Raw genomic sequence first — 459,468 nt, forward strand, 5'->3', positions numbered from 1 at the left:
CTTCTTGGCGACCGGAGAGGTGAGCTGGGTACGGACCACCATGCCGTCGGCGACGGTCTGGGTGCAGGAGGCGACGGGTTTGCGCTGCCCCTCCACCTCCACCAGGCACTGCCGGCAGGCGCCGGCCGGGGCCAGCAGCGGGTGGTCGCAGAAGCGGGGGATCTCGGTGCCCATCTGCTCGGCGACCCGGATCAGCAGCGCCCCCTTGGGGGCGGTGACCTCGACGCCGTCGATGGTGAGGGTGACCGTCTCGGTCGGCTTGGCTACGTCCGTCATTAGTGGGCTCCCACCAACTGCTTGTCGGACAACTTCGGCGCGGTCCGTCCCTCGATGTAGTCGAGGTAGTCCTGCTTGAAGTACTTCAGCGACGAGGTCACCGGGCTGGTGGCGCCGTCACCCAGACCGCAGAACGAGCGGCCGAGGATGTTGTCGCAGGTGTCGAGCAGGGTGTCCAGGTCGTCCTGGGTGCCCTGGCCGGCCAGGATGCGCCGGTAGACCCGGACCATCCAGTAGTTGCCCTCCCGGCACGGGGTGCACTTGCCGCACGACTCGTGGTGGTAGAACTCCAGCCACCGGTAGGTCGCGTAGACCGGGCAGTCCTGGTCGGAGAAGATCTGCGTGGCCGTGGTGCCGAGGATCGAGCCGGCGGCGGCCACCCCCTCGAAGTCCAGCGGCACGTCCAGGTGCTCGGCGGTGAGCAGCGGGGTCGACGATCCGCCCGGGGTCCAGAACTTCAGGTTGTGACCCGGCTGCATCCCGCCAGCCAGCTCGATCAGCTCGCGCAGCGTGATGCCGAGGCCGCACTCGTACTGACCGGGGTTGGCGATCCGGCCGGAGAGCGAGTAGATCATCGGACCGGCGGACTTCTCCGTGCCCATCGACTTCCACCAGTCCGCGCCGCCCAGCACGATGTACGGCACGCTGGCGATGGTGCCGACGTTGTTGACCACGGTGGGGCTGGCGTACAGCCCGTGGGTCGCCGGAAACGGCGGGCGCAGCCGGGGCTGCCCCCGGAAGCCCTCCAGGGAGTCCAGCAGCGCCGTCTCCTCACCGCAGATGTACGCGCCGGCACCCGAATGGACCACCAGGTCCAGGTCGAAGCCCGAGCCGAGGATGTCCCGCCCCAGGTAACCCTTGGCGTACGCCTCGTTCACCGCGTTACGCAGCCGGCGGGCGGCGTGCACGGCCTCGCCCCGGATGTAGATGTAGGCCCGGTTGGCCCGGATCGCGTACGAGGCGATGATGACGCCCTCGACGAGCGAGTGCGGGTCGTGGGTCATCAGCGGCAGGTCCTTGCAGGTGCCGGGCTCACCCTCGTCGGCGTTGACCACGAGATAGTGCGGCTTGCCGTCGCCCTGCGGAATGAAGCCCCACTTGAGACCGGTGGGGAAGCCGGCGCCGCCGCGACCGCGCAGCCCGGAGTCCTTCACCAGCTGGATCAGGTCGTCCGGGTGCGCCTTGATCGCCTTGCGCAGCGCCGCGTAGCCGTCCAGCTTCTCGTAGGTGTCGATCCGCCAGGCGTCCGGAGACAGCCAGCGCTTGGTGAGCACGGGCGTCAACTTGGCCAGGGTCTGCGGCGCGGGCGTGGTCACTTCTGAGCCCCCTTGTCGTGCGCGGAATCCCGGCCACCGCCGTTGGATTCCGCTTCCCTGAGGTTGCGCTCCTGCGCCCCGGTGTCGTCACCGGCCGGCTTGCCGTCGCCCGCCGGCTTGTTGGCCGCCGCCCCCGCGGCCTCGGCGGCCCGGGCGTCGCCCGCCGCGGGCGGCTGCCCGTCGACGGGGGCCTTGGTGCCGGGCGCGTCCGGGACGGCGGTCTTCGCGTCCGGCTGCCGGGTCTCGGCGGTACGCACCTGCGGCGACTTGCGGTCCGGCGCCGGAACGTCGGGTGCGGTGCTGCCGGTCGGTGCGGCCTTCGCCGGGGTGGCCGGTGCCGGCTTGTCGCCCGCCTTGCCGCTGCGGATCGGGGTGTTCGGGTCGAAGCCCGGTGCCGAGATGCCGTGCTGCTGGGCCAGTCGCAGACCGCGCAGCGTCGGCTCGCCCGGCACCCCGTCGGCGACGGCGCCCTCCCGCTCGTCGGCGAAGCCGGCGAGCTGGACCGCCATCTCCTTCAGGGTGCAGAGGCGGGCACCACGGCTCGGCGTGGGCCGGCCACCGGCCCGCAGCTCGTCGACCACCCCGACCGCGGTCTGCGGGTCGACGCCGTCGAAGAAGTCGTAGTTGACGGTCATCACCGGGCCGTAGTCGCAGGCGGCCAGGCACTCGGCGTGTTCCAGGGTGATTGTGCCGTCGGCGGTGGTCTCGTCGTGTCCGACACCCAGGTGCTCGACCAGGGTGTCGTAGACCTCCTGGCCACCGAGCACGTTGCACATGGTGTTGGTGCAGACGCTGACCAGCCAGTCGCCGGTCGGCCGGCGCTTGTACATGGTGTAGAAGCTGGCCACCGCACCGACCTGGGCCTTGTTGAGGCCGAGCACCTCGGCGCAGAACGCCACGCCGGCCGGGGATACGTAGCCCTCCTCGGCCTGCACCAGGTGCAGCAGCGGCAGCAGGGCCGAGCGGGACCGGTCCGCCGGGTAGCGGGCGATGATCTCCCGTGCCCTGGTCCGCGTCTCGTCAGTGAAGACAGTCATCAGCGTCGCCTTCCGTTCCCGACTGCACCGGCGTCTGCCCGCGACTGCGGGGCTCGCTCCGCTCTCTCCTCGCGCGGGCGGATGGGGCTCGCAAGCTCACTCCTCGCGCTCACCGGTCACATCCGCCCATGACGGGGTCCAGCGAGGCGCCGCCGGCGATCACGTCGGCGATCAGGCCACCCTCGGCCATCGCCGGCAGGGCCTGGAGGTTGACGAAACTCGGCTCCCGGTAGTGCACCCGGTACGGCCGGGTCCCGCCGTCGGAGACCGCGTGCACGCCAAGCTCGCCGCGCGGCGACTCGACCGCGACGTACACCTGACCCGGCGGCACCCGGAAGCCCTCCGTCACCAGCTTGAAGTGGTGGATCAGGGACTCCATCGACTGGCCCATGATCTTCGCGACGTGCTCCAGCGAGTTGCCCATGCCGTCGACGCCGATGGCCAGCTGCGCCGGCCAGGCGATCTTCTTGTCGGCCACCATCACCGGCCCGGGCTTGAGCCGGTCCAGCGCCTGCTCGACAAGCTTCAACGACTCGCGGATCTCGGCCAGCCGGACCAGGTAGCGGCCCCAGACGTCGCCGTCGGGGTGGGTCGGCACGTCGAACTCGTACGTCTCGTAGCCGCAGTACGGCATGGTCTTGCGCAGGTCCCACGCCAGGCCGGCGGAACGGAGCACCGGGCCGGTGACGCCGAGCGCCAGGCAGCCGGTCACGTCGAGCACCGCCACGTTCTGCGTCCGCTCCAGCCAGATCGGCTGGCCGGAGAGCAGGTTCTCGTACTCCTTGAGACGCTTCGGCATGAGCGTGAGGAAGTCGCGGATCTTGACGATCGCCTCGTCCGGCACGTCCTGGGCGACGCCGCCCGGCCGGACGTACGCGTGGTTCATCCGCAGCCCGGTGATCAGCTCGAAGATCTCCAGGATGTACTCGCGCTCCCGGAAGCCGTAGAGCATCATGTTGATCGCGCCGAGCTCCATCGCCGTGGTGGCCACCCAGACCAGGTGCGAGGAGATCCGGTTCAGCTCCATCATGAGCACCCGGATGGTGGTGGCCCGCTCGGTGATCTGCTCCTCGATACCGAGCAGCTTCTCGACGGCCAGCGAGTACGCCGTCTCGTTGAAGATCGGCGAGAGGTAGTCCATCCGGGTCACGAAGGTCGAACCCTGGACCCAGTTGCGGTACTCCAGGTTCTTCTCGATGCCGGTGTGCAGGTAGCCGACGACCGAGCGGGCCTCCCGGACCGTCTCGCCCTCCAGCTCCAGGATCAGCCGGAGCACGCCGTGCGTGGACGGGTGCTGCGGGCCCATGTTGACGACGATGCGACCCTCGTTGATCGGGTCGACCCCCGACACCACGTCGTCCCAGTCCCCGCCGGTGACGTTGAAGACGCGGCCCTCAGTGGTCTCGCGTTCGGTGGCGTAGTTGGACGTCATTGGTAAGACCTCCGCTTGTCGGGCGGCGGGATCTCGGCGCCCTTGTACTCCACGGGCACACCGCCGAGGGGGTAGTCCTTGCGCTGCGGGTGACCCTCCCAGTCGTCCGGCATGAGGATCCGGGTCAGCGCCGGGTGGCCGTCGAAGATGACGCCGAACATGTCGTACGTCTCCCGCTCCTGCCAGTCGGCGGTCGGGTAGACCGCGGTGACGCTGGGCAGGTGCGGTTCCTCGGCGCTGACGGCGGCCTCCAGCCGGACCTGCCGCCGGTACGTCATCGAGGTGAGCTGGTAGACGACGTGCAGTCGGCGGTCGTCGGCACCCAGGTAGTCCACGCCGGACACCGACGAGCACAGCTCGAAGCGCAGCGCCGGATCGTCCCGCATCACCTGGCAGACCTCGGCGATCCGCTCGGGGCGGATGTGCAGGGTCAGCTCGCCCCGGTCGACCACCACCTTCTCGATCGCCTCGCCGAACGCCGGGTACGCCTCCTCCAGCGCGTCCCGGACCTCGTCGAAGTAGCCGCCGTACGGCCGCGGTGAATCCTCGACCGTGCGGTGCTGCCGGACCAGTCCGCCGAATCCGGAGACGTCGCCACTGCCCTGGTTGCCGAACATGCCCCGGCCGGCCGGCGCGGCCGGCGGGAACTCGGCCGGCGCGCCACTCGTCGCTCCGGCCGGTGTCACCGGGACCGGCACGCCGCCGGTGCTGGGCTTGTCGTCAGTCACTTGATCCCCCGGTACGGCTGGAGGTGGTTCTGGGCCTTCATCCAGTTCTCGATCCGCAGTTGCTCCTCGCGGCCCTCGCGGACGGCCTTCGTCCACTCCGCCCGCCGGGCCTTGTCGCTGCGGTACGACGACGGCATCGAGCCGTACGGCACCACCGGCACGTCACCGCGTGCCTCGCGGGCGGCGAGCATCTTGCGACCGTTCGGGCCGAGTGGCTCGTGGCCGATCTTCTCGCGCAGCTTGAGGATCGCGTCGATCAGCATCTCCGGCCGGGGCGGGCAGCCCGGGAGGTACATGTCGACCGGTACGACGTGGTCGACGCCCTGCACGATGGCGTAGTTGTTGAACATGCCGCCGCTGCTGGCGCAGACGCCCATGGAGAGCACCCAGCGAGGCTCGGCCATCTGGTCGTAGATCTGGCGCAGCACCGGGGCCATCTTCTGGCTCACCCGGCCGGCGACGATCATCAGGTCCGCCTGCCGGGGCGAGGCCCGGAAGACCTCCATGCCCCAGCGGCCCATGTCGTAGTGCGGACCACCGGCGGCCATCATCTCGATCGCGCAGCAGGCCAGGCCGAACGTGGCGCCCCAGACCGACGACTTGCGCGACCAGTTGACCAGCTTCTCCACCGAGGTGAGCAGGACGCCGGCGGGGAGTTTCTCCTCGATACCCATAGCGGTTCCTCCCTCAGTCCCAGTCCAGGCCGCCGCGTCGCCACTCGTAGGCGTACGCGACGAAGACGGCACCGATGAACACCAACATGGCGACGAACCCGAAGACCGGCAGGATGTCGAAGGAGACAGCCCACGGGTACAGGAAGATCATCTCCACGTCGAAGACGATGAAGAGCATCGCCGTCAGGTAGAACTTGACCGGAAACCGGCTACCGCCGATCGGCTGCGGGCTAGGCTCGATCCCACACTCGTAGGCTTCCAGCTTGGCCTTGTTGTAGCGGTGGGGGCCGGCGAACCGGGCGGCGGCTATCGAGAACAGCGCGAAACCCGCGGCGAGGGCGAACAGCCCGATGATGGGTACGTAAGGCGAGAGCGACATTTCTTCTCCTGCTCGTCCTTCCCTGCCCTCGGTGGTTGGCGAAATTCACACTATTCACATCCCACCCCGCGCCCTTCGGCGGGGGTGGACCTTGCCTGCTCCGCGCCCCTACACGGCGGGCGCGACCCGGGTCATCGCATTGATCACCCGGTCCATCGCGTCACCGCCACGCGGGTCGGTGAGGTTGGCCAGCAGCTTGAGCACGAAGCGCATCAGCGTGGGATGGGGCATGCCGTGCTTCGTCGCGACGCGCATGATCTCCGGCCGACCGATCAACTTCACGAAGATCCCGCCCAGCCGGTAGTAGCCGCCGAACCGGGTCTTCAACTCCTGCGGGTACGCCATCAGGGCCCGCTCCCGCTCCGCGCCGGCCGGCCGGGCGAGCGCCTGGACCGCGACCTCCGCGGCCAGCTCGCCGGACTCCATGGCGTACGCGATGCCCTCGCCGTTGAACGGGTTGACCATGCCGCCGGAGTCGCCGACGAGCATGACCCCCCGGGTGTAGTGCGGCACCCGGTTGAACCCCATCGGCAGGGCGGCACCGAGGATCGAGCCCTCGGCGTTGGTCTCGTCGGTCATCCCCCACTCCGGCGGCGTGTTGGCCAGCCAGTCGGTGAGCAGCCGCCGGTAGTTCGTCTTGCCGAAGGCCGAGGACGAATTGAGGATGCCGAGCCCCACGTTGACCCGGCCGTCACCGAGACCGAAGATCCAGCCGTACCCGGGCAGCAGTTCGTTCGTGCCCTTGGCCCGCAGTTCCAGCCAGGACTCCAGGTAGTCGTCGTCGTGACGAGCCTCGGAGCGGTAGTAGCGCCGGACGGCGACGCCGATCGGGCGGTCCTCCCGTTTGGCCAGCCCGAGGGCGAGCGGGAACCGCCCCGAGACGCCGTCCGCGGCCACCACCAGCGGGGCGTGGAAGGTGACGGGTGCCTTGTCCGGCCCGTCCTCGCCCTGCACCCCGATCACCCGGCCGTCGCCGTCGAGCACCGGGCCGATGACGTTCACGCTGGTCCGCAGCTTGGCTCCGGCCGACACCGCCCGCTGGGCGAGCAGGTCGTCGAAGTCGAGTCGGGTGCGCACCAGGCCGTAGTTCGGGAAGCTGGCCAGATCCGGCCAGTCCAGCTCCAGCCGGACACCGCCGCCGATCACCCGCAGGCCACGGTTGTGCAGCCAGCCGGCCTCCGGGGAGGTGTCCACCCCCATCCGGATCAACTGCCGTGTCGCGCGTGGGGTCAGCCCGTCGCCGCAGACCTTCTCCCGGGGGAACTCGGTCTTCTCCAGCAGCAGCACGCGTACGCCGTGCCGAGCCAGGTGGTACGCGGTCGCCGACCCACCGGGACCGGCGCCCACGACGATCACGTCGGCGTCGTTCTCCACCGCGGTCATTAGCGCCTCCTCCCCGCCCTGCTCGTGAAATGCTTCACAAGCCAGCGGGGTCGAGTCTATGACCGGCGCCGTACGCTCGCCTTGTTAGGTTGGCCTAACCTGCTGGAAACGATCTGGGGGCCGGCAACCCCTCAGGGCCGGGCCGGGCCGGCGCCGTCCAGGCCGGCCCGGATGGTCTCCGGCAACTGCTCGCGCAGGGTGCCACCGGCGGCCCGGTCCAGGGCCGCGAGCACCTCGGTCACCACCTGGCGGACGTCGGCGGGATCCGCTCCGGCCAGACCCCTGAGCTGTTCGACCAGCTCCGCGGCATCCCCGATGGCCACGTTCTTCGGATCCGTCATGCCGGCCAGCCTAAGCGGCAAAGCCGACATAATCGCCTTATTCCCCTAAATGACAGTGCTGCTGCCGCGTCGACCCGCGCTGGGGACCGGGCTCACGTCCACGAGAGCGACGCGGCGAGTGCCGGGCTCAGATGCGCACCGCGCGGTGCAGCGCCACCACGCCGCCGGTCAGGTTGCGCCACGCCACCCGACCCCAGCCCGCGGCGGCCACCCGCGCCGCCAGCGTCGGCTGGTCCGGCCAGGCCCGGATCGACTCGGCGAGATAGACGTACGCGTCGGGGTTGCTGGCGACCGTCCGGGCCACGGCCGGCAGCGAGCGCATCAGGTACGACAGGTAGATGGTGCGGAACGCGGGATTGACCGGGGTGCTGAACTCGCAGATCACCAGCCGGCCCCCCGGACGGGTCACCCGGGCCAGCTCGGCCAGGGCGGCGTCGGTGTCGTTGACGTTGCGCAACGCGAAGGAGATGGTCACCGCGTCGAAGCTGGCGTCGGCGAAGGGCAGCCGCAGGGCGTCCCCGGCCAGCAACGGCACCTGCGGACGGGTGCGCTTGCCGGCGTGCAGCATGCCGAGGGACAGGTCGGCACCGACCGCGTACGCCCCGGAGTGGGCGAGTTCCTCGGTGGAGACACCGGTGCCCGCGCCGACGTCCAGCACCCGGTCGCCCGGTCGCAGGTCGAGCGCCGCCCGGGTGGCCCGCCGCCAGAACCGGTCCTGGCCGAAGGAGAGGACGGTGTTGGTCAGGTCGTAACGGGCCGCGACACCGTCGAACATCGCGGCGACCTCGTGCGGCTGCTTGTCCAGGCTGGCGCGCTGGCCCTGCGGGGTACGGCTCACCCCTCCACTCTGCCAGCCCGGCGGGCGACGGCCCGGACAGGGTCGAGGCGACACAGTGAGGGCGGGATGGTCACCCATCCCGCCCTCACTGCCGTGCGTTATGTGAACGGCCCGCGCGGGCCGATAGAGGACGAACCTCAGGCGTTCGTCTTCTCGTCACCCGGGGTCACCAGGACCACCCGGCGACGGCGGGCAACCAGGAACATGGCCACACCGGCGGCCAGCACACCCGCGCCGACGCCACCGATCAGACCGACCTGCACACCGGTGACCGGCAGGCCGCCACCGTCACCGTTGTCGCCACCACCGGAGCCACCCTTGGCGGCCACGACCACCGCGAAGTCGTCGGTGTTGTCGCTCGGGTCGACGTCGTTGCCCGCGACGCCCGTGGCGTTCTCCGGCAGGGCCGAGGTGGGGGCGGACCGGAGGATGCTGGGGGACTCCTGCACCGACAGCGAGTCGATGGTGACCTTGCCACCGGTCAGGCTGCTCGGCTTCACACCGTCGGCGACCTTCACCAGGTTGTAGAAGCGGGCGCCGGAGTAGAGGTCGTCACCGTCGGTGTCCTGCGCGGCCGGAATGAGGACGGCCTTGTCGTACTCGCAGGTCAGCGAGGTCATCGCGGCGTTGTAGGTGCAGTCCGGCTCCTTCTCCGCGAAGGTCGCGCCCTTGGGCAGCTGCACCTCGATGCGCAGACCGCGGGCGGCCAGGTCACCCTGGTTGAAGGCGCCGTAGATGAGCTGGCCGGTGTTGCCCGCGTACAGGTCGCCGACCTCGGTGATCGTGCCACCCTCGACCTTGACGGCCTTGCGGACGTCGTCGGCGACGACGGTCAGGTCCGGCCCGGTGCCCTCGACCTTGACGTCCACGGTCACCACGTTGTCGGACTCGTCCGGGTCCTCGCCGCCGTGCAGGATCACGGCGGTGATGGAGCCGGCCGGACCGACCTCCTTGCCCTTGCGGGTCAACGGGAAGAACCAGTCGACGTCCTCGCCGGCACGGATGGTGTCACCCTCGATGCCACAGAGGATCCAGCCGTCCTCGCGCGGGTTGCAGCCGCTCTCGTCGATGTCGACGAGGTCGGTCTTCAGCTTGCTGATGTCGAGGGCGACGAGCACGTTCTTGGCGTCGACCTTGCTCTTGTTCAGCAGCGAGACGCTGGCGTCCTTGCCCGGCGCACCGACCGCGATCGTGGTGCCGGTCGCCTTGATGGCGAGGTCCGCGCTGTCGTCCGCCAGAGCCGGGGCGGCGAAGGCGCCGGCCGCGAGGACGCCGGCGGCACCGGCTCCCAGGTACGCGGCAGCCCGGTTACGGAAAATCATGAAGGTGTCTCCCCGTGGGGTGAAGGAAGCGTACGGGCGGGGACGTTAGCGGTCAGCGATCACCCGCGCCACCCTGGATCACACCCGTCACAAGCTGCTCAGCTAATGGCAACTTAAGGATTGTCCGGATTGATGGGTCTTGCTACCTGGTCGCGCCCCGGCACCTGGCCGTGACGGCCCGGCGCTTCGAACCGGACGGATGATCCACGCGAGCCGTTCGGCTGACAACCGATCGTGCCACCCCTGTCACCCAGCGCCCGAAACCCAGCGACACATAGTGATCTCTCGCCCCGCTGCCCCCACCGGATCGAGGGCCCGGGATGCCGCAACTCGCGCCCTCCCGCCGCCGCGAAGACCCGAGACACCGCAACTCGCGGTACGCCGCTGCACGGGGGCGAGCCGGGATGCCGCAACTCGGGTCTCACGGCAGCGGCGTGCGAGGTCCAGGTCGCCGACCGGCGTTCGATTCGTTGGTCGGTGTGGGGCGTCGGTCAGCGTGCGTCGACCAGGGGCAGCGAACGGCCGGCACCGCCGCCGGGCAGGGCGATCGACGAGAAGTGCGAGACCACCCGGTCGTCGCTCGGGTCGTCGTCGGGCGTGTGGTGCACGGCCAGTCTGTTGTAGAGCGTGTCGCGCTGGGCCGGGATCCGGTCGGCGGAACGGATCATCCCGATCAGCTCGTGCAGGTTGGACCGGTGCCGGGCACCCGCCGAGGAGATGACGTTCTCCTCCAACATGATCGACCCGAGGTCGTCGACCCCCATGTGCAGCGCCAGTTGGCCGACGTCCTTGCCGGTGGTCAACCAGGACGCCTGCAGGTGCGGCACGGTCTCGAAGAACAGCCGGGACACCGCCACCAGCCGCAGGTATTCCAGGGTCGTCGCCTGGGTGCGGCCCTTGAGGTGGTTGTTCTCCGGCTGGTACGTCCACGGGATGAAGGCTCGGAAGCCGCGCGTCCGGTCCTGCACGTCGCGGATCATCCGCAGGTGCTCGATCCGCTCGGCGGCCGTCTCGCCGGTACCCATCATCATCGTCGCGGTCGACTCGACGCCCTGCCGGTGCGCCAGCTCCATGACCTCCAGCCAGCGCTCGCCCGACTCCTTCAGCGGCGCGATCGCCGTGCGGGGACGTCGCGGCAGCATCTCGGCGCCGGCACCGGCGATCGAGTCGAGCCCCGCGGCCTTGATCCGGGCGATCGCCTCGTCCAGGCTCACCCCGGAGACCTTCGCCATGTGCAGGATCTCGCTCGGCCCGATCGAGTGGATCGCGAGCTGCGGGTACGCCTGCTTGACCGAGGAGAACAGTTCCTCGTAGTACTCCACGCCGTAGTCCGGGTGGTGCCCGCCCTGAAGCATGACCTGGGTGGCGCCCAGCTCGACCGCCTCGCCGCAGCGACGCAGGATCTCCTCGGTCGGGTGGGTCCACCCCTCCTTGTGCTTCGGCGCCCGATAGAAGGCACAGAACTTGCACGCCGTCACGCAGACGTTCGTGTAGTTGATGTTGCGGTCGATCAGGTACGTGACGATGTTGTCCGGGTACCGCCGCCGACGGACCGCGTCCGCCGCCTCGCCGAGGGCGTGGAAGGGGGCGTCGGTGTAGAGCAGCAGGGCCTCCTCGGGCGTGATCCGCCCGCCGTCGGCACCGCGCTGCAGGATGTCGTCGATCTCCCGGTTCACCGTCACGCCCCCGAGCGTACGCCGACCAGCCGGTCAGCTCTCAGCGGCGCACTTCACCTGTGATCCATCCCCTGTCCGGCATGCCGTCCTCGCGCACGGAGTGCGGTGCTCAGGCGGCCCCCGGGCTGGCCACCGGAAGCCCGATGCTCTTGGCCGCGTCCAGCAGTCGACGGTCGTACGTCACGAAGGCGGCGAAGTCGGCGCCCGCCTGCTGGGCCAGGATCTCCGCCGTGGCCAGGTGGATGGCATCGAGAGTGCGCAGCAGCGGCTCCTGGTAGGCGGCGGCAGTGGCCCGGACGGTGGCGTCGATCTCGACCCGGTAGAGCCGGGACAGCACGGTCGGTACCCCCACCAGCGCCTGCGGGGCGGCGCGGCGTAATGCCCGGGACACCTCCACCTCGGCCAGGACCGACGAGACGAGCGACGCCGAGCTGCGGTCGTTCAACCAGCTGACGAGTTCCTCGGTCCCTGGCTCCCGGCGGAGCAGCTTGATGACGGCTGCCGAGTCGAGGTAGATCACCAGCGTTCCTCGTCCCGCGAGGCGGCGAGGACCGCTGCCGCGTCCACCGTGGGATCACCGAGGACGGGGGGCAGGGGCAGAGGTCCGGTGGACGCCGGCGCGATAGCGCGCCCCTCTGCCACCAACCGGCCCAGCAGGGCGTCACCTGCCACCACGGGAACCAGCCGAGCGATCGGTTCGCCCCGGTCGGTCACCTCGACCGTCTCCCCGGCGCGCACCCGCGCCAGCACCTTGCTCGTGTGCTGGTTCAGCTCCCGCACTGCGATCTGCTCCACGGGAATGAGTGTAGAACGAAACGTTCTACACGTCACGCGTCGTAGTCGATGGTGAGGGTGTCGGTGAGCGGGCTGGACTGGCAGGTCAGTACGTAGCCGGCGGTCACCTCGTCGGGCTCCAGGGCGTAGTTGCGGGCCATCTCGACCTCGCCGGAGACGATCTTCGCCCGGCAGGTCGAGCAGACCCCGCCCTTGCAGGCGTACGGCAGCTCGTCGCGGACCTTCAGCGCCGCGTCCAGCACCCGTTCGTCGCGGCGCATGGTGAAGCTCGACGAACGTCCGTCGAGCGTGATCGTCACATCGGTGCCGCCGGACGCGTCGTCGCTGCGGCGCACCGGCTCGGGCGGCGCGTCGACGTGGAACAGCTCGGTGTGCACCGCCGACTCCGCGACACCCCGCTCGGTCAGCACCGCACGAGCATCGACCACCAGCCCGTACGGGCCGCAGAGGAACCACTCCTCGATCGCCTCACCGGGCACGATGGTCTCCAGCAGCCGGCCCAGCCGCTCCGCGTCGATCCGGCCCGACAGCAGCGGCGAGTCGCCCTGCTCGCGGGAGAGCACGTGCACCAGGTGCAGCCGGGTCGGGTAGCGGTCCTTCAGGTCGGCAAGCTCCTCGGCGAACATCACGCTGCCGGCGGTGCGGTTGCCGTACACCAGCGTGAAGGTGCTGGCCGGTTCGACGGCCAGGGCGGTGGCGACCAGCGACAGCACCGGGGTGATGCCCGAGCCGGCGACCACCGCGCCGTAGCGGCGGACCCGGTCCGGTGCGAAGGCCGTGGTGAAGTGCCCCAGCGGCGGCAACACCTCGATGCTGTCGCCGTGCCGCAGCGCCCCGCAGGCGTAGCCGGAGAAGGCCCCACCCGGGATCTCCCGCACGCCGATCCGCAACCGTCCGTGCCGGGCCAGCTCCGCCGGGGTGGAGCAGATCGAGTACGAACGGCGCACGTCGCCGCCGCCGTCACCGTCCGCGGCGACGGCCGGCAGGCGTACGGTCAGGTGCTGGCCGGCGCGGAACGCGAAGGTCTCGCGCAGTTCCGCCGGTACCGCGAAGGTGATCGCGACGGCATCGGCGGTGAGCCGGTCCACGGCGACGACGGGCAGCGGGTGGAACGCCGGTCGGCGACGGACCGGGCGCTTGATGGTGACAGTCACAGGGCCTTCACCTGGTCGAAGGGTTCGGAGCAGGAGCGGCAGCGCCACAGCGCCTTGCACGCGGTGGAGCCGAACCGGCTGAGCTGCTCGGTCTCCGGCGAGCCGCAGCGTGGGCAGCGCACCGTCAGGGTGAGCGGAACCACGCCGTCGCGCCGGACCGGAGCGGGCGGGGCGATGCCGGCGGCGGCCAGCTTGGCCCGCCCGGCGTCGCTGATCCAGTCGGTGCTCCAGGCCGGGCTGTGCACCGTACGCACCTCGGCGTCCGGATGACCGGCGGCGGCCAACGCACGTCGGATGTCGGCGCGGATGACGTCCATCGCGGGGCAGCCGGTGTAGGTGGGAGTGATCGTCACCACCACCCGACCGGTGGCCGGGTCCTCCAGCACCGACCGCAGGATGCCGAGATCGTCGATGGTGACCACCCGGATCTCCGGATCCACCACCGCCGCCACCGCCTCCCGTGCCCGGCTCATCGGCTCACCAGCGGGCCCCGGGATGGGCGCGGTGCAGCACCTGCATCTCCGCGAGCAGGTACGACAGGTGTTCGGTGTGCACGCCGTCGCGCCCGCCGGCCGGCGTCCAGGCGACCTCCGGGACGGTCAGGGTCGCCTCGGCGAGCACGGCGGTCACCGTGTCGTCGAACTCGGGCCGCAGGATCGCCGGGTCGACCGGCGCGTCCGGCCAGGGCCTGAACAGCTCGTCGGCGTACGGCCAGATCTCGTCGACGCCGGCCTGCATCCGCCGGTGTGACTCCTCGGTCCCGTCGCCGAGCCGCCGTACCCACAGCGCCGCGTGATCCAGGTGGTAGGCGGACTCCTTGCGGGCCTTGGCCCCGACGGCGGCCAGCCGCTCGTCCGGGCAGGCGGCCAGGGCGGTGTAGAGCGGCACCTGGTAGGCCGCCAGCACGAGCAGTTTCGCCATGGTCACCGCGAAGTCACCGTTGGGCAGCTCGACCAGCAGGCAGTTGCGGAACTCCCGGTCGTCGCGCAGGTACGCCAACGCGTCCTCGTCCCGGCCGGCACCCTCCAGCTCACCCGCGTACGACAGCAGGAGGCGGGCGGCACCGAGCTGGTCCAGGGCGATGTTGGCCAGCGCGATGTCCTCCTCCATCTCCGGTGCCCGGGTGGTCCACTCGGCCAACCGCTGCGCCGCGATCAGCGCGTCGTCGCCGAGGGCGAGGGTGAAGCCCACGCTCACAGGGCCTTCTCCGTTCGCGACTGCGGGGCTCGCAGACCCGGCTCACTCCTCGCGCTCACAGGTGCGCCACCCCGTCTGGGACCTCGTAGAAGGTGGGGTGGCGGTAGACCTTGTCGGCGGCCGGGTCGAAGAACGCGTCCTTCTCGTCGGGGCTGGACGCGGTGATGGCGCTCGCCGGCACCACCCAGATCGACACCCCCTCCTGACGTCGGGTGTAGAGGTCACGGGCGTTGCGCAGGGCCAGTTCCGCGTCGGGCGCGTGCAGGCTGCCGACGTGGGTGTGCGCCAGCCCGCGCCGGGCCCGGACGAAGACCTCCCAGAGTGGGGTGTGTTGCCGGCTCACGCTGCCACCTTCTCCTTCTCCGCACGCTTGGCGGCGTACGCCGTGGCCGCCTCACGCACCCAGGCACCCTCGCGGTGGGCGCGGCGCCGGTGCTCCATCCGCTGCCGGTTGCACGGCCCGTTGCCGTTGATCACCTGCATCAGCTCGTCGTAGTCCGGCTGGGTGAAGTCGTACGCCTGGCGCTCGTCGTTCCAGCGCAGCTCCGGGTCGGGAATGTGTAGCCCGAGCGCCTCGGCCTGACCGACGCACATGTCCACGAAGCGCTGGCGCAACTCGTCGTTGGAGAACCGCTTGATCTTCCAGGCCATCGACTGCGCGGAGTGGGTGGAGTCGCCGTCGGGCGGGCCGAACATCGCCAGCGACGGGTACCACCAGCGATCCACGGAGTCCTGGGCCATCGCCTTCTGCGCCGGGGTGCCGTGCGCCAGCGTGTGCAGGATCTCGTAACCCTGGCGCTGGTGGAAGGACTCCTCCTTGCAGACCCGGATCATGGCGCGGGCGTACGGGCCGTAGGAGCAGCGGCACAGCGGCACCTGGTTGACGATCGCGGCGCCGTCCACGAGCCAGCCGATCGCCCCGACGTCGGCCCAGCTCAGGGTGGGGTAGTTGAAGATCGAGCTGTACTTCTGCCGACCGCTGAGCAGCAGGTCGACCAGCTCGTCCCGGCTGACGCCGAGGGTCTCGGCGGCGGCGTAGAGGTAGAGGCCGTGACCGGCCTCGTCCTGCACCTTGGCCAGCAGGATCGCCTTGCGCTTCAGCGACGGTGCGCGGCTGATCCAGTTGCCCTCCGGCTGCATGCCGATGATCTCGGAGTGGGCGTGCTGCGCGATCTGCCGGATCAACGTGCGCCGGTACGCCTCCGGCATCCAGTCGCGGGGCTCGATCTTCTGGTCGGCGTCGACGACCTCGGCGAAGTAGGCGGCCAGGTCGCCACCCGGCTCGGCGGCGCCACGATCGCGTGCCGCGGCCGCGCGCAACGCCGCCTCCGCCGCCTCGACCTCGCCGAGCAGCCCGCCGGGCGGGTCCTCGCCCGGGAAGTCATTGCCATACATGCCCCCCAGTGTTACAGCTAGGGGTTGAATAAGCCAGGGGGTGTCATACAAATTCAGGACTGCCCACCGTTACCTCCCGGTCGCCATCGGTGGCGCGGGAAACTATGAGTTGGGTCACGAATCAGCGACAAATCCTCGCAACGACCGCATAGCGGTTCGTTATCCCGCCTTCACGGCGAGTCGCCAGGTGTCGAGTCCTGGCATAACGCCGATCCGCACGTAGACTTCCCCCGTCACACCGATCGGCTGACGACGATCGCCAGCTCAGGCCGCTTCCCCCGGCCCAGGTGATCCGCACCGGTCAGTCCTGGCAGCAAGCCGGTCCCCCCGGCCCTGACATCTGGAGCTCACCCGCTCATGCGACCTCGCGTGACCATGGTGTTCGCCGCGACGGCGGTACTGCTCGGCGGCGTCATGCTGGTGCCGGCCGCCTACGCCCGACTCTCGGCCGGCGAGGCGGAGGCCAGCCCGGAGAGCGTCGCCGCGCCCGCACCCGCGCCACCGCCGCCGCCGACCCTTGCCGCCGGCAAGGTCTCGGTGAACTTCAAGGGCGAGTTCTTCTCCTGGGCGCTGCTGGACCGGGAGACCGACCAGCTCGCCGGTTCGAAGAACATGGCCGCGACCAGCTCGACCGAGTCGATGCTCAAGGCCTGGATCGTCGCCGACTACCTGCGGCAACTCGGCGACAAGGAGCCGCCCGCGTCGATGAAGAAGGCGGCCAGCCAGGCCATCCGGGACAGCAACGACGACGCGGCCAACCGGATCTACTTCGCTGCGGGCGGCTCCTACCGCCTGCCGGCCAAGGGGCAGCCCGGCGCGGTGGTCAAGCGGGCGATCAAGCTGTGCGGCCTGACCGACACCAAGCCCGGCAAGGTCAAGGGCTACGAGGGCTGGTGGAGCTTCACCGAGATGTCCCCGCGCGACGCGGTACGGCTCGGCGACTGCATCGCCGACGGCACCGCCGCCGGACCCAAGTGGACGAAGTGGCTGCTCACCGAGATGAGCAAGGTTCGCGGCAGCACCGCCGCCAAGGACCAGAAGCCCCGGGAGGGCGGCGGCCGGTGGGGCATCGTCGACGGCCTGCCGGAGTCGATCGCCAGTCAGGGCCCGGTCAGCATCAAGAACGGCTGGACCATCCTCAACTACGACGGCAACTGGCACGTCAACTGCCTGGCCGTGACCGAGAAGTGGAGCCTCGCGGTGATGCTGCGCTACCCCCGGCAGAGCGGGCTCGACTACGGGGCGGACGTCTGTGCCAGCGTCGCGAGCCAGTTGGTGACGCCGCAGCCCGGCGGTGCCCTGAAGGTGCCGCAGCAGCCGATCGGGAAGCTCTGATGGCCGGCCGCAGCCGCGGCGAGACATCGCCGCTCCGGCTGATCGCGATCGCGGCAGTGCTGATCGGGCTGGTCCTGGTCTCGCTGCGCCTGCTACCCGGATCGCCCTTCGAGTCCACGGCCGCCGCTCAGTGGGGCCAGGGCGAGTCACCGGCGGCCCGGGACGGTGCCCTGACCGACCGCAGCGTACGACCGTCGCCGTCGCCAAGCCCTTCACCGGAGCCCGAGCCGCTGCCGTTCGAGGCCAAGGAGATCGACCTGGACATCGACGGCTGGTACGCGTGGAGCGTGCTGGACCGCCGGTCCGGCGAGATCATCGGCTCGGAGAACATGGCCGAGACCAGCACCACCGCCTCGCTGATCAAGGCCTGGATCGTCGCCGACTACCTGCGCCGTACCGCTGACGCCGGGCAGACCCCGAGCGACGGGAAGCTGGACGACCTGACCCGGATCATCCGGGACAGCGACAACACCCGCACCGAGCAGCTCTACACCCAGATCGGCAGGTCCGCCTCGATCAAGCGGCTGCTGTCCACCTGCGACCTGACCGACAGCAAGGTGTCCAGCGATCTCGGCTGGAGCCGTACCGAACTCTCCCCCCGGGACACCGCCCGCCTCGGCAACTGCATCGCCACCGGCACCGCCGCCGGCCCGAAGTGGACGAAGTGGCTGCTCGGCGAGATGCGCCAGGTACGCGGTGCCGGCGACTTCGGCATCCGCAAGGCGTTCCCGGCCGCCGAGGCGAAGAAGATCGCCATCAAGAACGGCTGGGTCGACCGCACCCGCGAGCAGGAGATCCACGTCAACTGCCTGGCGATCGGCGACACCTGGACCATGGGCGTGATGCTCCAGTACCCGATCAACAAGGGCTACGAGTACGGCATGAAGAACTGCGAGAAGATCACCGAAGCCCTCCTCACCACCAGCCCGTGAGCCCGTCGCACCCGCCGGTCAGCGGGTGAAGAAGGTGGGGCCGGTGGGGGGCAGGGGCGGGGTCTCGCCGTGGGCGGCGGTGAGGCGGGCGAACTCGCGGATGCCGGCGATCTGGCGCTCGCCGAGGGAGAAGTCCAGGGTACGGAAGTAGTCGGCGAGCGTGCTGGCGTCGAACGGCTCCCATCGGGCCGCCGACTCGGCAACCTGGTCCAACTCGGCCAGGCACAGGTCACGCGAGCGGAGGAACGCCTCGTGCACCTCCTTGACCAGGCCGGGATGGGCGGCGGCGAAGTCACGGCGGACCGCCCAGACGGCGAAGACCATCGGCAGTCCGGTCCACTCCCGCCACGCCTGGCCCAGGTCGGTCACGGTCAGCCCCTGTCGGGGTGCCTCGTACATCGCCCGCAGCGCCACGTCACCGATCAGCACCGCGGCGTCGGCCTCCAACAGCATCTGGGTCAGGTCCGGCGGGCACCGGAAGTACTCCGGACAAACCCCGTACCGCTCGCGCAGCAGCAACTGGGCGAGCAGCACGCCGGTCCGCGAGGTGGAGCCCAGCGCCACCCGGGCGCGGTCGAGGTCCGCCAGTGGCCGGGTGCTCACCAGGTTGACCGACAGCACCGGTCCGTCGCTGCCCACCGCCAGGTCGGGCAGGAGCAGCAGCTCGTCGGCGTGCCGCAGGTACTCGACCAAGGTGATCGGCCCGATGTCCAGGTCACCGGCGACGAGTTGGGCGCTGAGCCGGTCCGGCGAGTCCTTGCGCAGGTCGACGTCGAGCAGGGCGCCGGAGCGCATCAGCCCCCAGTAGATGGGCAGGCAGTTGAGGAACTGGATGTGCCCGACGCGGGGGCGGGCAAGGCGCTCGACCATGCCCCGACCGTATCCCCGCCGCCGGTGACCTGCTCAGGCGGACGTCACGGAAGTGGCCAACCCCGCATCCGCCGGTGTCGGGACCTGCCGGACGCGGTAGCGCTCAGCCCGGACCGCGCGGCGGACGGGCACCACGAAGCCGAGCAGCACCAGCAGTCCAGCCACCCCGCAGCCGACGATCAGCGGGCGCGGTTCGGTCAGCTCCAGCAGCAGGCCACCGAGCAGGTACCCGACCATCGCCGCGCCCTGCACCGAGGCACCCACGGCGGCGAAGGCCCGCCCGCGCGCCGCCTCGGGTACCCGCCGCGCCACCACCAGGTTGTGGAAGACGTTGTCGCCGCCGTTGCAGAGGCCGCCGAGCAGCCAGAGCGGCACCAGCAGCGCAGCGGTGGGGACCGCCACCGAGAGCAGCACCGCCAGGCAGCAGCCGCCGAGCAGCAACAGGCCGCCCTGGACCAGGGCGCCGTCGTCGGCGAGCCGGCCGGCAACCCGGGCGAAGATCCACGCACCGCAGAGCACCCCGAGCGTCCAGGCGCCCGTCACCAGCCCATAGGTGGAGGCCGAAGCCCAAGGGTCTCGCGTACGTAGAAGACCTCGATGACGTTTATCGCGCCGATGGCCGCTATGACGCCGGCCAGGGTGGCCACCATCGCCACCAGCAGCGGGTCCCGCCGCAGCCGCCAGCCACCGGCCAGCTCCGCGTCCGTGGCATCCACGCCCACCGAGGGGCCATCGCCGGTCGCTGTCACGCGCCGCGCGCCGCCTCTGCGGCTCCGGACGAGCAGGCCGGCGACGACGAGCGCCAGGTAGCCGACCGCGGCGATCAGCAGTGGTACCTGGGTGCCGAAACCGCCCACCAGGAACCCGGCCAGGGCCGGCCCGGTCAGGACGCCGAGCATGCCGGCGGTCTGGTTGAGGGCTGTCGCCCTGGGCAGGTCCGTGGCGCGCACCATCGCGGGCACCAGGGCGGCGAGCACCGGTTGGGCGACGGCGAGACCGCAGGCGAGCAGCGCGACCAGACCCACGACCAGCAACGGGTGCCCGGTGTACGCCAGCGCGAGGCAGATCGCCGACTGGGCCAGCCCGGCACCGACCAGCAGCGCCCGGCTGTCCACCCGATCGGCGAGCCGCCCGGTCAGCGGGGCGAGCGCCACGAGCGGCAGGGTCGCCGCCAACAGCATGCCGGCGACGGCACTGCCGCCCGCCCCGGAGGTCTGCAGGCTCAGCGTCAGGGTCGTGGCCGTGAGGAACTGCCCGCAGGTGGCGAAGCCACGGGCGGAGGTGGCCAGGGCGACGTCCGCCCACCGCGATTCGCCAGATATGAAGGACACGCTTCGAAAATAATGCTTCACATCTGGTGGGCGCAAGCGCGTTCAGGCCAGCGGCAGCGCCCGGTACTGGACAGCCACCCGACGCGCACCCGGCGGCGGATCGGTCCGGGTGCGTTTGCGGTACGGCTGGAGCAGGGCCGTCACGGCCTCGTTCAATTCCGCCAACTCCTCGGCGGTGAGCAGTAGCAACGACTCGCTGAGAATCGCGCTGCGATACCACTCCTCGGACTCGTCCCGAGCCCGGCGCAGCCAGTCCCGGCTGCGCTCCAGTTCCCGGGCCAGAAAGACCTCGACCAGGGTCTGCTCGGCGTCGCGTACCGAGGGGTCGGCGTCCCGGCCGGCGTCGATCGTCCACGACTGGATAGCGGCACGCCACAGCCGCTCCCGGGCATCCCCCCGGCTCGGTGCCTGCTCCACCAGGCCGAACTTGGCCAGTGCCCGCAGGTGGTAGCTGGTCGCGCTCGGCGACAGGCCCACCACGTCGGCGCACTCGGTGGCGGTCACCGCGCCCTCGGTCGTCGCCAGGTGTTCCATGATCGCAAGCCGGGCCGGGTGGGCGAGCGCCCGCAGCGTCTGCGGGTCGCTGATCGTCACCCGGGGCGGCTCGGAGTGCGCCTGCGTCATGTCCCCATGATCCCCGGTCGGAGGGAAAACCGGTTGTCCACGGCATTCCCGGGAGTAGGCTGTTCGTTCCGCCTGACGGCCGCGGTGAGTAGCACCGCAGCGGACGTCCCGCGCCGACCCACGAGTCGGAAACGCGAGCGGCAGCCTTCTTCCCGTGTCGAGGAGCCCGTGGATGAGCCTGCACGCCCAAGAAACGCCCCAACCGCCCGCGCTCGACGACGAACTGGCCGCCGAACGGGCGCATCTGACCCGCTCGCGGGCGGCGCTGCACCGGATGCGGGAACGCGCCGAGGCACTCTTCGCCACCGGCGACAAGGTGGCCGGAGACGCGTACACCGCCGAACAGCTCGGCCGGCACCTGGCCCGGCGGGTCGCCGAACTGGCCGACGACCCGCGCACCCCGCTCTTCTTCGGCCGACTCGACTTCGGCGACGCAAATGCCGAACACGCCGGCCGCCGCTACCACGTCGGCCGCCGGCACGTCACCGACGAGCAGGGTGAACCGCTGGTGCTGGACTGGCGGGCACCGATTTCCCGCACGTTCTACCGGGCCAGTGCCCGCGATCCGCAGGGCCTGGCGGTACGCCGCCGGTTCGGGTTCGGCGACGGGAAGCTGACCAGCTTCGAGGACGAGCACCTCGACCGGGGCGAGGAACTCGGCACGGCCAGCCGGATCCTCACCGCCGAGATCGAACGTCCCCGGGTCGGGCCGATGCGCGACATCGTCGCCACCATCCAACCCGAGCAGGACGAACTCGTCCGGGCCGACCTGGCCGACTCGATCTGCGTGCAGGGCGCCCCGGGCACCGGCAAGACCGCCGTCGGCCTGCACCGGGCGGCGTACCTGCTCTACCTGCACCGGGAGCGGCTGCGCCGGTCGAAGGTGCTGGTCGTGGGGCCGAACCGGGCCTTCCTCGGCTACATCGCGGCGGTACTGCCCGCGCTCGGTGAGGTCGAGGTGGAGCAGGCCACCGTGGAGGACCTGGTCACCCGGGTGCCGGTCCGCGCGGCGGACCCGCCGGTGGTGGCCACGCTCAAGCACGACGCCCGGATGGCCGAGGTGCTGCGCCGGGCCGTCGACGCGTACGTCGGCGAGCCGGCGGAGCCGGTGCTCGTCTCCGACGGCTCGTTCCGCTGGCGGATCGGGCTGGAGCCGCTGCACCGGCTGGTCCAGGACACCCGCGCGGAGCGACTGCCGTACGCCGTCGGGCGGGACCGGGTCCGGGCCCGGGTGGTCGGACTGCTGCAACGGCAGGCCGAGGCCCGGCGGGCGGAATCACCCGGCGACGCGTGGCTGCGCCGGATGAGCCGCTCGAAGCCGGTCACCGGATTCCTGGACGCCGTCTGGCCGGCGCTCACCCCGGACGGCCTGCTGCACGCGCTGTACACCGACCCGGACCGGCTCGCCCAGGCCGCTGACGGTCTGCTCACGCCAGACGAGCAACGCCTGCTCACCCACCCGGCACCCGGGACCGGGCGCGCCACCGGCACCGGGCGGGGACGGACGGCGAAGGCGACCCGCTGGACGGCCGCCGACGCGGTGCTGATCGACGAGGCGGCCGGACTGCTGGAACGGCCGGGCGGCTACGGCCATGTCGTGGTGGACGAGGCCCAGGACCTCTCCCCGATGCAGTGCCGGGTCATCGCCCGGCGCAGCGAGCACGGCTCGCTCACGCTCCTCGGCGATCTGGCGCAGGCGACCGCGCCGTGGGCGGCCAGCGACTGGCGGGAGAGCCTGCGCCACCTGGGTAAGCCGGACGCGACGGTGGTGCCGTTGACCATCGGGTTCCGGGTGCCCGCCGCCGTGCTCTCCTTCGCCAACCGGCTGCTACCGGCGCTGGCCGTCGACGTGCCGCCGGCCGAGTCGCTGCGCAACGACGGCGCGCTCGAGGTGCGTACCGTCAGCGATCTCGCGGCCGCGACGGTGGCCGAGGTGCGGGCGGCGCTCGCGTTCGAGGGGTCGATCGCGGTGATCGCCGCCGACGACGCCGTGGACGGGCTGCGGGCGGCGCTGGCCGAGGCGGGGGTGCAAATCGCGACCCCCGACGAACCGGCTACCGGCGCGCGCGTCACGGTGATGCCCGCCACCCTGGTCAAGGGCCTGGAGTACGACCACGTCATCGCGGTCGAACCGGCCGCCATCGCGACCGCCGAGCCACGCGGCCTGAACCGGCTGTACGTGGTGCTCACCCGGGCGGTGTCCCGGCTGTCCGTGCTGCACGCCGCGCCGCTACCCGCCCCGCTCGGCTGACTCCCGACCGGGCGGGACCGGGTCGCCGGTTCAGTTGACGTTCCCCCGGTTTCCACCCCGAACCGCGGCGCACCGGTGCCACCATGCCGAGAAGGGCGACCGGTCGGTGGTCGCCGCGGGCCGGAAGGGGTGGCCGTGGTCAGCGTCGCGCCGGGTACGCCCTGTTGGGCCGACCTGGCGACGCCGGGACTCGACGCGGCCCGGCGGTTCTACCCGGAACTGTTCGGCTGGACCGGCCGGGTCGACCCCGAGCCGGAGGCGGGCGGGTACACGGTCTTCCTGCTGGACGGGCGGGCGGTGGCCGGGGCGGGCCCACCGGCCGTACCGGACCAGGTGCCGATCTGGTCGACGTACGTGGCCACCGACGACGCGGATCTGGTCGCCGGCCGGGTGCAGCGGGCCGGTGGACAGGTGGTGGTGCCGCCGTTCGAGGTCTTCGACCGGGGTCGGATGGCGGTCTTCACCGATCCCACCGGGGCCGCGTTCAGTGTCTGGCAGCCGATGACCTTCGCCGGGGCCGAGGTGTTCGACGTGCCCGGCGCGATGAGCTGGACCGAACTGGTCACCCCCGATCCGGACGGGGCACGGATCTTCTACGAGTTGGTCTTCGGCTGGCAGCCGGAGGAGGAGCCGATGGGTCAGGTCGCCTACACCGGTTGGCGGCTCGGCGACCGCCTGGTGGCGGGGATGATGCCGCCGCTGGGCGACGAGTTCCCCGCGGACGGACCGGCGTACTGGTCGGTGTACTTCGCGGTGGCCGACGCGGACGCCAGCGCGGCGCGCGCCGCCGAACTCGGTGGCACGATCCTGGTGCCGCCCCGCGACATCCCGGCCGGCCGCTTCGCCGCGCTCCGCGACCCCCACGGTGCCCTGTTCCACGTCATCGCCCTCGCCGCAACCCGCTGAACCGCCAGCGGGGTGTCGGACCTGGATGCGACCCTCGGACCGCCCCCACATCGACGGAACCGGAGCGTACGCGCATGACCAGCATTCCACCGGGAAGGCCGGCCTGGGTCGACCTGTTCACCAGCGATCCCGCCGCGGCGGCCGGCTTCTACGCGCCGCTGTTCGGCTGGGCGGTCGCCGAGGCGACCGGCGAACCGCCGACCGGCCGTCTCGTCTTCCACCAGCAGGGCAGACCGGTGGCTGGCGCTGGCCCGACCGACGACGGGCAGCCGGCCTGGACGCCCTACCTGGCCACCGAGAATGTCGACACGGCCTGCGAACTCGCGACGGCCACCGGTGGGCGGCTCCGCTCGAGCCCCGTCGAGGTGTCCGGCTCCCGTCGCTCGGCGGTGCTCACCGATCCGGCCGGCGCGTCGTTCGGGGTGTGGCAGTCGCTGGGCCTTCCCGGCGCGGAGGTCTTCGACGTGCCGGGCGCGCTGACCTGGGCCGAGCTGACCACCCGGGAGCCCGACCGGGCCAAGGAGTTCTACGGTGCGGTCTTCGGCTGGACGGCCGACGACCAGCCGATGGATGCGATCACCTACACCACCTGGCAGCGCGACGGCCAGCAGGTGGCCGGGATGATGCCGATGGTCGGCGAGGAGTGGGGCGACCTGCCGTCACACTGGATGGTCTACTTCGCGGTGACCGACACCGACGCGGTGGCCGACGAGGCGCAGCGGCTCGGCGGCAGCGTGTCCGTCCCGCCGACCGATCTGCCCCGGGGCCGGTTCGCGGTGCTGACCGATCCGCAGGGGGCGTTCTTCTCCATCCTCGGCCCGGCGCCCGCCCCCGCCTGACCCGCCCGGCGGCCGGACTACTGTCGCCTGGGGCGTACCGGCACCACGAGCGGGCCGTGCTCACCGTCGACGACGCGGACGCTGGCCCGGTAGTGCTCGGCGAGCAACCGGTCGGTGAGCACCTCCCGGGGGGTGCCGACCGCGACCACCCGACCGGCGGCGAGCAGCACCATGCGGTCGGCGTACTCGCCGGCGATGGACAGGTCGTGCATGGTGGCCAGCACCGTCAGCCCGTGCGTACGACGGAGCTGGTCGACAAGTTCGAGCACCTCCTGCTGGTGGCCGATGTCGAGAGCGCTGGTGGGCTCGTCGAGCAGCAGCAGAGTGGCGCCCTGGGCCAGCGCCCGGGCCAGGAAGACCCGCTGCCGCTCGCCGCCGGAGAGGGTGGCCAGTTCCCGGGCGTGGAAGCCGGCGAGGTCCAGCCGGTCGAGCACCTCGTGCACCACGGCCAGGTCGGCGGCGGACTCCCGACCCAGCGGCGGGATGTACGGGGTACGGCCGAGCAGCACGTAGTCCAGCACCGCCATGCCGGGCGGTACGACCGGCGACTGGGCGACCGTGGCCACCACCCGGGCCCGGTCCCGGCGACGCAGCCCGCCGAGCGGCGTACCGAAGAGCCGGACGGCGTCCGGCGCGGGGAGCAGGCCGCCGACGGCACGCAGCAGTGTCGACTTGCCCGCGCCGTTGGGACCGATCACCGTGACCCACTCGCCGGCGGCGACGGTCAGGTCGACGCCCGCGAGGATCGCCGTGCCGTCCAGGCTGATCCGCAGGTCCCGCAGGTCGACGGCGGGCGCGGCCGACGAGCCGGTCATGTCAGCACCCGCCGCGCCGAGCGCAGCACCACCACGAAGAACGGGCCGCCCAGCAGCGCGGTGACCACCCCGATCGGGATCTCCTGCGGTGCGGCGGCGGTCCGTGCCACCACGTCGGTCAGCGCCAGGAAGGCACCACCGAACAGCAGCGACAGCGGCAGGATCACCCGGTAGCTCGCCCCGGCCAGCATCCGTACGGTGTGCGGCACGATGATGCCGACGAAGCCGATCAGGCCGGAGGCGGAGACGGCGGCGGCGGTGCCCAGCGAGGCGGCGGCGATCAGCAGGTACCGGGACCGCTGCGGGTGCAGGCCGAGGCTGGCCGCCTCGTCGTCGCCGACCGACAGCACGTCCAGCTCCCGCCGGTACAGCAGGATGACCAGGCTGGTCAGCAGGAAGTACGGCAGCACCAGCCGGACGTCCTGCCAGCCGGCGGTGGCCAGCCGGCCGAGCAGCCAGGAATACACCTGCTGGATGCTCTCCGCGTGTCGTTGCAGCAGGTACGTCTGACCGGCGCTGAGGAACGCGGAGACGGCCACCCCGGCCAGGATCAGGGTCGCCGGGGAGCGGCTGCGCCCACCGGCGGAGCCGAGCAGGTAGGTCATCGCCACCGCGCCGAGGGAGCCGACGAAGGCGGCCAGCGGGATGGTGGCCGGCAGGCCGCTCAGCGCTCCGCCCGCGCCCACCCCCAGGGTCAGCACCACGGTGACCGCGAGCCCGGCCCCGGCCGCGACACCGAGCAGGTACGGGTCGGCCAGCGGGTTGCGGAACACCCCCTGGTAGGCACCGCCGGCCAGGGCGAGCAACCCACCGACCAGCAGACCCAGCACCGCCCGGGGCAGCCGCAGCTCGGTGACGATGGCGATCTCCCGCTCGGTCAGCCCGCTGTCCAGGCGGACCCAGGGCAGCAGGTTGAGCAGTTCGATCGCGACGCTGCCGGGTGGCAGGCTGACCGGGCCGAGCGAGACCCCGGCCACCAGCGCGACGAGTACCGCGAGCACCCCGGCCGCGAGCCAACGCTTCCGCAGGCCCGCCGGCCGGGGCTGGGTGACCGCCCCGACCGGCGCGCCGAGTCGGCCACGCTTCAGCACGTCGTGCACGATCCGTTCAGCGCTCGACGGCCAGCGTCACTCGGCGGCCTTTGCGGTGGCGTCCACGATGGTCCGCAGCAGGTCCACCACGCGCGGCCCCCAGCGGGAGGCGACGTCGTCGTCGAGTTCCACGACCTGGTCCTGCCGCACGGCGGTGAGTGAACCCCAGCCGCTGCGCGCCTTGACCGTCGCGGCGCTCTGCTGGCAGCACTTCACGTCGGAGAGGAAGATGAAGTCCGGGTCGGCGTCGACGATCACTTCCTGGGACAGCTGCGGGTAGCCACCGTTCTTGCCGTCGGCGTCGGCGGCGTCGGCGATGTTCTCCAGCCCGGCCAGACGGTAGATCGAACCGATGAAGGTCTTGCTGGTGGCGGTGTACAGCTCCGGACCCAGCTCATGGAAGTAGGTGGGCGCCTGCGCCCGCTGTGGCACCTCGGCCACGATCTTGGTGATGTCGTCCTTCATCCGCTGGACCACGTCGGCCGCCGCGTCGCCGTTGCCGGTGAGCGTGCCCAACTCGGTGAGCTGCCGGTACGAGTCGTCGAGGGTCTGCGCGGCGGGAGTCTGGTAGACCGGGATCTTGAGCGTGGTGAGCTGCTCGACGATCTTGTTGCGGTCGTCGCTGAGCACCACCAGGTCCGGGTCCTTGGCGGCGACCGCCTCGGCGTTCGGCTGGTAGCCGGAGAGGTCCGTCTTCGGCGCGTCGGCCGGGAAGTTGGACTGGTCGTCGACCGCGGTGACCTGCGGACCGGCGCCGATCGCGAAGAGCATCTCGGTGGCGGTCGCCGACAGCGAGACGATCTTTTCAGGGCGCTGTTCCAGCGTCAGCGTCCCGACGGTGACGGGGAAGGCGGCGGCGCTGGGGCTGCCGCTGACGGCGGGGGTGTCGGTGGTCTTCTCGGCGCAGGCGCCGAGCGCGAGCGCGGCCACCGCCAGGCTGGCGGCGAAGACCCTGGGCGTACGTCTGAACATCGGTCCTCCTGTCGGTCGAGGAGTGTGCTGCTTCGCCGACAGGGAGCCAGGGGCGCCCGTCCGCGAGGCGCCCTTCCTCGAGAGCGCGGATCGCGACCGCGCCCCAGGCGACCTGGCTCGTCCCCGGTAACGGGGCATCACAGTTGCGGGACAGCGCCGGTGTCTCACCGGCTTCGCTGGAACGGGTCGGTAAGACCGTAGCGCACGTCGCGTCGGCACCCCGCCGGGCAGGCCGTCGCGCTGCCGCAGACCCGGCCGCGAGCCGTCGGGAGAACGGCGGTCTGCCCGTTTGCTCCCTGGAACGGGGCCCCGCGCGAGGGGGGGTGGCGGGGCCCCGTCCGCTCTCAGGAGGCGGTGATGGTGACGTTGTCCACAGCCGCCTCGACGAGGCTGGCGGTCGAGGTGTCCGCGGCCTCGACCAGGATCCGCACGGACTGGCCGGCGTACGGGGTGAGGTTGAGGTTCGACACCGTCCAGGCACCGTTGCGGTTGCTGGCCGCACCGGCCTGGGTGAGCAGCGCCGTGGTGCCGCCGTTGTGCACCACGCTGACCCGGAAGTAGTCCGCCGACGACGAGTTCGAACCGTGTGCCAGGTACCAGGCCAGCGACAGGGTCAACGTGCCGCTGGACGGCAGTGCGACCGCCGGCGAGCGGGCGCTCGTCACCCCGCCGTCGATGTCGTAGTCACCCGCACCGCTGCCGGCGAGCCGGCCGGTGACCAGGTCGTTGCTGCCCGCGTACGGGGTGAGCTGCTTGGCTCCGCTGGAGGTGGTGGCCTGCGCGGCACCGCGCTCCCACTGCCCGGTGGTCGCGCTGTCGGTGCCGTTGGGGTTGATCGTCCAGCCGGTCGCGGTCTCGAAGGTGTCCGACCAGACCGTGGTCCCCCCGCCGCCGCTGCCGCAGTACTGCGCCTGCTTGCCGATCGCCCGGTACGGGCAGTCGGCGTACTCGGAGAGGATCAGCACCGCCTCGCGGTTGCGCGAGGTCTGTTGCGGGATGACCTCGTCGGGCGGGTAGAAGCCGCCGCCGGAGGCCCCGCCCGGATACAGCTCGAAGGTGTACGCCCAGATGCCGTGCTCCGCCCACATCCAGTCGATGCTGCTGCCGTCGGTGATGTACAGGTCGCTGGACTGCTGCGGGGTGAAGCCGTTGGTCGCCGCCATCTGCTGGCCGATGGTGGCGAAGGTGTTGTACTGGTCGGCGCTCATCCCCGGCGCGGTGTTGTTGTACGTGTAGCCGTACGGCCAGAGCACCAGCTCGGAGTAGGTGTGGAAGTCGATGTTGGCCTTGATCTGCTGCGTCCCGCCGACGACCCGGCTGTTGACGAAGTTGCGCAGCGCCTGCGTCTCGGGCGCGGAGAACGCCGACGGACCCCGGTAGGTGTCCGAAGAGGTGGAGCCGGACGAGCCGCCGCAGCAGCCCCAGTTGTAGCTCCAGTTCCGGTTCAGGTCGGTGCCCACGTACGACGATCCGCTGTTGGGTTGGCGGTTCTTGCGCCACGACCGGTAGGAGCCGGTGGCGATGTCGTACTCGCTGCCGTCCGGGTTGACCGACGGCACGACCCAGATCTCCCGGTTGTTCACCAGGCTGGTGATCCGGGAGTCGGAGCCGTAGTTGTCGGTGAAGAGGTTCAACAGGTAGAGCGCCATCTCGACGGTCAGGTGCTCGCGGGCGTGCTGCTGGGCGTTGAACAGGATCTCCGGCTCGTTCTCGTCGCTGGCGACGTTGTCGGAGATCTTCACCGCGACCAGGTCACGGCCCTCGTACGAGCTGCCGATGCTGATCTTGCGCGCGATCGTGGGGTGGTCGGCCACCACCTTGTTGACCGCCGCGATCATCTCCGGATAGTCGTGGTAGTTGGAGTCGGCCGACGGGAAGCCGAGGATCCCGACGTCGCCGTCGGCCTGCCCCCGGTCGGTGGGCAGCGCGGCGATCGCCTCCAGCCGGAACCCGAGCCGGGTGATGGCGGCGGCCTCGGCCCGGGTGGCCGAGACGTGCAGCACCCCGTGCTCGGAGTAGTCGATGGCGGCGCCGGTACGGGCGACCGCGTTGCGATCGGCGAGGGTCTTCGGGCCGAGCACCCGGTAGGGCACGGCGGCCGGTTGTTCGTCCCGGTTGGGCGCCGGCTCGGCGGAGACCGGTGGCGCGGCGATGGTGAGCAGGCCGAGCCCGGCGGCGACGATGAGCGCCAGGGCACGGCGGACGGGGATGGAACGGAAGGCCATGGACAACCTCCTGGAGGCGCGGGGATCCCCCGCTCGGTAGCGGACAGCCCACCACCGGTCACATGGTCATATCAACATTGATCGCTGTTTGGTCCATCCCAGCCTGATCCTCATGCCGGCGACATGGTTCCGCCGACCGGTGCGCGGAGCCGACTGTCAGGGCGCTCAGCCCTTCTCGTCGGCGGCCCGATCACCCGTCGTGCCGTCGGCCTGGTCGTCGCCGGCCAGCGCGGACCGCAGCCGCTCCTTCTCCACGCGGCGACGCTCGGCGGCGGCGGCCATCTCCTCGGCCATCTCGTCACGCCAGCCCTTCAACAGGAAGAACGAGAGGGCGGCGGAGAACAGCAGCGCCAGGATCAACTTGAGGAAGATGTCCATGTCGACCGGCCAGAGGGCCGCCACCACGACCACGAACAGACCGATCCGGCCCAGCGTGTACTTGACCGCCGCACTCACGTTCGTTCGCTCCGCTCGCTCATCACTTCGTCTCAGCCGGTCCGGTTGGCCAGCCAGCGCACGCCGGGAAACCAGATCGTCGCGTAGACCACGGTGAACGTGGTCGCCGCGAGCACGCCGGACAGCAGCGCCGGCAGCGTCGTCGCCAGGCCGGCCACCAGCAGCCCGGACACCACCGCTGTCGCCACGGCCACCAGCGCGGCCACCACCCGGGGGGCACCGAAACCCCAGGCCCGGAAGTCCTCCCAGAACAGCCAGGCGGGCAGGATCACGGCGAGCCAGCCGTTGGCCTGGCCGAACTCACCGGCACCGAACCAGGCGAAGGCCACGTCGAAGAGCACCAGCACCAGTAGCCCGATGACCACCCCGGCAAGCCCCACCCCCACCAGGTCGCCCAGGGTCCGGATCCGCCCCTCGGCATCCCGGCGGGGGAACGCGCTCTGCTGCTCGGTCATCGTCGTGCCAGGGTACGCGTCGGATCAGGCCCAGACCTGCTGCGGCTCGGCCCGGCGCTCGGCCAGCGTGGGGGCGGCATCGTACTCACGGACCACCTCGTAGCGGGTGTTGCGCTCGACCGGCCGGAACCCGGCGTCCCAGATGAGGTGCAGCAGGTCGTCGCGGTGCATGGTGTTCGGCGTCCCGTACGAGTCGGCGTCGTGCGTGATCTTGTATTCCACGACCGAGCCGTCCAGGTCGTCGACACCGAAGTTGAGCGAGAGCTGGGCCACCGACAGGCCGTGCATCACCCAGAAGCACTTGACGTGCGGGACGTTGTCGAACAGCAGCCGGGAGACCGCGAAGGTCTTCAGCGACTCGGCCGGTGAGGCCATCGTGGTGCGGGCCTGGATCCGGTTACGGATCTTGCCGTCCGCCGAGTCGACGAAGTCGTGCTGGTAGCGCAGCGGGATGAAGACCAGGAAGCCACCGGTCTCGTCCTGCAACTCGCGCAGCCGCAGTACGTGGTCGACCCGGTGCCGGGGCTCCTCGATGTGGCCGTAGAGCATCGTCGACGGCGTCTTCATGCCCTTGCTGTGCGCCAGCCGGTGGATCCGCGACCAGTCCTCCCAGTGACAGGCGTGGTCGACGATGTGCTGGCGGACCTCCCAGTCGAAGATCTCCGCCCCGCCGCCGGTCAGCGACTCCAGGCCGGCGTCCATCAGCTCGTCGAGGATCTCGTCCGCGCTGAGCCCACTGATCTTCTCGAACCACTGCACCTCGGTCGCGGTGAACGCCTTGAGCTTGATGTTCGGCAGCGCGGCCTTCAGCTCGCGCAGCACCTTCGGGTAGTAGCGCCAGGGCAGCGTCGGGTGCAGGCCGTTGACGATGTGCAGCTCGGTGAGCTGCTCGTCCTCCATCTCCTTGGCCTTGCGGACCGCCTCGTCGATGCGCATCGTGTACGCGTCCTTCTCACCCGGCTTGCGCTGGAAGGAGCAGTACGCGCAGCTCGCGCTGCACACGTTCGTGAGGTTCAGGTGCCGGTTGACGTTGAACATCACCCGGTCGCCGTTCATCTCGGTGCGCCTGTGGTGGGCCAGCCGCCCCAACCAGGTCAGGTCGTCGCTGGCGTAGAGGGCGATCCCGTCCTCACGGGTCAGCCGCTCCCCCGCGTACACCTTCGCTTCGAGCTCGCGCTTGAGTCCGGCGTCCATCGAAAGCCCCGTCCCCTTCCACCTGCGGTCGCGACCCGAGCGCGGTCGCCACCCGAGCCTACGTCGGCCGCGCTGACAACTCACACCGTGGTCGTTGACAGCAGACTCTCAGCCTCCCGATATCCGGCCAGACATCGACATCAGTGCACCGGGTGAGGTAAGACAGGGTAGGGCACGACACACACTGGTAGCGTCCCGAACCGCCGCGCCGACCGAGCGTGGCACAGCTGCGCCGGACGGGGAGCGGAATGATCGACAGCAGGGACGGACGGCAGCGGCGACGGGGTCCGGTGGTCTCGCCGGTGCTACGTCCGGCCCTCTGGTCCGCCCTGCTCGCCGCGGTCGCCAGCACGGTCCTCGCCGCACCGGCGTACGCCGAGCCCGGCATACCCGTCACGGTGCCCGACACGGGTTCCCGGCCCTCGGTGACCGGTCCCCTCCAGCTGCCCGGCATGCCCGCCGGTACCACCCCGGGCCTGACGCCACCGACGCTCGGCGCTCCCGGTGCCAGCGCGCTGGAAACCCGGATCACGGCCGCCGAGGCACGGGTCGCCGAGTTGGGCACCCGACTCCTCGAACTGGAACAGCAGCGCAACGAGGTGCAGGTCCAGTTCCGCACCGCCGAGCGTGATCTGGAGTTCGCCCGCGGGGCGGTCCAGCAGGCTCAGCAGGGTGCCGACCAGGCCGCCGCCGAGGCAATGAAGGCGGCGGCCGCGCTGCCCTCCGGCGGCTTCGCCACCGACCTGCGTGACCTGGATCTGCTCAGTCGGGCCAACCGGGGGGAGAAGGTCGGGCACGACACCGGCCCGGCCGCCGGCAGGATGGCGCGCGCCCGGGCCGACGAGCAGGTGGCGACCCAGGCGTACACCGCCGCTCAGTCGCGGCTTCAGGGGGTCCAGCAGCAGTACACCGCCACCCAGCAGGCCCTGCGCGACGCCGAGGCAGAGCTGATCAAACTGCGCGACGAGAACTCCGCGCAGCTGGTCGAGCTGGCTCGCCAGCAGGAGGCCGCCGAGCAGCAGATCGGTGCCGACTACGTCGACCAGTCCGCCGGCGGCCTGGCCGCCCACCCCACGGCGAAGGCCGCCGTCGCGTACGCCCGCAAGCAGCTCGGTGACCCGTACGTCTGGGCCGCCGAGGGGCCGAACTCGTTCGACTGCTCGGGCCTGATGTGGGCGGCGTACCGGTCGGCGGGCTACCGCCAACTGCCCCGGGTTTCCCGGGACCAGTACCGCGCCACCAGCTCGCGGACCGTGCCCCGCACCGCCCTGCTCCCGGGCGACCTGCTCTTCTTCGCCTCGGGCAGTAGCTGGCGCAGCATCCACCACGTCGGCATGTACATCGGCGGCGGCAAGATGATCCACGCGCCGACCACCGGTGACGTGGTGAAGATCTCCACGGTCCGGTGGTCCCGGCTCTACGCCGCGACCCGGGTGGTGGGCGCGGTGCCGGCACCGACGACCACGCCGCCCCCGTCGCAACCGCCGACCCCCAAGCCCAAGCCGACACCGAAGCCCACGCCCAAGCCCACCAAGACGCCGAAGCCGACCAAGACGCCGACTCCCTCGCCCACTCCGTCGGGCAGCACGTCGCCGTCGCCGACCCCGACGGGTTCGACCACACCGTCGGCAACCCCGTCGGCGACCACCACGCCGTCGGCGACCCGGTCGGCGACCACCACCCCGTCGGCGACGACCTCCGCGTCCGAGACCACCACACCGACCCTGGAAGCCAGCAGCGTCGCGCCGACCACGGCTGCCGCCAAGGCCGACCCGACCACGACTGCCGGCAAGGCCGACCCGACCACCGCGGCGAGCAGCGCGGCACCGGAAGACAGCGCGTCGGCCAGCCCGTCCGCGGTCGGCGGACGGTGACCTGACCCGACATCCAGGCTGCCGGGCGGCCGATGACACCGCGACGCGGTACCCACTCCGGGTGTGCCGCACGGGCGGAATGTGGCACGGTGTCACTCAGGCACTTCCGGTCCGGCGGTACGGGTCGGTGGCGAGCGTGGCGCGGAGGCGACGATGACGGAGCAAGAGGTTCCGGCGGGGCCGGCCACCGGCAGCGCCCCGGACCCGGCGGCCGATGAGCCGGCCCAACCCCCGGTCGCCCAACCACCCACCTCGCGTGCGGCCCCGGACGTCGTCGGCCAGTCGGCGGTTCCGGCCCGGGGCCGGGCGGGCGTCGCCAGGGTGACGGCAGCCGGCGATGTGACCCATGGGCAGCCGCCGGACGGCCCCGGACCGACCGTGTCCGGCGGGGGCACCACGTACCGGGCTGCCGCCGGACCGGTGGGCACGAGCGAGCCGCGCCAGCAACCGGCCGCACCGAAAGCGGCACGGGCCAGCGTTCGGGTGCCCAACCTCAGCCCGGTGAGCGTGGACGAGGCGCAGTTCGCCGGAGGCGGCGGCAAGGCACCAGGTGTCTATCGCTCCGCTCCGGCCCAGGTGGCCACTCCGGCTCAGGTGGTGACTCCTGCCCAGGTGGCCAGACCGGGTCAGGTGGCCACTCCGGCCGGACCGGAGCCGGTCGAGCCACCGGAGCCCGCCCGGCCGCCCAAGCCGGCCGAGCCGCCCACGCCACCGGCGCCCGAGCCGGAACCGGCACCCCATCCCCCGGTGCCCGGCCCGATGCCACCTGGACCGACTCCACCGTCGCCGGCACCGCCCTCGCCGGCACCGGCGCCGCCGACGCCCGGTCCGTACCCGCCGGGACCGGCCCCGGTTCCGCCGCCCACCCCCCGTCCCGCACCACCGGTGCCGGGCCCGCCGACACCGCCGCCCGGTCCGCCCGTGCCGGCGCCACCGCCGCCACCGGGTCCGCTGCCGGCACCGCCGTTCCCACCCCCACCGGCCACCGCCGACGTCGTCGGGGTCGCACCAACGACCGCCGACACCACCCGCGCGACGCCGTCCGCCGACACCACCCGACCCGCGCCGTCCGTCGCCGGTTCCCGAGGTGTTCCGCCCGCCGGACCTCGCGAGGCCGACGCGGCTCCGGTCGTGCCGGCGCCGGCGCTGCCCGTCTGGCCGCCGCCGACGAATCCCGCCGGCCGCCGTGACGAGCCCGCGCCGAGTTCACCCGGGGCCGTGCCCCGGCCTTCGTCCCGTCCAGGACTGCGCCCGGGCTCCGCCGGGTCGCCCGCGGCGGCGGGCTCGTCGGGCGCTGATCCGGGTGCGACGCGAACCCCGAGCATGTCCGAAACCCCCGCGTGGGTCGGGACGCGCGCGACCGGTTCGCCGCCAGACGGCCGGTCGGGCAGCGGGACCGAGCGCACCCACCGGCCGGCCGAAGCGGAGCAGGCGTACCGCCCGGCCGAGGCGGAAGGCGCGCAGCTGCCGGCCGGGCCAGTGCCCGCACAGCGGCCCGGCGGCTCCGACCTGAGCGCGTACTACGCCGGACTCGAGAGTTCGGCGACGGTGGCGTTCCCGGCCGGTGACCAGGAGACCTCCGGCTCGTTGACCGGGCACATCCTGGCCCAGGGTTGGGCGGACACAGCGGCCGAGCGGTCCCGCGGCACCCTCCGGGTGGTGATCCTGATGGCGGTCGCGCTGGGGGTGCTGGTGGCGATCAGCGTCCTCGTGGTGCTGTTCGCGAACGACGCGCTGCCCAGCGCGAGCGGTGGCCTGGCGGATGACCGACGGCTCGTGGATCGTTGGTGAGTCCGCCCACTACCCGGCTCCGGTCGCGGGCAGGCAGGCGCCGGCCGCCGTACACTTGTCGCTGATCATTGACCTGGCGCGTGACCACGCGCCCATGGGCGATCTTGCGGAAGATCCGGCGGCCACGGCCGCAGCGGGACATCGCGAAGATGCGCCCCGCTCGAAAGGCATTTCTTGACCACCTCCGCTGAACTCGGCATGCCCCCGATCTCCGCCGACCTCCCCGCCGCGCCGCAACCGGCCGGCTCGACCGCCCCGGTCACCTTCGACTCGCTCGGCCTTCCCCGGCAGTTGGTCCGGGCCCTGGACCGGCAGGGCATCACCACTCCGTTCGAGATCCAACAGGCCACCGTGCCGGACGCGCTCGCCGGACGCGACGTGCTGGGCCGGGGGCAGACCGGCTCCGGCAAGACCCTCGCCTTCGGGCTGCCGTTGCTGGCCCGGATCGCCGCCGGTGAGCGGGCCCGCCCCCGGCATCCCCGGGCGCTCGTGCTGGTGCCCACCCGGGAACTGGCCATGCAGGTCAACGACGCGCTGCTGCCGCTGGGCAAGGCCGTCGGCGTGTTCCTCAAGACCGCCGTCGGCGGGGTGCCGTACGACCGGCAGATCGATGCCCTGCGGCGCGGCGTCGAGGTGGTGGTGGCCACCCCGGGTCGGCTCGCCGACCTGATCGACCGGGGTGTCTGCCAGCTCGACGACGTCGAGATCACCGTGCTCGACGAGGCCGACCAGATGGCCGACATGGGTTTCCTGCCCGAGGTCACCGAGTTGTTGGCGAAGACGCCGGCGGACGCGCAGCGACTGCTCTTCTCGGCCACTCTCGACGGTGACGTCGACGCGCTGGTGCGGCGGTTCATGACCGACCCGGTCACCCACTCGACCGCACCGCCGACCGCGGCTGTGTCCACGATGGACCATCACCTGCTGCTCATTCCGCCGCAGGAGAAGTTCCCGGTCACCGCGTCGATCGCCGCGCGGGCGGGCCGCACCATCGTGTTCGCCCGTACCCAGTTGGGCGTGGACCGGCTGGTCACCCAGCTCGCCGCGGTGGGCGTCCGGGCCGGTGGGCTGCACGGGGGCAAGACCCAGCGGATGCGTACCCGCACCCTGGCGGAGTTCCGCGAGGGACGCACCAACGTCCTGGTCGCCACCGACGTCGCGGCGCGGGGCATCCACGTCGACGGGGTCTCCCTGGTGCTGCACGTCGACCCGCCCAAGGACCCGAAGGACTACCTGCACCGCGCGGGGCGTACCGCCCGGGCCGGTGAGACCGGCGCGGTGGCCACCCTGGTGCTGCCGAAGCAGCGCCGCACCACCCTGGCGATGCTGGAGAAGGCCGGTGTGGAGCCGGCCCAGTCCCGGGTCCGCGTCGGCGACGCGGTGCTGGCCGAGCTGACCGGGGCACGGGAGCCGAGCGGCGTGCCGGTGCGCGACGAGCCGGAGCCGCAGCCCCGGCGGGGCAGCCGGCCGGGCAGCCCCCGTCGCTTCGGCGACCGGCCTGGCGGCGAGCGCCGGTACGCCGACCACGGTCACCGGGGCGAACGCCGCTTCGCCGAGCAGGCACCGGGCGAGCGCCGTTACCACGACCACCCGCGCGGCGAGCGCCGCTTCGGCGGTGATCGCAGCGGTTGGTCGGAGGGCCGGAACACGCACGACCGGCCCCGCGAGGACCGGCGCGGTACGGGCGGCCGACCACGGGTTCGCAGCTACTGACCAACCGCGTTCCGCGCGCGGTGCTGATCTTCGGCGCATACGCTGCCCGGCTCCGCCGGGTGGCGTAACGTCCGGCTCATGCCGACCACGCCGAAGTCACTGCTGTGGACCCGTACGGACACCGCCGGTGCCGAGCACGCCCTGGTCGACGACGGCCACGGCCTGACGGCGCAGGGCACCCAGTTGGCCGTCGACCCGGTGCCCTACACGTGCCGCTACCAGGTGGCCACCGATACCGACTGGGCCAGTGTCCGGCTCGAGGTCGAGGTCGAGGGAGCCGGGTGGCGGCGCAGCGTACGGCTGGAACGGGCGACCCAACGCTGGCGGGTGACCGCCGCCGAGCAGGGCGATCTCGACGCGGTCCTGACCGCCGCCGGGCACGCCCCGGCCGGGCTGCCCGGCGTGGAGGACCAGGATCGGCTGGCCGACGCCCTCGACGTGGATCTGGGTGGCTCACCGCTGTTCAACACCCTGCCGCTGCGCCGGCTCGGCCTGACCACCGCGCCCCCCGACACCGCCCACTCGATAAGCGTGGCCTGGGTGCTGCTGCCCAGCCTCACCGTGCTGCCCGCCGAGCAGCTCTACACCGGGCTGGGCCCGAACCGCTTCCGGTACGCCAGCGGCGGCTTCAGCGCCGAGGTCGAGGTGGACGCCGACGGCTACGTGCTGCGCTATCCCGGTCTGGCCGAACGCGCCGCCACCCGCTGACGGTGCGGGCCGGCCCTCAGGTCGGCCAGGAGCCGTCGGTCAGGAAGCGGTCGACGGTGGCCAGGTGCGGGGTCAGGTCGAGGCCCTGCCGAGCCACCCACTCGTCGGCGTAGTAGGTGTCGGCGTACCGGTCGCCCGCGTCGCAGATCAGGGTGACCACCGAGCCCGTACGGCCGGCGGCCAGCAGTTCGGCGATCAGGCCGAAGGCACCCCACAGGTTGGTGCCGGTCGAGCCGCCCACCCGCCGGCCCAGCACCGCCGAGGCGGCTCTCATGGCCGCCAGCGAGGCCGCGTCGGGTACCTGCATCATCCGGTCCACCACCGAGGGCAGGAACGACGCCTCGACGGTCGGCCGGCCGATGCCCTCGATCCGCGAGCCCCGGCCGGTACGCACCGACCAGTCGGCCGCCTGCCAGGCGGGGTAGAACGCGGAGTTCTCCGGGTCGACCACGCAGAGCTTGGTGGGCAGCCGCCGGTAGCGGGCGTACCGGCCGATGGTGGCGCTGGTGCCACCGGTGCCCGCGCCGACCACGATCCAGGCCGGTATCGGATGCCGTTCCAGGGCGAGCTGCGCGTAGATCGACTCGGCGATGTTGTTGTTGCCCCGCCAGTCGGTGGCCCGCTCCGCGTAGGTGAACTGGTCCATGTAGTGCCCGCCGGAGTCCTCGGCGAGCCAGCGTGCCTCGATGACCACCTTGGCCGGGTCCTGGACCAGATGGCACCGGCCGCCCTGGAACTCGATCTGGGCGATCTTCTCGGGCGAGGTGGAGGCGGGCATCACCGCGATGAAGGGCAGTCCCAGCATCCGGGCGAAGTACGCCTCGGAGACCGCCGTGGAGCCGGACGACGCCTCGATGATCGTGGTACCCGGCCCGATCCAGCCGTTGCAGAGCCCGTACAGGAACAACGAGCGGGCCAGTCGGTGCTTCAGCGACCCGGTCGGATGCACCGACTCGTCCTTGAGGTAGAGGTCGATCCCCCAGTGCCGGGGCAGCGGGAACGGCAGCAGGTGGGTGTCGGCGGACCGGTTCGCGTCCGCCTCCACGGCCGCGATCGCCTCGGTCACCCACCGCCGGCTGACCTCGTCGCACCGGTCGAGATGAGTCACGCCGGGAAACCTAGCAAGCCGAACCGTGGTGCCGGGCCTCAGGCCGTCGGCGGAGCGACCGGCTGCGGCCGGTTCTCCCACTTGGTTGACAACGCGATGCCGGTACGGGTGGAGGCGACCCCCGGTGTCCGGTTCAGCCGTACGATCAGCTGCTCCAGCTCGGCGATGGTGCCCACTCGGGCCTTGAGCAGGAAGGACTCGACGCCGGCCATGAAGTAGCAGGACTCGATCTCGGGCATGGCCCGGAACGCCTCCAGCACGTCGTCGGTGTCCGCCCCGGAGTCCTCCACGATGCCGATCAGCGCGGTCACGCCCAACCCGATGGTCTCCGGCTCGACCTCGGCGCGGTACGCCCGGATGACGCCCCCGGACTCCAGCTTCCCGACTCTTTCGTGCACCGCTGGAGCGGAAAGACCGACCTGACGGGCCAGTTCGGCGTACGACAGGCGGGCGTTGCCACGGAGCAGGTCCACGAGGTTGAGGTCGATGGCGTCCACGGACTGTGACCCTAGTCGGCGGGGCGGGACAGCCGGACTCCGGTATCTGTTTGGCCTGGCAGCGGGTGACAGTTCGCATACCCGGGGTTCGGAGGGCGCGACGCCGGTACCATTTACTAACTTCCCACTCAGTGCGTTTTTCGCGTTTGGCGGACACGCCAGGTCGCTGGTGCTGTAATTGCCATACGTCCCTCATGACGGCTCTGGGCTCGCACCGGCCGGGGGCAGTGTGTTCAGCCGGGGGCTTCGTCGATGCGAGGAGGGGGCTGTGGACACTGGAGATCGCCTGCTGACACCGGGTGAAGTCGCCGCACTGTTTCGGGTGGACCCGAAAACCGTGACGCGATGGGCGGCGGCGGGCCGGATCGGGAGCATCCGGACTCCAGGAGGGCATCGCCGGTTTCGGGAATCCGAGGTGCGGGCCCTGCTTGAAGGGGAGGGCATGCTGGACGAGGCGGACGAGATGGGTAGACCGCGTAATGCGGGCCCGACCGCTTCGACCGGCCCTGCCGGCCCGGCAAACGCCGGCATGTACTGAATTGCGGGTCGGGGCGCGGACCGGCCGTCAGGTCCGGTCCGCGTTCAATTTTCCGGCCCACCGCTTGAACAGGGTGTGCGGCACGTCGAGGGCGTCGAGCACCTTGCCCGCCACGAAATCCACCAGCTGGGCCGCGGAGGCGGCGGCACCCGCACCGTAGAAGCCGGGGCTGGCCGGCAGCACCACCGCACCGGCGTCATGCAGCGCGATCAGGTGTTCCAGGTGGCTGCGGGTCACCGGCGTCTCCCGGGGCACCACGACCACCCGCCGACGTTCCTTGAGGTTCACCTCGGCGGCCCGCTGCAACAGGTCCTTGGACAGGCCGATCGCGATGCCGGCGCAGGCCGCGGTGCTGGCCGGCACCACCACCATCCCGCGTACCGGGTAGGAGCCGCTGCTCGGGCCGGCGGCGAGGTCACCGGCGGGCCAGTGACGCAGGTCCGCTGCGGCGACGTCCCGGCCCAGCCAGGCGGCCAGGTCCTCGGCCCAGTGCGCGTCCCGGAACGGCCGTCCGGTCTCGTCCAGCACGGTCAGCCGGGCGGCCCGGGAGACGATCAGGTCCACCGGCTCCCCGGCGTCGAGCAACCCGCGGACGACTGCGGCCGCGTACGGCGTGCCGGACGCCCCGGACACCCCGACCACCCATGGTTCGCGCATGCCCTCAGCCTGCCTGGTCACCGTGGGCGCCGGTCGGGCACCCCGGGGAAGCGTGTCCGAGGTGCCCATGATCGTCGCGGCTGCGCCGTTACGCCACTGATGCCCGGCCGGTCTGCGGGGCTTATCGGGAGCTGGCATGCTGCCGGGGACGGAAGCACCGTGGGGGCCGACCGGAAGGATGTGGAGATCATCTCGTCGTCGGCCGGCTCCACCCGCCACATCCTGCCGTCGCTGCGTGCCGCCTGCCCGATCGCGCCGCAGCTCTCCCCGTACGCCGACGACGTGCAGGAGTGGCTGGTGTCCGAGCTGCCGCTGGACGCGCCGACGCGGGAGCGGCTGGGTCGGGCCGGTTTCGCCCGCTACGCGGGACGGCTCTATCCCGATGCCACCGAGGCCGACCTGCGCACCCTGACCGCGCTGTTCACCTGGTTCTTCCTGGTCGACGACGCCTGCGACGGCCCCGAGCGGATCGGCCAGGACCAGATCCGGGCCCTGCGCGACGGCGCGGTCGCGCTGCTGCGCGGCGGCCCCCGGCTGCGGCACCCCGGTCTGGCCGGTCCGCTGCGCCGGCTGCTGGTCGGTGCCTGGCGGGAGCCGCACCGCCGGATGCCGGCCCGCTGGCGGCTGCGCTTCGCCGACGCGGTCGCCCATCACCTCGACGGCACGTGGCAGGAGGCGGTCAACAAGGCGACCGGGCATGCGCCCGCCGTCGAGGAGTACGTCGAGCTGCGCCGGGCGACCTCGGCGGCGTACGTGTCGTACCCGCTGGTGGAGTTCGTCACCGGCCGGCCGCTGCCCGAGCCGGTCTACCACCATCCACGGCTGAGTCAGCTCCGCGACGTCGGTAACGACCTGCTCTCCTGGTACAACGACATCGCGTCGCTGGACCGGGACGCGGCCACCTCCGGCGGGCACAACCTGGTGCTGGCGCTGGCCGCGGCGCATCGCGTGCCGGTGCCCGCCGCCGTCGAGCTGGCGGCGCGGCGCTGGCACGCCTCGATGCGCCGGTTCGTCAGCCTGCGCGCCGCGCTGCCCTCGTTCGGTCCGGTGCTGGACCCGGCCGTCACCGACCACCTCGACGGGGTGGCCCGGGCCGTCCGCGGCACCATCGACTGGACCATGGAGAGCGCCCGCTACGCCGCGCCGGGCAGCAGGTCGTCGGGCGCGCACGCCGAGCCGGTCGGCCGGTCCGGCGCGTAAGCCGAGCCGATCGGTCAGGCCCGCAGGCCGAGCCGGATGACCAGGTCGAGCAGGGCGAAGGCGAACAGCGCGAGGCCGACGAAGCCGTTCGCGGTGAAGAACGCCCGGTTGACCCGGCTCAGGTCGGTCGGCGTGACCACCAGGTGCTGGTAGCCGAAGGCGACGGCGGTGAGGGCCAGCCCGATCCACCAGAGCCAGCCGAAGCCGATCAGCACGCCGAACCAGCCGAACAGCGCGAAGGTGACCACGTGCGCGACGGTGGAGGCGTGCAGGGCGAAGCGCAGGCCGTAGCGGGCCGGCACGCTGTGCACGCCGATCTCCCGGTCGACCTCGGCGTCCTGGCAGGCGTAGATCAGATCGAACCCACCGATCCACAGGCCGACGGCGGCACCGAGCAGCCAGGCCGGTCCCGAGCCGGCGAAGGTGCCGGTCACCGCGAGCCAGGCGCCGACCGGGCCGACCATCTGCGCGACGGCCAGGATGGCGTGCGGCCAGTTGGTGAACCGCTTGCCGTACGGGTAGACCACCAGCGGCACCACGGCCAGCGGCGCGAGCGCCAGAACGAGCGGGTTGAGCAGGGCGGCGGCGACCAGGAAGACCACCAGCGCCACGCCCGCGCCGGTCCAGGCCGTCCGCAGGCTCACCGCCCCGGTCACCAGCTCCCGGTTCGCGGTACGCGGATTACGCGCGTCGATCCGCCGATCCAGGATCCGGTTCGCCGCCATCGCGAACGTCCGCGCCCCCACCATCGCCACGGTGATCAGCAGCAGATCCACCCACCGAACCCGCCCCCCATTCACCTGCATCGCGGCCAGCGCCGCCAGATACGCGAACGGCAACGCGAACACCGAGTGCTCGATCGCCACGAGCTTGAGGAAGGACTTCACGCGCCCGGGACGCTCGGTCGGCTGCGCAACGGCGTCGGTCGCCATCAGATGCCGTACTCCTTCCAGCGCTTGTCGACCAGCGAGACGACCTCGGGGGCCATGGTCATTTCCTCGGGCCAGCCTCGGTGGTAGCCCTCCTCCGGGAGCTTGCGGGTGGCGTCGATGCCGGCCTTGCCACCCCAGAACTGCTGGTACGACGAATGATCCAGGTGGTCCACCGGGCCCTCGGTGAGCAGCAGGTCCCGGGCGTAGTCGACGTTGCCGAACGCGCGGAAGGCGACCTCGCGGTAGTCGTGCACGTCGCAGTCCTCGTCGACGATCACGATCAGCTTGGTCAGCGACATCATGTGCGCGCCCCAGATCGCGTTCATCACCTTCTGGGCGTGCTTGGGGTAGCGCTTGCGGATCGACACGATCGCGCAGTTGTGGAAGACACCGGCGGCCGGCAGGTCGTAGTCGACGATGTCCGGGATCAGGAAACGCAGCAGCGGCGCGAAGATCCGCTCGGTGGCCTTGCCGAGGCCGTGATCCTCCTGCGGCGGCTTCGAGGTGACGATCGAGTGGTAGACCGGGTCGCGCTGCATGGTCATCGCCTCGACGTGCAGCACCGGGAAGGGCTCGACCGGGGTGTAGAAGCCGGTGTGGTCGCCGAACGGGCCCTCCGGCAGCCGCTCACCCGGCTCCAGGTAGCCCTCCAGCACCACCTGAGCGTGCGCCGGCACCTGCAACGGGACGGTCAGGCAGTCGACCATCTCCACCCGTTCGCCGCGCAGGAAGCCGGCGAACAGGTACTCGTCGATGTCGGCCGGCAGCGGCGCGCTGGAGGCGTAGCTGACCACCGGGTCGCAGCCGATGGCGATGGCGACCGGCAGCCGCTGGCCGAGCCGTTCGGCGACGGCGTGGTGCGCGGTGGAGTTCTTGTGGATCTGCCAGTGCATGCCGAGCGTGTTGTGGCTGTGCTGCTGAAGCCGGTAGAGGCCGAGGTTCCGTTTGCCGGTCTCCGGGTGCTTGGTGTGGGTCAGCCCGAAGTTGTGGAAGATCCCACCGTCGCCCGGCCACACCTGGAGCCCGGGCAGCCGGTTCAGGTCGACGTCGTCACCCCGGTAGACCACCTGCTGGCAGGGGGCGGTCCGGACCTTCTTCGGCGGCATCGAGGTGAGCTGCATGACCTTGCCCAGGCCGCCCATCATGCCGGAGAAGCCCACCGGCAGCTCCGGCTTGAGCATCTCGCCGATCCGGTTGCCGATCTCGTCCAGCGACTCGACGCCGAGCGCCATCGCGGTGCGCTTCTCGGTGCCGAACAGGTTGATCGCCACCGGCATCTCACCCCGGGTGGGCTGCTCGAACAGCAGTGCCGGCCCGTCGGCCCGCACCGTCCGGGTGACGATCTCGCTGATCTCCAGCGTCGGGTCGACCGGGACGCCGACGCGCCGCAGTTCACCCGCGCGCTCCAGCGCCGCGAGGAAGTCCTTCAGATCGGTGTACGGGAAGCCACGAGCCGCCATGCCCGCAAGTCTCCCGCACCGCCCGACCGGCCCGCCAAGCGCGGGCGGACTTTCGGTCGGGGATCACCTCGCACGGGGCATCGGGTGTCGCACTCCACATCTAGGCTCATGACTCCCGACCCAGCCGGCGCACCGGTGCCGCTGTGCCGTCGCGGGTCCCTCGGTTGAAGGAGTCAGATGCGATCTGTGCGTAGTCCGGGCGTCCGCGTGGGGCGTTCCGCCATGGCGCTGGCGGTCGCCGCCTCGGCCGTGGCGTTCGGGGCTCCGGCCCACGCCGAGAGCGGGTCCGGTTGGTTCCAGGCCCAGCTGGACGACGTGGTGATCGGGGCGTCCGGGGCTCCGGGCAAGGTCAAACCCCTCTACGTGTACGCGCAGGACACGGTCAACCCCCGGGTCGTGGTCGACCTGGGCGACCTGGCCGGCGTCGCCACCGCAGAGTTCCCCGCCTGGTGCGCCGCCGCCGGCACCCAGGTCACCTGCCCGCTCCCGCCGGATGTCGACCCGACCGCCAGCCTTCAGGCCGGCAGCATCCCGGTGCTGTTCCGGCCGGCGGACGGCGCCACCCGGGGCGACAGCGCCAGCGTCGTCTACCAGGCGTTGGCCGACAACGCCGAGCCCTGGGTGGCGACGGCGACGGTCTCCGTCAGCGACGGAGCGGATCTGGTCAACCTGGGCGACGGCCGGGTGGACAGCGCTGCTGTCGGCGACCGGTTGGCCGCACCGGTCCGGCTCACCAACCTCGGCAACCGGACCAGCCGGGGAGTCCGGGTCACCTTCACCCTCTCCTCCGGGCTGACCCCGTCCACCTGGTCCAACTGCTGGTACGCGCCGCTCGCCGGGCACCGCACCTCGGTCGTCTGCGACCTCACCGGGCGGGTCCGGCCGGGGACGACGATGGAGGTTCCGGGCGGCTTCGGCTTCGAGATCGGCAGCTCGGCGTACGCCGGGGAGAGCCTCGACCAGTTCGTCGAGCCGCTGGCCGGTGCCGCGCCGCTGCCGGCGGAGCTCGGCTACCAGCGTCCGGAGGGCGGCACCGAGCTGAAGCTGCGGACCAGCCGGACCACGTCCCCGGCGGCCCGCACGCTGACCAGGGAGATCGATCCGAGCGACAACTGGGCGTCCTTCTACGTCGACGACGTGCCGAACAGCCTGGACCTGGCCGCTCTGGCGGAGCCGGTCGTCGGCCCGGTCGGCGGTTCGGCGGTCCTGCGGGCCGGGGTTGGCAACAACGGCGCGGGCAGCCTCGACGACTTCCGCAGCGGCGCGGGCGAGGTGGCGCCGTTCTACCTGAGGGTGCCGGCCGGGGTGACCGTGGAGTCGGTGCCCGCGTCCTGCTTCGCCCTGTACGAGTCGGAGGACGGTTGGTACGGCGGTGAGCCGCTGCTCGGTGCCACCCGGTACCGCTGCGCGGTGCCCAGCTCGGTATTCGCCGCCGGCGAGACCTACCAGGTGGACTTCGGTGTCCGGATCACCGCCGCGGGCGGCGAGGCCGGCGCGGTGAGCCTTAACGCCCCCGGCCCGTACCGGTCCTGGTGGGATGACGACGCCGACAACGACGAGGTGCCGGTCGTCGTGTACGCCCAGTCCTGAGCGTGCTCATCCGCGCGCCGCGCCGTTCCTGCCCGAGCAGGACGCCGACTTCGAGGAGTGACACGTGGACCCAGACCGGACGAACCTCTCCCGGTACGCCCGACCGGGCCGGCTGACCACCGCCGGGCCGTTCGCCCCGCTGCTCGAAGCGGTGCCGGCCGAGCCGGCCGAGATCGCCCGGACGATCCAGGGGCTGCTGATCCACGAGCACATCGCCGACGCGTACGGGGTCGCCCTGACCGACGCCGATCGGCAGACCGTGCACCTGCGGCCGGCCGACGACTTGCTCGCCCGCATCGCGGGTGGGCCGGATGCCCAGCCGCTGACCATCGCCCGTCCTCCTGAGCAGCGGGTGGCCGGCAACTGTCGGCACTACTCGCTGCTGCTGGTCACGGCGCTGCGGGCCCGGGGCGTGCCGGCCCGGGCCCGCTGTGGGTTCGGTGACTACTTTGTCGACGGCCGGTACGAGGACCACTGGGTCGCGGAGTACTGGAGCCCCGAGCAACTGCGCTGGATCATGGTCGACGCCCAGCTCGACGAGCGCCAGCGGGAGTTGTTCGGCATCGACTTCGACACCACAGACGTGCCCCGGGACCGGTTCCTGGTCGCCGGCGAGGCGTGGGCCCGCTGCCGGGCCGGTCACGCGGACCCGGACGTCTTTGGACTCAGCTTGACCGACGAGGGCGGCTGGTGGTGGATCGCCGGCAACATGATGCGCGACGCTGCCGCGCTGCACGGGGTGGAGCTGCTGCCGTGGGACTCCTGGGGCGCGATGCCCGCCCCGGAGGAGAAGCTCGACGATCAGCGGATGGCGCTCTTCGACGAGCTGGCCCGACTCACCCGCGAGCCCGACAGGCACGCGGATGAGCTGCGGCGGCTCTGCGCGGACGAACGGCTACGCGTCCCCGCCACCGTCCGCAACGACGTGCGTGGTTGCGACGAACCGGTGTGACGACCCGTCCCACCCCGGTCAGGCAGCCGGCTGCCAGTCGTACGCGGCCAGGGGCGGGTCGATCGGTGCCCGGGTGAGCCGGTTGGCGAAGGTGGAGATGGTGTACGTGCCGACGCCGAGCACCACGTCCAGGGCGTGCCGGGGCTGGTAGCCGGCGGCCAGGAACGCGGACAGTTCCGCGTCGGGCACCGCGCCCCGGTTGTCGAGCACGGCCAGGGTGAAGCACCGCAACGCCTCCAGCCGCTCGTCGGGCAGCGTCGCGCCCACGCGCAGCGCGTCGATCAGCTCCGGGGCGGCGCCGCGCCGGACGAGGGTGGCGGTGTGCATGGCCACGCAGAGGTGGCACTCGTTGCGGCCGGCGACCGTGAGCACCACGACCTCCCGCTGGATCGGGTCCAGCCCGCACCTGTCGAAGCTGGCGTTCGCGGTCAGGAAGCCGGTGAGCAGTTCGGGGGACTCGGCCATCAGACCGACCGCGCCAGGCAGGTAACCGATCCGGCGGTGCACCCCGTCCATGGTCGCCCCGGGCGGCCTCCGGTGCGGAGTCGATGGTGTGGGTGGTGAAGACGTGCGTGGACATGGCGGCACCCCTTGCCGTAAGTTAGTCAACGTGGTTGACCAAACCGTAAACCAGGTTGTCGAAATTGCCAACACCTGAACCGCAGCGACCCGGCTTCGTGCTGCCGCTGCTGCTCCTCGCCGGTTTCCGGGCGCTCATCGACGACCTGCACGCCGAGCTGGCCCGGCAGGGCCATCCGGAGTTGCGGCCATTGCACGGCTTCGTGCTCCAGGCCGTCGGCACCGCCGGCACCACCGCCTCCGAGCTGGGCAACCGGCTGGGCGTCTCCAAGCAGGCCGCCGGCAAGACCGTGGACCGCCTGGTCGCCCTCGGCTACCTGGAACGCGCCGACGACCCCCGCGACGCCCGGCGCAAGCTGGTCCGGCTGACCCCGTACGGGCTCGACGGGCTGCACCGGTCGACGGTCGTCTTCGACGAGCTGCGGCAGCGCTGGACGGAGACGCTCGGCGCGGATCGGGTCGCCGCCATCGAGGACGACCTGCGCAGCGTCACCCCCGCCAACTGGTTCCGGCTCGACATCCCGGGGTGGTTCACCGGCTGACCGGGAGCACCTCCAGGAACGCCCGCCAGGCCACCGGGCCGAAGGTCAGCACCGCGCCGTCGCGGTCCTTGCTGTCCCGGACCGCGACCAGGCCGGGCAGGTTGTCGGCCACCTCGACGCAGTTGCCGCCGTTGGTGCTGCTCCGGGTGCTGGTGCGCCACCGGGCGTCGGTCAGCTCCGCCATGACTCCGCCACCTCCGTCAACAACTCGATCGACTGCCGGGGCGGCAACGCCTCGCCCTGGATCGCCTCCCAGGAGGCCCGGATCGCCAGCACGTCCTCGGTGTGGTCGATCACCTGCCCCTTGAGCTGATCGTCCAGATAGGCCACATCCTCCCCACCCGGAAGGGTAGCCAGCACGAAGGCCCCGGCGACACCCGGATACGCGCCGACCGAGGCGGGCACCACGTGCAGCCGTACCCGGGCGTGCTCGGTGGCCAGCTTGACCAGCCGCCACAGTTGCTCGCGCATCACCACCGGCCCACCGACCGGGCGGCGCAGCACGTGTTCGTCGAGCACGGTGACCAGTTGCGGCGGTCGCTCGCCGGCGAGCACCGCCTGCCGGGCCAGTCGCGCCTCCACTCGCCGCTCCACCTCCGCGTCGTCGTAGAGGCCGACGCTGCGGAACAGCGCGCGGGCGTACGCCGAGGTTTGCAGCAGCCCCGGCACCACCGTGTGCTCGAACGACCGCAGCACGGTGGCCTGCCGCTCGTTGGCCTCCCACTCCCGCATCCACTGCGGCGAGCCGAGCCGGGCCAGCATCCGGACGAACGCGCCGCCGGTGTCGAGCGCGTCGTCCGCCCGCTGCCAGAAGTCGGGCGGCGGCTTGCGCGCCTCGGTCTCCACCATGGCCACCGTGGACGGCGAATAGTTGATCGCCCGAGCCAGGTCCTCCTGCGTCACCCTGCGCGCCGCCCGCATGTGCCGCAGCTCCTCGATCAGTACCCGCGACCGCTCGTCCACCCGCACCACTCCTCACCAGGACGCCCGCGTTCTCACCGCCCTCACCAGCGGCCACGTCAGGCACACAGGGCGATCGATTGCCTTCCGAGCGTAGTCGGCGTTTGCCCAGACTGTCCCCATCGGAACCGCCCGGATCCGACCCGAAAGGACGGGCGCAACCGAAGCGGGGCCGTCCGGCACGTCGGCGACGGACGGCCCCGCCTCCAGAGGGGTGGGCAGATGACCGCGCGGTTCCACGTACCGCTCCGGCCGCTCTGGCTGTGTCGGGTCTGCGCCGCACCGTGGCCCTGCGCCACCGCCCGGCTCGCTCTTCTCGCCGAGTACCGGGACAGCCACGTGGCCCTGTCGATCTACCTGGCCGGGATGCTGTACGACGCCGTCGACGACCTGTACCGCCTCAATCCGCACGACGCACCGAAGCCGGCCGCGCTGCACGACCGCTTCCTCGGCTGGGCCGCGCCTCGCGCACCCCGCCCGCAACCCACCGACTGACCGCCCGGCCACCCGGTCCGCCCGGCCACCCGGTCCGTCGGGCCGCCCGGCCGTCGGGCCGCCCGGCCATCGGCGACGACCTGTCAGGTCCCGATTGGTCGTACGCTCGCACCTCATGACGATCGTCCCCGCCGACCGGCCTTGCTCCGACGACGAGCCCGCGGTGGTCGAGGAACTGGGCGCGGCGGTCACCGCCGAAGAACTGGGCGCGGCGGTCACCTCCCCGGAGTCAGTGGCGGAGGCGGAGCGAATCCAGCAGGAGTTGCGGCAGCGCCTCGACCTGGATGACTGCCTGGACGTCGCGCCGAGGCTGGTCGCCGGCGTGGACGTGTCGTACCACAAGGACTCGTCGCGAATCGTCGCCGCCGCCGTGGTCATCGACCTGGCCACCGGTGCCGAGGTGGAGTCGGCCGTGGTACCCGGTCAGGTGAGCTTCCCGTACGTGCCGGGGCTGCTGGCCTTCCGGGAGGTGCCGATCCTGTTGACCGCGCTGGGCCGGCTCGACCATCAGCCCGACGTGGTGGTCTGCGACGGGTACGGCGTCGCCCATCCCCGGCGGTTCGGGCTCGCCTGCCACCTGGGCGTGCTGACCGGGCTGCCCACCTTCGGGGTGGCGAAGACGCCCTTCGTCGGTGCGTACGACGAGCCGGGCACCCGGCGGGGCGACTGGTCGCCGCTGCGCGAGGGCGACGAGGTGCTGGGTCGGGTGCTGCGTACCCAGACCGACGTCAAGCCGGTGTTCGTCTCCGTCGGCCACCGCACCAGCCTCGACCTAGCAACCAGGATCACGCTCGACCTCAGCCGCCACTACCGCCTGCCCGAGGTGATCCGCCGAGCCGACTTCCTCTCCCGCGAAGCCCTCCGCTGACCGCGGCATTCCTATGTCGAGTAATTCTTGGACACTTTCCGTTAGCGAATAACAGGAAATGTCCAAGATCTCGACGCACCTGGGGGAAATCTCACCAGTGGTGGACCGGGACGGCGGGGGACGACAGCATTGCGGCATGTCGGATGCGTACGTCGTGGGCCAGCCGGACGGGCTGTCGCCGCTACAGGTCGAGTTGCGCGACGCCATCGCCCGTGAGTTGCACGCACAGCTCGCACTGCGGTCCGAGCGCATCGAGCTGTCCGACGTACCGGAGGTCGCCTACCAGGTCACCCTGCGAGTGAACGAAACGCTGCGGCGGCACCGGCCGGTGTAGGCGTCTTGCGGGTCAGAGGCCGCCGTAGGAGTGCAGGCCCTCGAAGAAGATGTTCACGCCGAAGAGGTTCATCAGCACGGTCAGGAAGCCGAGGATGGCCAGCCAGGTGGCGGTGCTCCGGCGCACGCTCGGCGTGGCGCGGGCGTGCAGGTAGCCGGCGTACACCACCCAGGAGATGAACGCCCAGGTCTCCTTCGGGTCCCAGCCCCACGGGCGGCCCCAGGCCGCCTCGGCCCAGATCGCCCCGGCGATCACCGCGAAGGTGAAGATCGGGAACGAGAAGGCGTGCAGCACGAAGGTGAGCCGCTCCAGCCCGGCCGCCGCCGGCAGCCGCTTCGCCAGGGTGTACGGGAAGCTGCGCCGGCCGTCCTCGTAGCCGGCCCGCATCAGGTACGCCGCCGCCGGCACCACGCCCAGCAGGAACAGCCCCGACGCGAAGACGATCGTCGACACGTGCACGATGAACCAGTACGAGTTGAGCGCCGGCACCAGCGGCACGATCGGCGTGTAGAGCACCAGTTCGGCGGTGGCCACCAGCAGCACCATCACCAGCGTCAGGAACAGCCCGAGGCGGCGCAGGAACGGCCACTTCACCAGCACGGTCAGCCAGGCGGCGACCCCGATGAACGAGACCGTGAGCACGAACTCGTACATGTTGCCCCACGGCATCCGGTCGGCCGCGAGGCCGCGGGTGACCAGGGCCGCCAGGTGCAGCGCGGCGGCCACGGCGGTCAGCCCGACCGCGATCCGGCCGCCCAGCTCCGCCCGCCGCGCGGTGCGCTCGGCCCGACTCGGCGCCGCCGGACTCACCACAGCAGCACCGACCGACGGCGACCCGTCGGCGAGATCATCGGCGCTCCGGCCGTCCGCAGCGACGCCGTCCTCACCCGGGCCGACCACGGCCGGGCCGTCCGCGACGGTCGGGCCCGCGCCCACCCCCGCGCCGACCAGCTCGCGGGCCGGTGCCGCGACCGCCCTGGCGCGCGAGTTGCCCAGGGCGTACTCGACGGCATGACTGATCATCGCCAGCAGGTAAACCAGCGTGGCGATCGACACCAACTGATCGGAGAGTGCGGACATCACTCGGCTCCTTCCCGCGCCCGGGCCGGCGCGCCCGGGTCGGTGCCGGCGTCACCGGATCGTCCACCGATCGCGGTGACCAGTTGGGCGAACTCGGCGGCGAACCCGGGATGCTCGGTACGCGGCAGACCAGCCACCTCGACCAAACTACTACCGCCCGTCGGAGATCCACCGTCGGGGTCACCCGGAGCGGCCGGCAGCAGCCGGACGAACACCCGCCGACGCCTGACGAACAGCGAACCCATCAGCCCCAGCACCAGCCCGATCGAGCTGACCAGCAGCAGTGTCATGCCCGGGTCGTGGCGTACGGAAAGCGTGATGAACGGGCGGGTACCCAGGAACTCGACAGTCGTGCCGTCGTCCAGCGTCCAACTCTCACCAATCCGCAGCTCCCTGGCTCCGATCTCGGTGAGCCGACCGTTGCGCACCTGCCGCTGGTCGAGCTGGTAGACCGAACCGGGGATGCCGCCGTCCAGCCCCAGGTTGCCCCGGTAGGCGATCAGACCGAGCAACGGGTTCCGCTCGGTCGGATACTCGGAGCGGTCACCCGGAGGATCCTGCGGGGCGGTCGGCAGGTACAGGCCGTCGAAGGCCATCTGAAGGTCTGGATTCCGCTCGCCGGTCTCCGGATCGACGTTGGCGTCTGGGAAAGCGGCCAACCCTTCGCTGGTCAGCCCGATGTCACCGGTGCTGAGGAACGGCACGGCACTGGTCTGGCTCCGGCCGAACCGGTCGGTGTAGCGGATCACCGGGGCGTACCCGTGCCCGAGCAGGTAGACGTTCGCGCCGTCGAGACGCAGCGGCGAGTTGACCGAGAACTCCTCCGCGCGTGGCGCACCCCCGTCCTCGTCGACGGTCACCTTCGCGTTGTAGAACGCGGGCTGACCGGTTTCCAGGAAGCGGGCGTCGAACTCGTCGAGCTGCATGCAGAACCGGGGCAGGTTGTCACCGACGCGCGGGCCGAGCTTCGCTTCGGCGTACTGCTGGCGGGTGTTGCAGAAGACCTGGTCCGCTCCGGCGACCAGCAGCCGGTTGCCGTGCCAGCCGTACCAGGAACCGAGCGCCACACCGACCAGCACCAGCACCATCGAGCTGTGGAAGATCAGGTTGCCGGTCTCCTTGAGGTAGCCCTTTTCGGCGGAGACCTCGTCGCCGCGTACCGTCACCCGCCACCGCCGTCGCCGCAGCGTCTCCGCGACCGCCGCCGCGCCGCCCTCGGGCGCGGGCACCACCGCGTGCTGCGGCAGCCGCTCCAAGCGTTTCGGTACGGCCGGCGGACGGGCCCGCAGCGCCCGGACATGGTCCCGCAGCCGGGGCGTGATGCACCCGATCAGCGAGGTGAACAGCAGCAGGTAGATCGCGGAGAACCAGACCGAGCTGAACGCCTCGAACGCGCCCACCCGGTCGAGCAGCGGGGCCAGGTCGGGGTTGGCGGTGTAGAAGTCGCGTACGTCCTCCGGGTTGACCCCACGCTGCGGCAGCACCGAGCCGGGGATCGCCGCGATGGCGAGCAGGAAGAGCAGCACCAGCGCGGTACGCATGCTGGTCAGCTGCCGCCACGAGTTGCGCAGCAGGGCGAGCAGCGGGTTGGGGCGGCGCCGGGGCGCCTCGGCCGGGGTGGCGGGCCGGTCGTCCACGGCGGTCATCAGATGCCCACCTCGAAGTTGCCCACCCCGACGGTGGTCTGCAACCAGATCACCACGTTGGTCCAGCCGCCGGTGACCAGCGCCAGCCCGATCAGGATCAGCAGCGCCCCGCCGATCCGGGTGACCCAGCGGCTGTGCCGGCGTACCGTCCGGAAGACCCCCAGCAGGCGGTTGAAGCCCAGCCCGAAGACGACGAACGGCAGGCCCAGCCCGAGGCAGTACGCCACGGCCAGCACCACCGCCCGGTCCGTCTGCCCGCTGGTGGTGGCCATGCCGAGCACCGCGGCCAGCGTGGGCCCGGTGCACGGCACCCAGCTCAGCGCGAACACCGCACCGAGCACCGGCGCGCCGAGCAGCCCGGCGGCGGGTAGCCGGTTGATCCGGAACTCCCGCTGGAACCCGGGCAGCGCACCGAGGTAGCCCAGACCGAGCACGACGATGAGCCCACCGACGATGATCTCCAGTGTCCGCTCGTGGTCGAAGAAGACCCGGCCGACCCCGCTGAACAGGACCGCGGTGGCGGTGAACACGACGGTGAAGCCGGCGATGAACAGCAGCGTCCCGGCCAGCACCCGACCCTTCACCGCCGGGACGACCCGGCTGCGCTCCCGTACGGCCGTGCCGACGCCACCGCCACCGCCACCTGGTGACTCTGCGGGCGTCGGCTCCTGCCGGCCTTCGAGGTCCGCGCCGGCCAGGCCGGTGACGTACGAGAGGTAGCCGGGCATCAGCGGCAGCACGCACGGCGACAGGAAGCTGACCAGACCGGCCAGCGCCGCCGCGCCCAACGCCAGCAGCAACGGGCCGGACTCGGCGAGCTGACCGAACGTCCCGCCCATCAGCGCTGACCGGCCGGCGCGGGTGTCTCGGCGGCGATCCGCTCGACGATGGGTTGCAGCCCGTCCTGTCGGACCGCCGCCCGGATCACCGTGGCGATGCGGCCCTCCCGGTCCAGCACGACGGTGGCCGGGATGGTGTTCGGCGGGATGTCCATGTCGAGGGCGAGCCGGCTGCCCGGGTCGAAGATGCTCGGGTAGCTGACCCGGCCCTCCTCGAAGGCGATGGCCTTGTCCCGGCTGTCCTGCACGTTGATGCCGAGGAAGGTCACCCCGGAGTCCTTCGTCGCCTGGTAGGTGTTCTCCAGGTCGTCGGCCTCGGCCCGGCACGGCGCGCACCAGGAGCCCCAGAAGTTGACCACGACGACATTGCCCCGCTGGTCGGCCACGTCGTAGGAACCGCCGGCCAGCAGCTCACCGGCGATCTGCGGGGCGGCGGAACGCTGCTCGGGGGCGCACTCGACGATGCCGCCGGCGCTGTCGCAGGCGGACTCCCTACCGTCGGCCGTGCAGCCGGTCAGGACCACCGCGGCGGTCGCGGTGGCGAGCAGGCCAGCGGCCAGCCTCCCGGCACCCATCTCAAGCCCCCTTGGCCGTCCGCGCGGTCGGCGACATCGCCACCAGGTGCGCGGCCGGCTCGGAGTAGCCGATTCCGACGATCTTGGCGCCGTCGAAGTGGAAGGTGGTGAGCGAGGCCAGTCCACACTGCCGGCGACGTGGGTCGTGCCACAGCCGCTTGCGTTCCACGTAGCGGCGCAGCGTCCAGATCGGCAGCTGGTGGGAGACCAGGACGGCCTCCCGGCCCTCGGCGGCGATCCGGGCGGCGTGCAGCGCGGCGAACATCCGCTCGGCGATCGCCCGGTACGCCTCGCCCCAGGACGGGGTGACCGGGTCACGCAGCACCCACCAGTTGCGCGGGTCGCGGAACGAGCCGTCGCCCGGAGAGACCTTCTTGCCCTCGAACCAGTTGGCGCTCTCGATCAGCCGCTCGTCCACCCCGACCGGCAGCCGGAACTGGGCGGCGATCGGCTCGGCGGTCTGTTGGGCGCGTTCCAGCGGGCTGGCCGCCACGTGCACGACCTCGCGTTCGGCGAGCCCCTGCGCGGCGGCCTTGGCCATCTGGACGCCCAGTTCGCTGAGGCGGAAACCGGGCAGGCGGCCGTAGAGGATGCCGTCCGGGTTGTACACCTCGCCGTGCCGGAGCACGTGGACCACCGTCTTGCCCATTACTACCCCCCGTGACCTGCCGCCGCCGCCGCGTTGGCCGCCGTCGGCAGCGCGGCGGCGATCTGTTCCAGGGCGGCATCGTCGATCGCCGCCGAGACGAACCAGGACTCGAACGCGCTCGGCGGCAGGTAGACGCCGGCGGCGAGCATCGCGTGGAAGAACGCCTTGAACGCCGGCACCTGCTGGGTACGGGCGCTGTCGTAGTCGACCACGTCGGCGTCGGTGAAGAAGATCGAGAACATGTTGCCGGCGTACGACAGACGGTGTGGAACCCCGGCGGCGGTCAACGCGTCGGTGGCGAGGCGGCCCACCGTGGCGGCCGTGTCGTCCAGCCGGCGGTAGAGCGCGTCGTCGGCGAGCCGCAGCGTGGTCAGCCCGGCCGCGCAGGCGAGCGGGTTCCCGGAGAGGGTGCCGGCCTGGTAGACGGGACCGGCCGGCGCCAGTCGCGACATGATCTCCGCGCGCCCGCCGAACGCCGCGGCGGGCAGCCCACCGCCCATGACCTTGCCGTACGTCCACAGGTCCGCCTCGACCGGGTCGAGTCCGTGCCAGCCGGCACGGGAGACCCGGAACCCGGTCATCACCTCGTCGACGATCAGCAGGGCACCGTGCGCGTGCGCGATCCGGGCCAGCTGTGCGTTGAACCCGTCGCGGGGCGCGACCACACCCATGTTGCCCGGTGCGGCCTCGGTGATCACCGCGGCGATGTGCTGACCCTCGGCGGCGAAGGCCGCCTCGACGGCGGTCACGTCGTTGTAGGGCAACACGATCGTCTCGCTGGCCGCCGCGCCGGTGACCCCCGGCGAATCGGGCAGGCCCAGGGTGGCCACGCCGGAGCCGGCGGCGGCCAGCAGCGCGTCGACGTGCCCGTGGTAGCAGCCGGCGAACTTGATGATCTTCGAGCGGCCGGTGTGACCCCGGGCCAGGCGGATCGCCGACATGGTCGCCTCGGTACCCGAGTTGACCAGCCGGACCTGCTCGACCGGGGTACGCGCGACGATCTCGTCGGCCAGCTCGACCTCGCCGGGGGTGGGCGTACCGAAACTGGTGCCGTTGGCGGCGGCGGCCTGCACGGCAGCGACCACCTCGGGGTGGGCGTGGCCCAGGATCAGCGGACCCCAGGAGCAGACCAGGTCGACGTAGCGGCGACCGTCCGCGTCATGGAGCCACGGGCCCTCACCTCGGACCATGAAGCGTGGGGTGCCGCCGACCGCCCGGAAGGCGCGCACAGGGGAGTTCACCCCGCCCGGCACGATGGCGCAGGCGCGGTCGAACAGGGCCGCTGAGGCCGGCGCGTCGACCGGGTAGCGGTCGGAGCCGGCGGTAAACACCTCGGTCACGATGCCGCCATTGTGTCAGCGCCCGGCTGCGGATCGGCAGCCACCCCGGCTTGGGGTTACCGGGCTCACCCCCGGCACGCTGCGCCGGGACGGCACGCCTCGACAGGCCGGGCGACGGAGATCGCGATAGGCTGACCCGGTGGATCGTGCCGAACTGTCCATCACCGTACACCGAACGGGCGACGAAGCCGTGCTCCGCCTTGCCGGTGAGATCGACATGCAAACGGCCGCCCAGCTGTCGACCGTCGTCAACGAGGTTCTCACCGAGCCCCCGCCCCGGATCGTCCTGGATCTCGGGGGCGTGACGTTCTGCGATTCGCAGGGTCTGGGCACCCTGGTCGTCCTCAGCCGCAAGGCCAGCCACGCCCAAGCCCTGCTCGTGCTGACGAACGTCGGCGAGTTCCTGCTCCGCGTCCTGGACATCACCGGCCTACGCAGCGCCCTGATGATCCGCAACGACACCCCCACCCCCTGATCCACCCCCTCACCCCCACTGACGCGCGTTGATCACGAGGTTAGCAGCGATTTCGATCTTCAAATCGCCGCTAACCTCATGATCAACGGGGAGGGCTCGGGGGTGGGCGGGTTAGTCGGGGGTGGTGCCCCAGCGGGCTTGTTCCAGGAGGGTTACGGCGCGGGAGCGGGACTCCGGGGCATCGGTGTCGCGGAGCAGGGTGGTGGCCTCGTCGACGGCGTTGGTGAGCAACCGCCACTGGGCGTCGCGCTCGCGGACCATCTCGGACTGCGCGGCCAGTTGGCGGGTCTTGGTCCACAGCTCGACGAAGACGGAGACCTTGGCCCGCAGCACCCACGGGTCGAACGGCTTGGTGAGGTAGTCCACCGCACCGGCCGCGTAGCCGCGCAGGGCCAGTTGGGCGTCCCGGTCGGCAGCGGTCAGGAAGATGATCGGGACGTGCCGGGTACGCTCCCGCCGCTTGATGTGGCTGGCCGTCTCGAACCCGTCCATGTCCGGCATCTGGGCGTCCAGCAGGATCACCGCGAAGTCGTCCACGAGCAACTGCTTCAGCGCCGCCTCACCGCTCTCCACGGCGACCGACTGCACCGGCAGCCCCTGGAGGATCGCCTCCAGGGCCATCAGGTTCTCCCGGCGATCATCGACCAGCAGCGCCTTCGCCACCTGAGTCACGAACCCTCCTCGGTACGGCTGCCACTGATCCAGGTGCCCATCAGCTCGATCAGCTGGTCCAGGTCGACCGGCTTGGTGATGTAGTCGCTGGCCCCGGCCGCGATCGCCGACTCCCGGTCGCCCGGCATGGCCTTCGCGGTCAGGAACACGATCGGCAGGTCCGCGAACCGATGGTTACGCCTGATCTGCCGGGTTGTCTCGTATCCGTCCTGATCGGGCATCATCGCATCCATCAGGACGATATCGACCTCCGGGTGTTCGGCCAACAGGCGAACCCCGTCGGCGCCGTTGTCGGCGTACAGCACGGTCATGCCGTGCAGTTCGAGCGCGCTGGTCAACGCGAAGACGTTACGCACGTCGTCGTCGACGATCAGCACGGTCGCACCGTCCAGCTGACGGGTCTTCGGTGCCTCGGGTGCCTCCGACAGCAGCTCCATCGGCGGCATCAGCAGCGAGGACGGCAGCCCCGCCCGCTGCGGTGACGGTGGGGCGGGTGCCACCACCGCGTCCGGCGCCAGTACGTCGGGCAGGTAGAGCGTGAACGTCGATCCCTGACCGGGTGCCGAGGCGACCGTGATGGTGCCACCGATCAACCGGGCCAGATCGCGGCTGATCGACAGGCCCAGCCCGGTACCGCCGTACCGGCGACTGGTGGTGCCGTCCGCCTGCTGGAACGCCTCGAAGATCAGCGACAACTTGTCGTCGGAGATCCCGATCCCGGTGTCGATCACCGTGAAGGCGATCACCTGCCGGGCGTTCGTCAGCGCCGGCACGTCGAACACCGCGTGCTCCGGCGCCCGGGAGATACGCAGGGTCACCGCACCGTTGTCGGTGAACTTCACCGCGTTCGACAGCAGGTTACGCAGCACCTGCTGGAGCCGCTGCGCGTCGGTCACCACGGCCGGCGGCAGGTCCTTGCCGATGCGTACCTGGAAGTCCAGGCCCTTCTCCTCGGCCTGCGGGGCGAACGCCTGCTCCACGTAGGTGCAGATCTCGGTGAACCGGACCTCGGTCGGCTCGACGTCCATCCGCCCGGCCTCGATCTTGGAAAGGTCCAGGATGTCGTCGATCAGGCGGAGCAGGTCCGACCCGGAGCCGTGGATCGTGCGGGCGAACTCGATCTGCTTCGGCGTGAGGTTCCGCTCCGAGTTCTCCATGAGCAGCCGGGCCAGCAGCAGCAGCGAGTTCAACGGCGTACGCAGCTCGTGGCTCATGTTCGCCAGGAACTCCGACTTGTACGCCGAGGCCCGGGTGAGCTGCTGCGCCTTGTCCTCCAGGCCCAGCCGGGCCAGTTCGATCTCCCGGTTCTGGGTCTCGATGTTCGCCTTCTGCTCCGACAGCAGCTTGGCCTTGTCCTCCAGCTCGGCGTTGGTCCGCTGCAACTCCGCCGACTGCTCCTGCAACTCGTGTGCCAGCCGCTGCGACTGGGCGAGCAACTCCTCCGTACGCCGGTTCGCCTGGATGGTGTTGACCGCGATGCCGATGGTGGAGACCAGCCGCTCCAGGAACGACAGGTGCAGCTCGGAGAAGGGCGTGACGGTGGCGAACTCGATCACGCCGAGCAGCTCGCCCTCGAACAGGACCGGCAGGATGACCAGGTCCGCCGGTGGGGTGTCCGCCAGCCCGGACCGCAGCGTGATCCGACCGTCCGGTACGGCGCCGACCCGGATGGTGCGCCGGGACAGCGCGGCCTGGCCGACCAGCCCCTCGCCCGGTCCGAAGGTCACGTCGTGCCCCCGGGACACATAGCCGTACGAGGCGGTCAACCGCAGCCGCATCACGCCCTCGGAGTTGTCCACCAGGAAGAACGCGCCAAGCTGCGCGTCGACGAGCGGTGTGACCTCCTGCATGATCATTCGGCAGACCTCGCCGAGATCCCGCTGCCCCTGGAGCAGCCCGCCGATGCGGGCCAGGTTGGAGTCGAGCCACCCCTGCTCGGCGTTCTTGTGGGTCGTCTCCCGCAGGGTGACGATCATCTGGTTGATGTTGTCCTTCAGCTCGGCGACCTCACCCTGGGCCTTCACCGCGATCCGTTGGGTGAGGTCACCCCGGGTCACCGAGGTCGAGACCCGGGCGATCGCCCGCAGCTGGGTGGTGAGCGTCGAGGCGAGCTGGTTGACGTTCTCGGTGAGGTCACGCCAGGTGCCGGAGACCCCCTTGACCTGCGCCTGACCGCCGAGCTTGCCCTCGGTACCCACCTCGCGGGCCACCCGGGTCACCTCGTCGGCGAACGACGACAACTGGTCCACCATCGTGTTGACGGTGTTCTTCAGCTCCAGGATCTCGCCCTGCGCGTCGACCGTGATCTTCTGCGACAGGTCACCGTTGGCCACCGCGGTGGTGACCGAGGCGATGTTCCGCACCTGGCTGGTCAGGTTCGACGCCATCGAGTTCACGTTGTCGGTCAGATCGCGCCAGGTGCCGGCGACGCCGCGTACCTGGGCCTGACCGCCCAGCTTGCCCTCGGTGCCCACCTCCCGGGCCACCCGGGTCACCTCGTCGGCGAACGACGACAGCTGATCCACCATCGTGTTCACCGTCGACTTCAACTCCAGGATCTCGCCCCGGGCATCCACCGTGATCTTCTGGCTCAGGTCGCCCTTGGCCACCGCCGTGGAGACCTGGGCGATGTTGCGCACCTGGGCGGTCAGGTTCGACGCCATCGAGTTGACGTTGTCGGTCAGATCCCGCCACGTACCGCTGACGCCCTTGACCTGCGCCTGACCGCCGAGATTGCCCTCGGTGCCCACCTCCCGGGCCACCCGGGTCACCTCGTCGGCGAACGACGACAGCTGATCCACCATCGTGTTCACCGTCGACTTCAACTCCAGGATCTCGCCCCGGGCATCCACCGTGATCTTCTGCGACAGGTCACCGCGCGCCACCGCCGTGGTCACCGAGGCGATGTTGCGCACCTGGCTGGTCAGGTTCGACGCCATCGAGTTCACGTTGTCGGTCAGATCCCGCCACGTACCGCTGACGCCCTTGACCTGCGCCTGACCGCCCAGCTTGCCCTCGGTGCCCACCTCCCGGGCCACCCGGGTCACCTCGTCGGCGAACGACGACAACTGGTCCACCATCGTGTTGACGGTGTTCTTCAGCTCCAGGATCTCGCCCCGGGCGTCGACAGTGATCTTCTGGCTCAGGTCACCCTTGGCGACGGCGGTGGAGACCTGGGAGATGTTGCGGACCTGGCTGGTCAGGTTGCCGGCGAGCTGGTTGACGTTCTCGGTGAGGTCACGCCAGGTGCCGGAGACGCCGCGTACCTGCGCCTGACCGCCGAGCTTGCCCTCGGTGCCCACCTCCCGGGCCACCCGGGTCACCTCGTCGGCGAACGACGACAACTGGTCCACCATCGTGTTGACCGTGTCCTTGAGTTCCAGGATCTCGCCCTGCGCGGCCACGGTGATCTTCTGCGACAGGTCACCCCGGGCGACCGCCGTGGAGACCTGGGCGATGTTGCGCACCTGGGCGGTCAGGTTCGACGCCATCGAGTTGACGCTGTCGGTCAGGTCCTTCCAGGTGCCCGCGACGCCCGGCACCTCCGCCTGACCGCCGAGCTTGCCCTCGGTGCCCACCTCCCGGGCCACCCGCGTCACCTGCTCGGCGAAGAGGCGCAGCGTGTCGGTCAGCGAGTTCATCGTGTCGGCCAGCTCGGCGACCTCGCCGCGAGCACTGACGGTGATCTTCTGGGAGAGGTCACCCTTGGCCACCGCGGTCGCCACCTGGGAGATCGACCGCACCTGGCCGGTCAGGTTCGACGCCATGGTGTTCACCGAGTCGGTGAGGTCCTTCCAGGTGCCGGCGACGCCACGGACGTCGGCCTGGCCGCCCAGCTTGCCCTCGGTACCCACCTCCCGGGCCACCCGGGTCACCTCGTTGGAGAACGACGAGAGCTGGTCGACCATGGTGTTGACCGTGCGGCCGATGCGCAGGTACTCACCACGCAGCGGGCGACCGTCGATCTCCAGCGCCATGTGCTGGGTGAGGTCACCGTCGGCGACCGCCACGATGACCCGGGCGATCTCGGTGGTGGGCCGGCCCAGGTCGTCGATCAGCGAGTTGACCGCCCGCTGCCCCTCCGCCCAGGAGCCGTCCAGCCCCTCCTCGTCCAGGCGCTCGGTCAGCCGGCCGTCGCGGCCCACGACCCGACTGATCCGGCGCAGGTCCAGGTGCTGCCGCTCCTGGAGCGACACCACGTCGTTGAAGGCGTCCGCCACCTCACCGGCCGCGCCCGAGCGCCGGGGCAACCGCACCTTGAGGTCACCGCCCCGGACCCGCCGTAGCGCCTCCGCCAGCTCGGTGAGGACCGCCTCGTGGTCGGCGGCGGAGATCTCCGCGGTCACCGACTGTTTAGCCGTGGTCATCATTCCTCGCTCACCTCGGGGTCCACCGGCTCCCACCGGCCACCCCATCATTGTCCCCGTGACCTCGAAAACGCCACGGCACGGCGCCGTCCGGCGGCAAAGAGCCGGTGGTGATCAGCTTGGCAGCGGCGGAGTGTCGGTGGAGGATACGAGGGTGTCAGCGGAGGCGGGGCCCGCGACGAGGACGGGCCCAGACGAGCACGTGCGGCGCGTCCGGCTTCCCGCCGACCGCCGTACCCCGGCCGCCGCCCGCGCGGTCGTCCGGTCCGTGCTCGCGGAGGCGGACCTGGACGAACTGCTCAACGAGGCACTTCTGTTGACCACGGAGCTGTCCACGAACGCGGTCGAGCACGCCCGCACGGAACTGGACATCGAGGTCACCGCCGACCAGGCGGGGCTGACCGTGACGGTCTCCGACTTCGCCGCCGGCCCGGTCGACGAGCTGACCGTCGGGGTACGCAACCTGGCCACCGACATCGCCGAGGTCGCCGAGCGGGGGCGCGGACTGCTGCTGGTCGACCACTTCGCCAGCCGCTGGGGCACCACCTATCTGCGCACCGGCAAGGGTGTGTGGTTCCGGCTGGACCGAGCCGATCGCAAGGGGAAGGGGCCGACCACCCCCGCACCACCGGCGAGCGCCACCCAACCGGACGGCACCGGACAGACCGCCGTACCCAGCGCCGGCGCGATGAACGCGCTGATGCAGACCACCCCCGACCCGTACGCCGAGGATCCGCTGCCGGACTTCGCCGCCGGCCTGCTGACCCGGGTGGCGGAGATGGTCGGCGCCGCCGGTGGAGTGGTGCGGCTGGACCGCGGCGACGGCCAGGGTGCTCAGGTCCTCGCCCGCTACGGCCGTCAGCCCCGGGCCGGCAACGACCTGCTCCGGGTGCCGTTGGCCGTGCACCGCCCGTACGCCGGTGAGCTGGAACTGGACGCCGCGCCCACCGCGTACGCCCAGCCGCTGGCGGTGCTGACCGCCGAGCGGCTCTCGCTGCACCTGGAGAACGACCGGCTGCGCCGGGCGGACGTACGCCGGCAGGCCTGGCTGACCTTCCTCGCCGAGGCCAGCGAGCTGCTCGCCCAGTCGCTGGACGTGGAACTGACCATGGCGCTCATCCCGCAGCTGGTGGTGCCCCGGCTCGGCCAGTGGTGCGCGGTGCACACCACCGACGAGTGGGGCCGGCTCCGGCTCGCGGCGGCCAGCCACGCCGACGAGTCGATGCTGCCGCAGTTGCACGCCATGCTCCGCGAGGCCGGCCCGGATTCCGTCCTGGCCCGGCTGCGTGAGGCCAGCCGCAACGGCACCCGCACCCCGCTCGGCGCGCCGATGGAGGGCTTCGCCGTACCGTTGATCGCCCGTGGGCAGCGCCTCGGCACGCTGGCGGTCGGACGCCACCAGCGGCACCGGCAGGACCCGGACGAGATCGCCGTGCTGGAGGACGTGGCCCGGCGGGCCGCGCTCGCCATCGAGAACGCCCGTATCCACGCCGAGCGCCGCCGGGTCGCCCAGACCCTGCAACAGTCGTTGCTGCCGCCGGTCCTGCCGGTGGTCGAGGGCATCGGCTTCGCCGCCGAGTACGTGCCGACCGGCGGGGACGTCGACGTCGGTGGCGACTTCTACGACGTGGTGCCGCTGCCGGACGGGCGCTGGCTGGTGGTGATCGGCGATGTCTCCGGCAAGGGCGTGCAGGCGGCGGCGGTCACCGGGCTGGTACGGGACGTGATCCGGGTGCTGGCCGGCGACGGCAAGCCGCTGCCCGAGGTGCTGGCCCGGCTCAACGAGACGCTCGTCGAGCGGGGTGCCGGCCGCTACTGCACGCTGGCGTTGGCGGCGGTCGGGCCGGGCGAGGGCGACCGGCTCGACGTCGGGCTGCACCTCGCCGGCCACGACCGGCCGGTGCTGCTGCGGTCCAGCGGCGGTCCGGCCGCCTTCGTCGGCACCGGTGGCACCGCCCTCGGGCTGCTCGACGCGATCGCCTCGCCCACCGCGCAGCTCAGTCTCGAGCCGGGCGACTGCCTGGTCTTCTACACCGACGGAGTGACCGAGCGTCGCCGGGGCCGGGAACTGTTCGGCACCGGGCGGCTGCGCGACGCCGCCGCGCCGCTGGCCGGCTACTCGGCGGACGTGGTGGCGGCCCGGCTGCGCGCCACCGCGATCAACTTCTCCGTCGAGGAACCCCGCGACGACATCGCCATCCTCGTCCTGCGCAACGACGCGCTGCCCGACCGGTGAATCGGCCTAGAGGCCGCCAGGGAGGCGGCCGGGGGCGAGGCGGTGGGTGGGGTCGAGGTGCTGCTTGACGGCGCGCAGCTGGGCCAGGTCGGCGCGCTCGCCCCACAGGTCGACGGTGCGGCGGACGGCCGGCGGGGCGGCGAGCACCACGCACCGGCCCTGCCGGGCGAGCAGCACGCCACGCACCGCGGCCAGGATCGACGCGACCCGGCTCGGTGCCATCGCCCCGGGCAGGGCGGCGTGCACCACGCCGAGCCCGGCCGAGCCGCGTACCGGCACCGGGCCGCCGGCGGCGTCACGCAGGGCGTAGACGGCGGCGTGCAGGTCGGTCATCGGCACCTCCAGTCGCAGTGCCGTGTCGCCGGGGGCGAAGGGATAGCTGCGCCACCACCGGGGTGCCGTGCGGGCGACCGTCGCGCGGGCGCCGAGGAGACCGACCAGCCGGTCGGTCCGCTCCGCCACCTCGGCGGGGCCGCCCTCGAGCAGCACCACGAGCGAACCGGTGCCCGCCGGGCCGGTCGGCACGCGCCCGGTCATCGACGGGTGCAGCGCCATCGACTCGGCGCGGCGGTCCCGCCGGGGCCGGCAGCCGGTGCCGACCGGCAGGTCCAGCTCGATCGCGGCCGGGTCGAGCCGGGCGGCGAGCACCGCCTGGATCAGATCGTGCACCTCCAGTGGGGTCCACACCGGTCGGGTCACCCACACCCGTGCGGCCGGCACCGCCTGCACCCGCAGCGTCGCGCCGACCAGCACGCCGAGCGCGCCCTCCGAGCCGCACAGCAGCCGCGCCTCGGCCAGCCCGGCCGCTCCACCACCCGCCTCGGCCAGCTCACCGTCGGCGGCCAGGTAGCGCAGGCCGACGAGCTGGTCGCAGGCGGTGCCGTGCCGGTGCCGCAGCGGGCCGGCCTCGTCCGCCGCCAGCACCCCGCCGAGGGTGGCGCCCGGTGAGGGCGCGTCCAACGCCAGCCGCCGGCCGGTGCGCTCCAGGATGGCCTGTATCGCGCGCAGCGGCGTACCGGCGCCGATCTCGGCCGTGCCGCGATCCGGGGCCTGGTGGCCGATGCCGGCCAGTCTCCCGGTGTCGAGCATGATGTCGACCCGCTCAGGCGGCGCACCCCAGTCGATCTTGGTGCCGGCCCCTCGGGGCACCACGCTCAGGTCGTGCCGGGCGGCCAGCCGGAGCACCTGCGCGGCGGCGTGCGGGCCGCCGGGCACCGCCACCCAGCGGGCGGTGCTGCCGGCCACCTCGTCGGCGGGGCCGGCGAGGCGGGCGAAGCGCGGACCGCAGATCTCGGCCAGTCGGCGGGTGATGTCGCGGACACCGGACGCACCGGCGGGAGGGGGTGGCACCATGCCGGCGATCGTACATGTGTTCGAACGATCGGAGGTGGAATTGCGCCGCGCCACATGTCGCTACGGCCGGTAACGTGACGCCGTGACCACCGAGACCCCCGTTCCCGCGGCCAGGCGGGTGCCGACCGAACGTGTCCACCACGGCGACACCGTCGTCGACGAGTACGCCTGGCTCGCCACCAAGGACGATCCAGAGACGATCAAGTATCTGAACGCCGAGAACGCCTGGACCGAGGCCCGGACGGCACACCTGTCCGGACTGCGTACGGAGTTGTTCGAGGAGATCCGGCGACGGACCCAGGAGACCGACCTGTCCGTGCCGACCCGCAAGGGCCAGCACTGGTACTACACCCGCACGGTGCAGGGCCAGCAGTACGGTGTGCACTGCCGCCGGGCGGTCCACCCCGACGAGACCACCCCGCCGATCAGCGCCGACGGTGCTCCGCTGGACGGCGAGCAGGTGCTGCTGGACGGCAACCAACTGGCCGAGGGACGCGACTTCTTCTCGCTCGGCGCCTTCGACGTCAGCCCCGACGGGCGCTACCTGGCCTACTCCACCGACTTTTCCGGCGACGAACGGTTCACCCTGCGGGTCAAGGACCTGAGCACCGGTGAGCTGCTGCCCGACGAGATCCCCGGCACCTTCTACGGCACCGCGTGGTCCGCCGACGCCTCGGTGCTGTTCTACGTCACGGTGGACGAGGCGTGGCGACCCAACCGGGTCTGGCGACACGTGATCGGCACCGCCGCCGCCGACGACGTGGTGGTGCACGCCGAGGACGACGAGCGGTTCTGGGTGGGGGTCGAGCTGACCCGCTCGGAACGGTTCGTGCTCATCGACATCGCCAGCAAGCTCACCAGCGAGGTACGGGTGATCCCGGCCGGCAACCCGACGGGCGAGCCCGCGGTGATCGCGCCCCGCCGGCAGGGTGTCGAGTACTCGGTGGAGCACCACGGTCACCGGTTCCTCATCCTGCACAACGACGACGCCGAGGACTTCGCCCTCGCGTACACCTCGGCCGACGCCCCGGGCGACTGGGTGCCGCTGATCGAGCACTCCCCGGGGACCCGACTGGAGTCGGTCGACGCCTTCGCCGACCACCTGGTCGTCTCGGTACGCAGCAACGGACTGACCGGGCTGCGGGTGCTGCCCGTCGGCGGCGGCGACGCCCACGACATCGAGTTCCCGGAGCCGCTGCACACGGTCGGCCTGGACGCCAACCCCGAGTACCGCACCGGGCGGCTGCGCCTGCGCTACACCTCGCTGGTCACGCCCGACTCGGTGTACGACTACGACCTGGTCACCCGCGAGATGACGCTGCTGCGCCAGCGACCGGTGCTGCCCGGGCCGGACGGTCAGGTGTACCGCTCGGAGGACTACGAGCAGCAGCGCGACTGGGCGCTCGCCGACGACGGCACCAAGGTGCCGATCTCCCTGGTCTACCGGCGCGGCACCCCCCGGGACGGTTCGGCGCCCTGCGTCATCTACGGCTACGGCTCGTACGAGGCGAGCATGGACCCGTGGTTCTCGGTCGGCCGGCTGTCCCTGCTGGACCGTGGGGTGATCTTCGCGGTGGCACATATCCGGGGCGGTGGCGAGCTGGGTCGCCGGTGGTACGACCACGGCAAGATGCTCGCCAAGAAGAACACCTTCACCGACTTCGTGGCCTGTGCCCGGCACCTGGCCAAGGCCGGCTGGACGGCGCCGGACCGGCTGGTCGCCCGGGGCGGCTCGGCGGGCGGGCTGCTGATGGGCGCGGTGGCGAACCTGGCACCGGACGCCTTCGCCGGCATCGTCGCGCAGGTGCCGTTCGTGGACGCGCTCAACACGATCCTGGACCCGTCGCTGCCGCTGACCGTCACCGAGTGGGAGGAGTGGGGCAACCCGCTGGCCGACCCGGAGGTGTACGCGTACATGAAGTCGTACACGCCGTACGAGAACGTCGCCGCCCTCGACTACCCGGCGATCCTCGCGATGACCAGCCTCAACGACACCCGGGTGCTCTACCACGAGCCGGCGAAGTGGATCGCGCGACTGCGGGCGGTCGCGCCGCAGGGTGACTACCTGCTCAAGACCGAGATGGAGGCGGGTCACGGCGGGCCGAGCGGGCGCTACGACGCCTGGCGGGAGGAGGCGTTCATCAACGCCTGGACCCTGGACCGCCTCGGCCGCGCCTGAGGCGTCGACCGGCCTGGTGTCTCAGTGACGCGACCGTGTCGCCGGGGCATCAGGCCGGGCCGTCTGCTCCGCCTCGGGACGGGGACCGAGTCCGCTGCCGATCACCACCGTCCAGAGCAGGAACGGGAGCACGGCCACCCGTTCCATCCCGCCGACACCGAAGCCGAGATCAACCTGCCCGAGAAAGAGCAGGGTTCCGGCGACCCCGGTCACGCCGAGCAGGACATTGACCCGACGGGCCGGACCGAGCACCGCTGACCGCTGGGGCAGCGCCGCGAGCAGCAGCGCGCCGTTGCCCGCACCGAACACCAGCAACGCGGCCAGGAAGTGCAGGTTCTCGTCGACGTCCGCCGGGTGGACGCCGGCCAGCACGTACCCGCCGGCAGCGGTCAGCGCCGCGAGCTGCACGGCCCGTACGGCCGCACCACGGCCGAGCATCGACCAACTGAGCAGCAGGCCGGCGATGATGAGCAGCCCGGTGGCGATCATCGTGCCGTTCATCAGCGGGTGCCACGGCGAGCAGACCGGACGCGGCCGGCTGGTGTCCCAGACGCCGCAGGCGACGTTCCCGAGGTCACTGATGTTGTGGGTACGCCAGTCGTACGGCGGCTGCCGCCACCCCCGCGCGGTCACCGCGATCCCGGCGGCGAAGAGCGGCGCGGCGAGCAGCAGGGCGTAGGAACCCAGACGGTGCGCAGGCATGCGTCCACTTCAGTCGATGCGGTGGCGCGGGCGCACTACCGCTGTGCCGAGGACCGGGGTAGTGCTGGCCATACCCGGGACACGGGGTCCAGCGGGCTGGGGCCGTCCGGGTCGGATCACTAACGTCGGCGGCATGACCCCAGCCGCGCCGATCCATCTCGCCCAGGCCCTGCGGCGGCCCCGCTACTCGCTCACCGGCTGGCCGTGGCGCGCCCTGGCGTACCTGTTGACCAGCGTGCCGTTGGCCGGTGTGCTCTCCCTCGGGCTGCTCGTCCTGCTGGCACCACTTGTCGCCGCCACGAACGGGGCACGGCAGGGCCGGCCGATGCCGCTGGCGCTCACCGTCTTCCTGACCGGCGGCGCACTGCTCATCGTGGCGCTGGCACCGCTGCTCAGCGTGCCGGTGGCGGCGTTCGAACGGCACCGGCTCGGCCTGGTCGACAACCGGCCGATACCCGCGGTGCCGTGGCGTGGTCTCGCCGCCCGCTACACCACCGGCACCGCCTGGCGGGAGGCCGCCTACCTGTTCGTCCTCGGCGGCCTGGTCCCGGCCGGGTACTGGCTGTTCACCATCGTGGTGCTGTTGGACGCCGTGCTGATCGTCAGCCCCTTCCTGGTCGCCAACGGCGACGAGGTGGCGCTGCTCTGGGCCACTCCGGACACGGCGGCCGAGGCGGTCCCGCACGCGATCGTCGGGGTGCTGCTCGTGCCGGTCCTCTGGTACGCGGTCGGGGCGCTCGCCATGGCGCAGGGCACCGTCGCGCGATGGCTGCTGCGAGGCGCTCCGGACGGCCTCGCGCTGCGCGAGGTGACCCGGTCGCGCGCCCGGTTGGTCGACGCGTACGAGGCGGAGCGCCGGCGCATCGAACGTGACCTGCACGACGGCGCGCACCCCCGGCTGACCAGCCTCAGCCTGCAGATCGGTCTGGCCCGGCTGGACGTACCGGAGGACTCGCCGGCCGCCCGGCCGCTCGCCGTGGCGCACGAGCAGGCGAAGGGACTGATGGTGCTGCTCCGGCAGATCGTCCAGGGCATCCGTCCGCAGAGCCTCACCGACCTGGGGTTGGCCGGTGCGGTCCGGGAACTCGCCGACGAGGCCACCATCCCCGTCGAGGTGCACGCCGACCTGCGCCGCGCGGTGCCGGAGACGGTCGAGGCCACCGCCTACTTCGTGGTGTCGGAGGCCCTCGGCAACGTCGCCCGGCACGCCGGGGCGACCCGCGCCGAGGTCCGGCTCACCGACACCGGCACCAAACTGGTCGTCGAGATCAGCGACGACGGCCGGGGCGGCGCGGACCCGGCGCGGGGCACCGGGTTGACCGGGCTTGCCGACCGGGTGGCCGCCGCCGCGGGCCGGCTGCTGCTGGCCAGCCCGGCGGGCGGTCCCACGGTCGTCCGGGTGGAGCTACCGTGCGAGGCGTGACCCGGGTCGTGCTCGCCGAGGACGAGGTGCTGCTGCGGAGGGACTGGTGGCCCTGCTCGCCCGCTTCGGCTTCGACGTGCTCGACGCCGTCGGTACCGCTGCCGCGCTGGTGGACGCCGTCCGGACGCACCGGCCGGACCTGGTGGTGACCGACATCCGGATGCCGCCCCGGCACCGCGACGACGGGCTACGGGCGGCGGTGGAGCTGCGCGCCGAGCAACCCGGTCTGGCCGTGGTGGTGCTCAGCCAGCACGTGCAGCCCGAGTACGCCTCCGCGCTGCTCGACAGCGCCGACGGTCGGCGGGTCGGCTATCTGCTCAAGGACCGGGTCGCCGAGGTCACCGAGTTCGTCGAGAACCTGCGTACCGTCGTCGGCGGCGGCACGGTGGTCGATCCGGACGTGGTCCGCCGGTTGCTGCACCGCCCCCGCGATCCGCTCGCCAACCTCTCCGCCCGCGAGCGGGAGGTGCTGGTGCTGGTCGCCGAGGGGCGGTCCAACGCGGCGATCGCCGGCCGCCTGCACGTCACCGAGGCGGCGGTCGGCAAGCACATCGGCAACATCCTGGCCAAGCTGGGCCTGCCGCCGGACGACGACTCCAACCGCCGGGTGTTGGCGACGCTGACCTACCTGCGGGCCGCTCCCACCTGACCGCCAGCGCGGTGCCCCAGGAACGTCGGTGCTGCCCCGGCCGGCGCTACAGCTAGCCGGCCCGCAGTTCCGTCACCTCGGTGGCGGACCGCAGGAACAGCAGTCCAAGCCCGATCACCACCAGCACCGCGACGATCGCGCCAGCACCCTGCACCGCCAACTGCTGCAGCGGTAGGTCGGGCGTCCGACCGCCCCGGCTGAGGTCGCCGGTGAGCAGCCGACCGATGGCGTACCCGGCGCCGAGCGCGATGAGCACGGCCGGCACCACGGGGGCCAGGATCTGCCAGGCGATCGAGGTGCCGATGGTGGCCCGGGGCACGCCGGTCGCCACCAGGGCGGCGTAGGTCCGGCGGCGGGAGACGATCCCCTCCACCAGCGTGACGAGCAGGCCGGTAGCGGCGATGGCGACCGCCACGGCCACGGCGAGGTCGACCAGATCCATGGTGTTCAGATAGAAGGAGTCGGGCGAGCCGTCGCCACCGAAGCCGGCCAACCGGTTCTGCTCCTCTTCCAGTTCGGCCCGGAGCTGGAACGAGGCCCGAAAGGCCGCCGCGCCGCCCGCGATGATCAGAGCAGCCAGCAGGGCGGCGAAGGTGCGGCTGCTGGCCCACGGGTCGTCGGTCAGCCGGCGGGCCGCCAGCAGGGCGGCCGGACGCCGGGCGTAGCGGTGCAGCGTCCGCCCGGCCAGGTGTGAGATCCAAGCAGCCCCGAAGATCACCCCCATCACCGCACCGAAGATGCCGAGCATGACGACCAGGAGCAGCCACTCGACGGCGGCGCCCCGCAACGCCCACTGGATCGGTTCGACCATCGCCGCCGCCAGCACGCCGAGCCCGATCAGCAGCGCCGGCCACGGCCGGGGCGACCCGGTGCGACCGGCCCGGCGGATCACGCCGAGCGGCGTGGTGGCGACCCGTCGCAGCAGGACGGCGGTGGCCGCCGCGGCGAGCACCGGCAGGCCGAGCACCACGATCGCCATCGCCGGCACCGGCGGCAGGACGTCGGTGGGCAGGGCCAACTGGCCGTTGGCGTCGGGACGGTGCAGCACCGACCGCCCGACGAGGTAGCCGGTCAGTCCGACCAGGGTGCCGAGCAGGCCGGCGAGCCCGGTCTCCAGCATCGCGACCCGGGTCACCTGGCCGGGGGTCGCACCGGCGAGCCGGAGCGCGGCGAGCCGACGGTCCCGTGCCGGCGCACCCAGCCGGGCGCTCTGCCCGGCCAGGGCGAGTACCGGGATGGTCAGCAGCACCAGCGCGAACGCCGTCCCACCGCGCAGCCCCGGCTCGCGCAGCAGCGCGCTGACGTACTGCTCGGACTGCTGCCACGGGTCACCCGGTGGTCCGGGGATGGCCAGCACCGTCAGGGCGGCCAGCCCGGCGAGGCTGGCCAGCAGGGCGCTCAGCGCGGTCAACGCCACCCGGGCGGCGTCGGTGCGGTTGCCGGCCAGCGCCAGCCTGGTCAGGGTCGCGAGGCTCACCGGGAGCCGCCGGCGAGCGGCGCGTCGAGGCCCAGGCCGGTGTGGTCGATCACGCCGTCGCGCAGGACCACCTCACGATCGGAGTACGCGGCGATCCGTGGCTCGTGGGTGACCAGGACGACGCTGGTGTGCTGTTCCCGGGCCAGCCGGACCAGTTGGGTGAGCACCTGCTCCCCGGCGAGAGTGTCCAACGCGCCGGTCGGCTCGTCGGCGAAGAGCACCCGTGGTTCGGTGACCAGTGCCCGGGCGGTGGCGCAGCGCTGCTGCTGACCGCCGGACATCTCGCCCGGACGCACGTCGGCGCACTCCGCCACACCCAGCCGCGTCAACCAGGTGAGCGCCGCCGTCCGTGCCGCTCGCCGCCCCGTGCCGGCGAGCAACAACGGAAGGGCGACGTTCTCCGCCGCGGTCAGCTCGGGGACGAGCTGCCCGAACTGGAACAGCACCCCGAACTCGGTACGTCGCAGCCGGGACCGGGCTGCCTCGGACCAGGTGTCCAGCCGGTGCCCCCGCCAGTTCACCTCACCGGCGTCCGGCCGCAGGATGCCGGCGAGGCAGTGCAGCAGGGTGGACTTGCCGCAGCCGCTCGGCCCGGTCACCGCGACGATCTCCCCCTCGTCGATGTCGAGGGTGATGCCCCGCAGTGCGGGTGTGGGTCCGTACGACTTCACCAGACCGCGAGCCTGAAGTAGCGTCACGAGTGCACCTCCCGGTGCCAGTCGGCGACCCGGTCCAGGGTGGTGTGCAACCACCGCAGGTCGGCGTCGAGATGGGCGATGGCGAAGTCGGCCGCCACGACGTCGTCGACGCTGGCCGACCGGGCCGTCTTCAGTGCGGTCAGCTCACGCAGCCGCTCGGTGTGCGCACGCCGCTGCGCGACGAGGTACGCCCGCGCCCGGTCCACGTCGGCCACCAGCAGCGCCACCACGACCTTCGCGAACAGCGGACTGTTCACGTACGGCATCGGCGGCTCGACGCTGCTGAGCCACCGGTCCAGCGTGGCCCGCCCCTGCTCGGTGAGCGTGTACGCCGTCCGGTCCGGGCCGGCGAGGCGCTCCGGGCCGGTGGACGCCACCAATCCGTCCCGCAGCAGCCGACCCAGCGTGGCGTAGACCTGCCCGAACGCCAACGGGCGGGCCTGCGGCAGCCGCGTGTCGTGGGCCCGCTTCAACTCGTAACCGTGCATGGTGCCGGTGGCGAGCAGACCCAACAGCAGGTGCGGTGTGGACACCACGCCACTATTCACTGAGTGAATAGCGGCGTCAAGGTGGCTACCGGCGGGTCGCCGGTCAGCCGACCGGGGACCAGGCCGGATCGCGGCCGGTCATGCCGAGCAGCCGGGGCAGGTCCGGCGGGCCAGCCTCGACCGGCACCGCCTCGGCGAACACGCCCATCTGCCGCGCCGTCGGACCGAGCTGGCCGGCCAACTCGTGCAGCGCGGGCAGCACCTCGGCCGCCGCACCGTACGGCTGACCTGTGGCGACCGCGAGGTCCCAGCCGTGCACGGTCAGGTCGAGCAGCGCCATCGCACCCACCACCTGCTGCGGCATCCCCATCCCCGGCGAGACGCCCTGCTCGCTGGCCGGCTCCGACCACGCCTCGACCAGTCGGCGGGTCTCGGCCGCGAACCGGTCGCGCCAGCCCTCGGTGAGGTAATCGGGCTTGTCGGCCCAGGTCACCGGCGAGCGACGGGCGAGGGTCTGGAAGTTGACCACCACCTCGTACAGGTGGTTGATCAGGTCGCGGACGCGATAGTCCCGACAGGGAGTCGGCAGGTCGAGCTGGTCATCGGTGATCTGCCGAAGCACCGCCACGGTTCCCGGCGCCGCGGCCGCCAGCAGGTCGCTAGTGTGAGTGGCCATAGGGCCAGCGTATGAGGGTGGTCTTGAACAAATGCGACAGCCGCGCGCAGATCACCGGGGCATCCTCGACCCGGCCCGGTTGAAGCGGCGGGTGCGGTTCCGACGGCACCTGCCCGCGGTTCCGTTACGCCATTGGGTGGAGCACTACTGGCTGGTCGACTGGGACCTCACCGAACCGTTCGAGCAGCGGATCGTCCCGCATCCGGCGGTCAACGTGGTGTTCCAGCGCGACGGTGACGGCCCGGAGCGCGCGGAGGTGGCCGGCGTCGGCACCGAACTCTTCTCGATCACCCTGACCGGCTCCGGGCGGGTCAGCGGGGTGCAGTTCCGGCCCGGCGGGTTCCATCCGTTCTGGCGGCGGCCGGTCGCCGAGCTGACCGGCCGGCGACGTCCACTCGTCGACCGGGCAGACCTCGGCGTGACCCCGGTCTGCGCCGGTACGGACGCCGAACGCGGCCAGGCGTTGGACAGCCTGCTGACCGGCTGGGCACCCCGACCGGATCCGGTGAACGACGAGGTGATGCGCCTGGTCGAGACGATCCGGACCGACCGGAACGTACGCCGGGTCGACGAGTTCGCCCGCGAGCACGCGGTGTCCGTCCGCCGGTTGCAGCGACTCTTCCTCACCCACGTCGGAGTCGGTCCCAAGTGGGTGATCCGCCGCTACCGGCTGCACGAGGCGATCGAACGGGCGGCGGACGGGCTCGACTGGGCCGGGCTCGCCGTCGAACTCGGCTACAGCGATCAGGCCCACCTGGTACGCGACTTCACCGCGACGACCGGCGTCTCCCCGGCCGCGTACGCCCAGCGCCGACGGTAGGTCGGTTGCTGGCGTCGAGGGGGGTCGCCCAGCACCTCAGCGGCGGCGGAGAGCGACCACGGCCACGTCGTCCTGGATCTCGTCCGGGGCCAGCTCGACGAGCAGCCGCTCGCAGAACCGGTCGAGGTCGTCGTCGACCTCGCTGGCGCACGCCGATAGGGCGGTCAGGCCCTCGTCGATGGTGGCGTCCCGTCGTTCGATCAGACCGTCGGTGTAGAAGACCATCGTCGCACCGGCCGGCAGCACGAACTCCAGGTCGGCGGGGCGGGGCGCGCGCACCCCGAGCAGCGGCGCGGCGTGCTGCAGGTACTCGGCCTTGCCGTCCTGCACGATCAACGGCGGCAGGTGACCGGCGCTGGCCAGCCGGACGTGACCGGTCGTCGGCTCCAGCAGCAGCACGCAGATCGTCGCCAGCTCGTCGGGCAGCAGCGTACGCATCAGCTCGTTGACCCGGTGCAGGATCTCGCCCGGCTGGTGCCCCTCCACCGCGTACGCCCGCAGCGCGTGCCGCAGCTCGGCCATGATGGTGGCGGCGTGCAGGGAGTGGCCGGCCACGTCCCCGATGGCCAGCAGCAGGTGACCGTCGAGCATCACCAGCTCGTAGAAGTCGCCGCCCACCTCGGTCCGGGCGCTGGCCGGCTCGTAGCGCACGGCCAGGTCGAGGCCGGTGATCCGCGGGATCTGCCGGGGCAGCAGGCTGCGTTGCAACGTCACCGCGATCCGGTGTTCCTCGTCGAAGGAGCGTTGCGCCTCCACGGCGGAGGCCACCGCCTGGGCGAGCTGGACCAACACCGGGGTACGGGCGGTCTGCGTCGCGGTGGGTACCACGACGTAGAGCGGCGCGCGGTCCTCGCGCAGCCGGGCGGCGGCGACGGTGACGGTGTCGCCGGCCGGCCAGTCGACAAGCGACCAACCGTCCGGCTCCTGCACCACGACGGTGGCGCCGGTGGGCACCCCGGTGTCGTCGACGATCCAGGTCACCACGCGGGGCTCGGCACCGGGCCCGGCGCAGACCCCGGCCAGACAGTCGCCGTCGAAGGTCTCGGCGACCACCGCGGCGGGGCTCTTGAAGATCTTCGCGGCGCCGGCCGCGGCCGCCTGCAGCAGCCTGGTGAAGCTCGGCGCGGCGTGCACCGCGACGGTCGTGTCCGCCAGCCCGGTGAGCCGCTCGGCGAGCAGCTCGGCCCGCTGCCGGGCCTGGTAGTACCGCAACACCGACTGGGCGGTGGCAACCAGTTCCTCCGGCTCGATCGGCTCGGCCAGGTAGGCGTCCGCCCCCCGGTTCAGGCCCTGGGTCCGGTCGTTCGTGTCGACCGCGTGCGCGGACACGTGGATCACCGGCAGCGCCGGGTGCGCCGACTTGATCCGCTCGCACACCTCGAAGCCGCTGAGGTCCGGCAGCCGGACGTCGAGCACGACCAGGTCGATCGGGTCCACCCCGACCCGGCTGAGCGCCTCGCCACCCGTCTCCGCCTCCAACACGGTGAAGCCGGCCCGGGTCAGCCAGCTCACCAGGAGGTAGCGCTTGGTCCGACTGTCGTCGACCACCAGCACTGTCGCCGCGCCGTCCACGTCACGTCCCGTCCGTGGGCAGCCACACCGTGAAGGTGCTGCCGCGACCCGGCTCGCTGGCCAGGTCGAGAGTGCCGCCGAGCAGGTTCACCAGCCGCCGGGCGTACGGCAGGCCGAGGCCGGTGCCGCCGACCCGGGTCGGGCCGGGCGCCTGGTAGAACTCCTCGAACACCCGGTCGTGCAGCTCCGGCGGGATGCCCGGTCCGGTGTCGGAGACGGTCAGCCGCCAACCGTCACCGTGCCGCTCCGCACGCAGCCGGACCTCGCCCGCGGTGGTGAACTTCAGGCCGTTGTGCAGCAGGTTGCGCAGCACCTGGGCGAGCAGTACCTCGTCGGTACGCACCGTGGCCGGCGTGGCCGGCTCCTCCACCACCAGGTCTACGCCGTCGGCGGCCGGCAACGCCCGTAGCGTGCCGCGCAACTGGCCGAAGACGGCCCGCAGGTCCACCTCGGACCACTCCGGCTCGATCCGCCCCGACTCCGCCTTGGCCAGGTCGAGCAGCTCGTTGACCAGCGTGAGCAGGTCCGACGCCGAGGCACGGATGAGGCCGACCTGGCGTTCCTGCTCGGTGGTCAGCGGGTCGGACGCGGAGTCGCCGAGCAGGCGGGCCAGCCCGATGATCGCGGTCACCGGTGCCCGCAGCTCGTGGCTGACGTTGGCCAGGAACCGGCTCTTGGACTCGCTGGCCGCGCGCAACTGCGCCGACTTCTCGTCCAGCTCCGCGTAGAGCGCCACCACGCCCTGGTTGGTCGCCTCCAACTCGTCGGTGAGCTGTTGGTAGAGCGCCATCACGCCCCGGTTGGTCTGCTCCAGTTCCTCGTTGAGCCGGGCCAGCTCGTCGCGCTGGTTGCGCACCTCGTCGAGGGCGTTGATCAGTTGAAGGTTCTGGGTGGCGAGTTCCTCCTCGGCGGTGCCCGGGGCGCTCTCGCCGAGTTGGGCACGCAGCTCCGCCAGGCGCTCGGCGGTGAGCGCCTGGGCGGTGGCGGGAACCCGTCGTGACATCCTGACGACCGTAACCCCCTGAACCGTCAGCACGCTCAATGTGTCCACCAGGCGTGCCACCGCGCCCGACTCCGGCTCGTACCGCCCGCTCGGCAGGGATGCCACCGGAGTGAGGTCGACGTGCAGGTGGCAACGGCCGTCCGGCGACTCGGCGACGGCGAAGACCACGTCGGCACCGCCGACCGCCCGCAGCAGGTCCCGGGCGACCTCGCTCAACGCGGTGGCGATCCGGACCTGGTCCTGATGTTCCAGTCCGACCGCCGCGGCGACCTCCCGGCCACGCTGGCGGACCACGAAGATGTCCTGCTCCACCCGTAGCGCCATCCTCAGCACCGGCGTCGTGGTCATGACCAGGACCTCGCCACCAGCACCCCGGCGTCGTCGCGCCGGATGCCGGCGTCGCGTAGCAGGGTGGCGGCCACCACCAGGGGCGCCCGCCCGGCCAGGCCCGGGTAGTCGGCCAGGCGCCACCTGTCGACCACGCCGTCGGTGTGCATGACCAGCAGGCTGCCCGCCTCGAAGGGATAGTCGTACTGGCGGATCACCGGTCGTTGGTGCCCGGCGATGCCGGGCAGCGAGACCAGGCCGCGACGCCGACCGTCGCCGGTGGCCACGACGCCGGTGATGTTGCCCAGCCCGGCGTAGCGCAGCATGCCGGCCGCCGGATCCGGTTCGGCCACGGCGAGGGCCGCACCACGGGTGTGCGACATCGACCGGTGCAGGTGACCGACCACCTCCGCCGGTGAGCCCGCCGGGGCGTCCCGGAAGGCGGCGAGCGCCGCGTCGGTGGCCGCGGCGGCCAGCGGCCCGTGCCCCAGACCGTCGGTGACCAGCACCTGACGGCGGTCGCCCACGATCCGGACCGCGTAACCGTCCCCACTGACCGTCTCGCCGGTCAACGGCCGGGTCAGTCCGCCGACCCAGGACGCCGCCGGGTCCGGGGCGGCGAACACCCGCACGGCGATGACCGTCCCCCGGCCCGGCCGCGAGTACGCGTCGAACCAGCTCGCCTGCCGGACGATCGCGCCCAGACCGATGCCCAGGGTGCCGGCGGTGGAGTGCCCGTCGCGGGCGGAGTCGGCGAGGTCGACCATGCCCGGACCGGTGTCGACGGCGATCATCTCCACGCCGGCGTCCAGCTCGCGGCGCACCGGTCGGAGCAGCAGCAGCCCGTCGTCGGCGTGCTTGATGAGGTTGCTGGTCAGCTCGGCGGCCACGATGGCCAGGTCGGCGATCCGCCCGGCGGGCAGACCCAGCTGGCCGCCCAGCCGCTCGGCGGCCCGCCGCACGGCGCTGCCGGCGCTGCCGTTCTCCACCCGGAACCAGGTGCCCCGGTCGGCGACCGGCTCGACGGTCACCGGGACCACTTGGTGATCGTGATCCGGGTGCCCTGGCCGGGCGCGGTCTGGATGTCGAACTCGTCGACGAGTCGTCGGGCGCCGCTGAGGCCGAGGCCGAGGCCACCACCGGTGGTGTAGCCGTCGGTCAGCGCGAGATCCAGGTCGGCGATGCCGGGACCCGAGTCGGCGAAGACGATCCTGATGCCGGCTCGCCGGCCGTTGTCGATGGCGGTCACCTCGACCGTCCCGCCGCCACCGTAGACGAGCGTGTTGCGGGCGAGTTCGCTGGCGGCGGTGACCACCTTGGTCTGGTCGACCAGGGAGAGCCGGACCGCCACGGCGACGGTACGCACCAGCTGACGGACGCGTACGACATCCTCGTCGCTGCCGACCGACTGCGCCTGGGGGCGGCCCAGGTCGACCCCGCTCGTCATGGTGACGCCGTCGGCTCTGGGACCGGATCGTCGTCCGGCTCGTCGTGGTCGTCGGCCCGGTCGATCGCGATGAGTTCCATCCCCCGCTCGACGTTGAGTGCGGTACGGATGCCGTTGAGCGACAGCCCCAGCTCGACCAGGGTGATGGCGACGGCGGGGCGCATCCCCACGACCACGGTCTCCGCGTCCAGCACGCGGGAGATCGAGGCGATGGTGGAGAGCATCCGACCCACGAAGGAGTCGACGATGTCCAGGGCGGTGATGTCGATGATCACGCCGTGGCAACCGGTCGCCACGATCCGCTCGGCCAGGTCCTCCTGAAGGGCGACCGCCGTCTGGTCGGACATGTCGACCTGGATGGAAACCAGCAGGATGTCGCCGATCTTGAGGATCGGCACCCGCTCCATCACGCCTCCCGACGCGACTGGCGGCGGGACGTCTCCACCCCGGTGAGCCGCAGCACGTGCCGCAGCGCGTCGGCGAGACTCGCCTTGGTGGCGATGTCACCGAACTCGATGCCGAGCGCCACGATGGTCTGCGCGATCTGCGGCCGGATGCCGGAGATGATGCAGTCGGCGCCCATCAGCCGGGCGGCCACCACGGTCTTCAGGATGTGCTGGGCCACCTGGGTGTCCACCGCCGGCACGCCGGTGATGTCGATGATCGCGTACGGCGAGCCGGTGTCGACCAGGGTCTGCAGCAGTCGTTCCATCACCACCTGGGCGCGGGCCGAGTCGAGCGTGCCGACCAGCGGCACGGCCACCACACCCTCCCAGAGCTTGACCACCGGAGTGGAGAGCTCCAGCAGTTGCTCGGCCTGATCGGCGATCAGGCTCTCCCGGGTGCGGACGAAGGTCTCGAAGGTGAACAGGCCCATCTGGTCGATGAGCGCGGAGAAGGCGACGTAGTCGCGCAGCGTCTCGACGCTCTGGTCCGCCTTCAGCGCCGTGAGCAGCGCCTCCTTGAGGGCGAACACGCCGGTGGCGGTCTCGGTGGCGGAGAAGCCCTGCCGGGCCTGGCCGCGGGAGAACTCGGCGAGCACGGCCCGCAGCTCGGTGGCCTCTTCTGCGTTCAGGTCCACCGCGCCCTTGCCGAGGGCGTCGACCAGGGCACGGTGCAGCTCCTGCACCTGCCGGACCAGCTCGGCCTGGCTGAGCCGACCCCGCAACTGCCCGGCGATGATCTCCGTCCACCGCTGGGTGACCTGCTCGGCCCGGCCGGTCAGCAGCTCACCCAACCGGCCGCTCTCGTCAGCGCTGAGCGCCATGGCAATACCCCCTAGACCTGGACCGGCCGGACTCTATCACCGGGGCCCGACGAACTACTTGTCGCAGAGCAACGGAATGACGGTGACCACCTGATACTGCTCCCGTTCTGCGTACCACCGTCCCGGTGGGATACCGTTCCACCGATAAACAGGAGGTCTGACGAATGTCCTTGACGGTGCACACGGAACAGCGCGGTGACGTGGTCGTCGTGTCGGTCGCGGGCGAGTTGGACATGGCCACCGCACCGCAGTTGCAGGACCAGATCACCGACCTGCTCGACAAGGGGCGCAGTCGCCTCGTGTTCGACCTGTCGGACGTCTCGTTCTGCGACTCTACCGGTCTGTCGGTCTTCGTCCGCGCGAAGAACAGCTGCGACGAGGCCGGCGGAGTGGTCCGGCTCGCCGCCCCCCAGCGCGGCGTGCTGCGGATCCTGGAGGTGAGTGGCCTGGTCGAGGTGCTGCACACGTATCCCACCGTCGAGCAGGCGGTCGCCGGCGATCCGACGCCGGCCTCCTCCTGACCGTGACGACTCAACGCTCGTCCTCGATGTAACGGGGGCGAGCGATCAGCACGCCCGCGCAGGTCTGCACGGCCAGGGCGACCAGCAGGAAGCCGATCGGCGCCAGCCATCCCCCGGTCGCGTCGTGCAGGATCCCGACCAGCAGCGGCCCCAGCGCCGCGATGACGTAACCCGTGCTCTGCGCGAAGGCCGACAGCGCCACCGTGCCGTCGGCGGTGCGGGCCCGCAGCCCGATGGTGGCCAGGATGAGCGGGAAGGCACCCTGCCCGAACGCCAACAGCACCACCCACACCAGCGCCCCGCCGCGCGGCGCGAACGCCAGACCCAGGTACGCCAGGCTGGAGGCGGCGGTCAGTGCGAAGACCAGCGGCCGCAGGCTGCCCAGTCGGCCGGCGAGCGTCGGCATCAGCAGCGCGATCGGCACCCCGAGCGCGGTCACTCCGGCGAGCAGCAGCCCGGCGTCCTGCGGGCGGAAACCCGCGTCCCGGAACATCTGGGCCAACCAGCCCATGATCGCGTAACCGCTCAGCGACTGCGCCCCGAAATAGACCGCCATCGCCCAGCCGAGCCGGGTGCGTCCCGGCCGGACACCCGACCGGGCGGCGATGCCACCGCGCCGTGCGGCGGCGCCGCCGCGCAGCGCCGCCGGCAGCCACGGCAGTACGGCCACCGCCGCCAGCCCGGCCCAGACACCCAGCCCGGCCCGCCAACTGCCGAAGGCGTGCGCCACCGGCACCGCGGACGCGGCGGCCACCGTCGTGCCCACCGTCAACGCCATCGTGTACGCCCCGGTGACCAGCCCGGTGCGATGCGGGAAGTGCTGCTTGACGAGCATCGGCAGCAGGATGTTCGCCACCGCGATGCCGGCCAGCGCGAGCGCGCTGGTGACCAGGAACACCACGGCGGAGCCGGCGACCGCCCGCAACACCTGCCCGACGGTGAGGGCCAGCATCGCCAGCACCAGCAGCCGGGCCGGGGAGAACCGGCGGACCAGCCACGGGGTGGCCGCGCCGAGCCCGGCGAACGCGATGGTGGGCAGGGTGGTGACGAGTCCGGCCATCGTCCCGGAGAGGGCCAGCCCGAGGCGTACCTCGTCGAGCAGCGCGCCGAGGCTGGTGACGGCGGCCCGCAGGTTGAGCGCCACCAGCAGCATCCCGGCCAGCACCAGCCATGTCGGGTTGACCCGGGATGTGGTCGTAGCCGCGCCGCCGGCCGGGCCGACCGCGCCCGGGAACCCCGCAGCCGTGACAACTTCGCCGCTCGGGACGCCCCGACCGGCGACCGCATGCGTCGGGGCGGCCTGGCGGTTGACCGGGTTCCTTGGGACGGCGGGGACGGCAGGGGGTGACGGGGGCATGACCTCGAACCTACAATCATGGGATGAATTTCGGCGAGAGGTTGTAACCAGTGCCACCGGCAGTCGATCCCACCCCGGTGCCGCCGCGCGGCCGGCGGGTCCGGGAGACGATCGCCCAGCTCCGGCAGTGGATCATGGACGGCGAGTGGCCGGTGGGCGGGCGGATCCCCACCGAACCGCGACTGGTCGAGATCCTCGGCGTGGGGCGCAACACGGTGCGTGAGGCGGTCCGCGCGCTGGCCCACGCCGGGGTGCTGGAGTGCCGCCAGGGCTCCGGCACCTACGTCCTCTCCACCGACGAACTAGCTCCGGTGGTGGCCCGCCGGCTCACCGACGACCGGATGACCGAGGTGATCGAGGTACGCCGTGCCTTCGAGGTGGAGGCCGCCCGGCTCGCCGCTCGGCGGCGTACCCCCGAGGACCTGGCCGCCCTCGACGACGCGCTCGCCGCCCGCGAGGCGGCCTGGCGCGGCGGCCGGGTCGCCGAGTTCGTGGCGGCCGACGCCGCGCTGCACACCGCGGTGGTCGCGGCGGCGCACAACGCCATGCTCGCCGAGTTGTACGCCTCGGTCGGCACCGCGATGCGCAGCACGCTCACCCAGGCCATGGGCGACGCGCTGACGCCGGACCGGCACGTCGACCACGCCCGGCTGGTGGCCGCCATCCGGGCCGGCGATCCGGAGCTGGCCGCCCGGGAGGCCGGCACTTTTCTGGAGCCCCCGCCCGGGGCATAGGTTGTCCCCGACATAGACGGGACACCTCGGGAGTACGGATGCTCAAGGGCTTCAAAGACTTCATCATGCGCGGCAACGTCATCGACCTCGCGGTGGGCGTCGTCATCGGTGCCGCCTTCACCGGCGTGGTCACCCAGCTCACCAAGTCCTTCCTGGAACCACTGATCCGGGTCTTCGTGCTGCTCATCACCGGCAGCGACAAGGGCATCGCCGGCACCGCGCCAGAAATCGAGGGCATTCCCTTCGACTGGATCGCCTTCGTCAACGCGACGATCACCTTCCTGCTCACCGCCGCCGCGCTGTACTTCCTGGTGGTGTTTCCGATGAACCGGCTGGCGGAGCGTCGCCAGCGGGGTGAGGAGCCGCCGCCGGCCGCGCCGAGCGAGGAGATCAAGTTGCTCACCGAGATCCGGGACGCCCTCGTCGCCGCCGGCCGGACCACCCCGGCGCAGCAGCGCGGCGCCCTGGACGACGTGCTCGGCCGGAGGGACGAACCGCCCGCCGCGCGCTGAATCCGGCAACCGCACATCGGCCCCTGCGGGATTCCCGCAGGGGCCGCCCTTGTCTCGAACAGATGTTCGATAGAGTCCGGGCCATGGAGCAGCGGAAACACCTGTGGAACGGGAAGTGGGGGCGGCTGGCCCGGCGGGACGTCTTCCTCCGGACGGATGCCGACCGATGGTTCGTCGAGCAACGCGCCGGCGGCGCCGAAGGCGTCTCCCGGTTCTACGAGTACGACACCGTCGACGAGGCCGAGGACACCATCCGCGCGCTGCTCCAAGGCACCGACACCTGGCGCGAACTGACCCCCCGCCCCCCAACCCCCTGACCCACCCACCCTCACCCTCACCCCCACCCCCACTCGCGTTGATCAAGAAGTTTTGGTCGGGATCCGCGCCGCTGCCGACCAAAACTTCTTGATCAACCGGGTGGGGTGCGGGGGCGGGTGGGGGTGGGTGGGTTTAGCGGGTGGGGAGGGTGGGAACCGCGCGGGGATGGAGCAGCAGGGCATCGATCAGCGGACAACCCTCTCGCGGGTCACCACCGGCATGCGGGTGGTCGACTCGGCCGGCGTCGACGTGGGCACCGTGGACCTCGTGCAGCGCGGCGACCCGAACGCGGTGACCGTGCAGGCACCGACCACCGACCCCGGGAGCAGCCTGGACGAACTGATCGAATCCGCGACCGTGGCGGAACCGGACGTGCCGGCGGACCTGGCCGCCCGACTGCTACGCACCGGCTACCTCAAGGTCTCCACCGAGCTGGTAACCACCGGCGCCGTCTACGTCCTCGCCGACCAGATCTCCACCGTCACCCCCACCGAGGTAACCCTAAACACCCCCGCCGCCACCCTCCCCCCAGAAGACTGACCCACCCCACCCCTTGGTCGATCATGAAGTTATTGCGGCGGGTAAGCGCTTGCCGGGGTAATAACTTCATGATCAGCGCGGTGGCGGGTGGGACGCTGCGGGGTCGGGTGTTGGCGGACCGCCCAGAGGGCCACCTCGGTGCGGGAGGCGGTGCCGGTCTTACGGAGCAGGTTGGAGACGTGCACGGTGACCGTGCGTACCGAGATGCCCAGGGCGCGGGCCACCTGTTTGTTGGACATCCCGGCGACCAGGCAGTCGAGCACCTCCGCCTCCCGGCCGGTCAGGCAGACCGGGAGCGTGGCCGCCGACCCATCGGTGGATCCGGGCTCCGGCACGGCACGGCGGCGCGTCGACCGGCCGGGAGTGGACTCCGGCACGGCAGCCCGGGAGGCGGGCACGGCCGGACGGGAGGGGGGCGGCGCGGACTCGGCCAGCACCGGCGAGCCGGCCGCAGCCAGCAGGGTGTCGGGATCCTGCCCGGCGTACGCGGCGAGCAGTTCGGTGAGCGCGTACGGGTTGCCGTCGGTGCGCCGCCAGACCTCGTGCACCAGTTCGGGGCGTGGGGCCGGGTACACCTGGGTCAGCACCTCGGCGACCTCGGCCGGGCGCAGCGGGCCGAGGTGCTGGCGCACGACGCCGCGTACCCCGCAGAGGCGGGCCAGGGTCCGGCCGGCGAGTTCCGGTGAGACCGCGCGCGCGGCGGGCCTGGTCGCCACCACCAGCAGGGCCGGCAGCCCGTCGGCGGTGGCAAGTTCGCCGACCAGGTTGAGGCTGGCCGGATCGAGGGCGTGCAGGTCCTCCACCACGAGCACCGCCGGACCGGCGCCGACCAGCACCCGGACGGTACGCACGGCCAGCCGGAGCAGGGTGCCCGGGGCGTAACGCTCGCGCGGCGCGGTGGGCTGCTGGGCCAGCCAGGCCAGCGCGTCGGCCGGCAGGTCGAGCCGGGCGGTGTCGCGCCCGCTCAACACCGCGGCCAACCAGTCGTACGGGGCGGGGCTGTGCACCCGGGCGGCGCCGTTGAGCACCACCGCCGGTCGCGGGGTGAAGGCGTCCAGCGCGGCGGCGACCAGCAGGCTCTTGCCCACCCCCGGCCCCCCGGTGACGACCGCGACGGCCGGGGAGCGGCGGCGGCCCAGGACCACGCCGGACCAGGCCCGGTCCAGCTCAGCCAGCTCACCGGCACGCCCGACCATGGACACCGGCAACATTCCTCAACCCTACGCAGTAGTGCGTAGAGACGCGGGAAGGGTCTTCTTGGCAAGCTTGTCCCATGACGCTGATCCTCCGCTCGGCCATCCTCAACGACATCGGTCTGGTCCGGACCAACAACGAGGACTCCGCCCTCGCCGGCGAGCGCCTGGTCGCGGTGGCCGACGGCATGGGTGGCCTGCCCGCCGGTGAGGTGGCCAGCGAGATCGTCATCCGGATCCTCGACGAGCTGGTTCCGCCGACCGCGCCGGACGCCGCCACCGAGGCGCTGCGTGCCGTGGTGAGCACCGCCAACCAGCGCATCCACGCCGCGATCACCGCCGACCCGGCCCGCGACGGCATGGGTACGACGCTGACCGCGGCCCTGCTGGCCGGGGAGACGCTGGTGCTGGCGCAGGTCGGCGACTCCCGCTGCTATCTGCTCCGCGACGGCCAACTACGCCAGCTGACCCGGGACGACACGTTCGTGCAGGCGCTCGTCGACCAGGGTGCCCTCTCTCCCGAGCAGGCCCGCCACCACCCGCAACGCTCGCTTGTCACCCGGGCGGTACAGGGTGCCGACGCGCCGCCGACGATGGGCGCGGTGACCGTCGCCGCCGGTGACCGGCTGCTGCTGTGCAGCGACGGGCTCTCGGACTATGTGGCGCACGACGCGATCGCCGCCACGCTGGGCATGCACGCCGACCGCCACCAGTGCGGCGAACAGTTGGTGAAGCTCGCCCACCAGGCCGGTGCGCCCGACAACGTCACCGTGGTGATCTCCGATGTGGTGACCGGCTGAGGTACGCCGGCACCGGTCCGTCGGTCGGCCGCACCACACTAGGTAGTTGTGCCATCTAGATAGCGGCACTAGGGTTCGGCGGGTGGATTCCGACCGTCGGGGGCAGTGGCTGCGCGGGGTGCTCGACCTCTGCGTACTCGCCCTGCTGCGCGACGGCGAGTCCTACGGCTACCAGCTCGCCCAGTCACTCGACGCCGCGGGCGTCGGTCCGATCCAGGGCGGCACGCTCTACCCGGTGCTGCTACGGCTGCAACGCACCGGTCTGGTCACCGCGCGGTGGCGGGAGGGCGACTCCGGTCCGGCCCGCAAGTACTACCAACTGACCGACGACGGGCGAGCGGCGCTGCGGCACGGCGGCAACGCCTGGTTGGCGTTCGTGGCCCCGGTGACCGGCATCGTCACGAAGGGGGTCGACGGGTGAACGCCGACGACTGGCTGCGCGCGTTCGCGGCCGAGCTGTACCAGCGCCGAGTGGACGGCGACACCGCCCGGCACGTGGTCGCCGAGGCGGCCACCCACCTGCGCGAGGGCGGCGGTGACCCGTGGCTGGTCTTCGGTCCGCCGCAGGCGTACGCCGCCGCCATCGTGGAGAGCATCGGCACCGCACCCGGCCCGCGCCCGGGCCCCGTCCGGCTGCACGCCCGGGGCCTCACCAAGCGGTACGGCCGACGCGTGGTGCTCCGCGACGCGTCCCTGACCGTACGGGCCGGACAGATCGCCGCCGTGGTCGGCGCGAACGGCTGCGGCAAGAGCACCTTCCTGCGGATCTGCGCCGGCCTGGTCTCGCCGGACGCCGGGGAGGTGACCGTCTCGGGCCGGTTGGGTTACTGCCCCCAACAGGGCGGCACCGCCGACTTCCTGCTGCCCGACGAGCATTTCGTACTGGTGGGCGCCGGTCAGGGCGTGGCGCGGGGGCCGGCCCGGCAGGCCGGCCGGGCGGCGGCCCGACAGCTCGGCTGGGACGCCGAGGACGCCGTGCTCGCCCGGCACCTCTCCGGCGGTACGCGGCAGAAACTGAACCTCACCGTGTCCACCCTGACGCAGCCGGACGTGCTGCTGCTCGACGAGCCGTACCAGGGCTTCGACCAGGGCAGCTACGTCAACCTCTGGGACCAGCTGACCCGGCTGCGCGACGAGGGACGGGCCATCGTCGTGGTGACCCACCTGCTCAATCAACTCGACCGGGTCGACCTGGTCCTCGACCTGACCCCCGCCCACCAGGGAGGCCGTTCGTGAACCGGCTGGTCACCGTGGCCGAGATGACGCTGCGGGAGCTGGCGCGCCGCCGGGGCGTACTCCTGCTCCTGCTGTTGATGCCGTTGACCTTCTGGCTGATCCGGCGGGACTCCTACGTCGGGCAGTCCGTACGCGCGCTGCTGCTCGGCATCAGCTGGGCGGTCAGCACGGCGGCGCTCTTCGCCACCAGCGCGGCCCGTGAACTGGAACCACGACTCCGGCTCGCCGGCTACCGGCCACACCACCTCTACCTCGGCCGGATGCTCGGCCTGTGGGCGCTCGGACTGGCGATCTCGGTGCCGTTCTTCCTGCTCACCGTCATCGACGCGAACAACCTGCGGTACGGCGGCATCGCCGTGGCGATGCTCTGCTGCGTGGCCGTGGCCGCACCGTTCGGCATGGTGATCGGTGCCCTGCTGCCCCGCGAACTCGAGGGCACGCTGCTGCTGCTCACCGTGGTGGCGATGCAGATGCTCCTCGACCCGGCCGCCGCAGGGGCGAAGCTGACGCCGTTCTGGTCCAGCCGGGAGATCGGCACCTGGGCGGTGGACCACACCGACGACGGCTACCTGACCCGGGGCGTCCTGCACGGGCTGGCGGTCACCGCGCTGCTGATCGTGACGGTGGCGGCCGTCTTCGCCGTCCGGCTGCGTCGACGGCGGCACCTGCACCACGTGCCGATCGCCTGATCCTCGCGCCCACGGCGGGCCCAGGTTCGTTGACACAGGCCCTAGCATCACGGGGTGCGCCTCAGACCCTCCATCGCCGCGGTCGCGTGCGGCGTCGCCATCGCCACCCTCGCCGCGTGCAGTCCGTCCGTGCCGAGCGCCGACCCGCGCGGCGCGCAGGCCCCGGCGAGCGACCCGTCCACGACGCCGAGCGCGGGGCAGGCGCCGGACGCGCAGGCCACTCCGGCGGCTCAGACCGGGCTGGGCAGCAGCCCGACTGCCAGTGCCAGCCCGACCCCGCCCCGCGCGTCCCGGGCTGCCCCCAACAGCGGCAACCCGAGCGGACGGGTGACCGTGCCGGCGGCCGGGCGGGCGGTCGACACGTCGAAGCCGACCCGCACCGTCGGCAACGGCACCGCCGACAGCTGCACCTCCGCCGCCGTCATCCGGGCGGTCGCGGCCGGCGGCATCATCACCTTCGACTGCGGTCCCGACCCGGTGACCATCCGGATGACCGCCACCGCCAAGGTACGCAACGCCAACGGCCCGCAGGTGGTCCTCGACGGTGGTGGCAAGGTCACGCTCAGCGGGCAGGGCAAGCGGCGCATCCTCTACATGAACACCTGCGACGCGTTGCAGGGCTGGACCACCTCGCACTGCAACGACCAGGATCACCCGCGCCTGACCGTGCAGAACCTCACCTTCGCCGACGGCGACGCCACCGGCCAGCGCACCGACGGTGGGGGCGGTGGGGCGATCTTCGTCCGGGGTGGCCGGTTCAAGGTGGTCAACTCACGCTTCGTCGACAACCGCTGCGACCGGACCGGCCCCGACCTGGGCGGCGCCGCGATCCGGGTGCTCGACCAGCACGACGACCAGCCGGTGTACGTGGTCAACAGCACCTTCACCGGTGGCTCCTGCGCCAACGGCGGCGCGTTGAGCAGCATCGGTGTCTCCTGGGTGGTGCTCAACAGCGTGCTGCGGGACAACGAGGCGGTCGGCGAGGGCGCCAACCCGGCCCGCTCCGGCACGCCTGGCGGCGGCAGCGGCGGGGCGATCTACTGCGACGGCAACACGTTCTCCCTACGCCTCGCCGGCACGGTCGTCGAGGACAACGACGCCCGGGAGGGCGGCGGGGCGATCTTCTTCGTCAGCAACGACCGCACCGGCACGCTGCGCGTCGAGAACTCGACCCTGCGCCGCAACCCCAGCCACGGCTTCGAAAACCACCCCGGCATCTTCTACCTGGGCTCCGGCAAGCCCACCTTCACCGCCTCCACCGTCCGCTGACCCGCCGACGGGTCAGTAGGGGTTGCCCTCGCCTGCCGGGAAGGTGGGTGAGATGGACATGGGTGGGCTGGCGGTACGGGATTGCGCGGCCAGGCCGGCGAAGAGTTCCCGCAGGGCGGTGACCGAGTCGACGCTCGGGCGCCAGCCGAGCTCGGTCTCGGCCCGCTCGCTGGACATCAGCGGCGCGTTGAGCGCCAGCTCGATCCAGCCGGCGTCGACCGGTTGCAGCCGGGCCCACCAGGTGAGCGTCGCGGCGGCCCGCAGCACCGGGGCGGCCACTGGCACCGTCCAGCCGTGGAAGTGCCGGGCCACCAGCTCGGGAGTCAGCACCGGGTCCGACGCGACGTTGAAGGCGCCGCGCGCGTCACCCATGATCGCCCGGGCGTACGCGTCCGCCACGTCGTCGGCGTGCACCACCTGCATCCGCAGCCGCCGGTTGGTCGGCACCAGCGGCAGTCGGCCGAACCGCAGCAGCCCGACCGGCACCAGCGGACCGAGAAAGTAGCGGCTGATCTCGGTGCCGGCCTCCCGCTGGAAGATCAACCCAGGACGCATCCGCACCAGGCGCAGCTCCGGATGGCTGCGCTCGATCCCGTCGAGCATCTCCTCCACCGCCGCCTTGTCCCGGCTGTACGACGACCCGGACACCCCGGTGGTCGGCCAGCGCTCGCTCACCGGCACGTCCTTGGGCCCGGGCGCGTAGGTGCCGACCGACGAGGCGTACACCAGCGCCGGCACCCGCGCACGCAGCACCGCGTCGACCACCGCCCGACTGCCACCAACATTTGTCCGGTGCAACACGTGCTGGTCGTGGCTGGGCTGGATCTGCCAGGCCAGGTGCACCACCACGTCGGCACCGGCGAAGACACCGGCCAACTTGTCCGCCGCGCCGGCCAGGCCGATGTCGCAGGAGTGCCACCGCACCCCGTCGTACGGCTCACCCGCACCCGGCTGCGGCAACCGCCGCGCCACTCCGACGATCTCCACCTCGGGCTCACGCCGTAACCGACGCAGCACCGCCGAGCCGACGTTCCCGCTCGCACCCACGACCACGATCCGCATGCCCGGTCCGTACCCGGTCAGCCGCTCTCCAAGCTTGCCGCTGCCGGCTCGGTGCCAGCCGCGCTCGGGGTGTCACCGGCACCGGCCGCTCAGCGGGCGAGCAGCGCGCCGATCAGGCAGGCGAAGGCGGCGACCGAGCTCACCGTCCGGACCAGGTTCCAGCGCACCCAGGGCGACTCGAACCACTGCCGCACCCCCGCCAGATCGCTGATCCCGTCGACCGGCCCGGCGGCTTCCAACCGGTTGTTCAGCGGCACGTTGCACCGGCCCGTGACGGCGAGCGTGACCAGATGACCGACCAGCGCGGCGACGAGCCAGCCGAGCACCGCACCGCCGGTGCCGAGATACCCGACGACGGCCACCGCCACGAGCAGCGGCCCACCGAGAAACGCCGACAGGAACCAGCCGTTGATGATCTTCCGATTGATCGACTGCATCGTGCCGACCAGGGTCCGACCGTCGGTCGCGGCCAGACCCGGCATCACCGAGCAGGCGTACGCGAAGAACAGCCCCGCCACCAGCCCGGTGGTGAGCGTGGCCCCGGCCAGGACGGCGAGGCGGATCGGCTCCGACATGGCGGCACCTCCAGGACGCGGACAGGCCGAACAACGACGAGGACACGTCGGCCCAGCCGATCCTGCCAGCCGATGTCCACCCCTACCTGACTGGAGCCGTCCCCACCCATCGACGGCGGGCGGGAAGCCGCGAGCCCGCTCCCACCGGTGTCCGGTAACCTGAGCGACGCGGGCCGCTAGCTCAATGGCAGAGCTGTGGACTTTTAATCCATAGGTTCAGGGTTCGAGTCCCTGGCGGCCCACCGATCGATGTTGTCCGGCGCTCGACCTGCGCTTCTCGGTTCGCATGCCGCCTCAAGGTATAGGCCGAGCTATAGTTGGCTCATGCCTCACGGCCCCGCCCGTCGCTGGGCGATCAGAACGACCAGCGATCCGCGACTGGTTGCGCTCGCTCCGCCAGACCGATCCGGCGACGTACCGGTAGGTAAACGTGGCGATCGACATGCTCGCGGAGACCGGTCCGGGCCTGGGACGTCCGTTGGTCGACACGCCCAGAGGGTCGAGCATCGGCAATCTCAAGGAGCTGCGACCGAGGTCTGGCCGGGACGTCGCGATCCGGGTTCTGTTCGTCCTTGATCCCTGGTCGCAGGCGGTGCTGTTGGTGGCCGGCAACAAGGCCGGAGACTGGTCTCGATGGTACGAGGAAAGCGATCCCGGTCGCCGAGGTCGCCTACGAAGGCTGGCTCGCCTTTGAGAGGAAGCGGAGGGAGGGCTGATGAGCGACTTCCATGACTGGGACGACATCCGTGCCGAGTTGCACGACGGGGACGACGACGCGCTCGAAGTGGAGCGCGCCCGCACCGAGGCATGGATCAGCGCGTTCCACCTGGCCGAGGAGCGTAAGCGTCTCGGGCTCACCCAGCGGCAGGTTGCCGAGCTGATGGGGGTCACCCCCGGCCGGGTCAGTCAAATCGAGAACGGCGATCTGGAGGCCAACGAGGTCGCGACTCTGAGTCGGTACGCGCGAGCACTGGGCGCCCGGATGCGGATCATCTTCGACTATGGCAGCGATCTCCGTCAGATCGCCTGATCCTGCGCCGGGCCTATGAACCACGCTCCTGACCTACGCACCCGAAGTGGGAACGGGTCACCGGCGATAGGCGCTCGTTGGTTCGCATGGTGGTGCGAGTTCTCGCCTACGCCGGGAGGAACCCGCCCGATCACACCTTGAGGACGTCCACGTCGTACAGCGCTATCGACGCGTCGCGGGAGGCGAGGGTCAGTCCTTCGGTGATCGCCTGTGCCACGAGCATGCGGTCGAAGGGATCGCGGTGGTGGGGTGGCAGGCGACCGGCGACGATGGCGTGGGTATGGGTCACCGGGAGTTCACGGAAGCCCATATCCCTTACCCGTTCGGCGAGGTCAGCGGGTCCTGCGAGCTTCCCCGCGCTCTGCTTGATGGTGATCTCCCACAGGGTGACCGGGGAGAGGAAGATGTCCGGCTCGTGGCGTAGTCGGTCGAGCAACTCGGGGCCGAGGGTCGGGTCGCCGGCGATGGCCCAGAGCGCGACGTGAGTGTCCAGGAGCAGGTTCATGCGCCGATGCCGAAGTCGTCGGCGATCTCGGCGTTGGTCTGTGGTGAGTCCCAGTCACCGGAGAGGTCAAGTTGGCCGGCGAGGGAGCCGACTGCGGTGCGGTTAGCCCGCCGGACCAGCGGTACGACCTTCGCCACCGGAGTGCCCGCCCGGTCGATGATGATCTCCTCGCCGCGTTCCACCCGTTCAATGATGCGCGACAGATGAGTCTTGGCATCATGCATGTTGTAGTGCACGGCCTCAGCCGACATGGCGCAACCTCCTCACTTAGCTAAGGGATTAGTCTAGCCTGCTTGGCCGCACGCGTCAGCCGCCTTGGCTGCTCACGGCCGGGGGTCGCCAGACGCTAATACTTAGCCGTTGCGCTAAGTAATGTGGCCAGGAATACTTAGCCATATGGCTCAGTATTCGGCGCAGCTCGACGGCGTGTTCGGCGCCCTCGCCGACCCGACAAGACGCGGGGTCCTTCGACGCCTCGGCCGCGGTCCGACGACCGTCGGTGAACTCGCCAGCGAGTTCCCGATGACCCTTCCCTCGTTCATGAAGCACGTCCGGGTCCTCGAGTCCAGCGGGCTGATTCAGACGGCCAAGGCCGGCCGGGTACGCACCTGTGTGCTCAACCGGGAGCGCCTCGCCGTCATCGACCACTGGCTCGCCGAGCAGCACCGGATCTGGGAAGAGCGCACCGACCGGCTCGAACTCTTCGTCACCGACCCTGAGGAGCAGCAACAGTGAAACCCGACCTGGACCTGATCGTGGAGCGGGTCATCCGCGCGCCCCGAGCCACGGTGTGGCGAGCGTGGACCGACCGATCCCGGCCCCGCGCCCGTGGCCGAGTACGACGGCGTCACGGCGTTCGTCTAGTGAGAAATCGCGGCCCTCAGCCGGGCCGCAGGAGCAGCAGGGCCACGGTGGCCAGGTAGATGAGCGGGATGGCGATTCCCTCGAAGCCGATGCCCCGGCGCTCCCTGATCAGCAGGCCGGCGGTCAGCGTGGCCGTCATCAGGGTGGTCATGCCGGTGAACAGCAGCCCCGACAGGTTCGCCTCGGAGTAGATCGACCCGGGCCGGTACGAGGCGTCGGCGAGAAAGATCATCAGAGAGTCGAACGCGTTGCCACCGAGGATGTTGCCGATGCCGAGGGTCAACGCGCCGATGCGGATCGCCGCGATGAGGGTGATCAGCTCCGGCAGCGAGGTGATCGCCGTGGTGATGGTGAAGCCCACGAAGCCGCTGGGCAGGCCGGACGCGGCGACCACGCCGAGCCCGCCCTGCCCGATCAGGTAGCCGGTGGCGGCCACCACGGCCGCCAGGGCGGCCAGCCGGAACCACAGCCGACGCAGGCTCAGCCCGGACGTCTCGGCAGCCGGCTCGTCCTGACGGGTCTCGGTGGTACGCCGGGCGAACCACATCGGTTCCCGGCGGAGCCGGCGTAGCAGCACCAGACCGTACAGGTAGATGACGGGGATCAGCAGGCTCGCCGGGTGCACCCAGAGCAGGGTGAGTTCAGGCGTGGCGTACGCCACCACGGGCAGGCAGAGCAGCGCCACCAGCACGACCGCCTGGAGGACGTTCTCCAGGGAGGCCGCCGCATGTTCGATGTTCGAGCGGCGGTAGAGCAGGTCGGCGATGGCCAGCCAGACCGTCTGCACCGCGATGCCACCGATCGGGTTGGCGAGGGCGAACTCGGCGTCCTGCCGGACCGACCCGATGACGGTGGTGGCGATGCCGGGCAGCGAGGTCACCGCGCCGAGCAGCAGGGCGCCGGCCACCGCCTCGCCCATCCCGGTCCGGTCCGCCAGCTCGTCGGCCGTCCGGACCAACGCCCGGCCGGCGGACAGGATCGCCGCCAGTGCGGCGACCAGCGCGAGCACGCTGGGCAGGAGCGGCCAGGTACCGGTGATCACGAGGGGTCGCCTGAGGTTAGTCCGTGAGCCATGCCTCCCCCGTACCCATCTGGCGGGATTTTTGCGCAGCAACGGGCTGGACGCCGGGGTGCGGAGGTCTGTCAGACTCGCTCGGCGTGAGGCATCAGCAGATTCTGGACAAGCTCGCCGCGCCGCTCCTCGTCCGCGCGCTGAACGAGGATCTGGCCCGGTGGGTGGGCTGGCAGCTGGTGGCGGTACCGGAGGATCACCGTGACCTTGGGCAGCGGGTGATCCCGCCGATCCTCACCCGCTGGCGGTGCCTACTCGACTCCGACGACACCGCAGCGGAGACCCGACACCGTGGCTGGGTGGCGATGGCCGTGCTGCTGCACCGGTACGGCCTCACCGACCAGGCCGTCACGGCCCACGCGTCGGCCGCCATCGACTCACTCAACCGTGATGTCGTGCTCTCCGACGCCTTCGCCCGACAGTCCCCGGCCATCAAGGACTTTCTGTCCGCGCCGCCGCCACCGCTGACCCGCCGGCCGCGCCGGCCCGGGACGCTGACGCTGCTGCGCCCCGGAGACGTGGTGTCCATCCAGGTGGAGGCGAGCTTCCACGCGGCGTTCGTACGCGAGGTCGCGGGAGGCAACGAGTACCCGGTCATCGAGTTCTACGCCGGCCGCTTCGGCCGGCCACCGACGTTTGGCGAGTTGTCCGGCCGGGCCGCCGGTGACCGGGGCGGGGCCCGGTTCGGGGTGGTCGGGCTCACCTACCTGCCCGACCCGGCCAACCAGGTTCGGGCCGTGGCCTCCGGGCATCGACAGCCACCGCTGGGCATCGATCCCGGGCCAGGCGAGGGCCGGTACACGATGACCGACATCATCCGGCTGCAACACGTCATCGAACGCCTGTTCCGCGAAGCGTGACCGCACGAAGGCGGATGGACGGACAGCAGGGTTCGCGCGGGGGCAATACCCGACGCGGTCCGGGTCCGGGTCCGGCCCGCGGTCCGAGCGTTCCGTAGGCCGGCCAGGGACTTCGCCATCGGGCCGAGCTAGGCCAGCTCGTTCATCGCGGGTAGGGGTTCCAACCAGGCCAGGTGGCCGTCGGCGACGGCGATGGTCCGGCTTCCCGTCGCGTCGGTGGCCCTGAGCCCGATGCCCGGCCGGCCCGACGGTGCGACGAGGTGGTCGTCCTCCAGGGCGAGGTGCAGCAGCGGTCCGTCCGTTCCGAAGGCCGCCACGGCGGCGTCGAACGCCGGACGATCCTCGGCGGGCACGTGGATCCGCGTCGCGGTGTGCACGACGAGTCGTGGCAGCCCCGGCGGAAGCGTCGCCGCGACCGTGGGACCGATCTCGGCGGCGTCGCCGGCCATCACGCGCGGCGGGTCGGCCGCCACCACCGCCATCGCCGCCTGCAACTGCGCCGCCTGGTGCGAGTTCTCCGGCCACACGAGTGCGCGCAGCCACGCCCGGTCGTCGGTGTCGGTGAGATCCGGCGGGGCCAGGTCGATACCGACCGCGTCGGCGATCTCCGGTAGCTGATCCAGGTCGGGCAGCGGGCCGACGGCTGGCACTTCCACTCCGATGTGGACCGGTGAGCTGTGGTCGCCGACCGGCGTGCCGCCCACGGTGTAGGCGTACCGGTCGGCGCGGAGGTTCAGCCCCGCACTACAACCCAGCTCCACCACGCACACGGGTGCGGCGGTGGCGCGGCGCAGCAGCGCCAGGCCCAGCCGTAGCACCAGCGCGCGCTGCACATGGTTGGTCTGCACCAGGCGCGTGTCGAGCAGTGACCCGATTCGGTCGGAGTGCGCCGCGCAGAAGCGCACGAAGGCCGGGCCGGCGCCCTCGTCGACCGGACGAGCGGCGGCACCGGCCACGGACGGGTAGTACTCGGCCAGCGGATCGGGCGTCCCGGCCAGCAGCAGGTGGTGGACCGCGCCGAAGAGCGCGAACGTGGGCTGCTGGCCTGGGCGGGTGCGGGCCGCCAGGTCGAGCAGGGACTCGTCGCCCGCGACGACCGCGAGCAGCCGGCTGTACAGCGGCGAGCTGCCGAAGCCACGGGCCGTGCGAAACGCCTCCGCGACGTGACCGATGTCCTGCATGCGGCGACGGTAGCGGTGACCGGCGCGGCGAGCGATGTCAGCGGTCACAGTGGCAGCGCGGGTGTCTCCCGGTGCGCGGGGCCGGCTGCATCGCGAGCCTGTTCCAGACCGTCGAAGAGCAGGTCGAGGGTGAACTCGAACTCGGTCTGGCTGTCGCACCAGCCGAGGGTGGGGTCGGTGGCGTCGTGCAGCTCGGCGGCCACCATCGCCGCCAGGTGGGGAAGCCGCGCGGACAGCTCGGCCAGTTCCGCTTCCGCCGCTTCGGCGTCGACCTCCTCGCCCGCGCCGGGCTGGAAGACCTCCTGGGCGAAGCCGAGGGCCAGGCTGCCGAACGCGTGCAGCGCCCGGTGGGCGATCCGGTACGAGAAGCCGCCGTCGATCAGGGTGGCGAGGATGCCCTCGTAGTAGCCGTACACCCCGGCGGGAATCGTCGAACGGGCAGTGAGCAGGGCCGGCGCCCACGGGTGCCGCAGCATGACCGTGCGGGCGGCGAGGAAACGCAGTCGTAGTCGGGTACGCCAGTCGCCGCCGGCCGCCGCCGTCTCGGCCTGCGTGGCGGCCGTGGTGATCTCGGCGACGACGGCGTCGACGAGGCCGTCGAGCAGCCCTTCCTTGCCGGGCAGGTGGTGGTAGAGCGACATCGCCTCGACGCCGAGGGCGGCGGCGAGCCGGCGCATCGTCAGGGCCGCCATCCCTTCCGCGTCCACCAAGGCGATGGCGGCGGCAAGCGCCCGGTCCCGGCTCAGCGGCTCGCGGCGTTTCCTCGCTCCCATGCGGCTCCCATCTTCCCTTGACCTTACAACGTATGGTTGCCTTACGACGTAAGGCTGGTCTCGCCACCGCCGCGCAATCGAAGGAGCGACAATGCATCCACTGATCCGCACCGCCCGGACGACCGGGCTTTTCTACCTCGGGCTCGGCATCGCCGGCGCACTGGGCTTCCTCACCATCCGACCCATGATCTTCGAGGTCGGCGACGCCGACGCGACCCTCGCGAACCTGGTCGCCAACGAGTCGTTGGCGCGCCTCGGAGTGGCGTTCGAACTGCTCGTCGTGCTCACCCAGACGCTCGCCGCCGTCTGGTTCTACCGGCTGTTCCGATCCGTCGACAGCACCGCCGCCGGCAGCATCGCCGCCTTCGGCATCGTCAACGCCGTCGCCATCCTCGGCAGCGCCGCGATGCTGGGGACCGCGCTCGGGGTGGCCACCGGCGAGGCCGGCGGCGCCGCCGACACCGTCCAGTTGCTGTACCTCGTCAGCGAGAACCTGTGGGCCGTGGGCGGGCTCTTCTTCGGCCTCTGGCTGATGCCGATGGGCTGGTGCGTGCTGCGTTCGGGTTGGCTGCCCCGGGCGCTCGGCTGGATCCTCGTGGCCGGTGGTGTGGGGTACGTGCTGATGACGTTCGTCGGGTACCTGGCCCCCGGCGCCGGGGTCGCCCGCGACCTGCTGGTGGTCCCCGCCACCGTGGGCGAGCTGTGGATTCTCGGCTACCTGGTCATCTTCGGCGTCCGGAAGCGGGCGCTCACCGAGGCACCGCGAGCGACGCCGACCGCGCCGCTCACCGCCGCGTCGACCGCCTGACCGTCCCGGGCGGCCCGGGTCCGGGTCGTGCCCGCATCCGGGTACGCCCGAACCGGGGCCGCTCGTCCCGCCGTGTCGTTGATCCGGTTGTGCCTGCCACCCGCCGGTGACCACCGTGGGGGCGCCGAGAAGTCCGGGAGGGACGCCGATGACCAGCGAACGCGAGACCGTCGAGGTCGACCCCGCCCTGTTCCAAGCCGTCTACGACTCGCCCGCCGCACTGCCCGGCCGGCACCGCTGGACCACCCCGGAGTCCGATGTACGGCGGATCGAGAAGCTGCTCAACATGCCGCCCCGGACCATCGGCGCACCGCTGTGGGTGAGTGGCGACCACCCGGACTGCCCGAAGTGCGGTCGCCGGATCACCTGGTACGACATCGTCGCCTCGGCGCTGAAGGGCGTGCACGACCCGATGATGATCGCCACGGTGATCCTCGGCGACCGCCGCTACGTGAACACCGGTCTGCCCGCCGCCATCCCCGGCGTACGCTGCGCCGACTGCCGGTCGCCCATCGAGGGGCTGCGCAGCTTCAAGTGCCACAACTGGGCGTACGCCTTTGAGGAGCTGGACGCCGTGCGGCAGCGGATGTCCGGCGGCCCGGTCCTCGGCGACCAGGGTGAGCCGGTCCACTGACACCACCGGATCAGCGGCGGGCGGGGCGGCGCCCGGGTGGCGAGGCCGGCTCGGGGCCGGAGTCGGGTAGCGGAGGCATGGGGCGGATGGTCGCCTCGCCGGCGGCCACCCGCAGGCGTTCACCGTGGTGCCACAGCTCGATCGCGACGTCGGCGTCGGCGTCCGGCAGTTCGTACCGGGCCTCGTCGGCGGTCAGCGTCACGTGTAGCCGGTGACCGCGCCAGAGCAGGCTGAACGCGAGGCGGTCGATCCGGTCGGGCAGCCGGGGGTCGAACGACAACAGCTCCCGGTCGTCGCGCAGGCCGCCGAAGCCCTGCACCAGTGCCAGCCAGGCCCCGCCCAGCGAGGCCAGGTGCAGCCCGTCGCCCGTCTTGTCGCCGAGATCCTCCAGGTCCTGGAGCACCGACTCGGCGAACAGGTCGTACGCCAGGTCGAGGTGGCCCAGCTCGGCGGCGAGCACGCCCTGCGGTGCGGCGGACAGCGACGAGTCCCGGACCGTGCGCGCCTCGTAGTAGGCGAAGTTGGCGGCCTTCTCCTCGGCGGTGAACTCGCCCGGGCAGCGCAGCATCGCCAGCACCAGGTCGGCCTGCTTGACCACCTGGTGCCGGTACAGCTCCAGGTAGGGAAAGTGCAGCAGCAGCGGATAGTCGTCGTCGCCGGTGTCGGCGAAGTTCCACTCCGGCCGGTCGGTGAACCCGCCGGACTGCTGGTGCACCCCCCGCTTCGGGTCGTACGGCATGGTCATCGCCTCGGCGGCGGCCCGCCAGCCGGCCACCTCGGCCGGGTCCACGCCCAGCCGGCCGGCCGCCTCCGGGTGCCGTTCGGCGGCATCGGCCGCGCCGCGCAGGTTCCGCCGCGCCATCAGGTTGGTGAACAGGTTGTCGTCGACGAGCGCGGCGTACTCGTCCGGGCCGGTGACACCGGCGATGTGGAAGCTGCCGTCGTCGGTGAAGTGCCCGAAGCCGTGCCACAGCCGGGCGGTGGCCACCAGCAGGTCCAGCCCGGGGCCGGTACGGAAGTCCTCGTCGTCGGTGGCACCGACGTAACGCAGGACCGCGTCGGCGATGTCGGCGTTGACGTGCAGCGCGGCGGTTCCGGCCGGCCAGTAGCCGGAGCACTCCTGACCGCTGATGGTCCGCCAGGGGAAGGTGGCGCCGGTGAGCCGCAACTCCGCCGCGCGGTCGTACGCCTGGGGCAGGTGGGCGTGTCGCCAGCGCAGTGCCGACCGGGCCACGTCGGGCGCGATGTAGGTCAGCACCGGCAGCACGTAGCCCTCGGTGTCCCAGAGCACGTGCCCGTCGTAGCCGTTGCCGGTCAGCCCCTTGGCGGGGATGGTCCGGTCGCCGTCCGAGCGCCCGGCCTGGATCAGGTGGAACATGGCGAACCGGATCGCCAGTTGCAGCTCCTCGTCGCCGTCGAGCAGCACGTCCGCGGTGCGCCAGGCCTGGTCGAGGGCGGCCCGCTGCTCGGTACGCAGCTCGCCGAAGCCGTCCGTACGCGCGGCGTCCGCCTCGGCGGTGACCTGGGCGGCCAGCTCCTCGACGGTGGAGTCGTCCACCGGTGCCCACTCGAACGCCGCGAACTTGGTCAGCCGCACCTGCTCCCCAGGACGCAGCGGACCGGTCAGGGTCAGCCGGATCCGGTCCGGGGTGGCGTCGGCGTCGGTGGTGAGCTGTGCCGGCGCCGCCGCCCGGTGGGCGACCGCGACGGCGACCCGCTGCCCGCTGCGCTCGGTCCGGTGCACCAGCAGAGCGTCGGCACCGTCGACCCGGTGCAGCTCGGCGGTCAGCGGATCCTGGATCAGCGAGGCGGCCCGGGGGTCGTCGGCCCGCTCGGGGACATGCTCGTTGGCCAGCAGGTCCGCGCAGATCCGCACGTCGACCGGCCCGTCCAGAGGTTCCACCGTCCAGTCGACGGCGGCGACCCGGCGGCGGGCCAGCGACACCAGCCGGGTGCTGCGTACCCGCACCCCGTCGCCGGCCGGCGAGACCCACTCGGTGAGCCGTTCGATCACCCCGGCCCGCAGGTCCAGCACCTGCTCGTGGGCGAGCACCGTGCCGGTGCGCAGGTCCAACGGCTGGTCACCGACCCAGAGGCGTACCAGGGTGGCGTTCGGTGGGCTGATCACGGTGTCACTGAGCTGCGGGAAGGCGTAGCCGCCCTCGGGGTAGGTCAGTTCCCGGCGTTCGTGCAACCCGTTGAGGTAACTGCCCGGCATGTCGACCGGTGCGCCCTCGTCGAGGGTGCCGCGCCAGCCCAGCCACCCGTTGCCCAACGCGAAGACCGACTCGGTCTCGCCGAGCCGGTCCAGGTCGTCCCGGGTCCGTCGGATCCGCCACCGCTCCTCGGGCTGCGGCTCGTCCGGCTGCTGGTCAGGGGTGGGATGCACAGTGCCTCCAGGACTCTCCGACGGTCCCTGCGGGCTGACAGTTCCCCGCCGGGCGGTTCACCACACCAGCAGCAGGGCGCCGACCGTGCCGAGCACCAGGTACGGCCCGAACGGCAGGTGACTCGACAGGCGGGCCCGGCGGCTGACCAGCAGGCCCAGGGCGACCAGCCCGGACAGGGTCAGGGCGAGCAGCAGGCCGAGCACCGGCACACTCCAGCCGTACCAGCCCAGCAGGGCGCCCGCGCTCAGCGCGAGCTTGGCGTCGCCGATGCCGAAGCCCCGCGTACCGAGCAACAGGGTGGTGGTGGCGAAGAAGAGCGCCAGCCCGAGCCCGGCGGCGACGGCGCGCAGCCACGGTGTCGCACCGGCCCCGGTCAGCGCGGCCAGCCCGAGCAGCAGCCAGGTGCCGGCGACGGCCGGCCAGGTCAGCCGGTCCGGCAGCCGGTGCACCGCGACGTCGATGAAGAGCAACGGCACCGCGCAGGCGAGCCACCACCCGGCGGCGACCATCTCGACGGCGGGTGGGCGGGTCAGCAGCAGCGCCGCCACGGCTGCCAGGGCGGCCAGTTCGACGGTGGCCGGCGGGGCACCGACCCGGGCGCCGCAGCCGCCGCAGCGGGCGGTCGGGCCGAGCGCCGGCCAGGGACGGTGCGGGCCGATCGGCGCGCCACAGGCGTCGCAGCCGGTCCGGCGGGCGGTGCCCGGGCGTACGGCGTGCCGGGCGACGGCGTACCGAAGCAGTGGGGTGATCGCCAGTAGCGCTGCGGCGGACCGTGACCGGGCGGTGCGCCCGGACGGCGGGTCGGTCGGCGTGGCCGCCCGGTGCGCCTCCGCCGGTGGAGCGGGTGGCCGGGTCACCTGGACCACCCCCTCACGTAGGGTAGTGTGTCCGGTCGGTTCCGGTGGCGGTCCGATCGTCGGGCACCGCCTGCCGTCGCGTCGTCCGATCGTCGGACCGAATGCCCGGAACGGGCAGATGCAAATCCCGCCGGTGACAATTCACCGCCCATTGGCACCATTTTTGCCGGGGACGGATCGGACCGATTGCCATTTCCCGCCGCATTGTGCCCGACCGACCGGGCACCCGCCCATCGGTGGGATCGCCCGCTCCGCGGCCGGCGGCCGCCCGCGTCGAACACCGGGCCGATCAACTTCGGCAACCTGTCGGTAACCATGCGACGCCACCACTCTCCATCACTCATCGTGTTCGAATGAATTGCCTCTGTTGCATCGGCCAGCGTCAGCCTATGCTCGCCCCTTGGATGTGACGCAACCCACGTCCACCACCGACGAGCAGCCTGGCGAGTGCATTGTTCAGAGATCCATAACAGTAAATGTGGCTGCGCACGGAACCGGACCGGGGAAGGTTCGCCGGTCGCGCCGCCGCACGCCCGGAGACGCTGGTGACGGCGTACGCCGGTCGGCACCGAGGAGGGCACGAGGTGCGAGCACGGCAGCTGAGCCGCTGGACGGCCGGCCTGGTCGCGGTGGCCACGGTCGGCACGAGCACCGCCTGTGGCGGCACCCAGGAGGCGGCCACCACCGCGACACCCGAACGGAACAGACCAGCCGGCGCCGAGCGGGCCGCCGAGGAGGCGGCTGCGGAGAAGGCGGCGCTGGCGGCCTACGCCGGCTACCTCGCGGCGTCCCGCACGGCCAGCCGGCGCAGCGATCCGCAGGAGCCGGCGCTGGCCCGGTTCCTCGCCGACCCACTGCTGACCAGGGTCCGGTTCAGCCTGCGGCAGGCCCGCCAGAACGGTGCGGTGAGTGCCGGCACACTTCGCTCCGAGGGGCCCACCGTCATCTCGACGGACCTGGACGCGACACCGCCCACGGTGGAGATCCAGGACTGCGTCGACGCCAGCAACTACCGGCTGGTCTACCTCGCCGACGACAAGGTCGTACCGGGCACCCGCGGCTCCCGCCACCTGGTCACCGCCACGGCGGCCCGCTATCCCGACGGTCGCTGGCGGATCAGCGCCGGCGCGGCCCACCAGGACCAGCCGTGCTGACCGGGCGAGCCGACGGCCGCCGACCGGCCGCCGCCCGTACCGCCGTCGTCCGACGGGCGCTGCTCGGCGGCGCGCTGGTGGCGCTACTGGCCAGCGGCGGTGCGGTTCCGGCGACCGCCGCCGATCCCGGTGCCAACTGCCCACCGGCCCAGCCGAACTGCAACGTGTGGGACGACGACCCGGGCACCCCCGGTGGCGGCGGCAACGGCGGGGACAACGGCAGCGGCGGCGACAACGGCGGCGGGGGCGGCGGCGTCTGCCAGTGGCAGGGCCGCACCGTTGCCTGCTACGACGACGTGCTCGGCTGGTTCAACAGTGGTGACGGCTGCTACTACAAGCTCGCCGAGTCGCCGCCCACCGAACCGCCCGCCGGCCAGCAGTACTACCTGCAGAGCTGCAACGCCGGTGCCTTCGGCCAGGGAGTACTCGTGCTGCTGGACGCGCCGCCGCCGGGCTTCGGCGCTCCGCCGGACCCGGAGGAGCTGGCCCGTCGGGCGTTCGCCTCGATCACCCTGCTCGCGCCCCGCGCGGCGGTCGCACCCCGCAAGTCCGTCGGCCCCGGTCTGGTGGGTCTGCCGGTCTGGATGTGGGCCGAACGGGGCGCCAACCAGTTCGGTCCGTTGCGCGCCTCCGCCTCGGATCGCGGGCTCACGGTGACCATCCGAGCCCGGGTCAACCGGGTCGTCTGGGACATGGGCAACGGCGACACGGTCACCTGCACCGGCCCCGGCACCCGGTACCGCCCGCGAGGCCAGCACGCCGGACAGCCCTCCCCCGACTGCGGCTACCACAGCGGCTACCCCGAGGCCGGGACGTACACGGTCCGGGCGACCACGCACTGGTCGGTGCGGTGGACCAGCAACGGTGGTGACAGCGGAAGCATCGGCGGCGTCACCCGCACCACGGGCCCGGTCGCCATCCAGATCAACGAGCTTCAGGTGGTGACCAGGTGAGTGAGCCGATCCTGCGAGCCCCGCAGTGGCGAACGAAAGGTGGAACCCGATGAGCGTGGCGACCCGGAACGGAACCTCGCCGGTGGACGCGCCGGTCGCCCCGCCCCGGGTGGTCCGCCAACGCCGGGTCCGGCCCGGCCTGCTCGGCCTCGCCGTCCTGCTGATCGCCCTCGGTGGGCTGGGCTCGGCGTTCGCGGTGACCTCGGTCCGGGCGACCGGCAGCTACCTGGCGGTGGCTCGGGCGGTCGAGGTGGGCGACGTGGTACGCGCCGACGACCTGGTGTCGGTGCAGGTGGCCGGCGGTCAGGGACTCGAACCGGTGCCCGCCGCCCGGCTCGCCGACGTGATCGGGATGCGCGCCGCGGTCTCGTTGGCCCCGGGCACCCTGCTGACGATGGCCCAGCTCACCGACGACCCGCTGCTCGGTCCCGGGCAGCAGCAGCTCGCGCTCGGGCTGCGCGCGGCCCAGGTGCCGGCGCCGAAGCTCCGCCCCGGTGACCAGGTGCTGCTGGTCAGCACGCCGAGCAGCGACAGCGGCGGGGGTTCGTCATCCGGTGGCACCCGGTTCACCGCGACCGTCACCGACGCCGTCTCCACTGACGGGCGGGACGAGGTCGTCGTCTACCTGGCGCTCGCGGTCCGGGACGTACCGGCCGTGGTGGCACTGGCCGCCGAGGATCGGATCGCGGTCGTCCTGACCAAGGCGGCCTGAGCATGGCGATCATCGCGCTGGTCTCGGCGAAGGGTTCGCCGGGGGTCACCACCACCGCGCTGGCCTGCGCGTTGAGCTGGCACCGGCGGCTGATCCTCGCCGAGTGCGACCCGGCCGGCGGCTCCGTCCTCGCCGGCTACCTCGGTGGCGCGCTCGACGGGCCACGCGGCATCGGCGAGCTGGCCGTCGGCGAGCTGCGGGACGGCAGCCTGGAGAGCTCGTTCTGGTCACAGCTGGTCGACCTGGACGCGCCGCGCCGGGAACGGCTCCTGCTGCCGGGAGTGATCGACCCGGCCCAGGCCGGCAGCGTCACCCCGCTCTGGCAGCGGTTCGCGGACTTCTTCACCGGCCTGGAGCGCGGCGACCCACCGTACGACGTGATCGTCGACTGTGGACGGTTGCACGTGCTCGGCCCACCGTGGCCGCTGCTGCGCGCCGCCTCGGTGGTGCTCGTGGTGTCCCGCGCGCAGCTGCCCGACCTGTCCGGTACCCGGGCCATGCTCCAGGCCATCGAGCGGGACTTCACCGAGCATCGGGTGCCCTCGGGCACCCTGCGCCTGCTGCTGGTCGGTGGCGGCCACGGTCGGAGCGAGGTCAGCAAGGCCCTTCAGCTGCCGGTGATCGCCCGGCTGCCGCACGACCCGCGTACCGCCGAGGTGTTGAGCCTGGGCGGGACCGTGCGGGCCAACCGGCCGCTGCTGCGGGCGGCCCGCGAGCTGGAGGTGCCGATCGGCGCGCTGCTGGAGCGGCGGAGGGCCCGGCTGGCGTGGCCCGTGTCCCAGGGGGTGCCGGATGCGATTTGAGCCGGTCTCGTCCGACCCGCGCCGGCAACCACCGGGCGCCACCTCCACCGCCCCGCCCCTGGCCCCGGTCAACGGTTGGCACCAGCCACCGAACGGGTCGGTGCCCGTCGCGGCACCGCCGGCCGCGCCACCCCGACCCAGGGTCGACTTTCAGGTGGTGCGTGAGCTGCGCCGGCAGCTCAGCGAGCGACTCACCCGGTGGCAGCGTGGCCGCGAGTTCAGCGTCGCCGAGGAGGACACCGAGCGCGCCCGGCTCGCAGTCGAGCTGGTCGCCGAGTACGCCGACGCGGTGCGCCGCGCCGGCACACCGATGGCGGCCGGCGAGGAACGGCTGCTGCTCGACCAGGTCACCGCCGAGCTGGCCGGCCTCGGTCGACTCCAGACCCTGCTCGTCGACGACACCATCGAGGAGGTGCACATCCTCGGCTGCGACCAGGTGCGCGTCACCCGGCACGGCGGTGGGGTCGACTGGGCCGACCCCATCGCCGACAGCGACGACGAGCTGGTGGAGATCCTCCAGGCGGCGGCCCGCCGGGCCGGCGCGACGGAACGGTCCCTGTCCACCTCGAAACCCACCCTGGACCTGCAACTGCCCGACGGCAGCCGACTGGCCGCGGTGTTCCTGGTCAGCCACCGCCCGTACGCGGTGATCCGCAAGCACAACACCCTCGACGTGACCCTCGACGACCTGGCCGGTGGCCGGGGTGACCTGGACGAGATGATCGACCCGCTGCTGCGCGACTTCCTCCGGGCGTCGATGCGGGCCGGGCTGAACATCATGGTCGCCGGGCTGGCCGGTGCCGGAAAGACCACCGTGATCCGGGCGATGATGAGCGAGATCCCGCCGGACGAGCCGTACGTGCTGCTGGAGGAGAGCCGGGAACTGCTGCCGGCCCGCCGCGGCGACCGGCACCGGGCGGTGATGAGCTTCGAGGCCCGCGAGGGGCACGGCGAACGCGGACCGGACGGTCGACCGGCCGGCGAGGTGAGCATCGCCGACCTGATCCCGGTCTCGCTGCGGATGGGCGTGTTGCGGATCATCGTCGGGGAGGTGCGGTCCCGGGAGATCGTGCCGATGCTCCAGGCGATGACCACCAGCCGGGGGTCGATGTGCACGATCCACGCGCGTACCCCGGCCGGGGTGAGCGAGCGGATCATCGAGTTGGCGCTCGCCCACGGCCGGGAGATGACCGTCGACCAGGCCCGCCGGATGGCCGGCAACGCGCTCGACCTGATCGTCTACGTCACCGTCGACGACGAGACCGGCATCGGCGGGCGCAAGCACCGCTTCGTCTCGCATGTCGAGGAGGTGTTGGGCGTCGGTGAGAGCAGCCGGATCACCACCACCCAGGTCTTCGGCCCCGGCCCGGACGGGCGGGCGGTCCCCCGGCACCTGCCGGAACGGGTCCGGGATCAGCTGCTGCGGGTGGGCTACGACGCCCGGTTGCTGAGCCGCTGGATCGAGGCCGGTCAGGGCGCCTGGCGCCGGCCCCGGCAGACCCGACTCGGGCGGCGGTGAGCCGGTGCGGACGAACATCGAGCTGATCGCCCTGGTCTCCGGCGCGGCCTGCGTGGCCGGCCTGGTGCTGGCGGTGGTGGCGCTCGTCGGCACCCGCCGGCCGCCCGGCCGGGCACCCGGCGCGGGGCCGGGGCTCGGGCGGCTGTGGCGCGGCTCCGGCAGCACCGCCCGCGAGCAGCGGGCGCACCAGTCCCTGCTGGTCGGCGCGGTGGTCGCCGGTGCGTTGGCCTTCCTGCTGACCGGCCTGCCCGTGGTGGGCCTGCTGGTCGCGGTGGCGGTGCCGGGCGCGCCGTGGCTGTTCTCGGTGGGGCGGGCCGAGCAGCGGGCCATCGCCCGCATCGAGGCGGTCGGCGAGTGGACCCGCCGGCTCAAGGACGTCTCCGCCACCGGGCAGGGGCTCCAGCAGGCGATCATCGGTACGGTCACCACCGCCCCGGAGGAGATCCAGGAGGAGGTACGCCTGCTCGCCGCCCGGCTCCAGGCCGGGTGGTTGGCCCGTTCCGCCCTGCTGGCCTTCGCCGACGAGATCGGCGACCCGGTCTGCGACCAGGTGGTCGCCGCGCTGATCCTGCACCTCACCGACCGGGGTGAGCGCCTCGGTGACGTGCTCGGTTCGATCGCCTCGGCCGCCGCGGCGGAGGTCGCGACCCGCCGGGAGATCGAGGCCAAGCGCACCCAGCCCCGGTTCGCGGTCCGCTTCCTCACCGGCATGACGCTGGCCACCATCGCGTACGGGCTGCTCAACCGCGAGTACGTCCAGCCGTACGACACCCCGTTCGGGCAGCTGGTGATGGCGGTGCTCGGTGCCGCCTTCGTGGCGCTGCTGGCCTGGGTGCGGTCGATGAGCCAGCCGCCCCGACCGGCCCGTTTCCTGCCGGCACCCGACCCGAACGAGGTGGTGGCGTGAACCTGCACCTCACCCTCGCGGTGGTGGCCGGCGCCACGTTCGGGTTGGGCGTGTTCCTGGTGGTCCGTGAGCTGGTCCCGGCGACTCCCGCGCTCGGCCCGGCACTGCGCCGGCTGCACCAACCGCCGGGAAGCGCCCGCACCGGGCCCGCCGACCGGCGGCTGGACTGGCTCACCGGGTTGTCCCGTTGGCTGCGACCCCCGCACCGGCAACTGGCGTTGCTCGACCGCACCCCCGAGCAGTACGCCCTCTCCCTGCTGTTGTCCGCCCTGATCGGACTCTCCGCTCCGGCGCTGCTCAGCGTCACGCTTTTCACCGTCGGCGTGTCGCTGCCGCTGGCCGTGCCGGTCCTGGGCAGCCTCGGCCTGGCGCTGCTCTGCGCACTTGTGGCGCACCGGTCGGTGCTGACCAAGGCGGACGCCGCGCGGGACGAGTTCCGTCAGGCGGTCTGCACCTACCTCGACCTGGTCGCGTTGCAGTTGTCCGCGGCGCACGGGCCGGTGCAGTCGCTGGAGCGAGCCGCCGCGATCTGCGAGGGCTGGGTCTTCGACCGGATCTCCGAGGCGCTGCGGATGGCCCAGATGCAGATGCACTCGCCCTGGGACGAGCTACGCGATCTCGCCGACCGGATCGGCATCCCGGAGCTGGGCGACGTCGGCGCGATCATGCGCTCCTCCGGCAGCGAGGGCGCGCAGGTACACGAGACCCTGCGCAGCCGGGCCGACTCGTTACGCGACCAGATCCGCACCGACAACCTGGCCCGGGCCGAGGGGGTGACCAGCCGGCTCGACATACCCGGCGCGCTGCTGGTCTTCGTCCTGCTCGGCTTCGCCATCTACCCGTTCCTGGCCCGTCTCTAGGCCCGACCCCCAGTGAAGGAGCCCCGATGTCCGTAATCACCTACCTGCACGTCGCGCTACGGGCGCGGCTGGCGGAACTGCGCGGCGACCGTGGCGACAGCCCGGTGCCGACCGCCGTCATCATCTTTGGCCTGGTGGCCGTGGCGATGGCGGTGACCGCCGCCGCCCTCGGCGCGGCCAACGACTGGATGGACAACATCCCGGCCCACCAGGATCCGACGGCCGACTGATCGATGTTCCGTCGCCTCTGTGCCGGCTGGTGCCGGGTGGTCGCCGCCACCCGGCACCGCCTGCTGCCCGGCGACGGTGAGCGGGGTGGCAATCCGGTCGAGTTGGCGGTGGCCCTGCCGGCGATCCTGGTGATGCTGTTCGCCTCGATCCAGGTGGCCGTCGTGTTCGTCGCCCGGTCGACCGCGCTCAACGCCGCGCAGAGCGGTGTCAACGCGCAACGGCTCTACGACGCCCCGGCCGGTGCCGGCGAGCAGCGCGCGGCCGAGTTCCTCCAGGTCGCCGGGGACTGGCTGGTCGACTGGGACGACCCGGGGCCGAGCTGCGCCGCCACCGACACCGACGTGACCTGCACGGTGAGCGGCAAGGCCCTGTCGGTGGTGCCGGGCGTCGACTTCGCCGTCGAGCAGACGGCGCACGGGACGGTGGAGCGATGGACCGAGCCATGAGCCGAGGTTCTGTCTCGATCGAGGTGGCGGTGCTGGCACCGGCCTTCGTGGCGATGATGGTGCTGGGCGGGGTCGCCGGGCGTACCGCGGTCGCCAGCGCGGCGCTGGAGGCCGCCGCGCACGACGCGGCCCGGGCCGCGTCGATCTCCCGGGACGCCGCCACCGCCCGGCGGGAGGCGCGCGAGGCCGCCCGCCGCCAGCTCGACTGGCGGGGCGTGTCCTGCTCCGGGGCCCCGCAGGTGACCCTCCGCGGCTCGGTCGACGGACAGTCCACCAGCTTCAACCGTGTCTTCACCAGTGAGGTCGGGCAGAACGCCACCGTCACCGTCGAGATCGCCTGCACCGTCTCCTACGCCGACATCAACCTGCCGGCGCTGTCGATGCCGGACGGGCAGCGGATCACCGCCTCGTTCACCTCGCCGCTGGACCGCTACCGGAGCCGGGGATGACCGCCGCGCGGGGCGACGCCGGTCGGGTGAGCATCTTCCTGGCCGTGGCCCTGATCGGGGTGCTGGCCATCATCGGCATGGCGTTCGACGGCGCCGGTCAGCTCCGCACGCTGCAACGCGCCGAGAACCTGGCCGCCGAGGCGGCCCGCGCCGGCGGTCAGGCCATCGACCGAGCCACCGCCATCGAGGGCGGACCCAAGCGGATCAACCGGCGCGAGGCCCGCAACGCCGTCCGGAACTACCTCACCACCGCCGGCGCCAGCCACCACACGGTGACCTTCCCGGTGGTCGACGGCGAAACCCTGATCCGGGTACGCGTCGAGGTCACCTACGACCGGGCGGCGCTCGGTTTGTTCGGCTTCTCCAACACCGTCACCGTTTCCGGTGAGGCGACCGCACGGGCGCTGACCGGGGCCTCCTAGGAAAGGGAAGGTAGCCATGGCCGCATCAGGTGGCACCGCCGTACGGCGGGCCGGTCGGGTGCTCACCGGCTTCGGTGCGCTTGTCGTGCTGATCGGTCTGCTGGTCGGCGGACCGATCGCGCTGCTGGCCTTCGCCGGCAACCCGCTCCCCGACCACGTACCCACCCTCGCGGAGATCGGCACCACGCTGACCAGCCGCGACGACGGGCAACTCTTCCTGCGGGCGCTGGCCATCGCCGGCTGGTTCGGCTGGGCAACCTTCGCCCTGTCGGTGCTCGTGGAGCTGGGCGCGCAGGCGCTGGACCGGCCCGCGCCCCGGCTGCCCGGCATGGGCCGGCAGCAGCGGGCCGCCGCCGCGCTCGTCGGTTCGGTCGCGCTGATCCTCGCCGCCAGCCCCGCCGCCACGGCCGCCACCACGGTCTACGGCACGACGGCGTACGGCGGTCCGGCCGCCGCCGTAGCATTCACGCCGGCTCCCGCGCTGGCGGCGACCGGGCCGGCGACGGCCACGACCTCGGCACCCGACACCTCGGCCCCGGCCTCCGTGTACCGGGTCGCCAAGGGTGACTACCTGGGCGGAGTCGCCGAACGGTACCTGGACGACTTCGACGACTACCACCGGCTGGCCGCGCTGAACAAGCTGCGGGACCCGGACCGCATCCGCCCCGGTCAGCTCATCAAGCTGCCCGAGGAGGCGCACGACCAGGGTTCCCGGCAACATGCCACCGGCCGGCTGGTCGCTCCGAAACCCCGGCCCGGTCCCGGGTCGGAACGGACCGAGCAGACCCGCCCGACGCCGGCCAACCCGGGCGACGCGGTGGAGCGGCCCGGCGAGGCGGTGGAGTCGCCCGGCGACCCGACCGAGCGACCGGGGTCGGCCAGTCCGGAGGGACGACAGCCGGAGCCGCCGCGGAGCGAGACGCCGGAGGGTCACTCGCCGGTGGTGACGGTGGGCGCGTCCCGGGCCGGCGAGCCCGACCGGGTGAACCGTCCACTCGCCGTCTCCGCCGTGCTGGCCGTGGCCAGCATCGTCGGGGCGCAGATCGGTGCGGTGCTGGGCCTGCGCCGTCGACCGGCCGTTTCCCGCACCGGCACCCGCCACCAACCGCCGGTCAGTACTCCCCGCGAGCTGCCCGTCGGCCGACACCGCAAGGACTGAGCGAAGCTGTCACCGCCGCCCGCCCCCTACGGACCTACCGGAACCTGCACGGCGCGCAGCCGAGACACGGTGTCCGGAAGGTTCAGCCGGATGTCGGGTCAGGGCAGCCGGGCCTCCAGGCGGCCGTCGACGATCCGGGTCGGCAGCACCTGCTGGTCGTTCGCGGAGGGGCCGTGCACCACCTCGCCGCCGTTGAGTCGGAAGGTGCTGCCGTGCCACGGGCACACCACGCAGGCGTGCCCGTCGACCTCGCGTACCTCGCCCTCGCCGAGCGGCCCGCTCTGGTGGGGGCAACGCTCCAGCATGACGGTCACGTCGTCGCCGTGGCGGTACAGAATCACCGACACATCGTCGATATTGCGGGTGACGAGTTCCCGCTGCGGCAGGCTGGTCATCTCCGCCACCGGGTGCCAGCCCTCGCTGATCAAATGCAGGTCGGAGACGCTCACGTTCACCTGGGCACCCTGCTTGTACGCCAGATGCCCGCCGAGGTACGCCCCGGCACCGGCGGCGCTGAGCCCGAGCCAGCCGAGGGTGCGCCCGAGGCCGTGCCGACCGGACAGGCGCGCGGCCAGCGAGGCACCGTACAGCGCCAGCCCGACGGAGTTCGACGCGGCGTGCACCAGGCCGACCCGACGCTGGTCACGGGAGAGCCCCGCCCAGTCGTTGAGCCCGGCCACCGCCGCCGGCAGGGCACCGATCGTGCCGACCGCGGTCATGGTGGTCGCCGCCCGCTGCTGGCCGGGCATCAGGTCCAGCACGGCCGCGCTGATCCACGCGCCGACCGGTAGCTGCACCATCGCCGGGTGCAGCGGGTGCCCCAGCCAGACCCCGTGCAACAGGTCGCGGACCCGCTGTGGGCGCAGCACGCCCTGCACCGTCTGCTGCAACCGGTCACCGAACCGGTCCAGGCCGGAGGCTTGCTCGATTTTCGTCAACAACGCTCGCACGAGTAACGACTTCCCGCCGTACGCCGCCGCAAACCGGTCGTCGGGGACGAATAGCCAGCCGGGCGACGCCGGGGCATGCTGACGGGATGACGGTACGGGTGGAACGGGACGGGCCGGTGACGACGGTGATCCTGGACCGGCCGGCGGCCCGCAACGCGGTCGACGGGCCGACCGCTCGGGCGCTCGCCGACGCGTTCCGGGCCTTCGACGCGGATCCGACGGCGACGGTGGCGGTGCTCTGGGGAGCCGGCGGGACGTTCTGCGCGGGGGCCGACCTGAAGGCGATCGGTACGCCGAGCGGCAACCGGGTCGAGCCGGACGGCGACGGCCCGATGGGTCCGACCCGGATGGTCCTCGGCAAGCCGGTGATCGCCGCGATCTCGGGGTACGCGGTGGCCGGTGGCCTGGAACTGGCGCTCTGGTGCGATCTGCGGATCGCCGAGTCGGACGCGGTGCTCGGGGTCTTCTGTCGGCGGTGGGGAGTGCCGCTGATCGACGGCGGCACGGTCCGGTTGCCCCGGCTGATCGGCGAGAGCCGAGCGATGGACCTGATCCTCACCGGGCGTGCGGTGCCGGCCGCGGAGGCGTACGCCATGGGGCTGGTCAACCGCCTGGTCGACCCGGGCGGGTCCCGGGCGGCGGCCGAGCAACTGGCCGCCGAGATCGCTCGCCACCCACAGACCTGCCTGCGCAACGACCGCGCCTCGGTGCTGGCCACCGCCGCGCAGCCGGAGCCGGACGCCCTGGCCACCGAGCTGGCGTACGGCCTGCACTCCCTGGCCACCGACGCGGCGGCCGGCGCCGCCCGCTTCACCGCCGGCGCCGGCCGCCACGGATCCCCCATCCCCTGACGACCCACCCCACTCGCATGGTGGGCGCGCCAGGGGGAGGGGTCGGGTCAGTTGCGGGTGATGGAGAAGGTGGAGGTGATGTTGCGGATGTCCTGGTGGTTGTTGGTCAGGCGGAGGTTGGTGAAGGTGACGGAGCCGACGGCGGGGCCTTGGCCTGGCTCGGGCATCTCGTTGGCCCAGATGGCGAAGCCGGACTTGGCGTCGAAGGCGTCGCCGCTGCGTTGTGCGCCGCTGATGGACACGTTCGTGAAGACCGTGTCGGTGATCGGGTTCTCCGGCTGGCCGCCGGTGTACTTGGTCTGGAACATGATGCCCGAGTACGTCGGGTCGACGATGTCCACGTCACTGACGCGGATGCCACGGAACTCCTTCGACGCGGAGAACACCCAGATCGCCGGGAAGGTCTGCGCGCCCCAGAAATGACCACCGGACCGGATCAGTGAGATGTTCTCGAAGCGGGTCGGCGGGCTCGCGCCGAATCCGATGAACGGGTAGCCGAAGTCCAACGAACTGATCGTGATGCCGGAGTACGTCAACTGATCGGCGATGTAGAGGTTGCGGAAGACGTTGTCGTAGCCGCCGTAGACCGCGATTCCGGCCGCCCGCCAGGTCAGCGTGGCGGTCAGGTTCTCGAACACGTTGCCGTGGTTGCCGGTGGACGCGCCCTGGTCGGTGGCGGAGAAGAGGGCGAACGCGTCGTCGCCGTTGGACCGGCCCTCCGAGTTGCTGACCAGGTTGTCGGTGCTGCCGTTGGTCAGGTTCACCGCGTCGGCGAAGGTGTTCCGGAACCGGCTGTTGGTGATCTTCAAGCCGCTGACGCTCACTCCCCAGTACGCACAGACGGTGTGCTCGACCCAGACGTTGTCCAGGGTCAGGTTGTCGACATCCTTCAGCTCACCCCAGACCTTGCCCGGCCCGTCCTGCCGGATCGTGTAGTTGCCGAAGAAGGCGAGGTGTTCGAAGGACGACCCGCTGGCACTGGGCTCGACCCGGAACCCGGCGTCGGTGTTCTGCTGCGACGGTGGCGTCTGGAAGCGGGTGAACCACATGCCCGCTCCGACCACCTTCACCGCCTTGCCGTACACCTGGAACTTCTGGGCCGTCTCGTAGCTGCCGGCTGGCAGGTAGACCCCGATCAGGTTGCCGGTGGCGTCCATCCGGACCGCGTCGAGCGCACTCTGCACGTCGGCATGACTGAATCCGTTCGGCACCCGGTACCGCGCCGGGTCCGGGTTCGCCCGGGGCGCGACCTGCTCCAGGTTCACGAAGTCGATGGCGTACGTGGTGGAGTTCGCCGGATCCTTCTGCAAGCGGATCCGGCTACCCGCCGGGATGGTCGAGTTGAGCAGCACGTTCGCCTCGTCGTAGAGGTGCCGGGGCGGCCCGGCGCTCGGCGAGTCGCTCGGGCTGGCCTCGGCGCCGTACAGCCAGATGTGCTTCGACGTCAGGCTGATCGGCTTGTGCAGCACGCCGTTGACGTAGATGTTCAACGTCGAGTTGATGCCGCCGCCGTTCGGGGCGTCGGGCATGGAGAAGCGGGTGACCAGGGCGTTGGCCGGCGCTCTGGTGGTCCACTCGACGTACGCGCCGGTGGTGTTCAGGGTGACCGCCCGCCGGCCGGACGCCTCACCGGCCAGGTCGCCGATGGTCCGGTTCGGTCCGACGACCTGCGCCCCGCCGCCGACTGAGCCCTCCTCGGCCTCGTACATGTCGTACGGCAGGTCGGCGCCGCGACCCACGAACAGGGCACGCTCGCTGGTGTTGTTGGCCCGCTTCACGGGCAACTCGTTGGCGTCGGCGGCGATGACGACCCGGACGGTGTACCGCCCGTTGGCCGCCGTCCAGGTGCCCAGGTTCACCGGGCCTGCCGTGGCACCCGCCCCGATGGTGCCGGTGTACGAGCCGGTGAGCGTACGCACGGTCGTGCCGGAGTCGTTGAGCACGGTCAGCGTGACGTTGTGCGCCCCGCCGGCCGAAGCGACGGTGCCCTGGTTGCCCAGGCTCACCGAGAAACCGACAGTGGCGCCCGCGCTCGGTGTGCCCGGTGACCAGGTGACCGACGAGGCGACCAGGTCGGCGCTGGCCACCGGACTGACCACCAGCGGGCCGGAACTGGTCCGGCTGTTGTTCGACTCATCCTGCTCGATGACCGTGTTCGCCGGGTCGACCGCGGCGCTGAGCTGGTAGCTGCCCGCGTTGCGGGCGGCGACGGTGGTCGACACGGTGGCCGAGGCGCCGGCCGCGAGGGCACCGACGTTCGCCTGGCCCACCTTCGTGCCGTCCAGCGCGAAGTCGACCGTCGTCGCCCCGGCACCCGACGTGCCGGCGTTGCGTACCGACGCGGTGAGCGTGAGCTGGTCGGTCTCCACCGGCGCGGTGGGGGCGAACGTCAGGTTGGTGACGGTGAGGTCTGGGTTCGGGGCGGGGGTTCCGATCACCTGGAACTCGGCGACCTGCCCGTTGGGCGATCCGGTGTTGGCGGTGAACTGGAGCCGGACGTCGGCTGCGGTAGCCGCGACTGGGATGGTCACCGTGTTGCTGCTCGACGGGCTGAACGAGTGGTTCGCCGAGCCGACCAGCGTACTGAATCCGGAGCCGGACTGAGTGCGCCCGAGGATCGAGAAGGTCTGGGTACGCGGCCCCCAGACCGGGTCCGGGTTCAGCTTGACCACGACGGCGCTGATGCTCGCGTTGGCGCCGAGCGCCACGGTCAGGGTGCTCGGGTACGCCCCGGGCGCTCCCTCCCAGTAGGTGGTGACGTCGTCGTCGACGGCGTTGGCGGCGGCGAAGACGTGCACCATCGAGGAGGCGGTGGCCGGCTTGCCGGCGGCCAGGTTGGTGCCACCCGGGGTGCTGCCCACCCGGGTCACCGTGTTGCTGTTGGCCGAGACGTTGCCGGCGGCGTCCCGGGCTCGTACGAGGTACGACACCGTCGCGCTTGCCGGCTGCGTGTCCGTGTACGTCAGGGTGGTGCCCGAGACGGTCGACCGCAACGACCCGTTGGCGTACACGTCGTAGCGGGTCACCCCGACGTTGTCGGTCGACGCCGACCAGGTCAACCGGACCTGCCCGCCGCCCGGCTCGGTGAACGCCAGGTTCGTCGGCGCCGACGGGGCCTGGGTGTCTCCGGTGGCCGGGCCGTACACCTCCAGTTCGGAAAGCTGCCCGGCGGGCCAGCCGGTGTTCGCGGTGATCAGCAGCCGGACGTGCCGGGTGCTGGCCGGGGCGACTGACACGGTGACCGTGTTGCCGGCCGCCGGGTTGAACGCGTACCCGGTGGAGCCGACCAGGGTGCTGAATGCCGACCCGTTGGTGCTGCCCTGCACGGTCAGGGTCTGGGTACGCGAACCCCAGCCGGTGGGCAGTTTGAGCACCAGCCGGTCGACCGTGACCGTGGCACCCAGATCGACCTGGATCCACTGCGGGAAGGCGTGGTTCGGGCTTTCCCAGTAGCTTCCCTGACTGCCGTCGTTGGCGTTGGCGGCGACGTAGACGTCGGTGTGGCCGCTGGCGGACATGCTCCGGCCGGCGGCCAGGTTGGGGCCGCTCGCCGCGACGGCGGGCGGTGCGGGGGCTACGGCGAGGGCGAGGCCGACCGCAACGAACACGGCGGTCAACCGGGTGCGGAATCTGGACATGGGGGATCGACACCTTCTTCCGGGATGTGGAGAGGCGTTGCGAGGTGGTGCTTCTGGTGCGGCGTCGCCGGGCCCCGCCGGAGCCGAGCCCGGCGACGGGTCAGGTGGAGTGGACCTCGAACTCGGCGACCTGGGCCGCCGGCCAGCCGGTGTTGGCGGTGACGTGCAGTCGGAGGAACCGACGCTCCCCGGCGGGCAGGTTGATCGACACGATGTTGCCGGTGGCCGGATCGAAGGTGCGGCCGGCCGTGCCGGCAAGGGTGGTCCAAAAGTTGCCGTCGGTGGAGCTGAGCACCGACAACGTCTGCGTACGGGTCTGCCAGGCCGGCGATGGTGGCAGCTTCAGCACCACCCGACCCACCTGCCGGACGCTGCCCAGGTCCAGGGTGAGGGTCTGCGGGAAGGCGTTGTTGGCGCTCTCCCAATAGGTGTTCGCGTTGCCGTCCACCGCATTGCCGGCCAGGTACCCGTCGGTGTGGCTGGAGGCGACCGCCGGCCGGCCGAGAGCGAGGTTTCCGGTTGGTGGCGGGGTTGTGGACGGTGGCGGGCTGCTGCCGCCGTACACCTCGATCTCGGCGATCTGGGCCGCCGGCCAGCCGGTGTTGCCGGTGATGCTCAGCCGGAGGAACCGACGCTCGCCGGCGGGCAGACCAATCGACACGACGTTGCCGGCGGCCGGATCGAAGGTGCGGCCGGCCGACCCGGCGAGCGTGGTCCAGGCGTTACCGTCGGTCGAGCCGAGCACCGACAACGTCTGCGTCCGCGTCTCCCAACCGGCCGGCAGCTTCAGCACCGCCCGATCGACGGAGCGGGCGCTGCCCAGGTCGACGGTGAGGGTCTGCGGAAAGGCGTTGTTGGCGCTCTCCCAGTACGTGTTCGCGTTGCCGTCGACTGCGTTGCCCGCCTGGTAGGTCTGGTTGTGGCTGGAGGCGAGGACCGGCCTGCCCTGCGCCGGGTTGCCCCCGGCCGGCGGCGGCGTGGTGGGTGGCGGAGTGGTGGGCGGTGGCGGAGTGGTGGGCGACGGTGGGCTGGTCGGGCCGCTGCCCCACTGCGGCTCCGGCCACGGCCCGCAGTACGGCGTCGAGGTGTACCAACCGGAGTTTCCGGCCCCCTGAGTGATCTGGAAGCCGCTGCCCACACAGTTGTGCATCGGGTTTGCCTGTGCGATGCCGGTGGCCCGGACATTCGTGAAGGAGACCTGACTCGGTGCCTGCACCTGGAGGGCGTACGTGCCGGCACCGTCGATGCGTACGTCGGTGAAGCTGATCCCGCTTGTCGCGCCCTCGATCCAGTGCAGCGCCGCGTAGGAGCTGTCCAGGATGTCGGTGTCGCTGACCACGATCGACGCGTTCTGGATCGGTTCGTTCAACGCGGAGAACCAGATCGCCCCGACACCGAACCGCCAGTTGTAGTCCGAGTTGCCGTTGCGGATCAGGGTGTTGCGGGCGACCGTGATGGTGCCGGCGACCGCCGTCGGGCCGTGCACGCCGGTGTAGCGGTTGGCCACGTGGATGCCGCCGCCGTTGGTGACCGAGTCGGCGGTCACGTTGTCCGTGATCCGGATGTCCCGCCCACCGTAGGTGACCAGGTGGTTGGCGAGGATCGTCACGCCGACGGTGTTACGGGTGAACGAGTTGCCCACGTTCGGCACGGTGTCCGCCCACATGGCGAGGGCGTCATCGCCGGTGTTGCGGACGAAGGTGTTCGTCACCGTGGAGTTGGTGACCCCCCAGTGGAAGTTCACCCCGTCGGCGGTCTGGTCGAGGATCCGGCTGTTACGGATGGTGAAGTTGTCCATCGGGCCGTCCATCCAGGCACCGACCTTGGTGTGCTGCATCCAGACGTTGTCCACCACGGAGTCGGACATCGCTCCGCCGATGGCGTTGACCTGATCGGAGTCGACCCGTTCCCGGATGTCGCCGATGATGGCGAAGTCCCGCAGCAGCACGTTGCGGCTGGGGCCGCCGGCCTCGTGCGGGCGGATCTCACCCCGGTAGCCGCCACCGTCGACGTACTTGCCGTAGATGCCGGCGGCCCGCTGGCGGTCGGTGGGGTGCCGGCCGCCGAGCACCGAGTACCAGGGGCCGGCCCCGCGCAGCGTCACCCCGTCGACGACCACATGGTCCCAGAGGGTGAAGCTGCCCGGCGGGATCCAGACCGTACGGCCCTGCGCCCGACCAGCGTCCACGGCGGCCTGGAAGCGGGCGGTGGAGTCGGTGGCACCGGTCGGATCGGCACCGAAATCGGTGACCACGTCGAGGACGTTGGCCGGCTTGGTGATCGGTGCGCCGACCAGCTCGAAGTCGGCCAGGTCGATGGTGAAGGTCGGCGACTGGGCGGTCGACGCCACCTGGAGCCGGATCTTCGTACCCGTCGGGTAGGTGGTGCCGAACAGGGCCCGGGCCTCGTCGTAGAAGTGGTGCGGGTTGATGTCGCCCGGGTTGTTGTTGAACGGGTAGCCGCCGTAGTACCAGCCGTACTTCGAGGTGACCGGCACCGCCTTGACCAGGGTGCCGTTCGCCCGTAGGTCGATGGTGGCGTCGCGGCCGGTGCCGGCGGCGTTGTCCGGGATGCTGTAGCGGAACGTGACCGCGTTCGCCGGGGCGGTGAGGGTGAATTCGACGTGCTCCCCGACCGCGTCGAGGGTGACCGCCGCACGGCCGCTCGCCTCGGACGGCAGTGTTCCGTAGCGCCGGTCCGGCCCGATCCTGGTGCCGCTGTACGCGGCGTTCTCCGCCTCGTGCTCGATGAACGGTACCGTCGCACCCCGGCCAGCGATGTCGAACGGGGAGAGCCCGGCGGCCCGGGCCGGGGTCGCGGTGGTGGTGAGTGTGATCACCGAGATCGAGGCGGCGGCCAGTGCGGTGCCGGTGAGCAGGGCAAGCGTCGCACTGCTCCGGTTTCTGGGCGGGTGCGGGTGGTGCGGGACGGTGTGGTCGGCCATGAGCAGCGCTCCCTTTCTCAGGTGGCCAGGTCCCCCGTGGTGGTGGCGGAACGGCGGTGCGGGTACCTCCTCGTCGGCGCGGGCTGGTGGTTCGGTCGGTGGTGTGCCGACCCGGCGGGAGTCACCCGGACCGGCCCGGGGTACGCAGCCAGACGGCGGTGTCCGGGGGTAGCCGGTCGTCGTCGAGCGGGCCGCTGGCCAGCAACTTGTGGGTGTGCGGTGGCAGTGGCACGGCACCGCCGGACAAATTCACCAGGCAGGTGAAGCCGGGTTCCCGACGGAACGCCAGCACGTCGTCGGGTGCCGGCAACCAGGTGAGCGTCCCGTCGCCGAGCGCCGCCTCGGTACGCCGCAGCGCGATCGCCCTCCGGTACAGCTCCAGCATCGAATGCGGGTCTCCGGCCTGCGTCCGGGCCGTGCGGTCCTTCCAGTCGGCGGGTTGCGGCAGCCACGGCACGTGGCTCGCGTCATCGGGGCTGAAGCCGTAGGGCGGCACGTCCCCCGACCAGGGCAGCGGAACCCGGCAGCCGTCGCGGCCCGGGTCGACCCCGCCGGAGCGGACGAACATCGGGTCCTGCCGGAGTGCGTACGGGATGTCCTCGACCTCCCACAGCCCCAGTTCCTCACCCTGGTAGACGTAGGCGGCGCCGGGCAGCGACAGCGACAGCAGCGCCGCGGCGCGGGCACGGCGGGTGCCCAGTTCCAGGTCGGTGGGGATGCCCTCGCGCTTGGCCGCGAAGCTGAACGTGGTGTCCGCCCGGCCGTAGCGGGTCACCTGCCGGGTGACGTCGTGGTTGGCGAGCACCCAGGTGGCGGGGGCACCGACCGGAGCGTGTGCGTGCAACGTGCCGTCGATGCTCTCCCGTAGTGCGGTGGCGTCCCAGGCGCAGCCGAGAAAATCGAAGTTGAACGCGGCATGCAGTTCGTCCGGGCGCAGGTAGCGGGCGAACCGCTGGCGGTCCGGCAGCCACACCTCACCGATCAGGGCCCGGTCCCCCGGATACGCGTCGGCGATCCGCCGCCAGTCCCGGTAGATCTCGTGCACCCCGTCGACGTCGTGGAAGGGGTGCGGCCGATCTGCCACGATCTCGGGCAGCGTCGAGTCCTTGACCAGCAGTCCGGCCGAGTCGATCCGGATACCGTCCACGCCCCGGTCGAACCAGAACCGCAGGATGTCCTCGAAATCGGCGCGCACCCGCGGATGGTCCCAGTTGAGGTCCGGCTGTTCGGGGGCGAAGAGGTGCAGGTACCAGTCACCGGGCGTGCCGTCCGGGTTGGTGGTCCGGGTCCAGGTCGGCCCGCCGAACTCGCCCACCCAGTCGGTCGGGCGTTGGTCGCCGTTCGGACCGCGCCCCGGCCGGAACCAGAACAGCTCCCGCTCCGGCGCCCCGGGGCCGCCGGCCAACGCCGCCTGAAACCAGGGGTGTGCGTCGGAGCAGTGGTTCGGCACCACGTCGACGATGGTCCGGATGCCGAGCGCGTGCGCCTCCGCGATCAGCGCCTCCGCCTCGGCCAAGCTGCCGAAGACGGGGTCGATGTCGCGATGGTCGGCGACGTCGTAGCCGGCGTCGGCCATCGGGGAGGGATACCAGGGGCTGAACCAGATGGCGTCGACGCCGAGCGTCGACAGGTAGTTCAGCCGTGATCGGATGCCGGCGATGTCGCCGATGCCGTCACCGTTTCCGTCGGCGAAGCTGCGCGGGTACACCTGGTAGATCACCGCTCCCCGCCACCACGGACCACTGGCTGCTGCGGACACGCGCACCTGCTTTCTGGGGTCGGCGGTCATCCCTTGAGACCGCCCGTGGTGAGGCCGGACATGATGTTTCGCTGAAACACCAGGAAGATGACGACGGTCGGTATCGCGGCGATCACCGACGCGGCGATCACCACGTTCATCGGCGTACCGCCGGCGAAGGCGTAGATCCCCACGCTTACCGTGCGGGTCTCGGGGGACGGCATGACCAGCTTCGGCCAGAGGAAGTCCTTCCAGACCGCGGTCACCGCGAAGATCGAGACAACGCCGAGGATGGGCCGCGACATTGGCAGCACGATCGACCAGAGCGTGCGCAGTGGGGTCGCCCCGTCCATCAGGGCGGCCGCCATCAGATCCTCTGGAATCGAGTCGAAGAACCGCTTCAGCAGGAAGATGTTGAACGCGTTGGCGACCAGGGGAAGCCAGATCGCGAACGGTGAGTCGAGCAGGTTGATGTGCAGGATCGGCAGGTCGATCACGGTCACGTACTGCGGGACGATGAGGACCATCGCCGGGATCATCAGGGTGGCCAGCATCATGCCGAGGATCACGTTGCCGAGGACCGGGCGGAGCTTCGACAGGGCGTACGCCGCGGCGGTGTCGAAGACCAGTTGGAACAGCACCGCGCCGGTCGCGTAGTAGAAGGTGTTGAACAGCAGCTTGGCCAGCGCCAGGTTGTGCCAGGCATCGGCGTAGTTCTGCCACTGTGGATCCTGCGGGAACAGCGACGGTGGGGTCTGCGCGATCTCCTGGCCGGATTTGAGGGCTCCGGTGACCATCCAGTAGAGCGGCCCGAGGAAGACGAGCGTGAACCCGACGACCACGACGGCGAGCAGCGTCCAGTAGGCGGCCCGTCCGCGACCACGCCGAAGCTGGGCCTGTGAGATGAGGGTCCGGGTCCCGGTGTCCGGTGCCATGGGTGGTCTCCTCCTAGTCCTGTCTCGCGGTGAGCCGCAGGTAGACGGCGGAGAACCCGGCCAGCACCACCAGCATGATCACTCCGAGTGCCGCCGCGCCGTTGAGATCGTTCTGGAAGAACCCGTGTTGGTAGATGAGGTATGCGACCGAGGTCGCCGAGTCCTCCGCGCCCGCACCGTTGGCGAGGATCAGCGGCTCGATGAAGAGCTGCATGGTGGCGACGATCTGGAGCATCGCCAGCAGCGCGAGAATCAGCCGGGTCTGCGGAATGGTGACGTGCATGATCCGCCGCCAGATCCCGGCCCCGTCCAGCTCGGCCGCCTCGTACAACTCGCCCGGGATGTTCTGCAACGCGGCCAGATAGATCAGCACGGCGCTGCCCATGTTCATCCAGGTCGACGCGATCACCATCGCCGGCATCGTCATCTGCGGCGACTGCATCCACTGCGACGTGGGCAGGCCGAAGGCGTCGAGGATCGCGTTGAACAGCCCCGCGTCGCTCGGATCGTACGCGTAGAACTTGAACAGGAACAGCGCCGAGGCGGGCGGCAGCATCACCGGCAGGTAGACCAGGATCCGGAGGTACCCACGGGCGTGGCGGAACTCGTTGAGCAGGATCGCCACGAAGAACGGCACCGCGTACCCGAGGACGAGCGCGAGGCCGGTGAAGTAGAAGGTGTTCTGCCAGGCGGTCCAGAAGCTGGGGTCGTCGAGGATCCGGAGGTAGTTGTCCCAGCCGACCCAGGTGGTCTCGCCGCGCCGGGTCCGCTGAAAGCTCATGACGACGCCGCGGACCATCGGATACCAGGAGAAGACCGCGAAGCAGAGCACGGCACCGAGCAGGAACGCGTGTCCGGTGAGATTGTCCCGTACCTTGCGGCCGAGGCTGGAACGCGGTGGCCCTGCCGGCGGCGACGGGGCGGGTCGACCCGGTGCGCGCACGGCACCCGGGACGGTGGTGATCGCCAAGGCAACTCCTGGTGGGCTGGTTGACCGGTCAGTGCTACGCCGCCCCCGGACGGTGGATCGGGGCGCTGCGGCCGGGGCGGGGGCCGGAGTGCAGGCCCCCGCCCCGCGCTCAGCTCGCGGTGGCGAGGAGCTTGTTGACCTTGTCCTCGGCGGTCTTGAGCAGCGCGTCGATGTTGGCGTTCGGGTTGGTCAGCACTCCCGACATCACCGCGTCCAGCACCGCGTAGATGGCCTGCGCATTGCGCGGCTCACCCTTGATCGGGACCGGATTCGCCTCGAAGTTCGCGAAGTTCGCGGTGTCCACATTCGCGTTGGCCTTGCGCAGCTCCAGCTCCTGCTGCTGGGCTTCGCTGCCGTTGGTGAACAGCAGCGGCTGCGGCAGACCGACCGGGTAGTTCTGTGGCTTGGCCCGGACGTAGTCGAGTTGGCCCTTGCCGGGCGTGAGCTTCTGGTACGCGATCCACTTGAGACCGGCGCGGACCTGCTCCGGAGTGAGGTCCTTCTTGAAGAAGTAGCCCTCGCCGCCACCGAGCGTGCTCTTGGCCGGGCCGTCCTGGCCGGGCAGCGGCCCCATCGCCCAGTCCTCGAACCTGCCCTGGAACTGGCTGACGATCGCCTGGGTGGCGTCCGGGGCGCCGATGAACATACCGACCTTGCCCGCACCCGCGTTGGTCAACAGGTCGCCCCACTGGAGCAGCTGACGGTCGCCCATGCTGTCGTCGCCGTAGCGCATGTCCTTGAGGTTCTGCAGGACCTGCCGACCCAGGGCGTTGTTGAAGTCGGCCTTGCCGCCGTCGGCGGTCAGCACCTGGCCGCCCTGCGAGTAGAGCAGAGCGGTGAAGTGCCAGCCGCCGGTGTTGCCGGCGCTGTACTCCGCGTAGCCGGCGATGCCGTCGCCGAGCGCGGAGATCTTCTTGGCGGCGTCCCGGACCTCGGCCCACGTCTTCGGCGGGTTGTTCACGTCGAGACCGGCCCGTTGGAACAGCACCTTGTTGTAGACCAGGCCCATGGAATAGTTCTTCACCGGCACGGCGTAGAGCTTCCCGTCGTCGGTGAAGACCTCCTTCAGGGCCGGGTCGACGCTGTCCCAGGTGGGGACGGTGTCCGTGGTGGCGTACTCGGTGATGTCCATCGCCTGGCCGGAGTCGAGCACCTGCTGCAGGTCGGTCATGTACCCGTAGAACACGTCCGTCACGGTGCCGCCGGCCAGTCGGGCGGTGAAGTCCGGCGGGTTGTTGCACTGCTCGCCGACGCTCACGCTCTTGACGACGATGTCGGGGTTCTGCCGCTGGAACTCGGCGACGTCGGCGTTCCAGTTCTGCAGCAGTTCTTTCTGGGCGCCGACCGGCTGGCAGTCGACGGTGATGGTGACCTTGCCGCTCGCGTCGCCGCTGGTGTCGCCGCTCTTGGTGGAGCAGGCCGCGAGGCCGAGCCCCAGACCGGCCACGAGCGTCAACGCGGCTGCCTTCCGGTACTGCGGTACGGACATCTGTCCATCCCTTCGGGAACGGGTGTCGAGGTGAAGTCGGTGATCGGCGGTTGGTGTGCCACGCCGCGAAACCTGCTGGTGATCGTGTCCGCGCTGCACCCCTGACCCTCCGTTACCTACCGGCGGCCAGGTGTGAGTGGAGTCACTGTAACGTCGGCGACTTGATTCAGCAAGGTTCGAATGTAGAAGTGAAAATATGCGACTTGCTTGCGGCAGATCGTGACTGCCCGGCGGTGGTGGCGATAGGAAGGCATGGGACCACTACCCGACGGCATGACGAAGCGGCCGCCGACCGCAGGCAGCGGACGGCGGCCGAGGATCTCGGGTTCAGCCGGAAGGGCGACGACCGGTCACGTCGATGGCCGTGCGACGGTGCCGCCGGCACGTCGGATCATCGCCGATAGCCGGTGGGGACAACGGTCAGGAACGGGGCGTGGGGGCGGTCGAGCCACGCACCACCAGTTCGGGCTCGAAGAGCAACTCGTCGGTGAGCACACCCCCGCCCTCGATCTGAGTGACCAGCAGGTCCACGGCCGCCTGCCCCATCGTCTCGATCGGCTGCCGGACGGTGGTCAGCGGCGGATCGGTGCAGGTCATGAACGCCGAGTCGTCGTAGCCGACCACCGACACGTCGTCGGGCACCGAGCGGCCGAGCCGGCGCACCGCGCGGATGGCGCCCAGAGCCAACACGTCGCTGGCGCAGATGATCCCGGTGACTCCCCGGTCGACCAGCTTGGTCGCCGCGACCCGGGCACCTTCCATCGAGAAGCTGGAGCGCTCGACCCACTCCGCCCCCTCGTCCCAGCCGATGACGCGGCGCATGGCGGTCAGTTTCCGCCGTGACGGCACGTGGTCCTCGGGCCCGAGCACCAGGCCGATCCGTTCGTGCCCCAACGAGCGCAGGTGGCCGTACGCCTGCTCGACCGCGACCGCGTCGTCCGTGGAGACCCGGGGGAAGCCGAGTTCGTCCACACCCGCGTTGACCAGCACCACCGGCAACCCCCGGTCGGTCAGCCGGCGGTAGTGCTCGTGCGACGCGTCAGCCAGCGCGTACGACCCACCAGCGAAGATCACGCCGGAGACCTGATGGTCCAGCAGCATCTCGACGTACGCGGACTCGGAGACGCCACCGATGGTGCGGGCGCACAGCGCCGGGGTGAAGCCGCGTTGGGCCAGCGAGCCGGTGACCACCTCGGCCAGCGCCGGGAAGATCGGATTCTGCAGCTCGGGCAGGACCAGCCCGACCAGTCGGGCCCGCTCACCGCGCAGCTTGCTCGGGCGTTCGTAACCGAGCACGTCCAGGGCGGTCAGCACCGCCGTCCGGGTCGCCTCGGCCACGCCATCGCGGCCGTTGAGCACCCGACTCACGGTGGCTTCGCTGACACCTGCCTTGCGGGCGACCTCGGTCAGTCTCTTCGTCACGGCCGCAATAGTACGCCGAGGTACTGCAAGAAAAGAACAGCCATCTGTCGGTGGATGACGGATGGTGTCCGGTCACTGTCCGAGATTGCGCAGCGCGTCGGAGATCGCGCGGTGGAAGGTCGGGTACGCGTAGATCATGTGCCGGAGCTGGCTCAGCGGTACGGCCGCGTGCACGGCCACGGCCAGGCCCGACAGCACCTCGCCGCCGGCCGGGCCGGCCGAGGTGGCCCCGATCAACACCCCCTGGTCGGCGTCCGCGACGAGCTTGATGAAGCCGTCGTCGTCGGTGCCGTGGATCCAGCCACGGGCGGACGACGCCAGCCGGGTGAAGCCGACCTGCACGTTGATGCCGCGGTCGCGGGCCTGCTGCTCGGTGAGACCGACCGCGCCGATCTCCGGATCGGTGAAGGTGACCCGGGGCAACGCCCGGTAGTCGGCGCGGGGCACCGAACCCGCCGAACCGCTCGATCCGGTGGCGGCCAGCGAACTGGCCACGCCGACCGCGCCGCCGACCACGCTGGCCGTACCGCTCGGATCCGCGCCGCCCCGCGCCCGTCGCGCGTGGTCGAGCACGTCGGCGACCACGATGGACGCCTGATACATCGCGACGTGGGTGAAGGCACCCTCGCCGGTGACGTCGCCGACCGCCCAGATTCCCTCGGTGACGTGCAGCCGGTCGTCCACCGGCAGGTACCGCCCGCCCGGGTCGACGCCCACCGAGTCCAGCCCCAACTCGTCCAGGTGGGCGCGGCGGCCGGTCACCACCAGCAGCCGCTCGGCGGTGAACTCCTCGCCCCCGGTACCGCGCAGGGTGAACCCACCGACGCCGTGCTCGACCCGGGCGGCCTTGACCCCGGTGTGGATCTCCACCCCGTCGGCCCGCAACGCGGCGGCCGCCGCCTCGGACGACTCCGGCTCCTCGACGGCCAGTACCCGGTCGAGCGCCTCGACCACGGTGACCCGTACGCCGAAGCGGGCGAAGACCTGCGCCAGTTCGAGCCCGATCGCGCCGCCGCCCAGCACCAGCAGCGAGCCGGGCAGTTCCTCGACCTCGATGGCCTCGCGGTTGGTCCAGTACGGGGTGTCCGCCAGCCCGTCCACCGGCGGCACCGACGGGCGGGTGCCGGTACCCAGCACGATGCCGTGGCGAGCCTGAAAGACCTGGTCACCGACCCGCACCCGACCCGGTCCGTCGAGTCGGCCGCTGCCGCGTACGAAGTGCCCGCCCTTGTCGGTGAACCGCTGCACCGCCACCCGGTCGTCCCAGTTGTCGGTGGCCTCCGCCCGGATCCGTTTCGCCACCGGCGCCCAGTCCGGGGTGACCTGTGCGGTGCCGCCGAGGCCGTCGACCCGGCGGGCCTCGGCGATCGCGTTCGCTGCCCGGATCATCATCTTGCTCGGCACGCACCCCCAGTAGGGACACTCCCCGCCGACCAGGTCGCGTTCCACGCCGACCACGGTGAGCCCGGCCTCCGCCAGCCGACCGGCGACCTCCTCCCCGCCGACTCCGAGTCCGAGCACCACCACGTCGACCAGTTCCGGCTCCGCCATGCCGCCAGCATCGCGCACCGGGCGGCCCTCGGCCACCCGGCCACGCCAATGTCGGCGGACAGGGAGCGGGACCGACTCGATCCGCGCCCGACCGGTACGACGCCGGGCCCCATGGGTAGGGCCAAGGACAGCAGAAACCGACGACGAAGGGTACGGGTGATGGAAGAGGCGCTGGTCAGCAGCCGCGAACGACGGGTGACGGTGCCGGAGCCGCCGACCGGCCGCGCCAAACTCGGCTACATCGGCCCCGGTGTGCTCTGGGCGCTGGCCGCCCTGGCCACCGGAGAACTGCTGTTCACGCCCCGGGTCGGCGCCCAGTACGGGTACGCCCTGCTGTGGGCGCTGGTCGCGGCCCTGCTGCTCAAGCTCTTCGTGACCCGGGAGATCGGGCGCTACAGCGTGGTGACCGGCCGACGGTTGCTCAGCGGGATGGCGGAGCTGCCCGGTCCCCGTGGCTGGGCGCTGTGGGTCATCCTGGTGCCGCAGCTGGTGGTGGGTGTCGCCGCCATCGCCGGCATCGCGAGCGCCGCTGGCAGCGCCTTCACCCTGGCCGTACCCGGTCCGATCCAACTCTGGACCGCGGTGGTCATCGCGGCGGCGGCTGGTCTGGTGCTGTTCGGCCACTACACCGGCGTGGAGTGGGTGTCCCGGGTCATCGGGCTGCTGCTGGCGGTCGGAGTGGTGCTGGCCGCCGTCCTCGTCGGCCCCGACCTCGGCGAGGCGGCATCGGGTGTGGTGCCCAACGTGCCCGAGGATCTTGTGGTCGCCGACATCCTGCCCTGGCTCGGATTCCTGTCGAACGGTGCCGCCGGGCTGATGTGGTACTCGTACTGGGTCGCGGCGAAGGGTGTGGGTGTCGGCGCGCTGGAGGAGCCGACCCGGCTCGACCCGCGCGGCCTGGACGACGGTCAGGTGGCCCGGGTACGTCAGTGGCTGCGGACCATGACGCTCGACTCGACGTTCGCCGTCGTGGGCGTCGGGATCATCACGGTGGCCTTCCTGGTGCTCGGTGCGGAACTGCTGCGTCCGGAGGGCATCGTGCCCGCCGAGTCCGACGTCGCCCGGGACCTGACCACGCTGTTCAGTGAGGTCTTCGGAAGTGTCGGGTTCTGGTTGATGGTGGTGGGCCTCATCTCGGCCTTCTGGACGGCCACGCTGACCAACATCGACGGCTGGAAGCGGCTGTACACCGACGGCATCCGCAAGGCCCTGCCGGACCACCTCACGCAGCGGCCGTGGGCCCGACCGCTGGTCATCGGCCGGGTCGCCGTCATCGGCTGGCTCGCGGTGCTGCCGTTCGCGGTGTTCGTGATCTTCGGCGATCCGGTGGCGCTGCTCACCGTGGCGGGGTCGATCGAGGCCCTGCACATTCCGCTGGTCGCGGCGCTCGTGCTCTGGCTCAACCGGCGTACGCTGCCGGCCGCGCTGCGCGCCGGTCGGGTAGCCACCGGGCTCGTGGTGATCGCGATCGTGTTCTTCGCCGGCTTCGCGCTGTACTACCTGTGGCAGCAGGTGCTCGGTTAACGCAGCCAGACCGGGGTTTCGCCGGGCGGCTCCAGCGGCGGCGGATAGACGAGCGTGCGGCGCACCGCTTCGGGTAGTCGCCACGGCTGGTGCACCGCCCCACCGGCCACCGAGGCCAACTCGGGCACCCACCGCCGCACGTACGCGCCGTCGGGGTCGTACCGCTCGGCCTGCCGGACCGGGTTGAATCCCCGGTACGGCCGGGTGTCGTTGCCGGTGCCGGCGACCCACTGCCAGTTGCCCGAATTGTCGGCGATGTCGCCGTCGAGCAGCCACCGGAAGTAGACCGCCTGCCCGTCCCGCCAGTCCAGCCCGAGCGTCTTGGTCAGGTAGCCGGCGGTGATGAGGCGGGCGCGGTTGTGCAGCCATCCCTGCGCCCGTAGCTGACGCATGCCGGCGTCCACGACCGGCAGCCCGGTGCGCCCCTGCGCCCAGGCGGTGAGGGCCTGCTCGTCGTAGCGCCATTGCTCGGTCGCCCGACGTCGGTACGCCTTGCGGGGCAGGTCGGGGAAGGCCGCGGTCACCTGGTGGTAGAAGTCCCGCCAGCAGAGTTGCCGGACGAACGGCGACTCCCGGTCGTCGATCGCGTTGGCCACGGTCAACGGTGACAGGCAGCCGAAGCGCAGGTACGGACTGAGCCGGGAGGTGGCGTCGCCGGCCATGTCGTCGTGGCGGTCGCCGTAGCGCGCGACGTCGGGCCGCCACCGCGCCAACCGACGTCGCGCCTCGTCCTCCCCGCCGGCGACCGCGTCCGGCGACTCTCCCGGCGGCAGCGCCGGCAGGCGCCCGACCGGCACGCCGGCCGGCAACGTCAGGGTGGTCGGCGCCGACAGTTCCGCCCGCCACTGCCGGGCACTCCACGCCCGGTGGTACGGACTGAACACCCGGTAGTGGTCACCGCCGGCCGGGGTCAGCTCTCCCGGCTCGACCACCGTCAGGCCGGGAAAGAACCTCAGACGCAGCCGGTGCCGGTCGCACTCGGCGCCCAGGCGTCGCGCCCGGCGGGCCGCGTACCGGGAGACGTCCGCGGAGAGCGCGACGCCCTCGGCACCCACCTCGCCGGCCAGCCGGATCGTCTCGGCCACCGGATCACCGTGTCGCAGCACCAGGTCACCGCCGAGCCCACGCAGCGCCTCGCGGAGCGCGGCGAGGCTCTGGTGCAGGAAGCGGGTGCGGTTCGGCGACAGTTCGGCGAGCGCGGGGTCCAGCACGTACAGCGGGACCACGCGGTCGAAGGCGGCGCAGCTGGTCGCCAGGGCCGGGTGGTCGTGCACCCGCAGGTCGCGGGTGAACAGCACGACGGCGGTACGGTCGCTCACCGCGGCGGCGGACCGGGCACGGCGACCGGGCTGCCGGCCGGTGACAGCAGGGCGCGGGTGGCCACGCCCAGCCGGCGCCGCTGCGGCACGGTGGCGCGGCGGGCGAAGACGTCGTAGTCCTGGCCGGCCACCTCGTCGAGGATGCCGCCGTACAGCAGGTAGGCGGTACGGATACAGGCCTGCGAGGCACCGTCGAGCAGGACCACGCCCGGCGCCGCGGCGAGGTAGTGCGCCTGGGCGCGGGTCACCTCGTACCGGATGAGTTCGCGGACCGGCTCGCTGGCCCGCCCGGCGGCGGCGCAGGCGGTAAGGTCGTCCCGCGTCACGCCGAAGGCGGCCAGATCCTCGTCGGGCAGGTAGGTCCGCCCCCGGGCCAGGTCCTCGCCGACGTCCCGGATGAAGTTGGTCAGCTGGAAGGCGAAGCCGAGCTGGCGGGCGGGCTCGCGGGCCGCGACCGGATCGGAGCTGCCCAGGATGGGCAGCATCATCGTGCCGATGACCGCGGCCGAACCCTCCATGTAGTCCAGCAGGTGCTCGTAGGTGCGGTACGAGGTGACGGTCAGGTCCATCGCCATGCTCTTGAGGAACGAGGCGAAGTCCTCCCGGTCGAGGTCGAACACGGCGATGGTGTGCAGTACCGCCGGCAGCAGCGGGTCGGTCACCGGCGCACCGTGCAGCCCGGCGACGAACCGTCCACCCCAGTCGTCCAGCCGGGCCGCACGCTCGGCCGGCGGCAGGGCGTCGGTCTGGTCGACGATCTCGTCGGCGTAGCGAGTGAACCCATATAAAGCGTGCACATGCCGCCGTTTCCATGCGGGCAGCAGCCGAGTGGCGAGATAGTAGGTGCGGCCGTGCCGTCTGTGCAGCTCACGGCATCTGTCGTAGGCAGCGGCGAGATCCAGGTCCACCGGGCCCTCCTCTGATTCGACGCACCAATCGACGCAACTTGAGACCCTAGGGTACGCTCAGCGGCATGGCCAGCGACGGACCAACCGGTAACCTCCTTCGCGTGGTCCCTGAGCAGCCGGTCGGTGGAGACGACCCGATCGCTGCGGTGCTGGCCGCCTACACGCGCGACATCGTCATCGCCGTCGACAACACGCTCGCCGAGTTCCTGACCGCCGAGGTCGACGCGCTCACCGCGATCGACCCGGCGATGGGCGGCTTCGCCGCCACCGCCCGCGACTGTGTCCTCTCCGGCGGCAAGCGGGTCCGGCCCACGTTCGCCTACTGGGGGTGGCGTGGCGCGGTCGGCGGCGACGTGCCGGTGACCCCGGTGCTGCCCGCACTGGCCACCTTGGAGTTGCTGCACACCTTCGCGCTGGTGCACGACGACGTGATGGATGCCTCCGCCACCCGACGCGGCCGACCCACCGCGCACGTGGCGGTGGCCGCCCAGCACGCCGCGGCCGGCCGCAACGGCGACTCCGGGCGCTTCGGCGAGGCGGTCGCCGTACTCATCGGTGACCTCTGCATGGTCTGGGCCGACCAGTTGCTGGCCCTGGCCGAGCTGCCCGCGGACCGGCTGCTTCAGGTACGACGCGGCTACGACCGGATGCGGGTGGAGACGGTCGCCGGGCAGTACCTCGACGTCCTCGGCGAGACCGACCCGCAGAGCTGGTCGGTGGACCGGGCGCTCCGGGTGGCCCGGTACAAGACCGCCAGCTACACCGTGCAGCGACCGCTGCTCTTCGGCGCCAGCCTGGCCGGCGTGGACGGAAACAGCGAGCTGGCCGGGGCGTACACCCGCTACGGCCTCGCCGTGGGCGAGGCCTTTCAGCTCTGCGACGACCTGCTCGGCGTCTTCGGTGACCCGACCACCACCGGCAAGCCGGCCGGCGACGACCTGCGTACCGGCAAACCGACGGCGCTGCTGGTCCTGGCCCGGGAACTGGCCACGCCGACACAGCTACGGGCACTGGACGGCGCCGGTCGACGCGCGGACGGGCCCGAGATCGCCCGGCTCGCCGAGGTCGTGGTCGACACCGGCGCCGTACGACGGATCGAGCGGATGATCGACGAGCGGGTCGAGGACGCGCTGGCCGCGCTCGACGCGGTCGCCGTCGACGAGACCGCCCGTACCGCACTTGTCGGCCTCGCGACCGCCGCCACCCATCGGCGGGCATGATGGGCTCCGTGCACAGAGAGGTGGTCGCCGGTGCGGACCGTTGACGGGCGTACTGATCGGGTGGTGGTTGTCGGGGCCGGGCTCGGCGGGCTGGCCTGCGCGCTGCACCTGGCCGGCAGCGGACGCCAGGTGACCGTGCTGGAGCGCGAGCCGGTGCCGGGGGGACGGGCCGGTCGGCTCAGCGTCGACGGCTACGAGTTCGACACCGGCCCCACGGTGCTCACCATGCCCGACCTCATCGCCGAGGCGCTGGCCGCGGTCGGTGAGGAGCTGACCGACTGGCTCGACCTGGTGCCGCTGGACCCGGCCTACCGTGCCTACTATCCGGACGGCTCCACGCTCGACGTGCTCACCGACACCACCGCGATGGCGGCGGAGATCTCCCGGGTCTGTGGGCCCCGGGAAGCCGACGGCTACCTGCGGTTCGTCGACTTCGCCCGGAACCTGTGGCGACTGGAACGGGCCGACTTCATCGAACGCAATCTCGACGCGCCGACCGACCTGCTCACCGGCAACCTGCTCAAGCTCGTCGCCACCGGCGCCTTCCGGCGACTGCAAACGAAGATCAACCAGTTCCTCCGGGATCCGCGTACCCGACGGATCTTCTCCTTCCAGGCGATGTACGCCGGCCTCGCTCCGCACGACGCACTCGCCATCTACGCGGTCATCGCGTACCTCGACTCGGTGGCCGGGGTCTTCTTCCCGCGCGGCGGCATCCACGCGGTCTCCCGGGGCCTGGCCGGCGCCGCCGAGAAGCACGGCGTGCGCATCCGGTACGGCACCACGGTGACCCGGGTGGAGACCGCGAACGGCCGGGCCACCGGGGTGGTGACCGCCGACGGGGAGTTCGTCCCCGCCGACGCCGTGGTGCTCAACCCCGACCTACCGGTGGCCTACCGCGACCTGCTGCCGCCGGCCCGGCAACGCCGGCTCACCTACTCGCCCTCGTGCGTCGTGCTGCACGTGGGTTCGACCCAGGGCTACCGGCGGATCGCCCACCACAACATCCACTTCGGGCGGGCCTGGCAGGGCACCTTCGACGAGGTCATCCGACGCGGACACCTGATGTCCGACCCGTCCCTGCTGGTCACCAACCCGAGCCGGACCGACCCGGCGGTGGCACCCGCCGGCCGGCACACCTACTACGTGCTGGCTCCGGTGCCGAACCTCGACCGGGCGCCCTTCGACTGGCGCGGCGACCTCACCGCCCGCTACACCGATCAGCTCATCGCCACCCTGGAGGAGCGCGGATACGTCGACTTCGGGGCGGGTGTCGAGGTGTTGCGGGCGATCACCCCGGCGGAGTGGGCCGAGCAGGGCATGGCCGCCGGTACGCCGTTCGCCTCCGCGCACACCCTGTTCCAGACCGGCCCGTTCCGACCCTCGAACCTGCACCGCTCGCTGTCCAACGTGGTCTTCGTCGGCTCGGGCACCCAGCCCGGTGTCGGCGTGCCGATGGTGCTGATCTCCGGCAAGCTCGCCGCCGCCCGGATCACCGGGGAGCCCCGGTGAGCATGCGGAGCGAGGCGGTGCCGAGCCCCGAGTCGACCAACGGAGGGTGGCGCTGATGCCGCAGTCCCGGGAGAGCCACCTCGTCGAACTGGTCGACGACACCGGTCAGCCCGTCGGGGAGGCCACGGTGGCCGCCGCCCACCAACCACCCGGTCAGCTGCATCGGGCGTTCTCCGTACTGCTCGTGGCGCCGGACGGCCGGCTGCTGCTCCAGCGGCGCGCGGCGACGAAGACCCGCTTCCCGTTGCGCTGGGCGAACTCCTGCTGCGGTCATCCGCGGCCGGGGGAGGCGCTGGCCGCGGCGGCCAACCGCAGGCTGTCGGAGGAACTGGGCGCCGGACCGGTGCCGCTGCGCGAGATCGGCGTCTACGCCTACCGGGCGGAGGATCCGGCCACCGGGCGGGTCGAGGTCGAGTACGACCATGTCCTGCGCGGCGAGTTCCACCCCGACGGGTCGTTACGCCCGGAGCCGACCGAGGTGGCGGAGCTGCGCTGGGTGGAGCCGGCCGAGCTCGCCGCCGCGCTGCACCGTGACCCCGACGCCTACGCGCCGTGGCTGGGTGGCGTACTGGACCGGCTGTGGCAGCCGGCACAACCGCCCGGGCAGCCGGCCGACGACGCGCCGGAGCGGCCAGGTGGCCGATGAGGCGCTGAGCGCGGGCGTGGTCGCCCAGCGCCTCGGGGTCGCGGTGACCACACTGCGTACCTGGCACCAGCGGTACGGCCTCGGGCCCAGCGAGCACATTCCCGGCCACCATCGGCGTTACACCCCGGCCGATCTGGCCCGCCTCGAGGTGATGCGGCGGCTCACCGCCGAGGGAGTCAGCCCCGCCGAGGCGGCCCGCTGGGCCCGTCAGGCGCCGGACACCCTCGCGGCTGTCGGTGCCTCCCGTGCCGTGCTCAGACGACGCGACGGCGGCGGTACGACCATCCCGGTCGGCCGGGCCGGGCCGGCGGTCCGGGGGTTGGCCCGCGCCGCGATGCGGCTGGACGCCGCGGCCATCGGTGAGACGATCTCCCGCGCCATCGCCGCCGACGGCGTGGTCACGACCTGGGACCGGCTGCTGCGTCCGCTGCTCGTCGGTCTCGGCGAGCGGCACGCCGCCACCGGCGACGTGATCGAGGTCGAGCACCTGGTGTCCCGCTGTGTCTCGGCTGCGTTGGGTGCGGTGGCGTCCGCCGGCCCCGCGTCCGGGCCACCGCGCGTCCTGCTCGCCTGCGCCGACGAGGAGCAGCACAGCCTGCCGCTGGAGGCGCTCGCCGCAGCGTTGGCCGAGGCCGGCGTCGGCTACCGGATGCTCGGTGCCCGGGTACCGGTGACCGCGCTGCTCGCCGCCGTCGGCCGGACCGGTCCGGCCGCCGTGGTGCTCTGGTCACAGACTCGGGCCACCGCCGACCCGGCCCAACTCACCGCCCTGCTCACCGTGCCGAACCGGCCGCTGCTGGTGCTCGCGGCCGGACCGGGCTGGCCGGCCCGGAGCCTGCCGGTCGGCGTGGTACGCCCGAGCGACCTGACCGAGGCGGTCGCCCTCACCGTCGCCGTGCACGACTCGATCGACCGTCCGGCCGCCTCCTGACCGCTCGGCCCGGCAGCCTTCGGCGGCTCGGCCCGCACCCCGGCCGTACGGAGGGCACCCGTGTCCTGACCCGGCGTCGGCCCACTCGAATCGGGTGAACTAGCGTCGGGGCGTCCGCGTACCCCGAACCCCTCTCGGGAGCGAACGATGCGTCACCGTGCCCTGCTGACCTGCCTCACCGGCCTGGTCGTCCTGCTCGTCGCCGGCTGCGGCGACGGTGGCGGCACGCCGGCGGCCACCGCCCCGTCCAGCCCGCCGCCCTCGGCCGCCCTGCCGCCGGAGCCCGCTCCGTCGCCGACCCGTGCCGTGCCACCCAAGCCGCGGCTACGGCCGCTGCCGGCGAAACTGCCCGCCGGCCTTGTCCGCACCACCGGCACCGCCAAGGTGGCCCTCACCTTCGACGACGGCCCGGATCCGGCCTGGACTCCGAAGGTGCTCGACCGCCTGAAGGCGGCCAAGGTGACCGCCACCTTCTGCGTGGTGGGTACCCAGGTCCGCAAGCATCCGGGCCTGCTGCGGCGGATCGTCCGGGAGGGGCATCAGCTCTGCAACCACAGCTGGAACCACGATCTCGACCTGGCCCGGCGACCGGTCGCCGAGATCCGCGCCGACCTGGTGCGCACCAACCGGGAGATCAGGCGGGCGGCGCCGAAGGCGAAGGTGCCGTTCTACCGTCAGCCCGGGGGCCGGTGGACCGCCGAGGTGGTGAAGGTCGCCAAGCAGCTCGACATGCGCTCGCTGCACTGGACCGTCGACCCACAGGACTGGGCCAAGCCGACGGCGGCCACCATCGAGAAGCGGGTGAAGCGCTCGGCCCGCCCCGGAGCCGTGGTCCTGCTGCACGACGGGGGCGGCAACCGGGCGGCCACCCTCGCGGCCTGCGCCAAGGTGATCGCCGGTCTGAAGCGTGAGCACGGCATCGCCAGGCTCACCTAGACCGACTCTGAGCTGGTGTTTTCCGTGCCGTTGTGGCTGCCGCCATACCGGTTTGGTCGACCGGTACGCCATCACGTATGCTTTCGAAGCCTCCGGCGGGGCCGGATGGGAGCAAGTCCGTTCAACGTTGCGAGTGTGCAATGATGGCGGGGCCGCCCTCATCGTCTAGCGGCCCAGGACGCCGCCCTTTCAAGGCGGTAGCACGGGTTCGAATCCCGTTGGGGGCACGGTTCGGCTCAGGCCGGAGGCAACACCAGCAAGGTCCTGTGGAGCAGTTGGAGTGCTCGCCGCCCTGTCAAGGCGGAGGTCGCGGGTTCAAGTCCCGTCAGGACCGCAGCGCTGACGCCGCGCAGCTAGCGCGGCGTTCTGCGTATCGGGGCATGTGACCCGTCCCAGCGGCGATCCCGCAGGTTGGGTAGCATGAGCCGAGCACCACGGCCAGGTAGCTCAGTTGGTACGAGCGTCCGACTGAAAATCGGAAGGTCGGCGGTTCGACCCCGCCCCTGGCCACATAGCCTTTCGCCGGGCTATTGCGACGCCGACCAGCGGAAACGCCGGTCGGCGTTCTGCTTTGCGCCCCAGAAGGCCGGCGGCCCGGTCTGGCTCTCGTTGCCCCCGGAATTCCCCAGTTGCGGCCTCCTATCGCACGTGGATCGCGCGGCCCGGTGCTGCGAGATCAGGCTGCCTTCCAGGAATCAACCGATGGTTCAATCGTCGCCGTGACGGAAGGATGGCCGATCCCGCTCCGCACCGCGCTCCGGCGCGGGCAGCAACTCGTCGCTGAGGTCCCCGCCTCCGCGCCCGGACAACGGGCCTGGGTCGCCATCCACCCGATCCGGCCCTCCGCCCCCGCCGGTGACAAGCAGGCCTTCAACCTGTTTCACCGCGAGTTCGACGCCAGCTACATCGACAACGACTGGTGCATCGGGCCGGGTGACGGCATGACCGACCTGCGGACCGCGCAGGCTCAGGACGAGAACGACCTGAAAGCGCTGCTCATCAGTTGGGGCGTCGAGCCGGGCCAGCTCACCTACGTCCATCGGACCGACTACCCCGTCTGACTCCGGTCGACAGCCACAAGGTCGACCATCTGCCCGGATCGCGTGGTCAGCGGGGGTTTGCCGGATTATGACCGCTGTTGACCGGCTGGGACCCGTTACCGGCACATGGCCAGCACGGCCGCGTGGTTGTCCGGCGGACGTGGCTTACCCCGGGCTTGCCGGGCCAGGACGGCTCGGCCGTGTCTCCGGCTCTCCGCGCGGCCGAGTGACGGTGGTGCCGGTGCTGACCGTGCGACAATGGGCAACGGTGTGTGTTGGAGGAGGTGGGTCGTGATGTCGAGCAACGCCGAGCGGATGTCCGAGTGGCCGACCGCTGAGCATGTGCCGGCGGAGGAGTTGGCCCGCCGTCAGGGCGTGCGGCCGGTCGCCTCCGTCGACGATCTGGCCCGCCCGGATCTGTTCGAGTCCGACGAAGAGTTGGATGACTTCCTCGCCGATCTGTACGCCTCTCGGCGGGCCAGTGCCGCGTGAGCCTGGTCGTCCTGGACACCGACGTCGCGTCGGCGATCCTGCGAGGCCGACTGCATGGCCGGCTTCGTGCCCGGCTGGCCGGTAAGACCCCGTGTATTACGTACGTCACGCTCGGAGAGTTGACCAAGTGGACCGTGCTGCGGAGCTGGGGGCCGCGCAAGCTCGCTGATCTCGCGCAGTGGCGATCCGGCGTGGTGCTGCTGCCCTTTGACGAGGCGGTGGCGACCACCTGGGGCCAGCTCCAGGCGAGGGCGCAGCATCGGGGGCGTCCTCAGCCGACGAACGACTCTTGGATCGCGGCCTGCTGCCTGGTCGACCGGCTTCCGCTGGCGACCTTCAACGGCAAGGACTACGCCGACTTCGCGGAGTACGACGGCCTGCGCCTGTTCGACGTCTCTTAGCTGCACCGTCCCGGCCCGCCGCTACCCTACGCCAGCGGTCGGTGGCAGAGCCGAGTGCCGCTCGTGCCTGGAATCGGAAGGTCGGCGGTTCGACCCCGCCCCTGGCCACATAGCCTTTCGCCGGGCTATTGCGACGCCGACCAGCGGAAACGCCAGTCGGCGTTCTGCTTTGCGCCCCTCGGCTGGTTGATCTCAGCGCCGGAGCAGGGCGAACCAGCCCACCGCACTCACGACCAGCAGCAGTGCCAGGGCGAACAGGATCCGTCCGACCGCGACGGGCACGGGGGCGAGAAACGGCACCTGCTGCACGAGCAGGCTCGCACCGCACAGGGCGAGGAACCCACCGCGACGGAGGGGCTGGGACCGCTGCCGCTCGGTCAGCCGAGCGGCCCGCGCCCAGAACACGGGAAACCGTCGCGTCACCGCGACCCGCACGCCGAGTAGGAGCACGGCAAGGCTGAGGACCGCAGCGACGAGACGCAGGGCGGCCCATACCGGGTCCGAGTCATCCATCGTCACGGGAACGATCATGCATCTGGTTGTCAACGCCCGGCCTCGGAGCTTGCATCCGGTACCTGGGTACCGGCTTACCGTCGAGGTATGGGTTCCCAGGACATCATCGGAGCGGGGTGGGTGCCGGACGCGTGCACCCTGCCGACGGCGGACCGGCCGCTGCGGCTCGCCGAGTTCGATCGGTTCTTCGGCGCCGCCGTACGAACGGCGGAGCGGGTGTCGGCGCAGCATCTGCGGTTGCGGCTGGACAGTGCGGCACAGGTGGAGCAGACGGCCCGCGATCTGACGGCCCGCGAGTCGTCGTGCTGCTCGTTCTTCGTCTTCGACCTGCTCCGGCCCGATCCGGATGCGCTGATCCTGGACGTTCGCGTGCCAGCTGGGCACGTCAACGTGCTCGACGCCCTCGCCGACCGGGTCGCGGCCGTGCGGCAGCGGACATGACGTCGTACGGGCTGCGCAGTGGGCAGTTGGCCGACGCGGCCGGCGTGAACCGACAGACCCTGCGCTACTACGAACGACGCGGCCTGCTCGCCTCCCCCCAGCGGTCACCGGGTGGGCACCGGATCTATCCGGCCGAGACGGTCGATCTCCTGCGGGTCATCAAGACGGCGCAGCGTCTCGGCTTCACGCTCGACGAGGTCGCCGATCTGCTGGACGCCGGCCGCCACCGGCACGGCCGTCGACCGGACGGCGGCCTGCGGGCCCGGGCCAGGAGCAAGCTCGCCGAGATCGAGCGGAAGCTGGCGGACCTGACCGTCGTCCGCGACACCCTGCGCGCCGCCATCTCCGCCGGCTGTGACGACCTGGTCGCCTGCGCCGACAGTCCTTGCTGCCCACTGCCCTTCGCCAAACTCGCGGAGAGAAACCCGCGATAGCGCCCGCCGGCCAAATACATCCCCGGATCCGGGTATCATCGCTCCGTGGCGATTGATTGCACGTCAGCACCGACCTCGGCGGTGGCGCTGTTCCGCTCCCTCGGCGACCCGACCCGACTGGCCATCGTGCGCCGTCTCGCGGCCGGCGAGGCGCGGGTGGTGGACCTGACCAGCGAGTTGGGCATGGCCCAGTCGACGGTCTCCAAGCACCTGGCCTGCCTGCGCGACTGCGGCCTCGTCGACTACCGGGTCGAGGGCCGCCAGTCGTTCTACGGGTTGACCCGACCCGAGCTACTGGACCTGCTGCGCGCGGCGGAGCTGCTACTGGCGGCCACCGGCGCGGCGGTCGCCCTCTGCCCGGTGTACGGCGCCTCCGCCGAGGCGCGGGCGTGAGCACGTCGGCCGTCACGCCGCTACGGCGGGCGGTGCTGTCCCGACGCAGTTTGTGGCTCGCCTACGCCACCGCCGGCTACAACCTCCTGGAGGGCCTGGTCGCCATCGCCGCCGGCGCGGCGGCCTCCTCCACCGCGCTCGTCGGCTTCGGTCTGGACTCGTTCGTCGAGGTGTCCAGCGCGGCGGTGCTGATCTGGCAGTTCCGCTCCCGGGTCCCCGAGGACCGGGAACGGCTGGCGCTGCGGCTGATCGGCCTCTCCTTCTTCGCTCTGGCCGCCTGGGTGACCGTCGACGCTCTCCGGTCGCTGCTGGGCGGTGCTGACGCCGAGGCCAGCCCGGTCGGGATCGGCCTGGCCGTGGCGTCGCTGATCGTGATGCCGCTGCTCGTCGCCGCCAAGCGCCGCACCGGACGCGAACTCGGCTCCGCCACGGTCATCGCCGACTCCACCCAGACGTTGCTGTGCACGTACCTGTCCGCGGTGCTGCTCGTCGGTCTGCTCCTCAACGCCCTGTGGGGCTGGTCCTGGGCGGACCCGCTCGCGGCGTTCGTCATCGCCGGGGTCGCGGTCAGGGAAGGCGTGCAGGCGTGGCGCGGCGAGCACTGCGACGACTGCGGACCGGTCGCGATCGCCGAGACCACCGGGCGGGCCTCGGGCTGTGCCGACAACTGCTGCACCGACCGAAAGGTGTGACGCCATGGCCTGGCTCGCGCTGCTGCACTACCTGCTCGGCCTGCTGCTCGCGTTCGGTTGGCGCACGTTCGCCCAGTGGCGGCGCACCGGAGACACCGGCCTGCGTCTCGACGCCGGCCCGGTCGGCCGGCTTCGGTGGTGGGCCAAGCTGCTGTTCGTCGCGGCCCTCGTGCTCGGCCTCGCCGGCCCGGCCGCCGCCCTCGCCGGTCTGCCTCCGCTGCCCGGTCTGGATCACCGACCGTTGCACGTGGCCGGCTTCGTCGTCACCGCCGTCGGCATCGGCGCGACGCTCACCGCCCAACTCGCCATGGGGGCCTCGTGGCGCATCGGTGTCGACCCGCACGAACGCACCGAACTGGTGACCGGAGGGGCGTTCGCGTACGCCCGCAATCCGATCTTCACCGCCATGGCCGTGACCATGCTCGGCCTCACCCTCATGGTGCCCAACGCCGCGGCACTCGCCGCCCTGGGCGTCCTGATCGTGGCGCTGCAGGTACAGGTCCGTGCGGTGGAGGAACCGTACCTGATGGCCACCCACGGTGACGCCTACCGCCGCTACGCGGGACGCGTCGGCCGCTTCCTGCCCGGGCTGGGACGGCTCACCGGCTGAAAACGATCTCCTGCCGGTCAGGCGCAACGGATTGCGGCAAGTCGCGGCCTCCGGAGCGGGGGGAGAGCGCGAGTTGCGGGATCTCGTGCGGTGGCGGTTGGTCGGGCCAGCTGACTCCTACCGGCTCACCGGTCCTGCTGTCGGCGCTGCGCCATGCCGCTCTGGATCGCCTCCCACACGCTGCGCGCGGCCTGTAGGAGCGTCTCCCCCGCCTGCTCGGCCAACTGCCGAGTGCTGGACGTCTCGTCGTGGCCGGGCGGGCCGTGCTCCGACGAGGCAGCCCTCTCGCCGCCCCGGCCATGCCGCTCGGCCGGTTCCTCCGGCCCCGCTCCCCGGCCCACGTCCCGACCTCGACTCGCATCCCGGTCCTCGGGCCGCTCCGTCTGGCGACCTTGGCTCTGATTCCGGTTCCGGTCCTGGTCCCGGGCCTGGTCGTCCTCCCGGCCTTGACTCTGGACCTGCGCCTGGTTGTCCGGTTCGCGGCCGGGTGCCCGGTCGGCGACCGCACCGATGGCACCCACCTGCTGCCCCAGGTCGTCGGTCGCACCACCTGGTTGCCCAGCTCCCGGACCCGAACCGCCGGCCGCCGGCACCGAACCGCCGGCCGCCGGACTCGGGCCGCCCGGCCGCCCCGCCGCCGGACCCGACCCGCCCGGTCGCCCCGCCGCCGGACTCGGGCCGCCCGGCCGCCCCGCCGCCGGACCCGACCCACCGGCCGCCGGACCCGGACCGCCCGGCCGCCCCGCCGCCGGGCCAGGGCCGCCGGCCGCCGGCTCCGCAGGGCCGGTGGGATCTTCCCGCTCGCCGATCAGCCGGCCAGACGGTCGGTCCGCCCTCTCGGTGGACCGGGCGGTGACCGGTGCGGCCCGGTCCGTCATCAGGCCAGGCCGCCGGACAGTGGGTTCGGTCTGGACCACGGTCGGACCGGCGGCGGGCACAGCAGCGGAAGCCACCTGCTCGACCACACCGGCAGCATCGTCCGCCACCCGGTTCACGTCCGCCAAGGCCGCGCTCGCGGTGTGGGCCAGCGCGTCGATCACCTGCGGGTTCCGGTCGATGGTGGTCAGCGCGCGGTCGAGGATCGTCACCAGCTTCTCCAGGCGCACCTTCAGCAGGGCCTGCGCCTCCACGCCGTCGATGTCGAGTTCGACGCCCTCGACGTGTACGCGAACACCGGCGTCGAGCTGGAGCAGACCGGCGAGCCGGGCACGCAGGGACAGGTCGGCGTCCAACCGGTCCACGGAGAGCTTGATCGAGTTGACCGAGACCTGCGGAACGTCGAGCAGCACGTCCGGCTCCGGCACATCGCCGCCGTCCGGACCGGTCAGCCGTCCCGCACCGGGCACCGAGAACTCTTCGCTGTCTGTCATGTTCCCGCTCCGCCTCACCGTCGCGGACCGCCCGGCGACGTCCCGCCGCGCATACCCGCTCTCCGGACGGCCATCCCGGCGGGGAGGCGGATCGACAGCGCCTGGTCGATCGACGTCGACGAGTACGGCGATCATCAGGCGGGACAGACATCGGAGGAAGCTGCGCACCGGGGCATGAGCCGGTATGGTCCGGGCCTATGGGACAGGGGATGGCCGATCCTACCGACATCCAGCAGGAACTTGAACGGTTCGCACTCCGCAGCACCCTGTTCGTCCCCGCCTCCGCCGACCGGGCGTACGAGGTCTTCACCGGACGGCTCGCCGACTGGTGGGTGATGGAGTACACCTGGTCGGGCCCCACCCTCCTGGCCGAGCTGGGCATGGAGCCCCGCCCCGGCGGGATGCTCTACGAGGTCGGCCCCTACGGGTTCCGCACCGACTGGGGGCGCGTGCTGACCTGGGATCCGCCCCGCCGCCTGGTGTTCACCTGGCAGATCAGCGCGGATCGCGCACCGGTGCCCGACCCGGCGCGGGCCAGCGAGGTCGAGGTGCTCTTCACCCCCGCCGAGGCCGGCACCCTCATCGAGGTGGCACACCGGCACTTCGACCGGCACGGCAGCGCCGCCGAGGGCTACCGGCGGGCGCTGACCGCCGGCTGGCACGAACTGCTCTCCCGCTACGCCGCGACACTGATCCACTCGCCCGCATGAGCGCCGAGCCGGGCGCGACCACCGACGCGGACGGTCAGGCGGCCCGCTGCCGCAGCGTCGCCACGGTCGAGCCGGCAAGCGTGAGCAGACACTCCGGCAGCAACCCGTCGGCGGCCGCCGCGCCGAACAGCGCCCGGGCGGTGTCCAGGTCGGCGTTGGCGTACGCGCTGACGAAGCGAGCCACCCACCGGGCGTCGTACCCGGCCTGGTCGATGCCGGGAAAATCGAGCGCGCAGGCTCCGGGCGGCACCGGATCCCCCACCATCGTCGCGGCCAGGCACCACGCCACGTCGTACGCGCCGGCCAGGCCGGCCCGGTCGACCACCGCGTCGAAGGTTCCCACCACCGCGTCGGAGTCCCCGTCGAGGGCCGAGCTGAGAATGGCGGCGGCGTCCTCGAACATCTGCTGTGGCGAGTCGGTCACGGACCGCACAGTACGGGTGCCGGTCAAGGAACCCACTATGGTTACTCTCCGCACATGGTGAAGGCGACCTGCGGATAGACCGGCCTCCACGGTCCCGCCGCCCGTCACGGCACGCTAGTCTGCGCAGCGGACCTTCGCCCGAGGAAGGACGACCATGTACATGTCGCGCGGCTCGCGGACGGCCATCCTGGCTGTCTGCGCCACGGTCCTGCTCGCCACCAGCGCCTGCGGGGAAGAGCAGCCCGAGGAGGCGACCACCCAACAGGTGCGCCTCTACGGCACGGACGGCAACATGCTCAACTCCTACCCGGAGGCGTTGCAGGATCGCGCCGGCCTGGTCGACGGGATGAAGGGCACCACTCCGCTCACGCCGCTGCCGGACAACTTCAAGAACCGGCTACGGTCCGTGGACCCGAAGTTGACCGACTACCTCTACTCCGCCGAGGCGTACGACGCGGTGCTGATCAGCGCACTGGCGGCACAGCTCGCCGGGTCGACCGATCCTGCGGACATCGCCAAGCAGATCGTGGGCGTCACGAACAACGGCACCAGTTGCACCACCGCGAGTCAGTGCCTGCGACTGGCCCGCCAGGGCACCGACATCGAGTACCGCAGCGTGTCGATCACCCGGGCCGGCTTCACGGAAGCGGGCGAGCCGGCCACCGCCAGTTACGCGACCCTGCACTTCGACGGTCAACAGCTCAACGACGCCAAGACGGAGTTCGTCGGCGCCGGTGACGAGGCGGCGGCGAGCAAGAAGAAGCCGCCGAAGGCGAAGCGGCAGAACGGCAACTTCCCCGACCCGAACAGCGGCGCCCCGCTGGTCCTGGGTGGCCTGCTCCCCAAGACCGGTGACCTGGCTATCGCCAACCCGCCGATCGCGGCCGGTGCGGCGCTGGCGCTCAAGGAGATCAACGCGGCCGGTGGGGTGCTCGGCGAGGACGTGGTCTGGATCGACGGCGACGACGGCACCAGCCCGACCGTGGCCAAGGCGACCGTGGCCAGCCACATCGACGCCGGCGTACACGTGATCATCGGTGCCGGTGGCTCGGGCATCTCCGCGGCCGTGCTGCCCGACGTGGTGGACGCCGGCCTGATCCTGTTCTCGCCGTCGAACACGGCGGCGGATCTGACCGAGGCCGACGACAAGGGTCTCTACTTCCGCACCGCACCGCCGGACAGTCTGCAGGGTCGGGCGCTGGCCGACGTGATTCTCCGGGACGGCCCGCAGAAGATCGCCATCGTGGCGCGGGCGGACTCGTACGGCAAGGGACTCCAGGAGGTCGTCCGGGCCGAGCTGGAGCGGGCCGGCTTCGGTGGCGACAAGGTGAAGCTGCTCGGGTACGAGCCCGGGGAGGACGCCGAGGCCGCTCCGATCAACTTCGGCGAGGGCGCCAAGCAGATCAAGCAGTTCGGGGCCGACGCGGTGCTCATCATCGGCTTCAGCGAGTCCGCCGCGGTGATCCGGGCACTCGCCGACGCCGACGTACCGCTGGCCGCGCTCACCTCCTCCTGAGCCGGTCGACACCGACGGCCGCACCGCGACACGGTGCGGCCGTCGCCGTTTCCGGGCGCGTCAGCGCCCGCGCCGCCGCTCCAGGAACTCCGTCATCCGGCGGTGCTTCTCCTCGTCGGCGAAGAGCACCGCCTGGCTGACCAGGTCCAACTGTGGATGCGCGGCGGTCGGGGCGTCCACGGCGAGCTTGGTCAAGCGCAGCGCCAGCGCCGAGCCCTTGGCCATCTCGTCGATCAGACCGTGGGCCGTCGGCAGCAACTCGTCGGGCGTGGCCACCACCCGGTTCACCAGGCCGATCCGCAGCGCCTCCGCCGCGTCCACCCGCCGGCCGGTGAACAGCAGTTCCTTGGCCAGCGCCTCACCCACGAGCGCCGGCAGCCGGTGCGTGGCGCCGGCACCGGCCAGGATGCCGAGCCGCACCTCCGGCTGGCCGAACACCGCCCGCGCCGAGCAGACCCGAAGATCGCAGGCGTACGCCAGTTCGGCACCGCCGCCAAGCGCCGGGCCGTCGATCGCCGCCACGGTCGGCATCGGCAACGCCCGGATCCGGGCGAAGGCCGCCGAGTTGATCGCGGCCAGTGCGTCCAGCCGGCCGCGCTCCCGCAACTGGGCGATGTCCGCCCCGCCGGCGAAGATCCCGTCGGTGCCGCCGGTCAGCAGCAGCATCCGGGGGTGTGCCTCCAACTCGGCGCAGACCTCGTGCAGCGCCGCGACCAGGTCGGAGTCGATGGCGTTGCGCTTCTCCGGCCGGTCCAGCGTGACCACCAACCGGTCCGGTCGTTCCTCGACCCGCAGTCCGCTCATCGTGCCGCCTCCGGTGACCCGGCACCGCCCGGGACACCACCAGTGGTCACCACCGGTTCGCTGCCGCCCGAGCGCACCCCGTCGGTCCACCGGTAGAAGCCGTGCCCGGACTTCTTGCCCAGCCGACCGGCGGCGACCAGTTCCACAAGCAGCGGCGGCGGCGCGAACCGGTCGCCGTACGCCGCCTGCAACGTCCGCGCGATGTCCAGGCGCACGTCCAGACCGACCAGGTCGGTGAGTTCCAGCGGCCCGACCGGGTGCCGGTAGCCGAGCACCATCGCCTTGTCGATGTCGGCGGGGCTGGCCACCCCGTCGGCGACCATCCGGATCGCCTCCAGCCCGAGCGTCACGCCGAGCCGTGACGTGGCGAAGCCCGGCGTGTCGCGTACCACGACGGGATCCTTGCCCAGCCGGCCGGCGAGCGTGACGGCCGCGTCGGTGGTCTGCACCGCGGTGGCCGGCCCGACCACGACCTCCAGCAACGCCATCGCCCAGACCGGGTTGAAGAAGTGCAGCCCGCAGAAGCGCTCCGGCCGGGTCAGCCCGGCCGCGAGATCGGCGATCGGGATGCTCGAGGTGTTGCTGCCCAGCAGCGCCGGCCGCAGCGCCTCCGCCTCGGCGAGCACGGCCCGTTTCAGGTCGGCCCGTTCCGGTACCGCCTCCACGATCACGTCCGGTGCCGGTGCCACCTCGGCGAGCCCTGCCCGCAGCGTGATCCGCGCCTGGTTGGCCTCCGCCTGCTCGGCGTCGAGCCTGCCGCGCCGCACGGCCCGCGCCCAGAGTTCGGCGAGCTGCCGCACCGCGGCGGCACCCCGCTCCCGGTCCACCTCGACCAGCTCCACGGCATGACCGCTGCCGGCCGCCACGTACGCGATGCCGAGACCCATCGTGCCGGCGCCCACCACCACGAACCGTTCCGTCATCACGACACCACCGCACAGTGAGAATCCGCCCCCGGCCGACGCCCGTGGCGCGCGGGGTCGCCGCCACGCCGGGAATCGGCCCGTACGCTCCGCTCAGTCATGCTGCGACCCTATGCAGCGCCGGCTGCGGTCCCATGCGTGGGGGCGGACGGGATCGGGTACAGATCGCCGACAACCGAGGGAAGGACGAGCAGATGAGCCAGGCACCGGAGACCGTGGACGGCGCGGGCGCCGAGGGAACCGTCGAGACGCGCGGCGACGAGCGCGTCGAGCTGCTGCGTGCCGACACCAACAACGACGGCCGTACCGACGTGTGGGTGGTCGACACCGACGGTGACGGGAAGGCCGACCTGTTCCAGTTCGACACCGACGGCGACGGCAAGGTGGATGTCACGATGGTCGACATCGACGAGGACGGCCAGCCCGACGAGATCGTCGACGGTGACGGCGGGCTCCCCCCGGAGCCGCTGCCGCCGACCATCACTGTCTGAGACGTCCGGAAGGGCCCCTGACACCGCCTCCGGTGCAGCAGGGGCCCTCTGACGTTCTCGCGGGCGCTGCGTCGAGATCAGCGGGCCAGCCGCAGGGTGGCGAGATAGTACGGCGCGTCTTGGTTGTCCACGTCGACCAGCTGCCAGGGCGAGCCGTGCACCAGCTCGGCGAGTTCCTCCGGCGAACAGACCAGGTAGTCGAACCAGGGTGTGCCCAGCTCGCGGTAGCGCAGCCGCAGCCGTAACTGCCCACCGAGGCGGCCCCGCCGCCGGTTGTGCTCGTGGTACGAGGTGTGCACCGGATCGCGGGTGCCGTACGGGTCGGTGCCGTGCGCGATCAGCTGCGCGCCGGGTCGGGCCACCGCCGCCAGCGCGGCGAGGAAGGCCGGCGCCCGTTCCCGCCCCTCCAGCAGGCCGAGGTTGTTGCCGAGCAGCAGGAAGGTGTCGTACCGCCGCCCGCTCGCGGCGTGCTCGTCCACGGTCGCGTGCACCAGGTCGCGTACGCCCCGGCGGCGGCACACCCGCAACGCCCCGGCCGAGGTGTCCAGCCCGGTGACCGGTACGCCCCGCTCCTGCAGCAGCAACGCGATCCGTCCGGCGCCGACACCGACGTCCAGCGTCGTGCCGCGGACCCGGTCGACCGCCCGGTGGTCGTGCGGCTGCCAGTCCTGCGGTCCGTCGAGATAGTGCGCGGCCGGTGCGCCGTTGACCAGCCCGTCGTCCCGCTCGATGATCTCGATGACCGGGCGGGGCAGGCGCCCACCGGCCAGCGGCCGGGGACCGATGCCGGTCGCCACCGCCAGCGCGTCGCGTAGCAGTTCCCCGAAGACGTCACCGATTCGTGGTTCCCCCGTCACACGCTTCACGCTATCCGGCCGGTCAGTTGGCCGCAGCGCCCGTATCCTGGCGGCGTGACCACGTTGGACCGCCTCTCCGCCGAGAAGTACATCCTCCTGACGACGTTCCGGAAGGACGGTCGTGCGGTGCCGACCCCGGTCTGGGCGGTCCGCGACGGCGACGCCCTGGCGGTGTGGTCGGCGGCCGACGCCGGCAAGGTGAAGCGGATCCGCCGCAGCGGGCACGTCACCGTGGCTCCCTGCGACGTACGCGGCCGGCCACACGGCGAGGCGGTGCCGGCCCGGGCGAGCCTGTACGACCCGGGCGCGACCAACCGCATCCGTGGCCTGATCAAGCAGAAGTACCGGGTGATCGGCCGGCTGACCCTGCTCGGCAGCCGGCTGCGCCGGGGCGAGGGTGGCACGGTGGGCATCCGGGTCGAGCTGACCGACTGACGTCGCGGCCCGGTGCCCGGGTACGCCGGCCCCGGGCATGGCGAAGGGCGACGGACCACGGTCCGCCGCCCTTCGTGAAGCTCTGTTATCAACCGTGTGGTCAGTCCCCCTGGCGCTGCTGCGGAATCTGTCCCTGCAGCAGTGCCCTGACCTCAGACTCGCGGTATCGGCGGTGACCGCCGAGGGTCCGGATGGCGCTCAGCTTGCCAGCCTTCGCCCAACGGGTCACCGTCTTCGGGTCGACACGGAACATCGACGCCACCTCGGCCGGTGTGAGTAGCGGCTCTGGTTCGTGCGTTCGCGATGCCATCGGTCACTCCTCCACATGTATAGACATCGGCCGGGGTCCCGCCGGCCGACGCGTCTCCCATGGTCCGGCTAGTCCCCGATGTCCGACATGGGCCGAACGGCCGAACGTCCCTAGACGGACGGATGAACCATGCCCGATTTATACGACTTTTACACGCCACAAAGTAACTTATTCGGACTCATGATCACGGTTCGTGATGCGTCAACTACGAAGCAACCTCGCGTTGCGCCGGGAAATTGGGACATTAGCCCCCTAGTTGCAGCGCTCCAGAAGTTGCACCGCGCGCCATCGCGCGACCAACTTGTCGTACGCGGCCGACGCCTCCTCCGCCTCGCCCCGGGACAGCCCGGCCAACCCGGCCGCGACCAGTTCCGGCGAGTCGTCCTCGGCCAGGGTTTCGTCCGAGAGCAGCTCGACCAGCCCGCCGTAGTCGAGTTCCACCACCGAACGCGGGTGGAACTCCTCCAGCCAGCGGGCCGCCTCCTCGACCGCCTCCGTGATCGGCGCGTCGCCGACCGACTTGCGGAGCACCGCGAGCGCCCGGGACGAGCGACGGCGAGCCTTGGAGATCTCCGTCCGGAAGCGCAGTGAGCGCCGGTCGGGGACGGTCACATGGTTGCGCTCCTGCGCCTCGAAGAGCACGAACCAGCGCAGCGGTACGCCCCAGGTGGCGATCTGTTCGTGCACCCGCGGAACGCCGTGCTCGAGCACCCGGGCGCCGCTGCGCCAGTCCTCCACCACCGCCTTGGCCTGCCCGGCCAGCACCGGCGGCACGAAGGCGTCGGCCAGCACCGGCGGCACGCCGTCCCGCGCGCTCAACGCCGCCTCGGCCACCCGGATCCGCAGGTTCCACGGGCACACCAGCAGCGTCTCGTCGGTCTCCAGCACGTACGCCTCGTCCGGCAGATCCGGCAGCCGCGTCCACCCGGCACCGAGCGCCTCGATGACCGAGGTCCGCTGCCGGCCGGGCCCCTCGACCGGCGCCACGGCCCGCCCCTGCTCGACGTAGCGCCGCCAGTAGGACTGGCGGTCCCGGTCGAAGGCGGTCAGCGGCTCGTACACGCGCAGGTATGAAGCGAAGAGCGACGGCACGGCGCGATCCTCCCACGAACGGCAAGCCGAGCGTTGCTCGGCGTCACCGGGCGACCTGACGCGCCGCAGGAGCAACCCGGGCAAAGCACTGCGCGCCGCCTCGTCCGCGGCGCGGAGGCGGGGCCGGGACGGACCGCCCGAGGGGCGGGACGGCGACCACTGGGGTACGGCGCGACGCCCGCCGATACTAGGCTCGCAGCACCGGCAGCATCCCCGCCGGGTTGACCAGGTCCGCGCCTCACGAGGGCGCCCGCCGACACAGGAGCCAGTCATGGGCGTATTCGCCACCACGGACGACCCGGAGTCCACGGGTCACGAACAGGTCGTGTTCTGCCAGGACAAGCAGACCGGCCTGAAGGCGATCATCGGCATCTACTCCACCGCGCTGGGTCCCGCGCTCGGCGGCACCCGGTTCTACCCGTACGACAGCGAAGAGGCCGCGCTCGCCGACGTGCTCGACCTCTCCCGCGGCATGGCGTACAAGAACGCCCTCGCCGGCCTGGACCTGGGCGGCGGCAAGGCGGTCATCTGGGGCGACCCCGAGCAGATCAAGAGCGAGGCGCTGCTGCGCGCCTACGGCCGCTTCGTGGAGTCCCTCGGTGGTCGTTACTACACCGCCTGCGACGTCGGCACCTACGTGCCGGACATGGACGTGATCGCCCGGGAGACCCGGTACGTCACCGGCCGCAGCGTCGAGCACGGCGGGGCGGGCGACTCCTCGATCCTCACCGCCTGGGGTGTCTTCCAGGGCATGCGGGCGGCGGCCGAGCACGTCTGGGGCGTGCCGACGCTGCGCGGTCGGCGGGTCGGCGTCGCCGGGCTGGGCAAGGTCGGCAAGTACCTCGTCGGTCACCTGTCGGAGGACGGGGCCGAGGTGGTCGCCACCGACGTGAACCCGCGCGCCCTGGACTGGGCGCGTACCACCCACCCCGAGGTCCACCTCGTCGACGACGCTTCCACCCTGGTCGCCGCCGACATCGACGTGTACGCCCCGTGCGCCCTCGGCGGCGCGCTGGACGACGACACGGTGGCGGCGCTGCGGGCCAAGGTGGTCGCCGGGGCGGCCAACAACCAGCTCGCCCACTCCGGCGTGGAGAAGCTGCTCGCCGACCGGGGCATCCTCTACGCGCCCGACTACGTGGTGAACGCCGGCGGTGTGATCCAGGTCGCGGACGAGATCGAGGGCTTCGACTTCGAGCGGGCCAAGTTGCGCGCCACCCGGATCTACGACACCACGCGGGAGATCCTCCGCCTGGCCGACACCGACGGCGTGCCGCCGGCCGTGGCGGCGGACCGGCTGGCCGAGCGGCGGATGGCCGAGATCGGCCGGCTGCGCGCGATTCACCTGCGCTGACGACGCGTCGTCGGGGCGGGGCCCGATGGTCCCGCCCTCGACACCCCGGTCGGGCTAATCTGAGCATACGACGTGTTCGTGGAGATTTGCCTCATGTCACGACCGATCCCAGCATCGCTCCTTACCGGGTACACTGGGTGACGTCCTGATGACCGCAACGCGCGGTCGCGGTCGTAGGTAACCCGAGGTGCCGAACGGTGGCATCCCCATGTACCGTAAGAGCCACGAGAGATGCCTGACGTCATCGGGGCCCGCCTTCGGGCTGCCCCGCATTCTGTGCGAGGGGGTCGAGCCATGGGGCGCGGCCGTGCTAAGGCCAAGCAGACAAAGGTGGCCCGGGAGCTGAAGTACCACTCCCCGAACACCGACCTCGCCGCCTTGCAGCGAGAACTCGGCGGCAGCGGCAAGTCGGACCGCAACTTCGACGACGACTACAAAGAGTACGTCGACGATGACGAGGACCACTCCGACGACGACCCGGACAACTGGGTCCGTCCGACCCGCTGACCCCCGGTCACATCTGAGCACGCGGTGACTCCCCGCGTGCTCACGCATGTGCCCGCTACGCGGCGGCGTGCAGCACCCGACGAGCCGAGGGCCCACCACGGCCGGAACTACGCTCCGGCGCGTGACGGGCCCTCGGCACGGACGGGTCAGCGGGGACGGTTGTTCCAGTTGTAGAACGTCGGGATGTTCTCGAAGTGGTTCCAGGCGCAGACCGCACTGGCTCCGTCGCCACCGGCCACCTCCGCCCGTAGTCGACGCGCGACCTCGGCCTCGTGGAGCAGGGCGTTGAGTCCGGCAGCGACCGCCCGCACCCGGTCGGCGACCCGGTCGGGTTCGTCTCCCGTCGCGGTCTCAGGCTGCCGGTGACTGGTGGTCTCGGGCATGCTCCAACACTCCCTCCAGTAGGCGGATCTTGCTGTTGCGGCAGTGCTCGGTCTCCGTACCGTCAAAACGCCCCAGCTCGAAGTAGCGGTTCGCCGCGTGGCCTCCGCCACAGAAACCGAAGTACGGGCAGGCGGAGCGGCACGCCTCCACGCCGTCGATGAACTCACCGACCCAGGCTGTGCGCGCCGCGGCGGCCAGGATGGTGTGCAACGGGGTGGTGAGCACGCTTCCGCTGGAGAAGTCGCCGTAGCGCGGATCGGTGAAGCCGGCCAGCTCGGGCGAGAGCACCACGACCGAGCCGTCGTACGCCACCGTCGGTATCGGGTCGAGCCTGCCGGGCAGCAGGTCGTCCGCCGTACCGTCCAGCACCGCCGCGGCGTACCGCAACGACCACTCCACCTCCCGCAGGTGGATCCGGGGATCCCGACGCCAGGCCGAGACCAGCTCGGCCCAGAACCCGGTCACGACCGGGGCGGCATGGGCGTTGTCCCGGGTGTTGACGCCCTCGGTCTCCTCGATGTTGACGCCGAGCACCTCACAACCGAGATCGAGGAAGTAGTCGTACAGCTCGGTGGCCCGGCCGGGGGACGGGTCGTTGACCACCGCGAGCGCCGAGAACGGCAGCCCGTGCCGACGCAACGCGGCCACCCCGCGGACGATCCGGTCGTACGCCGGCCGGCCCGCCCGGGTGACCCGCTCACCGTTGCGTTCCCGTGGCCCGTCCACGCTCACGCTCACCCGCATCCGGTGCCGGGCGAAGAACTCGCACCAGGCGTCGTCGATCAGGGTGGCGTTGGTCTGGACGTGGTGCTCCACCTCGGGCCCGAAGGGCGCCATCAGCGCCGCCAGCCGCTCCCGGCCGGCGGCCAGCGGCTCCCCGCCGTGCCACACCACCGAGAACCGGTCGGTGGCCGCCCAGCGGTTCACCGAGGCGGCCACCGCCTCGGCCACCGCCACCGGCATCTGCCGGTCCGCCGCCCGAAACGGCAGGTAGCAGTACGCGCAGTCGAGATTGCAGAGGGTGGTGGGCTGCATCACGACGTACGACGGGACGGTGGCCAGGCCCCGCATCCCGCCCAATGACCGTCCCCGCGCAGCCATCGCCCTCCTCCGTAGCGGTCTTGGGCTGCCGGGCGCGACCCGGCCTGGGCGCGCCCCGCAGCTCTCGAGGGTGCCCTTCAGGCTAGGCGGCGACGGCCACTCGGGTGAAGCCCTGATCAGGTGGTCGGACGATCAGCGCAAAGTCATCATCCTCGGGTGTGCTGCCCGACCATCCGCACCTCACCGGTGCCCTCGATGATCTCGCCGACCTGCCAGGCGTCGACGCCGCGCCCGGTGAGCGTGGCCAGCGCCCGGTCGGCGTCCTCCGCCGACACGATGGCGAACATGCCGACGCCCATGTTGAAGGTCGCCTCCATCTCCGGGTCCTCGATCCGGCCCTTGGACTGGACCAGGTCGAAGACCGGCTGCGGCTTCCACGTCGACCGGTTGACCACGGCGTCCACGTGTTCCGGCAGGATCCGCACCAGGTTGCCGGGGATGCCACCGCCGGTGACGTGGGCCAGCGCCCGTACCTCGGCCTCGGCGATCAGCTTGAGGCAGTCCTGCGCGTAGATCTTGGTGGGGGTGAGCAGTTCCTCGCCGAGGGTGCGCTGGCGACCGAAGTCGTCGATCACCACGTCCAGTCGCATCCGGCCGGCGCCGAGCAGTACGTGCCGGACCAGGGAGTAACCGTTCGAGTGCAGGCCCGACGATCGCATGGCGATCACCACGTCGCCCACCTCGACCCGCTCGGAGCTGAGGATCTCGCTCTCCTCCACCACGCCGACACCGGTGGCGGAGATGTCGTACTCGTCGGGGCGCAGCACACCCGGGTGCTCGGCGGTCTCGCCACCCAGCAGCGCGCAGCCCGCGTACCGGCAGCCGTCGGCGATGCCGGCGCCGATCTCGGCGACCTTGTCCGGCACGACCTCGCCGGTGGCGATGTAGTCGAGCAGGAACAGCGGCTCCGCACCGCAGGCGACCAGGTCGTCGACGACCATCGCGACGAGGTCGATGCCGACCGTGTCGTGGATGTCCATCTGCTGGGCGATCACCAGCTTGGTGCCGACGCCGTCGGTGGAGGAGGCCAGGATCGGGTGCTTGTACTTCGTGGTGTCCAGCCGGAACAGGCCGGCGAAACCGCCGAGGTCACCCATCACCTCCGGCCGGCGGGTCTGCTTCACCTTCGACTTGAGCAGCTCCACGGCACGGTCACCCGCCTCGATGGACACGCCGGCGTCCGCGTACGAGACCGCGCGTTTGCGCGCCGGCCGGCCGGAGCCGGCCGTCCAGGGCTGACGGTCCCCGCCAGCGCCGCTCGGGCTGCTTCCTGCGCCGCTGCGCTCGGACACGTGCGTCACGGTTCTCCCCTTAGTGGTTCTCGGCTGTCGCGTCGACGGTGACCGGCGCCGCAGCCGGGTGGTGCTACGGGCGGTTTGTGGTCGCCGACGGTTTGAGGTCGCCGAAGCTGTCGAGTTGCGGGACGAGTTGCTCGGCGGATCCGATCTCGTCGGCCGAGTGGTTGGCGACCCGGCGGCCGATCCCTTCGAGCACGTGCTTGCCGATCAGGTTGCCGACCGGCAGCTCGATCGGGTACTCCCCGTCGAAGCAGGCGCGGCAGAGTCGGGTCTTCGGCTGCTCGGTCGCGGCGATCAGGCCGGACAACGAGACGTAACCCAGCGTGTCCGCGCCGATCGAGCGCCGGATGCCGTCGTTGTCGAGGCCGTTGGCGAGCAGTTCGGCGCGGGTGGCGAAGTCGATGCCGTAGAAGCACGGCCAGGAGACCGGCGGCGAGGAGATGCGTACGTGCACCTCGACCGCGCCGGCCTCGCGCAGCATCCGCACGATCGCGCGCTGGGTGTTGCCGCGGACGATGGAGTCGTCGACCACGACCAGACGCTTGCCCCGCACGTTCTCGCGCAGGGGGTTGAGCTTGAGCCGGATGCCGAGCTGACGCAGCGTCTGCGACGGCTGGATGAAGGTACGGCCGACGTAGGGGTTCTTCACCAGGCCGGCACCGTAGGTGATGCCGGATCCCTCGGCGTAACCGATCGCCGCCGGCGTGCCCGACTCGGGCACCGGGATCACCAGGTCGGCGTCGACCGGGTGTTCCTTGGCCAGTTGCCGCCCGATCTGCACCCGGGCGGCGTGCACGTTGCGGCCGGCGATGGTGGCGTCCGGGCGGGCGATGTAGACGTACTCGAAGAGGCAGCCCTTGGGCTCGGGTGCGGCGAACCTGGTGGACCGCAGCCCCTCCGCGTCGATCGCGATCAGCTCGCCCGGCTCGACCTCGCGGACCACGCTGGCACCGACGATGTCCAGCGCGGCGGTCTCGCTGGCCACCACCCAGCCGCGTTCGAGTCGGCCCAGCACCAGCGGACGCACGCCGTGCGGGTCGCGCGCGGCGTAGAGGGTCGACTCGTCCATGAAGACGAAGCTGAACGCGCCGCGCAGTCGCGGCAGCACCTCAAGCGCGGCCGCCTCGACAGAGAGATCCGGCCGGCTGGCCAGCAGCATGGTGACCAACGAGGTGTCGTTCGTCGAACCGTCGGTGCCCAAGCCGCGCTCGGCCACCTCACGCTGCAGCTCGGCCGTGTTGACCAGGTTTCCGTTGTGCGCCAGTGCGATGGTGGTGCCCGAACTGGTCGCCCGGATGGTCGGCTGGGCGTTCTCCCAGGTCGACGCGCCGGTGGTGGAGTAACGGGCGTGCCCGATCGCGACGTGCCCGCGCAGGCTGGCCAGCGTCGGCTCGTCGAAGACCTGGGCCACCAGGCCGAGATCCTTGTAGACCACCACGCCGGAGCCGTCGCTGACCGCTATGCCGGCCGCCTCCTGCCCCCGGTGCTGCAACGCGTACAGCCCGAAGTAGGTCAGGTTGGCGACCTCCTCCCCCGGGGCCCAGACGCCGAAGACACCACACGCGTCCTGGGGGCCGGGTCGCTGGGGATCAAGGTCGTGGCTCAGCCGGCCGTCGCCTCGGGGCACCTGCCGCTCCCTCTTGCTGGTCTGGACTGGCCTGGCGGAACCACGGGGGTTGCTCCGCACCTCTCGGCCGGGGACCACACTGTCGTCGCCTGACAGTGTACGCGAATCCATGTCGCCACATACAGTCACATTATCGGCGCTCTGTGTCATCCGATCTCGGCTGTCACCGCAGTTCGAGGGGCAGATAGGCGGACAGGTCCGCGCGAGCGCCACTCGCCTTTACGCGACCCTCCGTGACCGCCCGCGCCCAGTCGAGTCGTCCCGCGGCCAGACCGAGCCAGGTTTCCGGATCCATCTCCACCGTGTTCGGCGGAGTACCGCGGGTGTGTCGCGGCCCCGGAACGCACTGAACTGCACCGTAAGGTGGGACTCGCACCTCCACCGATCGGCCGGGGGCGCGGTCCGCGAGGAGGGTCAACAGGGCCCTGACCGCCTCGCGGAGCACCGACCGTTCGGGTGCACGCCCCTCATCGAGCGCCGACAGTGCCGCCGCGACCGAGGCGGACTTAATGTACGGAGAGGACACGACGGGACGATACGGCGTGACCGCGCCGGCCGTCACGCTGGCCCTGGGTCGCGCCGATCCGGCCGGACAAGGCATAGTTGCCGACGGCGTATTCGTACCGTGATGTTCCCCCGCCCGGCACCCGCCGGCCAGGGGAGGTCAGTCCGGAAGGCGGTGGACGTGTCAACACACCGACGAGCCTGGCACAAGCGGGCCGGTGTGGTCGTGGCGCTGATGATCGGTGCCCTGCTCGCCGTCCCAGCCACACCCGCCTTCGCCGACGACCCGGACGTCCAGATCACGGGCCTGTCGAACGGTACCCTCCAGTCCGGTCAGCAAACGTCGATGACGTTCACCGTCAAGAACAACAACGATGCACCGACGCCGTTCAGCGTCACCGTCAGCACCTTCAACGGCCTGAGCTGCCAGGGCGACTGCAACATCCCGGCCCGACTGATCCCGGCCGGCGAGGAAGCACAGTTCAGGGCGACCTTGGCCGCGGGTGACGTGCCGGCCGGTCAGGAGCGGTCCGGCAAGGTGCGGGTCTCAGCTCGAGCCGGGGGCGACGAGGGCAGTGACGAGCGGGACATGACGGTGCGGGGCCCCAACCCACCGCCGACGACGCAGGCGCCGCAGACGGTGCGGTCGATCTCCGGCAAGGTCGTCAACCAGGGCGGCGAGGCGGTGCCGAACGCGTACGTCCTGCTCAAGGACAGCGCCGGGAAGCAGCGGGACACCACCACCAACGGCGACGGCAACTTCCGGTTCACCGGCAGCAGCGACAACCCGATCGCGCCCGGGCGGATCGACATCGGCGCGAGCGCCGAGAACAAGAACGCCGTGGCGAGCTTCACCGCCAACGCCGGGCAGAGCATCACCGGACGGCGGATCACCCTGCCGATCGCGGCGGCCTCGGAGAGCCCGAGCGCCAGCCCGTCGGCCAGCGAGTCGGCGGTGCCGACCGAGGATCCGTTCGAGGACGAACTCGGCGAGGACGAGGAGACCGCTGGCGAGAGCGCCGCCGCCCAGGCCCCGGCCTCCAACGAGGACTCCGGTGGCTTCGGCAACTGGCTGCTCATCCTGCTGGGTGGTCTCTTCGTGGCCGTCGGTGTCGGCACGATCGTGCTGCTGTGGATGAAGCGCAAGGAGAACGAGGACGGCGAGCCGGACGGTGACGTGCCCGCCGGTGCTCCGGCCGGCGCGGTCCCGGCCGCCCGTGGCTCGTTCGCCGGCGCGGACGACCAGACCCGGGTGGTGAACCGGGTCGGTGCCGCACCGGACCCGACGATGGTCGGCGGCCCCGGGTTGGCCAACGCGCCGACGATGATGCACCAGCCGGTGGTCGACGACGTCCCGCCGGACCCCTACGGCGCACCGCCGCAGCCCTACGGCGCCGCGAGCGGACCGGGTGGCTGGTCCGGTGGCGGCGGCTACGGCGACGAGCCGGGCGGTTACGGCGCCGCGGGCTACGGCAACGCCCCGTCCTCCGGTGGCGGCTACGGCAACGCTCCGTCCTCCGGCAGTGGCTACGGCAACGCCCCCTCCTCCGGTGGCGGCTACGGCAACGGGCCGGCGGCGGGCGGCGGCTACGGCAGCCGCGACTACGGTGCCGGCAACTCCGGCCCGGACTACCCCCCGGCGGGCGGCGGCTACGGCGAGCGGTACGACGAGCCGACCGGCCGCTACCAGGGCGAGGAGACGGCCTACCCGGCCCCCGCCGACCCGTACGCCACCGGGATGTACCAGCCGGACGCCGGCGGCCCGGGCTACGGCCAGTCCGAGCCGGGCGGTTACGGGCGGAGCGAGGCCGGCGGCGACTACGGCCGCAACGAGCCCACCGGCGGGTACGGTCAGAGCGACCCGACGCGGGGTTACCGGCACGGCGAGCCGGGCGGATACGGCCAGAGCGACGCGACTCGCGGCTACGGCGAGGGTGAGTCGGGTGGCGGCTACGGCCAGGCCGACCCGAACCGGGGCTACGCTCCGGGTCAGTCCGGTGGCGGCTACGGCGCGTCGCCGAATGGTGGGTACGACCAGCCGGCCGGGAGCTACGGCCAGGACGCCGGGCACCAACGCGGTGGCTACGACAACACCAGCTACGACAACGCTTACGACCAGGGTGGCTACGGCGGCGCATACGGCCAGGACGCACCGTCACGTGGTGGGTACGACCAGGGTGGTTACGGCGGCGGCCAGGGCGGCGGAGGGTACGGCCAGGAGCCCCCACGCCAACGCGGTGGTTACGACGAAGGCTATGACCAGGGTGGCTACGGCCAAGGCGGCTACGGTGACCCGGCACAGGCCGGCCGCGGCCGGCCGGACGGCACACCCCAGGACCGTGGCGGCCGCCGCCTGGACTGGCTCGACGACTAGCTGACGTGCCGACCCGCCGGACCACACTGGACCGAACGACCGCATGTCACTCAGAAGGATTCATGTCTGAGTGGCATGCGGTCCGCGCTACTCATCGTCGCCCACGCGACGGCGGGTGCGGGCTGACGGTCCGGCCGACGCCAGGCACCGCGGGCGGTCAGGCAGCGGAGAAGACGCCCTGACGCAGCAGTGGGATGACGTCGGAGGTGCCGAGGCGCACGGCAATCTCGACATCCTCGGCGAAGCCGCCCTCGATCAGCTCTCGGCCGGAGACACAGCCGCGGACCGCCGCCGGTATGTCGGGGATGCTGGCCAACGCGGCCAGTGCCGTGGCCGCCTCCACCGAGAGCCCGCCGGGTGCCCCGGAGAGGGCGTCCAGCACGCTGGCCGCGCCCAGCTGATCCTCCACCGACGGGCGCAACGAGCCGTCCGGCCACCGTTCACCGGCGGCCACCACGCCGACCGGGGCGGCAGTCGAGCCGTACCCCCGGCTGGTCAGCCATCGCCCGACGGCGCGGGCGTTGCGCAGGTTGGCCGCGACCACCGGCAGCCCGGTGGCGCTGGCGGCGGCGCTGATCGCCGAACCGTTCGGCGACGGCAGCACCAGGTCGGTCACCACCGGAGCCCGACTCAGCGCGGCCGGGGACAGCGACCACGGATGGTCACGGGTGACCTGCCGGCGGCCGGTCGCGGCGACCGCGCCGACCCGGCGCGCGTACGCGGCGGCCTGCTCACCCCAGGGAAACGGATGCACGCGCATCCCCCGACCCACCGCCACCTCGACGGTGGTGGTGAACGACAACACGTCCACCACCACCAGTGCGGCGCAGACCCGGCCGAGTTCGGCCGCACCCGCCAGGCCCCAGTCGAACCGGACCCCCGATCCCGGTTGGGCGGAAACGGCCGCGGCCAGCGCCTCAGCGCTCGTCGGGCGCGGGGGGCTGCTCGGTGTCACCGTGCTGCGGAGCGTCCGCCCCGGATGCCTCGTGGCTGCCCGCCGGGTCGGCCGGACCGGCGGCCTCGGCCGACGGCGCCGCGACGCGACCGGTACGCACCGGCGGGGTGGCCCGCTCGGCCGGTCGGTCGCCCGCCTCCTCGGTCGGGTCCACCGACGGCGCGGTCCCGGCCGACGCCGGTGCGGACTGAGCCTCGCCGTCGGTCTGCTCGGCCTGCTGCCGGCTGGTGGCCGGCTCCGAGGTCGGCTCAGCAGCGGTCGTCGCGCCGGGTGCTTCGGCCTGCGCCGCCGCGTCCTGGTCGACCCCGCCGGCCGGCGCGTCGATGACGACCTCGGCGACTGCCGGTGCGGTCACCTCGAACGGCTGCACGCCGCCGAACAGCGCCGGCAGGGTGCCGGTGTACGCCTCGCGCAGCTCGTCCAGGCTGATCCGGAACTGGCCGTGCACCTCCAGCGCGTCGGCGGTCGGGTCGGTGACGCCGATCAGCTCCCACGGCACGCCGTGCTCACCGCAGAGCGCGGTGAACGCCTTCTCGTGTCCGCGCGGCACCGAGACGAGCACCCGGCCGGCCGACTCGCTGAACAGGAAGACGAACGGCATCGAGGTGCCCTCGAAACGCTCCGGCACCGCGATCCGGGCCCCGACGCCGTGGCGCAGGCAGGACTCCACCAGGCTCTGCGCGAGACCACCGTCGGAGAGGTCGTGCGCGGAGCTGAGGTGACCGACCCGGGCCGCGTCGGCCAGCAGGCCGGCGAGCTGCTTCTCGCGGTCCAGGTCGACGTGCGGGGGTACGCCGCCGAGGTGCTGGTGGACGACCCAGGCCCACTCCGAGCCGGAGAGTTCCACGTGCGTCTCACCGAGCAGGAAGAGCTGGTCGTGGTCGGCACCGGCGCGCGGGACGAAGCCCGACGCCACCCGGTCGGCCACGTTCTCCAGCACGCCGAGCACGCCGACGACCGGCGTCGGGTGGATGGCCGCCGCCCCGGTCTGGTTGTAGAAGCTGACGTTGCCGCCGGTCACCGGGATGCCCAGCTCGGCGCAGCCGTCGGCCAGGCCGCGGACGGCCTCGGCGAACTGCCACATCACGCCCGGGTCCTCGGGCGAGCCGAAGTTCAGGCAGTCGGTGACCGCGATCGGTGTGGCGCCGGTCACCGCCACGTTCCGGTACGCCTCGGCCAACGCCAACTTGGCACCCTGGTACGGGTCGAGCCGGGCGTACCGGCCGTTGCCGTCCACGGACAGCGCCACGCCCAGCCCGGTGCGCTCGTCGATGCGGATCACACCCGAGTCCTCCGGCTGGGCGAGCACGGTGTTGCCCAGCACGTAGCGGTCGTACTGCTCGGTGACCCAGGTCTTGTCGCAGAGGTTGGGCGAGGCGATCATCCGCAGCACGGTCTCGCGCAGCGTGTCCGGGTCGCCCGGCCGGGGCAGCGTCTCGGCCCGGTCGGCCTGGAGCAGGATCAGGTCCGCCGGCTCGCGCATCGGCCGGGCGTAGACCGGCCCGTCGTCCACGAGCGAGCCCGGCGGCACGTCCACCACCAGGTGGTCCCGCCAGGTGATGTGCAGCCGGCCCGGCGAACCGTCCGGCTCGGGGGCGGTGACCTCGCCGATCGCGGTGGCCCAGACGCCCCACTTCTCGGCGGTCTTGAGCACCGCCTCCAGCTTCTCCGGCGCGACGACCAGCAGCATCCGCTCCTGGGACTCGCTGGCCAGGATCTCGTGCGGCTCCATCGACGGCTCGCGCAGCGGCACCCGCTCCAGCCATACCCGCATGCCGGTGCCGGCGGAGGCGGCCGTCTCGGTCAGGGCGCAGGTCAGGCCGGCACCGCCGAGGTCCTGGATACCGACGACCAGTTCGGCGTCGTACAGCTCCAGGCACGCCTCGATCAGCAGCTTCTCCATGAACGGGTCGCCCACCTGCACGGACGGGCGACGCTGCTCGCTGCCTTCGGTGAAGGTGGCGCTCGCCAGCACCGAGACGCCGCCGATGCCGTCCCGGCCGGTCTTGGCGCCCATCAGCACCACCACGTTGCCGGGACCGGTGGCTTCCTTCTTCTGCAGTCGGTCGACCGGCAGCACGCCCAGGCAGAGCGCGTTGACCAGGGGGTTGCCCTGATAGCAGGGGTCGAAGACCACCTCGCCACCGATGTTGGGCAGACCGAGGCAGTTGCCGTAGCCGCCGACCCCGGCGACCACGCCGGGGAGCACCCGGGCGGTGTCGGGGTGGTCCGCGGCGCCGAACCGCAGCGGGTCCATCACCGCCACCGGACGGGCGCCCATCGCCAGGATGTCGCGGACGATGCCGCCGACACCGGTCGCCGCGCCCTGGTACGGCTCGACGAAGCTCGGGTGGTTGTGCGACTCGACCTTGAAGGTCACCGCGAGTTCGTCGGAGATCCGCACGACCCCGGCGTTCTCCCCGATGCCGGCGAGCATCCGGTCGCTCGGCGGGGCCTTCTCGCCGAACTGCCGCAGATGCACCTTGCTGGACTTGTAGGAGCAGTGCTCGCTCCACATGATCGAGTACATCGCCAGCTCGGACTGGGTCGGCCGGCGACCCAGGATGTGCCGGATGCGGTCGTACTCGTCGTCGGCGAGCCCCAGCTCGGCGTACGGCTGAAGCTCCTCCGGGGTGCCCGCGGCGCGCGGCACGGTGTCCACCCCGTCCGCCCAGTCGGTGGCCGCCGGGACGGCGGCGTGCCGGGCCGGAGCGGCCGGCTGCGCCGGGACCGCCTCCGGGTTCTCCCGCACCGGGTCCGGGTGCGTGGTCATGACGTCTCCTTGTTGCGCTCGCCGCCCGACGGGCGGGTGAGCCGACCGATGATCCCGCCGCGCACGGTCACGCCGGCGCCCCCACCAGGTGCTTGAGCACCGAGGTGAAGAAGCCGAGACCGTCGAGGGAGGGGCCGGTGAGGGCCTCCACCGCGTGCTCGGGATGCGGCATGATGCCGACCACGTTGCCGGCCTGGTTGGTGATCGCGGCGATGTCGCGCTGCGATCCGTTGGGGTTGCCGCCGACGTAACGGGCGACGACCCGGCCCTCGGCCTCCAGCTGGTCCAACGTCGCCGGGTCGGCCACGTAGCAACCCTCGCCGTTCTTGACCGGGATCAACACCTCCTGGCCCGGCTGGAACGTGTTCGTCCAGGCGGTGGCGGTCGCCTCGATGCGCAGGATCTGGTCGCGGTTGCGGAAGTGCAGGTGCTGGTTGCGGGTGAGCGCCCCGGGCAGCAGGTGCGCCTCGCAGAGGATCTGGAAGCCGTTGCAGATGCCCAGCACGGGCAGGCCGCCGCCGGCGGCGTCGATGATCTTCTCCATCACCGGCGCGAACCGGGCGATGGCGCCGCAGCGCAGGTAGTCACCGTAGGAGAAGCCGCCCGGCAGGACGACCGCGTCCACCCCGTGCAGCTCCGCCTCGCCGTGCCAGAGACGGACCGGTTCGGCACCGGCGATCCGTACGGCCCGGGCGGCGTCCCCGTCGTCGAGCGAGCCGGGGAACGTCACCACGCCGATCCGGGCGGTCACGGTCGGGCTTCCGCGGGCTCGTCGGTCTCGACCAGGCGGACCGTGAAGTCCTCGATGACCGGGTTGGCGAGCAGCTTGTCGGCGATCTCCCGGGCCCGGTCCAGGTCCGGTTCACCGGTAAAGTCGATCTCGATCCGCCTGCCGATCCGTACCGAGGCGACGTCGTTGACGCCGAGCCGGGGCAGCGCGTTTGCGACGGCCTGGCCCTGAGGATCGAGGATCTCGGGCTTGAGCATGACGTCGACGACGACGCGAGGCACTGGGCACTCCTGACTGTGTACGCAGTTGGGTGCCGACCCACAACGGGCGAGCGCAGCCAGCCTACCTGGCAGATGCCGCGCCGGACGCACCGGCCGGAGGCCGCTGGAGCGCCGCTCGACCCCACCCGCACGGACCGATCGGGACCGATACGGGTTCGTTGCGATCCCGATACGGCTTCGTTGCCAGCGCCCGACGGGTCGCGAGTGGCCTGGCGCCGGGAAATCGAGCTGTTACATCACCTTGTTTCAATGAACCTCTTGTGAAACACCTCACCGAGCCCTACGGTACATCGTCAGACGTCAATGTAACGACGTCGCGGTGGCGGCTCACCCCCGTCCGTCACCGCAGGCCGGCCCGGTGAACCCGGGTCCTGGGAACCCCGAAGGAGTCCCATGCGCATCCGATCCCTGCTCGCGGTCCTCGCCACCGCCATGGCCGCGGTGATGGGCGCCAGTTCAGGCGCCGTCGCCTCACCCGTCGCTCCCCTCATCATCGGTGGCGGCACCGTCTCCTCGGCGCCGTGGGCCGCCGCGGTCTTCAGCAACGGCTCGTTCACCTGCTCCGGCACGATCATCGCCCCGCAGTGGGTCCTCACCGCACGGCACTGCCTCGGCGGCTCGATGTCGGTCCGGGTGGGCAGCGTCTACCGCTCCTCCGGTGGTGTCACCCGCACGGTAAGCGCCACCTACGGCCGGTACGACCTGGCCCTGATGCGCCTGTCCAGCTCGGTGAGCACCAGCTACGTCACGCTGGCCTCGAGCAACCCGCCGGTCAACTCGACCAACTCGATCTACGGCTGGGGCATGACCTGCTACAGCGGCTGCTCGGCGTCGAGCCAGCTCAAGACCGCGAGCGTCCGGGTCACCAGCACGAACGTGAGTGACGCGTACGGCGGGCAGGCGATCCGGAGCACCCGGATCAACGGCAACGCCTGGCGTGGCGACTCGGGCGGACCGCAGTTCTACAACGGCCAGCAGGTCGGGGTGGCCTCCACCGCTGACGGCCAGAGCATCCAGAACTACGGCAGCGTCGCGTACAACCGTGCCTGGATCCGGTCCGTTTCCGGCGTCTGACGCGTTAGCGCCCGTGGCGGCGCGGATGGTGGGCCCTGCGCCTGCCGTCCGCGCCGCGCGGTTTTTCAGCATCCGAGCAGGTGAACAAGGCTCACGATGTGCCGCACCCGGGCCTGCCAGCATCGGAATCGTGCTGGTCGTGACGACGGATCAACTTCCCGGCTACGAGATCCGCCAGATCCTCGGCGAGGTGGTCTCCTCCATGGCCAGGACCCGTAACCCGTACCGCGAAGGGGTGAAGAACCTGCGCGGTGGCGCGTACGACCCGATGGCGCCGGACAACCTCACCCGCTGGCGTACCGACTCGGTGGCCCGCCTCGGCGAGGAGGCCCGGCGGCTCGGCGCGAACGCGGTGGTGGGGATGCGATTCGACAGTCGCGACTGCGGCGAGATGTGGATGGAGATCTGCGCCTACGGCACCGCCGTCATCGTGGTCCCCAAGGTCCCCGACGTGATGCCCCCCGACCAGCCCCTGGTTGCTGCCGAGACGGCCCAGGAACCAGCCTTCGCCGAGGAACCCGGCAAGATCGCCGAGCCCCCCAGCGCCCCCACCCTCGGCACCGCCCCCGAAACCCCCACCCGCGACTGACCCCACCCACCTTCAGTCGCGTTGATCATGAAGTTGTTGCCACCCGGTCCGGGGCGGATTCTAGGGTTCAGTGCAACTGATCTTGGTTGTGCTGGAGGTGTTGGTGGCCAGGCCGGGTGTGGTGACGTTCGGGCATCGGCAGGTGTTGGAGCATTTGTGGGGGTCGGGGCGAACGATCTCGCAGATCGCGGGGCTGTTAGGCGTGCCGGTGTGCACGGTGTCGCGGGAGGTCGCGCGGTATCACAGTGCGCGGCACGGGACGAAGAATCCGCTCGGGCGGTCGTTGCCGCCCGGGCGGGCTCGTCGGCCGTATCGGTGGGGGTATCAGGCGCAGTGGGCGCAGCGGCGGGCTGACGCGGCTCGGCGGCGGCCGCAGGCGTCGAAGCTTCGGCCGGGCACGCGGCTGCGGCACACGGTGGCGGGGAAACTGGCGCGTAGGTGGTCTCCGAAGCAGATCGCCGCGTGGTTGCGGGCCACGTACGCCGACCGTCCGGAGTCACAGGTGTCCCACGAGACGATCTACCAGGCGATCTACGTGCAGTCGCGGGGCAACCTGCGCGCGGAGTTGGGTCGGCAGGTGGCGCTGCGTTCGGGTCGTACCCAGCGGCGCCCGCAGTCACGCGCCGCGGGTGCCGCCCGTCGCCGGCGGCCCTGGATCGGGGATCTGCACATCAGCACCCGGCCCGCGGAGGCCGCTGACCGGGCCGTGCCCGGGCACTGGGAAGGTGACCTGGTCATCGGCAAGGCCGGCGCCTCGGCGATCGTGACCCTGGTCGAACGCAGCACCCGCTACGTGATGCTCGGCGCCCTACCCAACGGCCGTGACAGCGAAGCCGTCATCGCCGTGCTCACCACCCTGGCCACCCGGATGCCGGCACACCTGCGCCGGTCACTGACCTGGGACCAAGGCACCGAGATGGCCACCCACCCGAGATTCACCGTCGCCACCGGCTGCCCGGTCTACTTCTGCGACCCCCACAGCCCCTGGCAACGCGGCAGCAACGAAAACACCAACGGCCTACTGCGCCAGTACTTCCCCAAAAGCAGCTACGACTTCCGCACCATCGACCAGACCGGCCTGGACGAGGTCGCCCACGAACTCAACACCCGACCCCGCGAAACGCTGGACTGGGACACCCCAGCCCAACGCCTCGCGCACCTCATCGCTCCCTAACGATTGCACTCACCCCTTGACCCCAAGCGGCGTGGCGCGACAACAACTTCATGATCAACGAGAGATGTCCCCGGGGCGCCGAGTCAGAGGATGGGGGGTGGGGAGTAGGTGGCGGCTTGGGGGTGGGCTTCGACGATCTTGGTGATTCTGGCGGTGACCGCCTGGATCTGGGTGGGGGTGGCGCCGACGAAGGCGGCGCGGTCGGCCACCAGGGCGTCGATCTCGGGGCGGGACAGGCCCAGGCGAGGGTCGGCGGCCAGGCGGTCGAAGAGGTCGTTATCGGGGGTGCCCTGCTCGCGCATGGCCAGGGCGACCGCGACCGCGTGCTCCTTGATCGCTTCGTGGGCGGTCTCCCGGCCGACGCCCCGACGGACGGCGGCCACCAGGATCTTGGTGGTGGCCAGGAACGGCAGGAACCGCTCCAGCTCGCGGTTGATCACCGCCGGGTACGCGCCGAACTCGTCGAGCACGGTCAGGAACGTCTGGAACAGCCCGTCGGCGGCGAAGAAGGCGTCCGGCAGGGCCACCCGGCGCACCACCGAGCAGGAGACGTCACCCTCGTTCCACTGGTCACCGGCCAACTCGCCGACCATCGACAGGTAGCCCCGGATGATCACCGCGAAGCCGTTGACCCGCTCCGACGAGCGGGTGTTCATCTTGTGCGGCATCGCGCTGGAACCGACCTGGCCGGGCTTGAAGCCCTCGGTGGCCAGCTCCTGACCGACCATCAACCGGATCGTGGTGGCCAGCGACGACGGTGCCGCGGCCACCTGAGCCAGCGCGGAGAGCACGTCGAAGTCGAGCGAGCGCGGGTAGACCTGCCCGACGCTGCCCAGCACCCGACTGAAGCCGAGGTGCTCGGCGACCCGGTGCTCCAGCTCGGCCACCTTCGCCGCGTCGCCGTCGAAGAGATCCAGCTGGTCGGCGGCGGTGCCCACCGGCCCCTTGATCCCCCGCAACGGGTACCGGACGATCAGGTCCTCCAGCCGCTCGTACGTGATCAGCAGCTCCTCGGCGGCCGACGCGAAGCGCTTGCCCAGCGTGGTGGCCTGCGCCGCCACGTTGTGCGACCGGCCGGCCATCACCACGTCGGCGTACTCGTGGGCGTGCCAGGCGAGCCGGGCCAGCGTCGCCACCACCCGGTCCCGGATCAGCTCCAGCGAGCGGCGCACCTGGAGCTGCTCGACGTTCTCGGTGAGATCCCGGGAGGTCATCCCCTTGTGCACGTGCTCGTGCCCGGCGAGCGCGCTGAACTCCTCGATCCGGGCCTTCACGTCGTGCCGGGTGACCCGCTCCCGCGCCGCGATCGAGGCCAGGTCGACATCGTCGAGCACCCGCTCGTACGCCTCGACCACCCCGTCCGGCACCGGCACACCCAGATCCCGTTGCGCCCGCAGCACGGCCAGCCAGAGCCGCCGTTCCAGCCGGACCTTCTCCTCCGGCGACCAGAGAGTGACCAGCTCGGGCGAGGCGTACCGATTGGCAAGCACGTTCGGAATCATCGTCACCCCGCCATTCTCGCGTCATCGCGGCTCAGCTACCCGAGCGGGTCCAGCCGGATATACTGGCTCCGCAAGTCGTATATAGGGGGGCGCTCGATGACCAAGATCCTGGTGGACGTCGACGACGAGGCGCTGGCCGACGCCGCCGCCGCGTTCGGCACCAAGACCAAGAAGGACACCGTCAACGTCGCCCTTCGGGAAGCGGCGGCGCGGTTGCGCCGCGCCCGGGCGCTCGCCGAGCTGAGCGACCGGGCCCAGGCGGGCGATTTCGACGAGCTGTTGGAGAAGACGACCTACCGGCCATGAGCTACGCCGAATATCTCGTCGACACCAGCGCGCTCGTCCGGCTGCTGCGGGATCCGACCGTACGGGATCGCTGGGAGCAGCCACTCGTCGCCGGCCTGCTCGCCGTCTGCCCGCTGGTCGAGTTGGAATTCCTCTACTCCGCCCGCTCGGCCAGCGACCGCGCCCGACTGACGGAGCTGCTCCGTACCGTGTTCGGTTGGGTGCCGGTGTCGGAACGGGGCTACGAACGGGCGGCCGAGATCCAGAGCGAGTTGACCGACCGGGGCACCCACCGCTCAGCCGGAGCAGTCGACCTGCTGATCGCCGCAACCGCCGAATATCACGGGCTGTCCCTGCTGCACTACGACCGCGACTTCGACCAGATCGCGAACGTGACCGGCCAGCCGATGCGATGGTTGGCCCCCGTCGGCAGCATCAAGTAGTCCGCCGATCTGTGTTCAGGTCACCATCCGCGGAGAGCCAACGGTTCCTCGCGCGTGATGGCCGCCAAGGCATCACCGACGTAGTCGACCAGGTCGGGCGGCAGCGCCGAAGCCTGCACCCAACAGAGTTCACTGCACTTGTCGGGCTCTGCGATGAACGGCTCACCGCGCCAGCGGGCCACCGAGAAGAACAGGTGAAAGTACTCGCGGTCCGCAGGGTCCTCCGGGGCGGAATGCATCAGCAGCACAAGGCGACAGCTCTGCTGGGCGGGCGAGCACCGACGCCCGTCCCACCACCCAGCGGCGGGACGGCCGATCCGGAGCAGACGGACCGGCGTCCGGTGGGTCAGCGTTCCAGGATGGCGGTTACGCCCTGGCCGCCGGCGGCGCAGATGGAGATGAGGCCGCGTCCGGTGCCCTTTTCGGCGAGCAGTTTGGCCAGGGTGGCGACGATCCGGCCGCCGGTGGCGGCGAACGGGTGACCGGCGGCCAGCGACGAGCCGTTGACGTTCAGCTTGTCGGTGTCGATGGGGCCGAGCGGGGCGTCCAGGCCGAGGCGGTCCTTGCAGAACTCCGGTGACTCCCAGGCCGCCAGGGTCGCCAGCACCTGCGAGGCGAACGCCTCGTGGATCTCGTAGTAGTCGAAGTCCTGGAGGGTGAGCCCGGCCCGGTCGAGCAGCCGGGGCACCGCGTACGCGGGCGCCATCAGCAGCCCCTCGTCGCCGTGCACGAAGTCCACCGCGCCCGTCTCGGACCAGGAGAACCAGGCCAGCACGGGCAGGTTGTGCTCGCGCGCCCAGTCCTCACTGGCCAGCAGGACGGTGGAGGCGCCGTCGGTCAGCGGCGAGGAGTTGCCGGCGGTCATGGTGGCCCGTTCGGCGTCCGGCCCCTTGGCGCCGAAGACCGGCCGCAGCGTGCCCAGCTTCTCCAGGGTGGTGTCCGGGCGGAGGTTCGCATCGCGGGTCAGCCCCAGGTAGGGGGTCATCAGGTCGTCGAAGAAGCCCTTGTCGTACGCGGCGGCCAGCCGCTGGTGCGACCGCAGCGCCAACTCGTCCTGCGCCTGCCGGTCGACGTTCCAGCGCAGCGCGGTCTGCGCGGCGTGCTCACCCATGGACAGGCCGGTACGCGGCTCGGCGTTGCGGGGGATCTCCGGCTGGAACGGCTGGGCCGGGCGCAGCTTCGCCGCGATCCGCAGCCGCTCGCCGAGGGTGCGGGCGGAGTTGAGCTTGAGCAGCGTGCGGCGCATGTCCTCGTTCACCGCGAGCGGCGCGTCGGAGGTGGTGTCGACGCCACCGGCGATGCCGACGTCGAGCTGGCCGAGGGCGATCTTGTTGGCGACCAGGATGACGGCCTCCAGCCCGGTGCCGCAGGCCTGCTGGATGTCGTACGCCGGGGTGCGCGGGTCGAGCTTCGAGCCGAGCACCACCTCGCGGGTGAGGTTGAAGTCCTTCGAGTGCTTGAGCACCGCACCGGCGACGACCTCGCCGACCCGCTGCCCGGCCAGACCGAACCGGGCGATCAGCCCGTCCAGCGCGGCACCGAGCATGTCGGAGTTGGAGGCGCTGGCGTAGCGCGAGTTGGACCGGGCGAACGGGATCCGGTTGCCGCCGATGACCGCGACCCGTCGAACGTTCTGCACGATCCGCCTCCTCGAAAGTGTTGCCCACACCCTACTCACCAGTAGGCTACGCCTATGACCGACAGGTATGCGAGCTTCGTCCAGTCGGGGGCCGGGCGGGCGCTGGTCAAGCGCCTCGGGCTGCCCGATCCGCCGCGACTGCGCCGGCACGCACCCGGCGAGCCGATTCTGCCCGGGCTGGTCCTGCTCGGTGCGGCCACCGGCGGGCGGCTCGCCGAACCGGTCGGCAAGGCCCTGGCCGCCGCCGGGCTCGCGCTGCGCGACCCGGCCACCGCCGTGCCCGATCCGGCAACCGGTCGTACGCCGGAAAGTGCCGCCCTCGTCTTCGACGCTACCGGCATCACCGAGTCGTCCCAACTGCGCCAGCTCTACGACTTCTTCCACCCCCAGGCCCGGGCGGTGCAGCCCAGCGGCCGGGTGATCGTGCTGGGCACCCCGCCGGCCGAGTGCGGCACGCCCCGTGAGGCGACCGCCCAACGGGCCCTGGAGGGGTTGACCCGCAGCATCGGCAAGGAGTTCGGCCGGGGCATCACCGCACAGCTGGTGTACGTCACGCGCAACGCCGACGAGGGGACCTGGACCAGCCTGGAGGGGACTCTGCGGTTCCTGCTGTCGGGCCGTTCCGCGTACGTGTCGGGACAGGTGATCCGGGTCGGCGCGGGCCAGGCCACCCCTCCGGCCGACTGGGACCGCCCACTCGACGGGCAGGTGGTGCTGGTCACCGGTGCGGCCCGGGGCATCGGTGCGGCGCTGGCCCGGGTGCTGGCCCGCGACGGGGCGACCGTGGTGGCACTGGACATCCCCGCCGCCGGGGACGAGTTGGCCGCGGTGGCCAACGAGATCGGCGGCAGTGCGGTGCAGCTCGACCTGACCGCCGCCGACGCACCGGTCCGGCTCGCCGAGCACCTGGCCAACCGGCACGGCCGGGTGGACGTGGTGGTGCACAACGCCGGCATCACCCGGGACAAGACCCTCGGCCGGATGGACGCCGACCGGTGGGACCAGGTCATCGACGTCAACCTGTCCAGCCAGGAGCGGATCAACGACCTGCTGCTGGAGCGCGGGTTGATCCCGGCCGGCGGGCGGATCATCGGTGTCTCCTCGATCGCCGGGATCGCCGGCAACCGGGGCCAGACCAACTACGCCACCAGCAAGGCCGGGGTCGTCGGGCTGGTCGACTCGCTCGCCCCGGCGTTGCGCGAGCGGCAGATCAGCGTCAACGCGGTCGCGCCCGGATTCATCGAGACCCGGCTGACCGCCCGGATCCCGCTGGTGCTGCGGGAGGCCGGCCGCCGGATGAACAGCCTCTCGCAGGGCGGGTTGCCGGTGGACGTCGCCGAGACCATCGGCTGGCTCGCCTGGCCGGCCTCCGGTGCGGTCAGCGGCAACGTGGTCCGGGTCTGCGGCCAGAGCCTGCTGGGGGCGTGATGGCCAGGCGTAGACGTGGCGACGAGCCGGCCGACGACCTGTCGGTCGGCGAACTGATCGACGGGCCGACCGAGATCCTGACCCCGGCGATCCGGGCCGCCGCCCTCGCCGCACCGGCCGGCGACGCGGACCTGGAGAAGACCCGCGACCTGTCCGGGCACGCTCCGGCCAGCGGTGGCGACGCACCGACCGTCTCACCGACGGCGGATCCGGCGGCGTCGACGTCCGCCGGCGCGCGCCCGACCGGCACCAGCGGCGGCGTCCCGACCGGCCGGACGGCGAGCGGGGATCCGGCGGCGCGGGCCCGGGTGGAGTTGCCCCGGTTGCCGGCGGCCGGGCCGTTGTACCGGCGGGCGTTGCTGCACGCGCTGCCAGGGCTGGGTGGGCGGCGCGGTGAGACGGTGCCGGCGGTGGAACTGGCGGTGAATGGCGTGCCGGTGGATCCGGCGCGGCTGGCCGACTACGACCGGGTCTGCGGGTTCCGCCTCGCCGACCGGCTGCCCGCGACCTTTCCGCACGTCATGGGCTTTCCGCTGGCGCTGCGTCTGATCACCGCTCCGGAGTTCCCGATCCCGCTGACCGCAGTGGTGCACGTCGGTAACCGGATCACGGTGCGCCGACCGGTCACCGTCACCGACCGGCTGGACTTCACCACCTGGGCGGAGAATCTGCGTCCGCACGACCGGGGGCGGCAGGTGGACGTCGTACTCGTCGGGTCGGTCGGTGGCGAGGAGGTGTGGCGCGGCGTCTCGACGTACCTCGGCCGGCAGCGCACCCCGGACGGCGGTGAGCGGCGCGACCACGGTGAGCGGCCCCCACCGCCGGCCGCCACCGCCCGCTGGCCTGTCACGCCCCGGGTGGGTACGGACTACGCGCGGGTCTCCGGCGACCACAACCCGATCCACACCTCGCGGCTGGGCGCGCGGCTGCTCGGCTTCCCCCGACCGATCGCGCACGGCATGTGGAGCAAGGCCCGGTGTCTCGCGGCACTGGAGAGCCGGCTGCCCGACGCGTACACGGTGGACGTGGCGTTCAAGCTGCCGGTGCTGCTGCCCGGCGTGGTGGCCTTCAGCGCCACCCCGCTCGATTCGGGCTGGGATTTCAGCCTGCACGACCGACGGGGTCGCCCACACCTGGTGGGCACCATCCGCTGAGCGGGGCCGGGCACTTGCCCGGCCCCGTCTTTTCCGCTAGGTTCTTCTCAAGTCGAGATGTTCTCTGATTGAGAGTGACCGAGCGTGAACGAGCAGGATTTCCTCGCCGCCTACGACCCACACGCCTACCCGGCGGTCGCGGTCACCGTCGACATCGTCGCCCTGACCATCCGCGACGGCGCTCTGCACCTGCTGCTGATTCGCCGGGGCGAGCAGCCGCACGCCGGCCTCTGGGCCCTTCCCGGCGGTTTCGTCCGGCCGGACGAGGACCTGGTGGCCGCCGCCCGGCGGGAGCTGGCCGAGGAGACCGGTCTCGACGGCGAGCCCCTCCGTCGCGTCCACGTCGAGCAGTTGGCCTCCTACGGCGCGCCCGACCGCGACCCCCGGATGCGGATCGTCTCGATCGCCCATCTCGCCTTCGCGCCCGACCTGCCGGACGCGACGGCCGGCACCGACGCCGACGAGGCGGTCTGGGTGCCGGTCGCCGAGCTGACCAACCGGCAGCTCGCCTTCGACCACGGCCAGATCGTCGCCGACGGGTTGGAGCGGGCGCGCGCCAAACTGGAATACACCCCGCTGGCCACCCGCTTCCTCGCCCCCGAGTTCACCATCGGGGAGCTGCGGGCCGTCTACGAGACGGTCTGGGGGCACCAGCTGCACGCCGGCAACTTCCACCGCAAGGTGCTCTCGGTGCCGGGCTTCGTGGAGAGCACCGGCGCCAGCACCGAACGCGGCGGCACCCGGGGCGGCCCGCGGGCCCGGCTCTACCGGGCCGGAGACGCACGGCTGCTGCACCCGGCGCTGCTGCGGCCGGCGCGCGAGGAGACGGTGCGATGACCACCGACGAGGCGATCCGCCTGGTGACCACCGCCCGTGACGACGACGAACTGTTCGGTGGCGACGCGCCGGAGCGGCGCTACCGGGAACTCGTCGGCGCGCTGCACCCGGACCGGCTCGGCTGGGCCGGTCCGGGGATCCGGGCCGCTGCCACCGCCGCCTTTCTCCGGGTCACCAGCCGCTGGCGGGCCCGGCGGGTCACCGTGTTGCACGGTTACCGGTGCGGGCGTCCCGCGTACTCCGGCGACCTCGCCGACCTGTACGACGTCGGTGCGGACCGGCTGCTCAAGTTGCCGCGCGACGCGGCCGACAACGACCTGATGGTGCGCGAGCAACGCGCCCTGCGCACGCTCGCCGAACGGGGTGACCCGCGCTGGCTGCCGTACGTCCCCCGGCTGGTCGACAGCCTCACCCACCGCGACGCCGACACCGGTGCGGAACGCCGGATCTCCGTGCTCGGCACCGCGCCCGGGCTGCACAGCCTGGTCGAGGTGCGGCGCGCCTATCCGGACGGGCTGGACGGCCGGGACGTGGCGTGGATGTGGCGGCGGCTCCTGGTCGCCCTCGGCCTGGCCCACCGCGCGGGTCTGGTGCACGGTGCGGTGCTGCCGTCACACGTGCTGATCGACCCCGCCGCCCACGGCCTGGTGCTGGTCGACTGGTGCTTCTCCACCGTGCCGGGCGGCCGGGTGCCCGCGATGGTGCCGGACCACGACACCTGGTACCCGCCCGAGGTGCCCGACCGTGGCCCGTGCGGGCCCGGCACCGACATCTTCATGGCCACCCGCTGCATGACCTGGCTGCTGAACCGCGACGCCCCACGTCGGCTGCTCGACTTCGCCCGGGGCTGCCGGCAACGGTTCCTGCGGGCCCGCCCCGACGACGCCTGGCTGCTGCTGCGCGAACTCGACGAGGTGCTGCACCACCTCTACGGGCCGCGCACCTTCCGTCCCTTCACCCTCAACCCCTAAGGAGGCTGCCATGGGCAGCGGAGCTTGGTCCACCGATGTGTACGACGCCGCCGACCGCTACCGCCGGGCCACCGGCACCAGCGCCTTCTCCTACAGCGACAGCGGGGCCCGGGTGGTGCACCCCGCGCTGGACCCGCGCGGCGCGGTCCGGGAGAGCCGGGACAGCGCGGAACACCCGCGGTCGACCCCCGTCGCCGTCCTGTTCGACGTGACCGGCTCGATGGGGCACGTGCCCCGCGTCCTCCAGGCCAAGCTGCCGCAGTTGCTCGGGCTGCTGCTGCGCCAGGGCTACGCCCGCGACCCACAGATCATGTTCGGCGCGATCGGCGACGCCACCTGTGACCGGGTGCCGTTGCAGGTGGGGCAGTTCGAGTCCGACAACCGGATGGACGACGACCTCGGTCGGATCGTGCTGGAGGGTGGCGGCGGCGGCCAGATGCGGGAGTCGTACGAGCTGGCGCTGTACTTCATGGCCCGGCACACGGTCACCGACAGCTGGGAGAAGCGGGGCCGGCGCGGCTACCTGTTCGTCATCGGCGACGAACTGGCGTACCCGCGGGTGAAGTCGGGCGAGGTGGCTCGACTCATCGGCGACGACCTGCGCGAGGACGTGCCGATGCGGCAGATCGTCGACGAGGTCACCCGCCGCTGGGACACCTACTACCTGCTGCCCGCCGGCAGCCACTACTCCGGCAACCGCCGGGTGCTCGACTTCTGGCGCGACCTGCTCGGCCAACAGGCTCTGGAACTGGACGACCTGGCCGCGGTCTGCGAGACCATCGCGCTCACCGTCGGTCTCGGCGAGCAGGCGATCGACCTCGACCAGGGCCTGCGGGACCTGGACCGGGCCGGCTCGTCCGCCACCGGCACGGTGTCGAAGGCGCTCGCCCGGTTGGGCGGGAGATCGCGGGCCGAGGTGTCGGAGCTGCCGACCGGTCGGACCACCGGTCGCGGAGTGGTCCGGCTGTGACCCGGACGGCGGCGGGTGTGGTCCCGGGCGGCACGGTGACCGGCGAGCCGGCGGACGCCGTGGCGGGTCGGTGGTCGACGGGCGGGTCGGCGGCGAGGGGGCCGCGCGACCAGCACGTGATCGTGGTCGACCTCGGGTACGGCGACGCGGGGAAGGGCACCGTCGTGGACTGGCTCTGCGCGACCCGGCCGGTACGGACGGTGGTGCGGTTCAACGGGGGTGCGCAGGCGGCACACAACGTCGTGCTGCGCGACGGCCGGCACCACACGTTCGCCCAGTTCGGCGCGGGCACCTTCCGGCCCGGGGTACGCACCCACCTGTCCCGGCACGTGGTGGTGGACCCGCTGGCCTTGGCCGCCGAGGCGGACCACCTCGCCGCCGTCGGGGTGCCCGACGCGCTCGACCGACTGACCGTGGCCGGTGCGGCGCTGCTGGCCACCCCGTACCACCGGGCCGCCAACCGGGCCCGGGAACTGGCCCGTGGAGCCGACCGGCACGGTTCCTGCGGGCTGGGGGTGGGCGAGGCCGTCGCGTACGGTCTCGCCCACCCCGACCAGGCACCCCGGGTGGCGGACTGCCGCAACCCCGAGTTGCTGCGCCGCCGGCTGACCGTGCTGCGGGACCGGCTCAGCGCCGAACTCGGCCCGCTGGACGCCCCGCCGGTCGCCGACTGCCTGCCCGCGTACCGGGCCTTCGCCGAGCGGGTGGAAATCGTGGACCGGAGCTGGCTCGTCGCGGAGCTGCGCGCCGGCACCTGCGTGTTCGAGGGCGCGCAGGGAGTGCTGCTGGACGAGTGGCACGGCTTCCACCCGTACACCACATGGAGCACCACCACCGCCGCCAACGCGGAGGCGCTGCTGGCCGAGGCGGGGCTGGCCGGATCGGCGACCCGGCTGGGCGTGCTACGCACGGTCACCACCCGGCACGGGCCGGGCCCGCTGGTGACCGAGGATCCGGCGCTCGGATTGACCGATCCGCACAACCCGACGAACCCGTGGCAGGGCCGTTTCCGGTTCGGCCACTTCGACGCGGTCGCCCACGCGTACGCCCTGGCGGTCGCCGGTGGGGTCGACGGCTTGGCGCTGACCCACCTGGATCTCGTTGGTCAGGGTCTCGACCTGCGGATCTGCCACCGCTACACCGACCCGGACGGGCTGGCGCCCGGCCCACCCGGCGACCTCGACCGGCAGGCGGCGCTCACCACCCGCCTGCTGCGGGCCAGACCGGTGTACGACGCTCCGTCGCCGGTCGACTGGCCCACGGCGGTCGAGCAGGCGCTGGGCGTACCCGTGGTGCTCACCTCCCACGGGCCCACCGCCGAGGACAAGGCGGTTCGGCTCGACGCCAGCCATGCGGTACGCGGCACGGTCGTCCGGTCGACGGCGGCAACGGGTGGAAGGCCCCATTAGCGGTGATCCGTCCGTCCCGGCCCGGTGCCTCCGCCCGGCAGCGAGCATGTAGCCATGGAGGCCGCGCTCGACCTGCTCCGGCACACGCTCACCTCGCCGTGGGTGTATCTGCTGCTGTTCGGGCTCACCGCTGTCGACGCGGTCCTCCCGCTGGTGCCGGCCGAGGCGGCGGTCATCACCGCCACCGTCCTCGCCACCGGCGGCGAGCCGAACCTGGTGGTGGTGTTCGTGGCGACCATGCTCGGTGCCGTGCTCGGCGACCACGTCTCCTACGCCATCGGGCGCGGCGGCGGCTCGCGTCGGCTGGATCGCTCCCCCGAGAACAGCCGACGCCGGGCCGGATCGCAGTGGGCCCGGCGGGCGGTGTGCCGGCACGGCGGCGTCATCCTGACCTCCGCCCGGTACCTGCCCGGCGGGCGGACGGCGGTCACCCTGACCATGGGGGCGGTGCGCTACCCACTGCGCCCGTTCCTGCTCTACGACCTGATCGGCGGCGGCACGTGGGCGCTATACTGCGTGCTGCTCGGCCTCGTCGGCGGGCTGGCCTTCGAGCGTGAACCGATCTACGGGATCCTGGCCGGCATCGGCCTGTCGGTCGCGGTCACGTTGCTGGTGCAACTGGCACGCGGGCTGCGCCGCCGGGCCCACCACCGGGCCGCCCGGCACTGAGGCCCGGCCGGTCAGGCCACGGGCGGACGCCAGGTCAGGCCGTGCAGCAGTTGCCCGGCGCCGAGCCAGGCGACGTTCATCATCTGGGTGGCGGTCTTCTCCGGGTCGGCCTCCGGATGGTCGGCCAGCCAGTCGGCCAGTGACTCGCTCGCACCGACCAGCGCGTACGCGACCACCTCCAGCTCGGTGTCGGCCACCTCGCGCCCCTCGGCGCGCAGCGCGTGGTCGAGCATCCCGGCGACCACCTCCACCAGCCGGGCCCGCATGACGGTCAGCTCACGCGCGAAGGGCTGCTCGGCGCGGGCCTGCCGGTAGAGCACCGCCCAGCCGTCCCGGTGCGCGCCGACGAAGCCGAGGAACGCCCGTAGTCCGCGCCAGAGTCGCTCGTCGGCGGGCAGGTCGGGGGCGGCGGCTCCGGCGATGGCCTCCACCATCCGGGTGCCCTCACGGTGCAGGCAGGCGACGAAGAGTTCCTCCTTGGTGCCCAGGTACGCGTACACCATGGGCTTGGAGATGCCCGCCACCTCGGCGATCTCGTCCATGCTGGCGCCGTGGTACCCGCGCCGGGAGAAGATCCGTACCGCGGAGTCGAGCATCTGCTGCTGCCGTACGGCGCGCGGGAGGCGCTTGAAGGCGGGACCGGTGGACACCTTGCGAGCATACCTACTCGTGCGTAAGGTTACGCACGAGTAGCCACTGTCCGAGAGGTGCCTTCCCATGACTGACTTCGACCCGGCCAACTTCGCGAACGTCGGCCCGAAGGAGTTCGCCCAGCTCGTCAAGAACACCCCGGAGAGCAAGCTGGCCGAGGTGATGTCCGGTGACCTGCGCGGCAAGATCCTCGGTGAGGTCTTCGGGCGGATGCCGCAGCTGTTCCGCGCCGACCGGGCCGGCTCCACCAACGCGGTCATCCACTGGAACATCACCGGCGCCCCGGACGGCGGCACCGACACCTACGAGGTGGTCATCGCCGACGGCACCTGCACGGTCAACGAGACCCCGCAGCACGACCCCCGGCTCAGCCTGACCATGGGCCCGGTCGAGTTCCTGAAGATCGTCTCCGGCGGCGCCAACCCGGTCATGATGTTCATGACCGGCAAGCTCAAGGCAAAGGGTGACCTGGGCCTGGCCGCCAACATCGCGAACCTCTTCGACATCCCCAAGGCCTGACATGGCCGAGTTCTCGCTCGACCTGAACGAGGAACAGCGGGATCTACGGGACTGGGTGCACGGCTTCGCCAGCGAGGTCGTGCGCCCAGCCGCGGCCGAGTGGGACGCCCGAGAGGAGACCCCCTGGCCGATCATCCAGGAGGCGGCGAAGGTCGGGCTCTACGGCTTCGAGTTCCTCGCCACCTGCTGGGCCGATCCCACCGGGCTGTCGCTGCCGATCGCCAGCGAGGAACTGTTCTGGGGCGACGCCGGGATCGGGCTGAGCATCTTCGGCACCTCGCTCGCGGTCGCCGCCATCTACGGCGCCGGCACCCCGGACCAACTCGTCGAATGGGTGCCGCAGTGCTTCGGCGACGCCGACTCCCCGGCCGTCGCCGCCTTCTGCAGCTCGGAGCCGGAGGCCGGTTCGGACGTCGCCGCCATGCGTACCCGGGCGACCTACGACGAGGCCACCGACGAGTGGGTGCTGCGCGGGCAGAAGGCGTACGCCACCAACGGCGGGATCGCCGGGGTGCATGTGGTGACCGCCTCCGTCGAGCCGGAACTGGGCTCGCGGGGACAGGCCGCGTTCGTCGTACCACCGGGCACCGCCGGTCTCTCCGCCACCCGCAAGCTGCGCAAGCTCGGCCTGCGCGCCTCGCACACGGCCGACGTCTTCCTCGACGACGTCCGGGTACCGGGCCGGTGCCTGCTCGGCGGCAAGGAGGCGTTGGCGGAACGCCTGGCCCGCGCCCGCTCCGGGCAACGCGCCTCCGGCCAGGCTGCGATGCGTACGTTCGAGCTGTCCCGACCCACCGTCGGCGCGCAGGCGCTCGGCGTGGCCCGGGCCGCCTACGAGTACGCCCTGGCGTACGCGAAGGAACGCGTGCAGTTCGGTCGCCCGATCATCACCAACCAGGCGGTCGCGTTCGCGCTGGCCGACATGCGGATGGAGATCGACGCCGCCCGGCTGCTGGTCTGGCGGGCCTCCTGGATGGGCCGGAACAACCGGCCGTTCACCGCCGGTGAGGGCTCGATGTCCAAGCTCAAGGCCGGCGAGGTGGCCGTCTCGGTGACCGAGAAGGCGGTCCAACTGCTCGGTGGTGCCGGCTTCCTCCGGGACCACCCGGTCGAGCGCTGGTACCGGGACGCCAAGATCTACACCATCTTCGAGGGCACCTCGGAGATCCAGCGGCTGGTCATCTCCCGGGCGATCTCCGGGATGCCGATCCGCTGACATGGATCTGCCGTTCATCGTCACCACGCTGACCCGGCGGGGACTGCTCGCCCCGGGTCGTCCGATCCGCGTCGCGTCGCAGCTCAGCGCGCTACGCAAGTGGGGTTGGAGCCTCGCCGGTGAACTGCGCCAGGCGGCGGCCCGGGACCCGGGCCGGGTCGCCGTCATCGACGAGCAGGGCACCGAGCTGACGTACGCCGAACTGCTCGACCGGTCCACACGGCTCGCCCGGGCGCTGCGCGCCGCGCTCGGCGTCCAGGCCGGCGACCGGATCGCCGTGCTCGGTCGCAACCACCCGGGGCTGATCGAGACCATCGTCGCCGCCACGCTGCTGGGCGCCGACGCGGTGCTGGTCAACACCGGTCTCTCAGCGGCGCAACTGGCCACCGTGGCGCAGGAGCAGCGACTGCGGATCCTGGTGCACGACGACGAGTTCACCGAGCGGACCCTTGGGTTGCCGGCGGACCTGCACCGTCTCGATGAGCAGGCCCGCAACGAACTGATCGACACCGCGCTTCCCGGCGAACTGCGCCCGCCCGAGCGGGACGGCCGGATCATCGTGCTCACCTCCGGCACCACCGGTGCACCCCGGGGCGCCCGCCGGCCCACCCCGAACGGCTTCGGCCCGCTGGTCTCCATCATCGACCGGATCCCGCTGCACGTCCGCGACCGGGTGCTGATCGCCGCCCCGATCTTCCACACCTGGGGGTACGCGGCCCTACAGGTCTGCTTCGCCCTGCGGGCCACGATCGTGCTGCACCGACGCTTCGACCCGGCCGCCACCCTCGACGCCCTGGTGCGGCACCGCTGTCAGGCGCTGTTCGCGGTGCCGGTGATGCTGCAGCGACTGATGGAGTTGCCGCCGCCGGAGCGCCGGCCACCGCTGAAGGTGGTCGCGGTGAGCGGCTCGGCGCTGCCCGGCGGGCTGCCGGCGGCGTTCATGGACGCCTACGGCGACGTGCTCTACAACCTCTACGGGTCGACCGAGGCTTCCTGGGCCTCCATCGCCACCCCCGCCGACCTGCGCCGGGCACCCACCACCGCGGGCAGACCGCCGCACGGAACCCGGCTGGAGATCGTCGATGACGACGGCAAGCCGGTGGCCGCCGGTCGGGTCGGGCGGATCCTCGTCGGCAACGAGATGCTCTTCGAGGGTTACACCTCGGGTGCCGACCGGGCTCGGCACGACGGCCTGCTGGACACCGGCGATCTGGGCCGGGTCAACACCGACGGACTGCTCTTCGTGGACGGCCGCGCCGACGACATGATCGTCTCCGGCGGGGAGAACGTCTTTCCCGCCGAGGTGGAACAGCTGCTCACCCAGCTCCCCCAGGTGCGGGAGGCCGCCGTCATCGGCGTACCCGACCCCGACTACGGCCAGCGGCTCGCCGCCTTCCTCGCCCTGTACCCCGGCGAAACCCTCGACGCCGAGGCGGTCCGCGAGTACGTCCGGCACTACCTGGCCCGCTTCTCGGTGCCCCGCGACGTCGTCTTCGTCAGGTACCTGCCCCGCAACGCCACCGGCAAGGTGCTCACCCGCGAACTACGCCGCTACTACGCCTGAACGCCGCCAGCAGAACGCCGAGCCCTCAGCTGCCGACGGTTGCTGGTGGATCGAGTCGGTGGGTTCACGGGTAGAGGGTCAGACCAGGTGTGCGGGCAATGGTCACGAGCTGGTCCGCTGTCAGCAGCGGCTCGTCTGCGGTCAGCGTCGTCTCGACCTGGTTACCGATTACCTCGTGGTGCAGGTTGTTTGTCATGATCTGCACCGAGGTCCCGTCTGGCCTGCTCAGCAGCGCCCAAAGCTGCCGGCCGTCAGCCATGAACTCGTCCACCCGAACCACTGCCGTCGCGCCGTCCGGGTAGTCCTTGGATTCGCAGCTGAGCTCGTCCGGACCGCCGCTGCAGAGTTCGGCCATGGCCTCGTCGGTGCCGGTCGCGAACACCCGCAGCTGAAAGAAGCCGGAGTCACCGTCGGCGCGCCGCATCGAGCCATCGACCGTGTACCACCGGTAGCTGGGGTGGTACACGAACTGGGGCTCGGTGCAGGTTGGCTGCGCCGGCTCCAGGCGTACGCCCGGCGGCAGCGCACTGCCCAGCATCGCGCGGAACACGCCGGTCAGCCGGACCACCGCCTCCTCGGGCGACTCGGTAGGACGGGCACGGACGGTGTCGTGCGACTGTGTCGGTGGTTGCGGGCCAGTAGGCTTCGGGCTCACACCTGTGCAGAGCGCGGGTGCCGAGCCCGTAGGCAAGCCCGGCGGGGCTGCGAAGCCGACCGGACCGGAAGCGGCCCCATGGCGGGCCAGCACGTTCGGCATTACCAGGACAGCGGCGGCAACAGCAGCGGTTGCGGTGGCCGCAATTGTCCAGCTCCGGTGACGCCTACGGTGAACCTCGGCCTCAATCAACCGGTCCACCGAGATCCTGCTCGGTGGCGGCGCGACCACGGCAGAGCGCATCTGTCGGGACAACTCATCCATGCGTGGGTACCTCCTTGTCGCCGACAAGCCGCCCGCGCAGGGTCTCGATGGCCCGGGCAGCCTGGCTCTTCACTGTTCCGGTGGTACAGCCGAGTTCTTGGGCGGTCTCCTCCACCGAGAGGTCGCAGAAGTAGCGGAGCACCAGGACCGCCCGGCGACGCGGCGGCAACTCGGCGAGTAGAGCGAGGATGGCCAGCCGGTCCGCAGTACCCTCGACGGCCGGGATGACCGCCCGGTCGGGTACCTCGGACCAGGAGGTTTCCCGACGCCATGGCCGGCGGCGTTCGTCCAGCCAGACCCGCAGCAGGGTACGCCGCACGTACGCGTCGGGATTGTCCATCGCGGACACCCGTCGCCAGTGCCGCAGCAGCTTGACCAACGCCGTCGACACCAGGTCGTCGGCGGTGTGCCAGTCACCGCAGAGCAGGTACGCGGTACGCCGCAGCGGATCCAGCCGCGCCGCGACGTACTCGCGGTAACCCTCGTAGTCCACCGGCAACCCCGGTCACCTCCTCGCCTCACCACTCAAACGGAGGGCGCCAGGTGTGGGGTTGCCCGCCAATCGAATCGGCCCGATCACTGGTGGCGCGCTCCTGACGAGCACCGAACCCCGCCCCAACAGCTATGTCCTCGGGGTAGCGCAGGGAGCCCCCGCCCGCTTTCGTGCTCAGCGGTCGGTGACGCGGCCGATGGCGGCGGCGACGCCGCCGACCCGGTCGGCGAGCAGGCCGAGCGCGCCGACCGCCCGGTCGACCGGGTCGTCGCCGGCCCCGCCGAGCGCCCGCGAGCGCTGGAAGGCGTCCTTCACCTCGGCCCAGCGGGCGGCCTGCTCCGGCGTGAGCCGGCCACGCAGCTCGGCGAGCTTGAGCAGGTTCGCCTCCGCGCCGGCCGCCAGGGTCTGCGCCTCACCCAGGTAGTGGTCGTCGATCACCGCCTCCAGCTCCTCGTCGGTGAGCACCGGGACGATCCGCTCGGCCAGCTTGTTCATGTTCCGGTACGACCCCTGGAGCTGGAACGGCGGTTCGGTGCGGGCGTCGTCGGACTGCGCCGCCGAGGCGATGTACGCCTGGTTGTTGGCCAGCACCACCTGCTGCACCCGCAGCAGCTTGCGCAGCACCGAAACGACCTGCTCCAGCTCCACCGGCTGGTACGGGTGGGACAACTGGTCGGCGCGGACCGTGTCGTCGCCCCGGGCCATCCGCACCAGCAGCTCCAGGTCGGCGCGGTCCCGCCCGGACAGCGGTGCCAGCACCGGGTTCGCGGTGAGCGCGTTCTCGACGTAGCTGAGCGCGAAGACCTCCTCCCGCCCGGAGAGCACGTCGCCGAGGTTCCACACGTCGGCCCGGTTGGCGAGCATGTCCGGCACCCGGAACCGCTTCCCCGACTCGGTGTACGGGTTGCCCGCCATGCACACCGCGAACCGCTTGCCGCGCAGGTCGTACGTGCGGGTCCGGCCCGCCCAGACACCCTCCATCCGGCGTTGCCCGTCGCAGAGCGAGATGAACTTCTGCAACAGCTCCGGGTTGGTGTGCTGGATATCGTCCAGGTAGAGCAGCACGTTGTTGCCCAGCTCAAGGGCGAAGGAGATCTTCTCGACCTCCTGCCGGGCGGTGGCGTCGGGTGCCTCCGCCGGGTCCAGCGAGGTGACCTTCGAGCCCAGCGCCGGCCCGTTGACCTTGACGAAGACCAGGCCGAGCCGGCTGGCCACGTACTCCATCAGGGTGGTCTTGCCGTAGCCGGGCGGTGAGATCAGCAACAGCAGGCCGGACTGGTCGACCCGCTTGCCGTCGCCGGTCGCGCCGAGCTGCCGGGCCAGGTTGTCGCCGATCAGCGGCAGGTACACCTCGTCGAGCAGCCGGTTGCGGACGAAGGCGTTCATCACCTTCGGCCGGTACTCCTCCAGCCGCAACCGCTCCCGCTCGACCTCCACCAGCGCGTTGCGTCGCCGCTGGTAGTCCCGGTACGCCGGGACCAGGTCGGTGCGGAACGCGCGGGTCCGGGCCAGCGTCTCGTCCAGCCGTACGTCGAGAGTGGAGCCGTCGATGCGCGGATGCGCGCCGAGCAGGTCGCCGACCGTCTCCGTCATCGTCGCCGCGCTGTCCTCCCGGGCCAGGTCGGGGCCGCACAGCTCGACGGCGACCGCCTCCGGCAGGTCGTACCCGGACAGGCCGCCGTCGTCGGTGGCCAGGAAGGCGGTCAGCCACGCCTCGACGAGCTGGTACCGGCCGGCCAGGTCGTCACCGAGCGCCCGCAGGTCGTCGTCGAACTCGCGGGAGGAACGGGACTGCGGGCCACCGAGCGCCCGGCGGAACCGGTCCAGCAGGGTACGCGCCCCGCCACCGGTGACGAACCGCACCGGAGGAGCGGCGAGTTCGGCGAACAGGTACTCCCCGGCGAGCGCGCTGCCACCGGGCGGCACCGGCAGTCCGGCCTCGCGCAGGAACACCTCGATCGCCTCGGCCAGTTGACCACAGAGCAGGTCGGCGGCGTCCGCGCCGTCCGGGCGACCGAACCGCGCCCGGGCCCGGGCCAGCGAGGCGGCGCGTGCCGTCCAGGTCGACCGGGTCGACTCGTCGGTGGCGTACCGCCAGAAGAGTTGGGCGGCGGCGCGGTCGGCCGGCGGATAGCGCAACAGTCCCGCGCCGGCGTGCAGGCGCAGCAGCACCCGCAGGATCTCGGCCGCGTCGTGGTCGTGCACGCCACGCTCATATCCCTCGTCGTAGCGGGTCTCGGCGATCCGCCGGACCAGCTCCCGCAGCCCGTCGGCGTCCACCGCCGCCGTGTGCAACTCGTCGAGGTCGGGCCCGTCGCGACCGGCCTCGGCGGCGGCCAGGATCGCGGTGGCCAGGTACTCGGCCCGGTACACCTGCGCCGACTCGGAGACCAGCAACTGGTCCCAGAACCGTCGGGTCTGCTGGAACTCCTCGTCGCGTACCGGGGCGCGGTAGTCGGTGCCGGTCACCGCCACCACCATCCGACCCTCGGCCGGCACCACCGCCACGTCGATCGGTTGGGTGTTCACCGCGAAACGGTGCCGGCCCAGCCGGATCGTCTCGCCGCCGTCGGCGTACAGGTCGAGCCGGTCGCGCAGGCCACGCCCGGCCTCCTGGCGGGCGGCCCGGACCCGGCCGTCCAGCTCCTCGGCCCGCACCGCGTCGCCGAGGGTACGCAGCTCCTCGACCACCGCGCGCAGCTTGTCCACCATCGGATCGGCCGCGAAGTAGGTGTTGATGTCGTCGAGCGAGCCGAGGGTGCCGGCTCGCCGGTGCACGCTCACCAGGATCCGTTCGGCCGAGGCGACGAGCCGGTCGGCCCGGCGGGCCCGCTCGTCCAGCAGCGCCTGCTTGCGGGAGGAGAACGCCTCGTAGATGTCGGTGCGGCGGGTGGCCAGTTCGGCGAGGAAGTCGTCGAACTCGCCGAACCGGGACTCCAGCTCCTCCACCCGCAGCAGCAGCCGACCCAGTTGCTCGTCGCAGCGCTCGGCGGTGTCCGCCGCCGCCAGCGCACCGGTGACCGCCTGCCCGAGCAGGGCGAACTCGGCGGCGAAGCCGGCCCGGCCCTCCGCGGCGGCCAGCTCCCGGCGGCGCTTGTCCAGCACGGCGCGGGCCCGGTTGACCGCGCCCAGCACCTCGCCGACGCGGCCCAGGATGCCGGTGCGGACCGTCGCGTCGGCGATGTCCAACCCGCCGACCACGTCGGTGATGGTCTGCAGTCCGTCGGTACGCGCGGCCAGTTCGTCGTGGACGGTGCCCGCCTCGGCCACCGTGCCGATCTCGGCGGCCTTCGTGGCGAGCCGCGCCACCTCCTGCTGGTAACCGGTGAACGCCTCGTCGCGGCGCAGGAACTCCACCGCCCGGCGACCGGCCACCGCCAGTTCCTCGTCGAGTCGACCGGCCAGCTCGTCGATCCGGGCGTGATCGACGTAGCGCAGCTCCCGCAGCGTCTCCAGGTGCCCCCGGGCGCGGCGCAGGCCGCCCAACTGGGTGACCCAGTCGTCGGCGGTCAGCGGCGCCTCGCCGCGCGCCCGGCGGGCCAGCGACGCGATCTGCTCGGCGCTGTCGTCCAGTTCGGCCCGGGCCCGCTCGGTGAGGGTCCGGACCTTCTCGTGCTCCTCCAGCACGGCCGCGGCGGTGCGACGCAGCCCGGCCAGCGGGGTGGCCAGGTCGCCGAGGTCGTCCTCGCCGAGCCAGTGGTAGTGGTCGGTGATCCGGGCGCAGGCGGCGAGCAACGCGTCGTAGACCTCGGCGGTGGCGGTGCCGTCGACCATCCGGGCCGCCGAGAGGCAGTCCGAGATGCCGCGTACCAGGTCGGCGTTGCCGACCCGCTCCAGCGGCCCGGTGCCGGCCGGCTGCGCCGCCGCGTACGCGTCCGAGACGTACGGCGTCTGCCAGACCTGCATCGGATGCACCCGGGTCGGTTCCTCGGACACGGCCCGGAACACCACGAGGGTGCCGTCGTCGAACAGCGAGAAACCGTGGCACGGGATCGGCGCGGCCACCTCCTTGCGGATCGCGTTGTACGGCAGCAGCAGGCTGCGGCCGTCGGCGCGGGCGTGGAAGACGTAGAGCACGTCCTCGCCGTTGGGTGAGCGCACCACCCGCTCGAACTCCAGCTCCGACACATCGGTGTCGAAGGTCCTGGTGACGCCGGTGACCAGGTGGTACCCGCCCGGGAAGATGATGCCGTGGTCCTCCGGAAGCCGTTGGCAGGCGACGCCGATGCCGTCGAGCCGGACCACCTCCCGGGTGAGCGTGTTGAACACCAGGTGCCGCCACTGCGTCTCCTTGTACGGCCGCAGCCGCAACAGGATCAGCGGCCCCACCCGGGCCCAGTGCACGTCGGCGTCGGCGAGGCTCTGCAACGGCTCGTCCACCGGCTCGCTGTAGACACCCTCGCCGACCTCGGTGTTGTTCTCCACCTTCACGGTCAGCGTGCCGCCGACCGTCTCCACGAAGACCTGACCGTCGATCGAGATGTGCGGGTGCCGGCCGAGGACGTGGTCCTCGCGGGTCGTCTCGGTCCACTCGAAGTCGTGCGACGGCGGGAAGACGTGGTCCCGCTCGCCCCGGCTGTCCAGGTACTCGGGCACCCCGTCGACGCCGACCCGCCACCGCAGCACCCGGATGTCCTCGGTGCGCGGCCCGGTCTGGAACACCGCCAGCAGCCGACCGTCGACCCGACGCAGTTGCAGCAGGCGGGCCTGCCGGTAGTAGCGGTACAGCTCACCGAAGTCGCGGACGAACTGCGGGTCGCGGAGCAGGCCGGGCAGCTCGTCGTGGCCCGCCTCGTCGAACCGGAACCCGGCCACCGCCGGCCCGTCGGCACCGCCGTCGCCGGGTTTTCCGGGCTCGCGACCGAACCGGTGCAGCGAGAAGACGTCGTCGACGGTGGTCTCCGGCTTCAACCCGATGAAGACGTTGTAGCCGAACAGCATCAGCCCGCCCACCGAGACGATGTCCCGGGGTACGCAGTTGTGCTCCGTACGGATCCGCTCGGTGCTCAGCAGCCGCAGCTCGGTGCTGCCGAAGACCTCCAGTCGGCGGACGTTGAGCGCCTCCGCCCGGCGGGCCAGCTCGGCGGCCTGGGTGGCGAGCCGCCGCCGCAGCACCTCGTAGCTGCCGTCGTCCAGTCCCGGCCGGGTACCGGCGTCCGCGGCCCCCGGCCCGGTCGGATCCGGGGCGGCCGGAGCCGGTCCGGCGTCGCCGGGCGTACGCCCGACGGCGGCCGGACCGGTGGTCGGCTCACTCACCGGCGCGCTGCCGTGGGCCGGTCAGGGCGGCGACCGGAGTCTCCGCCACGCCGAGGCGTTGCGCGGCCTTCAGCAGCTCCTGGAGCTTGCCCTTGTCCCCGCCGCCGGAGCGCATCTGCTGCATCAGGAACGCCGAGAGGGTGAGGTTCTGCACGTCGGCGCTGTCGATCGAGCCGACCATCCGGGCCAGGTCGTCGGTGAAGCTGGCGGTGCCGTCCAGCCACGGCTGGGCGAGATTCTTCGCCACGTCCGAGTGCGCCACGAAACCGTCCACGCTCTTGCCGTACGAGATCGAGCTGAGCAGCCGGTCGAAGAACACGCTGTCGCCGCCGACGATGTCGATGTTCGCCTTCTCCAGGCCGGTGGCGACCAGCTTGGCCTGTGCCTCGGCGACCTGACGCTGGGTGTCCAGCCCGGCCAGCCGGACCTCCTTCTCCAGTTCCAGGCGCAGCCGGTACTCCTCGTGCTCCCGGGTCGCGTCGTCGAGCGCGGCCATCGCGGCGGCCTTCTCGGTGAGACCCTCGGCCTCACCCTTCAGCTTCTCGCGCACCGCCTCGGCGGCGGCCACGGCCTTCTCCCGCTCGACGGCGGCCTCGGCGCGTCCGACCTTCTCGATCGCCTCGGCGCTGCGCTCCTGGACCTGCACGTCGGCCAGGCCGGCCGCGGCCGCCTCGGCCTGGACGCCTTCGGCCAGCCGGATCTTCGCCCGGGTGTCCAGCTCGGCGGCCTGCTGCCGGGCCTCGGCCAGCACCAGTTCCTCGCGGGCCTTGTGCTTCGCCGCCGCCTCGGCGGCCTCCGCCGCCTTGATGTCCTTGACCAGGTTCTCCTGCGCCTCGGCCTCGGCCTGGATGACAATCGCCTGCCGGGTCCGCTCGGCCTCCTCGACCACCCGCAGCCGCTTGATGTTCTCCTCCTGCTCGGCCACGGTCTTCTCCACCGCGATCCGCTCCCGGATCACCTCGGCGATGGCCCGCTTCTCGGCCTCGACCTCCTTGTCCTTGGCGATCGTGCTCAGCTCGGTCTCCCGGTCCCGGCCGATCACCTCCAGCAGGCGGTCCTTCTCGATCCGCTCGGTCTCGATGGCGATGACCCGCTCACGGTTCTTCTCGGCGACCGCGATCTCCCGGGCCCGGTTCTCGTGCTGGATGCCCAACTGCTCGTCGGTACGGATGTTCGCGGTCTCCGCCCGCAGGCGTTCCTCCGCGCGTACCCGGGTGACCTCGGCGTCCTCGCGGGCGCGTACCGTCTCGATCTCGCGGCGCTGCTTGGCCTCGGCGTCCGCCTGCCGGCGCTCCAGCTCCAGGATCGCCTCCCGGGCGTCGACGTTCTGCCGGGTGATCTCCTTCTCCTCGCTGCGGCGGAACTCGTTGGTCCGCACGTGCTCCAGCGCGGTCAGCTCGGTGATCTTCCGGATGCCCTGGGCGTCGAGGATGTTCTTCGGGTCGAGCTGCGCCATCGGCGTCTGCTCCAGGAAGTCGATCGCCGCGTCCTCCAGGCTGTAGCCGTTGAGGTCGGTGCCGATCACCCGGATGATCTGGTCCCGGAACTCGTCGCGCTTGGTGTAGAGGTCGACGAAGTCGAGCTGCTTGCCGACCGTCTTGAGCGCCTCGGAGAACTTCGCGTTGAACAGCTCCTGGAGGGTCTCCCGGTCGCTGGCCCGCGCGGTGCCGATCGCCTGCGCCACCTTGATGACGTCCTCGACGGTCTTGTTGACCCGGACGAAGAAGGTGATCCGGATGTCCGCCCGGATGTTGTCGCGGCAGATCAGACCCTCGTTGCCGGTCCGTTCGATGTCGATGGTCTTGACCGAGATGTCCATGGTCTCGGCCTTGTGCAGGACGGGCAGCACGACCGCGCCGGTGAAGGTCACGTCGACCCGCCGCACCTTGGACACGATCAGGGCCTTGCCCTGCTCGACCTTCCGGAACAGCCGGCTGACCATGAACACCACGCCGAGCGCGACGAGCAGGACAACGGCGAGGAGTACGCCTATACCGGTGGTGATGACATCCATGGCTGGGCGCGCGTGCGATGGCGACCGGCCGAGGCGGCCGGACGGGACGCCGCGCATCCTCCTTTCGGGGCGGCTCAGGGGCAGCGTGGGGCGGGCCGGCCTAAGGGGGTGGGCCGGCTGCGCTCGGCGGATTGGTGGTGAGCTATTCGGGTACGTGTCTCAGCGGATCGAAGGCGGGTCCGGCGGGCATCACCCAGAAGAACTCGCCGTCGGTGTCGTAGTCGTAGATCAACGCGGAGCTGCCGGCCGGCATCCGCTCCTCGCCCGGCTGCCGGATCTGCACCACCGCCGACGAACCGTCGGCCGCGGTCACCTCGGCCTGACCGAAGTCGGCGGTGACCGTACCGGTGCGCACGACACAGAGGCGACCGACGAAGGCGTGCCGGGTGGCGTCCGTCTCGGTGGGGAAGAGTCGGCTCAACGGCACCGCGACCAGCCGGGTCACCAGCCAGGCGCAGGCCGCGGCGCCCAGCAGGACACCGACCGAGACGACGATCCGGGTGCCGGAGCCGAGCCCGAGACCGTCCAGCAGGGCGGTGCCGGCGAGACTGACGAACCAGGCCACCGCCACGAGCAGGGAGAAGATGACGGCACTGGGCACACCGCCCAGGCCGAGACCGGCCAGCACGGTGCCCGGTACGCCGTCGACGTCGAGGTCGTCGCCGAGATCCAGCACGCCGGTCAACACCAGCAGCCAGTAGCCGACGACCACCACCAGAAGGAAGCTGAACAGCACGGTCGGAAAGCTGAGCGCCGCACCGAGAAAGCCGGTCACCGCGTCCTCCCTCCCCGTTGCGATGGCCCTGGCCGGCCACCGGCACGATGATCGTGACACGGGATGTCAACGCCCAACGGTGGCCGATCGGCCGGTCCAGCCGGCCTGAACGGCCGCTCAACCGAGATTGACCTCGATCAGGGCGTCCAGCGTCGACCACCGGGTCTCCGCGTCTGCCGCCGTCACCGCCAGGAACCAGCAGCGCCCGTCCGGTGCCCACGCCGACAGGTACGCCGTGGACGTCGCCGGCTCATCCGTGGCCAGCACCTCGGCACTGGTCGGGACGGTCACCTCGCGCGGTGTGCCGGGCAGGCCCGGTGGAGCCTCGAAGTCGGTCACCGCGACCACCCGGGAAACCGGGCCGGTTCCCTCGTACGCCGACCGGGTGCCGGCCGGCACCACCTCCGGCCGGGCCATCCGCAGCACCGCGTCGGTGGCGTCGACCGGCCGCAGACCGGGCGGCAGGCCCCGCAGCCCGGGTGCGACCGGGCTGGCCGGCGGTCCGGCGGGGGGCGGCGCAGGTTCGTCGTGCCGTGCCGTCACCGCCATGAGCACCGCCAAGCCGACGACCGCGCACGAGGCGAGCGCGGCGGCGGTGGCCCGCACCCGGCGACGACGGCGCAGCCGGGCCCGCACCGCCGGCAGCGGGTCCGGCGCGGGCGACCCGGACTCGGTGGTCCACACCCGACGCAGCGCGTCCCGGACGTCGGTCATCCCGCCGCCTCCACTTCCGGGCGTACCCGGGTGATCGGCAACCCGTCCCGCACGGTGTCGAGGGCGCGATGACGCAGCGATCGCACGGTCCCCGGGCGGCGCCCGATCGCCGCCGCGATCGACTCGTCGTCCAGATCGTCCAGATAGGTCATCACCAGCACCACCCGTTGCAACGGGGCGAGCCCGGCGAGCAGCCGGCGCAGGTGACCGTCGTCCGGCCCACCGGCCTCGGCACTCACCGGCCTTCGGGCGGTCGGCAACGACCGGACCCGACGGGCGATCGTCCGCAGCCGGCTCACGTGCAGCCGGACCATGGCGACCTTCGCGTACCCGAGCGGACTGCCGTCGGCCAGGAGTCGCTGCCACGACGTGGCCACCCGCACGTAGGTCTGCTCGAGGAGTTCCTCGGCCCGGCCCGGATCGGCGGTGACGGCGCGGGCGTACCGACGCAGCGTCGGTGCGGACTCCCGTACGAACGTCTCGAACTCGTCGGCGTCCATCCCACCTCCCTCACCGGTTAGAGACGCCACCACCGGTGCGTCGAGTTGCACGGTCGGCGGTTGGCTTTCACCAACGGACGGGACGCGTCACGGCAACGGTGCGGCGAGCACCCTCAGCACCGGTGGGGCGGACCGGCAGGCGCCCATCAGCCGGGCAGGGTGATCAGGCCGTCGATGGCGGCGGCGGCGATGTCCCGGCGATAGTGCGATCCGGGCAGCTCGATTCCGCGTACCACCTGGTAGGCGGCGTCGCGGGCGGCGGCCAGGTCCGGGCCGGTGGCCGTACCACAGAGGACCCGGCCGCCGGCGGAGAGCAGGGCGCCGTCGGCGGCCCGGCGGGCGGTGCCCGCGTGGATCACGCCGGGCTGTTCGCCGCCGGTGATCACGTCGCCGGTACGCGGCCCCGCCGGATAGCCCTCGGCGGCGACCACCACCGTTACCGCGGCGCCGGTACGCCAGCGCAGCGGCGGATGGTCGGCAAGGGCGCCGGTGGCGGCGGCGTGCAGCAGCCCACCCAGCGGCGTCTCCAGCAGCGCGAGCACCACCTGGGTCTCGGGGTCACCGAAGCGGGCGTTGAACTCGATCACGCGGGGGCCGTCAGCGGTGATCGCCAGCCCGACGTAGAGCAGGCCGGAGAAGGGCGTGCCCCGGCGGCGCATCTCGGTCAGCGTCGGGTGCACCACGTCCCGCATGACCTCGTCCACCAGATCCGGCGGCGCCCACGGCAGCGGCGCGTACGCCCCCATGCCGCCGGTGTTCGGCCCGCTGTCGCCGTCGCCGACCCGCTTGAAGTCCTGCGCCGGCAGCAGCGGCACCGCCGTCTCGCCGTCGGTGACCACGAACAGCGACACCTCGGGGCCGGCGAGGTACTCCTCGATCACCACGCGACCGCACTCGCGGGCGTGCGCCTCGGCTGCGGCGCGCTCGTCGGTGACCACCACGCCCTTGCCGGCGGCGAGCCCGTCGTTCTTGACCACGTACGGCGGGTCGAACCGGTCCAGGGCGGCGGCCGTGCTCGCCTCGTCGGTGCACGGGTAGGCCCGTGCGGTGGGGACACCGGCGGCGGTCATCACCTCCTTGGCGAAGGTCTTGGAGCCCTCCAGGCGGGCCGCCTCGGCCGACGGCCCGAAGACCGCGATGCCCTTTGCCCGAACCGCGTCGGCGACCCCCGCGACAAGTGGCGCCTCCGGCCCGATCACGACCAGGTCCGCGCCCACCTCGACGGCGAGCCCCGCCACCGCCACCGGATCGACCGGGTCGACGGCCTGCAGCTGCGCCACCGCCGCGATCCCCGGATTGCCAGGTGCCGCGATCAGCGCCTCGACGGACGGATCATCGGCCAACGCCAGGGCGAGCGCATGCTCCCGCCCACCACCACCAAGAAGAAGAACCCGCACGCCGAGTCATCCTACCGACCCACCCCGACATCCCGTTGATCATGAAGTTATTGCCCTCGACACGCCGTAACTTGGGCGACAACTTCATGGTCGGCCGCGCCCGGCGGCCATCTGCATGGCTTGTCGCACCGTCCAGGGGATGTACTCGGCCTGGAGCGTGTCGGCCCAGGTGAAACGAAGGACCGCCCAACCCGCGTTGAGCAGTCGGTTCTGTCGACGGCGATCAGCGAGGACAGCGGCGGGAGCGCTGTGCGCCCCCTTCCCGTCAGCCTCCGCGATGACCCGGTGCCGCCGCCAACCCAGATCACCGATGCCGAGCAGATAGCCATCGTGGTCTCGTACCTCTATCTGGAGGACGTCGGGCGGGACCCGGCCGTCAACGCACCGCAACCGGGTGCGCGTCTCCAGCGGAGACTGTGCCCGGCAGTCCGCCTCGGTGAGGTAACCACGGGCCGCCACCGCCCCGCGCCGTCCCCGGATGAGGCGATGGATGGTGGGCAGATCGTCATCCCGGACCAGCCCCTGGTTGAGCGCGGAGTCGACGAGGCACACCGCCGGGTAGCGGGGCAACCTCAGGATGAGATCCGCGACCGTTCGTACCGGCACGGTGGCGGCGATCCCGGCGACCTCAACGAGTTGTGTCGGCTCGATCACGAGTTGGTGCAGCGTCACCTGCGGATCGTTCGGTCGCACCGGCCGCGCGGCGACGCCCGGAACCGAAACGTGGATCTCCTCTGACCTCTGGACGCCGGCGATGTCGTACAGCTCGGCGGCCGTCGCCAACACCGCAGCGGCACCGGGGCCGAATGACGCGACCGCTGCCCTGATCCGCGCCCGGCGCGGCACCCCGTCGTGCAGATCAGCATCGACCAGGTAGGCACCTCTGGCCACCGTGCGCCACCGGCCGGCGCGGCAGAGCCGATGCACCTCGTGCACTGTCAGCCCGGCGGCACGGGCCTGTGCCAACGTGACCACTGAGTCCTGTGTGGCCGCCACCCGTCGGACCACCGTCAACGCATCCACCCGACCGACTGTCCAGGCCCACAGAGATCGACAAAACCCCCTGTGGATAACCAGCCCCCACCTGTGGATAACCCCACCACCCTCGCGGGTTGATCATGAAGTTATTGCTCCCGACACGCCGGCGGATTCTAGGGTTCAGTGCAACTGATCTTGGTTGTGCTGGAGGTGTTGGTGGCCAGGCCGGGTGTGGTGACGTTCGGGCATCGGCAGGTGTTGGAGCATTTGTGGGGGTCGGGGCGAACGATCTCGCAGATCGCGGGGCTGTTAGGCGTGCCGGTGTGCACGGTGTCGCGGGAGGTCGCGCGGTATCACAGTGCGCGGCACGGGACGAAGAATCCGCTCGGGCGGTCGTTGCCGCCCGGGCGGGCTCGTCGGCCGTATCGGTGGGGGTATCAGGCGCAGTGGGCGCAGCGGCGGGCTGACGCGGCTCGGCGGCGGCCGCAGGCGTCGAAGCTTCGGCCGGGCACGCGGCTGCGGCACACGGTGGCGGGGAAACTGGCGCGTAGGTGGTCTCCGAAGCAGATCGCCGCGTGGTTGCGGGCCACGTACGCCGACCGTCCGGAGTCACAGGTGTCCCACGAGACGATCTACCAGGCGATCTACGTGCAGTCGCGGGGCAACCTGCGCGCGGAGTTGGGTCGGCAGGTGGCGCTGCGTTCGGGTCGTACCCAGCGGCGCCCGCAGTCACGCGCCGCGGGTGCCGCCCGTCGCCGGCGGCCCTGGATCGGGGATCTGCACATCAGCACCCGGCCCGCGGAGGCCGCTGACCGGGCCGTGCCCGGGCACTGGGAAGGTGACCTGGTCATCGGCAAGGCCGGCGCCTCGGCGATCGTGACCCTGGTCGAACGCAGCACCCGCTACGTGATGCTCGGCGCCCTACCCAACGGCCGTGACAGCGAAGCCGTCATCGCCGTGCTCACCACCCTGGCCACCCGGATGCCGGCACACCTGCGCCGGTCACTGACCTGGGACCAAGGCACCGAGATGGCCACCCACCCGAGATTCACCGTCGCCACCGGCTGCCCGGTCTACTTCTGCGACCCCCACAGCCCCTGGCAACGCGGCAGCAACGAAAACACCAACGGCCTACTGCGCCAGTACTTCCCCAAAAGCAGCTACGACTTCCGCACCATCGACCAGACCGGCCTGGACGAGGTCGCCCACGAACTCAACACCCGACCCCGCGAAACGCTGGACTGGGACACCCCAGCCCAACGCCTCGCGCACCTCATCGCTCCCTAACGATTGCACTCACCCCTTGACCCCAAGGCCGTACCGGTGACAACAACTTCATGATCAACGAGGCTGGTGGGTACGCGGTGGTTAGGGGAGGAGGGGGTGGCGGGTTACGTTTTCTTCGCGGCCGGGGCCTACGCCTACGACGCTGACGCGGGCTCCGCAGAGTTCTTCGATGCGGGCGATGTAGCGTTTGGCGTTTTCGGGGAGGTCGTCCTCGGTGCGCGCCTTGGTGATGTCTTCCCACCAGCCGGGGTGCTCTTCGTAGATCGGGGCGGCGTGGTGGAAGTCGGTCTGGGTCATCGGCATGTCGTCGACCCGCTTGCCGTTGATCTCGTAGCCGACGCAGATCGGCACCGTGGGCAGGCCGGTGAGCACGTCCAGTTTGGTGATCACCAGATCGGTGACCCCGTTGACGCGGCAGGCGTACCGGGCGACGACCGCGTCGAACCAGCCGCAGCGGCGTTCCCGACCGGTGGTGGTGCCGTACTCGTGGCCGACCTTGCGCAGGTGCTGGCCGTTGTCGTCGAACAACTCGGTGGGGAAGGGCCCCGAACCGACCCGGGTGGTGTACGCCTTGCTCACCGCGATCACCTTCGTGATCGCGGTCGGTGGGATGCCGGTGCCCACGCACGCCCCGCCGGCCGTCGGATTGGACGAGGTGACGAAGGGGTAGGTGCCGTGGTCCATGTCGAGCATGGTGGCCTGGGCACCCTCCAGCAGGACGGTGTCGCCACGGTCCAGCGCGTCCCAGAGCATCGCCCGGGTCTCCGCGATGTACGGCCGCAGCCGCTCCGCGTACTCGAGGTATTCCTCGATGGTGGCGTCGACGTCGATCGCCTTGCGGTTGTAGACCTTGAACAGCACCTGGTTCTTCTCGCGCAACGCGAGTTCCAGCTTCTTGCGCAGGATCCCCGGGTCCAGCAGGTCCTGCACCCGGATGCCCATCCGGGCCACCTTGTCGCCGTACGCCGGGCCGATGCCCCGCCCGGTGGTGCCGATCCGCGAGCTGCCCAGGTACCGCTCCACCACCCGGTCGAGCGCCCGGTGGTGCGGCATGATCAGGTGCGCGTCGCCGGAGATCCGCAGCCGGGACACGTCGACACCCCGCTCGGCCAGGCCGTCGATCTCGCTGAGCAGCACCTTGGGGTCGACCACCACGCCGTTGCCGATGACGATCACGGCGTTCGGGGAGAGCGCGCCCGACGGCATCAGGTGCAGGGCGTACTTTTGCCCGTCCGGGGTGATCACCGTGTGACCGGCGTTGTTGCCGCCGGAGAAGCGGACGACGTAGTCGACCCGCCCACCCAGCTGGTCGGTAACCTTGCCCTTGCCCTCGTCGCCCCACTGGGCACCGAGGAGCACGATCGCTGGCATCTTCTCGCCTCCAGAAGGCTCGGGTGCCAGATGGCGACCGGTCAGCGAGCCCGGGGTGTCAGGCTAACAAGTAGTGACGGCGCGACCGGCAGGGGTCGCGTCGGCAACAGCAGGAGGCGCTACCCGTGTACGACGTGGTGCTGCTCACCCTCGGCTCCGAGCGGGACGCTCCGGGAGCCGCGTGTGGCAGCGGCGGAGCCTGCTGTGGTGGCGGCACCGACGCCGCCAAGGAGCGCGAGGAACGCTGCGAGACACCACGCGTACCGGTGCTGGCCTGCTCCGATGCGCTGACCGCCCGAGGTGCCCGGGTCGAGACGGTGACCGCCCGGTCGGACGCGGAGATCGACCAGGTGCTGGCCCGGCTGGACGGGCCGCCCCGCCCCGACGGGCTCACCTGGCCGGACGCCGATACCAAGACCCGGCTCGTGGTCGCCGTGGCCGGTGACGCACAGTTGCGCGCCGTGCTCCGCCGCATGGTGCGCCGGTACGCCCCACCGCCCAGTCGCCGCCCGACCGACCTGGCCGGCAACCGGACGATGCCGGACCTGCCACCGGTCGGCGTACTGCCGCTCGATCCGGCCCGGGGCACGACGCACCGCGACCTCGCCGCGCAGTTGGGGCTGCCCCGCGACCCGGCGGCGGTGGCGGCCGCGGTGCTGGACGGCTCACCACGCCGACTCGACTTGCTGCGCCACGACGGCGGCTCGGTGACGCTGGACGGCGTGCTGCTCGGTGCCGCCGGTGAGGACGGCACCCCGCTGCCCTGGCGCGGCCGGGTCGAGGTGGACGACGCCGTGCTGTCGAACGGCGACGAACCGTTGCTCGCCTGCGCGATCGGCAACGCGGGCGGCTACGCCCGGCTCGACGACGTGACGCTGCTGGCCGGCCCCGACCCGACCGACGGCCTGGTCGAGGTGGCGGTGGCCGTACCGGTGGTCACCCGGTCCCGGTGGGGTCGGCGCCGGGTACGCCTGGAGGTCCGGCGGGCCCGCGGCCGGGCCGCGTCGGTGCTGCCCCGGGACGAGGCGGCGCTGCCGTATCTGGACGACGGTGTGGCGGGGCAGCTGACGCGCAAGCGGTCCTGGTGGACCGAGCCGGGTGCCTGGGCGGTCTGGACGGCCTGATCCGAGCCGGCCGGCGCACCGGAGGCCCGGGTCGGCCACTGGGCCTATCCTCGTCAGGAGGAATGGGGAGGACACCGTGGTGGACGACAACGCCGACCGGGTGCACGTGCCCGGCCAGCATGGCATGCCGGAACGGGACATCGAACCACTCTGGCCGCCGGAGCAGATCGACGGCTTCGGCGCGCCGACGTGGGCTGCCCCGCCGGTGCCGCCCACCGTGCCACCTCCGCCCATGCCGCCGTCGCCCGCGCAGCCGACCGATCAGCCACCGGTCACGCAGCCGACCGACCAGCCCTCGGTCGCGGGACCGGCGTACCGGCCCGCCACTACCGGGCCGCAGCACGCCCCCGGACGGCCGACGTACGCGCCCGGTGCACCTCCGTCGCCTGCGGACTATCCGTCGTTGACGAACGGCGCGCCGACCACCACCGGCTGGGAGCCGGCACCCCGACCCGGGCCCGGCCAGGTCGATCTGGACCTGCCCTTCACCCTGGACCCACCCACCGCCGTCGCGCCCACCCAGGACGACGGGCCGACCGACGCGGATCCCCAGGGCCTGGCGGACGACCCGGCGAACGTGGCCGACACCGGTGCCGGCGACGATGCTGCGCCGGTGGTCCGGCCGGAGCCGGTGGCCCGACCGCAGACGGAGTCGCCGTGGGCACATCCACCGCAGCGTCCCGGATCCGACCCGGTCGCGTCCGCCGAAACCTCGGTCGGGCCGCCCCGCCCCACCTGGGCCGGGCCGGCCCAACCGCTACCACCGATTCCGCAGCCGCTGCCACCCCAGCAACCCGGCCCGTACCCCTTCGTCGCGCCGCAGCACGGCAGCGCCCCGGTGCCACAACACGGCAGTGCCCCGGTGCCGCAGCCCGGTGCTCCGCTGCCGCCCGTGTCGTCGGACGCCGAGGTGCCGCCCGCGTCACCACCCGCCGGCCCGCAGCCGGTGGATGCCGGACCCGGTGGGCCGCCGCAGCCCGAGCCGCCCGCCCCACCGTCGTACGCGCCGGCGCCTCCCGGTCCGTTCCCACCACAGCCGGCCTGGCATCCCGCGCCGTGGCAGCAGGGCGCGCCGCCGACCATGCCGCCGGCACCCCAGCAGCCCTATCCGCAGACCAACAGCGCGCCACCGGCGCCGTCGGCCTACCCGGAGCCGGCCTGGAATCCGGAGGCCGGTGCGGCGCCCACCGCCGAGGACTTCGCCCGCCGCCGGCAGGTGCGCCCCGCCGACCCGGTCGCGACGACCGGGCTCCGCGCCGTGGTCAACAAGACGGGCCTGGTGAAGCTCCCGCCGGGCCGGCACGAGCTGGAACGCAAACGGGACATCGAGATGGTGCGCCGCAACTTCGGTGGGCTGCGGCAGGTCACCGTGGTCAACCCGAAGGGCGGTGCCGGCAAGACCGTCGCCATCCTGCTGCTCGCGATGACCTTCGGTCAGAATCGCGGTGGATACGTGCTGGCCTGGGACAACAACGAGACGCAGGGCACCCTCGGCATGCGCGCCCAGCAGGACTTCCATTCGCGTACGGTCCGGGACCTGCTCCGGGATCTCGGCCAGTTCCACGGCGCGCAGGGGCGGGTCGGCGACCTGTCCCAGTACGTCCGCTCACAGGGCGAGGGGATGTTCGACGTGCTCGCCTCCGACGAGTCGGCCACCGGCGGTGAGATGCTCACCGCCGCCGCCTTCGGCGAGATCCGCGAGGTGGTCAGCCGGTTCTACAAGTTGATCTTCGTGGACACGGGGAACAACGTCCGGGCACAGAACTGGCAGGCCGCCATGGACGCCACCGACCAGCTGGTGGTCACCATGTCCGCCCGGAACGACTCGGCGGAGACCGCCGCCCGGATGCTCGACCACCTGGAACAGAGCGGACGGCACCGGCTGGTCCGGCAGGCGGTCACGGTGGTCTCCATGCCACCGTCCCGCAAGGAGATCGACCTGCCGGCGATCCAGGAACACTTCGCCGCGCGTACCCGGGCGGTGCTGCTGGCGCCGTACGAGCGGCTCATCGACACCGGCGAGCCGCTGCGCTACGCGCACCTGTCGACCGCCACCCGGGACGCCTGGCTCAAGATCGCCGCTTCGGTGGCCGAGGGCCTGTAGCGGCCACCGTCGCGCGCCGCCGGCCCGGGCGTACCCGGGCCGGCGGCGGCACGTCGACGGGTCGGAGCCGGTGCGGGTGGTCAGGCCCGGCACGCGTCAGTTGCTGGCCAGCGCGTCGGCCGCGGCCGGGTCGCAGTCGCGGAGGAACTGGGCGCAGCGGGCCGCCTCGTCCGCCTCGGCGATCGCGTCCGCCGCCCGGGACAGCACGTAGAGGCAGCGCAGGAAGCCGCGGTTGGGCTCGTGCGACCACGGCACCGGCCCGTGCCCCTTCCACCCGCTGCGGCGCAGCTGGTCCAGTCCCCGGTGGTAGCCGGTACGGGCGTACGCGTACGCCGGCACGACCTGGCCCTGGGCGAACGCCCGGGCGGCGAGCGCCGCCCACGCGGCGCTGTGCGTCGGGTACCGGGCCGCCACCTCGGCGAACGCCTCGTCGCTGCCGCTCTGCTCGGCTGCGACCAGCGCGGAGTCGGCCTCGACGTGCGCGGGCAGGAGCGTGGCGGGCGGCTCAGGTAGGAGGTTCTGCATCGTCCCATTCAACCCGCTTCGCACGGCGGCCCGCGAGGGGGTCCGGCGAGCCGGTCGGCTGAACGGCCGAGAGGTCGGTCACGCCTGCGGCCCATGCCGTCGCCGGGTCGCATCCATTACAACTATGGATCCGGAGCCTCCCCAGGAACCGGAACGCGGGAGCCCGGCCAGGCCGCCGGGCTCCCGTCTCATCACCGGGTCGCCCGGGGTCACGTCCACGGCGTTGCGCCCGCCCGGCAGGATGACCCGATGCCGACCCCACCTCCCGCGGACGTCATCGAGCCGCACACCTGGACCGACGAGATCCAGACCCGGGCGGAGTTCGACCGGCGAGTGGCCACCGGCAGCCTGGTCGGGCTCACCGTGCAGGGGCTCCGACTGGACCTGGAGCCTCCCGACCTCACCGGGGTCGAGGTGGCCGGAACGCTCTTCGTCGGCTGCCGTTTCGCCTCCCGGCGGGTCGGCGCCGACCTGGTCCGGCGCGGCGCCAACGTGGTGCCGCCGTTCTCCGGGCTGCCGTACCCGACCCAGCCGTCGCACCTCTACACGCCGGAGGAACTTGCCGCCGGCTTCACCGAGGGCGGGTTCGCGGCGATGTACGACACCCGGGTGTACGCGCACTTCCGGGCGCACGGTGGCGCACTGCCCGACGTCCGGGAGGCGCTCGGCCAGCGGCTGCACGACCACGGGGTGGACAACGCGCTGGCCGACGCCACCCGGGCCTGGCTGACCACGCACGGGCCGCAGTCGGTGGTCGGGGTGATGGGCGGGCACGCGGTCCGCCGGGGCAGTCAGCCGTACCGGATGGCCGCGGTGCTCGGCCGGGAACTCGCGCGGGCGCACCGGCTGGTGGTCACCGGTGGCGGACCGGGGGTGATGGAGGCCGCGAACCTGGGTGCGTACCTGTCGACCCGCCCGGCGGAGGACCTCACCGCGGCCATCGACCTGCTCGCCGCCGCGCCGGACTACACCGACCACGACCGCTACACGGCGGCGGCGCTGCGGGTACGGGAACTCTTCGGCCGGTCGGTCGCGCCGCCGACGAACGGCACCGAGCCGGTGACCGCCTATCGGGCCGACTCGGCCGCGCTGACCACCGGTGACCTGGACTGGGCGGGCTGCGGTGGACTCGCCGTGCCGACCTGGCTGTACGGGCACGAGCCGGCGAACCTGTTCGCGGGCCGGATCGCCAAGTACTTCTCCAACGCCATCCGGGAGGACACCATCCTGCGACTGGCCCGGGGCGGCATCGTCTTCGCCCCCGGCCGGGCGGGAACCGTGCAGGAGGTGTTCCAGGCGGCCACCAAGACCTACTACGGCACCGACGGCGCCAGCGGCGCGTACGTCTTCCTGGACCGCGCGTACTGGACGACGGAGCTGCCGGTGGAGTCGCTGCTGCGCCCGCTGCTGGCCGCCTCCCCCTTCGGGGATCTGTCGGACACCGTGCACCTGACCGACGACGTCCACGAGGCGGCCCGCCTGCTGACGAGGTGAGGAAGTTCGGCTGCGACGGCACGGCGGCCGGCCCCGAGTCGGAGCCGGCCGCCGTCCGGGCGACGTCAGTTCGTCACTTGGTCATCGTGGTGCCGGTGGAGCGCAGGTGCTCGCAGGCCTCCGCCACGCGGGTGGCCATGCCCGCCTCGGCGGCCTTGCCCCACACCCGCGGGTCGTACATCTTCTTGTTGCCGACCTCGCCGTCGACCTTGAGCACGCCGTCGTAGTTGCGGAGCATGTGGTCCGCCGCCGGACGGGTGAAGGCGTACTGGGTGTCGGTGTCGATGTTCATCTTCACCACGCCGTAGTCCAGCGCCTCGCGGATCTCCGACAGCAGCGAACCGGAGCCGCCGTGGAAGACCAGGCTGAGCGGCTTCTCCTTGCCGTACTTGGCGCCGACCGCCTCCTGGATCTGGTTGAGGATCTCCGGGCGGAGCTTGACGTTGCCCGGCTTGTAGACGCCGTGCACGTTGCCGAAGGTCAGCGCCGCCATGTAGCGGCCCTTCTCACCCAGGCCGAGCGCCTCGACCATGGCCAGACCGTCCTCGACGGTGGTGTAGAGCTTGTCGTTGATGGCGTTCTCGACGCCGTCCTCCTCGCCACCGACGACACCGACCTCGATCTCCAGGACGATCTTGCCCTTGGCCGCCTCGTCGAGCAGCTGAGCCGCGATCTCCAGGTTCTCCGCCACCGGCACGGCCGAGCCGTCCCACATGTGCGACTGGTACAGCGGCTCCTGGCCGGCCTTCACCCGCTCCTGGGAGATGGCCATCAGCGGCCGGACGAACTTGTCCAGCTTGTCCTTCGGGCAGTGGTCGGTGTGCAGGGCGATGTTGACCGGGTACTTCTTGGCCACCTCGTGCGCGTACGCGGCGAACGCCACCGCGCCGGTGACCATGTCCTTGACCGAGGGGCCGGAGAGGTACTCCGCACCACCGGTGGAGACCTGGATGATGCCGTCGCTCTCCGCGTCGGCGAAGCCCTTGAGCGCCGCGTTCAGCGTCTGCGAGGACGTCACGTTGATCGCCGGGTACGCGTACCGGCCGGCCTTGGCGCGGTCCAGCATCTCGGCGTAAGCCTCGGGGGAAGCGATGGGCATGTCGAACGCTCCTTACTTGCCGCTGTCGGCCGTACGGCCGCTGTTCTCCGTAGGGGCCCGGCCGTGCGGCCGCCTGTCCTACCTTGGGGGCCGGCCGTGCGGCCGCCTGTCCTACCGTGCTGCGCCGGACCGCGCTGTCCTCCGCGGGCAGTATCCCGTAGCGGCACCCGACCGGCACAACCGGGCCGGTTCACCGCCGGTCCGCTGGATCCGGCACCGCGACGCTGATCAACCAGGTGACCACCGCCATCACGATGGCTCCCCAGAAGGCCGCCCAGAAGCCGTCCACCTGGAACGGCAGGTCGAGCGCCCGCGCGATCCGGTCGGTCAGCAGGAACAGCAGGGCGTTGACCACCAGGGCGAACAGGCCGAGGGTCAGCAGGTAGAAGACACAACCCACGACCCTGATGACCGGCTTGAGCACCGCGTTGACCAGACCGAAGATCAGTGCCACGACGAGCAGGGTGAACGCCGTGTCGTAGCCGGTGCGCCCGGTCACCTCGACCCCGGGCACGATCAGCGTGGTGATCCACAGTGCGATGGCGGTCGCCGCCAGTCGAATGAGGAAGCCCACGGCAACCATCCTGGCACCGGCGACTGCCGCCGGTGGGTCGATTCGGCCGACTCGACCGCGAGGGCGGCGTACCCTCGACGGCTCGGCGGCCGGCCGGTTGCCAGCACCGCGCCGGCACAACCCGTACGGTGGGTGGGTACCCGTCCGCCGACATCCCGGAGGCATCGAATGGGCCAGCCCGACGAGGACTTCGCCCCCGGCGACCACCTGAGCCCGGAGGAGCGTGACCTGGAGGCCGAGCCGGCCGACGCCGTCGAGCAGGCCGCCGTGGTCGACCCGAGCCAGGTCGACGTCGAGCCGCACCGTGGCCTGGAGGTCGACGACTGGGACGCCATGGAGCAGGCCCGCGTGGTCGGCGCCGACGAGGACGACTACCGCTGACCAACCCTCCGGCCGGACTTCACCCGGAACGGTCGGCACTTCGCCACCCGTTCCATCCCTGCCGCACAGACCGCCCACCACCCCCATGACAAACCGGCACCGCCGCTGCAAGCCGGACCCGACGGGTTTGCGGGGCAGCCCCACCCGCGCAGGGATCAAGCCTGACCGCCCGGAGCGGGTGGGGCTGCCCCGCAAACCCCCACCGCAACCACCGAAAAAACAGGACGGCGCAAGATCGGGAGAGCTGACACCATGGGCGGGTGCTGCTCACCCTCACCACGACGCACCAGCCGGCGACGGACCTCGGTCACCTGCTGATCAAGCACCCCGACCGGGTGCACGCCTTCGACGTGCCCGTCGGCACCGCGCACGTCTTCTACCCGGAAGCCGACGAGCAGCGCTGCACGGCCGCGCTGCTGCTCGACGTCGATCCGTTGAAGCTGGCCGCCGCCCGGGGTCGCGGCCGGAAGTCGACCACCGCCCCGGAGAGCTTCACCCTCGGGCGGTACGTCAACGACCGGCCGTACGCCGCGTCCAGCCTGCTCGCCTCGGCACTGTCGAAGGTGTACCGCTCGGCGCTGCGCGGCGCCTCCAAGGAACGTCCCGAGCTGGCCGCCCGAGGCATTCCGCTGGAGGTGCGGGTGCCGGTGCTGCGCTGCCGTGGTGGGGCCGACGTGGCGGAGCGGGTGTTCGGTCCGCTCGGCTGGGCGGTCACCGCCACCGCCATTCCGCTCGACGAGCTGCACCCGCAGTGGGGCGACAGCCGCTACGTGGACCTGACCCTCACCGGCACGCTGCGGGTCGCCGACGCGCTCAACCACCTGTACGTACTGCTACCCGTGCTGGACGACGCGAAGCACTACTGGGTGGCACCGGACGAGGTGGACAAGTTGCTGCGGGCCGGCGCGGGTTGGCTGGCCGACCACCCGGAGCGCGGGTTGATCATCCGACGCTACCTGGCGCACCGGCGGGCGTTGGCGGGCACCGCACTGGAACGGCTGGACGCCCAGCGCCCCACCGACGAGCCGACCGCCGACGACGAGTTGGCGGATGCGGTGCCGGCCGAGCCGGCGCCCCGGGCGTCGCTGGCCGCCCTCCGCCGGCAGGCGGTGCACACCGCCCTTGTCGACGCGGGCGCCCACCGGGTGCTGGACCTTGGCTGCGGCGGGGGTGCGCTACTGGCCACGCTGATCGGTGACCGACGGTTCACCGAGATCGTCGGCAGCGACGTCTCCACCCAGGCCCTCACCCTGGCCGCGCGGCGGCTGCGACTGGACCGGCTGCCGGAACGCCAGCGCACCCGGGTCACGCTCCGGCAGTCCGCGTTGACCTACCGCGACGAGCGGCTGTGCGGGTACGACGCGGCGGTGCTGATGGAGGTCGTCGAGCACGTCGACCCGCCCCGGCTGCCGGCGTTGGAGGATGCCGTCTTCGGCTACGCCCGACCGACGACGGTCGTGGTGACAACGCCGAACGTGGAGCACAACGTGCGCTACGAGGGATTGCCCGCCGGCGCGTTCCGGCATGCCGACCACCGGTTCGAGTGGACCCGCGCCGAATTCGCCGACTGGGTGCGGCGGGTCGGTGCGACGTACGGCTACACGGCCGTGGTGCACGGCGTCGGCCCGGAAGATCCGGAGACCGGCGCACCCACCCAGCTGGCCGTGTTCACCCGTGCGGAGGCAGCCCGATGACCGTCCTGGACATTCCCGAGCTGGCCCTGGTGGCGCTGGTCGGCATCTCCGGCTCCGGCAAGTCGACATTCGCCGGCCGGCATTTCGCGTCCAGCCAGGTCCTCTCCTCCGATGCCTTCCGGGCGATGGTCGCCGACGACGAGAACGACCAGTCCGCCTCGGCGGAGGCCTTCGACGCGCTGCACTACGTGGCCGGCAAGCGGCTGCGCGCTGGCCGGCTGACCGTGGTCGACGCGACGAATCTTCAGCCGCACGCCCGAGCCGCCCTGGTCCGGGTGGCCCGGGAACACGACGTGCTGCCGGTGGCGATCGTGCTGGACGTGCCGGAGGCGCTGGCCTGGGAGCGTACCGAGTCCAGGTCCGACCGCACCTTCGGCCGGCAGGTGCTCGGCCGGATGTCCCGGGACCTGCGGCGCAGCTACGGTCAGCTGGCGCGGGAGGGCTTCCGTAAGGTGCACGTGCTGCGCGGCACCGAGGAGATCGAGGCCGCCGAGATCCGCTACGAGCGGCTGTTCAACGACCGGCGCGAGCTGACCGGGCCGTTCGACATTGTCGGTGACGTGCACGGCTGCCGGGTCGAGCTGGAGGCGCTGTTGACCCGGTTGGGCTGGCGGCTGCACCGCGACGACGCCGGCCGGGCGGTGGACGCGACGCATCCGTCGGGGCGTACCGCCGTGTTCGTCGGCGACCTGGTGGACCGCGGCCCGGACTCGCCCGGGGTGCTCCGCCTGGTGATGGGCATGGTCACCGCCGGGCACGCGCTCTGCGTGCCCGGCAACCACGAGCAGAAGCTGCTGCGCAAGCTGCGCGGTCGCAACGTCAAGGTGGCGCACGGTCTGGCCGAGACGCTGGCGCAGCTGGACGCGGAGCCGGCGGAGTTCACCGCCGAGGTGGCCGCCTTTGTCGACGGACTGGTCAGCCACTACGTGCTCGACGGCGGCCGGCTGGTGGTGGCGCACGCCGGGCTGAAGGAGGAGTACCAGGGCCGGGCCTCCGGGCGGGTACGCGCGTTCGCGTTGTACGGCGAGACCACCGGCGAGACCGACGAGTACGGCCTGCCGGTGCGCTACCCGTGGGCCCGGGAGTACCGCGGTGCGGCGACCGTCGTGTACGGCCACACCCCCACCCCCGAGCCGGAGTGGGTCAACAACACCATCTGCGTCGACACCGGCTGCGTCTTCGGCGGCCGGCTGACCGCGCTGCGCTACCCGGAGCGGGAACTGGTCTCGGTGCCGGCGGAGCGCGAGTGGTACGCCCCGGTCCGGCCGCTGACCGCCGCGCCGGCCAGGCCCGACGAAGTGCTCGAGTTGACCGACGTGACCGGTCGCCGACACGTGGAGCACGCGTACGGCTCGCTGACCGTGCCGGCGGAGAACGCCGCTGCCGCGCTGGAGGTGATGAGCCGCTTCGCGGTCGACCCGCGCCGGCTGGTGTGGTTGCCGCCGACCATGGCGCCTTGCTCGACGTCGCAGTCGGACGGCTACCTGGAACATCCGGCGGAGGCCTTCGCCGACTACCGGGCGGTCGGTGTGGACCGGGTCGTCTGCGAGGAGAAGCACATGGGCTCCCGGGCCGTGGTGCTGGTCTGCCGGGCGCCGGACGGTGGTCCGTTCGGTCCGGGCGGCGGGGTCGTGCACACCCGCACGGGTCGACCGTTCTTCGGTGAGCCGCTGGACACGGAGCTGCTGGACCGGGTACGCGCGGCGGTGACCGGTGCCGGGCTCTGGGACGAGCTGGCCACCGACTGGCTGCTGCTCGACTGCGAGCTGCTGCCGTGGTCGGCCAAGGCCGCCGGCCTGATCCGCGAGCAGTACGCGGGGGTCGGCGCGGCTGGCCGGGCCGGCCTGCCGGTGGCGGTGGCGACGCTGGACGCGGCGATCGGGCGCGGACTCGACGTGGCCGAGTTACGCGACCGGATGGCCCGCCGCCGCGACGACGTGTCGGCCTACACGGCCGCGTACCGGGCGTACGTGGGCCCGACCGACGGGCTGCGCGGGGTGCGGCTCGCGCCGTTCGCGGTGCTCGCCGGGGCGAAGGCCAGCTACAGCGACCGGGATCACGGCTGGCACCTGGCGTTGGCCGACCGGCTCTGCGCGGCCGACCCGGAGTTCTTCACGCCCACCCGGCGTCGAATCGTCGACCTGTCCGACGACGGCTCGGTACGGGAGGCGACCGACTGGTGGCTGGCGCTGACCGGGACCGGCGGCGAGGGCATGGTCGTCAAGCCGTACGCGGGTCCGGCCGCCCGCAGCGAGCGGGGCTCGCTGCTCCAGCCTGGCATCAAGTGCCGAGGCCGGGAGTATCTCCGGATCATCTACGGTCCCGAGTACACCGAGCCCGAGCAGTTGGCCGTGCTGCGGCGTCGGTCGTTGGGCCGCAAGCGGGGCCTGGCACTGCGCGAGCACGCGCTCGGCCTGGCAGCCCTGGACGCCCTGGTCGACGGTGCCCCGTTGTGGCGCCGCCACGAGTTGGTCTTCGCGATCCTGGCCTGCGAGTCGGAGCCGGTCGACCCACGGCTGTGACCTGGCCGGGCGGGCGACCGAGCCCCCGGTAGCCTGATTGACCGTGGCGGACGCCACACGGGCCAGTGATCGAGCGATTCACGGAACGGAATCTTCATGGCATTGGGCGAACGGGTAGGCCATGTCCTGCGCGGCGCGGCCATCGGCGTGGCCGAGGCCGTGCCAGGGGTCAGCGGCGGGACGATCGCGCTGGTGACCGGCGTCTACGAGCGGGTCATCGCATCCGCCGGGCATCTGGTGAACACGGTGCGGTACGCGGTGACCGACGTCCCGCGCGGGCACGGGTGGACGCGGGCGGGGCACCAGCTACGGCAGGTGCACTGGGAGGTGGTCGTCCCGCTGCTGATCGGCATGCTGCCCGGCCTGCTGATCGCGGCGAAGCTGCTCGAACCGCTGCTGGCCGACCATCCGGAGCAGACCCGGGGACTCTTCCTCGGGCTGGTCCTCGCCTCCGTGCTGGTGCCGATCTCGATGGTCGGCAAGCCGTGGCGGGGGCCGGAGGTGGTCGCGCTGATCGTCGCCGGGGTCGCGGCGTTCGTGCTGACCGGACTGCCGCAGGCCACCATCGAACCGCACCCGCTGGTCGTGCTGGTCGCGGCGGCGGTCGCGGTCTGCGCTCTGGTGCTGCCCGGGGTCTCCGGGTCGTTCCTGCTGCTCACCATCGGCCTGTACGAGCCGACGATCAGCGCCGTCAACGACCGCGACTTCGGCTACCTGGCGATCTTCGCCACCGGGATGGTCATCGGTCTGGCGCTCTTCGTCAAGCTGCTCCAGTGGCTGCTCGAGCAGCACCGCCGGATGACCCTGGCGGTGATGGCCGGCGTGATCCTGGGCAGCCTGCGGGCGCTGTGGCCGTGGCAGTCCGAGGACCGGGCCCTGCACGCGCCGGGCGACCACGTGCTGTCCATTGTGGCGCTGTTCCTGATCGGCGTCGCCGTGGTCGCGGCAATGATCATCGCCGAGCGTCGCCGGCTACGCCGGGCCGCCCGGGATCTCACCGAGGAGACGTACGAGACGCCGCACGTCCGCTGAAACCACCGCTTGGTGGCTGCCCGGCTGGGCCGCCACCAAGCGGTTCCGGTTCAGCGAGCCTTTTTGGTGGCCCGCTTGCGCGGCGGGGTCAGCAGGTCGGCGATCGTGGCGATCGCGGTCGGGACCAACCGGTAGTAGGCCCACACACCGCGCTTCTCCCGTTCGAGCAAGCCGGCCTCGGTGAGGATTCGGAGGTGGTGGCTGACCGTCGGCTGGGAGAGGCCGAGCGGCGCGGTGAGGTCACACACGCACGCTTCGCCCTCCGGTGCCGACTGGATCAGGCTGAGCAGCCGCAGCCGGGCGGGGTCGGCAAGGGCCTTGAGGACCCCCGCCAGCCGCTCGGCGTCGGCGCGTTCGATCGGCTCGCCGGCAAGCGGCGAGATCTGAGGCATAGTCATTTCGGCCAACGCAGTTCCCACGTATTCCATCCTTCCACCAGCAGCATCGATCCGCCTGCATATCAGCAGATCCGAATCGGCAGACTTTTACGCCACAAGGCCGAGGTCAGCCAACGTATAGGCCGCCCGATAGGGCAATCCGGCGGCTCGCACCGCGTCGCCGGCACCACGATCAACGATAACCGCCACCCCCACGACCTCGGCCCCGGCCTCGCGAAGGGCCTCGACGGCGGTCAGCACACTTCCCCCGGTGGTGGAGGTGTCCTCCACCGCCAGCACCCGACGGCCGGCGACGTCGGGTCCCTCGATCCGACGTTGCAACCCGTGCGCCTTGCCTGCCTTGCGGACCACGAACGCGTCCAACGGACGCCCGGCGGTGTGCAGCATCGCGAAGGCGATCGGGTCGGCACCCAGGGTCAGACCGCCCACCGCGTCGTACGACCAGTCGGCGGTCAGCTCTCGCATCACCCGTCCCACCAACGGTGCCGCCCGGTTATGCAGCGTGACGCGACGCAGATCGACATACCAGTCGGCCTCCCGCCCGGAGGAGAGCACCACCCGGCCATGGACCACAGCCAGGTCGGAGATGAATTTACGCAGGTCGTCGTGGTCCCCCATGGCGATAGAGGGTACTGCGCAAGTCTGTGGGCCGGGTGTGCGGGCCACGCCGGTCAACCCCTCCGGTGGACCGATGAGTGGCGATGTCCGGTTACCCTACGTCGATCATAACGGCGGATCGAGTCATGTCTTCCTCCCCGCCGGGCGGCCGACCAGCCGGGCCGCCGGTCAGCCGCGGTCGCGGCCGATGCGGCCTCGGGTGTCTCGGGAGACGACGTCGAGCAGCCGGCGCGGAGCGTGCCGCAGTCCCGCCACGGCGAGCTTGTACTTCCACGACGGAACGCTCACCAACTTGCCTTTGTGCAGGTCACGGAGGGCCTCGTCGACCACGTCGGTGGCTTGGAGCCACATCCACCCGGGGGTTTTCGACATGTCGATGCCGGCTCGCTTGTGGAACTCGGTGCGGGTGTAGCCCGGGCAGAGGGCCATCACCCGTACGCCGAAGGAGCGGGCGGACTGCCCGACCGACTCGCTGAAGTTGGTGACCCACGCCTTGCTGGCCGAGTACGTCGATCCGGGCATCACCGCGCCGAAACCCGCGACGGAAGAGACATTTATCACTGCGCCGCTGCGCCGTTCGGTCATCGTGGCCAGCGCGGCGAGGGTGAGCCGAAGCACCGCGTGGACGTTCAGCCGCAGCAGTCGGGTCTCGTCCTGGACGGACGACCGGAGGAAGGGCTTGTTGAGACTGATACCGGCGTTGTTGACGAGCAGCTCGACGGGCGGCCCGTCAGCCAGCCGACGTTCGACCGCGGCGCAGCCGTCGTCGGTGGACAGGTCGGCGGTGATGGTCTCGGTCTGCACGCCGTGCCGACCGGTCAACTCGGCGGCCTGGGCCGCCAGCCGGGTGCCGTCCCGGGCGACCAGCACCAGGTGCCATCCGTCGGCGGCGAGGCGGGTGGCGAACGCCGCCCCGATGCCCGCCGTCGCCCCGGTGATCAACGCCCATCGTTCGGTCGTCGGTTGGGGCGTCACGGGCGACATCACCTCGGTGGGTACGGGGGCGACGGCGGCGCCCCGGGCGGCGGGTAGGGCTGGTACGGCGGTGCCGGCGGCGGGTAGGGGGACGGTGCCGGCGGGTGTCCGAACGCTGCGGTGGGCGGCTGGTGCGGATCCGTGGACCGCTGGGGTGCCGGCCGACGCCGGAACCAGGCGTTGGCCGCAGGCAGCGCCAGCAGCACGGCTACCACAAGGTAACCGAGCACCTGGGCGATCGAAAGGGTGACGGTGAGCGGAATCCACCAGGACGGGTGGGCGTCCGGCACCAGAGCGAGCAGTTCGGCGGTCGCCCGGTCGTCACCGAGATCGAGGGGCGTCGCGCGCTGCACGACAAGCGTGGCCAGCCCACCACACCCACAGCACATACCCAGCCCGGCGACCACCCAGGTCGCCACCCGAGCCGCCGGCAGACGGGCGGCCAGGCCCAGCGCGAGGCCGACGAGGAGCAGGCCGGCGAGGATGCTCAGCACCGCCGACACCACGACCGAGGCGCGTATCAGCGCCACCACCGCGTCGACCTGAGCGGGGTCGGCGTCGGCGTCGGCCGTCGCGCGGAACCGGTCCGCCGTGCCGCTGACCGTCGCCAGCCCGGTTGCCGCGAACGCGAGCGCGCCGAGCGCCATCACCACAAGCGTCACCGCCGCCAGCACGACCACCGCCGGCCGGCGGGCCGGTGCCTGTTCGGGGTACGACACGACAAGTCCCTCCGGTAGGCGTTCGGAAGCAACCTACTCGGAGGGACCGTCGCGGTCGTGCCGTACGCGGGTGTCGACGTTCCGGGGCGAGCCGAGTTTCAGGCGACGACCGGCCAGGGACGCCGGCACCCGCACCGAGCCACCGAGGGTCAGCCGGGGCGGTCGGTGGGCGGCTGCGTGCCGGGCTGCTCCGGACCGTCGGCCGGCGGGGTCTGCCCGCTCGGCTGGCCGCCCGGGTCGCCGGCCGCTGGCTGGCCACCGGTGGCCGGCGGATAGCCGGGCTCGGCCGGCTGCTGCGGGGTGGCCGGGTAACCGGGCTCGCCCGGCGTGGTGCCCGGGTAACCGGGGGCCGGCGGATAGCCGGGCTGGCTCGGGTACGCACCGCCGGGCGTCGGCGGCTCCCACTGCTGGGTCGGCTTGCGGAAAAACTCGTTCGCCTTCGGCAGTGCCAGCAGGATCAGCGCCACCAGCAGCGAGATCAGGCTGATCACCCCGAGCAGGATGCTGACCGGGGTGGTCCAGCTGGGCAACGCGTCTTCCAGCCGGCGCTGGATCTCCTCACCGCTGGGCATGTCACCGCTGGTGTCGCCGGGCGTGCCCAGGTTGCCGGCGAACCCGCTCAGCTGGCCGAACCCGATGCAGCAGAAGAGGATGCCACCGACGATCCAGGTGGCGATCCGGGCGCCGTTCTTGCCGCGCAGGTTCAGCAGTCCCAGGCCGAACAGCGCGAACGCCGCCACCAGCAGGAAAATGGCGGTGCCGACGCTGACGAGGACCACGACGTCGGCGACGTTCTGCGCCCCCTCGACGGTGGAGTCGCGGTAGGCGTCCTCCATCACGTCGCGGACGGTGCCGATGGTGGACAGCGAGATGATCACGCTGATCAGTTGGCAGATCGCGAACAGCAACAGCAGGTAGGTGGATATCGTCACCACGCCCGGTCGCGACCGGGCCGGGGTGTTCTGAGGATCGACCATCTTTCTCCCTTCCTGGAACGCGCTTCACCGTATCGGCAACGGGCCATTCCGGCACGACGCGACGCCGACCGGTGGGCGCGTCACCGGCCAGCCGGTCGGTCGGGATCGATCAGAAGGCCGTTGCCCCCGCTCAGGAGTCGCTCTGCGGGTGGACGGTCACCCCGTCGCCGTCCAGCCGTTCACCACGGGCCATCTCCCAGCCCGCCTCGCCGTACGCCTCGAAGGTCAGCCGCGCCCCGCCCGGGGCCCGATAGTCGTGGTAGCGCATGGTGCCGCTCGGCGTCAGTCCGATGGATCCGGATGCGGTGTACCGGGCCTGGCCCGACTCGTGCCAGCTGTAGCTCCGCCCGCCGGACCTCACCACCGGCGCCCCCGGCGTGACGGTCGCGTCACGCGGCGCCGACTCCCACAGCACCAGTTCGAACGCGGGGCTCTCGGCGACCGAGAGCCGACGCCGACCACCGTGCTCGTCCAGGTCGTCGAGGAGGTGCTCGGCCCACCTCCACTCGCCCTCCACCAAGCGGATCGACCCCCGCACGGCATAGCTGGCGTCACCGATCTCGACGATGTCCCCGACCTCGATCCGCCTCGGGTCACGTCGCTGCCCGCCGCCGTGCCCCTGCTGCGGCCGACGGTCCGCCGTCGACCGGCCACGCCACCAACGCAACGCGAACCCGGCGACGGCCAGCCCGGCCAGGCAGCCGGCCACCAGGTACACCGTCGTCCCGTCCACCGGTCACCTCCCGAGACAGTTCGGCGGAGACGTCGACCATGATCCGGGCAGGTGGCGCCCGCCGCCACCCGGCTACCGGTCGGCCTGATCCACCCCGCCGGAACCCGCACCGCCCGGCTCACCACCGCCGGGGGCCGCCGACCCGTCCGACGTGGGTGGATCAGGCGGAGTCTGCGGGTCGGTCGGCGGGGCCGCCTGGTGCGGGAAGTGCCCGGCCGGATCCGGACCGGGCAGGCGGTACCCAGGCATCGCATACCCCGCATCAGGGGCCCCATACCAGGGCGGTGACGGATAACCCGGCGGATACCCGGGCTGCGGTGCGTGACCGTACGGCGCGGGATGGGCGGGGTGGCCCATGGGCACGGGGTAGCCGACCAGGTAGGCGTTCGGTATGTCGCGCCCGGGCAGCGGCCAGGCCGGCGCGGGGTCGGTGCGGGGCACGAACCAGCGGTGCGCCGGCGGCAGCGCCAGCAGCAGCACCACCGCCGCCGTGAGCAGGAACACCAGCAGCACACCGAGACCCGTCAACGGGAGGAACACCTCGAACGCGTTCGGCTGGTCGTACAGGGCCTCCATGAAGTTCGACTCCGACCAGAATTCGTCGTCCGGCGGCGGAACCTCTTCCGGATAGGTCTCGTCGACGTACGGCCCGTCGGTCAGTGCGAACGCCAGACCGAACGGGACCAGGAACGCGCCGGCACAGCCCTGGACGACGCAGAGCAGCAGTTGGAGGCCGCCGGCCACGAAGACCATCACCCGGGCGGTGTTGCTGCCCCGGAGCACCCAGCCTGACGTGAGCCCCAACCAGAGCGCCAGCAGCAGGGCCGGCACACCGAACACCGTCGCCATCATGACGGTGTTCCAGCGTTCCGCGCGTACCTCGTCCGGGTCGGCGTCGGGCACCTGCCGCAGTGCCTTGTCGATCGCGTCGTTCCAGTCGACCGCCGCCAGCACCAGCAGAGTGACGAGGCCGAGCAGGATCAGCACGGTGGCGAGTTGCAGCCAGAAAGCCACGGTGACGGTACCGGGGCGCGGCGGCCGGGGCGGGGGTACGGCTGCCGACGGTTCGGCGGTCGCGGTCATGTCGCGGACGGTACGGACCGTTGGCAAGTCCCCGGCAGCTCCGTTCGGGTGAATCCGAGCGGCGGTCGGATCAGGTGGTGCCGAGGCGCTCGACGGCGTACGCGCCCACGGTGGTGCTTCCCATCACGCAGCCGGTCATGGTGCTCAGCTCCGCGGCGTCTCCGCGCAACGCCGTCCAGGCCGCCCGCCCGGCCGCCGGGTCGAGCCGCTCCAGCAGGGTGGCGGCGTACACGCGACCCGCGGGCGCGCCGCCGGTGAGCAGTCGGTCGAGCAGGTCGCGTACCTCCTCCGGTTGGTCGGTCACGGCCGCCGCGACGCGCTGGTACGCCTCGGTCTCGGGCAGCAACGTGCCCGCGATCCCGACCCGACCGAACGCCAACGTGTTGGCGTGACCGAGTTCCGCGACGGCTCTCGCCAGCTCCGACTCCTTCTTGCGGCGCATCCCGAACATCTCTCCATCCTCGCCCCGGAAGCCCGCCTCCGCTCGTCGGAGGCGGGCCCGGCGCGACGGGTTCAGCTGGACGTGACCGACAGACCGTCCTTGCTGTCCCGCAGGTCGACCCGCACCGTGTCGCCGTCGCGGACCTCGCCGGCGAGCAGCGCCCTGGCGAGTTGGTCGCCGATCGCCGACTGGACCAGCCGGCGAAGCGGGCGGGCACCGTAGATCGGGTCGTACCCGTGCTCGGCGAGCCACCCACGCGCGTCGTCGGTGACGTCCAACGTCAACCGGCGGTCCGCGAGACGTCGACTCAGCCGCGCCAGTTGGATGTCCACGATGGCCCGCAGGTCGTCACCGTGCAGGGCGGCGAAGACCACGATGTCGTCGAGCCGGTTGAGAAACTCCGGCTTGAAGTGCGACCGGACCGTGGCCAGGACGCCCTCGCGGCGCTGCTCCTCAGCCAGCGTCAGATCACTGATGACCGCCGAACCCAGGTTCGAGGTGAGGATCAGGATGGCGTTGCGGAAGTCGACCGTACGCCCCTGGCCGTCGGTGAGCCGGCCGTCGTCGAGCACCTGGAGCAGGATGTCGAAGACGTCCGGGTGAGCCTTCTCCACCTCGTCCAGCAGGATCACCGAGTACGGCCGGCGGCGAACCGCCTCGGTGAGCTGGCCGCCCTCCTCGTAGCCGACGTAGCCGGGCGGTGCGCCGACCAGGCGGGCCACCGAGTGCTTCTCGCCGTACTCGCTCATGTCGATGCGGACCATCGCCCGCTCGTCGTCGAAGAGGAACTCGGCGAGCGCCTTGGCCAGCTCGGTCTTGCCGACACCGGTCGGGCCCAGGAAGAGGAAGCTGCCGGTCGGGCGGTCCGGGTCGGCGACTCCGGCCCGCGCGCGTCGGACGGCGTCCGAGACCGCCGCGACCGCCTCGGACTGGCCGACCACGCGCCCGCGCAGCGACTCCTCCATCCGCAGCAGCTTGGCGGTCTCACCCTCCAGCAGCCGGCCGGCGGGGATGCCGGTCCAGGAGGCGACGACGGCGGCGATGTCGTCCGCGCCGACCTCCTCCTTGAGCATCGCGCCGGCGGACTGCAGCCGAGCCAGCTCCTCCTCGGCGGTGGCCAGCTCGGCCTGGAGCGCCGGGATCCGGCCGTACCGCAGCTCGGCGGCGCGTTCCAGCTCGCCGTCACGCTCGGCCCGTTCCGCCTCGCCGCCGAGCCGCTCCAGCTCCTCCTTGGCGGTGGAGAGCTTGGTGATGTGGCTCTTCTCCAGCTGCCACCGCTCGGACAGGGCGGTGAGCTGCTCCCGCTTGTCGGCCAGCTCCTTGCGTAGCCGCTCCAGGCGCTCGGCGGAGGCGGCGTCCGGCTCCTTGGCCAGCGCCATCTCCTCGATCTCCAGCCGGCGCACCGCGCGCTCGATCTCGTCCACCTCGACCGGCCGGGAGTCGATCTCCATCCGGAGTCGGGACGCCGACTCGTCGACCAGGTCGATCGCCTTGTCGGGCAGGAACCGGTCGGTGATGTACCGGTCGGAGAGGGCGGCGGCGGCAACCAGCGCGGCGTCGGTGATGCGTACGCCGTGGTGCACCTCGTAGCGTTCCTTGAGCCCGCGCAGGATGCCGATGGTGTCCTCGACGGTGGGCTCACCGACCAGCACCGGCTGGAAGCGCCGCTCCAGGGCCGGGTCCTTCTCGATGTGCTCGCGGTACTCGTCGAGTGTGGTCGCGCCGACCATGCGCAGCTCACCGCGGGCCAGCATCGGCTTGAGCATGTTGCCGGCGTCCATCGAGCCCTCGCCCTTACCGGCGCCGACGACGGTGTGCAGCTCGTCGAGGAAGGTGATGACCTGCCCGTCGGAGTTCTTGATCTCCTCCAGGACGGACTTCAACCGCTCCTCGAACTGGCCCCGGTACGACGCGCCGGCGACCATCGCGCCGAGGTCGAGCGAGACCAGCTTCTTGTCCCGCAGCGACTCCGGCACGTCGCCGGCGACGATCCGCTGGGCCAGGCCCTCGACGATGGCGGTCTTGCCCACGCCGGGCTCGCCGATCAGCACCGGGTTGTTCTTGGTACGCCGGGACAGCACCTGGATCACCCGACGGATCTCGGAGTCCCGCCCGATCACCGGATCGATCTTGCCGTCCCGGGCGCTGGCGGTCAGGTCCACGCCGTACTTGGTCAGCGCCTGGTAGGTCTGCTCCGGGTCGGCGGTGGTCACCCGACGATCACCGCCGCGTACCGTCGGGAAGGCGGCGACCAGGCTCTCCTCGGTGGCACCGGCGGTCTTGAGCGCGGCGGACACGGCACCGCCGACCCGGGCCAACCCGGCGAGCAGGTGCTCGGTGGAGGTGTATTCGTCGCCCAGGGGGCGGGCGATCTGCTCGGCGGCACCGATGGCGTTGACGAACTCGCGGGCCAATGTCGGCTCGGCGATGCTGGACCCGCGGGCGGCGGGCAGCCCGTCGACGGAGCGCTGGGTGGTGCGGCGCAGCTCGGCCGGGTCGGCCCCGACGGCGCGCAGCAGGCCGGCAGCGGTCGAGCCCTCGGTGTCCAGCAGCGACAACAGCAGGTGCCACGGTTCGACGGTGGCGTGCCCCCGCTGGTTCGCCAGGGCGACGGCGCCGGTGATGGTCTCGCGGCTCTTGGTGGTGAGGCGTTCGGTGTTCATGGGCTCCCCTGGATCGGTGTGTCCACTGGTACCGACAGAACCAGAGTTGAGTCTATTCCACTCAACCTGGGCGGTGTGAGCTGTATCACTTGTCGCACGTCACTCCATCGATCGACCCTCGCCGAGGAGGCCTTCCGATTCGATCAGGGGTGGAGGAAGGGCATGCAGATCGACGTGACGAGATGGCTGTCCCTGGTGACCCGGGACGCGGTGGCGTCGGCGACCGCGACCGTCGGCACGACCGGTCCGGACGGCAGCGTCCAGCACCTGTCCGAACACCGGCTGGCCGCTCCCGGCCTGCTGCGCTGGTCGTACACCGTCTGGGACGCCGACGGCGAGGTGCACCGCCGCTGCGACGGCCGGCACCTAATGCAGGTGAGCGGCGACGGCGAGCAGCTCAGCTCCCCGGTGCCGGAGGAGGACTCGCGGGACGACCCCCGGTACTTCTACTCGTGGCCGGCGGTCGTGGACGCCTGGTTGGTGGAGTTGCTCCGCCCGGTGGACCTGCTGTCCCGGGTCGTGGTGTCGGCGGTGACCGAGCCGGACGCCACCGGCCTGGTCCACATCGACGCCAGCCCGCTGGGTAACGAACCGTCGCCGTACCACGGCTTCGCCCTGCCGGACCGCCGGACGCTGCGGATCGTCCTCGACCCCGAGCGGGGCTGCCTGGTCGCGGTGACCGTGAGCCGCGTCGACCGGCCCCCGCTGACCTGCCGGCTCACCGAGCTCGTCTGAGCCGTCAGGCGGCCGGCGCGGATGTCGTACCCGCTGCGCCGGCTCCGTACGTCCGGCGGCGTGCCGGTAGCGTTGCCGGGGTGCGAGTACGTGTCGAACAGACTGCCTTACCGGGGATCGGTGTCCGCCACGAACTGGTGACGGAGTCCGGCCGTCGCCTGGGCGTGGTCTCCCATCGCAGTGGCCGTCGGGACCTTGTCCTGTACGACCCGGACGACCCGGACGCCAGCGCGGCGGACATCCCGCTCACCGATGACGAGGCGGAGGCGCTGGCCGACATTCTCGGCGCGTCGCTCATGCTCGGCCAACTCTCCGGGCTACGCGAGCAGGCCGCCGGGCTGCTCACCGAGCAGATCGCCATTCCGGCCTCCTCGCTGTACGTCAACCGGCCGTTGGGGGACACCAAGGCCCGGACCCGCACCGGTGCCTCGATCGTGGCCGTGCTGCGCAACGGCGAGGTGAACGTCTCACCGGCTCCATCGTTCCGGTTCGCCGCGGGCGACGTGGTGGTCGTCGTCGGGACCCGGCACGGCCTCGACGCCGTGACGGCCATCCTCGCCGACGGCGATCCGGACGGCTGAGGCGCGGATGCACGAGACCACGACCCTGCTTGTCGAAGTCGGTGCCCTGCTGTTCCTGCTCGGTCTGCTCGGGCGGCTCAGCCGCCGGATCGGCCTGTCACCGATCCCGCTGTACCTGCTCGCCGGACTCGCCTTCGGCCACGGCGGCATCGTGGAACTCAACGCCAGCGAGGAATTCTTCGCCGTCGGCGCGGAAATCGGCGTGATCCTGCTGCTGGTGATGCTCGGCCTGGAGTACTCGGCCACCGAACTCGTCGGCAACCTGCGGGCATCCGCGCCCGCCGGGCTGATCGACGCCCTGCTCAACGCCTTGCCGGGGGCGGCCTTCGCGCTGCTGCTCGGTTGGGGCTGGGTGTCCGCGGTGGTGCTCGCCGGGATCACCTGGATCTCGTCCTCGGGGGTGATCGCCAAGATCCTCGCCGACCTGGGCCGGCTCGGTAACCGAGAGACACCCGTGGTCCTCTCGGTGCTGGTGATCGAGGATCTGGCGATGGCGTTCTACCTGCCCCTGGTGACCGCCCTGCTGGCCGGCGTGGGCGTGGCGAAGGGCGGTGTCGGTCTGGGCATCGCGGTGGTGACCGTCATCGCGGTGCTCGTGGTCGCCGTCCGGTACGGCAAGCAGATCTCCAGATTCATGTCGGCCGACGACGCCGAGGCGCTGCTGCTCGGTGTGCTCGGGCTGACCCTCCTGGTGGCCGGGATCGCGGCGAAGCTCCAGGTCTCGGCGGCGGTCGGCGCGTTCCTGGTCGGCATCGCGCTGTCCGGCCCGGTCGCCCACCACGCCACCGAACTGCTCACTCCGCTGCGGGACCTGTTCGCCGCCGTGTTCTTCGTCTTCTTCGGCCTGGTCACCGATCCTCGGGGCATCCCGCCGGTGCTGCTGCCGGCGCTGCTGCTCGCGTTCGTGACGATGGGCACGAAGACGTTGACCGGCTACCTGGCGGCCCGGCGGGCCGGGATCGCCGAGCCCGGACGCTGGCGGGCCGGGTTGGCACTCGTACCCCGGGGCGAGTTCTCCATCGTCATCGCCGGGCTGGCGGTGGCCGCCGGCGGCGTCGATCCGCAGCTGGCGGCGCTCGCCACGGCGTACGTACTGATCACGGTGGTGACCGGGCCGATGCTCGCCCGGTTGCCGGATCTGGGTTGGTTCAAGCAGTGGCTGCGGGCGCGGGCCCGGGCCCAACGGGCGCAACGGGCGCCGGTGGCCGACCGGGCGTGACCGCTCACCGGCCGGTGAGACCGTCCGGACGGCCCCCCGTCGACCAACAGATGCCGAATTGCTTCCCGCAGGGTCTACCGGTACTCACCGGTACCGCGTTAACGTGTCGCCCCAGCAGCCAGGTTCCCGGTGGGCGCACGTCCCCGCGGGCGGAAGCGGAAGGTTGGCCGGTGAGCGTGCAGGAGTCAGCGTTCCACGGCTTCGCCAACCCCGTCGATCCGAGCCCGGCGGAGTTGCGAGCGTGGGCCTACCAACCCGACTCGGTCCCGTTGACGTCGATGCCGCCGGACTGGGACCTGCTGGTCTCCGGTGACCGGCTGGTGATGACGCTGTTCGAACTCGCCATGGACACCCGCTGTCCGGCGCGTCGGTTCGCGCTGCACTGCCTCTACATCTACGCCGCCGACGGGATCCGGACGAACTTCCGGGCGCACCCGAAGCGTCGCTTCCGGAAGCTCGTCGACCAGGCCGAGCGCAACGGCGACGAGTTGATGCGTATCTGGGCGCACAACAGCCGGGTACTGCTGACCCGGCCGGAGCTCTTCGTGTACCGGGAGTGGTGCGAGGGCGGGCTGGTCCGGGAGAATCGCCGGCTCTGAACGTGCCGAACGGGCCGGGACCCCCCGTGGCTCCCGGCCCGCACGCCGGCGGATCGTCAGCGCGACCCGCCCCGCTCACGACGGTGCTGGTCACTGCGCACCTGGCCGGCACCACGGCCGACCTGACCGCGGTCGGCGGCGACCCGATCGCCCCGCCCGCTGAACCTGCCCGCCTGGACCTGGTCGGAGACGCGTCCCTTGGTGATCCGGTCGAACCGGCGCTGGACGTCCTCAGCCAGGTCGTCGAGGCGTTGCTCCGTCTGCTCGGCCACCTTCCTCGCCGCTTCCGTCATGGCTCCCCCCGCCAGATCGGAGTCCGGATTGAGTTGGTTTAGACGTTATTTGGAAGGCTAGTCGGGACAACCCGTCCGGCGCTCGGGTTTGCGGAAACACGAGCGGCGCAGCGCCGCGGAGACGCCGAAAGGGTGTGGCTCCGCCTGGCGGAGCCACACCCTTTCGGCGATGGCGGGCGTCAGCGCCCGGGGCTGCGTCGGGGACGCCAGACCACCAGAGCGGTCGAGGTCTGGTTGGTGGGTACGAGATCCCGGCCGGGGAAGCGGGCCAGCGATTCCAGCTCGGCCATCCGGCGGTACGCGGCGTCGAGTTCGGCCTCCAGTTGGGCGACCCGCTGCTGTGCCTGCTCCAGCAGTCGCTCCAGCCCGATGATCCGCTTGATCCCGGCGAGGTTCACGCCGTCGTCCTGGCTGAGCCGTTGCACCTCGCGCAGCAGCACCACGTCCCGGACGCTGTACCGCCGACCACCACCGGCCGCCCGGCCGGCCTCCACCAGGCCGAGCCGGTCGTACTGACGCAGCGTCTGCGGGTGCATCCCCGCCATCCGCGCCGCGACCGAGATCATCAGCACCTTGGCCTCGTATGCCGGGTCATCCGAGCCGACGAACCCGTCCATCCCGCTCACCTCCGCACCGCTTCACCGATCAACCGAACCGACGCACCCGCGCGTCGAGATGTTCCCGGGCCGCCGGCGGGGTCTGCTCGGCGAACGTCTCCAGAGCGGCCCGTGCCTCGTCCGAGATCCGCGCCGGCACCACCACGTCGAGGGTGACCAGCAGGTCGCCGGCCTGACCGTCCCGGCGGCTGACACCCTTGCCCCGGGCACGCAGGATGCGACCGCTCGGCGTACCCGGTGGCACCCGCAGGGTCACCGGACCGTCGAGCGTCGGCACCCGCAGGTCGGTGCCGAGGACGGCCTCCGCGAATGTGATCGGCACGGTCAGGGTGAGGTCGTCGCCGGCGCGCCCGAAGACCTCGTCCGGGCGAACCTTCACGTGCACGAACAGATCGCCCGCCGGACCGCCGCGCTCACCCGGCTCGCCCCGGCCGGCCAGCCGGATCCGCTGGCCGTCGGCCACCCCGGTGGGAAAGCGGACGTTGAGCGTACGGGTCTTGGTGACTCCGCCGGTGCCCTGGCACTCCGGGCACTTCTCGTCCACCACCGTGCCCACGCCCTGGCAGTTGCGGCAGGGCTCGGAAAAACTGAACGCACCCTGGTTCCGGTTGGTGACCCCGGCACCGTGGCAGACCGGGCAGGTGCGTGGCACGGTGCCGGGCTTGGCACCGTTGCCGTGGCAGGTGTCGCAGACACCGGGCGCGCGCAGGGTCAGCGGCAGGGTCACGCCGCGCACCGCGTCGTCGAAGTCGAGCGCCACCTCGGTCTCGATGTCCCGGCCCCGGGCCGGGCCTGGCGCGCCCGCACCCCCGCCACCACCGGAGAAGATCGAGCTGAACAGGTCGGAGATGTTGCCACCGGCGAACCGGCCGCCACCCGGCTGCGCGCCACCGAACAGGTCGGAGACGTCGAACGGCGCACCGCCCGGCTGGCCGCCCTGGCGGGCACCACGCCGGAACGCGCCCGAGCCGAAGAGCGAGCGCATCTCGTCGTACTCGCGGCGCTTGGCGTCGTCGCCGAGCACCGCGTACGCCTCGGACACCGCTTTGAAGCGTTCCTCGGCCTTGGCGTCGCCGGGATTGTGGTCCGGGTGCGACTCGCGGGCCAGCTTGCGGTACGCCTTCTTGATCTCATCAGCCGGCGCGGCCTTGGCCACGCCCAGGACCGCGTAGTAGTCCTTCTCGATCCAGTCCTTCGAACTCACCCGTACACCTCCTCCCCACCGCCGGGCCCGGTCCGCCCCGCCCACCGGGTGTCGGCGGGCGGGGCGGCCGGGTCACCGTCGCGCACTATTCCGGGTCGGCGACCGCGACCAGCGCGGGCCGCAGCAGTCGCTCACCGACCTGGTAGCCCCGGCGCATCACCTGTACGCAGGTCGGCTCGGTGACGTCGGCCGAGGTCTGGTGGGCCACCGCCTCGTGCCGCGTCGGGTCGAACGGGTCGCCCTGCTCGCCGAACGGGGTCAGCCCGAACTTGCCGAGCGCGGTGACGAGCTGCTCGGCCACCGAACCGAAGGGGCCGACCAGGTCGCCGTGCTCCCGAGCGCGGTCGAGATCGTCCAGGATCGGCAGCAGCGCGGCGAGCACGGACCCGGTCGCCTGCTCGGTGACCAGGCCACGGTCGCGCTCGACCCGCTTGCGGTAGTTGGCGTACTCGGCCGACACCCGCTGCACGTCGCGGGTGCGTTCGTCCAGATCGGCGCGGAGCGCCTCCAGCTCGGCACCCAGCCCGCCGGAAGCGGGCTCGGACGGTTCTCCGACCGGCTGTGCCGGCGCGTCCACAACCGGTGGCCCCTCGGTGGACGCGTCGCTCAGCGCGCTCGCCTCGACCTCGATCGAGTCGACCACGACCTCGGCCTCTTCGACCAGACCTTCCGCCGGCACGTCCGGTCCGGCGTCGGCCGCCGTGCCGTCGGGCTCACGGATTTCACTGATCTTGCGGTTGTTGCGGATGACGACCCGCGGCGCGTCGCCGGTGGCCGGCTCGGACGCCGAGCCACCCGGCGCCGACCCGGTGTCACCCGGGTCGGCGGCTCGTGGCTTCTCCGTCATACGACTACCTCATCCCTCTGCCCGTGCGCTCGGGTGGCCAGGACCGTCACTTCTTGTCCTCGTCCACGATCTCCGCGTCGACCACGTCGTCCGCACCGGGCCGTGCGCCGCCGGCCTGCGCGCCACCGGTCGCGTCGGCGCCACCGGTCGCGCCGGTGCCGGCCTCGCCACCCGGCTGGGCCTGCTCGGCCTGCTGGGCGTAGAGCAGCGAACCCGCCTCCTGGGAGACCTGCGCGAGCCGCTCGTGCGCCGACTTGATCTTCTCGATGTCACTGCCACCGAGAGCGCCACGCAGCTCGCCGAGGGCCTCGTTGAGCTTCTCGCGGTTCTCGGCGGGGAGCTTGTCACCGTTCTCGGCGAGGAACTTCTCGGTCTGCCACTGCAGAGCCTCGGCCACGTTGCGGGTCTCGGCCTCCTCGCGGCGGCGCTTGTCCTCCTCCGCGTGCTCCTCGGCGTCCCGGCGCATCCGCTCGATGTCGTCCTTCGGCAGCGAGGAACCGCCGGTGATCGTCATCTTCTGTTCCTTGCCGGTGCCCAGGTCCTTGGCGTGGACGTTGACGATGCCGTTGGCGTCGATGTCGAAGGTGACCTCGATCTGCGGCACGCCGCGCGGGGCCGGCGGGAGGCCGGTCAGCTCGAAGGTGCCGAGCTTCTTGTTGTACGCGGCGATCTCACGCTCACCCTGGAAGACCTGGATCAGCACCGACGGCTGGTTGTCGTCGGCGGTGGTGAACACCTCGGAGCGCTTGGTGGGGATCGTGGTGTTGCGCTCGATCAGCTTGGTGAAGATGCCACCCTTGGTCTCGATGCCCAGGCTCAGCGGCGTCACGTCGAGCAGCAGGACGTCCTTGACCTCGCCCTTGAGCACACCGGCCTGCAGGGCGGCACCCACGGCGACGACCTCGTCCGGGTTGACGCCCTTGTTGGGCTCACGGCCGGTGAGCTGCTTGACCAGCTCGGTCACGGCCGGCATCCGGGTCGAGCCACCGACGAGGATCACGTGCTCGACGTCGGAGACCTTGATCCCGGCGTCCTTCACGGCCTGCTCGAACGGGCCCTTGCAGCGGTCCAGCAGGTCCTGCGTCATCCGCTGGAACTCGGCCCGGCTGAGCGTCACGTCCAGGTGCAGCGGGCCAGCGGCACCGGCGGTGATGTACGGCAGGTTGATGTTGCTGGTGGTGGCGGCGGACAGCTCGATCTTGGCCTTCTCGGCGGCCTCCTTGAGCCGCTGCATCGCCATCTTGTCCTGCGACAGGTCGATGCCGTGCTCGCCCCGGAAGGTCTTCACCAGGTGGTCGATGATCCGCTGGTCCCAGTCGTCGCCGCCGAGGAGGTTGTCACCGCTGGTCGACTTGACCTCGATGACGCCCTCGGCCAACTCCAGCAGCGACACGTCGAAGGTGCCGCCACCGAGGTCGAAGACCAGGACGGTCTGCTCCTTGGAGCCCTTGTCCAGCCCGTACGCCAGGGCTGCCGCGGTCGGCTCGTTCACGATCCGCAGCACGTTGAAGCCGGCGATCTCACCGGCCTCCTTGGTGGCCTGACGCTGGCCGTCGTTGAAGTAGGCCGGGACGGTGATCACCGCATCGGTGATCTGCTCGCCCAGGTAGGCCTCGGCGTCCCGCTTGAGCTTCATCAGCGTCCGGGCCGAGATCTCCTGCGGGGTGTACTTCTTGCCGTCGATGTCGACGGACCAGTTGGTGCCGATCTCCCGCTTGACCGAGCGGATCGTCCGGTCCGGGTTCGTCACCGCCTGGCGCTTGGCGACCTCACCGACGAGCACCTCGCCGTTACGGGCGAACGCGACGATCGACGGGGTCGTCCGCGAGCCCTCAGCGTTGGCGATGACGGTGGGCTCACCGCCCTCCAGAACGCTGACGCAGGAGTTCGTCGTGCCGAGGTCGATACCGACCGCACGTGCCATCTTCGCTTCCTCGCTTCGTTACGTTGAGCAGGTGACGGGCCCTCCCGTCCCGCTGCGCGGCACCTGCCGTCCGCAGCGACCCCACCTCAAGTTGAGTGAACTTGACTCAATAGTGCCACGCCCCCGGAAATCGTCAAGTCAAGGTTGAGTCGGATCGACGCAACTCACCAGTCCTACCGACCGGTTGTCTTACCTTGTGTCGGTCGGGCACGCTTTAGCGGTGACGACGCACGGCGATCCCGCCTCACCGTCCGGCGCGCCCGCCGTCGCAGCCCGCACCGGGTCCGCCGGCGCCGGCGAGGACCGGCCCGCGCCCACCGGGGACGACACCCTGCCAGACGCCCTGACCAGCCTGCGCGCCGCGATCGGGGCGGCCCGGTTCCCGCTGGCCCTGCCCTCGGCCGAGCTGGCCGCACGCACTGTCGCCGCCCTCGCCGACCAGCTCGACGACTACCTGCTACCCCGCCTGGCCCGCCTCGACGCACCGCTGCTCGTGGTGGTCGGCGGATCCACCGGTGCCGGCAAGTCGACCCTGGTCAACAGCCTGGTGCAGGCCCGGGTCAGCGCTGCCGGCGTGCTGCGACCCACCACCCGGTCGCCGGTGCTGGTCTGCAACCCGGCCGACTCGGCCTGGTTCCGCCGGGGCGAGCTGCTGCCCGGGCTGACCCGCACCAACCAGCCCAGCGACGATCCCCGCACCCTGCACCTGGTCACCGCACCGGCGCTGCCCCCGGGGCTGGCGTTCCTGGACGCCCCCGACATCGACTCGGTGGTCGACGCCAACCGGGCCCTGGCCAACCAACTGCTCGCCGCCGCCGACCTCTGGCTCTTCGTCACCACGGCCGCCCGGTACGCCGACGCCGTCCCCTGGGAGCTGCTGCACAACGCCCGGGCCAGGGGTGCGGTCCTCGCCCTGGTGCTCAACCGGGTGCCCGCGGAGGCGACCGACGAGGTGGCCGCCCATCTCGCCGAGATGCTCGCCGAGCAGGGCCTCGACGCCGCGCCGCTGTTCGTGCTCACGGAGACCTGGATCGACGGGCAGGGGCTGCTACCGGGCCGCAGCACCGCACCGCTGGCCGACTGGTTCGCCCGGCTCGCCGCCGACGCGGAGGCCCGCGCGGCGGTGGTCCGGCAGACCCTCGGCGGCGCGCTGGCCCTGCTGCAACCCACCGTCGAGAGCCTGGCCCTCGCCGTCGACGAGCAGGTCACCGCCGCTGACGCGCTGGACGACCGGGTACGCGCGGCCTACCGGGCCGCGAACCGGACCGTCGACCAGGGCCTGCGCGACGGTCGACTGCTCCGTGGCGAGGTGCTCGCCCGTTGGCAGGAGTTCGTCGGCACCAGCGACCTCTTCCGCACCCTCGAGGCGCGAATCGGCCGGCTGCGGGACCGCGTCATGGCCGCCTTCTCCCGCCGCCCGGTCCCCGCCGTCGAGCTGCGGGACGCGATCGAGTCGCAACTGGTCACCCTGCTGCGGGGGGTGGCCGCCGAGGCGGCCGAGCACGCGTACACCGGATGGAAGGCGCACCCGGCCGGTGCGGCCCTGCTCGAACCCGACCTGGCGCACCACGCGGCCGACCTGCCGCAGCGCGCCGAACGGCTGGTACGCGACTGGCAGCGTGGCGTGCTGGAGCTGGTCCGGGCCGAAGGTGGCGACCGGCGCTTCGTGGCCCGGACGGCGGCGTACGCGGTCAACGCCACCGGACTGGCCGTGATGATCGCTGTCTTCGCCTCCACCGCCTTCATCCCGACCGGGCTGGAGGTCGCCACCGGGGCCGGCACCACCCTCGCCGGCCAGGCGGTGCTTCAGGCGATCTTCGGTGATCAGGCCGTGCGTACGCTGGCCAGAAAGGCCCGCGAGGACCTGCTGGAGCGGGTGACGGTGCTGCTGGACGACGAGGCCACCCGCTATCTCACCCGGACGCGGCAGACCCGGCCGCCGGCCCGGACCGCGACGGATCTGCGTCAGGCCGCCGAACGGGTCGAATCGGCCCGGTTGCGCAGCGGCTTCGCCGACGCGGCGCCCGTGCTCAGCACCCGGACGACGGGCGTCGACGCCCCGGTGACCGATGGGGAGCGGCCGTGACCGGCATGGGCGGGCGCCTCCGCGAGGCGTTACGGATCGCCGACGGGCGGGTGGACGCCGATCAACTGGTCGCCCGGCTGGAGGCGGTGCGGCGCTTCCTCGGCATCGTCGACGGGCACCTACCGGACACCCCGCTGGTGCCGGCCCGCACCCTTGTCGAACGGGCCGGCACCCGGCTGGCGCTGTCCCGCGACCACACCGTGGTGGCGCTGGCCGGGGCCACCGGCAGCGGCAAGTCGAGTCTGTTCAACGCGATGGCCCGGATGGACCTCTCACCCGTCGGGGTACGCCGGCCCACCACCGGTGTGACGCACGCCTGCGTCTGGGGCCCCCTCGACGGAGGCACCCGGCTGCTCGACTGGCTCGGGTTGCTGCCCCGCCACCGGTTCGTCCGGGAGAGCCTGCTCGACGGCGACGACGAGTCCACGCTGCACGGGCTGATCCTGCTCGACCTGCCGGACTTCGACTCCGTCGAGCACTCGCACCGGTTGGAGGTGGACCGGCTGCTCGGCCTCGTGGACCTGGTGGTCTGGGTGGTCGACCCGCAGAAGTACGCCGACCGGGTGATGCACCGCAGCTACCTCCGCGAGTTCCACCGGCACCGGGACGTGACGGTGGTCGTGCTCAACCAGACCGACCGGCTGCCTCCGGCCGAGGTGCCCCGGGTACTGGCCGACCTGCGCCGCCTGCTCGACGCGGACGGGCTGGCCGAGGTGCCGCTGCTGGCCACCACCGTCGCCGACCCGGACGGCCCGGAGCGGCTGCGGGCGGCGCTGGAACGTACCGTCGCCGAACGACAGGCCGCGCTGCGTCGCCTCTCCGGTGACGTCGACGCCGTCGTCGACGCGCTGGACGACATGGTCGGTGCGCCCCGCACCGCGCTCGCCGCGGACGATCCCGCGGTCACCGCGCTGGACCGTGCCCTGTGCAAGGCGGCGGGCGTGCCGACGGTCGTGGCGGCGGTCGAGCAGGCGTACCGGCATCGCGCCGCGGCGGCCACCGGCTGGCCCCTGCTGCGGCTCTGGCGGCGGCTGCGGGCCGATCCGCTGCGCCGGCTGCATCTGCCCGACCGGCGGGCCGGCGGTGACCCGGCGGAGAGCCTGGTGGCCGCGACCTCGGTACCCGAGCCCAACGCGGCCGACAAGTCGGCGTTGGCGTTGGCGCTGCGGACGGTGGCCGAGCGGGCCGGGGCCGGGCTGCCCAACGCCTGGCCGGACGCGATGGCCGCGGCGGCCCGGTCCCGCCTCGGCGACCTGCCGGACGCCCTGGACGGCGCGCTGGCCAGCGCCGATCTCGGCGTCGACCGTCCCCGTCTCTGGTGGCGACTGGTCGGCGGGGTGCAGTGGCTGGTGACGCTCGCCGCGGCGGCCGGGCTGGGCTGGCTGGTCCTCGGTTACGCGATGCGGGCACTCGGGTTGCCGGAGTTGCGGCACCCGATGGTCGGTGAAGTACCGGTGCCGACCCTGCTGCTGCTCGGTGGACTGCTGACCGGGGCGCTCGTCGCGGCACTGACCCGGCCGCTGGTGAGGTGGGCGGCGCGGCAGGCTCGACAGCGGGCGGAGGCGCGGCTGACCCGGGCCGTCGCCGGTGTCGGCGAACAGCAGGTGCTGGCCCCGGTGCGGGCGGTGATCGCCGCGCACGCCGACGCACGCACCGTCCTCGAAGTGGCCCGGCACCGCTGACCGGCCACCGAACGTTCCTGGACCCCGCGCGATCGGCGTAGGGTCGAGTCATGGCCACGCCACAGACCCCTTACGAAGCGGTGCTGCACGCCGCACGCGACGTGACCAAGCTCGACTCGGCCCTCGACGCGGAGATGCTCGGTGCGGCCCTGCTCGGCAGCGTGTACGAGGTCGCCGAGACGGACCGGGAGGCGGCGGTGCGCGACTTCGTGGGCGAGTTCCTCGCCGCCACCTCGCGACGACGGGCGGTCGCGGCGACGACGGTCCGGGCCGTCTTCGCGGCCCTGGTGCCGGACGCGGCGGGCGCCGACCGGGTGCGGCCCGGTGCGACCGCGCCGGCCTGGTCCGGGCAGCTCGGCAAGGTGCACGTCACCGGCACCTGGGCGTACGGCGACGTGTACGGCGACCAGACCTCCTACCTGGCCACGTTCGCCTACGACGATGCCACCGGAGGGCCGGAACACGCCCTGGTCGCCCTGATCGACCACAACATCGGCATCACCAAGGACGTCTTCGTCGGCGGTCCGGCCGGCCGGATCCTGGAGCAGGTCAGGCAACTGTGCGACGAGGACGAGCTGACCTGGTTCCGGGAGGAGAGCCCGACCCGGATGCGCGACCAGGTGAGCCGGCATCTCGCCGTGACCGATCATCTGGGCCAACTGCCCGGTGCCGCCTCACTCGCCACCGACCGGGCACTGGTCGGGGCCCGGCTGGCGGTGCTGCCGGCCGCGACCGCACCACCGCCCCGGCAGGCCGACGACCCGTTGCCCGACGCCGAGCGAGCCGCGGAGATCCGTCGTTTTCTGGGCTCACCGGACGCCGCCCGGGCCGGACTGGATGCGGTCGACGACGCCGAACTGGCCTCGCTGCACTTCTGTCTGGGCCTGCTGCTCGACCACGCCGCCACCTTCCCCGACGCCGACCCGCTGCGGTGGAGCCCGACGGTCGCCGGTCTCTTCCTGCTCGACTGGGTGCACCGCCGCGCCGTACTCGACATGGACGACGCGGCGATGCTGCCCCGGGTACTGCGCGCCTGGGCCGGGTACGCGGCCCACCGGCGCGGGCTGCCCGAGTCGGCGGCTGTCGCCACGGACGCGGCGATCGAGGAGATGGTGCCGGAGTTCGTCCGGCTCTACGCGACCGGCGAGCGGCGCAGCCCGGCCACCGCCGCGGTGGCCCAGTTGATGGCCGACGGCATCGACCCGGACGATCCGGCGGCACTGGACGCCTGGATCGAGGCCAACCGGCACCGTCTCGCCGACGACGGCTGACCCGCACCTACGCGGTCACCGGACCGCCGGACGCACGGCACCGCCGGGCGGTCCGCCGGGCCGGCACCGCGCCCGCAGTCGGGACCGGACGCTGCCGTTGCGCTCGGGTGTGCCGAGCACAGCCGGTTCGGTCACGATGCTGGTCGGTGGGGGCTCCGGCGCGGACCCACCGCCACGCGGACCCCCGGCACGGTCGGCGCGGCGGATGCGGAAGGACCGCTGGACGCACTCGGGTCGGTCGTCGGCCCCGGGTCACTCGACGTGGTCGGTTCGGCGGACGCGGTAGGACCGTCCGACGGGCCCGGATCGGCGGACGCGGAGGGATCGGTCGACGGGCCCGGGCTCGCGGGAGACGGGTCGCTGGACGCGGTCGGTTCGACCGGGCCGCTCGGATCGACCGAGGCGGTTGGATCGGCCGAGGCGGTCGGCGTGGGCGAGCCGCTGGTCGGGGCCGGCGCGGGTGTCCGGGTCGGGACGGGCGCCGGGCGAGGGGCCGGTGTGCTGGTGGGTGTCCGGGGGGCGGGCGCGGTCGCCGGCGCGCCGGGGCGACGGGCCGGCGTGTGCTCGACCGGTGGACCGACGATCGTCGGTCGGGGCGTCGGCAGCACGGGGATGACCGGCGGCGCCGCCGGTTCGACCGAGGGCACCGCGGTCACGATGGCGGTCGGCGAGCCACTGGGTGGCGGTGGGACCACCACCGGTCCGACGGAGGGTGTCGGGATGAACGGCGTGCTGCCGTCCGGCAGCGCCGTACTGCCGACCGTCGCGGAGCCGGTGCTGATCGCGGCGAGAACCGGCATCGAGGCGGTGCCCGCGAGCAGCGCCACCGTCAGCAGGTAGCCCCGGGTCGGCCCGGCGGTACGCACGGCCCGGTGCGCACCCACCACGCGCCGGTAGCCGGGCGCCCGATGCCGGCCGAGGACCGGCGCGCCGGGGCCTTCACCTGGTTCGGACACCACGCACCCCCTCGTCGTCACCCCTGGTCGAGGCCGCCGCCCGGGCGCCCTCGCGGGCCTCTCGGAAGCGGGAGCCGACCCGCGCGATCAGCCTGGGGCAGTGACTCTGCGTCAGCCAAGACCACACCGCGTGTCGACACGCGTATCTGGCCGAATGGTGACGAACCACCACCGGAACGGCCGGGAGTCGCTCGGCCCGACACTGCGGCACTTCGGGTAACGAAGCGGGCCGGTCACCGGATGCGGGGCGGGCGGGGTGTGGGACGCCTCACCTCTGATGCGAAACTGGAGCCACGGCGGCAGCGCAGCCGCGACCTCCGCGCACCCACGCGGTAGGCGCGACTGGGCACCGGCGCTCCCGAACCGGGTTCGGCCAGAATCCGGCTCATGCCGCGCGGCAACCCCTACCGGGGTCAGGCGCGGCCGCCAGGAACCATCCCGGCACCAGCCGGGACGGGCGCACGAGTCGCGCGGCCGGGTGACCCCCCGGTGCCGACGCAGACACGACAGGGAGAGACGGATGGCAAAGGGCGACCCCGGGGCTCCGGCCCGCGGCCGGCGAGCCGCACCCCGATCCAGGAAGGCCACGACCGGCGATCCGGAGCTGGTGCAGTTGCTCACGCCCTCGGGCGAGCGGATCGAGAGCGTGACCGGCCCGGACGGCACCGAGTACCGCGTCGACTTCACCGACGAGGAGTACCGCGGCCTCTACCGCGACCTGGTGCTCGTCCGCAAGCTGGACGCCGAGGCGACGGCCCTGCAACGACAGGGCGAGCTGGGCATCTGGGCGAGCCTGCTGGGCCAGGAGGCGGCGCAGGTCGGTTCCGGCCGGGCGCTGCGTACGCAGGACATGGCCTTCCCGACCTACCGAGAGCACGGCGTGCTCTACTGCCGTGGCATCGACCCGATCATGCCGCTGGGCCTGTTCCGTGGGGTCGACCAGGGTGGCTGGGACCCGAACGAGTTCAAGTTCAACATGTACACCATCGTGATCGGCGCGCAGACCCTGCACGCCACCGGCTACGCCATGGGCGTCGCGATGGACGGCCGGACCGGCACCGACGACGGTGAGGCGGTGATCGCCTACTTCGGCGACGGCGCCACCAGCCAGGGCGATGTCAACGAGGCGTTCGTCTGGGCCGGCGTGTTCAACTCACCGCTGGTGTTCTTCTGCCAGAACAACCAGTACGCCATCTCCGAGCCGCTGGAGCGGCAGACCCGCATCCCCCTGTACCGGCGGGCCGCCGGCTTCGGGTTCCCCGGCATCCGGGTCGACGGCAACGACGTGCTGGCCACGTACGCGGTGACCCGGCACGCGCTGGACAACGCCCGGCACGGGCAGGGCCCGAGCCTGATCGAGGCGTACACCTACCGGATGGGCGCGCACACCACCTCCGACGACCCGACCCGCTACCGGATCGCCAGCGAGGTCGAGGCGTGGCAGGCCAAGGACCCGATCGCCCGGATGAAGGCGTTCCTGGAGCGGGAGAAGATCGCCGACGCCGGCTTCTTCGGCGAGGTCGACGAGCAGGCTCGCCGCGAGGCGGTGGACCTGCGTGAGCGGGTGCTCGCCATGCCGAACCCGGAGCCGGGCACCATCTTCGACCACGTCTACCCCAACGGGTCGCCGCTGCTCGACCAGCAGCGGGAGCAGTTCAGCCGGTACCTGGAGTCGTTCGAGGGGAGCGTGCACTGATGGCCACGGAGACGCTCACCCTCGGCAAGGCCCTCAACGCCGGCCTGCGCAGGGCGCTCGAGAACGACCCGAAGGTCGTCATCATGGGCGAGGACGTCGGCAAGCTCGGCGGCGTCTTCCGGATCACCGACGGGTTGCAGAAGGACTTCGGTGACCAGCGGGTGATCGACACCCCGCTGGCCGAGTCCGGCATCATCGGCACCGCGGTCGGCCTGGCCATCCGGGGCTACCGTCCGGTCTGCGAGATCCAGTTCGACGGCTTCGTCTACCCCGCGTACGACCAGATCGTGTCGCAGGTGGCGAAGATGCACTACCGCTCGCGGGGCAAGCTCAACATCCCGATGGTGATCCGGATCCCGTTCGGCGGCGGCATCGGCGCGGTGGAGCACCACTCCGAGTCGCCCGAGGCGTACTTCGCGCACACCGCCGGGCTGAAGGTGGTCTCCTGCGCCAACCCGCAGGACGCGTACGTGATGATCCAGCAGGCCATCGCCTCGGACGACCCGATCGTCTTCCTGGAGCCGAAGCGGCGTTACTGGGAGAAGGGGCCGGTCGACCTGGACGCCCCGCTGTCCGAGGCGTACCCGCTGCACGCGTCCCGGGTCGCGCGGGCCGGCACCGACGCCACCCTGCTCGCGTACGGCCCGATGGTGCGTACCTGCCTCGACGCGGCGACCGCCGCTGCCGAGGACGGACGGAACCTGGAGGTCATCGACCTGCGCACGCTCTCCCCGCTGGATCTCGGCGTGGTGTACGAGTCGGTGCGCCGTACCGGCCGCGCGGTGGTGGTGCACGAGGCCCCGTCCAACCTGGGCATGGGTGCGGAGGTCGCGGCCCGGATCACCGAGGAGTGCTTCTACTCGCTGGAGTCGCCGGTGCTGCGGGTGGCCGGCTTCGACACCCCCTACCCGGCGGCCCGGGTGGAGGAGGAGTACCTTCCCGACCTCGACCGGGTGCTCGACGCCGTCGACCGCACCTTCGGCTGGTGAGCGGCATGTCGCGGATCAAGGAATTCAACCTGCCCGACCTGGGCGAGGGTCTGACCGAGGGCGAGATCCTCGCCTGGCTGGTCAAGGTGGGCGACACGATCGAGCTGAACCAGCCGATCGTCGAGGTGGAGACGGCGAAGGCGGCCGTGGAGATCCCGGCGAAGTGGGCCGGCCAGGTTCAGGCGATCTTCCACCCGGAGGGCTCGACCGTCGAGGTCGGCACCCCGATCATCGCGATCGACACCGAACCGGGCGCCGGCCCGGCGGAACAGTCCACCACCGGTGCGTCCACCAGTGACCTGCCCACCCCGTCGGCGGCGTCGTTGGCCGCCGTCGAGGTCGCGCCGACCGAGGGTGCGGTCGAGCCGGGCCTGATCGGTGGTCCCGCCCCGGGTGGCCGTACCGCCGTCCTCGTCGGGTACGGCCCGCGCACCACGGCGGCCAAGCGTCGCCCCCGGAAGGGCGCTGCTCCGGCCGCCTCCGCTCCGGCGGCGGCACCGGTGCAGCACAGCCCGGCGCCGGTCGTCCCGGCACCGGTGCGGTCTCCGTCCCCGGCGGTCAACGGCAACGGCCGGAGCAGCGGACCGGTGCTGGCCAAGCCGCCGGTGCGCAAGCTCGCCAAGGACCTCGGGGTCGATCTGAGCGCGCTCACCGGGTCCGGCCCGTCGGGCTCGATCACCCGGGAGGACGTACAGCGGGCGGCGGCCCCGGCGGCGGCCGAGCCGCTGACGGTCACCAGCCCGGTCAGCTCGGCCGCGAGCTTCGGCGCGGATCGTGAGCAGCGCATCCCGGTCAAGGGGGTACGTCGCCTCACCGCCGAGAACATGTCCCGCTCGGCCTTCACCGCCCCGCACGTCACCGAGTTCCTGACGGTGGACGTGACCCGCGCCATGAAGGCGCTGGACCGGCTGCGCGGGCGGCGGGAGTGGCGTGACGTACGGGTCTCGCCGCTGCTGCTGGTCGCCAAGGCGGTGCTGTTGGCGGTCCGGCGGCACCCGATGGTCAACTCCAGTTGGGCCGGCGACGAGATCGTCGTCAAGGAGTACGTGAACCTCGGCATCGCGGCGGCCACCGAACGCGGCCTGATCGTGCCGAACATCAAGGACGCCGGCCGGTTGACTCTGCGTGAGCTGGCCGACGCCATGACCGACCTGGTGCAGACCGCCAAGGCCGGGAGGACCTCGCCGGCCGACATGTCCGGCGGCACCCTGACCATCACCAACGTCGGGGTGTTCGGGGTGGACACCGGAACGCCGATCCTGCCCCCGGGTGAGTCGGCGATCCTGGCGTTCGGTGCGGTACGCGAGCAGCCCTGGGTCCACAAGGGCAAGGTCAAGCCGCGCCTGGTCACCACGCTCGGCCTCTCCTTCGACCACCGGATCATCGACGGTGAGCTGGGGTCGAAGTTCCTCCGTGACGTGGGCGACTTCCTCGCCGATCCGGAGGCGACGCTGCTCGCCTGGACCTGACGCGTCAGGACGGCTACGGCCGGTGCGCCACGGGTTACCGCCCGGCGCACCGGCCGTTGCCGTTTGACGAAGAAAAGGTTGCTGCTGAGGGTGGCTTACCTAAGATTCGTAGGCTGGTGGCTCAGCTCACCTAATAATCGCTGGAGAATCCGATCCCGCTGCGCTTCAATGGAGGAGACGACGGGACGACAACCGAATAGCCAGGAGGAGAGACACCATGAGCATGATCGAGCGAATCCGCAACCGCCGCGACGCCAACCGCCGCGCCCGTGCCATCGAGCGGGCCCTGCGCTCCGCCAACTCGCCCGCGGTCCGCGACGAGATCCTCGCCATCGCCCAGCGTCACATGCACTGACGCCACACGACGTTATCCGCCTCCTCCAGATCGACGACCCGCCCGGGCACACCGGGCGGGTCGTCGGCGTTACGACCGGCCGCTGACACCGGGATACCGCCCCGAAGCAGCGCCCGGTACGGTGGGGCTCGGTCGTCGTCCGCGCTCGGGGCAGGCCGAGGCGATAGAAGCACCTCGACACCGCCCGGCGACGGACAGTGACGATCGAAGCTCCCCGGAAGCCCACCAGCGGCTACCGGGATACGGTGCGGGGAGCCGGCATCGCCGGTACGCCGGCACCGCCGGCTGCCCTGCCGAGACCATCGGCGACGGCGGCCGACATGTGATGGAGGAGGCGCACGCATGACGTCCGAGGGCCCGCACCGCCCCGGCCAGGAGCCGGACGAGGCGCCGCCGGGCGGCGGCGGACCGGCGCCGTACGGCGACCGTCCGACTCAGCAGGACAACGGGTACGGCGCGACCGCCCCCGACCTCGGTTGGGCTCCGCCACCACCCGCCCGCCCGGACACGTCCGCACCAGCCTGGGCGAACCAGCAGGGCAACGCCTGGGGCAGCGCCCAGGCGACGCGTCAGGCGGAGGCCGGGCCCGGCAACTGGGACCAACCCGCCGGCAACCAGCAGCCCTGGGCGCCCCAGGGGGACCAGCCGCAGCAGCCGACCCCGGGTTGGGCGCCGGCCGGTCCGCCCACATCGGAGGGGCCCGCCTGGGCGAACGGCGGCCAGGCCGGACCCGCCTGGGCCACCGATCCCGCCACTGCGGACACCGCGCAGCCGGCAGAGTGGACGCCGAACCAGCCGGCGGCCAGCCAGCCCGACCGCGCCAACGGTCAACCACCGGCCGGCCAGCCGGACTGGACCACCAGCCAGCCGGACTGGGCCAACGGTCAGGCCGCCGCAGCCCAGGCCAACCCGGCAGCGCCCAGCGGCTGGGCCGGCGGTCAGCAGCCCGACTGGGCCGGCGTGCCCCGAACCGACGATCAGACCCCCGGCTGGGCCTCGACCGCCGGTCAGCCCGAGCCCCACCAACCGGCCTGGGCGCAGAACGACCAGCCGACGCCGACCCGCGAGCCGGCGGCCCGGGCCAGCGCTCAGGTGCCGGTCGCCGACGCGGGTCAGCAACAGCGGCCCACCGACGGGTCGTCCCACGCCGAGGCGTGGCCCGCCGAGCAACCGGAGCAGTCCGGCTGGGCAGCCGGCCAGCGGCGGGAACCCGCCGGCGGTTGGGCGAGCGACCAGCCGGCGGAGGGCTGGCACGCGGGCGGTGACCGGCCGGCGCAACCCGACTGGGCCACCCCCGCCCAGGAGGAGCCGGCCGGTTGGGCCGGCGGTAACCCCGCTGCCGGGCCGCCGCCGTCCTGGAGCCCGTCCGCCGAGCCGCTGCCGTCCCGGACCGCCGCCGACCGGAACGCCATGCCGGACATCCAGCCATGGGCACCCGGAGAGGCGTGGGGTCAGCCGGCCGCGGAGCCCGCCGCGCCCCGAACCAACGCCGAGCCCGATCCGGGCCGATCCGACGATCCGGTCTACCAGCCGGCACCCGCACCGGGCATCTCCCCGGCCAACATGGTGCCGTTGCCGCCGCAGGAGCAGCGAGTGCCGGGTGCCAGCCTGGCCGCCACGCCGCCCGCGGACTTCGCCCAGCCCCCGCCGTTCACCGACGACCCGGCCGGGTCGGCCGGTGGCCCGGCCTGGGGCCAACCCGAGCCCCGACACGACGAGTCGCAGTCCCCGGCGATTCCGGCGCCCCGTACCTCTCCCGAGGCCGAGGGCCGGCCGGCGTCGCCGGCCGGCGGTGGTGTCGCGGCGAGCGCGTCCGTGCCACTGTCCAGTCGGGTCATGCCCCCGGCCGACCATCCGGCTCGCCCGGCCGGTTCGCCCGCACCCCAACCACGGGTGTACGGCCGGCCGGCCCGCACCGAGGAGCCGGCGCCGGAGCACGGCGAGCAGCCGCTGGTGCCCCGCTTCGACCAGGGTCCGGGTCGGTTCGACGGTGACCCGGGCGCGGCGCGCGGCGATCAGGGCCCGGAGCGGTACGAGCCGGCCCCGGAGCGGTTCGAGCCGGCCTCGGAGCCCCGCTTCGCCGACCGGGAGCCGCCGATGGGCGGGCCGAACGCCTTCGCCGGTCCGGCCGCTCCGGCGTCGCCGGCCGCCCCACCTCCCTTCCCCCCGGGGATGCCGTCCTTCGTCGACGCGCCGCCGGCCAACCGGCCGGTCAACGGCGTACGGCCGCACGCCGAGCCGGATCGCCCGGCCGACCCGTTCGGCGGCGCGCCGCGTGACCCGTTCGGCGCCCCGGGCAACGACCCGTTCGGCGGGCCGTCCGAGCGTCCAGGTGGCACCTACGGCGCTCCCTTCCGGTCCGAGCCGGGCGGCGAGCACAACCCGGCGTACCCCCCGCCGCCACAGTCCGCACCGCCGTGGAGCCCGGGTCCGGGCAGCGGATCGGGCGAGGCGGAGCAGGGCCGCTTCGACGCCTTCAAGCCGGTCGCCGAACCAGCTGCGGAAGCCCCGGCACCGAAGGTACGCAACGGACGGGTGCTCGCCGCGGTACTGGTCGCCGCCGTGCTCATCCTGGCCATTCCGCTCGGCCTGCTGATGCTGCTCGGCATGGTCGGCGGGTCGGACGACGCCAACGCCTTCGACCCGCCGATCGGCTCGTGCGTCAAGCGTTCCGGCAGCACCGCGGTGGCCGCCGACTGTGCCGAGCCGGAGGCATTCAGCGTGGTGTCCAAGGTCGAGTCGAAGGACAAGTGCCCCGACCCGGCCATGCCGCACGTGGACCTGCGCGGCGCTACCGCCAACCCGGTGCTCTGCCTCAAGGAGGCAACCGGCGGCTGAGCCGGCGCAACGACGGCGGGGTCACGGTTGATCCGTGACCCCGCCGCCGCTGTTTCGGGGCTCGCCCTGCCCGCCGGCCAAGCTCCCAGTTCGCGGCACGTCGCGCCTTCCGGCCAGCGTGAGGGCCCGCGTTGCCGCAATCCATTTCCGTCGCCGCGCCGGCCTTTCCCTTCGCGCTGGTGGGCGTCCACCGGTGGGGCACGATGGGGTCGTGAGTGCACGCGTGCGGGCTCCCGAACTGCGGGGTCGGGCCTGGCTGAACACCGGCGGGCGGCGGCTGACGCTCGCCGACCTCCGAGGCAGGATCGTCATAGCGGATTCTTTGACGTCATTGACGGTCTAACGACCTCCTTCCTACGCTCGCCGCATGACCCACCCAGCCGATCAACTAGACCCTCCGAGGTGCTGTGCCCTCTACCTGCGCCGCTCGCATCGCAACGCCGAGGGCGATGCCCGCAACGGTCGGTCGCTGGCCGAGCAAGAGACCGAGCTGCGCGACCTGGCCGCTCGACTCGGCCTCATCGTCGTGTATGTCTTCATCGAGCGTGAGGGGACCGGGGCGTCCCGGTTCTCGCTGAAGGCCCGCCCCGAGTGGAAAAAGGCCCTGGAATGGCTCCGTGTCGGTGACCTCTTCCGCACCCTCCTAACTTGGTCACTGGACCGGGCAGACCGCCGCGGCGCGGTCGAGATCGGCAAACTGCTGGATGAGCACGCCGACGGTTCTCGACGGATCGTCGGCGCGGACGGTACCGACACGGGGGATCCACGCCGCCGGTTGGAACTGATCATCCGCGCCGAGATCGCCCGCGAGGAGGTCGAGAACCTGTCGCGTCGGGTCAGTCGGACGAAGCGCTTCCGGCGGGCTGAGGGCCGCTGGCTCGGCGGGCCGCCTCCGTTCGGTCTGCGCATCGCTGACGGCCAGCTCGCCCGCGACCCCGATTCCTACCCGGTCGCTCGGCGCATCGCTGACGAGTTGCTCGCCGGACGGACGATCTGGCAGACCGTAAAGGGTCTCAACGACAGCGGCATACCCTCGCCGCGCGGAAAGTCCTGGGGGGTCGGCACCGTATCCAATATGGTCCGCTCGCCCGGCTGGGCGGGTCTTCAGAGCATCCGCGAGCGCACGACCTCGGGCCGATGGGCGACGGTCGCCGAGCCGTTCCGCGATGAACGCGGCCAGACCGTCAGCGTCGGCGAAGGCGTCATCACCCCGGGCGAGCGTGCCCGCATCCTGGGCGCCCTCGACGGTCGCTCGGCGACCCTCGCCGAGGGCGGACGGTTCCTCCGGCGTGGCGACCGGCGCTCGGCTGCGCTGCTGACCGACGTCCTGCGCTGCTCCGAGTGCGACGGTCGGACAGCGCAGAGCGGGGCCGCCGGTAGAAAGGTCTACCGCTGCGGCCGGTACGGCAACGGCCGAGACTGTGCCGGGTTCACCGCTCCAACCGTCGAGACCGACGACGCCGTGTCGCTCGCGTTCCTTTACCGCCTCGCCGCCCTGGAGCCTGGCGACCCGTTGCTAGAGGCCGTCGCCGATGCATGGGTCGCCCGAGTCGCCCCCGACGACATCGCCGCCCGTGATGCCGCTCAGGACGCCCTAGACGCCGCCCGCGCCAACCTCGCCCGCGTACGCCGCCTTACCGCCTCGGGGGCGTTCACTGAGGAAGACGCCGCCGAGGTCATGCCCGAGCTACGCGCGAAGGTCAAAGCCGCTGAGGACGCCTTAGCCCGCATCCCGATCCCCGAGGCCGATATTTCGCCCCTCCTCGACCTCGCGCAGAGCGTGCCCGCGTTCTTCGATCTGCCCGAGCACGAACGCCGGGGCCTCCTCGGCCTCGCCGTCGCCAAGGTCACCGCGACCCGCGCCGGCACTCGCGGCGTGCGTTTCAAGCCCACCGAACGCCTGCTAATCACCTGGGCTGACGGTACGACCTCGCGGCCCGCCGCCTGAGCCCTCTCACCCGCACCAACAGCAAATAAGGCAGGCCCCGACCGAGCGATTCCGCCGCTGGTCGAGGCCCTAGACGGAAACGGAGCTTCCGCCATGGCCCACGACCCTACCCGCCGCCTGTACATCGCCGCCCCCGCGCTCGCCACTGCCGCTCTGTCGGCTGCTGTCGCTGCCCTGCTCGCCGCGGGGTTCCTGGTGACCACCGCGACCGAGGCCGCCCCGGTCGACGCTGACGAACTGCTCGCCGTGATGGCCGAGGACATGGACGCCGCCCGCGCCGCTGACGCCGTGGTGACCCTGCCCGGCGCCGAGGACTTCCCCGAGCCGGTCTACGCCGCCCTGTTCAGCGTTCCGGTCGTCACCCTCGCTGACGCACTGGCGGGTGCCGCATGAACGCCCGTCGCTTCGCTTCACTGGCCGGCACGGTCGCCGTGACCGTGATCGCCGCTGTCGCTTCGTACGACCACATGCGGGAGCTTGCCGAGCGCGCCGGGCAGCCGCCGCTACTGGCCGCACTGCGGCCGCTGTCGGTTGACGGCATGATCCTCGTTGCCATGCTGGCGCTCGGCGACGGTCGCCGGTCGCGTTGGTCGGCATGGCTGGCCTTCGTTCTCGGCGTGGCCGCGTCGCTGGCCGCGAACGTCATCGTTGCCGAGCCGAACGCAACCGCCCGCGTTGTCTCGGCGTGGCCCGCCGTGGCGCTGCTGCTGACGGTCGAGATCCTGACGCGGTCCGGCACAGCCCCACCCGCGCCTGTTGAGAAATTCTCTGCGGCCCTCGCAGCGCCGGCCCCGGCCCTGGGCACCCCCGCACTGTCTACGGCCACCGCGCGGCCCCCTGTCACCGTGCCGCCGCGCTCCCGCCCGCCGGCTGTCCCGCCGGACGTGCGCCTGCTGCCGGTTGTCGCCCGTGTCAGCACGCCGCCGGCCACCCCGGACACGCTAGCGGCACCAATCCGGACCGCTGACCGTGTGGCGGCACTGCTCGCCGCCGAGCCGAACGCGACGCCCGCCCAGGTCGCCGCACGGCTGGGCATGAGTGAGCGGACCGCCCGCCGGTACATGCCCGCCGACAAGATGCCGCCACGGCGCCGCCAGGCGAGCCGGGTGCCGGCCATGGCGACCGGCTGACCGGCAGGGAGAGCGCCCGTAACTGCCACGGGCGGGCGCACTCCCGGCGCGGGGACGACAGCCGTGCCGCCCAGGCGGACAGGGTGCCGCCAATGCACGCCCGGCCGCAGCTCGCGGCCACGATGGACACACCCGATCGGGCGATGGCCGGGCGGATGAGGCGTTTACACGCCCGCGCATCCCGGGCGGCGTGGCAGTCGCCCGGCGTGGTCAACGTGCCGCCAGCGCGACGACAAGGCCGGTCACCGCGACGAGGAGGCCGCTCAGGCTCGCGATGAAGCCCGGGGCGGTCCGCAGGTATTCGAGGATCAGGCCGTGCCGGTCGCGCGGCGCGCTGCTGGTCTGCTCTTCGGTCGTCACGCCCCGGGACGGTACGGAAGTCCGGGGTCTGTGTCCTACGCGCCGCAACCGCTGTAGCTCACGCTCGGCGACCCGGGCGGCACGTACCGCGATTCCTTCATGCCTGTCGATGCCAGTGCTGCTACAACCTGCAACAAGGGGATGCCCATTCGGCTGATAGCCGCAGGTAGCCGTTTTCGGTGCGCCATTTGCGCACTCGGGCCGCCCAGCGCTGTGCGGTTTGATCGTGTCGGCGAGGCAGTGCGCCCGCCCCTGCGTTGGGAACGGGCGCATTTGCCTGCGTCCGGTGAGTGTGCCCGCCTTGCGGTTAGCGCCGCAGGCTGAACAACTCGGCCAGCGCCCGCAACACGGCCGGCAGTTTGTCCGGCGGTACCCGGAACAGCGCCACCAGCGCCACAATAAGACGAGGCACCGCGTAGGTCGCCGCAACGGCTATCAGTGCCCAAGGCCCAACGTTGACGAATGGCTCTAGCGCAGACACGGCGAAGCGACCCCCTTGGGGCTCAACCTCGCGGCGGCCAAGGCGCACGAGTCAGGTTCGCCGATCCCGGTCAGGCGTTGAGTTCTGTCCTCAGGCTACCGCACCCTGCGACTAATCAACGACTCGCGCCCACGTCGGCGCTCCAAGCGGTACATGTCGAATGACGCCGATGTCGGGGAGCAACAGCAATCCACTCCGGCACCGTGAACAGATGGCTGGGGACGAGTAGGCCATATCTTCGGGCTGCCGCGGGAGCGGTACGGCTCGGGGTGGTCTGTTTACTGGCAAGATCGGCTTGCCGTCCTCACAGTCCCGCTCGTTGGTTGGGCCGCGACCGCTCGACGTCCATAGCCACATCCGACCGTCTTTCCCGGCGTACACGACTGCGATCGTCGTATGCGGCTTCGAGCATTCACAGACGATCTGATCGAGCTTCCGATACCGGTCTGGATGTGCCTTGATTGCGGCGGCCTGCTCTTCAAAGGCATCCATATCGACACCCTGCCACTCGCCACCCATGGTTTCCGCCTCCGGCAGTCAATCCGTCAGCGCGGCGGGCCATCGCGCTGCCTTGCCGACGGCGCGGCGACATCCACCGCCAGCCTTCAGCCGGTCTCTTCGTCGGCGAGCCGCCGGCCGCGCTGCTCCGCGTAGGCGCGCACGTCTGTCGCATCCCAGATCCGACCAACGGTCAGGGTGTCGATGGGCGCGGGGAAGTCGGGGCGATCGACCAAGATCGCGGCACGCTGGCGCGATACGCCGAGGTAGTCGGCGACCTCTGATAGCGCCATGACTCGCACGGGCGGACCCTCCGGCAACACGGGTAGGCAGGTTGCCACCGGAGGGGTTGACTACTTGTCAACTGTGCGTCAACGTGGCCGTATGCCCACGCATCGTGATTGCAAACCCTCGGCCTCTGGTCCCCGCCGTCAGCCCGCGAACGTCGTGCCCGCGTCCCGCTGGTCCGACCGGCTCAACCGTCCCCGTGTCCGGTGACGCGGGAGGACGGGACGCCTCGGGTCTCCCCCGGCGTGTACCTCCTGACCCGGGAAGCGTCCCCGCAATTCTCGCGGCCCATCATCGTGCGCGTGTTCCGCGAGGTGAGCGACCTGCACCCGCCGCACGGCTGGACGTGGGTCGACTGCTACCAGCTCGACCAGAACGGCGACGCGACGGACCGGCGGCGGCTGTTCGTGAGACCCGCGGGTCTGCGCCGGGTGCACAGCCAGCCGACCCCGTACGCGCAACGCACCCGCCCCTCCGCGAAGGCCGCCCGGTGAGCGAACACCTACCGTCCCGCCCCACCTGGCGCTGCTCGGCGTGCGGTACCCACTGGCCGTGCGGCCCGGCGAAGGTGCGGCTACTGGCTGAGTTCGACGCCCTGTTTCGGCACCGGGCGGGCGGGTTGTTTGGGAACCACCGTGGCCGAGCGGACGGTTGGCGTCAGGCTTCCGTGGACATGATCGGCACCTTCTCGCGGTGCCACCTGTTGGCGCTTTGCCATGATCGGCAGGTTCTTCGGGCGCCATGAGTGATTGGTAGGCCGGCTGCGGCGCCACCCAGGGGCAGGCTGCTGTCGTCGATGCTGACGGATTTTCGTACGCATTTCTGGATAAGTGCGACTTCCGAGTTCTGCAAATGGAAGGCAGCAAACGCATGCCGCATTGACGTTGGCAACTGAGAGTGCTTGGGTGATTTCGACTAGTCATCGTTACGACCACGCGTGCGCTTCCGTCAACAATGATCGGAGAATCGCATGAGGCGATCGACGGCAGCCGTGATGGCGGCCGCCCTAGGGCTTTCCACTATTGCAGTTGCAAGCCCGGCATGGGCGGATCCTCAAGGCTGCGTCCAGGGGGATATTTCCTTCTACCAGGATTCTGGCTACATGACTGCTGTCAACGACGCGTTTTGTCAGACGTCCGTGACCCGAACCTTCCGGGTCGAGATCAAGAGAGACGTGGCCCTCTCACCCGACCCGGTGGTATCGAGCTACGACGACTACTGGACGGGCACGTACTACTATGCTTCGACCAGCAGCTGCGACGGCGGACGAACCGCTTACTACTATGGTCGGTCGTTCTTCACGACCAACACGACCTACAATGACTCCTACCACTATCAGGTGGCCACCTGCTGACGCGAACGAGGGCCGACGATGGGTGATCCAATCACTGGGCACGGATTGACGCAGCGGTACGGGAAGCGGAATGTGTTTCGCGATCTCAATGTCGTGGTCCCGCGCGGCGTAACGGTGCTGTTGGGGCCGAATGGCGCCGGGAAGACGACTCTGCTGCACACCATCGTGGGTCTCAAGCGTCCGGAGGCAGGGAGTCTTCGCGTTCTTGGTCATGATGTGCTGCGTCGTGGCGGCCTTCGGGCCGTCGCGGCGCGGATCGGGTTTCTGCCGCAGGTCGTGTCGCACTATCCCGGCTACACCGTCCGGGAGTCTATCGCCTACGCAGCCTGGCTGAAGAACGTTCCGAGGCGAGACATCGGCGCGAAGGTGGATCGGGTTCTCGGGTTGATGAGCCTGTCCGGTCGAGCCGGGTCACGGATGGGGAGCCTGTCGGGCGGACTGTTGCGCCGGGCCGGTATCGCGCAAGCGCTGGTGCACGAGCCGGAGCTGGTCATTCTCGACGAGCCAGCGGCCGGTCTTGATCCCCAGCAGCGCATCGAGCTGCGCCGTGTCCTGCGGAAGGTCGCCGGCTCGGCCGCTGTGCTGGTCAGTACGCACGTGGTAGCCGATGCTCGGCATGTTGCGGACACCATCATCGTTCTCAATGAGGGTGCGGTGGTTTTCACCGGCACGGTCTGCGAGCTGGAAGGGCTCGCCAGGCCGGGGGTGGACGGGGACAGTGATCTGGAGCGCGGCTACCTCACCGCGCTGCGACAGCCGGTGGTGTGCGTTTGACCCCGCTCCGCATCGAGCTGCGCCGAGGGCCGGGCTTGTGGATCCTGCCTGTCTTGATAGCAGTCGGCGTGTTCATGTCCCGCGCCCAACTGGACAAGGACACGGACACGGTCTGGGCCTACGCCACCGGCGCGGTGACAAGCGCCCCGGTACTGATGGCCCCGCTGGCGGTGGGCACGGCCGCGTGGGCGGGAGGCCGATCACAGCGCCGCGGCGCACGCCACGCCTGGCTGCTGGCGGGACGCGACCCAGCGCAGGCGCCACTAGTCGAGGCAGGTGTACTGGTGGCCTGCGCCACCGTGGCCTACGCCCTGGTCGCAGCGGTGACGCTGCTGTCCACGGCGAATGCCGCAACGTGGGGTGGTCCTTTCTGGTGGTGGCTGGCCTCAGCCGGGATCGGGTTCGCCGCAACCGTAGCGATCGCCTACGGCGTGGGCGTGCTCCTGCCGGGGCCGTTCACCCCGTTCGCCGCCGCGCTGGTCACCTACCTGGCCACAACCTGGAACCTCGGGCAGTACGGCACCTGGTATGCGCTGTTCCCGTTCACCATCGAGCTGATCCCGCCGTTCAGCGCACCGCACACCCCAACCATGCGGGGACAACTGCTGTGGTTCACCGGCCTGGGGTTCCTGGCCCTGGCATTGGTCGCCGCCAAGGTGCGCTCCTCGACTCGGGTGGTGATCCCGGCGATCGGGGCGTCCCTGGCTCTGGCCCTCAGCGGCGCCGCGACAGTGATCGGCGAGAACGGCCGCTACGTCGATGTGAATCGCCACATCATCTGGTCCTGTTCGGGCAGCTCGCCAGAGGTGTGTATCCATCCCGCCTTCGCCACCAGCCTCACGCCGATCAGTCAGCGAGCACAGGCCATCAGCCAGCGTCTGGCCCCCACGCCGTTCGCCATCAGCCGGGTAGAGCAGCGACCCCGAGGCGTGGGCGGCCAGCCCACACCCGGCGCGATTGCGTACGCCCTCGACGCACCCGCCACCCATCACTACGACCGCGCGAGCCTCGACATCGCCATCGCCGCTCTCGGCGTCGACTCCTGCGGCCACGGGCCCCAACGTGACAGAACCGCTCACGCCATGGCTCAACTCCTCGTCGCCTGGGCCGTCGGCGACGAGAACCTGTTCACACCACGCGACCCCGGACACCGACAGGCCAAGGCCCGCTTCCTCAACCTGTCAATGACAGGCCAGCAGCAGTGGCTCACCGCCCACGCCAACGCAGTCCGCACCTGCTCCCTGACTCCGCAGTCGTTCACATGACCGGCCCCCGCCTACTACTGAAGTCCCGACGAGCAGTGCCGCTGTTGCTGGCCCTCATCGCCGTCGCAGTTGTCTCCCGCGGACTCGGGGGCCAGCACCTCCTCATCGGCGCCACCGAGCCGGTCCCGCTGCCGTGGGCCGCGGTCCTGCCCGCACTCACCGCCTACCTCACCACAGCGGTGGCCTGGTCAGCCTTGCCCCTGGAGGAGCACCTCGCCGTTCACCGCGTGGACCTCCACGACCTGCTCTACCTCACCGTGGCCGTCCTGGTCGGCGCCGGACTGGTCGCATGGGCAGCCCAACCGCTCATCGGCACCATCACCGAGCCCGGCGCAATACGCAATTACCTCGGCCTGCTCGGCTACTCCCTCCTCGGAGCCGCCGCCTTCCGCCTCAGCATGGGCTGGACGATTCCCACCACGCTGTTCACCACCGGTCTGGTCGTCGCCGGCACCGGCGCTGACCTTCCGCCGCTCGACTGGCCAGCCCGCCACGACAACGAGCCGACATCCTGGGCGGTCAGCATCACGATCCTAATCGCCGGCATTGCAGCGTTCGCCAGCCCGACGCGCCGGCGCGCCCACGCGCTACGCGCGGCACGCACCGAAGCCGACTAGCGCCCGCCACGGCGGTTCGCCAGCGTGCACTCCGGGCGTCGCCACCCGCCTGGTGACACTGCACCTCGACACGCAGGAATGGCTGTTATGCCTTGCTTGCTCGACTTGTCGATTTCTGTGGGCTTAGCTTGATCCTGGTCATATCGGGAGGCCAGATTGCCCACGCGTGTCGAGATTTTCGAGCGCATTCGCGCTGATCGGCGGGCCGATCCATCGGTGTCGCAGCGGGAGTTGGCGCGCCGGCACCACGTGTCGCGGCGCACCGTCCGTGCAGCGCTCGCGTCGGCTGTTCCGCCGCCGCGTAAGCGGCCGGTTCGGGGGCGGCCGTTGGCGTTGACGCCGGTGCTCGCCGTGGTGGACGAGATGCTGCGCTCGGACGTTGTGGGGCCACGCAAGCAGCGGCACACGATCGAGCGGATCTGCCAGCGTCTGGCCGTCGAGCACGATTTCACCGACGCGTCGTACTCGACGGTGCGCAACTACGTGGCCCGCCGACGGCCGCAGATCCTCGCCGAGGCACGCGAGGGACGTGGGCACCTCGATGGGATGGTGCCGCAGATCCACCCGCCGGGCGAGGAGGCGGAGGTTGACTTCGCCGAGGCGTTCGCGGTCGTCGGTGGCACGCAGATGAAGTGCTACCTGTTCACGCTGCGGATGTCGCACTCCGGCAAGGCGGTACACCGGGTGTTCGCCTCCCAGGGCCAGGAGGCGTTCATGGAAGGCCACGTCGAGGCGTTCCGGGTCCTCGGCGGGGTGCCGACCCGGCACATCCGCTACGACAACCTCAAACCTGCGGTGCGGCAGGTGCTGTTCGGCCGAGGCCGCATCGAGTCGCAGCGGTGGGTGGCGTTCCGCTCCCACTACGGCTTCCACGCCTTCTACTGCCTGCCCGGCAAGGACGGCGCCCACGAGAAGGGCGGAGTAGAGCACGAGGGCGGCCGGTTCCGCCGCAACCACCTCGTCCCGCCCCCGCAGGTCGCGTCCCTGGCCGAGCTCAACGACCGCCTCGCTGCCATCGACGCCGCCGAGGACGCCCGGCACGTCCACGGCGCGCCGGCCAGCATCGGCTTCAACTTCGCAGCCGAGGCACCGCTGCTGCACCCGTTGCCGGCCGACGACTTCGAGCTCGGCACCACGCTCACGCCGCTGGTGCGCCGCAACGCCCGCATCGTGGTCCGGCAGTGCTACTACTCGGTCCCCGCCAGGTTCATCGACCGCAAGGTCCGGGTCAGCCTGCGCGCCAACGAGGTCCTCGTCTTCGACGGCCGGCAGGTCGTTGCCCGCCACCCACGCCTATCGCGCCGCTACGACTACCGCGACGACCTGGACCACTACCTGGAGATCCTTCTGGTCAAGCCCGGCGCCCTGGCCGGGTCGACCGCGTTGGCGCAGGCCCGCGCCGAGGGGTCGTTCACGTCAGTGCACGACGCGTTCTGGGCCGCCGCCCGCACCGCGCACGGCGAAGCCGAAGGCACCCGGGCGCTGATCGAGGTCCTGCTGCTGCACCGGCAGCTGCCGCACGCGGCGCTGGTTGCCGGGATCACCGCCACCGTCAACGCCGGCTCCTGCAGCCCCGAGCTGGTCGCGATCGAGGCCCGCAAGGCCGCCGACGCCGGCATCGTCACAGACTCACCAGCAGCCACGGCACCTGTTGACCACGTCGCCGAGGACGGACTCGAACTGGCCGAGCCCGTCGACGAGCCGCCTCCCGGCAGCGCCCGGGTGATCTCTCTGCACGCGCGGCGGCTGCCCTCAGGCAGCGAGCACAAACCACCGCCGATGAGCATCTACGACCAGCTGCTGTCACATCGATCGAAAGGCACAACCGCGTGAGCGCGATCGCTTCCACCGGCAGGGTGTCCCGCACCCCCCGACCCCGCCAGTCCGCACCCGGCATCGACCCGCTCGACGCCGCCATCGACACCGCCTGCACCGAGTTGCGACTGCCCAGCATCCGCGACCGCTACACCGATATCGCCGAACAAGCCCTACGCGACCGCGCCAACTACAAAGGCTTCCTGCTCGACCTGCTCCGCGCCGAGATCGCCGACCGCGACGAGCGACGCAAACAACGCCTCGTCCGCGACGCCGCGTTCCACCGACCCAAACGGCTGGAAGACTTCGACTACGACAAGAACCCCCAGGTCGACGCCGTCTACGTCAACAACCTCGCCAACCCCACCTGGGTCAAAGCCGGCGCCCCACTGGTCTTGGTCGGCAACTCCGGCACCGGTAAGAGCCACCTACTCATCGGCATCGGCACCGCCATCGCCGAACACGGCCTGCGAGTCCGCTACACCACCACCGCGAACCTCGTCAACGAACTTGCCGAAGCCCACAACGAGAAACGCCTATCAAAGACCCTCCACCGCTACGCCCGCTACGACCTGCTCTGTCTCGACGAATTCGGATACCTCAACCTCGACCGCACCGGCGCGAAACTGCTGTTCCAAATCTTCACCGAACGAGAGGAACGCAAAGCCATCGCCGTCGCCTCCAACGCGCCCTTCTCCGAATGGGACAAAACCTTCACCGAGGAACGCCTCTGCGCCGCCATCGTCGACCGACTCACCTTCAACGGCTACCTCATCGAAACCGGCAACGACTCCTACCGCCTGCAAAGCACCCTCGAACGCAACCGCAGCTAACAGCCCTCGGCACACGAACAGCCGCGCCGGGACGAACCGTCCCGGCGCCGCCGCGTCCCACCCTCACATACAGAGCCGGGCTCCCCAGACGCTGCATCGGGAGCAGCGCCTGGAAGAGCCCGGTCTGCCCCGATACTAGACCAGCCCCTAGCCCAAGTCAGCGCAGCGACCCACGCGCGAATGCCTTGTCACGCCCTGGTGCCCGATGAAGATGCCAATCATGGAAGCCCCCGACCTGGTGCCCAAAGAAGCTAACGATCAGCGACTGCCGATCAATCCGCCGACAAGTGGCACCCAAAGAACCTGCCTGAGTGGTGCCGATTCAACCTGCCGGAATCAAAAGCGGCGGAGAATCTGTGATCCTTGTACGGAATCTATCACAGATGGAAATTCGTGCGCTTGAGCGCTTCCCGGAGATTCAGGCTCACCCAGAGCACGCCTTTAGTAGCCTTGCCACCGCCGTTGAGTCAATGGACGAGGTTCGGGCAAAGAACGATTCGGTCCATTTGCAGAGGGCAGCCGAAGAGATCTAGAGACGGGACAGCCCAGATCGAAGCCCCTTACGCGGACAACGTTCAGGTGAGGGGCTTTCGTACGCTTACACGCCTTTGCCCGGCTATCCAGTCTCCGACGGTGCTGGTGACCGCGCCGGTTTGGCGAGCAGGCCAACTAGGTCGTCGGCCAGTTCGACGAATTCGCGTGCGTGCCGGGGAAGTAGGTCGCCTGGCCGCTCCGTTCCAAGGTCTCGAAGTGCACGTAGCTCACGGAGCACCGCAGCGGCTCCCGGATGTGTTGCACTGAGCGGCCTTTCCGGCCGCCGGTCGAGCCGCATAGTCTCCATCTCGCGTTCAGCCCATTCATCTAGCGCCCACACGACCCCTACCCAACCTAGACGAATCGCTTCGGCCGTATTGATGTCCACCCAGGCACGAGCCGCGTTGAGCATGGCGGGAACGCCTTCCGGTTCATCGCCTATGGCACGGAGTTGACTCGCCGCTTCGACGGATGCCCTTACCTCCCCGGCAACCCTGTCCCACTCGGCCTCGAACGGCCCAACTGTGAGCCGTCGCAAGTTGTCACCGAGTAGCTGCGCGACCCGCCGCCGGTACGCCAGCAGCACCACAAGCACAACCGACGGCCACGCGAGCGCCTGCACAAGCGCGACGGTGAATTGGCGCCAGTTCACGGCCCTCCTAGCCGACCGGGCGACTGTACCGCCGGGGAGTTCGTCGTTAGGTGACGGGGGCTCCCGTCGGACATAGGAGCCCCCGTCACGGGTAGAGGAACCGCCTGGGTCCTCAACCTAACCTCATTGCCAGTGGCCGGCTATGAGCAGGATCAAGTACACGATTTTCAACGTAGTCGCGATGACCTGTCCGAACTCGTTGACTCTCGGAAGCACCTGACGCTGATCTGCCCTTTCCCGCCGCCGCAGTGAAGGTTTGCGCATGGAGCGCATTTCGGATTCCTCTCGGCCGCCGCCTCCCATCAAGGGGATTTGACGAACCCGGACCGGCGCTAGCTTCCGGTCCGCCGCCTGGGGCTACGGCGGGAGGTGGTTCCTACCCCGCACAGCAGTCTATCGATGGTGCGCAAGGTGGATGGAGCTGCAACGGCCCTACCGCGATTCTTCCGTCGCGATCTCGGCGAGCCGCTGCGCCTGAGGGTCGACGAACTCGCCCAGGGCGAGCGAGACCCGCTCGGTCTCGAAAACCTTCCGCCCCGGCATCGCGGCCCGCCGGATGGTCACGGACGCGCCCGCGGAAACCAGCAGCGCCCGGCGCCCGCCTCGCGATGTCGTAGCCCAGGGCTACCTTGTCGCCTATGCCCGGTAGCGGTCAGATCCCCGCGCCTCTTTGCCTGCGCCCTGTCGTCGGCTCGCCCGCAACGATCGTCATTGGCGACGACTCGTACCCGGCGGTCGTGGTCCGCTCCACTCTTACGGCGATCACCGTGCGCCGGGTCGAGGCCGGAATGCCACGCCGCAACCGTGACCACACGGCGATGATCGCGCCCGGCGACCTCTCCCGCCCGATCGGCCCGCCTGAGGTCTACCGGATGCGGGATGGCCGGTACCGAACGGCGTCGGCGGTCGTGACGCTTGGCGAGGCAGTGTCGCGTACGCCTCTCCCACCTCCCCGTCGCGCCGGCTGGCGCCCTTTGGTAAGGCACGATGGGGTCATGAGCGCACGCGTACGCGCCCCTGAACTGCGGGGCCGGGCCTGGCTGAACACGGGCGGGAAGGTCATCCGTTTGGCCGACCTTCGAGGTCGTATAACCGTCTTAGATTTCTGGACCTTCTGCTGCATCAACTGCCTGCACGTGCTCGACGAGCTACGTCCGCTCGAACAGAAGTACGCCGACGTCCTCGTGGTGATCGGGGTGCACTCGCCGAAGTTCGAGCACGAGAAGGACGCCGGCGCGCTGGCCGCCGCCGTCGAGCGGTACGGCGTGCACCACCCGGTCCTCGACGACCCCGAACTCGACATGTGGCAGCAGTACGCGGCCCGCGCCTGGCCGACCCTCGCCGTGATCGACCCGGAGGGGTACGTGGTGGCCACCATGGCGGGCGAGGGTCACGCCGACGGGCTGACCCGGCTCATCGACGACCTGATCGCCACCCACGAGGCCAAGGGCACGCTGCACCGGGGCGACGGCCCGTACGTCCCGGTCACCGAGCCGGAGACCACCCTGCGCTTCCCCGGCAAGGCGGTGGCCCTGCCCGACGGCGGCCTGCTGGTCTCCGACTCGGCGCGGCACCGCCTGGTCGAGTTGGCCGCCGACGCCGAGACCGTCGTCCGGACCATCGGCACCGGCGAGCGGGGCCGGACCGACGGTGGTGCCGGTGCCGCGACCTTCTCCGAGCCGCAGGGGTTGGTTCTGCTGCCGCCGCACGTGGCCGAGGTGACCGGCTACGACCTGGTGGTCGCCGACACCGTCAATCACCTGCTGCGGGGCGTCCGGCTGGCCACCGGTGAGGTGCTCACCGTGGCCGGCACCGGGCGGCAGTGGCGGTCGACGGTCGACGACCACGCACACGACGCCCGCTCGGTGGACCTCTCCTCTCCCTGGGATCTCGCCTGGTACGACGACCGGATCGTCATCGCCATGGCCGGCATCCACCAGCTCTGGTGGTTCGACCCGATCAAGCGCACCGCCGGCGTGTACGCCGGCACCACCGTGGAGGCGCTGCGCGACGGGCCACTGGCCGAGGCGTGGCTGGCCCAACCGTCCGGGCTCGCCGTCTCCGCCGACGGCAGTCGGCTGTGGGTCGCCGACAGCGAGACCAGCGCCATCCGCTACGTCGAGAACGGTGCCCTGGGTACCGCCGTGGGTCAGGGCCTGTTCGACTTCGGGCACGTGGACGGGCCGGCGGCGCAGGCCCTGCTCCAGCATCCGCTCGGCGTATGCGCCCTGCCCGACGGCTCGGTCCTGATCGCCGACACCTACAACGGCGCGGTACGCCGGTACGACCCGGCCGACGACCGGGTCGCCACCGTCGCCGCCGGTCTGGCCGAGCCCAGCGACCTGGTCCTCACGGCCGACGGCGCGGTGCTGGTGGTGGAGTCGGCGGCGCACCGGATCACCCGGCTGGCTCCCGGTGCGCTCTCGGCGGCCGGCGCGGAGACCGTCGACGGTCCCCGGCACCGTACCGAGCGCAGGCCGACGGAGTTGGGCGCGGGTGAGGTGGTCCTGGACGTCGTCTTCACCCCGGCCCCCGGGCAGAAGCTGGACGACACCTTCGGACCGTCCACCCGGCTCGTCGTCTCGGCGTCGCCGCCGGAGCTGCTGGTCGAGGGTGCGGGCACCGGCACGGAGCTGTCCCGGCGGCTGGTGATCGACGGATCGGTGCCCGACGGGGTGCTTCAGGTCACCGCGCAGGCGGCCACCTGCGACGCCGACGTCAAGCACGCGGCCTGCCACCTGACCCGGCAGGACTGGGGCGTACCGGTGCGGGTGGTCGACGGCGGCGCCGGCCGGCTGCCGTTGGTCCTGCGCGGCATGGACGCCGGCTGACGCCCGACCAGGGTGCCCTGCCTCGCAGCTCAGGCGAACGGGGCGGGGGTGACCCCGGCGTCGACGAGGGCGGCGCGGACGAGTTCCGCGGCGGCCACCGCCCCGGGGCTGTCGCCGTGCAGGCAGACCGACTCCACCACGCACGGAACCGTACCGCCGTCGACGGTCGTCACGACCCGCTCGGTGGCCATCCGCACCGCCCGGCGGGCCACCTCCTGTGGGTCGGTGACCAGCGCGTCCGGGGAGGTGCGCGGTACCAGGCGACCGTTGGGCAGGTAGTTGCGGTCGGCGAAGCCCTCGGCCACCACCCGGACCCCGGCGCCCTGGGCGAGCTGGGCGAGGACCGAACCGGGCGGGCAGAGGACGGGCAGTTCCGGGTCGTGGTCCTCGATCGCGGCCAGCAGGGCCGCCGCTGGCAGTTCCTCGCTGGCCGCCGCGTGGTAGAGCGCCCCGTGTGGCTTGAGGTATCGAATCCGGGTGCGGTACGCCCGGCAGAAGGCGTTGAGCGCACCGATCTGGTAGAGCACCTCGTCGCGCAGTTCGGCGAACTCGTACTCGATGTGCCGCCGGCCGAAGCCGGCGAGGTCCCGGTACCCGACCTGGGCTCCGACGGCGACTCCCCGCTCGGCGGCGGCGGCGCAGACCCGGCGCATCGTGGCCGGGTCGCCGGCGTGGAAGCCGCAGGCGACGTTGGCCGAGGTGACCAGGTCCAGCAGGGCATGGTCGTCGCCGAGACGCCAGATGCCGAAGCCCTCGCCGAGATCAGCGTTGAGGTCCATGAAATCTCACCGTAGTGCCTGGGCGGGCCTGCGCGAGCGGGGTCACGTCCGCCACCACCGCGATGACCGGGTATCCGCCGGTGGTGGGATGGTCGGCGAGGAAGACGAGTGGCTGACCGTCCGCCGGCACCTGCACCGCGCCGAGCACGAGTCCTTCGCTCGGCAGCTCCCCGGCCACCGAGCGGGGTAGCGGCGCGCCGCTCAGGCGCGCGCCGACCCGGTTGCTCAACGGACTCACCTGGTACGCCGTGCCGAGCAGCCGGTCCAGTGCCGCCGGGGTGAACCAGTCGTGCCGAGGTCCGAGTCGTACGGTGAGCCGCAGCTCCGGCGGCGACGCCACCGGCACGGTGACGTCGACCGGGGCGGGCGGGCCGGCCGGGGCACCCAGCGGCAGCTGGTCGCCGTCGCGTAGCGGGGCCGGTCCGAGCCCGGCGAGGGTGTCGGTGGAGCGGCTGCCGAGCACCGGTGTGACGGCGATGCCACCGGCCACCGCGAGCCAGCAGCGCAGGCCCCGTCGGGCGGGACCGATGCGCAGCACCGCCCCGCGTGGAACGGCCAGTGGGCGACCGGTGTCGCCGGGACGCTGGCCGACCCGCACGTCGGCGTCGGCACCGACCACGGCGACGGTGGTGGCTCGGGTGGGTCGCAGCTCGCAGCCGGTCAGGGTGATCTCCAGCCCGGCCGCCTGCTCCGGGTTGCCGACCAGACGGTTGGCCAGGCGCAGCGCCGCCGGGTCGAGGGCACCGGAACGGGGTACGCCGAGGTGTGCCCAGCCCGGTCGGCCGAGATCCTGCACGGTGGTCAGCGCCCCGGCCCGGAGCACCTCGAGGAAACCGCTCACCGATCCACCAGCCGGACCCGGGTGCCGGGGCTGAGCAGGGCCGGCGGGTCCGCCGTCACGTCGAAGAGGGTCACCTCGGTGCGTCCGACCAGCAGCCACCCGCCGGGGGACGCGGTGGGGTAGATGCCCGCGTACGGGCCGGCAAGTGCGACCGATCCGGCCGGCACCCGGGCGCGGGGTGTCGCCAGCCGGGGCACCGCCAGCTCGGTGGGTAGCCCGGTGAGGTATCCGAAGCCGGGTGCGAAGCCGCAGAAGGCGACCTGGAACTCGGTGGCCCGCAGGCGACGTACGACCCCGGCTCCGTCCGTGCGCCAGTGACCGGCCACCCGGCTCAGGTCTTCCCCGTCGAAGGTCACGGGCACCTCGACGAGACGGGCGGGTGCGGCGGCGGTGGGCGCGGTCGCGGCCCTTTCGACCGGTGGCGCGGTGGTGGTCGTCCAGGTGGCGATCCGGGCGGCGGCGGCCGGTGGGTCGGGTACGCCGTCGAGCAGCACCGTGGCGGCGGCCGGCACGATCTCGACGGCGACCAGTTCGCCGAGTTCACGGCGGCGCCACAACTCCGCCCGCCACGCCTCGACGACGGCGGCCACATCGGTTGCCGATCCGGGAGTGTCACCGTCCTCCGGACTGGCGAGGTCGAGCAGGAGTGCCTGAGTGCCGACCGTTCTGATCCGCATCCCACCATCCTCCCGGACGAGCGGAAACGTCCGCGTCGGCTACCTGTCGGACGGCGTGACCAGTTGCACTACCCGAAAGTAACCTACGCTGCCGTAACCTATGGGCGTGACCACCTCAGCACGCCCCCGGCTCAAGCCGGTCGACATCGGGAAACCCCGGATGCGCGGCTGGCTGCACACGTACGCCTTCTTTGTCGCCCTGGTCTGCGGCATCGTGCTCTGTTCGATCGCCGCCACCCGCCCGGGCTGGACCCCCCTGGTCAGCTCCGCCGTCTACAGCTTCACCGTCTGCGGCCTCTTCGGCACCAGCGCGTTGTACCACCGTCGGGTGTGGTCGACCCGCGGCTACGCGGTCATGCGCCGGATGGACCACTCGATGATCTTCCTGTTCATCGCCGGCACGTACACACCGTTCTGCCTGCTGCTGCTGGAGACCCGGGCCGCCGTCATGATGCTGTCGATCGTCTGGGGCGGCGCCCTGGGCGGCGTGGCGCTCAAGCTGATCTGGCCGCACGCCAACCGGTGGATCTCCGCGCCGCTGTACGTCGCCCTCGGCTGGGTGTCGGTGGCGATGCTGCCCGACATCCTCCGCCAGGGCGGCGTCACCGCCCTGGTGCTGCTCGCGGTGGGTGGCGGGATCTACACCGTGGGGGCGGTCTTCTACGCGCTGCGTCGCCCCAATCCGTGGCCCACCGTCTTCGGCCACCACGAGTTCTTCCACGCCTGCACCCTGGTCGCCGCCATCTGCCACCACATCGCCATCTACTTCGCACTGTTCGCCTGACCCGCCGACCAGCGGCGGGTACGCCGACAGCGGGGGTGGTGAGCCTCGTCGCTCACCACCCCCGCTGGGTCTATCGGGTGCGGGTCAGATCGTGGGGCCGGGCCGGCGCACCTCGCGGTACTCCTGGACCACCCGGTCGTCCCGGACCGGCACGGCACGCTCGGCCACCACCCGCTCCTCGCGCACCGGCGCGACGACCGCACGCCGACGCGAGTTCCAGAAGGAGAGGGTCACGATCAGCCCGGCGACACCTGCGAGCATCAGCACCCAGCCGACGACGCTCAGGTTGAGCCAGCCCAGGTCCGCCTCCACGGCGAACGCGAAGATCGCACCCAGCGCGATCAGGAAGATACTGCCACCGATGCCCATCTCGTCGTCTCCTTGGCTATCGAAGCTGGCATTCCACTCCGCCGCGGCCACGGATGAGGTTGCGGCACCGACCGACTTACCCCGGCACGGAGATCGCCAATCGGGCAAGCTGGAGACATGACGGACAGCCCGCACCACGAGCGGACACTGGTGCTGCTGCGGCACGCCAAGGCCGAACCGCCCACCCCGGACCGTCCCGACGTCGAACGTCCGCTGGCTCCTCGTGGCCGGGCGGACGCCGCGGCGGCCGGGGCGTGGCTGGCCCGGCAGGGGCTGCTGCCGGACGTGGTGCTCTGCTCGGCGGCCGTACGAACCAGACAGACGTGGCACGACGTCCAGTCGGGCATCACCGGCGCACCGCCGGAGAGCGGTCCGGCCGGTCCGGCTCCGGCGATCCGCTACGAGCCGGACGCCTACGAGGCACATCCGGAGGACCTGCTGCACCTGATCCGACAGGTGTCACCTACCGCGACGACGGTCCTGCTGATCGCTCACAACCCGGGTGTCTCACTGCTGTCCGAACTGCTCGATCCGGTCGGGGCGGAGCCGGAGGGGCTGCGTACCGGCGGCCTGGTGGTGCACCGGACGGCCGTGCCCTGGGCGGAACTGAGCCGCGGCGCGGCCCGGATCGAGACACGACACACCGCACGCGGCTAGCCGGGCCACGTGCGGTGTGTGCGGAGGCGGTCGCTCAGCTCGGTGGCGCGGTTGGTGGCGGTGGATCGGGCGGTGGCGGCATCATCGCGGTCGGATGCGAGAGCCGGTTCTCCTCCACGATGAGGGTCCGGGCCCGCTTGCGCCGGTCCTGCCAGAACCAGAGCGTGGTGAGCAGCACGGCCAGCCCGGCCAGGATGAAGACCCAGCCGACCGCCCGCAGGTCGATCCACCAGACGTTGGCCCGGATGGCGAAGGTCAGGATCGCGCCGATCGCGATCAGGAAGATCCCACTACCAATGCCCATGTGCGCGGCACTCCCCCGTGCGGTTGCTCTGGGCGTACTCGGACTGGCCCGCCACGCATACCCACCCACCCCCCACTTACCCCCGCCCAACCCCCACCGACACCCCGTTGATCGTGAGGTTAGCGGCGAGGTTGATCTCTATAACTGCCGCCAACCTCATGATCAAGGAGACGAGGCGGGTGGGGGTGAGTGGGTGGGTGGGGGTGGGGGTGGGGGTTAGAAGGCTTCGGTGGGGAGGTCCATGATGTCCAGGTCGGTGGACTCGATGATGCGGCGGTCGGCGCCGATGCGGGGCAGCACCTCGCGGGCGAAGAATCGGGCGGCGGCCACCTTTCCGGTGTAGAACGCCTTGTCCGCCGCGCTCACCTCACCGGCGAGGGCCTTCAGCGCCACGTCGGCCTGCTTCTGCAACAGCCAGCCGACGACCAGGTCACCGAGGGCCAGCAGGAAGCGCCGGCTGCCGAGCCCGACCTTGTACAGCGCCCGGGTGTCTCCGCTCTGCGCCTCACCCAACCAGCCGGTCATCACGCCGAGGATGTTCTGGATCTCGGCCAGTGCCTTACCGAGCGCCTGACGCTCCTCCTTGAGCTGACCGTTGCCCGCCTCGGTGGCGATGAACTCCTGGATCTCACCGGCCACGGCCATGAGTGCCTTGCCGTTGTCCCGGACGATCTTCCGGAAGATCAGGTCGAGGCTCTGGATCGCCGTGGTGCCCTCGTACAGCGTGTCGATCTTCGCGTCCCGGACGTACTGCTCCAGCGGGTAGTCCTGGAGGAAGCCGGAGCCGCCGAAGGTCTGCAGCGACTCGTGCCCGAGCAGCTCGTACGCCCGCTCCGAGCCGACGCCCTTGACCAGCGGGAGAAGCAGGTCATTGACCCGCTTGGCCAGCTTGATGGCCTTCTCGTCACCGGCCGCCTCCGCCATGGCGACCTTGTCCTGCCACGTGGCGGTGTAGAGGACCAGCGCCCGCAGGCCCTCGGCGTACGACTTCTGCAGCAGCAGCGAGCGACGCACGTCCGGGTGCGCGGTGATGGCCACCCGCTCGGCGGTCTTGTCCGCCATCTGGGTCAGGTCGGCGCCCTGCACCCGGTTCTTGGCGTACTCCAGGGCGTTGAGGTAGCCGGTGGACAGGGTGGCGATGGCCTTCGTGCCGACCATCATCCGGGCGTACTCGATGATCATGAACATCTGCCGGATGCCGTCGTGCTTCTCGCCCAGCAGCCAGCCCTTGGCCGGTACGCCGTGCTCGCCGAAGGTGATTTCGCAGGTGTTGGAGACCTTCAGGCCCATCTTGTGCTCGACGTTCGTCGCGAAGACGCCGTTGCGCTCGCCCAGCTCGCCGGTGCTCTCGTCGAAGTGGTACTTCGGCACGACGAACAACGACAGGCCCTTGGTGCCGGGGCCACCCACGCCCTCCACGCCGACCGGGCGGGCCAGTACGTAGTGGACGATGTTGTCGCTCAGGTCGTGCTCGCCCGAGGTGATGAAGCGCTTGACGCCCTCGATGTGCCAGGAGCCGTCCGGCTGCGGGATCGCCCGCGCCCGGCCGGCACCCACGTCCGAGCCGGCGTCCGGCTCGGTGAGCACCATCGTGGAGCCCCACTGCCGGTCGATGAAGAGCTTGGCCCACTTCTTCTGCTGCTCGGTGCCCTCGACGTGCAGCACGTGCGCGAAGGACGGGCCGGAGGCGTACATCCAGACCGGCGCGTTCGAGCCGAGCACCAGCTCGGCGAGCGCCCACCACAGCGCCCGGGGGGCGTTGGTGCCGTCCAGCTCCGAGGGCAGGTCCAGGCGCCAGAACTCGGACTCCATGAAGGCCCGGTACGACTTCTTGAACGACTCCGGCAGCGGCGCGGTGTGCGTGGCCGGGTCGAAGACCGGCGGGTTGCGATCGCTGTCCTGGTAACTGGCGGCCAGGTCCTGCCGAGCCAGCCGGTCGACCTCGGCGAGGAAGCTCCGCGCGGTGTCGACGTCGAGGTCGGAGTACGGCTCCTGGCCGAACGCCCGGTCCGCCCCGAACACCTCGAACAGGTTGAATTCGAGGTCCCGAAGGTTGCTCTTGTAGTGGGTCATCTCGCTGGCCCCGCTTCCGGACAGGTGTTACCGATCAGTAACCCTGACTCTATTACTCGCGGGTAGGCAGCGACAAGCCGATCCCGCCAGTGACAGGCATTACACACCTGCCGTTCGGGTTCGCCGGTCCCCTCCCCTTGACGTCTCACCCTTCGGCGGCGCCGACCTCCCAACTCGGCACCGCCGCCGTCGTGTTGCCAGGTGAGCCCGTGTACTCCATCAGGACCAGTGCGATGTCGTCGTCGAGCCGGCCGTGCACCCATTCGACAAGGGCGGTCTCCAGCGAGGCGAGGCCGTCGCCGACCGTGCCGTGGCCGAGCAGCCGCCAGGCCCGGTCCGCGGTGGGGAAGAACTCGCCGTCCCGCCGGGCCTCGCCGAGCCCGTCGGTGAACAGCAACAACCGGTCACCCGGCTCCAGCCGTTCGACCCTCGGTCGGACCGTGGGCATGAACCCCAGCGGAGGCGCCGGCGCCGGTGGCTCAAGAGAGATCACCGCGCCGCGGCGCAGCAGCAGCGGTGCGGGGTGCCCGCAGTTGACGATGGTGAGCGTGCCGCCGCGCTCCTCGACCAGGGCGGCGGTGACGAAGTCCTCGTCGCCGACGTTGCGCGCCACCGCCCGGTCGAGATCCGCCACCACCGCCCGCAGATCGGACCGCTCGTACGCCACGTGCCGGTACGAGCCGAGGACGATGCTCGCCAGCCGGACCGCCTCCAGGCCCTTGCCGCGCACGTCTCCAATGATCATCCGAACGCCGTACGGAGTCTCGATCGCCTCGTAGAGGTCGCCGCCGATCTCGGCCCGGGCGGTCGACGAGATGTACCGGCCAGCCACGGACAGTGCGCCCACCCGAGGACCGAGCGGACGCAGCACCGCCTGCTGAGCGACCATGGCCAGCTTCGACAACTCGGCGATCTGCTCCGCCTGCCGCTGCCGTACCGCCGCCACCGCCCCCGCGATGCCCGTGCCCAACGCGATGCCGGCCACCGCGACCGCGGTGGAGAGCGAGACCGTCCGCTCGGCCAGGGCGAAGGTCGCCCCCAGCACGGAGGCGGCCGCACCGACGCCGAGCACGACCCGCCACGAGGCGAGCGCGGCGGCCAGGAACGGCGCCGCGACCATCAGCGCGATGTAGTTCGCCGTACGGCCGTCCGCCAGCTCGACCGCCGAGACGATTGCGAGCAGGACGAGGGCCGCGCCGAGGCCGGCGCGGGATCCGGGGCTCAGCGGGCCGCGGCCCGGCTGGAGGAGTTGGGTACGTACATCCGACAGCATGCCCGATGTCGGTGAGCGAAAGAATGAGCCAGGCCCCTCGGACGTGACGGATCTTGCCGCGAGGATCCTGGGCCGGAGCCGATCGGGCCGCACCGGCTCAGCCGAGCACCTCGTAGCGGACCTCGATGTGACCGAGATCGAGCGACGCGATCTCGCCGAACGCGGCCCGCGCCAGGTCCAGGCAGCGTCCCTCGATGAACGGGCCCCGGTCGTTGATCCGGACGGTGACCGACTTGCCGTTGGCCGGGTTCGTGACCCGTACCTTCGTGCCGAACGGCAGGGTCTTGTGGGCGGCGGTCATGCCTTCCGGGTCGAACGTCTCGCCGTTGGCGGTCAGCTGACCCTGCCAGTAGAAGGACGCGCCGCAGGAGCCGGAGTCGACCACCGGACGGGCCGTCGTCTTCTCGGCCGTCGGCTTCGGCTTCGGCTTCGGGCTGGCCGTACGTTGCTTGCTGCGGGACGGTGCCTGCGCGGTGCGGCTCGGCTTCGGGCGCGCCGTCGGGCTCGGAGAGGAGCTGACTCCGGGGGTCGGCGACGCGCTCGGCGAAGCGGGGACACTCGTCGCGGTGGTGGGCGACAGATCGATCGCGGCCGGTCGCACCGGCGCCGACTCGGCGGTCAGCCGAACGGCACCCACGGTGCCGCCGACGGCGAGCGCGACCGCCACCACGGCGCTGGCCGTGAGCCCGGCCGGCGAGGTGAACCTGCGGGTACGGGAGTGCCTACCAGCCACCGGCCCGGTCCTTTCTCAGCGGGTCAAACCGGGTCGGACCATAACGAGAGAAGCACTTCCGAAGTCAACGTGATCATGACGTTATGACAGTAATTATGGCGATACGTGCAGCCGATCATCCGACCCGGCGTGGGCCGGGCGGGCGGGTGTCCGGCAGGTGCCTGGCGCAGGATGGTGACATGCCCGCTGAGATGAGAAGACGTCTCGTCGAGCTGTTCGAGTGGGTCGATCCCGGACCAGGCGCGAGTCACCTGGTCAGTGACACCTCCGGGTGGTGGCGGGATCCGGGGACGCTCGCCGCGCTGGGGCCCGCGTTGGTCGCGCCGTTCCGGGCGACGCGGCCCACGGTGGTCGTGTCCCCGGCGGTCACCGGGTACCTGCTCGGGCCGTTGGCCGCCGCCGCACTTGGCGTGGGGTTCGTGGCAGCACACAAGCCCGGTGACGGACGGCTGCCCACCGGCTCGCTGACCTGGGCGCAGAGTCATCCCGACTTTCGCGGTCGCCGCGTGGACCTCGCGGTGCGAGACCGGCACCTGGGCCCCGGGGACCGGGTACTGGTGGTCGACGACTGGGTGGACACCGCCGCCCAGGTACGCGCGGTCTACGAGATCTGCGCGGCCCGCGGAGCGGACCCGGTAGGCACCGCCGCCGTGGTCGCCACCTGCCCACCCCCGGTGGCGGCCGAACTGAGGATCACCGCCCTCCTCACCACCCCCGACCTGCCCACCTGACCCACCCCTGACCCATGCTGTTGATCATGAAGTTGTTGTCCCACACGTCGGCGTGTCGCGACGACAACGTCATGGTCAACGGCAGGCAGGGGGTACGGCGGTCAGCGGACGAAGTCTTCGACCACGGTGCAGACCTGGCCGAGCGCCTCGGCGGACCGGGCCAGCGGCCCGGGCACCATCAGCGCGTGGTCGGCACCGGGGATCTCCAAAACGTGCGGGGTGAGCCGCCGGGCGACCCCACCGTCCCAGGACGAGTCGGCGGTACCGCCGACCAGGATGAACGGGGCGGTGGCCCGGCGCAGCGCGTCGACCACGTCACCCCGGTGTAGCAACGGGGTGAGCCAGACGGCGGGCAGTCCCCGGCCTGCCGCGAGCGGCGCGGCGAGGGTGCCGAGCGACTTGCCGACCAGCAGGTCCGTCCGCTCGGTCAGGGTCGGGGAGACCTGGTCACACACCCACCTGCCGATGGTGTCGATGTCGAAGTGCTCCGGCACCTGCCAGGAGATCCCGTGCAGCCCGAAACCGACCCGGCGCAGTGCCTCGCCCAGGTAGAGGAAGAGGGGGTACCGGGTGTCGTACCCGCGTCCCGGGATGAGCACCGCGCGTCGGTCCGCCATGGACATCTCCTTGTCGTCGGCCATCGACCGTACCCCCAATCGCGCCCCGGCGGACCGGCTCGGCGTACCGGAACGTCGGCGATGTCGCGGCGGGACCGGGCGGTAGCCTCGACAGGATGTGGCCACGGATCGGCGGTCTCCGCGCACTAGCCCTCGGCACCCCCGGTGACCTGCGGTCGCGCCTCAACACCCTGGTGCTGGCCGGCGTGAAGACCGCCACCGCCGGCCTGCTCAGTGAGTACGCCGAGGAGGACGAGGAACTTGAGCACGTCGGCGAGCGGCTGGTCCTCGTGGACGACGCCGACGCGCTGGTGGCCGTCGTCGAGGTGACCGGCGTCGAGGTGACCCGGTTCGCCGAGGTGCCGTGGGACTTCGCCCGCGCCGAGGGCGAGGGCGACCGCTCGATCGAGGAGTGGCGGGCCGGACACGCCGCCTACTGGGCTCGCGTCGGCACCCCGGTCACCGACGACAGCGAGGTCGTCTGCGTGCGCTTCCGCCTGGTGTCCGCCGGAGCCGGCGGCATCGCCACCGGCGACCTCGGCACCTGAGCCGCCCTCCGGCTCGCGGCTCCGCGCCACCGCACCGATCCGCAGGTGCGCCGGCTCAGCGACGTAGCTCGGGCAGGAGACGGGTGGTGACCTCCACCAGGACCGCCTCGTCACCGGCGTACCAGCTGCTCGCCCGTGGCCAGTGCGTGATCACATCGGTGAAACCGAGCTTCGCCGCCCGCTCCACCTGATCGGCGAAGAACTGCGCGCTGCTCAACGAGAAGACCGGAGCCGAGTCCAGCGAGAGGTAGCGGTCCAGACTGGCCGGATCCCGTCCCTGCGCCGCCAGGGTCGCGTCGAGCCGGCTGGCCAACTCGGCCACCCCGGTCCACCAGTCGCCCAGGTCGTCGACGGCGGGCCCGGTGGTCACCCAGCCCTGCCCGAAGCGGGCCGCGATCCGCATCGACCGAAGTCCGTTGGCGGCCACCACGAACGGCACCCGGGGTTTCTGCACGCAGCCCGGACTGCTCCGCGCGTCGACCGCCGCGAACCAGTCACCCCGCCAGGTGGTGCCGTCTCCCCGTAGGATGGTGTCGAGCAACTCGGTGAACTCGGCGAACCGGTCCACCCGTTGCCGTGGGGGCAGCGTCTCACCGCCGAGGACGGCGGCGTCGAACCCGATGCCGCCCGCGCCGAGGCCGAGCAGCGTCCGCCCGTCGGAGACGTCGTCCAGTGCGGTCACCTGCCGGGCGAAGGCCGCCGGATGCCGGAAGTTCGGTGAGGCGACGAGCGTGCCGAGACGGATCCGCCTGGTCACCGTCGCGGCGGCGGTCAACGTGGTCATCGAGTCGAACCAGGGCCCGTCCACCAGGTCGCGCCAGCCCAGATGGTCGTACGTCCAGGCGTGGTCGAAGCCCCACTCGTCGGCTCGTCGCCACCGGTGCCGCGCCACCGACCAGCGCTGGTCGGGCAGGATCACGATGCCTATCCGCATGATCACGATGGTACGGGGCGCGGTGGGTGACACCGTCGGCGTCGGCGGACGGGGTGCCAGTGGACGGACCGTCGTCCTCGCACGGGTTGCTAGCCGGTCCACACCGGCAACTCGTCGGCCCGCACCAGGCTCATCACCGTGCCGAGTGCCGCCCGCCGATCATCATGGAGCTGATCGACCAGGACGCTGCACCCTACCCAGCTGCTGCCGCACTGCTCGACCAGCTGTCTGGCGGTGAGCGCCTGGCTGCCTGTCTCGATCCAGTCATCCACGAGCAGAACCCGATCGTGAGAGCCAAGTGAGGATCGCTGCAAGCGCAAGGTGTGCGACTGCTGGCGGTAGTCCCGTTCGGCTGCCGCTGTGATCTTGTCGCCAGGAAACAGCCCGTCACGCTTGCGCACCGGAATGAAGCCGACGCCCAACTCCACAGCCGCGGCGCCCCCGAGAAGGAACCCCCGGGACTCGATCCCGCAGATGGCGGTGACATCCGAGGTCCTGAACGGCTCGACCAGACCTGCGACGACATGACGCAGTGCCTTGGCATCGCGGAATATCGCCCACACGTCAGCGTGGCCCTCGATCCATCGGAAGTGCTTCAGGACCAGACCACGTGCGGAGTCGGACATGGTGGGATTGTGGCTGCCCAGCCCTACGACGATCAACGCAATCGCGTCGATGCGGACCGGTCGCGCCGGTTCTGCATTTCACGGCACCGTGTCGTTGCTGTCCCACTGCTGTCGAGAGGTGCGGGTTCGACCGTCGGGGTCGGCGGTGGGCGCCGGAACCGCTGCGGGTGATGGGACTCGGTCATTTCGCGCGCTGCGGAAGTCCTGGTAGCCCATGATGTGCACCGTCTGGGACGGGTTCAGTGCGTAGGGTATCGCCTTGCCGGTCTCGGCGAATCCGAGCTTGTGGTAGAACGCCCGCGCCCGGGGGTTGTCCTCATGGACACCCAGAGTCAGCCACGCCGCGTCGGTGTGGTCGCGGGCGAAGCAGATCGCCGCAGCCATCAGGGCGGCGGCGGGTCCTGCCGGGCCACGGTGCGGCGGGGTGACGTAGACCGCGTAGACGTGGGCGTGGTCGGGAACTTCGGCAAGCGGTGCGACAGCAGCCATCCCGACCCAATCGCCCGCGTCGCCGGTGGCGACGAATGTCGCAGACGAGGCGGAGTTGGCTTCGCGGGCCGCCTCCTGCTGCCAGACTGTGTCGCTGTAGGCGGTCGCCTCGGCGAGTCGCGTGCTGAACGCGGTCGGCGAGTCCTGGAGTGCCTCCAGCCGGATGGCCCTCAGCTGCCGCCATGCTCCGGCGGCGATGCGGCGTACCTGGTAGATCATTGAAGTCCATATCGCTGGGTGGCGTAGCTTGGCGGAACCGATGGCCGTACAGATACTCGCTTCGGTCTGACATGATCATGACGTGCCCGTCCTCGAAGCCCGCCGCTGGTAGTCCACCACCGCCGGGACCCTCCTGGCGGTTCTTGGCTTGCTCTCGGGCTCTTCGTTCACCTGCCCGCCGCCGTGATCCTAGTGACAGCTACGGCAGTGAATCCGCAGCAGACACCCAGACGGACCAAGGGCAAGAAGGCCGGTGAGAAGCCTGGCTAGTGGCCCGTGGCCGCCCGCCGGGCGCTGCTGACCTCGGGAACGCCGAAGGCCCCGGCCGAGACTCCCGTCATGGCCAGGGCCTTTCGCGTGGAGCGGGTGAGGGTCCCTGGTGGCCTGACCTGCCCTCCTGCTGACACCAGCCTGTGGACCCGTAGATTGCCGGGCCGTCGCCGATCCCCGTGAGACGTTGACAGCGAATTGCACATGCCAATATTCTTTGGCATGTGCCGAGGAAAGCTATGCGGATCGCTGACCTGACTGGTGACGAACTGGTGCGGGTGCTTGCAACGCTCGCCAGCCCGCACCGCATGCGTGTCCTCGCTGCGTTGTCCACCGGCCGCAACTACGTCAGTCGGCTAGCCAGGGACTTAGGCATCAGCAGGGCCTTGCTTCAGGTGCACCTCAAACGCCTGGAAAAGGCCGGGCTGGTCTCCGCCCATCTTGAGCTGTCCGAAGACGGCAAAGCGATGAAGTTCTACGAGGTAACGCCGTTCGTGCTGCACCTGACCCCGCAAGCGCTGGTTATCGCGACCGAAACGCTCACGGACACCATCGACGGCGGCGACGCCGCGCTGAACATCGGAAAGGAACGAGAGTAGATGTCGGACCGCATCGTCGAGGAGATCATCATCTTCCTGGTGGTTGGCGCCGTGGTGGTCACCGCCTTGTGGCAGTTCGGAGCCAGCCGGCGGGCTAAAGCCGCATTGGCTCGTGACACCGATTACCGGAAGATCGCCGAACGCGCCATTGCAGCCCAAGAGGCAACCGAAGGCCGGTTGGCCGACGTCACCGGGCAACTGACCGAGATGAACCTGCGGATGGCCGTGATGGAGCGAGTCCTCAAGGACGCCGAATGACCGCCGCGACGGCACGGCCACGTCGCCTGGATGCTCAGCCCGCAGCAGGAAACCGCCTGACGAACTTCGCATTCGCCCTGGCACCCGTCGGTGTCCTCGCCGGCTGGACCGTCATGCGGCTGGGTGCAAACCGCAGCACCGGCGTGGGCTGGGCATTGGCGCACTCAACATGGCTCATCAGCTACGCCCTGTTCGGGATCATCGTGGCTGAGCTGTACCGGCGGATACGAGCGCAACCCGGCGGTGGCAAGGTCGTGGCCATCCTCAGCGCGGGTGCTGCGGCGGCCGGCATCGCGGCTATCGCTGGTCAAATGATTGTCGATCTAGTTGTTGGTCTTGCCGCCTCCGACCGCGCACACATGCACGAGCTGTTCCAACGGGCGTTCAGTGTTGCCGGTGTGCGGCTTGTGCTGTACGAGATCGGGCCGATATTCCTCATCGTCGGTCTTGCCGCGCTGTTCACGCACTTGGCCGTTGAACGCCGGGTCTCCACGCTGACCACTGTCCTAGCCTTAATCGGCATCGTCCTGATCGGGGTGGAGGGTGCCGCTGGCGGAGCGGTGCGGCTGCTACTCATGCCGGCGGGCGCCGGCTGCCTCTGGCTGGCGCTGAACGGATTCAGGCGCACGCACGGGCGCGCTGAGCCGGCAAGAAAGGCAAGGAGCGAGGCGACCTGTGAACCTAGCGGGTCGGGGGCTCCGTCCATGCTGTCGACCGCATCGGGATCGGTTGGTAGGCGCTGGCTCGGTCGACGACCTCGGCCGGCGTCAACTCCGGCGCGACCGTGAAGATCAGGTCCGAGATGTCCGGGTAGCCCAGGTCACGTTCGAGCCGGTCCAGCCAGTCGTTCAGCTCGGCGTCGTCCGCGTAGTCGAGCCGCATGATCCGACCAACGAGGTGGATCGCCTCATCTCGGGTCAGCTTCGCAGGCAAGCCGCCCTCCTCCGACCGGGGCTAATGGCACGGCACTGGCACGCCACGTGATCCTTGACCTTGGAACATCGCAGGCCCCGGCTGGGACTGCCGTCCTGGCCAGGGCCTTCGCGTTGGAGCGGGTGACGGGAATCGAACCCGCACTGTCAGCTTGGGAAGCTGATGTTCTGCCATTGAACTACACCCGCGAGCGGGATCACTCTACCCGAGTCAACCAGGCCGACGCACCCAGGGGCTCCGCTCGGGCGGGCGGGTCGTCCGCGAAGAAGGCAACTTCCCGGCAAATACCCCAAGTTCCTGCGGACGACCCGCCGGAGGCAGCGCCACGTCCACTGCTGCACGGATCTCGGTGACGTCGGGGAGCTCCCGACCCCGAGGATGGGCCGGGAAGAAGTTTCATCACCGCAACATATGGCCATGTTCAAATCTGTCTATCGGTTGTAACGTCTGCCCCACGTTTTCCGCACGACGCGACACAACCCCCGGTCGCGTCGCCAGAAAGAGGTGGGCATATGGGACTGCGTCCCGTCCTGCTGAACCGGCGTACGGCCGGCATCGCATCGACGTCGCTCGCACTGGTGCTCGGCGTGGCCACGGTCGGCCTCCTGCCGGCCGCCACCACGACCGCGAGCCCGGCGGCGGCCGCCTTCACAGCCGACGAGGTGTGTGAGGATCAGACGGGCACCCTGGCCCGGGCCAAGGGTGGCAGCGCCGTCAAGCACGATCCGAACCAGCTGACCCTCGCCCAGGTGCACCAACGCGAGGCCGAGTTCGCCGACATCCTGCAAGAGCGCGCCAAGCGAGTTGGCCAACGCGCATTGAGCGCCCAGGCCGCTGCGGCCTCGGTCACCATCCCGGTCGTGGTGCACGTGATTCGCCGGGACACGACCCGGGCCGGCGGAAACATCCCCGACTCGATGATCCAGTCCCAGATCAACGTGCTCAACCAGTCGTTCAGCGGTGCGACGGGTGGCGCCGCGACCGCCTTCGCGTTCCAGTTGCAGAGCATCAACCGGGTGACCAACTCGTCGTGGTACCCGATCCGGCAGGGCTCGTCGGCCGAGCGGCAGATGAAGACCCAGCTGCGGCAGGGCAACAAGGCGACGCTCAACATCTACCTCGGCGCGCTCAGCAACAACCTGCTCGGCTGGGCGACCTTCCCGCAGCGCAACCTGAACGTGATGGATGGCGTGGTGGTGCTCAGCGAGTCACTGCCCGGTGGCACCGCCACCAACTACAACCAGGGTGACACCGGCACCCACGAGGTCGGCCACTGGCTGAACCTCTACCACACCTTCCAGGGCGGCTGCTCGGGCAGCGGTGACCAGGTGTCGGACACCCCGGCCGAGGCCTCGCCGGCCAGCGGCTGCCCGACCGGCCGGGACACCTGCTCAAGCTCGGGCCTCGACCCGATCACGAACTTCATGGACTACTCGTACGACGGCTGCATGTACCAGTTCACCTCGGGCCAGGCCACCCGCATGATCAACGCCTGGAACTCCTACCGCGCGGCGTAGCGCGAGCGTCGCACCGCGTACCGCGGGTGCCGGCTCCGTCGGACGGGGCCGGCACCTGCGCGTGTGGGTCAGGCGGCGCGGCGGTGATGCCGCCCGGAGTGGGCCGGCACCGGGCGCGTGGCCTGGGGTGTGGCGCCCGCCGGGTCGAGCCAGACCTGGACCGCCGGATGCGACGCCAGCTCGCTCGGCCCAGCCACCGACTGCTCCCGTCGAGCCAACATCGCCACGTCGACGGTGAACTCGAACAGGCGCCAGTCGGCGTGCGGGGCGGCCCGCGCCGCGAACGCCAGCCGGGCGACGGTGGCGTCGTCGGTGACGGGCCGGGCCCGCCCGGCCACGTACGCCTCGTCGTCGCTCTCCTCCGGCGGGAACGAGTGCAGCGCGTAACGACCGTCGCGTTCCAGGTCGCGCCGCTTCGGTGAGTCGATGACGAAGCAGTAGAGACCGTCGTCGGTGATCACCGGGGAGACCGGGTGCACCCGGGGTCCGCCGTCGGCGCGGACCGTGGCCAGGTAGCCGAAGCCCGGGCCGTACTGCTGCATGAGAAGGCGGATCCCGTTGGCGAGTCGAGGCTCGTCAGCGGCGAATTCGGACCAGGAAGCCATGCCGACATCCTATCGAACACACGTTCGAAGCGGGTAGTCCGACACGCGTGTCACATACCGGCAGCTATGGTGTGGCGATGCTGCTCTCCGACCGCGACCTGGTCTCCGAGATCAAGGCGGGCACCCTGGCGCTCGAACCGTTCGAGCCCACCCTGGTGCAGCCCTCCAGCATCGACGTACGTCTGGACAAACTCTTCCGGGTCTTCAACAACCACCTCTACACCCACATCGACCCGGCAACCCGGCAGGACGACCTCACCTCGGCCGTCGAGGTGCCCGACGGCCAGGCGTTCGTGCTGCACCCGGGCGAGTTCGTACTCGCCTCCACGCTCGAGGTCATCTCGCTGGGCGACCAGCTCGCCGGCCGCCTCGAAGGCAAGTCCAGCCTGGGACGACTCGGCCTGCTCACCCACTCCACCGCCGGCTTCATCGACCCCGGCTTCTCCGGTCACGTCACCCTGGAACTGTCCAACGTGGCAAACCTGCCGATCACCCTCTGGCCCGGGATGAAGATCGGGCAGCTCTGTATCTTCCGGCTCTCCTCACCGGCCGAGCACCCGTACGGCTCGGCCGTCTACGGTTCCCGCTACCAGGGTCAGCGCGGCCCGACGCCCAGTCGTGCCTGGCAGAGCTGGCGCACGTGGCCCACCCGCTGATACCGGCGATCCTCAGCCGGGCCGGCCGAAACTGTGCACCGGGCTGTTGTCCAGCCGCTTCATCTTGACCGGTTGACCCGCCCGGGAGGCGTGCACCACCCAGCCGCCGCCGACGTACATCCCGACATGGTGCAGGTCCCGGTAGTAGAAGACCAGGTCGCCGGGGCGCAGCGCGCCACGGCTTACCGACTTGGTGACCCGACGCTGCCGCGCCGCGTTGTGCGGCAGTGCGACACCGGCCCGCGACCAGGCGGCCAACATCAGCCCGGAACAGTCGTACGCATCGGGCCCCTCGGCGCCCCAGGAGTACGGCTTGCCGATCTGGGCGCAGGCGAAGGTGACCGCCTCGCCGGCCGCTCCGCCCGGGTAGCTGGCCGGGCAGGGCGCCGGCCGTAGCGGGCCACCACCACCCTTCCCGTACGCCCGCAGCCGGAGCCGCTGCAACCTGTCGATCTCGGCGTCGATTCGTCGCCGCCGCTCGGCGAGATCGGCCTCGGTGCGGGTCAGCTCGCCGATCGTGCGGTCCAGGCCGGCCTTGGTCTCGGCGAGTTCGTCGCGCAGTTCGCTCGCGTGCCGCACGTCCTGCTGCTGCACGCGGGCGTACCGGTCGAGCAGGCCGAGCTGCTCGACCACCTCGCCCGGCGACCGGCTACCGAGCAGCGTGTTGACGAAGCGGACCTGTTCGCCCTTGTACGCGCGGGCAGCGAGCTTGCCGACCCGGTCCATGGCCTCGGCCACCTGGCGTTGCAGCGGTGCCATCCTGGCGGCCAGCGCGTCCGCCTCCCGCCGCTTGCCGGCCAGGTCCTGCCGGGTCGCGTTGTGCTGCTCGATGACGGGTTCGAGCCGATTCCAGTCCTCGTCGATCTGGCGCTCGATGTCGGCGACCGTGGGCTCGGCCCGGGCCTCCGTCGTGCCGCCGACCAGCATCACGGCGGTCGCGGCCAGGCCAGCGATGATGCAGCGGTACCAGCTGGAACGCGGCGAGTCCGTCGATCGGCCGGGCATTGCCGGCGGCGACGACGGTGGCCGCGGGGCATGGTCTGCCACCGGGCTCAGCACTCCTTCTTCCGCTACCGCCTACCGGGTTAGCTGACGGGTTCGGGCGGGAAGGGGCGCCCTACCGTGACCGGCACGGATTCACCCCGGGTACCTGGTTCCCCGGCTCGCTGACGAGCGATTCGGCGGTGTCGGACCGTTACCGCCCGGGCTGGGCGGACCTGCCAGCGGCCGACGATTGCCCAGCGTAGGGACGATCGGCGTCGATACGCAACAGATCCACACCGTCACTGTGGGTGCTTACATCCGACAGTGGCGAGGGCCCCCGTCGACTTGACCGGGGGCCCTCGGGCGTTCCTGCGCGACCGCTCAGCGGACGCGGTGGCGGCTCAGCCGGGTCGGCGGAAACCGGCGACCGGCATGGTCGTGATGGGCGAGACGTTCACCGGCTTGCCGGCGCGAGCCGCGTGCACCATCTGGTTGTTGCCCAGGTACAACCCGACGTGACTCACGTCGCTGCGGAAGAAGACCAGATCGCCGGGACGGGCGTCGGCGCGGGAGACGGCCTTGCCCTCGTTCCACTGGGCACCGGTGAAGTGGGTGAGGTAGATGCCCGCGGCCTTGTACGCGTACTGGGTCAGACCCGAGCAGTCGAACGAGTTCGGGCCGGTGGCGCCCCAGACGTACGGCTTGCCGACCTGGGCGCACGCGGTCCGGATGGCCGTGCGGGCGGCGTCGCTGACCACACCGTTGATGGTCGGGCAGTTGGTGGTCTTCACCGTGGTCACCGGCAGCGACCTCTCCAGCCGCTTGATCTCGGCGTCGATCTGCTTCTTCTTCGCCGCCAGCTGCTTCTGCTTCGCCTCCTGGTCGGCGATCAGGGCGTCGAGCTTGGCCTTCTGGTCGTCGTACTTCTTGCGGATCTTCATGACGCCTTCGAGCTCGCGGCGCTCCTGCGAGGCGAGCCGGTCGAGGAAGGCCATCTGCTCGCCGAGCTCGTTCGGCTTCGAGTTGAGCAGGACGACACCGATCTCCTTGGACGGGCCGGTCATGTAGTAGCGGGAGGCGAGGTCGGCCACCCGGTTCATCGCCAGCTCGGTCTCCAGGGCCAGCGGCTGGATCTTCTTCTCCAGGCTCTTCGACTTCTGCTTGTTGACCCGCAGCTGGGAGCGCACCTTGTTGTACTGCTCGATGGTGGGCTCCAGCTTCTGCCACTGCTTGTCGATCTGGGCCTCGATCTCGTCGACCGAGGGCTCGGCGTACGCGGGGGCGGCGAGCAGGCCGGCACCGACCGCGGCGGCGGCTACCAGGACGACCAGCCCGCGGGCGGCCCTACGCAGGCCACCCGGACGGGATCGTCCCGGCGCACGACGATGGAGGGGCATGGTTGCCACCGGCAGCGTCTCCTTTGCAACCGACCACCGGGCGTCCCGCGAGAGGTAAGTGGCGGGATCCGACGACCCATGGCGGTCGGTGCCCCACATTAGGGAACGGTAGGTGGGGAATCAAGGCGACCAACGGCTCATTCACCTTTGCGCGACGGTACGCACACTAAGGGTGTCGGCCGATTCGTTATAGTCACGTACGCCAATACAAAACCGGGCGGGGCGGCACTGGATAGGGGTGCCGCCCCGCCCGGTGCGTCCGGGCCGGTCAGCCGGCCACCGGCGTGGTCTCCTCGGCGCCGCCGACCTGCTCGGGCTTGACCGAGCGGAGCAGAACGCTGGCCACGTCGATGACCTCGACCTGTTCTCCGGCACCCTTGCCGTTCACCCCGTCGGTGAGCATCGTCGAACAGAACGGACAACCGACGGCGACCGTCCTCGCCCCGGTGGACATGGCCTCCTCGACCCGGTCCACGTTGATCCGCTTGCCGATGCGCTCCTCCATCCACATGCGGGCACCACCCGCACCGCAGCAGAAGGAGCGCTCGCTGTTACGCGGCATCTCGGTCAGCTCACCCTCGATCGCGCTGCCCAGCACCTCGCGCGGCGGGCTGAATACCCGGTTGTGCCGGCCCAGGTAACACGGGTCGTGGTAGGTGACGCCGCCGTCGACCGGCTGCACCGGGGTGAGCTTGCCGGTGGCGACCAGGTGGGCCAGCAACTGGGTGTGGTGCACCACCTCGAACTCGCCGCCCAGCTGGCCGTACTCGTTGCCCAGGGTGTTGAAGCAGTGCGGGCACGTTGCGACGATCTTGCGCTTGGCCTTCTCCCGGCCCTCGAACGCTTCGTTCAGGGTCTCGACGTTCTGCTGGGCCAGCATCTGGAAGACGAACTCGTTGCCGATCCGGCGGGCCGGGTCACCGGAGCAGGTCTCCCCCTCGCCGAGGATGGCGAACGAGACGCCGGCCTCGTTGAGCAGGGTCGCGACGGCCCGGGTGGTCTTCTTCGCCCGGTCCTCGAACGCACCGGCACAGCCCACCCAGAACAGGTACTCGAAGTCCTCGACCTCGCCGACCCGGGGCACCTCGAAGTCGAGGCCCTTGGTCCAGTCCTCCCGGGTGTTCTGCGGCGCGCCCCACGGGTTGCCCTTGTTCTCCAGGTTGCGCAGCATCACGCCGGCCTCGGAGGGGAAGCTGGACTCGATGAGCACCTGGTAGCGGCGCATGTCGACGATGTGGTCGACGTGCTCGATGTCGACCGGGCACTGTTCGACGCAGGCACCGCAGGTGGTGCAGGACCAGAGCACGTCGGGGTCGATGACGCCGCCGGACTCGGCGTCGCCGATCAGCGGCTTCTCCGCCTCGGCGAGAGCCAGCACGTCGAGGTGGGCGAGCTGCGCGGCAGTGGCCTTCTCCTCACCGGTGAGGTCCTTGCCACCACCGGCCAGCAGGTAGGGCGCCTTGGCGTACGCGTGGTCACGCAGACTGAGCACCAGCAGCTTCGGCGACAGCGGCTTTCCGGTGTTCCACGCCGGGCACTGCGACTGGCAGCGACCGCACTCGGTACAGGTGCTGAAGTCCAGCAGCCCCTTCCAGGTGAACTGCTCGACCTGGGCGACGCCGAATTGGTCCTTCTCCGGGTCGGCCTCCTCGAAGTCGAGCGGCTTGCCGTCGCTCATCATCGGCCGCAGCGCGCCGAGGCCGGAGCCGGCCGCACCCGGCTTGCGCTTGAAGAAGATGTTGGGGAAGGCGAGGAAACGGTGCCAGGCGACACCCATCGTCACGTTCAGGGAGATCACGATGACCCAGACCATCGAGATCGAGATCTTGATGAGCGCGGCGACGCTGACACCGGACTCCCAGCCCGGCAGCAGGGCACCGACCGCGTGACTGAGCGGGGTGGCCCAGGTGGGGTACTCGAAGTGGTCGGTGGCCACCTTGAAGCCGCGGATCAGAAAACCCATGACCAGTACGGCGAGGACGACCGCCTCGACGAAGTAGCCCTGCCACATGGTGGAGCCGGTGAACCGCGACCGGCGTCCCGCCCGGTTCGGCCGGTTCGCCACCCGGATCGCGATCAGGACCCCGATGCCGACCACGCCCAGAATGCCGATCCACTCGGTGACCAGCCCGTAGAGCGTCCAGGAACCGATGAGCGGCAGCCCGCCGGTCGGCGACACCACCTCGAAGTACGCCTCAAGCACCAGCAGCGACAGCACGATGAAGCCGACCATCACGAACCAGTGCGCCGCGCCCACCACGCTCCAGCGGAGCATCCGGGTGTGCCCGGCTGTCTCGGCCAGCATGGTCCTGGTGCGGCTGACCTTGTCGCCGGAACGGGTCGGATCGGGCTGACCCAGCCGGATGACGGCCACCATCTTCGAGACCGCGCGTACCGCAAGCCACACCGCAACGGCGGTGATGGCGGCCGCGAGGATCGTGGTGACGATCTGGACGCTGCCCATCGAGTTGGCCTCCCGGTCTGCTGCCTGTCGAGCGGCTCGGCGACCGGGGCGTCGGTGCGATCGGTCGACCCAACGCCGCCGCACCTCAACCTGATCGGTCGATGACCTCGCTCCGCTCGGTCATGCAGTGCAGCCTACGCGCAAGGTTACCCAGCAGTAACGTGAGTCATCTCGCACTCCGGGCCACGCTGCCCTGCGCACACCTTAGGAGGCCGGCGGCACCGCCGCTCGGGCGGGCCGCCGGTGGTGGTGCCGGGCAGTCACGGCTTCGAGCTGCGGGTCAGCGCCAGCGGGAGAGCACGATCAGGGAGGCGACCATCGCGCCGAACCCGACCGCCAGGTTCCAGTACCCCAGCTCCATGACCGGGTACTCCTGCTCGGAGAGGTAGTAGACCACCAGCCAGCCGATGCCGAAGACGATCAGCGACACCGCCAGAACCGGCAGCCACACCGGGCTGGGCTTGTTGGTTGCCGCGGTCGTCGCCGTCGGGCGGACGTCCGTGGGCGGGGTGTACACCTTCTTCTTGCGGACCTGAGACTTGGGCACGGCGCTCTCCAGAGGGGTTACGACCTCGTCCGGCCTGACAACCGGGCGCGAGGGCGACGGTCCATGGCCAATAATGTTCGACAGCTAGCGTAGTCCGGAAGACCCGTCCGATCCACGAATGAGGTGAGACCGGTACCGGGCAGCATTGGAAATCGGACTCAGGACGACCGGCGCCGCGCCCCACACCGGGTAGCGTCGGAGCGGAAGAGCAGGGGGACTGGCCCGTGGAGTACACGTCCGGCGCAGCGTCGTGGCAGAAGGCGCTGCGACGACTCGTCGCCGGGTTGCTGCCTCGGCGGCCACGTCAGCGCCGCCCGTTCTGGTCGGTCGGTGTGCCGCTGATCGCCCTGGCCGCGGGCCTGCTGTTCACCACGACGGCCACCACGGCGGGCGGCACCGCCCTGCGGGAGGACCGCCGACCCCAACTGACCGAGCTGATCGAGGATCGGCGCGCGCAGGTGGCGGCCAACGAGCAGCGCGCCGCCACGCTGCGCGGCGAGGTGGAGAGCCGGACGGCCGTCCTGGCCAACTCGAACGGCCCGATCCGGGAACAGCAGCAGCGGGCCGACGCCAACCGGGCCGAGGCCGGCTTCACCGCCCTCACCGGCCCCGGTCTGACCGTCGAGCTCAACGACGCGCCGCAGTTGAGCAACCTGCCCGAAGGAGCCTCCAACGATGACCTGGTCGTCCATCAGGGCGACGTGCAGGCGGTGGTCAACGCGCTCTGGGCCGGTGGTGCCGAGGCGATGTCAATCATGAACGTGCGCGTCCTGGCGACCAGCGCGGTACGCTGCGTGGGTAACACCCTGCTGTTGCACGGCCGGGTGTACTCCCCACCTTTCAAGATCGTAGCAATTGGCGATCCCGCCGCACTCCGGCAGGCCCTCGCCGCTTCCGAGGGAGTCCGGTGGTTCAGGGACGCGGTCAACAACTACCAACTTGGCTACTCGGAGACCGCTGGCAACGTCACGGTGCCCGCCTTCGAGGACTCCACCACCCTGCGTTCGGCGACCGTGCCGGCGGTGCCGCAGTGAGCCCGCAGTGAGCCCGCAGTCCGACGGTCGGCACCGCGACCAGACCGACGAGCCCACCGCCTTCCTACCCAAGGTCGATCGGGCCGAGTCCGCCGACGCCCGGGCGGCGGGAGCCTGGCCCGACCCGGTGCTGCCCACCCGGTCCGGACCGTCCCCGGCACCGCACGACCCGCCACCGACCGCAGCTCCGCGGCCGACCGATCAGGCTGCCGCCGGGGGCCGACCGCCGGACGGCCAGCGGCCGACCAACTCCGGTCGTTTCGACGGGACCGCCGAGCCCACCTCGCCCGCCGGCTCCGGCCGATGGGACCCGGCACCACCGGCGGAATCACCCGCTCGGACCACGGCCGGACCGGGCACACCGGGCGGCTGGACCGCACCTGCGGCGCCGGAGCGGGCCGGCGCGCCGGCGGTCGAGCGCCGAAGTGCCGGCCCGGGCCAGGAGCAGCCGACCGCGCCCGGACGTCGGGACACCGCGCCCACCAGTGACCACCGGGCGAACCAGTGGGACACCCCCGCGAGCACCGGTCGTGGTGCCAACCAGTGGGATCCGGCACCGAATGGGCAGCGTCCGGCGGATCCCGACCGTACGGCGAACCAGTGGGACTCGGTGCCCGGTCCGGTTCGTGGCGCATCCGGTCGGCCGCAGAGCGCGGGAGACAACGACCAGTGGCATGGCGTGCCCCTGCCGTCGGGTCAGCCGGACATTCCGGTGGGGCCCACGCCGTGGCACGGCGCCTTCCAGCCCGCCCGGGGTGCGGGCGACCCGCAACAGCCGAGCAGCACCCGCCCGGCCGGCGCGGACGCCGGTCACCCGGGTGCCACCGGCACCGCCGGCCGGCCGGGGTGGCCGAGTCCGGCCGACACCGCGGCCCGACCGGACATCGGCGAGGCCGCCGGCACCCCGCCGCCCTGGCCCGGCAGCCAAGCCCAATCGTCCGGTCCGAGCCGGTCCGGCACCGGAACGGCGCAACCCCGCGGCGGCCCGGTCCGGCCCAACGGCGAGCAGCCGAGACAGCCCGCCGAGACCACGCAACCTGTCGCGGTACGGCCGGCCACGCCACCGTCCGGTTCGGCAGCGCAGTCGTCCCAGCCCGTGCCGGCACCACAGTTCGGGGCACCCTACGGCGAGCAGACGCCCCGTCCCGGATCCGGTCCGGCAGCCCCGGCCCCGCACGCGCCGCGTCCCGGAGCCGGTCTGGCAGCTCCGGCCCCGCACGCGCCGCGCCCCGGTGCCGCGCAGCCTGCCGGCGCAGCGCCGGCACCGCACGCGCCGTACCTCGGACCGGCGGGCAACAGCGGGGCGGCGCAGCCATCGCATCCCGGACGGCCGGGCCCGAACGGCCCATCAATGCAGCCGTCCCAGGCTGGCCAGGACAGATCGGCACCGCATGTGGCGCGCCCCGAGCCGACCGGCGAGGACCGGCCCGGCCGCAGCGGCCCGGCGTACCCGGCGGTGCCAGGTCAGCCGCCGGCCACACCGTCCTGGTCGGCTGAAGGTCGGCGCACGCCCGCTGTCGAGCCGGCACGGCAGTCGGCGGAACGCGCACCCGGTCAGGGTGACTGGTCCGGTGAGGGCCCGACCGCACTGATACCGAAGGTCGGCGACGTCGCCGGCTCGGCTGATGGCGGCCGGGGGACGGAGTCGACCAGGGCGACTCGGGCGACGAACGGCCATCCCGGCACCGCGGCCGTGCCGGGCAGCCTGGCGGCCACGGACCGTCCGATCAACCCCACCTCGGGTCAGCAGGCCCGCCCGGCGGCATCCGGCCAGCCGACGGCACCAGGGCAAGCTGCCGCACCCGGCCAACCGTCCGCGTCGGGCCAGCCGTCCGCGCCGGGCCGGTCGGCCGACCCGGCGGCGACCGCTCTCATCCCGGCGGTCACCGGAGCCAGGCCGAGCGCTCCGCCGGTACTGGACTCGACCGCCCTGATGGGTGCCGTACCTCGACCGCCCAGGAGCGAAGAACCATCGGACGGTGCCGACCAGCCCGCCGAGGCACCGAAGCCGCGGCGCGGCGACCGGGTGGTGCAACTGCGCCCCCACCAGACGGGTGAGGGCTACAAGAGCGTCTACTCGGAGCTGACCCGGCCGTCGCTGTGGTCCCGGGTACGCACCGGTCTCCGGTTCAGCGGCGAACTGCTGATCACCTTCGGCCTGGTGGTGCTGCTCTTCGCCGGCTACGAGATCTGGGGCAAGTCGGCGATCGTCGACGCCCACCAGGGCGAGCTGAGCGAGCAGTTGGCCCAGGCGTGGGCACCCGAGCCGGTGACGGACCCGACGGTGTCCGCGTCGGCCAGCCCGTCCGCCAAGCCGAAACCGGCGGTGCAGGGCACCCCGATCGCCGGCCTCTACATTCCGAAGTTCGACAAGGAATGGATCGTGGTCGAGGGGGTCGGTCAGCAGGACATCCGGTACGCGCCGGGGCACTACCCGGACAGCGCCATGCCGGGCCAGGTCGGCAACTTCTCCGTGGCCGGGCACCGGAACCGGGCCACCTTCTGGCGACTGGACGAGTTGCGCGAGGGCGATCCGATCCTGGTCGAGGGCCGCAACGAGTGGTACGTCTACCAGGTGACCGAGAGCCTGGTCGTCAAGCCGACCCAGGTCGAGGTGGTGGCTCCGGTGCCGGGTCGGCCGGGAGAGAAGCCGACCAAACGGATGCTGACCCTGACCACCTGCAACCCAAAGTTCGACAATTACGAGCGGTTGATCATTCACGCCGAGTTGACGCGTACCCAGCCGAAGGCCGAGGGACGCCCGGCGGAGCTGGGGACCTGACGATGTACGCCTGGATCTGGCGCAAGCTGCCCTTCGGGCTGCCCGGCAAGCTCGTCGGCAGCCTACTGCTCGCCACCACCATGGTGGCGTTGCTGTGGTACGTGGTGTTTCCCTGGGCGGAACCGCTGCTGCCCTTCGACGACGTGCAGGTCACCCAGGAGGACTCCGGCGTACCGGGCGCACCGGACGGCGACGTCGGGCCCGGTGACGACGGCGCGGTCGACGACGCCCCACCGGGCGACGAGCACGACCTGCCGTACGACACCGACCGGAACAACACGCCGCCGCCGGACGAGGACGAGTGAGCCCGATGCGCGTCCTGGTGATCGACAACTACGACTCGTTCGTCTTCAACCTCGTGCAGTACCTCGGCCAACTCGGCGTGGAGTGTGAGGTGCGCCGCAACGACGAGATCGAGGTGACCGAGGTCGGCCGGGTCGGCGCGGCCGGTGTCCTGCTCTCCCCGGGTCCGGGCACGCCCGACCGGGCCGGCATCTGCCTCGACGTGATCCGCCAGTACGCCGGCGAGCTGCCGATCTTCGGGGTGTGCCTGGGTCACCAGGCCATCGGCGAGGCGTTCGGGGCGACCGTCACCCGCGCCCCGGAGCTGCTGCACGGCAAGACCTCGGAGGTCCGGCACGACGACACCGGCGTACTGGCCGGGCTGCCCGATCCGTTCACGGCGACCCGCTACCACTCGCTCGCCGTGCTGCGGGAGACGCTGCCGGCCGAGCTGGAGGTGACCGGCTGGACGGCCTCCGGGATCGTGATGGCGATGCGGCACCGCACGCTGCCGATCGAGGGCGTCCAGTTCCATCCCGAGTCGGTGCTGACCGAGGGCGGGCACCTGATGCTGGCCAACTGGCTCGCCGCCTGCGGGCACCCGGAAGCGCTGGAACGCGCCCCGGAGCTTGCCGCCGAGGTCGACGCCCGTCGCCGGGCCGCCTTCGCCACCACCTGAGGATCAGGTCTCGCGGTCGGCCCGCCGGTCCTGGTGATCAGGAGCGAACCGCCAGCCAGATCACGCCCACAGCCTCCCGGATCCCGCATTCCGCCAGGGACGCATCGACCGCCGTGGGCGCTCCGGCAGCGTCACGACCGGAGACCGTAACCGGTGTCATCGGGCGGAGCCGCAGGGCGGTCAGCGGGTCAGGGCGTCGGAAATGGCGGGGTCGGCGGGTGAGCTGACGGCCGGTGGCCGGTCGCGGACCGCGTCCCAGGCCGCCTTCCCGCTGGCGAGGTAGTCCCGGGCCGCCTTGCGCACCAGCAGGCCGGTGCCGCAGCCCGAGCAGCGGGCGGTCACCCCGTCGGCGTCGATGCCGACGTGCCGGCACAGCGTCACCGCCCGGGACAGGTGGTAGGACTGGGTGACGATCAGCGCACGCTCGATCCCGTAAACCTGACGGGCCCGCAGGCAACTGTCGTACGTGTCCAGGCCGTGCGGGTCGGCGACGACGCGCTGCGGATCCACGCCGAGCCGTTCGGTCAGGTGGGCGGCCATGATCGCCGGTTCGTCGCCGGACTCGCCCGCGCCGTCGCCGGAGACGAGCACCACCCGGGCCTTACCGCTGCCCACCAGCTCGGCGGCGATCTCCAGCCGACCGGCGAGCCGGACGCCCGGTTGCCGGCCGTCCTCCGTCACGGCGGTACCCAGCACGATCACCACGTCGGCGGCCGGTGCCTCGACGGCAGCGTGGACGTGGCCGCGCGCACCGGCGGTCGTCCAGAGCCAGGGCAGGCTGGCGACCAGCAGCGCGGCCAGCGCCGGCACGGCCAGCAGAAGCAGGCGGCGTCGCCGACGTCTCACCCGGTCGACCGGCGGGGTTGCCCCCGTCACTCCTGACCGAGGCGGAACGGGGCGAAGGACGGCAGGATCCCGCCACCGCCACCGCCACCGTCGTCGTCATCGTCCGGCGGCGGCGTGGTGGGCGCACCGGAGGTCGGCGGGGTCTGGGTCGGCGGATCCGGATCCTCCTCCGGCTCCGGCACCGACACGACGATCTTCACCGTGCTGCCCTTGGTGCGCTCGGTGTTGCCGTTCGGGCTCTGGTCGACCACCCGCCCGGCCTCATCCGCAGGGCGCTCCGGACCCAGCTCGGTCTCGACGTCGAAGCCGGCGCGTTCCAGGGTCCGTTTCGCCTCCGCCTGGGGCAGGCCGACCACCGACGGCACCGTCGCCACGTTGCCCCTCGAGACGGTCAGGGTGACCTCGGTGCCTTCCGCGACCTTCTCGCCCGAGGGCGGGTCGACCTTCAACACCTGGCCTTTGGTGGCCGCGTTGTCGTCCTCCTCGACCTTCACCTCGAGTTTGAGGTTCTCGAGCTGGGTCTGGGCGGCCTCCCGGGTGCTGCCGACGAGGCCGGGCGGGATTTCCACCTCGGGCTTGCCGCCGCAGATGCGTACGCTCACCGTGCTGTTCGGTTCCGCCCGCTCGCCGGGGGGTGGGGACTGGTTGGTGACCGTCCCCTCCTTGCAGTCCGAGGTGAACTCCGGATCGCCGAGCGCCGGCACGAAACCGTCCCGCTCGATCTGGGCGAACGCCTCGTCCTGGCTCAGCCCGGTGACCGTCGGCACCGCCAGGTCCTGCGGCTCGTCGCGCTGGTTCAGCAGCAGGGCGGCGACCAGGGCGATCACCGCGAGCACGCCGAGCGCGGCGAACATGGCGATCAGCCAGGACGACGCCTTGCGCTGACGCGGATCACCCACCCGGGCGGGGATCTGCCGGGTCTGCGTCGCGCCCCCCGTCGGGTAGCCCGGGTGGCCGGCCGCGGCCATCGCCACGGTCTCGTCCTCGCGCATCACCGGGGTCGCCATCACCGGCCGGCCGGCTGCCGCCCGGAGCAGGTCGGCGCGCATCTCCCCGGCGCTCTGGTAGCGGTTCAACGGGTTCTTCGACAGCGCCTTCAGCACGATCGCGTCGACCGCCGGGTTGACGTCCGGGTTGAGATCGCTCGGGGTCGGCGGAGCCTCCCGCACGTGCTGGTACGCCACGCTCACCGGGCTGTCGCCGACGAACGGCGGATGCCCGCAGAGCAGCTCGAAGAGCACGCAGCCGGCGGCGTACACATCGGAACGGGCGTCGACCGCCTCGCCGCGCGCCTGTTCCGGGGAGAGGTACTGCGCGGTGCCGATGACCGCGCTGGTCTGCGTCATCGTGGTGGCGCCGCTGGCCAGCGCCCGGGCGATGCCGAAGTCCATCACCTTGACCTGGCCGGTCTGGGTGAGCATCACGTTGCCCGGCTTGATGTCGCGGTGGATGATGCCGTGCCGGTGGCTGAAGTCCAGCGCGGCGCAGATGTCGGCCGAGATCTCCAGCGCCCGCCGGGGCTGCAACCGGCCCTCGGCGCCGAGCACCTCCTTCAGCGTGCGCCCGTTCACGAACTCCATCACGATGAACGGCAGCGTCTCGCCGGTCGGCGCCTGCTCCTCACCGGTGTCGTAGACGGCCACGATGGCCGGGTGGTTGAGCGAGGCGGCGTTCTGCGCCTCCCGCCGGAAACGCATCTGGAAGGTGGCGTCCCGGGCCAGGTCGGCGCGGAGCATCTTGATCGCGACGTCCCGACCGAGCCGCAGGTCACGGCCGCGATGCACCTCGGCCATGCCGCCGTACCCGAGCAGCTCGCCGACCTGGTACCTGCCACCGAGCAGGCGGGCCTGCGCTGTCATCGCGTCTGTCGTCCTTCGCTCGTCGTCGTCACGTCGCCGCCCGGTCGGGGCTGATCCAGTCGACGGTACGCCGTATCGACCAGATCGTCTCGCCCGTCAGGCCGCAGCGCGTCGGACGTCACCGTTGGTACGGAAGCTCCCCCCGGCGTTCCCACGCCGAGGTTGTTCCGCAGTTGGTAGGAAATCACGCCGGAGCAGATGAGGACCAGTGCGCCCAGCATGATGGCCAGGAAGACCATGCCGGATCGTGACCGTCGAGGTACCGGGCGTGACGGTCCGGGCGGCGGAGCGTACCCGGGCGGGACCGTGGCCGCCCCACGCGGGTAGCCGGTGGCGGCCGGTGCCACCGAGGTGGGACGGTGCGGGGCAACCGGTTGCGGAGCCGGTTGGTGGATCGGCGGCGGTCGGTGCCCCATGGCCGGCGGGTGCGCGGGGGCCGGGGAGTGCGGGGCCGCCACCGGACGCGGTGCCTGCGGCGATGGAACCTGCGCGCGTCCCGGTGCCGGCGAGGCCGGCGCGGCGGAGATCGGTGCGGCCTGCCCACCGGCCCGGGCCTGCCGCGACAGCGCGGTCTTCAACTGCCGCGCCGCACCGGCCAGCGTGGCGGCGCTCGGCCAACGGTCCTTCGGGTCCTTCGCCAATGCCCGCTCGACAAGCGCGCGGACCTGGGGCGGAATGTCGGCGGGCAGCGGTCGGGGCGTCTCCCGGACGTGCCGCATCGCGATGTCGAGGGGGTTGTCACCCTCGAAGGGCCGCCGTCCGGCGAGGCACTGGTAGGCGACCACACCGAGCGCGTAGACGTCGGAGGCGGGGGTGGCGACCTGACCGGTGGCCTGCTCCGGCGAGATGTACGACGCGGTGCCGAGCACCGAGCCGGCCGCGGTGAGCTGCCCGACCAGGTCCGACCGGGCGATGCCGAAGTCGGTGAGCACCAGCGTGCCGTTGGGGCGGACCAGCAGGTTGCCGGGCTTCACGTCCCGGTGCACGATGCCCTTCACGTGCGCGGCGTGCAGCGCGTCGGCGGCCTGGGCGACGAGCGCCATGGTCCGCGCCGGGGTGAGCCGGCCGACCCGACTCAGCGTCGCCGAGAGGGGATCGCCCTCGACGTACTCCATCACCAGAAAGGCGATGTGCTGGTCGTTGCCGAAGTCGTAGACGTCGACCACGCCGGGGTGGTTGATCGTGGCCATGGTGCGGGCCTCGCCGCGGAACCGCTCGGCGAAGCCGGGCTCGTCCAGCAACGCCGGGAGCAGGCTCTTGACCGCCACCGTACGACCGAGCACCTGGTCGGTGCCGCGCCAGACGTCACCCATGCCGCCGCTGGCGATCCGCTCGTCGAGACGGTAGCGGTTACCGAGTTGGACCCCCGGACTGAGCATGTCAGCGGCCCCCGGGTTCGTTGATGGCGGCCCGCATGATCTGACCGGCGATCCGGGCGGCCTCGGCGCTGCCGCCGCTGCCGGCCTCCTCCAAGACGACGCAGACGGCGGAGACCGGCTTGCCGTCGGAGTCGAGGGCGAAGCCGATGAACCAACCGTGGTCCGGGCGGTCCGGCGCGGACTGGGCGGTGCCGGTCTTGCCGCCGACCGTGTAGCCGTTGATCCGGGCGTTTCCGCCGGTGCCGTTCTGCACCACGCTCACCATCATCTCCCGCAGGTCGGCGGCGACCTGACCGCTCACCGGCCGGCGCAGCTCGCGCGGGTTGGCGGTGTCGTAGACGGTGGTGCGGTCCGGTGCCAGCAGCTGACGCACCAGGTACGGCCGCATCTGGCTGCCGCCGTTGGCCACCGCCGAGGCGATCATGGCGCCCTGCAGCGGGGTCATCCGCACGTCCCGCTGCCCGATGGAGGACTGCGCCAGCGCGGCCGGGTCGGGGCCGCCGTCCGGATTCTCCATGCTGCCGGTCCGGCTGGCCGCCACGCTCAGGCCGCCCTCGCCGAGCCGGCCGACGGTCAGGTCCTCCTGCTCGAACCCGAACTGCCGGGCCTTCTCCTTGAGCACGTCGGGACCGAGCTGGACACCGAGCTTGGCGAAGCCGGTGTTGCAGGATTCGGTGACCGCGTTCATCAGGGTCACCTGCGACTCGGGGCAGATCGACGGCGCGGCGTTGCGGATCGGCTCGCCGGAGGTGGGCGGGGTGTAGCTCGATCCGGCCGGGATGTTCGTCTCCTTGGTGATCCCGTTCTCCAGCGCCGCCGCGGCCACCACGATCTTGAAGGTGGAGCCCGGCGGCAGCACCTCGCCGAGCGCCCGGTTCCGCAGCGGCCGTCCCGCCTCCTGTTCCAGCCGGTTGTACGCGGCGGTCGCCTCGTCGGTGTCGTGGCTCGCCAGCGGGTTCGGGTCGAAGCTGGGAATGGAGACCAGTGCCTGCACCGCCCCGGTGGCCGGGTCGAGGGCGATCGCCGCGCCCTTGGTCGCGCCCTTGTTGTTGCCGCGCAGCTCGTCGTACGCGGTGTCCTGCGCCCGCTTCGACAGGGTCAGCAGCACGTTGCCGCCGGCGGTGGTGTCGCCGGTGACCATGTCCCGCAGCCGGTTGACGATGAGCTGGTCGCTGGTGCCGGCGAGGAAGTCGTTCTCGGCGCGCTCCAGCCCGGTGGCGGCGCCGTTGACCGGCTCGTACCCGAGCACGTGAGCGTATTTCGCGCCGCCCGGATAGGTGCGCAGGTACTTCAGCTCGCCGTCGGTCTCCTTGCTGACCGCCAGCGCGGTGCCACCGGCCTCGATGTTGCCGCGCTTGCGGTCGTACTTGGCGACCTGGACCCGACCGTTGTAGTCGCTGGTGCGGTACTCGTCGGCCTTGTAGGCCTGGATCCAGTTCAGGTTGGCGAAGAGCAGCCCGAACAGGACGATGACGACGACGCCGACCCGACGCAGCGGTGCGTTCACGGCTTGATCACCTCCGTGGGGGCACCGTGCAACTGCTCGGGCGGCCCGGAGGGGCGGGTCACCTTGCCGCCGGCACCGTCGACCGGCCGACGGCCGGCGTCGGAGACGCGCAGCAGCACCGCGATGAGCAGCCAGTTCGCCATCAGCGAGGAGCCGCCGGCGGAGAGGAACGGGGTGGTCTGACCGGTCAACGGGATGAGCTTGCTGATCCCGCCGACGATCACGAAGACCTGGAGCGCGAGGGTGAAGGCCAGGCCACCGGCGAGCAGCTTGCCGAACGAGTCCCGAACCGCCAGGGCGGCCCGCAGACCCCGCTCGACGATGAGCAGGTAGATCACCAGTAGCGCGGAGAGACCGAAGAGGCCGATCTCCTCACCGATGCCGGCGAAGATGAAGTCGTTCTGCACCTCCGGCAGCAGCAGCGGCTGACCACCACCCGGCCCGGCACCGAACAACCCGCCGGAGCCGAGCGCGAGCAGCCCCTGCACCAGTTGGTAGCCGTCGTCGTAGGGCTGGGCGAACGGGTCGAGCCAGATCTGCGCCCGTAGGTAGAAGTTCGCGAACGGACCGCCCACCGCCTCGCCGAGCACGTACGCGAGGTAGGCGCCGCCGAAGAAGAGGACCAGGCCGATGAGCAGCCAGCTGACCCGCTCGGTGGCGATGTAGACCGTGGCCACGAACATGCCGAAGTAGAGCAGCGAGGTGCCCAGGTCCTTCTCGAACACGAGGACCAGCAGGCTGATCACCCAGACGACGAGCACCGGGCCGAGGTCGCGCCCGCGCGGGAAGTCGATGCCGAGGAACCGGTGACTCGCCAGCGACAGCACCTCGCGCTTGCGCACCAGGTAGTAGGCGAAGAAGACGAGCAGGGCGAGCTTGGCGAACTCGCCGGGCTGGATCGAGAAGCTGCCGATGCGTACCCAGAGCTTCGCGCCGTTGATCTCGGAGATGCTGGCCGGCAGCACCGCCGGCAGCATGACCAGCACGATGCCCGCCAGCCCCAGGGTGTACGCGTACCGGGAGATCGACCGATGGTCGCGCATCAGTGCCAGCAGGCCGGCGGCGAGGACCACCGAGATCAGCGTCCAGGCGAGCTGGCGACCGCCGGTCCCGGCGAAGATGGCCAGGTCCGCCCGCTCCTCGGGGGCCGCCTTGGCGAGGTCGAGCCGGCGCAGGAAACCGACGCCCAGCCCGTTGAGCAGGGCCACCGCCGGCAGCAGCGCCGGATCGGCGAAGGGCGCGAGGAACCGGATCACCAGGTGCATGCCGAGGAACACCGCGGTGAGCGTGGCGGCCGGCACCCAGAAGCCCGGAGTGACCGTGTCGAGCACCTTCGCCTCGACCATCGCGCCGTACGCGGCCACCAGCGCCATCGCCAGCAGCAGCAGCGACAACTCGGCGTTGCGGCGGGAGCGGGCCATGCGTACGCCGGGTCGCTCGCCCGCGGTGGCGGGCGAGGATGCCGGGGTGGCCGCTGCGGTCACGATCGTCCTCGGGTGGGAGCCGGTGCCTACTCGGGCGACCGGCAGGCCGCCGGGTCGACCGTGGGCGTGAAGGTGTCGACGGGGGGCGCGTCGGGGGTGCTGTCCGGCGCGGCGGCGGAGGCACCGTTCGGGGTGCCCGTCGCCGCGCCGCTCGGTGTCGACGAGACGCCACCCACCTGGCTCGGCGAGCCGGCCGGAGCGCTCGGCGATCCCGTCGGCGCGCTCGGCGTCGGGGACGGCGAACCCACGAGCGAGGGCGTGGGGCTCGGTGTCGGCGGACAGATCGGCTTGAGGTTCACGTTCGTCGGGCTGTCCATCGTCAGCTCCGCCAGCCGCCGTTCCGCGTCCGGCTCGCTCTTGGCCGGGATGCCCTGTTTCACCTGCTCCTGCGCGGCCAGGGTGAGGTCGTCCAGCTGGGCCTCGCTCTCGGAGTGCACGCTGGAGAGGTCCATCCCGGCGATCTGACCCTGGATGCCACGGAACACGGCCACCTGGCCGTCCTCGGTCGCGCCCACGTAGTACTGGCGCTGCGTGTAGCTCCACCCGGCGAACACCCCGCCGCCGACGATCACCAGCAGGGCGGTCGTCATGGCGAGCGCACGCAGCGGACGCCGACGCGCCTCGGGCTCGTCGTCGGCGTTCGCGGCGTCGTCGGGCGTCGGCGGCCGGGGCGCGGAGAGCGCCGAGGCACGGGCCGCCGGGGTGGAGACGTCGGCCGAGGTGGCCATCCCCCGGTCCCGGGCCGCCGCACCGCCGACGATCGGGGCCGCCTCGACGATGTCCCGGTCGGTGGCGTCGGCGATGATCACGGTGATGTTGTCCGGGCCGCCACCGCGCAGGGCGAGCTGGACGAGCCGCTCGACACACTGCTGCGGGTCCGCGTACTCCCGCATGGTCTCGGCGATGGTCTCCGCGCTGACCACGCCGGAGAGCCCGTCGGAGCAGATCAGGTACCGGTCGCCGGGCAGCACCTGCCGGACCGAGTACTCCGGGTCGATGTCGCGGCCGTCCAGGGCCCGGGTGAGCAACGAGCGCTGGGGGTGGCTGCTCGCCTCCTCCGGGCTGATCCGGCCCTCGTCGACGAGCATCTGGACGTAGGTGTCGTCCTTGGTTATCTGCGCGAACTCTCCGTCGCGCAGCAGGTAGGCCCGCGAGTCGCCGATGTGGACCATGCCCAGCTTGCTGCCGGAGAACAGGGTCGCGGTGAGCGTGGTGCCCATCCCCTCCAACTGGGGGTTGGCCTCCACCGTCTCGCGGAGTTGTTGGTTGGCGGTGCCCACGGCGGAGCGGAGCGCGTCGACCAGGGCATCGCCTGGGACGTCCTCGTCCAGTGGCGCCATGGCACCGATGACAATGTTGCTGGCGACGTCACCGGCGGCCATACCGCCCATGCCGTCGGCAACGGCGAGTAGCCGCGGCCCGGCGTAGACGGAGTCCTGATTACCGTCTCGGATCAGACCGCGGTCGCTGTGGGCCGCATAGCGCAGGGTCAGAGTCATGGCCGTAATTCGAGAGAGGTGCGGCCGATCCGGATCGGCACGCCGAGGGGGACGGGGGTCGGTCCGGTGACCTTAGCGCGATCCAGGTACGTCCCGTTAGTCGAACCCAGGTCCTCGACGAACCACTGCCCATCACGCGGCACCAGCCGGGCGTGTCGCGCGGACGCGTAGTCGTCGGTGATGACGAGGGTGGAGTCCTCGGCACGACCGATCGTTATCTGCGCCTCACCCAACGTGATCCGCGTGCCGGCCAACTGACCCGCGGTCACCACCAACTGGTGCGCCGCCCGCCCCCGCTTCACCTTCGCCGGCTTCGCCGTCGCCTGACCTGTCGACGCGCCCACCGCCCGGGGCGCCGCCACCAGCCGACCCGAGCGGGCCCCCGCGAAGAGGTCCCGCCGGATGACGCCGACCACCGTGAACACGAAGATCCACAGCAGTACGAGGAATCCGAACCGGGCAACGGTGATAACGAGTTCCGGCAAGGCGGATCAGCCGTCCACGCGGAAGGTCAGAGTGGTCGTACCGAGCTGGATCATGTCACCGGGGTTCAACGCCACGGCGGAGACCCGCTGGCCGTTGACCATGGTGCCGTTCGTCGAGCCGAGATCGGTGAGCACGACCTGCCCGCCGTCGAAGTCCAGCCGGGCGTGTCGGCGGGAGATGCCGACGTCCGGCAGCCGCAGGTTGGCCTGGTCGCCTCGACCGATCACGGTCGAACCCATCTGCAGCGGGTAGGTGCGGCCGTCACCGGAGACCAGCCGGATGTTGCGTCCACCGCCGTGCCCCGGCGGCGGACCGTAGCCGCCACCCTGGTCGTAGGACGGGTAGCCGGGCGGGCCGGCGTCGTATCCGGGCGGACCGGCGTCGTAACCGGGCGCCGAGACCGGGGCGACCTCGCCACCGGTGTAGACCTCCGCGGTGACCCGGAACATTCCGGTGTCCAGTCCTTCACCGCGCTCGATCTCGACGATCACGTCCCCGTAGACCGTCCAGGCCTGCTCGCCGATGAACTCCGCCTGCGACTGGGCCAGCTCCTGGGCCAGCGCGGCGGCGTACGGCGCCAGCCGACTGTGGTCGTACGGGGAGAGATCGATCACGTAGCGATTGGGCACCAACGTGCGCCCACCAGCGAGGATGGCCTTGTGTGCCTCGGCCTCCCGCTGCATGGCGTTGAGGATCTCCACGGGGTGGACCACCCCTTTGAAGACCTTGGCGAAAGCCCCTTCGACCAGGCCTTCCAGACGCTTCTCGAAGCGTTGCAGCACGCTCACCGGCTCCTCCTCGGGTCCCGAGGACATGATGGTATCCGTCCAGAGCGCACGCAGCTCACACGCCGCTCGGCCGGCAGGCCACGGCCCGTTCGGACGGCTTCTGATTGTCGTGCTACTCTTTCGTCCGCCACGAACGGTAACCGCTGCGAGCAGCGAAAGCCATTCGCGGCGACAGACCAAGGTCACGTAGCATGGCTGAGGCTCGCCGATCACCGGCGAAGCCCGGTACAGGCCACGTTCATCGAGGTCGAGCCACGGGGAAGTGGCGGAATGGCAGACGCGCACGGTTCAGGTCCGTGTGTCCGAAAGGACGTGGGGGTTCAACTCCCCCCTTCCCCACCACAGCCGAGGGCTCCGCAGAATGCGGGGCCCTCGCTCCGTATCGGGGCGTGCCGGACGTCACGCTATGCTCCGATGGTTTCTGCCTCCGACGCACCAGGAGTGGCATGTGAGTGTCGCATTCGTGACCGGTTCGGGCGGGCTGATCGGCTCCGAGGCGGTCCGGCACTTCGCCGGCCTCGGTCTCGACGTCGTCGGCATCGACAACGACATGCGGCAGGAGTTCTTCGGCGAGGAGGCGTCCACCGCCTGGAACGTCCGCCGGCTGACCGACGAGCTGGGTGAGGCGTACTCCCACCACAGCATCGACATCCGGGACCGGGCGGCGCTCGGCGCGCTGTTCGGCCGGTACGGCCGGGACGTGGCTGTGGTGATCCACACTGCCGCGCAGCCCTCGCACGACTGGGCGGTGCGCGATCCGTTCACCGACTTCGACGTCAACGCCGCCGGCACCCTCAACGTGTTGCAGAGCGTCCGGGAACACTGCGTCGACGCCCCGGTCATCCACTGCTCCACGAACAAGGTCTACGGCGACCGACCGAACAGCCTGCCCCTGGTGGAGCTGGCGACCCGGTGGGAGATCGAGCCGGGCCACCCGTACGAGCAGGGCATCCGGGAGGACATGTCGATCGACGCCTGCCTGCACTCGATCTTCGGCGCCTCGAAGGTCGCGGCGGACGTGATGGTGCAGGAGTACGGCCGCTACTTCGGCATGAAGACGGCCTGCTTCCGGGGCGGGACGCTGACCGGGCCGGCGCACTCGGCGACCGAGCTGCACGGCTTCCTCGGCTACGTGATGCGGGCGAACATGGAGCGCCGCACCTACAAGATCTTCGGTTACCAGGGCAAGCAGGTCCGGGACGCCATCCACAGCTCGGACGTGGTCTCCGCGTTCGAGGCGTTCTTCCGCAACCCCCGCTCCGCCGCCGTCTACAACCTCGGCGGCGGCCGGCACTCGAACACCTCCAACCGCGAGGCGTTCACGCTGGCCGAGCAGATCACCGGCCAGGAGATGATCACCGAGTACGTCGAGGCCAACCGGATCGGCGACCACAAGTGGTGGATCGGCTCCAACGAGGCGTTCCAGGCGGACTATCCGGACTGGAAGCAGGTGTACGACGTACCAATGATCATGCGAGAGATCTACGAGGCCAACGTGGACAAGTGGGTGCCGGGGGCATGACCAAGAAGAACGTGCTCGGTGTCCTGGTCGACGCCACCGACTACGCCGAGGCCACCGAACGGGTGGTGGCCGCCGCACAGGAACGCCAGCCGTTGGCGCTCACCGCGCTGGCCGTGCACGGCGTGATGACCGGCGTGCTGGACCGGGCGCACAACGCGCGACTCAACTCCTTCGACGTGGTGACCCCGGACGGCCAGCCGGTGCGCTGGGCGTTGAACCTGCTGCACGGCGCCGGCCTCACCGACCGGGTCTACGGGCCGACGCTCACCCTGCACGTGCTCTCCCGCTTCGCCGACGAGGGGCTGCCGGTCTACCTGTACGGCTCGACCGAGGAGACCCTCACCCGGCTGATCCCGGCGCTGGAGCGGATGTTCCCGGCCCTGAAGATCGCCGGGGTGGAGGCGTCCAAGTTCCGCGGTGTGCAGCCGGGCGAGGACGTCGAGATCGCCGATCGGATCAAGGGCAGCGGCGCCCGGCTGGTCCTGGTCGGGCTCGGTTGCCCCCGGCAGGAGATCTTCACGTACGCGATGCGCCCGCTGCTGGACATGCCGATGATGGCGGTCGGCGCGGCCTTCGACTACCACGCCGGGCTGCTGCGCCAACCGCCGCCGTGGATGCAGCGCGCCGGGTTGGAGTGGTTCTGGCGTCTCGGCCTCGAGCCCAAGCGCCTGTGGCGGCGTTACGTGATCCTCAATCCCGCGTACCTGGGTCGCCTGGTCGCGCAGAAGACCGGGCTGTGGAAGGCCCGGCCACCCGCGCCGGCCACCGAACGTCCGACCGAGTTCGCGGTCTGACCCGAATCGACGAACGGGCCCCGGCGTAGCGCCGGGGCCCGTTCGCCGTACCGGACGTCAGAGGGTGAGCGTCCAGGTGTTGATGTACCCGGTGTCACCGCCGTAGACGTCGCGGACCTGGAGGCGCCAGGTGCCGTTCGCCGCCTCGCTGGACAGGTTCACCGTGTAGGTGGCGTTCACGTTGTCCGTGCCGTCGAAGATGCTGCTGTTCTTCAGCCGGTAGGACGAGCCGTCCGGAGCGAGCAGGTCGATGACCAGGTCGCCGCGGTAGGTGTGCACGATGTTCACCGCGACGGTCGAGCTCGACGAGGCGTTCCGGTTGCAGCCGGAGATGGTGATCGAGCTGGTCACCGCCGAGCCCGAGTCCGGGATCGACACGTCCGTCCCGTTGGTCCCGGAGCAGCCACCGCCGCTGCCGCCGGTCACCGTGAGCGAGTACGTCGCACTCCTGGTGCCGGAGGCCGCGGTGCCGGTGACGGTCACGGTGTACGTGCCGGCCGGCGTGCTGGCCGAGGTGCTGATGGTCAGCGTGGACGATCCGCCGGAGGTGACGGTGGCCGGGCTGAACGAGGCGGTCGCCCCGGACGGCAGGCCGCTGGCCGAGAGGCTCACCGACTGGGCGGAGCCGTTGGTGGTGGCGGTGGCCACGGTGGCGCTCGCCGAGCTGCCCGCCGTGACCGAGCCGGCGGTCGGCGACACCGAGACCGAGAAGTCGTTGGTCGGCGGCGGGGTGCTGCCGTTGACCACGTAGAGCAGCTGGTTCGGCGTTCCCGTGCCGACGTTCGAGATCACGTTCGGGGTGGAGTTGCTGACCAGGTAGTCCCGGACCTGCTGCGGCGTCCACGACGGGTTGGCCGAGAGCACCAGCGCCGCCACCCCGGCCACGTGCGGCGAGGCCATCGAGGTGCCGCTGATGGTGTTCGTCGCGGTGTTGCTGGTGTGCCAGGCGGAGGTGATGCTCACCCCGGGGGCGAGGATGTCCACACAGGTGCCGTAGTTGGAGAAGCTGGCGGCGGCGTCGTTGCTCTGGGTGGCACCGACGGTGATCGCCGGTGCGGCCCGGGCCGGCGAGTAGTTGCAGGCGTTCTGCCGCTGACCGAGGGCGTTGCCGTTTCCGGCGGCCACCGCGTACGTGACGCCGGAGTTGACGGAGTTGACGACCGCGTTGTCGACCGCGGTGTTCGCCCCGCCGCCGAGGCTCATGTTGGCCACGGCCGGCTTCACCGCGTTGGCGGTGACCCAGTCGATGCCGGCGATCACCCCGGCGTTGGTGCCGCTGCCGGAGCAGTTGAGCACCTTGACCGCCACCAGGCGGGTCGCCTTGGCCACGCCGTACGCCGAGCCGCCGACCGTGCCCGCCACGTGCGTGCCGTGGCCGTTGCAGTCGGTGTTGTTGGAGTCGACCGTGTTGGTGCCCCAGGTCGCCCGACCGCCGAAGTCCGAGTGGGTGGTCCGGATGCCGGTGTCGATGACGTACGAGGTCACGTTCGTGGCCGTGTTCGGGTACGTGTACGAACTGTTGAGCGGCAGGTTCCGCTGGTCGATCCGATCCAGGCCCCAGGACGGGGGGTTCGTCTGGGTGCCCGCGATGGAGACGACGTGGTTCTGTTCGACGTACGCGACGGCCGGGTCCGCGGCGATCCGCGCCGCGGCCCGTGCGCTGACCCGCAGTTCGGCACCACGGACGGCGGCGCTGTAGGTCCGGGCCGTGGCACCGCCGTGCCGGCGCAGCAGCCGGTCCACCGACGAGCCGACGGACGTCCGGCTGACCTCGCTGTCCTTGAACACCACGATGTAGCTGTCCTTGACGGCGGTCGCGCCACCGGCGCTTCGGACGGTGCCGACCGGCTCGGCCGCCATGGCCGGCGTGGCCGCCGCCACCATGGCCAGTGTGGCCAGACCGACGAGCACGGATCTCTGTGGAAGAGCCATCTTCCTACCTCCCTCGGGTCGGCACCGAACGTCCACCTGCTCGTGACAGGTTGATCGATGAACGCCGATCACGGTGAGGGTAGTTGGATGTGTGCGGACAGTTAAACATGTCGGATCCCTCATAACACTGGCGAGATGGTTCCCCTACGGGGACGGGTACGGGAGGAACGGGGGACGGACCCGGATTCGGCGGGCCGGAAATCGGGCAAGGCTGATGGACATGCAGAGCCATCTCGCCCTCCTGCTTCCGGTCGCCGCCGTCTGGTGGGCCGCCGGCTATCTCGCGGACGGGCTACCCCGCCTGCGCCATGCACGCGAGCTGCGTCAGCAAGCCGGCCGGCTGCTCGCGCTGACGTTGACCGGGCTCGGTCTGACGCTGGCTCTGCCGATCGCCGGGCTGGTCACCGTCGGGCCGACGGTGGCGGATCGAGCCGCCGACGGGCTGACGCTCGCCGCCGTGCCCGCCCTGCTGGTGGCCGGCTGCACGGTGCGCCGGTTGCGCCGGTTGTGGGCGGGAGCCGGCGCACTTGCCGTCGCCGCCGGAACACCGGCCCCGCACGGGCTGCGGGCCGCCGCCGCCCACCCGCTGATCGGCCTGCCGTTGCAGGTGACCGGTCTGGCGCTGCTGCCGGCGATGATCACCGCGAGCGGTGCCGGCCAGTACCTCGGCCCCTCGGCGACCGGGCCGGCGATCACCATCGCGGCGCTGGCCGTCGCGGCCATCGGCGTACGCCACGCGTTGCGGCACAACCGGTTCGCCGAGCGGGCCATGCCCGAACGGGTGGCGTCACCGCGCCCGGCCGCCGGCGCCCTGCACGTATAGCAGTTCCAGGATCGCCCTGGTCGCCTCGAACCAGCGGTCGAGCCACCCGGGTGGCGGCACGCTGCCCTTCGGCGGCAACTCCATCAACAACCCACGCAGCAGCGGATGGTCCACGAGGGAGCCGTCGTCCGCCGTCGACCAGCCGGCGGCCGGGAAGGACGGCTCGGTGAGTGGATTCGGGTCCAGTGACGGCAGGGTGAGCGGCGACGGCGGCTCCGCGATCGCCGGGGTCTCCCGGCCCGCGTGCTCGGTCTCCGCCGACACCACCTCGGTCAGCACGGTGTCCCGCCGGGCCCCGCGATACTTGCCGCCGAACCGTTCCGGCTTTCCCGGCCCGTTGGTGAGGTTCTCCGACCCGATACTCGTCATCCGTCTCGCCTGCCTCGCTCGGTTACCCGCCCTGCCGGGGGGATGTCGACCAGCGCGTACCGAGAAGTACAACGACACGGGCCCGATGTGGCGACGGCAGCCGGCGCCAGCACGCGGTGCTCTGGGCCGCCGTACGCGCCCGTTCGGCTCTGCTGCCCGTCACCAAAGTCGGGTGACGGCAGCGGATCCCCGCCCGGCCGGTGGCCGGGCGGGGATCCGTCGTCACCGTCCCCGGGGCACGTCAGGCCCGGGGGAACGCGCCGTCCCTGGTGCTGGCGACGAAAGCGTGCCAGTCGCCCGGCGCGAAGACCAGGGCCGGTCCGGCCTTGTCCTTCGAGTCACGGACGCCGACCGCCCCGGTCACGTACGCCACCTCGACGCAGTTGTCGCAGTTCGGCCCGCTCTTCGAGCTCTTGAACCACGTCGCCTGCGCCAGGTTCACGGAGAATCCTTGCGTCGCCACTTCCACAACGGCTCCTCTGCCAGTCTCGCGATGTACTCCACGGACTCCTCCGGACGTTCGGCCGCTGCTCGAATGTGATCGAAGATGAAGCTGTACTTCTGTAGTTCGTCGCTCTTCTCCAGGAAGAGCCCACCCGTGGCGTTCTCCGCGTACACGACATCCGGATCACCGGGTTCGGGGAAGCTGAGGATCGTGAAGGTGCCGTCCATGCCGGCGTGCGCTCCCACCTCGAACGGCAGGACCTGAAGCGTCACGTTCGGCAGCTGTGCCACCTGCACCAACCGTTTGAGCTGGTCACGCATGACCGTGTCCCCGCCCACCGGACGGCTCAACACCGCCTCATCGAGCACCACCCACAGATCGACCGGATCATCCTGGGTCAACAACGACTGACGGCCGAGTCGGACACGCACCCGTTGCTGTACCTGTTCCGGACTGAAATCGGGGCGGGCCGCGCGGATCATCGCGCTCGCGTACTCCTCGGTCTCCAACAGCCCCGGCACCACCTGCTGCTCGTAGGCGCGAATCGAACTGGCCGCCGCCTCCAGGCCCACGTACGCCCCGACCAGCACCGTGCTGTACGGATGCCACCAGCCCTTCTGCCGCGCCTCACGGGCGATCTGCACCAGCTCGTCGCTCTCGGCGCCCACCACCCCGTAGATCCGGAGCATGTCGCGCACATCGCGGGGCGTAGCGGTGGTGTGGCCGGTCTCGATCCGCGAGACCTTGGACGCCGAGCACTCCAACTGCTCCGCCACTGACTCGATGGTGATGCCGGCTGCCTCGCGCTGGCGGCGCAGTTCCGCGCCGAGCCGGCGCCGCCGGATGGTCGGGCTGCGCCGCTCGCTCACCGTGTCACCTCTCCGCCTCGACGCGCCGCGCTGACCGCCCGCCCACGGCGCGATCCTCCCGGCGAGCGTTCGCGGCGTGGGGTGGTTCCGGTCCTCGGCCGGCCGCGGCGGGCGAAACCGGCTCTCAGTGTGCCGCCCGGGTGGCGGCCCGTTCAAGCGCCGTTTCGCGCGAGCCGCTCGCGTATCGGCAAAAGTCGACGTGCAACTTGCATGAAGCACACTCCTGATGCACTCTGTCCGTATGACCCGGGTTACTGACCGTCTCCGATCCGTCTCCACGCGTGATCAACGTCGTGGGGCGACGGGTCCGGAGTCCTTCCGGTCGACACCCGCCAGCCCGGCCCACGGGATCGGGAGCCGCTCGCCCACGTGCGACCACGACACCTCCTGATCAACCGACCGATCGCGCAGGAGCCCGCCATCAGCGGCTCCACACTGACGGACCGGCCACCCACTCCGGCCCCCGAGACACGACCTCGTCGCCGGAGCCGCACAACCCCCCATCATTCCCAGCCGGCCCTTCCCCGCCGGCCGACCCTTCCAGGAGCCCATGTGCTTCCCCGCTCCGGTGACGTACTGCACGTGACACGCGCGGCGAGTGTCCAGTTCCGCAGGCCCATTCTGTTCCGGGTGATCCGGGTACTCGACCGGCCGACCTACGACGGTTGGCTCTGGCTCGAAGGCTACGAGTTGAACGCGGCGGGGGACGCGGTCAACCGTCGATCGATCTTCGTCCAGCGGGCCGGGCTGCGGCAGGTCCAGGCCGCACCACAGCCGCGTCCGCACACCGTACGGTCGGCCCGCCGGCCGGTCGTACGGACGCCGGTTCGGGTGCACTGAGCATCACGAACCTCAGGTGAAAAGGATTCGGGGGGCATGCCGCCGACATAGAATCGGTATGCCCACCCCGGCATGTCCGCACCCCGCGCCTCCCGGACCCCGAACCTGGGATGGCCATGGTCAATATGTCCGCGCGGGAGCCACGCCGGCCCCGCATCGCCTACACCTTCGGGCTCCTGGCGCTTCTCGGTGCCGTCACCACCCTGGTGGTGCTGGGCCGCGATCCAGCTTTGTCGTCCACCCGGCTGGCCGAGCCCGTACCGGCTCCGGAGATCACAGTCGTGGAGAGCGAACCGGTAGAGCCGGACACCGCGACCGACGGTGTCTGGGACGCCTTCGCCTACGACGGCTTCTTCGGCCAGCCAGCCGACCGACCGACCGAGTCCGTCGACTCCCCGCAGCCCGCGGACCCGACCGACGAGGACGCGCCGGCCCGGGCCACGGGTGACCACAGCCGGGAGGAACTCAGCCGCTCGCTGTTCTGGTCCGGGGTCTTCGGGCTGGCGATCTCCCTTGCCGGCTTGGGGCTGGTCGGTACCAGACGCCGCATGTGGTGACCCGCCGATCAACCCGTGGGGCTAGCCGTCGCGGTCGGTTCGGTGGTCGGCTCGCCCGTCGTCGGCGGCGGACTCGGACTGGCCTCGGCGACCACCAGCCGAACCTCGTCGCCGGCCGCCACGAGCTCGCCGGCCTCCGGGTCGGTGGCGATGACCGTCCCCTCCGGCTGGTCCGACGGGCGGTACTCCACCTCGTAGTCGAGGTCGAGCCCGTCCAGCGCCGCCCGTGCCGCGGCCTCCGGCAGACCCACCAGCGGCGGTACCGGCACCTGGTCCGGCGCGGCGCTCGTCGTCGGTGCCGCTGACGGAGACGCGGTGGTCGGCGACGGCGACGCCGTGGTGGGTGGAGCCTGGGTGGTCGGCGAGGGCGACTCCGAGCCCGGCCCCTCGTCGTCGAGCCCCTGGCTGGCCAACCAGAACCCGCCCCCGATCAGGGCGAGCAGAAGCAGCAGCAGGACGCCCCAGAGGATCGGCAGCCACCACGGTCGGCCCGGCTGATCGTCGGCATACCAGTCGCCGCCGGCCGGCTCCCGGTCCACACCCGGCCGCAGCGAGGGCACCTCGGCACGCCCGGACCACGCCGCCGGACCGGAACGCTGGGTCGGCGGCAGCTGCGCGGTGGCGTCGGCCGGAACCGGCGGTTCTCCCGCCGCCCGGTCCATCGGCGCGGTCTCGTCGGGTGCCTGCGCCGACGCGCCGGCCACACGGTCCAACGGCGCGGTCTCGTCCGGCGTACGCCCGAGCGGCGCGGTCTCGTCCGGGTTGTTGTCGCCGGACGGCGAGATCGGACGGGTCCGGTCGTCCGGTTGCCCGTCGGTCGGCTCCTGGCGCTCGTCGCTCACGGCACGTCCTTTCCGCCGACCGGGCGGGCACCAGGCCCCTCGACGGTCAACCTAGCGGTTCTGCCGGTCACCGGTCGGCATCAGCGTGTCGGGTGCGCGTCACGGCGCCGGCGCGCTCGCGTCCGCACTCGGCGGCGTGCCGCACCGGAGCTGGACCACGTCGTTCCACCTGCCGACCGTGCCGCCCACCGGTTGTTGTGCGGTGACGGTGCCGGAACGCCCGGCCGGATAGCGTGGGGAGAAGCCGTCGTCGACGAGTTCGGCACCGGCCTCGTTGCACTTCTCGCCGATCAGATCCGGCACCTCGTTCGGCGGCGCGGCCCCGGCAACGTTGATCTTTACGGTGACGCCACGCCGCACCGGCGTGCCCGGCGCCGGGTCGGTGCTGCGCACGCTGGAGCCGTCGCCGCTGCCGAAGACGAGTTGCCAGCCCAGGCCCAGGTCGCGCAGCTCCTCCCGGGCCTCCTCGAAGTCCAGGCCGACCAGGTCCGGAACGGTGAGCCCGGTCGGCCGCGACGGGCTGGGGCTGCTGCTCGGTCGGGTCGGGGTGGTCGACGTCGGCGGTTTCCGAGGTGGCGAGGTCCGGACGGCGGGCGTCGGGGTGGCGGTGCCGGTCGCGCCGGAGGACACCGGGTCCGGTCCCACCTGGTCGCCGGCGAGCACCCAGCCCCCGGCGGCACCGATGACCGCGAGCAGTACGGCGGCGAGCCCACCACCGACGACCATTCTCGTCCGGTCCGGGGCGGTGCCGCCGCCCCCCGGCCGCCCATCCGTGGTCCCGTCCGTCATCCCGCCCACCGCCTCATTCCCCCGCGACCGTACCGACCGGGGCCAAGCACTCTCCGTGACCATTGCCGGTCGATGCCGCGCACGACTCGCCGCACCGACCACAGGACGTTACGCTGCCCGGCATGGCCAGACAGGGCTGGGGAGGATTGATCGCCACCGCGGCCGGCGTGGCAGCCGGTGCCGGTGCCGCCCAACTGGGTTTCGGGTACGGCCTGGGCATCCTCAACTGGGCACCCCCTGAGGCGACCGCCGGCACGGCGGCCTGGGTGGCGAGCCTGATCTGGGCCACCTGGATCGCCGCCACGTCGACGATCTTCGGCGCGGTCTGCGCGCAACGGCTGCACGACCGCCGGCGGGCCGCATCACCGGCCGACAGCTCGACGCCGGTCGGAGCGCCCACCTCCGACGCCCCACCGCCGCCGTCCGGCACCGCGGCGCTGTCCAGTTCGGCAGCGGCGGCCGACGGGCCGGCGACGTCCGACCGCCCGGTTCCGCCCTCTGCCGACCGTCCGTCCGCCACCGCCGGGCACACGGGAGGCGGGCTGCGGGGAATCGTGCTGGCCGTGGCCGCCGGCCTGGGTGCGCTGATCACGGTGCTGCTGGTCGCCGTGCCGGCCCGGGTGGCCGTGGTGCCGGACACCCCGTCTCCGCGGGACATGGCCGCCGGGTACGCAGCGGTCGGCGTCCTGATCGGGACACTCGTGGCGATCTGGGCGCTGCGTTGCCGCGCCGCCGCCACGAACGTCATCGCCACCGCCGGTTGGCTCTGGCTGCTCGCGGTCATCGCCGTGGTCGACTCGGTGCTCGCCGGTCGCGGGCTGACCACCGCGCAGCTCGGCATCTGGCAACTGAGCTCGGACAGCGAGCAGTTCTGGGTCCGGGACTACTTCTACTGGCCCGGTGCGGCCCTGTCGCTCGGTTCGGCACTGGTGATCGGTGCGTTGGCGGCCCGCGGCGGAGTCCGGGCGACCGACCGACGGGTCGGTGCCACCGCCTCGGGCGCCGCCGGTCCGCTGCTGGTGGCCATCGCGTACTTCCTCGCCGTGCCGAGGCTCACCGCGATCAGCCCGGAACAGGTGTCCGCCCATCTCACCGCCCCGTACGCGGTGATCGTCGGCATCGGCGGCTCGGTCCTGGTGGCGGCGCTGGCCCAGCGGTCGGCCCGACTGGCGGCCCGCCGGTCGAGTGGCCCCGACGCGGCCCCGACGGTGCCCCGACAGCGGGTCGGCGACTCGGACCGGCACACGCCCGGGTCCGAACTGGATGCCGACCGGCCCGCGCCGGACGCCGAGCCGTCCGCGCCGGACGCCGAGTGGTCCGGGGCGGGTGCCCCGCTGTCCTCGGCGGGTGCCCCGCGATCCTCGGCGAGTGCCACGCGGTCCGCCGACCGGCTCGACCAGACGGTGACCGGCGAGGTGCCGGCGGCCCGGAAGGAAACCGCATCGGCGGGAACCACGTCGCGACCGGCAGCGGTCAAGCCAGCGGTGGTCAAGCCGGCAGCACCGAAACCGGCCGCACCGCCCTCGGCGGTGCAGCCGGAAGGGCCGGCGGAGGTGGGTGGGAAATCCGGGTCCTCGCCGTCCGAGGCGTCGTCCGGCAGCGACGAGACGCCCGAGGGCGGGAATCGCCGCGGTCGTCCCCGGCAGCGAGGTCGCTAGTCTGGATCTTGGCACGAAACGGCCCACCGAGGGGCGATCCCGCACCAAGATCTGGCGAGACGGCCGGGCCGCTCAGTCGAGCGGCCAGGTGTGCACCGGCTCGTTCGTGTACTGCAACTGCGCGTAGCGCTGGAGCATGTGGTGCAGCGCGGCCCGACGATCCAGGCCCAGGTGCCGCTCGGCGGCCCACACGGTGGCGGTCTGCCAGGCCGCCCCGTTGCGTCCGGTACGACAGCGTTGCTCGATGATGCCGAGTAGCCGGTCCCGCTCGGTGGCCTCGACACCGAAGCCGTCGAGGCCGGCGGCGGCGAGCGGCAACAACGTGTCGAGCACCAGCGTGGCCACCGGCACGTCGCCCAACTGCGGCCAGTGCAGGATCGCGTCCATGCCTCGCCGGGCGGCGGCGTGGAAGTTCTCCTCGGCCGAGCTGAAGGTGAGTTGACTCCAGATCGGCCGGTCGGCCTCGGCCATGCCCCGGACCAGCCCGAAGTAGAAGGCGGCGTTGGCCAGCATGTCCACCACGGTCGGGCCGGCCGGTAGCACCCGGTTCTCCACCCGCAGATGGGGACGGCCGTTCATGATGTCGTACACGGGCCGGTTCCACCGGTAGACGGTGCCGTTGTGCAGCCGCAGTTCGGCCAGCTCGGGAACGCCGCCGGCGTGCAGGACCTCGACCGGGTCCTCGCTCTCGCAGATCGGCAGCAGCGGCGGAAAGTAGCGGACGTTCTCCTCGAACAGGTCGAAGATCGAGGTGATCCACCGCTCACCGAACCAGACCCGGGGCCGTACGCCCTGGGCCTTCAGCTCGTCCGGCCGGGTGTCGGTGGCCTGCTCGAACAGGGCGATGCGGGTCTCCGCCCAGAGCTGCCGATCGTAGAGAAACGGTGAGTTGGCGCCCACGGCCACCTGGGCGGCGGCGATCGCCTGTGAGGCGTTCCAGTAGTCGGCGAAGCTGTCCGGCGCCACCTGGAGGTGGAACTGGAGGCTGGTGCAGGCCGCCTCCGGCGCGATCGAGTCGTTGTGCGTACGCAGTCGCTCGACGCCGCGGATGTCCAGCTCGATGTCCTCGCCCCGGGCTCCCACGATCTGGTCGTTGAGCACCCGGTACCGCTCGTTCGTGGAGAGGTTGTCGGCCACCAGGTGCCGCTCGTTCAACGTGGGCAGGATGCCGACCAGAACGATCCGGGTGTCCGAGCGTGCCGCGCGCTCGTTGGCCCGGTCGAGGCTGGCGCAGAGGTCGCGTTCGTAGTCCGCGAACCCGTTGCCGGAGATCATTCGGGGGTTCGCGTTCAGTTCCAGGTTGAACTGTCCGAGCTCGGTCTGGAACAACGGGTCGGCGATCGCGGCCAGGATCTCCTCGTTGCGCATGGCCGGTTCGGCCGCCTGGTCGACCAGGTTGAGCTCGATCTCCAGCCCGGTCATCGGGCGGTCGGCGTCGAAGCCGAAGTCGTCGAGCATCAGCGCGAACACGTCCAGGCAGCGGCGGACCTTCTGCCGGTACCGGACCCGATCCTCACGGGAGAAGGAGGCTCGATCGACGTCCCTGCCCATGCTTCCTCCCGGCGCGCGACGCCACGGAACGGTGCCGCTCCGCAGCGCACTGTGAACCATACTCGTTGGAGGCGTCGAGCCCGGCCACCCCGAAGATCGGTCCATTGCCGCAGTCCGCCCGGCAGCGGCGATCGATCACGTCGCCCCGACCAGCTCGGTCGCCTCCGCCGGAGTACCTACCCCGCCACGCTGCGGAACCCCCGGCGACCAGCGACGAACAAGTTGTGACAATTCGCACCGATACCCGGGGACGGACCTGACCCGGGACAGCCGACAGGCCCGCGCGGTGCGGGCGCGGGCCTGTCGGGGCGTACGGATCAGGACTGCCGGATGGCCTCGCCCTCGATCTCGATCTTGACCTTCTTGCCGACCAGTACGCCGCCGGACTCCAGGGCCACGTTCCAGGTCAGGCCGAAGTCCTCGCGGTCGATCTCGGTGCTCGCCGAGAAACCGAAGATGTCCTGGCCGAAGGGGCTACGGCCGACACCCTCGAACTCGACCTTGAGGTCGACCGGACGGGTCACGTCCTTGATGGTCAACTCGCCGGTCAGGACGAACTCGTTGCCCTCGTGGGACTTCACGCCGGTGCTGCGGTACTCCAGCGTGGGGAACTTCTCGGCGTCGAGGAACTCGGGGCTGCGCAGGTGCGCGTCCCGGTCCGCCTGGGCGGTGTTGATGCTGGCGGCCTGGATGGTGGCGGAGACCGTGGACTCCAGAGGCTCCTCGGCGATCGTGATGGTGGCGCTCGCGTCCGCGAACTCGCCGCGAACCTTGCTCACCATCATGTGCCGGGCGACGAAGCCGACCCGCTTGTGCGCCGCATCCAGCAGGTAGGTACCGGCCGCCGGGATGGTGAGGCCGTTCCACTCGCGGGTAACCGGCTCGGTGCTGCTGGTCATGAGAGACTGCCCTCCAGGAGATATCGTTTAGTAGCCCAACGGCTGCGTCAGCAACTATAGCCTCGGCAATATTCCTGGTGTCAAGTATTGGTACGATGGACGGGTGGAAGCGAACACGTTCGACGACCCTCGGATCACGGCTGTCGGCCTGCTCTTCGAGGTGCACGCCGGGCTGGCCGCCCGATTCGCCGCCCAGCTGGAGGAACACGGCCTGTCATCGGTCGAGCTCGAGGTGCTGACCAGGCTCACCCGGTCACCCGACAATCAACTGCGGATGACCGACCTTGCCGCCCAGACCTCGTTGTCCACCAGCGGCGTCACCCGGGTGGTGGACCGGATGGAACGCGACGGGCTGATCACCCGTCGTGCCTGCCCCTCCGACCGGCGCAGTTCGTACGCGGTGGTGACGCCCGCCGGCCTGCGCCGGCTCGACGAGAGCCTGCCCGGGCATCTGCAACTCATCGAGGACTGGTTCACCGGGCAACTCGACCCGGCCGCGCTTGACGCACTCCTCGACGGCCTGCGCCGGATCCGCGACGCCGTGCACCCCTGCGCGACCGCCGGGAGTCGATCCGTCGCGCCCGGGGAGACACCTGCCGAGTGCGCCGAGGACGCGGTGGCACCGCCCACGACGGGCGGCCAGCCGCGCCGCTGAGAGACCCCTCGCATCGTCCGCGCCAGCGGTTCCCGGCGTCCTCGACGAGGTGTGGACCCTGGGTGCACAGGGCACCAGCCGAGCGTCACCTCACCGGCAGAAAGACCGGCAGAACCACCGGATCAACCGGCGATAGCCCACCAAACCCGACAGACGGGCCGGCTGACCCTCGCTAGTCTCGCAGCGGCGGGGGCAGCGGGGGGCACCGGCGCGGGCGATGAGCGAGGGGTGGCAACAGGGGGCTTCCTCGCCCGCGCCGTCCCCGTCCCCGCCACCCGCGGTCCCTTCGTGGCGCTCACCGCCCGTCCACCGGGGGGCCGTTCCGGGTCACCGACAGCACGTAGAGCAGTTCCTCCTCGTGTGCGAGCAGCCGGACACCGCTCTCCCGGCAGGCCACCTCCAGCCGGTCGAGCACGCCCGCGTCGGAGGTGCTCGCCGCCAGCCCCACCAGAGCCTCCACCACCGTGCGTCGGTCCCGTCCGACCTCGTCCGGCTCCGCTGCGGCGGCGAACCACTCCGCCGCGACCTCCCGATCACCCCGGTGCAGCGCCAGGTGGCCCTCGATCAGCGCGCCGGTGCCGTCGAGCGGGCGCAACTCGGCGAGCACCTCGGCGGCCTCGACCGCCCGACCGTCCTGAGCGAGCGCCAGACCCAATGTCCCCAGCACCTCGCGCCGACCGCGCGGGGTGCCCAGGTCGCTGAACGCCGCCAACACCCGGCGAGCCTCGTCGACAGCGTCGGCGTACCGGCCCTCCAGGCGGAACACCTCCGCGACCGTGCCCCGGGCCAGCAGCCGCAGCCGCTGCTCCGCGCACTGCCCACCGAGCCGGTCCACCACGGCCAGGCGGCGACGTGCCGTGGCCAGGTCACCGATTCTCATCTCGTGCCACGCCAGCTGATGCTGCGCGACCGCCATCTGGCGGGTCAGGCCATGCTCGGTGGCCAGGGCCAGTACCGCCACCGCCTGCTCCCGCGCCTGGTCCGGCCGTCCGGTCGCGGCCAGCAGGACGCCGAGTACCGTGCGCGCCTCCAACTCACCCGGCACGTCACCGAGTCGACGAAACTCCGCCAGCGCCGCGCGGGCCGTCGGCAGCTCCGTCGCGGCCGCACCGTGCTCCCCGGCGAGCATCGCCACACCCACCGAGGCCCACGCGCGCAGGGCTGGATCGGCGTCGGCGGTGCGCGGGTCGGCCAGCAGCCGCAGCAGCCACTGCCGACCGACCACGTCCCGCCCGCGTAGCCGCCACCACCGGGGCAGGCTCACCGCCAGGCGTAACGCGGTCAAGGGGTCGTCGACCGCCGCGTACGCCAGGGCCGAGCTGATGTCGCCGGTGACCTCGTCGAGGCGGTGCGCGGCGGCACTGGCACCGGCGCCCGTCAACCCCGGCGCGGTCCGCTCCACCAGCCGGGTCACCACCCGCGCGTGGCGACGTCGGATCACCGTCGACTCGCCGGTGCCGGACGCCTGCTCGACGGCGTAGTCCCGGACGGCGTCGACGAGTCGGAACCGGTACGAGCCGCCACCCCGTACGCTCAGCAGACCGAGATCGAGGAAGCGGTTCAACAGCGGCACCGGATCGACGCCGGTGCCGGCGAGCATCTCCTCGGCCAGTTCCACCGACCATCGGTTGCCGAAGGCAGCGAGCTGGCGCAGCACCGCCCGGTCCTCGACGGCGAGCAGGCGGTAGCTGGTGGCCACCGCGTCCCGCAGGGTCTCGGCCACCGCCGTGCGAGCGTCGTCGCCCCGGGGCCGTGGCACCCAACCGCTGTGCGTGGCGGCCGAGGTGTCCAGATCCAGCACCCGGTCGCCGTACCGGTCGAGCAGTTCGGTGAGGTCGAGCAGCCGCCCGCGCGCCGCCATCAGTTCGATGGCCAGTGGCAGCCCACCCAGCCGTCGCACCAGGGCGGCCAGCGCCGGCAGCTCGGCGTCGTCCGGCGGTTCCCGCCGGACCTGGGCCAGGCGCGAGGTGAACAGGGTCACCGCCGGATAACCGGCGAGCGTGGCCGGATCGGTGTCGCCCGGTGACGGAACCTCCAACGGCGACACGGGGCGCACCCACTCACCCGGCAGCCCGACGGGATGCCGACCGGTGACCACCACCCGCAGCGACGGCACCACGCCGACGAGCCGCCGCAGGGTGCCGGCCACCGGGTCGGGTGCCCGCTCCACGGCGTCCACCAGCAGCAGCGCCCGACGGTCGCCGAGCCGAGCGGCCAGCTCGGCGTCCCGGGCGACACCGAAGACGGTCATCACCGCGGCGTGCACGTCGGCCGCGTCCGACCCGGCACCGATCAGGACGCCGGCGACACCGCCGGGGTGGGCGGGCGCGGCGGCGTGCACCGCCGCCAACGCCAGTGCCGTCTTGCCGACGCCGGCCAACCCCACCAGGCTCACCACCCGGGGACCACGCGGATCGTTCAGCAGCGTGGCCAGTTCGGTGACGTCGTGCTCCCGGCCGATCAGTTCCGGTGGTGGCGGCAGCCCCAGCGGAGTACCGACCTCGGGTTGGGCGGTCGCCGGCCCGGCGCCCCGGGCGGCGGCCAGGAATGCCGCGCGGGTGGGACCGGTCAGTCCGAGCGCCCCGGCGAGCAGTTCGACGGTGGTGCGCTGTGGCCGGGTGGACCGGCCGCGTTCCAGATCACGGACCGTTCGCACCCCGACACCGGCGCGGGCGGCCAGCTCAGCCTGGGTGGTGCCGGCAGCCAGCCGATGCGCCCGCAGCAGCTCCGGAAGACCGGCGTGCGGCGGGCCGGATTGACGATCATGACCGGGAGCCATGGGCACGGACAATACGGGCCAGGCCCGACATCGGACACGGGATCGTCGGCCACCCGACGATGCCGTGCCGAAAGCCGACAACGACCGGGGGGCCACGGACAGCCGTCGATGCTGGCGGTGGGGCCTCCCGGGCCCACCCCGGACGGGACCGGCCACCGACCAGGCTGGCTCACATCCCCAGGTCGCGAGCGATGATCATGCGCTGTACCTCGGAGGTGCCCTCGCCGATCTCCAGGATCTTGGAGTCCCGCCAGAACCGGGCCACCGGGTACTCGTTCATGAAGCCGTACCCGCCGTGGATCTGCGTCGCCTCCCGGGCGTTGTCCACCGCGATCGTGCTCGCGTGCAGCTTGGCGATCGCCGCCTGCCGCTTGAACGGCTCGCCGGCCAGCATCCGGGCGGCGGCGTCGTAGTAGGCGAGCCGGGCGGTGTAGGCCTTCGCCTCCATATCGGCGATCTTGAACTGGATCGCCTGGTAGTTGCCGATCGGCTGACCGAAGGCGTGCCGCTCCTTCGCGTACTTGATCGACTCATCGACGCAACCCTGGGCCAGGCCGACGGCCAGCGCGGCGATGGCGATCCGGCCCTCGTCGAGGATGCGCAGGAACTGGGCGAAGCCGCGACCGCGCTCGCCGAGCAGGTTCTCCGCCGGCACCCGGCAGTCGTCGAAGGTCAGCTCGTGGGTGTCCGAGGCGGTCCAGCCGACCTTGGAGTAGCCGGGCGCGACGGTGAAGCCGGGGGTCCCGCTCGGCACGATGATCGAGGACAGCTCCTTCGTACCGTCCGGCCGGGTGCCGGTGACGGCGGTGACGGTGACCAGGGTGGTGATGTCCGTGCCGGAGTTGGTGATGAACGCCTTCGAGCCGTTGATGACCCATTCGCCGGTCGCCTCGTCCAGCACCGCCCGGGTCTCGGTGCCCCCCGCGTCCGAGCCGAAGCCCGGCTCGGTCAGCCCGAACCCGGCCAGCGCCTCGCCGCTGAGCAACCGGGGCAGCCACCGTGCCTTCTGCTCGTCGGTGCCGAACCGGTAGATCGGCATCGCGCCCAACGAGACCGCCGCCTCCAGGGTGATGGCCACGCTGGAGTCGACCCGGGCCAGTTCCTCCAGGGCCAGGCAGAGGGCGAAGTAGTCGCCGCCCATGCCGCCGTGCTCCTCGGCGAAGGGCAGGCCGAACAGGCCCATCTTGCCCATCTGGCGGATGATCTCGTACGGGAAGGTGTGCTGCTCGTAGTGCTCGGCGATGACCGGCGCGACCAACTCGCGGGCGAAGTCCCGCACGCTGTCCCGCAGCGCCTCGTGCTCCTCGGAGAGCCGGAAGTCCATCGGGTTTCCTCCTGTGTGGACGGCCCGCCGGGCGCTCGTGACGCCGGGACGGGAACGTGCTGGGTACCGGACGACTCAGACCGGGGTGACGCCGTGCCGTCGCCGGGAGAAGTGCCGTTGCTTGCCACGGGCGGCGGCGAACCGGCGCACCAGTTCGGCGCGCAGTTGCCGCGGCTCGACGATCGCGTCGACCACCAGCTCACTGGCGAGCCGTACGACGTCGATGTCCCGCTCGTACTCCTCGCGCCGGGCGGCGACGAACGCGGCCCGCTCGGCCTCGTCCTCGATCGCGGCGATCTTGTTCGCGTACACGGCGTTCACCGCGGCCTCCGCACCCATCACGGCGATCTTGGCGGTGGGCAGGGCGATGGTGGCGTCCGGCTCGAAGCCCGGCCCGGCCATGGCGTAGAGGCCGGCGCCGTACGCCTTGCGCACCACCACGCAGATCTTCGGTACGGTCGCCTCGGAGATCGCGGTGATCATCTTTGCGCCGTGCCGGATGATGCCCTGCTTCTCCACCGCGCTGCCGACCATGAAGCCGGGCACGTCGCTCAGGAACAGCAGCGGCACGTTGAACGCGTCGCAGAGCTGCACGAACCGGGTCGCCTTGTCCGCCGAGTCGACGAAGAGCACCCCGCCCTTGAACATCGAGTTGTTGCCGACCACGCCGACGACCTCGCCGTCCAGCCGGCCGAACCCGATCGTCAACTCCTTGGCCCAGAGGGCCTGGATCTCGAAGAAGGAGTCCTCGTCGAGCAGGCCCTTGACGTACCGCCGCATGTCGAACGCCTGCCGCTCGCTCGCCGGCACCAGCGCGGCGAGGTCGGCCTTCGCCGGTGCCTCGACGGCGGGGGCGGCCGGCGGCTGCTGCGTCCAGTTCGCCGGCAGGTACGACAGGTAGCGCTTCACCACGTCGAGCGCCTCGGCCTCGGTCTTGCAGAGGAAGTGCCCGACACCGGACTCGGCGCAGTGCACCCGCGCCCCGCCCATCGCTTCGAGCGTGGTCTTCTCACCGGTGACCATCTCGACCATCCGGTCCGAGCCGAGGTACATGCTGGCGTTGCCCTCGACCATGGCCACCACGTCGCAGAACGCCGGAATGTACGCCCCACCGGCCGCGCTCGGCCCGAACAGCGCGCAGACCTGGGGGATCGAGCCGGAGGCGCGGACCTGGTTCCAGAAGATCTTCCCGGCGCCACGCCGCCCGGGAAACAGCTCGACCTGGTCGGTGATCCGGGCACCCGCCGAGTCGACCAGGTAGACCATCGGGACGCCGGTGTCGTACGCCCGCTCGATGATCCGGATGATCTTCTCGACGGTACGGGCACCCCAGCTGCCGGCCTTGACCGTGGAGTCGTTGGCCATCAGGCAGACCTGGCGACCGTCGACGGTGGCGGTGCCGGTGACCACGCCGTCCGCCGGCAGCCCCTCGGCCAGCGCGTTGGCGTAGAGCCCGTCCTCGACGAAGGAGTCCTCGTCGACCAGGAGCGCGACCCGCTCCCGCGCGAACAGCTTGCCCTTCGCGGCGTTGGCCGCGTGGTACTTCTCCGCACCGCCGGCCCGGACCCGCTTGCGCAGCTGCTCCAGCGCCTCACCGTCAACCGTCACGCGGACTCCCTCACCGTTCCCACCTGAACGATCGTTAGGCTACCCCACCCCACCCACCCCCCGCACCACCCTGGAATCCCCAGCGTTGATCATGAGGTTAGCGGCAGTTTTATAGATCAACTTCGCCGCCAACCTCATGATCAACGGGCTCTGGGTGGGGTGGGGGGTGGGTGGGTGGATCAGGCGGGCAGCGGGGTGAGGCGGGTGCGGGGGCCGGCGCGGAGGATGGCGGAGGGGAGGGTGCGGGCGGTGAGGGTCTCGGCCAGTTCGGCGACCTCGATCAGGGCGGCCAGGTCGATGCCGGTGTCGATGCCCATGTCGTGCAGCATGTGCACCGCCTCCTCGGTGGCCAGGTTGCCGCTGGCACCGGGCGCGTACGGGCAGCCGCCCAGCCCGCCGACACTGGCGTCGAACTCGGTGACCCCGAGTTCCAGGGCGGTCAGCATGTTCGCCAGCGCCGTGCCTCTGGTGTTGTGGAAGTGCAGCAGCACCGGAACGTCGGCGTTGCGGTCGCGTACGGCGGTGAGCAGGTCACGGACCCGCCGGGGCGTACCCATGCCGGTGGTGTCGCCGAACGCGACGCGGTCGGCGCCGTCGCGGACCACCCGGTCCACGATGGCGGCCACCCGCACCGGGTCGATGTCCCCCTCGTAGGGGCAGCCGAAGCTGGTCGCGACGATCACCTCGGCGCGGGCACCGGCACCGTGCAGCAGGTCGATCAGTTCCGCGATGTCGTCGAGCGACTCGTCGGTGGACCGGTTGACGTTGCGCCGGTTGTGCGTGTCGCTGGCCGAGACGACCACCTCGATCTCGGTGAAGCCGGCGGCCAGGGCACGCTGCGCGCCGCGCGTGTTCGGCACCAGCGCCGAGTAACGCACCCCGTCCACCCGCTGCGCCCGTCGCCACACCTCGTCGGCGTCGGCCATCTGCGGGATCGCCCGGGGGTGCACGAACGACACCGCCTCGATCCGACGCACCCCCGTACGCGAGAGCGCGTCGAGCAGCCGCACCTTGGCGTCGGTCGGGATCGGCGCCTCGTTCTGCAACCCGTCGCGCGGCCCGACCTCACGAATGGACACGTACTCCGGCATCTCCGCCATCCCGCCACCTCACTGTGACAAGCCCTGTCTCCAAACACCCCCAGCATGTCACGCCCCACCGCACCTCACCCCCACCCCTTTCCCCCGGGCGATCATGAAGTTGTTGCCCACGACACGCCGGGCGAGGCACAACAACTTCATGATCAACCCGACGAGGGGGTGGGGAGGGGGGCGGTCAGCGGAGGCGGGAGACGATTCCGGTGTCGTAGTTGCCGGAGAGGAATTCGGGGTTCTCCAGCAGGTCGGTGAAGAAGGGGAGGTTGTGTTTGGGGCCGGCCAGGTCGAAGGCGGCAACCGCGGCGCGGGCGCGGGCGATGGCCTCGGTCCGGTCCTGGCCGTGCACGATGAGCTTCGCCATCAGGCTGTCGTAGAAGGGGGTGACGGTGTTCCCTTCGGCGTAGCCGGAGTCGACGCGGATGCCCTCGCCGGTCGGCTCCACCCAGGTGCTGATCGTGCCGGGGCCGGGCAGGAACCGCTTCGGGTCCTCGGCGTTGATCCGCAACTCGATGGCGTGACCACGCACGGTCAGCGCGTCCGGGTCGAAGGTCGGCGGCAGGCCGGCGGCCACCCGCAGCTGCTCCTCCACCAGGTCGATGCCGTGCACCAGCTCGGTCACCGGGTGCTCCACCTGGAGCCGGGTGTTCATCTCCAGGAAGAAGAACTCCCCGGTCGTCGGATCGAGCAGGCACTCGACCGTGCCGGCGTTGCGGTAGTCGACCGCCTCGCCCGCTCGCACGGCCGCAGCCAGCAGGCGGGTACGTAGTTCCGGGGACACCGCCGGGGAGGGCGACTCCTCCACCAGCTTCTGGTTACGCCGCTGCACCGAGCACTCCCGCTCACCCAACGCCAGCACCCGACCGTCGGCCAGGCCGAGGATCTGCACCTCGACGTGCCGCACCCGGGGGAAGTACCGCTCCAGCAGCACCGAGCCGTCGCCGAACATCCGCTCCGCGAAGGCGCGCACCTTGTCGTACTCGGTGCGCAGCGCGGCCTCGTCGACCGCCACCCCCATACCCATGCCCCCGCCACCGGCGGCGGCCTTCACCATCACCGGGTAGCCGATCTCCGCCGCCGCCGCGACCGCCGCCCCCAGGTCAGCCGCCGGCTCGGTGGTCCCGGCCGCCACCGGCACGCCGGCCGCCGCCATCAGGTTCCGCGCATTGATCTTGTCGCCCATCGCGCTTATCGCGTCCGCGCCGGGCCCGACCCAGATCAGCCCGCTGGCCTCGACGGTACGGGCGAAGTCGGCGTTCTCCGACAGGAAGCCATACCCGGGGTGGATCGCCTGCGCGCCGGTCGACCGGGCGGCGGCGATGATCGCCTCGGTGTTCCGGTAGCTCTGTGCCGGGTTGGCCGGCCCGACGCAGACGGCCTCGTCGGCCTCGGCGACGAACGGCAGATCGGCGTCGGCCTCCGAGTGCACCGCGATCGCACGTACCCCGAGCCGCCGGGCGGTGCGGATGATCCGACGGGCGATCTCACCCCGGTTGGCGACCAGCAGCGACTCGATCATGGCTCCTCCGAGCGTTCCATTGTGTGGGACGCGGGCTAGCCAATCACGTCGCGGCGGACCCGTGAAAGGCCCCCTGCCGGCGCCTCGGCTCGACGGTGGGACGAGCCGGACGCTGACCGCGACGGTCAGGCGGGCTCGGTGGGGGCGAGCAGCGCGGCCAGCGTGGCGGCCCGCAGCAGCTCGGCCCGCCGCCGGTGGTCGACCTCGCCGCCGAGGAACGGGGTGGAGTTCATCAGGCCGAACGCGGCGTGTGCCAGCACTCGCGCCTCACCGTCGGGCAGCCCTGGATGCAGGGCGGTCAGCACGGTGACCCACTCCTCGACGTAGAGCCGCTGGAGTCGGCGGATGCGCCGCCGGGGCTCCTCCGGCAGCCGGTCCAGCTCGTGCAGGTGCAGCGCGATGACGGCCGGGTTGGCGAGCGCGAAGTCGACGTGGAAATCGATGAGCGACTCCAGCGCGGCGCGCGGGTCGTCGGGATGGGCGGCGCGGCGCTGCCGCCCGCCGTCGAGCAGTCCCTCACTCACCGGCGTCAGCGCGGCGACGAGCATCGCCTCCTTGCCGGCGAAGTGGTGGTAGAGCGCCGGGCCGGTCACCCCGGCAGCCGCACCGATGTCGTCCATCGACACGCCGTGGTAGCCGCGGGCGGCAAAGAGACCCACGGCGATCTCAAGAATCTCGTCCTTGCGGGATCGGCGTCGTCCCGCCCCCGTGGCCCCGCCGGACGCGCCCCGGGCCTGCTGCTCCACCGTCACCGGGCCAGCCTAGACCCGTCCGTCGACCGCGTGCGGCCGTGGTTACCCGCCGGTCCGACTGCCGGGAACGGTGCCTCAGGTCGGGCGTTGGTCGAGGCCGGAGAGCCGCACCGCGATCCGGTGCCGCACCGGCGGGAGCATCGAGACCAGGCGGAGCAACAGGTCCCGGGCCGGCCGAACCGGCGACGGCACGGTGGCCAGTCGGGTCAGCCGGTCGGCGAAGCTGGCCACCTCGTGGGCGAGCGGGCGACGTCTGGCCGCGTACTCGTCCAGCCGGGTCTCGGCGGCACCGGCGAGCACGTCCGCCAGGGTCTCGCCGAGGTCGACCGCGTCGCTGATGCCGAGGTTCATACCCTGCCCGCCGGCCGGGCTGTGCACGTGTCCGGCATCGCCGGCCAGCAGCACCGGCCCGGAGCGGAACGTCCCGGCGACCCGTCGGTGCAGCCGGAAGCGGGAGGACCAGAGCACCTCGCGCACCTGGTCCGGCCGTTGCCGGGGGCCGCGCTCGTCGAGCAGGCGTTGCAGGTAGGCCGCGTCCGGCTCGGCGGGTGGATCGGTGACGGTGGCGACCAGGCGTACCCGCCCGTCGGGCAGCGGCGCCCAGACCAGCGGCCCGCCCCGGGCGAGGAAGATCGACGCGCCGTCGCGGGGCAGGCCGCTGTCGACGCGTACGTCGGCCAGCACGAACGACTCCTCGGAACCGGCCGGCCCGGTGAAGCTGATGCCGGACAGCTCACGGACGGTGCTGTTGATGCCGTCGGCACCGACCACCCATCGGGCGCGCACGTTCGTGCCGTCGAGGTCGGCCACCACGCCGTCACCGTCGGGGTGCAGACCGGTGAGCCGGTACGGACGCAGCACCGGCACGCCGGCCTCGGCCAGCCGATCGGTGAGCACCTCCTCGGTCACCGACTGGGAGACCATCAGCGCGTACCGGTGGCGGCTGGGTAACCCGCCGAACGGCACGGTGACCAGCACCCGGTCCCGGTCGCGGACACTGAATCGGGCCGACCGCAGCCCCCGGGCCACCAGTGCCCCGCCGGCTCCGATCCGGTCGAGCACCTCCAGGGTGTACGCGTGCACCACGGCGGCCCGCGAGGTCACCGCCGGCTGCTCCCGCTTGTCGACCACGGTCACCTCGACCCCCCGCCGGGCCAGGGTGAGTGCGGCGGTGAGCCCGGTCGGGCCCGCGCCGACGACCAGGACGTCCGTTCGTTGGGGCAGCATGACGACCTCCTCGGCGAATTGCCAACGCCTGTTGGCCAACGCTTGTTGGCAACAGTAGGCCGCCCCGGATTGTGAAGTCAACAGGCGTTGGCATACCGTCGGTCACATGACGGAGGGCGTACCGGAACAGGCTCGGCAACCGCTCGCGGAGCCGGCGGCCGACGGCGGACGCCGCACCTCCGGCCCCGCGACGGCGGGTGGCGGGCGACGTAGCGCGGAGGCGACCCGCGCGGCCATCCTGCGGGCCGCCCGGGACCGCTTCGCCGCCGACGGGTACGACCGGGCGACGATCCGGGCCATCGCCGCGGACGCCCGGATCGACCCGTCGATGGTGATGCGGTACTACGGCAGCAAGGAGAACCTGTTCGCCACGGCGGCCGAGTTCGACCTGCGCCTGCCCGACTTCAGCGGCGTGCCGGTCGATCGCCTCGGCACGGAGCTGGTCGGCTACTTCTTCACCCGCTGGGAGGGCGACGCCACTCTGCCGGCGCTGCTGCGCACGGCGAGCACCAACCCGGGCGCGGCCGAGCGGGTACGCGCCATCTTCACCACCCAGCTCAGCGTGGCGGTCGGCCGGGTGGTCGCCGACCCCGCCGAGGCCCCACGCCGCGCCGGCCTGGTCGCCAGCCAACTGCTCGGCGTCGCCCTGACCCGCTACGTCCTGCGCCTACCCCCGATGGTCGACATCTCCCCCGCCGACCTGATCACCTGGCTATCCCCCACCATCCACCGCTACCTGACCGACCCCGACCCGACCCCGCGCCGACCCCCACTGCGTTGATCATGAGGTTAGCGGCGAAGTCGATCACAAATTCCGCCGCCAACCTCATGGTCAACATGGCGTCACCTCGGGTCGGGGCCCTTGACGACGGGGGCGCGGACGAGGTTGCCCCACTCGGTCCAGGAGCCGTCGTAGTTGCGCACCTTCGGGTAGCCGAGCAGGTGCCGGAGTACGAACCAGGTGTGGCTGGAGCGTTCGCCGATGCGGCAGTAGGCGACGAGGACGTCATCCGGCGCCAGGCCGAGCTGGTCGGCGTAGATGGCCCGTAGCTCGTCGGCCGACTTGAAGGTGCCGTCGTCGTTGGCGGCGGACTTCCACGGCTTGCTCACCGCGCCCGGGATGTGACCGCCGCGCAGCGCGCCCTCCTGCGGGTAGTCCGGCATGTGCAGCATCTCGCCGGTGTACTCGCCCGGCGACCGCACGTCGACGAGCGGCCGGCCGGCGTCGACGTGCGCCGACACCTCCTCGCGGAACGCCCGCACCGGCGCGTCGTCGCGCTGCGGCACCGGATAATCCGCCCGGGGCCGGTTCGGCTTGTCGCGGGTCAGCTCCCGCCCCTCGGCGATCCACTTCTGCCGGCCGCCGTCGAGCAGCCGCACGTCCTGGTGACCGAAGAGGGTGAAGACCCAGAGGGCGTACGCCGCCCACCAGTTGAAGTTGTCGCCGTAGAAGACGACCGTGTCGGCACGGCCGATGCCCTTGGCGGCGCAGAGTTCGGCGAACCGCTCGGCGTCCAGGTAGTCCCGGGTCACCTGGTCGTTCAGCTCCAGATGCCAGTCGACCTTGACGGCACCGGGGATGTGACCGCTGTCGTAGAGCAGCACGTCCTCGTCGGACTCGACGACCACGAGACCGTCGTCGCCCAGATGCTCGGCCAGCCAGTCGGTGGTGACCAGTCGCTGCGGGTCCGCGTACGACTGGAGTCGGGGATCGGGATCGTTCGGCACAGACATGGTCCCCAAAGTACGCCGCGCTCCGCTCGGCCATCGGATTTCGGGTGCAGCGAATGTGGTCCGCCAGGCGTGACACTCCTGACTGCCGCCGAACACCGAGGACCGCCATGACCGCAGCGCCACCAGGGGCCGACCCACCGCCGGTGGACTTCAGCGAGTTCTACCAGGCGCACTTCCAGCGGGTGGCGGTGCAGCTCTACGCGTACCTCGGTGACCACGCCGAGGCGCAGGACCTCACCCAGGAGGCGTTCTGTCGGACACTTGAGCGCTGGGAGCGGATCAGCGCGTACGACGATCCGTCGGCGTTCGTCCGCCGAGTGGCCTGGAACCTGGCCACCAGCCGGCTGCGTCGGGTCCGTACCGCCGTCCGTCACCTGGCCCGGCAACGGGAGGAGCACGTACCCGGTCCGGGCCCGGACCGGGTGGTGCTGCTGGAGGCCCTCACCATCCTGCCCACCACCCAACGCCGGGCGATCGTGCTGCACCACCTGGCCCAGCTCACCGTCGCGGAGATCGCCGACCAACTCGGCGTACCGGAGGGGACGGTCAAGTCCTGGCTGTCGCGGGCCCGCACGGCCCTGGCCCGCCACCTCACCGAGCGGCAGGAGGCCGGCCGTGCGTGAGATCAACCTGGACCAGCTGTTCGCCGACTTCGAAGCGACCTCCGCACCGACCTTCCGCCCGCCCGACATCTCGGACCTCCAACGCCGGATGCGCCGCCGCCGGAGTTGGCGGAGCCTGCTGACCGGGCTGGTCGTGCTGCTGCTGACCGGGCCGGGCGTGTACGCCACCGCCGGTCTGGACGCCGACCGCGACCCACCCGACCCGACCCCGTCACCGCCGCCGGACGGTCAGGTGATCGAGCGGAAGGTAGACCCGGTGGGGGTCGCCGGCAGCCTCAGTGAGCTGCGGTTCGTCGACGCGCGGCACGGTTGGGCGCTCTTCGACACCTGCGAAAGGACTGACGATTCGAACAACTGCCGCCGCGACCTGGCGCGGACCGTCGACGGGGGCGAGACCTGGCAGCGCATCCCGGTGCCGGACGCGGTGAACCGCCCCCGGCAGGAATGGCCGGTCCACCTGCTCGCCGTCGACGAGCGGATTGTCACCATAAGCATCGGCGGCGGTTACCTGGTCTCCACCGACGGCGGTGCTACCTTCACCGAGCACCCGCAGGAAGCTCCACCGGAGGCGACGCTGCTCAGCTGGGCCACCCGCAGCGGGTATCTGCTCCGATGCCCGGGAAGCGACCCCCTGACCCGTGTCGACTGCCCCGAGTTGGCACTCGCTCGGATCGGCGCGGCGACACCACCCACCCAACCCCCGGTGGCTCTGTCCCGCGATGCCAATCTCGGGCTGGTCGAGGACGGCGACGGCCGACTCTGGGTGACCGTTCTGCAGGACGACCGGCTCCGTACGGCGGTAGGCGCCGACGGGGCGGCCAGTTGGCGGCAGTTGCCCGCCGTGTCAGGCGCCGACAAGCTGCTCGTCTCCCCCGACGGCCGCGACGCCTGGCTGCTCGGCCGTCGGAAGGGCAGCAACGACCTCTCCGACCTGAAGCGGATCTGGCGACTGGTCGACGACCGGTGGCGCGAGCAGACCGAGTTGCCGTCCGACACCAACTCGGTGACCGCCGTCAACGACGGCATGCTCGTCGTGACCAAGGTCGGTGGCAACTTGGGTTACTGGACCGGCGAACGCTACATCGACGTACCCGAGGTCCGTGGGCCGCGCTTCGAGGGCGAGGAACTTCCGAGCATCGAGGTGCTTCCCGACGACACCATCGTCATCTACACCAGAAACACCACCACCACCCTGGGCGTCGGCACCGCCCAGTCCCGCGCCTGGATCCGCCTGAACCACTGACCTCCCGGCAACCGTCCGCGTTGATCAAGAAGGTTAGGTCTCGATCAACGCGGCGGAGCGGGGGCTGACGGGGGGAACGGGGTGAGGGTGGGGCGTTTGGCGGTGCGGGTGTCGCCGGAGGAGCGGCCGGTGAGGCGGCGTTTGATCCACGGGGCCAGGTGTCGGCCGGCCCAGCGCAAATCGGCGGTGCGGGCGGACAGCCAGGGGGTGGGCTCCGGGTTCGGGGGAACCAGCAGCCACTCCTCGTCGCAGCCGACGCCGAGGGCGGCCAGCACCTGACCGGCCACGCGGCGGTGCCCGGCGGGGGACAGGTGCAGCCGGTCGGTGCTCCAGAGCAACGGGTTCAGGTACGTGTCGTCGGCGTACAGGTCGACCAGGATGGCGCCGTGCCGCTCGGCGGTCTCACCCACCGCCCGGTTGAGCAGGGCGACCCGGGGCGCGATCAACCGTTGGCCGGGCAGCCGCGCCATCACGTCGGCGAACCGGAACAGCAGCACGTCGGCACCACGGCTACGCAGCCGGCCGACCACCTCGTCGAAGCGGGTCACCAGGGTGTCCGGATCGAAGTTGCGCCGCAGCACATCGTTGCCGCCCGCCGCGAAGCTGATCAGGTCGGGCTTCATCGCCAGCGCCGCCGGCACCTGCTCGGCCACCACGCTCGGGAAGGTCCGCCCCCGGATGGCCAGGTTGGCGTACGAGAAGTGGGGGCCGGCCTCGGCGGCGAGCCGGGTGGCCACCAGATCCGCCCAGCCCCGGAAGCTGCCGTCCGGGTAGGCGTCGTCCAGGCCCTCGGTGAAGCTGTCCCCGACCGCGACGTAACTGCGCCAGCGCACTGCTCACTCCTCCGACGTGCGAGTAGGAAAGGAACTCCTGCCTACCACCGGAAGTTTTGCACCGGTCGTCCGCGTGGCGGTGCCCCGCGCGGGGTGAACGTGGCGGACATCATCGAGGTGAGTGGGGTCCACGCGCCAGCTCCATCGCGAGTAGTGTCCCGAACCACACGCTTCGTTCATGCTTCGTTCACCCGAAGGATTCTGCTGTGGCCGTTGGTCGTCGCTGGCTGTCACGCACAGCCGCTGCCGCACTGCTTCTCGTCGGCGGGATCGCCGTCCCCGCCGCTCCCGCCTCGGCGGTCGCCCCGGAGCCGAAGTTCACCTTCGAGCTGACCGGCACGACGATTCCGGTCGGGTTCACCAGCAAGACGCTCCATCTGAAGGTGACCAACCTGACCGACGAGACCCCGAGTGTGATCCAGTACGACGTCCAGCCCGACGACGTGGCTTGGCAGGACAGAGCCTGGTTCCTCTGGGGGGAGGGCGGTGGTTCCGGCGAGTGTGACGGCGACTCTGCGGGTTGGTACTGCCGTGCCGGCGCCGGCACGTCCACGGTTCCGGAGCTGCTGCCGGCGCCCGGCGGCACGGTGGACTACCCCATCTCCATCAGTACCGGATGGGTAAAGGAACCCTTCGAGGGCAAGATCCAGATCGAGGTCTACATGATCTGGGGCGAGGACGGGGAGCGGGTCACCGAGACCAGGGAGTTCACCGTCAGACTCGTCGACGATGCCGAAGCCGACCTGTCGGTGGTGGCGCCGGACGTCAGGCAGTCGGTGCGCGTCGGTGCCGGCGGCCGGCTGGAGTCCACCGGGACGTTGAATCCGGGTGAGACGGGTGCGGTGCGGTACCGGATCGTCAACCACGGCCGTAAGGCGGTGAGCGGCGTCTCCGTCGACCTGCGCCTGCCCGAGGGCGTGACCTTTACCCGACCGCCGCAGGAGTGCGCGGTCGACGACGATGGGCGGTCGGCGGTCTGCACCTACGATTCGCTCGCGCTCGTGCCCATCGGCGAGGACACCGAGCCGAACGACGACGTCCACTCCGCTGTCGAGCTGTACAACCTGGTGACGGTGCCGGCCGACGTCGAGGCGCCGGTCACCCTGGCGGGCGGGACCGTGCAGGTCGAGGGTCTGACCGAGGACGTCAGCGCCCGCTCCGCCCCGCAGCCGGCCGTGCTGCCGGCGAACGCCGTCGCCGTACCGGCGGCCGACGTCGACGCCAGCGACAACCAGGACGGGTACGCCGTCGTGGTCGCCGCGAAGAAGGACGACGACAACGGCGGCGGGGGTGGCCTGCCGGTCACCGGGCCGCAGGCCGGGCTGATCGCCGGAGCCGGTCTCGCCATGGTCGCGGCGGGCATCGTGCTGCTGCTCGCCCGACGCCGCCGCTCGGTCGCGTTCGTCTCCGGGGACGACACCACCGCTTCCTGAGCTGTCCGATCCCAGCCGACGCCGGGCCGGCCGACCTGAGGTCGGCCGGCCCGGTCGTTGACGCCGTCATGACGCGGTGGCTGGTTCGGGTCGGGCATCTGCACCTCCTGGGGCTGAGGGAAGGGCCGCCCCGCCACGGGGGAAGGCGGGGCGGCCCCGGTGCAGCCCCACCCCGTCCCCGATGGATGGGAGCAGGACCGCCGAGTGACAGTGTGGTGATCGGACGACTACTGTCGGAAGGCATCGACGCTGGCCGTGGCGCGACCGACGGCCGGCCGGGAAGCCCATTCGAGCAGCCGATCGATCGTGGAGGCAGTGTGGAATCCGAGCCGACCGCCGAGCTGATCCGGGCCCAGTTGCGTCGGCTGCGGCTGGCCGCCAACCTGACCCAGGAGGATTTCGGCAAGCAGGTGCACTTCTCCGGCTCCCAGATCTCGGCGATCGAGCTGGGGCAGCGCCCGTTCGACCGGCTCTTCCTCAAGCGGGCCGACGAGGTGCTGAACAGCGACGGCCTGCTGCTGGGGCTGCTGCGCATCGCCGAGTTGCACGGCCAGCCACACTTCCTGCGCCCATGGCTGGACGCCGAGCGCGTCGCCACCCAGTTGCGCTGCTACCACCCGACGCTGGTCCCCGGGCTGCTCCAGACCGAGCACTACGCCCGTGCGGTGATCCGGTCCGACGACATGCTCACCGACGACGAGGTGGAGCGGCGAGTGGCGGTACGGATGGACCGGCAGGCAATCCTGACCCGACCGGATCCACCGATCCTGATCGCGGTGATCGAGGAGACGGCCCTGCGCCGGGTCGACGAGAGCTTCCGGGGCATCATGACGCAGCAGATCGGGCACCTGCTCGACTGTGTGAAGCGCGGCGGCGTGCTGATCCACGTCATCTCGGCCGACGTCAGCGTGCACGTCGGCCACGCCGGCCCGCTGACCCTGGCTCGGGGAGCCGACGGCGACTGGGTCGGCTACCTGGAGAACCAGGTCGGCGGCGCGACCATCGACAGGGCCGAGGAACTCGCTACCCTGCACGCTGTGTGGGAGGGAATTCGCAGCGTGGCCCTCCCCAAGGGACAGTCCGAGCTGCTGATGAAGGAAGTGATGGAGTCGTGGTCCACGATCTGACCGGCGCGGCCTGGCGCAAGTCCACCCGCAGCGCCAGCAGCGAGTGTGTCGAGGTGGCCGACAACCTGCCCGGCGTGGTCGGCGTACGCGACAGCAAGGACGCCACCGGCCCGGTGCTCACCTTCGCCCCGGCCGCCTGGCGTCGCTTCGTCGCCCACGCCAAGCTCGGCTGACCGCTGACCCGCTGACGCGCCGGTTCGCCCGCTGACCCGTCGGTTCAACGGGCGGCGACCGTCAGCACGGCGTCGGCGAAAGCCTGCGGTGCCTCCTGCGGAAAGTTGTGCCCCACCCCGCCGCCGACCGTGCGGTGCTCGTACGGGCCGGTGAACTGCTTGGCGTACGCCTCCGGTTCCGGGTGGGGTGAACCGTTGGCGTCCCCTTCCAGGCTGATCGTCGGCACGGTGATCGGCGGCCGGTCGGCCAGCCGCTTCGCCACGTCCGCGTACTGCGGCTCCCCGTCGGCGAGGCCCAGCCGCCACCGGTAGTTGTGGATGACGATGTCGACGTGGTCCGGGTTGTCGAGCGCCGCCGCGCTGCGGTCGAAGGTGGCGTCGTCGAAGTCCCATCTCGGCGAGGCCGTCTGCCAGATCAGCCTGGCGAAGTCGCGGGTGTTGCGCGCGTAGCCCTCCCGGCCGCGTTCGGTGGCGAAGTAGTACTGGTACCACCAGGCGTACTCGGCCGCCGGGGACAGCGGCACCCGACCCGACGCCTGACCGTCGATCAGGTAGCCGCTCACCGCGACCAGGCCATGGCAGCGCTCCGGCCAGAGCGCGGCCACGATGCCGGCGCTGCGGCCACCCCAGTCGAACCCGGCCAGGGTCGCCCGCTCGACCTCCAGCGCGTCGAGGAACGCCACGGTGTCGACCGCGAGGGCGGCCGGCTCGCCGTTCCGCATCGTGTCGGCGGACCGGAACCGGGTGCTGCCGTAGCCACGCGCGTAGGGCACCAGCACCCGGTGACCGGCGCTGGTCAGCAGGGGAACGACCTCGGCGTAGCTGTGGATGTCGTACGGCCAGCCGTGCAGCAGGAGCACCACCGGACCGTCCGGCGGACCGGCGTCGACATAACCGACGTCGAGCACACCGACCTCGACCTTCCGCACGTCAGTGCGCAACGCTCCCACCCCCACCCCGGTCAATCCGCCCACCCCCATACCCGAACCTAGAACGTCGAATTCGTCACCGACCCAACTTCCACAGATCTTGGTGCGGGGATGCCCGTCGAGGGCGCCGCCGTGCCAAGATCCGCATCAGGGACGCGCGCGGGAGAGGGCCCAGGCGATCACGCCCGCGACGACGCCGACGATGACGCCGGTGAACAGGCTGCTGATCGCGGCGAAGAACCGCACGATGACGGCCTGCGTACCCGGCGCGAGATCGGTCAGGTTGCCGCCGAGGGTCGGCGGGGCATCGAAGGCCACGTGCCAGAGCAGTTGATGGGTCAGGGCCAGCAGGACGCCGTACAACACGCCGACGGCCAGCAGAGTCAGGAACGGGTTGGGCACCCGCTTCACCAGGGCCACGGTGATCCACACGATCGGCGGTACCACCACCAGCAGCAGGTTGACGAAGGTGCGCTCGTGCACCAGATCCAGGTCGTGCAGCACCACCCGGGGCAGGCCGAGCAGCGCCAACCCGAACAGGGCGGGCAACGGAAGCCCGAGAGCCGGGCGAGGTGACATGGTCATGCCGGCAACGCTAGGAACGATCGGTGGCCGCGCCATCGGCCCGGGATCGCGGTCACGGTACGTCGGTGAGCGATCCCCGGTGTCGCCTTCCGACGACTCCGGCGGCCCCGACCTCGCCGTACGCTGATTTCGTGGCCGGCCAGTCGACGCAGCGGAGGGTACGTCCCTGGGTCACCGACGCGCTCCTCGGCGCGGGCGTGGCCGGCACCGTGTCGGTCGTCATCACCGCGAACGAGGGTGGCCGGCACGGGCCGGACCAGCTCGCGTACCTGTGGGCCGTCGGTCTGGGCGCGCTGATGCTGGTCCGGCGGCGCTACCCGGTGCTGGTGCTGGCCGTCAGCGTGCTCGGTCTGTTCGCCTACTACGCCGCCGGCTACCCGGCCATCGGGCTGGCCGTGCCGGTCGCCGCCGCCCTGTTCTCCGCCGCCGAGCACGGCCGGATCGCCGCCTCGATCGTCGCCGCCGTGCTGGTGGTCGTGGTGTCGGTGGTCTTCCGGCTGGCCGAGGGACAGGACTTCTCCTTCGTCGTCGGCTACGAGCTGGCTGGGCACGTCCTGCTGATGGGTGCGGCGATCGCCCTCGGCGACAGCCTGCGCTCCCGCCGCGCCGCCCAGGCGGACGCCCGCCGGATCGCCGAACTGACCGAGGCCCGGTACCGGCAGGAGGCACAGGCCCGCCTCCGGGACGAGCGGATGGCGATCGCCCGTGACCTGCACGACTCCCTCGGCCACACCACCTCGGTGATCGCCCTGCACGCCGACGTCGCCCGGGAGGCGCTGGGCCGGGACGAGACCGCCGCCCGGTCGGCGCTGGAGCTGATCCGGTCCACCGCCCGACACAGCATGGACGACCTGCGGCGGACGGTGACCCTGCTGCGATCACCGGGTGACCCGCCACGCACCGTGGTCTCGCTGGCCAACCTCGACGCGGTGACCCGGGCCGCCTCGGCCGCCGGCTTCGACGTCGACGTGCGGGTGGCCGTCGACACGCCGCTGCCGGCGCCGGTGGAGGCCGCCGCCTTCCGGATCGCGCAGGAGGCGGTCACCAACGTGGTCCGGCACTCCGCCGGCAGCCGCGTCCAGATCCGTGCCGAGCAGCACGGCGACCAGCTCACCGTCACCGTGACCGACACCGGCTCCGACCCGGCACCCGGCACAGAACCGACGCGCGGCGCAGAGCCGACGGGCGGCGCAGAGCCGACGGGCGGCGCAGAGCCGGCCGGAGCGCCGACCTACCCCGAAACCGCGAACGGCCGATTCGAGCCGACGGTGGCTCGAACCGGGCACGGCATCGCCGGGATGCGGGAACGGGCCGAGAGTCTCGGCGGCACGCTCACCGCCGGGCACCGGCACACAGGATTCGAGGTACGCGCGGTGCTGCCCCTGCGGGAGCCGACGTGACGAGCGTGCTGGTGGTCGACGACCAGGATCTCGTGCGCGCGGGGATACGCACCCTGCTGGCGGCCGACCCTCAGCTCACCGTGGTCGGGGAGGCCGCCGACGGCCGTTCCGCGCTGCGCCTGGCTCGCCAGTTGCGGCCCGACGTCGTACTCATGGACATCCGGATGCCGGTGATGGACGGCCTGGCCGCCACCGCGGCGATCCGCGCCGACGACGCCCTGGCCGCCACCCGGGTGCTGATCCTCACCACCTTCGACGACGACGAGGACATCGTCGAGGCGGTCGGTCTCGGTGCCGCCGGTTACCTGCTGAAGGACACGCCCTCGGACGACCTGCGACGGGCGGTGCACACGGCCGCCGCCGGTGGGAACCTGCTCTCGCCCACGGTCGCCCGCCGGGTCATGGAACGGCTCGCCGCCACGCCGAAGCAACCGCCGCCCGATCCCCGGCTCTCCGTGCTCACCGACCGGGAGCGTGCCGTGCTCGCCCGGGTCGGGCTGGGCGAGACCAACGACGAGATCGGCCGTGCCCTCTTCATCAGCCCCGCGACCGCCCGCACCTACGTCAGCCGCCTGCTCACCAAACTGAACGCCCGCGACCGCACCGCCCTAGCCGTGATAGCCCACCGCGCCGGCCTGACCACCCCCCACCCGTAACCCACCACCCGCCCGCGTCCCCCACCGCGCCCCGCCCTCTCCGGGCCCGCCCTTCCGCGTTGATCAAGAAGTTCTGGTCATGGATCGGCCGTTTCCCGACCAAAACTTCTTGATCAACGCGCCGAGAGCCTGGGGGCCGGGGCGCGAGGGGGGGGTGGAAATGGGTCGGTGGGGTGGGGGGTGGGGTTCTAGGGTGCGGGGGTGATGCTGCGGATGTCGACGTCGCTGATTCGGACCCTGCGAGAGGATCCCGCGGACGCGGAGGTGCCGAGCCACCGGTTGCTGCTGCGGGCCGGGTACATCCGCAGGGCGGCACCGGGCGGCTACACCTGGCTGCCGCTGGGCCGGCTCGTGCTGGAGCGGGTCACCGAGATCGTGCGGGCCGAGATGACCGCGATCGGCGACCAGGAGGTGCACTTTCCGGCGCTGCTGCCCGCCGAGCCGTACCGCACCAGCGGGCGGTGGACCGAGTACGGCGACGACATCTTCACCCTGGCCGACCGGCGCGGTGCCGAGCACCTGCTGGCACCGACCCACGAGGAGTTGGCCGCGCTGCTGGTCAAGGAGCTGCTCACCTCGTACCGCGATCTGCCGGTGACGCTGTTCCAGATCCAGACCAAGTTCCGCGACGAGGCCCGTCCCCGCGCCGGTCTGCTGCGCGGACGCGAGTTCCTGATGAAGGACGCGTACTCCTTCGACCTGGACGACGAGGGCCTGCGGGCCGCGTACGGCCGGCACCGTGCGGCGTACCAGCGGATCTTCGACCGGCTCGGCCTCGACTACACGGTGGTGCACGCGATGTCGGGCGCGATGGGTGGCTCCGCGTCCGAGGAGTTCCTGGCCGCCACGCCGGTCGGCGAGGACACCTACGTCGGCTGCACCGACTGCCACTACGCGGCGAACACCGAGGCGGTGACCACACCCGCACCGGCGTCCGGCGACCTGCGGGCGCACCCGGCGACCGAGGTGCACGACACGCCGGAGACGCCGACCATCGCCAGCCTGGTCGCGCTGGCCAACGACCGCCGCCTGGCCGGTCGGGACGACTGGTCGGCCGCCGACACCCTGAAGAACGTCGTGCTGACGGTACGCCGACCGGGCGCCGAAGCGCCGGAACTGCTGGTGGTCGGGTTGCCCGGTGATCGGGAGGTCGACCTGAAACGGCTGGCCGCCACGCTGGCACCGGCCACGGTGGACGTCTTCGACGCCTGGGACGAGCATCCCGAGCTGGTGCGGGGCTATCTCGGGCCGCAGATCCTCGGCAAACTCGGCGTCCGCTACCTGGTCGATCCCCGAGTCGTGCCGGGCACCGCCTGGCTGACCGGGGCGAACGAGCCGGGCCGGCACGCCACGAACGTGGTGTGTGGCCGGGACTTCACCCCCGACGGCACGGTCGAGGCCGCCGAGGTACGTCCCGGTGACCCCTGCCCGGCCTGTGCAACCGGCCGGTTGACCATGCGCCGGGGCATCGAGATCGGACACATCTTCCAGCTCGGTCGCCGCTACACCGACGCCTTCGCGGTGGACGTGCTCGGTCCACAGGGCAAGCCGGTCCGGCCCACCATGGGCTGCTACGGCATCGGGGTGTCCCGGGCGGTGACGGCGATCGCCGAGCAGCACCACGACGATCGGGGACTGGTGTGGCCGGCCTCGGTCGCGCCGTGCGACGTGCATCTGGTGGCCGCCGGCAAGGGCCCGCAGCTCGACGCGGCGCTCGACCTCGGCGCCCGGCTCGCCGACGCGGGCCTGCGGGTGCTCGTCGACGACCGGACCGCCGTCTCCGCCGGGGTGAAGTTCACCGACGCCGAGTTGATCGGCATCCCGCGCACCGTCGTGGTCGGACGCCGCCTGGCCGACGGGTACGTCGAGGTGCGCGACCGGGCGACCGGGGAGCGCACCGAGCTACCCGTGGCGGACGTGCTGGAGAAACTGTTGCACGGGTAGGCGGAAAACATGGTGTAGCCGTCAGGTGACGGGGTACCGCATTCCGATCGGCTCGACGTTGCTCTGGAGGGGCTCTCATGACCGGTTACCGGGTCGCTGACGTGATGACCAGGCAGGTGATCTACCTGCCGGCGGAGACCACCCTCGACGAGGCGGCCAGGGTGATGAAGGAGGCCGACATCGGCGACGTCGTCGTCACCGACGGCGCGAACCTGGCCGGCATCCTGACCGACCGCGACATCGTGGTACGCGCGGTGGCGGAGAACGCCAACGCCAGCACCACCACCATCGGTTCGATCGTCACCCGCGAGGTCGTCATGATCGAGCAGTTCTGCACCGCGGGTGAGGCCGCGTCGCTGATGCGTGAGCGCGGCATTCGACGCGTGCTCGTCTGCGACAACGAACGCAAGCTGGTCGGCATCGTCTCCCTCGGCGACCTCGCCATGCAGCTCGACCCCACCTCGGCGCTCAGCGAGATCAGCGAGCAGTCGCCCACGGTCTGAGGACGGCCGCCGGTAGCCTGGCGGGATGCCCGAGATGCCGAGCAAGCTGGCCGAGATCGTCGACGAGTTCGCCGCCGCGCCACGCGACGTGGTGCTGGAGATGCTGCTGGAGTACTCCGACGCCGTGCCGCCGCTGCCCGCCGGGCATCCCGGGCACGAGGGTATGGAGCAGGTCGTGGAGTGCCAGACCCCGTTCTTCCTGCGCGCCGAGGTGACCTCCGAGGGCACCGTCGACACCCTGTTCGACTGCCCGCCGGAGGCACCCACCACCCGGGCGTTCGCCGGCATCCTCGCCGAAGGGCTGGCCGGCGCCACCCCGGAACAGGTCCTCGCCGTGCCGGACGACCTGTACCAGCGGATGGGTCTGGCGCAGGCGATCAGCCCGCTGCGGGTACGCGGCGGCACCGCCATCCTCGCCCGGCTCAAGCGGCAGGTCCGCGAACAGACGGCGTGACCCCGGCGGCAGTCGGGAACAGACCTGCCGGTCAGCGGGTTGTCTCCGGTCATGGAGATCGACATCTACGCCGACGTGGTCTGCCCCTGGTGCTGGATCGGCCGCCGCCGACTGGCGCAGGCACTCGCGTCGTACGACGGCACGGTGACCGTCCGGCATCGGCCGTTCCAGCTGGACCCGTCGCCGGTGCCGACGCCGCGTCCGACCCTCGACGTGCTGGCCGAGAAGTTCGGTGGCCCCGAGCAGGCCCGGCAGCTGGTCGCCCGGGTCGTCGAGGTGGGCGCGAGCGTCGGTCTGGAGCTGCGCTTCGACCGGGCGATCGCGGCGAACACCTTCGACGCGCACCGGCTGACCAACTGGGCCGGCCAGCGGGACCGGGACGGTGAGTTGGTCGAGGCTCTGCACCGGGCCCACTTCGTCGACGGCGTGGACGTGGGCTCACGGGAGGCGCTGGCCGGGGTGGCCGCGACCGTCGGGCTGGACGGCGACGAGGCCCGTCGCTTCCTCGAATCCGACGAAGGGGTCGCCGAGCTGCGGGCCGAGCTGGCCGCCGCCCGGCAGCTCGGGGTCACGAGCGTGCCCACCTTCGTGCTCGCCGGCAGGTACGGGGTCACCGGGGCGCAGGAACCGGAAACCCTGCTCGCCGCCCTTGCCGAGGTGGCGCAGCGCGAGGCCGCCGCACCCTGACAGCCATCGACGTCGTTGATGTTTCACGTGCAACGACATCGACTTCGGTCGACGGTCAGGCCGGCCTGGCCAGGTCCTCCACCACGCGCGCGCCGGGCAGCGCGGCCAGCGCCGGGCCCGGCAGCGCGATCTTGCTGTGTCGTACGCCCGAACCGATCACCACGTACGGCGTGGCCACCACCCGCGAGTCGACCAGGATCGGCCACTGCAACGGCAACCCGATCGGCGTGATCCCGCCGTACTCCATGCCGGTCAGCTCCACCGCGTCGGCCATCGGGGCGAAGCTCGCCTTGCGGACGTCCAGCGCCCGGCGGGCCACCCCGTTCACGTCCGCCCGGGTGGTGGCGAGCACCAGGCAGGCCGCGTACCGGGTCACCCCCTCGCGCTTACCGGCCACGACCACGCAGTTGGCCGACTCGTCCAGCCCGACGTCGTACGCGGCGCAGAACGCCGCGGTGTCGGCGAGGTCGGCGTCGATCGGCGCGACAAGCACCGTGTCGACGTCCACCGGCGCGTCGGCCGGCCACCGGTCCAGCGCGGCGGCGACCGGCGCGGCCAACAGGTCGGCGCGGGTGCGGGCGGGCTCGGTCTTCAGCGTTCCCATCACGCCTGTGATCGTCGCATCCGCAGCCCGCGACGCGGACCGGGGACCGGAGGTTGGCAACTCAGCCCTCGTTGGTCAGGAAGCCGTGCCGCTCCAACATCGCCCGGTCCCGGGAGGCGGCCATCTCCTCCGCCCGCGCGGCCTGGACGCGGCGCACCTCGATGTCCTCCATCGCGTGCCGCACCGCGAGTCGGATCACGCCGTAGAGGAAGACGAACCCGCAGACGTACAGGAGACTGGTGATGACGAACGTGAGCATGGCTCGACGGTAGGACGAACGTGAACCCGAGCAGGTGTCATCGCGCCGTTGTTCGCCCGTACGTGTCGGACAGGTAGTCGGCCCAGGTCCGCCGGCCAGCCGGTCGGGCGTCGGTGACCAGGCCACCCCCGCGCAGTTCCCGGCCGAGGCGGCCGGGAAAGCGGATCGGCAGCAGCGGGCGGCGGGAGCCGCGTGCCTGCCGCCAGGCCCGCACCGCCGCGTCGAAGCGTTGCACCTCGGGGCCGCCGTACTCGACGATGCCGCCGCGTGCTCCGGCCCGGAGCAGCTCGACCAGCTTGTCCGCCACCTCGCCGGCGTCGACCGGCTGGGCCAGCACCGCCCGGTCACCGACGACCGGGCCGAGCTTGCTGGACAGCCGCAGCAGCTCGTCGATGAACGGGAAGAACTGGGTGGCCCGCAGCACCGTCCACGGCACCGACCCGTCGGCGACGACCTGCTCGGCGGCCAGCTTGTGCCGGTAGTACGAGTAGGGCACCCGGTCCACGCCGACGATCGAGACGTACACCAGGTGCGTCACCCCGGCGTCGGCGGCAGCACTGACCAGGCGGCGGGTGCCGAGCACGTCGATCTGGTGGGTTCGCCGGGTCGGCGAGGACGCCAGGTGCAGCACCGCGTCCACCTCGGTCACCGCCGCGGCGATCCCTTCGCCGGTGGCCAGGTCGGCCACCACCCACCGCACCCCCGATCCGGTACGCGGCCGGCGGCTGGTGGCCCGCACCTCGAAGCCCGCGTCGACCAGCCGGGGCAGCACCTCCCGGCCCAGCGTGCCACCCGCACCGGTGACCAGTACGCGCATGTCAACCTCCCTCGTCGCCTGCCCGCTCGACGGAACGAGCCGTACTCGACGTGACCGGCTGTGAGCGGACTCACTTCGCCAGGTCGAGCACCGTGATCACCACGAAGAGCCCGATGACCGCCTCGCTGACCAGCCAGGAGTGGTTGTTCGCCCAGTCCCGGATACGCGGCAGCAGCACCGCCGCCCGACGGCCGAGCAGCAGCAGCGCCAGCAGTGGCAGGGCGAGCAGGGCCAACGTGAGCAGTACGAAGGGCAGCAGGTGCCACCACGGCAGGTCGTGCCGGGCGGCGCTGGCTCCGACGGTCGCCATGGTCAGGTCGTCGGAGGGCATCCCCAGGAACAGCAGCAGGCCCACCTTCGCCGCGTACCCGGGGCTGGCGTGCTGGAGCTGACCCATCCACCGGGGCGGCCCCGCGTGCCGGCGGAGGAACACCACCACCGCCAGCACCGCCAGCAGCACCAGCACGAACCAGTCGATCCACCGCTCGACGGTGCCCCGGCCCGCACCGGTGAAATTGATCTTGAATTGATGGACCGCCAGCCAGGCCAGCGTCGTGCCACCGAGGACGACGAGCGCCGCACCCGCCAGATAGCCCAGCGAGGCGGCCCGTGGCCGGTCGGACGAGGCGAAGAAGACCGCCGCCACCAGTTGCGTGCCGGCGACCATCACCACGGCCAACGGCAGCAGCGTCAGGAAGGTCATCGCCAGCCCATCCTGCCGGCTACCCCGACCGCGCACCGCCACTTCCGCGATCCACCCGCCACCCGCCCCGGTCAGCAGGCACCGGACCGGTCAGACCGACACCGCTCCCAGCAGGCACCCGGCCGGTCGGACCGACACCGATCGGCAGGCACCCGGCCGTCAGACCGAGACCGGACGCGGCGTCGGCACGACCCGACCGGCCAGCAGGGCACCGACCAGGGCGAGTCCGGCCGCCACGGCGAGAGTCAGCCCGTAGGCGAAGCGGCCCGGTGCCGCCCCGGCGGCGAGCACCGCACCGGTCAGCGCCAGCACCGTCGCCGACGCGAGCGAGTCGCACAGTTGCAGCGACGAGCTGTTACGCCCCTGCTCGCCGGGCGCCGACAACTCCAGGGTGAGCGCCGACAGCGACGGAAAGAGCAGGCCCATGCCGAGCCCGGCGACCGCCCAGCCGAGAACGCCCACCCACACCGGTACCGCCGGGACGACGCAGCCGCCCACCACCGCGGTGCCGGCCGTGATGCAGGTGAGGCCGGCCCTCGGCAGCGTGCCCCGGGACCGGGGCGACCGGATCCGCGCCTGCAACCACGAGCCGAGCGACCAGGACAGCGCCCCGGTGGTGAGCACCAGCCCCGCCGCCGTCGGCGTGAATCCCCGCTCCCGCGACAGCATCAACGGGATCACCACCTCGGCACCGACGAACGCGGCCGAGGCCAGCCCCCGCAGCCCGACCACGGTGGGCAGGCCGCGACCGGCGCGCAGGAACCCGGCCGGCAGCAGCCGCGGGACGCAGCTCAGCATGCCGACCAGGGCGAGCCCGACCAGCGACGCGGCGGCGACGCCGCGCTGCTGACCCCCGATGTGCAACAGTGCGGCGCTCACCCCCGCCCCGCAGGCCCAGCCGATCCGCGCCAGCGCCCCGACGGAGCGGCGGACCGGACCGGCCACCCCGATCGACCGCAGCCCCGGATGGATCAACAGCACCGCCGGCACCGCCACCACCGGCACCGCCAGGAACACCCACCGCCAGCCGACGTGCTCCACGACCAACCCCGCCACCACCGGACCGACAAGCGACGGGACCACCCAGGCCGCGGCGAACGCGGCGAAGATGCGGCGGTGCAACCGCTCCGGGTACGCCTGCGCGACGATCACGTACAGCGCCACCGACAGCAGGCCCGAACCGAAGCCCTGCACGATCCGACCCACCACCAGCGTCGCCATGTCGGTGGCCGCGCCGGCGAGCAGCAACCCAGCGACGAATCCGGCGAGACCTGCCCACATCGGCGCACGCGGACCCCGCCGGTCACACCAGATTCCGGAGAGCACCATCGCCACCACGCCGGCCGCGAACGGGCCACCGAAGGCGATCCCGTACAACGCGAGACCGTCCAGGGCCCGGGCGACCGTGGGCATGGCGGTGCCGACCGCCAACGCCTCGAACGCCAGCAACGAGACAAGCGCCACGCTGCCCACCGTCATGGCCCGCAGTCGAGGGGCGAACAGCGACTCGGCGGGTAGCGGGGACGGGGCGATCAGCATGGGGCAAGCCTCGGACCTCAACCCACCTTCAGGTCAAGGGTGACGCGGCTTACCTCAGGCCGACTCCAGCGCCTCGCCCAGCCCTTTGGCCAGCCCGGACAGGTGCTGGTCGGCCAGCAGGTGCCCGGCCGTGATCACCAGCGCCAACGGCCACTCGATCACCTGGAGCGCGGTCAGCACCCCGATGCCGGCGTAGTAGGTCAGCTTGTCGGGTGGCGGCACCGCTACCTCCCCCAGCAACGGCACATTCACCCGGCGGGTGAACATCTGCAACGACTCCCGGGTGCCACTGAGTTGTCGTGTCAGCGCACTCATCTCGCCTCCCCCTACCGTCGACGCCCACCTCGGATTCCTCCGCCGCAGCCGTCCATGCCCGGCCGAGCAGGAAACTTTTCCCAGCTCCGAGGGGCATAAGGGACGTCCGGCCGGGAAGCCAGGCCGCCGGGCACGAACGGTGGGAGGCGAGATGCGGTTTGGCGCCGTCGGAGTACCTCCGGTGGTGGAAGCCGCCTCCCGCCGCGTGGGTGCCACCGCGACCCGGCTCGCCCGGGCGGCCGGGCTGAGCAGCCGGCGGGTCTGGTCCCGCCCCGGCCGGCACCACATCGAGGTCCACGGCGTCTGCCAGGACGGCGGCGACACCCTCGCCCGCCAGGTCGAGACGGCGTTGGAACGAATGCCGGGAGTCACCTGGGCGCGGGTGAACGCCCCCTCCGGCCGCGTGGTCGTCGCCGTCGACACACCGGGACCGAAGGTACGCGAACTGGTCGCCACCATCTCCCGCGTCGAACGGACCTGCCCACACGAACCGGATCCGGAGATCCCACCGCCGCACCCACCCGAGGAGGGTCCGCGGACCCCGCGGACCCTCGGCGCCCTCGCCTCCGACGCGCTCGGCCTGACCATCTCCGCGGCCACCCGGATCCTGCCCGTCACCCCGGTCCCCGGCGAGGTATCCGGACTGCTCACCGCCATCGACCTGCACCCGAAGCTGCACGCCCTCGCCGGTCTGGGACTACGCCGCGACCCCCGCGCCGACGTCCTCTTCCCCCTCGCCGAGGCGGTGGTGCAGGGCCTCACCGGCGGCTGGACCGGAATAGTGCTCGACGGCGCACAGCGGATCGTGCAGTGGGGTGAGGGGCTGGCCCAGCTACGTGCCTGGGAGAAGGCCGAACCCCGGCTCACCGGCGACCCGGACCGCGCCGTCGCGCGTACCCCCGACTTCGAGCGGCCCTGCCCGAAGCCCGACGGCTCCGTCGAGCGGTACATCAACCGGATGCTCGCCGGCGGCGCCGCCGCCTTCGCCGCCGCGACGCCCGTGGTCGGCCCGAAACGAGCCGCCGCCCTGGGCCTGTCCGCGCTGCCCAAGGCACCCGGCAGCGGGCGCGAGGGGTACGCGGCCCAACTCGGCCGGATCCTCGCCCGACGCGGCGTCATCGCGATGGACCGCAGCGTGCTGCGCGAACTCGACCGCATCGACACGCTGGTGCTCGACGCCCGGATCCTCGGCTCCGACCGGGGTGTCCTGGCCGACCTGGCCCCGCTGCCCGGCGTCGACACGTCCCAGGTCGCCGCCCAGGCGTTCACCCTCTTCGAACCGACCGCACCGCACGACGTACACCAGCTCGACGGTTGGCGGCTCGGCCCGCTGGACCAGCTCGACGTGCCCGACCCCGGCGACACCGACGACAGCCGACGGCTCCGCGCCCGCGGCGGCACCCTGCTCGGCCTGGCCCGGGCCGACGCCCTCAGGGCCGTGCTGCGCGTCGAACCGGAGCCGGCACCCGGTGTCGAAGGCCTGCCGGCCGTCGCCCGGCAGGCCGGCCTGCGACTCGTCGTGGCCGGCGGCGACCCGCAGCGGTACGCCTCCGCCGACGCGCTGATGCCCGGCGACGACCAGCTCACCGAGTCGGTACGCGCCCTGCAACGAGAGGGCGCCGTGGTGATGCTGGTCTCCGGCGACCGCTCGGCGCTGGCCGCCGCGGACTGCGGCCTGGGCCTCGCCGACCCCGACGATCCCCCGCCCTGGGGGGCACACCTGCTGGTCGGCACCGACCTGCGGATCGTCGCCCTGCTCATCGAAGCGGCCGGCGTGGCCCGGCGGATGACCGCACAGAACCTGCGCATCGGATTGGCCGGCACCGGCCTCGGCGCCCTCGGCGCCTTCACCGCCGACCCGGCCCTGCTGCCCGGCCGTACGCTCGCCTCGGTCAACGGCGCGGCGGCGCTGGCCTTCGCCCACGGTGTGTGGCGGGCCGGTCGGTTGACCGAGGTGACCGCCGCCCCCGCACCCGCGATCACCGCCTGGCATCTGATGCCGGTACCCACCGTCATCGACCAGCTCGGCACCGGCCGCGACGGGTTGACCGAGACCGAGGCCCAGCGGCGACACTCCGCTCGCCCGGGTGAGGCCGCCGGCCCCGGCGGGCTGCTCCGCGCCTTCGTCGACGAACTCGCCAACCCGCTCACCCCGGTGCTCGCCGCCGGAGCGGTGCTCTCCGCCAGCTTCGGCTCCCTCGTCGACGCCGCCCTGGTCGGCGGGGTCGTCGGAGCGTCCGCACTGGTCGGCGCGGTACACCAGCGCAACACGGAGAAGTCGCTGGCCGAGCTGCTGTCCCGCTCGGCGGTGACCGCCCGGGTCCGCCGCGACGGCGTCGAACGGGTGGTACCCGCCGACGACCTCGTCCCCGGCGACGTGATCGTGCTCGAATCCGGCGACGCCGTACCCGCCGACTGCCGGGTGTTGACCTCCGTCGGACTGGAAGCCGACGAGTCCTCGCTGACCGGCGAGTCGCTGCCGGTCGCCAAGACCGACCAACCGGTGGTCGCCGCCGCCGTGGCCGAGCGCGCCTCGATGGTCTACGAAGGCACCAGCATCGCCGCCGGCCGGGGCGACGCCGTGGTCGTGGCCACCGGCGCGGCCACCGAGGCCGGACGCAGCCTTGCCCTGGCCGGGCAGGCACCACCGGTCAGCGGGGTCGAGGCCCGCCTGGGCAAGCTGACCCGCACCGCCATCCCACTGGCCGCCGGGTCAGCCGTCGCGGTGGCCGGCGCCGGGCTGCTGCGGGGCGTACCGCTGGCCCAGACGGCCGCGACCGCCGCGAACCTGGCCGTCGCCTCGGTGCCCGAGGGACTGCCGTTCCTGGTCAGCGCCGCCCAACTGGCCGCCGCCCGGCGGCTCGCCGAGCACGGTGCGCTGGTCCGCAACCCGCGCACCATCGAGGCACTGGGCCGGGTCGACGTGCTCTGCTTCGACAAGACCGGCACCCTCACCGAGGGGCACCTGATGCTGGCCGGGGTGGGTGACGCCGACTCGTACTCCCCGCCGGAACACCTCGACGACCGGCTGCGACGCACCCTGGCGGCGGCGTTGCGGGCCACCCCGGCCGCCGACGACCCCGAGGAACTCTCCATGCAGACCGACCGGGCGGTGCTGCGGGGCGCCCGCGCCGCCGGCGTCGGGGAACACGACGGGGCGGCCGGCTGGCGGGCCGTCGGTGGTCTGCCGTTCGAACCGTCGCGCGGCTACCACGCCAGCGTCGGCGAAACCGACAACGGGCTGCTGCTCAGCGTGAAGGGCGCACCGGAGGCCGTGATACCCCGCTGCTCCGCGAACCGCGTCGACGGACGAGACGAGCCGCTCGACGACGCCGGCCGCGCCGAACTGCACCGGCTGCTCGGCGAACGGGCCGGCGCGGGACACCGCATCCTCGCCGTCGCCGAGTGCACCGTCGCCGCCCCCGACGTCACCGACGACGGCGTACGCGGCCTGGTCTTCACCGGGTTCCTGGCCATCGCCGACGGGGTACGCGCCAGCGCCGCGCCGGCCGTCCGCCGGATCCGCCAGGCGGGCGTGCACACCATCATGATCACCGGCGACCATCCGGCAACCGCCGAGGCGATCGCCGCCACCATCAGCGACGGCGACGCCCAACGGGTGGTCACCGCCACCGAACTCGACGAACTCGACGACGTCGCCCTCGCCGAGCGGCTGGCCGGCACCGACGTGGTCGCCCGCTGCACCCCGGCCCACAAGGTCCGCATCATCCAGGCGTTGCAGAAGTGCGGTCGTACCGTCGCGATGACCGGCGACGGCGCCAACGACGCCCCCGCCATCCGGCTGGCCGACGTGGGCATCGCCCTCGGTCAACGCGGCACCCCGGCGGCGCGTGCCGCAGCCGACCTGGTGGTCACCGACGACCGGCTGGAGACCATCATCGCCACCCTGGTCGAAGGCCGGGCGATGTGGTCCTCGGTCCGCCACGCGCTGAGCATCCTCGTCGGCGGCAACCTCGGCGAGATCGCCTTCAGCGTGCTGACCGCCGCCGCCACCGGCCGGGCCGCACTCAACGGACGCCAACTGCTGCTGGTCAACCTGCTCACCGACATGGCACCCGCGCTGGCCATCGCCGTACGGCCACCCGGCGGCGACCACGCCGACGGGCTGCTCCGCGAAGGCCCGGACAGCTCACTCGGCCAGACCATGACCCGGGAGATCGGGTTGCGCGCCGCCGCCACCACCCTCGGTGCGACCACCGGCTGGACACTCGCCCGCTACACCGGCACCCGCCGACGCGCCGGCACCGTCGCCCTGGTCTCCCTGGTCGGCACCCAGCTAGGCCAGACCGTGCTGGCCGGTGGCACCAGCCCGACCGTGCTCGCCTCCACTGCCGCGTCCTTCGGCGTGCTGGCCGCGGTGGTGCAGACCCCCGGGCTGAGCCAGTTCTTCGGCTGCACCCCGCTGGGGCCGGTCGGCTGGACCATCGCCACCGGATCCGCGCTCGGCGCCACCCTCGCCAACGGCGCCCTCACCCGCCTCGTCGCGCGCTTCCCGCAATCCGAAGACGAGCAGGCCGAAGGCGAGCAGGCCGGCAACCGGCGGGACGACGGCGATGGGGTCGACGGCGGGCCAGCGGACGACCGGCCCCACGTCGGCCGGCCGACCGACAGCGGACGGGAAGCCGCTGCGCACCACGGGTGACCGGCGTCAGACCTGTTGCTCGTGGGCGGCGGGATCCCAGGTGGCGGCGGCACGGCGCAGCCGGTCGTTGACGGCCCGCCCCAGACCGATGTCCGGTACCGGCTCCACGACGATCTCGGTCACCTTGGCGGCGTCCAGTCGGTGCAACGCGTCGAAAAGGCGGGCCGCCGCCTCGGTCAGGTCACCGGAGACGGAGAGCACCTCCACCGCCGCCCAGTCGCCCGCCGGCCCGTCCCGGAACGCCAGATACCCACGATCCGCACCCGCCGGCTCCGCGCCGGACACCAGCCGCAACCGCGTACGCGGCGCGTAGTGCGCGGCCAAGGTGCCCGGCGCGACCGGCTGCCCCGAGCTACCCGGCCGCACCGTCACCGGCCCGGTGACCTTCTCCAATTCCTCCACCGGCAACGCACCGAGCCGCAGCACCACCGGACGGTCCCCCCGGGCGTCCACGATCGTCGACTCGATCCCACAGCGGGTCGGCCCGCCATCGAGCACCAGGTCCACGGCCGCACCCAGCCCACGCACCACGTGCTCCGCACGGGTGGGACTGAGCTGACCGAACCGGTTCGCGCTAGGCGCGGCCACCGGCACCCCGGCGGCGGCGATCAGCCGCCGAGCGTGCTCGTGATCCGGTACCCGCACCGCCATGCTGTCCAGCCCGGACGTCACGATCGGCGGAATCTCGGCCGGTCGATCCACGATCAGGGTCAACGGCCCCGGCCAGAACCGGGCGGCCAGCGCCGCCACGGCCGGCGACACCGGACCCACCAGCGGCTCCAGATCCGCCGCGTCGGCCAGATGGGTGATCAGCGGATCGAAACTCGGCCGCTGCTTGGCCTCGAAGATCCGAGCCGCCGCCCGCGCGTCCAACGCGTTCGCCCCGAGCCCGTAGACGGTCTCCGTCGGAAACGCCACCAACCCACCCGTACGCAACACGGCAGCCGCCTCGCCGAGGTCACCGTCGGCAGGCAGGACACGGGGAGATCCGATGCTCACCCCTCCGACGCTAGCCTGCCGCCGACAACCTGCCGTGCGTCACCCCGGGGACGGCGATCGTTCGACCGGCGGACCCTGGCTACCGGCGAGGATCGGCCAGCCCCGAAGGTCAACTAGCTTTGACCGCGTCCACCCCACCAGGACAGGTTCGTCCTCGTCTCGGCAGGGTGTGGCAGCTCAGGCGGCCGGCCAGCAGACCGCAGGATATCGAGGAGAGCGACACCCAGCAGGACGACTGCGGCGGTGATTCCCGCCGCCAATGGCGGGACGGTCAGTAGCGGCACGCCGGTGGCGAGGAGCAGTGCGATTCCCACCCAACGGCGCGGAGAGATGCGGTCGAAGACCGCCCGTTCAAGAGCGGCCCTACCGAGCAGGTAGCAGACAGGACCGCCGATGATCATGACAAGCCAGGCGGGGTAGGTGGGTCCCATCGGGTGCAGCTGAATCAGTTCGTGCCCGACCGCGACGAACACGATTCCGAGGATCACCACCACGTGAGCGGCGCCGATGAAGCGGCCCAGAGCGGCCGGGTCGCTGGCATTGGCGACCGTCTCCTTCAGTACCTGCCCCACACGGTGGAAGTAGATCCGCCACAGCAGCACCGCGAGAACGAATGCCACAACCAGCCCGATGCTCTCGTAGCCGCCCGGTTGGCGCTGCCCGCTGGCGTAGCTGATGCCCGCCGCGAGGATCGTCTCGCCGAGGGCGATCAGGACCAATTGCTGAAAGCGGTCAGCGAGGTGATGGGGCGACAGCGCCCACGCCGATTCCCGCCCACGTCCCAAGCGGGGTAACGGCCAGCCCGACCGCGTCCCGCAATAGTCGACCACCACAGCCAAGGTCCAGAACATCACCCGCGCCGACCCGGAGTTCAGTGCTCCGACGGTCCACAGCAGTGCCACCGGAACGGACCAGAGCAGCGGCCGAAGGAGCATCCGAGCGAGCGGATGCCCACGGACGAAATAGCCGGTAACCAGCACGCGCCCGACGTGGGTGACGGCGAACGCCAGCGCGAAGGCAAGGCCGGCACCTTCGAAGGCGTACGGCACGCTCGCGCCCATGACCAGCAGCGCGAACGCCGTACCCAGGACCACCCACTGTGTCTGCGGAACTCGCGGATTGAACCGCGCGGTGACATAGGCGGTGATCATCCAAGTCCAGATGAGCGGTGCGAACAGCAGCATCATCTGCCCTATCGCGGTCCATCGCCTGGCGATGTCGGAGCCTTCCAGGCACGGTCCCTGAAGGCCGGACGCAGCCCGGGCCACCAACCGGTTGAGCGCGAACACCATCACCAGGTCGAAGAAGAGCTCCACATACGTGGCCTGCTGCGTGCTCTCCGGACCACGCAGCAACTCGGGCCCAGATCCCCGATTCGAACGCCGCCGGCCGCTAGCCACGCTCCCATCGCAGCCTATGCGGAGCGCCTTAGGGGCAGCTTCCAGCATCTGCGTGCGCACCATCCGAACCCGCGCCAACCTGGTCTCGGAAGACGGACAACCCGCGTTGTCTCTGCCCCGCCTGCCGATCAATCTCTGCCGAGGAAGCCGACCGATGGGTCGTGCGGTAGCCGCGCTCCCGCAGACGATGAGCGATGCGAACACCACAACGGTCACAGGGCGGCCGGAGCAGGGGACAGCGTGAACGGCTTGGCTGTACCGATGGCTGTACTCGGACCGAGATCAACCGAGGAAAGTGCTGGTGGAGCCCAGGGGACTCGAACCCCTAACCCCTGCCTTGCAAAGGCAGTGCTCTGCCAGTTGAGCTAGGGCCCCGTCGCGGCGCTGGTGCCGCAGGTCGGAGCGGACGGTGTCAGCGCAGGTCCGGTGAGGTGGTCGCCTCGTGCCAGAGGGCGCGCTCGTCGTTGGCTTCCTTGACCTTCTTGGCCACCACCGCGGCCACGCCGACGACACCGACCAGGATCAACAGCTTCTTGAACATCGGGGCTGCCCCTCACGCTCGACGTGCCGTCGGACCATGTGCGGTGGGGCTAGCTGGAATCGAACCAGCGACCTCAGAGTTATCAGCTCTGCGCTCTAACCGACTGAGCTATAGCCCCGCGTAGCGACGAGCAAGGTTAACCCATCCGCCCAGCGCCCCCCAAATCGGGGCCACGCCTGCCAGCCACCCCACGCCGCCCCCTGAACCTACCCGAGCAGCAGGACCCGGTACACCGGGTTAACGGTGCGCACGACCCCCGGCGGACCCCTCCCGCCGATGCGGCATCCCGCGCGATCCCGGCCGCCGCGCACCCCGCATGCGGCATCTCGCGTCGGACCCCGCCACCGACCCCGTGCGGACCTGGCCGCCGGAGACGTCGGTACGCGGCGTCCGCACCGGCAGAGCCGGCGCCACGGGTACGGAAGCGCCGGCCCGCACCGCCGTCGAGGGCGGTGCGGGCCGGCGTCGACGATCGTGTCAGTCCCGCTCGGCGAGGGTCAGCTCGATGCCGCCGACCAGGTCGGCGCAGACGTTGTAGACGAACGCGCCGAGGGTGGCCAGCGCGGTGAAAAGCACGACGTTCACCAGGCCGATCAACGCCGAACTGAAGATCACACCACGCGCGGTGATCTGGAAGCCCTCCGTGCTCTGCCCACCACCCGCGTTGACCAGGTCACCGAGGCTGTCGTTCACGCTGCTGAACACGCCCATCGCGTCCAACGCCAGGTACAGCACCGAGGTCGCCACGACGATGACGATGAACAGCACCACCGACACCGCGAAGGCGAACTTCATCACCGACCACGGGTCGATCCGCTTGAGGTTCAGCCGGGCCCGGCGCGGCCCGCGCGAGGCGGCCGAGCTGACCGAGGTACGCGCCGCGCGTACCGCCTCACCGACCCGCGCGGCACCCACCGCGGAGCTGACCCCCGGCGGCAGCCCACCACCGTTGGCCGGTCGGCCGAGCCCGAACGGCCGGGTGGCGTCCGGCTTCGGACCGACCCCGGTCACCCGGGGTTGGGTGCCGGTCGTGCCGGTGCTGGCCGCCGGCAGCACCCCGGTGGTGCCCACGGCGGGCTTGCCCGCCGAGGCGGTCGCCGACGGGGTGGGGGAAGGCTTACCGACGGATGTCGTGGTGGCCTCCGTGGCGCTGCCCCCCTCGGCCGACTTCGCCTCGGTGGCGTCGCCCTCCGACGCGTCTGTCGGCTTGTCGGGCGGTGGGGCCATACCGGGAGCCCGGGTGAATTTCGGGGCAGGCGCGTCGGCAGGGACGGTGGCCCGGCCCACGGCCGCGCGGCCGGTCGTTGGCGTGCCGCTCTTCGCGGCCTCCTCGTCGACCGGGTTGGCCGAGGTCCCCGCGTTCCCCGACTTCGCCTGTGTCTCCGTCATTCAACTAGTCCTGTTCGTCAGGCTCGTCGGCATTTCGAGCAATCGCCACGATAGTCACGCCGTCCGGAAGGTCCATCAGCTTGACCCCCATTGTGTTCCGGTCACGCGTACGGCGTACAGGCTTCACCGGAGTCCGGATGACGCCACCGTTGCTGGTGATAGCGAACAGCTCATCGTCCGGGTCGATCACGACAGCGCCGACCAGACCACCGCGTCGCTCGGTGATCTTCGCAGTCAGCACACCCTTACCTCCCCGGCCCTGCACCGGGTATTCCTCGATCGGGGTACGTTTCGCGTACCCGCCGTTCGTGGCCACGAGAACGTCCAGACCCTCCCGGACGACCTCCATGGCCAACAGTTCATCTTCCTCGCTGAAGCGCATGCCGATCACGCCGGAGGTGGCCCGACCCATCGGGCGTAGTGCCTCGTCCGTGGCGTTGAACCGGATCGCCTGGGCGTTCTTGGAGACCAGCAGCAGGTCGTCGGCGGGGCCGACGAGCGCAGCACCGACCAGCTCGTCCTCATCGCGCAGGTTGATCGCGATGATGCCGCCGGACCGGTTGGAGTCGAACTCCTCAAGCCGCGTCTTCTTCACCAGGCCGTTCTTCGTCGCCAGGACCAGGTAGGGAGCCACCTGGTAATTCGGGATCTCGATGATCTGTGCGATCTGCTCGTCCGGTTGGAAGGCGAGCAGGTTGGCCACGTGCTGCCCCTTGGCCACCCTACTGGCCTCCGGAAGCTCGTACGCCTTGGCCCGGTACACCCGCCCCTTGTTCGTGAAGAACAGCATCCAGTCGTGCGTCGAGCAGACGAAGAAGTGGCTGACGATGTCGTCCTGCCGCAGCGAGGCACCACTGACCCCCTTGCCACCCCGCCGCTGCGAGCGGTAAAGATCAACCTTGGTTCGCTTGGCGTACCCGGTCCGGGTGATCGTGACGACCACGTCCTCCCGCGCGATGAGGTCCTCCATCGAGACCTCGCCGTCGAACGGAATGATCTTGGTGCGTCGCTCGTCGCCCCACTTGGCGACGATCTCCCCCAGCTCCTCCGAGACGATCCGACGCTGCCGCTCCGGCTTGGCCAGAATGTCCTTGAGGTCGGCGATCTCGACCTCCAGCTTGGCCAACTCGTCGAGGAGCTTCTGCCGCTCCAGCGCGGCGAGCCGGCGCAGCTGCATGTCCAGGATCGCGGTGGCCTGGATCTCGTCGATCTCCAGCAGCCGGATCAGACCCTGCCGGGCGTCCTCCACCGTCGGCGAGCGCCGGATCAGGGCGATCACCTCGTCGAGCGCGTCCAGCGCCTTGGCCAGACCGCGCAGGATGTGCGCCCGCTCCTCCGCCTTACGCAGCCGGAACGCCGTCCGCCGCCGGATCACCTCGATCTGGTGCTCGACGTAGTAGCGGATGAACTTCGCCAGGTTCAGCGTGCGCGGCACCCCGTCGACAAGCGCCAGCATGTTGGCGCCGAAGGTTTCCTGCAGCTGGGTGTGCTTGTAGAGGTTGTTCAGCACCACCTTGGCGACCGCGTCGCGCTTGAGCACCAGGACGATCCGCATGCCGGTACGCCCCGAGGACTCGTCGCGGATGTCGGCGATCCCGCCGAGCTTGCCCTCCTTGATCAGCTCCGCCATCCGCTCGGCCAGGTTGTCCGGGTTCACCTGGTACGGCAGCTCGCTGACCACGAGCGCCGGCCGACCCCGCTTGTCCTCCTCAACCTCGACCACGGCCCGCATCCGGATCGAACCACGACCCGTGCGGTACGCGTCCTGGATCCCCGACTGCCCGACGATCAGACCGTGGGTGGGGAAGTCCGGGCCCTTGACGATCTCCAGCAGGGCTTCGAGGGTGGTGGCCTCGTCGGCCTCCGGGTTCTCCAGGCACCACTGCACCGCCGCGCCGATCTCGCGCAGATTGTGCGGCGGAATCTTGGTGGCCATGCCGACCGCGATGCCCTCGGAACCGTTGACCAGCAGGTTCGGGATCCGCGACGGCAGGATGGTGGGCTCCTTGGCCCGGCCGTCGTAGTTGTCCTGCAGGTCGACGGTGTCCTCGTCGATGTCCCGCAGCATCTCCATCGCCAGCGGGTCGAGCTTGCACTCGGTGTTGTGGCTGACGAACCCGTCGGAGACGAACGAGTGGTCGTCGGTGTCGACCCGGATGCTGTAGACCGGCTGCACACCGGCGTCCGCTACCTCGGCCACCTCGGCGTAGTAGAAACGCCCGTCGACAAGCGGCTCGACCACGTCGAGCACCTCGACGTTGGTGATCCGCGCGGCGATCTCGTCGCGGTCCCGCTCCCACCGCTCGACCCGGTCCACGTTGTGCCGGCGCAGCCAGTCCCGCTCGGTCCACCGGCTGGCGCCGTGCTCACGGATGAAGTCGCCGACCAACGGCACGTGGTCGCTGGAGAGGGCGGTGCTGCTCGCCGGCACCGAGGCCAGTTCGGACTCCAGCTTGGCCTGCTTGCGACCCAGGAAGCCGACCTGGGCGGCGAAGATCCGTGCGTCCCGGCGGTTGGTGACGACGACCTTGATCTCGCCGCTGTCGTACCGGCACTGCCGGCTGATCACGCCGAACTCCAGCAGCAACTGCTGCACCTCGCGGGCGAGCCGCTCGCTGCGGGTGGAGTACGAGATCTGGATGGTGTGGCGCGGCAGCAGCGAGGACGAGCCGTCGCCCTCGAAGATCGCCTGGAGGAAGGCCCGCTTGATGGCCGCCGGCCCCTGCCAGACGAACTCCGGCACGAACTTGTCAGCGCTGCGCGCGCCAACCAACTCACCGAGGATCGATCCCGAAAAGTCGGAAATCCAGCCGCGTAGCTTGTGCAGCGTCTTGCCGGTGATGGTCGTTTCGGTTCCGACCCAACGTCGATTACCCACGGCGAGGTCGTAAGCCGCCAGGACGCGGACAAAGAACTCCCGATCGCAGTTGTCGAAGCCGACGCGATCAGCAGATGTCCAGCCCTCACTGACATAAGCACCCGCGAGGACGGCGGCCTCGACGTGTTCCAGCATCGGGTAGCCGATCTCGTCCGGCACGCTGCGCTGAAGCACCACCCGATCACTGGGGGCGATCTCGGCGAGCAGCTTCCAGAGCAGGGTCGGCACGCCGGCCACGTCCACCAGGCAGAGCACCGGGTGGTTGTGGGTGCCGGTCAGCTCGTACCCCTCGCGGGTGCGCAGCCGCAGCGTCGGGTGCTCGCCGGAGTGGAAGAACTTCGAGGCGTGGACCAGGTCGCCGTTGCGGTCGCGGACCTTGAGCTCGATGTCGGTCTCGCTGCTCGACGCGGCGCCCGGCACCACGTCCCCGATCCGCACGCTTCCCATTGCGGTACGAATACGGGAATCTGCCGTAACGCAATACCTCATGGCCGCGGCCGGATCATTTCCGGGCGAGCCGAAGTTGCCGTTGCCGTCGACCAGGGGGTAGCGCAGCGACCAGGGCTGAGCCATCCGGACCAGCGCGTCGTAGATGGGTGAGTCGCCGTGCGGGTGGAACTGGCCCATCACGTCGCCGACGACCCGGGAGCACTTCACGTAGCCCCGGTCCGGCCGGTAGCCGGAGTCGAACATGGCGTACAGGATCTTGCGGTGGACCGGCTTGAGCCCGTCCCGGACGTCCGGCAGCGCCCGCCCGACGATGACGCTCATCGCGTAGTCGAGGTACGAGCGCTGCATCTCCACCTCGAGCCCGACCGGCTCGATCCGGTCGCGCGAGACGACGGCGGCCAGCGGCTCGGGGACCTCGGGCGTGTCAGGTGTGGACTCGGGGGAATCGGTCACTGTTAACCCTTATCAGACTGAGTGTCGCTTTTGCGCTGTGGATAACGGCTGTGGATACCGGCCAAGCTGTGGATAACTCTGTGGACCCGTACCGGGCCGGAACGCTCCGGCCCGGTGCGGCGTCCGTCAGATGTCCAGGAAGCGCACGTCCTTGGCGTTGCGCTGGATGAACGAGCGGCGCGCCTCCACGTCCTCGCCCATCAGCACGCTGAACAGCTCGTCGGCGGTTGCCGCGTCGTCCAGGGTGACCTGGCGCAGCGTACGGGTGGCCGGGTTCATCGTGGTCTCCCACAGCTCCGGGTAGTTCATCTCGCCGAGACCCTTGAACCGCTGGATGTCGTCCGGCTTGGCGCTCGCCTTCTTCTGTTGGCGCAGCGCGATCAGCCCGTCGCGTTCCCGGTCGGAGTACGCGTACTGCGCGTCGTCGCCCTTCCGGTTCCACTTGATCTTGTAGAGCGGCGGGGCGGCCAGGTAGACGTGGCCCAGTTCCACAAGTGGGCGCATGAAGCGGAACAGCAGGGTGAGCAGCAGCGTCTGGATGTGCTGGCCGTCGACGTCGGCGTCGGCCATCAGCACGATCTTGTGGTACCGCAGCTTCTCGATGTCGAAGTCGTCGTGGATGCCGGTGCCGAGCGCGGTGATCAGCGCCTGCACCTCGTTGTTCTTCAGCACCCGGTCGATCCGGGCCTTCTCCACGTTCAGGATCTTGCCGCGGATCGGCAGGATCGCCTGGGTGCGGGGGTCGCGTCCCTGCTTGGCCGAGCCGCCGGCCGAGTCACCCTCGACGATGAACACCTCGGACTCGCGCGGGTCGGTGGACTGGCAGTCGGCCAGCTTGCCCGGCATCGAGCCGGATTCCAGCAGCGACTTGCGTCGGGCCAGCTTGCGGGCCTGTTGGGCGGCGATCCGGGCGCGGGCGGCCTGGGAGGCCTTGGTGATGATGATCTTCGCTTCGGCGGGGTTGCGGTCCAGCCAGTCGACCAGCCGGTCGTTGCAGACCCGCTGGACAAAGCTCTTGACCGGCGTGTTGCCGAGCTTGGTCTTGGTCTGGCCCTCGAACTGCGGGTTGGTCAGCTTGACCGAGATGATCGCGGCGAGGCCCTCACGGATGTCCTCGCCGGAGAGCTTCTCGTCGCCCTTGAGCAGCTTCTTGTCCGCACCGTAGCGGTTGACGACGCTTGTCAACGCGGCCCGGAAGCCCTCCTCGTGGGTGCCGCCCTCGTGGGTGTTGATGTTGTTGGCGAAGGTGTAGACCGACTCGCCGTACGACTCGTTCCACTGCATGGCGATCTCGAGCGACATGCCCTCTTCCTCGGCACCGTACTCGATCACCGTCTTGTGGATCGGGGTCTTCGAGGCGTTGAGGTGCCGGACGAAGTCGGCGATGCCGCCGTCGTACTTGAAGGTGACTTCGCGGAGCTTGCCCTCCTCGCCCTCCGCGACCCGCTCGTCCAGCAGGTGGATGGTGAGGCCACGGGTCAGGAACGCCATCTCCTGGAGCCGGCGGTAGATCGTCTGGAGGTCGAAGTCGACGGTCTCGAAGACGTCCGGGTCGGGCCAGAACGAGACCGCCGAGCCGGTGCGGTCGGTCGACTCGCCCTTCTCCAGGGCGGTCGGCTTGGAGTGGTGGTACTGCTGCCGCCACACGAAGCCGTCCTTGTGGATCTCCACCGCCATTCTGGTGGAGAGGGCGTTGACCACGCTGACGCCGACGCCGTGCAGGCCGCCGGAGACCGCGTACGCCTTGCCGTCGAACTTGCCGCCCGCGTGCAGGACGGTCAGGGCCACCTCGACACCCGGCTTCTTGAGCTTGGGGTGCAGGTCGACCGGGAAGCCCCGGCCGTTGTCGGTGACCCGGACGCCGCCGTCGGCGAGCAGCACCACGTCGATGGTGTCGCAGTAGCCGGCCAGCGCCTCGTCCACCGCGTTGTCAACGACCTCCCACACGAGGTGGTGCAGACCGCGTTCGCCGGTGGACCCGATGTACATACCGGGCCGCTTGCGGACCGCCTCCAGCCCTTCGAGAACGGTGATCGACTCGGCGCCGTACTGCTGATTTTCCTGCGCTGCCACCCTCGGCCACTTTCTCGCGCCCGGCGCGCCACGGGGCACGTCGAACGCGGGTTCGGCGGACGGACACGACGGCGGCACGCGGACCGGCACCGGGGACATCCGGGGTACGGGCCGAACGCGCCGGTCGCCGCGGTCGCCCGCGGATCGCGATCGGCTCGACCCGAGTCGGACGGATGATCGCGGGCCCGCACCGGACCCGTGACCCGTCACTCCGCACCGGGTCTTCGTCTCACGCCAATCTTACTGTGCGCGGGCGATAGAACCACTACTCGGCACCCCTTCGCAGCGGCTCAGATCTCCGTAGCGGGCCGAATCGCGCTGTCCGCGACTCCCCCTACACGCCATGGCATGATCAACGGATCTGTCGCGTGACGGCGCTGCCGGGTGCGACGGTGAGCGGTGGGCGGTAATGCGCGGTACGACCCGGGACGGGCGATCCTCGGCCCTCGGGTTGCCGGAGCGGCCTTGATCTTTCACCGTTGGAACCGGACGATCGACCCGATCCACTCGCCCGTGCCTTGAGAGGTGACACCAGATGGGGCTGGACAACGTCGCGGTTCAGTGGCCGCGGACCGGCCGCTTCTACGACCCGGTCGCACCGGCCGAGTTCGTCGACTTCGGCGACATCGTCGAGGTGCCGGGAATCTCGGCGCCGACCGCCGCGCTCGCCGAGCTGATCGCGAAGACAGGCACGGTCCGGGCCACCGCGTACACCGAGGTGGTGGATCTGATCCTCGGACTCGATGGTGTGCTGTACGCCACAGACGCCGCCGCCGAGGACGAGGATCCGGTGATCGACCCGGACGGGTGCGGTTGGATCGCGGGCGGCATCGAACGCTTCGTCGCCGCGCACCGTCCGCACGGTGAGGCGGTCACCTTCGAGTCGGTGGGTACGGTGCTGCGGTCGCTGCTGGCCGACGGTCGCCTGGCCGAGCAGCAGCTGCGGTGGCTGGACAGCCGGTTGGACGCGCTGCGCGACGACAGTGGTGCCGCGCCCCAGTGGACCTTCACCTGCGCGGAGCTGAGCGTGCTCGCCGCCTTCTACCGACGCTGCGCCGACAACGGCTTCGCCATCTACGCCGAGTCGGCGGCACCTCGCCGGGCGGCGCAGTCGTAGCGGTCGCCCGCACCGGGTGGGGCGGCCGTCAGCCGTAGGTGTCGCGGGGGCCCCGGCCGCGTACCCGGCGCGGGCCACGTGACCATGAGGGGGCTGCCGGGCCGTGGATGTGCAGTTTGCGAACCACGTTGTGGCCGACCTCGCGGGCGATCTGCTGCAACAGCGAGCCGGCGAGCAGCCGTAGCTGCGTCGCCCAGGCCGTGGAGCGGGCCTCGACGGTCAGTTCGCCGTTCTCCAGCTTCACCGGCCGGCTGTGTTGGGCGACCTCCGCGCCGACCACCCGTTCCCAGGCACCGAAGACGGTGGCTTCGGCGGCCGGCTGTTGCCAGCCCCGGGCCTTCACTAGCCGGTTGAGCACGGCACCGAGGGGTTGCGGATCGCGGGGGTCCGGGCCGGGGCCGGAGTAGCCGCGCAGCCGGCGCTCACCGTCGCCGGCACCGGTCGCGCCGCGCCGCCGGGGACGGCCGGCGGCTTCGCGCCGCGCCTTCGCCGCGTCCAGCACCGCGCGGGCCAGTTGCGGTCCGGTGACACCCTCGCCGCCGTCGGTCGCCGGCACGGTGTCGCCGGACGCCGCCGTGGGCGCTGCGGCTGCCGGCTCCGTCGGGCGGCCGGCGGACTTGTCGGTTCGGCCGCCGTCGCCGGTGCCGCCCTTGCCCGCGGTACGCGCACCGCGTCGTGCGGCCGACCCACGCGGCTGCCCGGTGGGCGCGCTGTCCGGCTGCGGTGGTTCAGTCGGCACGGCGTATCGCCCCCTCCGTCACCTCGTACCGGGCGCCCCGCAGGGCGGCTGGCACGTCGTCGGCGACCGCGCAGGTCACCAGCAGTTGACTGGCGCCGCCGACGAGTTCGGCGAGCCGGTCCCGCCGGCCGGCGTCCAGTTCGGCGAAGACGTCGTCGAGTACCAGGACCGGCTCGATGCCGTCGTCGCGCAGCAGGTCGTAGCCGGCCAGCCGCAGCGCGAGCGCGTACGACCAGGATTCGCCGTGGCTGGCGTAGCCCTTGGCCGGCAGCGGGCCGAGGGTGAGGGTGAGGTCGTCGCGGTGCGGGCCGACCAGGGTGGTGCCACGTTCGATCTCGGCGGGACGGGACTCCGCCAACGCGCTGGTGAGCACCGCTGCGAGGGCGTCCCGGTCGGTGGTGGGTTCGACGAGGTCGACCGAGGGCCGGTAGCTGATTCCCGCCGCGCCCCGGCCGGCGGCCACCGCGTCGTACGCCTTGGTCACGTGGGGCGCGAGGGCGGCGACCAGTTCCAGCCGCCCGGCGAGCAGCTCGGCGCCGTGCCGGGCCAGGTGGGTGTCCCAGACGGCGAGGGTGGACAGGTCGCCGCCCCGCGTTCCGCCGGTCTTGCGGGCGAGGTACGCGGTACGCAGCAGCGCGTTGCGTTGTTTGACCACCCGTTCGTAGTCGGCGCGCACCCCGGCGTAGCGGGGTTGGCGCAGCACCAGCAGGTCGTCGAGGTAGCGGCGGCGTTCCGCCGGGTCGCCCCGGACCAGTTCGAGGTCCTCCGGGGCGAAGAGGACCAGCCGTAGCGCGCCCAGCACGTCGCGGGCCCGACGGGCCGGGGAGCGGCCGAGGCGGGCCCGGTTGGCCTTGCCCGGGACGATCTCCAGCTCCACCAGGAGTTCGCGGCCGTCGTGCACCACCGCGCAGCGGATCACCGCGGCGGCGGCGCCCATCCGCACCAGCGGGGCGTCGGTGGCGACGCGGTGGGAGTCGAGGGTCGCGACGTAGCCGAGCGCCTCGACCAGGTTCGTCTTGCCGACGCCGTTGGCGCCGATCAGGACGTTCGGGCCCGGTTCGAGGTCGACGTCGATCCGCTCGTAGGAGCGGAAGTCGACGAGTTCGAGCCGGCGGACGTACACGGGGCCGCGGTGCCGGTCAGGGCTTGCGTACGGCGTGCCCACCGAACTGCTGCCGCAGCGCGGAGACGGCCTTGAGCGCTGGAGAGTCCTCCTGCCGGGAGGAGAAGCGGGCGAACAGCGAGGCGGTGATGACGTTCAGCGGCACGGCGAGCCGGACCGCCTCGTCCACCGTCCAGCGCCCCTCGCCGGTGTCCTCGGTGTAGTCGCTGAGCTGGGTCAGCTCGGGGTCCTCGTCGAGGGCCCGGTCGAGCAGGTCCAGCAGCCAGGAGCGGACGACGGTGCCCTCGCGCCAGGACTTGATCACACCGGGCACGTTCGTGACCAGCTCGGAGGCGGCCATCAGCTCGTAGCCCTCGGCGTAGGCGTGCATCAGGCCGTACTCGATGCCGTTGTGCACCATCTTGGCGTAGTGACCGGCGCCGACCGGACCGGCGTGCACGAAGCCGTACTCGCCGTCGGGCTTGAGCGCGTCGAAGATCGGCATTAGCCGGTCGACGTGGTCCTGCGCGCCGCCGACCATCAGGCCGTAGCCGTTCTGCCGGCCCCACACCCCGCCGGAGACGCCCACGTCGACGTAGCCGATGCCGCGTTCGTGCAGCCGCTCCGCCCGGGGTGCGTCCTCGCTGAACCGCGAGTTGCCGCCGTCGATGATGAGGTCGCCCTCGTCCAGCACGGCGGCCACCTCGTCGATGGTGGCGTCGGTGACGGCGGCGGGCACCATCACCCACACCGCGCGGGGTGCGTCCAGCTTCTCGGCCAGTTCAGCCATGCTGGCGACATCGCTGCGCTCCAGGTTGTGGTCGAGACCGACCACCTCGTGACCGGCGGTGCGCAGCCGTTCGCGCATGTTGCCGCCCATCCGGCCGAGTCCTACCAGGCCGAGCTGCATCTCTGGTGACCTTTCGTGGGTGCGGTTGACTCTGCCGGTCAGCGGGACACGCGGATCGGCATGATGAGGTACCGGTACCCACCGATGAGCTCGCCATCCTCACCGGCGGGGGAAATCACCGCGGGCTTGAAGGCGTCGACGAAGTGCAGCACGGCGAACTGGGTGCCGAGGTTGGACAACCCGTCGATGAGGTACTGCGGGTTGAACCCGATGGTCAACGGTTCGCCGGTGAAGCTGGCCTCCATGGCCTCGCTGGCCCGGGCCTCCTCGGTGCCGCCGGCCTCCACCACCAGCCCGTCGGCGCTGAAGCTGAGCAGCACGGGGGTGGCGCGTTCGGCGACCAGGGCGACCCGCTTGACCACCTCGATGAGGGTGCTGACCGGCACCTGGGCGGCGGCGTTGTGGCTGGCCGGGAAGAGCGAGCGGACCGGCGGGTAGTTGGCGCCGTCGAGCAGCCGGCTGGTGGTCCGTCGGGTGCCACCGGAGAAACCGATCATGCCTTCGCCGGCGGCGCCCTGGGACAGGGCCAGGACTACCTGGCCGCCGAGGGGGCCGAGGGTCTTGGCGGTGTCGTTGAGCGTCCGGGCGGGGACCAACGCGTTGAGGCTGATCTCCGGGTCGTCGGGGTTCCACTCCATCTCGCGCAGCGCCAGCCGGTACCGGTCGGTGGCGAGCATGGCCAGATTGCCGCCGGACAGTTCGATGCGTACGCCGGTCATCATCGGCAGCGTCTCGTCGCGGCTCGCGGCGACCGCCACCTGTGCCACCGCGGCGGCGAACGCCGCCGCGTCGATGGTGCCGGCGCTGGCGGGCATCTCGGGCAGGGTGGGGTAGTCCTCCACCGGCATGGTGGGCAGGGTGAACCGGGCGCTGCCACAGACCAGTTCGAGATGCGCGCCGACGGCGGCGATGTCGACGGGCTTGGCGGGTAGCGCCTTGGTGATCTCGGCGAGCAGCCGCCCGGAGACCAGCGCGGCGCCGTCGGCGTCGCCCTGCACCTCGACGGTGACCTGGCTACTGACCTCGTAGTCGAAGCCGGAGACCTGCAGGCTGCCGTCGGTGACGCGCAGCAACACCCCGGCCAGCACCGGTACGGACGGCCGGTTGGGCAGGCTCTTGGCGGTCCAGGCCACGGCTTCGGCGAGCGCGTCGCGCTCCACTCGGAACTTCATCAATGCCTCCGCGTCGACGTCGACGTCGTCAACTCTCTCATGCCGGACGCTGCCCACCGACCCGCCTGGCGTGCGGGTACCCCTCGCACCTTAGGGCGCGAGGGTATCGGCTGTGTGCCCGACCCCGTGGATCGTGTCGCTGCTGACGGGTCTGTCCGGCAGCTGTCGACCGATCCACAGGAAGTCCAACGGTGATGATTGGTTTTTGTTCTTTCAGAAGAGATAACTCATCGTCTTCATCGCACCTGTGCAAACTGTGGAGAACCCGAGTATGGGCAGGTCAGGTGCGTTCTCCACAGGTGGGTTCGCTGTGGATGAGCGGGGGTGAAACCCGCCTGGCGATCCACAGGCGGCCCTCGTGCACACGGTTGTCCACCGTCGTCCACCGGTTGTCCACCGGTAATCCACCGACTTTCTCCCCAGACCTGTGGATCGCCGCGCGCGTCTCGTCCGCCGTCATCCCCAGAACCTTCAACAGCTTCCCCACAGGCGGTGGGCCGGTGGTGGACAACGGCGGTCGTTGTCCCCAGGCGTCCACAGCGGTCCACAGCGTTGTCCCCAGGGTTTCTCCACAGGCTGTGGGTAACTGGTTGTTGACGGGGTGTGTTCATCCACCGGCGGTGGACAACAAGCTGTGGACAACGAGTGGCGCGCGGTGTGGACACGACTTCGATCGTGTGGCCTACACCTCGTCGAGGGTCAACCCGGTGAGCGCGAGAAAGGGCCCGACCGTGATCGGCCGGACCCTCACCGTGATCGTGCGGGGGCGTACCCCTCAGGTGTTCTGCTTGATCCGGTTGGTCAGCTCGGCGATCTGGTTGTAGAGCGAGCGCCGTTCGGCCATCTGTTGGCGGATCTTGCGGTCGGCGTGCATCACGGTGGTGTGGTCACGCCCACCGAAGGCCTGGCCGATCCGGGGCAGCGACAGGTCGGTCAGCTCGCGACACAGGTACATGGCGACCTGGCGGGCGTTCACCAGCACCCGCGACCGGGAGTGCCCGCGCAGGTCCTCCAGGCTGACCCCGAAGTAGTCGGCGGTGGAGACCATGATCTGGTCGGCGGTGATCTCCGGCCCGGCGCCGTCCGGGATGAAGTCCCGGAGCACCTCCTCGGCCAGCGACAGCTCCACGCTCGACCGGGTCAGGCTGGCGAACGCGGTGACCCGGATCAGCGCCCCCTCCAGTTCCCGGATCGAGTTCGACACCCGGGAGGCGATGAACTCCAGCACGTCCGGCGGGGCGAAGAGGCGCTCCTGCGCGGCCTTCTTCTGCAGGATCGCGATCCGTGTCTCCAGGTCCGGTGGCTGGATGTCGGCGAGCAGGCCCCACTCGAACCGGGTCCGTAGCCGGTCCTCCAGCGTCGCCAGCTGCTTGGGCGAGCGATCTGAGGTGATCACGATCTGCTTGTTGGCGTTGTGCAGGGTGTTGAACGTGTGGAAGAACTCCTCCTGGGTCCGCTCGCGGTTCTCCAGGAACTGGATGTCGTCGATCAGCAGGATGTCGACGTCGCGGTAGCGGCGTTGGAAGGCGCTGGTCTTGTCGTCCCGCAGCGAGTTGATGAAGTCGTTCGTGAATTCCTCGGTGGAGACGTACCGGACCGAGCGGGCGTTGCCCAGCGTGGTGGCGTAGTGGCCGATGGCGTGCAGCAGGTGGGTCTTGCCCAGTCCCGAGCTGCCGTAGATGAACAGCGGGTTGTACGCCTTCGCCGGTGACTCGGCCACCGCCACGGAGGCGGCGTGCGCGAAGCGGTTGGACGACCCGATGACGAACGTCTCGAACATGTACTTCGGGTTGAGACGGTTGCCGCCACTGTCCGCGCCGGTCGGCAGCCGCCGATCGTCCCGGCCGACCGGCCGGTGATCCGCACCGCCGCGGCCGGGCCCGCTGTCGGTGGCGCCGTCGGTTGGTATGGCCCGGATCACGTGCTGGTCGCGGGGCGAGACGCCGGAGTCGTCGCCGTAGCGGGGCGCGAAGCCGCGCGGGCCGGTGGTGGCTCGGTCCAGGTGCCCACCCTGATCGACGAAGCCCAACCGCTCCGACGCCCGCCGTCCGGTGCTCTCCGCCGGCGGAACGGGCTCGCCGAACCCGGCGCCGAAGAGGCTCTCCTGCCCGCCGGAGCCCGCGGTACGGGAATCGTCCTCGACGGGCGGTGCGTCCGACGGTGCCGGCCGGTCGAACCGGCCCGGGTGCGGCTGCTCGGGAATCAGTGGGAGCTGCCGTCCGCTGTCGGGACCGGTCGACCGGTCGTTCTCGCCGGGACCGTGGTCCATCGAGTTCGATTCGGGAGTGCTGCGGTAGACGGTGCCGGTGGCACGGCCGTCCTCCGGTACCCGGACGGTGACGGCGACCTGGACCGGTCGGCCCAGCCGGCGGGTCAACGCCTCGGTGATGGCCGGGCGCAGCCGGGACTCGATCACGTCGCGGGTGAAGGCGTCCGGCACGGAGAGCAGGACGGTGTCCTCGACGATCGCGCGCAGGCGGGTCAGCCGCAGGTATGCCCGCTGCTGCGCGGAAATGATCTCGTCAGCGAGTTCGTCGGTCGTCGCCGTCCACACCGCGGCAAGGTCGGTCGTACCGGCCACCGTCGTGCCACCCCCTCGCCTCTGCTCCCGGACGCCGCCGTCTTCCGGTGGCCCGATACCGGCGGGCGAGATGACGCCACCCACCCGATCGCCGCACCCGGTCGTTCTCCACAAGTTATCCACAGCCTGTGTACCGACCGATTGTGGCCGCCCGCCGATCGCGGGTCGGACCTGCCCCCTGCCGTGGCCGGGCACTGAAGCGGGGTTCACCGTGCCGAACGATTCACCACCGTGTCCGGTCTTGCCTGCCGGCGACATCGGCGAAACTCCGACGCTGACCGCAATCGGGCACGGTAACAGCGTTGTCGCCGCGTCTTCAACCGCCAGCGCGGGTCGCCCCTGTCGGCATTCGTGAAAACCGCCGCATCGGTCGTCTTCCGTCGCAGCTCACCGCCGCCGTGACCGGGTTTGACGCTGATTGCCCCCCGGCCTAGGCTGGAGGGGCTGCTCTCACGCCCTCTGCTAGGGTGATGGGTGCTCGCTGCCCGCGGTCGCGCACCGCACAACCGAGGTCACGCACCGCCGGGCAGCACCGATCGGGGCTGCCGCAGCGGCGGCCCGGACCACCACGACCCGGCGATCCACTCGTCCGGGGCGTCCGACAACGGAGAGCCTGACGTGAGCAAGCGCACCTACCAGCCGAACAACCGCCGGCGCGCGAAGACCCACGGCTTCCGGCTGCGCATGCGCACCCGGGCCGGCCGCGCCATCATCTCGACCCGTCGCGCCAAGGGCCGCGCCCGCCTGTCGGCCTGAGGCCGGTCAGGTCCGCTCCGGAGGACGTGACGTCGTGCTGGCGGCCGCCCAACGACTGCGGCGCAGCAGCGACTTCGCCGCAGCGGTTCGTGGTGGTCGGCGAGCCGGTCGGGGTGCCCTGGTCGTCCATCTGACCGTGCCGGGCACAACCGGATCCGACAACGCAGCGCCGAAGCCGGCGCGGGACGGCGCGGAGGCAGACTCCACGCCGGTGTCCCGCGCCGGCTTCGTGGTTTCCAAGGCGGTCGGACCGGCGGTGGTCCGCAACCGGGTGCGCCGCCGGTTGCGGCATCTGACCCGCGAACGCCTCGTCGACCTGCCGGCCGGAAGCACCCTCGTGGTACGCGCCCTGCCGGCTGCGGCCGACGCCACCTACCAGCGACTCGGCGCGGACCTGGAGGCGGCGCTCGACGCCGCCCGGTCCGGCCGGACACGGCGGCCCCGATGAGCGCCGAGCAGCGGCCGTTCGGCCCGGCTACGCCCGGTGCCCGGGTGCTGACCCTGCCCATCATCGCGTACCGTCGGTGGATAAGCCCGGCGTTGCCGGCCCGCTGTCGGTTCTACCCGTCGTGCAGCGCCTACGCCCTGGAGGCCGTGGCCCGGCACGGTGCGCTCCGGGGAGCCGGTCTGACGGTCCGGCGGCTGTCGCGCTGTCACCCATTCCATCCTGGCGGATACGACCCGGTTCCGGAGCCGGGCGGCCGCCGACCTGCCGACGTGACTGGAGCCTGAGAATTGAGTCTCGACTGGATCTACTACGCGATCTCGTGGATCCTGCTGGCCTGGCACTCGGCCTGGGACGCCATCGGCATCCCGGACGGCGCGGTCCTCGGCACCAACTGGGCATGGATCCTCGCCATCATCTTCCTGGTGGTCACGGTCCGGGTCATCCTGTTCCCGGTCTTCGTCAAGCAGATCAAGTCGCAGCGGGCGATGCAGGCGCTCCAGCCGCAGGTCAAGGCGCTACAGGAGAAGCACAAGGGTGACCGGGAGACGCTCCAGAAGGAGATGATGGAGCTCTACCGGAAGGAAAAGGCCAACCCGCTCATGGGCTGCCTTCCGATGTTCCTCCAGATCCCGGTCTTCCTCGGCCTCTTCCACGTGCTGCGTCGCCTGAACCCGGATCCGTCGAAGAACAACAAGGACATCTACGGCTGGACGGTCGACCAGTTCAACAGTGCCTCGGACGCGACCCTGTTCACCGCCCCGATCGCCAGCAAGTTCGGCTCGACGGCGGCGGAGCTGGCGCAGCTCGGTGCCAACGGCACCGTCGTGAAGATCATGGCCGGTGTCCTGGTGCTGGTGATGATGGGTACCACCTACCTCACCAGCCGTCAGATGATTCTCAAGACGGGTTGGGCCGAGGACCCGCAGCAGCGCATGATCCAGCGCCTGATGCTCTACGGCATCCCGCTGTCCCTGCTGGTTTCCGGCGCCATCTTCCCGATCGGCGTGATCATCTACTGGGTCACCAACAACCTGTTCACGCTCGGGCAGCAGCAGTGGGTGCTGCGCAAGTTCCCGCCGCCGGTGACCGCGACCAGCGCAAAGCCGGGCACCTCGGCGCGTAACGGAGCACAGCCGGCGAAGACCAGCGGGCTGTTCGGGCGGAGCAAGCCGGCCGCGGCACCGCCGCCTCCGGCCGCGCCGAAGATCGCCGGCCCGAAGCCGGGTGCCAAGCCGGTCAACCCGAAGAAGGGCCGCCCCGCCAAGCGGCAGGGCTGAATCGTCCGGGCCGCCGCCGGGAGACCGGTGGCGGCCCGTTGCGCGCCGTGCGGCCGCCGGGTGGCCGGCGCCGGTGCGCGAAGCGCCACCCGTGCGGTGGTGGACGGGCGAGACTGCCCCTACAGACGTGCCCGCGGGCACCGGCGACGTCCCGCCGGCCGCGGGAAACCAGCGGACCCGAGGTCCGGCCGAGCGAGTACGGAGATGACACCGTGACCGACACCAGCATCCCCCGCGCCGACCAGCCCCTGGACGACGAGGAGCCGACCGCGGCGGCTCCGGTCGGGGGCGAGCCGGAGGAGACCGACGCCGAAGCGGCACCGAGCAAGGCCGCCGGCGAGAGCGACCTGTTCCGGCAGAGTGAGATCGCGGCCGACTACGTGGAGGGGCTGCTCGACATCCTCGACTACGACGGCGACATCGACGAACTCGTGTCGGGCGGTCGCCCGGTGGTCGAGGTCGTCGGCGGGCGCCTGCAGAACCTCGTCGGCCAGCGCGGCGCCACCCTGGAGGCACTTCAGGAACTGGCCCGGCTCGCGGTGTTCCGGCAGACCGGCGCACCGAGCCGCCTGCTGCTCGACGTGGGCGGGTACCGCGCCAACCGGCGTAAGGAACTGGCGGCGGTCGCCCGCAACGCCGTCGAGAAGGTCAAGGAGCACGGGGAGCCGGTGCGGCTGGAGCCGATGTCGGCCTTCGAGCGCAAGTGCGTTCACGACGTGGTCAACGCGATCGACGGGGTGGAGAGCGAGTCCGAGGGCGTCGAGCCCAGCCGGCGCATCGTCGTCCGTCCCGTGGACTGACGGGTGACTCAACAGCACGCCAGCGGCAGTGCCGCCTTCGGCCCGGGTGGTACGCCGCCCGGGCCGCCGGCTGTCCCGCCCCAGCCCACCACGGCCGTGCTACCGCCCGAGCTGGCCGAGGCAGCTCGCCGGCTCTTCGGCGTACGCCTCGATGTCGCGGCCGCGTACGCCGAGCTGCTCGCGACCGACGGCGTGGTGCGCGGGCTGATCGGTCCTCGCGAGGCACCCCGGATCTGGGATCGTCACCTGCTGAACTGCGCGACGGTGGCCGAGCTTGTTCCGCCGCATGCCAGCGTGCTGGACGTGGGATCGGGTGCCGGGCTGCCCGGTCTGGTGCTCGCCATCGCCCGGCCCGACCTGGCGGTGACCCTCATCGAGCCGCTGGCTCGCCGTACCGCCTTCCTGGAGGAGGCGGTGGAGGCGCTCGGACTGACCGACTCGGTGCGGGTGTTTCGCGGCCGGGCCGAGGAGGCCGTCGGGAGGGCGGACGCCGTGCCGGGCGAGGTGGTCACCGCCCGGGCGGTGGCGCCACTGGACCGGCTGGCGAGTTGGTGCCTTCCGCTGACCAGGGTGGGTGGTCGGCTGCTCGCCCTGAAGGGTGTCTCCGCGGCGGAGGAGATCGCCGAGCACGCGGAGGCGGTGCACCGCCTCGGCGGCGGTCGACCCGTGTTGCACCGATGTGGTGAGGGCGTGGTGGATCCGCCGACCACGGTGGTCGAGATCGTCCGGGAACGGGCCGTCGGTCCGGCGGCCCGTGCCTCGTCGAGAAAGTCTCGCTCGCGTCGACGGTGAGCCGGGCCGGGACCCGACCTCTGGTGCCGGCTGACTTCGGCTCGTCGTTCGTGCGGCTGACCTGCGTCGGCACGCCGGCCACCTCGTGCGGACCGGGATTTTCGAGGCGGCCGTGGCCGGTCCCCGGGCAGCGCGCGAGCGGCGAGTTACCGAACCCGACGTGGACCGGCCGCGCCCGTGCGCCGTAGGCTGACCGCGCGTCGATAGTGTGGAGCGGGCGGCGATGGATCTCCCTCCGGGGCCCGACCGCTCCCGCCGGGCGGTACCTCTGCGGAGAGCACGCGAGTGGCCCGGTTGACGGGTGCGGACCGACCATCCGAAGCGGGCAGGGATGACAGGTGCATGACGACGGCAGGTACGACGATCCGCGAGTGACCGGGTCACCGGATGACCCTGTTTCACGTGAAACCGAATATCCGAACTGGCGGCCCTCCGAGGTGTCGCAGAGCCCACCCGAACCCGGTCGGAATGCGCCGACGTCGGGTGTTCCGTGGTCGGGGGCCGGCGACGGACGCGACGGGGCGGACGCGAGTGGTCGCCCGGTCAACGCGTCCCCTGACGCGCGGGTGATCCCGATTCGTCGGAACGCCTCCGCCTCCGCACGGTTCGAGGCGGCGGCAGCACAACCCCCGCCATCCGCGATGGTGCCGGATCCTCGACCGGCTTCCGACACGCCCGCACCTGCGGACGGTTCCTACGCAACTGCCGCGACCGAGGCCGCGTACGTTTCACGTGAAACCCCGACGCGCGAAGAGGATGACCCACCGTTGGCTATGGAGGCGATGCGCGCCGTGCAGATCCTGAATCCCAGTGGCGAGGTGACCATGCCTCGGCCCGACCGGACCCGGGTCATGTGCGTCGCGAACCAGAAGGGCGGCGTGGGTAAGACCACCACCACGGTCAACCTCGCGGTGGCGCTGGCCCTGCACGGCAACCGGGTGCTCGTGGTCGACCTCGACCCGCAGGGCAACGCCTCGACCGGGCTGAACGTGCCACACCACACCGGCGTGCCCGACGTCTACGACTGCCTGATCAACAGTGTGCCGCTGGAGGATGTGACCCAGGCGGTGGAGGGCATTCCCAACCTCTGGTGTGTGCCGGCCACCATCGATCTCGCCGGTGCCGAGATCGAGCTGGTCTCCGTGGTGGCCCGCGAGTCGCGGTTGGACCGCGCCATCACCGCCTACCCGGGGCACTTCGACTACGTGTTCATCGACTGCCCGCCGTCGCTCGGCCTGTTGACCGTCAACGCGTTGGTGGCCGCGCAGGAGGTGCTCATACCTATCCAGTGTGAGTACTACGCGCTCGAAGGGCTCAACCAGCTCATCAACAACATCAACCTGGTTCGTCAGCACCTCAACCCGCGGCTTGAGGTCTCCACGATCCTGCTCACCATGTACGACCGCCGTACCCGGCTCGCCGACGCGGTCGAGCAGGACGTCCGGAACCACTTCGGGGACAAGGTGCTCCAGGCGGTGATCCCGCGTAACGTGCGGGTCTCCGAGGCGCCCAGCTACGGCCAGTCGGTGATGACCTACGATCCCGGTTCGCGGGGGGCGACGAGCTACTTCGAGGCCGCGCAGGAGATCGCCGAGCGGGGCGTCAAGGAGCCGGTGAGCCGGAATGCGTAGTGCGTACGAGGCGCTGGGAGGCGTGGCATGAAGAACCGTCCACGGGGCGGTCTGGGGCGGGGCCTGGGGGCGCTCATTCCGACCGGGCCGGCGCCGGACGCTGGCGCTGGCACCCTGACCGGGGGAACCGGTGGGTCGACGGCGGTTGCGGCGCCGACCGTGCTGCCGGTGTCGGCCCCGCCGATCGAACCTGAGGCGACGCTGAGCCCGGTGCCCGGCGCCCGCTTCGCCGAGATCCCGGTCGACTCGATCGTGCCCAACCCGAAGCAGCCCCGCCAGGTCTTCGACGAGGAGGCCCTGGAGGAGTTGAAGACCTCCATCCAGGAGGTGGGCTTTCTCCAGCCGATCGTGGTGCGGCAACTCGACGGCGAGAAGTTCGAGCTCGTCATGGGCGAGCGCCGGTGGCGAGCCGCCCAGGCGGTCGGCCGGGAGCACATCCCGGCGATCGTGCGCGACACCCGAGACGACGCGATGCTGCGGGACGCGCTGCTGGAGAACATCCACCGGGCGAACCTCAACCCGCTGGAGGAGGCGGCCGCCTACCAGCAGCTGCTGGAGGAGTTCGGGGCCACCCACGAGGAACTCGCCCGGCGCATCGGTCGCAGTCGGCCGCAGATCTCCAACACCATCCGGCTGATGAACCTGCCGGCCCCGGTACAGCGCCGCGTCGCCGCCGGTGTCCTGTCCGCCGGGCACGCCCGGGCGCTGCTGAGCCTGGAGGATCCGGAGACCCAGGAACAGCTGGCACTTCGGATCGTCGCCGAAGGCCTGTCGGTCCGAGCGACAGAGGAGATCGTCGCGCTCACCCTCAACGACGGGCCGGGCAAGAAGGAGTCGACGAAGCGCCGCCCGAAGCCACACGCGCCGGCGCTCACCGACCTCGCCGACCGTCTCTCCGACCGGTTCGACACCCGGGTGAAGGTGGACATCGGGCGGAGCAAGGGCAAGATCACGATCGAGTTCGCGACCGTCGACGACCTGGAGCGAATCGTCGGCATCATCGGGGTTGAGCGCGAAGAGTCGGAAGACTGATCAACGAATCGACAAGGCCGCCTCGTCACGTACCTGACGAGGCGGCCTTGTCGTACAGGCAGCCGCAGCACGCAGTGCCGGCCCTGCCGCAGTGGGCCGTCAACTGCTCGGTGCCCCGCCGCTCGACGGCCCAGATCGGTCGCGCGGCCGGACGGGACGGCGCGTTCAGTCCGGTGGTTGGCGACCGATCCCGGCCGACGACCCACGGGATTGGTGCCTGTCCAAGGTAGCCGCCGGTCGCCGTGCGGTCCCGCCACCCACGGCTGGAACATACCTGGCGCCGCACCGGATACCGGCCAGCCTGCGTAGGCAGGTCGACGAACCGCGGCGCTCCTCCTCCGGCGGCGGCGTGGCGGTTGCCGCTGCGGCCGGCGCGCCGCCGCTGGGGCCGGCGCGCCGGCGCCGGGGCCCTGATCCGGTTCCCGGGGGAACGGGAGGGCGCAGCCTCAGTCGCCGGCACTTTCCGACCTACGGCGTGCCGGGCCCTTGGACCGGAGCTACGGCGCGAGCTGTGACCGGCAGCGGGGGTCCGGCATCGGGCCGAGATGCACGCGGCGGTTCTCCGGGATCCGGCTGCCATCGAGCACGGGGTCGCCGGGACCGCTGCTTGGTGCCGGCTCGCTGGCGGACAAGGGCTGTCGTCCTCGCTTGGAGTCGTCGCGGGCGGCCGCCACACCGGGAACGTTGCGAGCGGGTAGGCGTCGAACCGAGGGCGGACGAGCCGCAGGTGATCCGGCGATGGGTCGGGACAGGGCTGAGGCGCATGGGCGCCCGGGCCGGGTGATCGGCGGGAAGCCGGCGGCCAGACGACGGCGACTCACCGGGAAAGGGACGGCCCGGCGGACACCGGCTAGACGGGCGGCGCCCCTGCGGAAGATCCGCCGGAATACGGGGAGACGGGCTGGCGGGGACGAGCGGACAGGCGGGGATCGACCCGACACCGGCGGCCAGGCGAGTGCCCGCACAAGTTGGGCGACGGGCTCACGCTGTCGACGCTCGGTCGGCTCGAACGGTGCGGAGGCCAGTTGGAGTCCATGGCTCAGGAGAGTGCCGGCGGCCAGTTCGGGGCCCATGGCTCAGGAGGATGCCCGGTCGGGCAGGCCGTGACCGTGACACTCCGCTGGGACGCCTCGTTGTTCAGTGGTGCGAGCGTCCAGCCGGGCCGGAGCCGTTTCACGTGAAACCCCACCCGGTTACCGCCCCGAACCCGCCGGGGCGTCGGAATCGGCTGGAGTTGCTACGGGTCCGGCTGAGTGGTGACCGAGGTCCGCCGGTGGCGCACAGGGCGGTGCGGAGGGTGCCGGGAGCCGAGTGGTCATTCAACGGCGGGCGCCCGGTGCAGACACAGGTCCCGGAACCGATCGCTGCGCGGCGGGATGGTCATGAGTGCGCCCGGAAGCGGCACACCCTACCGAACGGGCGCGCCACTGTTTCACGTGAAACAGCGGCGCCGGCGCGGGTGAGTGGCACGGTGTTCGACCGATTTTCGGCACACCCACGGTCGGCCACGCGGGCGGGCGGGACGTCATTGTTATCCACACCGGTTGTCCACAGGCGCGAGCCGCTTCACGTGAAACACAGGCCGAAACCCCTTGTCGAACCGGGACACCGGCAGGCAAGCCGCTACCCGGCCGCCTGTGGATAACTCTGGGGAGAACTGCACGGTGGTGCGGTCCGTTCATTCGAACGCTCCAGAGAGAGTCGAACCCGATTCGGGTAGGGACAGTGGTCCCAGACTCGGTTAGGGTCAGCGTCGTGCACGACACCCCTCCCTCAGTTCCGGACTTCACCCAGTGGCCGTCCTTCCCCTTCGAGGGCGACCTCCGGGTCAAGCCACTCGCCGACCCGGTCTCGGTCGAGCCACCTCGCAAGGGTGAGGCTCACCGAGAATGCACTGCCTGCCAGGCTCCCGACGAGGCCTACATCTGGGTCGGTGAACGATGGCGCGTGCGGGCCATGGATCGACCCACCGGCCTGCCCATGGTTCTCATTCTGGAGTCGCGGTCGCACCTCGACCTCGGCGACCTACCGAACCTGCTCGCCGCCGAGTTGGGCGTGATGACGGTACGGCTCGAACGGGCCATCCGGTCGCTGGACGGGGTGGCTCGCGTGCACGTCAACCGGTGGGGCGACGGGTCCGCCCACCTCCACATGTGGTTTCTCGCCCGGCCGTACGGTCGGCTGCAACTCCGTGGCACCTTCCTCTCGCTCTGGGATTCGATCCTGCCGCCGATCTCCGAGGAGCAGTGGCGGGAGAATCTCGCGCTCGTCGCGGCCTGGCTGGCCGAGTTCGGTGGACGGCCTCTGGCCGAACCACCCCGCATCCAGTGGCAGGCACCGTCCAGTCTGGCGGCGCAGTCGGCCGCGCCGCCCGAGACGAAGCCGGCAGAGGGAGGGTCGCTGCTGGACGCCATCGGAGAGACGGCCGAACCACCTGACACTCCGGGCGTCGGTGTCAGCGCGGAGTCGCCAGACGCGCCGATCGCGGTCCCGGCGAGCGACTCGGCCCCTGAGGCGGTCGACGCGGCACCGCAGCGCGAGCCGAGAGCGGACGCGGCCGAGACGGCTCGCCCCGAGCGAACGACGGTTCCCGAGACCACAGTCCCGCTGTCGAGCACCGAAGACGTCGACGACGTCTCGCAGCTCGACACCACCGCAGACACCGAGAGCACCGCCGCCACCGAGAGCACTGCGGGCACGGAGGGCACCTCGGGCACGGAGACCGACTCAGGCGCCGAGAGCGCCGCAGACGCGGAGAGCGCCGCAGAAGCTGGCAGCGTGCGCAGAGAAGGGGCGCCGGAGGCGGAGACCCGGACGTCGTCCGGTAAGCCGGCCTCGGGGGGCGGGCAGCGATAGGACCGGAGGGACCGGGCCGCACTGAGGCAGGCCCGGCATCCGGATATGACCGAGGTCCGCCAGCCATCCGACGGCTGGACGACGCCGCCGGATCGGCAACTGCGGCACCCGCGACCGCCCCGATCCGACGACGCCCCCACCGCCTCGACACCGCAGTCGAGTGGCGACGACCCGTCCGTGGCGGGACGCGAGGTCACCCGGTGGGCGTCGTGCTCGGTAGGGAAATCAGCGGGCCGCGGCGCGGGCTACCAGGTTGCCGATCATGCCGCCGAAGTCGAGACCGGCGGCCTGCACCGCGAGCGGCAACAGCGACGTCTCGGTCATGCCCGGCGAGACGTTGACCTCGAGCACGTGTGGCTGACCGGTCGAGTCGACGATCAGGTCGACCCGACTGAGGTCACGCAGGCCGAGGGCGGTGTGGGCGGCCAGGGCGACCTGGGCCACCGACTCGGCGACCGTCGGCTCGAGGCGGGCCGGGGTGTGCCAGGTCGTCCGGCCCGCGGTGTAACGGGCCGCGTAGTCGTACACCCCGTTACGGGGCACGATCTCCACCGCCGGTAGCGCCTGCGGGCCGTCGCCGAGGTCGACGACGGAGACGGCCACGTCCATGCCGGGAACGTACCGCTCGACGAGCGCCGTCGAGTCGTACGCGAAACAACCCACCATGGCAGCCGGCAGCGACGCCGCATCCCGGACCACGGCGGCGCCCAGTCCGGAACCGCCCTGGGCCGGCTTCACCATGAGCGGCAGCCCCAACCGATCGACGATGCGGTCCAGCACGGCCACCGCGCCGAGTTCGCTGAACCGGTCGTGTGGCAGGGCGACCCAGTCGGGAGTGGCGATGCCGGCCTCCCGGAGCACGGCCTTGGCCGACGGCTTGTCCCAGGCGAGGCGGGAAGCCCGGGCGTCACAGCCGACGTACGGCACGCCGCACAGATCCAGCACCCCACGCAGCGAGCCGTCCTCGCCGGTGGCGCCGTGCAGGGCGATCACCACCGCGTCGGGCGGATCAGCGATCAGGGCCGGCAGCAGGGCGACGTCGGCGTCGCGCAGTTCGGCCTGCATCCCGACGGCGCGTAGCGCGTCGAGCACCCGACGGCCCGAGCGCAGCGACACGTCACGCTCGTACGACAGGCCACCGGCGAGCACGAGCACGTGGAGATCGGTGGTCTCGGGGCCCGACACGGCGGGTTCTTCGGCAGCGGTGACACCCATGCCGGGCATCATGCCAAGTCTGGTCCTGGCGCGTCCCAGCCGGTCCTGCCTCGCCGGGCGCCGGCCCCGCCCACCGCACCGAACACCCGACGCATGGCGATGTCCTGCTCCATCACGCTGGCCAACCGGCGCACGCCCTCCCGGATCCGCTCCGGTGGCGGGAACGAGAAGTTCAGCCGCATGTGACCATTGCCGTTGCCGTCGGCGTAGAAACCGGTGCCGGGCACGTACGCGACCCGGGCGGCGATGGCCCGGGGCATCATCGCCTTAGAATCCAGCCCGTCGGGCAGCGTGGCCCAGACGAACAGCCCGCCGCCGGGCACGGTCCAGCGGGTGCCGGCCGGCATCAGGTCCTCAAGTGCCGTGAGCATCGCGTCCCGTCGCTCCCGGTAGACCTCCCGGTAGACCTTCAGCTGCTCGCGCCAGGGCATGGTGCCGAGGTACGTGCTGACGGCGGCCTGCGCGTACGCGCTGGGACAAAGGATCTGTGCCTCGCTGGCGATCACCAGCTTGTCACGCACCGCGTGTGGCGCGAGGATCCAGCCGACCCGCAGCCCCGGCGCGAACGTCTTGGAGAAGGTGCTGAGGTAGAAGACCCCGTCCCGCCGCCGCGCCCGCAACGGCGCGGGTGCCTCGCTCTCGAAGCCCAACTGGCCGTACGGGTCGTCCTCGACCACCAGCAGTCCGGCGCGCTCGCAGATGTCGAGAACCTGTTCCCGCCGCTGCTCAGTGAGCGTCACGCCGGTCGGGTTCTGGAAGGTGGGGATGGTGTAGAGGAACTTGACCCGCCGTCCGGCCCGGGCCTGCTCCGCGATGGCGAGCTCCAGTGCGGCCGGAATCAACCCGTCGTCGTCCATCGGCACGTGCACGACCTGCGCCTGGGCGGCCTGGAACACCCCGAGTGCGCCGACGTAGGTCGGCCCCTCGGCGAGCACCACGTCACCCGGGTCCAGGAAGAGACGGGCCACCAGGTCGAGCGCCTGCTGCCCACCGACGGTCACCACCACGTCCTCCGGGGAGGCACCGCAGGCGGCGTCGATGCCGGAGAGGGCCATCACCTCGCAGATCCGCTCCCGCAGCTCCAGGGTGCCCTGACCGATGCCGTACTGCAGCGTGGTGCTGCCGTGCTCGGCACCGAGCCGGCCGAGCATCTCACCGACGGCGTCCAGCGGCAGTGCGGCGATGTACGGCGCGCCACCGGCGAGGGAGACGACCTCCGGTCGACTGGCGACGGCGAACAGGGCCCTGATCTCCGACGCCGTCATGCCCCGCACCCGGCGGGCGTACCGGTCGGTGTAGTCGTCGAGTGTCGTGCCGGTCATCACATCACCTCGGTGGCTGCTCGGACGGCTCCGGTCCCGGATACCCAGGACACCGGCGACCATGGCGTACGGCGCGCCGAATGTCGATCGTAGCCGCCTTGCACACCCCTATGCGCCCCTGATTATTCGTGCGTCCACATCCCGGACCCGGAGCCGGCACCCCTGAGGTGCACGTTCACGCTTACTCTCCCCAGTCGCCGACCGGCGGCGTACGATCGCTCGTCGGGGGCAGGAACACGGCGGTGCCATTCGGGCCGCTGGGGCGGCGGTGCCATTCGGGCCGCTGCGGCGGCGGTGCCGTCCGGGCCGGTCCCACCTCCGAGCCTAGTGTGGGGAAGCGCCAATGTCGCGACGTCTGGTCAGCCTGACCCTGGACACCCTGGAGGATCTGCCCCGGCCCTGCCGCCAGTGTGTGTACTGGGAGCTTGATCCGGTTTCCGCGGACCGCGCCTGCGCCGCTGGCGACCCTGGCCTGGAGAAGGAGGCGTGGGTCTCGCAGACTCTGCTCGAATGGGGTTCCTGCGGCAAGCTGATCTACGTCGACGGGATGCCGGCCGGATTCGTCATGTACGCTCCGCCGGCCTACGTGCCCCGGTCGATGGCCTTTCCGACGTCTCCGGTCTCCGCCGACGCGGCGCTGCTGATGACCGCGAACGTGGTGCCCGCGTTCGTCGGCGGCGGTCTCGGTCGGATGCTGGTGCAGGGGGTGGCCCGCGATCTGACCAAGCGCGGGATCAAGGCGATCGAGGCGTTCGGCGACGCGAAGTTCGGTGACTCCGCCGATCCGGGCGGAGCGTGCGTGGCACCTGCCGACTTCTTCCTCTCGGTGGGCTTCAAGACGGTTCGCCCGCATCCGCGGTTCCCCCGGCTACGGCTCGAGCTGCGGACGGCGTTGAGCTGGAAGTCCGACGTCGAGTACGCGCTGGAGAAGCTGCTCGGCTCGATGAGCCCGGAGACGTTGCTGCGTCCGGTCCGACCGACACCGGCCACCCGCTCCACGACCGGCTGACCGGCCGGCGTCGAAGGCACCGGGTACCCGGCCGGATTTCCGCGCCAAGCCCGGACGGCCGCTCAGTCCACCACGGTGCCGGCGGCGACCGCCGCTCGCAGCTCGCTGACGTCGATCGAGCCGGTCGGCACGTCGCGTTCGATCGGCAGGTACATCCGCTGGACCGCGGCCACCATCGACTCGACGAGTTTGTCCCGGAACCGAGGAGCGATCAGCCGTTCCCGGTCGGCCGGCGAGGTGAGGTAGCCGACCTCGACCCGCACCGCCGGCATCCGGGTGATCCGGAGCAGGTCCCACGCCTTCGCGTGGGTACGGCAGTCCCGCAGCCCGGTACGCGCCACGATCTCCCGCTGGACCAGCCCGGCCAGCCGTTCACCGGTCGCCGACGTGACCCCGTTGTCGGTGCCGTAGTGGTACGTGGCGACACCCTCGGCCATCGGATTGGCATGGCCGTCGGTGTGCAGCGAGATGAACACGTCGGCGCCGAGCGAGTTGGCCAGCTGCGCCCGGTCGATGTCGGGCAGGCAGGTCTCCGGCGACGGGCCTCGGGTGAGCTGCACCCGTACTCCTGCCGCGGCGAGACGCCCTTCCAGCCGGCTGGCCAGATCGTGCATCAGATCCGCCTCGGTCCAGCGCAGCGGGCCGTCCGTCACCACCACGCCCGGGTCGGTCCCGCCGTGGCCCGGGTCGATGACCACGGTCCGACCGACCAGGGTCGGGCCGGACTGCCGGATGGCGTCGGACTCGCGCAACCACTGCGGCCGGCCGCCGACCACCTTGCGGCCCAGCCGGCGCAGGGCACCCATGGTGTGTGGGCCGCAGGTGCCGTCCGGGACCAGTCCCACCTCACGCTGGAACTGGGCCACCGCCCGGGAGGTGCGGATGCCGTAGATGGCGTCGGCCCGCCCGGTGTCGTACCCCATCTCCAGCAGCCGCTCCTGGAGCGACCGGACATCCTCGCCGGTGAGCGGCACCGGCACCGCGTGGTAGAGGGTGCGGGCACCCAGCCGCCACCGGGCGGCGTCGAGGGCCCGCCAGGTCTCCGCACCGACCCGACCGTCGACACTGAGCCCCCGCGACTGCTGGAACGCGCGGACCGCCCGTTCGGTCGCCGGGTCGAACTCGTCGCTGTGCGGGCCGGTCACCTTCGACAGCAGGTCGAGGCCGGTCAACACCGCACGGATCTCGGTCACCGCGGGTCCCCGGTCACCGGGACGGATCGGACGCACGCACGACCCCCTCTGCACGGTCGGTGGCTGCCGGGCCCCGCCGTGGGCGGGGACCAGGTGCTCACCGGCGTCCGGCGGCCCCGATTCGAGGTTATGCGCTGGGCGATCCGCTCGGGTGGCGGGCGGCGAAAAACGCGTCGACCCCGTGCCGGTGGGCCCGGCACGGGGTCGACGGTGAGGTCGTCGCTGGGGTCAGAGCGCCGATTCGATCAACTTGACCAGTTCGCCCTTGGGCTTGGCGCCGGCGATCGACTGCACCGGCTCACCGTTCTTGAACACGGTGAGGGTCGGCACCGACATCACCCGGTATGTCCGGGCGGTCTCCGGGTTCTCGTCGATGTTGAGCTTGACGATGCTGACCTGGTCGCCCATCTCACCGGCGATCTCCTCCAGCAGCGGCGACACCTTGCGGCACGGCCCGCACCACTCGGCCCAGAAATCCACCAGGACCGGCTTGTCGGACTTCAGTACGTCCGCGGCGAAGCTCGCGTCGGTGACCGACTTCGTTGCTCCCACTGTTGACCCCTCCTCCTGCGTTGTGTCTTCAGCCCTTGGGCAGCGTGGCGATGAAGCGTTCCGCGTCCAGGGCGGCCGCGCAGCCGGTCCCGGCCGCGGTGATCGCCTGCCGGTACGTGTGGTCGACCAGGTCACCGGCGGCGAAGACACCGGGAATGCTGGTCCGGGTGCTGGGGGCCTGCACCTGCACATACCCCTCGTCGTCCAGCTCGACCTGGCCACGGAACAGTTCGCTGCGTGGGTCGTGGCCGATCGCCACGAACACGCCGGTGACGTCGAGCACCTTGGCCTCGCCGGTGTGGACGTTGCGTACCCGAACGCCGGAAACCTTGCCGTCCGCGCCGAGCACCTCTTCCACCACGGTGTTCCACTCGACCTTGATCTTGTCGTTGCTCAGTGCCCGCTCCGCCATGATCTTGCTGGCCCGGAACGTGTCCCGGCGGTGCAGGATCGTCACCGAGTCCGCGAAGCGGGTCAGGAAGCTGGCTTCCTCCATGGCCGAGTCGCCGCCACCGACGACCACGATGTGCTGGTTGCGGAAGAAGAAGCCGTCGCAGGTGGCGCAGGAGGAGACGCCGTGGCCGAGGTACTCCTGCTCACCGGGCACGCCGAGCGGACGCCAGGCGGAACCCGTGGCGAGGATCACGGCCCGGGCGCGGTACGCGGTCTCGCCGACCCAGACGGTGCTCACCGCACCGGGGTGACCGGTGTCGGTCAGCTCGACCCGGGTGACGTCGTCGGTCAGGAACTCGGCGCCGAACCGCTCGGCCTGCTTACGCATGTTGTCCATCAGCTCGGGGCCGAGGATGCCGTCGGCGAAACCGGGGAAGTTCTCCACCTCGGTGGTGGTCATCAGCGCGCCGCCGGACTGCACGCCCTCGATCACCAGTGGCTTGAGGTTGGCACGCGCCGCGTAGACCGCCGCCGTGTAACCGGCCGGCCCGGAGCCGATGATGACCAGGTTGCGGACCTCGTCCACTGCCGTCTCCCAATCGTGTTGACTGTCGTCACCGGCGTACCCGCCGATGCCGATCCGAGTGCCGACGCGGCGGCAACTGATGTGCAGAACGTCATCGTACGAAGCGGGAATTCCCGAGCCGGTCACCCGGTGGGTCAGGTCACGTGGACGGTCAAAAGTCCGGCGACCGCAGGATCACCCTACCCGCGTACGGTAACGGGCGTCCGAGCCGGACCCGGGTACCCCGCACTCCGGGCCGCTGACCCACGCCCAGCTCGTGCCGGAGGCATCGGTGAACTGGAGAACCAGCGCCGGCATCCCCTGGAAGCGGGCGTACTCGACGACGTCGAAGACCAGCGGTCCGCCGCCGTGCTCCGCACCGATCTCCGCGAGGCAGGCACTCAGCGCCGTCTGGTCGCCGAGCCGGGTCAGATCGCCCGGGGCGGCCAGGCGATCCTGGTTCCCCGCGCCGAGCTCCGGATCACCGTCGCTGGAGAACTGCCGGACGCTCGGCGTCAGGTTGGCCAGCGCCTCCGGCGTGTAGTCGGTGTCGCTGCGCTGCGGGGAGCCGACGACCCGGTACGGCACACCGCTCGCTGCGGCGGCACGTTCGGGCGCCGACTTCGTCTCCTGCCGCCCACCGGAGTCCTGCGGGAGTGCGTGCGGCACCGCGGGACTGACGACCCGGTCGTCCAGGGCGGTGTCGGTGGCGACATCGCCCCCCCGGCCGGGCTGGAACAGTTGAAGCGCGCCCAGACCGACCACGGCGGCGGTGGCGAGGGCAACCGGCCCGGCGACCCGGGCCCAGCGGCGACGTCGCGACCCCGGACGCGACGACGAGGTCCGGTCCTGCCCCGGACGCGGCGGCCCACCCGGCCGCCGGGGACCACCCAGCGGCTGGGTCGGTACGACCGTCACCTTCCCGCCGGTCGGCGTCAGGCCCGGGTCGGTGACGGCGGCAGTCCCGTCCCCGGTGGCTGGTGCCCGCTCCGGGTGCTCGGCAACCGCTGTCGTCGGCGCGGTCCCGGCATCGGGTGGATCGGCAGCGGCGAGGACAGCGCTGATCCGGTCGGTGATCTCCGGCGGAATCTCCAGCGTCGGCTCACCCCAGCCGGCCAACTGAGCCCGGACCCGGTCGACGGCCGGGGCAAGGCGGGCGTGGGCGTCGGCCCACGCCGGGTCCTGCGCGACCCGCCGGGCGATCTCGGCGTGCTCGGGGGTGCCGTCCAGCGCGCCGCCGAGGTAGTCGGCGAGCAGGTCGTGGTCGACCGCGCTGAACTCCCCGGCGCTCACGCTTCCTCCTGCTGGTTGGCGGTCGGTCGGGACCGCCCCGACCCCGATCGGACGCCCGACGGTTCCTTCGGGTTCCCGCCGGTGACGTCCGGCACGTCCGGGCGGGAAGCGCCCGCCGGCCCGGTGCCCGGTCGCAGGTGGCCGAGCGTGACCGCGAGCCGGGCACGGCCCCGGGCGCAGCGACTCTTGACCGTCCCTTCGGCGACACCGAGGATCCGCGCGACCTCGGCGACCGGGTAGCCCTGCACGTCCACCAGCACGAGGGCGGCCCGCTGCTCGATCGGCAACGCGGCCAGAGCGTCCCGGACGACCATCGCGGTGTCGTGGTCGGGTACCGGTGCGGCCGGCTCCACGCCACCGGTGGCCGGACCGTCCTCCGGGCCGTGCACTCCGTCGGGCAGCGGGACCGTCGGGTGGGCCCGCCGGCGGCGGATCCGGTCGAGGCACGCGTTGACCACGATCCGGTGCAACCAGGTGGTGACCGCCGAGTCACCCCGGAACCGGTCGGCCGCGCGATGGGCGGACAGCAGCGCGTCCTGGAGGGCGTCCGCGGCCTCCTCACGGTCGCCGAGCGTACGCAGGGCGACCGCCCAGAGCCGGTCCCGGTGGCGGCGGAACAGCTCGCCGAAGGCGTCCCGGTCGCCGGCGACGTGGGCGCGCAGCAGATCGAGGTCGCTGACCGTGTCGTCCACGGAAGCGGCGCCCGTGTGGTCGCGTCCGGCGTCGCGTACCTCCATCACCCGACCCGGTGGCAGCCGCCGTGCTGAGTTCTCATGAACCCTGGACCGTGATCTCCTGCACCCCGATCTTGAAGCCGCCACCGTTCGGCGGCAGCTCGGTGATCCAGAACAGCAGGTAGCGGTACTTCTTGTCGGCGTCGAAGCCGTCGAAGGTCATCGTGGTGCCGTCGTGTTCCTCGAAGGGCTGCCCGATCTTGTTCTTCAGGTACGCCGTGAGCACCTCGTCGTCGCCCGAACTGGACGACGGGGCGTTGGTCGTGCCGGTGAGCAGTTCCGCCGAGGCACCCCGGTCGGAGAGGTTGACCTGCACCGACTTGACGGTCCGCTCGGTGCCGAGGTCGATCCAGACGCCCATGCCCCGTTTGAGGTTGCCGAAGTTGCTGCGGTTGTAGGTCTCGGTGGACCAGCCGTCGTCCTGATCGCCGTCGTAGACCTTCTCGGCGTCGCGCACCTCGCTCCGGTTGCTGCTGTCCGGGTCGATGATCCGGGCGTCGCTGATCTTGAGGTTCCGGACCGCCGGCGCGGCCGGCTCCTCGCTCACCGGCGCGCTCGATGTCGGTGCCGCGACCGGGTTCGTCTGCGGGTCCCCGTCGCCGTCGCCGAGGGTGCTGATCCCGATCAGCAGCCCGATCAAAGCGACCGCCAGCAGGCCGGCGATGCCCAGGGCGACCTTGCGCCCGCCGGCCGCGGCCAACGGTGACGGCTCCTCACCGGTCTCGCCGGCGAACCGCAGCGGGCCGCTGTTGTCGAGGTAGTCGTCATCGGGCACGTCGAGCCGGGACAGCTCGGCCGTCAGCACGTCCGACGGGGGCGGGGCGATCTCGGCGTCGAGCAGATCCATGGTCAGGTCGTCCAGGTAGGCCGGCACACCGGCCCGGACCTGACGGGGCGCCGCGACGGCCCCGTTGGCATCGCGTACCGCGTCGGGAATGGCCGCCCGACCATGCCCGGCGGTGGCACCGCGCAGCGGCGCCTCGGTGTGCGGCCAGTAGCCGGTCATCGCGAAGTAGAGGATGCCGCCGACGGCCCGGACGTCGCTCTCCTGGCTGTCGTCACCGTCGGTGCGGGCGTCCGCGAGCACCACCCGGCCGTCATCGCTGATCATCACCGTGCCGGGGTGCACGTTTCCGTGCACCATGCCGGTGGCGTGCACGGCCGCCAGGGCGCTGGCGACGGAGTTACCGACGGCGGTCGCCCGGGCGGCGTCCAACGGCCCGCTCGCGACCAGGTCCCGCAGGGACTGACCGTCGACCCACTCGCGTACCACGTAGGCCCGCTCGGCCTCGTCGATGGCGTCGTAAACGCCGACGAGGTTGGGGTGGACGACCCGGCTGGCGGCGACGGCGGCCTGGAGCATCTCGGTGGCGGACTCGCCGCCCGGGTAGCGCATGACGACCGCGACGGGCCGGCGCAGCACGACGTCGACCCCACGCCAGACCAGCCGGCCGGCGCTGTCGTTGTTGATGTGCTCGACCAGTTCGTAACGTTCGGCGAGGATCTCACCGGCCGTCGGAGCACCGAAGGTCATGACCGGCGGAGTGGTCTCGTCCGCGTCCTGACCCTCGCCGACCTGGGTCACCCGTCCTCCCTCGGTGATCGTGTCGATCGATGGACCCGCGCTGCTGGGCATCTGCTTCCCGCTCCGCCTTCGTCTGGTACCGGCCGGCCGGTCGCAGCAGGGTGCCGCGCGCCGGTGTCTGCCGTACCCGTCGAGTGCGACCTTACCCGGGATGGCCCGGTCCCCGACATGTCATCTTCCCGCCGTCCGGTGGCGGCGAGGTCAGCGGTCGGCGGACTCGTCCCGTTGGCACCGTTGTCGGCCCGGTTGCTGGTACATGTACCAGCCAATCTAGAGGTTGACCACAACCAGCTCCGGCCGGGGCGGAACCGGTCGCGTCGGCGAGTTCGGCAGCGCCGGATTCCCCGTCCATCGGGCGGGCATGCTCGGCCGTCCGGTTGGTTATCCACAGGCCGATCCGTCAGTTGAGCGGCGGCGCGCGGAGTTATCCACAGGTACATCCCCAGCCTGGTGATCCTCGGTCACGCTCGGTGCACGCCGGACCGGACGGGTTCAGCGGCCGAGCCGGCGGCGGACCATCCCGACCACCTCGGTGATCTCGGAGATCCGCAACACGGTCGCCAGGCCGAGGTAGGTGCCGCCGATGACCGCGCCGCCCACCACCAGCTGCACCATCGCCGCCGGCCAGGTCGGCGTGTCGCCGCCGGGCAGCAGGGCGACCACCAGCAGGCCGACCAGCGCGGCACCGAGCGCGGCGACGGTCACCCGGCCGAGGGTCCGCAGGATCGCGCCCAGCCCGATCTGACCCACCCGGGGGCGCAGCAGCCAGGCCGAGGCGATGGCGGCAGCCAGGTAGGAGACCGTGTTGCCGACCATCATCCCGGCTCCCGTGAAGCTCGCCGAGAAGACCAGGAAGAGCGCGATCTGCACCCCGACCCGCAGCGCCACGACCGGAATGTTGATCAGCGCCGGCATCCGGGTGTCCGGCAGCGCGTAGAAGGCGAAGGTGAACAGCTGACTGATCGCGAACGGGACCAAGCCGATCGCGGCGACCAGCAGCACGGTCGACGTGGCCACCGCGTTCTCCGCGCTGAAGGCGCCGTAGCGGAAGACCACCACCGAGATCGGGGTGGCCAGCACCGCGTAGCAGACCGCGATCGGGGCGAGCACGGCGCTGACGGTCCGCGTACCCCGGCTCAGGTCGTTGGTGAAGTCGTGGAACCGACCGTCGGCCGCGGCGGAGCTCATCCGGGGCATCAGTGCCGTGATGATCGAGACAGCGATGATGCCGTGCGCCATCATCAGCAGCAGGAAGACGTTGTTGTAGATCAGCAGGCCGGCGTTGTCCTCGCCGGCCGCTCGGGTGAGCAGGTTGACGACCACGAAGAGGCCGAGCTGGTTGACCGCCACGTAGCAGAACATCCAGCCGCCGAGGCGGGCCAGTTCACGCAGCCCGAGTTCCCGGAAGTCGAACCGCAGCTTCCACCGGAAGCCGACCTTGCGCAGCGCGGGCAGCAGACCGGCGGCCTGCACCGCGACGCCGAGCAGCGTCCCCCCACCGATCAGGAGGACCTGGTTCAGCCCCACGTCGGCGGGCTGCCGGGCCTGGGCGCCGAAGACCACGATGTACGTGCCGAAGGTGGCGATGGCGACGAGGTTGTTCAGAATGGGCGCCCACATCGGCGCCGCGAAGTGACCCCGGGTGTTCAGAATGGCCGCGATGAGTGCGCTGATGCCGGTGAAGAAGAGCATCGGCAGCATCAGGTACGACAGCTTGGTGACCAAGCCGGTGTAGTTGTCGTCCTTGCCGCTTGCGTAAAGACTGGTCAGTACCGGTGCCGCGATCACCGCGATGAGCACGGTCGCGGCGAGGGCGACGACCGCCAGGGTCAACAGCCGCTGTGCGTACGCCTGGCCCCGGTCGGAGTCCAGCTTGCTCCGGCGGACCAGCACCGGGATGAGCACGCTGGTCAGGATGCCGCCGAGCAGGAACTCGTACACCTGCTGCGGCAGGAACATGGCGGTGGTGAAGACGTTGCCGATCAGGTTGCCGAGGGCCGCGCCGATCATGAGGTTGCGGAGGAAGCCCGTACCCCGGCTGACCAGGCTGCCGATCGCCATGATCGCGCTGTTCGCGGCGACGCTGCTCTCCGCGACCTGCTCCTGCGGCGGCGCGACCGCCTCGGCCGCCGGCTGGTTCAGCGGCTCCGCGGAGATGAACGTGGCTCCGTCACCGGGCCGGCCGCCGGGCGCGCCGCCCTGCTGGGCGTTCGCGCTGCGGTAGAGCCCGCCGCTCATCTGTGCCTCCAAGGGGTACGCCGGAGCCGGCACCGGCCCGCACGCCACAGACCTTAGTCAACCGTCGACCGTTACCCGCGCCCGGCGGAGGGGATGCCGGCCAGGACCGATAGGCTGCGGATCCGATGTCCGAAGCCGCCGCATCCCACGCCACCGACCGCCGCGATCTCACCGCCGCGCAGCGCAACGCCGTCGCCGAACTGCTCCGGGTCTCCCCGGTGGCCGACGAGTTGGGCCGCCGATTCGCCGCCGCCGGTCACGAACTGCACCTCGTGGGTGGTTCGGTACGCGATGCCCTACTCGGCCGGCTCGGTGAGGATCTCGACTTCTGCACCGACGCGCACCCGGACCAGACGCTCGACATCGTGCGGGGCTGGGCCGAGGCGATCTGGGAGACCGGCCGCGAGTTCGGCACCATCGGCTGCCAGCGTGGTGGCCTGCGACTGGAGATCACCACCTTCCGCGCCGAGTCGTACGACCAGGTCAGCCGCAACCCGGTGGTCGCCTACGGCACGAGCCTGGCAGAAGACCTGCGACGGCGGGACTTCACCGTCAACGCGATGGCGGTGAGCGTCCCGGAGCACCGGTTCACCGACCCGTACGGCGGGCTGGCCGACCTGGCCGCGAAGATCGTGCGTACCCCGGGTACGCCCGCCGAGTCGTTCGGCGACGACCCACTGCGCATGCTGCGGGCCGCCCGTTTCGCCGCGCAGTTGCGCTTCGCGGTGCACCCCGACGTGCGGGCGGCGATGACCCGGATGGCGACCGACCTGGATCGGATCACCGCCGAGCGGATCCGCGACGAGTTCACCAAGCTGCTCTGTGGCGCCGACCCGATCGCCGGCCTGCGGCTGCTCGTCGACACCGGGTTGGCCGAGCGCTTCCTGCCGGAGTTGACCGGGCTCAAGCTGGAGATCGACGAGCACGCCCAACACAAGGACGTCTACGAGCACACCCTCACGGTGGTCAGCAACGCCGTCTCGTACGAGGAGGACGGGCCGGACTTCGTGCTGCGGATGGCCGCGCTGATGCACGACGTGGGCAAGCCGGCGACCAAGGCGATCGGCCCGGACGGGCGGGTCAGCTTCCACCACCACGAGGTGGTCGGCGCCCGGTTGACGAAGGTGCGGATGAAGGCGCTGCGTTACCCCAGAGACGTCACCGCGAAGGTGACCACGCTGGTCGGGCTGCATCTGCGCTTCTACGGGTACGGCCGGGGCGAATGGACGGACTCGGCGGTGCGCCGGTACGTCACCGACGCCGGTGACCTGCTGCCCCGGCTGCACAAGCTGACCCGCTCGGACTGCACCACCCGCAACCGGCGCAAAGCGGCCCAGCTGGCGGCGGACTACGACGCGCTGGAGGAGCGGATCGCCCGGATCGCCGCCGAGGAGGATCTCGCCCGGGTCCGACCCGACCTCGATGGCAACGCGATCATGGAGCTGCTCGGTGTGTCGCCCGGGCCGGTGGTGGGACGGGCCTGGAAGCACCTGAAGGACCTGCGGCTGGAGCGGGGGCCGCTGGATCGTGACACGGCCGAGGCGGAGCTGCTGCGCTGGGCCCGCGACGAGGGCATCGTCGGCTGACCGCAGCCTGATCGGCGACGCTCGTCCACTGCGGATGCGCAAGACCTGACGGTCGATACGACGAGACGCTTACGTTTCGACCGAAAGGTTGACGCGGCTCTCTCCGTACCCATTCATGATGTTGACACGTCCGCCGTCCGCTGCTGCTCGGCAGCCGGAGCCGGACGATCCAATGTTTGTCCGACCGTCCATGGGACGGTCGACGACCGACGGGGGTAACACCTAGTGAAACGCCGTGGCGTACTGCGCCGCTCGGCGGCGGCGGGGCTCGCCCTCGCCACCGCCTCGTCCCTCATCGGCGTCGTCTCCGGCGGTGCCGCGACGGCAGCCCCGGCCGACAACCAACCTCGTCGGGAGCTGATCGGCAAGACGGGCGCCGGCGTCGTGCCGGGCCGCTACATCGTCGTGCTCAAGGACCGGGGGGCCACTTCCAGCTCGGTCCGGGCGACCGCCTCGGCGTTGAGCCGCGCCAACGGCGGCAGTGTCCGGCTGGTGTTCGGCAACGCCCTCAAGGGCTACTCGGCCGCGCTGAACCAGCAGCAGGCGGAGCGGCTGGCCGCCGACCCCGCCGTCGCCTACGTCGAGCCGGTCCGGCGCCTGTCGGCCAACTCGACGCAGACCAGCCCGCCGTCCTGGGGCCTCGACCGCCTGGACCAGGCCTCCGCGAAGCTGACCAAGACCTACACGTACCCGAACACCGGCAGCAAGGTCACCGTCTACATCCTGGACACCGGCATCAACGTCAAGCACCAGGACTTCGGCGGACGAGCCAGCATGGGCTACGACGCCATCGACCCGGAGGCGGCCCCCGGCGCGAACGGGGACTGCAACGGCCACGGCACGCACGTCGCCGGCACCGTCGGAGGCGCGAAGTACGGGGTGGCCAAGGGCGTCAAGCTGGTCGGCGTACGGGTGCTCGACTGCGACGGTTACGGCACCACCGAACAGGTCCTCGCCGGCATCAACTGGGTGACCACGAATGCCAGTAGGCCGGCCGTGGCCAACGTGAGCCTGGGTGACGTCACGGCCATCCCGTCGATCGACGAGGCGGTGAAGCGGTCCATCGACTCCGGCGTCACCTACGCGATCGCCGCCGGCAACGCCTGGATGGACGCCTGCAAGGCGTCGCCGGCCCGGGTACCGGACGCGATCACCGTGGGCGCGACCGACCGGGTCGACATGCGCGCCTGGTTCTCGAACTACGGCAAGTGCGTCGACGTGTTCGCCCCCGGCGTCAGCATCGTCTCGGCGCGGCACGACAGCAACACCGGCGGTGTCGGATTCAGCGGCACCTCGATGGCGGCTCCGCACGTGGCGGGCGCGGCGGCCCTGCTGCTGCACACCAACCCCACCTGGCAGCCGAAGCAGGTACGCGACCGGATCGTCACCACCGGCATCGCCGGGGTGGTCTACGACACCAAGGGTTCGATGGACCGGCTGCTGACCGTGGGTTCGGTGACCCCGGTCCGCAACGGGTACGGCTTGAAGGCGCTGTCGAACGGCAGATACGTCACCGCCGCCAGCACCACGAAGGCGCTGGTAAACAACGGTACGAGCATGGGTACCGCGCAGCGGTTCGACATCGTCAACGCCGGCGATGGCCTGGTCGCGCTGCGTTCGAAGCAGACCGGCCGCTACGTGGTGGCACCGAGCAAGGGCACCCTGCCGCTGATCGCCAGCCACAAGACGATCGTCACCCCGGCCAAGTTCACGGTCGTGAACCACACCGACGGCAAGGTCAGCCTCAAGGCCAAGACCAACGGGAAGTACGTGACGGCGTCGACGACCGGCACCGCGGTGCTCCGGGCGAACCGGACCAGCATCGGCACCAACGAGAAGTTCACGCTTGAGGCACCGGCACCGGTGATCAGCATCAGGTCCAAGGCCAACAGCAGGTACGTGGTGGCTGCCAGCAGCACCACCCCGCTGGTCGCCAGCAGTACGAGCGTCACCACCTCGGCGAAGTTCCAGATCGTCAAGCAGGGCGACGGTTTCTTCGGCCTCAAGGCGCTGTCCAACGGCCGGTACGTGACCGCGGCGAGCAGCGGCACCAAGCCGCTGATCGCCAGCAGCACGACGCTCGGACTCTGGCAGACCTTCGACTTCGTGGACTACAACGGCGACGGAACCGTCTTCTTCCGGGCCAGCGACGGCCAGGCGGTCTCGGCCGGTGCGTCCGGTACGAGCAAACTCATCTCGAACAAGACGATCAGGTGGACGGCCTTCGAACTGGGGCTGGGCAACGGCGAGAAGTTCACCGTCTCCGCCGCCTGACCAGCATCTGACCTCTTCCGGCGCCCGCCGGAGCAACCCGGATTCCGGGACGCTCCGGCGGGCGCCGGTCTTTGCGGCCCGTGTTCAGCGGTGGACAATGGCGAGATGCGTTGGACGGTGCTCGACTCGCCGATCGGGGAGTTCTCCGTGGCCACCGAGGGAGACAGCGTCTGCGGTGCGCACTTCGGCCCGGTGGGCAACGGGGCGACCGAGCCCGCCGACGAGACCTCCCGGCGGGCGGTGGCGGAACTGCGCGCGTACTTCGCCGGGGAGCTGACCGACTTCGGAGTGCCGGTGCGCGTGCCGCGCGGCTCCGACTTCGAGCGGGCGGTGTGGCGGGAGATGACCCTCATCCCGTACGGCGAGACCCTCACCTACGGTGAGGTGGCCCGGCGGGTCGGTGATCCCGGAGCCGCCCGAGCGGTCGGAGTGGCCTGCAACCGCAATCCGATCCCGGTGATCGTGCCGTGTCACCGCATCATCGGCGCGGGCGGAAAGCTGGTCGGCTTCGGTGGTGGCCTGGAGCGCAAGGTCAAACTGCTGGAGCTGGAGGCCCGGGTGGCCCTGCAACGCGCCTGGTCCTGATCAGCTCGGCGCGGGCAGGCAACCGCCGTCGGCGATCCGAGTGCCGATCTCCACCGTGATGTCGTCCTTGCGGACGCTGCCGAAGACACATGCCCGGCCGGTCCACCCCGCGAAGATCAGCCCGCCGCCGGGGCCGAGGTCGAGGCGTCCGGGCGGGCGCACGGTGACGTCGGTGAGGCCGGTGTCGGTCACCACCCGCTCCACGGCCGCCTCGTCGGGTGCGTCCCGGCCGCCGGCGGTCAGCAGATTCAGGCCCTTGAGCACCTCGGCGGCACAGGCACTGGCACCGGCAGCCGTCGCGGGTTCGAGCGTGCCGCGCTGCCGGAAGGCGTCGTTGGCGGCCTGCTGACGGCGGAGCATCTCCTCGCGCGCCCGCTCGTCGGCCAGCGGATGTCCGGTGCCCAGCGGTGTCGGTGCAGTCGACGCGCCGAGCGGGTTCGCGGTTTTCGTCGCCACCTGCGGCGGTGTGGCCGCCGCGGCGGTACAGCTGGCCTCGGCCACCGACGGCAGGGGGTTGGGCGGCACGACATCGCTGCCGGACTCAGCCGCCGGACGGCTGCCCGGGACGGCACAGGCGGACAGGCTGGCGGTCAGCAACGCGCCCGCGAGCGCGGCGGCGATCCGGCGTCCCGACCTGGCGGCGTGCGTGGCGTCGGTGAACGGCACGGCGCTCAGCCTAGCGTTCCACCCTCGACCGCGCGGTCCGTGCGAGTGGCGCGGGTGGCTGGTAGGCATGACGACGGCGAGGGCCGGGTCCGGACGGACCCGGCCCTCGCCGGTGCTGCTGGTGGTCGGCGCGTCAGCGCTCGATCTCGCCGGCGATGAACTCCTCGACGGCGGCGTGCGCGTCGTGGTCGGCGTACTGCACCGGCGGGGACTTCATGAAGTACGACGAGGCCGACAGGATTGGGCCGCCGATCTTCCGGTCCAGGGCGATCTTCGCGGCCCGGACGGCGTCGATGATGACGCCGGCCGAGTTCGGCGAGTCCCACACCTCGAGCTTCAGCTCGGCGTTGAGCGGCGTGTCACCGAACGAGCGGCCCTCCAGGCGGATGTACGCCCACTTGCGGTCGTCCAGCCACGGCACGTGGTCGGACGGGCCGATGTGCACGTCGCTCTTGGCCATCTCGTGCGGCACCTGGGACGTCACCGACTGGGTCTTCGAGATCTTCTTCGAGACCAGCCGGTTGCGCTCCAGCATGTTCATGAAGTCCATGTTGCCGCCGAAGTTGAGCTGGTACGTACGCAGCAGCTCGACGCCCCGGTCCTCGAAGAGCTTCGCCAGGGCGCGGTGCACGATGGTGGCGCCGACCTGGCTCTTGATGTCGTCGCCGACGATCGGCAGGCCCGCGTCGGTGAACTTCTGCGCCCACTCGGGGTCGGAGGCGATGAACACCGGCAGGGCGTTGACGAACGCGCAGCCGGCGTCGATCGCGGCCTGGGCGTAGAACTTGTCGGCCTGCTCCGAGCCGACCGGCAGGTACGAGACGACCACGTCGACCTGCGCGTCGCGCAGCGCCTTGGCCACGTCGACCGGCGTGGCGTCCGACTCCTCGACGATCTCGCGGTAGTACTGGCCGAGCCCGTCGAAGGTCGGGCCGCGCTGCACGGTGACGCCGGTCGGCGGCACGTCGCACAGCTTGATGGTGTTGTTCTCGCTGGCGACGATCGCCTCCGCGAGGTCCATGCCCACCTTCTTGGCGTCGACATCGAACGCCGCGACGAACTGCACGTCAGAGACGTGGTAGTCGCCGAAGGTGACGTGCATGAGACCCGGGACGCGGTCGTTGGGGTCGGCATTCCGGTAGTACTCGACGCCCTGTACCAGGGACGAGGCGCAGTTACCCACACCGACGATGGCGACGCGGACGGAGCCCATCGCGTGTGCCTCCTTCTTCTTTGTCACGGCCGCTCTGTCCTGGTCTCACCAGGCGGAGGCGGGCTGTTGTCTTGTCGTGGGCCGCCGGCCGTCCCGTCGTCCGGGACCGTCGGGGCACGGCCGGAGCGCTCGTTGGCGATGAGCTCCTCCAGCCAGCGGACCTCACGCTCACAGGCCTCCAGGCCGTGGCGCTGCAGCTCCAGGGTGTACGCGTCGAGGCGCTCGGCCGCGCGGCCCAGCATGTCGCGAAGTCCCTCGCGACGTTCCTCGATCGTGCGGCGGCGACCTTCCAGGATTCGAAGTCGGGTCGCCTGGTCGGTTCGGGAAAAGAACGCGAAGTGCACACCGAAGCCGGTGTCGCCGTAGGTTTCCGGCCCGGTCTGTGCGATGAGCTGAGCGAAGCGTTCCTTACCTTCCGCGGTGATTTCGTAGACCACCCGACCTCGTCGGCTGGTCAGCGCGGGAACCTCCTCGGCGGTGGCGGGTGTCTCGTCGGCCTCGGTGATCCATCCCGCCGCCTGCAGCCGGCGCAGGGTCGGATAGAGCGAGCCGTAACTGATGGCGGCGCGGATCGCCCCGAGCTTGGCGCTGAGCTCCTTGCGCAGCTCGTAGCCGTGCATCGGGGCCTCCTGCAACAGGCCGAGGATGGCGAGTTCGAGCACCGGCCACCCTCCCTTTACCCTGTGCGTGAAGCGCTAACCGCCACGATGTATCGGACCGATACATCGCACCGTAGCGTCTCGTTCCAGTCTGGGCAAACCCCCGTTCTGATGTCCTCCGGTCACGGATCGTCACGGTGGTCGCCTCGTCAGATGAGACCGCGTACCCTTTCCCGCATGCGTACGCAGCGCCAGGTCGTCGACTACTCGCTCCGAAAGCGAGCGGCGCTGCGTGAGCTCCTCGCCGGCCGCGTCGGCACCTATGACCTGTGCGACGCGTCGCCCTACCTGAAGAACGCGGCTCGGTTCCACGGCGAGTCCACCGACGAGCGGTGCCCGATCTGCCGTAGCGAGAACCTGACCCTGGTCCATTACATTTACGGGGACGAACTCAAGCAATCGGCCGGCCAAGCCCGTAATGTGGCTGAGCTGACCGTGCTGGCGATGACGCTGCGTGAGTTCCAGGTCTTCGTGGTGGAGGTGTGCCTCGGCTGTGACTGGAACCATCTCGTCGAGCAGTACCTGCTCGGGCGGGACGGTCTGACCGGCGTCGCCGACGGCGACCCGGAGCACGGTGAGGCGAGCGGCATGACCGCGGACGGAACGGGTGTCCGGCGAAGGCGAGAGGCGCAACGGTGATTCGAGCTCGATCGGCCGGCCCCGGTCGCGTGCGACGCGGCTGGGGCGACCGACGGCTTGCAGGTCTGAATGGTCCGATTGATGCGGATCTGACGCCGGGACCACGGCACCCCCGTGCCGTGCTTCCAGGTGTCAAAACTCACGGCAAACCGGTGGCGGTGCGACCGCGCCCCACCGCGACGGCAGGGTGTGAGGAATGAACTCGTACGGCGATCCCAGCTCCTCGCGCGGCCGGGCCTGGACTCCAGGCCAGGACGACCCGGGGCAGGCGGACGACGCGTACCGCCGCCCGGGCGGTGAACCGCGCGGAGTCAACTGGTCGACCGGGCCGGATACCTCCGGCCCGTCGGCCCGTGCCTCGGTCGGCGGCCGTGCCTCGGTCGGCGGCTCGGCGAGCGTTCCGCCGCGGGGCGGTTCCGCCGGCGCGGCCCCGGTCGGCCGGGCCGGTCCTGGCCGCGCCTCCGTGCCGGGCTCGCCAGCCGTCCCCGGCCGTGCGTCGGTGCCGGTCTCGCCGGCTGGTCCCGGTCGGGCCTCGGTGCCGGTCTCGCCCGCACCGGGCCGCGCGGGCCGTGCCTCGGTGCCGGTGTCCCCGGCCGGGCCGGGTCGCGCCTCGGTCGGCGCCGCCGCCGTGGGCGCGGCATCGGCCGGTCGGGCGAGCGTCGGGTCGGCCGCCGTGAATGGCGTCGGTGGTCGGGCCGCGGTGGCCCGGGCGAGCGTCGGCGGCCCTGGCGGACCGGGTGGCCCCGGTGGACCGGGTGGACCGACCGGGCCCGGCCGCGGTGGCCGTGACCCGGGTGCGGCGGCCCGCGCCCGCAAGCGCAAGCGGATGAACATGCTGATCGCCGGCTTCGCGGTGTTCATCATGCTGGCCGGCATCGGCGTGGTCGGGTTCACCTACTACTCGACCAACGTGGTGCTGCCCAAGGAGATCCCGCTGCCGCTGTCCACCACCGTCTACGCCAAGGACGGCAAGACGCTGGTCGCCAGGCTCGGCAACGAGAACCGCACCTTCGTCACCATCGACAGCATCCCCCAGCATGTGCGCGACGCCGTGGCCGCCGCCGAGGACCGCAACTTCTACCGGCACTCGGGCGTCGACTACAAGGGCATCGCCCGGGCCGCCTGGAACAACCTCTCCGGTGGCGACAAGCAGGGTGCCTCGACCATCACCCAGCAGTACGCCCGCAACGCCTACGAGAACCTCCAGGACGACAGCTACGCGCGGAAGGTGAAGGAGGCGATCCTCGCCTCGAAGCTGAACGACAACTACACCAAAGACGAGATCATGGAGAACTACCTCAACGTGATCTACTTCGGTCGTGGTGCGTACGGCATCGAGGCGGCGGCCCAGACGTACTTCAACACCAGTGCGAAGAAGCTGACGGTGGCCCAGGGCGCGGTGCTCGCCGCGCTGATCAAGCAGCCCGTCGCCAGCGCCACGCACAAGGGGTTCGACCCGGAGACAAACGAGGTCGACGCGAAGTCCCGGTGGGAGTACGTCATCAACGGGATGGTCGAGGAGGGCTGGCTGAACGCCCCGGGCAAGCCGGAGCGACCGACCGAGTACCCGAAGGTCCAGAAGCCGAAGGAGAGCAACGGCTTCGGCGTCGCCTCCCCACGCGGCAACGTGATCAACTATGTGCGGCAGGAGATGGAGGAGTGGGGCCTGTGCACCAACTACGGTGCCGAGGGCAAGCCCAGCTGCGTCGACGAACTGCGTGAGGGTGGCTACCGGATCACGACCACCATCGACCCGAAGATGCAGAAGGCGCTGGAGTCCATCGCCCAGGTCGGTCGCAAGGGCACGTTCCTGGCGAACCAGCCGAAGAACCTGATGCCAGCGGTGGTGTCGGTTGATGTGAAGACCGGACGCGTGCTGGCCTACTACGGCGGTAACAGTGGCGCGAATTTCGACTACGCGGGTCTCAACACCGACCAGAACGGCAAGCTCGTCGGTGGCCATCCGCCGGGGTCGTCGTTCAAGGTCTACACACTCGCTGCGGCCATCGACGCCGGCATCTCGGTCAAGTCCCGCTGGGACGCCACCCCGTTCAAGCCGGATGGCTTCGAGAAGCCGATCGTGAACGCCAACCGCGACGTGCGGCAGAGCTGTAACAAGTCCTGCACCCTGCAGCAGACGACCGTGCTGTCGTACAACGTGCCGTTCTTCCACATCGCGGAGCAGATTGGCACGGACAAGGTCATCGACATGGCCCGTCGGGCCGGCATCCGCACCATGTGGGACGACAAGCAGCGGGCGCACGACCTGATCAAGAACAAGCCGGATGAGCTCGCGCCCAAGTACTTCGACCGGGTGGCCGCCTACGGCCAGTACCCGATCACTGTGCTTGACCACGCCAACGGCCTCGCGACCCTGGCCAACAGTGGCAAGTACAACAAGGCGCACTTCGTCCGGATGGTGGAGAAGCAGAACAAGGCAACCGGCAAGTGGGACAAGGTGCGCGGCACGGGAGAGAAGCTCGCGCCCAAGCAGGTGATCAAGCCGGAGGTGGCCGACGAGGTCACCGCGGTGCTCAAGGAGATCCCGGGCAAGAACAACGCCAGCGTGGGTAACCGCGAGGTCGCCGGTAAGACCGGCACCTGGGAGCTCAACAACACCGACAAGAACCAGGACGCCTGGATGGTCGGCTACGACAAGAACGTCGCCACCGCGGTCTGGATCGGTAGCCACGACACGAAGAAGCGGGCCATCGTCGACCGTGGCGGTAGCAACATCGGCGGTGGCACCCTGCCGGCGCAGCTGTGGAAGCAGTTCATGGAAGAGGCGCTGAAGGGTTACGACCCGTCCGACCTGCCGGACGTGACCGGACTTGGCGACGAGGATGCCGGTAACGGTGAGGAGCCGCCGCCTCCGCCGCCCCCGCCGGGTGGCGGTAACCAGCAGGACTGCAACCCTGTCGACCTGCTCTGCCAACTCCGTGGCGGCAACAACGGTGGGAACAACGGCGGCGACAACGGTGGAAACAACCCGATCACCCCACCCGATCGTGATCAGGGGCCGGGCGGGCCGGGTGGTGGGGGCGGCGGCCTGCTACCGCGCGGAACGACGAGTCGGGAGTAGCTCCCGCTGACACCGCGGGCGGCTGGAGAATGATTCCGGCCGCCCGCGACGCTGTACGGAGGGACGATGGCCCGGTACGCGGTTCTCCTGCGCGGCGTCAACCTCGGGAAGGCGAAGCGCGTCGGCATGGCCGATGAGCGCCAGCCCGGGCACAGCCGCATGACGCCGCCCAGCACCCGCTGACGCCACGGGTGGCCGGAGACAGTTCTCCGGCCACCCGTGGCGGGGTTGTCACGCTGGAACCGGTCGGCTAGTACCGCGCGGTGCAGTACAGGATTCGACGGTTCCCGGCTTCGTAGTCCCACTCGCTGTCGTACTGGTAGAAGCACGCGCGAGCGGTCAGACCCTTGTCGTTCACCATCATCGACCAGGTGCCCGACGAGTTCCTGTCGTCGACCGTCATCCGCAGCGTGCCGTTGGTGTTGTAGCTCTGCACCAGGACTCCGGAGAGCCAACCGAAGCTGCCGGTCTGCCGGGCCCAGGCGGTCCGGCAGAACGGGCTGTAGCGCAGCTCGACGTAGGTGGCCGTGTACGGCGTCTGGACGTCGATGAAGGAACACCGCATGGTCTTGCCATCGACGGTGGCGTAGTAGGTCTGTGGGTCCTTGCGGTCACAGGCGGACCCGCAGCCCGAGGTGGCGGCTGCCGCCGGTGTCGCAAATCCGATCAGTGCGGCGACCGCCATGACCGCGACCGTCCGGAGGCGTGCGGTCCACCGATGGGAAGCCGATCGCCGGCCGCCGGATGATGCCTTCATGTTTCCCCTCTCAAGGCTTGGCCTGATCGAGCCAGCTCGACCCGTCAGGCAGTTCTCCGGGCAGGCGCGGCGAGGTCGACGATCGTCACGGTGCGGGTGCTGGGCTGGCAGGTCTGCGACCAGCGTGCGATTGGCACGGCAGTCCCCCGATGCGACGATGAGATCCCCGTTTGCGCCCGGCTGATCGCCCGGGCCGTAGTCATTGCCGATCCGAATGACGTCCCTGTGCCGTGGCCACGACGACGGACACCGGCCCGACACCTATCGTGTCGGGTCGATGTGAAGATCGTAGGGCACCGGCCGCGCGTGCGGGGGGCACCAGGTTCGGCACGGTTCGGCGACGCGTACGCGTTCCGCTGTCGACCCCGCGAAGGCACCGAGGATCAACCGGTCCGTGGGTAGCGGCGGGTTTCGGCTTCTGCCCGCCCAAGGGATACGGCAGGATGCACGGTCATGAGCACGAAGTCGACGCCAGGCATCGATGGATCGGGTGCCCCCGATCACCCGTCCCGCTCCGACGGCTTCGTCCGGGGGCTTTCCGGTCTGATCGGTGGTCCGCTCGGCGACCACGCGGTCGCCCGCGACCGGCCCGTCGGCGCGGAGAACCGGTTCTGGACCGCGGTACGGATCGTCCTGGCGCTGACCTGCCTCACGTTGGCCCTGCACTGGGTGCAGAAGTCACCCTGCCAGGACGGCGCGTGGGTGAACAACGAGCAGTACACCCGCTTCTGCTACACCGACGTGCTCGCGCTCTACTACGCCGAGCGGCTCAACGAGGGGGCGGTGCCCTACCGGGACCACCCGGTCGAGTATCCGGTGCTGACCGGGTACTTCATGGGGGCGCTCGGGCTGCCGGTCCACTCGGCCGGCGACGGCAACCCCGACATGAACCAGGGTCAGTGGTTCTACAACCTCAACGCACTCGTGCTCGGTGCGCTGGCGGTGGTCACCGTGGCGGTGATCCTGGCGCTGCGCCGTCGGCGCCCGTGGGACGCCGCGCTCTTCGCGCTCGCTCCGGCGCTGCTGCTCACCGCCACCGTCAACTGGGATCTGCTCGCCATCGGGCTCGCCGCGTTGGGCCTGCTGGCCTGGGCACGCTCCGGACCGGGCCCGAAGGGTACGCACCTGGTGGCGCTCTCCGGAGTGTTGCTCGGGCTCGGTGGTGCGGCCAAGATGTGGCCGCTGTTCATCCTCGGGCCCATCCTGGTGCTCGCGATACGGGCCAACCGGATCCGGGCCGCGCTGCTGTCCATCGGCACGGCGGCGGTGACGGTGGTGCTGGTGAACCTGCCGGCGGCCATTCCGTACCGGGACAACTGGGACCGATTCTTCGAGCTGAACACCACCCGCCCGATCGACTGGGGCACGTTCTGGTACATCGGTCGCTACCTGGACGGGAAGTTCGGCGACCCGGCCAGCGTCGGACCCTTCCAGTGGCTCGACGCCAACATTCCGACGCTCAACTACCTGTCGTACGCCCTGTTCGGGCTGGCCTGCCTCGGCATCGGCGCACTGGCGCTGCTGGCACCGCGCCGCCCCCGCCTCGCCCAACTCGCCTTCCTGGTGGTCGCCGCCTTCCTGATCTTCAGCAAGGTCTGGTCGCAGCAGTTCGTGCTCTGGCTGCTGCCGCTCGTGGTGCTCGCCCGGCCCCGGTGGGGAGCGTTCCTCGTCTGGCAGGCCGCCGAGGTCTGCTACTTCATCGCCTTCTACGGCCAACTGCTCGGCGCGTCGACCGGCACGCCGGTCTTCCCGGAGGGCGTCTTCGTGTTCGCCGCGAGCCTGCGCCTGGCCGCCGTGGTCGCCCTGGTCGTCCTGGTCGTCCGCGAGATCCTCGACCCGGAGCAGGACGCGGTACGCCGCACCTACGCCGACGACCCGGACGGCGGCCTGCTCGACGGCACCCCCGATGCCTCCTGGCTGGACCGATGGCGAAGCCGCCGATCAACCGTCGAGCCGACCCCGACGCCGGTGGCCACCCCCACGTGAGCCGACGCGCGTTCAGAGACGGAAGACGACGACGTCGCCGATCTCCTCACGGGTGATGCCCAGCCCGTCGACGGGTGCGTCGACGCTCACCTCCCACGGGGTGCCGGCGATCTTGTCGCGCAGCACCAGGACGTTGTGCACGCCCAGCGTGCGCAGGTAGTCGACGCTGGTCTGGTCGGGGAAGGTCATGGCGACCCGGCGCGCGTCTTCCAGCTGACGTGGGGTGAAACCACTGCCCCCGTTGACGATGTCCTGGAACCGGGTGGTCGACCACAGCATCACCGGCTGGTCGTGGTTCTGCCCGCTGGGCAGCACGAGCAGTGGGCCGTCGACCGAACGCATCGCCGCCGGCTGCGCCGGCACCACCGGATGCGGTGTGGTGTTGGTGCCCTCGGCGATCACCAGCAGCAGCGGCACCAGGGTCGCCAGACGCAGCCAGGGGCTCGGCCAGGAGGGGATCCGCTCGGCGTAGATCTCCCGGACCCGCACGGCGAACGCGCTCACCGCCCCTGCAGCGAGCAGACCGAGCAGCAACGTGGCCCACAGCATCAACCGGCCCGGGGTCCGGATGCCGCTCCAGCCGGGCAGGTGGTCGAAGAGTGGCACGTAGGTGAAGCGACCGCCGAACAGTTCGGTGCCCATCGACAGGGCCATCGCGACCAGCACCCCGGCGAGCAGCAGGAGTCGTTGGCGGACCTTCCAGATGGAGAAGAACAGCCCGCCGAGGGCGAGCGCGTACAGCACGAAGCCGGGCAGCAGCGTCATCTCCGGGTGCCACGGCAGCAGCGACCGGGCACCTTCGTGCAGGCCGCCCCAGAGGCGGGACTCGCCCGGGGCGGTGACGAAACCGGTCGCGGGCGGCGAGAAGACGGCGATGTCGTCGATCGTCCGCTCCGCGTTCGGGTGCAACTGCGCGACGGTGAAGTACGGGATGGCCATCAGGACGCCCACCCCGGCGAAGATCAGCCCGCCGATCAGGTCGGCGACGAACAGCCGCTGGCCGAAGGGGCGCTTGAGCCGCCAGAAGATCCGCTTCGCGTACCAGATGACGACGGCCGCCAGGACGACGCCGGCCAGCACGTACGCGAACGGCAGACCGATCCCGAAGCCGAGACTGAGTTGCCAGGCGGCCACCAGCCAGCCGGCGTACACCCAGCCCTCGTGCCGGCGCTCCGGCCGGTAGCCGTGCCGCAGCGACCAGCCGTGCCCGCGAGCCAGCATGGCCAGCGCCAGCGGAATGCCGCCGTTGGAGACCACGTGCAGGTGGCCGGCCTGGGCCAGCAGCCACGGCGCGTAGGTGTAGGCGGCACCGGCCACGGCGGAACCCGTCCGGCTCGCGCCGAGCTGCCGGGCCAGCACGTACGCGCCGAAGGTGGCGAGGGCGTGCGCCAGCACGAACATGATGTTGTAGCGAACGAGAGCGGCCTCGGGACCGCTGCCGATCATGCCGGCCGGCGCGTACCCGAGCAGGGTGTCCGAGAAGGCGAAGCTCCACCGTTCGGGGAAGAACGCGTTGGCGTGCCAGAGCTGGGCCGGTTCGGTCAGCAGGATGTGCCCGGACCAGGCCATCTGCCAGGCCTGGAGGCTCGGATCCCAGTAGTCCTGCGGCAGCGTGTGTGCCGGGTAGCGCAGCGTCGGCCAGGTCATCAGCACGGCCAGCGCCAGTGACGCGACGGCGGCCAGCGTCCACTCGTGGATCAGCAGCCGGCCGACCCGCCGGCCCAGCCGCCCGTACCAGGTGGGCACCGGCTCGGGGGCGGGCCCGAAAGCGGCCCACGGGTCCGGCTTGCTCTCGCCCTCCGTGGAGGTGCCGTCGGTCTTGGCGCCACCCTCGGCCGGCTTGCCTGCGGTAGCGGTCTTGCCCGCGGCAATCTCGTCTCGGTCGGCAACCTTGCCTGTGGGGGCCTTCTCTGCGGCGTCCGGCCCGGTGCCGGCGTCTTTGCCCGTGCCGGCGTCCTTGCCCGTGCCCGCGTCGGTAGTCCTAGGAGGGACGGCTGGATCCGCTGGGGCGTCTGCGTTGCTGCCCGGAGCATCGTCGGCGCTGATGCGCTTGCGCGTCGCGCGAGTCGCGTCGGCCGGACCGTTGCCGGTGGGCTTGCCCTGGTCGGCGTCGTTGAAGGCGCTCGCCGGGACACCGTTGGGGTCGCGCCGGCTCTGCGGGTCGGTGGACGCCGGGCTCCCGGTGTCCCGAGCGTCTTGCGAGGTCGGCCTGGGGCCACCGGAGGCGGACTGGTCCGTGGTCATCGTGCTCCGGTCTTCCCGTCGAGCTGTCCACGCAGGAAGGCGATGTCACTACCCTGCCCCTCGACCCCGCCGGGTGTCTCGACGATGACCGGCGCACCCGCCGCGCGGATCACCGCGACCAGGAGATCCGGGTCGATGGTCCCGCTGGACAGGTTGTCGTGGCGATCCCGCCCCGACCCGAACCCGTCCTTCGAGTTGTTGGCGTGCACCAGGTCGATCCGACCGGTGATCGCCTTCACCCGATCGACCAGACCGAGCAGTTCCTCCCCGCCGGCATGCGCGTGGCAGGTGTCCAGGCAGAAGCCGACCTCCTGGTCACCGATGGTGTCCCAGAGCCGAGCGAGCGCATCCAGCCGTCGCGCACACGCGTTGTCACCACCGGCGGTGTTCTCGATCAGCACCGGAAGCCCGAAGCCGCCCGACTCGGCCGCGTACGACAGGGCCTTGCGCCAGTTGTCGAACCCGGTCGCCGGGTCGTCACCGGCGTTCACGTGCCCGCCGTGCACGATCAGGCCTTTGGCGCCGATGGCGGAGGCCGCCTTCGCATGCGCGAGCAGCAGTTTGCGACTGGGGATCCGGATTCGGTTGTTGCCGGTGGCGACGTTGATGACGTACGGCGCGTGCACGTAGACGTCTACGTCGGCACCGCTCAGCACCGCCGCGTCGGCGCGGGGCTGCGGCGCCTTCCAGCCTTGAGGGTCGGAGAGAAAGAACTGCACGGCGTCTGCCGCTCGGGCGGTCGCCTCCGCCAGCGGGTCGGTCGGATCGACGTGGGCTCCGATACGCATGCAGGCGAGCCTACGTCCCGCCTCGGACGGTCGGGGCGATGCCCGCTGTCCGGCCGCGTCACCGGCACCGACGGTAGTCGTTGATACCAATGGATCCTCCGGTCACGGCGACCCGACCGGAACTTCGCAGGGAAATTGTCGGTAATTCCAGGATTTGCCCCGTGAAGCACCGGCTTCCACGATAACGTCAGGTAACAACGTGATAAAGCTCCGCGGGGCGTCTCCGGTCCAACCTCATCGGTGTGGTCGTTCCTCCCCAGGTCCCACCCAAGGAATGCGGACCAGGCGCCCCGCGGCCCCGTGGCCGGGGGTCCGCGCCGACAGTGACGTCGGCGCGGACCCCCGGTTCGCCTGCCCCGTCACCTCGGTGATGGTGATCGTCGGGGCCGGGTATCCTGGTCCGGTTGTCCGTCCCCGGTCGGGTTCCCCCGGTGCCGGAACGGGCCACGACGCACGACCTCCTGCCACGGAAGGACCGTGGCCGCATAGCCCACAGGAGGTGAGCACGTCTTGCGTCATTACGAGATCATGGTGATCCTCGACCCCAGCCTCGAGGAGCGCACCGTCGCCCCGTCGCTCGACACGTACCTGAATGTGATCAGGACCGCGGGTGGCTCGGTGGAGAAGACCGATGTGTGGGGCCGCCGGCGCCTCGCCTACGAGATCAACAAGAAGGCCGAGGGCATCTACGCCGTCATCGACCTTCAGGCGACGCCGGAGGCGGTGGCCGAGCTGGACCGCCAGCTGCGGCTCAACGAGTCCGTGCTGCGTACGAAGGTCCTCCGGCCGGAGATGCGCTAGCAAACCCACCCCGGCCCCACCCGGATCAGCCTCACCGTCACCGTCGGAGGGTTCTGAGAACCTGTACGGCGGAACGGATGAGCGCGCGAGGAGTTGGTCATGGCAGGAGACACCACCATCACGGTCATCGGCAACCTGACCGATGACCCCGAGTTGCGGTTCACCCCCTCCGGTGCCGCGGTCGCCAAGTTCCGGGTCGCGTCGACGCCCCGGTTCATGGACAAGGCGTCCGGTGAGTGGAAGGACGGCGAGCCGCTGTTCCTTTCGTGCACCGTCTGGCGGCAGGCCGCGGAGCACGTGGCGGAGTCGCTACAGCGCGGCGCCCGCGTGATCGTCTCGGGTCGGCTGCGTCAGCGGTCCTACGAGACCCGCGAGGGTGAGAAGCGCACCGTCATCGAGCTGGAGGTCGACGAGATCGGCCCGTCACTGCGCTACGCCACGGCGAAGGTGCAGAAGATGTCCCGGTCCGGCGGCGGTGGCGGCGGCTTCGGTAGTGGTGGCGGTGGTGGCCAGGGCGGCGGAGGCAACTTCGACGACCCCTGGGCTTCGGCCGCACCGGCTCCCGCACGTTCGGGTGGCGGCAACTTCGACGAGGAGCCTCCGTTCTAATGGCGCCGAGCGCCCGTGATCGTAAACCAGGAGCAAGAGCAATGGCGAAGGCTGCGGCACTGCGCAAGCCGAAGAAGAAGGTGAACCCGCTCGACAAGGACGGGATCACCTACATCGACTACAAGGACACCGCGCTGCTGCGCAAGTTCATCTCCGACCGCGGCAAGATCCGCGCTCGGCGGGTGACCGGCGTCACCTCGCAGCAGCAGCGGCAGATCGCGCGTGCGGTCAAGAACGCCCGTGAGATGGCGCTCCTGCCGTACACCGCGACGGCCCGCTGAGAGAGGCACCGACATGAAGATCATCCTGACGCAGGAGGTGTCCGGGCTCGGTGCCCCGGGCGACATCGTGGAGGTCAAGAACGGCTACGGCCGTAACTACCTGCTCCCGCAGGGCTTCGCGATCGCCTGGACCAAGGGCGCGGAGAAGCAGGTCACCCTCATCAAGCGGGCCCGTTCGGCCCGCGAGATCCGCGACCTGGATCACGCCAACGAGGTGAAGGCGCAGCTCGAGGCCCTCAAGGTGAACATGAAGGCCCGTGCCGGCGAAGGTGGCCGGCTCTTCGGCTCGGTCACCCCGGCCGAGATCGTCGACGCCGTCAAGGCGGCCGGCGGCCCGTCCCTCGACCGGCGGCGGCTGGAGGTTTCCGGTCACATCAAGTCGATCGGGTCGCACCCCGTGCGGATCAAGCTGCACCCCGAGGTGACCGCCACGTTCAACCTCAACGTCGTGCAGGGCTGATACCCGGCACCGGCGAACGACGCGGGGCCCGCACCGTCCACCGGTGCGGGCCCCGCGTCGTCTTCCACGGAATACCCGGTCAACCGATGGGCTGGCCGGTCACCGCGCTGATCATCACCGTCGAGAGGCCGCCACCCACCACGGCGGCGGCGAGCGCCACAGTGGTCGGACGCCAGGTCGTACCCACCCGACGCAGCAGCGTCGCGATCGCCAGGCTGCTGACCAGGGCCAGGCCGAACCGCGGCAGCCCGCCCACCATCGCCCCGAACGCCCGCGCCCGGGGTGACTCACACCCGCCGCCGCTGATGTCGGTCACACAGCCCACGGGTGGCGCCCCGTCCAGGGTCAGCAGCCAGACGAAGACCACGACCGCCGGTAGGACGTAACAGGCCGCCGTGTAGAGCAGCGGCAGCCAGGGACCACCCGGATCGGGATCGAGCAGGTCGTCTTCCAGCCGGCGGTTCCAACTGGCGTTGCCCACCGACTCGATGCGGCGCCGTACCGCCGCCATGCCGACCGGCCCAGGCTGCGGCACCGCAGCCGTACGTCGCCGGGGCACCGCCCGGGGACGCGGCGCCGTGTAGCCCACCACCGGCGACCGGGGTGCCGACGCGGGCGCGTCCACCCACCGTGGATCATCACCGGCAAGTCGGGTGCCCGGCCAGAAGGTCTCCTGCGGTGGCCCCGGCTCCGGCCGGGTGCTCCACGACCACTGCTGGACACCCGGTGCGCCATCCGACCGGGGGTGCTCCGTACGATCCCAGCGGTCCGGCTCGGAATAATCCTCCCACCGGTTACGGTCCCGCTGCCGTTCCCGTCGATCGAGCTCGGGGTCGCGGTCCCACTGGCCCGTGCTGTCCGGCTCCAGCCACTGCTCTGACGCCGACGACTGAAGCCACTGGCTCGTGCTGTCCGCGTCCCAGGGGTCGACCGGGGCGGAATCGGCACGCCGGTTGGGACCGGCGGGCTGCTGCCAGGCGTGCAGACCGGAGGCGTCCCACGGATCCACCGCGGGCGGTCGTACCTCGGGTTCCGCGGCCCGATCCCACGGCTCCGCCGCCCGCTCCCAGGGATCCACGGCCGAACCGGGTGCCGGTTCCGCCGCCCGCCGCCGACGTCGCGGCGTCGGGGCGGCGGCCGACTCCGAGTCGGACGTCTGCTCGGCCTCGTCCTCCAGCCCGGACCAGGTCACCTGGCGTTGCCGGGACTGTGCGCGGCGGGGCCGGCTCTGCGGCGTCACACCGGAGACCGGATCGTCCTCCTCGGCCCGCCGGCTGCCGACGTACCCCTCCTCCTGTGGACGGTCGAAGGTCCACTCGCGGGTATGGTCGGACTGCGGTGGCACCGCCGGCGACGAGGCGATGGCGCGGGGTTGGGAATCGCGCCAGTCGGCCTCCTGGGAGCGCCGGCTGCTCTCGCTCCGGTAGACCCCTGACGATCGGCGGCCGCCGTCGCCGTAGCGCGGCCGGTCGTCGTCATCGTCGTCCGGCGCGGCATGCCGACCACCACCGTCGACGCTGCTGACGCCCGACTCCAGCGCCCAGCGCGGCAGATAAGGCTCGGCCGGTTCCTCCTGGCCACGCTCGATCGCTCGCCGACGGCTCGGGGTGCGGTAACGCTCGACCGCCGAGTCGTAACGTGCGGCCCGTGGCTCCTCGACGGGCTCGGCCCACGAAGCGGTCGGTCGCCGCTCGCGCGGACCGTCCTCCCCGCGTGCCCAGTCCCGGTAACTCACGGCCGGAGCGTGACCCTTCTCAACCGAACGTGCAATCCGCTGTCCAGGTGTAGCCGTAGGCCACCGATCTTACGGGAGGTTCAGGACAAAGCCCTACCCGGAAATTCCCTCCACAGGCTGGGGAAAGAGTTTGCGCAGGTCAGAGGGCTTTCGCCAAGAATTCCCCATCCGTTATCCACACCCTGTGCACACGCTGCGCACATGCTTGTCCACCTGAGTCCACAGGTTGTCCCGAGGCTCATCCACCGCCACGGTTGAGTGGCCGACCTCGGACTCCGTATGGTGGCCACGACCTGCTGATCCGATGGCCCCCGATCGAAGCGGCCGGTCGACGTTGTCGCACCCGGGCGGTAAGCCTGGAACCGATCCGACGCAGTGGAGGGGGGCCCGGTGTCGGTCACCGACGACAGGCGGACGGAGTCGTTTCCGGCCGGTGGGCAGCAGCCCGGCAACGGGCCACCCGACGGTCAGTTCGACAAGACGCCGCCGCAGGATGTGGCCGCGGAGCAGTGCGTCCTCGGCGGCATGCTGCTCTCCAAGGACGCCATCGCCGACGTCGTCGAGATCCTCAAGACCAACGACTTCTACCGCCCGGTGCACGCCACCATCTTCGACACCATCCTGGAGATCTACGGCAGGGGCGAGCCGGCCGACGCCATCACCGTCGCGGCGGCACTCGCCGACTCCGGCGACCTGGCTCGGGTGGGTGGCGCTCCATACCTGCACACGTTGATCGCGAGCGTGCCGACCGCCGCGAACGCCGCCTACTACGCCCGGATCGTCAGCGAACGCGCGGTGCTCCGACGTCTGGTCGAGGCCGGCACCCGGATCGTCCAACTCGGCTACGGCACCGCGAGCGGCGGCAGCCGGGACGTGGACGACATCGTCGACCTGGCTCAGCAGGCCGTCTACGACGTCACCGAACGTCGGGTCAGCGAGGACTTCGCGATCCTGGCCGACATGCTGCAACCGACGCTCGACGAGATCGAGGCGGTCGGCGCCCAGGGCGGCGTGATGACCGGCGTGCCGACCGGCTTCACCGACCTCGACCGCCTGCTCAACGGGTTGCACGCCGGCCAGTTGATTATTGTGGCGGGGCGACCTGGCCTTGGAAAGGCGCTGGCACTCGACACACCCCTGCCGACCCCCACCGGCTGGACGACGATGGGTGAGGTGCAGGTAGGCGATCAGCTGATCGGTGCGGACGGCCGCCCCACCACCGTCACGCACGCCTACGAGGTGCGCCACGACCGCCCCTGCTACGAGGTCGAGTTCTCCGACGGATCAGTCATCGTCGCCGATGCCGAGCACCTGTGGACGACGACCACCCGGGCCTCACGCCGCCAACAGAATGAGCTCCGGCCGCGCTACCAGTGGGATGCCTCGGCACGCGCCAAGGCGGCAGCCGTACACCGGGCTGTCACCGCCATCCCCGACCGGCTTGTCACCCACCGGGAAGCCGTGGAGATCGCCGGATCCCGGTTCCGGTACGTCCTGCACGTAGTGGCGGCCAAGGTGGGCATCGCCGGCACTGTCGAACGTCAGTACTCGCGAAACGGCAAGCCCTGGCGTCGGACGGTCGACGCCTACAGCGCCCATGCCCTGTTCGACGCCCACCTGAGCCGGGTGAGTCGGGTCATGAACAGCAATACGACTGTGGCACACCCTCGGGCCGTAACTACCGAACACATCGCCGCGACACTGCGGCATCCGGCTGACGGGCGCGCAAACCACGCGGTGACCAATGCTCAACCGCTGTCCCTTCCCGCCCGCGAGGACCTGCCGATCCCCCCGTACACGCTTGGCGTGTGGCTGGGCGACGGGCACTCGGCAGGTACCCGGTTCACGTCGGCGGACCCGGAGATCGCACAGTATGTCGAAGCCGATGGCTTCATCGTCGCCCCGGGAAGCGGGACCTACTCCTACGGCATCAAGCTGCCACCGCGGGCACCACTCGACGATCGTCGCTGCATCGTCTGCGGCGTCATCTTCACTCCCCGCGCGTCTGCGGTAAGAACCTGCGGAAGGACGTGTGGCGCCAGGTCGAGGGGCATGGTCGGGACCGCCGACCGCGGAGGCTGCGAGACCTGCGGTACGACAACGAAGTCGAGCTGGAACGGCGCCCGCCACTGCGCAACGTGTCGCCGGTTGCGTGGCTCGTTCACCGGGCTGCTTCGAGCCGCCGGTGTCCTGAACGACAAGCACATTCCGCAGCCTTACCTCCGAGCGTCGGAGGAGCAGCGACGGGAGCTGCTGGCGGGACTGCTCGACACCGACGGTACTGCTGCGGCAGCCGGACACGTCCAGTACACCACCACCTCGGAGCGGCTAGCCAAGGATGTGTACGAGCTCGTCGTCAGCCTGGGCTACCGATGCTCGATCAACCGCAAGCGAGTCAACGGCCGTACCCCCGAAAGCTCGACGGCTTTCACATTGAGCTTCTCGACGGCGGACGAGGTATTCCGGCTGACCAGGAAGCGGGAGTCGCACGCTACGCGCCGACACGCGGTCGGCCGGGCGGGTACCCGATCCCGCTACATCGTGGATGTGCGACCGGTGCCGAGTGTCCCCGTGCGGTGCGTCACGGTCGACAATGAGGATCACCTTTACTTGGCCGGTCGATCAATGATTCCCACGCACAACAGCACCGCGAGCATGGACTTCGCGCGCAACGCCGCGATCCGTGCCAACCAGGCATCGGCGATCTTCTCGTTGGAAATGAGCAAGGTCGAGATCGTCATGCGGCTGCTCTCGGCCGAGGCCCGAGTGCCACTGCACGTGCTGCGAAGCGGGCAACTGTCCGACGACGACTGGACCAAGCTCGCCCGATGCATGGGTGAGATCAGCGAGGCGCCGCTGTTCGTCGACGACACGCCCAGCATGAACCTGATGGAGATCCGGGCGAAGGCCCGTCGGCTCAAGCAGCGGCATGACCTCAAGTTGATTGTGGTCGACTATCTCCAGCTGATGACGTCGCCGAAGCGTACCGAGAGCCGGCAGCAGGAGGTCGCGGACCTGTCCCGTGGCCTGAAGCTGCTGGCCAAGGAGGTCGAGTGTCCGGTCATCGCGGTCAGCCAGCTGAACCGTGGCCCGGAGCAACGCACCGACAAGCGCCCACAATTGTCTGATTTGCGTGAGTCTGGCTCAATTGAGCAAGATGCTGACGTTGTCATACTTCTGCACCGTGACGACTACTACGACAAGGAGTCGCCGCGGGCCGGGGAGGCGGATTTCATCGTCGCCAAGCACCGGAATGGTCCGACCGACACGGTGACCGTCGCCGCTCAGCTGCACCTGTCGCGCTTCGTGGACATGGCGATCGTCTGACCTGGCCCAACCGAGTCCGGGCTCAGCCGAGGCTCACGGGCTCAGCCGAGCACTGGGAAGCGGGCGGCGTATTCGCCGAGAGTGCGCCGCTCCGGTTCACCGAGCGGCAGCCGCCCGGTGGCCCTGAGCAGGTAGTCGTGGTCGTTCCAGCCGTCCAGTCGGGTAACGGCGCCGCCGAGCAGCGCGTCCACGGTGGCCACCGCGACCCGGGTCGCGGCCGGCCCGGGCGCGGGCGCGTCCGGTAGATCCAGGACCAGGTCGAGGTGGTGGACTACGGCTTCGGTGGTGAAGGTGTCCAGCAGGTCGGCTACCCGCAACACGTGCCCTTGAGTGGTGACGAAACCAGCCGGATCCGCCTTACCTGCGGCGCGCGCGGCGGCCGGCGCGGTGTCGGCCCAGAGCCGGACCACCCCGGACGGGCGGTCGAACGCGGCAGCCGAGCGACGGGCCCACCAGGCGTGCCGGGCGCTCCCGTCGCCGCCCGGAAAAGAGTGCCAGTAGCTGACGGAGTCCACGGTGGCCGGTCCGCCGGCGGGGCTGGCCAGCGCGACGAGCGCCCGCTGCGCGTCGCAGAGCACGTGGAAGAGCAGGTCAGCGACCAGCCATCCCCGACAGCGGGTCGGTCGCTGAAGATCGCTGTCGTTCAGGTCTGCCACCACGGTGCTGATGCCGTCGTACGCGTTGGCCAGTGCGATGTGCGAAGCTCGCGACCCCATGCCGGCAGCGTCCCACAACCGGGGTCGTCCCGCGCTTCGAGACCCCGGATGCCGAGGACGCGATCAGCCGAGGACGCGATCGGTGGTGCGGGATGGAGGACCGGGCCGGTCGGCGGCCCGGTCACCCAGGGTTGTGCCGCTCAGCCGAACATCTCGTCGAGGAAGCTCTTGCGCTTCTTCCGGCGGTAGTGCCCGTGGTAGCCGTAGTGCTGCTGACCGTGGCCGTAGGCAGGTGCCGGGGCCGGGTAGCCGTGCGACGGGGGCGGGGGCGGGGGCACGGCACCGTAGCCCGGCTGGTGTGGCGCGGGCGGCGGAGGTGGGGGCTGGTAGCCGCCGCCCGGACGGGGCGCTTGCTGGGCCGGGGCAGGGGTCTGCTGCGCGCTCCAGTTGGCCTCCGCCTCGAACAGCTTCTCCAGCTCACCGCGGTCGAGGAAGATCCCCCGGCACTCGCCGCACTGGTCGATGACGACGCCGCTGCGCTCGTACTGACGCATTTCTCCGTGACACTTGGGACAGGTCAGGCTCATTATTCGACGGTACCTGGTCCACTCACGCGGAGGCGGTCAGCGCCTCCGTCACCTCGTCGTCCGAAACCTCGTGGAAGTCGTCGTAGTACGCCCCGACGGCGGTGAAGGCCTCCGGACGCTGAGCACAGATCACCTGGTCGGCCTCGCCGGCGAGCGTCTCGTACGCGTCCTGGGCACCGACCGGTACGGCGACCAGCACCCGACGGGCGCCGAGCTGACGGGCCACTGCCACGGCGGCCCGGGCGGTCGCCCCGGTGGCCAGCCCGTCGTCGACGATGACGGCGGTTCGGCCGGTCAGCTCCAGTGGCCCCCGGCCAGCTCGGTAGAGCTGTTCGCGCCGGTCCAGTTCCGTCTGCTCCCGGCGCTGTACGTCGGCCATGTCGGCGGAGCTGAGCTGCCCGGCCACCACGTCGTTGAGCACGCGTACGCCGGCCGGGCCGAGCGCGCCGAAGGCGACCTCGGGGGCCCACGGCATGCCGAGCTTGCGGACCACCAGCACGTCCAGCGGCGCGCCGAGGCGTTCGGCGACGACCCGGGCCACCGGCACGCCCCCGCGTACCAGGCCCAGTACGACGACGTCCGGTTCGCCGATCAGGGCGGTGAGTCGGTCGGCGAGCACCCGGCCCGCCTCGGTGCGGTCGCGGTAGGTGGTCATGCCTTCAGGTCTACGCCCTGCGAGTCGTCTTCGCTCGCCGGTTGCCGGATCCCGGGAACGTCAAGTGCTGCTGCCCAGACGAGGAACGCCACCGGATAGAGCAGATAGCCGAACCGGGTGCTCGGCATCAGCAGGATCGCCACGAGCAACCCGTACCCGCAGACGAGCGCCGCCGTGCGCGCGGTTCGGGGCGGACGGCGGGCGAGCCGGACGGCGATCGCCACCGCCGCGGCGACCAGCAGGCCCGCAGCCACGGCCCGACCCGCCGGCAGCGCCTCGGCGATCAGGTGACCGGGGAACGGTGACTGTGCCGGGCTGGAGACCAGGCCGTGCCCGAGGGGAAACCGCAGCACGTTCTCCACCAGGGCGTCTGAGTCCACCAGCAGGGTGGGCAGCAGCGCGGCGGCGGGTACGCCGAGGGCGCCGGCGGCCACCCGCAGCCCCGCCCGGCGGCAGATGCCCCAGCTGACCAGCACGGCGGCGACCGGCCAGGCGAAGAGTTTCAGCGCACCGGCGAGCCCGACGGCGACGCCGGCCCAACCGGGTCGAGCGGTGGCGGCGAACGCGAGGGCCAGCAGGCAGAGCGCGAGTACGGGTAGATCGTCGCCGCCGGTGGCGAGGGTCAGTGCGCAGATCGGCAGGACGGTCGCGGCCTGTACCCCGCGCAGTACGGCCGCGTCGTGCCCGACCGTCGCGGCCGTCCGCTCGGGTCGGCGCAGGACGCGGAAGGCGAGCAGCAGGGCGAGGGCGGTGCCGACCGCGAACCAGACCCGGGCGTCGCTCCACCACGCCTCGCTGGCGGCGCGGGGCAGCCCGAACAGGGCCATGCCCGGTTGGTACGGCGTGTAGCCGAGCAGTTGTTCGCCGGGCGGCAGCGCGGCGATGGCGTCCGGCCCCAGGTAGGGGGTGCCGGTCTCCACCAGTCGCCGCCCGGACTCCTCGACGACGAGCACCTCCTCCTGGGCCCGGTCGGTGCGTCCTGCCGCGCGCTGCACGCTCTGCACGACGAGGGGGAGCAGGGCGACGGTGGTCCAGGTCAGGACGGTGACCAGCCAGCGGGCGGGCAGCCCGGTCAACGCCGAGCCGGGCCGGTACCGCCGCAGCAGGAGTTGACCGAGCGCCATGATCGCCGCGGCGAGGTAGCCGAGCGCGGCCACGCCGCCCCAGGCGCGGTGCGGCAGGAGGGTGGAGGTGGCTGCGGTGACCGCGGCGAAGCCGGCGGAGACCGCGTAGAGGCCGAGGTCGAGAGCGAGTCCTCCGGCGGCGGTGTCGATCCGGTGCCACCACCCGGTACGGGGGCGGGTGGGGGTGGTGGTGCTCACCCGGGCAAGTCTGTCAGGCCGGCTGGTGACGACCCCGGCCACCCTGTCGGCGTCCCTGCGGTAGCCGGACCACCGCGCCAACGTCGTGCAGGGCGACCGCCAGGCAGCCGACCCGGCCGCCGGTACCGCGCTGGAGTGCGGCGAGCAGCGTTCCAGCCGGCAGCGGGCGCGCGAAGAGATGACCCTGGCCGGCGACACAGCCCAGCTCCCAGAGGGTGTGTCGCTGCGCCTCCCGCTCCACACCCTCGGCCACCACGGCGAGGTCGAGGCTGCGGCCGAGATCGAGAGTGGAACGGATGATCGCGGCGGCCTCGGTGGAGGATTCCATGCCGGTGACGAAGCTCCGGTCGATCTTCAGTTGGTGCACCGGGATCCGGGAGAGCAGCGAGAGCGACGAGTAGCCGGTGCCGAAGTCGTCCAGGGCGAGCCGGACGCCGGCAGCGCGTAGCCGGGTGAGGACCCGGTCGACGACGTCGAGCTGACTGAGGGTGAGGGTCTCGGTCAATTCCAGGATCAGCCGGTCGGGTGGCAGGTCATGGGCGCGCAGCCGAGCCAGCACCGAGTCGGGGAACCGGGTGTCGAGCAGGCTGCGGGGGGAGACGTTCACCGCCACGGGTACGTCGAAGCCGGCGTCGCGCCAGGTGCCGGCCGCGACCAGGGCCTGGTCGAGGATGGCCTCGGCGAAGGCCGGGAGCAGGCCCGAACGTTCGACCGTCTCCAGGAAGCGCAGCGGGTCGATCATCCCGTGGGTGGGGTGACGCCATCGGGCCAGCGCTTCGGCGGCGATGACCTCGCCGGTGCCGAGGTCGACGATCGGCTGGAACTTGACGGTGAACTCGTGGTCGGTCACGGCCCGGGTCAGGTCCCCGCCGAGCGTGAGACGACCCAGGTCGGCGGTGTCCCGGGCGGACGCGTAGCTGGCCAGCCGCTGCCCGGCCCGCTTGGCCTGGTACATCGCCACGTCCGCACGCCGGAGCAGTTCGACCATGCCGCCGGTGGCGGGAGCGGCGGCGATGCCGCCGCTGGCCTCCACGTTGATCCGCATGCCGTCGATGTCGAAGGGTTCGTGCAGCGCCGCCAGCAGCGTCTCGGCCCGGTGGGCAGCGACTGCGGGCGCGGGCAGGGCGCGCAGGAGTACGGCGAACTCGTCGCCACCGAGCCGGGCGACCAGGTCGTCGGCGTGGGCGGCGGCGCGCAGTCGTTCGGCGACAGCGGCCAGCATCTGATCACCGGCGGTGTGGCCGAGGGTGTCGTTGACCTCCTTGAAGTGGTTCAGGTCGATCAGCACGAGGGCGGTGACCCCGTCGGCGTGCCGTTGGTTCAGGTGGTCGTTGCCCGCGTCGAGCAGGTGACGCCGGTTCGGCAGGCCGGTCAGCGCGTCGTGTGTCGCGTCGTGCGCGTGCGCCTGGGCTACCCGGGCGAGTTCCGCGTACGCCTGAGCGTTGCGGATGGCGGTGCACAGCGCTGAGGCGAAGGTGTAGAGGGTGTACTGCTCCCGCTCGGAAAGCTTCACCGGTCCGCGGAAGCGCAGCCGCAGCATGCCCACGTCGACCGTCTTGTCGTGCCCTTCGAGGCGGGCAGGGACCACCGCGCCCTGGACGGTGGTGGGCTCGGCTGCCGACCCGTCGTAGGTGACGCCGTCGGCGCCGCCGCGTACCACCCGGTCGGTGTCACGCAGCTCGACCTCCACCTCGTCGGCGGAGAAGAGTTCGGCCGCCCGGGTGACCGCGGTGGTGAGGACCTCGTCCAGCTCGACCACGTTGAGCGCGTCGGTCGTCTGGGCGAGCCGCTGCCACACCTGCTGCTCGGTGCGCTGCCGAATCCGGCCGGAGTACGCCAAATGCAGACTGAGCACCAGCGGCGGAACGGCGAGCAGCAACCGAGTGTCGATCTCCAGCAGCAGGAGAGTGCAGAGAGCGACGGCGAAACGTACGCAGAAGCCACCGACGCGGAGGTCCAGGTTGTCCCGGAATTGTCGGGAGATTCTGGTACCGGTGGCGAGGGCGATGACCGGAATGGCGAGGAGGTCGTCGACAAGTGCGGCGGCCATGTAGGCCAGCGCCAGCATCAGCGACATCCGGAGCAGGTCCTCCGCCGGCCGGGACCAGTCCAGGAGCGCCAGGGTCACACCGGCGGCCCCGGCGACGAGGATGTTCTTGCCAACGCTGAACGCCCTCTTGATGCCCGGCAGCCGGAACGATGCGATCGCGACACCAAGTCCGGTACACAGCACCACCCAGGAGGTCGGAGCGACGGCCACTCCGATCACGATGGCCATCTCGTTCCAGTTGATCTGGTGGGTGGTCGACCGGATGCGTATCCGCGCCTTGACCGACGTGCCCACCGCGATCATGAAGACCACCGTCGCGATGGTCGCGAAGTCGTCCAGCGACCTCGGTGTGGTGGAGGTCAGGATGAGTCTTGTCGATGCGAGGACGACTATCCCTGCAGATACGACGACGAGACCGACGAGCAGCCGTAGCCGCCGATCGGTCTCAGTGCCGCCTTGCCTGGAAAGTGTCATGACACCTCAGGTCGCGCCCTTACCTCAGGTCACCCTACCTCGGTAAGGCCGGTCGGGAAGTTTGTTGGAGCCTCAGCCCCACTCGCTGCCTTTCACGCCCTACTCCTCACTCGTCGGGAAGCGGGAATCCTGATTGAACGTGCCCGCCTCGCGTGTTGGGAGGAGCTTAAGTAGAAAATCTGATGCTTAGCGATAATAAATGTCGCTATGCTCTCTATCAGCCAATACCGTCCTGATTCGTGACGTTCTGTCTATGATGTCCGTGCGCAGCGTTCGATCAGGAGTGCGCGTACAGGTTGTTTTCGGGTGTAAGGCCGAACGCAAAGAAGATCCTGCTACCCGTCAGTGTGACGGTCAAACAGGCGCTGTGCACCGACGAAGTGGGTCGACTGCAATGCCGATACGTCCGCTGCTCGACGTCGGGGTCGACGATCTGTGAGTGCGCCGTTCAACGGCTGACCCCCTCGTCCGCACACCATTGTCCGCCGGGCGGAGGAGGCGAGAGCGCCTGAAGATTCGAAGCGCTTCGTCTTCAGCTGTTCCCTAAGACGTAACCTGTGCTCCCACCCGGAAAGCCGGCTCCGTTTCTTGTCGCTCCGGTCGAGCTCGCCGTACCGATTGCAACGTGGCGGGTGCCGGCGGCGCTAAGCTGCATACAGTGATCCTTTGAATGCGGTCAGAGGGGTCGGGTGCAGATTCAGCTTCTCGGCGGTCTCGCGGTGCGCCTCGGCCCACAGGCGTTGCCGCCCGGAACGCCCAAGCAGCAGACCGTCCTGGCCATGCTGGCCTGCAACGCGGGGCAGTTGGTGTCGGTCGAACAACTCGTCGACGAGCTGTGGTCCGATAACCCGCCTCCCTCGGCTATCCCGAATGTCCGTACTTATGCAGCTAATTTACGACGCGGCCTTGAGGCGATGTTTCCTGACCGGGACGTGCTGATCCGCGCTCGAAACGGTTACCGGCTCGATGTCGAGTGCTCGGACGTGGACCTTTGCGCCTTCCGCGCAGAGGTGACCGAGGCGCGGCGGCTCCTCAGCGCGGACGAGCGGGAGGCGCTCCGACTCGTATCCCGTGCGCTGGCCCGCTGGCGCGGACCGATGCTCGCCGGGACAGCCCTCGGACCCGGGCTCGCCGCCCAGGTGGCCGCCGCGACCGAGGACCGGCTGCTGGCCACCGAGTTGTACGGCGAGCTGCAAGTCCGGCTCGGCCACTATGACGAGGCACTGCCGGTGCTACGGGAACTGCTGACCATGCATCCGCTGCGGGAGCCGGCTCACCTGTTGCTCATGCGGGCGCTCCACCTGGGGGGAGACTCCGCCGGTGCCGTGGCGGCCTACACCGCAGCTCGTCGAACCCTGCGGGAGCAACTGAACGTCGAGCCCGGTGAGGAACTGCAACGGTTGTATCGCCGTATCAGCCGGCAGGACGGCCGGTCTCGCCGGTCCGGAGCAGCCGGAGCGCTGGGTAGGGAGTCGACTGTTGCCGACGACCAGGAGCGTCGACTGCTCTCCTACCTCCCGCGGACGGTTCCGGACTTCGTGGGCCGTGCCGACGCCGTTGAGCACCTGCTGTCCATGACCCTGCGGACCGGCGAGCAGAACTGCGCAGTCCATCTCGTCGACGGCATGGCCGGCAGCGGCAAGACGACGCTTGCGGTACACGTCGCCAACCGGCTCATCGACCGATTTCCGGACGCCCAGTTGTTCATCGACCTCAAAGGCCACGACCCCGCCGAGAAGCTGGACAGTTCGACGGCTCTGGCGGCCTTGCTGTGGCAACTCGGCACACCCGCCGGTCGGATACCGCCGGACCCCGGAGACCGGCTCGACCGATGGCGTCGTGCCCTGGCTGGTCGCAAGGTGATCATCGTGCTGGACAATGCCGCCGACGCCGAGCAGGTCCAGCCCCTGCTGCCTACGGCGTCGGGAAGCCTGGTGATCGTGACGTCGCGTCGGCGGATCAGCGGGCTGGACGTCGGTCCGCCGGTGTCCCTGCCGCTACTCGACCCGGCGGAGGGTGTCGCACTGCTGGCGTCCACAGCAGGGGCGGAGCGGGTGGCTGCGGAGCCCGAGGCGGCAGTGGCGGTGGTGCAGAGCTGTGGTCACCTGCCGCTGGCGATCCGGCTTGCCGGTTCACGGCTCGCGCATCGTCCGAACTGGCGGGTGGCGGACCTGGCAACGCTGCTGGCGAGTAAGGCGCGCCGGCTGGATCACCTGACCTCGGGGGACCGTAGTGTGGCCGGCGCGTTCGCCGCCCTGTACGCCGCACTGAACGAACCAGCGCAGCGACTTTTCCGACTGCTCAGCGTGCATCCGGGAGACGAGTTCGGCCTGCTGGCCGCCAGCGCGTTGGCCGGCCTGTCACGCGACGAAACCGCCGAGATACTGGACGCCCTGCTGGACTCCCACCTGATCGAGGAGTTGACGGTGGGGCGTTATCGGATGCACGACCTGATTCGGCAGTACGCCAACGAACTGTCCAACCGGGTGGACCAGACAAGTGTGCGAAGAGAAGCGCTCGCGGATCTTCTCGATCTGATGCTGCACATCTCTCTTCCGGTGGCCGACAACCTCGAGGTAGGCCGTCTCGGTATCCATGTCTCGCTCGGGTCCGCGCGTCGCCCGGACCTGGTCAAGATGCCGTACGACGCTGCCGAGAAGTGGTTGGAGACCGAGCGGTTCAACATGGTCATGCTCGTCGGCAGAGCCCACGACTGGGGCTTCTACCAGGAAACGTGGCAGTTGGCGCGGGTCCTGTGGCGTTTTCTGTACACCCGGGGATGCTATGACGACATCGTCGGAACAAATCGTCAGGGTCTTGCGGCCGCGGAAACGATCGGCGACGAGAAGGCCATGGCCGTGATGCACAACTACCTCGCCTCGGCCTATCTGCGGACCGGCAACTATACAGGTGCGCTGGCGCACGTGGACAAGGCCGTGGAGATTTGTGAGCGCCGTGGTGACCGAATCAACCATGCGCGCTACGAGGCGAATCTCGTAGCAATTTACTGGCTCCTCGGTGAACCGGAGAAGGCGGTGACCACGGGACTGCACCGCATGCGAAGAGGCGTCATCGCGGATACCCATGGGACCGCTCACCTGCCGAACCTGGGCTTGGCGTTGGCGCTACTCGGCAGATACGACGAGGCGCTGCGTGTGCATCGCCTGCACCTCTATCTCGGACGCCAGTTAGGTAGTCAGTTCCATATTCTCAACGCGCTCGGTCACATCGGTGCGGTGAAGTGTCGCATGGGGAAGTACGACGTGGCAGCCCGCGCGTTGCGTGCGGCGCTCGTCATGCGGCAACGCACCGGACACCGTTACGCGGAGCCCGAGGTCCGGAACGACCTCGGGGTGGCCCTACGTGGTCTCGGGCGCACGGGTGAAGCGGTCCGCGAGCACGAGACCGCCCGAAGAATGGCAGCCGATGCCGGCGAACCTCACGTGGAGGCGGCGGCCCTGAACGACCTCGCGCTGACCCTTGCCGAATCCGCGAAAACCCCGAGACTGATCGAACTGCACCGCGAGGCGCTGCGGATTGCCACTCGCGTGGCGCACCCCTATGAACAGGGGCGCGCCCTAACCGGATTGGCCGAGCACATGTGGGGCATCGATCCAACCGAGGCCCTCCGGCACTGGACGCGGGCGCTGGCGATCTTCCGACGGATGGGGGTGCCAGAGCGGATTGACGTGGCCCGGCGTTTGGCGGAAGCCGAAGTCCAGCAGCCGCCGGAAGGCCTGCAATCGACCGCCGCCGCGCTGTCTCCAGCCCTGCTTGACAAGGGGTTGCAAGAGTGAAGATCGAGGTGCTTGGCGGCTTTCGAGTCTCGTTCGGTTCGTCCGGAGTGGACCTCGGCACGCCGAAGCAACGAACCGTCCTGGCCAAGCTGGTGATGAGCCCGCGCCGGACGGTCGCCATAGAGGAACTGATCGACGAGATCTGGCCCGGCGATCCACCGCGTTCGGCCGTACCGAATGTCCGGACCTACGCCGCAAACCTTCGACGGACCTTCGAGGCGCACGACGCTGGCCGGGGGGTGCTGGTACGTCAACGCGGTGGGTACCGACTGGAGATCGCCACCGACGACGTGGACCTGTTCCACTTCCTCGACCAGGTCGAGCGGGCTCGTCAGCTCCACCTCCGCGACGACCCGGAGACCGCGCGGTCGCTGCTGAGGCGGGCGGTGCCCCTCTGGCACGGGCCACCCCTGCTGGGTGTGCCTCTCGGGGCTTCGCTGGCTGCCCACGTGGCGGCGGCCCAGGAACAGCACCTCCTCGCGGTGGAATTTCTCGCGGACCTTCACCTTGCGGCGGACCGCGCCGAGGAGGCCCTTTCGCTGCTGTGGCCGACGGTTACCGCCCATCCCATTCGTGAGCCCGCGCTGCTGCTGCTCATGAGAGCCCTGCATCGACGCGGTGACGTGACCGGCGCGATCTCGGTATTTCGGTCCGCGGCCCGAGTGATGCGGACCGAACTCGGCGTCGAACCTGGACCGGATCTCCGGCGTCTGCATCAGGAGATGACCAAGCACCGACCAGGTGCGGTGTCTGACGCCGTGTCGGCGGCATCCGGCGGCAGCGACGGGTCGAGCGCGCGGACCGCGACGGAGCCAGACACCGGTCGGACGGATTGGGACTGGCTGCCCAGACCGGTGGCTCATTTCGTTGGCCGGGAGGCCCTCGTCGAGCGGATGGTCGACCGGAGTCGGGACGTCGCAGGCTCGGCACCCGTCGTTCACCTGATCGACGGGATGGCGGGTAGCGGCAAGACGACCCTCGCCGTGCAGGTCGCCAGACGGCTGGCGGCTTCCCATCCGGATGGCCAACTCTTCATCGACCTGCGCGGTCACGACGAGGGCAACGTGATGGATCCCGCCACCGCCCTCGTGGTGCTCCTGCGCCAGTTGGGTGTGCCGGCCCCCCGAATTCCAGTTGATGTCGACGAACGGCGAGGGTTGTGGCGCAGGGAACTGTCCGCTCGCCGTGCGGTCGTCGTGCTCGACAACGCGGCGGACAGTGACCAGGTTGCTCCGCTGTTGCCGGTCACCGCGTCGTCGGTCATCCTGATCACCTCCCGTCGTCGACTTCTCGACCTGGATGTCGGGCCGCCCGAATCGCTGTCGGTGCTGTCGCCAGAAGAGGGTGTCCGCCTGCTCGCGGTCAGCGCCGGAGACGAGCGGGTGCACGCGGAACCTGAGTCCGCCGCAGAGATCGTCCGCAGCTGTGGTTACCTGCCGCTGGCGATCCGGCTGGTCGGCTCGCGACTGGCTCACCGGCGCAACCGCCGGCTGGTCGACCTGGCCGCTCGTCTGGCCGCGAATGACTCTGGACTGGCCAGCTTCGGAACGGGTGAACGCAGCGTCGCTGCCGCCTTCACCGCCTCGTATGAGCCGTTGCACGAGGTGAGTAAACGGGTGTTCCGCTTACTGGGTCTACACACTGGACATTTCTGCATCAGCATGGTCGCGGCGATGTCCGGCTTGTCCTACGCGAAAGCGAGTCACATCCTCGACGATCTGGTCGACTGTCACCTGCTCGAAGAGTCGGAGGATGGTCGTTACCGAATGCACGACCTGGTCCGCCAGTTCGCCCGCGGAAAATGCCTGGAGACGGATTCGTCGGAGCTGCGGGCAGCTGCCCTCACTAGTCTGCTCGACCAGGTCATGCAACTGTCGATCGTCGCGACGAAGTCCTTGAACAGGCTCGTCGACATCTACGGCGACATCGGCGACGTGGCGCCGGAGCGACCCGATCTCCTACCCGGACCAGAGACGGTCGACATCGACTGGGTTGAGCGGGAGCGGGGCAACCTGAATCTGTTCATCGAACTGGCGGCGAAGAACTCACTACACGGCTACACCTGGAAGATGGCGCGAGTGCTGTGGCGCTTCTACTACGTACGCGGCTACTTCGAGGATATCCAGCGTACGCACGAGTTGGGGCTGATCGCCGCAGAGCAGGCGGGGGACCGTCGTGCCGTCGGCGTCATGCAAAATTACCTAGCCTCGGCGCTGATCAAGACCGGTTCGCATGACCAGACGGTTCGGTGGCTGAAATCTGCGCTGGTGGAGGCTGAGTCAGTCGGCCGCCGTGGGGACATCGCCCGGATCCGGGGGAATTTGAGCGTGGTGCACTGCTTGATGGGTGATTTTCAGGAGTCCGCCGATCTCGCCATGGCGGCCCTGCGCGACCTCCCGATGCGGCTGATAAGCCGGGTTCGAATACACCTGCCGAACGTCGGCATCGCCCTCACCTGGCTGGGTCGCTACGAGGAAGCGCTGCGGGTGCACCGCCGTCATCTGCTCTGGGCCCGGGTGGAAGGTGACCGATACCAGATCGCCAACGCATTGAGCCACATCGCCGCCGTTCGGACCCGCAAGGGCGAGCACGCCCAGGCACTACGGCTGCTGCGGTCCGCCATGATCCTCTACGCTGAGACGGGGCATCGGTACGGAGAGGCCGACGCGCGCAACGTGATGGGCATGGCGTATCGGGGCGTGGGTCTGCTCGCGGAGGCCCGGCGGCAGCACGAACTGGCGCTGGAACTCACCGCCCACTCGGCCGAGCGGCAGGCGGAGTGCACCGCGTTGAACGAGTTCGGCCTGACCCTGGCTGCTGACGGCGACATCGACGCCGCCGTGCGGGCCCACCAGCGAGCGCTCGACCTGGCGGTCCGGATCGACAACCGTTACGAGCAGGCCCGGGCGCTGGCTGGTCTGGGCGAGCACCTGCTGGTCGCGGACCCGGCCGAGGCTCGGCGACACTTGGAGCGCGCACTGGTGCTCGTCGTGCCGACCGGAGCACCGGAGCGGTTCGACATCGAGCGCCGGCTCGCCGAGTTGAAGCAGAGCGCGTCGACTTGTTGAGGGCCGTTACCCCGGCCGTCGTCCTTATCGATTTCTTATCGCCGGGGTCGTTAGCCTCCGGGACGTTCGCCGACGGGGGGAGATCCGACAGTTGCCGGATCTCGTCGCGACCCCTGCCGCCGGGTCTACCCCAGCAACCCGAGGCAGGTCGGTCTCGGAAGGAGCGGCGCGGGAGCGCCGCTCCTTCCGAGCGCCGTACCGACTGTCGCACGGCACGGATAGGCTCGCGACCGTGACCGAACCCGCCCAGCTCACCCACGTCGACACCGCCGGAGCGGCACGCATGGTCGATGTCTCCGCCAAACAGGTCACCGGTCGGGCGGCGACGGCCGCCGGCCGGCTGCGGACCACCCGTGAGGTGATCGACCTGCTGCGTGGAGACGGTCTGCCGAAGGGCGATGCCCTGGCGGTGGGGCGGCTCGCCGGCATCATGGGCGCCAAGCGCACCCCCGACCTGATTCCGCTGTGCCACCCGATCGCCCTGCACGGCGTCACCGTCGACCTGACGCTGACCGCCGACACGGTCGAGATCACCGCCACCGCCCGTACCGCCGACCGCACCGGCGTGGAGATGGAGGCGCTGACCGCGGTCGCGGTCGCCGGGTTGGCTCTGGTCGACATGGTCAAGGCCGTTGATCCGGCAGCAAGCGTCGACGCGGTCCGGGTGCTGCGCAAGGAAGGCGGCAAGACCGGCCTGTGGGAACGCCCGGAGGATCGGCAGTGATCCGCGCCCGGGTGGTGGTGGCCTCCAACCGGGCCGCCGCCGGTGTCTACACCGACACCAGCGGCCCGCTCCTCGTCGCTGGCCTGCGGGAGTTGGGCTGCACGGTCGACGAACCGGTGGTCGTGCCGGACGGCGAGCCGGTCGGCCAGGCGGTCTGGGCGGCCGTGGCGGACGGCGTCGAGGTGGTGTTGACCAGCGGTGGCACCGGGGTCACCCCCACCGATCGCACCCCCGACGTGACCCGGGCCCTGCTCGACTACGAGATTCCCGGCATCGCCGAGGCGGTCCGCGCCTACAGCCGCGACAAGGTGCCCACCGCCGTGCTCTCCCGAGGGGTGGCCGGAGTGGCCGGCCGGACGCTTGTGGTGAACCTGCCCGGCTCGACCGGCGGGGCACGGGACGGCCTCGCCGTGCTGGGGCCGATTCTGGCCCACACGGTCGATCAGTTGCGCGGTGGCGACCACCCGGCGGCCGGTTAGGCTCGGCCGGTGAGAACGGAAACCGCCTCCACCGATGAGGTCTCCGCGCCACCGCCGGCCGACTGGGCGCAGGCCCGCTCCCGGGTGCACGCGGCCGGCCTGGCCGTCGCGCTGCCCGCCGTCGAGCTGCCACTCGCCGAGGCCGACGGACACACTCTCGCCGAACCACTCACCCCCCGGACCCACCTGCCGGCGTTCCCGACGTCGAGTGTGGACGGCTGGGCGGTACGCGGTGCCGGCCCGTGGCGGGTCGTCGGGCGGGTCCTCGCCGGCAGTACGGCTGCCCCGTTGACCGAGGACGGGACGACGGTCGAGATCGCCACCGGGGCGATGGTGCCGTCGGGTGCCACGGCGGTGCTCCGGGTGGAGGAGTCGAGACGTACCCCGGCGGGGCTTGTCGACGGCGTGCCGCGTGCCACGCCGGAGTGGCGGCAGCCCGGCGAGGAGGCGACCGCCGGTGAGGAACTGCTGCCGGCCGGCACCCCCGTCGACCCGGCGGTGATCGGGCTGGCCGCCTCGTGTGGCCTCGACACGCTGCGGGTACGCCGGCAGCCCCGGGCCGCGTTGCTGGTCTTCGGCGACGAGCTGCTCACGGCCGGTCCGCCGGGCGACGGGCGGGTCCGTGACGCGCTGGGCCCGGCGGTGCCGGGCTGGCTGCGCCGGTACGGCTGTCAGGTGGCCCCGGACGGCGTGGTCGGGCCCGTCGCCGACACGCTTGACGCTCACGTGGCCGCGCTGCGCGCCGCCCTGGCCGACGCCGATCTGGTCTGCACCACCGGCGGCACCATGCACGGCCCGGTCGACCACCTGCACCCGGCGCTGGCGACGTTGGGCGCGGAATACGTGGTCAACACGGTCGCGGTGCGTCCTGGGTTTCCGATGCTGCTGTCCCGGTTGGTCGGTGCCGACGGGCAGGTCCGGTTCGTGGCCGGACTGCCCGGCAATCCGCAGTCCGCCGTCATCGCGTTGGTGTCGCTTGTTGCTCCGCTGCTGGCCGGGCTCGCCGGTCGGGCGTTGCCGACGCTTCCGCACGCCGTCCTCGCCGAGCCCGTCGCCGGTCGGGGCGACCACACCCACCTGGCGCTGGTGCGACTCGACCGGGCCGCCGGGACGGCGCACCCGGTCCGGCATGTCGGTTCGGCCATGCTGCGTGGGCTCGCCAACGCGGACGGGTTCGCCGTTGTCAGCCCCGGCACCACCGGCTCGGTGGGTGATCGGGTTCCGATCGTGCCGTTGCCGCTGCTACCCGGGGAGCGGGCATGGTGACCGTCATCAGCGCCGTCACCGACCAGCCACTGGATCTCGCCGCCCACGAGGCGGCGGTCGCCGACCCTCGGGCCGGCGCGGTGGTGTCGTTCGCCGGGGTGGTGCGCGATCACGACCACGGGCGGTCGGTGGTCAGCCTGGAGTACGAGGGCCATCCGAACGCCGCGAAGGTGCTCCAGGAGGTCGCCGACGAGATCGCTGCCGACCCCGACGTGTACGCCGTGGCGGTGTCGCACCGCATCGGCCCACTGGCCATCGGCGACGTGGCCCTGGCGGCGGCGGTCAGCACCGCCCACCGCGCCGCCGCGTTCGCCGCCTGCGCCCGGCTGGTGGACGAGGCGAAGGCCCGGCTGCCGATCTGGAAGCGGCAGGTCTTCACCGACGGCACCGAGGAGTGGGTGAACTGCCCCTGAGCGGTGGGCCTAACGCCGTCCGTACAGCATCGAGGCGCGCGCCGCCCGGTCGGTGTGGAAGGCCGGTTCCGCCCCGGGCCGCCAGGGCAGTGCGGCGACCAGCAGGATCAGCGCCAGCGCCAGGGAGTTCTCCATCAACGCGCCGAACAGGCCGTCCTGGTAGTGCGAGACCTCCGGTAGTTGGTGCTCGTACGGCCAGATGGGGGAGATCAGGAAGAGCAGGTAGAGCCCGATGGCGGCGATGCCGTGGCGGAACCCGGTGAGCGTCGGATACCAGATCGGTGGTCGGAGGGTGGTGACTCCCGGCGGCCCACCGTACGGCGTCGACGCGGATCGGACCGGCCCCCGGCTGGCATCGTGCCGACGGATCGCGGTGTCGGCCAGGACGATGATCGCCGGGATCACCCAGACGAGGTGGTGCGTCCAGGAGATCGGGCTGATCACGTTGGCGGTCAGGCCGACAAGCGTGAAGGCGGTCAACTCGTCGCCGTCGGAGTGGGCGTTGGACGCCCGGGACAGCCCGAGCGCCAGCACCAGCACGGAGAAGGCGAGCCAGAGCAGGCCGGGGGTCTCGATCGAGTCGTAGAGCCGGGCCAGCAGGCCGGCCAGCGACTGGTTCGGCGTCATGTCGGCGGCGCCCACCCGCTCGGTCTGCCACAGCACGCTGCCGAAGTAGTCGCGGGACTCGGCGCCGACGATGCCGAAGCTGCCGATGGTCACTCCGACGGCGGTGCCGATGGCCGTCGCGGCCACCCGCCACTGTCGAGTGATCATCAGGTAGAAGATGAACAGGGCCGGGGTCAGCTTGACGGCGGTGGCCAGGCCGATGCCCACGCCGGCCCAGGCGCCGCCGTAGACGAACCGCAGCAGCGGTCCGTCGTTCTCGGCCTGGTGGGTGCCGCGGCGTGACCGCCAGCGCAGGGCGACCAGGTCGGCCAGGATCAGGGCGAACAGCAGCAGGTTGACCTGCCCGTAGCCGAGCGTCTCCCGGGTGGGTTCGATGGCGGCGGCCAGCGGCGTGGCGATGGCCACCGTGTACCACAGTGGCCAGCCCAGCCGGTCGACGATCGGGCGCAGCAGCGCGGCCAGCACCACGGCCAGCGCGGCGATGCTGACCGCGGCGTTGACCAGACCGGCCAGGGTGACCGGCAGGTGCGCCATCGGCAGCATGGCCAGCCCGGCGAAGGGTGGGTAGGTGAAACCCAGGGTTGTGTCGGGCGCGACGAACTCGTACAGCTCGTGACCGCTCGCCCACCAGACCACCGCGCCGTGGTAGATCTTCATGTCGAAGAAGTTGTACGGACGCCCGAAAGCGCCGATGGCAAGCCATGCGGCGTAGGCGACGGCGGCGACGATGCCCGCCCGTACGACTGTCCTACGATCGATCCCACGCGTTACGCGACGGACTGTGGCGAGGCGGTCCAGCCCTCTACCGACGATCGTCGGCATGGCGTGGCCACCCCCGTACCAAGGTCGTCCTACCCGTCCAGGTCCAGTACGGAGCCTAGAACGGCGCCTCACGTCAGTGCCTCCCGCGTTATGCGACCGTGTCCGATCCCACACATTCTTTTGACATTTCCACCGCGTTAACGCCTACCGGGCGGTTCAGGTGATTCGCGGCCTTAGCCTGAGTGGGGGTGGTTGGATCGCAGGTCAGCGGGGGTGAGGGGATCTCCTACCGCTCAACCGGGCAACCGCCGAGCGGTGGCGGCGGACCGGAGCGCGATCCGGGCCTCCCGGCGGGCGGTCCGGACGGCGCGGCGTACCGACCGTCGCGAGTGGCCGATGCGGTGACCGGCCCGCCAGCGTAGCCCGGGCTTACCCTCCGTGTCCGCGGCGGCGAGCAGCAACCCACCGAAGAGACCGAGGTTCTTCAGGAAGTGGATCTGGTTGTTGCTCTTCGCCGCCGGGTCGTCGTTGAGCCAGAAGGGGTGCCCGGCGAGGGTGACCGGGATCAGCGTCCCGGCCAGCACCAGGGCCGCCGGCCGGGTGAACCGCCCGGTGGCCAGCATCAGCCCGGCGCCGAGCTGCACGGCCGAGTTGGCTCGGATCAGGGTTTCAGTATCCGTGGGAATCCGCGGATGCGCCCGCTCCAGCAGCGGCGTCACCCGATCGGTTATCGGTTTCGCGGTGGGCGTCAGGCGGCCGGGGTTGGCGAAGTTGCGGGCGCCGCTGACCACGAAGATGCCGCTCAGCATGGCGCGGGCGAGGGATCGTACGGGCGTCATGGAACAGTCATACCCTGTCCGGGGCGTTACTACGCCCCGCAACGGGGTATGTCGATCGGTCGAGTGTGTCGGTGCCGCCGCGCCCGGGATCGAGGACCGTCGCGGATGGACGGGTCTTCCGGGGTACCCTACGCCGCGTGACGACCCTGCGGCTGCGACCCGAGGACCCGGCCGACACCGGCGCGATCCGCCGGGTGCTGGCCGCAGCGTTCGCCCGACCCGACGTCGCCGTCCCACCGGAGGTACGCCTCGTCGACGAGCTGCGGGGCAGCGACGCGTGGCTCCCGGAGCTGGCGATGGTCGCCGAGTACGGCGGGGAGATCGTCGGTTGTGCCCTGCTCACCCGGGTGTTGGTCAGCTCGGGCACGGCCAGCACACCGGCGCTGGCACTGGGACCGGTGGCGGTGGCGCCGCACCGGCAGCGGATCGGGCTCGGCACCTCGGTGGTGCAGGCCGCCTTGGAGGCGGCTACCGAACTCGGTGAGCGGCTGGTGGTGGTCCTCGGCGACCCGGCCTACTACCGGCGTTTCGGCTTCAGCCGGGCCGACCAGTTGGGCCTGACCAGTCCCTGGTCCGGCCTTGGTGAGCCGTGGCAGGCACTGGTGCTGCCGCCGGCCACCAGCGGCGAGCCGCCACCCCCGCGCGGCGAGGTGCTCTTCCCACCACCCTGGTCCAAGGTCTGACCCCCCGGGGGCCCTTGCCCCAGCCGCCACCGCAGGTCGGTCCCGAAATATGAGAGCTAGATGCGGAAACTTGGACAGTTCCCGTTAGCGACGAACGCGAACCTTCCAAGATCTAGGTTGAACGTGGGGCCGGTGGCACGTTGACGTCCAGCGAGTTCGGGGAGCTTCGTCGAGCTGGCGAAGGCCATCCGCCCGACCGCCTGACGCACTCGCGGAAGCCCTTGGCCGCCCGGCCGAGGAGGGACATCGACCGCCGGTCGCGGTGCCATGTGCGCGCCGCGGCCGTGCCAACTCTGGCCGGTCTCCGTGGAGATCCAGCTCAGGCGGGCTGGGTGCGCAGGTAGCGGCCGAAGTGCGGGACGGTGAAGGCGACCGTGCCGCGTTCCCCGGAGTAGATCAGCCCCTTCTTGATCAACGCATCCCGAGCCGGCGAGAGGCTGGCAGGTTTGCGGCCGAGGGCACGGGCGATCTCCGAGGTCGGCACCGCCGCGTCCATGTCGTCCCGGCCGCCGCCGTCGTGCTCCCCTTCGACGAGTGACAGCGTCGCCATCGCGCGCATGTACTCCCGCTCGGCGGGGGTGGCCCGCTCGAAGCGGGAGCCGAAGAAGCCCACGGCCAGCTCCGCCTCGGCCTCCGGTGCCGCGACGCGTACGTCGGCCGGGGTGATCGGTGACCGGGGGGCGTGGTCCCAGGTCGCCTTCCCGTACGCCTGCACGAAGTACGGATAACCGCCGGACTTCTCGTAGAGCAGGTCGAGGGCCTTCGCCTCGTACGCGACGTCCTCCCGCTCGGCCGGCGCGCAGAGTGCGTGGTCGGCGGCGATCCGGTCGAGGCGGTCGATGCGCTGGTAGCGGAACAACCGCTCGGAGTACGACTTCGCCGCGCTCAGCACCGCCGGCAGGTGCGGCAGCCCGGCCCCGACCACGATCAGGGGTGCGCCGAGCTGCGAAAGCTCGTGGCAGGCGGCGCAGAGCGCGGAGACGTCCTCCGCTCCGAGGTCCTGCATCTCGTCGATGAAGATGGCCACGCCGGTGCCCACGTCGCTGGCGACGGAGGCGGCATCGGTGAGCAGCTCCACCAGGTCGATCTCGATGTCGCCGGAGTCGGCCCGCCCGCTGGCCGCCGGTACGTCGATGCCGGGCTGCCACCGGTCGCGCAGCTTCGGAGCGGCCCCACCCCGACCGGTCGGCGCGCCACGTTGGGCGAAGGCCTTGAGCACCCCGAGGAAGGCGTCGATCCGCTCCGGGGCCCGGTGCCTCGGCGCCAGCTCCCGAACGGCCATGTGCAGGGCGGCGGCGATTGGTCGGCGCAACGACTGATCCGGTCGTGCCTCGATCTTCCCGCTGCCCCAGAGCCGGTTGATCGCCTGCGAGCGCAACGTGTTCAGCAGGACGGTCTTGCCGACGCCGCGCAGCCCGGTGAGCATCAGGCTGCGTTCCGGTCGGCCCCGGGCGATGCGTTCCAGAACGATGTCGAAGACGTCCAGTTCCCGCCCCCGCCCGGCGAGTTCGGGCGGACGCTGGCCGGCGCCCGGCGCGTAGGGGTTGCGGACCGGATCCACGCATCGCAGAGTATCGGGCCGTCTAGAGGGGAGACTAGACATGGATAGACGGCGGTACCGGCGTGTTGCCCTCGACCAAAAACTAGTGCTGTCTAGCCTCCACGCTAGACAGCACTAGTTTCGGTGATAGGTCGTCAGCCGCGCTGCTTGAGGCAGAGCACGAAGTCGAGCGAGTCCAACTCGCTGTCGTAGAAGTACCAGTTGGTGTAGCCGTCGACCGCCGCGCACTTCTCCTCGGCGTCCCGCTCTCCGCTGGTCTTGCCGTCGATGCGCCGCAGCACCTCGTACGACCTCGGCGCACACTCACTCAACAGCAGCCTGGGCTTGCCGCCGGCCCCTGAGTCGTTGCGGACACACTGCCCCGCCTGCACGAAGCGGGGGTCGGCGGAGGAGGCGGCGGCCGGGTCGTCGGGCGGAGTCTCCTCGTCCTGCGCGTCCGGGGCGGGTGCCACCTCCCCGGTCGGCGCGGCCACCGGGGTCGGTGCCTCGCCGTCCCGTCCGAGCAGGTAGAACGCCGTCGCGCCGCCCAGCATCAGCACCAGCACGGCTGCCAGCACGACGAGCATCCGTCCGCGCCGGCGCGGTGGCGGTGGCGCGGGGGCGCCGGCGTACCCGGTCTCCGCGTCGTGCTGGTGGGCGGACCGCGCCCAGGTATCCGGAGCCTGTGGGAGGTGTCCCGGGCCGGTGCTGCCGTACCGACCGCCGCCGTGACCTGCCGGGTCGTAGGACTCGCCGGGCTGGTAACCCGCGCCGTATCCGTGGTCCTGACCGCCGCCGTGGTGCGGGCTCGACCCGTAGTCCTGGCTGGACCCGTAGTCCTGGCTGGACCCGTAGTCCTGGCTCGATGCGTAGTTCGGGCTCGAGCCGTAGGTCTGTCCGGGGGCGCGGCCGTGGGACTGGTCACCGTACGGGCGGCCGAACTCGCGGGTCTGGTCCGGGTCGTGGGGCGACGGTGCGTCGGGCGGCCGGCCGTGGCCGTACCACTCGCCGGGTTGCGGCTCGTGCCACGGCTGCGGGCCCGGCCCCGGTGGTCCGTAGTTCGCCATGCACGCCCTCCTGAGCCTCGGGTGGAGCCGGTGGTCGGTCGACCAACCGGCACCGCCACCGTCACCGTAGTGCGTGCGGCCGATCCCCGGTGGCACAGCCGCCGAGCCGGTCGGCAACCCGACCGGCCCGGGTGCGCTGTCCTGGCCACCGCACCGGCGTCAGATGAGGCGCAACTGGCGGTCCTTGGGCCGCCGGGGGCCCTCGCTGTCGCCGAGGCGTTCGAACAGGCCCGGGTCCACCGCGTCGATGAACGGTGACGGGCGGCAGTCCCGCTCCGAGCCGTGCCGGAACCGACGGGCGGCGTGGCTGACGTAGAGCCGGTCCTGGGCCCGGGTCAACCCGACGAAGAAGAGCCGCCGCTCCTCGGCCACCGCTGCCTCATCGGGCGTGGCGCCGGGCCAACGCAGAGGCAGCAGCCCGTCCTCGACACCGACCAGGAAGACCACCGGAAACTCCAGACCCTTCGCGGCGTGCAGGGTCAGCAGGGTGACCGCCTCCGCACGCGGGTCGATCGCGTCCACCTCGGCGCCGGTGGCGAGCTGTGACAGGAACATCTCCAGGTCGTCGCCGCACCGGCGGGCCAGCGGTGTCAGCAGGTCGACGGCGGTCCGGACGTCCTCCGGGCGTACCCCGCCGGACCCGTCCAGGGTCGGGATGGCGAACCGGTCCGCGAGCACCTGGCCGGCGAGGCGTACCCGGGCGGGCAGGGCACCCTCGACGCCGGGGGCGTGCCGCAGCTCGCGAGCGATGGCGGCCACCCCGGGACGGTCGCGAAGCCGGTCGTGCGAGCGCTTCTGCACCGGGATGTTGGCCCGGGCCAGCGCGTCCACGATCGGGGCCGCCTGCGAGTCGGTGCGGTACAGCACGGCGATGTCCGAGAAGGACAGCGTGGTCGACCGGCCGTCGATCCGGCCCGAGTCGAGGGAGCGGTGGGACAGGCCACCGACCAGCTCGTCGATGGTGCGTACCACGAAGTCGGCCTCGTCGGCGACGGAGCTGGCGGCGTACCGGCCGACCAGCGGAGCCTCCGGGTCGAGCCGGGCCGGATCCAACCGGCGGCCCCGCACCAGCGATGACGGCGCGATGGCCTGCACCGCGGCGGCCAGGATCGGCGCGGAAGAGCGGTAGTTGCGGTTGAGCCGGACCAGCCGGGCATCGGTGAAGTCCTGCGAGAAGCGCAGGAAGTACCCGACGTCGGCACCACGGAACGAGTAGATCGCCTGGTCCGGGTCGCCGATCGCGCACAGGTTCCCGTCGGGTGGACAGAGCAGGCGCAGCAGCTCGTACTGCACCGCGTCGACGTCCTGGTACTCGTCGACGAAGATCCACCGCCAGCGCTCGCGGTACCGGTCGACCAGCCGCCGGTCCTGCTGCAGCAGCGCCACCGGCAGGGTGAGCAATTCGTCCAGGTCCACCAGACCCTGTTTGCGCAGCAGCGCGGTGTAACGGGCCGGATCGTCGCCGGCCTCCGCCCGCACGGCGGCCCGCTCCGCGTCGTCGGCGATCCGGAAGCCCTCGACCAGCCCGGCGGCCTGGGTGTTCTCCCGCAGGATGGTCAGCCCGAGCGAGTGGAAGGTGCCGACGGTGACGTCCTCGGCGACCGGGCCCAGCAGGCCGTCCAGGCGGTGCCGCAGTTCCTCGGCGGCCCGCCGGGTGAACGTGATGGCCAGGCACTGCTCGGGAAAGACGTTCAACTCGGCGCACAGGTACGCGATGCGGTGGGTCAACGTGCGGGTCTTGCCGGTACCGGGACCGGCGACGATCAACAGCGGACCTCCGGGGGCCGAGGCGGCCACCCGCTGCATCGCGTCGAGCCGGTCGAGCAGGCCGGTGCCGACCTCCTCCATGCCGGCGAGCATCGGTTCGAACGGCTCGTGCGGAGAGGGCGCCGGCGCGATCGGCGGTGCCGGGACGGCCGGCCTGCGCTTGGGCTCGGGCTTCGCCGGCGGGCGCTGCGCACCGGTCGCCGGCTTCGTCGCCGCCCCCGTCTTCGCCGTGGACTCCGGGGCACGTCGCGGCGCGGGCACCACCGGTACGTCGAACAGCGTCTCCTGCCCGGCGGACACCCCGGTGGCGTCGGCCAGCTCGGTCGGGTCGAACAGGGTGATCACGCCGTACTCGCCGTCGTAGCCCGGCACCCGGCGGACCTCACCGCGACGGAGCCGGCCGATGCCCTCGGCGAGCAGCTCGCCGCCGATCCGACCGATCTCGTCCAGCGGAACGCGCGTCAGGATCTCCAACTCCGTGCCGAGCCCGGCGACCAGCTCGGTGAGCTTTCCTTCGACCCGCTTGGAGCGCGGACCAACCTTGTGGATCTCGCCGAGGATCTCGGCGAGCTGGATCAGATGGGTCACCTCGGGAGCCTGCTGCGGCCGGTACCCCTCGGGCCGGTCGGCCAGCTCCTCGACCCGGCTCAACACGCCCACCGTCAACGGCTTGCCGCACTCCGGGCAGCGTCCGCCGGCCTCCCGGGTGCGTTCCGGTGCCCAGTTCACCCCGCACAGCCGGTGGCCGTCGGCGTGGTACTTGCCCTCCTCCGGGAAGAACTCGATCGTCCCGGCCAGCCCGTCACCGGTACGCAGCGCCTCCCGGATGGCGAAGTAGTCCCGGGCCGAGGCGAAGACGGTGGCCTCCCGGGCGAGGGCGGGTGGTGAGTGCGCGTCGGAGTTGGAGACCAGCCGGTAGCGGTCCAGGCTGCCCACCCGCCAGTTCATCGCCGGGTCCGAGGAGAGCCCGGTCTCCACGGCGAAGATGTGTTCGGCCAGGTCGGCGTAGCAGTCGGCGATCGCGTCGAAGCCGGACTTCGAGCCCAGCGCGGAGAACCACGGCGTCCAGATGTGCGCCGGTACCAGGTACCCGTCCCCGCTCGCCTCCAGCGTGATCTCCAGCAGATCGCGCGAGTCGAGACCGAGGATGGGCCGGCCGTCCGAGCCGAGGTTGCCGATCCGGCCGAGCGCGGCGTTGAACCGACCCACCGCGTCCAGGTCCGGCAGGTAGACCAGGTGATGGACCTTGCGGGTCCGGTCGTCCCGCTTGTAGATCGTGGAGATCTCCACGCTGAGCATGAACCGGACCGGATCGCTCTCCGCCTCGCTGGCCAGCCGGGGCGGCAGCCGACGGGCGATGTCCCGCTCCGCCTCCGGCGACAGCCGGTACAGGCCCGGCTCGGCGGGATGCAGGGTCTCCCGCAGGTGGTCGTACCAGGCGGGATGGGTGAAGTCACCGGTGCCGAGGACCGCGATGCCCTTGCGCCGCGCCCACCAGCCCAGGTTCGGCAGGGTCAGGTCGCGGCTACAGGCCCGCGAGTACTTCGAGTGGATGTGCAGGTCCGCGACGAAGGGCGAAAGGCCACCGGGGGGTACGGCGCTGAACGGGGGCACGCCGCATCCTGTCACGACCGGCCGCGCTGCCGCGCGCCGCCACGCACGGAGGTGAGCTGCGCTATTCCGAACGAAGCTCGACGAGGGTGACCTGAGGCTCCGCGCCGACCCGTACCGGAGGCCCCCAGAAGCCGGCGCCGTTGGTCACGTAGACCTTCGTCCCGTCCACCTCACCGAGCCCGGAGACGACCGGCTGTTCGAGCTTCACCAGCAGGTTGAAGGGAACGATCTGACCGCCGTGCGTGTGGCCGGACAGTTGCAGGTCGACCCCGTACCGGGCCGCCTCCAGGGCGGCCACCGGCTGGTGGGCGAGCAGCACCACCGGCCGGGACGGGTCCCGGTCACCAAGCGCCGCGTCGTAGTCCGGCGGCGCCGAGACACCGTTGCCGACGGCGGAGACGTCGTTGACGCCGGCCAGGTCGATCGCCCCACCACGGGAGGCGATCTCCAGTCGTTGGTTCTGGAGCACCCGCAGCCCGAGCCGGTCGACCTCGGCGACCCACTCCTCCACCCCGGAGTAGTACTCGTGGTTGCCGGTCACGAAGTAGCTGCCGTGGCGTGCTCGCAGGTCACGCAGCGGTGCGGCGTCGTCGCCCAGCTCGGCCACCGTGCCGTCGACCAGGTCGCCGACCACGGCGACGATGTCGGCGTCCAGCCGGTTGATCGCGGCCACGATCCGCTCGGTGTGCGCCCGGCCGGTCAGCGGACCGATGTGGATGTCCGAGACGGTGGCGATGCGTAGGCCGTCCATGCCGCGGGGCAGCTTGGCCAGCGGGATCTGCACCCGGTCCAGCCGGGGCGGACCCAGCGCGGTGCGTACGCCGTAGCCGACCAGGCCGGTGGCGGTGAGCCCGGCGAAGATCGCGGCACCCCGGGCGAGCAGCAGGCGGCGGCCGGGATCGTGGTCGGGGCCGACCGCGCCGGCGGCCGGTCGGTCCGCCGGTCCGTCGGCGGTCGGCTGGGCCGGTGCACCCGGCGCGGCCGGCTCGTCGTCGGCGCTCGGCCGGTCGGTAGACGGGCCGGGTACGGGCGCGGCGGCCGGGCCGACCAGGACCGGCTCCGGAGCGACCAGGGCCGACCGGCGGCGCAGTACCAGCCGCGTCACCACCATCGGGACTTCCAGCACGACGAGCAGCACCAGCAGGTAGAACATCAGCGCGAGCCAGAGGTAGCCCGGCCAGGCGAGCCAGTACATTCCGGCTCGGGTGCCGACCATCGTGGCCGGCACCAGCAGGGCCAGCACCACGGCGGTGACCGTGCCGGCCCGCCGCCAGCGTCCGGCGGTGGTGGTGTCCTTCACCAACCGCTTCCACAGGTAGAGATGGATCAACCCGGTGATCACGGCAAGGGTGGTGACGAAGCCGAGTACCGCGAACACGTGTGGGTCCCCCTCAGCCGCCGGCGAAGGGAGGCAGGACGTCGATCGTCGCCCCGGCCGGCAGCGGCTTCTGCCGATCATGACAGGTCACGCCGTCGATCAGAAAACTCGACACCGCCAGCACCGGCGCCAACCGGTCGCCGTGCCGCTCGGCCAGCTCGGCCACCAGTTCGTCGAGCGATCGACCAGCAGTGGTGGTCTCCTCGGCGCGGCCGGCGGCGGCCCGGGCCCCGGCGAAATAGCGGACGGTGACGCTGGCCACGGTCAGCCTCCGATGGCCGACATCGGCCGGGTCGGTTGCAGGAAGGACGGGTCGTCGATGCCGTGCCCGGCCCGCTTGCCGAGCGTCGCCGCCCGCCAGCGGCGGGCCAGCTCCTCGTCGTCGGCACCGGCCCGCAGCGCACCGCGCAGGTCCGACTCGTCGGTGGCGAACAGGCAGTTGCGGATCTGCCCGTCGGCGGTGAGGCGGGTCCGGTCGCAGTCGCCGCAGAAGGGCCGGGTCACCGTGCCGATCACCCCGACCCGGGCCGGGCCGCCGTCGACCAGCCAGGTCTCGGCGGGCGCGGTGCCGCGTTCGGTCGGGTCCGGGCTGAGGTCGTACGCGGCCCGCAGCGCGGCCAGGATCTCGTCGGCGGTCACCATGGCGGCGCGATCCCAGCCGTGCTGCGCGTCCAGCGGCATCTGCTCGATGAACCGGAGTTCGTAGCCGTGGTCGAGGGCGAAGCGCAGCAGCGCCGGTGCCTCGTCCTCGTTGACACCGCGCATCAACACGGCATTGATCTTGACTGGTGTCAGCCCGGCGGCGGCCGCGCCGGCCAGACCGGCCAGCACGTCGGCCAGCCGGTCCCGCCGGGTGAGTCGGGTGAACCGTTCCTGATCCAGCGTGTCGAGCGAGACGTTCACCCGGTCCAGTCCGGCGGCGCGTAGTGCGGGGGCGAGCCGGTTCAGGCCGATGCCGTTCGTGGTCAGCGAGATCCGGGGGCGCGGGTCGAGGGCCGCGACGGCTTCGACGATGCCGACCAGACCGGGGCGGATGAGCGGTTCACCGCCGGTGAACCGCACCTCGTCGACCCCGAGCCGGCACACCGCGACCCGGATCAGCCGGACCACCTCGTCGTCGGTGAGCAGTTGCGGCCCGGCCAGCCAGGGCAGCCCTTCGGCGGGCATGCAGTAGGTGCAGCGCAGGTTGCACTTGTCGGTCAGGGACACCCGCAGGTCTCGGGCGACGCGGCCGTACCGGTCGACGAGGCCGGTGGGCGGGGGCAGGCTCACTGGTCGACGGTAGCGCGCCACACCCCGCTCAGGGCGTCCCGGGCGCTCCGGGTTACCGAATCGCGGTACGCGGCACCGAACAGCACGGTGTGCACGAGCAGCAGGTGCAGCTGGTGCAGCGGCACCCGGGCCCGCCATCCGTCGGCGAGCGGCCAGCTCTCCCGGTACGCCGCCATGATCCGATCGTGGTGCGGCGGGCCGCCGAAGAGGGCCAACTGGGCCAGGTCGGTCTCCCGGTGCCCACCGTGCGCCGCCGGGTCGACCAGCCAGACCCGGTCGTCGTCGCCCCAGAGCAGGTTGCCCGGCCACAGGTCACCGTGGACGCGGGCGGGCGGCTCGTCACCGCCGAATTCGCCGATCCGGGCGATGACCTGCTCGACCAGAGCCGCGTCGGCGCTGGTGAGGGCTCCGCCGTCGACCGACAGGCGTAGGTAGGGCAGCAGCCTGGCCCGAGCGAACCACTGCGCCCACGGGCCGTCGTCGGGCGTGTTGTCCGCCGGTAGCGCGCCGAAGAAGCCGGGCCAGCGGGCACCGAACGCATCGGCACCGGCCCGGTGCAGTCCGGCCAGTTCCCGCCCGAGACGCTCGGCCGCCGCCGGGCTCGGCTCCCCCGGCTCGACCCACTGCAGGGCCAACAGCTCCGGCAACGCGACCAGCACCTCAGGTACGGCGACCGCACCGGCGTCGCGTAGCCAGCACAGCCCGGCCGCCTCCGCGGCGAAGAATCCCTCCGGCACCGGCCGGTCCGCGTGCTCCGGCCAGGACTTCGCGAACACCGAGTGACCGTCGTCCAAGGTCAACCGGGTGGCCGCGCAGATGTCGCCGCCGGACACCGGCGTCTCCCGGATCCGCTGATGGGTCAGGAAGGTGGGCAACTGCTCGGGATGCGCCCGCAGGTACGCCAGATCCATCCCCGCAACGTATCGCCATCGGACCGCCACCGGCTTCGGTACCGCCGCCGATCGTGCGTGAGCTGCAAGAACACTGTGCGTGACTGTGGATAACCGGCGTGTCGTCCACAGGGGCAGCGGCGCGGGACGCCGGGCTCGCAGGCTGCCTGCATGAACTCGACCGAGCTGCCCCGACTGTCCGTACGCTCTCCCGCCGACCTCATCGCGGCCGTGCCGTACCTGCTCGGCTTCCATCCCGCCGACAGCATCGTGGTGGTGGCGCTGTCCGGCAAGCGGATCGTCTTCGCCGCGCGCGGCGACCTGCCCGGCGACACCGACCCCTACGAGCCCGGTCGACACATCGCCGCGGTGACCGCCCGACAGGGTGCCGACTCGGCCACCGTCGTCGGGTACGGCCCGGCCGCCCGGGTGACCCCGGCGGTGGACGCGGTCCGGGCCGCGCTGGCCGAGGCGGGGCTGGCCGTGCTCGACGCGCTGCGGGTCACCGACGGGCGGTGGTGGTCCTACCTCTGCGCGGAACCGGAGTGCTGCCCGCCGGAGGGCACCCGGTACGACCCGCAGGCCAGCGCGGTGCCGGCAGCGGCGGTCTTCGCCGGACAGGTCGCCCTGCCCGACCGGGCGGCGCTCGCCGCACAGGTGGCTCCGGCTGGCGGGGAGGCGATGCGGCACGCCGTCCGACGCGCTGAGCAACGGCTCACCGACCTGTTGACGGCAGCGCCCGCCACGGACCTGCTCGGTGCCCGGGCGCTCAGAACGGCCGGTACGGCGGCGCTGCGGGCCACCAGGCGTCGCCACCGTGGCGGGGAGCGACTGACCGACGACGAGGTGGCCTGGCTCTGCCTGCTCCTGACTCATCTTCCGGTGCGCGACCACGCCTGGGAGCGCACCGACGGCCGGGACGAGGACGTCGCGTTCTGGGCCGAGCTGCTGCGCCGGGCCGAGCCGGAGCTGATCGCCGCCCCGGGTGCGCTGCTCGCGTTCGCCGCCTGGCGTGACGGGCAGGGCGCGTTGGCGGCGGTGGCGCTGGAGCGGGTGCTGGCCGAGCATCCGGACTACTCGCTCGCCCTGCTGCTGGACGATCTGCTGCGTCGGGGAGTGCCCCCGTCGCGGCTGGACGGTTGGCCGGCCACCGGGCTGCCCCGGGCGCGACGGCGGGCGAAGCGACGCGCACGACGACGTCCGTGACGGCCGGCTCACCGGCCACGGTCCGGCCGGTCAGCGGGACACGCGGATCGGCACGATGAGGTACCGGTACCACCGACGGCTGCTGCTCCGACGTGCCGGTGGCGATGCGGTGATCGGCGCGGTCACGCCCCGGTGCGGCGGTGCCGGATAATCGCCGCATGTCCGAGCTTGCCGCTGGTACGGCATGAGCCTTGCCCTGCTGCTTTCCCTCGTCGGCCTGGCGCTGGTGGACAGCACCAGCATCGGCACCCTGTTCATCCCGGTGTGGCTGCTGCTGGCACCGGGGCCGGTGAGCGTCCGGCGGGTGCTGATCTACCTGGGCACCATCGCCGGCTGCTACTTCGTGGTCGGGCTGCTGTTGTACTTCGGCGGCAGCGGTCTGGCCGAGTTGCTGGGCGGTGCGCTGGACAACCGGCCGGTGCTCTGGGGGCAGTTGGTGCTCGGGGTGGGTCTGCTCGTGCTCAGCTTCCGGTACGACGGCAAGCGGGGTGCCGGTACGGGTCGGGTGCTGCGCTGGCGGGACCGGGTGACCGCCGGTGACTCTTCGTCGCGTTGGCTGGTGGGGTTGGCGCTGTTCGCCGCGCTGGCCGAGGTGGCGACGATGCTGCCGTACCTCGGCGCGCTGGGTCTACTCGCCACCTCCGGCCTGGCGGTGCCCACCAGCATGGCGCTGCTCGTCGGCTACTGCCTGGTCATGGTGGTGCCGGCGATGCTGCTGCTGGGCGCCCGGGTGGCCTGGCCGAGGCTTGTCGAGCCGGTGCTCGCCCGGCTCAACGCGTGGATCATCCGCTCCTCGGGCAGCATGCTCGGCTGGGTGCTGGGCATCGCGGGTTTCCTGATCGCTCGGGACGCCGCAGCCCGGCTGGAGCTGTTCGAGATGCTGGCCAACCGCTGACGGTGGGGCTGGAGCCCGGTCAGTCGGTGACCCGGTGCCCGCCGGTGTAGACGTTCATCGTCCGCCCCCGCAGGAACCCGACCAGGGTCATTCCCGCCTCGGCGGCCACGTCGACCGCGAGGGTGCTCGGTGCCGACACCGCGGCGAGCAGCGGCACCCCCGCCATCCACGCCTTCTGGGTCAGCTCGAAACTGGCCCGACCCGACACGAGCAGCACCTGCCCGGTCAGCGGCAGCCGCCGTTCGCGTACCGCCCAGCCCACCACCTTGTCGACCGCGTTGTGCCGACCCACGTCCTCGCGCAGCACCACCAGCTCGCCGGCCGCGGAGAACAGGCCCGCCGCGTGCAGACCGCCGGTGCGGTCGAAGCCCCGCTGCCCGGCCCGCAGCCGCTGGGGCAGCTCGGCCAACAGCTCCGCCGGCACATTGAGCGGGTCGTCGCTGACCTGGAAAAGCGACCGGGTACGGACCGCGTCGATGCTCGCCTTGCCGCACACCCCGCAGGCGCTCGTGGTGGCGAAGTGCCGGGTCGGGTCGGTCACCGGATCCGGAACCCCGGGCGCCAGGGTCACGTCGACCACGTTGTAGGTGTTCGGGGCGTCGGTGCCGGCACACAGCTGTGCGGTGGACACGTCGTCCGCGGAGCGGATCAGACCCTCGTTGAACAGGAAACCGATGGCCAGGTCGAGATCGGCACCGGGGGTACGCATGGTGACGGTCAGCGGCGGACGTCGTCCCGGTCCGGCGGAACCGACCCGGATCTCCAACGGCTCCTCGGCGGCGAGCGTGTCCGGCCGCCGCATCCGGCGTCGGCCGGTCTCAACCGCGCCCAGATCCACCCGCACCACCGCACGCCGATCCGAAGCCCGTCCCACGCCACCCATCCTGCCTCGGATCGCCGGACGCCATGCGCCCGCCCCGAAGGCCACACGCTGACGCATTCGTGGCATCGGAGCACGCGATCCGTCCGTGCGTTCAGCTCGCCAGGAGCCGGCCACCTGTGCCTGCCCGCCACCTGTGCCTGCCAGTCGCGAAGGCTTTCGGCGTGGCGCGGGCGGTTAACGTGGCGGCATGACGGCGTACGCGGCGTTGGTGCTCGCCGGAGGTGCGGGGCGTCGGATGGGCGGGCGGGACAAGGCGGTGTTACCGGTCGGCGGGGTGCCGATGCGGGAGCGGGTGCTGACCGCCGTGGCCGATGCGTCGCCCCGGATCCTGGTCGGCCCCGGACCGGCGATCACCGGCGTTCGGCTGACCCGGGAGACACCACCGGGCGGTGGGCCGGTGGCCGCCGTCGCGGCCGGGCTGGCCCTGCTCGACCCGGAGGTACCCGTCGTCGCCCTGCTCGCCGCCGACCTGCCCCTGCTGACCCGGGACGCCGTCGGCGACCTGCTGGACCATCTCCCGGGCTCGGCGGCCCTCGACGGGGCCTGCTACGTGGACCGGTCGGGGCGACGGCAGACGCTGTGCGGGGTGTGGCGGTCACCGGCCCTGCGGGCGGCCGTCGACCAACTCACCGTTCGACGCGGCGGTGAGGTGGCCGGTGCGCCGCTGCGGGAGCTGCTCGCCGGCCTCACCGTGCGCGAGGTGACGTGGCACGGTGCCGGCCCGGAGCCCTGGTTCGACTGCGACACTGAGCGTGACCTACGCCGGGCGGAGGAGTGGACGCGATGACGGTGCTGGACGACTGGGTCACGGCCGCCTGTGCGGAGCTGGGTCTCGACCCGGCGGAGGTGCCGGTGCCGACCGTGCTGGATCTGGCCCGCGATGTGGCTCACCAGGTGCTGCGGCCCGGTGCGCCGGTCTCCGCGTACCTGCTCGGTCTGGCCGTCGGGCGCGGCGCTGATCCGGCCGTGGCCGTGGCCCGGCTCGCCGGGTTGGCCGCCACCTGGCCGGTGGAGCTGGGCGGCGATCCGCATCCGCGGGCCGACCCGGCCGGCCCCGACCACGGTTGACGACCGCGTTGTCCGATCACGGTCCGGGCTGATCCGTCCCGGCAGCCTGCTGGGTAGGGTGACCGGAACGGACGGAGGCGATCATGACGGCTGACCACCCCTCGGCACCGCCCGGCACGCCGGCGCACCACGAGTCGATCCTGCTCGACGAGCCGAGCACGGCCGACCTGCGGGCGAAGGTGACCGAGGCGTGGCGGGACTTCGCCCGGGCGCTGGCGGAGCGGCTGTCCACGCTGCCGCCGGGCGCGGAGGCGGCCCTGACCCTCGACCCGACCGCCTCCGGCACCGACGACGCGGTCTACTCCGTCTACGTCGAGGTGCGCGGCGACGGGAGGTTCGCCGCCCGGGCGGTGGGCAACGCGGCCCTGCCGCAGGGGTACCGGCTGGACCGGGCGGCCGTCGCCGACATGGTCGCGCTGGGCTGGTCACCGCCGGGCGTGGTGGACGGCTCGGGGGACCACTTCGGGTTGGACGCCCCGGCGGACGGAGCCACCCGGCTGGCCGCGCTGCTCTCCCGTACCCTGCGCGACATCTACGGTGCCCCGCACCCGGCCTTTCTGGTGTACGCATTCGCCGACGGCGAGGGCGAGCCGATTCCCGGCAAGGCGTTGGGGACGGCCCGCAGTGAGGTGAACCTGGCGCGGGAGATCGGCACCGAGCTGGAGAAGGCGCTGGCGGCGACCGACGAGGCCGATGCCGACATCGAGGTGCTGGATCTGGCCGAGCGGGTACGCACGGTCGTCTCGACCATGCTCAAGTCGGACTCCGACCGGCTCCAGGTCGACTCGGACGGCGACATCAACATCCGGGCCGGCTCGGCGATGGTCTTCGTCCGGGTGCGGGACAATCCGCCACTCGTCGACGTCTTCTCGCCGGTGCTGACCGAGGTCGAGCCGACCGAGCGGCTGTACGTGAAGCTCTCCGAGCTGACCAACCGGATGCCGATCGGACGCCTCTACTGTGCCGACGACACGGTGTGGGCGTCGATCCCGGTCTTCGGCCGCAACTTCCAGCCGACCCACCTGATGCTCGCGGTGCAGGTGATGACCGGGCTCGCGGACGAGCTGGACGACCGCCTGCACGGCGAGTTCGGCGGTAAGCGGTTCTTCGGCGAGGGCGACAAGCCGGGCCGCGGCGAGCACCGCACCGGCATGTACCTCTGAGGGCGGTCAGCGCACGTCGAGCAGGGTCTTGCCGACCGTCGACCGGGCCTCGATGGCCGCGTGCGCCTCGGCCGCCCGAGCCAACGGGAAACGCTGGCCGATCACCGGGCGCAGCCGCCCGGCCGCACCCTCCGCCAGCGCCCGCTCGGTGTACGCCCGCAGCTGGGCGGGGGTCGGCGTCGGCCGGACCAGCGTCACGCCCCGCTCGGCGGCGGCCCGCTCGTCGATGCCCGCCCACTCACCGCTGGCCAGCCCGAAGCTGAGCATCCGCCCGTCCCGGTCGAGCAGGTCGAACGCGTCCCGCCCGACCGTGCCCCCCACCCCGTCGAAGACCACGTCGACGGCACCGGTCGCCGACCGTACCCGCCCGACCCAGTCCGGCTGCCGGTAGTCGACGGCGATCTCGGTGCCCAGCGGAGGCAGCAGGGCGACCTTGCGGGTACCGCCGGCGAGGCCGACCACCCGTGCTCCGGCGGCTGCGGCGAGCTGGACGAGCAGGCTGCCCACCCCACCGGCGGCGGCCTCGATCAGCACCCGGTCTCCCGACCGGACATCGGCCGCCTCGGCGAGCATCAAGGCCGTACGCCCGTCGGCGAGCAGGGCGACCGCCTGGTCGAGCGGCAGCCCGTCCGGCACCACCACCGGCAGCGCCGCGTCCACCACGACCCGCTCGGCGTACGCGCCGGTGCCGCCGGTGCCGCTGACCACCTGTCGGCCGACCAGGTTCGGATCGACGCCCGGTCCGACGTCGCCGATCAGACCGCCGACGCCGTTGCCCGGGATCACCGGCAGCGTCGCGCCCGACGGGCCGAAGCCCGTCGCCCGGAACTGGGTCTCCACGAAGGTGATGTTGGTGTGTACGACGTCGATCAGCACCTGTCCCGGTCCGGGCACGGGATCGGGTGCGGTACCCGGCACCAGCTTCTCCGGACCGCCGAACTCGTGGATCCACACCGCCCGCATGACTCCCCCTTCACCGCCGCTTCCGCCGAGTCGACCAGTTGAAGCGTGGTTGAGGTCAAGGCGGGTGGGGCCCGGAAACCCCGAGAAACCGGGCCCCACCCGCGGGGAGGAAGGTTCAGGTTGCGGCGATCCAGGCCAGGCTCCGGGCCGACGCCGGGTCGGTGGCGCGCAGGCCCGCCTCGGAGACCGTCCAGAGCACGTCGCCGACCACGAGGGACCGTCGTACCGGCGGGTGCCACTGCCGCCGGCTGCTGTCGCCGCCGACCGGGTGGGTCACCTCGCCGATCTCGCCGATGGTGTCGCCGCTGACCCGCAGCAGCCGGACACCGGCGTCGACCGGCAGCGCCACCAGGCCGGTGTCCGGGCGGTACAGGAAGGCGTGCGGGTCGTGCTCGGCGTAGGACCACCCGCTGGGCAGGTGCCACTGGTCCAACCGGTCCGGCCGGGTGGGATCACCGACGTCGAAGAGCGAGACCTGCACTCCCTTGGTCCTGCCCCGGGCGTCGGCCTCCTGACCGACGCCCAGCAGGCGCCCCTCGGGCAGCGGATGCAGGTACGCGGAGTAGCCGGTGATCTTCAGCTCGCCGGTGACCACGGGTGCGGCCGGGTCGGCGAGGTCGAGCGCGTAGAGCGGATCGGTCTGCCGGAACGTCACGACGTACGCGACCGGGCCGAGGTAGCGCACCGAGTAGATCCGCTCACCCCGCCCGAGGCCGCCGACCGCGCCGACCGGCACCAGCGCCCCGTCGTCGTGGCGTAGCACCCGAACCGCCGACTCGGATTCGCTGCCGTCGTCCCGGAATTCGCCGGTGGTGGTGGCCACCCGAAGGTGTCCCGCCCACTCGGAGAGCGCGTACTGGTTGATCAGTCGGCCGGGGACCGAACCGGCGGCCAGGAAGCGGGGACGCCCCGGCGCGGCGGTGTCGAACTGGTAGATGTCGGTGACCGGCTCGGCCGACGACGGCCGCCAGCGCGGCTTACCGGTGATCGGCTCCGGACGCGGACCCGCCAGGTAGAGGCTGGTCGCCGTGCCGTAGACGGTGTCGGCGTCGGCGGCCACCGAGACCGGATCACCGTCGCCCAGCCGGTCGCGGGTGAGATCGAAGCTGAGCACGGTGAGGGTGGACCAGCCGGTCATCCGCTCGGGTCGACTGAGCCGGTCGCAGCCGACCCGACCGGTGTGCCGCTCCGGTCCGGCGGTCCACTCGTACTCCGGCAGCCACGCCTCGACACCGGCCCGGGCGATCACCTGGCGGTTGCGTTCGGTGCGGACCTGGTCGGTGCCCTCGGCCGCCAGCGGGAATTCCAACTGGGCGTACGAACGGACCGCGACCCGGGCGGTGTCGCCGGTGAGCCGGGCGTCGACCGTGCTGCCCTGGATGCGGTACGTGCCGAGCACCACGGGACGACCGGACAGGCCGATCAGCAGCAGGCGGGCGCCGCCGGGACGCCTGATCGAGCGCAGCGCGTCGGCCGGACGCGGCGGATCCTCGCCGAGCACCAGCGCGCGGTCGCCGAGCAGCAACAGCCGGTGGTCCTGCCAGCGCAGTTCCTCCCGACCGCCGGCCAGGTCGAGTCGCCCGGTGACGCGGCGGTTCACCGGATCGACCACCCGCAGCACCCCGCCGGTGACGGTGACGATCCGTCGGCCGTCGGTCTTCACCAGGTCGGGTTCGTCGGCGCCGGCCTCGTGGTTGTTCGTCGTCGAATAGTCTGCCCCGGCGGCGTCTGCCGGGGCTCCGGCGAAGGTGCGGGCCGCCGACTCCGCGCCACCGATCGCCGCCGTCCGGTCGCCGAACAGCGCCACGTCACCGGCGAAGCCGTACGGGCCGACCGAGGCGGTGGCCGCCGCCCGCAGCTCCGTGAGGGCGTCGGCGCAGGAGTCGAAGGAGACCAGGCCGACCGGCACCATCGGTGCTCCGGTGGTGTCCGGTCCGGTCGGCGGAGGTTGCGTCACGGTCATGCTGCCGGCGAGCAGAGCGAGCGCGACAAGCGAACCGCCCGCCGTGGCGACCTTGGTTCCCCGTTTCATGGCCGATTCGACGCGGTGGCTCCGCGTTCGGTTCCAGCCCGAATGGGCTGTTGCGGCTTCAGCCGGTGGAGGGGCCCACGCCGGGAGACTCGACCAGCCGGGAGAGCACGATGGTGCTGCGGCTGGAGGTCACGAACGTCTCGGCCCGCAGCCGCTCCAGCGCCTCCTCAAGGTGGGCGATGTCGGCGGCCCGCAGGTGCACCAGGGCGTCGGCCTCCCCGGAGACGGTGTACGCACCGACCACCTCGGGATGACGGCGCACGGCGGCGCCGATCTGCGCCGGGGTGGTCCGTCCGGCACAGAACAGCTCCACGAAGGCCTCGGTGGTCCAGCCGACCGAGGCCGGATCCACGATGGCCGTGAATCCCCGGATCACGCCGGCGGACCGCAGTCGATCGACCCGCCGTTTCACCGCCGGAGCCGAGAGCGACACCCGGGTGCCGATGTCGGCGTACGAGGCGCGGGCGTCCGCGACGAGCAACGCAATGATTCGCTGGTCAACGGCGTCGATCTGCAATGTTCCGCCTCTGGGAAGCAATGTTTGCGGCTGTTACCAAAGTTCTACCCTACCTACTCTTGGTGACCGTGAACCAGCAGCGCGTGCCGCGAAAGCGGACATATCTCATGTGCTCCCCCGAGCACTTCGCGGTCGAGTACGCGATCAACCCGTGGATGGACGTGACCGCCACGGTCGACGTGGAGCTGGCGGTCAAGCAGTGGGACCGCCTGCGGGAGACCCTGGTCGACCTCGGCCACGAGGTGCATCTGCTGGTACCGGAGCCAGGTCTGCCCGACATGGTCTACGCGGCCAACGGTGCGTTCATGGTCGACGGCACGGTCTACGGGGCTCGGTTCAAGCACCAGCAGCGGGCCGCCGAGGCGGCCACGCACCGGGCCTTCCACGAGTCGCAGGGCTGGCGGTTCATCGCGCCGAACGAGACGAACGAGGGCGAGGGCGACTTCGCGTACCTGCCGGAGGCGCACGGCGGGCTGATTTTGGCCGGGCACGGCTTCCGTACCGAGTTGCCGGCGCACGCCGAGGCACAGGAGGCGCTCGGTCGGCCGGTGATCTCACTGCGGTTGGTCGACCCGCGCTTCTACCACCTGGACGTGGCGCTCGCCTCGATCGACGACGGGAACGTCGTCTACTACCCCGGTGCCTTCTCCGCCGCCAGTCAGCGGGTGCTCGCCCAGCTCTTCCCGGACGCGGTGCTGGCGGACGACGAGGATGCCCTCGCCTTCGGGCTGAACCTGGTCAGCGACGGCGCCAACGTGGTGCTCAACAGCGAGGCCACCCGGCTCGCCGGTCGGCTCAAGGTGGCCGGCTACACCCCGGTGCCGGTGGAGCTGGCCGAGCTGAAGAAGGGCGGTGGCAGCGTGAAGTGCTGCGTCGCCGAGCTCCGGTACTGAGCCCAGGCAGAGCGACGAGGCCGTCCCCGGACCGGGGACGGCCTCGTTTCCGTCGCACAGTCAGCCGAGCGTGGCCAACTCGTTGACCAGCACGTTCGACACCACCTGGCCGTCGCGCTGCACCTCGCGCAGGTACCACTTCTGCTGCGGCGTACGCGGCTGGTTGAACTGCCAGGCACCGCGTGGACTGTCGATCTGCCCGATCCGGCCCAGCGCGAGGTTCACCTGCTGCGGGGTGGGCGCCTCGCCGGCGAGACGGATCGCCTGGTCGAGCACCTTGGCCGCGTCGTACGAGGCCATCGCGTACGTGGTCGGCGAGGTGTTGTGCTTCTTGCGGTAGGCCGAGGCGAACCGGCGGTTGGCGGCGTTGTTGAGGTCGGCGGAGTAGTTCAATGCGGTGCGGATGCCGAGTGCGTCGCTCGTCGGGCGGATGTCCTCCAGCACCGAGCCTTCGGTGAGGAAACCGGGGGCGTAGATCCGGCCCCGGAACCCGGCGTCGCGCAGCTGCATGATGAACTCCACTGCCGCCGTGCCGGAGTAGAAGCAGAAGACGACCGACGGGTTGCCGGCCAGCGCGCGGTTGATGTCCGAGACGTAGGTGGTCCTGCTGGGACTGCTGTCGCCGGAGGTCCAGACCACCGGGGAGGCGATCCGCGGGTCGGATTCGCCGAACTCCTCGCGGAACCCACGGAGCACGTCCTCGACGCCGAGAACCCCTTCCGGCAGGATCGTGGCGACCCGGTCGGAGGCGGCGAGTTCGTCCTTCAGGTAGCGACCGAGCGCCCGGCCCGCCTCGTCCAGCACGTACGAGGTACGCCAGATGTACACGACGCTCTGCAGGCTCGGCGGGGAGGCGTTGGAACCGATCAACGGAACTCGGGCCTGTTCCACGATGTCCCGGATCCCGAACATCACCGCCGAGCTGGCGACCCCGGTCAGGGCGAGGACGCCCTGCTTGAGCAGTCCCTCGACGGCGGCCTGTCCGGACTTGACGTCGTCGCCCTCGTCGGCCGTGATCAGGTCGACCGGGTGGCCGCCGAGCTGCCTGTCGTTCAGGTCCAGGTACAGCTCGAAGCCGTTGCCGAGTTCGTCGCCGACGGCCTTGCCCGCACCGGACTGTGGCGCGATGAGCCCGATCTTGATCGGGCTCGCTGAGCTGGTGGCCTCGGGCTCGGCGTCGGAGCCGCACCCGGCGACGAGTCCGCTCGTACCGATCGCGGCCAGCAGCTGGAGTGCCCGCCTGCGGTTCATCTGCGACACCGGGTTCCCTTCGAATGTGTTGCCGGGCGCATCCGCCCCTTCGGCGTTCTACCTGCTCGGCGACGCTGCGTCAATGGCTAGTGATCTTCGTGCAGAGACCGCAACGCGGCGGTAACTTCCGGCCATGCGGACGAGCCGGGGGCGATAAGACCGAAATGCTCGCAATCTGGCAGCTCAATCAGGCGGATATCGGTGCCCGCGGCGCGGGCGGAAGCCACGTAATTTCGAGATAGGTCGATGGGTACCTGCTGATCCAGCGTGCCGTGCATCACTACCGTGCGTGGCCGCAGGGGAACCAGGGACCGTGGATCCGTGGTCGCGTACCGCTCCGGCACGTCGGCCGGGCCGCCGCCGAGCAGCGCGGCCACCGCACCGGCGTCCAGGTCCAGCCGGTACGCCTCGGCCAGGTCGGCGACCGGGGCGAGGGCCAGCACCCCGCCGACGGCACCGGGTGCGTGGGCCGCCGCGTACAACGCGAGGTGCCCGCCGGCCGAGTGACCGAGCAGCAGCGGGGCCGTCGAGGCGATCCGGTCCGACAGTGCGGACTCGGCCAGCCGGGGCAGCGCGGAGACTCCGGCCAGCACGTCGGTGAGGGTGCCGGGCCAGCCACCACCGGGCTGCCCGGTCCGCCGGTACTCCAACTGGGCCACCGGGTAGCCGCTCGCGGCCAGTGCGCTCGCCAGCGGCCCGGTGTGCCGCCGGTCGTACTCCGCACGCCAGAAACCGCCGTGCACCACCACCACCAGCGGCCGGGGTGGCCCGGAGCCGGCCGGGCGGCGCAGGTCGGCGATCTGGTCCGGATGGTCGCCGTAGGCGACGGTGACGTCCGGTTCGGGCGCGGGGCGAGTCAGCACCGCCCGGGGATCGGAGGGCATCGGGCGACGGTAGCGCGGTTCACGACCAGCCGGGGGATGGGTGCCCGACCGGGGCCGCAGCAGCGGGCCGGCGGGCAGTGCGGGCGGCGACTGGGTAAAGATGGAGGGCATGACCGAAGCGCGCTCCGCTGGACAGAACGACGAGCCCGACCGGGACGGTGCCGGGCGGTCCGGAACCGTGGTGGTGGTCGGGCCGGACGGCCGGCCCGTCGGCACCGTGCAGACCGAGGACGGACCCGGCGAGGATCCGTCGCGCCTGGTCGAACAGCCGGCCAAGGTGATGCGGATCGGCAGCATGATCAAGCAGCTGTTGGAGGAGGTCAAGGCCGCTCCCCTGGACGACGCCAGCCGGCACCGGATGCGGGAGATCCACCAACGGTCGATCGTCGAGCTGAAGGAGGGACTCGCCCCCGAGCTGCGCGAGGAACTGGAACGGATCTCGCTGCCGTTCTCCGAGGACCAGGCACCGAGTGAGGGCGAGCTGCGCATCGCCCACGCCCAGCTGGTCGGCTGGCTGGAAGGACTGTTCCACGGCATCCAGGCAGCGCTGGTCGCGCAGCAGATGGCGGCCCGGGTGCAACTGGAGCAGATGCGCTCCGGCCGGCAGGCGCTGCCCAGCGGACCGGCCGGGGCGATGCTGCCCGGGATGCCCGGCATGGGTCAGCCGAGTGGTGAAGGACACAGCACCGGCCAGTACCTCTGACCACCGTCCCGGTGCGGTCGCGCTCGCCGCGCGTCGCACCGGGACGACTCACCGCACTCCGAAGACCTTCTCCAGGTACGCGGCCACCCCGTCGGACGAGTTCGCCGGAGCGACCTCGTCGGCGATCGCCAGCACGTCCGGGTGCGCGTTGCCCACCGCGACGGCGCGTCCCGCCCAGGTGAGCATCGGCAGGTCGTTGGGCATGTCGCCGAAGGCCAGCACGTCCGGCGCCGCGACGCCGATGCGGTGGCAGTACCAGGCCAGGCCGGCGGCCTTCGTGACCCCCGCCGCCGAGATCTCCACCAGCCCGGAGTGCGAGGAGTGGGTGGCCTCCGCGAGCCCGGCGAGGGCGGCGGCGACCAGTCGGGTGAAGCGGTCCGGGTCCTGCTCACCGGCCCGCGCGAGCAGTTTGACCGCCGGCACCGACAACAGCTCCTCAGCGGTCTGCACGGCCCGGATCGCCTCGTCGTCGGCGTCCCACCGCAACGGGTAGTGCGCCTCGTGACGCATCTCCCGACCGTCGACGATCTCCACGGCCAGGCTCACCCCGGGTACCTCGGCCCGCAGGCGGCGGACCACCTCGGCGAGCAGTTCCGGGGCCAGCGGGTCGGCCCGCAGCACCTCGTCGGTGGTCGGGTCGTAGACCACCGCGCCGTTGGCGCAGACCGCCGGCAACGGCGCGGCCAGCTGGTCGTACACCAGCCGGAGCCAGCGGATCGGTCGGCCGGTGACCAGCACGACCGGCGTGCCCTGGTCGGAGATCCGGGCCAGCACCGCGGCGGTGCGGGCGCTGAGGGTGCGGTCGTCGCGCAGGAGTGTCCCGTCGATGTCGGTGGCGACCAGGTGTGGCGTGGAATCCATCACCGGGACAGTAGCCGGTCGAGATAGATCGCCACCCCGTCGTCGTCGTTGCGTAGGGTGATCTCGTCGGCGACCGCGCGCAGGCTCGGATGGGCGTTGGCCACGGCCACCCGCCCCCAGCCGGCCCACTCGAACATCGGCAGGTCGTTCGGCATGTCACCGAAGACCAGCACGTCCGCCGGGTCCACGCCGAGGGTCTGCGCGATGACACTGAGCCCGGAAGCCTTGTCCACCCCGGGTGGGCAGATCTCGATGAAGCCCAGGCCCGCCTGGGTGAGGGTGGCGAGGTGCGGCGGGACGATCTCGCGGGCGGTGGCCAGCAGCTCGTCCACATGGTGGTCGGCGGTACGCGCGAACGCCTTGATCACGTCACCGGCGAGGCACTCGGCGCGGCTGCGCACCTCGAACGCGTCCTGATAGGGCCAGGCGGGGTGGTAGTCACCCCAGAGCGGGGCGTCGTGCTCGTCCGACGCCTCGACCATGACCGTCAGCGGGCCGACCGCGGCCTCCAGTTCGGCCAGCAGGACGGCCAGCACCTCGCTGGAGAGGCGTTCGTCACGGAGCACCACCGGTCCGTCCGGGTCGCTCTGGTCGACCACCCGGCCACCGCCCGCCAGCACGAGGAAATCGGCGGCGCGGATGTCGTTGCGGGTCAGTTCGGTGAGCCGGGGGCCGCGACCGGTGGCGCCGACCACCGGGATACCGGCGGCGCGTACCCGGTCGAGGACCTCGTGAGTGAAGGCCGACACGGTGTCGTCGCTGCGGACGAGCGTCCCGTCGAGGTCGGTGGCGATCAGCTTGGGCAGGCCCGGGCGGGTCATCGTTCCTCCTTCGCCCGCCGCCGTCGCGACCAGCCGTTCACCTCGTCGATTGGCGACCCGGCGTGACGGCGGGCAGCAACCGTACCTCGTGGAACCGGTCGCAACCATGGCTTCCAGGCGAATCGGGTGCCAACGGGCGACGCACCGGAGATGACCTCTCGACCAGGGGCGGAGGGTCAGTCGGGCGGTGCCTCCCGGGCGAAGGGCACCGTCGGTGTGACGGTGATGTCCGCAGGCGGGCGGTCCCCTTCCGGCGCCACGTCCGCCGGTGTCCGGCGACGGCGACGGCGCGGCCCGTCCACCTCTGGCCGGGCTTCGGCCGCTCCGGGCGAGGCCCGCAGGAGCGCGGCGGCGAACAGCCCGACGGCGACGAAGGCGACGATCAGGCCGCGGCCGTACTCGACGTCCACGGTCATTTCCGGGTTCAGGTACATCCCCCGTCCCAGCGTGTCGTCGAGCGCCGTCGCGGTCGTCGCCAGCAGCGCGAGCACACCCGCGGCGAGGGCGAGTCCGGCCACCCGGGCATTCGCCCGAACGGACTCCGTGCCGCGCAGCGCGAGCGCCACCGTGGCACCGAGCGCTAGCAGCCCGACCAGGTACGCCGAGCCCAGCCCGACGTCGGAGACGCCGCTTGTCACCTGGAGCGGGGTCGCCGGGTCCGGTCCGCCGTTGGGGATGGTGAGCGTCGACCATTCGCCCAGCAGCGACGCCAGGGCTGCCGCCGCACCGAGCCCGGCCAGCAGCACCGGCACCCGGTGGTCCCCGCCGAGGCCACCGAGAGCCCGCCGGAACCGGCCGGTCGCCGGCGACTCGTCCTCCGCACCCCACTCGATGACGCTGGCACTGTCGGAACGGTCGTCCTGACGGGGGATGGGGAGGTCGTGGGTCATCACTCACCCTCTCCTGGTGGCCGGGGCGCCGCGCGTCCGCCGCGCTGCGGGGTCCGGGTCGCATCATGACACAGCCGGGACGCGACGCCGAGGAACGACCACGTGGCCACCGGCGGTCGGTCGCCTGCCGGCCGCCGGTGGACTAGCGTCAGGTGCATGCCTATTCGTACCGCTTCCGCACGCTGGCAGGGCAACCTCACCGAGGGCTCCGGCACCATCCGCACCGGCAAGGGCGGCTTGGAGGGGAACTACTCCTTCAAGTCCCGCTTCGAGGAGGGTGAGGGCACCAACCCCGAGGAACTGATCGGTGCCGCCCACGCCGGCTGCTTCTCGATGGCCTTCTCCAAGGCGCTGGCCGACGCCGGCACGACGCCCACCTCCGTGGAGACCACCGCGAAGGTTCACCTCGACAAGACCGACGCCGGCATGACCGTGACCCGGATCGAGCTGGACACCGTCGGCGAGGTGCCCGGCATCGACGAGGGGCAGTTCGCCAAGCTGGCCGAGACCGCCAAGCAGAACTGCCCGATCTCCCGCCTGCTCTCGCCCGGCGCCGAGATCACCCTCACCGCCCGCCTCACCTCCTGACCAACCCCCTCTCCCTTCCGCGTCGATCTTGCGCTTCCGGTCTCCGTTACGCGGCTTCTGTGCCGGTTCGCGGCGACCGGAAGTGCAAGATCGCGGGCGGGGTGGGGAAGAATGGGGGCGTGGCGGTGGAGATGGGGCGGGAGCGGTTCGAGGAGCTCGTGGGGGAGGCGCTCGACGAGGTTCCGGAGGAACTGCTGGCGCTGATGAACAACGTGGTGATCCTGGTCGAGGACGACCCGCCGCCCGGCGAGGATCTGCTCGGCCTGTACGAGGGACACGCGTTGACCGAACGCGGCTGGGACTACGCGGGCGTACTGCCGGACCGGATCCTCATCTACCGCAATCCGATCCTGCGCATCTGTGCCAGCGACGAGGACGTGGTCGACGAGGTGGCCGTCACGGTGGTGCACGAGATCGCTCACCACTTCGGCATCGACGACGCGCGCCTGCACGAGCTGGGCTGGGGCTGAGGGGCCGCCGCCCGGGGTTGCGGGCCGGCCCTACCGTCTCGGCCAGGTACGGCGAGTACGGGAGGAAACATGCGCAGCGAGCTGTTCTCGGCGGCGAATCTGGAGCAGGAGTCGACGCAACCCGGCATGCGGTTGCAGAACTCCAAGATGTTGAAGATCGAACTCGACGGTGAGGCGATGGCCCGGGTCGGCTCGATGGTGGCCTACCAGGGGCAGGTGCAGTTTCAGGCGCTCGGCTCCGGTGGACTGGGCAACTTCATCAAGCAGAAGCTCACCGGTGAGGGCGTACCGCTGATGAAACTCACCGGACGCGGGGACGTCTTCCTCGCCGACTTCGCCAAGGACGTGCACGTCATCGACCTGGAGCCGGGCGACGCCCTGTCCATCAACGGCTCGAGCGTGCTCGCCTTCGACGCCACCCTCCGTTATGACATCAAGATGGTCGGCGGGGCCGGCATGGCCTCGTCCGGCCTGTTCAACTGCGTCTTCACCGGGCACGGCAGGATCGCCGTCACCACCCGGGGGACGCCGGTCGTACTCAACGTCGACGCGCCCACCTACGTCGACCCGCAGGCCGCCGTCTGCTGGTCGGCGAGCCTGCAGACCGGTTACCACCGGGCCGACCAGCTCGGGCTCGGCACGCTGCTCGGCCGCACCACCGGTGAGGCGTACACGATGAGCTTCGCCGGTCACGGCTTCGTCGTCGTCCAGCCCTCCGAGGAGCCACCGATCATGGGTAGCGGCCAGCAGGACCAGGGCGGAGTGCTCGGCGGCCTGTTCCGGTAGCCGGTCCTGGCGGCGCTCACGCCGGCCGGCAAAGCCAGGGCCCGGTTGCGCCGGCAGGCGGCGCGCGCGGAGCCGCTCAGGTCAGCTCGCCCGCGCGTAGCCGGGCGAGCCAGGCCGCGGCGTCGGTGTAGTCCGCATCGGAAAGGCCTGCCGGTGCGGCCACCGGCCGTTCCCTGGTCGACGCGTCCCAGCGGTGTCGGGGATACGAGCCGAGGAAGCGTACGTCGGCGCAGATCCGGCGCAGCCCCTGCAACGCCTCGCCCATCCGCACGTCGGCGACGTGACCGGTGCAGTCGAGGAAGAAGACGTACCGGCCGAGCGCCTCGCCCGTGGGCCGGGACTCGATCCGGGTCAGGTTGACCCCGCGGACCGCCAGCTCCATCAGCACGGACAGCAGCGCGCCCACCCGGTCGTGCGCGATGTAGACGGCGAGCGACGTCACGTCGTCGCCGGTGGGCGGCGGAGGTGGCCCGGGCCGCGACAACAGCGCGAAGCGGGTCACCGCGTCCGGATGGTCAGCGATCTTGTCAGCCAGGACGGCGAGCCGGTGTCGGGTCGCGCCGATGGGGGCGCAGATGGCCGCGTCGAACTCACCGTTGGCCGCGCCGGCCGCCGCCGCACCGTTGGACAGCACATCCACCACGACCGCGTCCGGCAGGTGCGTACGCAGCCAACCTCGGCACTGGGTGGACGCCTGGGGGTGGGCGGCGACGCTACGCACCGACGGCAGCAGGGTTCCCGCGCGTGCCCCGAGTACGAACTCCACCGGCAGGATCACTTCTCGGGTGATGACCAGCGGCTCGCCCTCGGCCAACTCGTCGAGGGTGACCCCGACCGCGCCGCCGATCGAATTCTCCAGGGGCACCAGAGCCGCGTCGGCCTCGGCGGCGCGGACCGCCTCCAGCGCCTCACCGACGCTGCGGGCCGACGTGCGGCTGCCCCGCTCTGCGGCCGGCAACGTACGCAGTGCCTGCTCGGCGAAGGTGCCCTCGGGACCGAGGTAGACGAAACGGGTCGGCGGCGTTCCCGGCATGTGCTCAGCCTACGCACCCGGAGTCGGCGACGAGCCCGACGGCGTGGGTGACGGGGTCGACGGCGTCGGGACCGGCACCGGAACACCGCCGTCACTGCCACAGGTCAACGCCTGGATACCGGGCGGACTGGCGACCCGCACCTCGGCCGTGCACACGTCGGTGCCGGCGGTCACCAGGCGCAGCGTTCCGGCCCGGTCCCGGGTGACCACCTGGAGCGGCTCGTAGCCGGCCACGTCGAGCGTGGTCAGGTGCCAGTCGGCGGCACACAACGGACCCTTGCTGACGCTGACCCGGGCGCTGCCGGGCAGCAGCCCACGCCGACCCCGCACCAACTCGATGATCCGTTTCGCGGACGGTTCCCCGGTGCAGGCCACCGCGACCAACCCGGGGTCGGCCGACGGCATGGTCGGAACGGCGCCGGGAAGTGCGCCGAACGACGGGGTGGCGGGGCTGGTCGGGCTGCTCGGTGTCCGGGTGGGCGCCAGGGTCGGCAGGCCGCCGCTGTCGCGGACCTCCGGGGGCGCGCCGCATCCGACGGTCAGCAGTGCGGCCAGCATGGTGACACCGACCAGTCGGCGGCGCCGCCGGCCGAGGCGGAGGGCCACGTGGGCACCGGTACGGAAGCCGGTGGTCGTCCGGCCGGGGACGGCGTGGAACGGCGAGGAGGGCGGCACGGGGGTGGTCCTCATGACGGGAGACACGGACTGGCGGGGGCCGAGCCCATGGTAGGAGGAAGTCAGACCTCGGAGAAGAAGGTGAGGGAGCCAGCCACCGCGCCGTCGGCGACCACGGGGGTGGAGATCGCGTCCACCGTCGCGTCCGGTGCGTCCTCCGTCGCCGCCTCGATCCGGAGCAGACCACGAGCCAGCCGGCCGGAGGTGAGCGCCAGCAGCGGCGGAATCTTGTCGATCTCGGGCTCGGCCAACTCGCCCCGGTAGGCGGTGAAGTCGAGCAGCCGCAGCCCGCCGTCGAGCAGCGGCAGACCGATCACGTCCTCCGGTGCGCCCAGTTGGAGCAGCTCACAACCGGCGGCGGAGACGGCCAGCACCCGGGTCTCGGCGTCGATCAGCAGGCAGGGCTCGTGCGCACTGGAGACCGTGGCCGACCAGCGGCTGATGTTGTCGCACTCAGGCTCTGTCGGTGTCCCCCCGGAGGGCGCGAACACTTCCGATAGCGAGAGTTCGACGTGGGCCACCGAGCCTCCTATGCACACCGACGATGCGTCCACGCTAGCCGGTCGCGGCAGCGACCGCCGACCGCGTTGGGCGTACGGTTGCGTCGGTGTTGATCAGTGCCCGGTCGGCGACGGCGCGGGCCGGCGGGAGCTGGGCCGCCCCGGCCGCGTGGCGTCGCCGCTGACGTTACCGGCGGCCGGCCGGCTTGTCAGCGGCCATTCGGCCGTCCTCGTACCACCGGTAGTCGGCCGCCGGTGGGTAGCCACCGTTGCCCCAGGTCCCGGGGTGCTGCGCGACCCGGGAGAGCTTCTCGGCGGTGGCCGGGCTGATCCGGTTACCGCCGGCCACCAGCAGTCGGTCGAGTTCCCGATGGGTCGCCATCAGGCAGTCCTTGGGCAGGCCGTAGACGCTGATCACCCCGGATCCCACGAAGGTGAGCACCGGGGTCACCGGGATCGGATGGCCGACCGCGGCGGTCAGCGCCTTGCTCGCCCGTCGGGCGTCGCGGCGGGCCTCGGCCACGTAAGGCGGGCGCTTGCCGTTGATCTGCACCACGTCACCGGCGACCAGAACGCGGGCGCGGCCGTGGTCGGCGATGGTGACGGCGAAGAGCCCACTCGGGCCGATGGCCAGGAACCCGGCCCGGTTGTCCGCGGGGTCGTCGAGCAGGACGTCGGCCGCGTCGGTGCGGGGCCAGTCGATGACGTGCCAGGCCGGCCCGAGATGGTCGAGCTGACCGAGTGCGCGGGCGCCGGCCGCTTCCAGCCGTCGCGCGCCGCGCTCCGCCCGACGGCGGCGGGCCCACTCCAACGGGGACGGGCGAGGAGTCGCGACCACCCCGGGAGACTCGACCCGGGGGTGCGGTACCGCCACTGGCGGGAGCGCCCTGGCGGACGGTACGGCTCGACGTGCGGGGAAAACAGTCATCGCGACCTCCGGCAAAAGGTCCCTCGAAGTTACGTTCTCACTACCCTACGTTGCCAGTCCCGGTGGTCGGCAAGCCGGAGCGCCGGAATGACTGTGGATGAATGCCATATTCACCCACGGTTGTTTTACCGGATACCGCCAAACCCTGCCCTACGCTGCGGGGGTGAGCCACTACGTGGACAGTGAAGTCGGCCGGCTCGGCACCGTCCTGTTGCACCGGCCGGGGCCGGAACTCGCCCGACTCACCCCGCGCAACAACGATTCGTTGCTCTTCGACGCGATCCCGTGGGTGGGGCGGGCACAGGAGGAGCACGACGCCTTCGCGGGGGCCCTGCGGGAACGCGGCGTCGAGGTGCTCTACCTGACCGACCTGCTCAGCGAGACGCTGGCCGTGCCGGACGCCCGGAACGAGCTGACCGCCGAGGTGCTCGACTCGCCCCGGCTCGGCGACACCCTGCGCGCCCGGGTCGCCGCGCACCTGGCGTACCTCGATCCGGCCGCGCTGGCCGGCGTCCTCGTGGCCGGACTGGCCCACGAGGAGTTGCGGGTCGGCCGGGACCGTCGAGGTGGCCTCGTCTACACCCTGATGGACCGACACGACTTCATCATCGACCCGCTGCCCAACCTGCTGTTCACCCGTGACTCGTCACTGTGGATCGGTGACCGGGTCGGCGTGACGAGCCTGGCGATGCCCGCCCGGCGGCGGGAGACCACGCTCACCGACGCCATCTACCGCCACCACCCCCGGTTCGCCGGCACCGAGTTCGTCTACCGGCCGGGCCTGGAGCCGCTGGAGGGCGGTGACGTACTACTGCTGGCACCCGGGGTGCTGGCCGTCGGTGTCGGCGAGCGGACGACTCCCGCCGGTGCCGAACGCCTCGCGCGGCGGGTCTTCGCGGCCGGACTGGCGCACACCATCCTCGTCGTACCGATCGCCCAGGAACGGGCCACCATGCACCTGGACACGATCTGCACGATGGTCGACACCGACGCGGTGCTGATGTACCCGAACGTGGCCAGCACCCTGTCGGCGTACACCGTCATCGCTGGCGCTGACGGCGAGGACCCGCGGGTGGACGGACCGTCGCCGTTCCTGCGGGCCGCCGCCGACGCGATGGACCTGGATCGGCTCCGGGTGATCGACACCGGGCTCGACCCGGTGACCGCCGAACGGGAACAGTGGGACGACGGCAACAACACCCTGGCACTCGCGCCCCGACTCTGCGTCGGCTACGAGCGCAACGTCGAGACCAACGCCCAGTTGGAGCGGGCCGGCATCGAACTCATCCCGATCGCCGGCTCGGAGCTGGGCTCGGGGCGTGGTGGCCCCCGTTGCATGTCCTGCCCGATGCTGCGGGAGCGCAGCCCGGTCCGGTCCGGATGACCGGCGGGTGGCTCAGCGCAGGGTGAGTTGGCGGCCGAGCAGCCCCTGCCGGGACCGGCGGGCATCGGCGTCGAGCGGGCCGGTCTCGGACAGGGCGTCGGCGTACCGCTTGGCGAAGTCGGCTACCGGCTGCTCCCAGTCACCCGCCGGAATCTCCTCGGGCAGATCCCAGACCGGCACGAGCCGTCCGTGCGCCCGGAACATGCCGGCGAACCGGGTCGCCTCGCCGAGGGTCAGTGAGCCGGCCGCGCCGAGCCGGGCCAGCGCGTCCAGGGCGGCCTCCTCGGCCTCCGGCAGCACCCAGCGGACGTGGGCCTTCTCCGACACCCGGCACCAGTACGCGGCACGCGCGGCGGCCAGTCGCTGCGTCGGATAGATCGCCGCGTTGGCCCGCTCCAGGGAGGCGCGCACGGTCGGATCCTCGGCGGCCTCGGGAGCCAGCCAGAACTCGAAGCCCTCGTGCAGGCTGACCTCCAACGGGCCGTCGACCAGGATGTCCTGCAACCGGGGACCCGGGCCGGGCAGTGGTGGCACCGCGACCTGTGCGCCCGGGGCGGTACGCAGTGCGCAGAGCAGCGACTCGGCCAGATCGCGCGAGACGTCACCGGACTGGAGATGACGCTGAAGCCCGATGAAGATGTGGCCGTCGTCCCGGCTCATCGCGGGAGCGGCCATCGGCAGCACGGTGGCCAGGGTGACCGGCCGGTCGCCGTGCTCGTCGACGAGTGCCGGGATCAGCCGCAGGGGCGCGGAGGCGGCCGGCACCAGCTCCCGCAGGGCGATCCACTCGGGCTCGTCGACCAGCCCCTCGAAGGGCCGGGGAACGAAGACGTCCCGGATCCGTTCCCGCTTGCCGGAGGCGGTGGCCGCCCGCTGGTTCTTTCGACGCTTGCTCACGGCGACACAGCCTAGAGCCCTCCGGCGGCCGGTGGGGGCCGGACCCGCCTGCGCGCCGCGACGACGGGTCGACCCACCGGTTCAGCCGGTCGTCACCAGCGCCGGCCGGTCGCCGACCGGATCGAAGTCGGCCCAGACGCTCTGACCGAGCCCATCGCGTTCCACACCCCAGCTGGTCGCCAGACCGGAGACGATGTGCAGGCCGCGCCCGTCGGCCGCGTCCGGATCGGGTGGGCGGATCCGTGGGCCACTCGCGGCCCCGCCGTCCGTGACCCGGAGTCGCAGCTGCGGCCCCTCGGGCGGGTAGCGCAGCCGCCAGGCGACCCGGACCACGCCGCCCGGCAGCGGGTCGGCATGCCGGACCGCGTTGCCGACCAGCTCGGCCAGGACCGCCACCAGATCCGCGAGCATCGCCGGGGAGACGGCTCCGGCCAGCTCGGCGGCGAGCCGGTGCCGGGCGATCCGCGCCCCACTGGGATGGTGCGGCACCACCACGCACCACGCCCGTTCGACAGCTGTCGTCGCCACCTCTGCCCCTCTTTCGCCCCGTGACCCCCACTGTCACCTGCGGGGCAGCCGCACCTCTGCGACCGTACCCCCACCACTTCTCGGACGAAGGAATACCCAGCCATTCTGTTGTTCAACGATCCGGCGGACCAGATAGAGGCCGAGACCGGTGCCGGGATAGCGACGCCGGTCACCGGAGTCGCCCTGCCAGAACCGGTCGAAGGCCCGTTCCACGTGCTCCGGGCGTACGCCGATGCCCCGGTCGGCGACCCGGAAACAGACCGTCTGGCCGTCCGCACCGGCGGCGACGTCGATCGGGGAGTCGGGTGGGGAGTACTTGCCGGCGTTGGTGACGAGTTCGGTGAGCACGGTGGCCAGGCTCTGCCGATGCCCGATCGCTCTGGGCAGTTCGGCCGGCACCTCGAGGGTGGTCCGTCGACGCAGGTCCGCGGGCAGATCGGCGATCGCGACCCGGAGCGTCTCGGTCAGGTCGAAGGGGGCCGGTGGCCCGTCGCCCGGCCACGCCTCGGCCGCGGACGAGAGCAGCCGGTCGAGCAGCCGGGCCAGCTCGTTGGCCCGCTGGCCGATGACCCGGGCCGCCTGCCGCCGGTCGGTCTCGCTCAGCGACTCCCAGTGGTCGGTGAGGGTGTCCGCGTAGCCCTTGATGACGGTGACCGGGGTACGCAGTTCGTGGCTGGTGACCGCGACGAAGAGATCCCGTTCGTGGTCGTGCCGCTGCTGGTCGGTGGTGTCGCGGAAGGTGACCACCCGCAGGGCGCCGGGGCCCGGCAGCTCCCCGGAGGTGATCCGCAACCAGCGTCCGCTCGGCAGTCGATGATCGAGAACCTGCCCCGACGGCGGCAGCGGGAAAGGTAGCGGTTGGTTCATCGCCTCTGCCGTGGACCGGCCGGTCACCTGCGCGGCGGCCGGATTCCAGAGTCGTACCTGGGCGTCCCGGTCGACCACGGCCAGGCCGTCGGCGAGCGCCGCGACCACCGGACCGTCGCCGTGCACGGGCAGGCCGCTCTGGTCGCCGTACATGTGGGCGATGCACGAGCCGAGGTATCCGACCACGCCGCGTTCCTCCGCCGTGGGTTCCTCGTCGCCGGCGAGGTAGAGGGCGTGCAGGCTGCCGACGGTGTGGCCACCGATCTCGGCCCGGGAGACGACCATCCGTCGCAGGCCGCGCTCGGCCAGTTCGCCGGCGAGCGCGTTGGTGAACCGGTCGGTCCGTACGCACTGCACCCGGGGACCGGCGAGCAGGCAGATGGTGACCGGGTCGTTGGCGGGCAGCGGCCGGCCGACGGTCCACTCGGCGGCACCGGTGGCGGCGATCACCCGGCCGCCGCTCGGCGCGAACTCCACGAACGCCATCCCGGCTGCCCCGAGCGCCGGCTGGGCCACCCGGAGCAGCTGGGTCAGCACCGGCAGACCCGCGTCACCAGAGTTGATCATCTCGATGACGGCGGTGTGCCCGGCGATCAGAGCCGAGTAGTCGGTGCGGTCCGGCATGACCCGAGTGTGCCTGCCGGCCGCGTTTCCGGGCACCCCCGGCCCGGCTGCGATTAGCGACGCAGCCGGGCGAGAGTCTGCGCCGGACGGTCGGTGATCACGCCGTCCACCCCCGCTGCCAGCACCAGGTCGAGGTCGGCCGGTTCGTTCACGGTCCACACGTAGACCTGGTTGCCGGCCGCCCGCAGCGCCGGCACCAGGGCCGGGCGGGCGCGGACCAGCGCGATCCCCGGTCCGGCGATGCCGGCACCGAAGGGCAGCCGACCCATGGGCAACCAACGGGGCAGCACTTCCAGCAGGAGCACGGTCGGCAGCGCCGGAGCCAGCGTCCGGATCCGGCGCACCGCCAGCGGGGAGAAGGACATCACAGTGACCCGTACCGGTGCGTCCGGGCGTGGCTCGGCCAGCCCGTACCGGTGCAGCAGCGTGACCAGCCGCCGCTCCACGTTGCCGCCGTAGCGGGACGGATGTTTGGTCTCCACGAGCAGCCGGACCGGCCGGCCGGCGGCCAGCACCGCCTCCAGCAGCCGTTCGAGGGTGAGCAACCGGGTGTGTGCGTCGTCGAGCACCTCGTCGCCGTTGGCCGGAACACCCCCCGGATGCCAGGAACCGAAGTCCAACTGCTCCAACTCGGCGAGCGTACGGGCGCTGACCAGACCGCGACCGTTGCTGGTCCGGTCCAGCCGCCGGTCGTGTACGCAGACGAGGTGCCCGTCCCGGGTCAACCGGACGTCACACTCCAGCCCGTCGGCGCCCTCGTCGAGGGCGCGCAGATAGGCGGCGAGGGTGTGCTCCGGCAGGTCGTACGAGGCGCCACGGTGGGCGAAGACGAGGGGTCCGGCCACGGTTCGTGTCCTACAGAACCCGGCCCGGCTGCCCGTCGGAGCCGACCACCGGTCGACCGGCCGACGCCCAGTCGCCCATTCCTCCGGTGACGTTGCTCACCTGTTCCCAGCCGTTGCGCAGCAGATACGCCACGACCTGAGCGGATCGTCCGCCGGAACGGCAGATGACCGCCACGTCGCGGTCCGTCGGCACCTCGGCCAGGCGGG

General features: G+C 71.4%; 432 protein-coding genes, 8 tRNA genes, 4 pseudogenes and 2 riboswitches (2 of these 446 only partly in view). Of the genes and pseudogenes, 199 read left to right on the plus strand and 245 right to left on the minus strand.

Going from position 1 to position 459,468, the window contains the following annotated elements:
* The 19 genes from O7605_RS18050 to paaA all read right to left on the minus strand — a co-directional run.
* Positions 1-276, minus strand: partial view of an NADH-quinone oxidoreductase subunit G gene (locus tag O7605_RS18050; protein WP_269740260.1) — the beginning only. The gene continues 2,220 nt to the left of window position 1, outside the view; the window shows 276 of its 2,496 coding nt (coding positions 1-276); its start codon is at positions 274-276; its stop codon lies beyond the left edge, outside the window.
* On the minus strand, positions 276-1,592 hold the full coding sequence (gene nuoF / locus O7605_RS18055) for an NADH-quinone oxidoreductase subunit NuoF (protein WP_164446495.1): 1,317 nt from the start codon (positions 1,590-1,592) through the stop codon (positions 276-278). Before nuoF ends, O7605_RS18050 begins: the two co-directional genes overlap by 1 nt.
* Entirely contained in the window at positions 1,589-2,629 is a 1,041-nt protein-coding gene (nuoE, locus tag O7605_RS18060) for an NADH-quinone oxidoreductase subunit NuoE (RefSeq protein WP_443083940.1), read from the minus strand. Before nuoE ends, nuoF begins: the two co-directional genes overlap by 4 nt.
* Before the next feature lie 109 nt (positions 2,630-2,738).
* Positions 2,739-4,061 carry an NADH-quinone oxidoreductase subunit D gene (locus O7605_RS18065; RefSeq protein ID WP_269740261.1) on the minus strand — a complete coding sequence of 441 codons (1,323 nt, stop codon included), beginning with the start codon at positions 4,059-4,061 and terminating at the stop codon, positions 2,739-2,741.
* Complete coding sequence (locus O7605_RS18070) at positions 4,058-4,789, minus strand: NADH-quinone oxidoreductase subunit C (RefSeq protein WP_269740262.1); 732 nt, start codon at positions 4,787-4,789, stop codon at positions 4,058-4,060. Before O7605_RS18070 ends, O7605_RS18065 begins: the two co-directional genes overlap by 4 nt.
* Entirely contained in the window at positions 4,786-5,463 is a 678-nt protein-coding gene (locus tag O7605_RS18075; RefSeq protein WP_119578786.1) for a NuoB/complex I 20 kDa subunit family protein, read from the minus strand. Before O7605_RS18075 ends, O7605_RS18070 begins: the two co-directional genes overlap by 4 nt.
* Positions 5,464-5,476: 13 nt before the next feature.
* The gene (locus tag O7605_RS18080) at positions 5,477-5,842 is read right to left on the minus strand and encodes an NADH-quinone oxidoreductase subunit A (protein WP_093404019.1); all 366 of its coding nucleotides are present in this window, start codon (positions 5,840-5,842) and stop codon (positions 5,477-5,479) included.
* 108 nt (positions 5,843-5,950) lie between these two features.
* Entirely contained in the window at positions 5,951-7,225 is a 1,275-nt protein-coding gene (locus O7605_RS18085; protein WP_269740263.1) for a geranylgeranyl reductase family protein, read from the minus strand.
* Between the two features lie 131 nt (positions 7,226-7,356).
* The gene (locus O7605_RS18090; protein ID WP_269740264.1) at positions 7,357-7,566 is read right to left on the minus strand and encodes a hypothetical protein; all 210 of its coding nucleotides are present in this window, start codon (positions 7,564-7,566) and stop codon (positions 7,357-7,359) included.
* A 127-nt stretch (positions 7,567-7,693) separates the two neighbouring features.
* Positions 7,694-8,404, minus strand: coding sequence for a demethylmenaquinone methyltransferase (locus O7605_RS18095; protein ID WP_269740265.1), 711 nt, complete (start codon positions 8,402-8,404; stop codon positions 7,694-7,696).
* 137 nt (positions 8,405-8,541) lie between these two features.
* Positions 8,542-9,726: a cell wall anchor protein gene (locus O7605_RS18100; protein WP_269740266.1), complete on the minus strand. Its 1,185-nt coding sequence runs from the start codon at positions 9,724-9,726 to the stop codon at positions 8,542-8,544.
* A 491-nt stretch (positions 9,727-10,217) separates the two neighbouring features.
* Positions 10,218-11,408 (minus strand): cyclic dehypoxanthinyl futalosine synthase, encoded by a 1,191-nt coding sequence (gene mqnC / locus O7605_RS18105; protein ID WP_269740267.1) that lies wholly within the window; start codon positions 11,406-11,408, stop codon positions 10,218-10,220.
* 103 nt (positions 11,409-11,511) lie between these two features.
* Positions 11,512-11,922, minus strand: a complete 411-nt coding sequence (locus O7605_RS18110; protein WP_269740268.1) for a type II toxin-antitoxin system VapC family toxin — start codon at positions 11,920-11,922, stop codon at positions 11,512-11,514.
* Positions 11,919-12,197 (minus strand): type II toxin-antitoxin system Phd/YefM family antitoxin, encoded by a 279-nt coding sequence (locus O7605_RS18115; RefSeq protein WP_269740269.1) that lies wholly within the window; start codon positions 12,195-12,197, stop codon positions 11,919-11,921. Before O7605_RS18115 ends, O7605_RS18110 begins: the two co-directional genes overlap by 4 nt.
* 32 nt (positions 12,198-12,229) lie before the next feature.
* Positions 12,230-13,351 (minus strand): 1,2-phenylacetyl-CoA epoxidase subunit PaaE, encoded by a 1,122-nt coding sequence (gene paaE / locus O7605_RS18120; RefSeq protein ID WP_269740270.1) that lies wholly within the window; start codon positions 13,349-13,351, stop codon positions 12,230-12,232.
* Positions 13,348-13,824 carry a 1,2-phenylacetyl-CoA epoxidase subunit PaaD gene (paaD, locus tag O7605_RS18125; protein WP_269740271.1) on the minus strand — a complete coding sequence of 159 codons (477 nt, stop codon included), beginning with the start codon at positions 13,822-13,824 and terminating at the stop codon, positions 13,348-13,350. The genes paaE and paaD overlap by 4 nt, the downstream gene beginning before the upstream one ends.
* Before the next feature lie 4 nt (positions 13,825-13,828).
* On the minus strand, positions 13,829-14,548 hold the full coding sequence (paaC, locus tag O7605_RS18130) for a 1,2-phenylacetyl-CoA epoxidase subunit PaaC (protein ID WP_269740272.1): 720 nt from the start codon (positions 14,546-14,548) through the stop codon (positions 13,829-13,831).
* 55 nt (positions 14,549-14,603) lie between these two features.
* Positions 14,604-14,891 carry a 1,2-phenylacetyl-CoA epoxidase subunit PaaB gene (paaB, locus tag O7605_RS18135; RefSeq protein WP_093404003.1) on the minus strand — a complete coding sequence of 96 codons (288 nt, stop codon included), beginning with the start codon at positions 14,889-14,891 and terminating at the stop codon, positions 14,604-14,606.
* Positions 14,888-15,943 (minus strand): 1,2-phenylacetyl-CoA epoxidase subunit PaaA, encoded by a 1,056-nt coding sequence (paaA, locus tag O7605_RS18140; RefSeq protein ID WP_269740273.1) that lies wholly within the window; start codon positions 15,941-15,943, stop codon positions 14,888-14,890. Before paaA ends, paaB begins: the two co-directional genes overlap by 4 nt.
* Before the next feature lie 357 nt (positions 15,944-16,300).
* On the opposite strand from paaA, the gene O7605_RS18145 reads away from it, so the two are divergent.
* Positions 16,301-17,278 carry a hypothetical protein gene (locus O7605_RS18145; RefSeq protein WP_269740274.1) on the plus strand — a complete coding sequence of 326 codons (978 nt, stop codon included), beginning with the start codon at positions 16,301-16,303 and terminating at the stop codon, positions 17,276-17,278.
* Positions 17,278-18,210, plus strand: a complete 933-nt coding sequence (locus tag O7605_RS18150; RefSeq protein WP_269740275.1) for a serine hydrolase — start codon at positions 17,278-17,280, stop codon at positions 18,208-18,210. Before O7605_RS18145 ends, O7605_RS18150 begins: the two co-directional genes overlap by 1 nt.
* 18 nt (positions 18,211-18,228) lie before the next feature.
* Here the strand turns inward: O7605_RS18150 and O7605_RS18155 are convergent, their stop codons facing one another.
* From O7605_RS18155 to O7605_RS18170, 4 genes are read right to left on the minus strand one after another with little or no spacing between them, the layout of a single operon-like run.
* Positions 18,229-19,080: a menaquinone biosynthetic enzyme MqnA/MqnD family protein gene (locus O7605_RS18155; RefSeq protein WP_269740276.1), complete on the minus strand. Its 852-nt coding sequence runs from the start codon at positions 19,078-19,080 to the stop codon at positions 18,229-18,231.
* A 33-nt stretch (positions 19,081-19,113) separates the two neighbouring features.
* The gene (locus O7605_RS18160) at positions 19,114-19,623 is read right to left on the minus strand and encodes an MFS transporter (protein ID WP_269740277.1); all 510 of its coding nucleotides are present in this window, start codon (positions 19,621-19,623) and stop codon (positions 19,114-19,116) included.
* Entirely contained in the window at positions 19,620-20,411 is a 792-nt protein-coding gene (locus O7605_RS18165) for an MFS transporter (protein WP_269740278.1), read from the minus strand. The genes O7605_RS18160 and O7605_RS18165 overlap by 4 nt, the downstream gene beginning before the upstream one ends.
* A gap of 42 nt (positions 20,412-20,453) precedes the next feature.
* On the minus strand, positions 20,454-21,035 hold the full coding sequence (locus O7605_RS18170; protein ID WP_269740279.1) for an ArsR/SmtB family transcription factor: 582 nt from the start codon (positions 21,033-21,035) through the stop codon (positions 20,454-20,456).
* 172 nt (positions 21,036-21,207) lie between these two features.
* Here O7605_RS18170 and O7605_RS18175 point away from each other — a divergent pair, with 172 nt between their 5' ends.
* From O7605_RS18175 to O7605_RS18185, 3 genes are all read left to right on the plus strand, one after another.
* Positions 21,208-23,286 carry a HelD family protein gene (locus tag O7605_RS18175; RefSeq protein ID WP_269740280.1) on the plus strand — a complete coding sequence of 693 codons (2,079 nt, stop codon included), beginning with the start codon at positions 21,208-21,210 and terminating at the stop codon, positions 23,284-23,286.
* A 135-nt stretch (positions 23,287-23,421) separates the two neighbouring features.
* Positions 23,422-24,192 carry a VOC family protein gene (locus O7605_RS18180; RefSeq protein ID WP_269740281.1) on the plus strand — a complete coding sequence of 257 codons (771 nt, stop codon included), beginning with the start codon at positions 23,422-23,424 and terminating at the stop codon, positions 24,190-24,192.
* 74 nt (positions 24,193-24,266) lie between these two features.
* Complete coding sequence (locus O7605_RS18185) at positions 24,267-25,031, plus strand: VOC family protein (protein WP_269740282.1); 765 nt, start codon at positions 24,267-24,269, stop codon at positions 25,029-25,031.
* Positions 25,032-25,048: 17 nt separating this feature from the next.
* Here the strand turns inward: O7605_RS18185 and O7605_RS18190 are convergent, their stop codons facing one another.
* The 7 genes from O7605_RS18190 to mqnE form a co-directional block, all read right to left on the minus strand.
* Positions 25,049-25,846 carry an ABC transporter ATP-binding protein gene (locus O7605_RS18190; protein ID WP_269740283.1) on the minus strand — a complete coding sequence of 266 codons (798 nt, stop codon included), beginning with the start codon at positions 25,844-25,846 and terminating at the stop codon, positions 25,049-25,051.
* Complete coding sequence (locus O7605_RS18195) at positions 25,843-26,934, minus strand: FecCD family ABC transporter permease (RefSeq protein WP_269742675.1); 1,092 nt, start codon at positions 26,932-26,934, stop codon at positions 25,843-25,845. The genes O7605_RS18190 and O7605_RS18195 overlap by 4 nt, the downstream gene beginning before the upstream one ends.
* Positions 26,935-26,973: 39 nt before the next feature.
* Positions 26,974-27,909: an ABC transporter substrate-binding protein gene (locus O7605_RS18200; RefSeq protein ID WP_269740284.1), complete on the minus strand. Its 936-nt coding sequence runs from the start codon at positions 27,907-27,909 to the stop codon at positions 26,974-26,976.
* A 111-nt stretch (positions 27,910-28,020) separates the two neighbouring features.
* Positions 28,021-28,081: riboswitch (cobalamin riboswitch) on the minus strand.
* Between the two features lie 172 nt (positions 28,082-28,253).
* Positions 28,254-30,134, minus strand: a complete 1,881-nt coding sequence (locus O7605_RS18205; protein WP_269740285.1) for a M14 family zinc carboxypeptidase — start codon at positions 30,132-30,134, stop codon at positions 28,254-28,256.
* 165 nt (positions 30,135-30,299) lie between these two features.
* Positions 30,300-30,590, minus strand: coding sequence for a DUF4229 domain-containing protein (locus O7605_RS18210; protein ID WP_164446530.1), 291 nt, complete (start codon positions 30,588-30,590; stop codon positions 30,300-30,302).
* A gap of 32 nt (positions 30,591-30,622) precedes the next feature.
* Positions 30,623-31,045, minus strand: coding sequence for a hypothetical protein (locus O7605_RS18215; protein WP_269740286.1), 423 nt, complete (start codon positions 31,043-31,045; stop codon positions 30,623-30,625).
* Positions 31,046-31,069: 24 nt separating this feature from the next.
* Entirely contained in the window at positions 31,070-32,239 is a 1,170-nt protein-coding gene (gene mqnE / locus O7605_RS18220) for an aminofutalosine synthase MqnE (protein WP_269740287.1), read from the minus strand.
* Between the two features lie 248 nt (positions 32,240-32,487).
* Between mqnE and O7605_RS18225 the strand changes: the two genes are divergently transcribed.
* From O7605_RS18225 to O7605_RS18240, 4 genes are all read left to right on the plus strand, one after another.
* Positions 32,488-34,113 carry a C40 family peptidase gene (locus O7605_RS18225; protein ID WP_269740288.1) on the plus strand — a complete coding sequence of 542 codons (1,626 nt, stop codon included), beginning with the start codon at positions 32,488-32,490 and terminating at the stop codon, positions 34,111-34,113.
* A 153-nt stretch (positions 34,114-34,266) separates the two neighbouring features.
* On the plus strand, positions 34,267-35,904 hold the full coding sequence (locus O7605_RS18230; RefSeq protein WP_269740289.1) for a hypothetical protein: 1,638 nt from the start codon (positions 34,267-34,269) through the stop codon (positions 35,902-35,904).
* Positions 35,905-36,078: 174 nt separating this feature from the next.
* A complete protein-coding gene (locus O7605_RS18235; protein WP_269740290.1) occupies positions 36,079-37,617 on the plus strand; it encodes a DEAD/DEAH box helicase in 1,539 nt (512 codons plus the stop codon).
* Positions 37,618-37,695: 78 nt separating this feature from the next.
* The gene (locus tag O7605_RS18240; protein WP_269740291.1) at positions 37,696-38,325 is read left to right on the plus strand and encodes a putative glycolipid-binding domain-containing protein; all 630 of its coding nucleotides are present in this window, start codon (positions 37,696-37,698) and stop codon (positions 38,323-38,325) included.
* A gap of 16 nt (positions 38,326-38,341) precedes the next feature.
* Here the strand turns inward: O7605_RS18240 and O7605_RS18245 are convergent, their stop codons facing one another.
* Positions 38,342-39,433: a PLP-dependent cysteine synthase family protein gene (locus tag O7605_RS18245; RefSeq protein ID WP_269740292.1), complete on the minus strand. Its 1,092-nt coding sequence runs from the start codon at positions 39,431-39,433 to the stop codon at positions 38,342-38,344.
* Positions 39,434-39,471: 38 nt separating this feature from the next.
* Positions 39,472-39,930 (minus strand): Lrp/AsnC family transcriptional regulator, encoded by a 459-nt coding sequence (locus O7605_RS18250; protein ID WP_269740293.1) that lies wholly within the window; start codon positions 39,928-39,930, stop codon positions 39,472-39,474.
* A gap of 268 nt (positions 39,931-40,198) precedes the next feature.
* Between O7605_RS18250 and O7605_RS18255 the strand changes: the two genes are divergently transcribed.
* On the plus strand, positions 40,199-40,468 hold the full coding sequence (locus O7605_RS18255) for a BldC family transcriptional regulator (protein ID WP_099847941.1): 270 nt from the start codon (positions 40,199-40,201) through the stop codon (positions 40,466-40,468).
* A gap of 27 nt (positions 40,469-40,495) precedes the next feature.
* Here O7605_RS18255 and O7605_RS18260 read toward each other — a convergent pair whose 3' ends face one another.
* Positions 40,496-41,125 (minus strand): UbiX family flavin prenyltransferase, encoded by a 630-nt coding sequence (locus O7605_RS18260; RefSeq protein WP_269740294.1) that lies wholly within the window; start codon positions 41,123-41,125, stop codon positions 40,496-40,498.
* A 159-nt stretch (positions 41,126-41,284) separates the two neighbouring features.
* Between O7605_RS18260 and O7605_RS18265 the strand changes: the two genes are divergently transcribed.
* Positions 41,285-42,325: a terpene synthase family protein gene (locus tag O7605_RS18265; RefSeq protein ID WP_269740295.1), complete on the plus strand. Its 1,041-nt coding sequence runs from the start codon at positions 41,285-41,287 to the stop codon at positions 42,323-42,325.
* 14 nt (positions 42,326-42,339) lie between these two features.
* On the opposite strand, the gene mqnP is transcribed toward O7605_RS18265, so the two are convergent.
* Positions 42,340-43,257 carry a menaquinone biosynthesis prenyltransferase MqnP gene (gene mqnP / locus O7605_RS18270; RefSeq protein WP_269740296.1) on the minus strand — a complete coding sequence of 306 codons (918 nt, stop codon included), beginning with the start codon at positions 43,255-43,257 and terminating at the stop codon, positions 42,340-42,342.
* Positions 43,257-44,717 carry a menaquinone biosynthesis decarboxylase gene (locus O7605_RS18275; protein ID WP_269740297.1) on the minus strand — a complete coding sequence of 487 codons (1,461 nt, stop codon included), beginning with the start codon at positions 44,715-44,717 and terminating at the stop codon, positions 43,257-43,259. The genes mqnP and O7605_RS18275 overlap by 1 nt, the downstream gene beginning before the upstream one ends.
* Positions 44,718-44,894: 177 nt before the next feature.
* Here O7605_RS18275 and O7605_RS18280 point away from each other — a divergent pair, with 177 nt between their 5' ends.
* Together O7605_RS18280 and O7605_RS18285 are read left to right on the plus strand one after the other, a co-directional pair.
* Complete coding sequence (locus O7605_RS18280) at positions 44,895-46,307, plus strand: hypothetical protein (RefSeq protein ID WP_269740298.1); 1,413 nt, start codon at positions 44,895-44,897, stop codon at positions 46,305-46,307.
* A gap of 64 nt (positions 46,308-46,371) precedes the next feature.
* A complete protein-coding gene (locus tag O7605_RS18285) occupies positions 46,372-47,259 on the plus strand; it encodes a transglutaminase-like domain-containing protein (protein ID WP_269740299.1) in 888 nt (295 codons plus the stop codon).
* An 18-nt stretch (positions 47,260-47,277) separates the two neighbouring features.
* On the opposite strand, the gene O7605_RS18290 is transcribed toward O7605_RS18285, so the two are convergent.
* Complete coding sequence (locus tag O7605_RS18290) at positions 47,278-47,766, minus strand: carboxymuconolactone decarboxylase family protein (protein ID WP_269740300.1); 489 nt, start codon at positions 47,764-47,766, stop codon at positions 47,278-47,280.
* Positions 47,767-47,903: 137 nt separating this feature from the next.
* Here O7605_RS18290 and O7605_RS18295 point away from each other — a divergent pair, with 137 nt between their 5' ends.
* Positions 47,904-48,380, plus strand: a complete 477-nt coding sequence (locus tag O7605_RS18295) for a MarR family winged helix-turn-helix transcriptional regulator (RefSeq protein WP_269740301.1) — start codon at positions 47,904-47,906, stop codon at positions 48,378-48,380.
* Here the strand turns inward: O7605_RS18295 and O7605_RS18300 are convergent.
* Together O7605_RS18300 and O7605_RS18305 are read right to left on the minus strand one after the other, a co-directional pair.
* Positions 48,370-48,564, minus strand: a complete 195-nt coding sequence (locus O7605_RS18300; protein ID WP_269740302.1) for a DUF397 domain-containing protein — start codon at positions 48,562-48,564, stop codon at positions 48,370-48,372. The genes O7605_RS18295 and O7605_RS18300 overlap by 11 nt on opposite strands.
* Positions 48,552-49,343, minus strand: a complete 792-nt coding sequence (locus tag O7605_RS18305; RefSeq protein ID WP_332317137.1) for a helix-turn-helix domain-containing protein — start codon at positions 49,341-49,343, stop codon at positions 48,552-48,554. The genes O7605_RS18300 and O7605_RS18305 overlap by 13 nt, the downstream gene beginning before the upstream one ends.
* 219 nt (positions 49,344-49,562) lie before the next feature.
* On the opposite strand from O7605_RS18305, the gene O7605_RS18310 reads away from it, so the two are divergent.
* The 3 genes from O7605_RS18310 to O7605_RS18320 all read left to right on the plus strand — a co-directional run bounded on the left by O7605_RS18310 (position 49,563) and on the right by O7605_RS18320 (position 51,037).
* A complete protein-coding gene (locus tag O7605_RS18310; protein ID WP_269740303.1) occupies positions 49,563-49,835 on the plus strand; it encodes a hypothetical protein in 273 nt (90 codons plus the stop codon).
* A 232-nt stretch (positions 49,836-50,067) separates the two neighbouring features.
* A complete protein-coding gene (gene nfi, locus O7605_RS18315) occupies positions 50,068-50,703 on the plus strand; it encodes a deoxyribonuclease V (protein WP_269742677.1) in 636 nt (211 codons plus the stop codon).
* A 136-nt stretch (positions 50,704-50,839) separates the two neighbouring features.
* Positions 50,840-51,037 carry a hypothetical protein gene (locus tag O7605_RS18320; protein ID WP_269740304.1) on the plus strand — a complete coding sequence of 66 codons (198 nt, stop codon included), beginning with the start codon at positions 50,840-50,842 and terminating at the stop codon, positions 51,035-51,037.
* 12 nt (positions 51,038-51,049) lie between these two features.
* Here O7605_RS18320 and ccsB read toward each other — a convergent pair whose 3' ends face one another.
* From ccsB to hemL, 6 genes are read right to left on the minus strand one after another with little or no spacing between them, the layout of a single operon-like run.
* Entirely contained in the window at positions 51,050-52,117 is a 1,068-nt protein-coding gene (gene ccsB / locus O7605_RS18325) for a c-type cytochrome biogenesis protein CcsB (protein ID WP_269740305.1), read from the minus strand.
* Positions 52,117-53,763 (minus strand): cytochrome c biogenesis protein ResB, encoded by a 1,647-nt coding sequence (gene resB, locus O7605_RS18330; protein ID WP_269740306.1) that lies wholly within the window; start codon positions 53,761-53,763, stop codon positions 52,117-52,119. Before resB ends, ccsB begins: the two co-directional genes overlap by 1 nt.
* Positions 53,763-54,602: a cytochrome c biogenesis CcdA family protein gene (locus O7605_RS18335; RefSeq protein ID WP_269740307.1), complete on the minus strand. Its 840-nt coding sequence runs from the start codon at positions 54,600-54,602 to the stop codon at positions 53,763-53,765. Before O7605_RS18335 ends, resB begins: the two co-directional genes overlap by 1 nt.
* Positions 54,602-55,177 carry a TlpA family protein disulfide reductase gene (locus O7605_RS18340; RefSeq protein ID WP_269740308.1) on the minus strand — a complete coding sequence of 192 codons (576 nt, stop codon included), beginning with the start codon at positions 55,175-55,177 and terminating at the stop codon, positions 54,602-54,604. Before O7605_RS18340 ends, O7605_RS18335 begins: the two co-directional genes overlap by 1 nt.
* A gap of 1 nt (position 55,178) precedes the next feature.
* Positions 55,179-55,826 carry a histidine phosphatase family protein gene (locus O7605_RS18345; protein WP_269740309.1) on the minus strand — a complete coding sequence of 216 codons (648 nt, stop codon included), beginning with the start codon at positions 55,824-55,826 and terminating at the stop codon, positions 55,179-55,181.
* 2 nt (positions 55,827-55,828) lie between these two features.
* The gene (hemL, locus tag O7605_RS18350; RefSeq protein ID WP_269740310.1) at positions 55,829-57,166 is read right to left on the minus strand and encodes a glutamate-1-semialdehyde 2,1-aminomutase; all 1,338 of its coding nucleotides are present in this window, start codon (positions 57,164-57,166) and stop codon (positions 55,829-55,831) included.
* Between the two features lie 139 nt (positions 57,167-57,305).
* Here hemL and O7605_RS18355 point away from each other — a divergent pair, with 139 nt between their 5' ends.
* The gene (locus O7605_RS18355; protein ID WP_269740311.1) at positions 57,306-57,641 is read left to right on the plus strand and encodes an STAS domain-containing protein; all 336 of its coding nucleotides are present in this window, start codon (positions 57,306-57,308) and stop codon (positions 57,639-57,641) included.
* A 111-nt stretch (positions 57,642-57,752) separates the two neighbouring features.
* On the opposite strand, the gene O7605_RS18360 is transcribed toward O7605_RS18355, so the two are convergent.
* Together O7605_RS18360 and O7605_RS18365 are read right to left on the minus strand one after the other, a co-directional pair.
* Positions 57,753-58,313: a response regulator gene (locus O7605_RS18360; RefSeq protein ID WP_269740312.1), complete on the minus strand. Its 561-nt coding sequence runs from the start codon at positions 58,311-58,313 to the stop codon at positions 57,753-57,755.
* A complete protein-coding gene (locus O7605_RS18365) occupies positions 58,310-62,680 on the minus strand; it encodes a hybrid sensor histidine kinase/response regulator (RefSeq protein ID WP_269742678.1) in 4,371 nt (1,456 codons plus the stop codon). Before O7605_RS18365 ends, O7605_RS18360 begins: the two co-directional genes overlap by 4 nt.
* Positions 62,681-62,834: 154 nt before the next feature.
* On the opposite strand from O7605_RS18365, the gene O7605_RS18370 reads away from it, so the two are divergent.
* Positions 62,835-64,916 carry a SpoIIE family protein phosphatase gene (locus tag O7605_RS18370; protein ID WP_269740313.1) on the plus strand — a complete coding sequence of 694 codons (2,082 nt, stop codon included), beginning with the start codon at positions 62,835-62,837 and terminating at the stop codon, positions 64,914-64,916.
* Positions 64,917-64,922: 6 nt separating this feature from the next.
* Here O7605_RS18370 and O7605_RS18375 read toward each other — a convergent pair whose 3' ends face one another.
* Entirely contained in the window at positions 64,923-66,269 is a 1,347-nt protein-coding gene (locus O7605_RS18375) for an FAD-binding oxidoreductase (protein ID WP_269740314.1), read from the minus strand.
* Positions 66,270-66,351: 82 nt separating this feature from the next.
* Between O7605_RS18375 and O7605_RS18380 the strand changes: the two genes are divergently transcribed.
* Positions 66,352-68,448 (plus strand): S9 family peptidase, encoded by a 2,097-nt coding sequence (locus O7605_RS18380; RefSeq protein WP_269740315.1) that lies wholly within the window; start codon positions 66,352-66,354, stop codon positions 68,446-68,448.
* 21 nt (positions 68,449-68,469) lie between these two features.
* On the opposite strand, the gene O7605_RS18385 is transcribed toward O7605_RS18380, so the two are convergent.
* Positions 68,470-69,150 (minus strand): DUF998 domain-containing protein, encoded by a 681-nt coding sequence (locus O7605_RS18385; RefSeq protein ID WP_269740316.1) that lies wholly within the window; start codon positions 69,148-69,150, stop codon positions 68,470-68,472.
* Between the two features lie 133 nt (positions 69,151-69,283).
* Here O7605_RS18385 and O7605_RS18390 point away from each other — a divergent pair, with 133 nt between their 5' ends.
* Positions 69,284-70,573 carry a sensor histidine kinase gene (locus O7605_RS18390; RefSeq protein ID WP_269740317.1) on the plus strand — a complete coding sequence of 430 codons (1,290 nt, stop codon included), beginning with the start codon at positions 69,284-69,286 and terminating at the stop codon, positions 70,571-70,573.
* Positions 70,561-71,222, plus strand: a pseudogene (locus O7605_RS18395) (response regulator transcription factor). The gene O7605_RS18390 and the pseudogene O7605_RS18395 overlap by 13 nt, the downstream one beginning before the upstream one ends.
* A gap of 52 nt (positions 71,223-71,274) precedes the next feature.
* Here O7605_RS18395 and O7605_RS18400 read toward each other — a convergent pair.
* From O7605_RS18400 to O7605_RS18415, 4 genes are read right to left on the minus strand one after another with little or no spacing between them, the layout of a single operon-like run.
* The gene (locus O7605_RS18400; protein ID WP_269740318.1) at positions 71,275-72,699 is read right to left on the minus strand and encodes an ABC transporter permease; all 1,425 of its coding nucleotides are present in this window, start codon (positions 72,697-72,699) and stop codon (positions 71,275-71,277) included.
* Positions 72,696-73,397, minus strand: coding sequence for an ABC transporter ATP-binding protein (locus O7605_RS18405; RefSeq protein ID WP_269740319.1), 702 nt, complete (start codon positions 73,395-73,397; stop codon positions 72,696-72,698). The genes O7605_RS18400 and O7605_RS18405 overlap by 4 nt, the downstream gene beginning before the upstream one ends.
* A complete protein-coding gene (locus tag O7605_RS18410; RefSeq protein ID WP_269740320.1) occupies positions 73,394-73,930 on the minus strand; it encodes a PadR family transcriptional regulator in 537 nt (178 codons plus the stop codon). The genes O7605_RS18405 and O7605_RS18410 overlap by 4 nt, the downstream gene beginning before the upstream one ends.
* 58 nt (positions 73,931-73,988) lie before the next feature.
* The gene (locus O7605_RS18415; protein ID WP_269740321.1) at positions 73,989-74,561 is read right to left on the minus strand and encodes a TIGR03086 family metal-binding protein; all 573 of its coding nucleotides are present in this window, start codon (positions 74,559-74,561) and stop codon (positions 73,989-73,991) included.
* A gap of 31 nt (positions 74,562-74,592) precedes the next feature.
* Between O7605_RS18415 and O7605_RS18420 the strand changes: the two genes are divergently transcribed.
* A complete protein-coding gene (locus O7605_RS18420) occupies positions 74,593-75,381 on the plus strand; it encodes a helix-turn-helix domain-containing protein (protein WP_269740322.1) in 789 nt (262 codons plus the stop codon).
* A gap of 36 nt (positions 75,382-75,417) precedes the next feature.
* Here O7605_RS18420 and O7605_RS18425 read toward each other — a convergent pair whose 3' ends face one another.
* From O7605_RS18425 to O7605_RS18450, 6 genes are read right to left on the minus strand one after another with little or no spacing between them, the layout of a single operon-like run.
* Positions 75,418-76,953: a SpoIIE family protein phosphatase gene (locus O7605_RS18425; RefSeq protein ID WP_269740323.1), complete on the minus strand. Its 1,536-nt coding sequence runs from the start codon at positions 76,951-76,953 to the stop codon at positions 75,418-75,420.
* 1 nt (position 76,954) lies between these two features.
* Positions 76,955-78,304, minus strand: a complete 1,350-nt coding sequence (locus O7605_RS18430; protein ID WP_269740324.1) for a sensor histidine kinase — start codon at positions 78,302-78,304, stop codon at positions 76,955-76,957.
* Positions 78,301-79,323, minus strand: coding sequence for a SpoIIE family protein phosphatase (locus tag O7605_RS18435; RefSeq protein WP_269740325.1), 1,023 nt, complete (start codon positions 79,321-79,323; stop codon positions 78,301-78,303). The genes O7605_RS18430 and O7605_RS18435 overlap by 4 nt, the downstream gene beginning before the upstream one ends.
* Complete coding sequence (locus tag O7605_RS18440) at positions 79,311-79,730, minus strand: ATP-binding protein (protein ID WP_269740326.1); 420 nt, start codon at positions 79,728-79,730, stop codon at positions 79,311-79,313. Before O7605_RS18440 ends, O7605_RS18435 begins: the two co-directional genes overlap by 13 nt.
* A complete protein-coding gene (locus O7605_RS18445) occupies positions 79,727-80,137 on the minus strand; it encodes an STAS domain-containing protein (RefSeq protein WP_269740327.1) in 411 nt (136 codons plus the stop codon). The genes O7605_RS18440 and O7605_RS18445 overlap by 4 nt, the downstream gene beginning before the upstream one ends.
* Positions 80,137-80,997 (minus strand): STAS domain-containing protein, encoded by an 861-nt coding sequence (locus O7605_RS18450; protein ID WP_269740328.1) that lies wholly within the window; start codon positions 80,995-80,997, stop codon positions 80,137-80,139. The genes O7605_RS18445 and O7605_RS18450 overlap by 1 nt, the downstream gene beginning before the upstream one ends.
* 164 nt (positions 80,998-81,161) lie before the next feature.
* On the opposite strand from O7605_RS18450, the gene O7605_RS18455 reads away from it, so the two are divergent.
* The gene (locus O7605_RS18455; protein WP_093403921.1) at positions 81,162-81,518 is read left to right on the plus strand and encodes an STAS domain-containing protein; all 357 of its coding nucleotides are present in this window, start codon (positions 81,162-81,164) and stop codon (positions 81,516-81,518) included.
* A 10-nt stretch (positions 81,519-81,528) separates the two neighbouring features.
* Here O7605_RS18455 and O7605_RS18460 read toward each other — a convergent pair whose 3' ends face one another.
* Positions 81,529-82,875 carry an MFS transporter gene (locus tag O7605_RS18460; RefSeq protein ID WP_269740329.1) on the minus strand — a complete coding sequence of 449 codons (1,347 nt, stop codon included), beginning with the start codon at positions 82,873-82,875 and terminating at the stop codon, positions 81,529-81,531.
* A 50-nt stretch (positions 82,876-82,925) separates the two neighbouring features.
* Between O7605_RS18460 and O7605_RS18465 the strand changes: the two genes are divergently transcribed.
* From O7605_RS18465 to O7605_RS18480, 4 genes are all read left to right on the plus strand, one after another.
* Positions 82,926-83,609: a FadR/GntR family transcriptional regulator gene (locus O7605_RS18465; RefSeq protein ID WP_269740330.1), complete on the plus strand. Its 684-nt coding sequence runs from the start codon at positions 82,926-82,928 to the stop codon at positions 83,607-83,609.
* Between the two features lie 38 nt (positions 83,610-83,647).
* Positions 83,648-84,121, plus strand: coding sequence for a large conductance mechanosensitive channel protein MscL (gene mscL / locus O7605_RS18470; protein WP_269740331.1), 474 nt, complete (start codon positions 83,648-83,650; stop codon positions 84,119-84,121).
* Positions 84,122-84,204: 83 nt separating this feature from the next.
* Positions 84,205-84,438 carry a hypothetical protein gene (locus O7605_RS18475; protein ID WP_164446583.1) on the plus strand — a complete coding sequence of 78 codons (234 nt, stop codon included), beginning with the start codon at positions 84,205-84,207 and terminating at the stop codon, positions 84,436-84,438.
* A 181-nt stretch (positions 84,439-84,619) separates the two neighbouring features.
* On the plus strand, positions 84,620-84,979 hold the full coding sequence (locus O7605_RS18480; protein ID WP_269742679.1) for a hypothetical protein: 360 nt from the start codon (positions 84,620-84,622) through the stop codon (positions 84,977-84,979).
* A 29-nt stretch (positions 84,980-85,008) separates the two neighbouring features.
* On the opposite strand, the gene O7605_RS18485 is transcribed toward O7605_RS18480, so the two are convergent.
* Complete coding sequence (locus O7605_RS18485) at positions 85,009-86,190, minus strand: helix-turn-helix domain-containing protein (RefSeq protein WP_269740332.1); 1,182 nt, start codon at positions 86,188-86,190, stop codon at positions 85,009-85,011.
* A 62-nt stretch (positions 86,191-86,252) separates the two neighbouring features.
* Here O7605_RS18485 and O7605_RS18490 point away from each other — a divergent pair, with 62 nt between their 5' ends.
* The 5 genes from O7605_RS18490 to O7605_RS18510 all read left to right on the plus strand — a co-directional run bounded on the left by O7605_RS18490 (position 86,253) and on the right by O7605_RS18510 (position 90,166).
* The gene (locus tag O7605_RS18490) at positions 86,253-86,972 is read left to right on the plus strand and encodes a PP2C family protein-serine/threonine phosphatase (RefSeq protein WP_269740333.1); all 720 of its coding nucleotides are present in this window, start codon (positions 86,253-86,255) and stop codon (positions 86,970-86,972) included.
* Positions 86,973-87,054: 82 nt separating this feature from the next.
* Positions 87,055-87,393, plus strand: a complete 339-nt coding sequence (locus O7605_RS18495; protein ID WP_093403911.1) for a PadR family transcriptional regulator — start codon at positions 87,055-87,057, stop codon at positions 87,391-87,393.
* On the plus strand, positions 87,390-88,208 hold the full coding sequence (locus tag O7605_RS18500; RefSeq protein WP_269740334.1) for an ATP-binding cassette domain-containing protein: 819 nt from the start codon (positions 87,390-87,392) through the stop codon (positions 88,206-88,208). The genes O7605_RS18495 and O7605_RS18500 overlap by 4 nt, the downstream gene beginning before the upstream one ends.
* Complete coding sequence (locus O7605_RS18505) at positions 88,205-88,897, plus strand: ABC transporter permease (RefSeq protein WP_269740335.1); 693 nt, start codon at positions 88,205-88,207, stop codon at positions 88,895-88,897. Before O7605_RS18500 ends, O7605_RS18505 begins: the two co-directional genes overlap by 4 nt.
* A 54-nt stretch (positions 88,898-88,951) precedes the next feature.
* A complete protein-coding gene (locus O7605_RS18510; RefSeq protein WP_269740336.1) occupies positions 88,952-90,166 on the plus strand; it encodes a hypothetical protein in 1,215 nt (404 codons plus the stop codon).
* 12 nt (positions 90,167-90,178) lie between these two features.
* Here O7605_RS18510 and O7605_RS18515 read toward each other — a convergent pair whose 3' ends face one another.
* A complete protein-coding gene (locus tag O7605_RS18515) occupies positions 90,179-91,228 on the minus strand; it encodes an NAD-dependent epimerase/dehydratase family protein (protein ID WP_269740337.1) in 1,050 nt (349 codons plus the stop codon).
* A gap of 89 nt (positions 91,229-91,317) precedes the next feature.
* The gene (locus O7605_RS18520; protein ID WP_269740338.1) at positions 91,318-91,803 is read right to left on the minus strand and encodes an anthrone oxygenase family protein; all 486 of its coding nucleotides are present in this window, start codon (positions 91,801-91,803) and stop codon (positions 91,318-91,320) included.
* 170 nt (positions 91,804-91,973) lie between these two features.
* Here O7605_RS18520 and O7605_RS18525 point away from each other — a divergent pair.
* The 3 genes and pseudogenes from O7605_RS18525 (at position 91,974) to O7605_RS18535 (ending at position 92,833) form a co-directional block, all read left to right on the plus strand.
* Positions 91,974-92,045, plus strand: a tRNA-Lys gene (locus O7605_RS18525).
* 140 nt (positions 92,046-92,185) lie between these two features.
* A pseudogene (locus O7605_RS18530) lies at positions 92,186-92,519 on the plus strand (type II toxin-antitoxin system RelE/ParE family toxin).
* Positions 92,519-92,833: a transcriptional regulator gene (locus O7605_RS18535; RefSeq protein ID WP_269740339.1), complete on the plus strand. Its 315-nt coding sequence runs from the start codon at positions 92,519-92,521 to the stop codon at positions 92,831-92,833. The pseudogene O7605_RS18530 and the gene O7605_RS18535 overlap by 1 nt, the downstream one beginning before the upstream one ends.
* Before the next feature lie 130 nt (positions 92,834-92,963).
* Here the strand turns inward: O7605_RS18535 and O7605_RS18540 are convergent, their stop codons facing one another.
* Both O7605_RS18540 and O7605_RS18545 read right to left on the minus strand, forming a co-directional pair.
* A complete protein-coding gene (locus tag O7605_RS18540) occupies positions 92,964-93,338 on the minus strand; it encodes a type II toxin-antitoxin system VapC family toxin (protein WP_269740340.1) in 375 nt (124 codons plus the stop codon).
* Positions 93,335-93,589, minus strand: coding sequence for a type II toxin-antitoxin system Phd/YefM family antitoxin (locus tag O7605_RS18545; protein WP_102659982.1), 255 nt, complete (start codon positions 93,587-93,589; stop codon positions 93,335-93,337). Before O7605_RS18545 ends, O7605_RS18540 begins: the two co-directional genes overlap by 4 nt.
* Before the next feature lie 145 nt (positions 93,590-93,734).
* Between O7605_RS18545 and O7605_RS18550 the strand changes: the two genes are divergently transcribed.
* Positions 93,735-94,073: an ArsR/SmtB family transcription factor gene (locus O7605_RS18550; protein WP_269740341.1), complete on the plus strand. Its 339-nt coding sequence runs from the start codon at positions 93,735-93,737 to the stop codon at positions 94,071-94,073.
* 145 nt (positions 94,074-94,218) lie between these two features.
* Here O7605_RS18550 and O7605_RS18555 read toward each other — a convergent pair whose 3' ends face one another.
* Positions 94,219-95,244, minus strand: a complete 1,026-nt coding sequence (locus tag O7605_RS18555) for a sodium:calcium antiporter (protein ID WP_269740342.1) — start codon at positions 95,242-95,244, stop codon at positions 94,219-94,221.
* 116 nt (positions 95,245-95,360) lie between these two features.
* Here O7605_RS18555 and O7605_RS18560 point away from each other — a divergent pair, with 116 nt between their 5' ends.
* Complete coding sequence (locus O7605_RS18560) at positions 95,361-96,134, plus strand: hypothetical protein (RefSeq protein ID WP_269740343.1); 774 nt, start codon at positions 95,361-95,363, stop codon at positions 96,132-96,134.
* A gap of 128 nt (positions 96,135-96,262) precedes the next feature.
* On the opposite strand, the gene O7605_RS18565 is transcribed toward O7605_RS18560, so the two are convergent.
* Positions 96,263-97,315, minus strand: a complete 1,053-nt coding sequence (locus tag O7605_RS18565) for a DUF2332 domain-containing protein (RefSeq protein WP_269740344.1) — start codon at positions 97,313-97,315, stop codon at positions 96,263-96,265.
* Between the two features lie 44 nt (positions 97,316-97,359).
* The gene (locus O7605_RS18570) at positions 97,360-98,088 is read right to left on the minus strand and encodes a TetR/AcrR family transcriptional regulator (RefSeq protein ID WP_269740345.1); all 729 of its coding nucleotides are present in this window, start codon (positions 98,086-98,088) and stop codon (positions 97,360-97,362) included.
* A gap of 91 nt (positions 98,089-98,179) precedes the next feature.
* Between O7605_RS18570 and O7605_RS18575 the strand changes: the two genes are divergently transcribed.
* Both O7605_RS18575 and O7605_RS18580 read left to right on the plus strand, forming a co-directional pair.
* Entirely contained in the window at positions 98,180-98,896 is a 717-nt protein-coding gene (locus O7605_RS18575; protein WP_269740346.1) for a DUF4386 domain-containing protein, read from the plus strand.
* 148 nt (positions 98,897-99,044) lie between these two features.
* Positions 99,045-99,530, plus strand: a complete 486-nt coding sequence (locus O7605_RS18580; RefSeq protein WP_269740347.1) for a hypothetical protein — start codon at positions 99,045-99,047, stop codon at positions 99,528-99,530.
* Between the two features lie 10 nt (positions 99,531-99,540).
* Here O7605_RS18580 and O7605_RS18585 read toward each other — a convergent pair whose 3' ends face one another.
* Positions 99,541-101,919, minus strand: coding sequence for a glycoside hydrolase family 65 protein (locus tag O7605_RS18585; RefSeq protein ID WP_269740348.1), 2,379 nt, complete (start codon positions 101,917-101,919; stop codon positions 99,541-99,543).
* A 57-nt stretch (positions 101,920-101,976) separates the two neighbouring features.
* Complete coding sequence (locus tag O7605_RS18590) at positions 101,977-102,675, minus strand: prepilin peptidase (RefSeq protein ID WP_269742681.1); 699 nt, start codon at positions 102,673-102,675, stop codon at positions 101,977-101,979.
* A 686-nt stretch (positions 102,676-103,361) separates the two neighbouring features.
* Between O7605_RS18590 and O7605_RS18595 the strand changes: the two genes are divergently transcribed.
* The 12 genes from O7605_RS18595 to O7605_RS18650 are packed head-to-tail and all read left to right on the plus strand — an operon-like array spanning position 103,362 to position 112,392.
* Positions 103,362-103,931, plus strand: a complete 570-nt coding sequence (locus O7605_RS18595) for a hypothetical protein (protein ID WP_269740349.1) — start codon at positions 103,362-103,364, stop codon at positions 103,929-103,931.
* Positions 103,925-104,884, plus strand: coding sequence for a hypothetical protein (locus O7605_RS18600; RefSeq protein ID WP_443083941.1), 960 nt, complete (start codon positions 103,925-103,927; stop codon positions 104,882-104,884). The genes O7605_RS18595 and O7605_RS18600 overlap by 7 nt, the downstream gene beginning before the upstream one ends.
* A 49-nt stretch (positions 104,885-104,933) precedes the next feature.
* Complete coding sequence (locus tag O7605_RS18605; protein WP_269740350.1) at positions 104,934-105,596, plus strand: SAF domain-containing protein; 663 nt, start codon at positions 104,934-104,936, stop codon at positions 105,594-105,596.
* 2 nt (positions 105,597-105,598) lie between these two features.
* On the plus strand, positions 105,599-106,399 hold the full coding sequence (locus tag O7605_RS18610) for a ParA family protein (protein WP_269740351.1): 801 nt from the start codon (positions 105,599-105,601) through the stop codon (positions 106,397-106,399).
* Positions 106,389-107,918 (plus strand): CpaF family protein, encoded by a 1,530-nt coding sequence (locus O7605_RS18615; protein ID WP_269740352.1) that lies wholly within the window; start codon positions 106,389-106,391, stop codon positions 107,916-107,918. Before O7605_RS18610 ends, O7605_RS18615 begins: the two co-directional genes overlap by 11 nt.
* A 4-nt stretch (positions 107,919-107,922) precedes the next feature.
* On the plus strand, positions 107,923-108,825 hold the full coding sequence (locus O7605_RS18620; protein ID WP_269740353.1) for a type II secretion system F family protein: 903 nt from the start codon (positions 107,923-107,925) through the stop codon (positions 108,823-108,825).
* On the plus strand, positions 108,822-109,685 hold the full coding sequence (locus O7605_RS18625; RefSeq protein ID WP_269740354.1) for a type II secretion system F family protein: 864 nt from the start codon (positions 108,822-108,824) through the stop codon (positions 109,683-109,685). Before O7605_RS18620 ends, O7605_RS18625 begins: the two co-directional genes overlap by 4 nt.
* A gap of 26 nt (positions 109,686-109,711) precedes the next feature.
* The gene (locus O7605_RS18630; protein WP_093403874.1) at positions 109,712-109,915 is read left to right on the plus strand and encodes a hypothetical protein; all 204 of its coding nucleotides are present in this window, start codon (positions 109,712-109,714) and stop codon (positions 109,913-109,915) included.
* A 3-nt stretch (positions 109,916-109,918) separates the two neighbouring features.
* Complete coding sequence (locus O7605_RS18635) at positions 109,919-110,362, plus strand: TadE/TadG family type IV pilus assembly protein (protein WP_269740355.1); 444 nt, start codon at positions 109,919-109,921, stop codon at positions 110,360-110,362.
* Positions 110,347-110,811 (plus strand): TadE/TadG family type IV pilus assembly protein, encoded by a 465-nt coding sequence (locus O7605_RS18640; RefSeq protein WP_269740356.1) that lies wholly within the window; start codon positions 110,347-110,349, stop codon positions 110,809-110,811. The genes O7605_RS18635 and O7605_RS18640 overlap by 16 nt, the downstream gene beginning before the upstream one ends.
* On the plus strand, positions 110,808-111,233 hold the full coding sequence (locus O7605_RS18645) for a pilus assembly protein TadG-related protein (RefSeq protein WP_269740357.1): 426 nt from the start codon (positions 110,808-110,810) through the stop codon (positions 111,231-111,233). The genes O7605_RS18640 and O7605_RS18645 overlap by 4 nt, the downstream gene beginning before the upstream one ends.
* Positions 111,234-111,249: 16 nt before the next feature.
* Positions 111,250-112,392, plus strand: a complete 1,143-nt coding sequence (locus O7605_RS18650; protein WP_269740358.1) for a LysM peptidoglycan-binding domain-containing protein — start codon at positions 111,250-111,252, stop codon at positions 112,390-112,392.
* 98 nt (positions 112,393-112,490) lie between these two features.
* On the opposite strand, the gene O7605_RS18655 is transcribed toward O7605_RS18650, so the two are convergent.
* A complete protein-coding gene (locus O7605_RS18655) occupies positions 112,491-113,342 on the minus strand; it encodes a Rieske (2Fe-2S) protein (RefSeq protein ID WP_269740359.1) in 852 nt (283 codons plus the stop codon).
* An 86-nt stretch (positions 113,343-113,428) separates the two neighbouring features.
* Here O7605_RS18655 and O7605_RS18660 point away from each other — a divergent pair, with 86 nt between their 5' ends.
* Entirely contained in the window at positions 113,429-114,193 is a 765-nt protein-coding gene (locus O7605_RS18660) for a crotonase/enoyl-CoA hydratase family protein (RefSeq protein ID WP_269740360.1), read from the plus strand.
* Between the two features lie 47 nt (positions 114,194-114,240).
* Here O7605_RS18660 and O7605_RS18665 read toward each other — a convergent pair whose 3' ends face one another.
* The 8 genes from O7605_RS18665 to O7605_RS18700 form a co-directional block, all read right to left on the minus strand.
* On the minus strand, positions 114,241-117,831 hold the full coding sequence (locus O7605_RS18665) for a discoidin domain-containing protein (RefSeq protein WP_269740361.1): 3,591 nt from the start codon (positions 117,829-117,831) through the stop codon (positions 114,241-114,243).
* Between the two features lie 100 nt (positions 117,832-117,931).
* On the minus strand, positions 117,932-120,775 hold the full coding sequence (locus tag O7605_RS18670) for a discoidin domain-containing protein (protein ID WP_269740362.1): 2,844 nt from the start codon (positions 120,773-120,775) through the stop codon (positions 117,932-117,934).
* Positions 120,776-120,896: 121 nt separating this feature from the next.
* Positions 120,897-122,564: a glycoside hydrolase family 13 protein gene (locus tag O7605_RS18675; RefSeq protein ID WP_443083942.1), complete on the minus strand. Its 1,668-nt coding sequence runs from the start codon at positions 122,562-122,564 to the stop codon at positions 120,897-120,899.
* A complete protein-coding gene (locus O7605_RS18680) occupies positions 122,561-123,448 on the minus strand; it encodes a carbohydrate ABC transporter permease (protein ID WP_164446620.1) in 888 nt (295 codons plus the stop codon). Before O7605_RS18680 ends, O7605_RS18675 begins: the two co-directional genes overlap by 4 nt.
* Before the next feature lie 13 nt (positions 123,449-123,461).
* Positions 123,462-124,418 carry a carbohydrate ABC transporter permease gene (locus O7605_RS18685; protein WP_269740364.1) on the minus strand — a complete coding sequence of 319 codons (957 nt, stop codon included), beginning with the start codon at positions 124,416-124,418 and terminating at the stop codon, positions 123,462-123,464.
* 109 nt (positions 124,419-124,527) lie between these two features.
* Positions 124,528-125,907 carry an ABC transporter substrate-binding protein gene (locus O7605_RS18690; protein ID WP_269740365.1) on the minus strand — a complete coding sequence of 460 codons (1,380 nt, stop codon included), beginning with the start codon at positions 125,905-125,907 and terminating at the stop codon, positions 124,528-124,530.
* A gap of 420 nt (positions 125,908-126,327) precedes the next feature.
* Complete coding sequence (locus tag O7605_RS18695) at positions 126,328-127,329, minus strand: LacI family DNA-binding transcriptional regulator (protein ID WP_269740366.1); 1,002 nt, start codon at positions 127,327-127,329, stop codon at positions 126,328-126,330.
* Between the two features lie 72 nt (positions 127,330-127,401).
* The gene (locus O7605_RS18700) at positions 127,402-128,880 is read right to left on the minus strand and encodes a dihydrolipoyl dehydrogenase family protein (RefSeq protein WP_269740367.1); all 1,479 of its coding nucleotides are present in this window, start codon (positions 128,878-128,880) and stop codon (positions 127,402-127,404) included.
* 159 nt (positions 128,881-129,039) lie between these two features.
* Between O7605_RS18700 and O7605_RS18705 the strand changes: the two genes are divergently transcribed.
* Positions 129,040-130,404, plus strand: a complete 1,365-nt coding sequence (locus tag O7605_RS18705; RefSeq protein WP_269740368.1) for an Nramp family divalent metal transporter — start codon at positions 129,040-129,042, stop codon at positions 130,402-130,404.
* Here the strand turns inward: O7605_RS18705 and O7605_RS18710 are convergent.
* On the minus strand, positions 130,401-131,723 hold the full coding sequence (locus tag O7605_RS18710) for a cryptochrome/photolyase family protein (protein WP_269740369.1): 1,323 nt from the start codon (positions 131,721-131,723) through the stop codon (positions 130,401-130,403). The two genes, O7605_RS18705 and O7605_RS18710, sit on opposite strands and share 4 nt — an antisense overlap.
* A complete protein-coding gene (locus O7605_RS18715; RefSeq protein ID WP_269740370.1) occupies positions 131,720-132,631 on the minus strand; it encodes a phytoene/squalene synthase family protein in 912 nt (303 codons plus the stop codon). The genes O7605_RS18710 and O7605_RS18715 overlap by 4 nt, the downstream gene beginning before the upstream one ends.
* A gap of 65 nt (positions 132,632-132,696) precedes the next feature.
* Here O7605_RS18715 and O7605_RS18720 point away from each other — a divergent pair, with 65 nt between their 5' ends.
* The 11 genes from O7605_RS18720 to O7605_RS18770 all read left to right on the plus strand — a co-directional run bounded on the left by O7605_RS18720 (position 132,697) and on the right by O7605_RS18770 (position 139,809).
* Positions 132,697-133,851 carry a polyprenyl synthetase family protein gene (locus tag O7605_RS18720; RefSeq protein ID WP_269740371.1) on the plus strand — a complete coding sequence of 385 codons (1,155 nt, stop codon included), beginning with the start codon at positions 132,697-132,699 and terminating at the stop codon, positions 133,849-133,851.
* Between the two features lie 30 nt (positions 133,852-133,881).
* Positions 133,882-135,363 (plus strand): phytoene desaturase family protein, encoded by a 1,482-nt coding sequence (gene crtI / locus O7605_RS18725; RefSeq protein ID WP_269740372.1) that lies wholly within the window; start codon positions 133,882-133,884, stop codon positions 135,361-135,363.
* 55 nt (positions 135,364-135,418) lie between these two features.
* The gene (idi, locus tag O7605_RS18730) at positions 135,419-136,009 is read left to right on the plus strand and encodes an isopentenyl-diphosphate Delta-isomerase (protein WP_269740373.1); all 591 of its coding nucleotides are present in this window, start codon (positions 135,419-135,421) and stop codon (positions 136,007-136,009) included.
* Entirely contained in the window at positions 135,999-136,940 is a 942-nt protein-coding gene (locus O7605_RS18735) for a MerR family transcriptional regulator (protein ID WP_269740374.1), read from the plus strand. Before idi ends, O7605_RS18735 begins: the two co-directional genes overlap by 11 nt.
* Before the next feature lie 147 nt (positions 136,941-137,087).
* The gene (locus tag O7605_RS18740; RefSeq protein WP_269740375.1) at positions 137,088-137,876 is read left to right on the plus strand and encodes a polysaccharide deacetylase family protein; all 789 of its coding nucleotides are present in this window, start codon (positions 137,088-137,090) and stop codon (positions 137,874-137,876) included.
* Between the two features lie 154 nt (positions 137,877-138,030).
* Positions 138,031-138,103 (plus strand) — tRNA-Glu (locus O7605_RS18745).
* 33 nt (positions 138,104-138,136) lie between these two features.
* Positions 138,137-138,210: transfer RNA gene (locus O7605_RS18750), tRNA-Asp, on the plus strand.
* A gap of 102 nt (positions 138,211-138,312) precedes the next feature.
* Positions 138,313-138,386 (plus strand) — tRNA-Phe (locus O7605_RS18755).
* A gap of 209 nt (positions 138,387-138,595) precedes the next feature.
* Positions 138,596-138,937 carry a hypothetical protein gene (locus tag O7605_RS18760; protein ID WP_269740376.1) on the plus strand — a complete coding sequence of 114 codons (342 nt, stop codon included), beginning with the start codon at positions 138,596-138,598 and terminating at the stop codon, positions 138,935-138,937.
* 273 nt (positions 138,938-139,210) lie between these two features.
* A complete protein-coding gene (locus O7605_RS18765; RefSeq protein WP_269740377.1) occupies positions 139,211-139,408 on the plus strand; it encodes a hypothetical protein in 198 nt (65 codons plus the stop codon).
* On the plus strand, positions 139,405-139,809 hold the full coding sequence (locus O7605_RS18770) for a type II toxin-antitoxin system VapC family toxin (RefSeq protein ID WP_269740378.1): 405 nt from the start codon (positions 139,405-139,407) through the stop codon (positions 139,807-139,809). The genes O7605_RS18765 and O7605_RS18770 overlap by 4 nt, the downstream gene beginning before the upstream one ends.
* A gap of 192 nt (positions 139,810-140,001) precedes the next feature.
* On the opposite strand, the gene O7605_RS18775 is transcribed toward O7605_RS18770, so the two are convergent.
* Positions 140,002-140,328: a hypothetical protein gene (locus O7605_RS18775; RefSeq protein ID WP_269740379.1), complete on the minus strand. Its 327-nt coding sequence runs from the start codon at positions 140,326-140,328 to the stop codon at positions 140,002-140,004.
* Between the two features lie 81 nt (positions 140,329-140,409).
* On the opposite strand from O7605_RS18775, the gene O7605_RS18780 reads away from it, so the two are divergent.
* Genes O7605_RS18780 through O7605_RS18800 form a run of 5 tightly spaced genes read left to right on the plus strand, consistent with a single transcriptional unit; the run spans position 140,410 to position 142,892 of the window.
* The gene (locus O7605_RS18780) at positions 140,410-140,763 is read left to right on the plus strand and encodes a hypothetical protein (RefSeq protein ID WP_269740380.1); all 354 of its coding nucleotides are present in this window, start codon (positions 140,410-140,412) and stop codon (positions 140,761-140,763) included.
* Entirely contained in the window at positions 140,760-141,197 is a 438-nt protein-coding gene (locus tag O7605_RS18785; protein WP_269740381.1) for a MerR family transcriptional regulator, read from the plus strand. Before O7605_RS18780 ends, O7605_RS18785 begins: the two co-directional genes overlap by 4 nt.
* A gap of 45 nt (positions 141,198-141,242) precedes the next feature.
* Positions 141,243-141,590: an ArsR/SmtB family transcription factor gene (locus O7605_RS18790; protein WP_269740382.1), complete on the plus strand. Its 348-nt coding sequence runs from the start codon at positions 141,243-141,245 to the stop codon at positions 141,588-141,590.
* Positions 141,587-142,282 carry a cation transporter gene (locus tag O7605_RS18795; RefSeq protein ID WP_269740383.1) on the plus strand — a complete coding sequence of 232 codons (696 nt, stop codon included), beginning with the start codon at positions 141,587-141,589 and terminating at the stop codon, positions 142,280-142,282. The genes O7605_RS18790 and O7605_RS18795 overlap by 4 nt, the downstream gene beginning before the upstream one ends.
* 4 nt (positions 142,283-142,286) lie before the next feature.
* The gene (locus O7605_RS18800) at positions 142,287-142,892 is read left to right on the plus strand and encodes a methyltransferase family protein (RefSeq protein WP_269740384.1); all 606 of its coding nucleotides are present in this window, start codon (positions 142,287-142,289) and stop codon (positions 142,890-142,892) included.
* A 125-nt stretch (positions 142,893-143,017) separates the two neighbouring features.
* On the opposite strand, the gene O7605_RS18805 is transcribed toward O7605_RS18800, so the two are convergent.
* Complete coding sequence (locus O7605_RS18805; RefSeq protein WP_269740385.1) at positions 143,018-144,262, minus strand: hypothetical protein; 1,245 nt, start codon at positions 144,260-144,262, stop codon at positions 143,018-143,020.
* A 197-nt stretch (positions 144,263-144,459) separates the two neighbouring features.
* Between O7605_RS18805 and O7605_RS18810 the strand changes: the two genes are divergently transcribed.
* Entirely contained in the window at positions 144,460-144,972 is a 513-nt protein-coding gene (locus O7605_RS18810; protein WP_164446642.1) for an SRPBCC family protein, read from the plus strand.
* 34 nt (positions 144,973-145,006) lie between these two features.
* On the opposite strand, the gene O7605_RS18815 is transcribed toward O7605_RS18810, so the two are convergent.
* Positions 145,007-145,396, minus strand: a complete 390-nt coding sequence (locus O7605_RS18815; RefSeq protein ID WP_269740386.1) for a hypothetical protein — start codon at positions 145,394-145,396, stop codon at positions 145,007-145,009.
* Between the two features lie 154 nt (positions 145,397-145,550).
* Between O7605_RS18815 and O7605_RS18820 the strand changes: the two genes are divergently transcribed.
* The gene (locus tag O7605_RS18820; protein WP_269740387.1) at positions 145,551-146,912 is read left to right on the plus strand and encodes an ABC transporter substrate-binding protein; all 1,362 of its coding nucleotides are present in this window, start codon (positions 145,551-145,553) and stop codon (positions 146,910-146,912) included.
* 60 nt (positions 146,913-146,972) lie between these two features.
* On the opposite strand, the gene O7605_RS18825 is transcribed toward O7605_RS18820, so the two are convergent.
* Both O7605_RS18825 and O7605_RS18830 read right to left on the minus strand, forming a co-directional pair.
* Positions 146,973-147,716, minus strand: coding sequence for an enoyl-CoA hydratase/isomerase family protein (locus O7605_RS18825; protein ID WP_269740388.1), 744 nt, complete (start codon positions 147,714-147,716; stop codon positions 146,973-146,975).
* Entirely contained in the window at positions 147,713-148,639 is a 927-nt protein-coding gene (locus O7605_RS18830) for a 3-hydroxyacyl-CoA dehydrogenase family protein (protein ID WP_269740389.1), read from the minus strand. Before O7605_RS18830 ends, O7605_RS18825 begins: the two co-directional genes overlap by 4 nt.
* Before the next feature lie 194 nt (positions 148,640-148,833).
* Here O7605_RS18830 and O7605_RS18835 point away from each other — a divergent pair, with 194 nt between their 5' ends.
* The gene (locus O7605_RS18835) at positions 148,834-149,130 is read left to right on the plus strand and encodes a hypothetical protein (protein ID WP_269740390.1); all 297 of its coding nucleotides are present in this window, start codon (positions 148,834-148,836) and stop codon (positions 149,128-149,130) included.
* Between the two features lie 77 nt (positions 149,131-149,207).
* On the opposite strand, the gene O7605_RS18840 is transcribed toward O7605_RS18835, so the two are convergent.
* Positions 149,208-149,987, minus strand: a complete 780-nt coding sequence (locus O7605_RS18840; protein WP_269740391.1) for a class I SAM-dependent methyltransferase — start codon at positions 149,985-149,987, stop codon at positions 149,208-149,210.
* Positions 149,988-150,041: 54 nt separating this feature from the next.
* On the opposite strand from O7605_RS18840, the gene O7605_RS18845 reads away from it, so the two are divergent.
* Positions 150,042-150,422 carry a PPOX class F420-dependent oxidoreductase gene (locus O7605_RS18845; RefSeq protein ID WP_269740392.1) on the plus strand — a complete coding sequence of 127 codons (381 nt, stop codon included), beginning with the start codon at positions 150,042-150,044 and terminating at the stop codon, positions 150,420-150,422.
* Between the two features lie 100 nt (positions 150,423-150,522).
* On the opposite strand, the gene O7605_RS18850 is transcribed toward O7605_RS18845, so the two are convergent.
* Entirely contained in the window at positions 150,523-150,732 is a 210-nt protein-coding gene (locus O7605_RS18850; protein WP_007073996.1) for a BldC family transcriptional regulator, read from the minus strand.
* A gap of 252 nt (positions 150,733-150,984) precedes the next feature.
* The gene (locus O7605_RS18855; RefSeq protein WP_269740393.1) at positions 150,985-151,824 is read right to left on the minus strand and encodes a hypothetical protein; all 840 of its coding nucleotides are present in this window, start codon (positions 151,822-151,824) and stop codon (positions 150,985-150,987) included.
* Positions 151,825-152,095: 271 nt separating this feature from the next.
* Between O7605_RS18855 and O7605_RS18860 the strand changes: the two genes are divergently transcribed.
* Positions 152,096-153,178, plus strand: coding sequence for a Glu/Leu/Phe/Val family dehydrogenase (locus O7605_RS18860; protein WP_269740394.1), 1,083 nt, complete (start codon positions 152,096-152,098; stop codon positions 153,176-153,178).
* 294 nt (positions 153,179-153,472) lie between these two features.
* Positions 153,473-153,685: a DUF3073 domain-containing protein gene (locus O7605_RS18865; RefSeq protein WP_093403828.1), complete on the plus strand. Its 213-nt coding sequence runs from the start codon at positions 153,473-153,475 to the stop codon at positions 153,683-153,685.
* A 146-nt stretch (positions 153,686-153,831) separates the two neighbouring features.
* Here O7605_RS18865 and amcA read toward each other — a convergent pair whose 3' ends face one another.
* From amcA to O7605_RS18890, 5 genes are all read right to left on the minus strand, one after another.
* A complete protein-coding gene (gene amcA, locus O7605_RS18870) occupies positions 153,832-154,068 on the minus strand; it encodes a multiple cyclophane-containing RiPP AmcA (RefSeq protein WP_269740395.1) in 237 nt (78 codons plus the stop codon).
* Entirely contained in the window at positions 154,037-155,140 is a 1,104-nt protein-coding gene (gene amcB, locus O7605_RS18875; RefSeq protein WP_332317180.1) for a cyclophane-forming radical SAM peptide maturase AmcB, read from the minus strand. Before amcB ends, amcA begins: the two co-directional genes overlap by 32 nt.
* 176 nt (positions 155,141-155,316) lie before the next feature.
* The gene (purM, locus tag O7605_RS18880) at positions 155,317-156,471 is read right to left on the minus strand and encodes a phosphoribosylformylglycinamidine cyclo-ligase (RefSeq protein WP_210939082.1); all 1,155 of its coding nucleotides are present in this window, start codon (positions 156,469-156,471) and stop codon (positions 155,317-155,319) included.
* Between the two features lie 64 nt (positions 156,472-156,535).
* Positions 156,536-158,095 carry an amidophosphoribosyltransferase gene (purF, locus tag O7605_RS18885; protein ID WP_269740397.1) on the minus strand — a complete coding sequence of 520 codons (1,560 nt, stop codon included), beginning with the start codon at positions 158,093-158,095 and terminating at the stop codon, positions 156,536-156,538.
* A gap of 163 nt (positions 158,096-158,258) precedes the next feature.
* Positions 158,259-158,621: a sterol carrier family protein gene (locus tag O7605_RS18890; protein ID WP_269740398.1), complete on the minus strand. Its 363-nt coding sequence runs from the start codon at positions 158,619-158,621 to the stop codon at positions 158,259-158,261.
* Positions 158,622-158,780: 159 nt separating this feature from the next.
* Between O7605_RS18890 and O7605_RS18895 the strand changes: the two genes are divergently transcribed.
* Positions 158,781-160,973: a carboxypeptidase regulatory-like domain-containing protein gene (locus O7605_RS18895; protein ID WP_443083943.1), complete on the plus strand. Its 2,193-nt coding sequence runs from the start codon at positions 158,781-158,783 to the stop codon at positions 160,971-160,973.
* 157 nt (positions 160,974-161,130) lie between these two features.
* Here the strand turns inward: O7605_RS18895 and O7605_RS18900 are convergent, their stop codons facing one another.
* The 4 genes from O7605_RS18900 to purS all read right to left on the minus strand — a co-directional run bounded on the left by O7605_RS18900 (position 161,131) and on the right by purS (position 165,712).
* Positions 161,131-161,886 (minus strand): 2-phosphosulfolactate phosphatase, encoded by a 756-nt coding sequence (locus tag O7605_RS18900; RefSeq protein ID WP_269742683.1) that lies wholly within the window; start codon positions 161,884-161,886, stop codon positions 161,131-161,133.
* A gap of 4 nt (positions 161,887-161,890) precedes the next feature.
* The gene (purL, locus tag O7605_RS18905) at positions 161,891-164,701 is read right to left on the minus strand and encodes a phosphoribosylformylglycinamidine synthase subunit PurL (RefSeq protein WP_269740400.1); all 2,811 of its coding nucleotides are present in this window, start codon (positions 164,699-164,701) and stop codon (positions 161,891-161,893) included.
* A gap of 67 nt (positions 164,702-164,768) precedes the next feature.
* A complete protein-coding gene (purQ, locus tag O7605_RS18910) occupies positions 164,769-165,452 on the minus strand; it encodes a phosphoribosylformylglycinamidine synthase subunit PurQ (RefSeq protein WP_269740401.1) in 684 nt (227 codons plus the stop codon).
* Positions 165,449-165,712: a phosphoribosylformylglycinamidine synthase subunit PurS gene (purS, locus tag O7605_RS18915; RefSeq protein WP_210830351.1), complete on the minus strand. Its 264-nt coding sequence runs from the start codon at positions 165,710-165,712 to the stop codon at positions 165,449-165,451. Before purS ends, purQ begins: the two co-directional genes overlap by 4 nt.
* Before the next feature lie 393 nt (positions 165,713-166,105).
* Here purS and O7605_RS18920 point away from each other — a divergent pair, with 393 nt between their 5' ends.
* The 3 genes from O7605_RS18920 to O7605_RS18930 all read left to right on the plus strand — a co-directional run bounded on the left by O7605_RS18920 (position 166,106) and on the right by O7605_RS18930 (position 168,549).
* Positions 166,106-166,786 (plus strand): S1 family peptidase, encoded by a 681-nt coding sequence (locus tag O7605_RS18920; protein ID WP_269740402.1) that lies wholly within the window; start codon positions 166,106-166,108, stop codon positions 166,784-166,786.
* Between the two features lie 25 nt (positions 166,787-166,811).
* A complete protein-coding gene (locus tag O7605_RS18925) occupies positions 166,812-167,375 on the plus strand; it encodes a YbjQ family protein (protein ID WP_269740403.1) in 564 nt (187 codons plus the stop codon).
* Between the two features lie 70 nt (positions 167,376-167,445).
* A complete protein-coding gene (locus O7605_RS18930; protein ID WP_269737567.1) occupies positions 167,446-168,549 on the plus strand; it encodes an IS30 family transposase in 1,104 nt (367 codons plus the stop codon).
* 83 nt (positions 168,550-168,632) lie between these two features.
* Here O7605_RS18930 and purB read toward each other — a convergent pair whose 3' ends face one another.
* Positions 168,633-170,057 carry an adenylosuccinate lyase gene (purB, locus tag O7605_RS18935; RefSeq protein WP_269740404.1) on the minus strand — a complete coding sequence of 475 codons (1,425 nt, stop codon included), beginning with the start codon at positions 170,055-170,057 and terminating at the stop codon, positions 168,633-168,635.
* Positions 170,058-170,147: 90 nt separating this feature from the next.
* Between purB and O7605_RS18940 the strand changes: the two genes are divergently transcribed.
* Positions 170,148-170,357, plus strand: coding sequence for a type II toxin-antitoxin system VapB family antitoxin (locus tag O7605_RS18940; RefSeq protein WP_269740405.1), 210 nt, complete (start codon positions 170,148-170,150; stop codon positions 170,355-170,357).
* Positions 170,354-170,779: a PIN domain nuclease gene (locus tag O7605_RS18945; protein ID WP_269740406.1), complete on the plus strand. Its 426-nt coding sequence runs from the start codon at positions 170,354-170,356 to the stop codon at positions 170,777-170,779. Before O7605_RS18940 ends, O7605_RS18945 begins: the two co-directional genes overlap by 4 nt.
* A 20-nt stretch (positions 170,780-170,799) precedes the next feature.
* On the opposite strand, the gene O7605_RS18950 is transcribed toward O7605_RS18945, so the two are convergent.
* The gene (locus O7605_RS18950) at positions 170,800-171,027 is read right to left on the minus strand and encodes a hypothetical protein (protein ID WP_269740407.1); all 228 of its coding nucleotides are present in this window, start codon (positions 171,025-171,027) and stop codon (positions 170,800-170,802) included.
* Between the two features lie 98 nt (positions 171,028-171,125).
* The gene (locus O7605_RS18955; protein ID WP_269740408.1) at positions 171,126-172,418 is read right to left on the minus strand and encodes an acetyl-CoA C-acetyltransferase; all 1,293 of its coding nucleotides are present in this window, start codon (positions 172,416-172,418) and stop codon (positions 171,126-171,128) included.
* 54 nt (positions 172,419-172,472) lie between these two features.
* Between O7605_RS18955 and O7605_RS18960 the strand changes: the two genes are divergently transcribed.
* The 7 genes from O7605_RS18960 (at position 172,473) to O7605_RS18990 (ending at position 179,856) form a co-directional block, all read left to right on the plus strand.
* Positions 172,473-173,846 (plus strand): 3-oxoacyl-ACP reductase, encoded by a 1,374-nt coding sequence (locus O7605_RS18960; RefSeq protein ID WP_269740409.1) that lies wholly within the window; start codon positions 172,473-172,475, stop codon positions 173,844-173,846.
* 308 nt (positions 173,847-174,154) lie between these two features.
* Positions 174,155-175,000, plus strand: a complete 846-nt coding sequence (locus tag O7605_RS18965; protein WP_269742684.1) for a MaoC/PaaZ C-terminal domain-containing protein — start codon at positions 174,155-174,157, stop codon at positions 174,998-175,000.
* A gap of 84 nt (positions 175,001-175,084) precedes the next feature.
* Positions 175,085-175,837, plus strand: coding sequence for an NUDIX hydrolase (locus tag O7605_RS18970; RefSeq protein WP_269740410.1), 753 nt, complete (start codon positions 175,085-175,087; stop codon positions 175,835-175,837).
* Complete coding sequence (locus O7605_RS18975) at positions 175,834-176,808, plus strand: serine/threonine protein kinase (protein ID WP_269740411.1); 975 nt, start codon at positions 175,834-175,836, stop codon at positions 176,806-176,808. The genes O7605_RS18970 and O7605_RS18975 overlap by 4 nt, the downstream gene beginning before the upstream one ends.
* A gap of 10 nt (positions 176,809-176,818) precedes the next feature.
* Positions 176,819-177,778 carry a hypothetical protein gene (locus tag O7605_RS18980; protein ID WP_269740412.1) on the plus strand — a complete coding sequence of 320 codons (960 nt, stop codon included), beginning with the start codon at positions 176,819-176,821 and terminating at the stop codon, positions 177,776-177,778.
* A gap of 119 nt (positions 177,779-177,897) precedes the next feature.
* Positions 177,898-179,187, plus strand: coding sequence for an adenylosuccinate synthetase (locus tag O7605_RS18985; protein ID WP_269742685.1), 1,290 nt, complete (start codon positions 177,898-177,900; stop codon positions 179,185-179,187).
* 54 nt (positions 179,188-179,241) lie between these two features.
* Entirely contained in the window at positions 179,242-179,856 is a 615-nt protein-coding gene (locus O7605_RS18990; protein WP_269740413.1) for a DedA family protein, read from the plus strand.
* An 11-nt stretch (positions 179,857-179,867) separates the two neighbouring features.
* Here the strand turns inward: O7605_RS18990 and O7605_RS18995 are convergent, their stop codons facing one another.
* Complete coding sequence (locus O7605_RS18995) at positions 179,868-180,506, minus strand: TetR/AcrR family transcriptional regulator (protein ID WP_269740414.1); 639 nt, start codon at positions 180,504-180,506, stop codon at positions 179,868-179,870.
* A gap of 67 nt (positions 180,507-180,573) precedes the next feature.
* Here O7605_RS18995 and O7605_RS19000 point away from each other — a divergent pair, with 67 nt between their 5' ends.
* Genes O7605_RS19000 through O7605_RS19010 form a run of 3 tightly spaced genes read left to right on the plus strand, consistent with a single transcriptional unit; the run spans position 180,574 to position 183,806 of the window.
* A complete protein-coding gene (locus tag O7605_RS19000; RefSeq protein ID WP_093403799.1) occupies positions 180,574-181,026 on the plus strand; it encodes an SCP2 sterol-binding domain-containing protein in 453 nt (150 codons plus the stop codon).
* A 1-nt stretch (position 181,027) separates the two neighbouring features.
* Positions 181,028-182,242: an acyl-CoA dehydrogenase family protein gene (locus O7605_RS19005; protein ID WP_269740415.1), complete on the plus strand. Its 1,215-nt coding sequence runs from the start codon at positions 181,028-181,030 to the stop codon at positions 182,240-182,242.
* A gap of 1 nt (position 182,243) precedes the next feature.
* Positions 182,244-183,806: an AMP-binding protein gene (locus O7605_RS19010; protein ID WP_269740416.1), complete on the plus strand. Its 1,563-nt coding sequence runs from the start codon at positions 182,244-182,246 to the stop codon at positions 183,804-183,806.
* 64 nt (positions 183,807-183,870) lie between these two features.
* Here O7605_RS19010 and O7605_RS19015 read toward each other — a convergent pair whose 3' ends face one another.
* The 9 genes from O7605_RS19015 to O7605_RS19055 all read right to left on the minus strand — a co-directional run bounded on the left by O7605_RS19015 (position 183,871) and on the right by O7605_RS19055 (position 196,897).
* A complete protein-coding gene (locus tag O7605_RS19015) occupies positions 183,871-184,374 on the minus strand; it encodes a hypothetical protein (RefSeq protein ID WP_269740417.1) in 504 nt (167 codons plus the stop codon).
* A gap of 343 nt (positions 184,375-184,717) precedes the next feature.
* Positions 184,718-185,224, minus strand: coding sequence for a SigE family RNA polymerase sigma factor (locus tag O7605_RS19020; RefSeq protein ID WP_210822883.1), 507 nt, complete (start codon positions 185,222-185,224; stop codon positions 184,718-184,720).
* 168 nt (positions 185,225-185,392) lie between these two features.
* Entirely contained in the window at positions 185,393-190,474 is a 5,082-nt protein-coding gene (locus O7605_RS19025) for a DNA repair ATPase (protein ID WP_269740418.1), read from the minus strand.
* Positions 190,467-192,488: an SPFH domain-containing protein gene (locus tag O7605_RS19030; protein ID WP_269740419.1), complete on the minus strand. Its 2,022-nt coding sequence runs from the start codon at positions 192,486-192,488 to the stop codon at positions 190,467-190,469. The genes O7605_RS19025 and O7605_RS19030 overlap by 8 nt, the downstream gene beginning before the upstream one ends.
* Before the next feature lie 142 nt (positions 192,489-192,630).
* Positions 192,631-193,263, minus strand: coding sequence for a hypothetical protein (locus O7605_RS19035; RefSeq protein WP_269740420.1), 633 nt, complete (start codon positions 193,261-193,263; stop codon positions 192,631-192,633).
* Positions 193,264-193,380: 117 nt separating this feature from the next.
* Positions 193,381-193,977, minus strand: a complete 597-nt coding sequence (locus O7605_RS19040) for a hypothetical protein (RefSeq protein WP_269740421.1) — start codon at positions 193,975-193,977, stop codon at positions 193,381-193,383.
* Positions 193,974-194,477, minus strand: coding sequence for an RNA polymerase sigma factor (locus O7605_RS19045; RefSeq protein ID WP_269740422.1), 504 nt, complete (start codon positions 194,475-194,477; stop codon positions 193,974-193,976). Before O7605_RS19045 ends, O7605_RS19040 begins: the two co-directional genes overlap by 4 nt.
* A 146-nt stretch (positions 194,478-194,623) precedes the next feature.
* Entirely contained in the window at positions 194,624-195,874 is a 1,251-nt protein-coding gene (purD, locus tag O7605_RS19050; RefSeq protein WP_269740423.1) for a phosphoribosylamine--glycine ligase, read from the minus strand.
* Positions 195,875-195,958: 84 nt separating this feature from the next.
* A complete protein-coding gene (locus O7605_RS19055; protein WP_269740424.1) occupies positions 195,959-196,897 on the minus strand; it encodes a type IV toxin-antitoxin system AbiEi family antitoxin domain-containing protein in 939 nt (312 codons plus the stop codon).
* 138 nt (positions 196,898-197,035) lie between these two features.
* Here O7605_RS19055 and O7605_RS19060 point away from each other — a divergent pair, with 138 nt between their 5' ends.
* Positions 197,036-198,139 carry an IS30 family transposase gene (locus O7605_RS19060; RefSeq protein ID WP_269737567.1) on the plus strand — a complete coding sequence of 368 codons (1,104 nt, stop codon included), beginning with the start codon at positions 197,036-197,038 and terminating at the stop codon, positions 198,137-198,139.
* An 81-nt stretch (positions 198,140-198,220) separates the two neighbouring features.
* Here O7605_RS19060 and O7605_RS19065 read toward each other — a convergent pair whose 3' ends face one another.
* Positions 198,221-199,510, minus strand: a complete 1,290-nt coding sequence (locus O7605_RS19065; protein WP_269740425.1) for an adenylosuccinate synthase — start codon at positions 199,508-199,510, stop codon at positions 198,221-198,223.
* 125 nt (positions 199,511-199,635) lie between these two features.
* Here O7605_RS19065 and O7605_RS19070 point away from each other — a divergent pair, with 125 nt between their 5' ends.
* Both O7605_RS19070 and O7605_RS19075 read left to right on the plus strand, forming a co-directional pair.
* The gene (locus tag O7605_RS19070) at positions 199,636-200,634 is read left to right on the plus strand and encodes a hypothetical protein (RefSeq protein ID WP_269740426.1); all 999 of its coding nucleotides are present in this window, start codon (positions 199,636-199,638) and stop codon (positions 200,632-200,634) included.
* Between the two features lie 76 nt (positions 200,635-200,710).
* A complete protein-coding gene (locus tag O7605_RS19075; RefSeq protein ID WP_269740427.1) occupies positions 200,711-202,738 on the plus strand; it encodes a MinD/ParA family ATP-binding protein in 2,028 nt (675 codons plus the stop codon).
* A gap of 96 nt (positions 202,739-202,834) precedes the next feature.
* Here the strand turns inward: O7605_RS19075 and O7605_RS19080 are convergent, their stop codons facing one another.
* Entirely contained in the window at positions 202,835-203,263 is a 429-nt protein-coding gene (locus tag O7605_RS19080; RefSeq protein WP_269740428.1) for a DUF3151 domain-containing protein, read from the minus strand.
* Positions 203,264-203,512: 249 nt separating this feature from the next.
* Here O7605_RS19080 and O7605_RS19085 point away from each other — a divergent pair, with 249 nt between their 5' ends.
* Positions 203,513-204,757, plus strand: a complete 1,245-nt coding sequence (locus O7605_RS19085) for an LOG family protein (RefSeq protein ID WP_269740429.1) — start codon at positions 203,513-203,515, stop codon at positions 204,755-204,757.
* 73 nt (positions 204,758-204,830) lie between these two features.
* Here the strand turns inward: O7605_RS19085 and fbaA are convergent, their stop codons facing one another.
* Both fbaA and O7605_RS19095 read right to left on the minus strand, forming a co-directional pair.
* Positions 204,831-205,856 carry a class II fructose-bisphosphate aldolase gene (fbaA, locus tag O7605_RS19090; protein ID WP_269740430.1) on the minus strand — a complete coding sequence of 342 codons (1,026 nt, stop codon included), beginning with the start codon at positions 205,854-205,856 and terminating at the stop codon, positions 204,831-204,833.
* 190 nt (positions 205,857-206,046) lie between these two features.
* On the minus strand, positions 206,047-206,439 hold the full coding sequence (locus O7605_RS19095; protein ID WP_269740431.1) for a phage holin family protein: 393 nt from the start codon (positions 206,437-206,439) through the stop codon (positions 206,047-206,049).
* A 159-nt stretch (positions 206,440-206,598) separates the two neighbouring features.
* Here O7605_RS19095 and O7605_RS19100 point away from each other — a divergent pair, with 159 nt between their 5' ends.
* From O7605_RS19100 to O7605_RS19115, 4 genes are all read left to right on the plus strand, one after another.
* Positions 206,599-206,811 carry a hypothetical protein gene (locus O7605_RS19100; protein ID WP_093403775.1) on the plus strand — a complete coding sequence of 71 codons (213 nt, stop codon included), beginning with the start codon at positions 206,599-206,601 and terminating at the stop codon, positions 206,809-206,811.
* Positions 206,812-207,071: 260 nt separating this feature from the next.
* Positions 207,072-208,505 (plus strand): 3' terminal RNA ribose 2'-O-methyltransferase Hen1, encoded by a 1,434-nt coding sequence (locus O7605_RS19105; protein WP_269740432.1) that lies wholly within the window; start codon positions 207,072-207,074, stop codon positions 208,503-208,505.
* The gene (locus tag O7605_RS19110; RefSeq protein WP_269740433.1) at positions 208,502-211,027 is read left to right on the plus strand and encodes a polynucleotide kinase-phosphatase; all 2,526 of its coding nucleotides are present in this window, start codon (positions 208,502-208,504) and stop codon (positions 211,025-211,027) included. Before O7605_RS19105 ends, O7605_RS19110 begins: the two co-directional genes overlap by 4 nt.
* A gap of 96 nt (positions 211,028-211,123) precedes the next feature.
* Positions 211,124-212,059 (plus strand): DUF368 domain-containing protein, encoded by a 936-nt coding sequence (locus tag O7605_RS19115; protein WP_269740434.1) that lies wholly within the window; start codon positions 211,124-211,126, stop codon positions 212,057-212,059.
* Between the two features lie 50 nt (positions 212,060-212,109).
* On the opposite strand, the gene O7605_RS19120 is transcribed toward O7605_RS19115, so the two are convergent.
* The 9 genes from O7605_RS19120 to clpB all read right to left on the minus strand — a co-directional run bounded on the left by O7605_RS19120 (position 212,110) and on the right by clpB (position 220,667).
* Complete coding sequence (locus tag O7605_RS19120) at positions 212,110-212,487, minus strand: ArsR/SmtB family transcription factor (protein ID WP_007073957.1); 378 nt, start codon at positions 212,485-212,487, stop codon at positions 212,110-212,112.
* A 57-nt stretch (positions 212,488-212,544) separates the two neighbouring features.
* The gene (pyrE, locus tag O7605_RS19125; protein WP_269740435.1) at positions 212,545-213,075 is read right to left on the minus strand and encodes an orotate phosphoribosyltransferase; all 531 of its coding nucleotides are present in this window, start codon (positions 213,073-213,075) and stop codon (positions 212,545-212,547) included.
* Between the two features lie 168 nt (positions 213,076-213,243).
* Positions 213,244-214,059 carry an SDR family NAD(P)-dependent oxidoreductase gene (locus O7605_RS19130; protein ID WP_269740436.1) on the minus strand — a complete coding sequence of 272 codons (816 nt, stop codon included), beginning with the start codon at positions 214,057-214,059 and terminating at the stop codon, positions 213,244-213,246.
* Positions 214,059-214,769, minus strand: a complete 711-nt coding sequence (locus O7605_RS19135; RefSeq protein ID WP_269740437.1) for a hypothetical protein — start codon at positions 214,767-214,769, stop codon at positions 214,059-214,061. Before O7605_RS19135 ends, O7605_RS19130 begins: the two co-directional genes overlap by 1 nt.
* 149 nt (positions 214,770-214,918) lie before the next feature.
* Positions 214,919-215,746: a hypothetical protein gene (locus tag O7605_RS19140; protein ID WP_269740438.1), complete on the minus strand. Its 828-nt coding sequence runs from the start codon at positions 215,744-215,746 to the stop codon at positions 214,919-214,921.
* A gap of 130 nt (positions 215,747-215,876) precedes the next feature.
* Positions 215,877-216,479: a DUF4178 domain-containing protein gene (locus O7605_RS19145; protein WP_269740439.1), complete on the minus strand. Its 603-nt coding sequence runs from the start codon at positions 216,477-216,479 to the stop codon at positions 215,877-215,879.
* A gap of 72 nt (positions 216,480-216,551) precedes the next feature.
* On the minus strand, positions 216,552-217,562 hold the full coding sequence (locus O7605_RS19150) for a hypothetical protein (protein ID WP_269740440.1): 1,011 nt from the start codon (positions 217,560-217,562) through the stop codon (positions 216,552-216,554).
* 70 nt (positions 217,563-217,632) lie between these two features.
* Positions 217,633-218,013 carry a hypothetical protein gene (locus tag O7605_RS19155; RefSeq protein WP_164446717.1) on the minus strand — a complete coding sequence of 127 codons (381 nt, stop codon included), beginning with the start codon at positions 218,011-218,013 and terminating at the stop codon, positions 217,633-217,635.
* Positions 218,014-218,075: 62 nt separating this feature from the next.
* On the minus strand, positions 218,076-220,667 hold the full coding sequence (gene clpB / locus O7605_RS19160) for an ATP-dependent chaperone ClpB (RefSeq protein ID WP_269740441.1): 2,592 nt from the start codon (positions 220,665-220,667) through the stop codon (positions 218,076-218,078).
* Positions 220,668-220,829: 162 nt separating this feature from the next.
* On the opposite strand from clpB, the gene O7605_RS19165 reads away from it, so the two are divergent.
* From O7605_RS19165 to O7605_RS19180, 4 genes are all read left to right on the plus strand, one after another.
* Entirely contained in the window at positions 220,830-221,402 is a 573-nt protein-coding gene (locus tag O7605_RS19165; protein ID WP_269740442.1) for a hypothetical protein, read from the plus strand.
* Positions 221,403-221,482: 80 nt separating this feature from the next.
* On the plus strand, positions 221,483-221,983 hold the full coding sequence (locus tag O7605_RS19170; protein ID WP_164446722.1) for a cation:proton antiporter regulatory subunit: 501 nt from the start codon (positions 221,483-221,485) through the stop codon (positions 221,981-221,983).
* Between the two features lie 7 nt (positions 221,984-221,990).
* On the plus strand, positions 221,991-223,202 hold the full coding sequence (locus tag O7605_RS19175; protein WP_269740443.1) for a cation:proton antiporter: 1,212 nt from the start codon (positions 221,991-221,993) through the stop codon (positions 223,200-223,202).
* A gap of 170 nt (positions 223,203-223,372) precedes the next feature.
* A complete protein-coding gene (locus O7605_RS19180; RefSeq protein ID WP_269740444.1) occupies positions 223,373-223,801 on the plus strand; it encodes a hypothetical protein in 429 nt (142 codons plus the stop codon).
* Between the two features lie 56 nt (positions 223,802-223,857).
* Here O7605_RS19180 and O7605_RS19185 read toward each other — a convergent pair whose 3' ends face one another.
* The 5 genes from O7605_RS19185 to dnaK all read right to left on the minus strand — a co-directional run bounded on the left by O7605_RS19185 (position 223,858) and on the right by dnaK (position 228,686).
* Positions 223,858-224,094, minus strand: coding sequence for a hypothetical protein (locus O7605_RS19185; protein WP_269740445.1), 237 nt, complete (start codon positions 224,092-224,094; stop codon positions 223,858-223,860).
* A gap of 179 nt (positions 224,095-224,273) precedes the next feature.
* Positions 224,274-224,711, minus strand: a complete 438-nt coding sequence (locus tag O7605_RS19190) for a heat shock protein transcriptional repressor HspR (protein WP_269740446.1) — start codon at positions 224,709-224,711, stop codon at positions 224,274-224,276.
* A gap of 28 nt (positions 224,712-224,739) precedes the next feature.
* Positions 224,740-225,915, minus strand: coding sequence for a molecular chaperone DnaJ (gene dnaJ, locus O7605_RS19195; RefSeq protein ID WP_269740447.1), 1,176 nt, complete (start codon positions 225,913-225,915; stop codon positions 224,740-224,742).
* 85 nt (positions 225,916-226,000) lie between these two features.
* On the minus strand, positions 226,001-226,762 hold the full coding sequence (grpE, locus tag O7605_RS19200; RefSeq protein WP_269740448.1) for a nucleotide exchange factor GrpE: 762 nt from the start codon (positions 226,760-226,762) through the stop codon (positions 226,001-226,003).
* Positions 226,763-226,808: 46 nt separating this feature from the next.
* The gene (gene dnaK / locus O7605_RS19205) at positions 226,809-228,686 is read right to left on the minus strand and encodes a molecular chaperone DnaK (protein ID WP_269740449.1); all 1,878 of its coding nucleotides are present in this window, start codon (positions 228,684-228,686) and stop codon (positions 226,809-226,811) included.
* A 220-nt stretch (positions 228,687-228,906) separates the two neighbouring features.
* Here dnaK and O7605_RS19210 point away from each other — a divergent pair, with 220 nt between their 5' ends.
* The 12 genes from O7605_RS19210 to O7605_RS19265 all read left to right on the plus strand — a co-directional run bounded on the left by O7605_RS19210 (position 228,907) and on the right by O7605_RS19265 (position 245,106).
* The gene (locus tag O7605_RS19210; RefSeq protein WP_269740450.1) at positions 228,907-230,772 is read left to right on the plus strand and encodes a GTPase domain-containing protein; all 1,866 of its coding nucleotides are present in this window, start codon (positions 228,907-228,909) and stop codon (positions 230,770-230,772) included.
* 5 nt (positions 230,773-230,777) lie between these two features.
* On the plus strand, positions 230,778-232,454 hold the full coding sequence (locus O7605_RS19215) for a GTPase (RefSeq protein ID WP_269742686.1): 1,677 nt from the start codon (positions 230,778-230,780) through the stop codon (positions 232,452-232,454).
* A gap of 50 nt (positions 232,455-232,504) precedes the next feature.
* Entirely contained in the window at positions 232,505-233,725 is a 1,221-nt protein-coding gene (locus O7605_RS19220) for a hypothetical protein (protein ID WP_269740451.1), read from the plus strand.
* A gap of 429 nt (positions 233,726-234,154) precedes the next feature.
* Positions 234,155-234,565, plus strand: coding sequence for a hypothetical protein (locus O7605_RS19225; protein WP_269740452.1), 411 nt, complete (start codon positions 234,155-234,157; stop codon positions 234,563-234,565).
* 636 nt (positions 234,566-235,201) lie between these two features.
* Positions 235,202-236,377, plus strand: a complete 1,176-nt coding sequence (gene pdhA, locus O7605_RS19230; RefSeq protein ID WP_269740453.1) for a pyruvate dehydrogenase (acetyl-transferring) E1 component subunit alpha — start codon at positions 235,202-235,204, stop codon at positions 236,375-236,377.
* The gene (locus O7605_RS19235) at positions 236,377-237,366 is read left to right on the plus strand and encodes an alpha-ketoacid dehydrogenase subunit beta (RefSeq protein ID WP_269740454.1); all 990 of its coding nucleotides are present in this window, start codon (positions 236,377-236,379) and stop codon (positions 237,364-237,366) included. Before pdhA ends, O7605_RS19235 begins: the two co-directional genes overlap by 1 nt.
* A gap of 5 nt (positions 237,367-237,371) precedes the next feature.
* Positions 237,372-238,835 (plus strand): dihydrolipoamide acetyltransferase family protein, encoded by a 1,464-nt coding sequence (locus O7605_RS19240; RefSeq protein WP_269742687.1) that lies wholly within the window; start codon positions 237,372-237,374, stop codon positions 238,833-238,835.
* Positions 238,836-239,052: 217 nt separating this feature from the next.
* Entirely contained in the window at positions 239,053-239,190 is a 138-nt protein-coding gene (locus O7605_RS19245; protein WP_196255796.1) for a hypothetical protein, read from the plus strand.
* A 342-nt stretch (positions 239,191-239,532) separates the two neighbouring features.
* Positions 239,533-242,028 carry an LppU/SCO3897 family protein gene (locus O7605_RS19250; RefSeq protein WP_269740455.1) on the plus strand — a complete coding sequence of 832 codons (2,496 nt, stop codon included), beginning with the start codon at positions 239,533-239,535 and terminating at the stop codon, positions 242,026-242,028.
* Positions 242,029-242,395: 367 nt separating this feature from the next.
* The gene (locus tag O7605_RS19255; RefSeq protein ID WP_269740456.1) at positions 242,396-243,976 is read left to right on the plus strand and encodes a recombinase family protein; all 1,581 of its coding nucleotides are present in this window, start codon (positions 242,396-242,398) and stop codon (positions 243,974-243,976) included.
* A gap of 93 nt (positions 243,977-244,069) precedes the next feature.
* Positions 244,070-244,369, plus strand: a complete 300-nt coding sequence (locus O7605_RS19260; RefSeq protein ID WP_269740457.1) for a hypothetical protein — start codon at positions 244,070-244,072, stop codon at positions 244,367-244,369.
* Complete coding sequence (locus O7605_RS19265) at positions 244,366-245,106, plus strand: DUF2637 domain-containing protein (RefSeq protein ID WP_269740458.1); 741 nt, start codon at positions 244,366-244,368, stop codon at positions 245,104-245,106. Before O7605_RS19260 ends, O7605_RS19265 begins: the two co-directional genes overlap by 4 nt.
* A 210-nt stretch (positions 245,107-245,316) precedes the next feature.
* On the opposite strand, the gene O7605_RS19270 is transcribed toward O7605_RS19265, so the two are convergent.
* Positions 245,317-245,466, minus strand: a complete 150-nt coding sequence (locus O7605_RS19270) for a hypothetical protein (RefSeq protein WP_204027591.1) — start codon at positions 245,464-245,466, stop codon at positions 245,317-245,319.
* A 1,086-nt stretch (positions 245,467-246,552) separates the two neighbouring features.
* Entirely contained in the window at positions 246,553-246,738 is a 186-nt protein-coding gene (locus tag O7605_RS19275) for a helix-turn-helix transcriptional regulator (protein ID WP_269740459.1), read from the minus strand.
* Positions 246,739-247,035: 297 nt separating this feature from the next.
* Here O7605_RS19275 and O7605_RS19280 point away from each other — a divergent pair, with 297 nt between their 5' ends.
* The 7 genes from O7605_RS19280 (at position 247,036) to istB (ending at position 253,391) form a co-directional block, all read left to right on the plus strand.
* Positions 247,036-247,227 carry a hypothetical protein gene (locus O7605_RS19280; protein ID WP_269740460.1) on the plus strand — a complete coding sequence of 64 codons (192 nt, stop codon included), beginning with the start codon at positions 247,036-247,038 and terminating at the stop codon, positions 247,225-247,227.
* A 476-nt stretch (positions 247,228-247,703) separates the two neighbouring features.
* Entirely contained in the window at positions 247,704-248,087 is a 384-nt protein-coding gene (locus O7605_RS19285) for a hypothetical protein (protein WP_269740461.1), read from the plus strand.
* 72 nt (positions 248,088-248,159) lie between these two features.
* Positions 248,160-248,861, plus strand: a complete 702-nt coding sequence (locus O7605_RS19290; RefSeq protein ID WP_269740462.1) for an ATP-binding cassette domain-containing protein — start codon at positions 248,160-248,162, stop codon at positions 248,859-248,861.
* A 68-nt stretch (positions 248,862-248,929) separates the two neighbouring features.
* Positions 248,930-250,126 (plus strand): hypothetical protein, encoded by a 1,197-nt coding sequence (locus tag O7605_RS19295; RefSeq protein WP_269740463.1) that lies wholly within the window; start codon positions 248,930-248,932, stop codon positions 250,124-250,126.
* Between the two features lie 35 nt (positions 250,127-250,161).
* Positions 250,162-250,743, plus strand: coding sequence for a hypothetical protein (locus O7605_RS19300; RefSeq protein WP_269740464.1), 582 nt, complete (start codon positions 250,162-250,164; stop codon positions 250,741-250,743).
* Positions 250,744-250,899: 156 nt separating this feature from the next.
* Positions 250,900-252,576 (plus strand): IS21 family transposase, encoded by a 1,677-nt coding sequence (gene istA, locus O7605_RS19305; protein ID WP_443083944.1) that lies wholly within the window; start codon positions 250,900-250,902, stop codon positions 252,574-252,576.
* A complete protein-coding gene (gene istB, locus O7605_RS19310) occupies positions 252,573-253,391 on the plus strand; it encodes an IS21-like element helper ATPase IstB (RefSeq protein WP_269740466.1) in 819 nt (272 codons plus the stop codon). Before istA ends, istB begins: the two co-directional genes overlap by 4 nt.
* Before the next feature lie 1,618 nt (positions 253,392-255,009).
* Here istB and O7605_RS19315 read toward each other — a convergent pair.
* Positions 255,010-255,141, minus strand: a complete 132-nt coding sequence (locus tag O7605_RS19315; protein WP_269740467.1) for a hypothetical protein — start codon at positions 255,139-255,141, stop codon at positions 255,010-255,012.
* 431 nt (positions 255,142-255,572) lie between these two features.
* Between O7605_RS19315 and O7605_RS19320 the strand changes: the two genes are divergently transcribed.
* Positions 255,573-257,408 (plus strand): NHL domain-containing thioredoxin family protein, encoded by a 1,836-nt coding sequence (locus tag O7605_RS19320; RefSeq protein WP_269740468.1) that lies wholly within the window; start codon positions 255,573-255,575, stop codon positions 257,406-257,408.
* A 29-nt stretch (positions 257,409-257,437) separates the two neighbouring features.
* Here O7605_RS19320 and O7605_RS19325 read toward each other — a convergent pair whose 3' ends face one another.
* From O7605_RS19325 to O7605_RS19335, 3 genes are read right to left on the minus strand one after another with little or no spacing between them, the layout of a single operon-like run.
* The gene (locus O7605_RS19325; protein WP_269740469.1) at positions 257,438-258,187 is read right to left on the minus strand and encodes a LamB/YcsF family protein; all 750 of its coding nucleotides are present in this window, start codon (positions 258,185-258,187) and stop codon (positions 257,438-257,440) included.
* Positions 258,171-259,028: a biotin-dependent carboxyltransferase family protein gene (locus O7605_RS19330; RefSeq protein WP_269740470.1), complete on the minus strand. Its 858-nt coding sequence runs from the start codon at positions 259,026-259,028 to the stop codon at positions 258,171-258,173. The genes O7605_RS19325 and O7605_RS19330 overlap by 17 nt, the downstream gene beginning before the upstream one ends.
* Positions 259,025-259,705, minus strand: a complete 681-nt coding sequence (locus O7605_RS19335; protein WP_269740471.1) for a 5-oxoprolinase subunit B family protein — start codon at positions 259,703-259,705, stop codon at positions 259,025-259,027. The genes O7605_RS19330 and O7605_RS19335 overlap by 4 nt, the downstream gene beginning before the upstream one ends.
* Positions 259,706-259,811: 106 nt before the next feature.
* Between O7605_RS19335 and trhA the strand changes: the two genes are divergently transcribed.
* Positions 259,812-260,489: a PAQR family membrane homeostasis protein TrhA gene (gene trhA, locus O7605_RS19340; RefSeq protein ID WP_269740472.1), complete on the plus strand. Its 678-nt coding sequence runs from the start codon at positions 259,812-259,814 to the stop codon at positions 260,487-260,489.
* 84 nt (positions 260,490-260,573) lie between these two features.
* Here trhA and O7605_RS19345 read toward each other — a convergent pair whose 3' ends face one another.
* Positions 260,574-260,858: a DUF6458 family protein gene (locus O7605_RS19345; RefSeq protein WP_269740473.1), complete on the minus strand. Its 285-nt coding sequence runs from the start codon at positions 260,856-260,858 to the stop codon at positions 260,574-260,576.
* 117 nt (positions 260,859-260,975) lie between these two features.
* Between O7605_RS19345 and O7605_RS19350 the strand changes: the two genes are divergently transcribed.
* Positions 260,976-261,515: a SixA phosphatase family protein gene (locus O7605_RS19350; RefSeq protein WP_269740474.1), complete on the plus strand. Its 540-nt coding sequence runs from the start codon at positions 260,976-260,978 to the stop codon at positions 261,513-261,515.
* 34 nt (positions 261,516-261,549) lie between these two features.
* On the opposite strand, the gene O7605_RS19355 is transcribed toward O7605_RS19350, so the two are convergent.
* From O7605_RS19355 to O7605_RS19370, 4 genes are all read right to left on the minus strand, one after another.
* Positions 261,550-261,819, minus strand: coding sequence for a DUF6458 family protein (locus O7605_RS19355; protein ID WP_088996804.1), 270 nt, complete (start codon positions 261,817-261,819; stop codon positions 261,550-261,552).
* 216 nt (positions 261,820-262,035) lie between these two features.
* Positions 262,036-263,892: an acyl-CoA dehydrogenase gene (locus O7605_RS19360; RefSeq protein WP_269740475.1), complete on the minus strand. Its 1,857-nt coding sequence runs from the start codon at positions 263,890-263,892 to the stop codon at positions 262,036-262,038.
* A gap of 145 nt (positions 263,893-264,037) precedes the next feature.
* Positions 264,038-265,165, minus strand: coding sequence for a PP2C family protein-serine/threonine phosphatase (locus tag O7605_RS19365; RefSeq protein ID WP_269740476.1), 1,128 nt, complete (start codon positions 265,163-265,165; stop codon positions 264,038-264,040).
* Positions 265,166-265,262: 97 nt separating this feature from the next.
* Entirely contained in the window at positions 265,263-265,898 is a 636-nt protein-coding gene (locus O7605_RS19370; RefSeq protein ID WP_269740477.1) for a septal ring lytic transglycosylase RlpA family protein, read from the minus strand.
* A 179-nt stretch (positions 265,899-266,077) separates the two neighbouring features.
* On the opposite strand from O7605_RS19370, the gene O7605_RS19375 reads away from it, so the two are divergent.
* Positions 266,078-266,629: a phosphoribosyltransferase family protein gene (locus O7605_RS19375; RefSeq protein WP_269740478.1), complete on the plus strand. Its 552-nt coding sequence runs from the start codon at positions 266,078-266,080 to the stop codon at positions 266,627-266,629.
* A gap of 101 nt (positions 266,630-266,730) precedes the next feature.
* Here O7605_RS19375 and O7605_RS19380 read toward each other — a convergent pair whose 3' ends face one another.
* Complete coding sequence (locus tag O7605_RS19380) at positions 266,731-267,246, minus strand: alpha/beta hydrolase (RefSeq protein ID WP_210822875.1); 516 nt, start codon at positions 267,244-267,246, stop codon at positions 266,731-266,733.
* Positions 267,247-267,362: 116 nt separating this feature from the next.
* Between O7605_RS19380 and O7605_RS19385 the strand changes: the two genes are divergently transcribed.
* Positions 267,363-267,794 (plus strand): ASCH domain-containing protein, encoded by a 432-nt coding sequence (locus tag O7605_RS19385; RefSeq protein WP_269740479.1) that lies wholly within the window; start codon positions 267,363-267,365, stop codon positions 267,792-267,794.
* Positions 267,795-267,849: 55 nt separating this feature from the next.
* Here the strand turns inward: O7605_RS19385 and O7605_RS19390 are convergent, their stop codons facing one another.
* The 3 genes from O7605_RS19390 to O7605_RS19400 all read right to left on the minus strand — a co-directional run bounded on the left by O7605_RS19390 (position 267,850) and on the right by O7605_RS19400 (position 270,062).
* Positions 267,850-268,728, minus strand: coding sequence for an LLM class flavin-dependent oxidoreductase (locus O7605_RS19390; protein WP_269740480.1), 879 nt, complete (start codon positions 268,726-268,728; stop codon positions 267,850-267,852).
* Between the two features lie 89 nt (positions 268,729-268,817).
* Positions 268,818-269,354: a phosphoribosyltransferase family protein gene (locus tag O7605_RS19395; protein ID WP_269740481.1), complete on the minus strand. Its 537-nt coding sequence runs from the start codon at positions 269,352-269,354 to the stop codon at positions 268,818-268,820.
* A gap of 78 nt (positions 269,355-269,432) precedes the next feature.
* Positions 269,433-270,062, minus strand: a complete 630-nt coding sequence (locus tag O7605_RS19400) for a GNAT family N-acetyltransferase (RefSeq protein ID WP_269740482.1) — start codon at positions 270,060-270,062, stop codon at positions 269,433-269,435.
* Between the two features lie 509 nt (positions 270,063-270,571).
* Here O7605_RS19400 and O7605_RS19405 point away from each other — a divergent pair.
* A complete protein-coding gene (locus O7605_RS19405; RefSeq protein ID WP_269740483.1) occupies positions 270,572-270,931 on the plus strand; it encodes an ArsR/SmtB family transcription factor in 360 nt (119 codons plus the stop codon).
* Positions 270,932-271,189, plus strand: coding sequence for a hypothetical protein (locus O7605_RS19410; protein WP_269740484.1), 258 nt, complete (start codon positions 270,932-270,934; stop codon positions 271,187-271,189). It abuts the gene before it with no gap.
* A 323-nt stretch (positions 271,190-271,512) separates the two neighbouring features.
* On the opposite strand, the gene O7605_RS19415 is transcribed toward O7605_RS19410, so the two are convergent.
* The 3 genes from O7605_RS19415 to O7605_RS19425 form a co-directional block, all read right to left on the minus strand.
* Positions 271,513-271,656, minus strand: a complete 144-nt coding sequence (locus O7605_RS19415; RefSeq protein WP_269740485.1) for a hypothetical protein — start codon at positions 271,654-271,656, stop codon at positions 271,513-271,515.
* A gap of 214 nt (positions 271,657-271,870) precedes the next feature.
* Positions 271,871-272,122 (minus strand): e9imm peptide, encoded by a 252-nt coding sequence (locus tag O7605_RS19420; RefSeq protein WP_269740486.1) that lies wholly within the window; start codon positions 272,120-272,122, stop codon positions 271,871-271,873.
* 114 nt (positions 272,123-272,236) lie between these two features.
* A tRNA-Gly gene (locus O7605_RS19425) sits at positions 272,237-272,310 on the minus strand.
* A gap of 324 nt (positions 272,311-272,634) precedes the next feature.
* Here O7605_RS19425 and O7605_RS19430 point away from each other — a divergent pair.
* On the plus strand, positions 272,635-273,639 hold the full coding sequence (locus O7605_RS19430; RefSeq protein WP_269740487.1) for a zinc metalloprotease: 1,005 nt from the start codon (positions 272,635-272,637) through the stop codon (positions 273,637-273,639).
* 68 nt (positions 273,640-273,707) lie between these two features.
* Here O7605_RS19430 and O7605_RS19435 read toward each other — a convergent pair whose 3' ends face one another.
* Positions 273,708-274,244 (minus strand): pyridoxamine 5'-phosphate oxidase family protein, encoded by a 537-nt coding sequence (locus O7605_RS19435; protein WP_332317138.1) that lies wholly within the window; start codon positions 274,242-274,244, stop codon positions 273,708-273,710.
* A gap of 77 nt (positions 274,245-274,321) precedes the next feature.
* Here O7605_RS19435 and dcd point away from each other — a divergent pair, with 77 nt between their 5' ends.
* The gene (gene dcd / locus O7605_RS19440) at positions 274,322-274,900 is read left to right on the plus strand and encodes a dCTP deaminase (RefSeq protein ID WP_093409429.1); all 579 of its coding nucleotides are present in this window, start codon (positions 274,322-274,324) and stop codon (positions 274,898-274,900) included.
* Positions 274,901-274,912: 12 nt separating this feature from the next.
* Here dcd and O7605_RS19445 read toward each other — a convergent pair whose 3' ends face one another.
* The 4 genes from O7605_RS19445 to O7605_RS19460 all read right to left on the minus strand — a co-directional run bounded on the left by O7605_RS19445 (position 274,913) and on the right by O7605_RS19460 (position 280,292).
* A complete protein-coding gene (locus tag O7605_RS19445) occupies positions 274,913-275,947 on the minus strand; it encodes an NlpC/P60 family protein (RefSeq protein WP_269740488.1) in 1,035 nt (344 codons plus the stop codon).
* A gap of 12 nt (positions 275,948-275,959) precedes the next feature.
* A riboswitch (cyclic di-AMP (ydaO/yuaA leader) is annotated at positions 275,960-276,094 on the minus strand.
* A gap of 191 nt (positions 276,095-276,285) precedes the next feature.
* Positions 276,286-277,281 (minus strand): C40 family peptidase, encoded by a 996-nt coding sequence (locus tag O7605_RS19450; RefSeq protein WP_269740489.1) that lies wholly within the window; start codon positions 277,279-277,281, stop codon positions 276,286-276,288.
* Between the two features lie 268 nt (positions 277,282-277,549).
* Positions 277,550-279,745, minus strand: a complete 2,196-nt coding sequence (locus O7605_RS19455; protein ID WP_269740490.1) for a (Fe-S)-binding protein — start codon at positions 279,743-279,745, stop codon at positions 277,550-277,552.
* 280 nt (positions 279,746-280,025) lie between these two features.
* Positions 280,026-280,292, minus strand: coding sequence for a cell division protein CrgA (locus O7605_RS19460; protein ID WP_093409169.1), 267 nt, complete (start codon positions 280,290-280,292; stop codon positions 280,026-280,028).
* A 224-nt stretch (positions 280,293-280,516) separates the two neighbouring features.
* On the opposite strand from O7605_RS19460, the gene O7605_RS19465 reads away from it, so the two are divergent.
* Genes O7605_RS19465 through O7605_RS19480 form a run of 4 tightly spaced genes read left to right on the plus strand, consistent with a single transcriptional unit; the run spans position 280,517 to position 285,069 of the window.
* On the plus strand, positions 280,517-281,326 hold the full coding sequence (locus O7605_RS19465) for a DUF881 domain-containing protein (protein WP_269740491.1): 810 nt from the start codon (positions 280,517-280,519) through the stop codon (positions 281,324-281,326).
* Between the two features lie 7 nt (positions 281,327-281,333).
* Positions 281,334-284,108: a class E sortase gene (locus O7605_RS32155; protein ID WP_443083945.1), complete on the plus strand. Its 2,775-nt coding sequence runs from the start codon at positions 281,334-281,336 to the stop codon at positions 284,106-284,108.
* 2 nt (positions 284,109-284,110) lie between these two features.
* Entirely contained in the window at positions 284,111-284,413 is a 303-nt protein-coding gene (locus tag O7605_RS19475; RefSeq protein ID WP_210822603.1) for a hypothetical protein, read from the plus strand.
* A 5-nt stretch (positions 284,414-284,418) separates the two neighbouring features.
* Positions 284,419-285,069 (plus strand): aminodeoxychorismate/anthranilate synthase component II, encoded by a 651-nt coding sequence (locus tag O7605_RS19480; protein ID WP_269740492.1) that lies wholly within the window; start codon positions 284,419-284,421, stop codon positions 285,067-285,069.
* A gap of 180 nt (positions 285,070-285,249) precedes the next feature.
* On the opposite strand, the gene O7605_RS19485 is transcribed toward O7605_RS19480, so the two are convergent.
* The 8 genes from O7605_RS19485 to O7605_RS19520 are packed head-to-tail and all read right to left on the minus strand — an operon-like array spanning position 285,250 to position 294,944.
* On the minus strand, positions 285,250-285,915 hold the full coding sequence (locus O7605_RS19485; RefSeq protein WP_269740493.1) for a SanA/YdcF family protein: 666 nt from the start codon (positions 285,913-285,915) through the stop codon (positions 285,250-285,252).
* Positions 285,916-285,941: 26 nt separating this feature from the next.
* Positions 285,942-287,774, minus strand: a complete 1,833-nt coding sequence (gene pknB, locus O7605_RS19490; protein ID WP_269740494.1) for a Stk1 family PASTA domain-containing Ser/Thr kinase — start codon at positions 287,772-287,774, stop codon at positions 285,942-285,944.
* Entirely contained in the window at positions 287,771-289,153 is a 1,383-nt protein-coding gene (locus O7605_RS19495; protein WP_269740495.1) for a serine/threonine-protein kinase, read from the minus strand. Before O7605_RS19495 ends, pknB begins: the two co-directional genes overlap by 4 nt.
* 1 nt (position 289,154) lies before the next feature.
* Positions 289,155-290,660 carry a peptidoglycan D,D-transpeptidase FtsI family protein gene (locus O7605_RS19500; protein ID WP_269740496.1) on the minus strand — a complete coding sequence of 502 codons (1,506 nt, stop codon included), beginning with the start codon at positions 290,658-290,660 and terminating at the stop codon, positions 289,155-289,157.
* Positions 290,657-292,144, minus strand: coding sequence for an FtsW/RodA/SpoVE family cell cycle protein (locus O7605_RS19505; protein WP_269740497.1), 1,488 nt, complete (start codon positions 292,142-292,144; stop codon positions 290,657-290,659). The genes O7605_RS19500 and O7605_RS19505 overlap by 4 nt, the downstream gene beginning before the upstream one ends.
* A 26-nt stretch (positions 292,145-292,170) precedes the next feature.
* Entirely contained in the window at positions 292,171-293,643 is a 1,473-nt protein-coding gene (locus tag O7605_RS19510) for a protein phosphatase 2C domain-containing protein (protein WP_269740498.1), read from the minus strand.
* Positions 293,640-294,128: an FHA domain-containing protein FhaB/FipA gene (locus tag O7605_RS19515; RefSeq protein ID WP_111242783.1), complete on the minus strand. Its 489-nt coding sequence runs from the start codon at positions 294,126-294,128 to the stop codon at positions 293,640-293,642. Before O7605_RS19515 ends, O7605_RS19510 begins: the two co-directional genes overlap by 4 nt.
* A gap of 6 nt (positions 294,129-294,134) precedes the next feature.
* Positions 294,135-294,944: an FhaA domain-containing protein gene (locus O7605_RS19520; RefSeq protein WP_093409193.1), complete on the minus strand. Its 810-nt coding sequence runs from the start codon at positions 294,942-294,944 to the stop codon at positions 294,135-294,137.
* 229 nt (positions 294,945-295,173) lie between these two features.
* Here O7605_RS19520 and O7605_RS19525 point away from each other — a divergent pair.
* The 3 genes from O7605_RS19525 (at position 295,174) to O7605_RS19535 (ending at position 297,233) form a co-directional block, all read left to right on the plus strand.
* Positions 295,174-295,259, plus strand: a tRNA-Leu gene (locus tag O7605_RS19525).
* Positions 295,260-295,323: 64 nt separating this feature from the next.
* The gene (locus O7605_RS19530; RefSeq protein ID WP_269740499.1) at positions 295,324-296,439 is read left to right on the plus strand and encodes an NAD-dependent epimerase/dehydratase family protein; all 1,116 of its coding nucleotides are present in this window, start codon (positions 295,324-295,326) and stop codon (positions 296,437-296,439) included.
* Positions 296,436-297,233, plus strand: a complete 798-nt coding sequence (locus O7605_RS19535; protein WP_269740500.1) for a WecB/TagA/CpsF family glycosyltransferase — start codon at positions 296,436-296,438, stop codon at positions 297,231-297,233. Before O7605_RS19530 ends, O7605_RS19535 begins: the two co-directional genes overlap by 4 nt.
* 57 nt (positions 297,234-297,290) lie before the next feature.
* On the opposite strand, the gene O7605_RS19540 is transcribed toward O7605_RS19535, so the two are convergent.
* A complete protein-coding gene (locus tag O7605_RS19540; protein WP_269740501.1) occupies positions 297,291-299,165 on the minus strand; it encodes a S8 family peptidase in 1,875 nt (624 codons plus the stop codon).
* A gap of 220 nt (positions 299,166-299,385) precedes the next feature.
* Between O7605_RS19540 and O7605_RS19545 the strand changes: the two genes are divergently transcribed.
* Positions 299,386-299,988 carry a hypothetical protein gene (locus tag O7605_RS19545; RefSeq protein ID WP_269740502.1) on the plus strand — a complete coding sequence of 201 codons (603 nt, stop codon included), beginning with the start codon at positions 299,386-299,388 and terminating at the stop codon, positions 299,986-299,988.
* On the opposite strand, the gene O7605_RS19550 is transcribed toward O7605_RS19545, so the two are convergent.
* The 3 genes from O7605_RS19550 to O7605_RS19560 form a co-directional block, all read right to left on the minus strand.
* The gene (locus tag O7605_RS19550) at positions 299,953-300,357 is read right to left on the minus strand and encodes a hypothetical protein (RefSeq protein WP_269740503.1); all 405 of its coding nucleotides are present in this window, start codon (positions 300,355-300,357) and stop codon (positions 299,953-299,955) included. The two genes, O7605_RS19545 and O7605_RS19550, sit on opposite strands and share 36 nt — an antisense overlap.
* Before the next feature lie 241 nt (positions 300,358-300,598).
* Positions 300,599-300,820 carry a DUF397 domain-containing protein gene (locus tag O7605_RS19555; protein WP_093409203.1) on the minus strand — a complete coding sequence of 74 codons (222 nt, stop codon included), beginning with the start codon at positions 300,818-300,820 and terminating at the stop codon, positions 300,599-300,601.
* Positions 300,796-301,671: a helix-turn-helix domain-containing protein gene (locus O7605_RS19560; protein WP_269740504.1), complete on the minus strand. Its 876-nt coding sequence runs from the start codon at positions 301,669-301,671 to the stop codon at positions 300,796-300,798. The genes O7605_RS19555 and O7605_RS19560 overlap by 25 nt, the downstream gene beginning before the upstream one ends.
* A 552-nt stretch (positions 301,672-302,223) precedes the next feature.
* Between O7605_RS19560 and O7605_RS19565 the strand changes: the two genes are divergently transcribed.
* Complete coding sequence (locus O7605_RS19565) at positions 302,224-302,511, plus strand: hypothetical protein (protein ID WP_269740505.1); 288 nt, start codon at positions 302,224-302,226, stop codon at positions 302,509-302,511.
* 110 nt (positions 302,512-302,621) lie between these two features.
* Entirely contained in the window at positions 302,622-303,068 is a 447-nt protein-coding gene (locus O7605_RS19570; RefSeq protein WP_281582736.1) for a hypothetical protein, read from the plus strand.
* Positions 303,069-303,076: 8 nt separating this feature from the next.
* Here O7605_RS19570 and O7605_RS19575 read toward each other — a convergent pair whose 3' ends face one another.
* Both O7605_RS19575 and O7605_RS19580 read right to left on the minus strand, forming a co-directional pair.
* Complete coding sequence (locus O7605_RS19575; protein ID WP_443083992.1) at positions 303,077-303,730, minus strand: PASTA domain-containing protein; 654 nt, start codon at positions 303,728-303,730, stop codon at positions 303,077-303,079.
* A gap of 279 nt (positions 303,731-304,009) precedes the next feature.
* Positions 304,010-304,699 carry a PASTA domain-containing protein gene (locus O7605_RS19580; protein WP_269740508.1) on the minus strand — a complete coding sequence of 230 codons (690 nt, stop codon included), beginning with the start codon at positions 304,697-304,699 and terminating at the stop codon, positions 304,010-304,012.
* 122 nt (positions 304,700-304,821) lie between these two features.
* On the opposite strand from O7605_RS19580, the gene O7605_RS19585 reads away from it, so the two are divergent.
* Positions 304,822-306,357: a hypothetical protein gene (locus tag O7605_RS19585; RefSeq protein WP_269740509.1), complete on the plus strand. Its 1,536-nt coding sequence runs from the start codon at positions 304,822-304,824 to the stop codon at positions 306,355-306,357.
* A gap of 72 nt (positions 306,358-306,429) precedes the next feature.
* Here the strand turns inward: O7605_RS19585 and O7605_RS19590 are convergent, their stop codons facing one another.
* Together O7605_RS19590 and O7605_RS19595 are read right to left on the minus strand one after the other, a co-directional pair.
* Positions 306,430-307,908, minus strand: a complete 1,479-nt coding sequence (locus O7605_RS19590; protein WP_269740510.1) for a glutamate--cysteine ligase — start codon at positions 307,906-307,908, stop codon at positions 306,430-306,432.
* A gap of 317 nt (positions 307,909-308,225) precedes the next feature.
* A complete protein-coding gene (locus O7605_RS19595; protein ID WP_269740511.1) occupies positions 308,226-308,807 on the minus strand; it encodes a YceI family protein in 582 nt (193 codons plus the stop codon).
* Between the two features lie 103 nt (positions 308,808-308,910).
* Between O7605_RS19595 and O7605_RS19600 the strand changes: the two genes are divergently transcribed.
* A complete protein-coding gene (locus tag O7605_RS19600; protein WP_269740512.1) occupies positions 308,911-309,462 on the plus strand; it encodes a MarR family winged helix-turn-helix transcriptional regulator in 552 nt (183 codons plus the stop codon).
* A gap of 295 nt (positions 309,463-309,757) precedes the next feature.
* Here the strand turns inward: O7605_RS19600 and O7605_RS19605 are convergent, their stop codons facing one another.
* The 7 genes from O7605_RS19605 to O7605_RS19635 all read right to left on the minus strand — a co-directional run bounded on the left by O7605_RS19605 (position 309,758) and on the right by O7605_RS19635 (position 319,765).
* Positions 309,758-312,241, minus strand: a complete 2,484-nt coding sequence (locus O7605_RS19605) for an ATP-binding protein (RefSeq protein ID WP_269740513.1) — start codon at positions 312,239-312,241, stop codon at positions 309,758-309,760.
* Positions 312,242-312,410: 169 nt separating this feature from the next.
* Positions 312,411-313,565, minus strand: coding sequence for an acyl-CoA dehydrogenase family protein (locus tag O7605_RS19610; protein WP_269740514.1), 1,155 nt, complete (start codon positions 313,563-313,565; stop codon positions 312,411-312,413).
* Positions 313,566-313,640: 75 nt separating this feature from the next.
* Positions 313,641-315,173 carry an acyl-CoA carboxylase subunit beta gene (locus tag O7605_RS19615; RefSeq protein WP_269740515.1) on the minus strand — a complete coding sequence of 511 codons (1,533 nt, stop codon included), beginning with the start codon at positions 315,171-315,173 and terminating at the stop codon, positions 313,641-313,643.
* Positions 315,174-315,352: 179 nt separating this feature from the next.
* Positions 315,353-316,264 (minus strand): hydroxymethylglutaryl-CoA lyase, encoded by a 912-nt coding sequence (locus O7605_RS19620; RefSeq protein WP_269742689.1) that lies wholly within the window; start codon positions 316,262-316,264, stop codon positions 315,353-315,355.
* Between the two features lie 184 nt (positions 316,265-316,448).
* Positions 316,449-317,786, minus strand: a complete 1,338-nt coding sequence (locus tag O7605_RS19625; RefSeq protein WP_269740516.1) for an acetyl-CoA carboxylase biotin carboxylase subunit — start codon at positions 317,784-317,786, stop codon at positions 316,449-316,451.
* A 125-nt stretch (positions 317,787-317,911) separates the two neighbouring features.
* Positions 317,912-318,538: a TetR/AcrR family transcriptional regulator gene (locus tag O7605_RS19630; protein ID WP_269740517.1), complete on the minus strand. Its 627-nt coding sequence runs from the start codon at positions 318,536-318,538 to the stop codon at positions 317,912-317,914.
* Positions 318,539-318,613: 75 nt separating this feature from the next.
* Positions 318,614-319,765, minus strand: coding sequence for an FAD-dependent oxidoreductase (locus O7605_RS19635; protein WP_269740518.1), 1,152 nt, complete (start codon positions 319,763-319,765; stop codon positions 318,614-318,616).
* A 106-nt stretch (positions 319,766-319,871) separates the two neighbouring features.
* On the opposite strand from O7605_RS19635, the gene O7605_RS19640 reads away from it, so the two are divergent.
* Positions 319,872-320,546 (plus strand): TetR/AcrR family transcriptional regulator, encoded by a 675-nt coding sequence (locus O7605_RS19640; RefSeq protein WP_269740519.1) that lies wholly within the window; start codon positions 319,872-319,874, stop codon positions 320,544-320,546.
* Between the two features lie 62 nt (positions 320,547-320,608).
* Here O7605_RS19640 and O7605_RS19645 read toward each other — a convergent pair whose 3' ends face one another.
* The gene (locus tag O7605_RS19645; RefSeq protein ID WP_269740520.1) at positions 320,609-321,499 is read right to left on the minus strand and encodes a sulfurtransferase; all 891 of its coding nucleotides are present in this window, start codon (positions 321,497-321,499) and stop codon (positions 320,609-320,611) included.
* Between the two features lie 107 nt (positions 321,500-321,606).
* Here O7605_RS19645 and O7605_RS19650 point away from each other — a divergent pair, with 107 nt between their 5' ends.
* Both O7605_RS19650 and O7605_RS19655 read left to right on the plus strand, forming a co-directional pair.
* Positions 321,607-322,122: a SigE family RNA polymerase sigma factor gene (locus O7605_RS19650; RefSeq protein WP_269740521.1), complete on the plus strand. Its 516-nt coding sequence runs from the start codon at positions 321,607-321,609 to the stop codon at positions 322,120-322,122.
* Positions 322,115-323,365, plus strand: a complete 1,251-nt coding sequence (locus tag O7605_RS19655) for a hypothetical protein (protein WP_269740522.1) — start codon at positions 322,115-322,117, stop codon at positions 323,363-323,365. The genes O7605_RS19650 and O7605_RS19655 overlap by 8 nt, the downstream gene beginning before the upstream one ends.
* 44 nt (positions 323,366-323,409) lie before the next feature.
* On the opposite strand, the gene O7605_RS19660 is transcribed toward O7605_RS19655, so the two are convergent.
* Positions 323,410-324,198, minus strand: coding sequence for an SGNH/GDSL hydrolase family protein (locus O7605_RS19660; protein ID WP_269740523.1), 789 nt, complete (start codon positions 324,196-324,198; stop codon positions 323,410-323,412).
* A gap of 206 nt (positions 324,199-324,404) precedes the next feature.
* Between O7605_RS19660 and O7605_RS19665 the strand changes: the two genes are divergently transcribed.
* The 3 genes from O7605_RS19665 to O7605_RS19675 all read left to right on the plus strand — a co-directional run bounded on the left by O7605_RS19665 (position 324,405) and on the right by O7605_RS19675 (position 326,931).
* On the plus strand, positions 324,405-325,631 hold the full coding sequence (locus O7605_RS19665) for a hypothetical protein (protein WP_269740524.1): 1,227 nt from the start codon (positions 324,405-324,407) through the stop codon (positions 325,629-325,631).
* A gap of 317 nt (positions 325,632-325,948) precedes the next feature.
* Positions 325,949-326,758 (plus strand): helix-turn-helix domain-containing protein, encoded by an 810-nt coding sequence (locus tag O7605_RS19670; RefSeq protein ID WP_269740525.1) that lies wholly within the window; start codon positions 325,949-325,951, stop codon positions 326,756-326,758.
* Positions 326,743-326,931 (plus strand): DUF397 domain-containing protein, encoded by a 189-nt coding sequence (locus O7605_RS19675; RefSeq protein WP_269740526.1) that lies wholly within the window; start codon positions 326,743-326,745, stop codon positions 326,929-326,931. The genes O7605_RS19670 and O7605_RS19675 overlap by 16 nt, the downstream gene beginning before the upstream one ends.
* A 44-nt stretch (positions 326,932-326,975) precedes the next feature.
* Here the strand turns inward: O7605_RS19675 and O7605_RS19680 are convergent, their stop codons facing one another.
* Complete coding sequence (locus O7605_RS19680; RefSeq protein WP_443083993.1) at positions 326,976-327,881, minus strand: alpha/beta fold hydrolase; 906 nt, start codon at positions 327,879-327,881, stop codon at positions 326,976-326,978.
* A gap of 126 nt (positions 327,882-328,007) precedes the next feature.
* A complete protein-coding gene (locus O7605_RS19685) occupies positions 328,008-328,445 on the minus strand; it encodes a hypothetical protein (protein ID WP_269740528.1) in 438 nt (145 codons plus the stop codon).
* A gap of 131 nt (positions 328,446-328,576) precedes the next feature.
* Between O7605_RS19685 and O7605_RS19690 the strand changes: the two genes are divergently transcribed.
* The 6 genes from O7605_RS19690 to O7605_RS19715 all read left to right on the plus strand — a co-directional run bounded on the left by O7605_RS19690 (position 328,577) and on the right by O7605_RS19715 (position 334,089).
* A complete protein-coding gene (locus O7605_RS19690) occupies positions 328,577-329,845 on the plus strand; it encodes a sensor histidine kinase (protein WP_269740529.1) in 1,269 nt (422 codons plus the stop codon).
* A complete protein-coding gene (locus O7605_RS19695; RefSeq protein WP_269740530.1) occupies positions 329,842-330,501 on the plus strand; it encodes a response regulator in 660 nt (219 codons plus the stop codon). The genes O7605_RS19690 and O7605_RS19695 overlap by 4 nt, the downstream gene beginning before the upstream one ends.
* Positions 330,502-330,702: 201 nt before the next feature.
* Entirely contained in the window at positions 330,703-332,445 is a 1,743-nt protein-coding gene (locus O7605_RS19700; protein ID WP_269740531.1) for a proline--tRNA ligase, read from the plus strand.
* A 77-nt stretch (positions 332,446-332,522) separates the two neighbouring features.
* A complete protein-coding gene (locus O7605_RS19705) occupies positions 332,523-332,948 on the plus strand; it encodes a CBS domain-containing protein (protein ID WP_269740532.1) in 426 nt (141 codons plus the stop codon).
* A gap of 25 nt (positions 332,949-332,973) precedes the next feature.
* On the plus strand, positions 332,974-333,402 hold the full coding sequence (locus O7605_RS19710) for a SufE family protein (protein WP_164448749.1): 429 nt from the start codon (positions 332,974-332,976) through the stop codon (positions 333,400-333,402).
* A gap of 51 nt (positions 333,403-333,453) precedes the next feature.
* Complete coding sequence (locus O7605_RS19715) at positions 333,454-334,089, plus strand: DsbA family oxidoreductase (RefSeq protein WP_269740534.1); 636 nt, start codon at positions 333,454-333,456, stop codon at positions 334,087-334,089.
* 55 nt (positions 334,090-334,144) lie between these two features.
* Here the strand turns inward: O7605_RS19715 and O7605_RS19720 are convergent, their stop codons facing one another.
* The 6 genes from O7605_RS19720 to O7605_RS19745 all read right to left on the minus strand — a co-directional run bounded on the left by O7605_RS19720 (position 334,145) and on the right by O7605_RS19745 (position 338,326).
* Entirely contained in the window at positions 334,145-334,693 is a 549-nt protein-coding gene (locus O7605_RS19720; protein WP_269742690.1) for a YbaK/EbsC family protein, read from the minus strand.
* Positions 334,694-334,754: 61 nt separating this feature from the next.
* Positions 334,755-334,952, minus strand: coding sequence for a hypothetical protein (locus O7605_RS19725; protein ID WP_093409275.1), 198 nt, complete (start codon positions 334,950-334,952; stop codon positions 334,755-334,757).
* A gap of 37 nt (positions 334,953-334,989) precedes the next feature.
* Positions 334,990-335,769 carry an SDR family oxidoreductase gene (locus O7605_RS19730; protein WP_269740535.1) on the minus strand — a complete coding sequence of 260 codons (780 nt, stop codon included), beginning with the start codon at positions 335,767-335,769 and terminating at the stop codon, positions 334,990-334,992.
* A 70-nt stretch (positions 335,770-335,839) separates the two neighbouring features.
* On the minus strand, positions 335,840-336,472 hold the full coding sequence (locus O7605_RS19735) for a GAP family protein (protein ID WP_269740536.1): 633 nt from the start codon (positions 336,470-336,472) through the stop codon (positions 335,840-335,842).
* Positions 336,473-336,631: 159 nt separating this feature from the next.
* A complete protein-coding gene (locus O7605_RS19740; protein ID WP_269740537.1) occupies positions 336,632-338,011 on the minus strand; it encodes an MFS transporter in 1,380 nt (459 codons plus the stop codon).
* Positions 338,012-338,065: 54 nt separating this feature from the next.
* Positions 338,066-338,326 (minus strand): hypothetical protein, encoded by a 261-nt coding sequence (locus O7605_RS19745; protein WP_269740538.1) that lies wholly within the window; start codon positions 338,324-338,326, stop codon positions 338,066-338,068.
* Between the two features lie 151 nt (positions 338,327-338,477).
* Between O7605_RS19745 and O7605_RS19750 the strand changes: the two genes are divergently transcribed.
* Positions 338,478-342,989, plus strand: a complete 4,512-nt coding sequence (locus O7605_RS19750; protein ID WP_269740539.1) for a cation-translocating P-type ATPase — start codon at positions 338,478-338,480, stop codon at positions 342,987-342,989.
* Between the two features lie 6 nt (positions 342,990-342,995).
* Here O7605_RS19750 and O7605_RS19755 read toward each other — a convergent pair whose 3' ends face one another.
* The 8 genes from O7605_RS19755 to gyrB form a co-directional block, all read right to left on the minus strand.
* The gene (locus tag O7605_RS19755) at positions 342,996-343,964 is read right to left on the minus strand and encodes an L-threonylcarbamoyladenylate synthase (RefSeq protein ID WP_269742691.1); all 969 of its coding nucleotides are present in this window, start codon (positions 343,962-343,964) and stop codon (positions 342,996-342,998) included.
* A 137-nt stretch (positions 343,965-344,101) separates the two neighbouring features.
* Complete coding sequence (locus O7605_RS19760) at positions 344,102-345,304, minus strand: low temperature requirement protein A (RefSeq protein ID WP_269740540.1); 1,203 nt, start codon at positions 345,302-345,304, stop codon at positions 344,102-344,104.
* Positions 345,305-345,687: 383 nt separating this feature from the next.
* Positions 345,688-345,763 (minus strand) — tRNA-Ala (locus tag O7605_RS19765).
* A gap of 37 nt (positions 345,764-345,800) precedes the next feature.
* Positions 345,801-345,929 (minus strand): DLW-39 family protein, encoded by a 129-nt coding sequence (locus O7605_RS19770; RefSeq protein WP_210936323.1) that lies wholly within the window; start codon positions 345,927-345,929, stop codon positions 345,801-345,803.
* 44 nt (positions 345,930-345,973) lie between these two features.
* Positions 345,974-346,047, minus strand: a tRNA-Ile gene (locus tag O7605_RS19775).
* A 359-nt stretch (positions 346,048-346,406) separates the two neighbouring features.
* Positions 346,407-347,318, minus strand: coding sequence for a DUF3566 domain-containing protein (locus O7605_RS19780; RefSeq protein ID WP_269740541.1), 912 nt, complete (start codon positions 347,316-347,318; stop codon positions 346,407-346,409).
* Between the two features lie 4 nt (positions 347,319-347,322).
* Positions 347,323-351,099 (minus strand): intein-containing DNA gyrase subunit A, encoded by a 3,777-nt coding sequence (gene gyrA / locus O7605_RS19785; RefSeq protein WP_269740542.1) that lies wholly within the window; start codon positions 351,097-351,099, stop codon positions 347,323-347,325.
* A 126-nt stretch (positions 351,100-351,225) separates the two neighbouring features.
* Positions 351,226-353,172, minus strand: a complete 1,947-nt coding sequence (gene gyrB / locus O7605_RS19790) for a DNA topoisomerase (ATP-hydrolyzing) subunit B (RefSeq protein ID WP_269740543.1) — start codon at positions 353,170-353,172, stop codon at positions 351,226-351,228.
* A gap of 535 nt (positions 353,173-353,707) precedes the next feature.
* Between gyrB and O7605_RS19795 the strand changes: the two genes are divergently transcribed.
* On the plus strand, positions 353,708-354,289 hold the full coding sequence (locus O7605_RS19795) for a hypothetical protein (protein WP_269740544.1): 582 nt from the start codon (positions 353,708-353,710) through the stop codon (positions 354,287-354,289).
* Positions 354,290-354,317: 28 nt separating this feature from the next.
* Here the strand turns inward: O7605_RS19795 and O7605_RS19800 are convergent, their stop codons facing one another.
* From O7605_RS19800 to dnaA, 5 genes are all read right to left on the minus strand, one after another.
* On the minus strand, positions 354,318-354,845 hold the full coding sequence (locus O7605_RS19800) for a DciA family protein (RefSeq protein WP_269742692.1): 528 nt from the start codon (positions 354,843-354,845) through the stop codon (positions 354,318-354,320).
* Between the two features lie 172 nt (positions 354,846-355,017).
* Positions 355,018-356,151, minus strand: a complete 1,134-nt coding sequence (gene recF / locus O7605_RS19805; RefSeq protein WP_269740545.1) for a DNA replication/repair protein RecF — start codon at positions 356,149-356,151, stop codon at positions 355,018-355,020.
* 16 nt (positions 356,152-356,167) lie between these two features.
* Complete coding sequence (gene gnd, locus O7605_RS19810) at positions 356,168-357,040, minus strand: phosphogluconate dehydrogenase (NAD(+)-dependent, decarboxylating) (protein ID WP_269740546.1); 873 nt, start codon at positions 357,038-357,040, stop codon at positions 356,168-356,170.
* A gap of 38 nt (positions 357,041-357,078) precedes the next feature.
* Entirely contained in the window at positions 357,079-358,212 is a 1,134-nt protein-coding gene (gene dnaN, locus O7605_RS19815) for a DNA polymerase III subunit beta (RefSeq protein ID WP_269740547.1), read from the minus strand.
* Between the two features lie 775 nt (positions 358,213-358,987).
* Positions 358,988-360,793 carry a chromosomal replication initiator protein DnaA gene (gene dnaA / locus O7605_RS19820; protein ID WP_269740548.1) on the minus strand — a complete coding sequence of 602 codons (1,806 nt, stop codon included), beginning with the start codon at positions 360,791-360,793 and terminating at the stop codon, positions 358,988-358,990.
* A 618-nt stretch (positions 360,794-361,411) separates the two neighbouring features.
* On the opposite strand from dnaA, the gene rpmH reads away from it, so the two are divergent.
* From rpmH to O7605_RS19865, 9 genes are all read left to right on the plus strand, one after another.
* A complete protein-coding gene (rpmH, locus tag O7605_RS19825; RefSeq protein ID WP_013736606.1) occupies positions 361,412-361,549 on the plus strand; it encodes a 50S ribosomal protein L34 in 138 nt (45 codons plus the stop codon).
* A 34-nt stretch (positions 361,550-361,583) separates the two neighbouring features.
* Positions 361,584-361,997, plus strand: coding sequence for a ribonuclease P protein component (rnpA, locus tag O7605_RS19830; RefSeq protein ID WP_269740549.1), 414 nt, complete (start codon positions 361,584-361,586; stop codon positions 361,995-361,997).
* Entirely contained in the window at positions 361,994-362,281 is a 288-nt protein-coding gene (gene yidD / locus O7605_RS19835) for a membrane protein insertion efficiency factor YidD (RefSeq protein WP_269740550.1), read from the plus strand. The genes rnpA and yidD overlap by 4 nt, the downstream gene beginning before the upstream one ends.
* A 3-nt stretch (positions 362,282-362,284) precedes the next feature.
* On the plus strand, positions 362,285-363,274 hold the full coding sequence (gene yidC / locus O7605_RS19840; RefSeq protein WP_269740551.1) for a membrane protein insertase YidC: 990 nt from the start codon (positions 362,285-362,287) through the stop codon (positions 363,272-363,274).
* Between the two features lie 212 nt (positions 363,275-363,486).
* Positions 363,487-364,074 (plus strand): Jag family protein, encoded by a 588-nt coding sequence (locus tag O7605_RS19845; protein ID WP_269740552.1) that lies wholly within the window; start codon positions 363,487-363,489, stop codon positions 364,072-364,074.
* Between the two features lie 111 nt (positions 364,075-364,185).
* The gene (rsmG, locus tag O7605_RS19850; protein WP_443083994.1) at positions 364,186-364,866 is read left to right on the plus strand and encodes a 16S rRNA (guanine(527)-N(7))-methyltransferase RsmG; all 681 of its coding nucleotides are present in this window, start codon (positions 364,186-364,188) and stop codon (positions 364,864-364,866) included.
* Between the two features lie 338 nt (positions 364,867-365,204).
* Entirely contained in the window at positions 365,205-366,497 is a 1,293-nt protein-coding gene (locus tag O7605_RS19855) for a ParA family protein (protein WP_269740553.1), read from the plus strand.
* Between the two features lie 27 nt (positions 366,498-366,524).
* The gene (locus O7605_RS19860; protein WP_269740554.1) at positions 366,525-367,529 is read left to right on the plus strand and encodes a ParB/RepB/Spo0J family partition protein; all 1,005 of its coding nucleotides are present in this window, start codon (positions 366,525-366,527) and stop codon (positions 367,527-367,529) included.
* Positions 367,530-369,509: 1,980 nt separating this feature from the next.
* A complete protein-coding gene (locus tag O7605_RS19865; protein WP_443083995.1) occupies positions 369,510-370,385 on the plus strand; it encodes a hypothetical protein in 876 nt (291 codons plus the stop codon).
* Positions 370,386-370,610: 225 nt separating this feature from the next.
* Here O7605_RS19865 and O7605_RS19870 read toward each other — a convergent pair whose 3' ends face one another.
* Positions 370,611-371,600, minus strand: coding sequence for a D-alanine--D-alanine ligase family protein (locus O7605_RS19870; protein ID WP_269740556.1), 990 nt, complete (start codon positions 371,598-371,600; stop codon positions 370,611-370,613).
* An 8-nt stretch (positions 371,601-371,608) separates the two neighbouring features.
* Complete coding sequence (locus O7605_RS19875) at positions 371,609-372,922, minus strand: aminotransferase-like domain-containing protein (protein ID WP_269740557.1); 1,314 nt, start codon at positions 372,920-372,922, stop codon at positions 371,609-371,611.
* Between the two features lie 343 nt (positions 372,923-373,265).
* On the opposite strand from O7605_RS19875, the gene O7605_RS19880 reads away from it, so the two are divergent.
* Positions 373,266-373,931 (plus strand): GNAT family N-acetyltransferase, encoded by a 666-nt coding sequence (locus O7605_RS19880; protein ID WP_269740558.1) that lies wholly within the window; start codon positions 373,266-373,268, stop codon positions 373,929-373,931.
* Between the two features lie 62 nt (positions 373,932-373,993).
* Here O7605_RS19880 and O7605_RS19885 read toward each other — a convergent pair whose 3' ends face one another.
* From O7605_RS19885 to murJ, 7 genes are all read right to left on the minus strand, one after another.
* Positions 373,994-375,160: an N-acetylmuramoyl-L-alanine amidase gene (locus O7605_RS19885; protein WP_269740559.1), complete on the minus strand. Its 1,167-nt coding sequence runs from the start codon at positions 375,158-375,160 to the stop codon at positions 373,994-373,996.
* Positions 375,161-375,352: 192 nt separating this feature from the next.
* A complete protein-coding gene (gene trxA / locus O7605_RS19890; protein ID WP_164448776.1) occupies positions 375,353-375,676 on the minus strand; it encodes a thioredoxin in 324 nt (107 codons plus the stop codon).
* Positions 375,677-375,704: 28 nt separating this feature from the next.
* Entirely contained in the window at positions 375,705-376,655 is a 951-nt protein-coding gene (gene trxB / locus O7605_RS19895; protein ID WP_164448777.1) for a thioredoxin-disulfide reductase, read from the minus strand.
* A gap of 174 nt (positions 376,656-376,829) precedes the next feature.
* Positions 376,830-377,927: a hypothetical protein gene (locus O7605_RS19900; RefSeq protein ID WP_269740560.1), complete on the minus strand. Its 1,098-nt coding sequence runs from the start codon at positions 377,925-377,927 to the stop codon at positions 376,830-376,832.
* Positions 377,924-378,664: an RNA polymerase sigma factor SigM gene (gene sigM / locus O7605_RS19905; RefSeq protein WP_269740561.1), complete on the minus strand. Its 741-nt coding sequence runs from the start codon at positions 378,662-378,664 to the stop codon at positions 377,924-377,926. Before sigM ends, O7605_RS19900 begins: the two co-directional genes overlap by 4 nt.
* A gap of 34 nt (positions 378,665-378,698) precedes the next feature.
* Positions 378,699-380,297: a protein kinase family protein gene (locus tag O7605_RS19910; protein ID WP_269740562.1), complete on the minus strand. Its 1,599-nt coding sequence runs from the start codon at positions 380,295-380,297 to the stop codon at positions 378,699-378,701.
* Positions 380,298-380,738: 441 nt separating this feature from the next.
* Positions 380,739-382,484 (minus strand): murein biosynthesis integral membrane protein MurJ, encoded by a 1,746-nt coding sequence (gene murJ / locus O7605_RS19915; RefSeq protein ID WP_269740563.1) that lies wholly within the window; start codon positions 382,482-382,484, stop codon positions 380,739-380,741.
* 125 nt (positions 382,485-382,609) lie between these two features.
* On the opposite strand from murJ, the gene O7605_RS19920 reads away from it, so the two are divergent.
* The 3 genes from O7605_RS19920 (at position 382,610) to O7605_RS19930 (ending at position 386,929) form a co-directional block, all read left to right on the plus strand.
* Positions 382,610-384,070 (plus strand): CCA tRNA nucleotidyltransferase, encoded by a 1,461-nt coding sequence (locus O7605_RS19920; protein WP_269740564.1) that lies wholly within the window; start codon positions 382,610-382,612, stop codon positions 384,068-384,070.
* 225 nt (positions 384,071-384,295) lie between these two features.
* Positions 384,296-386,344 carry a S8 family serine peptidase gene (locus O7605_RS19925; RefSeq protein WP_269740565.1) on the plus strand — a complete coding sequence of 683 codons (2,049 nt, stop codon included), beginning with the start codon at positions 384,296-384,298 and terminating at the stop codon, positions 386,342-386,344.
* A 105-nt stretch (positions 386,345-386,449) separates the two neighbouring features.
* Complete coding sequence (locus O7605_RS19930) at positions 386,450-386,929, plus strand: methylated-DNA--[protein]-cysteine S-methyltransferase (protein WP_269740567.1); 480 nt, start codon at positions 386,450-386,452, stop codon at positions 386,927-386,929.
* On the opposite strand, the gene O7605_RS19935 is transcribed toward O7605_RS19930, so the two are convergent.
* The 3 genes from O7605_RS19935 to O7605_RS19945 all read right to left on the minus strand — a co-directional run bounded on the left by O7605_RS19935 (position 386,930) and on the right by O7605_RS19945 (position 389,470).
* Complete coding sequence (locus O7605_RS19935) at positions 386,930-387,595, minus strand: hypothetical protein (RefSeq protein WP_269740568.1); 666 nt, start codon at positions 387,593-387,595, stop codon at positions 386,930-386,932.
* A 133-nt stretch (positions 387,596-387,728) separates the two neighbouring features.
* Positions 387,729-388,808, minus strand: coding sequence for an inositol-3-phosphate synthase (locus O7605_RS19940; RefSeq protein ID WP_210822847.1), 1,080 nt, complete (start codon positions 388,806-388,808; stop codon positions 387,729-387,731).
* 23 nt (positions 388,809-388,831) lie between these two features.
* Entirely contained in the window at positions 388,832-389,470 is a 639-nt protein-coding gene (locus tag O7605_RS19945) for a PadR family transcriptional regulator (protein ID WP_269740569.1), read from the minus strand.
* A gap of 174 nt (positions 389,471-389,644) precedes the next feature.
* Between O7605_RS19945 and O7605_RS19950 the strand changes: the two genes are divergently transcribed.
* The 3 genes from O7605_RS19950 (at position 389,645) to O7605_RS19960 (ending at position 393,371) form a co-directional block, all read left to right on the plus strand.
* Complete coding sequence (locus tag O7605_RS19950; protein WP_164448785.1) at positions 389,645-390,106, plus strand: DUF5318 domain-containing protein; 462 nt, start codon at positions 389,645-389,647, stop codon at positions 390,104-390,106.
* 196 nt (positions 390,107-390,302) lie between these two features.
* Positions 390,303-393,188 carry a transglycosylase domain-containing protein gene (locus O7605_RS19955; RefSeq protein WP_269740570.1) on the plus strand — a complete coding sequence of 962 codons (2,886 nt, stop codon included), beginning with the start codon at positions 390,303-390,305 and terminating at the stop codon, positions 393,186-393,188.
* Positions 393,189-393,254: 66 nt separating this feature from the next.
* Positions 393,255-393,371 (plus strand): DUF1697 domain-containing protein, encoded by a 117-nt coding sequence (locus O7605_RS19960; protein ID WP_269740571.1) that lies wholly within the window; start codon positions 393,255-393,257, stop codon positions 393,369-393,371.
* A gap of 67 nt (positions 393,372-393,438) precedes the next feature.
* Here O7605_RS19960 and O7605_RS19965 read toward each other — a convergent pair whose 3' ends face one another.
* Positions 393,439-393,873, minus strand: a complete 435-nt coding sequence (locus O7605_RS19965; protein ID WP_269740572.1) for a DUF2690 domain-containing protein — start codon at positions 393,871-393,873, stop codon at positions 393,439-393,441.
* A gap of 525 nt (positions 393,874-394,398) precedes the next feature.
* Here O7605_RS19965 and O7605_RS19970 point away from each other — a divergent pair.
* Positions 394,399-395,931: a glycosyltransferase family 87 protein gene (locus tag O7605_RS19970; RefSeq protein ID WP_269740573.1), complete on the plus strand. Its 1,533-nt coding sequence runs from the start codon at positions 394,399-394,401 to the stop codon at positions 395,929-395,931.
* A gap of 12 nt (positions 395,932-395,943) precedes the next feature.
* On the opposite strand, the gene O7605_RS19975 is transcribed toward O7605_RS19970, so the two are convergent.
* Positions 395,944-398,175 carry a hypothetical protein gene (locus tag O7605_RS19975; RefSeq protein WP_269740574.1) on the minus strand — a complete coding sequence of 744 codons (2,232 nt, stop codon included), beginning with the start codon at positions 398,173-398,175 and terminating at the stop codon, positions 395,944-395,946.
* Positions 398,172-398,963, minus strand: a complete 792-nt coding sequence (locus O7605_RS19980) for a deoxyribonuclease IV (protein WP_269740575.1) — start codon at positions 398,961-398,963, stop codon at positions 398,172-398,174. Before O7605_RS19980 ends, O7605_RS19975 begins: the two co-directional genes overlap by 4 nt.
* Positions 398,964-399,473: 510 nt before the next feature.
* Here O7605_RS19980 and rpsF point away from each other — a divergent pair.
* From rpsF to rplI, 4 genes are all read left to right on the plus strand, one after another.
* Positions 399,474-399,764, plus strand: a complete 291-nt coding sequence (gene rpsF, locus O7605_RS19985) for a 30S ribosomal protein S6 (protein WP_093409369.1) — start codon at positions 399,474-399,476, stop codon at positions 399,762-399,764.
* 99 nt (positions 399,765-399,863) lie between these two features.
* Entirely contained in the window at positions 399,864-400,373 is a 510-nt protein-coding gene (locus O7605_RS19990) for a single-stranded DNA-binding protein (protein ID WP_164448791.1), read from the plus strand.
* A 41-nt stretch (positions 400,374-400,414) separates the two neighbouring features.
* Positions 400,415-400,654: a 30S ribosomal protein S18 gene (gene rpsR / locus O7605_RS19995; RefSeq protein WP_007073789.1), complete on the plus strand. Its 240-nt coding sequence runs from the start codon at positions 400,415-400,417 to the stop codon at positions 400,652-400,654.
* Between the two features lie 13 nt (positions 400,655-400,667).
* Positions 400,668-401,114, plus strand: coding sequence for a 50S ribosomal protein L9 (gene rplI / locus O7605_RS20000; protein WP_269740576.1), 447 nt, complete (start codon positions 400,668-400,670; stop codon positions 401,112-401,114).
* A 79-nt stretch (positions 401,115-401,193) separates the two neighbouring features.
* On the opposite strand, the gene O7605_RS20005 is transcribed toward rplI, so the two are convergent.
* Positions 401,194-402,849, minus strand: a complete 1,656-nt coding sequence (locus O7605_RS20005) for a hypothetical protein (protein ID WP_269740577.1) — start codon at positions 402,847-402,849, stop codon at positions 401,194-401,196.
* Positions 402,850-403,224: 375 nt separating this feature from the next.
* Between O7605_RS20005 and dnaB the strand changes: the two genes are divergently transcribed.
* A complete protein-coding gene (gene dnaB, locus O7605_RS20010; protein ID WP_443083946.1) occupies positions 403,225-406,176 on the plus strand; it encodes a replicative DNA helicase in 2,952 nt (983 codons plus the stop codon).
* Between the two features lie 41 nt (positions 406,177-406,217).
* On the opposite strand, the gene O7605_RS20015 is transcribed toward dnaB, so the two are convergent.
* The 5 genes from O7605_RS20015 to O7605_RS20035 form a co-directional block, all read right to left on the minus strand.
* The gene (locus tag O7605_RS20015; protein WP_269740579.1) at positions 406,218-406,892 is read right to left on the minus strand and encodes a maleylpyruvate isomerase N-terminal domain-containing protein; all 675 of its coding nucleotides are present in this window, start codon (positions 406,890-406,892) and stop codon (positions 406,218-406,220) included.
* 140 nt (positions 406,893-407,032) lie between these two features.
* Positions 407,033-407,422: a TFIIB-type zinc ribbon-containing protein gene (locus O7605_RS20020; protein WP_269742694.1), complete on the minus strand. Its 390-nt coding sequence runs from the start codon at positions 407,420-407,422 to the stop codon at positions 407,033-407,035.
* Between the two features lie 19 nt (positions 407,423-407,441).
* A complete protein-coding gene (locus O7605_RS20025) occupies positions 407,442-408,074 on the minus strand; it encodes a phosphoribosyltransferase (protein ID WP_269740580.1) in 633 nt (210 codons plus the stop codon).
* A complete protein-coding gene (locus O7605_RS20030) occupies positions 408,071-409,396 on the minus strand; it encodes a glycosyltransferase family 87 protein (RefSeq protein ID WP_269740581.1) in 1,326 nt (441 codons plus the stop codon). Before O7605_RS20030 ends, O7605_RS20025 begins: the two co-directional genes overlap by 4 nt.
* Positions 409,397-409,409: 13 nt before the next feature.
* A complete protein-coding gene (locus tag O7605_RS20035) occupies positions 409,410-411,920 on the minus strand; it encodes a putative bifunctional diguanylate cyclase/phosphodiesterase (RefSeq protein WP_269740582.1) in 2,511 nt (836 codons plus the stop codon).
* 689 nt (positions 411,921-412,609) lie between these two features.
* On the opposite strand from O7605_RS20035, the gene O7605_RS20040 reads away from it, so the two are divergent.
* The 7 genes and pseudogenes from O7605_RS20040 (at position 412,610) to O7605_RS20065 (ending at position 421,667) form a co-directional block, all read left to right on the plus strand.
* The gene (locus O7605_RS20040) at positions 412,610-415,717 is read left to right on the plus strand and encodes an AfsR/SARP family transcriptional regulator (RefSeq protein ID WP_269740583.1); all 3,108 of its coding nucleotides are present in this window, start codon (positions 412,610-412,612) and stop codon (positions 415,715-415,717) included.
* A gap of 47 nt (positions 415,718-415,764) precedes the next feature.
* Positions 415,765-415,977 (plus strand): annotated as a pseudogene (locus tag O7605_RS32160) (AfsR/SARP family transcriptional regulator); the annotation flags it as partial.
* A 30-nt stretch (positions 415,978-416,007) separates the two neighbouring features.
* Entirely contained in the window at positions 416,008-418,785 is a 2,778-nt protein-coding gene (locus O7605_RS20045; RefSeq protein ID WP_269740584.1) for an ATP-binding protein, read from the plus strand.
* Between the two features lie 232 nt (positions 418,786-419,017).
* Positions 419,018-419,509, plus strand: coding sequence for a cyclic pyranopterin monophosphate synthase MoaC (gene moaC, locus O7605_RS20050; protein WP_269740585.1), 492 nt, complete (start codon positions 419,018-419,020; stop codon positions 419,507-419,509).
* Positions 419,506-419,988, plus strand: coding sequence for a MogA/MoaB family molybdenum cofactor biosynthesis protein (locus tag O7605_RS20055; protein WP_269740586.1), 483 nt, complete (start codon positions 419,506-419,508; stop codon positions 419,986-419,988). Before moaC ends, O7605_RS20055 begins: the two co-directional genes overlap by 4 nt.
* A 9-nt stretch (positions 419,989-419,997) precedes the next feature.
* Positions 419,998-421,254 carry a molybdopterin molybdotransferase MoeA gene (locus O7605_RS20060; RefSeq protein ID WP_269740587.1) on the plus strand — a complete coding sequence of 419 codons (1,257 nt, stop codon included), beginning with the start codon at positions 419,998-420,000 and terminating at the stop codon, positions 421,252-421,254.
* Positions 421,248-421,667 carry a molybdenum cofactor biosynthesis protein MoaE gene (locus tag O7605_RS20065; RefSeq protein WP_269740588.1) on the plus strand — a complete coding sequence of 140 codons (420 nt, stop codon included), beginning with the start codon at positions 421,248-421,250 and terminating at the stop codon, positions 421,665-421,667. The genes O7605_RS20060 and O7605_RS20065 overlap by 7 nt, the downstream gene beginning before the upstream one ends.
* 9 nt (positions 421,668-421,676) lie before the next feature.
* Here O7605_RS20065 and O7605_RS20070 read toward each other — a convergent pair whose 3' ends face one another.
* Both O7605_RS20070 and O7605_RS20075 read right to left on the minus strand, forming a co-directional pair.
* Positions 421,677-423,116, minus strand: a complete 1,440-nt coding sequence (locus tag O7605_RS20070) for a glycosyltransferase 87 family protein (protein ID WP_269740589.1) — start codon at positions 423,114-423,116, stop codon at positions 421,677-421,679.
* Between the two features lie 233 nt (positions 423,117-423,349).
* Positions 423,350-423,895 carry a DoxX family protein gene (locus O7605_RS20075; protein ID WP_164448805.1) on the minus strand — a complete coding sequence of 182 codons (546 nt, stop codon included), beginning with the start codon at positions 423,893-423,895 and terminating at the stop codon, positions 423,350-423,352.
* 137 nt (positions 423,896-424,032) lie between these two features.
* On the opposite strand from O7605_RS20075, the gene O7605_RS20080 reads away from it, so the two are divergent.
* Positions 424,033-424,578 carry a GNAT family N-acetyltransferase gene (locus O7605_RS20080; RefSeq protein WP_269740590.1) on the plus strand — a complete coding sequence of 182 codons (546 nt, stop codon included), beginning with the start codon at positions 424,033-424,035 and terminating at the stop codon, positions 424,576-424,578.
* A 319-nt stretch (positions 424,579-424,897) separates the two neighbouring features.
* Here O7605_RS20080 and O7605_RS20085 read toward each other — a convergent pair whose 3' ends face one another.
* The 7 genes and pseudogenes from O7605_RS20085 to O7605_RS20115 all read right to left on the minus strand — a co-directional run bounded on the left by O7605_RS20085 (position 424,898) and on the right by O7605_RS20115 (position 434,127).
* The gene (locus O7605_RS20085; protein ID WP_269740591.1) at positions 424,898-426,139 is read right to left on the minus strand and encodes an ATP-binding protein; all 1,242 of its coding nucleotides are present in this window, start codon (positions 426,137-426,139) and stop codon (positions 424,898-424,900) included.
* A gap of 134 nt (positions 426,140-426,273) precedes the next feature.
* Positions 426,274-426,540: pseudogene (locus O7605_RS32165) on the minus strand (LppU/SCO3897 family protein); the annotation flags it as partial.
* 804 nt (positions 426,541-427,344) lie between these two features.
* The gene (locus tag O7605_RS20095; RefSeq protein WP_269740592.1) at positions 427,345-430,566 is read right to left on the minus strand and encodes a UvrD-helicase domain-containing protein; all 3,222 of its coding nucleotides are present in this window, start codon (positions 430,564-430,566) and stop codon (positions 427,345-427,347) included.
* Between the two features lie 61 nt (positions 430,567-430,627).
* Positions 430,628-431,944, minus strand: a complete 1,317-nt coding sequence (locus tag O7605_RS20100; protein ID WP_269740593.1) for a metallophosphoesterase — start codon at positions 431,942-431,944, stop codon at positions 430,628-430,630.
* A 13-nt stretch (positions 431,945-431,957) separates the two neighbouring features.
* Positions 431,958-432,212 (minus strand): MoaD/ThiS family protein, encoded by a 255-nt coding sequence (locus O7605_RS20105; protein ID WP_269742695.1) that lies wholly within the window; start codon positions 432,210-432,212, stop codon positions 431,958-431,960.
* Positions 432,209-433,216, minus strand: a complete 1,008-nt coding sequence (gene moaA, locus O7605_RS20110) for a GTP 3',8-cyclase MoaA (protein ID WP_269740594.1) — start codon at positions 433,214-433,216, stop codon at positions 432,209-432,211. Before moaA ends, O7605_RS20105 begins: the two co-directional genes overlap by 4 nt.
* Positions 433,213-434,127, minus strand: a complete 915-nt coding sequence (locus tag O7605_RS20115; RefSeq protein ID WP_269740595.1) for a fructosamine kinase family protein — start codon at positions 434,125-434,127, stop codon at positions 433,213-433,215. The genes moaA and O7605_RS20115 overlap by 4 nt, the downstream gene beginning before the upstream one ends.
* A gap of 150 nt (positions 434,128-434,277) precedes the next feature.
* Between O7605_RS20115 and O7605_RS20120 the strand changes: the two genes are divergently transcribed.
* Both O7605_RS20120 and O7605_RS20125 read left to right on the plus strand, forming a co-directional pair.
* On the plus strand, positions 434,278-435,312 hold the full coding sequence (locus tag O7605_RS20120) for a DUF4192 domain-containing protein (RefSeq protein WP_269740596.1): 1,035 nt from the start codon (positions 434,278-434,280) through the stop codon (positions 435,310-435,312).
* 184 nt (positions 435,313-435,496) lie between these two features.
* Positions 435,497-436,207 carry a GAP family protein gene (locus tag O7605_RS20125; protein WP_269740597.1) on the plus strand — a complete coding sequence of 237 codons (711 nt, stop codon included), beginning with the start codon at positions 435,497-435,499 and terminating at the stop codon, positions 436,205-436,207.
* Positions 436,208-436,226: 19 nt separating this feature from the next.
* On the opposite strand, the gene fdhD is transcribed toward O7605_RS20125, so the two are convergent.
* The gene (gene fdhD / locus O7605_RS20130) at positions 436,227-437,081 is read right to left on the minus strand and encodes a formate dehydrogenase accessory sulfurtransferase FdhD (protein WP_269740598.1); all 855 of its coding nucleotides are present in this window, start codon (positions 437,079-437,081) and stop codon (positions 436,227-436,229) included.
* A 196-nt stretch (positions 437,082-437,277) separates the two neighbouring features.
* On the opposite strand from fdhD, the gene mobA reads away from it, so the two are divergent.
* The 3 genes from mobA to O7605_RS20145 all read left to right on the plus strand — a co-directional run bounded on the left by mobA (position 437,278) and on the right by O7605_RS20145 (position 439,321).
* Positions 437,278-437,877: a molybdenum cofactor guanylyltransferase gene (mobA, locus tag O7605_RS20135; RefSeq protein WP_269740599.1), complete on the plus strand. Its 600-nt coding sequence runs from the start codon at positions 437,278-437,280 to the stop codon at positions 437,875-437,877.
* Positions 437,874-438,158 (plus strand): DUF6457 domain-containing protein, encoded by a 285-nt coding sequence (locus tag O7605_RS20140; protein ID WP_269740600.1) that lies wholly within the window; start codon positions 437,874-437,876, stop codon positions 438,156-438,158. Before mobA ends, O7605_RS20140 begins: the two co-directional genes overlap by 4 nt.
* Before the next feature lie 83 nt (positions 438,159-438,241).
* A complete protein-coding gene (locus O7605_RS20145) occupies positions 438,242-439,321 on the plus strand; it encodes a T3SS (YopN, CesT) and YbjN peptide-binding chaperone 1 (RefSeq protein WP_269740601.1) in 1,080 nt (359 codons plus the stop codon).
* Positions 439,322-439,327: 6 nt separating this feature from the next.
* Here O7605_RS20145 and O7605_RS20150 read toward each other — a convergent pair whose 3' ends face one another.
* From O7605_RS20150 to O7605_RS20160, 3 genes are all read right to left on the minus strand, one after another.
* A complete protein-coding gene (locus tag O7605_RS20150; protein ID WP_269740602.1) occupies positions 439,328-440,284 on the minus strand; it encodes a zinc-binding dehydrogenase in 957 nt (318 codons plus the stop codon).
* A gap of 115 nt (positions 440,285-440,399) precedes the next feature.
* The gene (locus O7605_RS20155) at positions 440,400-442,316 is read right to left on the minus strand and encodes a beta-propeller domain-containing protein (protein ID WP_269740603.1); all 1,917 of its coding nucleotides are present in this window, start codon (positions 442,314-442,316) and stop codon (positions 440,400-440,402) included.
* 58 nt (positions 442,317-442,374) lie between these two features.
* Entirely contained in the window at positions 442,375-442,833 is a 459-nt protein-coding gene (locus O7605_RS20160; RefSeq protein WP_164448819.1) for an Lrp/AsnC family transcriptional regulator, read from the minus strand.
* Positions 442,834-442,892: 59 nt separating this feature from the next.
* On the opposite strand from O7605_RS20160, the gene ddaH reads away from it, so the two are divergent.
* Entirely contained in the window at positions 442,893-443,726 is an 834-nt protein-coding gene (ddaH, locus tag O7605_RS20165) for a dimethylargininase (protein ID WP_443083947.1), read from the plus strand.
* Positions 443,727-443,786: 60 nt separating this feature from the next.
* Here the strand turns inward: ddaH and O7605_RS20170 are convergent, their stop codons facing one another.
* Positions 443,787-444,986: an ABC transporter substrate-binding protein gene (locus O7605_RS20170; RefSeq protein ID WP_269740604.1), complete on the minus strand. Its 1,200-nt coding sequence runs from the start codon at positions 444,984-444,986 to the stop codon at positions 443,787-443,789.
* A gap of 77 nt (positions 444,987-445,063) precedes the next feature.
* The gene (locus tag O7605_RS20175) at positions 445,064-445,861 is read right to left on the minus strand and encodes an alpha/beta hydrolase family protein (RefSeq protein WP_269740605.1); all 798 of its coding nucleotides are present in this window, start codon (positions 445,859-445,861) and stop codon (positions 445,064-445,066) included.
* Positions 445,862-445,961: 100 nt separating this feature from the next.
* On the opposite strand from O7605_RS20175, the gene O7605_RS20180 reads away from it, so the two are divergent.
* Positions 445,962-446,564 (plus strand): bacterial proteasome activator family protein, encoded by a 603-nt coding sequence (locus O7605_RS20180; RefSeq protein ID WP_269742697.1) that lies wholly within the window; start codon positions 445,962-445,964, stop codon positions 446,562-446,564.
* 48 nt (positions 446,565-446,612) lie between these two features.
* Here the strand turns inward: O7605_RS20180 and O7605_RS20185 are convergent, their stop codons facing one another.
* The 3 genes from O7605_RS20185 to O7605_RS20195 all read right to left on the minus strand — a co-directional run bounded on the left by O7605_RS20185 (position 446,613) and on the right by O7605_RS20195 (position 449,136).
* A complete protein-coding gene (locus O7605_RS20185) occupies positions 446,613-447,425 on the minus strand; it encodes an HAD family hydrolase (protein WP_269740606.1) in 813 nt (270 codons plus the stop codon).
* A complete protein-coding gene (locus tag O7605_RS20190) occupies positions 447,425-448,246 on the minus strand; it encodes an HAD family hydrolase (RefSeq protein WP_269740607.1) in 822 nt (273 codons plus the stop codon). Before O7605_RS20190 ends, O7605_RS20185 begins: the two co-directional genes overlap by 1 nt.
* Before the next feature lie 176 nt (positions 448,247-448,422).
* The gene (locus O7605_RS20195; protein ID WP_269740608.1) at positions 448,423-449,136 is read right to left on the minus strand and encodes a hypothetical protein; all 714 of its coding nucleotides are present in this window, start codon (positions 449,134-449,136) and stop codon (positions 448,423-448,425) included.
* A gap of 156 nt (positions 449,137-449,292) precedes the next feature.
* Between O7605_RS20195 and O7605_RS20200 the strand changes: the two genes are divergently transcribed.
* The 3 genes from O7605_RS20200 (at position 449,293) to O7605_RS20210 (ending at position 450,980) form a co-directional block, all read left to right on the plus strand.
* Complete coding sequence (locus tag O7605_RS20200) at positions 449,293-449,724, plus strand: OsmC family protein (RefSeq protein ID WP_269740609.1); 432 nt, start codon at positions 449,293-449,295, stop codon at positions 449,722-449,724.
* Between the two features lie 125 nt (positions 449,725-449,849).
* The gene (locus O7605_RS20205; protein WP_216592783.1) at positions 449,850-450,194 is read left to right on the plus strand and encodes a metallopeptidase family protein; all 345 of its coding nucleotides are present in this window, start codon (positions 449,850-449,852) and stop codon (positions 450,192-450,194) included.
* Positions 450,195-450,263: 69 nt separating this feature from the next.
* Positions 450,264-450,980, plus strand: a complete 717-nt coding sequence (locus tag O7605_RS20210; protein ID WP_164448827.1) for an AIM24 family protein — start codon at positions 450,264-450,266, stop codon at positions 450,978-450,980.
* A gap of 76 nt (positions 450,981-451,056) precedes the next feature.
* On the opposite strand, the gene pheA is transcribed toward O7605_RS20210, so the two are convergent.
* The 4 genes from pheA to O7605_RS20230 form a co-directional block, all read right to left on the minus strand.
* Positions 451,057-452,013 carry a prephenate dehydratase gene (gene pheA / locus O7605_RS20215; protein ID WP_269740610.1) on the minus strand — a complete coding sequence of 319 codons (957 nt, stop codon included), beginning with the start codon at positions 452,011-452,013 and terminating at the stop codon, positions 451,057-451,059.
* 9 nt (positions 452,014-452,022) lie between these two features.
* Positions 452,023-452,703, minus strand: coding sequence for a hypothetical protein (locus tag O7605_RS20220; RefSeq protein WP_332317139.1), 681 nt, complete (start codon positions 452,701-452,703; stop codon positions 452,023-452,025).
* A gap of 47 nt (positions 452,704-452,750) precedes the next feature.
* A complete protein-coding gene (locus O7605_RS20225; protein WP_269740611.1) occupies positions 452,751-453,209 on the minus strand; it encodes a PAS domain-containing protein in 459 nt (152 codons plus the stop codon).
* A gap of 166 nt (positions 453,210-453,375) precedes the next feature.
* The gene (locus O7605_RS20230) at positions 453,376-454,116 is read right to left on the minus strand and encodes a hypothetical protein (RefSeq protein WP_269740612.1); all 741 of its coding nucleotides are present in this window, start codon (positions 454,114-454,116) and stop codon (positions 453,376-453,378) included.
* A gap of 163 nt (positions 454,117-454,279) precedes the next feature.
* On the opposite strand from O7605_RS20230, the gene O7605_RS20235 reads away from it, so the two are divergent.
* Entirely contained in the window at positions 454,280-455,500 is a 1,221-nt protein-coding gene (locus tag O7605_RS20235; RefSeq protein ID WP_269740613.1) for an arginine deiminase, read from the plus strand.
* A 12-nt stretch (positions 455,501-455,512) separates the two neighbouring features.
* Here O7605_RS20235 and O7605_RS20240 read toward each other — a convergent pair whose 3' ends face one another.
* The 5 genes from O7605_RS20240 to O7605_RS20260 all read right to left on the minus strand — a co-directional run.
* Positions 455,513-456,397, minus strand: coding sequence for a DUF5926 family protein (locus O7605_RS20240; protein WP_269740614.1), 885 nt, complete (start codon positions 456,395-456,397; stop codon positions 455,513-455,515).
* Between the two features lie 81 nt (positions 456,398-456,478).
* Positions 456,479-456,892, minus strand: a complete 414-nt coding sequence (locus O7605_RS20245) for an ATP-binding protein (RefSeq protein WP_269742698.1) — start codon at positions 456,890-456,892, stop codon at positions 456,479-456,481.
* 66 nt (positions 456,893-456,958) lie between these two features.
* Positions 456,959-458,416, minus strand: a complete 1,458-nt coding sequence (locus tag O7605_RS20250; RefSeq protein WP_269740615.1) for a sensor histidine kinase — start codon at positions 458,414-458,416, stop codon at positions 456,959-456,961.
* A gap of 53 nt (positions 458,417-458,469) precedes the next feature.
* Positions 458,470-459,261 (minus strand): glycerophosphodiester phosphodiesterase, encoded by a 792-nt coding sequence (locus tag O7605_RS20255; protein WP_269740616.1) that lies wholly within the window; start codon positions 459,259-459,261, stop codon positions 458,470-458,472.
* Between the two features lie 10 nt (positions 459,262-459,271).
* A protein-coding gene (locus O7605_RS20260) for a rhodanese-like domain-containing protein (protein ID WP_269740617.1) crosses the window boundary here: on the minus strand, positions 459,272-459,468 show its 3' portion. It continues 139 nt past the right edge of the window; only the last 197 of its 336 coding nucleotides appear in the window; the start codon falls outside the window, past its right edge — the gene reads right to left on this strand; the stop codon is at positions 459,272-459,274.

Source organism: Verrucosispora sp. WMMA2121, from assembly GCF_027460185.1.
GTDB lineage: Bacteria > Actinomycetota > Actinomycetes > Mycobacteriales > Micromonosporaceae > Micromonospora > Micromonospora palythoicola.

Bases quoted from the DNA above. Each gene is read 5' to 3' on its own strand.
- nuoE (WP_443083940.1), bottom strand. From the start codon at position 2,629: ATGACTGTCTTCACTGACGAGACGCGGACCAGGGCACGGGAGATCATC.
- O7605_RS18065 (WP_269740261.1), bottom strand. From the start codon at position 4,061: ATGACGTCCAACTACGCCACCGAACGCGAGACCACTGAGGGCCGCGTC.
- O7605_RS18075 (WP_119578786.1), bottom strand. From the start codon at position 5,463: ATGGGTATCGAGGAGAAACTCCCCGCCGGCGTCCTGCTCACCTCGGTG.
- O7605_RS18080 (WP_093404019.1), bottom strand. From the start codon at position 5,842: ATGTCGCTCTCGCCTTACGTACCCATCATCGGGCTGTTCGCCCTCGCC.
- O7605_RS18085 (WP_269740263.1), bottom strand. From the start codon at position 7,225: ATGACCGCGGTGGAGAACGACGCCGACGTGATCGTCGTGGGCGCCGGT.
- O7605_RS18090 (WP_269740264.1), bottom strand. From the start codon at position 7,566: ATGACGGATCCGAAGAACGTGGCCATCGGGGATGCCGCGGAGCTGGTC.
- O7605_RS18100 (WP_269740266.1), bottom strand. From the start codon at position 9,726: ATGATTTTCCGTAACCGGGCTGCCGCGTACCTGGGAGCCGGTGCCGCC.
- paaD (WP_269740271.1), bottom strand. From the start codon at position 13,824: ATGAGCCGGGCACGGGAGGCGGTGGCGGCGGTGGTGGATCCGGAGATC.
- paaA (WP_269740273.1), bottom strand. From the start codon at position 15,943: ATGTATGGCAATGACTTCCCGGGCGAGGACCCGCCCGGCGGGCTGCTC.
- O7605_RS18145 (WP_269740274.1), top strand. From the start codon at position 16,301: ATGCGACCTCGCGTGACCATGGTGTTCGCCGCGACGGCGGTACTGCTC.
- O7605_RS18150 (WP_269740275.1), top strand. From the start codon at position 17,278: ATGGCCGGCCGCAGCCGCGGCGAGACATCGCCGCTCCGGCTGATCGCG.
- O7605_RS18155 (WP_269740276.1), bottom strand. From the start codon at position 19,080: ATGGTCGAGCGCCTTGCCCGCCCCCGCGTCGGGCACATCCAGTTCCTC.
- O7605_RS18170 (WP_269740279.1), bottom strand. From the start codon at position 21,035: ATGACGCAGGCGCACTCCGAGCCGCCCCGGGTGACGATCAGCGACCCG.
- O7605_RS18175 (WP_269740280.1), top strand. From the start codon at position 21,208: ATGAGCCTGCACGCCCAAGAAACGCCCCAACCGCCCGCGCTCGACGAC.
- O7605_RS18185 (WP_269740282.1), top strand. From the start codon at position 24,267: ATGACCAGCATTCCACCGGGAAGGCCGGCCTGGGTCGACCTGTTCACC.
- O7605_RS18190 (WP_269740283.1), bottom strand. From the start codon at position 25,846: ATGACCGGCTCGTCGGCCGCGCCCGCCGTCGACCTGCGGGACCTGCGG.
- O7605_RS18200 (WP_269740284.1), bottom strand. From the start codon at position 27,909: ATGTTCAGACGTACGCCCAGGGTCTTCGCCGCCAGCCTGGCGGTGGCC.
- O7605_RS18205 (WP_269740285.1), bottom strand. From the start codon at position 30,134: ATGGCCTTCCGTTCCATCCCCGTCCGCCGTGCCCTGGCGCTCATCGTC.
- O7605_RS18215 (WP_269740286.1), bottom strand. From the start codon at position 31,045: ATGACCGAGCAGCAGAGCGCGTTCCCCCGCCGGGATGCCGAGGGGCGG.
- mqnE (WP_269740287.1), bottom strand. From the start codon at position 32,239: ATGGACGCCGGACTCAAGCGCGAGCTCGAAGCGAAGGTGTACGCGGGG.
- O7605_RS18225 (WP_269740288.1), top strand. From the start codon at position 32,488: ATGATCGACAGCAGGGACGGACGGCAGCGGCGACGGGGTCCGGTGGTC.
- O7605_RS18230 (WP_269740289.1), top strand. From the start codon at position 34,267: ATGACGGAGCAAGAGGTTCCGGCGGGGCCGGCCACCGGCAGCGCCCCG.
- O7605_RS18240 (WP_269740291.1), top strand. From the start codon at position 37,696: ATGCCGACCACGCCGAAGTCACTGCTGTGGACCCGTACGGACACCGCC.
- O7605_RS18260 (WP_269740294.1), bottom strand. From the start codon at position 41,125: ATGCGCGAACCATGGGTGGTCGGGGTGTCCGGGGCGTCCGGCACGCCG.
- mqnP (WP_269740296.1), bottom strand. From the start codon at position 43,257: ATGGCGACCGACGCCGTTGCGCAGCCGACCGAGCGTCCCGGGCGCGTG.
- O7605_RS18275 (WP_269740297.1), bottom strand. From the start codon at position 44,717: ATGGCGGCTCGTGGCTTCCCGTACACCGATCTGAAGGACTTCCTCGCG.
- O7605_RS18280 (WP_269740298.1), top strand. From the start codon at position 44,895: ATGCGATCTGTGCGTAGTCCGGGCGTCCGCGTGGGGCGTTCCGCCATG.
- O7605_RS18300 (WP_269740302.1), bottom strand. From the start codon at position 48,564: ATGGCGGAGCTGACCGACGCCCGGTGGCGCACCAGCACCCGGAGCAGC.
- O7605_RS18310 (WP_269740303.1), top strand. From the start codon at position 49,563: ATGACCGCGCGGTTCCACGTACCGCTCCGGCCGCTCTGGCTGTGTCGG.
- O7605_RS18320 (WP_269740304.1), top strand. From the start codon at position 50,840: ATGTCGGATGCGTACGTCGTGGGCCAGCCGGACGGGCTGTCGCCGCTA.
- ccsB (WP_269740305.1), bottom strand. From the start codon at position 52,117: ATGTCCGCACTCTCCGATCAGTTGGTGTCGATCGCCACGCTGGTTTAC.
- resB (WP_269740306.1), bottom strand. From the start codon at position 53,763: ATGACCGCCGTGGACGACCGGCCCGCCACCCCGGCCGAGGCGCCCCGG.
- O7605_RS18335 (WP_269740307.1), bottom strand. From the start codon at position 54,602: ATGGGCGGGACGTTCGGTCAGCTCGCCGAGTCCGGCCCGTTGCTGCTG.
- O7605_RS18340 (WP_269740308.1), bottom strand. From the start codon at position 55,177: ATGGGTGCCGGGAGGCTGGCCGCTGGCCTGCTCGCCACCGCGACCGCC.
- O7605_RS18345 (WP_269740309.1), bottom strand. From the start codon at position 55,826: ATGGGCAAGACGGTGGTCCACGTGCTCCGGCACGGCGAGGTGTACAAC.
- O7605_RS18365 (WP_269742678.1), bottom strand. From the start codon at position 62,680: ATGACCACGGCTAAACAGTCGGTGACCGCGGAGATCTCCGCCGCCGAC.
- O7605_RS18375 (WP_269740314.1), bottom strand. From the start codon at position 66,269: ATGGTGCCACCCCCTCCCGCCGGTGCGTCCGGTGTCCGCGACATCACC.
- O7605_RS18385 (WP_269740316.1), bottom strand. From the start codon at position 69,150: ATGCCTGCGCACCGTCTGGGTTCCTACGCCCTGCTGCTCGCCGCGCCG.
- O7605_RS18390 (WP_269740317.1), top strand. From the start codon at position 69,284: ATGACCCCAGCCGCGCCGATCCATCTCGCCCAGGCCCTGCGGCGGCCC.
- O7605_RS18415 (WP_269740321.1), bottom strand. From the start codon at position 74,561: ATGGCCACTCACACTAGCGACCTGCTGGCGGCCGCGGCGCCGGGAACC.
- O7605_RS18420 (WP_269740322.1), top strand. From the start codon at position 74,593: ATGCGACAGCCGCGCGCAGATCACCGGGGCATCCTCGACCCGGCCCGG.
- O7605_RS18430 (WP_269740324.1), bottom strand. From the start codon at position 78,304: ATGACCACGACGCCGGTGCTGAGGATGGCGCTACGGGTGGAGCAGGAC.
- O7605_RS18440 (WP_269740326.1), bottom strand. From the start codon at position 79,730: ATGACGAGCGGGGTCGACCTGGGCCGCCCCCAGGCGCAGTCGGTCGGC.
- O7605_RS18445 (WP_269740327.1), bottom strand. From the start codon at position 80,137: ATGGAGCGGGTGCCGATCCTCAAGATCGGCGACATCCTGCTGGTTTCC.
- O7605_RS18450 (WP_269740328.1), bottom strand. From the start codon at position 80,997: ATGGCGCTCAGCGCTGACGAGAGCGGCCGGTTGGGTGAGCTGCTGACC.
- O7605_RS18455 (WP_093403921.1), top strand. From the start codon at position 81,162: ATGTCCTTGACGGTGCACACGGAACAGCGCGGTGACGTGGTCGTCGTG.
- O7605_RS18460 (WP_269740329.1), bottom strand. From the start codon at position 82,875: ATGCCCCCGTCACCCCCTGCCGTCCCCGCCGTCCCAAGGAACCCGGTC.
- mscL (WP_269740331.1), top strand. From the start codon at position 83,648: ATGCTCAAGGGCTTCAAAGACTTCATCATGCGCGGCAACGTCATCGAC.
- O7605_RS18475 (WP_164446583.1), top strand. From the start codon at position 84,205: ATGGAGCAGCGGAAACACCTGTGGAACGGGAAGTGGGGGCGGCTGGCC.
- O7605_RS18485 (WP_269740332.1), bottom strand. From the start codon at position 86,190: ATGTTGCCGGTGTCCATGGTCGGGCGTGCCGGTGAGCTGGCTGAGCTG.
- O7605_RS18490 (WP_269740333.1), top strand. From the start codon at position 86,253: ATGACGCTGATCCTCCGCTCGGCCATCCTCAACGACATCGGTCTGGTC.
- O7605_RS18515 (WP_269740337.1), bottom strand. From the start codon at position 91,228: ATGCGGATCGTGGTCGTGGGTGCGAGCGGGAACGTCGGCTCGGCGGTG.
- O7605_RS18520 (WP_269740338.1), bottom strand. From the start codon at position 91,803: ATGTCGGAGCCGATCCGCCTCGCCGTCCTGGCCGGGGCCACGCTCACC.
- O7605_RS18535 (WP_269740339.1), top strand. From the start codon at position 92,519: ATGAGCGACTTCCATGACTGGGACGACATCCGTGCCGAGTTGCACGAC.
- O7605_RS18540 (WP_269740340.1), bottom strand. From the start codon at position 93,338: ATGAACCTGCTCCTGGACACTCACGTCGCGCTCTGGGCCATCGCCGGC.
- O7605_RS18545 (WP_102659982.1), bottom strand. From the start codon at position 93,589: ATGTCGGCTGAGGCCGTGCACTACAACATGCATGATGCCAAGACTCAT.
- O7605_RS18550 (WP_269740341.1), top strand. From the start codon at position 93,735: ATGGCTCAGTATTCGGCGCAGCTCGACGGCGTGTTCGGCGCCCTCGCC.
- O7605_RS18565 (WP_269740344.1), bottom strand. From the start codon at position 97,315: ATGCAGGACATCGGTCACGTCGCGGAGGCGTTTCGCACGGCCCGTGGC.
- O7605_RS18570 (WP_269740345.1), bottom strand. From the start codon at position 98,088: ATGGGAGCGAGGAAACGCCGCGAGCCGCTGAGCCGGGACCGGGCGCTT.
- O7605_RS18575 (WP_269740346.1), top strand. From the start codon at position 98,180: ATGCATCCACTGATCCGCACCGCCCGGACGACCGGGCTTTTCTACCTC.
- O7605_RS18580 (WP_269740347.1), top strand. From the start codon at position 99,045: ATGACCAGCGAACGCGAGACCGTCGAGGTCGACCCCGCCCTGTTCCAA.
- O7605_RS18605 (WP_269740350.1), top strand. From the start codon at position 104,934: ATGAGCGTGGCGACCCGGAACGGAACCTCGCCGGTGGACGCGCCGGTC.
- O7605_RS18610 (WP_269740351.1), top strand. From the start codon at position 105,599: ATGGCGATCATCGCGCTGGTCTCGGCGAAGGGTTCGCCGGGGGTCACC.
- O7605_RS18615 (WP_269740352.1), top strand. From the start codon at position 106,389: ATGCGATTTGAGCCGGTCTCGTCCGACCCGCGCCGGCAACCACCGGGC.
- O7605_RS18630 (WP_093403874.1), top strand. From the start codon at position 109,712: ATGTCCGTAATCACCTACCTGCACGTCGCGCTACGGGCGCGGCTGGCG.
- O7605_RS18635 (WP_269740355.1), top strand. From the start codon at position 109,919: ATGTTCCGTCGCCTCTGTGCCGGCTGGTGCCGGGTGGTCGCCGCCACC.
- O7605_RS18640 (WP_269740356.1), top strand. From the start codon at position 110,347: ATGGACCGAGCCATGAGCCGAGGTTCTGTCTCGATCGAGGTGGCGGTG.
- O7605_RS18645 (WP_269740357.1), top strand. From the start codon at position 110,808: ATGACCGCCGCGCGGGGCGACGCCGGTCGGGTGAGCATCTTCCTGGCC.
- O7605_RS18650 (WP_269740358.1), top strand. From the start codon at position 111,250: ATGGCCGCATCAGGTGGCACCGCCGTACGGCGGGCCGGTCGGGTGCTC.
- O7605_RS18660 (WP_269740360.1), top strand. From the start codon at position 113,429: ATGACGGTACGGGTGGAACGGGACGGGCCGGTGACGACGGTGATCCTG.
- O7605_RS18665 (WP_269740361.1), bottom strand. From the start codon at position 117,831: ATGTCCAGATTCCGCACCCGGTTGACCGCCGTGTTCGTTGCGGTCGGC.
- O7605_RS18670 (WP_269740362.1), bottom strand. From the start codon at position 120,775: ATGGCCGACCACACCGTCCCGCACCACCCGCACCCGCCCAGAAACCGG.
- O7605_RS18675 (WP_443083942.1), bottom strand. From the start codon at position 122,564: ATGACCGCCGACCCCAGAAAGCAGGTGCGCGTGTCCGCAGCAGCCAGT.
- O7605_RS18680 (WP_164446620.1), bottom strand. From the start codon at position 123,448: ATGGCACCGGACACCGGGACCCGGACCCTCATCTCACAGGCCCAGCTT.
- O7605_RS18690 (WP_269740365.1), bottom strand. From the start codon at position 125,907: ATGTCCGTACCGCAGTACCGGAAGGCAGCCGCGTTGACGCTCGTGGCC.
- O7605_RS18700 (WP_269740367.1), bottom strand. From the start codon at position 128,880: ATGGCGGAGCCGGAACTGGTCGACGTGGTGGTGCTCGGACTCGGAGTC.
- O7605_RS18705 (WP_269740368.1), top strand. From the start codon at position 129,040: ATGGAAGAGGCGCTGGTCAGCAGCCGCGAACGACGGGTGACGGTGCCG.
- O7605_RS18720 (WP_269740371.1), top strand. From the start codon at position 132,697: ATGGCCAGCGACGGACCAACCGGTAACCTCCTTCGCGTGGTCCCTGAG.
- idi (WP_269740373.1), top strand. From the start codon at position 135,419: ATGCCGCAGTCCCGGGAGAGCCACCTCGTCGAACTGGTCGACGACACC.
- O7605_RS18740 (WP_269740375.1), top strand. From the start codon at position 137,088: ATGCGTCACCGTGCCCTGCTGACCTGCCTCACCGGCCTGGTCGTCCTG.
- O7605_RS18765 (WP_269740377.1), top strand. From the start codon at position 139,211: ATGTCGAGCAACGCCGAGCGGATGTCCGAGTGGCCGACCGCTGAGCAT.
- O7605_RS18780 (WP_269740380.1), top strand. From the start codon at position 140,410: ATGGGTTCCCAGGACATCATCGGAGCGGGGTGGGTGCCGGACGCGTGC.
- O7605_RS18785 (WP_269740381.1), top strand. From the start codon at position 140,760: ATGACGTCGTACGGGCTGCGCAGTGGGCAGTTGGCCGACGCGGCCGGC.
- O7605_RS18800 (WP_269740384.1), top strand. From the start codon at position 142,287: ATGGCCTGGCTCGCGCTGCTGCACTACCTGCTCGGCCTGCTGCTCGCG.
- O7605_RS18805 (WP_269740385.1), bottom strand. From the start codon at position 144,262: ATGACAGACAGCGAAGAGTTCTCGGTGCCCGGTGCGGGACGGCTGACC.
- O7605_RS18810 (WP_164446642.1), top strand. From the start codon at position 144,460: ATGGGACAGGGGATGGCCGATCCTACCGACATCCAGCAGGAACTTGAA.
- O7605_RS18820 (WP_269740387.1), top strand. From the start codon at position 145,551: ATGTACATGTCGCGCGGCTCGCGGACGGCCATCCTGGCTGTCTGCGCC.
- O7605_RS18825 (WP_269740388.1), bottom strand. From the start codon at position 147,716: ATGAGCGGACTGCGGGTCGAGGAACGACCGGACCGGTTGGTGGTCACG.
- O7605_RS18830 (WP_269740389.1), bottom strand. From the start codon at position 148,639: ATGACGGAACGGTTCGTGGTGGTGGGCGCCGGCACGATGGGTCTCGGC.
- O7605_RS18835 (WP_269740390.1), top strand. From the start codon at position 148,834: ATGAGCCAGGCACCGGAGACCGTGGACGGCGCGGGCGCCGAGGGAACC.
- O7605_RS18850 (WP_007073996.1), bottom strand. From the start codon at position 150,732: ATGGCATCGCGAACGCACGAACCAGAGCCGCTACTCACACCGGCCGAG.
- O7605_RS18860 (WP_269740394.1), top strand. From the start codon at position 152,096: ATGGGCGTATTCGCCACCACGGACGACCCGGAGTCCACGGGTCACGAA.
- O7605_RS18865 (WP_093403828.1), top strand. From the start codon at position 153,473: ATGGGGCGCGGCCGTGCTAAGGCCAAGCAGACAAAGGTGGCCCGGGAG.
- amcA (WP_269740395.1), bottom strand. From the start codon at position 154,068: ATGCCCGAGACCACCAGTCACCGGCAGCCTGAGACCGCGACGGGAGAC.
- amcB (WP_332317180.1), bottom strand. From the start codon at position 155,140: ATGCGGGGCCTGGCCACCGTCCCGTCGTACGTCGTGATGCAGCCCACC.
- purL (WP_269740400.1), bottom strand. From the start codon at position 164,701: ATGACCACGCACCCGGACCCGGTGCGGGAGAACCCGGAGGCGGTCCCG.
- O7605_RS18920 (WP_269740402.1), top strand. From the start codon at position 166,106: ATGCGCATCCGATCCCTGCTCGCGGTCCTCGCCACCGCCATGGCCGCG.
- O7605_RS18925 (WP_269740403.1), top strand. From the start codon at position 166,812: ATGGTGGGCCCTGCGCCTGCCGTCCGCGCCGCGCGGTTTTTCAGCATC.
- O7605_RS18940 (WP_269740405.1), top strand. From the start codon at position 170,148: ATGACCAAGATCCTGGTGGACGTCGACGACGAGGCGCTGGCCGACGCC.
- O7605_RS18945 (WP_269740406.1), top strand. From the start codon at position 170,354: ATGAGCTACGCCGAATATCTCGTCGACACCAGCGCGCTCGTCCGGCTG.
- O7605_RS18960 (WP_269740409.1), top strand. From the start codon at position 172,473: ATGACCGACAGGTATGCGAGCTTCGTCCAGTCGGGGGCCGGGCGGGCG.
- O7605_RS18975 (WP_269740411.1), top strand. From the start codon at position 175,834: ATGACCACCGACGAGGCGATCCGCCTGGTGACCACCGCCCGTGACGAC.
- O7605_RS18980 (WP_269740412.1), top strand. From the start codon at position 176,819: ATGGGCAGCGGAGCTTGGTCCACCGATGTGTACGACGCCGCCGACCGC.
- O7605_RS18990 (WP_269740413.1), top strand. From the start codon at position 179,242: ATGGAGGCCGCGCTCGACCTGCTCCGGCACACGCTCACCTCGCCGTGG.
- O7605_RS19000 (WP_093403799.1), top strand. From the start codon at position 180,574: ATGACTGACTTCGACCCGGCCAACTTCGCGAACGTCGGCCCGAAGGAG.
- O7605_RS19005 (WP_269740415.1), top strand. From the start codon at position 181,028: ATGGCCGAGTTCTCGCTCGACCTGAACGAGGAACAGCGGGATCTACGG.
- O7605_RS19010 (WP_269740416.1), top strand. From the start codon at position 182,244: ATGGATCTGCCGTTCATCGTCACCACGCTGACCCGGCGGGGACTGCTC.
- O7605_RS19030 (WP_269740419.1), bottom strand. From the start codon at position 192,488: ATGGATGTCATCACCACCGGTATAGGCGTACTCCTCGCCGTTGTCCTG.
- O7605_RS19040 (WP_269740421.1), bottom strand. From the start codon at position 193,977: ATGACCGACGTCCGGGACGCGCTGCGTCGGGTGTGGACCACCGAGTCC.
- O7605_RS19045 (WP_269740422.1), bottom strand. From the start codon at position 194,477: ATGGACGCCGACGAGTTCGAGACGTTCGTACGGGAGTCCGCACCGACG.
- O7605_RS19065 (WP_269740425.1), bottom strand. From the start codon at position 199,510: ATGCCAGCGATCGTGCTCCTCGGTGCCCAGTGGGGCGACGAGGGCAAG.
- O7605_RS19080 (WP_269740428.1), bottom strand. From the start codon at position 203,263: ATGCAGAACCTCCTACCTGAGCCGCCCGCCACGCTCCTGCCCGCGCAC.
- O7605_RS19085 (WP_269740429.1), top strand. From the start codon at position 203,513: ATGCCGACCCCACCTCCCGCGGACGTCATCGAGCCGCACACCTGGACC.
- fbaA (WP_269740430.1), bottom strand. From the start codon at position 205,856: ATGCCCATCGCTTCCCCCGAGGCTTACGCCGAGATGCTGGACCGCGCC.
- O7605_RS19095 (WP_269740431.1), bottom strand. From the start codon at position 206,439: ATGGTTGCCGTGGGCTTCCTCATTCGACTGGCGGCGACCGCCATCGCA.
- O7605_RS19100 (WP_093403775.1), top strand. From the start codon at position 206,599: ATGGGCCAGCCCGACGAGGACTTCGCCCCCGGCGACCACCTGAGCCCG.
- O7605_RS19110 (WP_269740433.1), top strand. From the start codon at position 208,502: ATGACCGTCCTGGACATTCCCGAGCTGGCCCTGGTGGCGCTGGTCGGC.
- O7605_RS19115 (WP_269740434.1), top strand. From the start codon at position 211,124: ATGGCATTGGGCGAACGGGTAGGCCATGTCCTGCGCGGCGCGGCCATC.
- O7605_RS19120 (WP_007073957.1), bottom strand. From the start codon at position 212,487: ATGGAATACGTGGGAACTGCGTTGGCCGAAATGACTATGCCTCAGATC.
- pyrE (WP_269740435.1), bottom strand. From the start codon at position 213,075: ATGGGGGACCACGACGACCTGCGTAAATTCATCTCCGACCTGGCTGTG.
- O7605_RS19130 (WP_269740436.1), bottom strand. From the start codon at position 214,059: ATGTCGCCCGTGACGCCCCAACCGACGACCGAACGATGGGCGTTGATC.
- O7605_RS19140 (WP_269740438.1), bottom strand. From the start codon at position 215,746: ATGGTCGATCCTCAGAACACCCCGGCCCGGTCGCGACCGGGCGTGGTG.
- O7605_RS19150 (WP_269740440.1), bottom strand. From the start codon at position 217,562: ATGACCGCGACCGCCGAACCGTCGGCAGCCGTACCCCCGCCCCGGCCG.
- O7605_RS19155 (WP_164446717.1), bottom strand. From the start codon at position 218,013: ATGTTCGGGATGCGCCGCAAGAAGGAGTCGGAGCTGGCGAGAGCCGTC.
- clpB (WP_269740441.1), bottom strand. From the start codon at position 220,667: ATGAACACCGAACGCCTCACCACCAAGAGCCGCGAGACCATCACCGGC.
- O7605_RS19165 (WP_269740442.1), top strand. From the start codon at position 220,830: ATGCAGATCGACGTGACGAGATGGCTGTCCCTGGTGACCCGGGACGCG.
- O7605_RS19175 (WP_269740443.1), top strand. From the start codon at position 221,991: ATGCACGAGACCACGACCCTGCTTGTCGAAGTCGGTGCCCTGCTGTTC.
- O7605_RS19185 (WP_269740445.1), bottom strand. From the start codon at position 224,094: ATGACGGAAGCGGCGAGGAAGGTGGCCGAGCAGACGGAGCAACGCCTC.
- O7605_RS19190 (WP_269740446.1), bottom strand. From the start codon at position 224,711: ATGGACGGGTTCGTCGGCTCGGATGACCCGGCATACGAGGCCAAGGTG.
- grpE (WP_269740448.1), bottom strand. From the start codon at position 226,762: ATGACGGAGAAGCCACGAGCCGCCGACCCGGGTGACACCGGGTCGGCG.
- dnaK (WP_269740449.1), bottom strand. From the start codon at position 228,686: ATGGCACGTGCGGTCGGTATCGACCTCGGCACGACGAACTCCTGCGTC.
- O7605_RS19215 (WP_269742686.1), top strand. From the start codon at position 230,778: ATGGGCGGGCGCCTCCGCGAGGCGTTACGGATCGCCGACGGGCGGGTG.
- O7605_RS19220 (WP_269740451.1), top strand. From the start codon at position 232,505: ATGGCCACGCCACAGACCCCTTACGAAGCGGTGCTGCACGCCGCACGC.
- pdhA (WP_269740453.1), top strand. From the start codon at position 235,202: ATGGCAAAGGGCGACCCCGGGGCTCCGGCCCGCGGCCGGCGAGCCGCA.
- O7605_RS19235 (WP_269740454.1), top strand. From the start codon at position 236,377: ATGGCCACGGAGACGCTCACCCTCGGCAAGGCCCTCAACGCCGGCCTG.
- O7605_RS19240 (WP_269742687.1), top strand. From the start codon at position 237,372: ATGTCGCGGATCAAGGAATTCAACCTGCCCGACCTGGGCGAGGGTCTG.
- O7605_RS19245 (WP_196255796.1), top strand. From the start codon at position 239,053: ATGAGCATGATCGAGCGAATCCGCAACCGCCGCGACGCCAACCGCCGC.
- O7605_RS19250 (WP_269740455.1), top strand. From the start codon at position 239,533: ATGACGTCCGAGGGCCCGCACCGCCCCGGCCAGGAGCCGGACGAGGCG.
- O7605_RS19255 (WP_269740456.1), top strand. From the start codon at position 242,396: ATGACCCACCCAGCCGATCAACTAGACCCTCCGAGGTGCTGTGCCCTC.
- O7605_RS19260 (WP_269740457.1), top strand. From the start codon at position 244,070: ATGGCCCACGACCCTACCCGCCGCCTGTACATCGCCGCCCCCGCGCTC.
- O7605_RS19265 (WP_269740458.1), top strand. From the start codon at position 244,366: ATGAACGCCCGTCGCTTCGCTTCACTGGCCGGCACGGTCGCCGTGACC.
- O7605_RS19275 (WP_269740459.1), bottom strand. From the start codon at position 246,738: ATGGCGCTATCAGAGGTCGCCGACTACCTCGGCGTATCGCGCCAGCGT.
- O7605_RS19285 (WP_269740461.1), top strand. From the start codon at position 247,704: ATGAGGCGATCGACGGCAGCCGTGATGGCGGCCGCCCTAGGGCTTTCC.
- O7605_RS19320 (WP_269740468.1), top strand. From the start codon at position 255,573: ATGAGCGCACGCGTACGCGCCCCTGAACTGCGGGGCCGGGCCTGGCTG.
- O7605_RS19325 (WP_269740469.1), bottom strand. From the start codon at position 258,187: ATGGACCTCAACGCTGATCTCGGCGAGGGCTTCGGCATCTGGCGTCTC.
- O7605_RS19335 (WP_269740471.1), bottom strand. From the start codon at position 259,705: ATGCGGATCAGAACGGTCGGCACTCAGGCACTCCTGCTCGACCTCGCC.
- O7605_RS19345 (WP_269740473.1), bottom strand. From the start codon at position 260,858: ATGGGCATCGGTGGCAGTATCTTCCTGATCGCGCTGGGTGCGATCTTC.
- O7605_RS19350 (WP_269740474.1), top strand. From the start codon at position 260,976: ATGACGGACAGCCCGCACCACGAGCGGACACTGGTGCTGCTGCGGCAC.
- O7605_RS19355 (WP_088996804.1), bottom strand. From the start codon at position 261,819: ATGGGCATTGGTAGTGGGATCTTCCTGATCGCGATCGGCGCGATCCTG.
- O7605_RS19360 (WP_269740475.1), bottom strand. From the start codon at position 263,892: ATGACCCACTACAAGAGCAACCTTCGGGACCTCGAATTCAACCTGTTC.
- O7605_RS19365 (WP_269740476.1), bottom strand. From the start codon at position 265,165: ATGCTGTCGGATGTACGTACCCAACTCCTCCAGCCGGGCCGCGGCCCG.
- O7605_RS19375 (WP_269740478.1), top strand. From the start codon at position 266,078: ATGCCCGCTGAGATGAGAAGACGTCTCGTCGAGCTGTTCGAGTGGGTC.
- O7605_RS19380 (WP_210822875.1), bottom strand. From the start codon at position 267,246: ATGGCGGACCGACGCGCGGTGCTCATCCCGGGACGCGGGTACGACACC.
- O7605_RS19385 (WP_269740479.1), top strand. From the start codon at position 267,363: ATGTGGCCACGGATCGGCGGTCTCCGCGCACTAGCCCTCGGCACCCCC.
- O7605_RS19390 (WP_269740480.1), bottom strand. From the start codon at position 268,728: ATGCGGATAGGCATCGTGATCCTGCCCGACCAGCGCTGGTCGGTGGCG.
- O7605_RS19395 (WP_269740481.1), bottom strand. From the start codon at position 269,354: ATGTCCGACTCCGCACGTGGTCTGGTCCTGAAGCACTTCCGATGGATC.
- O7605_RS19400 (WP_269740482.1), bottom strand. From the start codon at position 270,062: ATGATCTACCAGGTACGCCGCATCGCCGCCGGAGCATGGCGGCAGCTG.
- O7605_RS19405 (WP_269740483.1), top strand. From the start codon at position 270,572: ATGCGGATCGCTGACCTGACTGGTGACGAACTGGTGCGGGTGCTTGCA.
- O7605_RS19410 (WP_269740484.1), top strand. From the start codon at position 270,932: ATGTCGGACCGCATCGTCGAGGAGATCATCATCTTCCTGGTGGTTGGC.
- O7605_RS19430 (WP_269740487.1), top strand. From the start codon at position 272,635: ATGGGACTGCGTCCCGTCCTGCTGAACCGGCGTACGGCCGGCATCGCA.
- O7605_RS19435 (WP_332317138.1), bottom strand. From the start codon at position 274,244: ATGGCTTCCTGGTCCGAATTCGCCGCTGACGAGCCTCGACTCGCCAAC.
- dcd (WP_093409429.1), top strand. From the start codon at position 274,322: ATGCTGCTCTCCGACCGCGACCTGGTCTCCGAGATCAAGGCGGGCACC.
- O7605_RS19450 (WP_269740489.1), bottom strand. From the start codon at position 277,281: ATGCCCCTCCATCGTCGTGCGCCGGGACGATCCCGTCCGGGTGGCCTG.
- O7605_RS19455 (WP_269740490.1), bottom strand. From the start codon at position 279,745: ATGGGCAGCGTCCAGATCGTCACCACGATCCTCGCGGCCGCCATCACC.
- O7605_RS19475 (WP_210822603.1), top strand. From the start codon at position 284,111: ATGTACGCCTGGATCTGGCGCAAGCTGCCCTTCGGGCTGCCCGGCAAG.
- O7605_RS19480 (WP_269740492.1), top strand. From the start codon at position 284,419: ATGCGCGTCCTGGTGATCGACAACTACGACTCGTTCGTCTTCAACCTC.
- pknB (WP_269740494.1), bottom strand. From the start codon at position 287,774: ATGACAGCGCAGGCCCGCCTGCTCGGTGGCAGGTACCAGGTCGGCGAG.
- O7605_RS19495 (WP_269740495.1), bottom strand. From the start codon at position 289,153: ATGCTCAGTCCGGGGGTCCAACTCGGTAACCGCTACCGTCTCGACGAG.
- O7605_RS19510 (WP_269740498.1), bottom strand. From the start codon at position 293,643: ATGACTCTGACCCTGCGCTATGCGGCCCACAGCGACCGCGGTCTGATC.
- O7605_RS19520 (WP_093409193.1), bottom strand. From the start codon at position 294,944: ATGTCCTCGGGACCCGAGGAGGAGCCGGTGAGCGTGCTGCAACGCTTC.
- O7605_RS19530 (WP_269740499.1), top strand. From the start codon at position 295,324: ATGCTCCGATGGTTTCTGCCTCCGACGCACCAGGAGTGGCATGTGAGT.
- O7605_RS19535 (WP_269740500.1), top strand. From the start codon at position 296,436: ATGACCAAGAAGAACGTGCTCGGTGTCCTGGTCGACGCCACCGACTAC.
- O7605_RS19540 (WP_269740501.1), bottom strand. From the start codon at position 299,165: ATGGCTCTTCCACAGAGATCCGTGCTCGTCGGTCTGGCCACACTGGCC.
- O7605_RS19545 (WP_269740502.1), top strand. From the start codon at position 299,386: ATGCAGAGCCATCTCGCCCTCCTGCTTCCGGTCGCCGCCGTCTGGTGG.
- O7605_RS19550 (WP_269740503.1), bottom strand. From the start codon at position 300,357: ATGACGAGTATCGGGTCGGAGAACCTCACCAACGGGCCGGGAAAGCCG.
- O7605_RS19570 (WP_281582736.1), top strand. From the start codon at position 302,622: ATGGCCATGGTCAATATGTCCGCGCGGGAGCCACGCCGGCCCCGCATC.
- O7605_RS19575 (WP_443083992.1), bottom strand. From the start codon at position 303,730: ATGGACCGGGCGGCGGGAGAACCGCCGGTTCCGGCCGACGCCACCGCG.
- O7605_RS19580 (WP_269740508.1), bottom strand. From the start codon at position 304,699: ATGACGGACGGGACCACGGATGGGCGGCCGGGGGGCGGCGGCACCGCC.
- O7605_RS19585 (WP_269740509.1), top strand. From the start codon at position 304,822: ATGGCCAGACAGGGCTGGGGAGGATTGATCGCCACCGCGGCCGGCGTG.
- O7605_RS19590 (WP_269740510.1), bottom strand. From the start codon at position 307,908: ATGGGCAGGGACGTCGATCGAGCCTCCTTCTCCCGTGAGGATCGGGTC.
- O7605_RS19595 (WP_269740511.1), bottom strand. From the start codon at position 308,807: ATGACCAGCAGCACCGAGCCGGTTACCCGCGAGTGGAACGGCCTCACC.
- O7605_RS19605 (WP_269740513.1), bottom strand. From the start codon at position 312,241: ATGGCTCCCGGTCATGATCGTCAATCCGGCCCGCCGCACGCCGGTCTT.
- O7605_RS19610 (WP_269740514.1), bottom strand. From the start codon at position 313,565: ATGGACTTCCGGCTCTCCGAGGAGCACGAGGCGCTGCGGGACAGCGTG.
- O7605_RS19620 (WP_269742689.1), bottom strand. From the start codon at position 316,264: ATGCCGGAGTACGTGTCCATTCGTGAGGTCGGGCCGCGCGACGGGTTG.
- O7605_RS19625 (WP_269740516.1), bottom strand. From the start codon at position 317,786: ATGATCGAGTCGCTGCTGGTCGCCAACCGGGGTGAGATCGCCCGTCGG.
- O7605_RS19635 (WP_269740518.1), bottom strand. From the start codon at position 319,765: ATGCTGCCCCAACGAACGGACGTCCTGGTCGTCGGCGCGGGCCCGACC.
- O7605_RS19640 (WP_269740519.1), top strand. From the start codon at position 319,872: ATGACGGAGGGCGTACCGGAACAGGCTCGGCAACCGCTCGCGGAGCCG.
- O7605_RS19645 (WP_269740520.1), bottom strand. From the start codon at position 321,499: ATGTCTGTGCCGAACGATCCCGATCCCCGACTCCAGTCGTACGCGGAC.
- O7605_RS19650 (WP_269740521.1), top strand. From the start codon at position 321,607: ATGACCGCAGCGCCACCAGGGGCCGACCCACCGCCGGTGGACTTCAGC.
- O7605_RS19685 (WP_269740528.1), bottom strand. From the start codon at position 328,445: ATGACCATGTCACCTCGCCCGGCTCTCGGGCTTCCGTTGCCCGCCCTG.
- O7605_RS19705 (WP_269740532.1), top strand. From the start codon at position 332,523: ATGACCGGTTACCGGGTCGCTGACGTGATGACCAGGCAGGTGATCTAC.
- O7605_RS19710 (WP_164448749.1), top strand. From the start codon at position 332,974: ATGCCCGAGATGCCGAGCAAGCTGGCCGAGATCGTCGACGAGTTCGCC.
- O7605_RS19715 (WP_269740534.1), top strand. From the start codon at position 333,454: ATGGAGATCGACATCTACGCCGACGTGGTCTGCCCCTGGTGCTGGATC.
- O7605_RS19720 (WP_269742690.1), bottom strand. From the start codon at position 334,693: ATGGGAACGCTGAAGACCGAGCCCGCCCGCACCCGCGCCGACCTGTTG.
- O7605_RS19725 (WP_093409275.1), bottom strand. From the start codon at position 334,952: ATGCTCACGTTCGTCATCACCAGTCTCCTGTACGTCTGCGGGTTCGTC.
- O7605_RS19730 (WP_269740535.1), bottom strand. From the start codon at position 335,769: ATGCGCGTACTGGTCACCGGTGCGGGTGGCACGCTGGGCCGGGAGGTG.
- O7605_RS19735 (WP_269740536.1), bottom strand. From the start codon at position 336,472: ATGACCTTCCTGACGCTGCTGCCGTTGGCCGTGGTGATGGTCGCCGGC.
- O7605_RS19740 (WP_269740537.1), bottom strand. From the start codon at position 338,011: ATGCTGATCGCCCCGTCCCCGCTACCCGCCGAGTCGCTGTTCGCCCCT.
- O7605_RS19745 (WP_269740538.1), bottom strand. From the start codon at position 338,326: ATGAGTGCGCTGACACGACAACTCAGTGGCACCCGGGAGTCGTTGCAG.
- O7605_RS19750 (WP_269740539.1), top strand. From the start codon at position 338,478: ATGCGGTTTGGCGCCGTCGGAGTACCTCCGGTGGTGGAAGCCGCCTCC.
- O7605_RS19770 (WP_210936323.1), bottom strand. From the start codon at position 345,929: ATGTTCAAGAAGCTGTTGATCCTGGTCGGTGTCGTCGGCGTGGCCGCG.
- O7605_RS19780 (WP_269740541.1), bottom strand. From the start codon at position 347,318: ATGACGGAGACACAGGCGAAGTCGGGGAACGCGGGGACCTCGGCCAAC.
- O7605_RS19795 (WP_269740544.1), top strand. From the start codon at position 353,708: ATGGGGCTGGACAACGTCGCGGTTCAGTGGCCGCGGACCGGCCGCTTC.
- gnd (WP_269740546.1), bottom strand. From the start codon at position 357,040: ATGCAGCTCGGCCTGGTAGGACTCGGCCGGATGGGCGGCAACATGCGC.
- dnaN (WP_269740547.1), bottom strand. From the start codon at position 358,212: ATGAAGTTCCGAGTGGAGCGCGACGCGCTCGCCGAAGCCGTGGCCTGG.
- yidD (WP_269740550.1), top strand. From the start codon at position 361,994: ATGAGCGCCGAGCAGCGGCCGTTCGGCCCGGCTACGCCCGGTGCCCGG.
- O7605_RS19860 (WP_269740554.1), top strand. From the start codon at position 366,525: ATGAAGAACCGTCCACGGGGCGGTCTGGGGCGGGGCCTGGGGGCGCTC.
- O7605_RS19865 (WP_443083995.1), top strand. From the start codon at position 369,510: ATGGTTCTCATTCTGGAGTCGCGGTCGCACCTCGACCTCGGCGACCTA.
- O7605_RS19870 (WP_269740556.1), bottom strand. From the start codon at position 371,600: ATGGGTGTCACCGCTGCCGAAGAACCCGCCGTGTCGGGCCCCGAGACC.
- O7605_RS19875 (WP_269740557.1), bottom strand. From the start codon at position 372,922: ATGACCGGCACGACACTCGACGACTACACCGACCGGTACGCCCGCCGG.
- O7605_RS19880 (WP_269740558.1), top strand. From the start codon at position 373,266: ATGTCGCGACGTCTGGTCAGCCTGACCCTGGACACCCTGGAGGATCTG.
- sigM (WP_269740561.1), bottom strand. From the start codon at position 378,664: ATGGAGGTACGCGACGCCGGACGCGACCACACGGGCGCCGCTTCCGTG.
- O7605_RS19910 (WP_269740562.1), bottom strand. From the start codon at position 380,297: ATGCCCAGCAGCGCGGGTCCATCGATCGACACGATCACCGAGGGAGGA.
- murJ (WP_269740563.1), bottom strand. From the start codon at position 382,484: ATGAGCGGCGGGCTCTACCGCAGCGCGAACGCCCAGCAGGGCGGCGCG.
- O7605_RS19920 (WP_269740564.1), top strand. From the start codon at position 382,610: ATGTCCGAAGCCGCCGCATCCCACGCCACCGACCGCCGCGATCTCACC.
- O7605_RS19930 (WP_269740567.1), top strand. From the start codon at position 386,450: ATGCGTTGGACGGTGCTCGACTCGCCGATCGGGGAGTTCTCCGTGGCC.
- O7605_RS19940 (WP_210822847.1), bottom strand. From the start codon at position 388,808: ATGGGCTCCGTCCGCGTCGCCATCGTCGGTGTGGGTAACTGCGCCTCG.
- O7605_RS19950 (WP_164448785.1), top strand. From the start codon at position 389,645: ATGCGTACGCAGCGCCAGGTCGTCGACTACTCGCTCCGAAAGCGAGCG.
- O7605_RS19955 (WP_269740570.1), top strand. From the start codon at position 390,303: ATGAACTCGTACGGCGATCCCAGCTCCTCGCGCGGCCGGGCCTGGACT.
- O7605_RS19960 (WP_269740571.1), top strand. From the start codon at position 393,255: ATGGCCCGGTACGCGGTTCTCCTGCGCGGCGTCAACCTCGGGAAGGCG.
- O7605_RS19965 (WP_269740572.1), bottom strand. From the start codon at position 393,873: ATGGCGGTCGCCGCACTGATCGGATTTGCGACACCGGCGGCAGCCGCC.
- O7605_RS19970 (WP_269740573.1), top strand. From the start codon at position 394,399: ATGAGCACGAAGTCGACGCCAGGCATCGATGGATCGGGTGCCCCCGAT.
- O7605_RS19975 (WP_269740574.1), bottom strand. From the start codon at position 398,175: ATGACCACGGACCAGTCCGCCTCCGGTGGCCCCAGGCCGACCTCGCAA.
- O7605_RS19980 (WP_269740575.1), bottom strand. From the start codon at position 398,963: ATGCGTATCGGAGCCCACGTCGATCCGACCGACCCGCTGGCGGAGGCG.
- O7605_RS19990 (WP_164448791.1), top strand. From the start codon at position 399,864: ATGGCAGGAGACACCACCATCACGGTCATCGGCAACCTGACCGATGAC.
- rpsR (WP_007073789.1), top strand. From the start codon at position 400,415: ATGGCGAAGGCTGCGGCACTGCGCAAGCCGAAGAAGAAGGTGAACCCG.
- rplI (WP_269740576.1), top strand. From the start codon at position 400,668: ATGAAGATCATCCTGACGCAGGAGGTGTCCGGGCTCGGTGCCCCGGGC.
- O7605_RS20015 (WP_269740579.1), bottom strand. From the start codon at position 406,892: ATGGGGTCGCGAGCTTCGCACATCGCACTGGCCAACGCGTACGACGGC.
- O7605_RS20025 (WP_269740580.1), bottom strand. From the start codon at position 408,074: ATGACCACCTACCGCGACCGCACCGAGGCGGGCCGGGTGCTCGCCGAC.
- O7605_RS20035 (WP_269740582.1), bottom strand. From the start codon at position 411,920: ATGACACTTTCCAGGCAAGGCGGCACTGAGACCGATCGGCGGCTACGG.
- O7605_RS20065 (WP_269740588.1), top strand. From the start codon at position 421,248: ATGGTGACCGTCATCAGCGCCGTCACCGACCAGCCACTGGATCTCGCC.
- O7605_RS20070 (WP_269740589.1), bottom strand. From the start codon at position 423,116: ATGCCGACGATCGTCGGTAGAGGGCTGGACCGCCTCGCCACAGTCCGT.
- O7605_RS20075 (WP_164448805.1), bottom strand. From the start codon at position 423,895: ATGACGCCCGTACGATCCCTCGCCCGCGCCATGCTGAGCGGCATCTTC.
- O7605_RS20115 (WP_269740595.1), bottom strand. From the start codon at position 434,127: ATGGATCTGGCGTACCTGCGGGCGCATCCCGAGCAGTTGCCCACCTTC.
- O7605_RS20120 (WP_269740596.1), top strand. From the start codon at position 434,278: ATGAACTCGACCGAGCTGCCCCGACTGTCCGTACGCTCTCCCGCCGAC.
- O7605_RS20125 (WP_269740597.1), top strand. From the start codon at position 435,497: ATGAGCCTTGCCCTGCTGCTTTCCCTCGTCGGCCTGGCGCTGGTGGAC.
- mobA (WP_269740599.1), top strand. From the start codon at position 437,278: ATGACGGCGTACGCGGCGTTGGTGCTCGCCGGAGGTGCGGGGCGTCGG.
- O7605_RS20140 (WP_269740600.1), top strand. From the start codon at position 437,874: ATGACGGTGCTGGACGACTGGGTCACGGCCGCCTGTGCGGAGCTGGGT.
- O7605_RS20145 (WP_269740601.1), top strand. From the start codon at position 438,242: ATGACGGCTGACCACCCCTCGGCACCGCCCGGCACGCCGGCGCACCAC.
- O7605_RS20150 (WP_269740602.1), bottom strand. From the start codon at position 440,284: ATGCGGGCGGTGTGGATCCACGAGTTCGGCGGTCCGGAGAAGCTGGTG.
- O7605_RS20155 (WP_269740603.1), bottom strand. From the start codon at position 442,316: ATGAAACGGGGAACCAAGGTCGCCACGGCGGGCGGTTCGCTTGTCGCG.
- O7605_RS20175 (WP_269740605.1), bottom strand. From the start codon at position 445,861: ATGCCCTCCGATCCCCGGGCGGTGCTGACTCGCCCCGCGCCCGAACCG.
- O7605_RS20180 (WP_269742697.1), top strand. From the start codon at position 445,962: ATGGAGGGCATGACCGAAGCGCGCTCCGCTGGACAGAACGACGAGCCC.
- O7605_RS20185 (WP_269740606.1), bottom strand. From the start codon at position 447,425: ATGGATTCCACGCCACACCTGGTCGCCACCGACATCGACGGGACACTC.
- O7605_RS20190 (WP_269740607.1), bottom strand. From the start codon at position 448,246: ATGACCCGCCCGGGCCTGCCCAAGCTGATCGCCACCGACCTCGACGGG.
- O7605_RS20195 (WP_269740608.1), bottom strand. From the start codon at position 449,136: ATGACCCACGACCTCCCCATCCCCCGTCAGGACGACCGTTCCGACAGT.
- O7605_RS20200 (WP_269740609.1), top strand. From the start codon at position 449,293: ATGCCTATTCGTACCGCTTCCGCACGCTGGCAGGGCAACCTCACCGAG.
- O7605_RS20210 (WP_164448827.1), top strand. From the start codon at position 450,264: ATGCGCAGCGAGCTGTTCTCGGCGGCGAATCTGGAGCAGGAGTCGACG.
- pheA (WP_269740610.1), bottom strand. From the start codon at position 452,013: ATGCCGGGAACGCCGCCGACCCGTTTCGTCTACCTCGGTCCCGAGGGC.
- O7605_RS20220 (WP_332317139.1), bottom strand. From the start codon at position 452,703: ATGAGGACCACCCCCGTGCCGCCCTCCTCGCCGTTCCACGCCGTCCCC.
- O7605_RS20230 (WP_269740612.1), bottom strand. From the start codon at position 454,116: ATGACTGTTTTCCCCGCACGTCGAGCCGTACCGTCCGCCAGGGCGCTC.
- O7605_RS20250 (WP_269740615.1), bottom strand. From the start codon at position 458,416: ATGCCGGACCGCACCGACTACTCGGCTCTGATCGCCGGGCACACCGCC.